The following is a 461373-nucleotide window of genomic DNA, read 5'->3' on the forward strand; positions in this document are numbered from 1 at the left end:
ATGGCGTAACCATTGGGCTTTATAACCATGCAGCCACGCACCGCAGAATGCTCTGCAAGGTCGGCTTTCAATACGATATCATTATACCACTGGGAATAATCTGTTTCTCTACTTGTAATTTCTTTGCTCATCTTATGTATTTGGAACGTAATTTGTACGTTAAAATGTGTAAAATTAATGGCAAATTTATAAATTTATGCCTACAAACGATTAACAACAACCTCAAATATTTTACAGCTGTTTTTCGGCCAAAAAAATAGGCAATAATTCTTTACTTTTGATTTGTTTATTACATAAGTAAACGCACACAACTAAATATAAACACAATGAAACCAATTAAATTTTTACCCATTGTCATGATTGCCACCGCTGGGATGGTGGCCTCATGCTCAACATCCAAATTGGCTCAAACAAAGCCGGTTGATGATGTTTATAATTCTGTAGCGAAAGCCAGAGAGGTGGAAGTTGTTCTTCCTGCTCAAAATCAACAGGCGCAGAATCAAAACAACGGTCAGGAAGAATATGATGAGTATTATGGAACAAGCAATCCATATTACGACATGGATTATGCTTCCAGGATCAACCGTTTTCATAACGGATACAGCTTTCAGGGCTATTATGACCCCTATTTCGATAACTACTATTATGGCAACAGTTATGGCCCTTCCAACTATTTAGGTTTTGGTTTGGGCTGGAACAGCGGTTATGGTTTAGGCGGCTGGGGCTTTGGTGGCGGCTGGGGCTGGGGCAGTATCTGGAACAACCCTTTCTATTATGGCAACTATGGTTACGGCTGGAATAACCCTTGGGCATGGAACGCCTGGGGACCTTACTCCTATTATGACCGTTTTGGCTGGGGCGGTGGATACTACGGCGGAGGCTGGGGTATCGGCGGCGGATATTATGGCGGCGGTGTATATACCAACAACAATTTCAGACCAAGGCCAGGAAGTAATGACAGAGGTACCCCTAGATATGGCAACGGAAATGGTGGTAACTTAGGCAGGCCAAGCAGAAGTGGTATCGTGAATCAGAACGGAGGCGTATCTTACGCACCAAACAACAATGCCGGTAGGCCTACCAGGAACCAGGGTAGCTATAGCCAAAATGACGGCATGCAAAGCGGCAGACCAACCAGAAACAGTAATTATTCACCTCAACAAGGTTCACAAAGTGGCAGACCTACCAGAAATGAAGGTTATACCCCTCCTGCAAGAACCGAAAGCAGACCAACTTATTCTCCTCCACCATCATCATATGGCGGCGGCGGCGGTGGCGGCTCTACTGGTGGTGGAGGCGGTGGTGGCTCAAGACCATCAAGAGCTGGAAGAGGTTAATTATAAAATCTAAACACACAAATGAAAAAAATAATCCTGGCTTCTCTAGTAGCTACAGTAGCTGCTATGGGAACAACATATGCCCAAAGTTATGCACCTGATGCATTCCGTTTCTCTCAAACCAATTATGGTAGCTCTGCCCGTTTTAAGGGAATGGGCGGCGCGCAAATCGGCGTTGGTGGCGACATCGGTTCTATTAATGCCAACCCTGCCGGATTAGGCTTATTTACCAAATCGGAATTTAGCATCACACCCGAATTTAATTCAGTTTCTAATAACAGTGCTTATCTTGGAAACAACACGAAAGCCAACAAGAACCAGATAAATCTGAATAATATTGGCGTGGTTTTTTACAGCCCCGCAGCTAAAATGAAAGGAGCTGCTGTAGATAAAGGTTTAGTAAGTACGGTATTTGGCTTAAGCTATACCCGCAACAATGATTTTTTGAATAACATCAATTACAATGGTTTAAATACCAATAGCTCCATCAGGGATTCTTACGTAGATCAGGCCAATAATTCCGGTGTATCAAACAGCATTGCTGGTGATGCCTACAACAGTTTCCTGATTAATAAAAACACCCCTACTTATCCAAACCGATATTCTGCCGAGCCTTATAATAATGCCAGTTTCCAACAGAACTGGAACGAATCGAGGTTAGGTTCGACTTCAGAATTTAACGTGGCCGGTGCACTTAATTTTGGCAATAAGGTATACATTGGCGCTACAGCAAGTTTTGTTAATGTAAGGTACACCAGCGACGCGGCATTTACTGAGTCAGGTATTGTTAACTCCTATAACGACGGAGACACCCCTCCTACCTATAACGGGAACGAAAATTACACCCTTAACCATTTCAGGAACCAGGAAACAAAAGGCGGTGGGTTCAATCTTAAATTAGGTGCTATTTTCAGACCGGTTAGCGAATTAAGGATCGGTTTAAATTTCCAGACCCCAACCTGGATGAACATTGAAGATAATACCAGTGAGACTTTGCAAGCTACTACTGCAGGAAATGCGAATACCGGACCAACCAAATCTAACAATCCAACTCAATATTATGCATTCACGTATAACTTACGTACACCACTTAAAGCTTCAGCTGGTATCAGTTATGTTATTGCAGGTACTGCCTTAATATCAGCTGATGTGGATTATGTAGATTATTCTACTATGCGTTTCTCTGATGCGAACGGATCTGACCGTGCAACCATTAACGATAATAATGCATTTATTAAAGCATCGTATAAAGAAGCTGTGAATTATAGAGTGGGTGCTGAAGTAAAAGTTACCAACGAATTCAGTTTACGTGCAGGTTACGGTGTAAATGGAAATGGCATTAAAGGTGGCGATAATAAATTTTATCAAGCCCAATACTACACGGGTGGATTAGGTTACCGTATAGATAATTATTATTTCGATCTTGCATACCAGAACTATAAAACAAACTTCAACTCAAGCCCTTACTTGTTAGATGATTATAGCGAACCGGTTGCTGATGTTAAAAGCAATAGAAATAATGTATTCCTGACTTTTGGAGTAAGGTTTTAAGTTTAACAACACGATATAAAAACGGCTTCAGCTTAAAAACTGAAGCCGTTTTTATTTACTCTTCACCAAAATCTCTTGTTCCCCATATACCACGCCCCCATCGGTCACGCCCTGTACAACAATTTTAAATGCCCCGGTTAAATCGCCTGTGTTAAAGCTGACAGGTGTTTCACCGTTAATCATTACCTGATAATTCCAATACACGGTTGAAAAATTGATTGGTTCGTTTTTGTTATTGATATCAGATGTATAAAATTCTTTTGGCAGGCTAATTCCTTTTAATATCAGCAGATTCGATTTGGATTCATCATCCGTACACCCCTTGTAAACAAAAGAGATACCCGTTACCACATCTAAATATTTTTTTCCTTTAACGGGCTCAGTAACATTATAATAACCTAAATGATTAGGACAGTTTAAAATATTGTACATACACACATAGTCGCCACATCTGTTAGCCCCTCTCTTGCCAAAGCTGGTACTGTTATCTTTAACTTTAGTTATGACTACATCTTTTAGTTTAAGCCCAGCAGTTGGGGTAATGCTATAGCTACTTTCATCAGCGACTTCAGTTTTACTTACGGGTTGAACAAAGGACTGTTGCCGTAGATAAGTTTTAATATCTTTTTGTGGCTCGCTAATTTTAAGTTCGTAATTTTCAGGTTCAGCGGTAATCATACTTAACCACACAGTTGGCTTGTCTTCGCTGGTAAGCAGGTTGGAAAAAGGAATGCTAAAGTGACCGCCACTATCGGTGTCTAAAAAGTTCATGTTGGTACCTGCTATCGTACTTAAACTCATTGGCTTTACTAAGGGCTTTTTTTTTCTTGTAATACTTCCATTGTAATCCAAGCTTGATAGCGACATGGCACTTCCTGTATCACGAAACTCAACTTCCGGCCATTTATACTTCCGCCAGCTTTTGACCAACAAAACATTATTCAGATAGTCTTTGTCAGCATATTTTAATCCAAAGCTATTGTTTGGGAAATCGGTAAGCTTATTGTTTAAATAATAAGCATCGACAATGGTTGTATTGTTAGCCGATAATAACCGGTTTGCCTGTACACAAGCAATCGAAACCAGCCCATTTAAAGTTTTGTTATTCTTATCGGTTATTTTTAATTTTAGATTTACCTGCTCACGTGTTTTATATTCATTTTTTTCGGGTATAACCCTAACCTGATTAATCTGATCATAATGTGCGAAGAAAATCCGCTCTGCCAAAGGCTTGTAATTACGGTCTAAAACAGTTATGGTATGTAAGCCCACTGACACTGAATCTAAATTGAACCTGATCGGTTGTATTTTACCCGGATTTAACGCGCAGGTAGTTTGCAAAAAAACAGCTGAAAAATTATGCACCAGGACGTGTACCTTGGTATTGAAATTAGCTTCGAGTTGTATTTTAACTTCATCATTACTAATGGCAAACGGCATGCTTAAAGCCACACCTTTATTTAAGATAACTGGTAAAGGGTAGGAAATAGCCTGCTGTCCATCTGCAAGCAATTTGACCCTATAACGGCGAGTTGGTTTAGGCATCAGATCAAAAGCACCAATTCCCATTGAGCTACTGGAAATGGTATCAATAGCGGTATCATCCTCGTACAACACTCCTCTTGCCTTTACTCCTGCTCCTGCCATATCTTTTATCTCAAAGCCAACTTTTGTATTCAACTTATTAAACAAATAGCCACCTTCCGGATAGAAACTAACCCGATACTTTGGGCTGTTCATAACCGGGAGCTCAAATTTTACATAACGTGTAACATTTCCTTTTTTAATAAAGATACTCAGCAGGTTGTTTTCTGCTGTAATTTTATCAGCAGGATAATCGATCATTAATTCTCCAATAACACTGCTTTTGCCTACCGCAGACTTTAAAAGCTGTTTATCGCGTCCGATCTGATATTTAATCAGAGCATCTTCTACAAAGCGGTTTTCGCTAGTTAAAACTTTCAATAAAACAGTACCATTACCAGTACGTTCATCAAAAGGTTTGAAAACAGACACCTTTTCTATTAAGGGGTTAACTGTAGTAGATTTGATGGTGACCAGTTGAATAAATTCGGCATCGGGATTTCCATTTAACATGACGTTTGTATGAGCTACGAATCGATAATCTCCACCCTGTAATGAATCGGGAAGGTTAAATGCACCATAGCAAATACCTTTATCTATTAAAAATTTTTTTTGAGATACTACACTACTGTCCCTGTTGTTAATAAGAGACAAGTAAAGCGTATGGTACGCATCCATATCGGCTACTGCTTTAAGCAGGTAAGCCGTAAACCATACCTGATCATTATTGGTATATACATTCTTATCAAAATGTACAAACAGGTTAGATTGCAGATTATTTAAACCATAGTGATCGAGGTTTATAGCTACACTATCGAGTTGATGATTTTGTGCCTTTGCTGACACATGAAACAACACTGATAAAAAAAGAATTAGCCAAGGTTTTAAAAGCATAATATTAGTATGCTTAAAAATCAGCTTTTTATTTTAATTATTCAAATAAATCCAAATTGGTAAACTTGATTGCTATAATTGGTGAAGATAATTAGCACACAAATATTTAAATTGTTTTGCTTTACTATGCAACATATCACTCTTTCTAAATTTTAACTATTCCATGCTTTACCGCATACAAAGCCAATCCTGTACGGCTTTTGAGCTGCAGTTTTTCACAAAGTGAATTCCTATACCCATCAATGGTACGCGGACTCACAAACATCTCGGCTGCAATTTCATTATAAGTCTTTTCAGTACAGGTGTATTTTAAAAATTCCATCTCCCGTTCAGTTAATTTTACAAAACCGGATAGCTTTGAACCAGGTGACAAAGCACTCAACGATTGCATGACCTTTCGGGTAACCAGATCATTGTAAAAATAGCCTTTGCTTAATACCTCATCAAAAGCCATTTTAAGTTCTTCAGGTTCAGCATCTTTCAGCACATAACCTTTAGCACCATTGGTAATCATCTTAATGATGGCCGTTTCGGCATCCATTGTACTTAACGCAAGTATATTTACCTCGGGATGATTTCTTTGCAACCATGAAGCCGTGCTGTAGCCATCCATTTCAGGCATATTGATATCTAACAACGCAATGTCTGGTAAACCATATATTTCTAACTGTCTGATAAAATCCTGGCCGTTGGCGGCCTCAAATAAGATATTATAGTCTTGAAAATAGCTGATCAATGCGGCCAATCCTTTTCTAAATAATACATGATCATCAACCAAGGCTATCTGTTTAATCTGGTCAGACATAAGGTATAGTTAAGGTAATTTTTGTTCCATTATTAATCACACTGTCGATTGTCGCTTCTCCCATAATCAATTTAGCACGCTTGACAATATTCAAAAGACCCAATCCGGTATCAATTTTGGCTTTTTCAACGGTGCTAAAACCAATACCGTTATCTGCAATAGTGATGTTTAGCTGTTCTGCAAAATCAAACCCGACCTCTATTTTGGTGGCATGGGCATGCTTTAAAATATTTTGCAAACTCTCCTGTATAATCCTGAAAGTGATTATTTTCTTCTGTTCGGTAATGTGCTGCTCCTTACCGGTTACCTCAACTTTGCTTACAATTGCCCCTGCTCTGCTTATGCGTTGCAGCTCCTGCTCAATGGCCTGCACCAGGCTTAACTCCTGGATGCGGCTCGTACTCAAACTTTTCGCAATATCACGTAAATCGTTTAGCGCATTGCCCACATTCCCTTTAATCTCGGTGACCAAAACTTTATCGCTTACTTCTTTTTTTTCCAGCAAACTTAACTGCAGTTTAGCCAAGCTAAGTAACTGTCCAACATTATCATGTATTTCCTGGCTTATGGTATCAAATGTCTGCTCCTGCATTTCCAAACGCGATTGCAACAACTGTTCGCTGTACTGTTTTTCCATTTCTCCTTTTTCTTTTGCATACTGAAATTTCTTTTTCTGAAAATAGAGCATAAAGAAAACAATCGCACTACTTAGTGCGAAAAAAATAATGATGCTGGGAATAATTACGAAGAGTACTTCTCTGTCTTGATCATTTTGCATAAAAAAGCGTAAGCAAACAGTAAATACATGATGATATTGGTGATTAGATTTAATTTTTTCAGTTTAACCGCTAGCTGCTCATAATTTGCGGTTAAATAATGGAACATTCCCATATAGGGTACAACGCAGGTGTAATACACAATCAGGCCGATAGCCACCCAGAATTCACCTTCGTTTAAAAGTGAAGTTGTTTCGTTTGATGTTAATTTCTCGTAGCAGTAGATAAGCGCAAAAAAAATAATAATTGTTCCGCCAAACACAAAAGAATAGCTACTCCACTGCAATATATTAAAGCAATAAAAACTAAATATATACCAGAGCAACGGGAATATAAACAAGAATAGTTTTATTGCTTTTAGCACGTAGGTATTTTTGACAATCTGCTTGAAGAAATAAGCATAGAACATAAATTCGACCAGAATAAAAAAATTATACTGGGGTAATATATTTCCGTGATAACCAAAATTTTGCCTGAATAAAAACACACTCAATTCCAGCAGAAAAGTATAAGTGCATAACAAAGCAACCGTTTTGAGTTGCCTTGTTATTTTGTTCATTTGGTAAATACCTGTGATGGCGGATACCCCCAGCGAGATAAGATATAGATATTTGAGATACATAAAATTTAAATATATATCTAAAATAAGTATTTACTAATTTATCTTAAACATCAAGTGCAGCTTTATCATCGGTTGATGGCGGTGGAGAGGGATCTCCGGTGTCGAAGGTATCACCCATAAATTTATCTTTAGTTAACTCATACCTATAATTAAACTCTTCACTATCAATATCTTCAATACCAATATCCCTGTTCTTGTTCATAAAGGTAAAACCGATTGTTAGACGCTGTCTTCTATCTTCTGCGCCTGATACCCGTTTAGGAAAAGAATAGGCCAGGTTCGTGTATGATACAAAACGGATACCGAAGCCAGTTACCATACTTCCCGCCTTACCTTTTTGGTATATCATTTCATCACGAGTTTGTATCATCTGCTCCGAACTAAACCACACGTGCTTTGTTTCATGGATAAAATTAGTTCGGTCATTGTCTGATAGGGTTTCAAAAAGAATGTTACGTTTTATATTTTGATAATTATGAACCCAAAGTCTGGCTTGATCCTCCTCAATCTTATCGAAGGTTTTTCCATTGAAAGCGTAATAAGTTTTATCATCAAGATGATTTACGCCATTAGTTTTGACAAAAATGAGTGTAAGTAAGCCACATTTATCTTTATATACATTTCCATCTCTTGATGGAGAGGCAAAATATACTCTCACGCCATCATTCTCCTCAATCCCTTTGGTTAACTTGTTAAAAAAATCAATTGCTGCATCTATATTCACAAAATCAATCTTTCTGGTTTCCTGTTCACCTTCCTGCAAAGATGTAATGACATTCAGTATTGGATACTTGTAATAATTAAACCATAGTTCTCGATAATTACTTTCCTGTTTGGTAACAAATGTTTTTGGTAATGGTTCCATAGCTTTTAATTTAGTTTGAGGTTTATAAATAATTTACACTTAAATATACACGATGAAAATTTGAAATTGAAAATTCTCCAACCATACCTCACTCAGGCAAACAGCATTTCAAAGCCTTAAAAATCAAATTGTAACGCATTTAAACTAAGTATCACATTCTTTAAACCTCTTCTATTTATTTTAAAATACCGCGATTTTACGGTAGGACATTGCGCTTTTCACGCGTACAAATTCGAGCGGTTTCACGCTTGATTTGGATACAATTTCCATGGTAGTTTTGAATGAGCAATTGGTTTAATGGGGAAGCTGAAAACCAAAAAGAGTAGGCACTATAATTAAAAGAATTAAAAAATGAGTTCACTTGGAGAATTAAATCAAAAATTTGACTTAGATGCATTATCAGAACAGTTAAAGGCAACTGTTGACTCAAAAGATCCGGTAGGATATATGCGAAGCAACATTAACTGGGAAATTGATAAAGATTTAGACGACAAACCAAATTTGGATATGGTTGCAAATATGATGAGCGTATCATATTCATCAAATATTGGTTATGAAATGTGGAATCCATTTCGAAGGTTCCTTGAATGGCTGGGCAAAAATAAAACGGCAAGCCAGATAAAAAAAATTCTTTGTAAAATCTATGCTGAGATACAAAAACTGATTGACGAAGAAGCGGGATTGAAAAAAATATTAACTGTTGCATTATCAGCAATAGCGGCTACAATCGGGATAGGTGCAATCAATCCGATGATCCTCACTTTGGTTGTAGGTTTTCTTGCAACAATGATTTTAAAAGGTGCAGCCAATTTTTGTGGTATTTAATTTTTATTTTATTACATCAATTGTAATAAACAACTCTTAAAACCAGGCCTTATACTCGCATAATTAGTAGGATTTTCAGGTTATATCATTCCAAATAACCTTCCACCCTCTTTACCCATCTCATCTATTTTAGCCTCAACCACTGCATCTTTAATCAATTCTGGAGCGTGGTGGGGCTTTTTTCGTGCGTCAATGACCAATGGTCCTTTACAGCCCCAGTGTTTATTAATGGTAAAATCGTTAATGCCGTAAATATCTGCTGCAGGGTTGCTTCTTGTAAAAGTTACCCAAACAAAATTATTAACCGTTGCAGCGGTAAACGATGCGTCATCAGCCAGAATAATTAATGGTAGGCCCGATAAATCCTGATTCATTAGTGCCATGTTTAACATAGCCATTTCAGCAGCCGTTTTCTCCGCATTTTTATACTTATTGCCTTGCAGGACTAAAACCCCTGGCATCGCTATTTGAGATTGATTAAAATCATCACTCAGCCTTAGTCCTTCAGGAATTTTATCCCACAGTCCACGTTTTTTTTCCCCTGCTGCAGCAATAACAACCTTCGATCCACTATTTAATCCGTCGCCACTGTAATCAAGTGTATCAATGGTGGTATTGGTATAAAAATGGATGTCCCTGCTAAAATCTACCCGTTCCAGTACGTGTTTTATAAAATCATCGATATGGTGCGTACTTAAATGCTGATCATCTTCCTGAGCTGCAATAAAAAGATATTTAGCCAGGCTCAACTGGTTTTTACCTAAAATATGATTTGCTATGGTTAAAATCTCCTGCGGCCTTCTCTCTTTTAAGTAAGGTGTGTAACGCTCACTACCTATGGCAAAAAGCAAGGGATGTACACCTGCCGCATCTACTGCATGTACTTCTTTTAAACCGTGTATTTCCTGCGGAATGGCCGAACCTGTAATCTCATGAATTAGTGCGCCAAAGCTGGTATCCTCCTGCGGCGGACGACCAACCACCGTAAATGACCATATGGCATCTTTTTTATGGTACACGTTGTGTACTTTCATTAAAGGAAACGGATGCGTTAAACTATAATATCCCAAATGATCTCCAAAAGGCCCCTCCGGCTTATTTTCATTGGGATAAACGGTTCCTGTGATGATGAAATCAGCATCTGCAGAAATGCAAAAACCCTCATCATCATAAAAATAACGGAAGCGCCTGTTGCCAAGTGCGCCGGCAAAAGTCATTTCAGACAATCCCTCTGGCAAAGGCATTACAGCAGCCAGCGGATGTGATGGCGGGCCACCAACAAAAATACTCACCTTTAAGGGTTGCCCCAGCGCATTGGCTTTCGATTGATGCACGCCTATGCCCCTATGAATCTGATAGTGTAAACCAATTTCCTTATCATGAATATAATCGTTTCCAGCCAGCTGGATCCGGTACATACCTAAATTGGCATTCATTACGCCAGGCTTTTCTATGTCTTCAGTATATACCTGCGGCATGGTAACAAAAGGTCCGCCATCCATAGGCCAGTTCACAATCTGTGGTAACTGACTGATGCTGGTTTTCAGAAACTTACTTTTAGCAGATGGTGTTTTTAGCGGCAGTGCAGATAAAGCTGACATTGCAGAACCGACATATTTGAAAGGATTTTTTAATGCCTTCATGGGGTCGTTCCTCAAGGCAACCAACTGTTGCACTTTGGGTAAGGTATCTCTGAAAATGAACTTTGATCTCTCTAAAGTTCCAAATAAATTGGAAACGGCAGGAAAAGGGCTTCCTTTCACTTTTTCAAATAGAATAGCCGGACCTTTATTTTCGTAAACCCGTAAATGGATCGAGGCCATTTCCAAATAAGGATCTACTTCTTCTTTTATCCTGATCAAATGACCATGCTTTTCGAGATCTGAAACACATGCTGCTAAACTTTTGTATGCCATGTTCAAAGATAAATATTTAGACTTTCTATAAAACAAAAAAGCCTTATATAAGCATATTTTACAATAAATCTACTTATATAAGGCCAATAACCTACTATTTGTAATACTATCTCTTACCAGCGAAAGAACGTAACATCCAGGTATTTTTCTCTTTAAACTGCATAAACTTGTTTACCATGTCGTTGGTTCCGTCGTCACCCGCCTGTTCAGATGCTTCCATTACTTCACGTTCCAACTCGATCAGTGTGGCCATATCGTCTAAAATGGCTTCAACCATATCTAAATCTTTCATGCCAATGGTATCCACTTCCTTGATTTTGGATTCCTTAATGTAATCGGCAAAGCGACTGTGAGGTGGCTTACCTAATGTTAATACACGTTCCGCAATCTCATCAATAGTCAACTGCGCATTGGAATATAATTCTTCGAATTTTACATGAAGCGTAAAAAAATTCTGCCCTTTAATGTTCCAGTGGCAGCCTCTTAATTTTTGATAATGAATATGGTAATTAGCCAGATAATCGTTTAACAGATCTACAACTGGTTTAACTTCTTTTTCATTCAAGCTTATTTCTTTCGCGTCCATTTTATTATGATTTATATTGTTTTTGATGTGAACGTAACAAACGGAATTTATAAAAGTTTGCTCAATTTTGTCTTTTGAACAATACGTTATTTATTCAATCGTTTAATAGCTAATAAATAGCAAAACGAAGATATTACAAATATTTGTAAATGAATAACATAACATTATTGAAAGATTAAAATCATCCTGTTATTAATCGCAAGTCAACCGTTCAACTTAAGATGTTTAGCAATATTATTCGTATAATTGCGCTCCTTGATTTAGAAATTTATATAGAAATAAATGCATAAAATATATTTATCTGCTGTTGTATTATTTGCCTTAAATATTGCAAATGCAAAGGCCAATACAGCGAGAGACTCTATCGGTGTAGAAAACAATAATGGAAAAAAACTCATCGTTCACCAGACTGTAGCAAAAGACACCTATTATTCTATCGGGAGAAGATACAATGTATCTCCGAAGGATATTATGGCTTTTAACAACAATAAATATCTGCAGGTTGGGGCGATTATCAAAGTACCTACCAATATTCCTTTTACGGCTAGCGGATCATCGAATACGGAAACAACTTCTGCAACAACCGGCAACGTAATTGAACACACTATTAAGCCGAAAGAAAACCTGAACATGCTGGCCGAAAAATATGGCACCACCATCAATGAGATTAAGGCATTAAATCAGTTAAAAAGCAACAATTTAAGTATTGGGCAGGTTTTAAAAATACCGGCAAAAAACGGAACGCAGGTTACGGAAGCCGAGCCGCCAGTGAGCCAGCCTGCAACAACCAATACAGCATCAACGGTAAGTAATACGCCTCCGTCCGATCAAACCATGATTGAACACACCGTTGCGGCAAAAGAGTTTTTAGGAAAAATTGCGGAGAAATATGGCACTACCGTTGAAGAAATAAAAAGGGCCAACAATTTGTCAGGCAATAACCTCCGGATTGGGCAGAAGCTTAAAATTCCCGCCACTAAAAATATTGATGAAAATAAAGTAGTAGCGACTGCTGATGAGAAACCGGTACAGGAAAGCAAACCTACCGATGCAGCTGGCACCCATACCGTTTTAAGAAACGAAACGATTTTTACCATTGCCAAGCAGTATGGCGTTACGGCCTACCAACTCAGGAAAATGAACAATCTTACTGATAATGCCATTACCATCGGACAGGTTTTGAAGGTACCTGGAGGAATTATTACAGATGTTCAGGTACCAAAAGAAAAACAGGCTGAAACAACAGCAACAAAAGAAGTTCCTGCGGCCAGCAAGGAAGAAAGTTTTATCCACACCGTAGCTACTGGTGAAAACATTTTTTCCATTGCTAAAAAATATAACCTGACTGCCTATCAGATCAGAACGGCAAATAAATTGGAGGACAATAATATCAAAGTTGATCAGAAACTGATTATTCCTAAGCCGCCACAGCCAAGATCGGTAAATGATTTATCAAAAGAAGAACAGGAAAATGAGCCAGACAGCACCATGGTTAAAGATCCTAAACTCCGCCGCGACCCGAGCGTATACGGCTTAAGCCAGATTGAAGAAAAAGGAACTGCAGTATGGATTGCAGACCAGGATTTAGACGGAACGAAAATGTTGGTTTTACACCGCACAGCACCTGTAGGAAGGGTAATTAAGATTACCAACCCCATGACCAACCGTACTACCTTTGCAAAAGTTGTTGGTAAATTTACAGAAAACGAATCTACAAAAGATGTTATTATTGTGATGACTAAAGCAGTAGCCGATTCGTTGGGAGCTTTAGACAAACGTTTTTTCTGCAATTTAACCTATAGTGCTCAATGATTGTAAACAAAAAACCATTTATAATTGGTATTGCCGGTGGCAGCGGATCGGGCAAAACATTTTTCTTAAACTGCTTTCTCCATCATTTTAAACAGGATGAAGTAACCCTTGTATCGCAGGATGATTATTACATTCCGGCTGGCGATATGACACAGGAAGAAAACAAATTGTACAATTTTGATCTACCCTCAACCATTGATAGCGAACAGTTTTTAAAAGACATTAAACAGCTGATCAACGGCGAAGTGGTTTATAAAAAGGAATACAACTTCAACAATCCACTGGCTGTTGTTAAAATCCTGGAAATCAAATCAGCCCCTATCATTATTGTAGAGGGTCTTTTTATTCTTCACTTTAAAGAAATTGCAGCATTATTGGATCATACTATTTTTGTTGATGCAGATGAGCATATTGCTTTAGACCGCCGTATTAAACGTGATGGTTTGGAACGTGGTTACCCTGAAGATGATGTACTTTACAAATGGCATAACCACGTGGTGCCGGCTTATAAAGAATACCTATTACCTTACCGGGACGAGTGCAATAAGGTAGTGATGAACAATACCAACGAACCCGATGAAATCATTGCCATCACAGAAGATATTTCAAATAATTTAAGGAATAGCGTTCTGGTTGATATACAGTAAATCAAAAAGGAGTCAGGTTTAAGAGCCTGACTCCTTTTTGATTATTATAGTTTTTGTCAGCCTGAGCGGAGTCGAAAACTTGCTGTGATATAATTGAAAGCGTTTCGGCCGGTCCCACCTAAACAAAATGGAAATCATAATCGCCGTAGCTTGTGTCTACCCAACCACTAATTAATCCAGTCTCATTTCAGGGATTTCGCCCTCCACGATTAATCTTCCAGCTGTAGATTGTTGTATAAACTCGATACTTACCCCTGGTGCACGCTCTAAAAGTTTAAAACCACCTTCAGGTAAAATATCCAGCACAGCCAGTTCAGTTACAATTTTTTTGATACATTTTACCCCGGTTAAAGGCAAAGTACACTTTGGCAACAACTTGCTTTCTCCGGCCTTATTAATATGCTGCATGGCTACAATAATATTTTTGGCTGATGCCACTAAATCCATTGCTCCCCCCATTCCCTTCACCATTTTACCCGGAATTTTCCAATTGGCGATATCTCCATTTTCTGATACTTCCATGGCACCTAAAATGGTCAAATCTACTTTTTGTGCGCGGATCATCCCGAAACTCATGGCCGAATCAAAAATAGACGACCCCGGCAAGGTAGTAATGGTTTGTTTTCCCGCATTAATTAAATCGGCATCTTCTTCCCCTTCAAAAGGGAACGGTCCCATACCCAATAAGCCGTTTTCTGATTGCAATACGACGTTAATTCCCTTTGGAATATAATTGGCCACCAGCGTAGGTATGCCGATGCCCAGGTTAACATAGTAACCGTCTTTTATTTCTTTAGCGATGCGCTGTGCGATCTCTTCTTTTGAAAATGCCATTATTTATTTTTTCCGATTAAGCCTAAATGTGTGTGATTAAATGCATCGCTATATTTTAAACCATAGCCCAGCGCCCTATCCATACTGGAATGAGCAAACAATATGATGCCCGATAACTGCAATGCCGGCACCTTATAATAAAATCCGATCAGGAAAGTTAGAATTGCAATTGCTTTATGGTGAAATAAATTATAACACCACGCCCCTACTTTTGAACCTGCCAGATACCCCAACATGCTTAAATCTGGGACAAGTAATAGTGCCGGAAATACCCACCATTGAAAGGATAGCTTTGAAAAGGCAAATACTGCCAGCAGAAACATGCCGATTTCTTCAATTGCAATGATTTTTTTCACTACGATTTTGTTCTTACAGTTCGTTGTTCAATTCTTTTCTCATAATCTCTACCCTGAAAAATGCGATGTACATAAATGCCAGGGGTATGAATATAATCAGGATCCAACTCACCTGCTTCTACCAGTTCTTCCACCTCAGCGATGGTAATCTTACCTGCCATAGCCATTACCGGATTGAAATTTCTGCTGGTAGACCTAAAGATCAGATTCCCTGCGGTATCTCCTTTCCAGGCTTTTACAATAGCAAAATCCGCATCAAATGCATATTCCATTAAATAATCCTTGCCATCAAAATTACGGACTTCCTTACCTTCTGCCACTTCTGTGCCTACACCTGCAGGAGTAAAAATTGCGGGCATCCCGTATCCTGCAGCCAGGCAGCGGGTAGCCAAAGTGCCTTGTGGAATAAGCTCTACCTCTAGTTCGCCACTCAACAATTGACGTTCAAATTCCGCATTTTCGCCTACATAAGATGAAATCATTTTTTTAACCTGCCGTTGTTTCAGCATCAAACCAATACCAAAATCATCAACACCAGCATTGTTAGAAATACAAGTGAGGTTTTTTACCTGCTTGTTTACCAGCGCCTGAATACAATTTTCCGGAATCCCACAAAGCCCGAAACCACCGAGCATAAGGGTTGTACCATCTGATATATCTTTGATAGCCTCTTCAGCACCAGATACCACTTTATTTATCATTTTATGAATTTTTGGTTAGTTCGCTAAATTACAAATTGCCATCAAAAATGTAGCATTTAAAAATTTTAAATCAATCAGGAATGCAAATTGATTGGAATTAATCTAAATAACCCTTAACTTTGTGGTGAAATGATTGACGAGAGAGAAGAAAATACATTCATATTGCCCACCGACCCTGAATTTCAAAAGGGAATGGGCTTCATTTTCAGTTGTACTGCTGAGCATAAAAAATGTTGCGAAAAATTTAAAAAAGGTAAACGTTGTAAGAAGTGTCCCGGCAACAAAAAGAAATAGGTTTATTTCGCTATTTCTACAATCTTATCATCACTTCCATTACTGGTGCAGATATAGAGTTTTCCTTCCGGTGATTGACAAACAGCCCTTACCCTGCCATAGGTGTTAACGTAAAAATCTTTAGTTTCAATAATTTTAGCCTGCGCATCATCTAATTTCAATTGCATTAATTTTGTGCCCTTTAGTACCGCCAACAATAAAGAATTTTTAAACTGCGGGATATAGTTGTTATTATAATAGGTTAAACCACTTGGCGCAATAGTTGGTGTCCAATTGATTAACGGTTCTGCTACGTTATTAGAGCTGCAAAAAGACTGCTCTCCGCTTTCGTTACAGAATCCCTTTATATTGGGCCATCCGTAATTTCTTCCTTTTTCAATAACATTAATTTCGTCATCAGAATCAGGTCCATGTTCAGAAGAGAAAATTTTATTACCTACCTGGGTCAGTCCCTGCGGATTTCTGTGGCCTAAAGACCAAACCGGATTATTTGGATAAGGATTATCGGCGGGAATAGAGCCATCTAAATTTATTCTTAAAATTTTACCTGCTAAAGAATTAATGTTTTGGGGAAGATTAGTATCAGCAGCGTCACCCGTACTGATATACAGTTTACCTCCGCTGATCAACAAGCGGGAACCGTTATGGATAGAAGCAGCAGGAATCTGATCCAGTAAAACCTTTGGACTCGTTAAATTTCCACCGGCATAGGTATAGCGCACTACTTTAGCACTATAGGTACTTCCATAACCATAAATTACATAAACAAAAGGATTGCTTGCAAAATCGGGATGCAATGTCATTCCAAGCAAACCACCTTCTCCATTGGTGCGTACTTCGGTTATGGTTAGCAAAGCTGTTACCTGGCCTGTAACAGGATTTAACCGGCTGATTTTACCTGCCTTTTCCGTAAACCAGATAAAATTATCGGGACCATATACCATTTCCCAGGGCAGGTTCAGTCCTGATACAATTACCTTCGATTTTAATTCTGCATCCGGCAGGTTACCTTGATCTTCATTACCATTGTCCGTTTTCTTGCAAGTTGCGGTAAGCAATACCACAAAAAGGCAGAGTAATACTTTTTTCATAGCGTAACATTTTAAAAACAACACAGTTACGGCTATAAAGTTTTGTGTGCCGTCAGGTGTCTCCATCTGACAGGCTAAATTGAAGAGCGAATATGACAGTAATTTAGAAAGAGATTGGCAAACAGGATTTTTCTCAGTGTCGGATGTTACCATCCGACACCACTATTGCTGTCAGATGTTTCCATCTGACAGATTTCAAAAAAAATAGTGCCGGATGGTAACATCCAGCACCACAATTATCTAACAGGCTAAATTGACAAGAGAATACTACAGTAATTTTAGAAAGAGATTGGCAAACAGGTTTTTTCCCAGTATCGGATGGTAACATCCAGCACCACAATTATCTAACAGGCCAAATTGACAAGAGAATACTACAATAATTTTAGAAAGAGACTGGCAAACAGAATTTTTACCAGTGTCGGATAGAAACATCCAACACCACCATTACCACTATTAAAACAGTTACGGCTATAAAAGTTTTAGTTTTTCTGTAAGTGCTGTCAGATGTTGCCATCTGACAGATTTCAAAAAAAAATAGTGCCGGATGGTAACATCCAGCACCACAATTATTAACAAGAGAATACTACAGTAATTTTAGAAAGAGACTGGCAAACAGTTTTTTTCCCAGTGTCGGATGGTAACATCCGACACCGCTATAAACTAATTCAAATACACATAGGTAATGCCATCACCACCCCTGTCGGCATGCTCATCTTCCATCCGGTTTACCTGGCTATACTTACGTAAATATTCCCTGATCATTTTCCTTAAAATTCCGTCGCCCTTTCCATGTATTAGTTTAATAGAAGGAAAACCAAGCATAATTGCTTTGTCTAGATACTTTTCTACTTCGAATAACGCATCTTCGGTGCGTTTTCCACGAAGATCCAGTTCTGCCCTGAAGCCAGAAACCGCATCATTCATCCGCCCGGCGAAAGAATTGGCGCTACTTTGAATTACTTTTTTAGCTTCGCGGTTGCTTACTTTTTGTACACGGTTCTTTTTAACCGTCGACCGTAAATCGCCAATAGCCAACACCAGTTCATTGCGGTTTATTTCCAGCACCTGTCCAATGGTTTCACTATCGTTAAATTTCACCAAATCACCGATTTCAATTTCACCGCCAACTACTACAGGCACAGGTTTAGGGCGTTCTTTTGGCAGTGTATTTTTAACCAGTTCTTTTTGTAAATTCTGGCGGAGTTCTTTAGTTACTTCTTTATCAGCTTGCTTTTCCTTGATCTCGGCAATCGTATTTTCAACCAGTTTATTGGCATTTTTTATGATATTCTGGGCCTCTTGTTTGGCCTCCCTAATCAATACCTTTCTATTTTCCTCTAAAAAGCTTTTTAACTTTTCATTTTCAGCAACTAGATTTTTTGCTTTATTCTGCTGGTTGGCCAAACTTACTTTGGCATCATAAACATTTTTCTTTTCACGCTCCAGATCAACAAGCATCGTATCTATCCTATTCTGGTTTGAACCGGTCTTCTCTTTCGCAAGCTCAATAACCTCCTTAGGCAAACCGATGTTCTGTGCAATTTCAAATGCATAAGAACTGCCTGGCTTACCCATTTCGAGGACATACAATGGTTTCATTTTGGCATTATCAAAAAGCATGGAGGCATTTTCCAAGCCTGCTGTATTACCTGCAAACAGCTTTAAATTAGAATAATGCGTGGTGATTACTCCCCGAACCTTTTTATTATTTAACACTTCCAAAACAGCCTCAGCCATTGGTCCGCCAAATTGCGGATCGGTACCCGTACCAAATTCATCAATCAACACCATTGTTTTCGGCGAGGCATGTTCTACGAAATAGCGCATTTTCTTTAAATGTGCGCTATAAGTACTTAAATCGCTTTCAATGGACTGATCATCGCCGATATCTGCAAAAATATTCTCAAAAATCCCTACTTCGCTATTGGCGTCAACCGGAATTAACAGACCAGTTTGCAACATAATCTGTAAAAGGCCAACCGTTTTCATACAAACCGATTTACCACCGGCATTTGGCCCCGAAACCAGCACCACACGGGTTTCAGCATCAATATGAATATTCAAAGGGGTAACCGTTTTCTTTTCAGCAGCAAATGAGATGGATAGCAAAGGGTGCCTTGCGTTAATCAGCCTGGTTTTAGGCTCTTTTAAGAGACCCGGCATTTCGGCTTCAATATCCATCGCAAATAATGCTTTTGCCCGTACAAAATCCAGTTTGGTTAAGAAACCATGGTACGAAAGCAATAATGGCGAATAAGGCCGCAGATCATCCGTTAAGGCAATTAAAATCTTAATAATTTCACGGCGTTTATCAAATTCTAAATCGCGCAGTTTATTATTTAATGTAAAAACTTCTTCAGGTTCAATATAAACCGTTTGCCCGGTTGCCGATTCATCATGCACAAAGCCTTTCAGCTTGCGCTTATTTTCTGCTAAAACCGGAATACACATCCTTCCATCACGAATGGTCAAACTACCGTCGGCAACCCAATTATTGGCTATAGCCTGCTTATAAATAGCATCCATTCGCTTGCGCACATCCTGTTCGGCCTTCGAAATGGCCGAAGTAATTTCCTGCAAATCTTTTGATGCGTTGGGTTTAATCTTTCCTTTTGCATCGATTACGGTTTCTATTTTCCGGAGAATGTTTTTTTCAATCGGGAGGTGTTCAAATAAAGCTTCAAGTGTAGGGTATACTTCTGCACGTTCTTCAAAAAAACGGAGTACAGAAAAAACAGTCTGCAATGAAGTGTATACCTGAAACCACTCCTCTTCTAAAAGGTACGTGCCTTCAACCCTGATTTTTTCAACCAGCGATTTAATATCAAAAAAGGTATTGATCTGTAGAGGCTCCTGATTTTGCAGGATGCTCTTAAACTCCTTGGTTTGACGTAAGAATTTATCAATTTGATCAAAACGGTTCATCACCTGCATCTTTTCCACCATTGCCTGGCCCATCGGACTCAAACAATGTTTGCTGATCAGTTGCCTGATTTCTACAAAACCTAAACGTTCTAAACAATTATCGGGATATAACATATTATTGTACTGCAACTGGTGTGGGCAATGTACTTACCACTCCGGCTTTTTTTATATTAATGAGTGAATCGGCCTCTTTTTTCTTTTTGGCAATTGCTGCCACCGCTTTAACCTTTGATAAAGAATCTGGTTTCATTTTTTTTCTGATCGCAAGAGAATCGGCCTTAAATTTCTTTGCTATCACCAACGAATCAGTTTTAAACTGTTTTTTTCTGATCATTAAATCGGCTAACTCTGTTCCTTTTTTTTGTTTAGCCAACATTTTCTGTACGTTTTTATACACGGTTTCCAATTCAACAGGGTTGGTATTATACCAGAGTAAACTTTTATTATACTGGGCAGAATCTGTTCCGAATTTTTTGTAAATCCCCTTGTAATAAGCAGCGGCAACTTTCTTTGCCGAGTCTACTACATAAATGCTGGAAAGATATCCGTCTACAATGTGCATATCATATAAAATCTTTTCCATTTTATCAGGTTTGATAATGTCATCAGGTATGCCTGGCTTACAGCCAAACCATAATATAGCTGTCATTAAAACCCATATTAATCTCTTCATCCTTAATTTAAGTATTATTTTTTGCCCAAATTGCGGCAAGGTTATTAATTTTACCAAAAATAGTTATAAATGAGCATAGCTGATAATCTTAAACAATATAAAAGCGAAGTTGAATCAGAGGGGATTAAACTCATTGCAGTGTCGAAGACACAACCGATAGCATCAATTTTAGAAGCATACAACGCCGGACAACGCATTTTTGGAGAAAACCACGTACAGGAAATGGTTGAAAAAGAGGCGCAGCTTCCGAAAGATATTGAATGGCATTTGATTGGTCATTTACAGAGCAATAAGGTAAAATATATCGCTCCTTTTGTTAAACTTATCCATGGTGTTGACAGCCTTAAATTGCTGCAGGAAATCAACAAACAAGCGGCCAAAAACAAACGCATCATTGATTGCTTATTACAGGTTTATATTGCTGATGAAGATACCAAATTCGGACTTGGTTTTGACGAAGTAATCGAACTGTTACGCGCTGAAGAGTTAGCCGAATTGAAAAACATCCGTATTGTAGGTTTAATGGGAATTGCCACCAATACAAAGAACGAAAAACAGATTGCAACAGAGTTTAACGAATTGAAAGTGTTTTTTGATGGCATTAAAGTAAGTTTTTTCCGTAAAGATGAAGCTTTTAAAGAAATATCAACCGGAATGAGTGCCGATTATAAAATCGCCATTGAAGAAGGAAGTACGATGGTGCGCATCGGCAGCAGTATTTTCGGAAAAAGGATAATCAAACATTTTAAAACAGATATTTCGGCAAATTAATATGGAGTTTAACATCAGATTTGCAACAGCACAAGATTGTCCGAGAATATTAGAGCTCATTAATGAACTGGCTGTTTATGAGCGGGCTCCTGAGGAAGTTACCGTTACTTTAGATCATTTCATAGATGCCGGTTTCGGTAAGAATCCGGTATGGAAAGCTTATGTAGCTGAGGTTGATCATACCATCGTCGGATTCGCATTATATTACACACGCTATTCTACCTGGAAAGGATGCAGGTTATATCTTGAAGATTTTATCGTTACGGAAGAATTCAGAGGAAAGGGATTAGGCAAGATATTATTTGAAAAAGTAATAGAAGAGGCAAAAAACGGCAACTATAGCGGCATGGTTTGGCAAGTGTTAGATTGGAACGAACCTGCAATAAATTTCTATCATAAATATAAAGCACAGTTGGAAAGTGGATGGATCAACGCATCGCTATCTAAAGAACAGATCAAGGCATTTTAATATGGATATTTTTAAGTTTGGAGGTGCCTCGGTAAAAGATGCAGCAGGTGTAAAAAACCTGGCCAATATTGTACACGATTATAAAAAAGGAAATCTGCTGATCGTTATTTCGGCCATGGGCAAAATCACCAACAGATTGGAAGATCTTACCTATGCATACCTGTCGCAAAATGACGAAGCACATGCCATTTTTGAAGAAATAAAACATTTCCATTTCAGCATTATCGATGAACTTTTTCAGGGACAACACCACCCTGTTTATGATGATGTAGCCAACACCTTTGTTGAGATAGAATGGTTGATTGAGGATGAGCCAGATCATAATGCCGATTATATCTACGATCAGATTGTATCTATCGGCGAGATCGTTTCTACTAAAATTGTAGCGGCCTGGTTAAATGAAACGGGCAATAAAACCCTTTGGGCAGATGCGCGCAACTATATCCAGACGGATAATACGTATAAAGAAGGTAAAGTTGACTGGGTTAAGACCAACCAAATCATACATAAAGACCTAAAACCATTATTAACAGACAATATCATTGTAACACAAGGGTTTATTGGCGGAACGAGTGAAAATTATACCACAACACTGGGTCGCGAAGGCTCTGATTATTCGGCAGCAATATTTGCTTCCTGTTTAGATGCCGCGGCCTTAACCATCTGGAAGGATGTTCCGGGGGTATTAAATGCAGATCCGAAGTGGTTTGATGAAACGGAATTGATTGCACAACTTTCTTATCATGATGCGATAGAACTTACTTACTATGGCGCAACAGTAATTCACCCAAAAACCATAAAACCCCTTCAAAACAAGGGTATTCCACTTTTCGTGAGGTCCTTTATCCAGCCGGAAGGTTCAGGAACAGCCATTACCAAAGAAAATAATCCATTGCCTGTTCCATCTTTTATCTTTAAGGTAAACCAGGCGCTGATTTCTATTTTCCCAAAAGACTATTCTTTTATTATTGAAGAAAACCTGAGCAATATTTTCGAGCTATTCCATACACATAAGATCAAAATTAATACGATGCTTAACTCGGCCATTAGTTTTTCAGTGAGTATTGATGATCATCCGGTACAGATCGAAAAACTGATCAAAGATCTGTCGGAAGAGTTTACCGTAAAATATAACAAAGGACTTGAACTGGTAACCATCCGTTATTACAATCAGCAAACCATTGATCGTGTAAGCATTGACAAAGATATTTTGTTGGAAGTAAAGAGTCGGCACACCTGCCAGATGGTGATGAAGAATAAAAATAGTAGCAAGTAATTAGTATTAAGAATCAGATCGGATACTCCCCTTAATACTTGCTACGCGCTACCTATTACTTGATACTGTTATAAACAATGAACAATAAACTTTTAGCTCAAGCCGTACAAGATTACATCAATGCAAATTTAAACGCTGATGTAAACCAGATTGCTTTAGCAAAAAGTCCGTTTGAAGGCATAAGCCCTGCAGAGTTAGCTACACAAATTACCGCAAAAAAGAAATCAGAAAAGAAATTACCTTCCTGGTTTAAAACCGAAAAGATTTATTATCCGCCGGTACTATCCATCGAACAAACCTCTTCTGAAGTTACTGCAGCATACAAATCAAAACTGGCTAACGGTGATACGTTGATTGATATTACCGGAGGCTTCGGAATAGACAGTTATTACTTTTCACAAAAGGTAAAAACCGTAACGCACTGCGAAATCAATCCTGAACTATCTGCAATAGCACAGCATAATGCACAGGCTTTACATGCAATGAATATAGAATTTCAGGCAGAAGACGGCATTGCTTATATCAAAGATAACGATGCATGTTTTGATACCATCTATGTTGATCCTGCGCGAAGAGCTGAAAAAGGCAAAGTTTTTATGCTCAAAGATTGCACGCCCGATGTGGTAAGCAATCTTGACCTATTACTGGAAAAATCTTCACGAATAATCATAAAAACTGCCCCGTTACTCGATATTTCTGCCGGATTATCAGCGTTGAGACACGTAAGCGAAATCCATATCGTAAGCGTAAGAAACGAGTGCAAAGAACTTTTATGGGTAATAGATAAAGGTTACAATAACGATATAAAAATCAAGGCAGTAACCTTAAATAATGAGATTGAAAAGGATTTTTCCTTTTACAGATCATCATCAAATGCTTCAGTGCATTTTACAGACCGTTTGAACATTGGCGAATACCTGTACGAGCCTGATGCTGCCTTATTAAAATCGGGCGCTTTTAATTTAATTGGCGCAACCTACGGACTCTTAAAATTACATCCTCAAACGCAGCTGTTTAGTGCTTATAGTATAAAAACAGATTTTCCCGGCCGCATTTTTAAAATTGAAGCCATACTGAACACCGCCGAACTGAAAAAAGATACCAGGTTAAAAGGTAACGTCATTGTACGCAACTATCCTGCAAAACCCGAAGATTTGGTCAGGAAATATAAAATTAAAGCCGATCAGAATCAGTTTTTGGTTTTTACCAAAATTGCAAATGGAGAAAATGTGATTTTCAAAGGATCGATTATACAATATTATTGATCGTAGCGTCTGTATCAGATAACCAGATCAGAAACAGCTGACATTAAACCTAAATTAGATAAGCGAAATGGCGGAAGTTTACAACCCCCGCCATTTTTAATAGTATTTATCAATCTGTTAACAAGAATCACCAAACAAAGTAAAACCAGTTCAATTGCCATACTGTTCTCATCAACGCCTCATCCATCCTACATTCTACATCATCCATCAAAACTCTTCCATCTACCATTTTACATTCTTTCCGGAGAAGTAATTCCTAAAATGAGCATGCCTGCATAAATAATATCAGCCGTTTTTTTACAAAGATTTAAGCGGAATTGTTTTAAGTCACCTTCCTCTGTTTTCACAATTGGTGGTACCTCGTGATAAAATTTGTTGAACAGCTTGGCCAGTTCATATAAATAGTTGGCTAAACTCGCCGGACTAAAAGCTTTAGCCGCAATTTCGATCTCTGCAGGGTATTTGGCCAATTGTAGAATCATTTCCAATTCCACATCGCTAATCCCGCCAAATGCCAAACTCCCAACACCAAACTTGTAGTCAGATTTACTTAACAATGATTTGATCCTGGCGTGGGTATACTGAATAAACGGACCGGTATTGCCTTGAAAATCGATACTCTCTGCCGGATTGAACAATAAACGTTTTTTAGGCTCTACTTTTAACAAGAAATATTTTAAAGCACCCAAGCCAATGTTTTTATAAAGTTCATCTTTATCTTCCTGAGGGAAATCGTTGGTTTTACCCAATTCTTCTGTTTTCTCCCGCGCAGTGGTAATCATGCTGTCAATCAGTTCATCGGCATCCACAACAGTTCCTTCACGGCTTTTCATCTTTCCGTTAGGCAAATCTACCATCCCGTACGACAGGTGATATAAACCTTTCGCCCAGCTTTTGCCCAGTTTCTCTAAAATGAGGAATAACACTTTAAAATGGTAATCCTGCTCGTTACCCACCACATAAATCGACTCATCCATATTGAAATCGTCGTGTTTCATTTCGGCAGTACCTAAATCCTGGGTAATGTAAACGGAAGTGCCATCTGCACGCAATACCAGTTTCTGGTCTAAGCCATCTGCGGTCAAATCAATCCAAACTGAACCATCTTCTTTTTTAAAGAAAACACCTTTGGCCAGTCCTTCGTCAACCGTACCTTTTCCTAAAAGATAGGTATTGCTTTCGTAATAGAACTTATCAAAATCTACACCCAGGTTTTTATAGGTAATATTAAAACCTGCGTATACCCATTCGTTCATCGTTTTCCAAAGCGAAACCACTTCGTCATCACCCTGCTCCCATTTTAAAAGCATTTGTTGAGCTTCTTTTATTAATGGTGCATTTTTCTTGGCCTCTTCTTCCGTTTGCCCCGCTGCTTTTAAAGCATCAATCTCTTTTTTATATTCTTTATCAAATATGACGTAGTATCGGCCAACCAAATGGTCCCCCTTTTCGCCCGTACTTTCCGGGGTTTCGCCATTACCCCATTTTTGCCAGGCCAGCATCGATTTGCAAATGTGGATACCGCGGTCGTTAACCAGGTTTACTTTTACCACATCATAGCCATAAGCTTTAAGCAATTCGGAAACAGAATAACCTAATAAATTATTACGCACGTGGCCCAAATGAAGTGGTTTGTTGGTATTTGGCGATGAATATTCTACCATTACCTTTTTTCCGTTTGAGGGAAAAATACCGAAATCAGGCGCCAAAATTTCTTCGTTAAACTGCTTCAAGAAATAACTTTCAGCAATGCTGAGGTTTAAAAAGCCTTTAACTACATTAAATTTAGTGATCTCTTCTACGTGGGCAACTAAATATTCACCAATTTCGGTTGCAGTTTGCTCAGGCGATTTTTTAGAGATTTTCGTGATCGGAAAAACTACGATTGTAGCCTGACCTTCAAATTCTTTACGGGTTTCCTGTATATTGATTACACTTTCAGCTATTTCTTCTTTATAAAGCTCCAAAATGGCTTTCTGTGTCTCGGTAATAATAAAATTCATGGCGTAAAAATATGTAAAAAAGGTGGAAGGTGAAAGGTTTAAGCTGGAAGGTTTTTAAGCTCCTATATGCCTGGAAAGGTGCTGTAGTGCCTGTAGCGCCGATAGTCCTTCTTTCCGCTATAGTCCCGGTTGAAAAAACCGGGAGCTGCCGCTACAATAAGGTTGATTGATATTGGTTCTTTGCTGTAAAAAATAGGAATGTTTTTTTTTATGGCATCAAAACTTCTGATCTCTGACACCCAACTTACTGACTATAAAAGAATGTCATATCCTAACTCAAATCTATCATCTCCATTCTCATATCTGATTTTTTCTGATAGCTTTGTAACAACTAATTTATTTATGAGCGAGCAGAATCTAAACTTTAAAGTGAATGTAAACACCGAAATCGGCAGGTTACGCAAATTGTTAATTCATAGCCCGGATAGCGGTTTGGGCAAAGTGGTACCATCTAAAGCGCAAGACTGGCTTTTCGAAGATATTGTTCATTTAGACACCATCCGTAAGGGTGAATATGACTATTACATCAAACTGTTGATGTACTTTTTAGATCCGGATAAGATAAAGGGCAAACTGGCTGAAATTGATTCAGAAGAGGCCAACCGAAATTTCTATAAGCCCAATCATCCTGAATTTCACAACTCGACAGCAGTAATCGAAATACAGAATTTATTGAGCGAGATGCTGGAGGATGAATCCATCAGAAAGAAACTGGTAGCCGCAGTTTGTGCCATTGAGGGCTGTACTTATAAAGTTCAGATCGAACTTACTCAAACCCCGGCTAAAGAACTGGCAGAGATTTTTATTTCAGGCACCCTGGCCAACGATACGATGATCTTTGCGCCAATTCCAAACCTCATTTTTACCCGTGATGTGGGCACCACGATCAATAACCATATTCTCTTAAATAAGCCAGCAAAAAAAGCACGTGTACGCGAAACGCTTTTAATGCGCTATATCTTTTTTAACCACTCATTATTTGAAGGTTACCGCAACAACATCCTCGAAATTCCGGATGTTACCATGCACTTTTTACGCCCTGGTGATGAGCCTGCTTTCAGCACCACGCTTGAGGGCGGAGATGTGATGATGGTTAGTCCTAACCACGTGTTAATCGGGTGTAGCGAAAGAACATCAGAACATGGTGCCAATGAAGCCATTAAACTCTTATTTGATCAAAATGTGGTAGAAAAGGTAACGGTAGTCAAAATACCGAATAAACGCGACTATATGCACCTGGACACTGTTTTCACCCAAGTTAAACGCAATACCTGGGTGATCCTAAACTCGATTGCGCACTCGCCGAAATATAATCCTTACGAGCCGATCAATTTCTTAAAAGAGCCCGAAAAACTCGAAGCCACAACTGCCATTCAGTTTACCAAAGCCAACCAGCAGGAACCAAAGCATTTCGAGCATGTAGAAGCCTTGCTGAACGACATTAGCCAGAATGATTTAAAGAGTACGGAACCGACTAAAATTATTTATAGCGGAAACAATACCTTCCCTTACGATTCAAGAGAGCAATGGACCGATTCGTGCAACCTGTTGGCCATTAAAGAAGGTGTTGTTTTAGGTTACGACAGGAACGATAAAACTGTTGAAGCCTTCAAAGCGGCAGGTTTTGACGTGGTTGATGTAAAAGATTTAATCCAGGACCTGGAAAGTGGCAAGGTAAATACCGAAACCATAACCGATACGTTGATTTTAATGCCATCAGCAGAACTATCGCGTGCCCGAGGAGGTTTCCATTGTATGAGTTTACCTATTTTAAGAGACGATATTTGAGGCGTAAGAAGGTGTAAGGTAAAAGGCTTAAGGTTATCTATCTAAACCCTACACCTTAAACCCTGCACCCTAACCCCTATACCTTAAACCCTAAACCTTTTACCTCTCCCATATATGCAAACCACCAACCATATTCTCATGATCCGCCCGGTTGATTTTAAATTCAACGAGCAAACGGCAGGAAATAATAAGTTCCAGGTTGCCTCTACCGAAATCGATGTACAAACAGAAGCCTTAAAAGAGTTTGATGGTTTTGTTGAACTGTTAAGGAAAAATGATGTTGATGTTACTGTAGTTGATGATACCCTGCAACCAGAAACCCCCGACTCGATTTTCCCGAACAACTGGGTATCTTTTCACGAAGATGGCTCGGTTTATCTATATCCCATGTTTTCTGAAAACCGCCGTTTAGAGCGCAGGAAGGAAATACTTGAAAGTCTGAAAACCAGATTTGAGGTAAACCATGTAAGCGACCTGAGTTTTTATGAAATGCAGTATGCCTTTTTAGAAGGAACAGGCAGCATGGTGCTGGATCGCACCAATAAAATTGCCTATGCTTGTTTAAGCGTACGTACTGATGAAGAGGTTTTAAATAACTTTTGCATGCTTATCGGTTACGAGCCTGTGGTTTTTCAGGCGGTAGATGGCGATAATTTCCCAATTTACCACACCAACGTGATGATGTGTATTGGAGATCGTTTCGCAGTAATTTGTCTTGATTCGATCAGAAATGCTGAAGAACGTATGCAGGTGAGCATCAGTTTAAAAGGTAGCGGTAAAGAAATTATCGAAATCAGTCTGGAACAGCTGAACAAATTTGCAGGTAACATGCTACAAGTTTCCAATGCGGCCGGCGAAAGTTTGCTGGTAATGTCAGAGCAGGCGTATTTATCTTTAAACGACGAACAGATTAACGCATTGGAACAGTACAGCCGCATCATTTATGCACCACTTTATACCATTGAAAAAAATGGAGGTGGCAGCGCAAGATGTATGCTGGCAGAAATACATTTGCCGGTTAAGTAAATACCGTCCGTCATTTCAACTGTAGCACAGTACTGAACTTTTGGGAAGAAATTTTTAGCCGTGGTTCGTTTCTGCACGAACCACTTTATTTTTTTGTCACGGAAGCTCAGAACATACGGAAAGCCAACCGAAGAGAATACGCCTTGCTATCAAATTATTCCAATTAGTTTTATTACTTTCGCGAAAAATTTAAATATCCATGTCTTTACTACAAGAATTGCAAACCCGTTCAGGAAATAAATGTGAGTTATGCACCGCTGAAAACAACTTATCGGTTTATGAAGTACCTCCTACCAGCAATGCGAACAGCGATAATAGCATTTTAGTTTGTAAAAACTGTTTAGACCAGATTGAAAAAAATGAACAGCTTAATACTGATCACTGGAAAATTTTAACAGAAACCATGTGGTCTGAATTTCCGCCTGTTCAGGTAGTGGCCTGGCGCATGTTAAGTCGTTTAAGAAATGAAGGTTGGGCTGCAGACAGTCTGGACATTTTATACCTGGACGATGAAACTTTGGAATGGGCTAAAAAAACCGGCGACCACGAGCAGGAAGGAACAGTAGAGTTTCATCAGGACAGTAATGGAACCCGTTTATTTGAAGGCGATACCGTAGTTTTAGTTAAAACGCTTGATGTTAAAGGTTCTACACTGAGTGCTAAACTAGGTACTGTAGTCAAGAACATCCGATTAGTACACGATAATACCGAACAAATTGAAGGTAAAGTAGAAGGCCAAACCATTGTGATTTTGACCAAATATTTAAGAAAAGGATAATTATCTAGCTGGCGCGCGTTTCAAACGCGTGCCTAATAACCTAACGATTTTATCGTTTAAACCTCATTATCATTTACATAAACCATAGTTCGTGTCTGCAAAGACCATTTTTTGCCACGGAAGCTCAGAACACACGGAAAACTTTCACTTTAAAGCACCTTGCTATAAAACCATAAATAGCTGCACGGTATTTGCCATCTTAAACCTGATCGGAACGGGCAAGAGTGCAACGAGTAAAGTGGAGAGCAGGACCAACCCAAACCTATAAAAACAGGAAACTGCTTTTCAAATTATTGTTAAATATTAATCTCTTTTAATCTAAAGAGAGTCTTAGCGAGAGGCTAAGACCAGATCGTTCGCTTGCGCGCGTTTCAAACGCGTGCCTGAATAGCTTAACGATTGTATCGTTAGAAACCTCATTATCAATTTTATACGCCGGGATTCGTATTTTCACAAACCATTTATTTTTGCCACAGAAGCTTAGAACTCACGGAAAACTTTCCCATAAAGTACCTTGCTATAAAACCATAAATAGCTGCACGGTATTTGCCACCTTAAACCTGATCGGAACGGACACGAGTGCAACGAGTAAAGTGGAGTGCAGGGCCAACCCAAACCTATAAAACACAGGAACCTGCTTTTCAAATTATTGTTAAATATTAATCTCTTTTAATCTAAAGAGAGTCTTAGCGAGAGGCTAAGACCAGATAGTTGCTTGCGCGCGTTTCAAACGCGTGCATAACAGCAAAACCATTGCATCATTTTACCATATTCTAAATCGTGGTACTTGTTGTTTTTGCCACGGAAGTCGAAATACACGGAAAATTATTCGCATAAAAGCAACCTCACTATGAACCCCTAAATAGTATTACAGTCTTTGTTACCTAAACCTGATCGGAACGGGCACGAGTGCAACGAGTAAAGTGGAGAGCAGGGCCAACCCAAACCTATAAGAACAGGAACCTGCTTTCCTAAAAACAAGAAGCAACTAAAATGAAATAAATAATTGAATTACAATAACTTAATTAAAAAACCAATCACATATTATTTTAAAAACATTTTATATTAAAATTTTGTAATTAAACTAAGCGTTTCCTCACAGTAAAAATATTTTTAATAGCGTTTAATTCTCGATTTAAAATTACATTTTTGCAAAAATTATTTAAAAGTAAATGCAGAGTTACTCAGAATTTCTCGATCTAAGCGTTGGCTTTCCGCAGGAAGGCTTTGATGTGATAGATGATGAATTATATTTTCAGGATTTAAACCTGATGGAAATGATTGAAACTTACGGTACTCCCCTACGTTTCACATACTTACCCATGGTAAGTAAGAAAATTCAGCAGGCGAAGATTCTTTTCCAGACTGCCATTTTAAAAAACAACTACCGCGGCGATTACAAATACTGTTATTGTACTAAAAGCTCGCATTTCAGACATATTGTAGAAGAAGCTTTAAAGAACAATATTCACCTCGAAACTTCTTCTGCTTTTGATATGCCTATGGTTGATGCACTGGAAAAAAAAGGTGCCTTAACTAAAGATACCACGATTATCTGCAACGGGTTTAAAACCTACCAATACAAACAGTATATCATTGATATGCTGCATGATGGTTACACCAATATTATCCCGGTTTTAGACAACAAAGAGGAATTTAACCTTTTTGATGACGAGGTAGATATCGATACCCCTTGTAACCTGGGTATCCGTATTGCTGCTGAAGAACAACCCGATTCGCAGTTTTACACTTCGCGTTTAGGCGTACGCATGGAAGATGTAATTGATTTTTACAATAATAAAATCGTACATAATCCAAATTTCCGGGTAAAGCTTTTACACTTCTTCATCAATTCGGGTATTACTGATTCGCCATATTACTGGAACGAATTGGAAAAATATGTGACCCTTTACTGCAAATTTAAAAAAATCAATCCTGATTTAGATACGCTCGACATTGGTGGCGGTATGCCGTTCAAAGATTCGTTGGTTTTTGATTTCGATTACGAATATATGGTAAACGAAATTGTAAAAAGGATTAAAGAAATCTGTGCCATCCACGAAGTAATGGAACCAGATATTATTACCGAATTTGGTAAATATACGGTTGCTGAAGCTTCCGGAATTCTGTACAAGGTTTTGGGTCGTAAACAACAAAACGACCGCGAGCGCTGGTTAATGCTGGATGGTTCTTTTATCACCAACCTGCCTGATGTTTGGGCGTTGAACCAAAAATATATCCTGCTACCGATTAATAATTGGGATGCAGAATACGAACGTGTTAACCTAGGTGGTATTACCTGCGATGGACAGGATTATTACAACCAGGAAGCCCATATGAACAGTGTATTTATGCCTAAAACCCGCAAAGTACAATATTTAGGATTCTTCCATACCGGTGCGTATCAGGAAGTATTGAGCGGATATGGCGGTATACACCATTGCTTGTTACCAAGTCCGAAACATGTACTGATCCGTAGAAACCGCGACGAGAGTTTCAACTTTGAAGTTTTTGGCGAAGAACAGAACAGTAAGCAGGTACTGAAGATATTAGGTTACTAGTTCAGTTATCAGTTCGAAGTTTAGAGTTAAGAGTTTGGAAATTGCTCAACAGAAACTTTCCACAATAAACTAAAGCGAAGCACAAGTTTCGTATTTTTACAATAAATACCTTAGTTGAATAAGCTAAGGTATTTTTTTGCCTTAACCCTTTTACCCAACACCTAAAACCTTAAGAAATGCAATTCGGTAAAGTAGAAGATCCTTCAATAATAGATTATACCCTTCCGGCTGATGCGCCTGAAACAGCGGCAATTTTAGCCAAAAATAAACCTAATCAATCTTTTAAGGCTTATGTAGGTTGTGCAAAATGGAACAAGGCTGATTTAAAGGGCTTTTACCCAAAGGGAACAAAAGACGAGCTTACCTATTATGCTACTCAATTTAACTCAATTGAGCTTAATGCCACCTTTTATGGCATGCCAACCAGCGAACAGGTCATTACCTGGACACAAAAAACACCTGCAGATTTTAAGTTTTTTCCGAAACTGACCAATACCATCAGTCACTTTAAAAGACTAATCAACGTTAAAGAGCCGGTAGCGCAATATTGCGATGCCATCAGTAATTTCGAAGATAAACTGGGCCTGGCTTTTCTTCAATTGCACGATAACTTTAAACCCAAAGATTTTGAAAGGTTAAAAATTGTGATCAACGAATTTCCAAAGGTTATTCCTTTGGGTGTTGAGGTCAGAAATACGGAGTGGTTTACCAACCCGGCCATCGCGAATGAATTTGCTAAACTTTTTGAAGATAACGGAATAGCCAACATCATTGTTGATACTTCAGGACGAAGAGATATGCTGCACATGCGGTTAACCACGCCGACAGCTTTTATCCGTTTTGTAGGTGCCAACGACGATAAAATTGATAAAAAACGTTTAGATGACTGGATTGAAAGAATTGTGGACTGGAAAGCGCAAGGTTTAGAAAACCTATATTTTTTCGTCCATCAAAATGTTGAACTTTCCTCTCCACTATTTTCCGCTTATTTTACAGAGAAACTGAACAAAGCAGTAGGGACAGATTTAAAGATTCCGGTAATGGCGAACCAAGCTCCACCTAATTCACCCAGTTTGTTTTAACAGTTAAACGATGAATCAACGGTATATGCTTTCTACAAAAGAGCGAGCAGATTAGCGTATTTCTGAATTTGGAGCTAATGCGAAACAAAATATGGTCAGATCTCTGCACTATTGTTGATTTACGGTCTTCATTAAATGAATAAATCATGTCTTGAAAAAAATCTTGGGATGAAATCGAGCCGATTTGTGGATTGCTTGCATTTTATTTTTAATTTCGTGCCATTATGAAAGAAACAGTGGTGAGCGGTATTCGCTCAACAGGAAAATTACATTTGGGTAATTATTATGGTGCAGTTAAAAACTTTGTTCAAATGCAGAACGACTACAACTGCTACTTTTTTATCGCCGATTTACATTCCTTAACTACACACCCTACTCCGGCAGATCTGCACGGGAACATTAAACATGTTTTGGTTGAATACCTGGCCAGTGGGATAGATCCGGAAACTAGCACCATATATATACAGAGTGATGTACCTGAAGTTGCAGAGCTTTATTTATACCTGAATATGAATGCTTATATGGGTGAATTGGAACGCAGCACTTCATTTAAAGATAAGGTTCGTGCCAATCCCGATAATGTAAACGCAGGTTTATTAACCTATCCGGTATTAATGGCGGCCGATATTTTAATCCACAAGGCTACCAAAGTACCGGTTGGGAAAGATCAGGAACAACATTTGGAAATGGCCCGTACTTTCGGGAACCGTTTCAACAGGTTATACCACACGGAATACTTCCCTGAGCCTTATGCTTTTAGCTATACAGATAACCTGGTTAAGGTACCGGGCTTAGATGGAAAAGGAAAAATGGGCAAATCGGAGGGCGAAGCCAATGCTGTTTACCTTTCTGATGATCCTGAAACCATCCGTAAAAAAGTGATGCGTGCGGTTAGCGATGGTGGCCCGACAGAAGAAAACCAGCCAAAACCTGAGCCGATCCAGAATCTTTTTGATTTAATGAAAGTGGTATCGAGTGCTGATACACTTGCACATTTCGAAGATTTATATAGCAAAATGCAGATCCGTTACGGCGATTTCAAAAAACAACTGGCAGAAGATATGATATTGGCTACTGCACCGATGCGTGAGCGTATCCAGGATATCGCCAAAGATGATGCTTATTTAAGGCAGGTAGCCAAACATGGTGCTTTGAAGGCCCGTGAAAGCGCGCAGAAAACCATCAGAGAGGTTCGCAGTTTAATCGGGTTTAAAAGTTTTTAATTAATATTGCGGTAAGCGATATGCGGTTGGCGTTATAACCGACTATCGCTAAACGCTCACCGCAAAACGCAAAAGAAGATGCACATAGCAATTGTAGGAAATATAGGTGCCGGTAAAACGACCTTGACAGGCTTATTGGCCAAGAATTATGGATGGGAAGCTTTGTACGAAGCCGTGGACAATAACCCTTACCTGGAAGATTTTTACAGCGACATGAAACGCTGGAGTTTTAATCTTCAGATTTATTTCCTGAACAGCCGTTTTCAGCAGATCACTGATATTGAGGTTAACAAACGCAATGTAATACAGGACAGAACCATTTATGAGGATGCCTATATTTTTGCAGAAAACCTGCACGACATGGCTTTAATGACTACCCGCGACCATGAAAATTACAGGGCTATTTTCGATAATATTACTTCATTTATTAAACCGCCAGATTTACTGGTATATCTGCGTGCATCGGTACCTACGTTAGTCAACAATATACAACGCCGTGGACGTGAGTACGAAGCGAGTATCCGGATTGACTACCTGTCTAAACTGAACGAAAAATACGAAGCCTGGATTAAAGGATATAAATTGGGTAAATTACTGATTTTGGATAAAGATAAATTAGACTTTACCAACAATCCGGAAGATTTAGGTACGGTAATCCAGTCGATTGAAGCAGAGATCAACGGGTTATTTTAAGTTTTCCCATATAAGGAAACTTGTAAAATCCGCAAATTATCAATTTAGCATTTCACATTATATTTCGACAATAATCTTTAAGATTTTAGCTACCGTAATCAATTTACATAAGCTGAAGTTAAAGACTTATTTTAACTTTATTTTCCCATATTTGGGAATTAAGGGAATTAGTAAGTGCGAGAATTATGAAAAAAAATATTGAAGAAGAAAATGCGGAAAACTGGAAACGGCGAGTTTTCTATTTCAACAAAAACGACCATAGATTAATTGTTCCCAAACGTGTAAAAATATTGAGCTGGACGCTTAATGTTGTCCATCCCCTTTCTTACATCATTATCGGATTGATTTTTACTTTTGTTTTTTACCAGTTCTATCAGCATAGCATATGACAGACATAAACCTACAAGCGATAGGCATTATTCCTGCCCGTTATGCCTCTACCCGCTTTCCGGGAAAACCATTGGTTGATATAGCCGGAAAAACAATGATCCAGCGGGTATACGAACAGGCTTTGAAAGCAAAAAGTTTATCAAAAGTGATTGTCGCTACTGATGATGAGCGGATTGCGGATGAAGTAACGAGGTTTGGTGGAGAATTTGCATTTACTGCTTCTCACCACCAAAGCGGAACCGACAGGTGTGCTGAAGTAATTGAAAAAATGCCTGGTTTTGATATTGTTATTAATATTCAGGGCGATGAACCTTTTATAGAGCCGGCACAAATTGATTTACTGGCCAGCTGTTTTGTAGCAGACAAGGTAGATTTGGCCACTTTAATTAAACCGATTCAAAGCCAGGAAAGCATTTATAACCCGAACAGTCCGAAAGTGGTAATTGACGTAAACGGCCGGGCCATGTATTTTAGCCGTAGCCCGATTCCTTTTATCAGAAATGGCGAACCAGGTGTATGGGCTGAAAAGCACCAATTTTATAAACATATCGGTATTTATGGCTACCGTACCGAAGCCTTAAAAGCCATCACCCAATTACCGCCTTCTTCTTTAGAGATTGCCGAAAGCCTGGAGCAATTACGCTGGATTGAAAATGGATTTTATATCCAGACAAAAGCAACTGATTTAGAAACCGTTGCAATAGATACACCAGAGGATTTACTAAAATTGAATAAGTTATTGAAAGCTTTGAAGTTACCCTAACTATTACAGCATCTAAAAATTTCGTCACACTAAATTTATTCCAGGGTTTTATACAATTACGATACTGAAATGAATTCAGTATAGCATGAAACTAATTCAAATTAAGTTCCATCTGTATATTACATCTCGCGTATGGCGTAGGCTTACCTGGTACCTTTTGGAAACCCAGTTTATGGTAAAGATTGATGGCCGGTTTTAGAATGGTGTTGCTTTCCAGGTAGATTTTAGCTGCACCTAATGATTTTGCTTTTTCGATAATTGCCTTTGCCAATAGAAATCCTACATTTTTTCCCTGGGCTTTTGGCGATACGGCCATTTTAGCCAGTTCGAAATCATATTCTCCGTCATTCATCTTAATTAGCGCACAAGCGCCTAAGGCTTCACCTCCATAAAGCGCAACCAATATAAAACCTCCTTTTATCTAATATGTAGCCCTGAGGATCATCCAGAGCTTTATAATCAGATTCTTCCATGGTAAAATACTTCGAAATCCATTCTACATTTAATAACCTGAAAACCTCATGGTGTTCAGGTTTGTAATCTATAATTTCAACTTTACCACCATCGCGTTCTTTTTTCTTTTCCGTAACCCTTCTTAACAAGCTTTTTTGTTCCAATAAAAATTCCCACTCTCCTATTGCTTCCCAAAGTTTGTGTTGTGCTTGTGCAGATATTTCTTCAATTGCCGCATTCACATCTATAAGCTGATCCTCTAGTGCTGCTGAAATTTTCATTCCTTTTTTAGAAAGACTTATCACATTTCTACGTCTATCAGTTTCGTCCTTATTTTCTTTAACATAATCTTTTTTAAGCATTTCACTGATGATTTTACTAACCGAAGGGTGAGAATGGCCAATGGCTTTGGCCAGTTCGGTAATCGTTTTTTCCCGCTCTCTGGTCAACGCGTAAAATACCGGAAACCATTTGGGCTGCATATCAATATGATACAATTTATAAATCTGTGCAGCATCTTCAGTCACTTTATCGGTCAACATTCTTAATCTGCTTCCGATCGCTACTTTACCTATTTCATCAAAAAATCCCATAAAAATAATTAATTACGTAACCAGTTACGCAAATTTAAATAATTATTGGAAATACCGATACAATTATTCACTTCCGGATATTATTTTAAATAGCCTGAATTGTAATAAACTTAAAATTTGTATTTTAGGAACATGAGAAAACTACCGATCTTTATGGTTTGCTGCTTCATTGTATTTTCTGCCTGTCAATCTAAACAGGGCAAAGAATCAGGTGCCGTCGAATTCAAAAATATCAATCAAAGCGTAGCCAAATCGTTTTCCGATTTAAAAACACTCGATACCTTTAAAATAGAACTAACCGGCAGAAAACCAGAGGAAATGGTATTGAATTTTACGATCAAAAATGCTGACGGAAAAGAAATTTACAATACCAAAATCAAAGGCACTGAATTATTGGGTAGCACAGATCCAAATATTGATCTTTCAAAGGAGAAAGACCAGATTGTTTTCTTAAAAACCATCGCCGATGATTTTTTTAGTGATGAAAATTTTCTTGAGCCTGCCGTTATGCCGGATGATAAAGCCGATAAGTATACTCCAGATAAAGCCCTTTATGAAGAGTTAAAAAAATCAGGCCTAAATGGCTTTAAATATCGTTTAGGAAAAGAAAACAACATTTACATCGCCTGGAGCGAGAAAGAGCAGAAGGTAAAGGTTTACTATAATTGCTGCTAGCTGGTATCTAAGCTCAGAAATTTAGAAATGAAAAGGCCTGAATTTATTGCAAATCGATTAAGAGAAATTTTCATAAGCGGTTATTGGATAGCCAATACCAATTATAAAGATCAATTACAAAGCATTAATTGGGAACATGCCGTTCGGCAGGTAGGTGACTTAAATACGATTGCTGCCTTAACTTATCATATCAATTATTATTTATCAGGCATTCTAAATGTATTTAACGGCGGTCTTCTGGAAATTAAAGATCAATATAGTTTCGACCTGCCCCCTATCCATGCTGAAGCTGAATGGAAACAACTGGTTAAGAAATTGCTGGCCAATGCGGCCGCCTTTGCTGATGAAGTGGAAAAAATGCCTGACGAAAAATTGGATGAGGTATTTGTAGATGAAAAGTACAGTACCTATCTGCGAAATATAGAAGCTGTTATAGAACACAGTTATTACCATCTGGGGCAGATTGTATTGATCAGAAAATTGATTCGAAAATAAAAACCAATGTCGTAAACCGTCAAACTCAACCCTAAAAAAAATATTGCAAGTATTTTAGCTAAACTAATCAAATAGTTGTATTTTCACGCACCATAGCCAAACAACTATTTATCAACGTTTTCTCTGTACATGCTCAAAAATCTCCTCACCGTATTTATACTTTCGGCACTATTTCTTCCTGCCTTAGCTCAAAAAGCCAACATTAAAGGTGTTGTAGTCGACACTGTAGAAAAAAGAAATCTTTCAAACAGTTCAATACTGCTCATTAACAGCAAGGATTCTGTTCTGGTCAGGGATGCCAGAGCCAAAGGAAACGGCGAGTTTGAACTGGCCAACCTAAAAAAAGGCAATTACACCTTGGTCATCACCTACCCTAAAATGGCCGACTATATCAGAGATATCCAATTGTCAGATTCATCAAAATTTAACCTGGGTACAATTGCAATGGATAATAAAGCCACCCTTTTGAATGAAGTAACGATTAAGGCACAAAAACAAGCCATCAGGATGAAAGGCGATACGATAACGTACCAGGCTGATAGTTTTGCCGTAAAACCACATGCCAACTTACAGGATCTGTTGAGGCGGTTACCTGGAATTGAGGTAGATAAAAACGGTGCCATCAAAGCCGGTGGTAAGGATGTAAATACCTTGCTGGTAGATGGGGAAGAATTTTTTGGTGATGATCCGCTTCTCGCGCAGAAATACCTAAAAGCCAATGCAGTAAACGAAGTGGAAGTATATGATAAAAAGAGTAAAAACGAGGAGCTGACGGGCATTAAGGAAGAAGATTCAAAAGAAAAGGTGATCAACGTGAAACTGAAGGAGAATGCTAAAAATGGCTATATCAGTACAACGGAAGCGAGCAGCGACCTGAATAAATACCGCAACTTAGGTGCGATGGCGGGAGTTTATAAGGAGAAATTGAAAGTGGCCGCTTTTGGTTTCAACAACAACATCAGTACTGAATCTAAAACCAACAATGCCATGAGCCGCCTGAAGGGTGATGAATATGATGTGATCGAGGTTGGTGATGATGGCAGTTCTGTTATGATCAGCTATGGCAACAATGATGATGATGATTTCAGGCCTGGGGGCGGTATTCCGAATATTACAACTTATGGTGCGCATTTTTCCAATAAATGGAAGGACAATAAGCTGGGTATGAAACTGAACTTCAAAGGAGCGGATAACAGTTCATTTAACGAAAGCACCAGTCGTAATGAATCGCTGATTCCAAATGGCACCACCTTTTTAAGTCAGGGCGCAAGCCGGGAAGAAAACCGCACGACAGGGCAAAGCTTGCGTGGAAGTACAGAGTTCAAGCTCGATTCGCTATCGAACCTGAAGATTTCTTTCGGGGCACGCCAGCAACGCAGTTCGTCCGGCAGTTTCAGCAACAGCGAAACGAAAAACGGACGGGGCATTATGGTAAATAGCAACAGCGAAAATGGGGATTCTAACGGCAAAAGTGAAGCCTTTAACGGTAATATCGGCTATGTGAAGAAATTTAAAACCAAAGGGCGGATTTTAACGGTAGACCTACAGCCGGAAAACAACCGGAATAACAATGAACGGAATAGCCTGAACCAGACAAATCTTTTTGATTCTACGGGTGTGATGCTGACTCCGGATCGCCGAAACTACCTGAATGACGACCAATCGAGCAAAACTTCACTGGCCTCGCGGATTTCTTATACCGAGCCCCTGAGCAAAAGGCTCTCGTTACAGGCAGGATATAGTTTTAAAACCATCCGCTCCAGCAGCAAGAAGTACACCTACAACCGCGATCTGGGTAACCAGAAAATCGATTCATTAAGTAATTTTTTCGAATTCAATAACTTTTCCAATGTCGGGAATGCGGTATTGCAGTACAAGGGCAAAAAGTTTACGCTACGCGGCGGAACACAGGCCATTCAAACCACTTTCCACCTGGACGATGTAGACAGGAACCGCCAGGTGAACCGCTCCTATATCAACTGGGCACCCGAAACGAGCCTGAGTTATAAACTGGGCCGGAGCGGCAGCATCTCCGCCGGTTATAACGGGAGCACCAATCAGCCTGATATTGAGCAGCTGCAACCATTAAGGCAGGTGAATAGTCCTTTATACACATTAATCGGCAACCCTAACCTTAGGCCATCATTCAACAATAACTTCAACCTCAACATCAATACCTATCAGCAGAAATCTGAAATTTTTGCCTACAGTTATCTGGGTTATAATTTTGTGCAAAATGCGGTAGCTTCCAGCACCACAGTTGATCAATCTAACAAAACTGTGACCACTTTTGTCAACCTGAATGGAGGAAAGAGCCTCTATGCGGGCGGTAGTATCGGGAAAAGTTTCAGCAAGATCCACCTGAATACGAATCTGGGTTTCAATTATAACTATAACCAGGACGTTTCTATCCTGAATAAAGAATTAAATAAAACCAGCCGGAGCAGCATGTCCTTAAGACCACGGATCAGTATCTATCATGATAAGTTTAGCCTGGAATACAATGTTTCCCTAAATTTCTCCAAAAGCCGTTCTACCATCGGCACGGTTAATGATGGGAAGAACTTCCGTCATGATCATGAGATTTCAGGGAACATCAATCTACCCTATAGTACGGAATTCAATACTTCCGTATCCTTATCTTACCAACCGGCCAATGCATCATTTGCCCGCCCGGTAAACATTGCTATATGGAATGCCTATCTTTCTAAAAGGATGCTAAAGGCTGAAGAAATGGAGATCAGGGCTTCAATTTCCGATATCCTGGGCCAAAGGGTTGGCTATAACCGTTATGTAAACGGGAACAGTATAGGAGAAAGCACTAACAGCTTTATTCCAAGATATGTATTGATAGGTGTGGTTTATAATTTAAACGGCAATTTTGTTAAAAATGAAAAGAAATAATTTAGCTACGTTCTGGCTGATCTTCAATCTAATTTTAGGTCTGCAGATGGTTCATGCACAAACAGTATTCATCAGAAGTGCGAAAATTACTTTTGAGAAAAAGGTGAACATTAAAGAGCAACTAGCCAATAACCAGTGGCTGACTGATGAGGCCAGAGAGAAAATGGGTAAATACCGCACCACCAACTGGGAATACAGTTTCAATGACAGCACCTCGGTTTACCGGGCTAAACCAAAGGAGAGTTTAGGCGATAATGCCTTCTTCTTCAGTTCTGACAATACGGATGAACTGTTTACAGATTTGGCGAAAAGCAAACGTGTGAAGAAAAAAAGTATTATGGGCGATGATTTTATCCTGAAGGATACCATCCCGGGTCTGAAGTGGAAAATTATGCACGACCTGCGTAACATTGCCGGTTATGAATGCAGAAAAGCTATCGCGAAGATCAATGATACGATTACCGTAGTGGCCTTTTATACGGATGAAATTTTATTAAAAGGCGGCCCGGAAGGCTTTACCGGTTTACCCGGAATGATATTGGGTTTAGCCATACCACGTTACAATACCACCTGGTTTGCCACCAGGATAGAAGCGAAAAACGTCCCGATCTTAAACATCAGTCCGCCAACAAAAGGAAAGAAAACCGATTCGGAAAAAGATTTAAAAAAATTGATTGATCTTTATACCCGTTATGATGATAAAAAGAACCCGAGAAAGATAGAAGATATTAAAAAGGAACTTTATTCATTATTTCTTTAAATCAGCATTTTTTTTGTTAAAACTTTCAATATCAAACAGATAATAGCTACAAAAAATATTCTAATCACAGCCTAAAAGCCGTATTTTTTTTTCTTACCTTTGTATCCCGTACAAAAACAATTAAGCAGGCCTCAAAAGCCTGCTTGATATCACAAATTATCAATCATGACAAAGTATATTTTTGTTACGGGCGGTGTAACTTCCTCTTTAGGTAAGGGCATCATTTCCGCATCTTTAGCTAAACTTTTACAGGCACGTGGCTACCGTGTAACCATTCAGAAATTCGATCCGTACATTAATATCGATCCAGGAACATTGAATCCATACGAACATGGCGAATGCTTTGTGACAGAAGATGGTGCCGAAACCGATCTGGATCTTGGTCATTACGAACGTTTTCTTAACGTTCCGACTTCACAGGCCAATAACATCACTACCGGCCGCATCTACCAAAATGTAATCAGTAAAGAACGCAAAGGTGAATACCTGGGCAAAACGGTACAGGTTGTTCCACATATTACCGATGAAATAAAACGCAACATGCGTATTCTGGGCGAAAGTGGCGAATACGATATTGTGATTACTGAGTTAGGTGGTACAGTTGGTGATATCGAATCTTTGCCATTTATCGAAGCTGTTCGTCAGTTTAAATGGGAAGAAGGCAGTAGCAATGCCATTGTAATCCACTTAACTCTGGTTCCTTATCTGGCTGCTGCAGGTGAGTTAAAAACAAAGCCAACACAACACTCTGTTAAAGCATTACTGGAGTATGGTATACAACCAGATATTTTGGTTTGCCGTACCGAACACCATTTGAGTGCTGACCTGAGAAAAAAAATAGCCTTGTTCTGTAACGTTAACATCAATGCCGTAATCGAATCAATGGATGCATCTACCATTTACGATGTGCCTTTACTGATGTTAAAAGAACAACTGGATAAAACGGTTTTATCGAAATTAAAACTGCCGACAAAAAACGATCCGGATATGGAAAGCTGGAAAGATTTCCTTGGCCGTTTAAAAAATCCGACTGCTGAAGTAAAAATCGGCTTGATTGGTAAATATGTAGAGCTACCGGATGCATACAAATCAATTATCGAATCTTTTGTACACGCAGGTTCGAAAAATGAATGTAAAGTCAGGGTAGAATATATTCACTCTGAGGGTATTTTCCCTGATAACGTAAAAGAAAAACTGGGTCATTTACAAGGCGTTTTAGTGGCGCCTGGTTTTGGTAGCCGTGGTATAGAAGGTAAAATCGATGCCATAAAATACGTTCGTGAAAATAATGTGCCTTTCTTTGGAATCTGTTTAGGTATGCAATGTGCCGTTATCGAATTTGGACGTAATGTTTTAGGCTTGAAAGATGCGCATACTACCGAAATAGAAGAAAATTCAGCAAATCCGGTTATCAATATGATGGAAGAGCAGAAAAAAGTAACCAATAAAGGTGGTACCATGCGTTTAGGCTCATACCCTTGCGATATCAAAAAAGGTACAAAAGCTTATTCTATTTACGGCAAGTCACATATCAATGAGCGCCATCGTCACCGTTACGAATTTAATAATGCTTACTTAAAGCAGTATGAAGATGCGGGTATGACGGCATCCGGCATCAATCCACAAACCAATTTAGTTGAAATTGTAGAGCTTAAAAACCATCCGTTTTTCGTTGGCGGACAGTTTCACCCAGAATTAAAATCAACAGTTGCTAATCCTCACCCACTTTTTGTTAAATTTGTCGCCGCTGCAATGGAGTTTGCAAAAAAGAAAACGAATTAAAAGCAGTACATACATAAATAATGGATAGAAATACCTTTACAGGACTGTTCCTGATTATGATCATTTTGGCAGGATCATTCTACTTTTTGAAGCCGAACGAGGCCGAAATAAAAAAAGCCAAAGAAACAGAGCGTTTAGATTCTTTGAAAAAAGCCGGTATTGCACCTGCACAAAAAGACACCACTAAAACAGCTGCACTGACTAACCCTGCGGTAGATTCTGCAGCATTAAAAGGTCCTTTTGGTACGGCCTTAAACGGCACGGAAGCCAATACTGTGCTGGAAAACGAAAATTTATTAATTACTTTAAGTAATAAAGGTGGTAAAATTACCTCAGTTGAAGTTAAAGGACAAAAAACCTTTACCGGCAAACCGGTTATTTTATTTGATGGTAACCAGAATAAATTTGGTTTAAATCTTAACGCTGCCGCTAAGGTAATCAATACTAACGATTTATACTTTACACCAACTAAAACCGGCAGTACGGTTACCATGCGCGCCAATTATGGTGCAAATGCTTATGTAGAGTATGTTTATGATTTAAAAGCATTAAGTAACAAAGTTGCTTTTAACATTAATCTGGTTGGTTTGCAGCAGGTAATTGCTGGCAATAGCATCGGTTTAAACTGGCAGACTACTTTACTGCAACAAGAAAAATCCATCGAAAGCGAACACCGTTATTCTGCACCATATTATAAATATTTAGATGGCGATGTAAACCATTTAAGTGTTTCTAAAGATGAAAAAGAAGAATTATCAAAAGGTAAAATCCAGTGGTTCTCTTTCAAACAGCACTTTTTCTCGGCATCATTAATAGCCAAACAAGCTTTCGAAAAAGGAAGTTTGGAGGTTAAAATTCCAACCGCTCCGGGCCAGGTAAAATTCTACGATGCCAATATGCAACTGCCATATACGCATAGTGCAAACCAGGTTTATGAAATGGAGTTTTATTTTGGTACCAACAAATTCTCTGCGCTAAAAGCACAGGGATACGATCTGGAACAGCAGGTTGATATGGGTTACTGGCCTTTAAAATACATTAACCGCTTTATTGTATTACCGGTATTCAATTTCTTAAACAGCTTTGGCTGGAACTACGGTTTAATCATCCTGGTACTGACTATTTTGTTAAAAGTGGCCTTATCGCCGCTTACCTACAAGTCATACCTTTCAATGGCTAAAATGAGGGTATTGAAACCAGAAATGGACGAAATTAAAGCTAAAGTAGGTGAAGATAACCCAACATTGGTTCAGCAGGAGTATTTAAAACTGTACAAAAAAGCAGGTGTAAACCCACTTGGCGGTTGTTTGCCAATGGTACTACAGTTGCCTTTGGTAATGGCGTTTTTCTTCTTTTTCCCTAACCTGTTTGAGTTAAGAGGTGAGAGTTTCCTTTGGATGAAAGATTTATCAACCTATGATGAGTTTATCAAATTTGGCGTAAAAATCCCTTTCATTGGTGATCACTTAAGCTTAATGTGTGTATTGATGACGGTATCAACGCTGATCATGACGTATTTCAACAACCAGGTTTCTGGTGCTACGGGCCAGATGAAATATATCGGTTACATCATGCCAATCATTTTCTTAGGCGTATTAAACAGCTATCCAGCCGGATTAAACTATTATTATTTCTTAGCCAACTTAATGACTTTCGGACAGCAGTTCCTGATCCGCAAAATGGTTGACGATGAAAAAATCCATGCTTTAATCCAGCAGAACAAAGCCAGACCGGTTGATGAGAAAAAGAAAAAATCTAAATTCCAACAGCGTTTAGATGACTATATGCGTCAGCAGCAACAACAACAAACCAAGAAATAATCTTGTTTTATTCCAAACAGAAATCCCCGGTTACTTTTAAGTAACCGGGGATTTCTGTTTTGGGCTGAGCGATGGTGCATGGCATTAGGCGCTTGTGCCCACACCGCCTAATCTTCTCCCCTTTAACCTCTGCCTTTCCAAATAATGCTTTAAATTGTAATATTTGATATACAAGTTTCCGAATAAGCTAAAATTTTCCAATTTTAGAAGATTAAATCAACAAACTAATTAATTTAAAATGCAAAAGAGACTAACTGTTATTCTGTTTTTCGTTGTCAGCTTTGCCTACGCACAAAAGAAACCTTTGGATCATTCGGTGTATGATACCTGGGAATCAATAGGCACAAAGCAATTATCAAATAATGGCCAATGGGCGATGTACAGCATCTTACAGCAGGAAGGAGATGCGCAGTTATACCTTGCCAATATTAAAACAAATATCAAAATAAATGTTCCCAGAGGGATGAATGCGCAATTTAGCAATGATTCTAAATTTGCGGCTTTCAACATCCGTCCGCTAAATAAAGAGCTGCGTCAGGCCAAAATCAAAAAGAAAAAGTCAGACGAATTACCAAAAGATTCATTAGGGATTGCCAACCTTACCAATAATGCGGTAACAAAAGTACCCAGGGTAAAATCTTTCAAATTCCCGGAAGAAGGCACTGGTGTATTGGCCTATTTAACTGAAAAACCTGATACCGCGCAAAAAGCCATGAAACCTGTTGAAAAAAAAGATGGCGAAACTGATTTTGCTGATGATGAGCCTGCCGGAAAAGGTAAAACCGAAGAAGGAACAGATCTGGTGGTAAAAAACCTTATAACAGGAACTGACAAGACCTTTAAGTATGTTACTGATTACTACTTCAGCAAAGATGGCAAACAATTGGTTTTTGCCTGCAGTGGATCTAAAAAAGACAAAACGGCTCCACAGGGCGTATTCTTGCTCAACACTGAAAAAGGCACTTTAAAAACGCTGATTAAAGGTAAAGGAAGTTTTAAGAATTTCACTTTTGATGAAGAAAGCGAACACGTGGCATTTGTAGGTGAACAAAGTCCGGAAAAAAAGGAAATAAAAGACTACAATATTTATTATAGCTCGTTAACACTTGACACGGCGCAGATCCTGGTTGATTTTGATATGCCCGGACTACCAGCGAAATGGTCGGTTAATGGTGATGGCAAAATTGCTTTTAGCAAAGATGGGAAGAAGTTATATTTTGGTATATCGCCTGTTAAAAAACCAAAAGACACCACAATAGTAGATTTTGAAGTGGCTAAAGTTGATGTGTGGAATTATAAAGATGATTATTTGCAACCGATGCAGCTTAAAAATGCAGAAAGGGACAGCAAAAAAAGTTATTTATCGGTTATTGATGTTTACAGCAGTGATCCAAAAGTAATTCCGCTAACCGATATAAAACTACCTGATGCCAGTATCATCGCTGAAGGTGATGCAGCGCAGGTTTTGGCTTCTACCGATTATGGCAGGCGGATCGAATCGCAATGGAGCGGTTCAACTTCAAAAGATTACTACCTGGTTGACACCAAAAACGGCCAGAGAAAGAAAATCATCGAAAACCTTAACGGTTACGCTTTGGCATCACCCGGGGGGAATTATATCCTTTACTTCGATCGGAAACTAGGCATCTGGAACACTTATCAGGTAGCCAGCGGAAAGGTTACCGTTTTAACCGCAGGCCTAACTGAAAAGTTTGTTGATGAAGAAAACGATGTACCAGACCTTCCTTCTGCCTATGGTTTAGCCACCTGGACCGAGGGCGATAAAGCGGTCCTGATTAATGATAAATATGATATATGGTCGTTTTCGCCAGATGGAAAATCGGCACCGAAAAATATCACTGCAGGCTTTGGAAGAGCAAACAACATCACCTTCCGTTACGAGAACGTACGGACAGACAGAACAGAAAGAAATGCCAGTAAGTTTGTTAAAGCAAATGAATTGGTTTGGTTATCTGCCTTTAATAATCTGACCAAAGAAAACGGCTTTTACCGCACTAACGTAGGCACTGCTAAAGCACCCGAACCAGTTGTAATGGCAAAATTTAAGTATTCCGGCCTCACAAAAGCTAAAGATGCTGATGTTTACATCTACGATAAAGCCAATTATGTAGAATCGCCAAATGTTTACATCACTACTGATTTCAAAACTGAAACCAAATTGAGTAATACCAATCCGCAACAAAAAAACTACAATTGGGGTACTGCAGAATTGGTGAAGTGGACTACACCGAAAGGTTATAAAGCTGAAGGGATTTTGTACAAACCGGAAAATTTCGATCCAAATAAAAAATATCCGATGATTGCTTATTTCTACGAAAAATTAACGGATGGTTTATACACCTACCAAGCACCAGCACCTACCCCATCCCGCTTAAATATTTCCTACTTTGTAAGTAACGGCTACCTGGTGTTTGCACCAGATATCAGTTATGAAACCGGACACCCGGGAAAATCGGCAGTTGAGTTCATCAATTCAGGTGTAGAAAGCCTGAAGAAAAACAGTTGGGTAGATGGCAGCAAAATTGGTATTCAAGGTCAAAGCTGGGGCGGTTACCAGGTGGCTTACCTTATTACGCAAAACGATATGTATGCGGCTGCCTGGGCAGGTGCACCTGTAGTGAACATGACTTCTGCTTATGGTGGTATCCGTTGGGAAACCGGTATGAACCGTCAGTTCCAGTATGAAAAAACACAAAGTCGCATTGGTGCAACCCTTTGGGAAAAACCAGAGTTATATATCGAAAATTCTCCATTGTTTATGCTACCAAAGGTAAATACCCCGGTTGTAATTATGGCTAATGATGCAGATGGTGCAGTGCCATGGTACCAGGGCATCGAAATGTTCACCGCCCTGCGCCGTTTAGGTAAACCGGTTTGGATGCTAAACTATAATGGTGAAGCGCATAACCTGGTTCAACGCCAGAACCGGAAAGATATTCAGATCCGTGAACAACAGTTTTTCGATTATTATTTAAAAGGCACCAAAGCTCCGGCCTGGATGACAATTGGAATTCCGGCTACCGAAAAAGGAAAAACATGGGGTTTTGAGTTAACAGATGATAAACCGTAGTTAATCCTAGATTAGAAGACCGAAGTCCATGGTTGATAGTATATTTATTATTTGCCATGGATTTTCTGTTTAGAGGTATGATGGATTAGTCTGATGTATACTTGCGATCGTCACCCTGAAATAACTCCTATCGGATTTATTTCAGGGTCTATTCAGCGGGAAAGATGCTGGAAACAACTTCAGCATGAAGATCGTAAATAGAACAACGATTCTTATGAATTTCAGCTTAAAAAAACTATTTTCACGCATCAAATAAAACTAAACAATCCTAATGGCATTAAGCAGAATCTGGTCGGCATTTATTATTATAGCTATTGTTGTGGCAAGTATTAAGTGTTTCTTCTTCGGACACAGCGATATATTTAACTGGATGGTAATCGGCAAATCATCCGACCCTTTAAATCCTTTAAAATTAGATGGCATTATCGAAACCTGCTGGATTGCGGTAGACCTTTGCATTAAACTAGTAGGAACATTAGCTTTATTTATGGGCTTAATGAGCATTGCAGAAAAAGCAGGTGGTATCCGTTTGCTATCCAGAATTATAGGTCCTTTTTTTTCGAAACTTTTTCCTGAGATTCCGAAAGGACACCCTTCTATGGGTCATATGATCATGAATTTCTCTGCCAATTTGTTAGGCTTAGATAATGCAGCCACACCGTTCGGTATAAAGGCCATGGAAAGTTTGCAGGAGCTGAATCCCAATAAGGAAGTGGCCAGCAACTCACAGATTATGTTTTTATGCCTGCACGCCGCCGGTTTATGTTTAATTCCGGTCAGTGTAATTGCCATCAGGTCTACCCAAAATGCGCAAGACCCTACCGATATTTTTATCCCCTGTTTAATTGTAACCTTTGTAGGTACCATGGCTGCAATGCTTATTGTATCTTTTAGGCAGAAAATAAATTTACTTCAACCCGTTATCATTACCTGGGTACTTGGTATATCAGCTATAATAGGTTTGCTGGTTTGGTATGTAAGCAAGTTAAATGCAGAAAGTATAAAATCATTTTCCGGCTTATTGAGCGGAGGTATAATTTTACTGATTTTTTTATTGATTGTATTGGGTGCCCTGTATAAAAAAATAGATGTTTTTGATGCTTTTATTGATGGCGCTAAGGGTGGATTTGAAACGGCACTGAAAATTATCCCTTACCTGGTGGGTATTTTGGTAGCCGTAAGCATGCTGAGGACAAGCGGAACTTTTGATGTGGTGATGAGTGGGATTAAAAGTTTGTTCGTATTCTTTGGAGCCGACACCAAATTTGTCGACGCCCTGCCTACAGCCTTAATCAGGCCGCTAAGTGGTGGTGCGGCCCGCGGTATGATGGTGAGTACAATGATTTCAAGCGGACCTGATTCATTTGCCAGTAAGCTTTCGGGAGTTTTTCAGGGCGCTTCAGATACGACCTTTTATGTGGTAGCAGTTTACTTTGGCGCTGTTGGAATAAAAAATACGCGTTATGCCATAGGCTCGATGTTACTGGCTGATCTGGTTGGCGTTTGTACGGCAATTGCACTCAGTTACATGTTTTTTGCTTAGTTTGGGTGAATTGGTTATTAGCGATTCTTCATTGGTGAATTGTTCATTGGTCATTGGTCATTAGTGAATTGGTCATTAGTCATTGGTGAATTGGTGCCAAAGTCATAGTTTACGGGACCGAATTATTACCTGTCGACGACATCCAACATTGGCTTCGCTATCGGATTATAGCTTTCAGGTTTAGCTTTGATAAAGCTTCTTCATTGCATTCAGCATGACAACATAGGAAAATACTAAAAAAAATCCCTGCCAGAATTCATCTGACAGGGATGTTAATATCTTAAAATAAACAGAAGCGTTATGCCTCAAATGTTTATTATGCAATACTAGCAGGGAGTTTGGGAGATATTCTATTGATAATTTCATTAATCGCGTCTGGATCAATCACCGCATTTTTCGAAGCACACCATTTTTCCGACTTATTATCTAACCAGATACAGAAAGAATGGTAACCGTCTAAAATTACAGCATAAGTTTCATGAAAATCATCTTGAATACGCATGCAAAATCCCTTAAAAATTTTGCCTCTCACGTTAAATTGCAGAGTGGAATAATTTTCTAACATGGCTCATTATATTTTAGGTTAATTTACAACAAAATCTAGATGAGAATGTTTTGTTAATATAAAGGAATTAACAACTTATTCTTAAGCGTTGTAACTTAATTTAACCTATGTTTAACATGTTCGAATAACCTTTCGCAATCAACCGTTTTTTTGAAGGCAAAGATAGTTCACATTGCAGATTTAGAATCGTACGTCCTCTTTTCACGATTGACGTTTCTGCAACCACTTCGTCGCCCTCACTTGCTGTTGCAAAATAGTCGATGTAATTATTTACAGTGGTATACCGATCGTTTAATCCCATCGTAAAAACCGTTGCACCAATCAGATCATCAATAATACCTGCGGTTACACCGCCATGCAAAATCTGATATGGATTGGTCATTTCTTTTCGGATCGTATATTGGCACACCAAAATCCCATATTCTGCTTTAATTAAAACTGGCGCCAGCCAGTTCATAAAGTTAGAAGGCGAACCTGTAATAACTTTGCCAGTTGATTGTCTTAAAAAATTTAGTCGCTGCTCGCTCAATGAGGCTTCCATAATGTAGCTGTTTTTAATGTTTGATGCTTCAAGATAAAGATAGGTAAATAGGGTACAGTCGTCCAAATAAAACGGTTAATACCCCATATAATTATTGATATAAACTGATATTTAAAATACATTTACAAAACTGTAGCGCAACGCTTGTACAAAACAATAAGCATCCTCCCGTTTTCCGCTTATACGCTTTGCTGCCTCGTAACCTCGTTACTGCAGGGTATCGCTGCAACCGGGGCTAAGTGGCTAATGCAGTATTTCATTTGCAAGGCTGCAGGGGCGCAGAAACCTTTGTTCTTAAACCCGATTGCAATGTAAAGCCCGCATCCCGATTTTTTCAATCGGGAGAGGACTTGAAATGAAAAGCGGGACTGGCGGGCCTCCAAGGACCGCAAACGCTCATTTCATATAACATATCTTCAATTAAAAAGATTGCTTCGTCGTTCCTCCTCGCAATGACTGATAAAAGAAATGCGGTAAATCTATTGATCTGAGGCAAAAGCATTTTTTTTAACTCTTAAAGTGGAATTATCACTTTAAAACTTAAATTCCTGCCCATATTGTAAATCCCCGACCGGCCATTGGGTGATCGGTTATAATATTCAAAATACTTCAATCGGTTTAAATTAGACTGATAAGCCACATTAAAAATATTATCGGCCTGAAGAAATATATCGCAGATGGTTTTTCCTTTTTTTGTTATCAGCGTTGATCCGATCCCGCCGTTAATTAAGGTATAGCCTGCCGTAAAGCTTTCTGTATTGTCAAGCGCATAAAATTTGTCCTGATCGGCGAAGAGGGCAGCATCTATTTTGATATAAGGTTTATCAAAAATGCCTATAGGTTTTTGAGCGGTTGCCTTGATTTCCGTCCTCACCTGCAAAGGCGGAATAAAAGGTAGGTATCTGGCCTCATCATCATACTGATCCAATAGTTCCCGGTTTTGATTCAATCCTATGGTATAAGCTAAACTATTATTAAAACTCAGCCATTTTAAAGCGTTGGGATGCAGATTGATAGAAATTTCCGCACCGTATAACCTGGCTTTTGATTGCTGGTATTGATAAGTGAGGTTTCCCGGAACAATAACCACCGGATTCTCATTGGCATCGGTTAAGCGTGATTGATAAATGTAGTTTTGGATCTGGTTATTAAACAGTTCCAGGCTGATATCGGCATCTTTTAAATAGGCGATCATACCAAGATCTTGCTGAAGGTTAAATTCTGGTTTAAATGTCCTGTTCCCTAAATATACAATGTGCGCACCCGGATCCAGTCCGTTGGAACCGATTTCTGTAATGTTTGGAGCCCGGTAACCCCTGGCAATGTTGGCCTTAACCAAAAACCTTTCTGAAATGTTGTAAGTTAAGCCCAGACTTCCAGATAAACCATAATAATTTTTAGTAAAAGATGGAAATTGCAGTTTTCCAGTTAGGTCGCCAGCACTTACCCGTTTATCAAAACCCGTTAGCATGTTAGTACCCACATAGAAATCATCCCAATTGATGTTTCTCCTGTCGATCCTGATTCCTCCTGAAACATCTACCTTACCCATTGATTTTTTTGCAAAATAGAATGCACCAATATCAAAGAAGTTATAATCCGGGATTGGAAAATCGGTAGCGTCCTTACTCTTGTTAACCTGGTACATGCCATTTAGTCCAACAGTACTTTCTATACCTGCAAAACCGGGCAGGTTGTACTTAAGATCATAATTAAAAGTGTTTAGTACCACGTAAAGCCCGGGCTGATTTGGCCTTGTAGGATGATTATATTCTCTTCTTACACTCTGTTGGCCGCCAACCAATACATTTAAATCACTGGTTCCGAATTTGAACTGACTCGTGTTATAAAAACGGAAGTGTTGAATGTGTTGATGTAAAGGGTTAATGACATAGGTATTCAGATGGTGTTTTGCCACAACAGGCCTGTTTTTGATATCGTCTCCGTCATCCAACACCTGCCTGGTAAATCTTCTTGATAAAGAATCTCTACTGCCGTCGGGAATTTCCATTACATTATCGTAATAGGTAACGGCTGTTTTAGAGAAACCCCAGCTTTTATCTAACCTGGCACTGGCAGATAGATTGTACTCTCTAAAAGCGGTTCCATACACCAATCCATCAATCTTATTCCGGTAATTATGTGCCGTTTTTCCCGTAGCCCTAAAGGTATATTTCCAATCATTTCTGACGTAAGCCAGCCCTACTGATGAACCAATCATTCCGTTATTGCTTTGATAATTTGCGGTAAAATCGCCTTTTAACTTCCCGTTTTCAAAACCAGGCGTGTAGGGGATCATATTAATTACACCAGCTAAAGCATCGGACCCATAGGTTAAACTGGCCGGACCTTTTACCACCTCTACCCTGGTAATGGCGTATTCATCTACTTCAATTCCATGTTCGTCGCCCCACTGCTGTCCCTCCTGCCTCAAACCATCATACAAAGTTAGCACGCGATTATAGCCTAAGCCCCTGATAAATGGTTTAGAAACGTTTGGGCCGGTAGTAACTGCTGTAATACCCGGCACGCCTTTCACAATAGCATCTATTAAATTGGTATTTACGTTTTGGTCCATTGTTTTTCTGGAAAGTACAGCAATGGGTACCGGGCTTTTCCGTAGTTGTGTGGCCCGGTTTACCCCGGTAATGACTACATCGTTTAAGTTGGCAGCCAGGCTTAACAAATCGGCATTAACCGTAACAGTATCTGCTTTCAAGCTTACCCTGACTGTTTGAGTCTGATAACCAATGCCAGAAAACACCAGATCACAAATACCGTAAGGAACTTCTCTTAATACATAACTTCCTGTATGGTTTGATTTTGTTGAACTTTTACTACCTGAAACTTTAATGGTGATATTTTCCAGAACTTCGCCATTTGATGTAACTATGCCTTTAACTGTCGCATTTTGGGCAATAGCATTTAGCGATATCAATAAACAGCAAAAACAAATGGATAGCAATCTCATAAAAAACGATTTATCTAAATATAATTTTAGACAAATCTAAATTTTAATTTAAATATATCAAATAAAATATTTAGTCAACATATAATATCATTTTGAATTTTATCGCTATCTAGGGGAAGTGTTAGTGTGCTAAGCTTAAGTCAAAGCCTGACTTGTGCTTTTAAATTATTGATTGCTGAAGGGAAGTCTGTAAGAACATATCCTTTCCTGGCCTATTCCTATCCAAGAAACCCCTATTTAAATGTTCTTGTCCCGGTATCGTAGCAAACATCGTGTTATCACAGGTGATTGGTCATAGAAAAGTAATTGAAACTAAACAGCTAAAGGATTGTTGTGCCTAAGAATTTAAAACAATACAAACTTTTTAACTAAAATATATGTTGGTGATCAATAATTTCGAGGAGTACGAATCCTATCTGGGTAAAGAACTAGGCATTTCACAGTGGCACACTATAGACCAGGAGCAGATCAATAAATTTGCGGATGCGACTTTAGATCATCAATGGATTCACACTGATACCGAACGGGCTAAAAATGAAGGGCCATTTAAGGCAACGATTGCACATGGCTACTTAACCCTGTCCTTAATCCCCTATTTATGGAAACAGATTGCCGATGTGCGCAATATTAAAATGGAAATCAATTATGGTATTGAACGCTTCAAATTTGGCCAGGCTGTTTTAGTGGATAATGAAGTACAGTTAAAAGCTAAACTTATGTGCATCAGCAATTTAAGAGGAATTACTAAAGTAACCATCCAGGCTACGCTTGTGATTAAAGACCAGCCTAAACCGGCTTACGTAGGCGACGTGGTATTCTTATACCATTTTATATAAATGCTGGTTCGATATGAAAACCCGAAGAATTTCATTTTTTATTCTTCTGTTGATTTAACTCGATAGGCACCCATACGTTTTCATGATTGTTACATTAAGGTGGAAACAATCGGGCTGGCCAGTCGTTAATTTATAGAGAAGATCAATAAAATTAAGATATGGAAAACATCATCACCCCTGTTCAGTTAATCAACAACCATGCAAATAACGGTAATAAAGCGACTTTAAAAATCGGAAGTAAGTTTCAATGGGATCCTAAATATGCCTCCAAAGAAACACCTTCTTTTGATTCGTTTAAAAGTGAAATCGAAAATTTTTACGAATACAAACTGGTATTTGGTTATGAAGGCGCAGTTGGCCAAAGTATTTACATGGTAACCGGTGTGAAATAAATACTGCAATCAGTTCTAACTATCATCATAGCTGGCACCTGACTACTCACACTTGACCAAAATGATTAGGTCAATAAGACGTTTAGCGTAAAGTTTAATATATAAAAAGCCCTGATATCCATCCGGGCTTTTCTTATCAACTAACCTAAACTTATAAATACTAACCAAATATTTATACTGCAAAACTAGATATCGATTATTAATCCAGTGTTAAATATTTATCATCTGTTAAGTGCGTTTGATACTTAATCGTGATCGATACTCATGGTCAGTTCTGATTATAAAAAATTGAAGAATCTCAACACTTATTTCGCAGCCCGGGTTGCCTTATCAAAAGATAACAGCAGGTTCTTTTGATCAATCTGATTTAACGGCATTTCATGTACATTTTTACCCAGGCCTGTCGTAAAGTAAACATCGGCTTTAACGGTCTCTCCTTTGTCAATACCATCTTCAAATAGCGCGATCCCAAACAGGCTGCTGTCTACTTTTGATGAGGCCTTAATACTCACTGTACCCAGCGCATACTTGCCATTATTCTTCAGGGTAACAACGCCCTGTTTATAGGTGTAACTTACTCCTTTCAATGTTTCCAGGTAGGTTTTATTTTTACTGGTAATCGGTTGATAGGTTTGGCCGTAACCTGAAAATCCACAGGCTGCCAGCACTGAAACAAAAATGATTTTTTTCATGATCTTATAAGAACTAAACAATACTTAAATATCACAAAAAAGCTTATTATAAAATCAGCTAAAACAAACTTTCAACCGGATAAACGAGGGATTTTACAAATTAATGAAGAAAGGCGTAAAAACACTGATATTCAAGGTTTTTTAATACATTTTAGCCTGAAAACGACACATAAATGATAGCACATCACTTCATCGATTTTCACCATATGCATTTGGATAATAATATCTCTAACCGAAAATTATTTTCATCACCATAACCAGCAAGGCTGCTGTTAATGTATTTAAAAAATTAACCATATTATTGCCAATTATGCCTCTACGCTCCAGCACAGCACCCAAAATAGAATCAGTCAGGTTTCCCGCCGTGCCGGCAATAATGATCAAATAAAAATTCATATTCCATCCAGATCCAAGCGCCTCAATAGCTGCTATAATAATACTGCCTGCCACACCGATCAATGTTCCTTCTAAACTGATTACCCCATCGTTTCCACAGCGGTCAGGTCTGAAAGACATCACATTAAAGAAACGCCTTCCATAAAGCATCCCCAGTTCAGATGATAAGGTATCTGATGTGGCTGAGGCAAAAGCGGCCGCCATTGCCGTAAGCATTAAATAGTTCAGCGAAGGATAAAACAACATCACTACAGCCGCTATACCGGAAACCCCGGCATTAGCCAATACCTGGAGTGCCGTACGGCCATTCCTGGTTTCGGTTATCGTAGCAGAAATCTGTTTTTTATTTCGCTGCCATGAAGTGGCAGCAGAACCCAAAATAAAAAACGTGGTCATCATCGCCAGGCCGGTGTAACCAGCCGCAAAATAAATCAAGCAAGCCAGTATAGCTCCGGCAAACGCCGCTATAACGGTAAGTTTTTTAGCTAAGATACTGTAAGCCATACCCGCCAGAACAATAACAGGCAAAAAGATAACGCTGTTGAACATCCTTCAAATATATTCGAATTATTTGTGAAACTTAAGCTAACCAATTAGCAGATGAGCAACAACCTGCACTCTCCTTCTTTTTCCAGCGGTGCCCGGTGGATACAGGGTAAACATTGTTGATCAGGATGAGCTACGGCCAGTCTCCACAAATGACCTACTTCCAATTTTACAGGCCTTGCACCTGTTTTAGCCTGGTAATGCAGGTCAAAATAATGCTCTGTCAAAAAACTTTCAAATTCTTCCTCTGAACCCTCGTGCAATTCGCTAAGCTTTTGTCTGATTTCCGGCACCCGCACTTTTTGTTCAGCTTGATCATTAGGTAAGATTTCACTCACAGCCCCATAATAAGTACATAAAAAAGTATCAGTACCAACAGGCGAACGATCTACATGAAAAGAATATACATCTGTTGATATGAAATCGAATTCTTCGTCACGCTCGTAACTTTTAATTAAATTTAACGAAGGTGATGCACCAGCGTCTGTTAAGCGTTCAAAATCGTGCAAGATCTGCGTTCTCGCAGTATTTCCTGGCTCTGAAAGGTTGAGCGCCCGGAGATCATCCATCGAAATTTCCGTGAGATTTGTCTTTAGTTCGAGTTTAGATACAATTTCTTTAAAATCGCCTGATAGGTCTCGCTGCCAGCATACGGCATTCAGATCGCCCTTAAAAACCGTATCCATCAGTTGAGAAAAAGTGGAGACCACTGTAACCTGCGTACTTTCAGAAAATTTGCTTTCCATTTATATTTAAATCACACAACCATTTGCTGCAAAAGTAAGGATTACGTTAAAAGACCAGGTGAAAATGACCTTATTTTTAGAAAGAATAACTGGGCAACGCATTTTAAACGTTTTGACTATCGTCCAATCTTAACAATTAATACAATATCATTATAAGATTATGATAAACCCAAAGACAGGCTTTATTAAGTTTGATACTTTATTTTCCCATAACAAGCCGGTAGGTAAATGCAGTTTTTTTATCTGTCAAATCCCATTTCGAAACTTCATCCAAAACGGCTTGCTTATGCTTCTTGCTGATATCGCGAAGGGCATTGCCTACTGACTTCCTCAAATATTCGCTGTCATCAGATTTGTTTGTACCGATCAGCTCAATGGCAATTTGCGGATAATCTTTAAAGTAAGGACGGCCCGTCCAGATGCGGAGTCCTTCAGTCACTGCTCTTTTTATATTGGGGTTAAGCGCTGAAAGCCATTTTTTAATCACAGGAATACTTTTTCCGTAACCTATAACTTTGCAATATTGGTCGAAAGCTTTTGCCAGCATTTCCTGTACCCGCCAGTTTTGATCATCTGCCACGCGTGTTTCAAGGAGCAAAAGTGCTTCCGGGTGGGTTGGCGAGAGTATCCCTAAAATATAGGTGGCCAGCATCCTTACCTGATAACTATCATCGGCTAAAAACTGAAGCGCAAGGTCTAGATGCGATTCATCCTGATTTGCCAAAATCTGGTCGCCCGCATCGATAATGTGCTTGAAGCCATGTTCGATTTGCTTGATATGGTCAATGATTAATGGTATCATTCCTCAAGGCATAGGTTATTGTTGTACTGCTTATCCGTCCCTGGCCGGTGGATCCGATATTTTAACCCGAGATCAAGACCAGATCTATCACTCAAATATACGATCTTAAATACGTCCCTGGTAAATTTTCAGGTCAAAAATCAACCTGTTCCGTAATAGAGAAAAAATGAGCCTAAAAGTAAAACGGGCTGAACTTCACAGGTATCAGTTATATGCTGCCGATAATAAACTCCGGTTCGAAGCCTTATCAATAGCTTTATTATGATCCGATCAATAGCCAATTCATCTGTTCAAGCTATTATAAATGTTTAGTTTACGACAGCATTCACTCTGGCTACAAAATCATCGATACTGAAAGGTTTCGCAATAAAATCGTCTGGATGGCATTTTCTATTAACGTCTGCTACAGAGCAATGTGCAGACATCATCAGCACCGGAACACCAAGTGTACGCTGATCATTTTTTACCTCCCGGCACAAGTCGTGGCCATTTCCGTCAGGAAGGCGAACATCCAAAATCACCAGGCTCGGATCAGTAAAAAGCAAATCTTTTCTAAAGCTCCGTATATCAGGATATAATTTAACCTCATAATTCTCTTCATCCAATAACAATCCTATGATCTCCCTGATATCACGATCGTCCTCTAAAACCATTATTTTCTTTTTCATCATCGTTCCCATGTGTATCAATATAACCATTTGGATGCCATTTGGTTTTATGAATTTAGAAACAATTAAACCTCCGCATAAAAGACACTCATTTATTCAAGTCAGGCTGGTGATTACCAATCCTGCAAAATTATTGGATTGGTTTAGAGAGAAGCCTGATATCTCAATCAGGAAAAGGTTCAGCCCACCACTTGTTTAATTCGGACAGGTCCCTTAATCTTTTTAACATCTACTTCCTTACCTTTCTGGGTAATTGAAATTTTTCCATTATTGCAAAGGTCTATCGCCACCTCCATAACGGCCGCCATTTGTTCCCGCCAGCGACCGGGGAAGAGCATTCTGGCAATTTCTGATGGGCAGGTGCTTTTATCAGCCCCCCGCTGTTCAGCCACAGCCAATATGCGTTCTGCTATTTCTTTCTTTCCTTGCATCACCACTAAAACGCAAGCCATCTATAATTGGTTTTGAAGAATGCCAGCACCAGACCAGTAAACGGTAAAACAACATGTTGCAGATACATTATCGAGATTTAAAATATACAAATCCACAGAATAAGCATTCGGCTTTAGAATTACTCAAAACTTTCAGCGTTTTATCAAGTTCTTATTGTAGCAACTTTAAAAATCCAAATGAATATCGGAATAATAGCACATCTAAAACATCCCATCCGCAAGCCATATATGGGCGGACTGGAGGCTTTCACTTACGAAATTACCAAAAGACTCATTGCCAGGGGACATACGGTTACCTTATATGCAAGCGAACTGAGCGATCCTGACCTCAATGTTAATGTGATACTTACCGATGTGGATTACGACAGGGAAACGCTGAGCAGGTTCAGGGCTCATGAACTTAGTGAAGATTTTATATCTACACACCATGCTTATCTGGAACTGATGCAGGATATAGACGGCCGCAAACATGATGTGATCTTCAACAACAGCCTTAATTATGTTCCGCTTACCATGTCTACCATCACAACCACGCCAATGGTTACCGTACTACATACGCCTCCTATTTTTGAAATGAAGCGGGCCATGTTACAAGAACGTAAAACAGGACGAATACGTTACGTGAGTGTTTCTAAACCCAATGCACTTGCATGGCAGCCTTTTCTTAATCATTGTGAGGTGATTTGTAATGGCGTGGATATTTCACTATGGAAGTTTTATGCAGAACCCACTGGAAATTACGTGGTCTGGTTTGGAAGGATCCATCCTGATAAAGGCACACACATTGCTATACAAGCCGCAAAAATGGCAGGATATCCAATTAAACTGGCCGGCAGTATTGCTGATACACATTATTTTCAGACTTATGTTGAGCCGCTGCTTGGTGAGGGTGTGGAACTGCTCGGAAACTGCAGCCATGAAACACTTAATGAATTAATAGGGAATGCCAGATGCGCGCTCATTACTCCTTGCTGGGATGAACCATTTGGTCTTGTTGTGGCCGAAAGCCTTGCCTGCGGTACACCCGTAGCGGGGATCTCGCGTGGGGCGCTTCCCTATCTGGTAACTGCCGGAACGGGTTGTTTAACGAGCAGTAACGATCCTGAAGAACTGGCAAACTGCATAACCAAGGCTGTTGATATGGATCGGGCAACCTGCCGACGCCAGGCAGAAGAAAACCTGGATATCGAACGGATGATCGATGCTTACGAAATATTGTTAACAGAGACCGTAAAAAGCGTAGCCTGATATGGAAATCGCTTTTTACGTCCATCACCATGGATCAGGCCATTTGATGCGGTGCCTGGCGATTGCCTCTGCACTTAAAAATTGTCACATCACTTTTTTGGGAAGCAGGCTTGAACAGTATAGATCACTGATTCCTAATAACATAAAGCTCATTTCCCTGCCGATGGATACGCCTGGCGATCAGGATCTTGACGTTGTGGATCAAAGCCCGGTCGGGCTGCATTATGCACCGCTAAATGTTAACGGACAACTGCAACGGGTAAACACAATCACCAGCTTTTTGGCCAGTAACCCCAATTTGCTGTTTATTGTAGATGTTTCGGTTGAAGTGGCTATGCTGTCGAAGCTCTGCGGCATACCCACAATCGTGGTGAGGCAGCATGGCCTGCGAGATGATTTACCACATCAAATCTGCTACCGCAATGCGATTGGATTATTAGCCCCGTTTGATGAGCGGATGTCTGGCCAGGTGCCGGAATGGATCAGCAACAAAACCTTTTACACTGGCGGGCTTAGCCGGTTTGCACCAAGTGCAGATTTGTCTGATGCCAGCAAACGGAATGTAGCCGTACTGATCGGAAGTGGTGGCACAAGTATAAACAACCATTTTTTGGAACATCTGTCTGTTCAATGCCCGCAATGGATATTCCATATTGTAGGCAATATCCACAGTTCGAAAAACATCGATAATTTACATTTCTACGGAAAACTGGAAGATCCCCGCACTGTTTTGGCAAACTGCTGCCTAGTAATAGGCAATGCCGGCCATAACACGGTGATGGAATGTGCTTCGCTCAACAAACGTTTCATTGCCATATCCGAAGAACGTCCGTTTAAAGAACAGGAAGAAAAAGCACGTATTATCGAAGGCCTGGCACTCGCAGTACACATCCCCGCTTCTGAAATATTCCAGGTTGATTGGGAAGAAATACTTGAAAACTCGTTAGCCAGTTGCCCCAACTGGAATGGATTAATCAGCAGTGATGCAGCTGAACGTGCTGCAGCCTATTTAATGCATACTCACCGCGCTGTTTTTCAGCACAACTAAGTTAATTTAAGCGCAGTTTCAATTTCCGGGGCTGAAGGCATGCGCTTTAATTCAAGACTATCTTTAGACCATTTGATTAATCCCGCGCGTTCAAACTTGCTTAGCCAGCCTTCCATAGGCCAGAGACCCCATTTTTCCCGAAAAGCCTTTGCATTGCTGATGATGTCTAGAAGATGGTTCATTGGAGGGTCGTAACTTGGATGATATTGATGGAAGGCTGTTGCGCTTATAGTAATCATCGGTATTGCTTTTGCTTTAGCGGAAAAAGCGAAGTCGGTATCTTCTGCCCCATAACCGATAAAAAGCTCATCAAATCCGCCAATTTCCTTAAAAGTGGTTTTCCTACAGCCAAAATTAAGCGACCAAAAAAGTTCATAAGGATATTGATCAATATTTTCACGTATGGGATCTGCTATGCTATATTCCATCAGACGTTCGAAAAGGTCATTTTTTTCCATCGCCTTAGCGGTTAAATAACGAACACGACCGGAAATAAGTGAATCAGCGCTGGAAAAAGCTTCAATATAAAGAGAAAGAAAATCTGGTGCCGGGATACAGTCAGCATCGAGAAATATTACCTGATCACAAGATGCTAGTGAAACCGCAGCATTTCTTGCCGCTGCCAGCGGTAGTTGATGCACACTGTTCACCACTTGCTGTTTGACAGGAAAAGTTGAGGATGGCATTTGATAGGGTTCCTCATTCATATGTATAACCACGAGTTCAGCGGGTTTTGGTGTGCAGCGTTCCAATCCACGAACCATATTAACGAGTGCAGTACGTCGGTTTTTAACGATCGTAACCAGTGAGATATCCATATTATAGTTAACCGTTACGAAGGTCAAAAAGTTTAGCAGAATCTGGTCGTAAACATTATTTAAATAATAGACAGGAAGTATTTTAAAACACCGGACCGATTTTTATCATCATCATATGATTGTCAGCATTTTGCTTATTTTGGCAAATCGCTTACCAATGTCGTATATTTGTTACATATCAAATCCAAACAGCCTATAGCAAAAAAGCCCTACTTAAATCATTTCAACTAGTTATCTATGAGAAAATATATTCTGGGCATCTTCTGCATCATTTTATCATTAAGCTTTTTCTTATTGGCTACGAGTGGTAAAAAAACAGGGCATCTAAAAACTGTTGCCAGGGTTTCAACCCCAATTAAACCGAGTTATGCTGCGTATGTAAAATCACTTTATAACCAGGTTCATTTAAAGGATTCTGGTTTGACCTACCCTGTTTTTGAAAAAGCACTTACAGGATATTATAACCTTAAGGAAGCTGGTAGATTGTCTGAGCATGCACTTTTAAGTATTGCCGATTTTGATCAAAAAAGCACCAGAAAAAGGCTTTATGTGTTAGACTTAAGTAAAAAGCAAATTGTATTAAATACCTGGGTGGCACATGGGCAGCGCAGTGGTGAAGATGAAACGGTAACATTTTCCAACCAAAACGATTCGTATAGCAGCAGTATCGGCTTTTACGTTACCGGTGAAGAATACGTAGGCGCCCATGGAAGATCGCTTCGCTTAGATGGTATGGATGCGGGCTATAATGATAATGCGAGGATGCGTTCCATTGTTATTCACGGTGCACCATATGTAAGCCAGGGTACCATTGAGGCTTTAGGGCGTTTAGGACGCAGCCAGGGTTGTCCGGCGGTGAATCCTAAACTATCCGATCAATTGATCAGTGCAATGGGCGAAGGAAGCGTGCTTTTCATCAATAAAAGTGCAGAAAAATATGCTTCCCGTTACCTGGACGAGAAGCAGGCCGCACTGGCTGCGCTACCAGCCCTGAACAATAATACTGATGAGGGCCAGTTCCACATGGACTAAGCCTTATTCAAGTGCGTATAAAGTACAGCATCCTGACCATAAATATCGTTGGCAAACATCAGCTTACCGCTACTTGAATCTTTCCAGCAGGTAAAGTAGACCAGGTATACCGCAACCTGTTTGGTAAGAGAAATGTTTTCGGCTTTTGGATCTTTGCTTTGCATACCTTCTTTAATTTTATCGAATTTTCCGCCTGGGCCAAAAAGCACCCTGGCAAGTTCCAGAGGTTTTTCCAGCCTGACACAACCATGGCTTACCGCCCTCACAGCCAGGTTAAAGGCAGCTTGGGCTGGTGTATCATGCAGGTAGACACTGCTTTGGTTATTAAAAAGGAATTTGATTTTACCCAACGAATTGTCGGCGCCCGGCTGCTGCTTGAAGGTATAGGTTTTTCCTACATCAGGTGCAGACCAGTCGATAGTCTCCGTATCCTCAACCTTTTTTCCTTTATAAAAAACATCAATATTTTTGTTGCTTAAATAATAACGGTCTTGAGAGGCATACTTCACAATTTCATTACTGGCTATACTTTCAGGGATATTCCAAACCGGATTAACCTGCACACTATGGATCATACTTTTCAGTTGAGGAGTTTCCCGATTAAATGCCCGGTCTTTTTTCAGGTCATTTTCATCATATTCAGTTAAAGGGGTTGACTGTCCGGTATTGCGACCTTCCCCCACACATACTTTCATGCTTAAAACCGGTTTTTGTTTTTCCATTACCTGAAGTTCAAAAGCCGGGATATTTACCCATACATATTTATCTTCCTGTTTGGCAGTGTGCCATCTCAGGCGTTCCATATTTACTTTTATAATTCGCTTCGTTTCTTCAGCAGAATGACCAGGAGCGGTAATTTTTTGACTCAGCGCAGTCTGTAGCATTCTATAGGCTTCAGATTTGGGTTGGATACTATCTAAAAAAGCTGTGATGTTACTGGTTTGATATGGCTTTTTAAACGAAATGGAATCTGGTCTGAGTACCTTGGTGTAAAATTGTGCAAATATTTTTCTGGGGCTTACTATTCCGTATTGCATAGCCGCCGTATAATCGGTAATAGCGCCACTTGCAATCAATTCGAGATCAATAACCGCATCATAAGCTTTATCAATCGTATTTACCTCTGTTTTGGAGTAAATTTTCTCTAACGCGGCGTTTAATTTAGCGGCCTGGAAGTTTTCAGCCGAAAGACCGTGTTCTTCTGCCGCACTAATCTTTTTCGCTGCATTTTTTAATCCACTGTCGGGAAGAAATTTAGCTATTAAAACCGGTTGGTAATCTGCCTGCTCATAAATTTGCTCCGTAAATTTTGGGTTCGACATCGATTTCCCTCTTTTGCTTAACGCCGCTTTCAATTTATCGCTCAACACCTCAGCATCAAGGTCTTTGTATAATTTAATGCCAGTAATTTTGGTTAGTTCGGCACCAGTTTTTGATTTAGGCTTGTTACAGGCCTCCATTAGTATCAAACATGGTAAAAGCATCAATAGGCTTCTCAAAAGTTTAGGTACTTGTTTATTGTTCATGCTCATATAATTGGTTTTTCGCCAAATTGTTTTTACAAAGCATATAATCACCTGTTAATTAACGATTTATTTTTTTAAGAAATTAAGATTACGACGTTTACAAAAGTGCGGCATTCCACTTCTGATAAAATGTATTTGGGAGAAAATAAGGTTGTAACTTAAATTGTTCAGGCTGAGCGAGGCCAAGCTTAACAAAATATCAAAACCTCTTAAAACATTTTAAAAATTGCTCCAAGCGACCATTGACGGCCCCAACAAAAGAATCGTCATCTCCGTAGCAACGCGAAGTGGAAAGATCTTTGGATTAAGTGACCGAAATCAAATTAAAAGATCTCTCCACTGCGGTAGAGATGACGATCATATCGCTTACATTAATGTTTATGCAATAATTTATCCCTCAGGATGCGCGTTGATCTATTAAGGATGCCCGCTTCCACCAGCGGCACCGTAAATCTGTCCGGTTGCGTAACTTGCGCTATCATCTGCCAATTGCACATAAATTGATGCCAACTCTGCTGGCTGGCCTGGCCGCGCTAAAGGCGTTTGTTCGCCAAACTTTTCAATTGCATCCTGTGGTTGGCCGCCACTGGTTTGCAGCGGAGTCCATACGGGGCCCGGTGCCACGCCATTTACACGAATGCCTTTAGGGCCAAGTTGTTTTGATAAAGATTTTACGAAAGCCACATTGGCTGCTTTTGTCTGTGCATAGTCAAAGAGGTTTTCTGAAGGGTCGTATGCCTGTACTGAACTGGTTGATATAATCACCGATCCAGGTTTTAAATGTGGTAATGCAGCTTTGGTAATCCAGAACGGAGCATAAATATTGGTTTTCATCGTGGCATCAAATTGCTCTTCACTTAATTCAGAAAGTGAGTCAACCGCCTGTTGTTTACCAGCATTATTTACCAATATATCCAGACCGCCCAGTTTTTCTACCGCGTCATTGACCAATTGCTTGCAAAATTCGCTGTTGGTAATATCACCAGGGATAGCGTATGCTTTTTGCCCGGCATCGGTAATAAGCTGAACTACTTCATCGGCATCAGTCTGCTCTTCAGGCAGGTAATTGATTACCACATCAGCACCTTCACGTGCATAGGCTATGGCTGCTGCCCGGCCAATACCAGAATCTCCGCCTGTGATTAAAGCTTTTCTGCCCTTCAACCTGCCCGAACCACGGTAACTTTCCTCACCATGATCTGGTTGAGGGCTCATTTTACTGGCCAGCCCGGGAGGTTGCTGTGGCTGGCGCTGAAAGGGAGGTTTAGGATATTGCTCCAACGGATTCTTTAATGTTGTATTTTGTTCATTTTTCATGGTAAAATATTTTGATGTTTGCTTAAAGCAACAAGGCTAAAATGGCCTTTGTTCAAATTATTTTCATTTAAATTCGTTAATCCTGTGAAGAATGGACTTAATAGTTACCACTGTAAACGTTTTCCTGCCCGATAATAATCTGCACCATCGGATTTTTAGCGAACTGCCCGGCGTGATCCCTGTTGTTGTTCAGGTAGCGGAAAAAAAAGCCTGGTAAACCTGCGTAATTTGATAATGAAGATGTTGTTTTTGCCATATCAGAGTATTGGGTTTTAACACTCGTTTCCTATAGTTCTCCTCTATACCTAATTGTGCTTCTTTGTACATGAAAACAAAATACAAAAGCCAATAACTGCATTTTAATGATCAATCAATTGATATTACTTATCCTTTTTGAACGGAGGAGCTAAAAAGTTAAGAATAAGTCTGTTCAAGTAATCTGGTCGCTCAAATGGCACATAATGTGTGGCATTCGGCACGATTTCCAGCTGGGATTTAGCAATACTGGCTGCAATGAGCTTAGTATGCTCGGCTTTAATTACATCGTTACTGCCAGCAACAACTAATACAGGATTTTCGATTTGCTGCAATTGTTCAGGAGTCATATTAGGTTCCGCCAACATTAGCTGAATCAATCTGAGGTTTTGGCCTGGGACTTTCGCCAGTAACTGATGTTTAAAAGAGGCCATCAAACTGTCTGAAACACCAGACGGATAAAGGTTGGCACCTATGGTTACAATTTTGCTGACCATATCCGGATGTGCCAGATTAAAACTTACTGCGGTATTCCCTCCGTCGCTCCAGCCAATGATATTCACTTTTTTCAAATCCAACGCGGTAAGTACTTTGTATAAATCGTTAGCAAATTTGTCATAACTATATGGCTCTTCAGATAAATCAGTACTCCTTCCCTGGCTTCTGGTATCAATGGCGATAACCCTGAAGTGCTTTGCAAAAAAGGGTATTTGACGATAAAAATCTGCTATGCTTCCATTATTTCCATGTAAAAGTATCAACGGTTCTCCTTTACCATACTGTTCAGTGTAAATTCTTGCATCACCAAGATCAATATAACTACCTCTCTTATTCCTTCCGTAGCCGCTTTTAATGGATTCCTGCTTGTGCTGATAGTAATCTGCTAACATCGCAATATCCGGACTGTTATCAGCCAATGAATTTTCCTGCCGCTTTAGGTTTTCCCCTCCTTTCTGGTATCGGATATCCAGATTAGCAATAAACGTTCCCGCACTTGTTTCCCAGTTTCCCTGTTTTTGATATCGGAAAAGAAGATCCTTAGCCAGGGTCTTTTTTGCTGAAACCCCAAAAATAAAATTTCCACTACTGTCTGGCACATAATCAACAAGCTGCAGGGTTACGGCAATCTGATCCAAACCTTCAAAATTCAGATGATATGGTGCAAGATCTATTTTTTGCCAGCCTACAGAAGTAGTCCGATAGGTAATAAGTTTTCTTAAAAGATTGCTGTCTGGTAAATTATTTTTTACCGCATATAAATTAAACTTTAAGGTAATAGAAGCGTATTTTGAGCTGGGGATAATGTAAAAGTTATAAGCTTTAAGTACAGTCTGATTATAGATCTCAAAAATATTTCCCTGTTCAATACTTGGAACATTTTTGTCAAACATTCTGGAAAAAGTTATCATCGGTCTGGATCGCTGCCCTATAAGCTGCTCCTTCATTTTGTTCCCTTTTATAACCACTTCAGCCATATCAAAAACCTTTTCTTTAAGGGTAACCAACATCCCGGGTTTGAATTCTGAACGCCCAACTTGCCGGTCATTAAAACCAACGGCGCTGAAGATTACAGGACTTTGTGATAAGCTATCCGGGATAACCAGTTTAAACATACCGTCGACATTGGCTACAGTACCGACTTTACTATTTTTAATACCTATTGAGCAATGCGGAACGGGTTGCTGGTTGGAATCTTTTACAACACCGGTTAATATGTATTGTGCGTTTGCATTAATGAAGATAAACAGCGCTAGTAACGTGAAATATAGTTTTTTGAAAAGATGTATTGTTATTTCCATATTAACGAGATGATAAACCAATCAGATTGGTTGCATCAATACACCTAAAAAATAACTTCACCCGATGGATTCCACAACATTTACCTATACTGATCAACAATGCCAGCATAAAGCTTTTGATCTAAATTTCTAATATCTTTGTTTTATTCTGGCTATGGCAAAAAGAGCACAACACATCCCGGTTAACGTTTTACCAAATGGCACCAGCCGTGGCATCATGATGTTAAGAAAACACTTTGATGGGTTCCCTGACAATGAGCAGGTTAGCAGGCCCCATCGTGATGATGGCTATACCTTTATATTGCAGGAAAAAGGAATCACCAATATTGAGATAGATTTTCAAATCTACAGCATTCAGGCTCCTGCAATCATCTACCTCCATCCGAGTCAGGTTCACCGACTCATCGCATTTGAAAAAGCCGAACTCAGTACCTGGATTATCGCGGAGGAAAACCTCCATCCTGAGAACCTAAGGATGTTAAACGAGCTGATGCCGGCAAGTGTTTTATCACTGAGCAATGAAACACTTGCCATTTTTTTGCAGGTGGCTGGTCTATCTCATACCCTTTACACAAAACCTGACGAAAACTTATATCGTTCCACATTGATAGAGAGCATTAATAGCCTGGCCGCACTCACCAGTTCACTATATCAGGCCCAATCCAGCCTCACTGAAAACCGCACCAGGTTTAATATCGTAGCCAGAGCCTTCAGAAAGGAATTAGACCTTCGTTACAAAACCGTAAAGCGTCCGGCATTGTATGCAGATTTCCTGAACATCTCTGTTTCATATCTCAATGAATGTATAAAGACTGCTACAGGTCAATCGCTTTCAAACAATATCCAACAACGCGTAATGCTGGAAGCTAAAAGGCTTCTTTATCATTCAGACAAATCAGTAAAAGAGATCGCAAATGAACTTGGTTATGATGATTATTCCTATTTCATAAGGTTGTTTGTAAAAGTAACCGGATCAAAACCGTTATACTTCCGGAATAAAAACCGCGGATAGTCCTATACTTACGCCTTATAGACATTCTTTAAACGCATTCCATGACGTTCCTTTGTGCTGTTAAACAAGCCATATGGAAACTTTAAAAAAAATAAATTTGATAAACGGACTCGATATCGCAATTGTTGGTGGAGGACCTGGCGGACTCGCCCTTGCGCGATTATTACAGCTTAAAGGTGCTCGCGTGAAAGTGTATGAAAGAGATCTTAATCAAAAGGCACGCGTACAGGGTGCAATTGTGGACCTGCACTATCATTCAGGACTGAAAGTGCTTGAAGCAGCGGGACTGATGGATGCATTTAAGGCCCGATATATGCGCGGGGCAGACAGCTTCAGGTTAGTAGATGAAAATGCGAATGTATTAGTAGATGATTATTTTCAAAGTGGCCGATATACGTTCGGCGACGAACATTTTCGTCCCGAAATTGACAGGGGTGCCCTTAGGGATATCCTGATCGATTCGTTACTACCGGGTACGATGGTTTGGGACAGTCAGCTGATTCACCTGTCTCTCAGGGACGGGCGATGGGAAATGCAATTCAAAAATGCCACTCATGCCAGCTCGGATCTGGTTATCGGCTGTGACGGGCATCGCTCCGGCGTCAGGGAATACCTAACAGATATCCATTCAGTGTATTCGGGCGCCAGCATCATTCAGGGAGAGATTGATGCCCCCCGAACAGCTTGTTCTGAACTGTACTCCATGATCAACAATGGAAGCCTTATGGCAGCAGGACAGGGAAAGATGCTGATGGTACAGCCAAGGGGCGACGGCGGCCTGACCTTCTATGCAGCGTCTATGTACCCGGAAAACTGGGAAAAAATTAGTGGTATAGATTTCCGTATTCCGAGGGAAGTATGTGATTATCTCGATAATTTTTATGATGGCTGGCATCCGGCATTTCATACAATGTTTAGCGCCTGTACACACTTCACTTACCGTCCACTCCATTATCATCCGTTAACACTACGTTGGCAAACCAGACCAAACATTACGGTTTTGGGAGATGCCGCTCATCTGATGCCGCCAAACGGCGAGGGTGTGAATCTGGCGATGCTGGATGCGCTTGACCTCAGCGATTGCCTGACCAACGGCGCGTATCAAAATATTGAAGACGCATTAATGGCTTATGAAAAATCGATGTTTGCAAGAGCTTTGCCTATCTGCGGGGAGACCGTAGAAGGCATTAAGGATTTTGCTTCACCCGGCAAAGAATCTATCCGTAAACTCATACAGATTTTTGGAAATGATGAAAACATTTGAAATAAAAGGGAGTGAAAATGCAGGATGTCTCGGTGTTACCCCATTTAAAATGATGATGTTAACACCGCCATCATCAGATAGCGGTGTTATTAACCTAATCAGATTAAGCCGAAAGCGAACCTAACCTTATTAACGGTTCGGACTGCATGTTACGCAGAATATAAACTGATATAATTCAACTAATTATTCGCCTTTTCGGTCTGATTTAACATATCGATAAGTGCCTTCGCCACCGGACCAGCTGACAAGGGATTTTGACCGGTAATGAGTAAACCATCCTTTTCCACATGGGATAAAAATGGCACAAGCGCTGTTTTTACCGCTGCACCGAACTCTTCCAGCCTGGTTTGAAGCAGATAGGGTACATTACCACTTCGGCCCACCAAAGTTTCCTCGGCATTACTGAAAGCAGAGATGATTTTTCCCTTTAAAAAACCCGGACGTTGCACTTCAGCACTGATCAATGCCGCTGGTCCATGACATACTGCAGCGACCGGTTTACCAGCATCCAGGAAATCCAGGATTAAAATTCCGCTGTTATTGTCTTTTGCAAGATCCCATATTGGACCATGGCCACCGGGATAGAAAACCGCATCGTAATCATTAGACCTGATCTGATCTAAAACCTGGGTGTGTGAAAAGGCCGCTTTCGCTGCCTCATCGTCATTGTACCTACGGTTAGCGCCGGTTACATGTTCAGTTAATTCACTCATAGGATCTACAGGAGGCCTCCCTCCTTTCGGACTGGCTAAAGTTACCTGATAACCTGCATCTATAAACTCATAATAGGGACCTGTAAACTCACCCAACCAAACACCTGTTTTTCCATCAGTATTTTCCATCCCGCTATGTGATGTTAATACCATCAATATCTTCTTCATAAAAGTCTTATTTAATATCATCAGGTTCTAGTTCATTTCCTTCTTCATCAACACGCTGGTGTTCGTTCCAGTTTGAATCCTGGTCGGTTTTATCCTGCTGCTCCACATTTTCCTCCTGTGGTTGCAATTTCTTTTCTTTAGGGTCTGCCATAACAATGATTTTAGTTTAAATAACAACAGCGTCGGACAGAAATAGTTCAGTAAAATGAATAATATGCGTAAATTCCAGGTTGCTTAAACCCACAGCCTGTTATTTATAATTGATTAAAAATTAATAACCTATATTTATATTAAGAGACTTATCATGATCAAAAAAGAAATTTTAACAGACAGGCTGATATTGCGTGAACTGGAGACACATGACCATTCGTTTATCTTTCAGCTGGTTAATTCTGCAGGCTGGCTGGAATTTATTGGCGACAGGAAGATAAAGACAGATGAAGATGCGCTGGCCTATGTTGAAAAGATCATAGCTAATCCCTCAGTCAAATATTGGATAGTTAAACTGAAGGCAAATGATCTGCCGCTGGGAATTATCACACTTATTAAAAGAGACGATCTGGAATATTATGATATTGGTTTTGCTTTTTTACCGGGCCATACAGGAGTCGGATATGCCTATGAAGCTACAAGCGCCGTACTCGATATGCTTCCGGATTCGATTCTGACAAATAAAATACTGGCCATTACAACAGTTCGAAACAGCCGCTCAGTAAAGCTACTGGAAAAATTGAAATTTAACTATGAGCGCCAGGTGGACATTGCAGGAAAAACGATGTTGCAATATGCTTTAAGCACAGATGAGATACAGATCGGTAAAATTACCCGTTCGTTTTTTAAACTATTTGATAATACTTTGAATGAACCTGATTTTGAACCGGTTTATCAGCTATGCACTACTTCTGCAAGCATCATCAGAAAATCTGCTATCCATGCAGATGTTTACGGGCTGGAATCTTTTATTGAGCCAAGAAGAAAAATATTAACAGATGGTACATTACAACAATTCACAGAATTCGAAACAGATGAAGAAACCAGGATTATCGGAAATATCGCACAGCGGTATTCAAAATACCGTAAACAAGGAATGCTAAACGGCGTTTATTTTGAGGGCCGCGGGCATAAGTTCTTTCATTTTATGAAAGAGGCAGGCGAATGGAAAATTGCACACGTTATCTGGGAGGATGAAGTTTAAATCTAAATAAGAAAGCGATAATGTATCCAATTTCCAAAACCAGTTTCAGCTACTTTTGAGCCTAACCGGGAAGTCTCGGATATTGCTGATTTTAAATCATTGCGTTTTCCTGATCAGTAAACGGTAAATGGCCAGGCAACCCGGAATCATCGGAAGAATTGCGGTCCACATGCCCGGAAAGTAATACTGCCCCGTGGTTTTAACATAAAAATTGGACATCATCGGGATTGTGGTACCTTTAATTGATGCTGTCAATGAATGCGGATCATTTGGAAGCAATTCAGGGGCAATCAGCGGAAAAATAAAATGGGTAAATTCTGCTACACCCGGACCGATAAATATAAACCAGGCTACAAATCCGGCAATCGGTACTTTATAATACAGCCCAAGTGAAGTAAGCGTATAAATAACCGGACCGATTAGCGCAAACACCATCAAAAAACTCCTTTCGCTCCACGGAATACCAAATAGCCTGCTCATGGCCGGCGCAAAGCCCATGAGGTATTCCTCAACAATGTGAATCTGTAAAGCAGCAACGGTAAGGATAAAAAGCGGTAGAATAATGTTGGGTTCTACCGGCTTTTTCAGGTAGGTAAAATACCAGCAGCACAGGCCAATAAGTGCTGAGCCTCCTACAATGATAACAGGCGGAAGCCCGATAGCAAGGTATCCTATAATGGGTGCTACAACCGTAAAAGTACAGGCTGCCATAAAGCTTAACTTTCGGGAAGATGATAACGGATTTTTCATAATAGATGAATTTTAACCCGAAAGTACAACCCTGTCACGCCCCTGCATTTATCATATGATAAAAACTATTTCATAGCCCTGATTCTGCTTAACGATACCTGTGTAATACCGAGATAAGAAGCCAGATCGGCCAGACTGATGCGTTGCAAAAGTGATCCGTGTGCTTGAAGAAATTTATGGTAAGCGATCTGAGCTTTTTCTTCAAGGGTACCGCCAATTCTTTCCATCATATTTACCGCAGCAATTGCGAGAAGTTTCCGGTAAAAGGTTTCCATGGAATGATACCGCTTGCAAAGCATTTCCAGGTCATCGTAATTGAGACAGGTAATCTCGGTATCTTCAAGCGCTTGTACAGCATAGGCAGAAGGCCGTTGAGCTAAAAAACTGTCAAGAACCGTAAACATACTTCCTTCTGCGAAAAAGCGCATAATAAATTCCCGGGTATCGGTATAAAAGAAAGTTTTAACCAAGCCGCTGTCTATAAAACAGATCCGCTTACATACCGTTCCGGTTTCGAGGATCAGCTCTCCTTTACGATATTTCTTTTGATAAAGTTTTGATCGCATACTTTCGTTTGCTTCGCTTTCGAGAGGGGAAAGTGACGAGACAAAAGCTAAAAAATTAGTTGCATCTGCAAAGTGATCGGTGATCATGACTACAAATTACAAAAATAGCGGTAAAATCTGGTTCAACATTATATTTAAATCTGCAAGAAACGAAATAATCGGTTTGATCTGATGGAAGTAATAATGATAACCTTTTTAATAAAAAAAGCTGCGGGAAACCTCCGTTATCCCACAGCCGTCATTGACTAACTAAATAAACAAGTTTGAATACCTGATTGATTGGCTGATACAGGAATGTAAAAATTCATGCTGAGATGCAACGCGCCTATAAATCTGGTGTCTTATTCTTAAATACCTTAACATCTATGAATAAAACCGGAATTATTGCTCTGCTATTGCTTACCTACACCAACATTTTTGCCCAGAAGACTTTTCGTGACAAGCTCGATAGCGTGTTTACCTTCATGTACAATCAAAATCAGTTTAACGGCTCTGTATTAATAGCCGAGAAAGGTAAGATATTGCTGGCAAAAGGTTATGGTTTTCGCGATACTTTATCCAGGTATCAAACAAATGAAAATACCATTTACGAACTGGGATCTTGCTCAAAACAGTTTACGGCTACAGCCATTGTACTGCTGCACCGGCAAGGCCTGCTGGAATATGATGATCCGGTGACCAAATACATTCCCGAACTGGGCAGATGGCAAAATGTTACAATATATGATCTGCTTAGGCATACCAGTGGCCTTCCTGAATATATTGGAGACATGGCCAAAGGATGGGACCACAGCAAAATTGCCTCCAATAAAGATCTGATCGGATTCTATGCAGCCCGGAAAGATACTTTGAGTTTTAAACCAGGCAGCATGCACCGGTACAATAATACCAACTATGCGCTTATGGCCAGCATCATTGAACGCATTTCTGGCAAAACTTACGCCGATTACCTGAGGGACAACATTTTCAGGCCACTAAAGATGAAATCTACATTCGTATATAACAGAAGACAAAATCCTAAAAAGATAAAGAATTATGCTACCGGCTATGTTTGGAAGCGCAAGTCATTTGATAAAATTACGTCCGAAAACCCGGATTACGGAGATAGTGTAGTGTATTACCTGGATGGCATTGTAGGTAGCGCCAAAGTCAATTCTACTATCCTCGACCTGTATAAATGGTTGAATGCATTAAAATCAAATACCTTTCTTACTCCCAGCGAATTTGAACTGATGACTGAGGTGACAAAAACCTCAAAAGGAAAAAACATCCCTTATGGTTTCGGACTTGAACTTTCCGGAGGGAAAAACAACCTTTCATTTGGCCATACAGGTAGCTGGGATGGTTATGCTTCTTTTATTTATCATAAGGCAGGTAAAGACAGAACCATTATTACCCTCCAGAATTTTAAAATGGGTGCTTACCCCTTTGAGACCATTAACCAGATTTTGGATAATCGCAAAATCGAGATAGAATATCCTAAAAAAATCACCTTATCAGCCCCGCAGATCGCACAATATGAGGGGACTTACATCAGCAAGGATGATGGGGAAGAACAGCTGATTACTTACTTAGATGGCCACCTGGTCCATAACACCAACCGGATTAAATGGGATATGCGTTTTTTCCCCATTGCTGAGAACGAATTTCAGGGCATCAGGCAAGGTGGCGCAGATGGCATGCTTAGGTTTACGCAATTACCTGACCAGGAGATAAAACTCGAAATGCTGGAGTATGGCAAAGTGATAGGAACCGCCTTCAGGAAAAAACAATAATTAAAACATAAATGATTTTAATAAGAAATCACTTAATAACCTGAGTTTGATTATTAATATTGTCTCTCGTTAGCTTATATCGGTTATTTGATTAAGAGGCCGTCAAACTGAATTCATTTCAGGGTCTTTCCTGCTAAAAAGATGCTGACCACGGAGTAGCTACAAGGCCATTGAAAATATTATTTCTACTTGTAAAACAAGTTCAGCATGACGAATCGGCCAGGGATGGGTCGTTTATAAGGCAGTATTTTAATTAAATAATTATCGAGTTCAGGTTAATATTAAAATCATTTATCTTAAAAGTGTAACCGCGACACGTTTAGTTACATCTAACAGGAAAATATTTATCGAATGAAAAGTAAAGGCCTACGTTTATCCTATTTAATTTTGCTATTCTGCTTTGTTTTTTTGAGTCGTTCAACTGCACAGGATGTACCAGCGAAGAACAAATCGAAACCGTTTTCATTTCCGCTTCAATTGGAAATGCGTGTACCATTTGGCCCTACTGCTTTTCCAAACGGATCAAATTTTTATCTGATCTATGAGCTTTATCTCACAAACTTCGGTGCTTCACCCATTCATTTAAAAAGGATGGAACTGCTTAACGGAGACCGGAGCGGCAACACCCCACTCCTATCTTTTGATTCGCTTGAACTCAAAACTATGGTGAAAATTTTGGGCAACAACAATCTAAAAGACGCCTTAAATATTGAAGCCGGGCACAGTGCGGTCGTATACATAGAGGCAAAAACGACTAACAAGACAGGATTTCCCAATAATATCGTACACCGGATCATTACCTCAGCTGACTCTTTAGATGGAGCGGCAATAAACACACATACTACTAAAATCCAAACGCTTAAACCTCCTGTATCGGGTTCGGATTGGATTGCAGCCGATGGCCCTGGCAACAGTATTGATAATCATCACCGACGGGGGAACATCATTCTTAGCGGACACACCATAAATTCAAGGCGTTTCGCCATTGACTGGAAAAAGGTCAAAGACAGCGTATCTTTTTCTGGTGATGCGGCAAGTGTACGTTCGTATTTCTGTTACGGAGAAAAAATCTTTGCAGTGGCCGATGGCACAATCATCTCTGCTACAGATGGATTACCTGATAACATTCCGGGTCATGGAAAAGCCTTCCACCCGGCAGTGCCACTCACCTTTGAAAAACTGCCCGGTAACAATATCGTAATTGATCTTGGCGACGGACACTATGCCCACTATATGCACATGCAGCCAGGCAGCTTGCATGTTAAAAAGGGCGATCGTGTACGCAAAGGTCAATTATTGGGCAACATCGGTAATTCCGGAGATGCGCGCGAGCCACATCTGCACTTTGAGGTGACTACTTCTGCAAAGCTCCTTGATGGTGAAGGTATTCCTTACATCATTGACCATTACCAGCTGGGCTACCAAAATGGTTTCGATGAGGTGCACCATAATGAATTACCTAAAGAAAAACAAATTGTAGATTTTGGAAACGCAAGGGAAAGGTAACCAGCAAAGACTTTTATCATTAACTATTCATCTTTATTAAATGTTATAAATGATCTGCCATAGTTTTTAACTTAATACCGGTTGCTACCGTTTACTTATAGTTGCTTATGTTTATTTCAAACTTTTATTGTATTATTAAAATGTTAGATCATTTGAGACCATCTATATTATTATTACTGCTATCATTGTTGTTTTTAAAAGCAAATAGCCAGGACATACATCAACGAATCATCACCTCTGACATTAAAAATTTTTGGACAGCTTATGATAAGATTAAGGAGACCAGCGATAGCACTTTACAGGTAGGCTACATTAATGATCTGTTTATTAAACGCGGTACTGATGGCCTGAAGTCTATTATGAAAGCAAGAGGATATACTGCTAAATCTTATGTTGATGCGATCCACAATTATCCACTATTCTGGCATTCAGTAAGGGCTAATACCCAACGCGCAGATGAATTTGCAGACAGTATCGCCAAAGAAATTGATAAATTGGCCGGGATTTACAAAAAGCTTAAACCTGCCCGTATTTATTTTACTATTGGGGCCCTACGTACCAACGGGACAACATTGGATGGGAACGTTTTAATAGGAAGCGAACTTGCGCTCGCTGATGCACATACTGTATCTTCTGAATTCCCGAAAGCGCTATCACACCTAAAAACTTTTTTTAGCAGCAACCCGATCCGCTCAACCGTATTCTTAAATGTGCATGAATATGTACATACCCAGCAGAAGAGCACTATTGGCTATAATCTCCTTTCTCAATGCGTTATTGAAGGCGTAGCAGAATTTTTGGCAGTTACGGTTACCGGTAAACCATCAACAACGCCAGCTATTCAGTTTGGATCACAGAATTTTGAAAAAATAAGAAGCGTATTTGCCAAACAAATGTTTTTTGAAGATAGTGGATTCTGGTTATACAGCAATTCCGATAATGAATTCAAAATGCGCGATCTGGGCTATTATGTAGGATATGAAATCTGCAAAAAATATTATCAAAATGCTAAAGATAAAAATCTGGCCATAAGTGAAATGATTAGGCTCGATTACAATAATCCATCGGCTTTACATCATTTTGTTGATCGCTCTGGTTATTTTGAAAAACCGGTATCAAAATTTTACCGGCAATACGATAAAAGCAGGCCGACTGTTGCGGGCATTAAAGAGTTTAAAAACGGAAGCAAAAAAGTTGATTCTGGTTTATCCCAGATTACGATCAAATTTGCTGATAAAATGGATAAACGGCACCGGAATTTTGAACTTGGACCGCTGGGAGAAACACATATATTAAAGATAAAAGAATTTAAAGGCTTTTCTGCTGACGGATATTCTGCTTCATTTGATGTCGTTTTAAAACCCAATCACAAATACCAGCTAATTGTAGGGAGCGGTTTCCGCAATGAGAATGGAATACCACTTAAACCATATCTGATCGAATTTACCACCGCAAAATAGTTTGCCTGTGTGATTCAGTATTATTCGGTATCAATGAGGCATTCCTGACTCTCCTCCGATTTACAGCAGCTGTCAACCTGAACCGGGATGACTTAATGGATTAAATTCAGGATCATCAACTTGTCCACTTATAGTTAACCCAGCAGGGGCTCCCAACTAAATAAAGCCGCACGACTCACGTTAAATTATCTATTCACCAGGCCCACCTGCGTGTAATCATTACAACTTATGGTTTCTCTATTTTGTGCTATTTTTGAGTGAGCTCGACGTGACAACAGGTTATAAACACAAAAAGCCTTTCTCCTGAAAAGCTTTTTGTAGTCTGGATAAATCTGTTATCTTGTTTAAACTTTTTTCACATTTACAGCCTGTAAACCTTTTCTGCCTTCGGCTACTTCAAATTCTACTTTGTCGTTTTCTTTCAAACTTTCAATTCCGCCTAAAACATCTTTAAAATGCACAAATAAGTCTTTATTGTCTTCTTGCACAATAAATCCAAAGCCTTTTTCCGTATTAAACCATTTAACTCTTCCGGTTGCCATAAAAAAAATAAAAATTGTATAAATAAATAAACCTTTTACGCCTTGATCAGCATTTAATTTAAACAATTGCGTATTAATTCAAATAAAACAACCAGTTTAAAGCATTAATATTGAAACAAAACTATCAAATATAATAACTTACTCATATAACACAAGTCATTTTGGCCTGTTCAACAAGAATGTTGCGTTTAGAAAATAAATTATTTATTTGGCTGAGGTGTTGTACGTAAATAAGGTTTAATAACCTGGTGTCCTTTCGGAAATTTAGCCGGAATATCTTCTGTTTTAATGCTGTTTACCACAATTACGTCTTCCCCATCTTTCCAATCAGCCGGAGTAGCCACGCTGTAATTTGCGGTAAGCTGCAAAGAATCAATTACACGCAATACTTCATTAAAATTACGTCCGGTTGATGCCGGATAAGTAATGATTAATTTTACTTTCTTATCGGGACTGATGACGAACAATGACCTTACCGTTAATGTTTCAGAAGCATTCGGGTGGATCATGTCATATAGATTGGCAACAGTTTTATCCGGATCGGCGATAATTGGAAACTCTACAGAGGTATTTTGAGTTTCGTTGATATCATTTATCCATCCTTTATGCGAATCGGCAGAATCTACACTCAGGGCTAAAACTTTAACATTTCTTTTTTCAAACTCATCTTTCAATGCAGCCGTTCTACCTAATTCAGTAGTGCAAACCGGTGTATAATCAGCAGGATGTGAAAACAGTACGCCCCAGCTATCGCCTAAATACTCGTAAAAATCTATTTCGCCAATAGAGGTATCGGCTTTAAAATTTGGTGCGGTATCGCCTAATCTTATACTCATGATCTTATTAATTTAATTTTTGACTAACACAAATCTAAACAATACCATAGTAAATACATAGATTTTATATTAATTTTAGACTTCCAAATTACAAATCCAACAAAAAGCCCTGAAGAAATAATCTACAGGGCCTAAAAGTATTAATTTGTTTGGGGTATTGTCTTAATATGCTTTGATCATAAATACATAATCTTGTATTTTTTCAATCTGCTTGGTACGTTTTAAACCAGAAAGCAAGCTTTTTTTATTGGCTGAAAGTTTATTTGTGCCCAGCGAATCCTGAGGGATAGCCCTCATGGCCTCCAGGATATATTTTGATTTTATGGCAAAGGCTGCACCTTCTGTCTGATCTGGCTTGCCGCTTATGATACCGACCAAATTTCCGTTATTATCCAAAACCGGCCCCCCACTATTACCCGGATTAACCGAAATGGCTACCTGATATTGGGTGGTATCCCCTACAAAACCATTTTTAGAACTTACGTAACCTTCGCCAAGTACGGCATCATCTTTCGGATAACCTAAGGTGTAAACAATTTCACCAATGTTACTGGTATTTCTTTTGATGGTATATGGAATAGAAGATAAGTTACTGAAATGTTTGTCGCTTATTTTAAGAATGGCAATATCATTTTGAGGATCTGTGTAAACAGATTTTACTTTAAATGACTCTCCTTTACTGTTTTGTACATATAAAGAATCGGCACCATTAATAATATGCAGGTTGGTTAAAATGTAACCATTTGTAGAAATGGCAAAGCCAGTACCGCCAAAACTATTTTGACTATTTGGTTTATCCGCAGTTGCGCTGCTGTGCTTGATATTTCTGATTAAGCTATTTTGTGTTTTAATGGCATTATTTACCCGGTTACTTAACTGCCTGTAGCGCTCGGCCTGTTGAGTACTATGCTGAATGGAGTAAATGGAAACCAGAGAAAGTACAACAAAAGATGCGGCAACTGCAATGGCAGATTTATGTTTCCGCCATAGTTGAACCACGCGTGAGGGATGCGGCCTCAGTGTAGCGGCCAAACCTTCCACATCAATTTCTGAATGGATATGATTTAACTGTTCTTTTAAACGCAACTGTTCTGCAAATGTATCCATAGAAGCTAAAAAGAACTTATGCGAAACCACTTTATGATCTACTGTAGCATCGCTAAGACGTAACTTTTCAAAAGCTTCCATTTCCTGTGCATTAAGTTTACCTAACAGATAATCTTCAATAATTGCATCTAACTCCAAATCGTTTCTCATTTCAAATTATGGTTGAAAAAATATTTTCTTTAACCGCTGCAGGCATTTGTATTTCTGCGTTTTTGCATTATCGGCATTGGTGTAACCGAATTTTTCGCAGATATCCTGCATGGATAAATTGTGGATATAAAAATCCTGAATAATGGTTTTACAAGGTTCGCCCAGATGATTAAGTGCTGATTGCATTTTCATAAATGAAGCATCTTTCTCTTCATGGTTTTCTACATCTTCCTCTACAGCAAAAACATCCTCATAATCAGTAATACTTCCGGTTTTTTTACTATTCAGACTAAGTTTTTTTAACCAGATACGCCTGCAAACTGAATAAATATATGTTTTCAATTTGCTGCTCAGCTCAAAATTACCAGTCTTAATTTTGTTATATAAGATTATTATACCTTCCTGGTATACATCTTTTGCATCATCTTCATCACCGTTGTTATTCAGAATAAACTGCAAAACCATTGCATAATACGCTTTATATAACTTGTTAAGTATATCTTCTGAGTTATTTAGGATACCTAAAATAACCTCTCTATCTGTTGGAACTGAACCCTTTAAACTGTTATTCACTAGTTAATACATTTTTCTGTAAATAGTAACCCAATATTAGACAAAAAAATATTTATAGCCACTATAATTGCTTAATACAAACATCAGGCAAACGGTAACCCAAATTCTGGCTAAAAAAATATTTTAACTTTTCTGTAAATTTTCGGGTTACCTTTTTACCTTTGCGGCATTAACAAGAAATTAATTACTAAAAAAATTCAAAAATGAAAAATGCATTCAAATTAGGCTTTTTAGCTTTAGCTTTATCTTTATCAGTTGTTGCTTGTAACTCAGAGAAAAAAGCTGAAGGTGCTGATACTACTTTAACTGATTCTTCTACTATCGTAACTGATACTACTGCAAAAGATACTTCAGTAAAAGATTCTACAGTAAAAGATACAACTGTAAAAACTACTACAGAAAAAACTGAAGTTAAACACTAGTCTAACTTTATCATATAAAAAAGCGCCTTGAAGTCAACTTTAAGGCGCTTTTTTATTTTTTTTACTTTTTTTTTATTTTTTTGGGTTACCTTTTTAAATCTTCGGTATTAACAGGTAAATTAATTACTTAAAAAATATTCAAAATGAAAAATGCATTCAAATTAGGCTTCTTAGCTTTAGCTTTATCTTTATCAGTTGTTGCTTGTAACTCAGAGAAAAAAGCAGAAGGTGCTGATACTACAGCTACTGATTCTTCAACTGTAATCACTGATACTACAGCTAAAGATACTACAGTTAAAGATTCTACAGTAAAAGATACAACTGTAAAAACTACTACAGAAAAAACTGAAGTTAAACACTAGTCTAACTTACTCATAAAAAAAGCCTTTGAAATTCATTTTTCAAGGGCTTTTTTATTTTTCCACGTCAAATATCGGTTACCTTTTTAAATTTTTAGTATTAATGGTATATATTAACCCTAAAACATATACCAAGATGAAAAATGCATTCAAATTAGGCTTTTTAGCCATGGCTTTATCACTAACTGTAGCTGCTTGTGGCGAGTCGGGTAAAAAAGCGGATGGCGCTGATACAACAGTTACAGATTCGTCGACAATTGTTACAGACACAACTAAAGTTGACACAGTAGTAAAAGATTCTACCGTAAAAGATACTTCTGTTAAGGCCACAACCGAAAAAACCGAAGTAAAACACTAATTTCCATCAATTAACTGAAATAAAAGGTCTCAATTATTAAAATTGAGACCTTTTTTTATTAATAAACCGGGTTACTTTTTGAATATTCCGGCATTAACTTGTAATTAATTAATTTTTAAAACCAAACCAGACAAAAAAATGAAAAATGTATTCAAAATGAGCTTTTTAGCATTAGCTTTATCCTTATCTGTTGCAGCTTGTAAATCAGAAAAAAAAGATGGCGGAACAGATTCGTCTAAAGTTGACTCGACAGTTGTAGATACTAAAGTTAAAGATACAACTGTAAAAGATACAACCGTTAAAGACACTGTAAAAGCTGACACGACTAAAAAGTAGTTGCTGGCATTAAATTTTCACCCTGAGCTTGTCGAAGCCTTTCAGCATGTTTTGAAGTTTTGATGCTTCGTCAAGCTCAGTATGAACAAAGCTAAACATGATATATGTTAGGGTTGGAGCTACAGCTTACAACACAACCTCTTTTTATTTTAGCGATCAAGGCCTTAAAATCCATCAATTGTAGTAAATTTGCGGCAAAAATATAATCCGCATAATGAATTTAACATCACTACAAGCTATTTCACCTGTTGATGGCCGTTACAGAAAAACTACAGAAGGTTTAGCCGCTTACTTTTCTGAAGAGGCCTTAATTAAATACCGGGTTTTTGTAGAAATCGAATATTTTATCGCGCTTTGCGAAATCAACTTGCCTGGCTTGGAGAATTTTGATAGAAATCTTTATGTTGAATTACGCAAAATCCATGAAAATTTTTCAGAAGCTGACGCTTTAGAAATTAAGGAAACTGAAAAAGTAACCAATCATGACGTTAAAGCAGTAGAATATTTTATCAAAAATAAATTTGATGCTTTATCTCTTCAAAACTATAAAGAGTTTATCCATTTTGGTTTAACCTCTCAGGATATCAATAATACTGCTATTCCCTATTCCATCAAACTGGCCTTAAATGAGTGTTATTATCCGGCTATTGATGCTTTAATCGAAAAAATAACTGCACTGGCAACAGAATGGAAAGATATTCCGATGTTGGCGCATACACACGGTCAGCCAGCCTCACCTACTAAATTAGGAAAAGAGTTTTTGGTTTTTGCTGAGCGTTTGACCATCCAGGTAGATAGTTTAAAAAGTATCCCTAATAGTGCCAAATTCGGTGGGGCAACCGGCAATTTCAATGCACACCACATTGCCTACCCTCAAGTAAACTGGGTTGATTTTTCAAACCAATTCGTGAATGAGACATTAGGTTTATCACGTGCACAACACACTACGCAGATTGAGCACTATGATCAGTTTGCCGCACAATGTGATGCCTTGAAACGAATCAATAACATTATTATCGATTTGGACAGAGATGTCTGGACTTATATTTCAAAAAACTATTTCAAACAGAAGATCAAAGCCGGAGAGATCGGTTCATCAGCAATGCCACATAAGGTTAACCCGATTGATTTTGAAAACGCAGAAGGAAACGCTGGGATTGCAAACGCACTTTTCGAATTCTTTGCTGCCAAACTACCGATTTCACGCTTGCAAAGAGATTTAACAGACTCTACTGTTTTGAGGAATATTGGCGTTCCTTTCGGACATACATTAATTGCCATTCAAGCTACTTTGCGTGGATTAAATAAGATTTTGTTAAACGAAATGGCTTTACATGCAGATTTAGATGAAAACTGGGCAGTTGTGGCAGAGGCTATTCAAACTGTTTTAAGAAGAGAAAACTATCCTAACCCTTACGAAGCCCTGAAAGAATTAACCAGAACAAATGCTAAAATCAATGCGGCAAGTATTGCCGAATTTATTGAAGGTTTAAATGTTGCAGAAGATATAAAAGCACAATTAAGAACCATATCTCCTTTTAATTATACCGGCGTTTTTTAGTTAAATTAAATTGACGTTAAGCAGACAGCCGATAAAGGTTTTATTTAGGAGTAATTGTTAATTTTGTTTATTCAAATAGATAAGACATGACGATTAACGTATATACAGAACAGACTCCGAATCCGGCTACCATGAAATTTATGGTAAACAAACTGTTAATAAACGGCAGTGAGGATTTTGCGACTAAAGAGAGTGCTGAACATTCGCCTTTTGCTAAAGAGTTGTTTAAGTTCAACTTTGTTTCTGGCGTCTTTTTCGCCAGTAATTTTGTTACCATCACCAAAACAGATGATGCAGAATGGGCAGATATTGAGGCGATCTTAAAAGAATTTGTTAAAGGTGCTGTAGAATCTGAATTAAAAATTAAAGAAGCAGCTGCAGAAGAAACGCCGACATTTGAAGGTACAGAAACTGAAATTAAAATTCAACAGATTTTACACGATTATGTACGCCCTGCTGTTGAACAGGATGGTGGTGCCATTACATACAAATCTTTTGATGAAGGTGTAGTAACTGTAGAATTACGTGGATCTTGCAGTGGTTGTCCATCTTCTACCATTACACTTAAATCAGGCATTCAGAACTTATTGCAAAGAATGGTGCCGGAAGTTACCGAGGTGGTTTCTGAAGCGCTTTAAAATGGTGCATTTTTCATAGTATATATAGTGAAAGGTCGCGATGAGAATCGAGACCTTTTTTTATGCTTTTATCGTTAATCCATTCTGATAGATTATAAATTCGTCTATTCACAATTTCCTGAAGAAGTTAATCAATGATTTTTTTACGGCGTTGTCCATAATTTTGCTCAAAAAAGACACAAAAGCTGTAGGACATATTAAATTCCATCATTGCGATGATTTTCAACGAAAACCTTTGCATAATTCTCAGATCACTTCTGTTTGATCACTTTGAACCGCCAACCTTCAATATTGCAATTGAGCATTAATTGATAGCATTGACCTGATTTCGATCATCCAGCCTCGGGCTAAACATCCTTATCAGTAAGTACAAATATGCTTCCCTCTCCTACGCGCCTTTGTTAAAGCCATCAAAATTAAATAAAGCCCAAAACCTACATGGATAAACGACTGGTCCGTACCAGCGCAAATTATATTCCGCTAATCTGCTACGCTAGCTGCAAATTTTCATTGTATTTTTTTGCCGGTTGATTTCATAAGTACACTGTTCGCTGCCGCACATTTACTGTCCGGAAATGAACAGGCCTAAACTAAGAATAAGCAAAAAACCACCTCAGATGGCTGTTAAAGCGTTATTTCTATTCTGGCATCAGCTTAGTTAAGTATGCCGCAGAATAATACTGGTGGAGATTGATTCCATGAATTGACCACCTTAACCGAAAAGTTTAACATATAATTTAATAAACAGACAATGAAAACTTCAATTAAATCGCTCATCGCTATGGTATGTACAACAATGACTTTAACAGCTACCTACCCAAATAATTTATGTGCGGCAGAAAAAAGCAAAACTACTTTTCTTAAGATCCAAAACTTCAGAAGGATTGTGATAAATGGAAATATAGAAGTGATGTTGGTTCAGCAACCAAGAGTTGGTGTATCTTATGCAGATGATAATAAAGGAACTGTAAAAGTTATTCAACAAGGTGAGGTATTGCGCCTTACCAACTCCGATACAGAAAAGTGTAAACTTATTATTTATGTAAATGATATCTACCGCATTGAGGCCAGCCAAAATGCAGTACTGAAAACCGAAGTGAAGCTCAGCACGAAATTTCTCCAGGTTATCCTTAAGGACAATGCCATTGCAGATATTAATACCAGTAGTGAGGGATTATATACTGAAATTCTGGATAACAGTACGTTAAAACTAAAAGGCAATACTAACCACCACGCTTTGGTTATGGGTAAAACGCCTAATTTAACCATAAATGGTTTTGTGTCAGTTAAAACAGATGTTAGGCGCGTAGAAACAGCTGACGAACAAATTGCTGCGCTTGCGCTTTAAGTTAAACGCATGTTAAAAAACAGCTAACATACTGATATTAAATACATTGCAATCATTTTTTGACAGATAAAATTAAGAAGATATTATCTTTGGATAAATCGTCATTCCAACTTGATTGGGAATCTTAAGCTAAGCGCTTTAAAATTCTCGCACACGCGGGAATGACGTTTTTTTTTGAAGAATATGCCACAATGCCGGTTTCCTGAAGTATCGGACCAAATAGTAAAAAGAATTTATCTGAATGCATTAGTAACATTTAGCTACCCCGATAAGCCAAACAAAGGCTAAGCTCAATGTGACGAATTCAAAGTGATTAGGATTATTTAACTCTGTTCAATTTCCTTCAGGCTATTCATTTTTTTATAGGCTAAAAATCCTTTGATATCTTCAAAATGTTCACGAACACGTTTATTGCCAAATTCAAATACTTTTTGCACCAATCCGTCAAGGAAATCGCGATCGTGCGATACCAAAATTAAAGTACCATCAAAATCCTTCAGTGCGTCTTTAATAATATCTTTGGTTTTCATATCCAAATGGTTGGTAGGCTCATCCAGTATCAATACATTAACAGGCTCTAACAACAGTTTAATCATTGCTAAACGCGTTTTCTCACCACCAGAAAGTACTTTAACTTTTTTGGTGGTATCATCGCCACTGAACATAAAGGCACCTAACAGGTCCTTGATTTTAATGGATCCGTCGCTCAATGGAATTTGATCAATGGTTTCAAACACGGTGAGGTTCTCATCAAGTAAAGCGGCCTGGTTTTGCGCAAAATAACCAATTTTAGCATTGTGACCCACTTTTAAGCTACCTTCAAAATCAATTTCCCCCATAATGGCTTTGATCATGGTTGATTTACCTTCACCGTTTTTACCTACAAATGCCACTTTTTCTCCGCGCTCAATTACCATAGATGCTTTTTCGAAAACCACATGATCTCCATAAGTTTTGGTAAGCTCCTCTACCATTACCGGATACTGACCCGAACGTGGAGACGGTGGAAACTTTAGCCTTAACGCCGATGTATCTACTTCATCAATTTCGATTATTTCCAGTTTCTCAAGCATTTTCACGCGAGATTGCACTTGTAATGTTTTAGAATAAGTTCCCCTAAAACGGTCAATAAATTCCTGGTTATCAGCAATAAAACGCTGTTGTTCTTCGTAAGCCTTCAATTGATGGATACGACGATCAGCACGCAGCTGTAGATAATGGCTGTATTTTGCTTTATAATCGTAAATCCTTCCCATCGTGACTTCAATAGTACGGTTGGTGATGTTATCTACAAAAGTACGATCATGTGAAATCACCATAACGGCTTTTGCCGAATTGATCAGGAAATCTTCCAGCCATTGAATACTTTCGATATCCATGTGGTTGGTAGGCTCATCCAATAGAATCAAATCAGGTTTTTTCAATAAAATCTTGGCTAACTCAATGCGCATACGCCATCCACCCGAAAACTCAGCGGTTTGGCGGCCAAAGTCTTTACGTTCAAAACCCAAACCTTTTAATACTTTTTCTACTTCAGCGTCGTAATTAGTTTCTTCAATTGAATAAAATTTCTCACTTAATTCTGATACGCGCTCGATCAGCTTCATGTAATCATCACTTTCGTAATCAGTACGGATCGTCAGCTGTTCATTCAGTTCATCAAGCTCTTTCTGCATCTGGTTTACCTCCGCAAAGGCTTTCATGGTTTCCTCAAAAACAGTAACATGATCCTGGGTGAGTAAATGCTGTGGCAAATAGGCAATTACAGCTTCTTTCGGACCGGTTACGCTACCTGAAGTAGGCTTGGCTACATCAGCAATTATTTTTAGTATGGTCGACTTGCCTGCGCCATTTTTACCCATAAGGGCGATTTTGTCGTTCTCGTTTATGGAAAAGGTTACATCGCTAAAAAGGGTGGTTCCGCCAAATGATACGGAGATATTATTTACATTGATCACAAATCGGGAATATTAAATTAGCGGCAAAGATAAAGGAAAGCAGTTAAATTGTTGTCAGAATAAACCACATAAAAAGAATCTCTTTAGATGCCACTATTTGCTCAAAGCAGAATAGCAATTACATCTGCACCTGTTTAGATTTTATATCAAAAACAGAAAATTACCCCGCATGATGGCATATTTCCAGTTCAAAGCCTGAAAGATTGGTTTGAAAGTTAATAATCGAATTTTATTGCCTCTATAAGGCTGAACCAGAAAAGCACACCGCAAAATCAATAACATTAAAAAAAAGTGTCAGAAAAAAAACACATTACATCCATTTGCTGTTGTATACCCTAAATTCAACCACATAACGAGCGCTATCAGGCAATGATTGAGGAAAAATCAAAAACAACGGACCTTGCGGCGCATATCCATACCAAGCTGAATCACAGCAGACTGGCACTGGCTACTCCTCCCTTAACTGTTCTCGAAGAACTTTTCGAGTGCCTTTTTTACACCTCGATGAGAACAGAAGAAGGTGAGCTGACCAAAGTAGCCGTAACGCTCATTGATCCTGCCAACCCAGATCCGGCTCCCCCAAGAAAAATTGTTTCCGAACGATGGAGTTGCGTAGAATTTGCTCAACGCATTCCACTTGATATCAGGTCGCTGGCCAAGCTCTCAAAGGCAGCCGACCCATCTGGCACCTCTCTTGCCGTTTATTATGATCAGGATGGAAAACTATTTATCTGGGGAATGATCGATCAGGCCATGCACTACCAGAGTTTTCTGAACTATGAATCTGAATCAGGGTCTGAACAGCCTGGGCTATTTCAGGTATTTATAGACGATATTGCCACGCTTAAGGTCATGTTCGACTATGAACTGCTGGCCACCTTAAAACAAAATGTACTGGTTACCCGCTACCTGGACGTATTTACCATCGGACCAGTATCTAAAATTATCAGGAAAAATGCCGGTGCCATCAGGGCTGAAATCAAAAATTTCCTCGCCGAATCGCACCCCGGGGAAGATTTTGCAGACTGGGAGGAATTTGTAGACAGTATATGGACCCAGACCCTATCGAGGTTATTGCTAAAAATCCAAAACTACCATCATGGCGGGGCAGTACTGATCTCAGAAGATAGCAGCGATGTTGACATCAAATACGCAGTAAATTATAAAAGATTGCTGCTGGCCATCAGCGGCTACCTAAAGCAGGCCATCAATAGCTATATTACAGAAAACAGAATCGACCAGCGCTTGGCTTCAGGCAAGCAAACGGTCACTAAATTACTTTACGAACAGGAAACTATTGCCCTGCATGCCAAAACAGAGGTGGCCAACGAAATTAAGGGTTCGGTAAGTTTCATCGCCTCTCAAAGCTGTGTTGACGGCGTCGTGTTATTTGGCCAGGATATGGTGGCAAGGGGATTTGGAGGTGTGATCCGTTCTAAAAAAATGCCAAGAAAAATCTACATTTCTACTACGGCCACTGCAACTGCTAAATCACTGCTACTCACAGACCCGAAACACTTTGGTACAAGACACCGCTCCATGATCGCCTATTGCTGGGAGCACCCTGGCAGCTTAGGTATTGTGGTTTCACAAGATGGAGATATCCGTGTGTTTTCAAGAATCGAAGATAAGCTGATCATGTGGGAGAACATCAAAACACAGCAATATCAAAAGAGCGGAAAGCTCAAAGCAACAAGAAGCTAAACCTAGATAAAATTAACGCTACAATTAATATAATTTGAATAATATAGCAATACTTCCCCAGAACGAAAAGCAGCGGCTACAGGCACTTGATTCTTATCAGATTATGGATAGCCTGCCTGAAGAAGATTTCGATGAGCTGACAAAAATGGCTTCACAAATCTGTGGAACGCCCATTGCGCTGATTACCCTGTTAGATAGCTCTCGACAGTGGTTTAAGAGTAAATTAGGCATTGATGTTCAACAGACCCCAAGAGCGCATGCTTTTTGTGCACACACCATTATTGATCCAACTGGGGTGATGGTAGTTAGCAATGCCAGGGAAGACCAGCGGTTTGCAGAAAACCCTTTGGTTACCGGCGATCCGAACATCGCATTCTATGCCGGAATTTCACTACTGACACCGGAAGGAATGGCGCTAGGTTCGCTTTGTGTAATAGATACTGTTCCAAGAAAGCTCGATGAGCAGCAGATCTGGTCGCTCAAGGTACTGGGAAAACAGGTGATTGCCCAGATGGAACTGAGAAAAAAACTGCTGCTGCTTTGTGAAACGAACAGACGCCTTGCTGAGACCAATCAGTTTATGCAGCAGTTTGCCACAACTGCCGCCCACGATATCAAAAATCCATTGACTACCATTTCAATGAGTGCCGAATTATTAACCAGACACCTTGAAAATAGCGGCGATAAAAAAGGCCATAACTTAGCATTGGTATGCCTGAATGGTATAAAAGCCCTTAGGAAACTTATTAACGACATGCTAGACTACTCCATTAGGCCAGAAATTCTGACAGCACAGCATGAAACCATTGAACTTGGTAGCTTCTTCCGCAAAACGGTATCGATGCTCAGCATTCCTGAAAATGTACAGATCAGTTACCCGGAAACCAAAATTGAGATCAGCACTTCAGCCATCGCACTGCAGCAGATTATGATTAACCTATTAACCAACTCTGTGCGTTACAATGATAAACAGACCTGCCAGATTCAGATAGATTGCGTTGTTATTGACGACCTGGCCAACATTACCGTTCGCGATAATGGGATAGGCATTAGAAAAGAAGAGCTGGAGCGTATCTTCCAAAGAAATGTTACCCTGAACACTTCAGACCGTTTTGCACAGAGTGGAACGGGGATTGGCCTTGCTACAGTAAAACTTTTAGTAGAGAAATTAGGCGGTGAGATCAGCGTCCAATCAACCCCATACATCGGCAGCGCCTTTACCTTTACAATCAGATCAAAAAAAACAGCGTAAGTACAAGTTTAAAAGCATTATATATATTGAAAATTATGGTTAAGCAGCAAAAAACCAACGCTTAGTAAGTATTCAGGTTATCTGTTTGATGAGATTATTTGCTGAATAACTATCCTTTTTCTGCTTAACTGGTGATACGCATACATCTGTCGGTTTATTTCTTAGCGGTTAAACCTTTGAGGCCTTTAAGTAAATAATGTTCACCGTCGGACCAAAGTGTCTGACCTTTTGTTAGCCAGGACAGCCCGAACGCTTCTACGGCAATGGATTCAAATACGTAGATTACCGGAAAGCCTTTCAGGTCGGGTTTGCATATAAAGTACAGGCCTAAAATAGCCAGACAAGCAATAATGATCCAGCCGCAAATCTTGAAAACAATATTCCGTTTACCTTTCTGGCTTAGTGTTCCATCGGTATTAAAACAATTTTCTTTTCTGCCTTTGGTAAAAAATACCAGTGAAAGAATAGCCAGTACAAACAGAAAAGTTGCCGCAAATATAAAGTGAACGGCAGTGCCGGCAAGTTTGGGAAAAATACCTCCGCTATTGGTATGAACACTGTTAAGACAGTCTTTGCACCGCTGCATGGTAGGTACAAAGGCAACACCTATGCTGCCAATCCCTGCAATAAAAGTAAGCAGACGTTCTTTCCAGTTGTAACCGGAATAAGTGATTAAAAATGCGCCCAGTACACAAAGGATAACCACCAGAATGTCGCCTCTATCAGTGTAAAAATAATCACTGATAGAGGGTTCAAAGCCATAATATTCTGAATCACGGCTGGGGAAAATGGCCAGGGCAATTGGTAGTGACACGCCACCGAAGCCAATTAAATTACGCAATGTAAGGTAGGAGAAAACCAATTCATTATTGTCTTCTTTAAGCTTATCGACCGAAGTAACATCATTTTTTAGTGTTTTCATTTCAATTATTATGAATTTATAATTCTTTAATACTGTTGATTGAATTATTGAATCTGAGCTCCAACCTCCACCCAAGGTTTTATAAGCGAATCTGGGTTTTTCGGGATAGACCGATCACCCAACTGATGAAGCCACTGCAATCACATAAGCCATCCCTGGAAGGAAGGTATCTTTTGGAGCATACCACCGCTCCCTAATTTATACGCAATTTATGAATTGATAACAGATTTTGCTCGATTAATCAGCATTGAAGCCGGGGTTGGAAGGCTAAAGCTGGCATCTTCCGGAATTTCCTGCACATTTGGAATCTGAATAATCTGATTGATAAATAGCTGATCGGGACGCTGAATCTGGTTCAGATTAAGTATGGTGCTTAATGGAACATTAAACTTTAAAGCAATTTTACTGAGTGTGTAACCAGCTGAAACGGTATAGACCATAATGTATTTTATGTTTAATTGGCGGTTAATTATTAAAAAAATGCTGCTATTGTTAATTAAATCAACTTTTTGTTTTTTTACTTTGATAGCCAGACCTCAAAATGACCAGGTCTGGTTCCTCTGCCATTCCCCGGAATTTTCACTGGTGCGGGGCTCATAGTCAGGTTCGGAAATTGACTGCGAACAATATTGAACAGACGCAATGCTTCAGAGAATTCTTCTGCCCGATAATACCTAATTTCGGTTTTCGCGGGTATGTATCGGTCACCCCTTTTTCCAATATTTTCGATACCTGGAACCTGAAAATTCTCATTTTGCAATACTGTCTGAAGTACATTTGCCTGTCCACGCTGATCTTCACTGCTAATGTGCAGATATGCCCTTGGTAGTATAAGCGATGTAGAAACAGACACCAAAGGTGACTCCTTTTGTTCTATAAGCTCATTGACTTTTGCTTTCTCTATCTTCTGTGCAGGCGTCGGATTTATAATGGTATCCAACGCTTTGCTCTTTTCTTTTAAAATAAGATAGTTGGCATGCTCAATTTTTAGCGTATCATAATACTCTTTCCATGATTTTTTGAGTTCACCATTTGGTGCAACAATCATTAAATATCTGGATAACTGAAATCTTTCCTCCAACCCATCAACTTTTTTCACATCTTGGGCATATTTGTCAAAATACTCGAGTTCTTTTACATCCTGCTCCCTTTCCTTAAAAAGATCGGTGATAATTAGCGTAACGGTGGCTATGGCAATCGAAACAATAGTATATTTAAAAAGATCGATCATCCTATCAAGCCGTTCCAATTCGATTGTTTTATCTTTAAGGTTTTTAACGGCGATGATCAGGCCGATTATGGCAATACCAATTAAGGCGGCATATAATATTAGTGAAACAGTTCCTGTGTTTGAGAGCATCATATTTGTGTTTTTTTTATGATTATGGGTTTTTGACCAGATATTAACAGATACTTAAATTTAAACAGATAAACGCTCCAATAAAATACTCAATACTAGGTATTTAGCGACTGATCATTTCAGCAGCCTTTTATTAATAGCATTAAGGTATAGTTAATGAAAGCGCTTGCACGAAGTGAGTCTGGATAATATTTTTTTAAGTACAGATCATAGACTAGCTCTATGGTTGATCACCAGAATTCACTATCAGGGTTAACATTTACCTCTTAGCTAAACGCCAAGCCAGAAAGCATTTAAACCGCAGCAAATTCGCTTATTGCAATCATTTTAAATTTTCACCATCCTTAAAATGTAAGCGCCTAAATACAAGGCCTGATAGTATAGTCAGGGCACCTACTACAAGAAAGGTATACCTGAATGCATTATGGATATCATCATGGATGAGTTTTACATCTCCCTGAAATATTTTTAAAATAATCAGCCCGAAGGCAACACCAAAGCCGATTGCCAGCTGCTGATTAACGGAGATTAAAGAATTGCCACTACTGGTATGATACTCACGCAGATCAGCAATTGAAATGGTGTTCATGGCTGTAAATTGAATGGAGTTAAAAAAGCCCATCATCACGATGATGGGCACATAGTAGTAAATAGATGAACTGATGGCGGGTATCGCCATTGTACAGATCAGACAGCCAATGATAAAAGTATTGGCCATTAATGTGGTTCGGTAACCAAACCTGTTCAGGATTTTAATGACCTGCGATTTTGCAAGAATAGCGGTTAGTGCCATAGGGGCGATGATCCAGCCAGAAACTACTGCAGATTGGCCGTAAGCAATCTGAATCATCATGGGCAATAATAAAGGTATAGCACTGATACCCAAACGTGTGGCAAGGTTACCGAGTATACCCACCCTAAATGTTCTCACCTGAAACAGGTTCAGTGGAAAAATAGGATTATTGTCTGTTACGGCATGCCGGTAATAAAAATAAAGCATCAATACACCAAGTGATAAAATAGCCAGGGCGGGCGTAGTGTAAACCTCGTCTCCCAGGAGTTCCAGCGCAATAGAGAGCAATAATGATGCTGCAGCAAATATCAGAAAACCACGCAAGTCAAAATCAATCACATCAGATCGATAATCGGGCATGTACCGCAGGCTAAGCACAATACCCAAAACCCCCATTGGTATATTAATCAAAAATATCCAGTGCCATGACAGGTAGTCTACCATATACCCTCCAACAAGCGGGCCTAAAACGGGGCCAATGAGCGCTGGTATAATTGCAAAATTCATCGCTTTCAATAAATCTTTTTTTTGAAAACTCTTAACCAAGGCTAATTTACCAACCGGTGTCATCAGACTTCCCCCACCCCCTGTATGATTCTTGACATGACCAGTTGAGTGAGGTTTCCGGAGAGCGAACAAAACAGAGATCCTGCGCTGAAAAGCACCAATGATAGAATAAAAACCCTCTTGGTTCCAAACTTATCAGATAAAAAACCACTTACCGGCATAAACACTGCGAGTGTTAATACATAACCGATAATGGCATTTTGCATATTCAAGGGAGATTGATGAAGATCTTTCGCAATAGCCGGAAGCGATGTATTGAGTATCGTCGAATCGAGCATTTGCATAAAAATAGCGGTAGCCAATATCATTGGCAGCACACGTTTTGTAGCCTCTATATTTTTTGATGGTAAATGTTGCGGCATGGCTAAATTGGTCTGTTTTGATGATATAACGTTCGGTATTTTTAAATTATCTTACCCAGGCACAATATTAAGTGCCTGTAAATATATAGGCAATAACATCTCACCTACAAATTTGGTTGTTTAATTTTAAACTTAACTACCGATATCATGTATCACACAGATGGATTAATGATTCGCCTAAAAGTCAGGTTTACCCTAGGCCCAATAGGTTGAGCGGTCTTGGCAATCCGGTGTTCCCATCTTGCCTGCAAATCACCTTTCATAATTAAAAGAGACCCGTGTTCCAACCTGACGGCATATTTTTCCCGGTGATTTTCTTTTTTCCGGATATCAAAACTGCGTACAGCGCCAAAGGAAACAGAGGCGATAACCGGATGCGATCCCATTACTGTTTCCTTATCACTATGCCAGGCCACCGAATCATTGCCGTTACGATAATAATTGAGCAATACACTATTAAAGGTAATTCCGGCAATGGGTTCCACCCATCTTTTAAGTTCCAAAAGTGGGGTTGTCCATTCCATTGGTGCAGACTTGCCTAGAACTCCATAGTCAATGTCCTCAATATCTCCATACCAGGCGGTAAGCCTGGGTGTAAGTACTTCCCGGTCGTACATTTTTACAAGCCTTTGCTGCCAGGGCGTGTTCTGAATAAAGGTTTTAAGCAACAGATCGCTTTGATCCTGATCGATAAAACCTGCGTGGTATTCGAGCACATCTCTCGGTAGTCCGGCAGATTGCCCGCCAGGAGCAAAAAAACTCAATTGTTCCATTACCTGTTCACCTCTTCCCATCCAAATGATTCTTTTTTATAAACCAGTGGCTTTGCAAGCAATGAAAAATCATCCGAAAAATCATGGTTGAATACCTGAAAGTTCACCGACCATTCATCTTTGAGCAAACCTGGCACAAACTTTGAAAATATGCCTTGAAAGCTTTTAAAGTTAATACCTTCTTTGCAGATGATCATATAGGCAGCATCAGACCTTAACACCACTTTTTCGACCAGATTCGGCCAACGCGAACAGATTTCATGAGGAAGATAGTTAAAATACTGTGCATCAATATGACCGGTAAGACCAATCAGAAGATCCTTGCTAAGTTCATCACAATTTTGAAGCTTCCAGGTACCTTGCCATTTTTGCATACTGCCAATCAGTTTACCATCCAGCACGATCTTCCAGGGTTCTCTAACCCCAAAACGGATCAATTGATAAACTAATGATATTCCACTTTCATCCTCAAAAAAATATTCCAACTCCGTCATAAAAAAGATCCTTTTTCTATTTTTTAAAGATCAAATATAAATATTTTTACTAAATAAATTAGTATTTATCAACATTTTTAAATTATAAAAAGTTCAATGAAATTACTTAAAACCATAATTTAATATTTTTGTTCACAATTTAATAATACTAATATTTTTAGTATTATTTTTGCAAGGGTGATATCGAAATTATTTTCTTTGCTCTCGCAAAAGGATATGGCGGCTGTTAAAAAGGATATTATAGGCAAACTTCAGGAACAGATCCTGAATCTTCAGGGCTTTAAACCTGAAAGAAATGCTCATGGGATAGACTTTGGACTGGGCATAATTTCCAATGCTTTCCCGGGTAATGCATTTCCATTGGCTGCCCTGCATGAATTTTTAGCGACAAACCTGGAAGATGCAGCGGCAAGTGGTGGCTTTATTTCTGTTCTGCTTTCTACCCTGATGAAAAAAGGTGGTCTTTGCCTGTGGATCAGTGCGCAACGCAAAATCTTCCCTCCTTCACTCATCACTTTTGGCCTATCGCCAGAACGCATCATTTTTATTGACCTGCAAAACGAAAGGGATGTATTATGGGCAAGTGAGGAAGCATTAAAGTGCGAAAGCCTCACTGCAGTAGTAACTGAACTGGATGAGATCAGTTTTGCGCAGAGCAGAAGACTCCAACTGGTAACCGAAAAAAGCAGGGTTACCGCTTTTGTAATCCGAAAAAATGCAGAAAAACTCAGTTCTACCCTGGCGGCCGCCAGGTGGCGCATATCTGCCATGCCAAGCGGGGCCATTGATGGATTACCCGGACTAGGCTTCGCCAGGTGGCAAGTTGAACTGCTGAAGGTTAAAAACGGAATACCGGGCAACTGGATGATCGAATATGCAGCCGGAGTTTTTAAACCAGTAAAACAGGTACCTTTTAACGATCTGAAAATCAGGAAAGCGGTATGATGCAGAAAAGGTATATGTCTATATGGTTTTCTACCCTGCTTACCGACTGGATCCGCATCAAGCGGCCAGCTTTGAAGGACTTGCCGCTTGTTTTTTCAGATAAGGCCGGTAACCGAATGGTGATTACCGCTGCCAGTAAAGAAGCGGCTTCGCTCGGTATCCACCTGGGAATGCCGCTGGCGGATGCCAGGGCGATCGTACCCGATTTGGAAGTCATCGAAAACCAATGCCATAAATCCAAAAAATTACTAACCGCACTTGGCAGGTGGTGCATCCGTTACACACCTTTGGTGGCTTTAGAGGAAGATCAGGGCCTGATTTTAGATATCAGCGGCTGTGCTCATCTGTGGGGAGGTGAAAAGGCATATCTCAGCGAAATCGTTAACCGCTTAAGTGGGATAGGCTATCAGGTCAGGGCTTCGATTTCAGATACTATGGGTACTGCATGGGCCGTATCGCGTTATGGAAGGGTTTCCCCCATCATTAAAAGTGGTGAAGAGCTGAATGCGCTTCTGCCTCTGCCGCCAATGGCGCTCCGCATTTCGCCCATAGCCAGCCAAAAATTGATCAAGCTTGGGTTAAAGACCATCGGCAGTTTTATTTCTATGCCCCGATCAGTATTGCGCAGAAGGATCGGCGAAGACAGTATGGAAAGAATTGAGCAGGTATTGGGACAAAAAGAAGATTTTTTTTTACCGATTACTGTTCCTGAAGTTTATAGCGAAAGATTGGCCAGTATGGAGCCGATCAGAACACGGAAAGGGATTGAAATCGCCATCGAAAAACTGCTTTTTCAGCTTTGCACCAAACTGCAAAGTGATGGAATGGGTCTCCGTTCGGCCCTGTTGCAAAGCTACCGGATAGATGGCCAGGTAATTAAAACCCAAATTGGTACCAATAGCCCAAGTATCAATACGAGCCATCTTTTCAAGCTGTTTTCACTCCAGATCGATAAGATTGAGCCCAAAATGGGTATTGAACTTTTCACTATGGATGCGGTTAGGTTTGACCGGCTGGATCCAGGTCAGGAATCTTTATGGATGACAGAAAAAAGTATGAGCAACCAAAAGGTCATTGAACTTTTGGATAGGCTGGCCGGAAAACTGGGTGCCCAGGTCATTCAACGCTATCTGCCACAGCCTCATCACTGGCCGGAGCGATCCATCAAAAAGGTGGATTCCATTACCGAGCCACTTTCTTTACCCTGGCGCACTGACCGCTTGCGCCCGGTACAGCTACTTAAAGTACCAGAGCCTGTACAGGTTACTGCCCCTATCCCCGATTATCCACCCATGCTGTTTCGCTATCAGGGCGTTACCCATCAGGTAAAAAAAGCAGACGGGCCGGAACGCATTGAACGTGAATGGTGGCTGGAAAAGGGTGAGCATCGGGATTACTATCAATTGGAAGATGCAGAGGGAAAACGCTACTGGCTTTTCAGATCAGGTCATTATAGTCCGGAGAAACCCTCTCAATGGTTTATACACGGTTTTTTTGCTTAGTGAAATGGAATATATAGAACTTCAGGTAACGAGTAATTTTAGTTTCCTCAGGGGCGCTTCACACCCGGAAGAATTGATCGATCAGGCGGCAGTTATGGGTTATCGCAAGCTGGCCATTACCGATCGCAATACCCTGGCAGGGATTGTGCGTGCACATGTAGCGGCGAGAAACCACGCGATCGAACTGATACCTGCCTGCAGGCTCGACCTCCTGGATGGGCCATCAATATTGGCTTATCCAACAGACAAGGCCGCGTATTGCCGCCTTTCTGCTTTGCTTAGCCTGGGCAATAGCAGGGCAGAAAAAGGCAGTTGCCACCTTTATCAGGCTGATGTGTTTGAATATAGCGAGGGTATAAAGTTTATTGTAATTCCCCCAGATGAAATGAACTCCATTTTTGATTACCAGGAGAACTTTAAAGCTCAACTGTCAGATTTCAGAAAAAAATTCGGCAATAATCTGTTTTTAGCTGCAACAATGGGTTATACCGGAGCTGACCACAAAAAACTGTTCAGGCTAAACCAGTTATCGCAGGTGCTGGATATTCCGCTTATTGCCACAAACGATGTACATTACCATCATCCGGACCGGCGTGAACTGCAGGATATACTCACCTGTACGCGCGAAAAATGCACGGTTCAGAACGCCGGATTTTTACTCCACCAGAATGCAGAACGGCATTTAAAGGATCAGGCAGAAATGATCAGGCTCTTTAGGCAGTATCCGCAAGCCATAAAAAACAGCATCTTATTGGCTGAGTCCTGCCGGTTTTCACTGGACAGTTTAGAATATGTGTATCCGGAAGAAATTACTACCGATGGGAGATCGCCACAGGAGGAACTCAGCTATCTTTCCTGGAAAGGTGCCAGAGAGATGTTTGGAGAAGAAATCCCGGAAAAAATTACGGCCAACATTCGGTATGAACTTAAATTTATGGAAGAAATGAACTATGCTTCCTATTTTCTTACTGTATATGATATTGTCAGGTTTGCGCGTTCAAAAGGAATTTTATGCCAGGGGCGCGGCTCTGCAGCCAATTCTACGGTATGCTACTGCCTGGGCATTACTTCGGTCAACCCCACTAAATTTGACCTTCTTTTTGAGCGTTTTATCTCTTCAGCCAGAAATGAGCCGCCGGATATTGATGTGGATTTTGAACATGAACGCAGGGAAGAGGTGATCCAGTATATTTATCAGAAATATGGCCGCGACCGGGCGGCCATTGTTGCTACTGTAACCCAGCAGCATCAAAAAGGTGCAATACGCGATGTGGGTAAGGCCATGGGACTTTCGGTAGACACCGTGGCTAAGTTATCAGGGGCAATCTGGGAATTTACCGACGAATGGTTTGAAGAGGCGCGGATACTGGAAGCCGGACTCAACCCAAAGGATCCGCTATTAAAAAAGGTATTGCAACTTACCGGGCAAATGATGGGTTTTCCCCGCCAGCTGGGCCAGCATACGGGTGGATTTGTGATTACCCAGGGAAAACTGACCGACCTCTGCCCCATTATAAATGCCCGTATGGCAGACCGCACCAATATAGAATGGAACAAAGATGATATCGATGCATTGGGTTTTCTAAAAATTGATGTGCTGGGTTTGGGTATGCTCACCTGTATCCGGAAAGGATTTGAACTGGCTAAAAAACATTACGACCTTGATTTAACATTGGCCAATATCAATGAAGAGGAAGATCCAAAGGTATATGAGATGATCAGCAATGCAGATACCATTGGCGTTTTTCAGATCGAAAGCCGGGCACAGCAGTCGATGCTGCCACGTTTACGCCCAAAATGTTTTTACGACCTGGTAATCGAAGTGGCCATTGTACGTCCGGGGCCCATTCAGGGAGATATGGTGCACCCCTATCTAAGGAGAAGGAATAATGAAGAAGCTGTTGAATACCCTTCGCACGAACTGGAAGAAATATTATGCAGGACGAAAGGTGTGCCATTGTTCCAGGAGCAGGCGATGAAAATTGCCATAGTAGCGGCGGGTTTCTCTCCGGCTGAGGCAGATGCTTTAAGGCGCAGCATGGCCACTTTCAAATTTAAGGGGCTGGTCAACCAGTTTGAAAAAAAACTCATTGATGGGATGTTGGAACGCGGCTATAGTGAAGATTTTGCCAAACGTATCTTCAAACAGCTGGAGGGTTTTGGAAGTTACGGTTTCCCCGAAAGCCATGCCGCGAGCTTTGCGCTCCTGGTATATGTATCGTGCTGGCTGAAATGTTACTATCCCGATGTTTTTGCGGCAGCATTGCTCAACAGTATGCCAATGGGCTTTTATCAACCGGCACAGATTGTAATTGATGCCAGGAACCATGGCGTGCAGGTGCTTGCGATAGATGTTAACCATTCGGCCTGGGACAATATACTGGAGGAAAAAACCGGAAAATATCATGCCATTCGCTTGGGCTTTCGCCAGATCAAGGGGATTGCCCTGGAAGAAATGGAATTACTTGTTAAAGGAAGGGCGGCTTCCTATAAAATGATACATGAGCTTATGGATGCCGGCGTATCACAACACGCGCTGGAAATTTTGGCTGATGCTGATGCTTTCCGCTCACTGGGAATGGTCAGGCGGCAGGCACTTTGGGAAGTTTCAGCACTGGCAGACCGCCCGGTTGGCATATTCGAAAAACAAGCCTCTGAAAGTGAAAAAGAACCACAGTTATCACTGCCGCTGATGCGTGATTCTGAACATGTTGTACACGATTATGCCACTACGGCGCTGTCGCTCAAAGCACATCCCGTAAGTTTTGTGCGCGAAAAGCTCAGTTTGCTTAAAATCCTTTCTACCAAAGAGGCAGCAGCATCCTGGGATGGCAGATTGGTAAAAGTTGCAGGGCTGGTGCTGGTACGCCAGCGTCCTGGAACTGCCGGCGGAGTCTGTTTTATTACTGTTGAAGATGAAACAGGGGTAGCGAACCTGGTTGTTTTTCAACATCTTTTTGAAAAGTACCGAAAGGAGATACTGGGCGCAAGGCTTCTGATGGTAGAAGGAAAACTGCAGCGTGAGGATGAAGTGGTGCATGTTATTGTTAAACGCTGTTTTGATCTGACCAGGCTGTTGAAAGGACTTACTGATACGGGGCATGAAGAACTGCCTTTATTAACGCTTTCGAGGTCAGACGAACGCGTACCTTACCCCACAGAAAACAAACGTACACAAAAAAGAGAGCAGGCAGATGGAACAGTATTCCCTCCAGCCAGGAACTTTAAATAGTTTCGGGTTGATGGTCAAAACCAATAGCCAAAATCAATGTTGTTTTAGCATGGAAATACATGAAAAGTTTATGGCAAAAGCCATTGCATTATCAGAGCAGAATCTGCGGACGTTAAATGGCGGACCGTTTGGGGCTTTAATTGTCCGCGACGGTAAGATCCTAAGTGCTGAAGCAAATTCAGTAACGCAGGACTGTGACCCGACGGCCCATGCGGAAATAAATGCAATCAGGCAGGCAGCAAAAAAAATCGGCAAAGCCGACCTGTCAGGCTGTACGATTTATACCAGTGCAGAACCTTGCCCCATGTGCTTAAGTGCCATATACTGGTCTAATATTAAGCAGGTATACTATGGAAATACCAGAACAGATGCGGAATGGGCAGGCTTTGGTGATCAATTTATTTTAGACGCCTTAAAGGAACCGATAGAAAAACAGCCAATAGCATTTGAAAGGATTATGCCCGGAGAAGCCATAAAAGCATTTGAGCAATGGCGTGCGGGGGGCCAAATGCTGGAAGACAAAGTTAAAGACGGATCGCTATAATTGCTTCGTAATGTTGCAGTTAACAATCAATAGATTACAGTTTACCAGATGATCAGCTGCGCTAAAGCAGAATATAACCACCCGCCCTACGGGCACCCCTCCTTAATAAGGAGGGGAGTAAACCATTATATGCTATAATCTATTATTACGTCTTAAATCAATAAGAGATATGACCTATGTTCAGATGATTTCTGTTTCGAATCCGATGGCTGAATATTTATCAATCCGCTTTCAAGGTATAAACCGAAACCGAGCCTGCTTCACAGAAAAATTCTGCCCATCCATCCTCGCCTATGGTAACTTCTCTATCGCAATGCCCCAGATAATCGCTGAAAATCTTGCCTGCAAACTCAGCACCCATTTCCATACGTTTATTTCCCGCCTCACCGTTTGATAAAACTACCGCAAGGCCCGAACCCTGGTGTTCCTCATCCCCTGAGCGTGTCCAGCCAATGCAACTTGGATGATCAAAATAATCACGTTGAAAACCATAGGCAAATGCTTTTCTCAATTGTAGCAATGCTTCCAGCTGAGGGAGCGCTGCCATGGTTACCTCATGGTCTTTTCCATCGTTCCCTTTGTCTGTATAGGCCGATCCGTATACATCTGCATAAAAAACGCAAGGATAACCTGCTTCCCGGAGTAAAATGATTGCATAAGCATGTGCCCTGAACCATGGCTCTACCGTTTGTTCGAGCGATTGGAGTGGTTGAGTATCATGGTTTTCAACCAGTGTTACCGCTAACTCTGGTCTTACTGAAACCAGTGATCCATCTAATATGGTGCTCAGGTCGTATTGTTCGCCTTCCTTACTGGCGCGGGAGAAATTAGCCTGAAGGCTGGCATCGAAAAGCGACATACGGCCTTCGGTAGCATCAATATAATCCAGCATGGCCTGCGGATCATATGGTGACCAATATTCGCCCACCGTAAAGAGTTCTTTGCCTGTTTCAGCCCTAAGATAGTCTAACCATTCATTGTAGAAATCAGCAGGCATATGTTTAATCGCATCCAGACGTAGCCCATCAAAACCTGCAGTTTGATAAAACCACATCCCCCATCGTTTAAGTTCTTCCCTTACAGCAGGATTCCTAAAATCGATATCGGTAAGCATCAGGTAATCATAATTTCCGTTTTCAGTATCAAGCACATCTTCCCATCCTGCTCCATATTGGTTTTGAATACTATACACCGCTGACTCCTGGGTACGGGCATCGTAATCTACACCGGTAAAACATTGAAAATCCCATTTAAATTCAGAATATTTCCCTCCGCGTCCCGGATAAGTAAATTTGGTATAAGCATCAATCTCAAAAGGTTCTGAGATAAATTCATTTCTGTTTTCAGGGTTTACCTTACGCACGGTCACCGGCTCGTGGTCATCTGCACCGCCAAGATGGTTCAGCACGATATCTACATAAACATTTATACCAGCCTCCTGCGCAGCCTTGATCGCCTGAATATATTCGTCTTTTGTTCCATATTTAGTGGCAATGCTTCCTTTTTGGTCAAATTCGCCAAGGTCATATAAATCGTAAGAATCATAACCAGTTGAATCTTTGCCATCCATACCTTTATGTGCGGGAGGCAACCAAATGGAATCTATGCCCATTTCCTTTAATTTAGCAGCATCTTGTTGTACCTTTTTCCAAAGGCTGCCATCATTGGGATAGTACCATTCAAAGTACTGCAACATCGTATGATTTTCCATTTTAAATAAATTTAGTAGTGCATATACCTCTTAAATGGTACGATTGTTTTGAATTTGATCAATACATACTGAATTTATTTTATAACAGACAGTTTTCAAACCTAAATAACTAAACGCTATGCACTTGCTACGAAGAAAATCATCGGAAATTTCAGACATAATTACGACAATTAATGAGCGATCAGTATCTCCGAAAAATTTTTACCGGTGCTTGTTCAAAAAGCCATATCACCAACTGTAATTTCACACCTGATTCCCGTGTTGAGCCGTGTAAGCCCAACATAATATTGGAGAGGTTATCTGACTACCTGTCCAAAAATTCAACAAGATCAGGATGAATTTGATGTTGATGATACAGCCTCATCCAGGATTAGAACAACAAATACGCTGCTCAGATTGCTTTTTATAACCAAAGACTGAAAACAGCCTGCTTAATCATCAAAGCAATAAAGCTTAGCTGTGGGTATACACCTTTACCCCGCCAAGCCAGGTTTCAAGCACTTTGATATTTCGCATGTTCATGCTACAATCTTTACGCGACATTGTAACCGGATCCTTTTCCAGGATTACAAAATCTGCAAATTTTCCTTCCTCCAGGCTTCCCGCCCAGCTATCGGCATAACATTGCCATGCGGCATCATAGGTTACCGCTTTAAGCGCCTGTTCATTGGACAGTTGTTCTTCGGTATTTAGCACATTTAACGGCCATTTATTTTCGTTCGCCTCCATTACCCGGGTAATGGATTGTTCCATCATCCTTAAAGGTCCAAGTGGGGTAACGGTATGGTCGCTATGGAGGGAGATGCGCAGCTTTTTGGCCGCAGATGCACAACGGTCAAGAGAAAATACCTTAGGTGCATTATTTTCCGGCAAATGTTGTCCTTCGAATATTACTTTCTCAAATACATAACCCCAGTAACCCACGTGTCCAATCAAAAAGCTGGGCGAAATCTTCCATTTTTCCATTTCATCTATACTATTTTGCTCGAGCAGGGAACAATGCTCAATCCGGTTTCGCAGTTCAGGTCCCTTATATTTCGCCAATGCCTTTCGGAAGGCTGCAATGGTATCCGTTATGGCTTGATTTCCATTAGCATGAATCATAATGGGCCAGCCTTTTTCCAATATCACCTTGTCAACCAGCGTCTGATAGGTTTCTGTATCTGAAAAGTTGAATATACCACATGGGTGATCTTTTTCAAGTATCACAGCATATGGTTCAGACTGGTATCCGGTCAATCCCTGATTAGAACCATCAGATACAATTTTAACATGGCCATAATACATATCCAGATAATGACTCGGCTGCCTGTATGGTATCAAAGCCTTTGCTGCATCCAATGTTTCGCAGTACAGGGCACCACCCAAACGCACCGATAACTGTCGTGCCCCGAGATATTTTTCAAGATAGGGCATATACATCTGGTTGATTAGTGCATCGTACATCGAGGTTACCCCTCTCGAGTTAGCCTGCCGGAAGAATGCATCCATATTGGCGATGATGTTAAGCGATTTTGACGCAATTGCTTCCTCAAAGGTATTTACCGCTGGCATCATCATGGCCTCCTCTTCCAGTAATCCATGCGTTTTGGCAATGTAATCATCAGCGCTGTTATAATCATGCATTGCAGGCTCCCCTTGCTGCTTATTGTAAATTTGACGTAGGGCTGCTGAATTGGCATAGATGGTATGCCCTGATGCACTCATGATAATGATCGGTTTATCTTTGCTCACGTTGTCAAGAAACACATTATCAATCTGCGAAAAGTTTTTTCCGCTTTGCGGCTGAATAAGTGCAGGATCGAGTCCGGTAGCCAGTAACACGGTGTCTGATGAAGTCTCAAGAGCGGAAGACAATGTCGCTGATATCCACTCCTTAGTGTAAACTTTCTTCAGATCCTGGCCTTCAAAAGGACCTACATCCACCCATGAAGCCATCATACCTGAAAAGACGGTATGAACATGGGGTTCAAACATTCCGGGGATCAGGGTATGGGCCTTATCCAGTACAATATGCTGATAATTATCTTTGTATTTGGCATCCATGGCCTCCTTTACTTTCGTATAGGTACCACATGCAACAACATTGCCTTGAGCAATACCGATCGATTCGACAATGTCTGCCTGCCCATTTATCATAGGCCTGATCGTTCCTCCCGAATAGAGAATCGCTTTAGGTGAGGCTGCAACAGGCTTACTTTTGGGAAGATGAGCAGTTAGCTTTTCAATATGTTCCTTGCTGAAAAGCTTATGTTTTAAAATTTCAACTATTGGGTTTTTGCAACCGCAGGTGCAAGCATTTGTATGGTGATGATCTGTGTTCATTAGTAAGGAGCTATTTAATCCGTTTTCTGATTTTTATTTTTTATTACCATTTTTTTGTTCCTCTTTAACCCGTGCCCCATCCACTGAAGCAGCATAAGATGCTATCCAGGCCAGAATCTGCTCCATAATCCTAATAATCATTTCTAACTCTGTGACAGCTTTGACACCAGGAACCAGCTTTTTATCGTGTTTATACACCGGCTGTGGCAAAGGCTGTGGCAGAATGAGGCCTTTTACAGCTGGACTGTCCTGGTATGCCGGTATACCCGAATAAAGATTAACGTGCTGGAGGATGAGCTGACTAATATAATCTTTCATAGTCTTGGGCGGGGTACTGATCTTTGCTGTGGATCGATCTGAATGTTGAAGCGTTCCGGGCAGAGATTGGTTCTGTATTCTGGTATAGGTTGCTCCTGATGTTGCGGCCCTTTTAATCAGCAGTCGTTGAAGTGTGTTAAGCGTTTCTTTTGTCAGAAAATTGGTTGACTGACCATAGATTTCGGCAATCTGCTGCAAGTCTGCTTCCTGCCAGGCGTGTGGCACAACATCTAATGTATTCCAGTGCATTGTATTCCAGCTCTGGTAATCACCCGTCTGTGCAACCCATCCCTGAGGAAGCGGAGGAAATGTACTATTGAACAAACTGGCAAATGCGCTCTCTCCGGGTGTAGGTCCGGCTGTAGGGTAAACCAATGAAATATCAAATGCATTTAGCTTGTTCTGCTCCTTCAAATAAAGGGCAAGCGTTGGTGAAAGTGCACCTGCCAGACTATGTCCACAAAATACGATTGCGCTTTTCCGGTCGGGATTCAAACTCGCAATAAAGGCCTCAAGTGTGGTATCAGGAGATGCTGCATTGGAGGGACTAATGAGTCCGAGCACTATTTTAATACCTGTTGCAGTTCCATTGGAGATATAGGGATCAGTTCCATTATAAGCCGATGGCGAAAACTGTGCCGGATTGTAATTTTTCCAGTTTACCACTTGATCTACCGAAAAATCCTCGGTTTCCCAGTCGTAAAGCGAAGCCGGATTAGTTGCTGCTATGGCTACTACGTAAGTTGGCAAAGTCGGGCCACCTGGGTAAGCAACCGCATCGCAATGCGCAACAAATAAGGCATTATCAGCAACACCAGTAGGTTTTCCATTTTGATCCGTCTCCTCAATGAGTGCGGGTCCCCATACCAATTTCCAGTCGCCAAGTGTCGAAGTCACCGATTTATCGGCTACAGAAGGTTTGGTTTGCCCCATTACCTCAACAGGCGGAACACCATTTAAGTAAAAAGATAATTCATACTGCAATTGCAGCTGTAAATCGGTACCGGTACCGTGGTAGCCCCCGGCCCGGTTAGCGATGCACGCAAGTCCAAAGACCTGTTGATAAGCATCAAGAGATGGATTTTCCATGAATTTGAGAATTTATAAATTGAAAATGTAAATATTACCACTCACTACACAAACTAAAGCTTTTGCAACTGGCATAAAGGACATCTATCTGCGATCTGGATCAGCACTAAATATGATGAAAAGCTTTTGCGAATAAGTAAATCTATAATTTTAAGGAGTATTTAAAAATGATTAATCATACATAAATTAAAAATACTTAAATGTAAGTATGTAATTTTAAAACTACAATCAATATACTATTCATCTTAACCATTTAAAATCTTGTCAAACCGGAATTATTTACTTAGCCAGGTATCAGCAAGTTATAAGCTATGGAATATATATGCAGAAAAACGAAAGAAGTACATTCAAACCAACCATTTCCAACTAACTTAAGTATTACCCGCGAGAAGGATAATATCAAAAAACTTCGCAACAAAATGAGGTCTACGCAAACATTCACCTTTTAAAGGCGGTTTTGGTAGATATGGAACAGGATCAAAACATAAAAGCAAACATCAGAACCGTAGTTGTTACCGGCGCATCCAGCGGTGCAGGGCGGGCCATCGCCCTGGCTTTTGCGGCAAATGGCGATCGGGTGGTGATTGCTGCGAGGAATATCGATGCGTTAAAAGACCTCGCTGTTGAATGTGAAAATGCTGGTAGTGCGACAGAATGCGTCGCCTGCGATACCGCTGATTATCACCAGGTGCTCAACCTGGCGGCAACAGCAGTAAAGATCGGTACAGGTATTGATGTATGGATTAATAATGCAGGTGTACTTGCTATTGGCAGTTTCGACCAGACACCCATGGAGGTCAGTGAGCAGGTAATCAAAACCAATCTTTTAGGTTATATGCATGGTGCCCACGCTGTTATGCCCTATTTTAAAAAACAGGGATTCGGAATCCTGATCAACAATATCTCCATCGGCGGGTTCCTGCCTGTACCTTTTGGTGCGGGTTATTCTGCAGCTAAGTTCGGGCTTCGCGGCTTTTCCGCATCATTAAAATCTGAACTGAGGGAATATCCAAATATCCATGTCTGTGATGCCTTTCCCGGCTTTCTTGATACGCCCGGCATACAGCATGCGGCCAATTATACCGGCAAAGTGCTCAAACCCGGCCCGGTAGTTTATGAACCTAACCGCCTGGCCAATGAGGTATTCAAACTTTCGCTCAATCCCAGATCTGAAAAAATGGTGGGCAGTTTCTCCATTTTGATGCGCTTATCCCGTAACCTGTTCCCAAGCCTGACCACTGCCATAGCCGGAAGCGTAATCCGTACCTACCTTAAACATGCCAAAACCATTGCCCCAACAAATGGTAATATTTTCAGTCCGGTAGCCTATGGTAATTCGGTACATGGGGGATGGGGAATCCCCGGAAAACCAAAAGCGCACCGTAAGTATGTGGCTCTGGGGGCTGGGCTATTACTCGGTGCATTACTCATCAAAAGGAAATGGTAAATGGAGAACAAAATTGTTTTTTTTGGCGATAGCCTGGTGGCAGGATACGGTCTTAAAGACCCTTTCTCTGAATCCATCCCAGCCCTCATCAATGCAAAACTAAAAGAGCTCGGACTAAAATACACTGTAATTAACGCAGGCCTAAGCGGTGATACTACGGCTTCTGCCCTATCCAGACTTGGCCAGGTCCTGAATGAAAACCCAGCGATTTTTGTACTTGAACTTGGCGCCAATGACTTTCTGCGCGGCATTAGTTCTGTGCTGATCCGATCCAACCTGCAGCTCATCATCAACAAAGTTAAAACTAGCTGTCCGTCGGCATCCATACTCTTGTTGGGCATCGAATTACCAGGCTGGGCAACCAGCTGGCATCAAAGTGATTATGCTAGTTTATTTCCGGCACTGGCTGAAAAAAACGGCCTTTCGCTGGTACCGTCATTTTTAAAAAATGTAGCAGGCATACGGGCATTGAATATGTACGATGGTGTTCACCCGCTTAAAGAAGGATACGAGATCGCGGCGGAAAATATCTGGCCGGAATTGTACAGAATTATTCAGGAGCGTGGCAGCCTCACTGACTTATTGTAAACCGTAGTCACCTCATGATCGCTTCCAACATACAAGACTTCGGACAGATGGATGTTATATTTCCGTCTTAGCGAGACGCCAGGACCAGTTAAGGTTTATATAGGCCTGCTCAAAGCACGCGATTTGTTAATGGCTGCAATAACTTTATTTATCTTTCTACATACTTATGTAGCCTGGCTATTTTTCATTTAGGAATCAGCAAAACCTATTCGGGGGGAATTTAATTATTTTTGGATATAATTATCCAACCAGTTGAATGGTAAATACGGTAATCGGCCTGACCGTTTTCAAAGAAAAATCGAAACCGTGGTTGAGCAGTATTTCTCTAACCAGGGTTAGCCCAATCCCTTGTCCATCTTTTTTCGTACTGAAAAATGGACTAAAAAGTTGCTGCATTTTCCTCAGAAATACCTATCCCATTGTCGTAAATATTGAGCTGGTGTTTAGCAGAATTTAGTTCTATTTGGATAACGCCGTTATTTTCTATCGCTTGAATTGAATTTTTAAGAATGTTTATCAGGGCCTGTTCCATTTGTTCAACATCGGCGACAATAAAATATGATGAGGTTGGTAAGTCCAGTTCAAACCTGATTTCTTTTTCGTTTGCAGCGAAATACATTAATGCTGATACCGATTTGAGGAGTTCTACCAGATCTGTTTTCTTTCTGTTCGCTGCCGGAAGTTTAACCAGATCGGCAAAATTCCGCATAAATACATTTAAATTCTGATTACGCTCAACAGCAATTTTCATGGCATTTTTTAATAGCTGCTCTTCCTCTTCCAACCATAAATTATCTTGCGCCAATGCCGTATTAATAATTGAATTTACGGGACCAACTGTATTGTTCACCTCATGCGCCATCATCCTGATCACCTTACTGTAAACACTTTTTTCGGCTGCAAAAATTTCTGCCGTTACTTCCTCCATCATGATAAAAATCCGCTCAAAACCCCTGTCCATAAATCTCGACTTTTGAATTTTGTAGGTATGCAATCCATCTGTACGGAGCATTTTTGATGTTCCGGTTTTCATACCTTGGATCTGATTTTCGAGCATATCAGGATTCGCTTTTGTAATTTCCAACGCTTTTGGATTAATCTGCTTTAACTGCCCATCATAGTCAAGAATAATAATTCCCGTTGGGGAAGTCTGAATGAGCTTTTCGAGAAAAAAATGCTGTTCTTCCTGCTTTGTTCGCTCAGTTCTCAATTCGTCAATCATGCGGTTATAGACATCCACAAGCTCATCTACCTCTTTTTTTCCGGTCAATAAAAATTTAACATTAAAATCCCGGTCCTTTATGGCTGCAATGCCTTGTTTTAAATAGGTAAGCGGACTGACTAGCTGCTTATAAAGGCTGATTGATATAACAACAGAAACCAGTACAAATGCCTCTGCCAGCATAAATACGAGTTTGTTTTTCTCAAAAATGAAATAGCTCATCACCAGGCAGATGAGGTGAAGAATAACGATAAACAGAATATACTTAGTCTTCAGTTTCATGAAATGGAATTTGATATTTTTCCAAACGGCGATAAAGGGCATTCCTGGTAATCCCCAATGATGCCGCGGCTTTTGTAATTCTGTTTTTATGGAAATTCATGGCCTGCTTAACCATTTCTGCCTCCATCTGATCTAAAGTCATGGTACCTACTCCGGGCAATCTGACTTTATCGCTTTTTAATGGTGACAAATTTAACTGTGATTGAAAATCATCAATCGTTAATTCATTTGTACTGCTAATCAGTACCGTTCGCTCAACCAGGTTTTTAAGCTGGCGGATGTTACCGGGCAAAGGCAGTTGCTGTAACCAGCGTAAGACACCGGGTGCTATTGATAACGCTTCCCTACCGTAAATTTCTTTCAGATTATTGATAAAGAAGTTAACCAGTAAAGGAATATCAGATGGTCTTTCCCTTAACGCAGGTAGATGAATAGTGATCAGGTTAATACGGTACAACAAATCCTCCCTGAACAAGCCTGACGCTACCCTTTCGTTTAAATTTTTGTTTGTTGCACAAACTACCCTGGCATCAACTGTTTTAGTTCGGCTGCTGCCTAAAACTTCATACGTACGGTCTTGTAAAACCCTTAATAACTTCACCTGACCTGCTGCTTCCAGATCGCCTATCTCATCCAGGAAAATGGTTCCTTTATTCGCCATTTCAAACCTGCCCGTCCTATCGAAACGGGCATCAGTAAAAGCTCCGCGAACATGGCCAAACATTTCGCTCTCAAATAACGAAGATGAAATTCCGCCCAGGTTAACTTTTACAAAAGGCTTGCCCGAGCGGTTGCTGTTTTCGTGAATGGCCTCTGCTATCAGCTCCTTACCCGTTCCGCTTTCGCCTGTAATCAATATTGATGCATTGGTTGAAGCTACGCGACCAATGGTTTCCAGAATATTCAGCAAGATTGGGTCTTCACCTATGATCTGTTTAAAATTATATTTCTTATCCAGTTCCTTTCTGCTTCGGGAGCGCGGTTTTTTACCATTAATTTCTAATAAGGTAGCTACCGACTGCAGCAGGTGTTCGTTATTCCATGGTTTATTAATAAAATCGTTTGCGCCGAATTTCATCCCCTGCACAGCAAGTTCTATACTTGCCCAGCCGGTAATTAAGATAATCGGAACACCAGCATCAACAGTTCTGATTTTTTTCAGCAAACTCATGCCTTCTTCTCCCGAGGTATCAATAGAAAAATTTAAATCCAGTACCACAAGTGCAGGCTTTTGGGTTTTTACCACCTCAAAAGCCTGCACAGCGTTATCAACAGGAATAACCTCGTAGCCCGCCCCTTTTAAGAGAAGTGAAATGGAAGTTCTAACGGCAATATCATCATCAACTACTAAAATCATATACGAAGTTAACCATTTAGTCTTCATGCAGTGCAACGGCCGGATGAATTGCAGCAGCTTGCCTGCCCGGATATAAGGAGCATGCGATAACCAATGTATAAATAAATAAAACAGAGAGTAAAATGGCAATAATGTAAACGCCAGATGCAATATCAAACACGTTTAACAGCGGAAACTGAACAGCAAAGAAACAGCCGATCAGAACAGATATTGTAGCTAAGATTAACGATTCGAGTACCATTTGAGTTGACACGGAAACGCCGCTTGCACCAATTGCCCGCCTCAGGCCAATTTCGCCTTTGCGTTTATTAATGTTATACCATAACACGCCGAAAAGACCAAGGGCAACATTAATAATCAGGAAACCCGCAACGATGATGAACAATAACATCGGGATAATGGTTTCCTTGTTTTTGGCATTGCGCATTTCATCAACATGCTGAATTTCGACTGCACTGCGCATCGTTGTGGCCATAAACTTATATAGCTTGCTTTCAAAACTGGCACCGGCAGTTTCCCGTACCTTTATTAAAAGGGTACTCGCCCACTTCAAATTTGTTGTATCCAACTGACTAAACATAACATTGTTTGCAGGCAAGAAATCACCATTTGCCTTAAAATCGTTAACAACACCTATGATTTTGAATTTATTTTTATCATCAAAATCGCCAATCAGCTTTCCAGCAGCCTTTGCGGTTCCGAACAGCTCTCTGCTAAAGGTTTCGTTAATAACAATTCCTTTATTTTTGCTGATCAGGTCTTCCGGAGTAAACCATCTCCCGTCAACGAGTTTAACACTCCAAACTTTTTGATAATCATTTCCCACATTAAAATCGCTAATGTTATTGAATTTCTTTCCTCCTTGCGTTAATCCGGTACTTATAAAACTGGATGAATAGGGATAATTTGAGCTAGAAAAACTTACCGCTTCAATTTCAGGCATTGCTTGCAGTGCTTTGTTCAGATTGGTATAAAAAATACCAAGCGAATCAGCATTTTTCGATAACCGGTCACCATTATAGCTAACTGACCAAACCCTATTATAATCAAAGCCAAGTGGCTTGATGTAATTCTTATAGTAATAAGTTAAATAAGAAAAAACAGCAAACACAACTAGAAAGGAAATCAGAATTTCAGACAGAAAAAGGAAGTTTTGTCTCCTTTTGTTCCATATTAATTTAAACAGATGTTTATACATATATTTTATTTTGAGGCATTAAGCCTTTAATGCTTTAACAATATTTAATTTCGACATTCTCCATGCCGGGTATACGCCTGAGATCAATCCAAAGCAAAAACAGGTAATCATACTAAAAAATAATACCGTTAAATTCATGGTGAGATTAAAGCTTGATATGTAATCTGATTCGTTGATGAGGTAAATGACCAGCAGGGATAAAAAGACCCCTATAATGCCTCCAATAAAAGTGAGAATCAGGTTCTCTACAATAAACTGGTAAACCAGTGTTTTTGATGAAGCTCCAAAAGCCTTGCGTACGCCAATTTCTGATGAGCGCTCCATGATCCGGGTAATATTGATATTCACTAAATTCATGGTTGGCAGCAATAAAAACAGGAGTACAAAAATTCCGCCTACGGTGATTACTTTTGTGATCCCGTTACTGGTCGAATCTCCTGCTATTCTACGGGCAACACTGGTTTTAAATCCATCTGCATTGCAATAAATCTTATTAAAATCTGGCGGGATTGGCAGTTTATCAACCATTTGGGTAAACTCCTTTTTCATCCTGGGCACATCAGTTTCTGTACGGCCTAAAAGCACGGCATTATATGACCCCATTAATCTTGTATCTTTAATATCTTTTGCAAGCGTATAAGGCAGATACATATCGCCGGCAAAATTGCGTACAGCACCTGAAACATTATCAACCACTCCAATTACCCGGTAGTTAATGTTATCTGCAGAAATGTATTGGCCAATTACCGATTTTTGATCACCGAAATAAGCTTCTTTTGTTTTTTTAGAAATCACGGCAACACGTTCTGCACTTTTAATTTCCCTTTCACCATAAGGTTTACCTTCCAAAAACCGGTACGATAAAACATTCCAGTAATCTGCATTGGTGTATTTGTAACCTATTACCAGCTTTTTATTGTTCAAATAAGCATTAGACGATCTCTGATCCGATGAAATAGCCATTTTATAAACCGTTTTCAACCTCGAAACATAATGTTCAAAGAAATAAAACGACAGGTTGCTCATATTCACCCAACCTTCCTTGGTATTTTTTATTTCTATACGTTCAACATAAAGCGAACGATGTTGATTGTAATCAGGATATCCCGGATTAAACATTTTATCTGCAAGTGCAGTGGCTACCATTAAGATGGTTAGTGTAAGGCTGATGCCAAATAAGCTGATGAAAGTGAAAAATTTCCTTCTTTTTAAAACAGCTATAGCAATTTTGAAATAATTTTTTAACATAGCTGAAATTATTGAACCTGTGAACCATCAAAAAGACGAACCAATCTGTGTGTTTTTTGCGCCATGCTTTCGTCATGTGTAACCATCACGATTGTTGTACCTTCATTTTTGTTCAGATTGATGAGGATATTCATGATCTCATTTCCCATCGCGCTATCAAGGTTTCCTGTTGGCTCATCCGCAAGGATAATCTGAGGGCGGCCAACAATAGCCCTGGCAATGGCAACACGCTGACGTTGCCCGCCCGAAAGCTGCGTAGGGAAATGTTTTAAACGGTTGCTGAGGCCAACTTTTTCCAGTGCTTCAGTAGCCAGGGCCTTTCTTTCCTTAGCAGATGAATCGCGGTACAATAAAGGTAGTTCTACATTATCCAACACCTGCAGATCATTGATCAGGTGGTAACTCTGAAAAATAAATCCAAGCTTCTCATTTCTGAAATGGGCCAGTTTTTTATCAGAAAAACTGCGAATGTCCTGGTCATCTATTTTGATATCTCCCTTCGATGGCTCATCTAGCAAGCCCATAATGTTCAGCAAAGTACTTTTTCCGCAGCCCGATGGCCCCATAATAGAAAGAAATTCTCCCTTTGCAATGTCGAGGTTAATACCGTTTATTGCTAGGGTTTCCACAGTAGCCGTCCGGTAAACTTTTTCAATATTTTTTAAGCGTATCATCATGTATAATTAGTAATTAAGATTTATTAATAAGTTATTTTAATGTTTTTTTCAAAATCGTAAAGAGAAAGATAGCGAAGCTGATAATAAGCACCCCAAAAATCGCGGAGCGAAGAAACGTAATCGCGTTTCGCCGCATCATTTTCCTGGAAAGCAATACTTAAATCGGTAATGCTCAGGTTGCCTAAAACATAGCGTTCGCTGGCTATCTTATATTTTTCTGCGGCAATTTTTGCAGCCGTATCTGTAAGCTTGGTCTGTTCTTTCATCATATTAAAAAGCGTTACCTGCGTTACGATCTGCTGTTTAAAAGTTTGCTTATCCTGCTCAACAGCATAAGTTACCAGTTGCTCATTTGCTTGTGCTGTTTTTGTTCTTGATTTAGACCTGCCCCAATCCATAACCGGAATAGACAACTGTAGTTCAACGGTTTGCTGATTTTTCGGATTCCGGTAAACATCAAAAGCACTCAAGCCGGCATTGGAGAAACCCAGATTTGCCCTTAATGTAGCCTTAAGGCCATTTTCCCCCTTTGCTTTGGCCACGTCTCTTCTGGCTTCTGCCAACCGGCGGGCAAAACCAATCGCATCCGAACGGTTTGCAAAGGCTTCGGCCAAAACTTTTTCAGTAGCCACAGTCATTTGAGCAACGGCCTGCGGCATATCCAATTTTATCCTGTCGTCGCCCTCAATGCCCGTGTAACTGCGAAGGTTCAGTGTGGCCACCTCTACATCTCTCTTAGCCGTTCCAACGGCTTTTTGGGCATTAAGTACCTCCAGCTGAAGTTGGAGAATCTCATTTTTTGAAATCTTGCCCAATTCAAATTTAGTATTGGCAATACTCAGGATCCTTTTGGTGTTCGCATAATTTAATTCAGCAATATCGAGGTTAACCTGCGCCAGCAGTAAATCGAAAAAATATTCGGTAACGGTAATTGATATTTTCTCCTGTGTTTCTATAAAAACCTGTTTACTCTCACTGTATTTTAAAGGTTCAATTTTCTTGTCCCATTTTAAACTGTTAAACTGTAATAGCGGTTGTGTGTAACCAACTCCGTAAGGAATACCATTATAAAGCACACTTTTTCTGTCAAAATCATCAAACCGCTGCAGTTGGGTAGTTCCATAAATGGTGCCGCCAGTTGCGGCAATACTTTGACTAAAATTTAGTGTCAGTGAGGAATTATCATAATGTACGGGCTGGAAAAGAATGCTTCCGTTGGGTTGCTGTACCTGGGTATAAGTTTTGGTATAGCCGGGTAAAATACCCTCTAAAGCCAACTGTGGCTGGTAATTTGATTTGAAAGTACGCCACTCCCAGTATTTCGTCTCTTTAACCGTTGCTGCCTGTTTGGCCGCAATAGAATTGGCCCTGGCCATTTCAACTACCTGCAGCAGGTTAAGCTTAAGCGTATCGGTAACCGCGAATACTGCATGTATTGAGCTAAATAAAATAGCTAATCCAATAAGTACAATTTTCTTCATCATCTTAACGGCTTATTGTTACTTTTTCCGAGTTTTTGAAATCAGCCATATCCGAAGTAATGATTTCGTCTCCTGCTTTTAACCCACTTAAAATTTCAACATAATCAAAGTTGCTTAAACCTGTTTTCACCGTGCGCTTCTCGGCTATACCGTTTTTCAATACAAAGATCTCCTGTAAATTTGAACCGTTAAAAGCTGGCCCGTTCGCCACCCTTAAAACACCATTTCGGGTATCAGTAACCAAAAAAACATCAACTTTTTGATTGGGCCTTAATACTTTACTGTCTTTTTGATTCAACTGGATATCAAACGATACGGTGGCATTGGTTACTGCCGGTGAGATATTTACAACTGAACCTCTTAGTTGCGTATCACCAATTCTGATGATAGCAGCCATGTTATTGTGGATTTTATCCAGTAGATTATCAGACATGCTACCTGCAACTTTAAAGCCGCTTAAATCGGCTATACGTACCAAGGCATCGCCTTCGTGTACACTGGAGCCGATATTTTTATTTATCCAGGTAATTACCCCGGGCCTGGTTGCCGTTACATCGGCCAGATCAAGTTTCCGTTTCAATGCATCCAAATCATTTTTTTGAATGGCCAGTGCAATTTCAGCCTCCCTGATTTCGATTTTCATGGTTTGCTGCTTACTTTTAATTTCATTTTCGAGCTGTAGCTTCTCCAGTTCGGCCACCTTCAGATCGAGCTCGGCCCGCTCCACATCCTCTTTGGTTCCCCCACCGGCTTTAAGTAATCGTTTCGCCGATGAAACAGCATCTTTAAGGTTACTGATCCGCAACTGTTTTATGGCGTTGCTTGATTTAACATCAAAAAAACTTTTTTCTAAATCAAGCTTTAGCTTACTAATTTCATTTTGTTTGGACTCCATCTGAAATTGCAGCTTTCCATAATCGGTTTGGCTTACTGATTTATCCAGCAATAGAATAGATTGCCCTTTATTCACTTTTTTTCCGGCATCCATCAAAACATTTTTTATCGATGCACTTATAGGGCTGGTTAACACTTCTTCGAATTCAGGTAGCACCTCACCGGTGGCATTAATCGTATTTTCGATTATTCCGGTCTCCACTTTTGCCGTCGTGATATTGGCTTCCGTAAGTGCAGCTTTAAAATAAAACCGTACAAACCAGATACTGGCTACCAGCAAAATAAGGATGATAGAAACCAGCAAGTAATTTTTTTTCTTGTTTTTAGCTAAAACTTCTTCTTCAATGAGTTTGTCCATTTAAACATTTTTTGGAAAAGCTTTTACAAGCGGAATGCCAATATTAAAACATTAATAATCAAATATTTATAATTTTATATAAATATAAAAATGCCCGATATCGAACGTTTTGCCTGTTATCGAACGGATAAGGGCTGTGTACTGATGATGATAGAAATACAATTTTTTCTGAAGGTTATGATCTGCCTGACCAAACAGCTAACCGATAATAATAAGCTTACAGTTGGGTAACTGTTATTGTTGGGTGATATTGATGGAAACGATTATAAAACCCTAAAACCGGAATGCGAAGAGAAATCTCTTAAGAGCAGAGGCAAAATTAGCGGAAATCACGAAAAAGAAATATATGATAGCACAGTATAGCCAGTTCTAAATGATGCGATTTTCACATTAACCCGATTATTTCCAATTTTCAACAAATCGGCCATTAATGATAAGCTGGGACTGATTGGTTCGGCATTCCCAAAAATTCAATTTTCAAAGCCGACAACATCGAATCGCGTTAACGAGGGAAACATCCCAACGTTTATATTTGACAATCAATAAACTATAAAGTAAAAAACTACAAAACCTCCTAACCAATTACGGATTAATGGCAGTGGTAATTCTAACTATTTTGTGAACGAATTTATTTAAACAGGCCATTTTTCAAACTCCCAAAAAAATTAGGGCTGCCCCATCAAGAGCAACCCATTATCTTAAAACTTTAATATGCTTAAAAATTTTCCATCAGCAATTATTCCAGTGAAAACATTTCCCAGCCAGAAATAGTAGCCCTGTTGCATTTCATTGCCGATTGGCCGTTTTCTGAAGAAATGTATTTACCATTATTCCCTTTAAGGGAGATTTTTCCATTTGCGTTTACCACCCAGTCAAATTTTTCCCAATCGCTAATGCTTGTGCGGGTGCAGGTGATCCCGGTTGTAGCGCCATTTTCTGAAGATACATATTTGTTCATGCTTTTCAGGGCGATTTTTCCTCCACCAGCATCAACAATGGTAAAGCTTTCCCAGTCAGAGGCACTCGCCCGGTTGCACCTCATGGCTACTTCACCGTTTTCGCCGGAAACAAACATGTTATTAGAACCTTTTAGTTTAACCGTCTGACCAATGGGAGGTTCGGACTGTATTTGCAAATTGCCCAATTCCAGCCAACCGTTTGTAAAAGTTCCGGTTACGGCAAGCGCAATACCAGGCTTGTTGGCATTCGTTTTATCGATGATGGCCACCCCCCATTTATAATTGCCAGCCGGCAAATTAATTGCGGTTGTGGTAAAATTGTAACTCATAGGGTTATCTTTCAGCCACTTAGAAGGTTCACCATTTTCATCTATAAAAAGTTTTTTAACCACACCAGCGGTATCCAGAATGGCAAAAGCCACTTTATATTTATAATTCCACTGTGGAATGTTGTTGGGGCAGTAACCCCAACCCATATTTCTCCAGCGATGGCCTATTGTAGCGGTGGCCCCGTTGGCAATTTCATTTGGTAAAGATACCTGATCAGGATACAGCCGGTAGCCTCCTTCAGCATTAAAGCGCTGTACCAACGGAAAACTGGTTTGAAACCAGGAAGCCACTTCGCCAACCCTAAAATCCATCATATTTACAGCCGCTTCTGCCGATCTTTCAAATTCAGCCTTTCTTACATCTTCAGGATGCCCTTCGCGATATTGGCCGCTTGAATCGATCCAATAGCGGTGTGTGCCGGTCACAATCCATCCCCCCTCCATAATAATCGGTCGTTTATGTTTCCAGGTGGCTGCAAAGTTTTTCTCCCAGCTTTGGTAATAATCAGTCATGGCAAAAGCATCATGCCGCAGGCTATACCCTTGATTTATCGCTTTCACCAGTAACTGGTTGCTATTCGGGTTGGCTGCACCCCAGCTCGTAGGATGGCCTATTAACCGGTGGTAATTGATCACCAGCGGTACTTTGGTGAAGGTTCTGTTGTAGAGTGCCATGATCCAGTCCAGTACCTCTTCCTTTACGGTTTCTGTTTGTGCGGCTGTTAATACTCCTGGAGCGGCATACACGGTATTATGGGCTTCGCCCCATTTACCTAAACCATAGGCATCAATAAAAGAGGTGCGAACCGGATCGTTAAAGTCTTTGGCAAGCTCCTCAATAAATGTGGCGTAATATTGCCTGAAAATCGGATCTTGGGGAAAGGGCGTTTTCTGTGCTGGTACTGCAGGATTTGATAACCAATATTGAGCACCCGCCGTGAATACAAAGGCAGGGGTATTTTCTCCCTGGTCGCGCCCGTCTACCACAATCCGGAATGCAATGGGCAAACCTCTGGTTTTAACACCGTTAATGAGTTTACCGATCTGCGAGTTGGGGTCTCTCCAGGCATAAACGCCCGGACTTGGATTAAGTGATCGCCAGCTGGTCCGGATGTAACAGGCTGAGGCATAATCTATCGCCTTTACATTGGCACCCAGTTCTGGCACGAAAAACTGACTGTCCCAGTACGTTTCGGTGGCATCTCGTTTGCCATACATTACCCATCCATTTAATGGATTCCGTAACACCGAAGTACTATTATAAACCGGGTTAATCAGCACATTATTGGCAATAACAGCCAATTTTTGTGGTCCCTTATCAAAAGTTTGTGAAAGGTTTTCTTCCACCATTTTGGAACAGGAAAGCGAATGCAGCCCCAGAAGAGCAAGCAGCGTTACCTTTCCTGTCCACCCAAAAATGAGTTTTTTCATAGTAATAAATATTAAATTTTAGATTAGAGGTTTTGCTATTAATTCGGTACCTATTTTGAACCTGAGACTAAATTTTCTTTACACTAAACTTTTTTTCTCTGTAGGAATTGAGGACAAATGCCAATCCTTTATAAAAAGGAAGTTAAGCGTAAACCTTATCGATTAAAATGGTAATTGGCAAAGCGGATAAAATTTGTCCAATCATAAACATTGAGGTCGTGTTTTCCTTCCCTGAAATGGTAACCTATAGCCGAATGGATAATGGGTCTGTTCACATCGGGCATATTGTTAGAAAGCGTCACTTTCCTGCCATATAAATCGTAAACAGGTTTGGCATGTACCAATGATAAATAAGAACCATAAGGGTCTGCCCAGCGATCCTCCGTAGCGTTCGTAGTATACACTGGCCTCGGTGCAATCAAACCGATGAGCATGTGCTGATCTACAGGTAAGCTGTTTACATCATTGCTATATTTTTTGTAATTGTTGTTGAACCAGTAACCAAACTGTTTATTGATCAGGCTGATGGTTTCTCCATATTTACGCCTGGCCAGCGCTGCACCGGTACTTCCTGAGCAACTGCTAAACACCATGGCGAAGCGTTGATCCTGGGCTGCAGACCATAAGGCGGTTTTACCACCCCTTGAATGCCCTACCAGCGCAACCTTGTTAAAGTCGATATCTTTATCCGTTTTAAAGTAATCCATTACCCTGCTTGCTGCCCAGGCCCACACGCCAATGGCTTTCATGCCATTATCTTTTTCCAGCTCTGCAGGAAACAACTGTTTTAATACACCGTTCTGATAACTATCCTTCCGATCAGGCGCTACATCTGAATGATGGAAAGCCGCTATGGCGTAACCGCTGTCTATGACCATTTCGGCTGGCCAGAAAGTACTCTTTTCAATCCTCGCCGGATCTGTATTCCTGCTACTGCGGTTGTTAATCAGTAAAAACACCGGAGCAGGTTTTATCCGCTTATTGGGAATAAAGAGTATAACAGGAAACGATACTGAACGACCATCATTCCACGCTGTAATTGTTATTTCTTTCAAATGGGCTTTTCCATCCATAGCATCAGCTTTTTCATTGGCCACCACAAATTTCAAACTATCAAAACCGTCTGGTGTTTTTCCGTAAATGTGTTCTTCAAACAGGGCTAAAAGTTCTGGTCTGCGCTGCTTTTCCCACATGGCGACGTTTTTAATCTTTTTGCCCTTTGCGGTAACCAGTATATCAGGTAAAGTATAGGCTGGAACTGTACTTTCGTCATAGTTAACGATTTCTCCCATAAACCGATCTGTTTTCTGCGCATACACTCCAGCCGATAAAAACACCGGAGCAATAAAGCAGCCCAATGCTTTTTTCATCCAATTATTGATGCGCCAATTGCCTTGATTAGCCGGAAATTTGATTCTGTTCAACATCATCAATACCCTGGGTTTTGAATAAGTTTACTGGCCTTATTAATTTCAGATTGCTGAAAAGGATACCAATAATTTTTACTGGTAAAGGTTCTGTTTTCAATTACAAATGGGTTATAGGTTAACGCAGTGCCTACCTTGGTAATTTTCATTCCCCTAACCGGTCCGTTAAAATTACTTTCCCCATCCTTCCACCGGCGCACATCAAAAAACCGTTGTTCTTCAAAACATAATTCCACTCTCCGTTCATTTTTAATCCTGTCGCGCATTTGCGATTGTGTTAACCCGGCAAGTGCAGGCATTCCGGCACGGTTACGTACCGCATTTATCGCATTGTAAACCTCCGCATTCGGACCTCCAAATTCGTTCAGCGCTTCTGCATAGATCAGTAAAATTTCTGCATAACGAAACAATACCCAGGGCCTTCTTACGCTCGTTGTACCCGTAATGTTGTAAGTAGCGTTACCACTTAAAAATTTGCGCAGGTAATAACCAGATTTTGTACTGTTTACATTAGAAGGAACGTTATCACGTCCACCTTCATAAGTCTCTACGGCTCGTGTTAAGCTTCCTGTTTTAAAATTTGCGCCATTAACTACAATAAACTGGTTTAAACGCGGATCTCTGTTTGCATAAGGATTTTGTGGATCATAGCCTGATGTAGGGTCGGTTATGGTTTTGCCATTGGTCATTTCAAAAGCATCAACTAAATTCTGGGTAGGGTTTGTTCTGCCCAACCCACCGGTAAAGCTAATGGGTGCATTATTGGCTTCAATGGCATTCGTATTGCTTGCTGGCGTAGCGAAGATCACCTCGTTATTATAAGAGGTTGCTGTATTGGTGTAATCCCATAAGTTTGGAAATGAAGCCGTACTTAACAGGCTGTGTTTATTTAAGTCGATTAAATCCTTTGCTGCATTGGCCGCATTCTGCCAGCGTTGCAGATCATTGCCGGTGTTGTATAAAGGGCTTGCATAAACCAGCAGGGTTTTGGCTTTCAGCGCCATTCCCGCAGCTTTTGTGGCACGTCCGTAATTGGCCGCATCCCAATCTTTTGTGGAGGCTGCCGGAATCTGGCTGATAGCTGAGTCGCAATCCTTAACAATCTGTCTGACTACATCATCAACTGAATTGCGTGGAATATTCAGGTCTTCTACCGGTGAAAAGGACCGGGTGGCAAGAACAATGCCCCCATATCTTTTAAACAACTCATAATGTAATAAGCCCCTCAGAAAAAAAGCTTCTCCCCTTAGTCCGCGAAGATCGCTTGCGGGAAAAATCACTGCTGTGGGCGATCGCTCCAGGAAAGTATTGACTACCCATAAACCGTTATAAAGATTGGTATATTGCTCATCAAAAGTCCTTAAACTGCTCCAGTTACCATTATTAAAAATGTTTACATTGCTGTTTAAGTTTGAGTTAACTGCTTCATCACTTCCGCTGGCCATTAAGGCTCCTGAGCCATCAACATTGTATCGGGCAAGCATGTAATTATAACCGTTGTTTAAATACTCCCGCACACGTCTGTCGGTATTCCAGATCGCGTCTTCATTAACAGGCCCCTCACTGTACGAGGGTTCAAAAAATTCATCCTTGCAGGCAGTAAAGCTCATTAGCAAAACCGCCAGTACCATTTGCATTACATATATTTTCTTTTTCATACTCATTTTGAGTTAAAATTTAACAGTTAAGCCTACCGCAAAGGTTTTTACGTAAGGGTAAGACGAAAAACGACCTGCATTGGGGGTTTCGGGATCAATACCCAGTTCTCCGAGTTTGGAAATTGAGAAAATATTATTACCACTTACAAAGATCCTCGCGCCTTTAAAACGTAAGCGCTGGTTAAGGCTTTGTGGCGTACTGTATCCAATTTCAGCAGACCTGAGTTTTAAAAAATTCCCTGAATACAACCAAAAGGTGGAGTTGGCCGTGTTGTTCCCATTGTCTGATATTGCGATACGGGGATATTTTGCCGTGGCCGCTGTGGCCGGAGTCCAGCTATCTAAACTGAGCTGATTCAAGCCATTCGGACCTGCATATACAATGTCAGAGACATCCACAGTTCTGCCAGCAACGCCCTGGAACTGTGCGCCTAAATCAAACTGTTTATATCGGATATTAAAACCGAAGCCATAATATATTTTCGGAATATCGGTATAGTCGCTGGAAATGGCATCGTTGGCATCGATGACGTTATCATTGTTCACATCCCTGTATTTCAAATCGCCGGGCACCACAAGGCTCGAAAGGGTTTGCTTCGGACTGGTATTAATCTCTGCCTGGCTCTGAAAAATACCTTCAGCGATGTAATAATTTCCGCCATTCACATACCGGCCTATAGTAGACTGGTTAGGGAGTACGTTTTCCGTTCTTTCCAAAATGATATTTTTAGCATAGGTAAAGTTGGCGTTGGTACTGATTTGCACTTCACCAATTTTTTTATGGAAAGTTCCGCTGGCATCGAATCCTTTACTGCTTACCTTGCCTGAATTTACCTGCGCAATAGCTATCCCAAGGATCCCAGGTAAGTTTGCAGGACCAAGGATATCCGTTCGTTTTTCATCAAAATAATCAACAGAGAAGGAAAGTGCGCCTTTAAAAAAATCTACGTCTGTACCCAGGTTCAAGCGGTCAATTTTTTCCCAGGTGGTTAAGGGGTTACCTGCAGGGCTTACCAGCCTGGCCGTGGTTGACGTAGAAAAAGTAGACCCCAGAAATGGCCCTGCATCTCTGGTAAAGAGCGTACGGTATGGCAGTCTGACCACATTGCCATTGGCATCATAAGTTGGGCCGATATTACCCGAGCGACCATAAGATCCGCGCAGTTTCAGGTAACTGATTACGGAAGCATCTTTCATGAAATCTTCTTTGGATATTAACCAGCCGGCTGATACTGCCGGAAAAAAGCCAAAACGTCTTCCAGGCGCATAGTTTTCAGATCCGGAGTAACTTCCTGTAAATCCCAACTGGTAACGTTGCTTAAAACTGTAATCTGCCCGCCCTACAATCATCCGTGAACGGTAATCCAAACGGTCTACCGCAGCGCTTACATATTGTTGCGCCCTTACATTTGCCTTTACCTGATGATCTGTAGCAAAGGTTCTGTTGTAATCTAAGCCAAACCAGAGTTCATTGTTTTTGGTATTGGTTTGGAAAGCTGCAGTACGGTAAGCAATAACTGCCGGCGTACGATAAGTTTGTACAGGCGTGACGGTTTGATTGAAAACTGCATAATTCTGAGATAACCCGTCGCCATAATTACCATAACCATCATAAGAAAAGAAAAGGTTAGCCGAAAGGCCTTTGGTGATAAAATCCATTTTCTGATCGGCCATGATGCTGGCGAGCAAAATATTGGTGGTGGTTCTTGAAAATCCTGTAGACTGTAACTGGCCCAGGGGATTACTTTGAAAGAGGGAGGTTCCGCCGTAAGATCCATCTGCATTTAAAATTGGAAAGGCGTTTGGGGGCAAATTATACAGGTTACTTAAAACCGTGCTGGTGCCATCGCCAACATCATTACGCACTTCACTCCTTACGCCTGCCAACAACGTAAGTGTAAGTGTTTTGGTTACATCGTAATCTAAATTGATGCGGAAATTATAACGTTTATAGCCATAATTAGAATCGTAATTGGGCGTTTCCGTTTCCTTCAAAAGGCCTTGCTGGTTAAAGTAACTCACAGAACTGAAATAACGTACCCTGTTGCTCCCTCCGCTAAAGGTAAGCGCGTACCTTTGTGTAGCTGCTCTTTTGCCCAGAAAGCGTTCTAAGTAGTTATTGTCCGGATAGAGGTAGGGGTTGGTATGGTTTTTATAACCGTCAAGCGCTGCATCATTATAGGCCGGTACCTGCCCCACATTGGTTAAGCCCCGATTGTATAAAGTAGCAAAATCATACGAATTTAAGGGTTTGATGAGGTTACCGGCAGATTGAAAACCGCCCTGAGCATCAAAAGAAATCAGGTTCTCTCCTATTTTACCTCTTTTTGTGGTGACCAAAATTGCGCCATTACCTCCATTTAGGCCATACCAGTTTAAACCAGCAGCATCTTTTAATACGGTTACACTTTCTATTTCGCTGATATCCATATCTTCGAAATCACGTTCAATTCCATCAACCAGAAAAGCTGGCGTAGCGCCTTGCGCATACGATGATTTTCCACGGATTTGATAGGACACGTTTCCACCGCCCGGCTGATTACCTGTCCACCTGAATAAAAAGCCACTTAACCTCCCCGCTAGTAAACCAGAAAGGTTACTGATCGGTACTTGGGTAAGCTGATTATAGCGCAGCGAGCTCTGGGCATAATTCAATTCTTCCCGGCTGCGTGTAGCAAACGGAATTTCTATTAATTTATCTGTCGAGTCTGTGTAGTTAGCTTTCCTAACCCTGATGGTATCCTGCTTACCGTTAGTCTGTGCAAAGGCTGTGCAGGTAAGCAGATAGCTGATGATGCACAGCATAACGCCCGAACATTTAATATATCTTGTCATTTCTTAACTTTTAAAATTGATGTACAACCCAATCACTACCATCCCGGATTCTGTTTCAATGCACCACTGGTCTTATTCATTTCTGCCCGGGGAATAGGATATAAATACATATTGTTATTAAATACCTTTTTAAATGCAGGCAATTCGATCACACTATAGCTGAAAGAGCCATTAGCATTTTTAACCACTTTCATGGCCTTCATTGGCTGGGCCACAATTTCAGTCCCTTTTTTCCAGCGAAGGATATCCCACCAGCGCATATCTTCGAAAGCGAACTCGATGGCCCTTTCGTTTCTGATGCGTTCGCGCATTTCAGCCTGGCTGAGACCAGCTGGTAAAACCGGCATTTTAGCGCGCAGGCGAATGGCATTTACCGCATTGTATACTTCTGCGCTTGGCCCTGATTCTTCATTTAAAGCTTCTGCATAATTGATCAGGACTTCTGCATATCTGTAAAAAACATAATTCAGTAATGCTGATGCGGTTGAGCCCGAACGTGAAGCCTCCGGCCATAGCCTTTTCAGGTAGTAACTGGTTTTGGTTATTGAAGTTGCCGTGCTGATATCGGTTCCATAGGTAATAATACCCTGGGCATTGGGTTCAGATTGCCAGGTTTGCACCGCCCGTCCCTGCCAGGTTGCATTGTTATAAAGGATGTTTACATAAAACCGCGGATCTCTGTTGAGGTAAGGATTTTGAGGATTGTATCCTGAGGTGGCGTCGGTAATGGGTTTGCCATTGGCCATTTCGTACAGATCAACATGATTCTGAACAGGTGAAAGGTTAGATTGTGCACCTCCATAACTTGTAGGAATCAAAAAATCGCTCAGATAAGTCCCAATAAATCCACGGCCGCCACGGGGCCAGATCCGGATGTATTCGTTAGAGTTTGCTACCGTAAGCACATTGGCGTAATTGGGCTCCAGTGAAAATTTGTTCAGGTCCATAATTGCCTTTGATGCCTCTGTGGCTTTTTTCCATTTCGCCAAATCATTTTCCGGATTATTTAACGGACTGGCATCGAAGAGCAGGGCTCTTGCTTTAAGTGCCATAACCGCAGCCCCCGTAGCCCGGTTAGATTGTGCTGCCGGATTGGGCCAGTCGGCATTGGTTAGTGGCAACAGCGTAAGGGCCTGTTCCAGATCACTTAAAATCAATGCAAAGGTTTCTGCATAACTGCTGCGCGGAAGATCTGTAGAAGCTTCTGTAAAATCTTGTGGCTGGGTTAATATCACGACCCCTCCAAAACGCCTTAACAACTCGAAATAGAAGTAAGCGCGGAGATATAGTTGCTCACCCTTGATATAATTAGGATTATAAAGATCGGTCCAGGGAACTTTATCCATATTGGCCAGCATCAGGTTTGCATTTCTGATTCCACGGTACATTTGAGCGTAAATGCCTGTCACATCAGAAGCTCCCGGATCCAGAAATTGGCCACTGTTCATTGCCGCCACCTCTATCTGACCATTATTGGCAATAGACTCATCTGTAAATTGTGAGGTCATTCCTTTATATCCGCTCAGGCGGCCATAATCCGAAATAGAAAAAGTATAGGTAAAATCGCCAAAGCGGGAAGCCGTTAAGGGGTCTTTAAAAACCTCTTCAAGGTCGCTCTGGATGCCCACATCACGCTGTAAAAAATCCTTTTTGCAGGAATAAGCAATGCAGAGCATAAATGAAAACAAAAGATATATGATTTTTTTCATGATGGTAACCTTTGATTAGAGTGATAAATTGAGGCCAAAATTGAAAACCTTGGTGGTGGGAATAGTGGCAATAGAAGAGGCATAGGCATTTCCCGATAAGCTGTTTTCAGGATCGATACCATAAAAATTTGTCCAGGTGATTAAGTTCTGGCCGCTAACGAATACGGTAAGGCCATTCAGGCGAATTCTATTGACCCATTTTTTAGGCAAACTGTAACTGAACTGCACATTTCGTAATTTGATGTAAGAAGCGTCTTGCAGTATAAAGTCGTTTAAGCTTTCATTGGGATTTGCATTCAGGCCCGGACGGATTACCGGCCAGCTGGCATTGGTATTGCCAGGCGTCCATCTGTTTAACATTGGTGCGTAATACTGGTTAAGGCCGCCACTTTGAAACACCACGTTTGAACTCACATTCGTTACCCCATTAAAAAGTGCCGATAATTGAAATCCCTTATACCCAAATTGCATATTCAGACTGGCATTGTATTCCGGAATATTAGGATGCCCGATGGCGATTACATCCTGGTTATTAATGATTCCGTCGCCGTTAACATCCTGATATTTAAAATCGCCGGGTATAGAAGGATAGGCTGTAATTTTGTTCAAGGGACTGCTATCAATATCCTGTTGATCTGCATAAAAACCGAGTACATGGTATCCAAAATAGGTACCGATCGGCTTGCCCGACACCCGCAGATTTTCGGCAAGACCAGGTGCTTCATCCAATACCCTGCGCTCATTTCTGGCATAACTCAGGTTGGCCGTAAAGGAATAGGTAAAGTCCTTGATCTTATCCCGGTAAGTTGCTGATAATTCATATCCGTGGTTGTAATTGACACCATAATTGGTACTTGGCACGGTGGCACCATAAGTTGCAAAACTGGTTGCCGAACGGGTGGTTAAAATATCCGAACGCTCATCATCAAAAAGGTCAGCAGTGATGTTCAGTTTATCCTTGAATAAAGAAAGATCAAGTCCGATATTTCGTTTTAAAGACACCTCAAAGGTGATAAACGGATTGCCATATTGTAACTGGGTATAGGTAGGCGCGCTAAAGTTACTGTTCGGATTTCCAAATACCACGTTTGATCCGGCGCCAAACCTGTTCTGATAATAGAAACGGCTTGTACCGGGACTTGGAATCCCTACCCTTCCAATCGAACCTCTGATTTTAAACATGCTGATCCAGGTAAATTTTTTCATCCATTCCTCATTGGCCAGATTATAACCTAAGGTTGCTGCCGGAAAAAATCCGTAGCGATAACCCTTGGCATAATTCTCTGAACCATTGTAGGTTGCACTGGCTGTTAGAAAGTATTTATTTCCATAGTTATAAGTAGCCTCCGAAATGATTCCCTGGTTGGCATAAGGCGCGGCAGCCGCAGCTGAGCCCTGTAGTTCGCGCTGACCGATTAGATTGGCACTGATGTTATGCTTGCCAAACGATCTGCCATAGGTTAAAAACAACTGCAGATTCGTTTTGGTAAAACCACTTCTTGAATAGGCAGGCGCCCCAAAAAAATCATTATAGGTACCACCCACGGGTGTTAATGCCAAAGTGGCCCTGTTGAGTTCCAGATAGCCGATACTTCCACGCTGCAACTTTCCTGATAATTGGGTGGCATCGTAGCCAAACTGGGCCTTAAAACTCAGGCCCTGTGTTAAGAAATCAAGTTTTTGCTTTACGGTGAAAATCGATTCGGCAATATTGTTATCGGTAAAGGCATATCCACCATAAGTGAGTAAGGCGTAAGGATTGAAAGCATTTACCCCGCCCAATCCATAATTTACGATATGGTTATAGTTTCCATCCAGGGCAATAATCCGGGGATCATCGGAGTTGATGTATTCCTTAAAGAACGGAGCTGCCCATGAAGGCATTTTCAAAGCCCGGCCCACAAGTCCTTCAATACCGTTACTCACTACCCCTGCAGGATCATTGTATTCGCTCATACCCGCCGGACTATAACGGTGTTCGTTCCTGCCGGCAAGGTTCACCTCAAAATTGGTGGTTTTGGTGAGGTCTATGCCTACCCTGGCCCTGAAATTGTAACGGCTGTAGCTCGGGGAAGTTGAATAATCCAATGGTGTTTTAAATTCCTTAAAATTTCCTTCTTCGCGCATATGGCTAAATGAGGTAAAGTATTTTACCTTTTCACTGCCACCTGATATCGTGAGGTTTTGCTGGTTCTGCATCCAATGGTCTTTAACCAGTTCATCGTACCATTGCACATCCGGATAAAGTAATGGATTACCGTTTCCGGCCTTAAAAATCGCTAAATCCTCATCGGTAAAGGTTCTGGATTCACCCACGTTGCGTTGCCCCTCACTTAACAGCATAGCACTTTCATAAGCGCCAAGAATTTCAGGACGAGAGGTTGCACTGATGATGCCCAGATTACCCGAAAATGTGACCCTTGCCGGCCCCTCCACTCCCTTTTTGGTAGTCACTACAAACACGCCGTTAGCACCTTTCAAACCATATAGCGCGGTAGATGAGGCATCTTTCAGTATGTTTATGCTTTCAATTTCATTGGGATCAATATCACCGAAAGAGGTCCTTTCCACACCATCCACAATGATAAGCGCTGTAGCTGAGGGCGAAACCTGTCCGCGGATATACAAAGCAGCACCGTTAATTCCCGGACGTCCGGAAGTTTGCTGCACCACAAGACCCGGCACGCGACCTGCCAAAGCATTGTTCACATTCGTTACCGGCGCCTTCAATAAATCCTGGCCCGAAACGGTACTGATGGCAGCAGTAACGGCTGATCTTCTTTGTGTAGAATAACCATTCACCACTACTTCACTTAGCGAACTGCTTGCGGAAACCAGCGTGATGTTGATTACACCAGCAGCCCCTATGGTAACTTCTTTGCTTTCGAACCCAATGGTTGAAAACACAAGTACCTGCCCAGGATTAACATTGATTTTATATTTTCCATCCAGATCGGTCTGGACACCCGTAGTGGTACCCTTTATTCTGATGGTTGCACCTGGAATAGGCTGGTTTTTCTCATCTTTAACGGTTCCGGTTATTTCCTGAAACCGCATTGCAGGGCGTTTAGCAACGAAGCTGACGGCAATTTTTATGGGCCTGGCCGGCAATGCCTGGGCCTTACACCAAAATGCAGCAACCAAAAGAAGCCAGCCTTTGGACCTTAGGTTTATGTTTTTTATCATCTATCTTGGATATGGTTAGAATTATCTTTTTTTAATATTTCTGCTTTTTTGCGCAATACAAATCTCCAGGACACGCAGATGCGTCCTCATCAATTCCCCAAAAGGGTGCAGGTTTATCGCCGAATTAAAAATGGAGATGGAAAAGCATTAAAAGGGTTGATTCCAGCTTTTATGCTAAACCTCGGGTCAGGAAATGCCAATCAGGTTGAAAAGCATCTTTAATAGTATCGCCCGTAATTCAGATTTTGTGTTTTCCTCAATTTCAACAAGGGGAATAGTTAAGAAATAGGTTGTCATAATATTTAGGTTTATTATTTGGTTAACACAAATCTATATGCTTATCTGCTTTGGAGGGTTCACTTTTGTACGGAAATGGTTTGTTTTTGTACGCAGGAGTAATATTTGCAGTTTATTTTTAGAAAGTTTGTGTTTTACAAATCAAAATAACCCAAGCGGACTAAAGTTTAGTATCTGCAATTATTTTATCGATTCGTTTTTGCGATGATTTCAGCTGCCACTTTACGAAGATACTGCGCAAATTCTTCAGAAACATTTTCAGGCTTAAATTTGATATATTTAACCGAATCATTAAACAACATCCCATACCAGATTAATCCGCCAAGGTATTTCCCCGCATCATTGGCATGGTTCGGATCGAATACGAGCTCTTTTTTATTCCAATAGTACCCCACATTGATCGAATGGGTTTGATCAGGCAGACTTGGGGCTGTCGGATGCTCATAATTAAATGAAAGATCAGGCTTAAAACCATATTTCCTGTCATTGGCTACAATTTGGAAAGCATCACCTACCGGTAAAATCGGAGCATTGATCCGCTTAGCCAGGAGATGATAAGCCGCCCGTGATTTCTGCCACATTTCCCGCTGGTTCATCGCAGTTTTACCTTCGGCTATACGCCCAAATTTTTTTGCATCGGTACGGTAAGCCCAGGTTTGATGGATAACAATACGCACATGGGGTTGCAATGCTTTCACATAAGCAATAAGTTTACTGGCATAGGGATAGTAGGTTGAGGAGTCTGCCGAAAGATAAGAATACTGCTGAATCGTAACCATGTCCCATTTTCCTTGCCCCAACAACATTTTTAATGATTTCCCGCCGTAAGGTTTTCCCTTGGGGTCATCAGCATTGGCTTCTGCTTTTTCTACATAACTCCAATGCTGCTCAAGTGAATGTCCACCAAGTTCTGCGCGCCCTATAATGAGCGTTTTTCCGCCTTCTTTTGCCAGTTGCGGCAAAAAGGCAGATGCATTTTGAGAAAAACTGTTCCCTATAATAAATAAACGTAAGGTATCTTGCCGGCTTTGCGCAAAAACATTTGCGGCCAGGCAAACCAGCAAAAGGGAAGACATGCTCAACTTAGTTAAAGTCGAGAACTGTAGTTTCATATTAATAATCATAATCGTCTATTTTACCTTCTTCATATATTCATACAATTGTGTTCCCGCCAGCAAAAATGCACCAACGCCATACACCTCAGTACTACCGGCATTTACGGCATCCGGACTTGCGCCAATGGGTTGTACATAACCCAGCATCCCATCTTCATGTACGGCAGAAACCATGGCTTTCCATGACTTTTCGACCACAGGAAGATATTGTTGTTTTTTCAAAACACCGTGATTTAAACCCCAGGCAATGGCATAGCAAAAAAAGCCGGTCCCGCTCATCTCTTTAACCGGAAAACTTGCAGGATCCAATAACGAAGCATGCCAGCTGCCGTCCGGCTGCTGTAATCCTGCTACTCTGGATACCATATCCTTATAAAGCTGAATCATTTTATTTCTATCCGGATGATTTTTTGGCATATTCTCCAACACCCTTACCAGGCCGGCCAATACCCATCCATTGCCTCTTGACCAGAATATTTTTTGCCCGTTTTTCTCTCTTTTATTAAAGAAACTCTCATCTCTGAAAAATAGCTTCTCCGAAGGGTCATATAAAAATCCGGTTGTCTTCCACCACAATTTAACAGCTGTATTAAGATACTTTTCATCTCGGGTAGCCGTACTTAAATAAGCAAGCGAAGGCGGCCCCATAAAGAGGGCATCGCACCAGGCCCACTCCCTTTTCTGGATATTATTTTTCCAGTTCAAAGGTTCGTCGTGTGGCTGGCTGATGATACTATCGGCCTGTAAAATAAAAGGAGCAATCATCTTTTTCTGCTTAAATTTGCTGTAAAGCTGCGCATAAGTTTGTCCTATACAATAATCATCTGCATAAAAGCGCAAATGTCCGGTATTCCAGCCCAAATCATTTCCAATATCAACCAGCGTCTGCAAGTAGCGTTCGTTGCCCCGCAGGTTGCCGAAAGCAAAAATACCGGTATAGCAGGCACCATTGGTCCAATCTGCTTTTCTATGATTAAACCCTTTGTTCTTCCAGGTATTTAATTGCCAGTCTGCCACCCGCTGCATCGTTTTAAAAATGTTTGCGGTTTCCAGAATAGAATCAGTTTTTAAAGGTGTTTCACCTGAAAAAGCACTAAATCCGCCGTAACAGCTAAATACCAGGATCAGAAGCAGTCGTTTTAAATTCATATTTTTCATTTCTTAATTGATTATTTTTGATAAACCCTTATATAATCCACTTCAAACCTGGCCGGGAAGGTGGTTTGAGAAGGATCTCCACCTTGTTTACCCCCTATCGCCAAATCGAGCAGCATATAATGCGGTTGTTTAAAAGGATTGATATTGGTACCATCCTGGTTGACCAACCGGTCTAATGACACTTTATTTAAAAGCTGGTTATCTACATAAAGTGCGATGCTGTTTTCATCCCAATCCATTCGCCAGATATGAAAGCGATCTGCCCATGCCTGACCGCCAAGGGAATCGATATTTTTCTCTGTACTAAACCAGGCATCTTTTCGGTTTGCATCCATAAAGGCAATATTGGCGAGCAGTTTTTTCCGGTAATATTCCATCATATCGATTTCACCGGTTGCAGGCCAGAATCCTTTTGTTCCCAGCGTCCACCAGGCTGGCCAGATGCCGTCCCGGATATCTATTTTACCGCGCATAACAAACCGGCCATAAAGCCAGCTATGTAACCCCTGGGTTTTGATGCTGGCTGAAGTGTAATCCGCTTCCCGCCTATGCTTTCTCCAGTCGCTGTTTCCTTCCTTAAAATCGGGGTTTGCCTTTTTTTCTCTTTTGGCCTCCAGAATTAGTTTGCCGTTTTCACACCTTGCATTTTCCTTTTGGTACCATTGGTATTCTTCATTGCGTTCAAATCCGAGTTCGTAAGTCCAGTTAGCCGGATCAGGTGCGCCGTTATTATTAAATTCTTCGGCCCATACCAGTTTGTAACCCCCTGAATGGAGCGCTGGGGGCTTAGGATTTTTTGATTGTTGGGCTACTCCCGATAAGCTGATGCATAAGGCACAGGCCGGCAATAATAATTTAATTAGATATTTTTTCATGGGGAATAATTTATTGGTATCCGTTTAATCGTAAGGGCATAAGGGTTGGAAATGTCCAGGCATAATCGTGTGTGGTATACATAATGGGGCGATATGGTGCAAGATAATCATCAAATTGCGGCGAAGGATAAATGCCATTCATCGCTTCCAGTAAGTTGGCCGGCCAGAAACCTGTTATAGTATGCACACTACCCGTATCCGGATTTTTAAAAAATTTCCATTCTTCGGGGTGTTGATTGTAGTAAAAAAGATAATCAAGTGCTTTTTTGAATGATGCCCCATCGCGCGATGCTTCAAAGAGATTCTCACCTGTCTGATTATAAATGATCCAGCTGGATGCGGTAAGCGGTGCCAGAGAAAAATAGGTATACCAAATGCCTTTTCCCTGTCGTTTTACTTCCTCCACCAAATGTCCATCCGGAGCAATTTTATCGAAAAGGTCTTTTTTGATTAAGGTTATGTTTTGCTGCATATCTTCCCGGTCTTCCAGGTAGGTGTCTGCCAGGATAGAAGCCAAACGAGACCAATCGCCAGAATTGTTGTTCCGGTACCGGATGCTGTTTGCTGCAGCACGAAATACATTTTTAGTCCACCATTGAAATTGTGTTACCTCTTTAGGCTGCCATCTTTTATAATCTTTGAGCAAATCGGCACTGATCATCAAGGCAGTACCAGAATACGACATCACCAGTGAACCATCCAGCTGAGAATATTTTTTATTGACCGCTGCCCAGGCATTCAGAAAGTAAACGGCTTTGTCTGCATATTTTATTTTTCCACTCAGCTGATAAGCTAAGGCACAGCTATATGCCGAAAAACCATCTACCTGAAGTGCCCGTGAAGTTCGGCGGTGGGTTTCCTTGTCAACATAAAAACCCGGAATACTGAAATCTTCTACCGCATGTTGCGTGACCAGCAAAGCCGAATCTGCTTTAATCAGCAATGCCTTATAGGCTGATAAATAAGGTTCTTTTCTGGCTTTGAGCTGTTTTTTAACAAAATCGATCTGCTGTTGCGGATGCATCCCCTTTAGCCGATGTTGCGCAAAAGCTTCCTGACCCTGCAGTGTGCATAATAGCGTGGTTGTAGATAAAATAATAAGAAAAAATTTCAAGTGCTTCATAGGTTTTATTTGGTTAATGAGAGTGCTTTAACAGTGTAATTGTCTGCATGCTCGGCAATAATTTCTTAAACGGCATTATTCTCTGTACTAAAGCGTTTTTTATATTCAGACGGACTGGTTTCAAATTGTTTTTTAAAGCATACACTAAAATACTTGGCGTTGTTGAATCCGGTTTGATAAGCCACTTCTGCCACGGTCAAATCTGCATGTTCCAATAAGTAGGCACTTCTTTTAAGCCGGATGTTTAGAATAAATTCTTTGATCGACATGCCAACAATGTCATTGATCTTTTGATACAGGATTGTTCTTCCGGTATTCATATCCGAAACAAAATCATCTACAGAGTAATTGGGATTGGCCATATGCTGCTCAATAAACTTCATGGCCTTAACCAGCAATTCCTCATCCATTGAAGTAATAGTTACTTTAGCCGGATCTACGACCAGCCGCTTGCTGTACATTTCCCTCATTTCCTGCTGGTTTTTCAAAATGGTATCCATCTGCTGAACCAGGTATTCCACTTCAAAAGGTTTATCAATAAAAACGGTTGCGCCATGTTCAAGCGCTTTGGTTTTATTCTGGTTTACATCACCCATACCCGAAATCATGATGATGGGTATGTGGCTGGTTTTAAAGTTCTGCCGCAAGTGGTTACATACCTCAAATCCATTGGTGTTTGGCATCATCAGGTCGGTAATAATGAGTTGAGGGTATATTTTTTCAGCTTTAACAATACCCTCATGACCATCGCTGGCCAGATAGACATTGTATTTTTCAGACAAGCGGCGTTCCAGGTAGTTCCGCAAATTAGGATCATCGTCGATCAACAAAATACTGGTCGATTTCCTGGCATGCTTTGGAGATAGATCAGGTTCTTCGGCTCCTAAAAGGATTTCATCAATTTCGGAGATGGTATAATCGTACACGTTCGACTGCATATCGCCAGATCCTGCTTCTTTTTTAAGCGGGAGCATCATCGTAAATGAAACTTTATTGGTTTTATTTACCATCCAGATTTTTCCCCCAATGGCATCAACCAGTTCTTTTACAATGGCCAGGCCAAGACCCGAACTTTCTTCAAAAGTAGGGCGATAAGATGACAAGCGGTTAAAGGAGGTAAATAGTGTAGCAATCTGCTCTTCCGAAAAGCCTATACTGGTATTTAACACTTCAACAGATATGTATTCTCTTTCAAGGAGATCCGGCTCAATAGCTAACCTCGACTGTTCCTCGGCTGTAGATTGATAAATCCTTACGCCTACATAGCCTTTACCAGAGGTGTACTTTAAGGCATTAGAGAAAAGATTGGTCAGGATTTTTTCAATAATATCATAATCGAAAGCCACAAACAAATGGTCTGCATGAGCAGTAAAATTGGTTTCTATTTCTTTTTTGTTTGCATAGAGTTCAAAAAGACCAAAAACATCGTGTACAAAACTGACGAAATCGCCAAGCTGTGGATTTAGGGTTATTTTCTGGCTTTCTATTTCCCGAAAACGAAGTAACTGACTAATTGAACGCTGTATGCGCGCCACATTTTTCTCAATTAATTGCATATAGCCCGCTGCATGGTCATTTTTCTGAACGGTTTCTTTTAACTGCTTCAATGGTTCGAGCACCAGGGTAAGCGGAGTTTTAAGATCGTGCGAAATATTGGTAAAAAAATCGGTTCTCGCCTGGTTCAAATCCCGCATGTTCTGTTCTTTAATTGCTTCTAAAGCCAATCGTTCCTTAAAGACCTTTTTATTGGTATAATACCGCATGATGAAGAATAAGAGGCCCAGCACAATTAAAGTGTAAATGGAGTAAGCCCACCAGGAGAGGAAAAACGGCGGGTTGACATGGAAATAAAGCCTTGAAATTTCGTCGCCCCAAAGCCCGTCATTGTTGGAGGCCTTGATCTCAAAAACATAATCTCCGCCTGGTAAATTAAAGAACTGAACAGCTTGTTGATTAGGATTCAGCTTCATCCATTTATCGTTTAAGCCAAGCATGCGATAAGAAAACTGATTTTTATCTGCCGATAAATAGCTGTTTGACGAAAAACGGATTTCTATATTAGACTGGTGACTGGAAAGTTTGATTTTTTCATCATCGTGATTGCTTAATGTGGAAATATCTTTGCTTAAAGGTGAATCTTGCGTTACATTGTTTACCAGTTGATTATTAACTAATAAGCTGGTAAAAAATACCCTCGGTTTCTGAATGTTTTTATTGAGGTATTGCGGATCAAAAAGTACAAATCCGTTGGTCCCCCCAAATAACAGTTCTCCTTTTTTGGTCTTATAGGCCGACCTTAGATAGAAAGAACCGCAACTATTTGCTTTATAAAATCTGGCTTTTTCAAACTTCTGCGCTTTCTGCTCAAAAAAGTACAGCCCATCGTTTGTGCTAAACCAGATATTTCCGGAAATATCGTCTTCCAGAATACCAAAAACAATTTTAGGAGAAAAGCCATTGGTACTGTTAAAGTTAAGATAGCGTCCGTCTTTCTTTAAAAGATTTACACCTCTTCCCGAAGTACCCAACCAGAGGTCTCCATTTGATGCTTCATAGTAGCAACCCAGGTGATTCACCGCGTAAGGACCATCTTTGATGACATAGTGACGCAGCACTTTAAGCGTATTAGGATCTGCAATATAAAGCCCTTGATGAGTAACCAGACGAAGCTGTTGCTGCTGATCGATCGAAATGGCCTCAATCTCTACATCCAGTGCATTTCCGTTTGCAGCGATTAATTTAACCATCTCCGTTTCTGTTGCCTCGTTTTTTTTGCGGTGGAAAAAGTTTTTATCCGGATCGGTCATCCACCAGGTTCCCCCGGCATCCCGTACAAAATCATACACGGTTAAAGGCTGCCGGCTTCCGGGTAAAAGGATGTTGAGGTTACTAAAACGCTTTGTCGCTATTTCATAGGCAGAAATACCTCCATTGAAAGAGGAAATAAACAGTTTTTTTCGATCGGAATCAAATTTTAAGCGCTTAACCATGTTGGAGTTGATGGAATTGGCTTCGGCCTTGGTAAAATGGCGGAAGCTGTCATCCTTCCGGTTCCAATAGTTGAGTCCACCGCCCTCTGTAGCAATCCATACATTGCCCATATCGTCTTCCTGAAAACCACTTACGATGGGATGGTTGAGCCCGCCCGGGCTGGTGGTGAAATAACGGACATAAGCATCATAAAGTGAACAATAAGCAATTTTGCCACCATAAGTGCCAATCCATGCCCCCTGGTCAGGGTCTCCGTAAATGGTCCATATCGAGTTATTGGGCAATGAAAAAGCATCGTTCGGATTCATTTTGAGCAGCTTGCTGGTCTGTGTTTGCGGATCATAAAGCAGCAGTCCGGCTTGTGTGGCTACCCACATAATGCCCACCTGATCGATAAAGATTTTTTTGGCAATCGTGGTCTGGAAACCCGGTCCTGTAACCGGAATGTTTTTTTTGATTACCCCATTGGCGTCGGTCACGAAAATACCACCCCGCTGGGTAAGAAAATAATAGTCGCCCCCATAGGCTACAGCATCATTCACCACAAAGGAGGTTTGACCCAAATTGGTAAAAACTGAAAAGTGCGCCGTTCTGGTATCAAATCTGTAAAGTAAATTCTCCTGAGAGAGATAAATATTTCCTTTCAGGCTGATCACACTGTCAAAATACCTGTTGGTAGGAAGTTTGATTTTCTTAAAAACCTTTTTCTCCAGGCCAGATATATATAAACTGTCGCCAGAGAGCATGTATAAATTGCCATCATTATGGAGACATATAGAGCGGATTTTTCCAGGCAGAACCAGTTCAAAATTAAATTGCCCATAGTTAAACTTCAATAAACCATGATTAGTGCCCAAAAATAATCCGCCCTTTTTATCGGTCACCAAAGAACCGTAAGCCCATTTCACCTTTGGATTGCTCTTCGAGGCCAGGTCATTTAACTGATAAAAACTGTTCCCGTCATACATAAAAACAGCATCCGGACCAGTATACCACATGCGTCCCAAGCTATCTTTGGTGATGCTCTGAATACCACTGTAATATGATGTTTCGGGCATGACATGGAACCGATACCTGGAAATATCAATTGCAGCGGCACTTTTCAGCAAAAAGGCTGAAAAAAAAGCAGCAAACAGAAGATTTTCCGTATATCCTTAAGGTCGAAATGCATACGCAGGTATTCTTTTTGGTTTTCTAATGATCGTTTAAATTTCCCATCTATCAATTTCTTTCCATTTTCAGCTGACAGATATCAATAGCGAAGGGATGCAGCTAAAATAAGTGTTATCATCGCCACGGTTAACTGTGTATATCATAAATTGTAATTCCTTTCGGATTTGTTACGTTGAAGATTAGCTTGTATTAAACTTGACGAAGTATCCAAACGTCTTGTAAGCCGTTTGAAACAAGTACCTTGACTACTTGGCCACAAACTCCGGGAAACTATCATTGCCAGCATCCTTAAAAATCGTCATTGCGAGGAGGAACGACGAAGCAATCTATCAGGCTAATGATTTTTACTATAAAGATTGCTTCGTCGGCTGAAAAGCCTTCTTGCAATGACGACTATCCCATCCTACAATCTCTTCTTCAAACGACTCAGCGCCTCCACATAATAATAATCTGCGTAGGTTAAGGGCACATCTACTTCTGATTTAAAGGGAAATGCTCCGGTGCTGTGCATCAGGATAAAATTTCCGTTTTCGCCCAACTTTGCCGTGTATTCATCAGAAGCGAGTGTCCGGATTTGCTTTTCTACCACTTCCATATATTTCTTTTTAGTATCGGCATCTACAAAATCGCTTAATTCGGTTAATGCAGAAGCCATAATACAGGCAGCTGAAGCATCTCTTGGCGTATTAGTCTGTACAGGAACATCGTAATCCCAGTAAGGAATAAAGTCTTTGGGCATTTTAGGATGATTGATCAGAAAATCAGCGATATGCATCGCCTGATCCAGGTAGCGTTTTTCTCTAGTTTCGCGATAGAGATAAGTATAACCGTAAAGGCCCCAGGCTTGTCCACGGCTCCATGCAGAATCATCAGCATATCCCTGGTGGGTTTGCTTTTTATGTGGCAGACCAGTCTGCCGGTTATATGAAACCACATGATAAGAGCTGAAATCGGGCCTGAAATGATGCTCCATCGTTTTATCGGCATGCGAAAGCACTATTTTTTTCAGTTGCTCATTTACTGATTGCTTGCTGGCCCATAACAACAATTCCAGATTCATGATATTATCAATAATAACCGGATATTGCCAGATGGCTTTATTATGGTCCCATGACCTGATGAGACCAACTTTAGGATCATAGCGGGTAGCCAGCGATTGTGCGCCCTTCAGCAAAACTGCCTTGTAAGATGTATCGTTGGTTAAACGTAAGCCGTTGCCAAAACTACAATACAGCATAAAACCTACATCGTGGTTATCGGTGGTGAATTTTTCACGTTCTACCCTGGCCGTATACAATTTAGCAAACGCTAACAGCGCTGGATTTTTACTATGCTCATAAACATACCATAGCGAACCGGGAAAAAATCCGCTACACCACCAGCGCGAATCAGATATGGTGCTTTTCCCTGCTTCGAACGAACGCGGTAATACGCCTGGTTGATGCTCATATTTCCTGGCCATTAACAGGCTTTGCCGTTCAGCAAAATCCAGGGCTTGATCAACAACGGTTTTAAAATTTTGCGCATGTGCAAGGTTGTTCCATAATAACCCCGTTAACAACAGCGCTAAAAAATATCTCCTCATAAACTCTATTTGATGTTTTTATAATAATCTGCAATAACATACCAGGCTTTTTTACGAAACCCCTGATCAGAAACCAGTCCTTTTCTGTTCCAGCCATCCTGATAAGTGGGGTGAAAGCGAAATGGCGACCGAAAATCAAACAATACCCAGGGCGAAATGCCATTGAGATTCGGAATATTTTTAAACATTTCCAGGTTATCCTTGTAAAGCTGGGCCTGGTAGTCTTCGCTCCATGAACTTGCTACATCAGCGTCACCGGTTTTACCGTACAAAGCCTCAGCACCAAATTCTGAAATGATCAGCGGTTTGTTGCTGGCCACATCCCAAATGGCCTTTTTTGGCGCAACCGGCCAGGGATGATACCAGCCCATATATTTATTAATGGCTACCACATCTATTTCATTTATAAAAGGGTCGTCCATTACGAAACGTTGTTTATCCGGATTAAACCGAACCAGATCAAATGCAGCCGTAATTAAACGGGTACTATCGATATCTTTCGTGCATTTGATCAGGTATTTAAGAAATTCATTCCGCGCAGCAGATGGCTGGGTTTCATTGGCCATACCCCAGAAAGAGATGGCGCATCGGTTTTTATCCCTCATCACCATTTCGCTAATCATCTTTCCGGCTTTCTTTTTGGTTTCCTGGTTTTCAAAATCAATCCCTTGCCAGATTGGTGTCTCCTCCCACAACAAAAAACCCATTTTTTCAGCTGCACGTACCGTATATTCATTTTGAGGATAATGTGCCAAACGGATCATATTGCAGCCCAAAGCTTTCGCTTCAGACAAAAGCATCATGGCATCTGCCTCAGAGAAAGCTCTACCTTTGCGTTGTGGAATTTCCTCGTGAAAACTGATCGATTTTAGAAAGACCGGCTCCTCATTCAGGTATATCTGTGTTCCTTTTACCGCCAGGTTTCTAAAGCCAATCCATTCTGCTGCCCGATCTTCTTTTGTAGATACCAACACCTGGTACAGTTTGGGTGATGCCGGCGACCAGCGCTGTATTTTTTTTAAATTGGCCATTGAAATGCTCGCAATCCCCTGATCATCGGTAACGAGGTTTTGCCTGATATTCAGTTCGGGAATCTCGACTTTTACCGCTACATTTTTTTGTTTATCAACAACTTTAACCTTCACATTAATCTGATCCGGATGATTTTTATCCAATTGAATAAAATAATCCTGAATAAAAATTTTCGGAGTCGATACCAGCATCACATCGCGGGTGATGCCACCATAATTCCACCAATCGAATGATTTGGCGGGAATGGCATCAGCAGTTCGGGTATTGTTTACCTCCAGGGCTAAAAAGTTGTCTGATGGTTTCACCAGACCTGTTATCTCCACCTGAAAAGGTGTAAAACCACCTTCATGTTCGGCAATTTCCTTTCCATTCAAGTAAACCTTACAACGATAACTTACTGCAGCAAAGTAAATAAATAACCTTTCCCGATGTGTTTTGGGTGCATCAAAATGCCTGGCGTACCAAACCGTACCTTCATAATATTTGAGTTCGGGTAATTGACTGTTCCAGTCTGAAGGCACATTCAGTTTTAAACCACCATCAAAGGCATATTCGTAAAAATCTGTCTTTCCGGCTGGTTTTTTATTGAGGTATATTTTGTTTTTCCTTCCCTGATCGTATTGGTCTATAATTGCTTCCCATTTACCGTTAAGGGATTGCGTTGTTCTGCCGTATACATTAACCAGGGTCTCCTGCGCCGAAAGCTTAAAGAAAAAGCAACACAACAGTAATAGCAAATTAAAAATGGTTCTGCTTGCTTTCATAAAAATCACGGTGTTTGTTTTTTAAAAATCTTAATCGCGAAACCACCGCCCTGCGCCATGTTAATGGATAATTTTCGATCGGACGGAATCTCCATCCGCTGCTTTTTGTAGTCAGAGGCGATTTTATTGGCGTTAACTCCATCCTGGTAAATTTCTGCAGCATAGTCTCCGCTACCGAGAAAGCTGAGGTCAAGATCAAGTTTGCGTGCCTCCCAATTGGTTAAAGCGCCCAGGTACCAGGTGTTGCCTTTTTGGCGGGCAGTGGTAATGTATTGCCCAATCTCACCATTAAGTACAATGGTACGGTCCCAAACCGTAGGAATAGCGCTGATGAAATCGGTACATTCCTGCTCCTTCGCATAATTGTCCGGACTATCGCAAAGCATATTTAAAGGCGATTCAAAAACCACATATTCTGCCAGTTGCCTGCAGCGGGTTCCCTGACTCATGGGTTCATCATTTATTCCCCTATGGCTACTTTTAGTAGCATTACGCATGGCACCCTGCGTGTAATCTACCGGGCCGGCAATCATCCTGATAAAAGGCATCGTTACATCATAGGTAACCATATCCATCTCTGGCCCGGTCCATTTCATCTGTTCCAGACCGTTCACAGCTTCATAATTAATTACATTCGGAAAAGTACGGTTTAGCCCGGTAGGTTTATAGGTACCGTGAAAATCAACCATCAACTTATATTTTGCTGCCGTTTCTGCCGCCCGGTAATGAAAATCAACCATTTCCTGATCATCGCGGTCCATGAAATCGATCTTAAAACCTTTTATGCCGAGCTGGGAATAATGCTTACAAGCCTCCTCGAGATCCCGCGCAAAGGCATAATATCCTGCCCAGAGAATAATATCTACATTTTTGGTTTTCCCATAGGCAACCAGTTCTTTCAGATTGATTTCCGGTACAACGTCAAATAAACTCGCCTTCAGATTTACTGCCCAGCCTTCGTCCAGGATCACATATTCAATTTTATTTTTGGCAGCAAAGTCGATATAGGCCTTATAGGTTTCTGTATTCACACCTGAAACAAAGTCTACCTTGCTCAGTCCCCAATTATTCCACCATTCCCAGGCTACTTTGCCTGGTTTTATCCATGAAATATCCTTTAACCGGCTGGGCTCGGCCAGTTTGTAAACCATATCATTGTCAGCTAAATTTTTATCGCTGGTGGAGACAATGGCTATACGCCAGGGAAATTTTGTTTTTGCCTTACTTTTAGCAAGATAAGGCTGGCGCGCGGTGACGATTTGCTGCAGCTGGTTATGTCCGCCCTGCACGATAGATTTTGGATAAGGTGCAAAGTTGGCTTCGAGAGCAGTTCTTCCGGTAGGATTAAAAAGAAACATACCCGGGTAGCTTTGCAGATCAGCTTCGGCCAGACACACTTTTTTACCGTGATCCAGTTCTACCACCAAAGGAGAAAAAGCAAGCTTCAGCTTATCCATTTTACTCAAAGAGCTGTAGGTGTAAGTATTTTCAAACGAATTGAAATATTGGCCCTCAATGGTCTTCTCTTTAGTTTTTACATATGGAATGTAGGCCTTGTAATCTTTTTGGAATTGGAAAGCAGCCAGTTCTTCATTCACAATAAAATCCTGCTTAGCCGTAGATACAAAACGGTAAGCCATGCCTTCATTGTAAAGTCGAAAAATCAGTTTGTAATCTTCCTTAAATTCCAGCGTCAATTCTGCATATTCATCATTGATACGGTTTCTTTTATAAAAATAGGCAGGGATTTCCTGTTTAACGGTAATGGTTTTGCTTTGTTTCAAATGAGATTTGATGCCGAAGGTTTTTCCATTGCCAAGTTTCATGGCTATGGCACCAGAATTCAGAACAATTTCTTCATCATGCGCCAGCTGAAAACGAATACTATCGGTAATGCTTACATCCACCTGCAACCGCCCGTTGGGAGAATTGAGACCAAGCCTCTTTTGGGCGATTGCCGGAATGCTTAGGAACGTTAAAAGGAAAAGATTTAATATGTTTTTCATTGGTTTATTTTAAAATGGTATAGCTGTACATCACGAAATCATTTACAGCAGGCAATGTTACTTTCAAAGCACCTTTTCTACCAGTGGTTTGAATCACCGGCTTCCCGTTACCCAGCAGCGGCTTTAATTGTATTTTAACTTTTTCGGGTAACCAGGTTTCCAGTATGCCTGTTCCTTCAGGTGTATTTTCCCTGAACACGATAAAATATCCCCTGTCTTGATGAATCGACTGAAAACCCGTCCATGATTTGCCCGAAGGTTCCTCACCAATCGGTAAAATGGTTCCCTGATGAAAATCGTGCTGCACCTTTTTATACTTCGCAATTGATGCGCCCAGTTGCAAGGCTTCTTTGGGCAAACCCGTGCCTTCAAACCAGGCCAGTGGCTGAGCGGCCATGGTAATGGCAAATAGATATTCGAAATTATAGCTGGATGGCGCGAATGGATCGCTGCCATACTTATCTGCATTTCTCCATTTGTTTAGAAATTCGATCTGCAACTTCTCTGGCGGTACATATTTAGAAAGTTGCCATAAGTTGCGAAGTGTCCAGTAAGGATAGTAGTTTTGCCAGTCGGTATAGCGGTTCTCCAAAAAAATATTGCCATAATCAGTAAAAAGATGATAACCGCCCCTGCGACCCGCAGTAGCATCGAGATTAAAAACAGCCTGGTTCTCTGTTTCGCTCAACACCTTATTAAACATTTTGGTTAGATTAATTTCTGATTGTTTGTTGGGAATGGAGAGTCCATCAATTTTAAATGTCCTGATTCCGTACAGCCGGTACAGTTCGGCCATTGCTGAAGCATCTTTCTCCCAGTCTGCATAGTCATGCTGAATACTGGGATTAAACCATAAGCAAACTTCTATACCCAGTGCTTTACCTCTTTTTACAATCGGACCTAGTCCATTCGGATATTTTGCCGCATCAGGTTTCCAATAATTGGGGTTGTCCCAAATGTTTTTAAAAGATCCTTTGGCCAATGCAGAATTTGGACTTTTCCCTTGCTGCCATCCGTCATCGATCTGAAAATGGGTGATACCCAATTTGGCTGCAGCGTCCAGTTCCAGCAGGCTAAACTTTTCATTCACTTTAGCATCCTGGCTCCGATCACCCCAGGTATTCATCATCACCATTTCGTCTCGCTGTGGCTCATTTTTACGGATGGTTTTCTGATAGCCACGTAAGGCCTGTAGTTGGTTAAACTCCTGGCCGCTGTAAACGCCTAACACCACCGTATAAGCTTTTCGCCACTCATCCTGACGAACATCGCTTGCATTGAGTCCCAATCCGTTTATGGTAAAATGTCCAAATTCAGTGGTAAAATCCTGACCGCCGTAAGCAAGCTGCGTAGCAGCCCCCGGGGCTTCCTTTAAGAAGAAAAAACCGGCATCTTTTTCCTGGTTGTGTGCAAAAAGCAGGTTGCCCCGGTAACTTTTTTTTCTGTAGGGAATAAACTTATTCTCCTGTACAAGATTGTTATTCCAGTCGGTTACATCAAAAAATTCGACCGCCTTAATCTGCCAATGGAAACCGTCTAGCTTTAACTGATCTAAAATGGCGGTATAACCATTCACCTTCATGTCCTCTGTAAATTCAATATTTTTTTGATCAGCAGCATTGATGACTTGTCCTCCTGCTATACCGGCTAGCTGCCCTCTTAGATAGGTTTCGCAGGCGATTGAAGCGCTTTGAGCATTAATCCGGTAAACCCGCCTGATATCAAGCTTACCTATAGAAAAAGAAATAATGGTTTGCTGTTCGGCGATGTGAATGGCATCTTCTTTCCTTGTCAACACTTCATAATGCCCGTTTCGAGGTGCATTGCCAGCTTGAATGTAAAAATCGGGACTCTTAAGCTTGTTAAGCCAAACTTTTAGGCCTTTTTTGTCGCTTAAGCTATGCGTAATCACATTTCCCTTGTTCCAAAGAAACTTACGCTCAATAAATTGATTGCCGATCGTCAGGGTATCTTGGTCCAGGCGACTGTAGCAACCATCCTGGGCAGCGCAAGGCAAACAGGCCACCAAAAGCAAAAGCAGCAGTGAAAAAATATAAAGTCTCACTGTTAAATTGCTTTTAATCTTTGCAAAAAATGGCATCAATATCACCTGCGGTCGGAGATTACCGAAACGCTGCAGAAAACCCCGCCTGCCGATCTCATAATTTATAGCTGTCATATTTGGAGATTCCAAAACTAGCTACTTGTGCATAAAGAGGGGTTCAGTTTTGTACGGAAATGGTTCAGTTTTGTACAAAGTAATCAATATGCGCCTTTTTTAACGCTGGCGCTTATGGGTACACCTATGTCTTTTAAAAATATGATTAATTATTAAAATTAAGTTTTAGGATAATCCATTAAAGAGACCAGACGAAACTGAAGGTTTTTACTCACGGGTTGCTACCATCAATCCATACCGATATTGTCAGGCATGGGAAAACTATAAAGCGGACTTAAACGATTTAGTCCTAAACGTCAAATCTATTTGGATTTATTCTAAATAAATATACCTTTGCAAAAAAAATGCCACAGCGGACCTGAACTCCGTGTGGCATTACCGGATTTTAACCCGGATACCTTTAACATCTAATTAAAAGTAAATGCAATTTAAGAAAATTTTATTCTTAGGGATGTGCTGCACCGGAATATTTGCAGCTCATGCCAGTTCTGGTAATCCACTGACAGGATATTGCGTAAATCCTACAGATAGCCTTGCTGAAAACCGCAATGATGAACAAACCGGTGTGGTAAGAGGAAGGATCACTACTGCCGATGGTAGTGTGGCTGCCAATGTCAGCGTGGTGTTGAAAGGCACCCGTTATGGCTCGGTAACTGACGAGGATGGCTTTTACCAGATCAGGCGTGTGCCGGTTGGTAATTATACCCTGGTCGTTTCGGCGGTTGGCCTGTATCCAAAGGAAAAAGAGATACAGGTTTCCGCACGTGGTACCGTGATTGCGGATTTCTCTTTGAAAGAAAACCGTTCCGAATTAGACGAGGTACAAATCAGTACGAACAAAAAAAGATATAAAGTAGATAAAGTATCCCCTTCACTGCGCTTACAATCTCCGCTGATTGAGGTACCGCAGAATATCCAGGTTGTGACCAGCAAAATAATGGCAGACCAACAGGTATTTGATATTGTTGATGGGGTAACCAGAAATGTGAGCGGTACCTTACGGGTAGGTCATTGGGATGCCCAATATGCCAATATTTTCATGCGTGGCACCAGTATTCCGGCCTTCCGGAACGGTATGAACCAAAAAATGCCCTGGGGACCATTAGCTGACGATGAAGCAACTATCGATCGCATCGAATTTGTAAAAGGTCCTTCTGGTTTTATGATGGCTAACGGCGAACCTGGAGGTATTTATAATGTGGTAACCAAGAAGCCTACCGGTCAAAACCGCAGTTCGGTAAGCGTGGCCGGCGGAGGTTACAACCTCGGCCGCGTAGCTGCCGATTTGGACGGTAAGTTAAGCCGAGACGGCCGTTTACTGTTCCGCCTGAATGTGGCCGCACAAACCAAAGATAGTTACAACAAATACAACTACACGGATAAATACATTATTGCTCCCGTAATTAGCTACCAGGTTGATAGCAATACCTTGATCACTGCTGAATATACGACGCAGCATGTGGAAGCACAGGCGTTAGGTTCTTACGGTTTTTCGCCAAAAGGATTTGGTGATACAGACCCGAGTTTCTTTCTTGGCGATCCGGCGCTTGATCCTGCAAAACTTTATGACCACAATGCCACTGTTTATGTGAGCCACCGTTTAAATAATGACTGGAAGATTAATGCCCAGGCGGCCTATCTGCGTTATGGTTTAGATGGCGGTACCCCCTGGCCATCCAAAATAGCAGCCAATGGCGATATGCGCCGCTACCTGAACATCAGCGAAGAACTGGCCATTAATAAAAATATCCAGGTAAGCCTGATGGGCGACCTGACTACCGGCCCCATTGTACACCGTATTTTGGCAGGGCTTGATATGGGCAACCTGAAAACCTGGGGCGATTTTTCCAGCAAACAGGAGCCTGATCTGCAGTTGGCAAACAATGCTACCTTTAATATTTATAACCCGGTTTATGGTATTCCTTTTGACAAGATTCCTGTCTTCGATCGTTCGCGCAGTATTCAGAACCGTTCGGGATCAAATGTATATGCCACTAATCTGACCTATACCGGTGCCTACCTGCAAGATGAGCTCCGCATGCTGGATGGACGGGTTCGTTTAACCTTAGCCGGCCGTTTTACACATGCCGTAACCGTGGGTAAAACTAATCTCACACAGCTATCTGATAATGTTTTTAGCCCAAGGGCCGGTTTGAGCGTAACCCTTGCAAAAGATTTTAGTGCCTATACTTTATACGACCAAAGTTTTCTGCCTGTTGCTGGTCAGGATTATGCCGGAATCCCTTTCAAACCGATCCGTGGCAATAATATCGAACTTGGCCTTAAAAAAGATTTCTTTGATGGTAAATGGAACGTAACCGCAGCTGCCTTCCGCATCAAGAAGAAAAATGTGTTAACTGCCGATCTTGATCCGGCACACCTGGCGATGAATCCAAATGCCCAGATTCAATTAGGTGGTATCATATCGAAAGGTATTGAACTGGATATCAATGGAGAAATTACCCCTGGATTAAACGTGGTATTAAATTATGCGCTAACAGATGCCACCGTAAGTGAAGATGCTAAACCAGAACTGGTAGGCAGGCATACCCCTAACTCTGCCAAACACATTACCAATGGCTGGTTGTCTTACCGCTACCAGAAGCAAGGCGCTTTGTTGAACGGTTTTGGATTGAGTGCGGGATACCAGATCCAATTGGATCGTTATGCCGGATCTACTTCGGTTCCATTAATGTTACCTGCCTATTATCGTTTTGATGCAGGCGTTTCATACGAAAAGGGTAAAATAACGATTGCCGCGTTAGTGAATAATCTGTTGGACCGCAGGCTGCTGACGCAGGGATCATATACCAAACTGGCTACCGAAACGGCAACATCCGTATCGTACTATACCTATATCTATGAGGTTCCACGCAATGCAAGATTAAGTATTACCTACCGGTTTAAATAACCTATATCCGACCAATAAACAGGCACTATGAGCAAGACACGAAATCAAGGAAAGAAAAAGCAAAAAGACACGCTTTTAAAGCGCATCAACAATTGGCTGCACTTGTGGTTAGGTTTAATATCTGGCATCATTGTACTCATCGTGTGCCTCACCGGTTGTATCTGGGTGTTTAATGAAGAAATTAACGGGCTGCTGGAACCGGAAACAAAAGTAGCCTGGCAGGATAAGCCCGTGGTTAAACCATCTGAACTGATGCAGATTGCCGCGAAGCTTTACCCGGAGAAAGTGCCTTCATACGCCAATTACCAGCAAGGCAGGGCCATTAACTTAAATTTGAGGGCCGCCAATGCTGGTCAGAAAGATCGCCGTACGGGCAATACCATCCTGAAAGTGAACCCTTATACGGGCGAAGTGATCAGTACCGAAGTGCATAAACCCGGCGAATCGGATTTCTTCAGGTTTATTTTAAACGGACACCGTTTTCTGTGGATGCCTGCTAAAATAGGTCGGCCAATTGTGAACTATGGTACCCTGATTTTCGTTGTCTTGCTGATTACCGGGCTGATCTGGTGGTATCCTAAAAAATGGAATCAGTCCACGCGTGATAAAAGTTTTAAAATCAAATGGGGTGCCTCTTTTAAAAGGGTAAACCTCGACCTGCACAACGTACTCGGCTTTTATGCTTTGTTGTTTCTGCTGGCCATAGCCCTTACCGGAATGGTATACGGCATTAAATGGTATAGTGAGGGCATCTATTGGGTCACTTCCGGCGGCGATAAGCTGGCAGAATATAAACGCCTGGATTCAGACTCTACGCTAAAAGGAAAAGGCTATACACCGGAAAAAGCGATGGACATGGCCTGGAAGCAGGTGATCACACGACACCCTAAATCTATGGGATTCTATTATAATTTTGCAGATACAACAGATGCAAAGGCTGCCATCAACATTACCGTGTACCCAAATACAGGACAGTTTTACAATAGCCAAGGTTACACGTTTGACCAGCATAGCCTGAACGAATTGAAGCGGGAAGATGCCTATTCTATAACTTATGCGCAAGCCTCTTTTGGACAGAAACTGAGAAAGATGAATTACGATATCCATGTAGGCAGTATTTTAGGCTTCCCTGGCAAAGTGCTGGCCTTTCTGGCCTCACTCATCGGCGCCAGTTTACCGATTACCGGATTCCTGGTATGGTATGGCCGGAAGTTTAAGAAAAAGAAACCTGGGAAAATTGTGGTGAAACAGCCTAACGACATCCATCAGGGACCAGCGGAACAACTACTTGCGAAAATATAAATAGGAAGCCCCGGATTTGAAAAGCCGGGGCTTCGTTTTTTAGACAAATCCATACTTAAAACTTAACGCTTTAAAGCGACAGCAATAATTTTGACCTCATTTAGGCTAAATCAAGCCTGTTACGAACAGCAACAAGCCAAATTGAGCTTATTTCAACAACAGTCGTCCGAGTAAAAGGGCAGGCATGTACAAACAGCCTTTCTGTGTGCAACATCATCATGAACACAGCGCATGTTTACCATTAATAAACACTTCATTTAATCCTTCCAAATAGAAGGTGACTTTTATTTTGTGATTGATGGTGCCCTTGTAGCATTTGCCTGTTTGGCCAAATGTTAGGCCGGGTAGACTTAAAAACAAACAAGCAATGATAATTTTCATCGTTTAAAACATTTAATCATGTACAGACTAAACCGCTGTGCGCATTGCCGCCCGCCTCGACATTATTTTCTCGATCAGGCCATGCAAACGGCTCCGGTAGTCGCTGCCCAACCATTTGATATAGTTTTTGGTTACCGAACCCAGGCATTTGGCGTATTGTTTTATCCTCCAGTCGATTTCTTTCTTGAGTTCGGTTACCAATTCAAATGCCTTGCTCACCGTGTCAGCATTGTCTGTGCACATCAACGCATGTTGCCTGATGGAATTGCGGAGCACGGTTTTTGATTTTTCCCCTTTATCCATGGCGGCTTGATAGGCGGCAAGCACGTCGAATGCAATCTCCGTACTATTGGGAAACCTGTTTCTCATTTCGGCAGGCATCTGATGGATATCGTCGCTGGCTTTTGCCAGGATCTGGTGATAGATTTCGGGGTTTTCGAATACATGCTGCCAATCCACCGGAGCATCCCATTCTCCAAACCTTTCTGCATTATTGCCCAAGTCGATAATATTAAAAGTCTTTTTACCGGACAAACGTCTTGCTCCCCTGCCGATCATCTGGTGATAAAGCGTAAGTGAGGTGGTAGCACGGTTCAGGATAACCGACTGCACAGACGGTTCGTCAAAACCAGTAGTTAATATAGATACCGATGTTAATATCGCACCTTTTGTCTTTTTAAACCATTTTAATATTTCAATCCTTTCTGCATTTTCGGTATGGTTATCCAAATGTCGGATGGGATAACCTGCCTGCTCAAAAACTTCCAATACCTTCCGGGAGGTAAATATGCCGTTGTTGAAAATTAACGTCTTTTTCCCAAGGGCATGTTCCCCGTAGGCATGAACCAGAAGATCGAGCATTACTTTCGATGAATATAGCTCATCAGAGCTGCTCACCGTGAAATCGCCATGTATACCCCTGTTCAGCGTGTTGAGTTCTACTTCATAAGCAAAACTCTTTGGTTTTGCCAGAAATCCCTTTTCGATCAGCGAATTGATCTGCTCTCCAAGCACCAGCTCAGTGTAAAAGCTCTTCATCGGCAGCGCTGCATCTGCCGAAAAAGGTGTGGCTGTAACCCCTATTATCCTGGCGAACGGAAATTTTTTAAGCAGTTTATGGAAGGAATTGTGATGGGCCTCATCAACAATTACGAGACCTACCCCTTTAGTATCAATCAGACCATCATCGATCCGGTGTTTAAGGGTTTCGACCATGGCTACATAACAGTGATAATAATCTTTTTTGGCTATCCGTTTAACTTTGCTATCGACTACTTTATTAAAAACACCAGCATTTTTCATGGCAAGCGAAGTCTGTTTGCATAACTCTTGCCGGTGTGTAAGCACAATCACCTTTTTTCCGTATTGGTTTATAAAACGATTGGCAATTTCAGAAAAGATAACCGTTTTACCGCCGCCTGTAGGCAACTGGAAGAGCAAACGTAGCTGCTCAGTGCCTGACTGCATTTTTTCAAACAGGGTTTCTATCGCATACTGCTGATAGGGATATAATTTTGTTGCTGACCCATGCGCAGCGGTTGAGGATAAAATCTGCATGGTGTTACAACCATTGAAACCGGCTGAAAGTTTTAAGACAAGCCTGCCTTTTCGAAAACCTTTATCGCGGAAGCATTTTCAGCATAACCTCACATCTTATTTCGGCAATGACCTGGAATCTTATCCAAACCAGCGGTAAAGTTTCCGGTAGCTGGCTTATTGGGGGCCATGCCGGATAGAGCGGATAACCTTTGCATAACAGATAGCAGCAAAATTTGCGCTCAATCCGATATCTTCATCTGGAACTCATTCGGATAAGAATCTTTATAATAATTTCTCTATCTTAAATACGCATTTTTTGGCTTGCCTGTCATTGTCAATATAGTTTACTTCAAGCTCTTTATTTTCATCCAACAGCATTTTCCGATATTCCTTTAAATTTTTGGATTCCAATTTATTGATTGCAGTAATTACCTGGCCCTTCCGAAGGCCGCAACGGTAGGCTGCAGATTGCTCTATGATTTCGTCTATCATCACCTTCCCTCCCTGCAGAATAATTTTAAACGGCGCAACAGCGGTAGTAAAATCCTGTTGATATAAAAAATTTGGTTTCAGGTAGAGTTTTCTGGCACTATAGTCCAAAATAAAATCAAAACGGTGTATAATCTGGCTGCCCAATATACCCAGGTACTTTTTAGAAGCACTCACCCCCTCCCCGTCTGACGATATACTTACAGGCAGTTTCCCTTTGAAAATATATGGACCAATAGAAAGAGAAGCAATGGCTGCAAGTGTAGTGGTACTTTTGGTGGTTAAACTGTTCTGCGTACTTGAAACAGTTTTGCCTATTTTTGTTAATAAATCATGTTGTTGCTGGAAAGGGGTATTAAAAAGCAGTGCCAGGCCCGCGCCACTATCAAACAATATATCTCCGGAAAGCTTTTCCCCATTCAATAAATGTACATCAATGCCAAAACGTGGGATAGGTATTCCATCATCCAGAACAAATTCTATGGCCTTATAATCAGCCGTGTTCAATTGTGTTTTAAAAGGATACAGCAATATTTGTCTTTTTGTAATATTTACGACAGTTAAATAATTGCTCAGGATATCATTCCCAATAATACCATCAAACTTTCTACCAACCGTTGCATTAAGTCTGGAAAGATCATCAAGAACAAAATTTAAATGATCAATACTTACTGATTCATTTAGAAAAATTTTTTGTCCCATAGTATAGCGGTACATCTTAATGCCCCCTGCCCCGCGGATCTCCTGGTGAAGATCTGCCTTAATATTAAATTTTTCGGCTACATGGCTATCGAGTAAAATGGTCGAGGCACCTGTATCAAAAAAGAAAGTTAACGAATCCTTGCCGTTCAATGCGGGCAGTTTGATCATAATACTTTTATTATCATATAATTCAAAAGGAAGTATAATCTGTGAAAAAGTTACTGAATGCACTAAATTGAACAGGAGAGAAAAAATAAGGGCTGCATTAAATTTCGACGGCATTTTCAGGGAGTTTAAGTGAATTGTAGAAGATCAGTTTTGCGTAATTTATATAAATAAATCATTTTATTTATAATATTGAAAAAGTAATTTATAGCTGAACTCAGCAGAGTAAATTATTTAATTAATGTTAAAATAAATAAATTTTAAATTGAACGATGAAGCATATTACCGAAGTAATTTCTACGGGTAATTTTTAAAATATTGCAACGATATACATTTTAAAGTGTCTATTAAAATAAAAATATGTTTAAATTATTTACCGTTCTATTTATTTTACTGCACGCTGTTTCCTATGCTCAGAATTTTATTGATTTTAAGCAGAATGATAAAAAGACTGCATTTAGTGGCAAAAATGAATTAAACTATAATGTACAGCTTAAGAAGGGTGAAGTTTATCTGATTAAGGTTTATCAGGAAAATATTGATATTGAAATTAATCTCTATGATGAAGCTGGTGAAAAAATCTTATCAACAGATCTTGCCGACGGAAATAAAGGAACCGACAAATTGGAGTATGAACCCGAAAAAGGCGGACTTTATAAAATCAACATCAAATCAGTCTCTCCAAAACCTTCACCAGATGGGGTGATCAGTATGAATTTGGCCCGGCTAAGTAAAAGTGTGCTGGAGCGGAGAAGAAAAATTGCTAAAGCCCTTGAACCCGAAAATGCAAAAGATGTTTCAACTATTGACATCAAGCACTTCTGGGAAGCATTCGATGCCTTAAAAGCTGCTAAAACCTATAGCGACAGCGTTAATATTATTCAAAGTAAATATCTTGATCGGGCTACAAACGGTTTGAAGGAATTTGCAAAAGTCAGGTATTTTTCGCCCGAATTTTATACTGACAGGATTAAAAAATATAAAAAGTTTTATGAAAGCGTACGTCAAAACACCCTGTTATTTTCAGATTCGGAACGCTTATCGGATATCATCAGGCAGACCCGTTCGCTATATCCCAATGGAAAGGAGGCCAGGATAGCCATCACTATCGGACCAATGTCTTCTGGAGGGACCATTTCCAACAATTATGTTTTAATAGGGCTGGAGATGATCGCAGGGGATAAGAATTGTGATGTTTCAGAAATCACCAATGAAAATTTAAGATCAGATATATTAGCACGATCAGATCAGGCAGACGTTTTAAATTTTGTAAGGGAGACCATTGCCCACGAATATATCCATACCCAACAGCGAAAAATGAATCCGACAGCCTGTGAGTGTGTTTTACTTGAGAATGTGATTAAAGAGGGTGTTGCCAGTTTTATTTCTGAGGTGTTGATTATGAAGAGAAACCAGGAAACCGGTAGCCGCGCTTCGCTGTATGCAACTGCACACGAAAAGGAACTGTGGCAGGAAATGAAGAGCGAACTCTGCACCAAAAATCTCCAGAATTGGTTATTCAATGCGGCAAGTAGCAAGAACAGGCCTGGCGATCTGGGCTATAGGATCGGATATAAAATAGCGGAATCTTTTTATCACAAGTCTGCCGATAAAAAGATGGCCATTAAAGAAATGATTGAGACCGATAATCCGCTTGTCTTTTTGGACAAAAGTGAATATGATTTAAAATTTCGATAAGCTGTAAAGCTTGCTCTGTCATCAATAACGCGTCAATCCTCATTTTTAAAACCGGAGATAAAGGTTTACAAGAGAAAGATATTGTTCAGTAATATTACCTGAGACCAGGGCAGGATTGTAAAGACCAATAACGAATTAAACGGACCATGAAACATTTGATTATTTTACTTTTGGTACTCACTGCCTGCAACAACCGTAAACAACAAGATTTTAAACTCAAGCCCTTAAGTCCAGATGTTCAACAATTTAAATCAGGAACGAATAACAATCGCATTGACTATTTTTATATCAGGGGAAACTTTTTCTATAAAAAATCAACCTATGCACTGCTTGGGGATAAAGTCAGCAGGAAAATCGATTCTGCGATTTTACCAGACTATGATTTCTATTCCGTTTATGTTTACCGCGATTTAGATCTGCCAAATAAAAAAGATGGAGGGGGTACTAATTCTTTCGATGGACAAAACAAAAACCTTGTTGCGTATATCCGGTATAAACGAGGGCAGATGGATATTTTTTATATTATTAAAAATGGGAATGTAGTGTATAACCTTATATCCGGAAAAGAAATGGATTTTGAGTTTGATCAGTAATAAGTCGAGAACTGATCTGCTTATCCTTTAATCATTAGAGATCAATCATGTTCGAAAACAATCATGAAGAGAAAGCAAAGTAAATGTCAAATATTAACTCATGCTAAGTTCAGTACGAGTTCCGCTCGTGATGTTCAGTTGTATTAGTGTTTACGTTAACTTACCTATCTCCTGAAATGTGAAATTTAGTTGGCTATCTTTCAAGGATATTATAATAAGGTAGACAGCCCTAAAAGTGCTGTTAAATATTGCCTGTTGGTATAGAGAATATAACCGTTGTGCCCGTCTGCTCGATATCTGCAACCTGAATGCTGCCCCCATGGCGAAGAATCACCTCTGCACACAGATACAATCCTATTCCCAGGCCATCCACCTGCAACTTCGTATTGGCCCTGTAAAATTTTTGAAATATTTTCTTACGATCTCCCGGCGCTATCCCGATTCCATAATCCCTGACGCTGAAGTTGACCTGATCATGATCTGATGTAATGGTAATTTCGAGATTTGGATCATTTTCAGAATACTTGATTCCATTGTTGATCAGATTGGTGATGACCTGGGCAATCCGATGACGATCGCCATGTACCAAAATTTCACCCGCATCTGCCCGCACTTCGATCTTCGCATGGGCATGAATAACCCTGGCATTGTCTGCAATCTCATCGGCAAGTCTGCGAATATCAAACGTCGTTTTTGCCAGGCTGATTTCTTTTAACTTTGCATTTACCGGTAAGGCCATCTCGCCTAAAAGACGATTAATCCTTTCGGTTGATCCCAGCGCCCTGGTTACAATATTCAGGGCTTTTTCCTCACTCCGCGGCTGCAACATCCGCTCAAGCAATTGTAAGGATGCTATTACAGCCGACAGTGGCGTTTTCAGTTCATGCATGGCCACATTCAAAAGTTCATCACGCAGTACTTCTAAATCTTTCTTTTCGGTAATGTCCAGCGTTATTCCCAATAGTTCATAGGGGATGCCGTTTTTGTACAACACTTTACCATTTGCGTCTATCCAGTGAATACTGCCATCCGGATGTTTTACCCGGTACTGAGCCTTGTAAAGCTGTTGATGTTCTATCGCAGCTGAAACCTTGGCCTGCATTTCCGGCAGATCTTCAGGAAGTATACAACTTAGCATGTCAGCATAACTAAATGCTTTGGACGGATCCCAGCCAAAATTCTTTTTGCACTGCGGGGTGCAGGCCATAAAGTTGCTGTTAACCAGGTTGACTCTCCAAAAACCCATGGAAACCTGTTCAAGTGCAATATCAAGATGCTCGTCAGAGATATTAAATGTTTGATCAGCGTTAGGAAGTTTCGAACTCATACGATCTCTTTGCGAATATTTTTAGCAAAATTAACATAAATAATGTGAATTTCCACAGCGGTGTATGTGAAATGATATATCTTGATTAATTTTATTGTATTGATCTGTATAAAGAAATGATGCTGCGATGTTTCTTAACGTTGACCTTCAGGTAACTGATTGGCTCAATAAAAGACCGGTTTTACAGGGCGATCATAACTCGTTGTAAAACCATAAACGCTAAGCCATCATTTCAAAAGCACGTGTCAGCAGATTATCAACATCAAAAGGTTTACCCATAAAGCCGTCTGCTCCGCATTCCTGCGCTAAAATATCTCCGTTAGACTCAGCCGACATCAATAAAACAGGTGTTTTATTGTTAGGATAGCTCGATTTGAACAATCTGCATAATTCATTACCATTATATCGTGATCCGATGAGCCTGATATCCATTACAATCAAATGAAAGCCTCCCTTATCGATAAATTCGGGATTAGGTGCAATGTTTAGTACAGTAGTATGATAACCTACCGTTTCAAAGATCATTTGAAATAATTCACTGATTTCTTGATCATCTTCAATGATGAGTATGTGTTTTTCCATCGGTATCGATTTTAAGTGATTCCAATACGGTCACAGCGATCGATTTTCGATGGCGATAGTAGTATCTGCGTTTGTTAACGTATAACAGCGTTGAAAGTTTTGATTTTCTACCAATCTGTTGAGAATCCTTTCAGTGTATGTTTTTAACAGAGCTGCCGCCTTCCCGGTCCACTGTTGCTCCTTATTGACATTACTTCAAATCTGCCGGGTATCTGATGAATTGTGCGACCAGTCTGTTAAGATTTCCCGCAAGCTTATCCAACTGTCAACAACAAACCGGTAGCTCATTTCTTCCAGTGCTTCCAGCGTATCAATTCCTTGTTGAGCAGGTTGAGCGAACGGTAGATCTTAAAAAAATGATCAGTTAGTACCAAACCAACTTAATATATTTTTGTATAATGCTTGCAGGGGCATCATCTGCATCTGCTGGGATGGCAAGTCCCGTAAAGCCGAACGTCGGGTATGATACAATAGGCAGTTAAAAGATCAATAAATATATGTTAATTTGTATTTCATGTCATAAATGTGCTTTACATGTTTATGGATATTATAAGATCAACATTCTGGCAAATTGAAAACCGCAAAATATTACCTTGCTGCTATATTCGCGTATGCGACCTGGGGCTTTTTTAGCTTAGTTTTAAAACCGCTGAGCGGATATGCTTCGGTAGATATTTTATTTTACCGCATTTTTAGCTGCGCCATATTAATGGTTTTCATTACCGCCTTATTTAAGCGTGCCGATTTGCTTAAAGCTTTCTCAGATATTAAAGCCTTACCTGCTAAACAAAAACGAAATATGCTTTTACTGAATGTAGGTGGAAGTATTCTTTTAAATATCAACTGGTTCTCATTTATTTACGTGCTCAACCACGTAAGCATTAAGGCCACCTCACTTGCCTATCTTGTGTGCCCGATTATTACGACATTGCTTGCTTACTGGCTTTTGCACGAGAAGCTCAATAAAATACAATGGGCGGCTGTTGCATTGAGTATAATTGGATGTTTACTCCTATCCTATGCCAATATTATGGATATGGTTTATGGTATCATTATTGGGGGCAGTTATGCCGCGTACCTGGTAAGCCAGCGTAAAAATGTTGGGTTTGATAAGTTCATCACCCTCACTTTTCATATTGTACTTTCTGCCTTGCTGCTGCTTCCCTTTTACCCTGCCTACAGCGGGCGTATACCTGGCACGACGACATTTTGGGTACTGATAGAAGTGATAGCACTTGGCTTTACGGTAATTCCATTATTTCTGAATTTGTATGCCTTAAAGGGGTTGAATTCATCAACAGTGGGCATGTTGCTTAACATCAATCCCATTATTGCATTTGCTATAGCAGCTCTGGTATATCTTGAGCCTATCAGTCCCTTACAAATGGCGGCCTACAGTATTATATTCCTATCGGTTATTGTTTTTAATGCGCATTACCTTTTAAAAAATAAGCAAAAGCAGATGCATGGCAGAAATCAGCCTGATTTCCCCAAAGATTCCGGTTACTCAGAGGCATAAAGATATTACTGCTTTTCGATGTAACCGCATAAGGCAGGCCGGCCATATATACAACTTCCATAGGGAAGCCTGTCATCGTTTAATTTAAATTAATTGCTCCACCTTTGATGGCATCATTATCTCCAAAAATTTGACTCCTTAAATCTTTTGTATATCATACAGAAACAAGAAAGCGGAAAAAACCAAAGGCTCTTCCCGCTTATCTAAATTAACGCTCTCTGTATATAAACACGATTATCGCGAATATGTTTGCTGTGATTTAAAAAAAATCGATTTCGGCTATCTCCAACCAAGTCCTGGCGCAACATGCTCCAAAATGGCAGATAAAATATGAATATTGTAATCTACACCCAGCGTGTTTGGAATGGTCAATAATACCGTATCTGCTTCCTGTATTGCCTCGTCTGCAGCCAGTTCCTTTATCAGCTGATCGGGCTCAGCGGCATATCCCCTGCCAAAAACTGCCCGTTGAGTGGGCTCGATATAACCAAAACTATCTGCCGCCTTCCCCTGCTGTCCGAAATAATACCTGTCCTGATCGTTCATCAGCGCAAATATAGAACGGCTGACAGACACCCTTGGCTCGCGATCATGTCCAGCCTTTTTCCAGGCTTCCTTATACAACCTGATCTGCTCAGCCTGCTGAACGCTGAAGGGCTTGCCATTTTCATCAAACTTCAATGTAGAACTCTGCAGGTACATGCCCTGCTCTGCCGCCCACACCGCAGTGGCATTAGAAGCAGCCCCCCACCAGATGCGTTCGCGCAGCCCCTCGGAATAGGGTTCTAACCTTAACAGTCCCGGAGGATTGGGAAACATTGGATTTGGATTCGGCCTTGCAAAACCTTCGCCATTCAGTCTTTCCAGAAACTCCAAAGCCTTTTGCCTGCCCATATCCGCATCGCTCTCGCCGTCCTTTGGCGAAAAACCGAAATGCCGCCAGCCTTCAACCACCTGCTCGGGCGAACCCCGGCTGATGCCCAGTTGTAACCTCCCACCAGAGATCAGGTCGGCCGCACCCGCATCCTCAACCATATATAAAGGGTTTTCATAGCGCATATCGATAACCCCCGTTCCGATTTCGATCTTTGAAGTTTTTGCACCAATTGCCGAAAGCAGCGGAAAGGGCGATGCCAATTGCCTCGCAAAATGGTGTACCCTGAAATACGCACCGTCGAGCCCGATCTCTTCGGCCGCAACGGCCAAATCGATAGACTGCAGCAGAGTATCACTGGCGGTACGCGCCTGGTATGAGGGATGTTCGGACCAATGCCCGAAAGATAAAAATCCGATTTTCTTCATTCCATTAATTGATAAATTCAAAGTTAGCATTACGCTCATTTCCCGAGGGTCATCGTGTAGTCATAACCGCTACTGACTTTATCAAACAATAGCCCTGGCTAATTGTTCCCAAATCAGTTATGTCTAGACGAAAACAAATACAGTCAAAGGAGCAGTTTGATGCTGGGCTCGAACTGGAAAGAGCGGGCGATAGCGCTGCCGCATTAAAACGCTACCAGCAAGCTTCGCGGACAGATCCCACCAATTCGCATGCATGGAACAGGCAGATGGTATTGTTGCGCAAAGGTAAATCAAAAGAGGATGAGGTCAAACTCATTCGAAAGGCCATAGCCGAATACCGGAAAGCCTACGAAACCAAACAACAAGACTGGATGAAAGAAAACAAGGCCAAAGCAGAGAGCACACGTGAGCTGGCGCATGTACTTGGTCTGTTAGAATCAACAGGCTTTCCAAAAAACATAGATACCACCATCGAAAAATGGCAGACCAGGCTCTACTTACTTGAATACCGGGTCAAAAATGCCCGAAAGAAGAAAACTTCGTCAAAAAAGCCTGTAAGCAAATCATCAAAAAGCACAATTGCTGCGACGAAAAAGCCTAAGCAAAACGCCGCTACCAAACCCAGGCTTAACAAAAAGCAATAAGATCAGTCCGATATGAATAGGACTTAATAGCCCTAAACCAACAATTATTTAAAGCTGATTTTTTAATAGCTTAAATGTCCGGATTTGTTCAAAATGCTTCTTTCGTACCCTAAATTATTTTTTTCTGCCATCGCTGGTGGATAATAGCCCCTTAAGTTTGAATGATCTCCTAATTCTTCTTGTTATCATTGATTATCCAGTAGCTGTCTTTATCGTAATTTCACAGGAATAAAAACATAACTATAAGCGGATATGTTGCTTAGCTATGCCAGTAACAGGAAAGCCAACTTACCTTGATTTTGACAACCAAAAATATCCTTGGAAAAAAGATATCAATTATAGAAATAATCCCGAAAAATACAGGATTGGCAAAGGCGAACAGGGTGTTCTGATCTGCGAGCCTTATAAATCTGAGATTGGCCAGTTCTGGAGGTTTCGGACGCCAGAACTCGCAAAAGATAGCAGTGAAAAGATATTTAAAATGTTCCTTAACTATATACAAGAAAATAATTTTGTTGGGGCAGACATGGCAAGAAAATACCTGCAGATGGGTTATACCCGCGCCAGGCGATACGCCAATTATAAAGGCGGAAAGAAATACGATAAAAACAAGGATTATACGCCACTTGAGCGGGGCACTGGTTCGGCAGAGAAAGCTAAATCCGCAGCAATATTTTACGCCACCTATAAATTAGCAGAGGCCCATCCGATTTATAAGTCAATGAAGGCAGTCTGGAAAAAACGGCTGGGATAACAAATTCAAATGCCACCATAATTGAAAGCAAGATTTGTCCGGTAATACTCACGATTGCTTTTTAGGAATATAATTGCTGTTCATCGGTATAATAACTGGTCCTTCCGCCGATCTTTTCTGACTTCACGACTGCTCCGGAAGGAGATTTTTTCAGCTTTGCCCCATGTACTTTCATCAAGTCGCGCAGCTCACCACGAAGCTCATCTCCGTTCTCTTTTGCGATAGCTGTAATGGCTTCTTTCAAAACAGACTTCAAACTATGGAACAATTTTTTGACTATTTTTTCCGGTATGGCCGAGCTGATCGAAAACGGAGATACTCTGGCATCCCACAGGATCTCATCTGCATATGAATTACCAATGCCCCGTATCTTCTTCTGGTCCATCAGCAACTCCTTAACCATTTTCTTGCTCTTGAACAGCACCCCGGTAAAATAATCTTCATCCATTTCAAGCGCATCTGGTGCCTTAGTAGCGTCGGGATTTAAGGTAGGTGTTGCCGCACGCAAGCTATCTACTAAGGCAAAGCCCTCACCACATGAAAATTGAAAAGCAAGTATGGCGTATTTTGGCAGCTCCGAACCGCTATGCATCGCCTCCAGTTCGCCCCTAAGCATCAGATGAACCTGTAGAATTTCCTTACCGAAATGAAAGTGCAAAGTTTTTCCATAGCGTAAAACATTCGAAAGCTTTTTACCTTCGAGCCTGGCCTTGAGCTGTGCAGCAGTAACGTTTAGCTTTTTTGTCACTTTTACTTCCAATTCCTTTAGGGTTTTACCCTTGAACCGACGTGAAAGGATCTGCGCAAACACTTCTAAATCTGGTAGTTCAGCCATAACATTTTTTTTAATTAAACACACCCATTTTTATATTGCTAACCGAACTTACTGATCGATGTGCAGGATTGAAACATTGTTCATGCCCAAAAAGTTTAGACCTACCTTTCAGCAGATACTAATAGGTATCCCTAACGATCTGGCGCAGCATATTCAGGTTGGCATGTGCCTCTCCCATCGTATTATTGAAATAAACGAATACCTTTTTGCCTTCTGAAAGCCACTCGGTCACATAACTTGCATACTCGTACAGTACGTCGTCTGCATAACTTCCCCTGTAGTTTCCTCCCGGACCATGAAACCTGAGGTAGATAAAACCGGGATGGCTTTCCCTTACCGGAGAACTGGCAGGCGACTTATCATGTATCACCATACCAAGCCCAAACTCTTCCAAAAGTTCATACACCTCATCTATATATAAAGAAGGATGCCGAAATTCCAAAGCGATCTTCCATTCAAAAAAAGGATCATGAGTTCTAAGCACCGACATGAGAAAGCGCAACTGCGCAAAATGAGCAATCCTGATGCTCGGGGGGAACTGCACCAAAAGACAGGCCTTTTTATCCTCCACATGCGAAATAACTGAAAAGAATCTGGATACAATCTCGGGATCAAAGGCCAGGTCCTTATTGTGGGTCACCTCCTTAAAAAGCTTAAAAGTGAACCGAAATTTCTCAGGCACATCAGCCGCCCATTTTTTCATCGTGGAAGCCTGCGGTATTTTATAAAAGGAAGAATTGATCTCGATAGAATCCATCAGCGATGCGTAATAGCACAGCCTGCTCTTCTCCTGAAATTCTTTGGGGTAGTGCAATTTATTGGGAACGGGCAACAACAGCCCGCTGGTACCCGAGTAATAGTTTTCAAAAGCGATGTCCATATGAACTAAACAAGTCGAATAGAAAAATTGTTGAACGGCCAGATCAGAAGAAAGGCCGCGCTAGGCATTGATCTAAAAATACCTAAAAACAAAAAAAACAGCTTTTTTCAGAACTGCTTTGAAACTCTGGCTCAGTAGCGGTGAGTAATTCGAAACATTTTGTGGAGGAATTAATTGAAATCGTGATTTTCGAAAATTTTAGAAGAGTACTGATTTAATTAGCGCATTCAAATATGGTTAAACTACATAAAAAATTCCTTAAACATTAGAAAAAAGAACAGCAAGTCTCAACAAAATGAGGCAATTGTGTTTTGAACTAAGTCAATTGAAAGAACGTCTGAAATCCAGGGGCGAGACACTGGTTTTAAGCTTAAAAAGTTTACTAAAGGATTGCGGGTGCTCAAAACCTAATTCATAGGCAATCTCGTTTATTGAAGCCGGAGTTGTCGATAACTGTTCTTTCGCTTTTTCGATCAGATGGTTGTGGATGTGCTGTTGTGCATTTTGTCCCGTATGTAACCGCAGCATATCACTTAAATAACTGGAGCTGACGTTTAATTGCGAGGAGAGAAATTGTACAGTAGGAAGCCCCTGCTTTTGGGGATTTGCCGACCGGAAGTAAACCTGTAAAATGTCTTCTACCTTTTGAAGGAGATCGCTGCTTACTGCTCTACGGGTGATGAATTGCCTGCTGTAGAATCGATTTGAATAATTTAGCAGTAGTTCTATCTGGGAGATAACAACGTCCTGACTGAAGTTATCGATCTTGCTTTTCAATTCTTCTTCGATACTTTGAAAAACAGAAATAATTGTGATTTTTTCTTTTTCAGATAAGTGCAGCGCTTCATGGATAGCATAGGAAAAAAATCCATATTCTTTGATCTTCCTGGCGAGCTCGTAGCCAAGTAAAAGATCTGGATGGAAAAGTAACGTATAACCAGACTGATCGCTTAAAGGTGCATGTTGTCCTGTGATCTGGTTAGGTGAAACAAAAAACATTCCCCCCTCATCAAAATCATAGTAATGCTGCCCATATTTGAACTTTCCCTGAAAGTTCATCTTATAGGAGATTTTGTAAAAACTTAAAATATGCGGACTGGGAAGCCTTTCCAGTGGAATAGTTCCCTCAGCATTATTTATTAAACTTACCAACGGATGCATAGGTGCCGGCATATCCAGCGCCATATGCAATCTTGATAAAGAATCAAATCTGTGGTTAGATAGCTCATTCTTCATACTGCCTGATTTATAACTTACTTTCAATGCTGCCCAGCGCACCTGCCCCGTTAAGAGCTTTCTTTGCATCTTCCCAACTTGTATTGTTCGGATCGAATGCACTACGAATATAGGCAAGAATGCTTTCACATACAAAAGCAACGCGCTCTGGATTTTCATCGCTTGTTTCACGGGCATCATATCCTGATATGCCACCAAAGATGTGTTCTGCGCCAAATACCGTCAACAGATCTTTTGGACCAGAGCTTTGATAGTATGCATCTGCACGCCAGTTGTCCACATCAGAGAACATGGGGTTTACGTCCTTGTCCCCGTTCACAATAAGTGCCGGCAAGGTCATAGTGCTGAAATTGCCGGCAGCCAATACCGGATAAAGCTGCCTGGCGGCTCCGTTAAATCCTTCTGGCCCGCCAGACGCACCAATGAGCACGCGAGCTTTTAATCTTGGCTCTGCCGCATTAACAATCTTACCTGTTGCAGGATCAGTTACTTCCATGCCAGAAAGCATCGCTACTGTTTGCCCGCCCATCGAATGGCCAACTACGGCAACTCTTGCCTTATCAACCCTTTCTGTTAACCCTGGTACTGTAGAAAGTATTTCCTCCAAGTGATCAAGAATAAACTTCATGTCCGCTGGCCTCGAACTCCAAAACAAGGGTGCTTCGGGAAGGGACGGGGAAAGCCCGAGTGCTTTGGAATTTTGATGGGTAGGTTGGATAACTACAAATCCTTTATCCGCAAAAAAATCTGCCATAGGTCCATACCCTTTGTACGATGAAAGAAAGTTAGAAGGTCCATGCCCATGGGAAATAAGAATCACGGGCAGGTTGTTTCCGCTGGCGGGAGCAGAAACTTTCATTTCAAGGTCTACGTAACGGCCCGCAACTGGTAATACAACCGGACTAAAACTGATAATTGGTGTTTTTGACTGTTTCATTTTTTAATGATTTAAAATTTGATATAGTACAAAGGTCAACAACCATGGATTCCCTGACGTAGTCAAATCGAAGCATTTCGTAGCCAATTCAGGGAAAAGGGTTATTAATCGCCTGGTTAGGAATTATAGACGCTTAGGCTGTATCAAAAAGGCAGCCTCTTTCGGGTCAATGTCGCTACGTATTTCAAAACATTTCATTAACAAACTGATGGAAATAGGCTGCTTTTTTTGAAAATTTTAGAAAAAAACAAGCCAGTTTATGTTCATAAATTTTGCTAACCTAACACCGATAACAAAAGATATGACTTTCTAAACAAAGCAAATTGACACGCCAAACAAAATTCACCTTTAATCAACCTCCTACATTTGTCTTATCACATTTAATCAAAACAAAATGGAAAAGAACAACTATCAAGGCGCGTTACAACACCCATTGGGTTCAGGTTTTAGCGCTAGCTCAACTGCAACAGAAGTCATCAAAGGAATAGATCTTACAGGTATGATCGCCATCGTCACCGGTGGTAATGCTGGCATCGGTCTTGAGACCACAAAAGTACTGGCCGCAGCAGGTGCAACCGTAATTGTACCGGCAAGAGACATCGAAAAGGCAAGGAAAAACCTCCAAGATATTACAAACGTGGAAATTGAGACAATGGATCTTGGCAAGCCCGAAACCATAGATGCGTTCGCCGATAAATTTCTGGCATCAGGCAGACCACTGCATATACTCATCAACAATGCTGGGATCATGTGGGTGCCGTTACAAAGGGACAGCCGTGGTTTCGAATCCCAGCTATCCACCAATTACTTTGGACAGTTTCACCTGGTGGCAAGATTATGGCCAGCGCTAAAAAATGCCAATGGCGCACGTGTTGTAAATGTTTCCTCTCTTGGACACCACATGGCGCCCTTTAATTTCGAAGATCCAAACTTCCAGCATAGGGAATACCAAACACTTATTGGATACGGACAATCAAAAACAGCGAGCAATCTATTTGCATTAGAACTTGATAATCGCGCAAAAGCGCATCAGGTAAGAGCATACTCCCTGCACCCCGGATCAATCGCCGGAACAGAACTGGCCAGGGATGCTGATATGGAACTGTTCAAACAGATGGGCTTTTTTGATGAAACTGGGAACATACGTCCGGACATCCTGGCCAGCCTGAAAAACATTCCACAGGGTGCGGCAACATCCGTTTGGGCTGCTACCAGTCCGCTGCTCAATAACATCGGCGGCGTGTACTGCGAAGATACGGATATCGCCGAACTGATACCGGAAGATCCCGCCATACAGACAGTTGCTAAACCGCATCAAAGTGGCGTAATGGAATATTCGCTGGACGAAAACAGTGCTAAAAAACTGTGGAATCTGACCGAGGAAATGACCGGTATAAAATTTAACCTGAACTAAGCCGTGAAAAACTTAAAAGGAAAAAACCGCCAAGATTACTGGCGTTAACAGCGGTATAGGCTATGCCACTGCCAAACAGCTAAAAGCAAACGGCGCACAGTTGATCATCACCAGCAAGTAGAGCGGCCTTGAATGTGGTCATGAAAATCACGGCACAGAAACTTTACGGACGTAAGATCAGGGTCAATGCCGTTGGCCCTGGTCATGTGGAAGATCATGAATAAGATCGGGTTGAACCAATCCCTTGAAGAGTAAATGATCAGTACCATTCCATTGTCTGGGTTTGGTAAAGCGGAAGAAGTGGCCAAACTGATTGCCTTCCTAGCCAGTAGTTAGACCACTTTCATCACAGGTTCTGAGTACCTGATCGACGGCGGCCAGTGTATCTAATGGAATCTAATCAAAAACCAATAACTTTATCACAATGGAACATATCTCTAAATATCTGACAAATGACATCAAGCTCTCCAGCTACGAAGACAAACTGTTCAAATCCGACCTGATGTTTGATGATCACATGCTGGTATGGTTTATTTCCGGGGAAACAAAAATCATACAGGCAGAATCTACCTTCAGTTTCAAAACAGGCGATATTTTTCTGATCCCAAGGAACGAACTTGCCACGATCATCAACTATCCGAAAAACGGATTGCCACATAAGACCGTGGTCATGCATCTGTCCACAGAAAGATTGAAGAAATTCTATGAAAAAACCGAGCCTAAAAAGAAAACACCTCCCCTGCAGAAAATATATCGGTTCAGTAACCACCCGCTTTTGGAAAGTTGCCTGGCATCACTAATACCCTATTTTGATATAAAAAGTGAATTCCCAGAAAGTCTGGCCAACCTTAAAATCGAAGAGGCCATCAATATTCTAAGGCTGATTGAACCTAGCGTAGATAGCGTCCTGGCCAATTTTGATGTACCCGGCAAGATCGATCTGATTGATTTTATGCAGCGCAACTTTATGTTCAACATGTCTCTGGAAAAATTGGGCTATCTAACAGGCCGTAGCCTATCAACCTTTAACAGGGACTTCAAGAAGCTGTTCCACACTACTCCCCAAAAATGGTTAACCGACAAAAGATTGGAGCTGGCTTATTACCATCTGGTTGAAAAAAAGAAAAAGCCGACGGAAATTTATCTGGAGGTCGGTTTTGAAGACCTTTCTCATTTTTCATTTATTTTCAAAAAGAAATATGGTGTTTCACCTAATCAGCTTCTCATAAAAAGTTATTGATTGAGTTCATCAAAAATTCCAAATCAATGACTGGACTCAAACTTAAAAATAACTTGAGCAAAGAGGTTAGGTAGAAGGCATGTGAAATGAAAATAGTAAAAAACAAAGCTATCTGTTTTTTTATCCTACTCCACAAAAAATCCCCTTAAACAAAAAAAGCAGCTCTTTTCAGAACTGCTTTTAAAACTCGGGGTCAGTAACGGTGCGTAATTCGAACCATTTTGTAGACGAATTGATGGAAATAGGCGGTTTTTCAAAAATTTTAGAGGAAAGCAATCAATAATATATTGTTACCTTTTCAAAAGTTCAAATAGTTCAATATTCATGTATAGTATTCCTTTCAGATTTTTTGATTTTAGAATTCCAATTTTCTAACCCACTTAAATATTTTGAAGCGTTACTCTTAATATCTTGAGTCTATCTACTAGAACTTCTCTTTTACAGTAGGGTTTTTCGAAAAGTAGTTCTAGTAGTAACAACGCGCTCCGGAAGGCAATTGTACCAGCCAATCCCAAAATCTTATCTCACAACCTAATCTTCGACTTTATGCCAGGGAACTATTTCTTCATTTCCACCTACAAACATATTTGATGAGATCCGGCTGACGTATTTACCACAGTATTAAAGAGTTTTAAAAGTAATAGTTCAAGATAACATATACCAACATCTTTGATATGATGTATAGCCAAAGAAGGTGCTTTGCAAATTTAATTCGCTTAGTATGGTTCGCGTTTGTAATCGAGTTACGGATAAAAGTAAACAGTTCAGGAAAATCCCGAAATTTGATCTCCTCAGTGCGCAATTGTTTTCAACTGTTTTATTTATCAGGAATATCTAGCGGAATATTTCCGTCCTGTATCAGAATTCTGATTTCCTCTGCAGTATTGGTTGCCTTTCCTTGAGCCGCTGTGTACAGGTTGCGCTGCTCGATCATCTGCCAGTTGAACAGTAACTCAAAAGCATTTTGCGGCAATACAATAGCTCCTTGCTAAATCCTATTGTTGTTCGCTTCAACATACCAGTGCAACAGGCAATCAACGCATTCCTGACTGTCCGAATCCTTCATTAGGCTTATAAACGCGTGCCACATCGCATTAATCCCATTATGCCCAGCTTGTGGTAACCACTAGCCTACAGACTTATACCGGTCAACATGTCTTGAAGAGAAATCGGTCCAGGAAGCAGTGGACCAGCCCAGCCTTGTATTAAACGGGGAAAAGTTCATCTTCCATTTAAGAAGGTGAAAACAAACCGATAGCTTATATCATTTTTTGCATATCCTCAACTCCAATTTTAGAGTTTTTGAGTTGTAATACACCAGTAATGGACAAAGCATATCCACCAGTTTGCTCAAGATCCTGCTTGATTTCACCATAATTTTAAACCTTGTCTATCTTGACCAACTAGGCTGTATTTTCGAAGATTAACCTATTTTCCCTTACCCAGCCACTTGCATGGACCGGAATACACAGAAAGTCTCTCAAATTTGGCAGTTCGAAATGAATTCGATTAGTATGCTCCTGATTGTGAGTGATTAGAAATGGAGAGTTTATCGTGCCGGAGACACCATCACCATTCATTTTGGGTAAAAAGCGTAACCAGCTTTATATTAAGACCTGGTATGTTGATTTCATTAATTATTCTTCGATCCACTAGACCCTTAATTAATTCCCTATTCCGGCCTCCAACTAAAAAAGATCTCGCCATCAATATTAATGGGTATTTAATCAGAAACAATTTCAAATATCCCTTTGAAGATCGTTATCAGCTCATTTATTCCAGTAACAAATGAGGGCTTAAGTATTGTTGGAAGTTCACCCAGCCTCTTTTGAAATTCGGTCGAGATCTAAGTAATAAGTTTTTGTGCCCTCTACAGCAATTAAAATACGAGCAACGATATTAAATAAGTCCTCTTAAAATGGCTTTGTTTTTTTGTACTAAAACTCTCCTTTGGCATGATGTATATTACATCTTTAGCAATTGATCAAGTACATTATTATCATCCATTAGACTGCCAAGATCAGGCGCAACATTGTCAATAAGTTTTACATTTTTGTCAATCAATACATGATGAGGAATACTAGACACGTTATAAGCCTGACAAACAGGATTTTTTGTCCACCCTTTCGCTAAAAGATTTATGCCATTTAATTTTAAACTTTTGAGTTTTTTTTGCCAAGACTGTTCATCTGCATCCACGCAGATATTTATAAAAACAACGTCATTATATTTTTGATGTATCTTTTCTGCATATTGATTGATTTCGTTGATGCAGGGATTACAGTAGATACCCCAAAAACCAATATAAACAACCTTACCTTTAAAATCACTTAACGATACGTTTTTTCCATCAGTATTCTTAAGTGTAAAAACCGGAGCCTGCGTTCCCGAACGTAAACGCTGTATTTTATCATGGAAACGTTCAAGGGTATCGCGATATGATCTGGAAAGAATATCATCTTTAAATTTTTGATATGCTTTCTCAGAATTTTCGTAACCATAATCAGAATAGCCTGTAATGATCGAATTGGTGAGGTACCAATCCATGATAATGTTTGAAAGATACAAACCCGAGAGCCCGGCATAGCCATTGCCCAGGGTAAAGTTATACTCTTTATTTGCCGGCCCTTGGTTAGCAAGACTAACCTCACTGAAGGGGTTATTGGACCGAACTTGATTTTCGATATAGCTCCTGTAGTTTGGCGAAAAAGCAAAAACATTTTCATTGAGCAGATCTTCCCTACAGCCATATTTTAATGCGGCATCGTTCAGGCTATCAAGATTTAGCCTATACTGCTTAAACTGGTTTGCATTTTTATTCCTTTCCTGTGCATTGATCTTTTCAACAAACCTCAGCAAAAAGAAATAGTATTGATCTGCAAGCACCTTGGCTACGTATTTACTTTTGGGGTTCTGGTTAATCACTGAACAGTATTTATTGAATAAGGCCTGCACCTGCTGCATTTTTTCATCACCTGCTATTTCCCTGTTCTGTACAATTTTAAACATATCCAGAGTTTTGGACCAATATGATTGGTACAGTTTTAAAACAAGATCTATTTCATCCTGACGAGAGGGTACTGATGAAACTGCAGTTATCCGAAAGGTTTCATTAAACTTCGCCGCATCCCAGTTGATGATTAATGTATCGCCGGGAACAGCGAAAACCGGTATCCCCTGATGGTTTAGCGAAAGATATAGATCCTGCGGAGCAGAAATGGCTATTTCCTTAATAAAATTGCCATTCTTATCAATGGGCACACCTACCAGATGTTTTGCTTTTATAAAATCAGTAATTAAAAATTCCCAAAAATCTCCGTCGGCATTTTTAACATTTCCTTTTATCACAAAACCTTTTGGCTCATCAGCCTGTGCAGCGGATTTTCCCTGATTTATTAAAGTTGCGGTAAGTATAAAGCTTAAAAAAAACCTGATCAGATGGAGTCTCATAAATTGATGTATAAATAGCTAAATATATAAAAGAAAAATGATTTACCAGAGAAAAATCATTGATTTTTTCATATTTTAGAACAAAAAAATAACGCTCCAATGAATAGATCAGACATAACAGAAACAATTAATTCCCTTTTCAACGAAAAATACCAAACCGGCAAAAACCTGCTTATTTATGGGCTGTGCATGTGTGGTTTGTTGATATTACTGGTATTCTGCTGGACTTATAAGCTGTCTGATTTTCCGGGTTTACATGGTGATGAAGCGTGGAGTGGCCTCAAGGCGTATTATTATCTTTATGTTGGTATAGATAAAGTTCACGGCATGAATAATTACACGGGAATACTTCAGCCATTGAGCACTCTTATCAGTTTCAAACTCTTCGGGATTAATGTTGTTTCGCTGAGGATATGTGGAATTTTCTTCAATCTGGCCGGCCTGGTTATTTTATTAGCCACATTTTGGAAAATTTCGGGGAGTAGTGCAATCAGTTTTCTGCTCATCATGTTACAATCTGCCTTATTGATCAGTGCACCACGTATTGCCTGGGAAGTAAATACATTTACCCTATTTTTTATTTCGATTATGGCGGCATCTGTTTTCAGTATTGCCAGGCATCCAGAGAAAAAGAACAGGCTTGCGATCTGGCTATTTCTAATCTTTAGTTTATTGGGATCATATAACCATATCCTTTTTTCATGTATTTCTCTTGCGGGTACAATAGCCCTAATTTTTGTATCGGTAGTGAATAAAAAAATAACCTACAAAAAAGAACTTTTTCTTTTTCTAAGCAGTATTTTTAACCAGTCGTTTCTTTTTATCGGCATGTACTACTTTTCAGAAAACCGTATATCCGGTATAATCGGGGCTTTTTTTTTCCCAATTATCATTTACCTGCAAACAGCGTTTATACTGAAATTCAGCATTAAAGAAATAAATTTCCCTTTCCCTGATTTCCGCTACTTAAAACATTTCTTTCTTATTACCGCCGGAGCCAGCTTTGTTATATTCCACGGACATTCTTTTTTTGATGTTTTAACCGGTTACAGGGTTATCGCTTACCTTTATGCCATAGATACCAGTTATTTCTTAAGGATCGGACTATCCTTCTGCGGTTGCTTTATGGCAGCGGGCATCATTTATTTTTTATATCTAGATATCTTTAAATCAGGCCGTTACCCTGCGTTGGCCTATACAATAGTTGTTTATGCAGCCCTGCTGCCCCTATATACCCAAAGCACCTCTTACCGTTATTACCTAGCCATTTATATTTTAATCGCTATATATATGGCCTGCCACCTTTCTAAGCACCCTGGCAGGCAGATTTTATTTTGGCCGGTACTGTTTGTTTCCGGAATGCTGTTAAATATAGCAATATTTAAAAGCTTTGATTTAAACAGGCCCCATCTAGCCACCGTAGAAATCCCTGTTGGACAGGGACAGAAAGAACAATCTGCACATTTTTATTCTAAAGCACCAATTATAGATTTTCTGATAAAAAACAGGATTGGCAGGATTAACTATCCCAAAGACCGTTACTTTATCGAACAGCCAATTTTATTCTACCACCTGATCGCACCCTGGCAAGCATTCCCTTCCAGGCAGATGAAGATCGAATTGGATCCCTCGGGAAACAACAAGGGGTTTAAATTGATTTATGAACATTAGGTTTAGCCAATTTTAGATGTGCAAGTTTTTTTCTTTCTTTAAAGGTTAAAAAGAAATTTGCCGCGAAATTCCAAAAAAAGACTACGAAAACCGCCAAAGCTTTGCTATAGTAAAACTGGATATCCAGGTGCGTAAACAACATAATGCAAAAACTATTCAAAACCAATCCTAAAACTGCAATCGAGAAAAAACTGATAAATTGTGGAATGATATTTTTGTTTGCACTTTCAAAAGTCCATATCCGGTTAAGAAAATAATTGCTGGTTGCAGCTACAATAAAGCCAATTGCGCTGGATAGATAGGGATTGACAAAAAATGTATCCTTAAGAACATAGGTAACCGAAAAATCGAGTAGAAGACCTGAAAAGCCTACTGTGCCAAAGCGGATCATTTTGATGATAAAAAAGTGGTTCTTAGATTTTGATTTCATTTCTAATTAGATTAGGGATAAAACTTATTTTCGTAAAGCACTAAAGTGCAGTCTGCATCTGGACCAGGATAATAGATTTTCCATTTTTCAATCCATGGAGGAACACCAGAGGCTACCTGTTTAAATTTTTTCAGTTTTAACAGATCCTTGCAGATACTTAAGTCTAGGTTGTAGGTATTTGTGCAGAACAGAACGGTTCTTCCCCTGTTCTCAAAATTTAAATCCTCCATCTGGCATATATCTGTGAGCACCTGAAATTTTACATTGCCACGTCCGTAAAACTTTTCGGGAACGTCCAGGGGATCGTATGGGTTATTGCGATAATTAAAATAAATGGTTAATGGCTTATTCTGATAATATTTTTCTATAAAGGCGGTTAATTCCTGCCTGCCGGGGCCTGCAGGTTTAAATGTGCACAGGAGCAGCATTAATATGTTTATTCCAACCAAAAGGAAACCAAAAAGATAGAAAACCATTCGGGCCAGCTTTAAACGTGGAAGACTTTCTGTTACAGATTGTATCAGGGCCGTAACCATAAAAGGCACCAAACTTATTATGGGAAAGAGAAATCTTCCCTCCTTATGCTCTATTATACAATGTACAAGCAAAAAGGGAATTAAAACAAACGAAAAAATATGGTATTTAGCAGAACAGATAGTATAAATAAGTGCAGCTAAAATAACGAAACCTAAGGGATAGGACGCACTCCTGAATACATAAGTAAAATAATAATACCATGGAGCAATTCCGAAAGCCGCAGCAACTTTTTTTACAATGTTGTAATAATAGTATTGATAAGGCGTGAAAACCACTTCGCCATAAAACCAGCAATCGATCATAAACCCGATCAATAAAACAGCGAGGCCAGTTCCAATAAGCATTATCAAACATTTTCTGTGTGTTTTTTCTATAAAAATAAGATAACCTATAAGGCCTACCGAAAGCAGGGCGGTTTGGAAACGGCACAGAAACGATATTGCCAAAAAAAAACCGATAAGCAGATAATCGGTATTGGTTTTAAGTTTTGGGTTAATAGAAACCGATAATGCTGCCAAAAAGAAAATCCCTGCAAAAATCTCTGAAGAAAAATGCACATTAATAAAAGGTATAAACCAGAACATGTAGGATATACCGATATAAAACAGGTGCATATTTGCTTTAAAATAATGACTACTTGCACCAATAAAGAAATAAACCGACGTAAAATAGCAGGCGCCGGTAATCAGCCTAAGGATAAGGGCCAATGTATAGGGCGAACTAACACCTGCATATTTTAACCCTCCAAATAATAAGTAAACCAAAGTAGGTTGAAACGTGGATCTGATTTTGGCAGCGTACTCCCACGCAAGATCTTCGGGCCTGGTTTTTCCCAACTTTAAAAGTGCAAACTCTATAATCTGATAGTGTTCATCAAAATGATAGTAGCCGGTGCTTTTAAATGCGGCGATTATAAAACAAACCGCCGATACAAAGTAAACAAACCATTTAAGTCTTTGGTTAATCATATTTTCCATTATGTTCAGTTTAATTTTTCCTTAATAGATTTGAGGTAAGCCCTTGTTTTGGTTTCTGCATATCGCTCCGGGAAAAACACCTGGTTTAATTTTGATTGGCCATCTGCAATAAACATGAACGGAAAACCGAGTTTCTTAAGCTCATTTCCGGCTAACAAATCACTATCAAGCCGGTATATTTTCCCTTCAAACCCAAATTTTTCCCTGAAAATCCGGATGTTTTTGACATTTGATGGTATATCGCACAAAAGCATAACTTTTTTTTTATTTATACCCGAGCTACGGATCATCCTGAGTACCGTATCGGTACAGATAGAGCATTCCATTTCTGAAAACCGCAGAACAAGAATGGGGCTATCTTTAGCTATTTCGTCGAGTTTTGCCGGCTCTTTTTTCTCTACATCGAAAATCTTCACCCCCTTCTTTATTTCCTGGCCCTCATATTTGTTTCTCAGCCCTTCTTTGTACCTGATCACAGTTTCAATTGCTGCGCGATCTTTCTCGCTGGCATCTTTTAATGGATCAGCTACCCTTTTCTCCTGTTTTTGGGCACAGGCAGAAATAAGCAATATTAACCCAAGTAATAACTTATTCATAAAAGCTTTCTTTAATATTTGCAGATATTAAAATGGGGTTCGAATCTACTTTTGTATTTTTGATGATATCCATCATTACCTGATTTTTTGGCCTTTTTGATAAATCGGCAAGTTTAGCCGGATCATTTCTCCTCAGAACATCATAAAGATCATGCAACATGGCCGGATCAATACTGTACACCATCTGATCGCCGTTAACACCAACCGGAACCGGATTTAAAGCATTAAAGAATAAATCATCAACGATGGTAAAATAAGACCTTACCTTTTTCTTACGCTTATCGTAGTAAGAAGACACAAAACCGTTCAAGCCGGAGCCGAAATTGAAGAAAGTTGTGGCATTTTGCCAGCTTACTACCCTGCCATAAATGTAATGCTCATCACGCTCCATCTGCCCGGTTGCAATCTGTTGTTTTAATCCGTTTGGCACCTTATATTTACCATAATCCATCACAAACTGTGGTGATATTTTTTTATTGCTGATTTTAAAGGTTGTATCGTTAAAATAATCGGTGTAATAAACCTCTTCGTTGCGCTGTTGCATGTAAAACCATGGAGACCAGCTATTCTTAAGGTCTTTTTCTTCGAGTTTAAAGTTTTTACTTGTAATTTTTAGGGTGGTATCAACCGTGATGAGATTATACATTAAATCGTTGTTCCATGCGGTATTTCCGGTCGAAAAAATAAGGTCTCCGTTATGCAGGCAGGCAATATTTTTCCCAAATACATCATAACGTTTCTCTTTGATAAAAGCGCCGTCTTTATTGTAATACAATATCTTTCTGCCATCATATACCAGAAGATTTCCGTTCTGATTATCTACCGTAATATCGTATAAGCCCTGAAATTCGCGTGGGGCTTTTCCCTTATCCGATAATTTGAATACAAGTTTTCCCTTAAGATCGTAGCAAAAAACACTTTCGGATAACTTTTTATCCAGCACGTATAAGCGATCGGTACTGTATATTACCTTATCGGCCTTACCCAAAAGCTGTGAATTATCGAGGTAGGTTACCGCCGAGATATCCAGAAGTTCGGAGGCCCTTGCACTTTTCTTTTCCAAATCGACATGGATAATCTCCGGCGAAGCGGCCTTATCATCAACAAGCTGGTTTTTTACAAGTGCATTATTGAGGTTACTTCTCTTGTTTATTTTCGACATATCGGAGCACGATGTACCCAATAAGGCTGCAAAGCCTAAAATCGTCAGTAAAAATCTGTTGTTCATATTATATTTTTATTGGTAAAACAGCGGAGAGCAAAAGCTCTCCGTTGTTAATGTTACTTGTTTGGAATACATTCTACAGAGGTACAAACAGCCCAGGCCCATTCGCATGCTGTTTTTTTACCTTTAATGTAACCGTTAGGGTTAGTTGTAGAAGTACTGTTAGAAACTGAACCAACAGGGATACCATCAACTATTGTTACACTACCTCCAGTGCTCGAAGAAGAACCCCCGCCAACAGGAAGTACACAATCAACAACTTTCTCGTCGGTTAATACACCGGCACTGCTGTTTGAACTGTTGCTGTTGCTATCATCGCTGCCGCCGCTACCGGTATTGGTAAAATCTCTCGCTGCTGCTGCAAAGCCAAAGTTATTTGCTCCCAAACCATATCCGTTAAATGCGTATTGAACGTTTGCAGCTAGTGCCAAAGTAAGAATTCCGATTCCTGCGAGTTTTAAAAATTTCTTTTTCATTTTCTGTTTTTTTTAGTTTTTTAAATTTATTGATTAAATAATTTTTAGTTTGCCGGTACTAAGTCACCAGTGCTGCATTTTAAGTAGGTTATAAATCATATTAATTGTTTGTTTTTTTCTGGTAATCCATCGGTCTGTTCCTGATCAGCTGTTTGAGTTCCTTTTTTAACGAATCGCTATTGTACCAAACTTTGATCCTTTGGGTAGAATAGGCACTTAACAGCACTACATAGCCGATCAGCAACATCATCTGAAACTTTTTCCCAATGGTATTTATTGAAAATAAGAGTCCAACAATAATCATAAACGCCCCTATCGAGGAGATGTAAACGTAGCGGTCGGATATAATTGAAAACCTTGAAATGGGGATAATATGGATGGTTAATAAGATATTTACAATAAAGAAGAGCAGGCAGAAAATATAAAAGCGGTCTTTTATCAATTTTGCACCGATAGCGGTTAACAGCAGTAAAACCGTGGGATAGAAATAAAAGAAATTGGGTAGTGGTTTTCCAATTTCGTTCGGAAAAGGATACACATACAATAACCTAATAGGAATCAAGCATTTAACAAAATACTCAAATAAGCAATAGCAGGCAAAAATGAGCGTTTGATAAAATGGATATTTTTTCTGCATCGAAATCAATCCTTCCCCGTTATCGGCCTGAGACATGATGGTTACCAGTCCAAGTACGAGCGAAAGCAGAAGAAATGGAATTTTTTCAATCCACAGCTGCTTATCCTTAAAATTCCGTCCGGCCAGATAATCAAAAGTGAATAAAGTTAGGGAAAATGCAACTGCCTGTTCTTTTGCACCGAAAGAAAGTAGGAAAAATAGCGCACTCCCAAAAAGATGGCTGATTTTTTTTGACCGGATATAATTTAAATAGCATAGGCACGCCCCTATATAGAAAGAAGCATAAATAAGAATCTTTGAAGCCGATATCCAGGCAACAGGTTCGATAAGAAAAGGGTGGATACCAAATATAAGCGACACAAAAAATGCCTGTTGGCTAATTTGCGCGGTAGTTAAATGCTTTACAAAACCGAGCAGGCTTTTAACCAGCCTGTAAACCAACTGAACATTAACCAGATGGATAAGTAGGGCAGAAAAGTGAAAATAAAAAGGCTTATAACCAAAAAGGGAATAAATAATGGTATAATAAAGCTGGTTTAAAGGAGAGTACTGTCCATTGTAAAACTGCGAAAATATAGCCTTTAAGTTTGCTATGGTTAATCCATCTGATGTATACGTATTAAAAAGTACCCAATGATCGTCCCAGTATACCTGAAAACTATTGTGCAAGCTTTGCTGCAGTACGATAAAGGGTACAATAAACAGTACCAGCGATTGGATCTGATCTTTCCAGGGATTAAGAAAATCGGTTGACAGGTTGTGAAAGATTTTCTTTGATGTTGTAGTAAGTTCTGTCATATCAACTGTTTTTAAATGTTAATGTTTTTACTTTGGGATAATGCTTTAAAAGGCTCATTCTTATAATAAAACCAGTAAACCAATGGTATAAAATAAAGGCTAACCGGGGTTCCGATAATCATCCCTCCTATTAATGCAAGTGAAAGTGGCCGTTGTAACATCGAACCGATATCACTTCCGAACATAAATGGCACTACAGATAATATTGTTGTTAAGGAGGTCATAACAATAGATTTAAGCCTTTTTGTACCCGCCAGGTGGATACATTCCATTAAATCGTATTTACCCGTTTTCCTTAACTGGTTAATGGTATCAAGTTTTATGATAGAATCGTTTATAATAATTCCGCACATTACAACCAGGCCAATCAGAGAGATCAGGTTAACCGACGAGCGGAAGCAGAACAGCATAATTAATGCACCGCTCATACTTATAGGAAGTTCTAACAGCACAATAACAGGCTGAATAAGCGATTGAAACTGGGAAGCCAGAATAAAGTATAAAAGCAATACCGACACGGCTATAACCCAGCTCATTTCGGCAATGAGCTCCCGGTTTTCGAAATAACTGCCCTCTATACTGTAATCTGTTCCATTGAGATGGTTTTTAAGATAACCGAGTATGCCAGCTTCTTCGCTGCTCTCTATCCCAATGGGTATAAAGGTGCCGCCCATATCTGATGATATGCTTTTGTATGCTTCGATTGTGGTAAGCCGCAGCAGTTTACCGATTGGCACTGCAACCCCATTTCTGTTGGTGAGTACCATATGCGAGACCACATTATTAAAAAATTCGGGCTTATGTTTTAAACTGATTGTTGTTTGGGCATTCCCCTCTGATAGGTAGCCAATATCCTGCCCTTTGAAGTATTCGAGCAGGTAGTTCTGGATATCCTCCAGGCTCAAAGCGTACCTTAGCAATACAGACGGGTCGGCATAAAGCACATAATTTTTATTTTTTTTCGGTGTAGTTATCTGAGCTTTTTTAAATATCACCGATAGTTTTTGGCCCAGATCCTTCAATTTATCGTTAAGCTGGATACTTTCTTCGCGAGACCTTATTTTAAGCACCAACGACTTTTGATCCCTACCAAAAACTTGCTCAACAATATTTTTAGGATAGCTGATGGTTAACGTAGATGACGGAAATTTTTTATTCAGGTAACTATAAATCATCGCTTTAGCAGTATCAGCCATACGCTGGCTAGCGAATTTCATGTATAATTCGGCCTCTGTACTGCCAGGTTTAGCAAAATGATTCATAACATACTGCTCTTCACCTATACTGGCACTGTACTGATCAATCAGCTGTGCGATATGACCAATTAGATCTTTTACCCTCGAAGAATTTTCTGCGATGCCGGTGTTGTCATTCCAATCGATATGGGCCGAGAGCTCTAAGCGGTTAAAGGATGGGAGATGTTCCTTTTTTAACAAACTGAAGAAAAGCGCATTGGCTGCAATCAACAGACATACAATGACTACAGAAAAAACTTTATTGGCAAATACCCAATGAAATCCTTTGTTGTAAAGGCGTTCGAAAAAATCGAAGCTTAAAACAGAAAGAAGTTTGGTTATTGTATCAGATCTAACTGCCCATGGGGTAGATTTCTTTTTGTTAACCAGCAGGTATAATGTAGGCAAAAGTGTTACCGAAACCAGCAAAGAGGTAAAAAGCCCCAGGGTAATGGCCATTGCCTGATCAAAAAACAATGCCCCTGCAATCCCACTTAAAAAAACGAGTGGAACAAAAACCGAGCAAGTGGTTAACACCGAGGAAATCAGTGGCCGGAAAATTCCGGCTGTTCCCTGTGCGCATGCTTCTTCAAAATCCGGGGTCTCCAGGTATTGCTGACTAATGTTCTCGATCACGATTATTGAATTATCGATCATTAGCCCTACACCCAAAACCAGGCCGGATAGCGAAACAATATTAATGGTAAGGCCAAAAACACTGAACAGTAAAATGGTAATCAGGAGTGATGTAGGTATTGTAATGATTACCAAAACTGCCGAACGCCAATTTCTGAGAAAGCAGAATATCATGGTTAGGGCAAGTATACTACCGATCATCAGATCTTGCTTAAGGGTAGAAAGAGCGTATTTAAGCAGTGCGGTCTGATCCTGGCTCTGGCGAAAAGTAATATCCGGATAATCTGAGCGCACCGACCTTAACAATTGGTCGATATTTTCCTTCAGGTCGTCGAGATTGGCTGTTGGCTGTTTGATTATGGCAAGATCAATTGCACGTCTGCCATCCGAAAGGAATAAGCCTTTGCTTTCTTTACTCCTCAAGCCTATTTTTGCCAGATCGGAGAGTTTAAACTGCCTGCCGTTCTTTACCACAACAATAGAAGAAACATCATCTAGGGTAAGTGGCCGCTGCCCTTCTACCTGGATATGGAGGGTTTGCATATCCTGCAGCACATCAATTCCACCAAAATCCATATTCTGCTGCTGTATGGCAGAGATCAGGTCTCCGTTGTTCAGCCCTGTAATTTTCATCAACGGGTAATCCGGTTCTACAAACAACTCTCTGCCCGATAAACCGGTTACATCTACAAATGCCACCTCGGGCAACTGCTCAAACCTTCTTTTAATTACCTGATCTGCGAAAGTAGAGAGGCTTTCAAAATCCCGTCCTTCTACCTTGTTACTTTTATCCTTTAATGCAATTTCCAAATGAAAAACGGGGATGTTTGCCGCATCAGTTTTAATAGCTTTAGGCCTTTGTACACCTTTTGGCAGCTGATCCATTACCTGGTCTATCTTTTCATTAACTTCAATAAAAGTTAGATCCAGATCTGTTTTAAAATCAAACTGCAATTTCAGAACAGCATAGCCATCGCGGCTTTCGCTATTTAGATTTTTGAGTCCATAAAGCTGAGAGAAGCGGTTAGATAATAAACCGATCACATTGTTCTGCAGTGATTTTGCTGAAACCGTTTGGCTGTTTATCTGAACAGTTATTTCCGGTATCTGTATGTTGGGAAGAGGGGTTTTGGCAATTTTATTCACCGCAATAAGCCCCAAAATAACCAGCGCGGTAAAAATCATTATCACGCTTACAGGCTTCTTAATAATGAAATTAATCATGGCTGCCGGATTTGGTTATAAACTGGACAGTTGACCTTTTAGCAGGTTTTAACAGGGTTAGTGGCAATAAAACCAGAATAGCTGGTACGGAAATAACCAGACCGCTTATTATGCTCCAGTTGACCCCGTTCCTAATGTCTTTGGCCTGCATAAAAACGGTTGGTAACAAGGAGAATATCAATGATACAATGCTCAGCGAGATAAGCAGTAAATTTCGGTATACCACTTTTACATAATGATTAACCGGTCTAAAAACACTGCTTTTACGGATACTGAAATGATTGACCAAAAGTACAGCTGCCCTCACTACCATGCTGCTTAACAGAATAAGTGGTAAAATTCCCCCATCGTGCAAGGGGCAGTTAAATACATAGGCAGATGTAAAAAAACCTATTAATGAGAGCGGGATAAAAACAATAACCGATAACGCATTCCGTAAACTGTTAAAAATAATTGCGCAGGCAAAAAATATAATGATAACGATGTAAATAAAGGATAATAGCCTGTTTCTGGTTATCTGCTTTAAACCATCTGTCTGTCCATCGTTAATGCTATAGCCCAATGGAAGCTGCCTGCTTATTTTTTCGATAATCTGATCAGAAACCTTTTTTCCGAGATAGGCATCGCCAATGAAATTATAATTAACAACCACCCTGTACTGTTGGTTGAGCCTATTGATTTCAGACAATGATTTTGACCGCTGAAGTACCATAACCTGCCCTATTCTTAAACCGAAGCTGCCACTTTTTAAGTTCTGATGCTGGAGATCCCATAAATGTGGTTTTTCTTCCACATCTCTCAACTGTATAAGTTGCGACTGATATGGTATGGTAGTTTCAGCATCACCATAGTTATCATATAACATTCTGGATAACCTGGCAGCGCTCAAACCTATAATTTCGTTTTTTGGTTTAATGGGGCTCATTACATAATCCAGCCTCGAATCGTTGCGTTCGGATAGCATATCCTGATCAAAGAAAATCCGGTTTACCCTTTCATTTTCCTTAAGCTCATCCTCTACCCGTGCTGCAAACAGCATCATTTTTTCATAATTATACCCGCTTAAATTAATGGCATAGTTCGTTTTTTCTGTTTTCACTTCAGTGCTAAAGCCTTCTCCTACGCCATAGATGGCAAATTCGGCCAGGCCATTTTCATCCGCCTTAAGCTCCAGCTTCTTTTTAAACATCATCGGAAAGCCTGTACTGTCTGAAGATTTATCAAAATAGATTACCATTTGTGCATGCTCAGCGTCAACAATCCTTGATTGAAAAGTCCGTATCTCCTTAAAAGCCGACAGATAATCTTCCCAATCAGTTACCACTTCTTTTATCTCCGAAAAAGCATATCCTTTAGCTATCTCGATATTAATCCCGATTCTGGTTTCGCTTGTTTCTTCATCACTTTGTATATCCTTATTGCTCTGTAGCCAAAAAAGTCTCAGGGTGCCCCCCAGCGCAATATCAATAAAGGGCTTTATGTGTTCTCTATATTGCGGTACTGCCGTTAGCCTGTTGTAAAATTTCGCAAAACCTTCGTCGCTGTTTATCTTTTCCGGCAGTAAGAAAAACGGCAGTCCAAATAATAATACAGTAGCAAAAAGGATTAATATTCTAAAGCGGAGCAGATGTAAAACAAAGTGCCGGTACAGATTTATAAAGCCTAAATGACTTATGGCTTTTTTACGTTTCAATGAGTAGGAATGTTCAACTTTGATATAAGCGATTAGTGCAGGCATTAATATTACTGCCAATATTGTAGATATCACACAGCTTGTCATAATCACAATTGCAAAGCCATGGTAGGTGTTACCGAAACCACTGTTGGGCAAAATAATTATCGACAGGGCTGCAATTGTGGCAAAATTAATTGCCAATGTGCCTGATGATGTATTTTTTATTTTGCCACGTAGGTTCGAGATAAGCACTGCCATACAGTTGGTCATCATCATCCCAACAGAGATAACAATACCCGTATATGCATATTCATCAAGTTTGAGCCCCAATAACCGGTATACCAAAAAAGAAATAGAAAGTGCCCCTGTAATAAATAAAAAAGTTAGCAGTATGGGATTAAAGCGTTTAAATACCACAAAAACAGTTAACAGTACAATTGCAATAGCCATTAATACCTGGATAATTGCGCGCCACAATCCGGTATTTTTTTTGGCAACCTCATCATATTGCAGTAAAAGAGATATACCTTTTGGCATCTTATTTTGAAGAACCGAAACGAGCTGTTTTATCCTCATCCAGGTAAAAAGAACGTGGTATTTTTGGTCTGCAACAATTTCTACGATCCTAACCTGTTTACCGTCTATCCTCAAAATATTTTCATCATCCGATTGATTTATGCGCACACTGGCCACCTGATGTAGCGGAATGATTTGGCCATTGCTAATCCCAATCGGAAAATCAGACAGATTCTGGACATTATTTTCTTCTTTTTTAACAATCAGGTTTCTATAAAACACCTGACCACCCGCCGTTCTGTCTGGCACTTTCCCTAACCCTTCCTCTGCATTGGCAAGATTATTTGCCAGCACCCCTGTGGTGAGCGATAGTTTTTCGAGATCATTCCTTCTATATCCTACCTCTATGTTTTTTTTTGATGCCCCTATTATATTTACCTGACTGATTCCCTTTAAAGCAAGCAGAGGTTGCTGTATATTGCATTTGATAAATTCTTCTATATTATCGAACCCGTTAACTGGTATTACATAACTTAATAAAGGGAGTTTGCTTTTATCGCTTCGATCTACACTGGTTACCGGATATGATACTTTTTTTGGAAAGCCTGGATAAAGCTGGCCCATCAGTGTGGAGATTTCGAAACGTTTTTGCATTAGTTTTTCCGGGTCGGTTACCTTTGCCTTCAGATAACCAAATCCCCTGCCCGAAACGGATCTGATTTCCTGAAGTCCGCTTACTGTAGCCAACAAACCTTCTATTTTGCGGGTAACCTGATCTTCTACAACTTCAGGAAGGGCACCGCTATAACGAAAAGTGATATTAATTTGTCCGTCATTGTACGCATTATCCCGGCCATACAATACATAAAATCCTGATACCGCACCAAAAATGGAGAGCGTTGCGAAAAGTATTAAAATAGAAAAGGCACGGTCTCTACTCATACTATAAGGTTGCTTGATTATCGGTTAATAACTTCTGTACCTTTACAGCTGTATTATCGGCAAGCTTTAGGTTATTGCCAACAATTACCTGATCTCCGGGCTTAAGTCCGGATTCAATAGATACATACCTGGTATTTTCTTTACCGCGCTTAACGTAATTCCACACGGCGCGGCCATTTACGCAGGTAAATACCACGCTCCTGTTCTGCCTTTGAACAATAGCCTCTTTTGGGATGAACAATGTATTGGATGATGTTTTTTTCACAATGATTTTTGTGGCCATGCCATCAATCAGCGAACCATCTGTATTTTGCAGTATAGCCTTAACCCTGATAAACCCACTATTATCGATAACAGGATTAATTTCCGAAACATTACCCCTGTATAACAGCTCATTACCGTATGCAACAACATCTATCTTATTGCCCACATGTACAATTCCAAGTTCGGTTTCGAGCACCGAGAACTCAACGCTCATCATCGAATCGTTAAACAGATCGCAAAGTTTCTGGTAGGCATCTATGGTACCATTCGGATTAATGGCCAGATTTGCGATTCTTCCGGTAAAAGGAGCAATGAGTACCGAACGTTGCAATGAATATTTTATATTCGCCAGTTCGTACCTGGCATTTAAAAAGCCGCTTCTGATCTTGGCCATTTTCATAATTCCATTCGGAATACCCGATGAATCGCGCAAACGGTAACCATAATCGATCAGGCGGTCGTCCAGTTCAATCATTGCCTTATCCATATTTTCATTTGCCCTTACCAGCTGCATTTTTAACTCTGTAGGATCGAGCCTGCCAATTACCTGTCCTTTTACCACGCGATCGCCATTTTTTACTGATAACTGAACGAGTTTACCCGATGATTGAAAAGAAAGTGCTACTTTTTCATTTGCAATAATTTTCCCGTCACTCAACAGTTCCTCACTGAAATCTCCAAACCCAACTTTCGAAACTTCCACCAGAACACGCCTGTCTTTTTCATCCCTTGTATGATTGTTTACAGTTTGCTCCTGGGTTCCATTGTTACAGTTCTGGAAGAATATTGCTGTAATTGCCAGGATAAATAAGTTACGTCCGATTTTCATATTATGATCTTTATATATTCCCACCACCCTGTTCATCTAAAGCGAGGTTATTGTTCCCTTCAAAATCAAAGAGTGTTAACATTCTGATGGAGTAATAAAGCAACCAATACCCCTGAAGGGTATCAACATATTCGTTGGTAGCCCTATCCTTATCAAGCAAAGCATTATTGAAATCGGTAAAATTTAAACTCCCTATGGTATATTTTTGAAAGGCCACATTATAGCGCCTTGTTGCTAAATCCCTTGTTTCTTTAGCTATCTGGATCAGTTCTTTCTGAAGCTGCCACCGCATTACCTGATAGGAAACATCCTGTTCCATAGTCATTTCCTGCTGGCTGATCCTATTTTCTTCAAGATAAAGGTTTGCTTCGGCCCTTTTCCTGTTTGATTTATTCACGCCCCAATCCATTAAAGGAAAATAAAAACTGATCCCCACAGCCTGGTTACGTAAAAGATCGTTATAGGCAGCTCCAAGATGCTGATCACTTTGGGTAAGGCCGATATTCGCATTAATACTAAAAGAAGGGCCGGTTAACGATTTTGTACGCTGTATTTCCTGCTGGGCCTCTAGTTTTCTCCTTTTAAATTCATAGTAATATTTCCGGTTATCCTTAGTCATCGTAATGGCCCTGTCAAGTTCTACCGCAAAAAAATGCATATCCTCTGGCAGTTCCAGCTCCGTTCCTTTTTCCAATTGTGCATTTAGGTACCTTGAAAATGTTTGTAGCGCAACCTCCCGGTGTAACACCGATGCCGACAATCCTTTTCGGGCATTTAAATGACTAACCTGTGCCTGTAAAAGTTCGTTGAGGTTAATGGTCCCAATCTCAAAGCGCGACTTTGATATTTTTAGCAGCGTATCTATATTTTTAAGATTCTGCTGATCGAGTTTGAGTTGGATATCGGCCTTGAGCAAGGCAAAAAACTTCTCTGTTGTTGAATAGGAAATATTTTCTATACTTTCAAAAAATGCCCTTTTTGATTCCTCCAATTTTAAAGGTTCAATTTTCCTCCGCCACTTCAGTTCATTATAAAACACATTAGATTGGGTATAACTTACAGAAAGCGGTACCGAGGTATAAGATTTATAGTGGTTATTCCCAAAGTTATCTAAACGCTGGAGCGAACTGGAAACCGCGAGATTTCCACCGGTAAACCCTACATTTTGAGATAGGTTTAAACTTAAACTTGAATTTGCTACATTTTGGCTGATAAAATCGTTCTTTCCGTTAGGAAGCGTTAAAATATTAATACTCCTGAAATAATTGGGCAATACCCCTCTTAACGAAAACTTTGGCAGAAACCCAGCTTTATAAGCCGCGAAATCCCAATACGATGATTGTTTTGCATAGGTAGAAATCTTCGTATCAAGTGAGTTTTTTCTTGCCATATCAATGCTTTCGAAAAGAGTGAATTTGTTTTTCACCTGGGCCTTGATGGGCAGAAAGAAAAAAAAAGGCTGCAAAAGAAGTATTAAAACAATACAGCGTTTATTAAATTTCATGAGCGTTAAGAAAAATTTTATCGTGAAACTGCCTTTAAGCATCCACAGGCCTAAAACACAACAGCAATTATTTATATCTTTTGCACAAACGGTTCGCCAATAGGCGCATTAAGACATTAAAGAATTGGGGTATCTAACTAATGGCGTATAAAACTGTCAATTAACGGTACAGTTTGTTGGTATACAAATTGCCCATCCCACTACACACCTGATATAAGTACCTTTATGAGATGGATTTCCGGGAATAAAACAATCAACAAGTTGTTCCTGAGAGAAAAGCTGACTGGAGCTATTGGGATTGGAATTGTCATCATTGCTGTTTCCTCCGTTACTGCTTCCGTTAGAACCTGTTGAATCCTGGGCCATTACATTGCCCGGGTTATTTTTATCGCCAAGGCCGTAACCCAAAATTGCATAATGGATGTTTGTAGTAAGTGTGGCCATTATAAGTGCCGCCATCATAAATTTCAATGCAGTGTTTTTCATAGATTTGGTTATTTGATCTGTTCAGTGCCGATATCGACAATGCTAATCTTGACATTATTTTAGAAAAAAAAATTTCTATTATGTAACCTGCACGAATTATTATGCGAAATGCATCAGCTGGCTGATACTGTTATAATATCGAAAGAATATATTTGTAATGTTAGCTTAAACTAAAATCCTTTAAACTTTTTGATGGTACTTTCCTGTGTTATAATAGACGATGACTTATCTGTACTCCAGCAAATGGAGCAGTACATAGATAAAATTCCTTTTTTGACTTTAAAAAAATCGTACAGCGATCCCAATGAGGCTGTAAATGATATTATTAAAAAAAATGAGCTGATCGATATTCTTTTTACAGATGTTGAAATGCCGGGTCTTTCCGGAATTGCACTGTCTGATATTATAAAGAAAAATGTAAGTTCGCTTGTTGTTGTAAGCGCACATACCAAGTATGCCGTTGATGGTTATAATGTAAATGCCAAACAATTTTTAACCAAGCCATTCAATTTCAACAAGTTCGAAACAATAGTAAATAACCTGGTCAATAAAATTGGCGAAAGCCATCCTTACATCATGATCAGGCTGAGCGCAAAAGGTGAAATGCTAAAGGTTTATCTTGACGAAATAATTGCGATAGAAGGGGCTTCAAACTATATTAAAATCCATACCCTAACCAAAGTGGTAATGCCATATTATACTATGGCAAAAATCGAAGAGAAGCTCAATCTTTTCAAAAATTTTAAACGCATAAACAAATCTTTCATCATATCGGCAAAACAGATCGAAAAAATTAACGGCGATAACATTGAATTAAAAAAAGGGCTGGTGGTTACGGTAAGCCGATCCTACAAAAATAACCTCAAATCATTTCTTTCCGGATTATCTAATATTAACTGATAATGGCAACTATTGATGATCAGTGGGATAGACCGTATAATTATCTGCCCAATGGGATAACGATATCTACCCTAAATAGATCTTCACCCTCCAAACCGTAGGTAAATTTCAAATTTTCACCAAATGCAGTCCTTAACCTGCTTTCGATATTTTTCATGCCGCTATTGGTTCCAATTTTTTCGATGGTGTAACTTACTAAATTTGATGTTTGGATAAATAACAGGTTATCCTCAGCAAATACAGCCATAAGCGCGGGCTTCTCTTCCACGCATAAATTGCCATGCTTAAACATGTTTTCCATCAGCGTGAGCAAAACCAGCGGGATCATCCGCAGATGCATAGTTTCGGCAGAAAAATACAGATCGATAAAAATAGATTGGTTCTTACGGAGCTGATACAGATAAACCAGTTTTTCTACCTGTGCCATTTCATCTTTAATAATGACCATATCATCAACGCCCGAATCTATTGCAAACCTCATGATATCAGAAAGTACAATAACAGCTTCTCCGGCATCTTCCGGATTTATTTTAATGTTATTGTATACGTAACTGAGTGTATTGAATAAAAAATGTGGATTAATCTGAGCACGCAGAAAATCATTGTGCGATTTTGAAAGCATATCTGCCATGCGCTCTTCGTTAATGATGGCAAGAAGTCGTTGTTCTTCGAGTTCGTTGCTCCGTTTTTTTTCAAAAAAATAAGTTCTGATAAAGTAATAGGCCGAAGCAAAGCCACTGAAATAAATGTAACGGTATAGGGTACTAAGAACATAATCGCGGTTTAGTGCAACAGAAACTTTGTGGGTAATAATATGATAGCGAATCAATAACATATCGGCACCAAGGTTAAAAAAAAGATAGATGCAGAAAAGAACAGTAAAAATTAACGGTATACGGTAGAAAGTTTGGTTTTTAAACCTTGTGGCCCAGGGCAAACCGATGAAACAAACGGTATAGAAATAAGAAATAACAATTGCATAGTGGAGGCAATAAGTTAACAGATTGCCAAAAACGCCATAAATTAACCCAATAAGTACGGTTTCATAAGCTATAAAAACACCCCATGCCAACAGGTGTATCCAATATTTTTTAATGCATTTTTTAATAATCTTAATCATGAATAAAGAGCGGTATAAATAGAATTTAAGCCTGTTTACATAATTTTTTTTTCAGGTAAAAAAGCAATACATAAGTTTCTAAAAAAAACGATTTATGAAACAGCAAACCAACAAAATCAAAGTAAAAACAATTTTCACATTTGGTCAGAAAAAAGGGAAAGACGGCTTAAGTACAGATGTTACCACGCTTACTACCAGCTTAACAGTTACTGGTTGGAGATGAATTTAATACCCGGGCCAAACTAAAATCCCTAAACCTTTCGTTTGGCCTTTATTAAATGATCGTCTACAAATTTGTGGAAGTGTTTCCTGTAATAATCGCCAATGGTTACTTTTTGTCCGCCATCCATAGTTACTACATTTCCATCAATAGAATCAATCAGGTTTCTGTTCAATATAAAGCTGCGTTGAAACTGGATAAAACCACGCTCACTGCCGAGATTCTTCGACATTTCGCTTAAAGACATATATGTTAATATCCTTTTGCCCGAAATGGTATGAAGCTGCACATAATTTGATTTGCTTTCGGCAGATACAACATCCTTAAATCTGACCTTAACCAGACGCAGGTTATCGTCGCTGCTCTTCACAAAGAAAAAATCCTGCTGCACATCCTTTTGGTTACCCTGCTCAAAGGAGAAAATTTCATTCTTAAACGAAAACAACCGCTGGATTACATCCATAAATTTCGCGAGCGAAAAAGGCTTAAGCAGGTAATCATTTGCCCGCACTTCAAAAGCCTCAAAGCCATATTTTGTATGGGCAGTGGTAAAAATCAATCTTTCGGTATTATTCCTGATTATTTTTGCCAGTTCGATCCCCGAAATTTCGGGCATATCTATATCCAATAAAATCAGATCCAACCGTTCTTCATCGGTAATTTCTTTTAATGCTTTTACAGGATCGGTATAGGTAGCTACCAATTCCAGTGCAGGCATTTTTAAAAAATAACTCTTTAATCCTTCAATGGCGTGCGGTTCATCATCAATAATCACACATCTGTACATAAGCGTCAACTAAAACGTTTAAATATAACATATATATATATTTTTGACAAAGCTTTTCAAAATCTTTGTTTGGTATTAATTAAATTTCAGGGACAAACTTCAAGATTCATTTTTCGGTTAGCTTGAAGCCATTCTTGACCAAAGGATAATGGATATCTCTTGGAAAGATCTGATAGATGGCTACGAATGGAGAGCGGTAATAAATTTAGACGTTACGGATGAAACTTCTATAAACGGATATTGGTATGGGCAAATCTTGGGCAGAATTTTGCTCTTGTTAATAACTTCAGAAATTTCCCCCTTATATTTCCTAGAATTTTCGTATTTCATATTCTTTAATTGAAATGTGAAGTACAAAACTCCATGACTAATAGTGTCTGTATTTGTTCAAAGCGCTTTTTTTGTGTTCAAAATGAGTTACATATCTCTATCATTTAGTCTAAGGCCACGATCAAATTAGTAGTAAAACAACTAGTTTCATTAATGTGCGATATCAGTTTGCTTTCAGATGAATTAAACTTGGATGCCAGAAGAAGTTCTTGGCTACCCATGAACTGCTCAACGCCATCCAAAGTGAATCCTGAATGGAAGGCCTGCACGATCATTCGCGAGGTCAATGTTGATGACTTGGTCTTCTCCTCAACCTACTGCTCTCCGGTGTTATTCTGTTCTTTCCAGAACTGCTCTTCTAAATGTGAATGCAGGTATAAAGCAGAAGATGTTAATAAACAGTTTGTTAAATTTTTGGATGACTATAGCCTAAATGCAAAAACTGCCGAGCTATTCAAAATGGTGATTTTGGATGAATACGCCAGCGATACCTTGAAGAACAAGGAATATAAAACCTATCAGGCCAAACAGCTTACAGAAAACAACAATAAGCTTACACAGGCAAGAGAGCTATTGTCGCTAGGTGATATTGATGAAAACGATTATAAAACCATAAAACTGGAATGCTAGAATGCGGTATTGATTCCTTTAGGACTGTTGCCAGATCAATTCAATCGCATTATCTGTATATCCTAAATTTTTTTATTAACAGATCCACGAATGCCTCTGCAGAATCTTTCAATGCAAAGATCAAAGCTTTTAGAGCAACATCCGGAGGGGTAGAGATATTAAATTCTTCTTATTCAGATTATCGAAAATATATGCTTGAAATGATACCCCCCAAGAATTCCGCTTGATCCTTGATCCCTCTGTTGCCTGTAATAAATGATTTCAAAATCACCTAAAAACAAAAAAGCCCTTTAAGATATCTTAAAGGGCTTTCGGGTGGCTGATGGGGCTCGAACCCACGACCCTCGGCACCACAAACCAATACTCTAACCAACTGAGCTACAGCCACCGTGTTTTTTTGATGTCACAAAAGTACGACTTTTCACATTCCCTGCAAATATTTTTTTAAATGTTTTTACAAGAAATTTTTAATTCCTTAACATTCAATTATTTGAATTTGAAAAAAAATTTCAGCAACAGATAAAATAGGCGATTTTAAACCTAAAAACATAACTTTACCACGTTTATGATCGAAATTTATACAGACGGAGCAGCTAGCGGAAACCCCGGACCAGGCGGTTGGGGTACCATTTTAAGAGCAGGGCAACACTATAAGGAATTAAGTGGCGGCTTCAGGATGACCACCAATAACCGAATGGAATTATTAGCTGTAATCAAAGGATTAGAAGCATTAAAAAGCTTAAACCAGGAGGCAACCGTTTATTCCGATTCTAAATATGTGGTTGATGCCGTGGAGAAAAAATGGGTTTTCGGCTGGGTGAGCAAAGGTTTTAAAGACAAAAAAAACAAAGACCTCTGGTTAAGGTTCCTTGAGCTGTATAAGCTCCATAAAGTTAAATTCGTTTGGATTAAAGGTCACAACGCCCACCCTGAAAATGAACGTTGCGACCGGCTGGCCGTATTTGCTTCTCAAGATAAAGCAAACCTGGCTATAGACAGTATTTTCGAAGCAGAAAGAAATAAAGCTACCTTACTTTAATCCAACCCGCCAATTACATTCAGATCTTCCAGTTTAGCATCTACATCATTCTCGCTAGCGGTTGATTTTGCCGTATACAACAGCATCATTTCTTCCGCTTTTTCTACCATATTTTTGGAGCCGATAAAAATCGGCACGCGTTGATGTAATTCAGTCGGATTAATATCCAGTATCCGTTCGAAACCGGTACTGGCCTTGCCCCCAGCCTGCTCAATAATAAAGGCCATTGGGTTACACTCATATAATAACCTTAACTTACCATTTGGCGAGCGTGAAGTGGTGGGGTAAATATAAATGCCGCCTTTAATCAAATTGCGGTGAATATCACCAACCATAGATCCGATATAACGCGAAGTGTAAGGCCGTTTTGTGGCTTCATCCTCTACCTGGCAATATTTAATGTATTTCTTTACCCCATCCGGAAAATGCACATAATTACCCTCGTTTACAGAATACATATAGCCGTTTTCAGGTATTTTCATCTGCGGATGCGAAAGACAAAACTCACCTATTGATGGATCGAGCGTAAAACCATTCACTCCTTTACCTGTAGTATAAACAAGCATGGTAGAAGAGCCATAAATGACATAACCAGCAGCCACCTGCTCTGTACCTTTCTGCAGCACATCGGCTAAACTGGCCCTGCCTTCAAAAGATTTCCTCCTGTAAATAGAAAAAATCGTACCTACCGCAACATTTACATCGGTATTTGAAGAACCATCCAAAGGATCGATACATACAATGTATTTTGCATTTTGAGAAACCGGTGAGTCGATATGGATAATTTCATCTTCCTCTTCAGTAGCAACAATGCAACATTCCCCGCCACTGGTTAAAGCGGCGATAAATTGTTCATCAGCATACACATCCAGTTTTTTCTGTTCTTCGCCCTGAATATTAGTGGTTCCCACATCACCCAGGATGTCGACCAAACCTGCCTTGTTAATTTCGCGGTTAACAATTTTGGCTGCGATACCAATGTCTCTCAGCAGCCTTGACAGCTCGCCTTTGGCATAGGGAAAATCTGCCTGTTTTTCTATAATAAATTGTCCTAGTGTTTTAACGCCACAAACCATGCTTAGTGTATATTTTACATTATCTACCCGATAATTCTATAACCTCTAAGGTATGAATATTTTCGTCAGTAATGCAAAATCTGATCAGGGTTCGCACTTTATGCCAGCCATGTTTCCCCGCTGCACCGGGGTTTATATGCAAACATTTCAGCTTTTCATCGAACATCACTTTCAAAATATGCGAGTGCCCGGTAATAAATAATTTTGGAGGGTTAGTGTATATTTCAGGCTTTACACAGGAAGAGTATTTACCCGGATATCCTCCAATATGCGTCATCCATACATCCACCCCTTCACAGCTAAATCGATTTTTCTCTGGGAAGTCATTTCTGATTACCACATCATCAATATTTCCAAATACTCCACGCAAAGGCTTAAAGGCGGCTAGAGGTGCAGCTACATCCTGACCAAAATCGCCGGCATGCCAGATTTCGTCCACACTTTCAAAATGCTTAAAAACTGCATCGTCTAAAAAACCATGGGTATCCGAAATTAATCCTATTTTTTTCAAACTATTTTTATTTTTCAACCTTTTCAAGGAGGTTATAACGTGATTATTCTTCCTTCATAGCCTTAAATATGCCGTTCGGCTGTATAAAAGACACTGCATTTACCTGCTTATCTGCAGCAACATCAAACTTAACACTAAACCCTTTAAGTGCCTTTAGGTTAAATGTATCCGCTTCAGTAGCTATCGTTTCATATTCTTGCTGCCCAGGCACATGTACCATCAACGTATTCCCTTTTAAATAGACTTTCACCGTGATTTGACCTAAAGCATATTCACCGGTATATTTTTGAAGTTCTTTAAGCGATAGTATTTTTGCTTCCGGCTTAAAATCAAACATCACAGGCTTATCGCTGCCATCTAAAAAAATGCCTATACCTTGTATTTTACCGTCTACCCCACCCGAAAAGTTAAACATCAGATTACTCTGTACGGTATCCACTACTCCGTTTTTATCAATAGATTTTGGATCAAAAACATCGTAATGCATATGTTTAAGCAACACTTTTTCATCACTTAATAGGGTATATAGCTCATTTTTCTCTTGCCAAACCTTAATTGTGCCATAAGCCGGGTTATCAAATGAACCAACGTAGTCTTTTAGTGGATGCGAAGGAATCGTGTTTAATATAGGTGTACTCTTAGTGCCCTTATTAACCTGCATGTTGGCCTTTATCTTTTTCATGGCTTCTCCATTCCAATCGATTGTTTTAAGGTTAAGCAATCTATCCACAATAGAATTGCGTACAACTGCCGGAACCTGCGAACCGTTTTGATTACTTAACACCACTATCCCCAACTGATCAGATGGAAGAAAAGCAACATTTGCCGAAAAACCATTAATATTTCCACCATGCTCTACCATATAATGCCCCCTATACGACCCAATCATCCAACCTAAACCATAATTGGCTAGAAAAATGTCGTTATGCTCGGCAGGCAAATCGGCTGACATTACCATCTGAGAACTTGCAGCCTCTCGGACATAATCAGTAGGCAGTATCTCCTTTTTCTTAAAAACACCTCCACTAACCCACACCTTTAACCAATTGGCCATATCGTTTGCACTGCTGTTAATGCTACCCGCCGGCCCCATCCCATTAATATTATAGTAATCTACCTTTTTAATCTCACTCCCCTTCGCAACTGTGTAAGGTAAGGAAGCATCGCTATCTTCCTTAAAAGCTTTGATATCTGTATTAGAGCGGTTCATTTCTAATGGAATAAAGAACTTTTCTTTTATATTCTGTTCCCAGGTTTTACCTGTCAATCGCTCTACAATCATTCCCTGAGCGAGGTACATAAAATTATTATAAAACCATTTTTCGCGTACAGCAGCACTGGGCTTCATGTATTTTACCCGCGCAATAATGCTATCTCTATTGGCTGTATTAAACAAAAGCCACGAAAAATCGTATCTCGACAATCCGGTTCTATGTGCCATGAGGTCGCGCAGAATAATCTGGCTATCCATTTCTTCACTATAAAAATGTAGTTGTGGCAGCAAACTTACGGCCTTATCTTCAAACGTCAGTTTTCCTTCTTTTCTGAGTAAACCCAACAAAGAACCCGTAAAAGCTTTACTGCTCGAACCAATTGCAAAAAGTGTATTCGGCGTAACCGGTTTTTTATTTTCCACATCGCGGTAGCCAAAACCTTTACTGTAAATAATGTCATCTCCTTTAACAACCGCTACCGAGAAACCTGCAGCAACCTGATCTTTTAATATTCGGTTAAATAACGTGTCGATCCCCGCTAAAGGATCATCATTTTTTTGATTTTTTGATTGAGCCAGTGACGACAATACCAAGAAGCATAATAGCAAAACATTTAAGATACGTTTCATTTTAAGTTGGATGAGATTACACCACCTAAATTACAAATGATAATGAGATTATATCAGAAAACATGTAAATTCTATTTTCTTAGTAAGCCAAAAAGAAATCTTTAAGCAGTATTTTATATTCAGCCGTATGCACCTTTAAGTCTTCATAAAGATAGAAATCACTTTCCTGTAGTACCGTTCTATTTTTCCCCAGGCATATCATTTGCCTGAAAGCGGCCTTTGATCGGTCGGAATGGATATATATGCTTTTCATCAGCTCCATTCCGTAATATCCGGCCTGCATAACCACATCTTCAGCCTGTTTTATGGGAAGAATCAGCCAGACCTGTCCCTCATCCGTCAACAATTCACTGATCTTTGCCACCAGCATGCTAAAAAAACCTTCCGCAGCATGCCTGGCAATCCCTTTCCGCACCTCTTCATTCTTAAGGTCATTTACAAAAAAAGGTGGATTAGACACAATAAGATCAAATCTATCAGGCGAATTATAGTATTCAATTGCTGTATTACTGACCGTTAAACGATGACTGAATGGCGATTGTTTAAAATTCCGTTCAGCAGTTTTCGCCGCTTGCTCATCGATTTCAACCGCATGTATGTGTGCATCAGGAAAACGTTGTGCCAGCATCAAGGCAATTACCCCCGTACCTGTTCCAATATCCAGTATCCTTTTAGGATTCTGGTGATTGGCCATGGCCCCGATTAAAACGCCATCCGTATTGATCTTCATGGCGCAGCCGGTCTGATCGACCTCAAATTGCTTAAACCTAAAAATACTCATCCTAAACCTCGTACAATTCCAGTGGCAAACCATCCGGATCGGCAAAAAAAGTAAAGCGCTTATCCGTAAATTCATCAATCCGGATCGGCTCAGTGATAATTCCATGTTTATTTAACCTGTCAATCTCCTGCTGAATATCTTTTACTTCGAAAGCCAGGTGCCGCAAACCCTGAGCCTCGGGCCGCGACGGCCTTGCCGGTGGATTTTCGAAAGAGAAAAGCTCGATCTGATAAACACCATTTACCGCCAGATCCAGCTTGTATGATTTCCGGTCTGCCCGGTACACTTCGGCCAACACCGTAAAACCGAGTTTATTCACATAAAAATCTTTCGATCTTTCGTAATCAGAACAGATAATAGCAATGTGGTGGATTCGTAGCATAAGTAATGATTGAATTTAAGAATGAGTGTATGATTAAATGATTTGCAAAGTTCTGCATTCTCGAATTCAAAACTCAATCATTCGTCCATTATTTTAAAATCGTTCAAAATTCTATCATTCAATCCCTCATTCCTTCACTCATTAAATTTAAAAACGCTAAATTTGCGACTTCAAAAAAAAAGCATGATTCATTTCTTCTCTAGTCATCCTGAGCCTGTCGAAGGGCAATCGCAGACGGTTTTTGTTTTGCAAACAGACAAAGCGCTTTCTACTACTGATATTACTAAACTCGAATGGTTATTTGGCGGCGCCAAGATCTCACAGGAAACAGCCCTAAAAGGCTTTTTTGTTGGGCCACGGGCAGCTATGATTACGCCATGGAGTACCAACGCGGTAGAAATTACCCAGAATATGGACATGCAGGGCGTAATCAGGATCGAAGAATTTAAAAAGGTTGACGAAACCTTTGCCGATTACGATCCGATGCTTTCTCAAAAATACGATAACATTGACCAGGATATTTATACCATCAACATCAAGCCTGAACCCATTTTAGAAATTACCGATATTGCTGCCTATAATAAACAGGAAGGTCTTTCTTTAAGCGACGAAGAAGTTGATTATTTAAATACATTAGCACAAAAATTAGAAAGGCCCTTAACCGATTCGGAAGTATTTGGCTTTTCACAGGTGAACTCAGAACACTGCCGCCACAAAATTTTTAACGGAAAATTTGTAATTGATGGAGTAGAGCAGCCTACCTCTTTGTTTAAACTGATCCGCAAAACTTCTGAAGAAAACCCGAACGATATCGTTTCGGCCTATAAAGACAATGTTGCTTTTATTAAAGGGCCAAAAGTACAACAGTTTGCACCTAAACGTGCCGATCAGCCTGATTTTTACACTTTAAGCGATTTTGATTCCGTAATCTCTTTAAAAGCAGAAACACATAATTTTCCAACCACTGTAGAGCCTTTTAACGGTGCCGCAACGGGTTCAGGAGGCGAAATCAGAGACCGCTTAGCAGGTGGACAGGGTTCTTTACCTTTGGCCGGAACGGCAGTTTACATGACCGCGCTTTCCCGTTTAGAAGAAAACCGCCCATGGGAACAAGGTGTAGAAGAAAGGCAATGGTTGTACCAAACGCCAATGGATATCCTGATCAAAGCCTCAAACGGTGCTACCGATTTTGGAAATAAATTTGGCCAGCCGCTCATTACCGGATCGGTTTTAACTTTCGAACACGAAGAAGATAACCGTACCCTTGGTTTTGATAAAGTAATTATGCTTGCGGGCGGTATTGGTTATGGCAAAGCCAGTCAGGCGCAAAAACTTAAACCACAGGAGGGCGATAATATCGTAATCTTAGGTGGCGAAAATTATAGAATTGGAATGGGTGGCGCAGCAGTTTCATCTGCTGATACTGGTCAGCACGGCAGCGGCATCGAATTAAATGCCATTCAGAGGTCAAACCCGGAAATGCAAAAACGTGCGGCCAATGCCGTTCGTGGTTTGGTAGAGAGCGATCATAACCCGATCATTTCCATCCACGATCATGGTGCAGGTGGCCACCTGAACTGTTTATCAGAACTGGTTGAAGAAACCGGTGGTTTGATTAACCTGGATAAACTTCCGGTGGGCGATCCTACCCTTTCGGCCAAAGAAATTATCGGTAACGAATCGCAGGAAAGAATGGGATTGGTAATCGGTAACGAACATATCGAAACCCTTCAAAAAATTGCCGATCGCGAGCGTTCACCGATGTATACCGTTGGTAAAGTTACAGGCGACCACCGTTTCACTTTTAAATCGGCCACTACAGGTTTAAAGCCGATGGATTTAGAACTGGCTGCCATGTTTGGCAGCTCGCCTAAAATTGTAATGGAAGACAGTACAGTTGACCGTAAATACGAAGCCATCACCTATAACAACAGCGAATTAAATACTTATTTAGAACAGGTGCTTCAGTTAGAAGCCGTTGCTGCTAAAGATTGGTTAACCAATAAAGTTGACCGCTGTGTGGGTGGACGCGTAGCCAAGCAGCAGTGCGCCGGTCCGTTGCAATTGCCGTTAAACAACTGCGGTGTAATGGCTTTAGACTTTCAGGGGAAAGAAGGTATTGCCACTTCAGTTGGCCACTCACCTATCTCAGCACTGATCGATCCGGCTGCAGGTAGCCGCAACGCCATCGCCGAATCACTTTCAAATATTGTTTGGGCACCTTTAAAAGAGGGTTTGAAAAGCGTTTCGCTTTCTGCCAACTGGATGTGGGCCTGTAAAAACGAAGGTGAAGATGCCAGATTATATTCAGCTGTAAAAGCCTGTTCTGATTTTGCAATCGATTTGGGCATCAACATTCCAACCGGAAAAGATTCCTTATCGATGAAACAGAAATATGCCAATGGTGATGTAATTGCACCAGGAACGGTGATTATTTCTGCAGGTGCCAACTGTGATGATATTACTAAAGTGGTTGAACCAGTATTACAAAAAGATGGTGGCGCCATTTACTACATCAACCTGTCTACCGACAGCTATAAGCTGGGCGGTTCATCTTTCGCACAGATTTTAAACAAAGTAGGTACCGAAACACCTGACGTAAAAGATGCAGCGAAATTTAAAAACGCATTCAATACCTTACAACAATTAATTAAGGCAGGTCAAATCCAGGCCGGACACGATGTTGGCAGCGGTGGTTTAATTACAACGCTGTTGGAAATGTGTTTTGCCGACCGTGACTTAGGCGCCCAACTCGATTTATCAGCTTTAGCCGAGCAGGATAGCACTAAATTGCTTTTTGCCGAGAATATTGCCGTTGTTTTCCAGGCTGATGTTGCTGCAGAGGCTACCTTAACCGAAAATGGCGTTGCTTTCCACAAAATTGGTACAGTAAACACTACGGCCAAACTGGAAGTTAAAAATGCTGGTGATAGCTTTAGTTTTGATATCGACCATTTACGCGATGTCTGGTTTAAAACTTCATACTTGTTAGACAGCAGACAAACCGGCAACTGCTTAGCCAAAGCGCGCTACGATAATTATAAAAACCATGTTTTAAATTACAGTTTCCCGCTTACTTTTGATGGTAAAAAACCGGTAATCGACGAAACGAAGCCAAGACCAAAAGCCGCTATTATCCGCGAAAAAGGAAGTAATTCTGAGCGCGAACTGGCAAACGCCATGTATTTAGCCGGTTTTGATGTAAAAGATGTTCACATGACCGATTTAATTACCGGCCGGGAAACTTTAGAAGATATCCAGTTTATCGGTGCGGTGGGCGGTTTCTCTAACTCTGATGTTTTAGGATCGGCGAAAGGCTGGGCAGGTGCATTTTTATATAATGAGAAAGCGAGAATTGCTTTAGAGAAATTCTTTGCCCGTCCTGACACCTTATCTGTGGGAATCTGTAACGGCTGTCAATTGTTTATTGAGCTGGGCTTGATTAATAAAGACCATACCGATAAACCTAAAATGTTGCACAACAAAAGCGGCAAACACGAAAGTATTTTCACTTCGTTAACCCTGCAGGAAAACAATTCGGTAATGCTATCGAGCCTTGCCGGCAGCACTTTAGGGGTTTGGGTATCGCATGGTGAAGGAAGATTCTCTTTACCATACACAGAAGATCAGTACAAAATTGTAGCCAAATATGCTTACGAAACTTATCCGGCCAATCCGAACGGTTCCGATTACAACACCGCCATGTTATGCGATGAAACCGGCCGTCACCTGGTGATGATGCCACACATTGAACGTTCATTGTTCCAATGGCACTGGGCAAATTATCCTGCAGGCCGTAAAGACGATGTTTCACCATGGATGGAGGCCTTTGTGAATGCCAGGAAGTGGATTGAAAACAAAGGATAGTATTAAATGGAAGAGGTAAAATGGATGATGGAATTAAAACCATCATCCATTTTTTTTATCGTAACCCATAGAGTTGTCAACTTAATAGCATAGCCGCAAGAAAGTTGACAACTCTCCATAACTAAATTAAAATTTATTAACAGCCCCTGAAACAAGTTACCATTGACAGACTTTCTAAAAAATTCGTTATTGCGAGTCATCATCATGGCTTCACCTTGAAAAAAATGGGGATGACGTTTTGTTTTATTTCTAATCGGATTAAGTTTTAATTTTGTGAGAAATAGCAGGGTAAGCTACATACCCCGTACCTAACCTGGAGCCTTTGAAGAGAGAGCCTGATTGCGAGTTTGGGACTGTAGTTCTTTGAAATAAATATTGTTGGGAACTCTCCCTGATGGAAGTTTACCACGCTTTTAAGCTTAAACATTTATAGAACTTCAGAGCTTGCCCTGCTTACTTATTAGAAATAAGATGAGCAAAGTTAGTAAAATCAAAAAGAAAAAGGAATTCTCCAGCAGAGAAGGTCTGAAAATGGAACGGTTTGGCTTACTGTACCCAAGATCTGCTGGTATTGACGTTGGCAGTATGCTTATGGTTGTATCTTATACCGACCGTAATGATATGATTCATGTTCGGGAGTTCAACAGTTTTACCCAGAGCCTTGTGGAACTCTCAGAACTACTTCAAGGGGAAGGGGTTGAGCAGGTAGTAATGGAAGCAACCGGCGAATATTGGAAAACACTTTACTGTATATTGGAATCCCATGGCATTCAGGTTCTGATGGCCAATCCAAGCCACTACAGGAATGTAAGCGCTCAGAAAACTGATATCAACGATGCGCAATGGCTGCATCAGTTGCTCGCTCACGGCTTAATCCGCAGTTCACATATTGCCAATGAGCTATATCGACAGCTACGGCGCTATGTGCATGAAAGAAAAACCTGTCAGGATCTGAAAAGCGATACACTAAACCGCATCCAAAAAACCCTTACCCTGATGAACATAAAGTTCCAGCACCTGATCAGTGATATCGAGGGCGTTGCTGGAATGAAAATATTGCGGGCTATCATTTCTGGGGTGAGCAAGCCTGAAACTCTGTTAAGTCTTGTCGGCCTGAACCGTTTAAAAGCAAGCCCTGAAGACCTGATGAGTTCACTGGAAGGTGATTATCAGGAACACCATATCCATATTCTTGCAAGTATGATGAAAGCCTATGATTTCCACAAAAGCCAGATGCTGGAGTATGAATATTATATTGAGGCTACACTGCAAAAACTGGTTCCTGTTTCTGATCCGGATAAAGCACTAGCGGTTATAGGTGATAAAAGAGTTAAAGCCCGCAAGAACGAATACCATTTCAACCTCAGCGATTACCTGGAAAGCATATTTGGTGTAGACCTTACCGCTGTGGACGGCCTGGATGAAATTGGTTTGCTGGCCATTCTATCAGTAACGGGGAACGATATGAGAAAATGGCCCACGGCATCACACTTTGCAAGCTGGCTGAATCTATCCCCCCGGCCTAAAATATCAGGAGGCAGGAAAATAGGCAACGAGAAACGGAGCACCAATAATCCCGCCACCCAGGCCTTTCGCCTTGCCGCAAATAGTTTGTGGCAAAACAAAGGGCCAATTGGGCAGCAATATCGAAAACTGGCCGCAACAAAAGGGGCAGCTAAAGCGATAAAAGCTATAGCTAGGAAATTAGCTATAATCTTTTATAACATGGTGCTCAAAAAGGAAGCTTTTGATCCCAAAAAGATACAACAGAATTTGGAGATTCGCGAGGCTAAAAGGATAGCTAGACTATTAAAGGACGAAGCAAATATGGGATACATCATTCAAAAAGTAGCCTGATAATTAACAACTTAAATGAACGTCATTATAAGGAGGAACGACGAAGCAATCTTTCATCCCAATGATCCTTGTTATAAAGATTGCTTCGTCGGCTGAAAAAGCCTTCTCGCAATGACGATCCTCGGAGGTTTATTTCAATTAGATGCTACTGTCAATCATATTGATTTTTTATACAATAAATTATCCCTCAGGGTATCACATCTAACAAAAAAAACGGTCTGAGCAATGCCCGAACCGTTCAACTAAACCTACATCTACCTCAAAACAATAACGTTGTTAAGGAATAATGTAAGATGGCACAGGTAAGGTCGAAAGATAACCTTCATCCATTTTCCATCCCACATCATCCATCTTCTTACATCGTCCATCTACCATCCTACATCATCCATCCCCATCATATCCCCTGCACATCCTTCCTCACTTCTTTTCTCCAGGCTTTCCCATATTTTTTATCCATAAAAGAAGCGACTACTTTATTATAATCTTCAATCCTGATGGCCGAAGGTCCTACACAACCCAAATCCTGATAGACTACACCATATTTTTGCTCAAACAACTCCTGGCCTTTACGTGTGGATACAATCCCACCCTGAATCAGGAATTTGATCTTGCCATTTTTAATATCGGCATTGGCCTGTTTAATGCTCTCTGTTTTAATATGATCAGCGGACAATAAAGGTTTGGCACTTAAGTGTACCGAAATCAAACATAAGATCATCCAGATTAACGTGTACTTTTTCATGGTTTAGCTAGCAATTTTAATTAGAAATCTGAAAATTAATGGCCATATTGTACCTCACCCGCACCGGAACACCTTTGTTTTTGCCAGGTTTCCAGAGTGGAGATTTTTTGATCACTTTAATAGCTTCTTCATCACAACCGTAACCGAGTCTCCTTAGCACCTTAACATCTGTAACGGAACCATCTCTCTCTACCACAAAGCTTACAAATACCTTACCTTGAATACCATCTTCCTGTGCCTGATACGGATATCTTAAGTTACGCTCCATATATTTAGACCAGGCTTTGGCACCGCCGTTAAACTCCGGATATTCATCAACTCCTATAGCATCTATAATCGCATTTGGATCGCCGGTACCTTCTCCATCCTTGGCTGTACCTGTACCATCGCCACTGCCTTTATTATCGCTGATGACCAAATTAGGTGCAACAATACCATCTTGCGTTTTATCGCTGATCACGGCCTGCTCAATCTCTTTAATGGTGGGCGGATCAGGAAGATCCACTTTATTCACCACAACTACCTGTGATGGAAGTGCAATGGTTTTGACTTTAACCAGATCGGCTTTTGCAGGTTCAACCTTTTTCTCCGGTTCAGGCGTTTTCGGTTTCATTTGGTGAATCACCTGAGTTAAATCAATAACCTTTGCCTTTTCTACCACTACATCTTCTTTAGGGAAAAACCTGTTATAAATCAAAGGCGAAAAACAGGCCAGTACAAATAAACTGCCTGATACGAAAAGTACCCTCGTCATAATCGACGATGATTTGGATCTTAAATCGTAAGCACCATAGTTTTTGTTGCGGTCTGCAAATACAAGATCAAGCCACTCGGTCTTGTATACGTTAATTGAAGAGTTGAACATAGCTTTTATTTTTATAGCATGATGCAACAAAATCTTCGATTCCATAAAACATCCGAAAAATCTATTTTCGTTACAAAAAATGAAATTTCTCACCTGAAAAACATTTTTTTATTTCATTTTCAATAAAACTGATATAATTTTTGTGATTATTTTACTTGAATTGATAAAATATGCTATTTTTGACAAAAAACATAACGAATTAATGAAAAGCTTAAGAACCATCGCATTAAAAGAGGCTCAAAACAGAATTTCGCCTGAAGTTAAATCTCCTTCTGCTAAAATTTCTGACTTTTTTGGCGCTAATGTATTTGATAAGAAAAAAATGAGAGATTTCTTATCTAAAGACGTGTATGAGAAATTAATTTCATCTATCAATCAAGGTGAGTTAATTAATGCAGACGACGCAAACCAGATTGCTACTGCCATGAAATCATGGGCAATGGCTGCCGGAGCAACCCACTATACACACTGGTTCCAGCCTTTAACCGGTACTACAGCCGAGAAACATGATTCGTTTTTTGAGCCTAGCGGTGAAGGTGCAATTGAAAAATTTTCAGGCAGCGCTTTAGTTCAGCAAGAACCGGATGCATCTAGTTTCCCTAACGGTGGTATCCGTAACACTTTCGAAGCCCGTGGTTATACCGCTTGGGATCCTTCATCTCCAGCCTTCATTATGGAAAGCAAAGCCGGTAAAACCCTTTGTATTCCTACCGTTTTCGTATCTTATACAGGCGAAGCCTTAGATTATAAAGCACCTTTATTAAAAGCCTTAGCTGCTTTAGATAAAGCTGCTGTTGATGTTTGCCAATACTTCGATAAAAGCATCACCAAAGTAAATGCTTCTTTGGGTATTGAGCAGGAATATTTCCTTGTTGATGAGTCGTTGTTTAACGCCCGCCCTGATTTATTGTTAACCGGCCGTGCATTATTCGGACACATGTCTGCCAAAGGTCAGCAATTAGAAGATCATTACTTCGGTTCAATCCCTGAGCGTGTATTCACTTTCATGGTAGATTTCGAAAACGAAGCCCTGAAATTAGGTATTCCTTTAAAAACCCGTCACAATGAGGTTGCTCCTTCTCAATTCGAGTGTGCACCGATTTATGAAGAAATCAACTTAGCAATCGACCACAACCAATTGTTGATGGATTTGATGGAAAAAGTTGCCCGTCGTCACCACTTCCGTGTTTTATTACACGAAAAACCATATGCAGGCATCAACGGATCAGGTAAACACAACAATTGGTCGTTAATTACCGATACCGGTAAAAACCTATTGGCACCAGGTAAAACGCCGAAAAACAACTTAATGTTCCTTGCTTTCTTTGTGAATACCATTAAAGCAGTGAGCGAGCATGCAGATTTATTACGTGCAAGTATTGCATCGGTAAGCAACGACCACCGTTTAGGTGCAAACGAAGCGCCACCGGCAATCATCTCGATCTTCTTAGGTTCACAATTGAACGATGTATTAGATGAGATCGAGCACTCACGTATCAGCAAAAAAATTAAAGAAGATAATGCACTTTGGTTAGGTATCCCTAAAATCCCTCAGATTTTATTGGACAATACTGATCGTAACCGTACCTCTCCTTTCGCCTTTACAGGTAACAAATTCGAGTTAAGAGCGGTAGGTTCTTCTGCAAACTCTTCTGCTCCGATGACGATCTTAAACGCGATTATGGCTGAGCAGTTGATTAAATTCAAAGCTGAAGTAGATAAATTGATCAAAAAAGGTGATAAAAAAGACATCGCCTTGTTAACGGTGATCAAAAAATACATCAAAGAATCTAAATCAATCCGTTTCGAAGGTAATGGTTATAGCCAGGAGTGGGAAGATGAAGCTGCTGCACGCGGTTTATCAAACATCAAAACCACACCAAAAGCGTTAGATGCTTATTTAACTGAAAAATCGGCTGAGTTATTTGCAACAACCGGTATTTACAGCTCGCGTGAGATTCATGCCCGTCATGAAATCATGTTGGAAAACTTCTACAAAAAATTACAGATCGAAGCACGAGTAATGGGCGAAGTAGCCAATACGTCTATCATCCCTGCTGTAATTGCTTACCAAAATTCATTAATTGAAAACGTTAAAGGATTAAAAGAATTGGGTATAGACAGTAAGTCTTCTTTAGAAATTGTTAAAAAACTATCTGAGCACCTGGATATCGTTAAAACCAATATCGATGCGATGTTAGAAGAACGTAAAGTAACCAACAAACTGGAAGATACCCGTGAAAAAGCGATTGCTTACGATGAGAAAGTTAAATCTTACTTCGATACCATCCGCTACCACGCTGATAAGCTAGAGCAAATTGTTGATGATAGCGTTTGGCCTTTACCAAAATTCAGAGAATTATTATTCATGAAATAGATTTTAAGCCTTAAGGTTTAAATCAGAGGGCGTAAGGTTTAACTTTACGCCCTTTTTCGTTTCATAAATTCGTCATTGCGAAGAGGAACGATGAAGCAATCTTACAACGATCGCTATACATATATCCATTAACTTATATGTCATTAAATCCTTAAGGTGGTTAAAGATTTAGGAAATGATAAAATAGCATCCTCCCTCGTCTTGTCATCCTGAACTTGTTTCAGGATCTAAAACGTATAATTATAAAAGGCAAAAGTTTTTTTTGGAAAGCAATACCCCTGCTCATCGGTTCAGATAGTCCTGCTTTCCTTCCTGCTGTAGAATCTTTCAACTTCTCAAATTCATCCTTAACAGCATCCATTCATCCGATGGCCATCGGATCAGGTTTATTTAACAACAGGCGGTGCAAAGAAAAATCCTGCCACAACGAACCAAACTTAGTATCATAAGCCCGATTGTACGGATGCCGTTTTTATCAAAACATTTTTATACCCTCCAAAATTTTAAAACGGCAGGAGGAAAAGCGGGGCTGCAGGCCGCCATGAAAAACGACCGCTCACTTCCAAAACATCTTCAAATTATATATTTAAACCAACCCTAAAAAAATTAAACCTCTACTCCATACCGATATTCGATCTATCAACTCCGGACTTCTGACTCCGGACTTCAGACTTTCTATCTTCTCCCCTTTTACCTTCCACCTTAAACAACTATCTTTGCGGCAACATGAGTGATAACAGGTACAATCAACGTGGCGTTTCTGCCTCAAAAGAAGATGTGCACAATGCCATCAAAAACATCGATAAAGGAATTTCCCCAAAAGCATTCTGCAAAATCATTCCCGATATTTTAGGTGGTGATGAGGCATACTGCAACATCATGCATGCTGATGGCGCAGGTACCAAGTCATCGTTAGCTTATGTGTACTGGAAAGAAACCGGCGATATTTCGGTTTGGAAAGGAATTGCACAGGATGCCATCATTATGAACATTGATGACCTGATCTGCGTAGGTGCTACCGATAACATCCTCTTGTCGTCAACCATCGGGCGTAATAAAAACCTCATTCCCGGTGAGGTAATTGCCGCCGTAATTAACGGTACGGAAGAGATTCTGTCCGATTTACGTGAACAGGGCATTACCATTTACTCAACAGGTGGTGAAACAGCCGATGTGGGCGATTTGGTTCGTACCATTATTGTCGATTCTACCGTGACCTGTCGTTTAAAACGTGAAGAAATTATCAGCAACGACAATATTAAACCTGGTGATGTCATTGTAGCCTTAGCCTCTTCGGGGCAAGCGACTTACGAAACCGAGTATAATGGCGGTATGGGTTCAAATGGCTTAACTTCTGCCCGTCATGATGTTTTCGAAAAATCAATCGCCAATACCTACCCTGAAAGTTTCGATCCGGCAGTGCCATTTGACCTGGTTTTTTCAGGAGGTAAAAAACTAACCGATGAAATTGAAATTGAAGGTCATGGTAAAATAACCGTTGGCAAACTGGTACTTTCGCCTACCCGTACCTATGCGCCAGTGATTAAGCAGATTTTAGAGAAACACCGCAATCAGATTAATGGTATTGTACATTGCAGTGGTGGTGCCCAAACCAAGGTACTCCATTTCGTTAATAACGATATCCATGTTATAAAAGACAATTTATTCCCTGTTCCTCCGCTGTTTAAGCTGATCCAGGAACAATCAGGTACCGATTGGAAAGAAATGTACAAAGTGTTTAATATGGGGCACAGAATGGAGCTTTATGTTCCACAGGAAATTGCAGATAGCCTGATCGAAATTTCAAAAAGTTTTAATATCGATGCCAGAATTATTGGCCGTGTAGAAAAAGGTAACCAAAAGCAGGTAACCATTGATAGCGAAAAAGGAACATTTGTTTACAATTAAACTTTAAATTATTCCATCAATCATAGCCCTGAACACATCGTTTAGGGCTTTTTTTGGTTCTCATCCCTGGGCTGAGGACTTCATTTCCATCGATTATCCGTTGTCCCCAACTTGATTCAATTGTTATATGATCGGGATATATTGAAGCGTTGAAAAGTCAATTGGAAATCATTGCCTCTGAGTCCATCACATCATGATGATTAGCTTCGCTGAGCAATCGTGCTTCCCACCTGAGCGGCTCCGATAATAATCGGATGACGATCACTGAAACATCAATAATGCAATAAATCCATTACAATCTGCAAAAGTCATATCTGTATCATAAAAAGATTTATATTAGTTCTACCAATCAACAGAACATGAATTATAAAAAGACCATCGTAATGGGCCTAATGGCTTGCCTTATATTAAGCCTGAGCGCTTTTATGCCTAAACCCGAACCGGAACCAAAAGCAAAGAATTTAAAGGTATTGCCCAAAAATATCAGCAAGGAAGAACTGGATAAAGTAATGGACGATTTTAAGCTTGCCTTAGGCGTGCGATGCAGCCATTGCCACGCGCCGATGAAAGACAATCCCAGAAAGCTTGATTTTGCCAGTGATGAAAAACCTGAAAAGGAAACTGCCCGGGAGATGATGCGTATGACCGCTAAAATCAATAAAAAATATTTTCATGAGGCTATGAAAGAAGGCAACACTATTGCAAAAATCGCCTGTATCACCTGCCATAATGGTAAAACTGAACCAGCGAAATAAAAAATATACGCCCTAATTGGAACGTTTTATTATTAAAAACAAAAGAGGCTGTCTCAAAATACACGAGACAGCTTTTTTTTGTGTTTAAATAATTCTGTGTGTTATTTGTTCATTGCTGGCTAGAAATGTTTATTGAGCTATCAATTTGTTAAAAAACATCAAAAGCGAGCCTTTTATGCTGCTTTTTTTCTGATATTCTGTGCGATTGCCAGTAATCCCCATTCTATTGCCACTTTTTCCTTGCCCCGGAGCATGAAGCGGCGGAACCCGTGGTTCTGCTTAATATTCCCGAAGACTGGTTCTACATCATGACACCTCTGCTTTCGTTTCCCGATTCCCTTGTCACTGTTGAGTAGCCGGTATGCTTTTGCTTTATGCCGCTTTAGGTTCTCGTTGACCTCTATGATCCTATCTCCCTGGGATTTGTGGCAGGCACCGTTGAGTGGGCAGGCAACGCAGTTCTTTGCCTGGTACCTTTTGCTGGTCTGCTCAAAACCGGTACTTGTTTTTCTCGTGCTGTCTCCGATATAATGCATTTTTTGGCCCATCGGACATATATAACAGTCCTGCTCCTGATTGTAGAATAACCTGTCCCGGGCAAATGGTTTTTTTTTGTTGTGGGCTTCACTCTGCTCTTTATCGAACATGCCATATTTTACATAGGCTTCAATCCCGTTCGCTTCCAACAGCTCATAATTCTCCTCGCTTCCGTAGCCTGCATCTGCGGTAAGGGTTTTCAGGGTTCTGCCAAAACTGGCCTCATGCTGTTCAAGATGTTCCTTTAAAGTGGTGGTATCAGTGGGATTGGGGTGAATGGTATAGTTTACGATGAACTGGTTGGAGGTTGATATCTGTACGTTGTAACCTGGTTTGAGCTGTCCGTTGCGCATGTGGTCTTCCTTCATGCGCATGAAGGTCGCATCCTCATCGGTTTTGCTAAAGCTGTTCCGGTTCCCCAGTATTTCTTCTTTACGTTCATATTCTGCCATCTTTTCCGGATATTCCCTGGTTACATATTTCAGCTTCGCTTTGACCTTTTTGTCCAGACCGGGTTTTTCTGACAATACCGCATTGAGCGTATCCACCGTCTGCTGTACCTTTTGGGTATCAATATCGGTAAAATCCGGTGGTTCGGGCAAGCCGTCTTCCATCTTGGCAACGCTCTGGGCATATTGCCAGATTTCACCCAGGGCTTTCTTCATCTTTTCCTTATTGGTCTGGATGGCCTTTTTCCATACAAAAGTGTATTTATTGGCATTGGCCTCTATCTTGGTGCCGTCGGTATAAACTTCTTCAATGCTCAACAGGCCTTCGGCAGCCAACAGTTTTACCACCTCCTCGAATACGCTGCGAAGGCTTTCCTTAAGGCGGGCGCCACGGAAACGGTTGATGGTATTGTGGTCGGGATAGCTCATCCCGCTCAGCCACATAAAGTTGATGTTCTCCCTGCAGGCCACCTCCAGCTTTCTGCTGCTGTATACATTGCTTAGATAGCCATATACCAGAACCTTCAACAGCATTTGTGGATGATAGCTTGAAGCACCCTTAATCTTGTAAGCATTTAAAAGCCCCTGGATATTGATCCGGTTGATGACGTCGTCTACAATCCGGACAGGATGGCCTTTCGCCACGAGCTCATCAAGCGTGGGCGGAATAGCCATGATCTGGCCCTGGTAATAAGGCTTGAAAACAGGTTTTTGGACAGCCATAAATCTCAATTATTTATATATAAATATCTGAAATTCAATTCAATAAAGCAAGATTAACCGACAAAAAGTGTACTTTTTATCCAAACAAAAGAGGCTGCCTTTTTGAGACAGCCTCTTTTGTTTTTTAATCTTTGCTACAAATTTATGAAAGGTACTTTCTTCACCGTTAGCTTTTTTTTCCTGATAAAGAAAATCGAGCTTATGTTCATAAAAAGTTTTGAAGAAAGTATCCCAATCTGTTTCTTTTAAATCGGATTTGCTATCGATATGTTTAGGAAAATGTATCCTTAAAACATTTCCTTCACTTTTTTTGGCTGTATCTGCAATTACAGCAGGTACATCGTCATGTTTCTCTGCCCATGCTTTTAATGGTGGCATGGTTATGGGTTTGTCTTGAACCACTCATCGTTTATAAATTAGTTTTGAATAACTAGGCTAACTATAAAATCGCATTCAGGAGGAAATGGTTTTAGGTTTATCAAAAAAGCCCCAACCTTTCAGCTGGGACAATTTGGATGTCGTTAATCTCAGTATCAGTTACAAATATTTAATGGTAAGATACGGAGCTAAAGGCATTCATAATGCCAATAGAGGTTAAACCCATAGTGTAACTTCCGGCCTGTATTCCCATATTTCCATTATAGTGTATACGGTTTTCCATACCAGCACTATAGCTATTATATCCTTGAGGAATTTCAACATCATAATACATATAATTGGTAACTGCTTGTTCGGAGATCGGATAACTTACTTTAACATAAGAAACTCGGATAATAACATTTCTCGGTAAAGGTAAGGGGGTGCTTAATGATGGGTCACTAAAAAATTCAATATTTACATTATCATCATAAGATTCATTCCAATCGTCCATTTGATAAATCTCACCTCGGGAGGTGCTTACCTTACAATATATAAGCTTATATAAAGCATTAACCCCTTCTATATCTCCTTGTGAAAGAAAACTATTGTAACCCCACGTGGAGCCATCTTTTCTGGTCATTTGTGGCGCTGTATTTGAGCCGACTCTAGCTTCAGACACACTTGAAGGATATAACATTACGGAATTATAATCAAATGTTCCTATCTGAGATCCAGACTTTCCAAGTACATCATAGGTTTTGTATTGATCTATCCAATCATTATTAATGTTATTGAAATCAATGTTAATATATTGATCGCGGTCAGTTCTGGTTTGTTCATGCATTAATCCCACGGCATGACCAATTTCATGAATAACCGTAGATTTATCTGCACCAGTGGATAATCTAATGAGTTGCTGTCCACCCACCATACCTAATTGTGAATCTCCTCCTCCATTGGATGGAGCTCCTTGAAAATTCACATAATTAGCTTGGTTTGTGCGCTGTACAAAATGTATTGGCGTGCTAGCCTCCCAATCGCTCATCGCATTTAAAATATCTGAACTATGTGTGGCATCATTGATGACATAGTAAACAATACCACCTGGCCACAGTTTTTGAAAATCAGCTGTAAATGTGCTTTCTGTTGTTGCAACCTTATTATTACCAACCTTATTAAATTCTAAATAAGCAATTTGGTCTTTGGATAAAATTACATCTCCTCCAACAACATATTCTCCTCTACTGTTAATTTGAACGGTAACCTGTCCACCATTCTTCAAATGATAGGTAATAACTTTTCCTCGAGTGTTTTGAGATTTTTCCTGCTGCACGGAAGTTTCTTTTTTACAAGCGCTGATCAAAATAACGAGCGCTGCAAGGGCGTGATAGATCTTTTTCATGTTTAACTGTTTAAAAAATTAATTCATATTAATTGATGTTAAATGGTAAAACAATAAAGTTCTTATGGAAAAGCACGAAAGTTAGTTTTATAGAGTTTAATTAGATCTGGTGAGAGAAACTGCTTAAAGCAGACGATAATCTAATCGGCGAAAAGAATATTTCAAAGAGAGTGTGCATTCATCATGTTTTTTGTTTTCCATTCTAAAAATACAGATTTACTATTAAGAAATTGTTATATTAAATTAGATAATTATTATTACAGGCAATACTACTTAAAACTATCATTCAAGAGATAAAACTTTGTGATCTTCTTTCACGTCTCATATTATAATGATATCATAAGTTTTTATAGGCATACCGAATAAAAGTCTTTTCCGTAGGTATTATTGGAATATATATGGCGAACTTTGCACTAACGTAAACAATATACTGTAGATTTATAACCCTCTATCCAGACCAATTATTAGCAATAAAAAAAGCCCCGATCGTTTGATCGGGGCTTATCTTTTATAATCTTTTATGCATTAGTTAAACAAATACCTAACACCAACTTGTCCTTGCCATCTTGAAGAAAATGATTCTGACAAAATATTTGAAGGAGTTTCAGGTGAGAAAGTAAAACTTCCATTATTTGAGCTGCTATAGCTAATTAGCTGATAAGCTTGGTTAGTAATAAAGTATTGCCTTCCCCAATTTTTATTTAATAAATTACCTACGTTAATGATATCGAAAGACAGTTGCAGACGGTTTTTACTTGAACCGATCATTGTACCGATATCTTGCATAATTCTGAAATCAAACTGATGTTGCCAAGGTAATCTCGCTCCATTTCTTTGTGTGTATTGACCTCTTAATTTACTTAAGTAAGGATCATTATTAATAAATGCATCTAAAGCAGCCCATTGCTGAGCAGGTGTATAAACTCTTGCTGCTGTTCCTGTACCTACAGTTAAATTATTTATTATTCTTATTTCAGACTGGTTACGAGGCACATACAATAAATCATTTGAAAATGCTCCGTCACCATTTAAATCTCCATTATAAAGATAGGTAAAAGGTGAACCTGAATTACCTACATAAAACAAAGATACCGTTGTTCCACTTGCTTTATTTTTACCATAATTTAAAGTATATCCTAAAGTACCAATTATTCTGTGACGGATATCAAAATTCGAATAAACTAATTCTGGATCATTTGCATTTCGAACAACTTGAACAAATTCCCAGTTTGAAAGTGCAACACTGCTTGCACCTGAGTTAACATCTTTAGATTTACCATATGTGTATGCAGTACTTGCGAATAATCCATTATCAAAAGATTTTTGCAATTGAGCTGTCAAGCTATAAGAATCTCCTTTACTAGTGTTATCAAGCAAGTACGCTCCCGTATAAGTACTACTAACTTTTGAACCATAGAAAGGACGTGTGTCAGCACCACCTGATATGATTGGATTTAAAGAAGTTGTAGACGGTTTAACATTTATATCTTTATATAATATATTATTTACAGTTTTACTATAAATTCCTTCTAAAGTTGCTACAACACCCGCAGGCAATTTCATATCTAAAGCTAAATTACTCCGAAATACTTGCGGTAATCTAAAATTAGGACTCATCAAGTTAACAGCATAGGTATTTCCTGCTGTTCCAACGGTTGATTGCTTTGTAACGTCAGGCTGGAATCCAGTATTATTCGCAGTAGCACTAGACAATGAAATTGTTTTATAATCCAAGCCCGTATTTCCATATTGGTTAGACATCCATACAAATGGTACTCTTCCTGTGAATAGTCCAGAACCACCTCTTAGTTGAATTGAACGATTTCCTGTTAGATCCCAATTAAATCCAATACGTGGCGAAACCAATACCTGGCCACTTGGAATATTACTAGTGCCAAAGCCAGGGAAAGATGCAGCAACAGCTGCATTATTTGCTGGCTTATCGTTAAAAATAGGAACATCAACACGTAAGCCCGCAGTCATTCTAAAACTTTGATCAACCTGAATCTCATCTTGAAAATAGAAACCTAATTGAGCTGCCTTAAATTGAGCTGCAGGTAAAGTACCAGCTACAGCAGGATAAGTAATATCAATATTATTAGGTTTATTATCATAGAAATTCTGTAAAGAGGTAAAACGATATCTTCCGTTATAATTACTTACAAATAAGTTTCTGAATTTAAAAAACTCATTGTGTGTTCCCAATGTGAAAGTGTGATTTCCAACCAGCAACTTCAAATTATCAGTAAATTCAACGATATCTTGGTCTAACTCATTTTTAGTTGAACTTCTTTCAGATCCAAATGTAACGGTTCTACCAGAAATTCCTCCCCAGTTCTGAATCTCAACCTGAGGAAATAGTGATCCTGCGGTTTGACGGCTATCTCTAACTCTAGAATAACCTATAATTAAATTATTAGAAAGGTTTGAATTAAACTGAGACCTTAGCTCCAACACACTTACGTTTTGGTTATTGTTAAATTTATAAGCATTATTTTCAAAACGAAATGCTGTAGAACTTCTACTAATATTATCATCAAATGCTTTGATGTAATTATGGCGTAATGTTAATTGATGTTTACTACTAATATTCCAATCTAAACGTGCAAAGATTTTATCACTTTGAGTCTTGGCTGGAATTTCTGCAGCCGAACCTATATCATAACCATATTTTGAACTAACGTAGTTAGCCAAAGTTTGCGCATCCGCAGTGCTGATTACCGATACAGCATCGCCGGCATTATTCAATGTTGGAGTTTTAATTCTTGTCTGCTCACCCGTTACAAATAAAAACAACTTATCTTTAATAATAGGAGCACCTACTCTCAAACCATAATTCGTGTTATAAAAACTTGTCGCCTTTTCACCTAAGAAACTTTTACCTACTAACTTTTCATTTCTACCATAAAACCATGCTGAACCTTCTACAGTATTAGAACCTGATCTTGTAACGGCATTAATACCACCTCCAGTAAAATTACCGTAAGTAATATCGTACGGCGCTAATACAACTTGAATCTCTTGAATTGCATCTAATGAGATTGGCTGTGTATTAGCCTGTCCACCAGGTAGACCAGAACTTGTTAATCCAAAAACGTCATTATTAACTGCACCGTCAATAGTCAAGCTATTATATTTACTATTAGAACCTGCAAAAGAGTTTCCATTTGCTTGCGGCGTAAGTCTTGTGAAATCATTAATGCTTCTACTTAAACTTGGTAAATTTTGAATTTGCTCTTTTGATACTGTTGTAGCGGCACCAGTTCTTTTACTATTTAAAAGAGGATCTTTTTTACCAGATACATTAACTTCCTGCAAAACGTTACTATTATCGCTTAACACTAAGTTTAACGCAAATGGCTCACCCAACTTCAATTGAATTCCAGTAATTTTCTCTGGGTTGTAACCAACAAAACTAATTTCCACTGTGTAAGGCCCACCAACTCTCATGTTTGCCATGCTGAATCTGCCATCATTATTAGTTGACACAGTATAAACAGTCCCGGTTGGGGTATGTGTTGCTTTAACACTTGCACCAGGCAGGGCGCCTTTGGCATCTTTAATTGTTCCGGTCATTGATGATGTAGTCACCTGTGCGTTTGCACCAAAAGCAATACCTACAAATGCAACAATAACCAGTACTAATCTTAAAAGTAAAGATTTCTTCATACTTTGATTTTTAAATGTTTTTTGTTATTAATGATAATTCAAAGGGATTTTATAGCTGCAAATGTCCTAATAAAATTTAACAGATTTTAACATTCAATGTTAAATAATTATTAAGTCGGTCATAATTTTTCAACATTTAACATATATGATAGCCATTACAACTTTCAGTTTATCAATATATTGATTGGAAAACTAAATTTTTAACAACAAAACCAATAGTTGCTTAATATTTCGACATAAAAATTAAATTAACATTGGTATTTTTCTAATAATACATACCAACAATTATTTTTTAAGCAATAACATGGCTATTATTCAACTTTTTATTCAACTACCCAAATATAATTTTGTAAATCAGGGCGATTATGTCTTTCGTTTTTAAAGAGAATGAGGCTAACAATATTCAACCATTGTAAATTTTAACTACTATCTGAATATTGGCTTAGTCAATTGACATTTTTTTTTTAGTTTTGGACGATGGTTAACGGAGTACCCTCATTCAATTTTTGGCAATGTTAAAGTTTAAAGCCCGATTATCAAGTTGAAACAGACCTCTTAACTATACACATTATAAAAACTGAACATTAAGAAACAAATATCTTTAAACGGATCGGAAGCACAGGCCAAATTAATATCCATTATATCCCGGCAAACTCCCGTCTGAAGGATAAATAACAAAATAGAAAAAACAGATGAATTACGACGTTATTGTTTTAGGCAGCGGCCCTGGTGGTTATGTAGCTGCAATCAGAGCTTCTCAATTGGGACTAAAAGTAGCCATTGTTGAGCGTGAATCATTAGGTGGTATTTGTTTAAACTGGGGCTGTATCCCTACTAAAGCGCTTTTGAAAAGTGCTCAGGTTTTCGAATATATTAATCATGCTGCTGATTACGGAATTACTACTGCAGGTGCTACTGCAGATTTTGCTGCTGTGGTAAAACGCAGCCGTGGTGTGGCCGATGGCATGAGTAAAGGCGTTCAATTTTTAATGAAAAAAAATAAAATTGACGTGATTATGGGAACTGGTAAAGTAAAACCAGGAAACAAATTAGAAGTTAGAGGAGCTGATGGTTCTCAAAAAGAACTGAATGCAAAAAATATCATCATTGCTACAGGTGCCCGTTCAAGAGAATTACCTAACCTGAAACAGGATGGCAAAAAAATTATCGGTTACCGCCAAGCCATGGTACTCCCTGAATTACCAAAAAGCATGGTAGTGGTAGGTTCTGGCGCCATCGGTGTAGAGTTTGCTTATTTCTATGCTACCATGGGCACTAAAGTAACCATTGTGGAGTTTATGGAAAACGTGGTTCCTGTGGAAGACGAAGACGTTTCAAAACAATTGCTACGTAGCTTAAAGAAAACCGGTATCGATGTAATGACCTCGGCAAGTGTGGAATCTGTTGATACCAGCGGGGCAGGATGCAAAGTTTCGGTTAAAACAGCTTCAGGCATGCAAACCATCGAAGCTGATATCGTGCTTTCGGCAGCTGGGATTGTAGCCAATATCGAAAATATCGGCCTGGAAGAAGTAGGTATCAAAACCGAAAAAGGCAAAATCGTTACCGATGAGTTTTACAATACTTCGGTAAAAGGTTATTATGCGATTGGTGACGTAGTTGGCGGACAAGCTTTAGCACACGTAGCTTCTGCAGAAGGCATTATCTGCGTAGAGAAAATTGCTGGTCAGCATGTGGAACCGTTAGATTACAACAATATCCCTGGATGTACTTATTGCACCCCTGAAATTGCTTCAGTAGGATATACCGAAAAAGCAGCTAAGGCAGCAGGTTATGAACTGAAAATCGGTAAATTTCCGTTTTCGGCATCAGGCAAGGCCAGTGCTGCAGGTGCCAAAGATGGTTTTATCAAATTAATTTTCGACGCCAAATACGGAGAGTTATTAGGCGCGCACATGATTGGTGCCAACGTTACCGAAATGATTGCCGAAATTGTGGTAGCACGCAAACTGGAAACTACCGGACACGAAATGATCAAATCTGTTCACCCTCACCCAACCATGAGCGAAGCCATTATGGAAGCTGCTGCTGATGCCTACGGAGAAGTGATCCACTTATAGTCTAAAGTCTGAAGTCCGGAGTCTATAGTCCGAAGTCTTCAGTCGAAATATATAAAAACCCTTTAGTTAATCCTAAAGGGTTTTCTTATTTTTAGCCAATCCGATCTTGATATTTACCAATAGCATCTTGATACCCGGTACTAAATACTTGATACTAAAAAAATGAAACTTCACACCATAAATACTGGTTTATTTAAGTTAGATGGTGGCGCCATGTTCGGTGTCGTACCTAAAGCCATCTGGCAAAAAACCAATCCTGCTGATGCAAACAATCTTTGCACCTGGGCCATGCGCTGCTTACTGATAGAAGAAGGCAATCAACTGATTTTAGTTGATACCGGGATCGGAAATAAACAGGACGAGAAATTTTTTAGCCATTATTACCTGCATGGAAACGATTCCCTGGAAAAATCACTGACACAGTTGGGTTTCGGAACAACAGATATTACCGATGTTTTCCTTACCCACCTTCACTTTGACCATGTTGGCGGGGCAATTATAAGAGCAGGTGAAAAATTGATACCAGCTTTTAAAAATGCCAGATATTGGAGCAACGAAAAGCACTGGAAATGGGCAGTTGAACCCAACGCAAGGGAAAAAGCCTCATTTTTAAAAGAAAACATCTTACCCATACAGGAAGGCGGACAGCTTAACTTCGTTGTTGAACGGGAAAATATAGAATGGCAAAAGGACATCAACATTAGTTTTGCTTACGGCCATACCGACGCCATGATGCTGCCAAAAATAAGCTACAAGGGCAAAACTATTGTATATATGGCTGATTTATTACCTTCGGTAGGTCATCTGCCCCTGCCCTATGTAATGGCATACGATATGTTTCCTTTAAAAACATTAACTGAAAAACAAGCCTTTTTGGAAGAAGCGGTAGAAAACAATTATATCCTATTCCTGGAGCACGATCCCATTAACGAGTGCTGCACCTTACAACGTACCGAAAAAGGAATACGCGTAGCAGAAACCTTTAACTTAAGTGACATTTAATGATCAGGCGCGCCAAACCAGAAGATGCAACGCAAGTGGTACCGCTTTTACTTCAAGCCATGGCTGAGCTTGCGCCAAAGCTAACCCAAACTCAGGATCAGAGCACCATTAACCGCATCTTTGAACATTTTTTTCAACAATCAGGCAATCAGTACAGCTACGAAAACACCTTGGTTTTTGAAGAAGCCGATAAAGTACTCGGCTCATTAACTGCTTATGATGGAGCAAAGCTACTTGAACTCAGAAAGCCATTTTTAATTTATCTGGGTCAGCCTGATATAACGGATAATCACCTGGATGCAGAGACTCAAAGTGGAGAGTTTTATCTCGACAGCATCAGTGTAAATGCCAGTGCCCAGGGCAAAGGCATAGGCAAACAATTAATTAAAGCAGGCCTGGCCTGGGGAAAACAATCGGGGCATCAAACGATTGGCCTATTAGTTGAGCAAAATAATGCGCGGGCCTTGAAGCTCTACCAGCAAATGGGCTTTAAAATCCAAAATGAAAAGGAGTTTATGGGCGGCAGCTACCACCATATGGTATTTAAGGTTAAATAGCAAAAAGTAAATTACATCAGAAATCGCCGTTTTCGTGCAACGAAGCAATTTTTAAGTGTACGCGCCTAGCGATCGTAGTAGAATTGTTTCGCAGGCTGAAAACCCGCTTATCATGACGACTTTTCTCAAGTATTAAAACCGCCTTCCTTCCTTCCTTCCTTCCTTCCTTCCCACCATACCTAAACGCCATCCGCCAAACGCTAAACTTTTTTTCACAATTTATTTGTATTTAATCTAAATAATGTCAATTTTTGTAACCGATGGAAAAAGCTTGTGTAGATATTAATCAGCTCGTTAACGTATTCTCAAATACCCATGGATCAATTTATCAGTCAGATAAGTTAAATTGCTTCTATGTAGATTTTGGGGGAAAGTTTGCACGCTACAATTGCCTTACGCTTCAAAAATTAAAAGCTGTTGTAGAACAGATTGATGTTGAAGCACTCCTTTTAAATACTCAAAAAGCAGATTTTGAATTGGTTACCTTTAACGGCTGCGAACATATCTATTTATTAAGTGCCCTCGAAATCATTGCGTTAAAAGATTTACTGCAAGGCACCTTTACCATGTTTAAGCTTAACCATATCATTAGCGACTGCCTTTACAGATTGGTTTACTAGTTTATTGTTGGTTCATTGACCATTGGCAACTCAATACGTCATAGTAAACTTGTTTCAGTATCTATCTAACAAGATCCTAAGATAAACTCAGGATGACTATTACATGAAAACTGCCAACTGAAAACTGCTAACATAGAAGTTACAAATCAACTCAATCCGCCATACTGAACTTATTTAAGTATCTGTCTGAAAAGATCCTGAGACCAACTACCATTGACGTTATTTTGTAATTACCTATTAATGAGCAGAATGCGGCATCATGCATTTCCGTATAGCTAGGCCATAGCACCGTATCACCGTTCTACTTAAAACCAGCCTAATAAATTTTTCGGACTGCACTGCTCTAGCCATAACACTGGCTTTGAAAGAAAAATTTTCAGCCGGCACTTTTTGTTACTTTTTGATGCCAAAAAGTAAGAGCCCTTCGGCGGCGGTGAGCCGAGGCAAGAATTGTGCGAAGGAAAAAACGTCAATCATATTGATTTTTATATCATAAATTATCCCTCAGGATGACGATTGCACAGGAAACTGAAAACTGGTAACCGAAAACTGACAACTGGAAACTGTCAACTGAAAATTGCAAACTGCCAACTGGAAACTGGAAACTGCCAACTGAAAACCAATCATTATCCCACTGATCCTCAACCCCTATCCGTTTGGCGTTATCCATCCATTTTCCATCCTCCATTTTACATCTTACATCACCCACCCTCCTTATTTAAACTGATTACAAATAATTAATTATCAGCAATTTAGACTAATTTCATATTGTAAATAAATTCGTATCCAGAACAAATTCGGTTTACATTTGTATTGTTATTAAAGTACAGAAACATGAAAGATCTAATGCGTATCAAATGTTTAATATCTCAGGATATCGAAACATTATTAAATCAGCAAATCAAAAAAGAAGCTCACTCTTCATCACTATATTTATCCATGTCATCCTGGTGCGATCAAAATGGCTTCGATTATTCAGCAGATTATTTTCTAAAGCAATCTGAAGAAGAAAGGGTCCACCAGCTTAAATTATTCAAATATGTATTGGATATGGGTGGAAACGCCATCTCGCCGGAAGTTATCGGAATCAAAACAGAATTCGCAAGTTTCAGGGAAGTTTTTGAAGATGCTTTGGAGGCAGAAATCGCAATTACCCAAAGTTTCAAAAACATTGCAGCCAGATGCCACAAAGAACAGGATTTCGTAACTATGGAATTTTTGAACTGGTTCCTGAAAGAGCAACGTGAAGAAGAATACAAAGCACGCAGGGCCTTAGAATTGTTCGAGGTAATTGGCGAAGAAGGTACCGGAAGATGGGAAATTGATAAACACGTGAACAAAATTTCTTACTCAGAAGAATAACAACAACAAAACATATATTGAAGAGCTATCCTGAAAAGGGTAGCTTTTTTTTTGCACTTAGAATCCCTGTGAAGGATCGTCATTGCGAGGAGGAACGACGAAGCAATCTTACAACGATCGCTAAAATCCATAGTTATAAGGTTGCTTCATCGGCTGAAAAAGCCTTCTCGCAATGACGACTTTTCCTTGAGCCCCCATTTCACCTATTTTCCGCCGGGATGATAATCCAATAAAAAAGAAAAGCCCCGGTTTTCCGGAGCTTTCTTGGTTTTAGGTTGTTTGGTTTATGTTGATTATGAATAAGTCTTGAAGTTTTTATAAAAAAAGCGCCGTTGCCAGCGCTTTTTTTAAACCAAATATATAATAATAATTAACGAGCATTACAAAAGTACAAAATTCAATCACAAAAACAAGTGTTTTTATTAAAAAATTAAAAAATAATCCAACAAAAACTTAATAAAAAGATATTTACGCCTATAAAAATGAAATATAATCTAAAAATTAACACATAAGAACAATATTTCAACAATAAAAAACAGAAATTAATCGGATAATTAAATTTAAACACTCCATAATAATGAATTATCCAGGAAATAAAGTCAAAAAGAATAATAACTTACAAAGTTTATGAGGCCATCTCATCAAAAACCGATGAAGTCACCAGATAACATCACAATATTAACAAGCTGTCAGAAAAAAAACATTTAAGGAAGATATCAAATCACTTTAAAAAAACTGCAAACCGAAAACCGCAAACCGCTAACCGATACCAGTTTTTTTTCTAAATTTGCGCCTTTCACAAATAACAATATGATTAAGAGACAGCAAATTAAAGATTTATTAAAGTCGACAGCATTTGACACAGAAGTAACGGTTATGGGATGGGTAAGAACTTTCCGTAATAATCAGTTTATTGCCTTAAATGATGGATCTTGCATGGGCAATATCCAGGTAGTGATCGATTTTAATAATCTACCTGATGAGCTCTTGAAAAGAATCACAACCGGCGCAGCCATTTCTGCAACAGGCAAATTGATCGAATCGCTTGGTAAAGGTCAAACGGTTGAGATTAAAGCCACCAATGTAGAAATCCTTGGCGATAGCGATCCTGAAAAATTTCCTTTACAGCCTAAAAAACACAGTTTAGAGTTTTTACGTGAAATTGCACACCTGCGTTTCCGCACCAACACCTTCAATGCCGTTTTTAAGGTGCGCCATGCTTTGGCTTTTGCCATCCACCAGTTTTACAACGAACGTGGCTTTGTGTACATGCACACGCCGGTAATTACAGCCAGTGATGCCGAAGGCGCAGGCGAAATGTTTAAAGTAACCACTCTTGATTTCGATAGCCCGCCCGTACTGAAGATGGCAAAGTAGATTTCTCGCAGGATTTCTTTGCCCGCGCCACCAACTTAACCGTATCAGGTCAGTTAGAGGGCGAATTGGCTGCCATGGCTTTTGGTAAAATTTATACGTTTGGTCCGACTTTCAGGGCCGAAAACTCAAATACCACACGCCATTTGGCCGAATTCTGGATGATTGAGCCCGAATTTGCTTTTGCCGACCTAGAAGACAATATGCAGCTTGCAGAAGACATGATGAAGTATGTCATAAAATATGCTTTGGATCACTGCAAAGAGGAATTAGAATTTTTAAATAACCGTTTAGCTGAAGAAGATAAACAAAAACCGCAAAACGAGCGCAGTGAATTGGGTTTACTAGAAAAACTTGATTTCTGCCTGGCAAATGATTTTGAACGTTTAACCTATACAGAAGCCATCAGGATTTTAAAATCCTCTAAACCAAACCAGAAGAAACAGTTTAAATACCTGATTGATGAGTGGGGAGCTGATTTACAAAGCGAGCACGAACGTTACCTGGTAGAAAAACACTTTAAAAAACCGGTAATCTTAACCGATTATCCTGCCGATATTAAATCTTTCTACATGCGCCAGAATGAACCGGATGCCGAAGGCAGACAAACGGTTGCCGCAATGGATATCTTATTCCCTGGCATTGGCGAAATGATCGGCGGATCGCAACGTGAAGAGCGTTTAGACCGCTTAACGCAACGCATGGAAGCTTTAAATATTCCGCAGGATGAATTGTGGTGGTACTTAGATACCCGTCGTTTCGGGTCCGCACCACACGCGGGTTTCGGTTTAGGCTTTGAACGTTTGGTATTGTTCGTAACCGGAATGACCAACATCCGCGACGTAATTGCTTTCCCAAGATTCCCGAAAAACGCAGAGTTTTAGGGTTTAGGGTTTAGGGTTTAGGGTTTAGGGTTTAGGGAAGAACAAATAGGCTATTATCAAAGAAGTTAAGTTTTAAAAACTTGACTTCTTTTTTATTAATGCATTATTTTGATTGCAATAAGAGGTAGTGAATTCAATCATATTGCACTTGTTTCAGTATTTACCTTACCATAAAGATCTTGAACTGAACTACCATTGACAGACTTCAAAAAGGTCGTTATTGCGAAGTAGAATCCGGAAGTTTCAAGAAAGTAATCTATGCTGTTAGTGGTCCTTGCTACAAAGATTGCTTCGTCGGCTGAAAAAGCCTTCTCGCAATGACGATCTCTCGGGGAGATTTGTTTCCGAAACCTCACTGTCATTTAAATTGATTTTTATTCAATAAAAATACCTTCTCAAAGTAAAGAACATTTATGCATACCTCAATAATATACCTTTGGAAAAATTTATTTCAAAGCCGTCCCAGCGGGACGATTCATCGGTAGAGGCTGTCTCAAAATACACGAGACAGCTTTTTTTTGTGTTTAAATAATTCTGTGTGTTATTTGTTCATTGCTGGCTAGAAATGTTTATTGAGCTATCAATTTGTTAAAAAACATCAAAAGCGAGCCTTTTATGCTGCTTTTTTTCTGATATTCTGTGCGATTGCCAGTAATCCCCATTCTATTGCCACTTTTTCCTTGCCCCGGAGCATGAAGCGGCGGAACCCGTGGTTCTGCTTAATATTCCCGAAGACTGGTTCTACATCATGACACCTCTGCTTTCGTTTCCCGATTCCCTTGTCACTGTTGAGTAGCCGGTATGCTTTTGCTTTATGCCGCTTTAGGTTCTCGTTGACCTCTATGATCCTATCTCCCTGGGATTTGTGGCAGGCACCGTTGAGTGGGCAGGCAACGCAGTTCTTTGCCTGGTACCTTTTGCTGGTCTGCTCAAAACCGGTACTTGTTTTTCTCGTGCTGTCTCCGATATAATGCATTTTTTGGCCCATCGGACATATATAACAGTCCTGCTCCTGATTGTAGAATAACCTGTCCCGGGCAAATGGTTTTTTTTTGTTGTGGGCTTCACTCTGCTCTTTATCGAACATGCCATATTTTACATAGGCTTCAATCCCGTTCGCTTCCAACAGCTCATAATTCTCCTCGCTTCCGTAGCCTGCATCTGCGGTAAGGGTTTTCAGGGTTCTGCCAAAACTGGCCTCATGCTGTTCAAGATGTTCCTTTAAAGTGGTGGTATCAGTGGGATTGGGGTGAATGGTATAGTTTACGATGAACTGGTTGGAGGTTGATATCTGTACGTTGTAACCTGGTTTGAGCTGTCCGTTGCGCATGTGGTCTTCCTTCATGCGCATGAAGGTCGCATCCTCATCGGTTTTGCTAAAGCTGTTCCGGTTCCCCAGTATTTCTTCTTTACGTTCATATTCTGCCATCTTTTCCGGATATTCCCTGGTTACATATTTCAGCTTCGCTTTGACCTTTTTGTCCAGACCGGGTTTTTCTGACAATACCGCATTGAGCGTATCCACCGTCTGCTGTACCTTTTGGGTATCAATATCGGTAAAATCCGGTGGTTCGGGCAAGCCGTCTTCCATCTTGGCAACGCTCTGGGCATATTGCCAGATTTCACCCAGGGCTTTCTTCATCTTTTCCTTATTGGTCTGGATGGCCTTTTTCCATACAAAAGTGTATTTATTGGCATTGGCCTCTATCTTGGTGCCGTCGGTATAAACTTCTTCAATGCTCAACAGGCCTTCGGCAGCCAACAGTTTTACCACCTCCTCGAATACGCTGCGAAGGCTTTCCTTAAGGCGGGCGCCACGGAAACGGTTGATGGTATTGTGGTCGGGATAGCTCATCCCGCTCAGCCACATAAAGTTGATGTTCTCCCTGCAGGCCACCTCCAGCTTTCTGCTGCTGTATACATTGCTTAGATAGCCATATACCAGAACCTTCAACAGCATTTGTGGATGATAGCTTGAAGCACCCTTAATCTTGTAAGCATTTAAAAGCCCCTGGATATTGATCCGGTTGATGACGTCGTCTACAATCCGGACAGGATGGCCTTTCGCCACGAGCTCATCAAGCGTGGGCGGAATAGCCATGATCTGGCCCTGGTAATAAGGCTTGAAAACAGGTTTTTGGACAGCCATAAATCTCAATTATTTATATATAAATATCTGAAATTCAATTCAATAAAGCAAGATTAACCGACAAAAAGTGTACTTTTTATCCAAACAAAAGAGGCTGCCTTTTTGAGACAGCCTCGTTTTCGTTCCGTAGGAACGTTTGGTGATTTTAACATTGATTCTTTCCCTGTTTTGGCCACCTAAACCTGATCCGATAACCATCGGATGGCGCGAAAGCCCGCAAGCGAGGTACGAGTGCGGACTTGGAGCAAAAAGCAGGGCTGAGCTAACCTAGATGTTACTGCACCTGCTTTTCTAAAAAATAGCCAAAAAGAACAAAGAGGTCATGTTTTTGAAAACCGTGACCTCTTTTTTAATCTAAAAAGACTTCGAAAATACTATCTTCCATCCTCATGTACGGTATCTCCGTACGGATTGGCATGCGAATAATCTACTGCAGATACTTTATAATCGGTTGGGGCAAAACTTTTTGAAGTACTTAGCGCCATGCCTAATTCGTAACGGGTTGGATACGGGGTTTGCAATAAACTACCCGCCGGGATATACGGAAAGGTTTCTAAATAACTCTGCATCACACTCGGACTCACCCTTCTGTTGATATAGGCCCGCGTTAACTGATGCGTTTCCCGTAAACCCGCAGCCCCAAGCAATTCTACCGCGCTGGCCACCGTCAGGTTATGGAAGTTTTTAACACGAACGGTTTTATCTTCTACCACCAAACCTTTCATTAAACTCGGATCCTGCGTAGCCACCCCTGTTGGGCAGGTATTGCTGTTACACTCCAAAGCCTGGATACAGCCCAAAGCAAACATCATTCCGCGTGCGGCATTACACATATCAGCACCCAGGGCAATATTCTTAACCAGATCGAAACCGGTGGCCACTTTACCCGAAGCAATAATTTTAATGTGTTTTTTCAGGTCAAAACCATTTAAAACATCATACACAAAGGCAACCCCTTCACGCAATGGCATACCTACCGAGTTCGAGAACTCCTGTGGTGCAGCACCTGTTCCACCCTCGCCCCCATCAACGGTAATAAAATCTGGATAAATCCCGGTTTCTACCATGGCTTTACAAATGGCATAAAATTCGCTTTTACGGCCAATACACAATTTAAACCCCACGGGTTTGCCGCCCGATAAATCACGCAATTTTTTCACAAACTCCAATAAACCGATAGGTGTATTAAATGCCGAATGCGCCGGTGGCGACAATACATCTTTACCTTCGGGCACTAAACGGATCCTGGCCACTTCTGGTGTTACCTTTTTAGCCGGCAGCATCCCCCCATGACCAGGCTTTGCCCCTTGTGAAAGTTTAATCTCAATCATTTTCACCTGATCAGCCTGTGCACGTTCGGCATAAGCGTCGTAATTAAAAGTACCATCCGCATTACGGCAACCGAAATAACCTGTACCAATCTGCCAGATTAAATCGCCACCCGGCTGGCGGTGGTAATCACTGATCCCGCCTTCGCCCGTGTTGTGCGCAAAGTTACCCAGTTTGGCACCACCATTTAATGCCAGAATAGCATTCTGACTTAATGAACCAAAGCTCATGGCCGAAATATTATAAATACTGGCAGAATAAGGTTTCTTACAATCCGGGCCACCCACGGTAACGCGCGGATCTAAATTCAGCTCATGGTGCGAAATAGCGGCAATGCTATGGCTTAACCACTCATAACCGTTTTCGTACACATTTAACTGTGTACCGAATGGAATTGTATCGTTATCAGTTTTGGCACGCTGGTAAATCAACGAACGGTTTAACCGGTTATAAGGTGTACCATTGGTATCACTTTCTACAAAATACTGGTACACTTTAGGCCTCAACTCTTCCATAAAATACCTTAAACGCCCAAATACGGGGTAATTCCTAACGATACTGTGTTTAGGCTGGTATAAATCATAAATACCAAGCAGTACAAAAGGACCTGTAAAAATGAATGTCCACCATAAAAAAGGATGGTAAAGCCCCAGCATAATGGTCAGGGCGATTAAAAATGCGGCAATCGCTACGAAAGCTTTTCTCATAAAATCAGATTAGCGTATGTTTTGTAAATATAAAGATTAAGATTATTAAACAACTGACACAACTAAATTGTTATTTTTACGCTATGCTTATTAAGATTTATCCGGAAAACCCCAACCAAAGGGCTATAGAACAGGTTGTTGAGGTACTAAAAAAAGGAGGCCTGATTATCTATCCAACCGATACGATATATGGTTTGGGCTGCGATATCACCAATCCGAAAGCGATCGAGAAAATCTGCAGGATACGTGGAATAAAACCAGAAAAGGCAAATTTTTCGTTTATCTGTCACGATTTAAAACACATTTCTGATTATATTAAACCAATTGACAATACTACTTTCAGGGTATTAAAGAAAGCACTTCCAGGTCCTTTTACCTTTATTTTCAATGCCAATAACAATGTACCCAAACTGTTGAGTTCCAATAAAAAAACGGTGGGTATACGGGTGCCTGATAATAACATTGCCCGTTGCATTGCAAAAGAACTGGGGAATCCTATCCTCTCGACTTCAATAAAGGATGATGATGATGTGATCGAGTATTCTACCGATCCTGAATTGATACATGAAAAATATGAAGATCTGGTTGATCTGGTTATCGACGGTGGTTATGGCGATAATGAAGCTTCTACCGTAATCGATTGCACCACAGGTGAATTTGAAATCATTCGTGAGGGTAAGGGAAATATTGAAGAGTATTTGTAAAAGCTTTCCGGTACAATAAAAAAGATAAATTGGTTTGCTTTTCTTGAAAGTGAACGATTCGGTTCCATATGGCGGCCTCCTGCCCTGCTTTACACTTCAAGTCCTCACTCGTGCCTCGCTCCGGGCTTTCCGTTTCAATCAGGCTTAATAACAAAGTTGGCAACCTATAAGTCACATATTAGTGTATCCTGCAATATGCTCCATGTGATCTGTACCCTGCTATCCTGCCTTAATGAAAGGAGCTTCCCTCATAGTTTCAATGCAATTCCAAAGATCTCTCCACTGCGGTCGAGATGACGATACATGGTGTCCACTCATAGTTACATAGGGACTAGTCTAAGGATGCCTTTCTTTGCACCATCCTAACCGGCCTCGCAGATTTTCGCAGGAAAAAGCACGGAAAGCTTTGCACCTCCTTTCATACTCCCACAACCCAAGGCAGGATCAAAGCGAGCGCGATGGAAAAAAGCAAGGGCTAAGAGCCTCGATGCTGCCGCTATCAAGATTTCCGTAGCTTTTTACAAGAATTGCGTAGCAATCTTTTATACCGATAAAAACAACATGATCTTATAAAAAACAGATGCAAGCCTTTCAGTTATGCCTTTGTGTTTGTTGTTTTTAACGGCAGGCATGCTTTCGCTGCGCTCAGGTTGGTTACCTTTCTATCAAGAAAAAGGTAAGAGCCCATCGGCGGCGGTGGACCTGTATCGATTTTTCATCGGTAGCCGAGGCAAGCCCGAGCCATGGGCAAAAATGTACACTATTAACCTAATTTAAAAGATTTCTCCGCTACGGTCGAAATGACGTATTTTTCGCGATAACCTGCAATTAAAAGATCCTTCGTACCTCAGATGACAGCTAGAGAAGAATTCCCTCTACTCCACGCTACCTGCACCCTGCTACCCGGCCTCGCAGAGTTTCGCCGGAAAAAGCACGGAAAGCTTTGCACCTCCTCTCATATCCCCACAGCCCAAGGCAGGATCAAAGCGAGCGCGAAGGAATAAAGCAGGGGCTAAGAGCCTCGATGCTGCCGCTATCAAGATTTCCGTAGCCTTTTACAAGAAAGGATGCTAGCCTTTCAGTTATGCCTTTGTGTTTGTTGTTTTTAACGGCAGGCATGCTTTCGCTGCGCTCAGGTTTGTTTCTTTTCTATTAAGAGAAAAGAAAGAGCCCCTCGGCGGCGGTGAGCCGAGGCAAGCCTGAGCTATGGGCTAGAAAATAGCAACCGCTTTAAGATTGGCTTCGCCGAGCACTGCGTGGTAATGACAACCGTATTGTAGCGAACGCCTTAAATCCCTATCCGCCTATCGGCACCTTTCCATTTAAAGGGAAAGGACTGAAATAGAATTCTCCTCATAACCACCCCCACCCCTCCTAAATCAGGAGGGGAGTTCCCCTCATAGTTCACAAGGATCAATACATGAATATTTTTATGCACCATGCGATCTGCACCCTGCTAACCGGCCTCGCAGATTTTCGCCGGAAAAAGCACGGAAATCTTTGCACTTCCTTTCATATCCCCACAGTCCAAGGCAGGATCAAAGCGAGCGCGAAGGAATAAAGCAAGGGCTAAGAGCCTGGATGCTGCCGCTATCAAGATTTCCGTAGCTTTTTACAAGAAAGGATGCTAGCCTTGGGTTTTTGTTTCTTTTGGGCCAAGCCAAAAGAAAGAGCCCCTCGGCGGCGGTGAGCCGAGCAGGCCCGAGCCAGGGGCAAAACCTCCCCAGCCCCTCCTGCAGGAGGGGAGTTCCCCTTTAATTTTAAAGAATGATCCGTCATCCTCGCGCAGGCGGGGATCTTAATGCAACGTCTAACAGATTTTAAAGCAAATTTAGATTGATGTTAAAACGAAAAGCCGTGGATCGGAAGAACTGCGTTTTTTTGCTGTCATCCTAAGCGCAGCGAAGGATCTTTTAAATCAGTTCTATTGACCACCCCCGCCCCTCCTAAATCAGGAGGGGAGTTCCCCTCATAGTTTCATAAGAATCAATACATGAATATTTTTATGCACCTCGCTATCTGCACCCTGCTATCCGGCCTAGGATATGATGGAAGGAGAAAACGTTAAAGCTTTTGTACCTCCTTTCGAACTACCACTGCCCAGAGGCAGCACGCCCTCCCCGATTCTTCATCGGGGCTTGTGCTGGCGACCTCAAAGCTTTGACGAATTTATCCGACATCAGATCCAAGCCTTGATTTTTGGTTACCTTTTTATCAAGAAAAAGGTAAGAGCCCCTCGGCGGCGGTGAGCCGAGGCAAGCCCGAGCAAAGGGCTAATGCATTAAGATTCCCGCCTGCGCGGGAATGACGAACAGTGTTTATGAAAAGGCCAAGGATCTCTCCACTAAACATTACTATATTATTTAAAAATCACAATAACGTTTACACAACCATAAAATTACCCCACATTACATTTATTTTTCCACATTTTTTCGAATTAACATTAAATTAATCTGATAATAAGGCAATTGCATATACATTTGTTGTAAACAATAATTTATTCTATGAAAAAACCTTTACTGTTTATTTTATTTCTTCTGGTTTTTGTTAACTATTTATCTGCCCAGGTTTCATTAACGGCAATAAACACAGCTAAATCAGAAAATTTTGACGGTATGACATCTACCGGGACTTCAACCGTTGCCGGATGGAGCGCCGTTAAAGCCAGCGGTACAAATACCGCAACCGTTGGTTCGGCCTTACCACTAGTGGTTTACAGCACTTCATCAAACAGCGGTGCGGCATACAATGTGGGTACTGCCGGAGCGGCCGATCGCTCTTTAGGGAGTTTGGCCTCTGGCGCGTTGGTACCCAGATTTGGTGCCGGCTTCCAGAATAACACAGGCGCTACCGTAACTTCAATCGATTTATCGGGTGTAATGGAACAGTGGAGAACCGGTTCAAACGCTACCGTAAACGAAAAATTAAACTTCGAATACAGCTTTAACGCCACCAGCATTGCCGATGCTTCGGCCACATGGTTGCCGCTTACAGGCATGGATCTTAACGAAAAGTTAACCACTACGACTGCTGCAGCTGGTGTTGACGGAAACCTTCCTGCCAACCAAACAGCTATTTCGGGAAGCATCACCAGCATTACATGGGTAAATGGCGCCACACTTTATATCCGCTGGACAGACACCGACGATTTAGGAAGCGACGGTATTTACGCGATCGACGATTTTAGCATTACACCAAATGGCAGCACTACCGCTACACCGGTTTTATCGGCATCTAATACCGCATTGGTTTTCGGCGATCAGAATATCAACTCAAAGTCTACCGCACAAAGTTATACTTTAGGTGGCGCCAATCTTACTGCAAACGTTTCAGTAAATGCTACGGCACCCTTCTCTGTCTCAAAAGACAATGTTACGTTCAGCAACGCCATCAGTTATACTACCGCCGAGGTTGCGGCCTCGCCATTGGTTTATGTACGTTTTAGTCCAACAGCTGCAGGCAATGCCAGCGGTACCATTACCAATACCAGCACCGGCGCAAGCCCTGTTAACGTTGCCGTAAGCGGAAACGGACTATCAAGCATTTTAACGGTAAACCAAACGGCTTTCGATTTTGGCTCTCAAAATACAGGTTCCAATTCTACCGCACAAACTTTTAATTTGAGTGCATCGGGATTAACTGATGTGGTTAATGTAACCACCACGGCATCTTTTTATCTTTCAAAAGATAATGTAACCTATAGCACTTCTTTAGTGTATACCGTGGCTGAACTAGCCACAAGCAAAACAGTTTCCGTACGCTTCAGCCCTACAACTACAGGCCCTGAATCAGGCAATATCAGTATCTCAAGTAATGGCGCAAGTACACAAAACATCACTACGGCAGGCGTAGGCACAACACCGCCTGCAGCAGCCACACATATCGTAATCTCAGAAGTGTATGGAGGTGGCGGCAACACCGGTGCAACCTACAAAAACGACTTTATCGAATTGTACAACCCGGGCAATATCGCAGTTGATTTAACCGGATGGAGTGTACAGTATTTAAACGCTACCGGTACAGGTACCTGGGCCAGAACAGATTTAACCGGCAGTATCCCGGCAAAAAGTTTCTATTTAGTTCAGGAGGCTATTGGTGCGGGCGGAACGGTTAATTTGCCTACACCAGATGCCATCGGAACGTTAACCTTATCTGGTACAACCGGAAAAGTAATATTAAGCAATTCGAACGTGCTTTTAACAGGTGCCAATCCATCAACCGCAGCTGTGGTAGATAAAGTAGGTTTTGGCCCGGCTACAGGTTTCGAAACCGCACCTACACCTGTAATTTCTAATACCACTTCTATTGAACGTAAGGCAAGCGCCACATCTACAGCGGCTACTTTAGCGGTTGGAGGTGCAGAAGAATTTAACGGTAACGGCTACGATACCGATAACAACAGTACTGATTTTGTTGTTACTTCCCCTAATCCTCAAAACTCATCAGTAAAAGAGCCAACAGGTGCTAACCATGTGGTTATTTCTGAAGTTTATGGTGGCGGTGGCAACTCGGGTGCAGTTTATAAAAACGACTTTATCGAGTTATACAATCCAACACTTAGTGCTGTTGATTTAACAGGCTGGAGCGTGCAGTATGCCAGCGCAACAGGTACAGGCAACTGGACGGTAACAACATTATCTGGTTCCATTGCACCAAAAGGATTTTACCTCATTCAGCAATCGGCAGGTACAGGCGGCACCACCAATCTGCCAACACCTGATAAAATCGGCACCATTACCATGAGTGGTACCGCAGGTAAAGTACTATTAAGCAATAGCATTACCGCACAAACCGGTAGTTTACCAACAGGCGCAACAGTTATCGATCTGGTAGGTTTTGGTGTTACAGCCAACGGCTTTGAAGGCACCGCCCCTGCACCGGCACCAAGCAATACCTCTTCTATAGAAAGAAAAGCAAGCGCCACATCAGATGCCACCACCATGGGTACGGGTGGTACAGAAGAATTTGCCGGTAACGGCTATGATAGTGATCAAAATGCTGCTGATTTTATTGTCAGAACACCGAATCCACAAAACAGCTCGGTAACAGAACCGGTGTCGACGTCAGGTCCATATTTGGTAGTTACGCCAAAAACATTGGCTTTCAGTAACCAGGCCATTAATACCACTTCTGCAGCCAAAACTTATGTTTTATCAGCAGGTAATTTAACCAACAATACTACGCTTACGGTAACTGGTCCTTTTTCCATTTCGAAAGATAATACTACGTTTGCCAACACCCTTAGCTATACCGTTGCAGATTTAGCCACCAACCAAACGGTTTATGTAAAATTCAGTCCAACAGCAGTGGGTAACGCAAACGGGGCTATTTTACATGCCAGCGCAGGTGCCACCTCAGTTTCACTGGCTTTAAGTGGTCCGGCTATTGATCCTAACCAAACGGCTTTCAATTTCGAAAACTGTACTACGGTGGGCAGTGCAGCCTTATCAGATGGTTTTTACCAGTACAGCGTAACCGGTCCGCAAACCTGGGGCTGTACCACAACTTTTGGTCACGATGCTTCCGACCCAACTGGTGCGGGCAGTGCAGGCAATGCCGTGCAGATTAATGGTTACTCGGGCGGGAACATCCTTAACGAAGACTGGTTAATCTCTCCGGCATTAAATATTTCATCATTCAATTACGCCATTTTATCCTTCTGGACAAGATCTGCTTTCGCAGGAGATAAACTGCAGTTAAAAATATCGACCAATTATACGGGTTCAGGTAATCCCGCACTGGCCACGTGGACCAATCTGGATGGTAAATTCCCTGAAACCGGTTCCGATAAATGGACCAAATCAGATAACATCGATTTATCAGCCTATAAGGCTACACCAGTTTATATAGCTATTGTATATAATTCTACCACTTCATCAGCCAGCCGCTGGACAGTTGATGATTTTGCGGTAACCGATTCGAACACGCCACCTGCGGTCGACATTACTACGTCGCCATCGAGCATCAGTTTCGGCTTCCAGGCGGCCAATACCACTTCAGCAGCAAATAGCTTTGGTTTTTCTGCAGGGAACTTAACGGGCGATGTTACCTTAACTGCTCCGGCCAACTTCACACTGTCTAAAACCAGTACCGGAACCTATAGCAATACCATCTCCTATCCAAAAGCCGATATCAACAATACTTCGCCAACTGTTTATGTTAAATTTTCGCCAACCGCGGCAAATACCAGTTATACCGGTAATGTAACTATTGCCACTTCCGGTTCGGCAAATAAAACCGTAGCCTTAAGCGGAAACACCTTCGATGTTTCCAATACCCTTGAAGTGGTCAACTGGAACATCGAATGGTTTGGCAGCCCGGCACAAGATCCATCAAACGATGCCTTACAGGCGGCCAATGTAAAAACGGTTGTAAATAACCTCAATGCAGATATTTACGGCTTTGCAGAGGTGGTAGATACCACTTTGTTTAAAAATACCGTTTTACCTGCCGGCTACAATGTGGTATTCAGCGAGTTTGGGTCATATGCCGATAATAAAGCCGATGCCGATTATCCATTGGCACAGAAACTGGCCTTTATGTACCGTACCGATCTGATTAAACCCATTTCTACCCTCGGTATTTTAAGAGACACCTACAACCCGGCCGTACCTTCAACCAGTGCCGATGGTACACCTTACAAAAACTGGTCTTCAGGCCGTTTCCCTTATATGATGCAGGCCCAGGTGAAGATCAACAATAAACTGGATACGGTTTATTTCGTCGAGATTCATGCCAAGGCCAATACCGGAACCACTGCCGATCAGATTGATTCTTACAATCGCAGGAAAGCAGGGAACAAACAATTAAAAGATTGGCTGGATGCCAACCTTGCGGGCAAAAAAATCATCATCCTGGGCGATTTTAACGATGTACTCGATGCCGATAAAACCATTGCCCCAATGCCTGCAGGTACCGGCACTTCGTATGTCGATTTTACACAGGATGCAGCCAATTATTTCCCGGTTACCCTGCCTTTAAGCTTAGCCGGAAAACAATCTACAGCCGGCTTTAATACCGTAATCGATAACGTAATCATTAGCAAAAGCCTCAATCTCAACTATATTCCGGCTTCGGCCGAGGTTTTGGATGGCGTTAAAAACCTGGTAACCAACTACAGTTCTACCACAACCGATCATTACCCGATCAGAACCAGGTATTTATTTGGTAATGGTACGCCAACGATTAATGCCGTGGCCGATCAGGCTGTTTGTTACACAGCAGCCAACCAGACGATTGCTTTAACCGGAATTTCTGCCGGCCCAGAAAATACGCAGAACACTACCCTTTCCGTAACTTCAGATAATGCCAACCTGTTTGATGTATTAAGCGTAGCCGCAAACGGTGCCGATAAAGGAACCATTACTTACCACTTAAAAAACAATGTAAGTGGAGTGGCCAATATTACGGTTACCGTAATGGATAATGGCGGAACAGATTTTGGAGGAGTGGATAAAACCACTAAAACTTTTAAATTAACCGTAACCTCAACCGCTACCGCCAGCATTACCGGCACAGCTGCCGTTTGTTTAAATGGTGCGCCTCAAACCATCACCTTTACCGGCGCAAACGGAACGGCACCTTATACCTTTACCTACAACATTAACGGCGGGGCGAGCCAAACAATAAGCACTACCGCAGCAAGTGCATCGGTAACCGTATCGGCACCTACCAATATAGCCGGGGCATTTACCTATAATTTGGTCAATGTAAAAGATGCCAACTGCGGCCAAACCCAAACCGGGTCGGCTACCATCACCGTAAATGCTTTACCGGTAGTTTCCATCAGCAGCAATAAAGGTTTATCCATTTCTAAAGGTGAAGCGCTTGTTTTAACCGCTACAGGCGGTGGGCAGTACAGCTGGACAGGCGCAGATATCGTGAGTGGACAGAACACCGCAGCCCTAACCATCCGCCCGAAACAGAGCGGTACTTACCGCGTTACCGTAACCAATGCGAGCGGTTGTGCAAACGATCAAAACATTGCCATTACCGTAGTAGAAGATTATAAACTCGAAGCCAGTACCGTAATTACCCCTAATGGCGATGGTTACAACGATAAATTTATCGTGAAGAACATCGATTACTATCCAAACAACACCTTAAAGATTTTCGATAAGGCCGGAAGGATATTATACACCAAACATACCTATGCCAACGATTGGGACGGAACCATAAACGGTAGCCCCTTAAACGAAGGAACCTATTATTACATCATCGATTTAGGCAACGGCATCGGTACATTTAAAGGTTACATCAACATCATTAGAGACTAATTACAGACATGAGAGCAATTACCAAAAACATAAAGCAAATGCGTCGCGTAACGTTTCTATTTGCTGCAGGCACATTATTTTTAGGATCTGTACAAGCACAGATCCTTCCACTCAATGCACAGTATTTTCAGAACCGTTACCTCGTAAACCCATCAATGGCGGGCATTAACGAAGGTTTTAACATCAACGGCAGTTTCCGCAAGCAATGGTCTAACATTCCGGGCGCACCCATTACCCAAAGCGTAACCCTCGATCAGCAGGTAAATAAATTGGGTTGGGGCGTAAACATCTACAACGAGAAATCGGGCGGCATCCAGCGCACCAAGGCTGTGGGTACCTTTGCCTATCACCTGCCGCTAAACAGCGACGATCAGAAATTAAATTTCGGGATCTCTTTTGGTGCCAGTCAGGATAAACTCGATTTGAACAGTATAAGAAACAGCGATATTAACGATCCATCCATCGCCCGTTTTAACGATAGGGGTTATTATCTGGATGGCGATTTCGGGATCTCTTATACCTCAAAAGGATTAACTGTTGAGGGTGCCGTGCCCAATATGCGTTCTGTTTTCAGGAAAGATGATTTAAACTATGCCAACAAACCCACCTTTTATTCGGCAGTAGGCTATAAGTTTATGCTCGGGTCGGGCATTAACGGCATCAGCCTTGAGCCTAAAGGCGTGTTCAGGGGCATCAAAAATTACGAAAACTTATGGGATGCCGGTTTAAACGCAAACTTCGCCAACGATAAGTTATACGTAATGGCCATGTACCACAATACGCAGAATGCTACCTTTGGTTTCGGGATGAATTACAAATCGACCCTGTATTTTATGGCCTACTACAATACGGCTACTTCAGCCATTAGCGGTTATACCGATGGCGATTTTGAAGTCAATATCCGTTTAAATATTAGCAAGAAACCATAATGATGTAAAACAGCATTCGTCATCCGATTACTATCGGATCTCGCGCATGCGGGGATCTTAATGCAACAAGACAAAAGCCGCAGATTTTTTTCAGTCTGTGGCTTTTTTTAACCACAGAGGGCATGGAGTAAGTCACAGAGAACACAGAGGCTCGTAACCCTATCCGCCTATCGGCACCTTTCCCCTGAAAGGGAAAGGACTAAAAAACAAATTATCGCATCCTGCAATACGCACCTTGCGATATGCGCAATGCGATCTGCACCATGCTATCCGGCCTAGGATATGATGGAAGGAGATCCTTCGACTACGCTCAGGATGACAGAAAACAGGAAGTCCATCTGCTCCGTGCTATCGGCACCATGCTACCCGGCCTCGCAGATTTTTCTGAGTAACAATCGGTCGTCCTTTCGACTGTAGCGCAGCGAAATGGAGAAATCTTTGAACCACGTTATAGCGAGCGCCTTTAAACCCCTATCCGCCTATCGGCACCTTTCCCCTCAAAGGGAAAGGACTAAAAAACAAATTATCACATCCTGCAATACGCAACCTTGCTATCTGCTCCCTGCTACCCGGCCTCGCAGATTTTCGCCGGAAAAAGCACGGAAAGCTTTGCACTTCCCCTCATAACCCCACAGCCCAAGGCAGGATCAAAGCGAGAGCGGTGGGACAAAGCCAAGCCTAAGAGCCTCGATGCTGCCGCAAATAAGATTTTCGTAGCTTTTTACAAGAATTGCACAGCAATCCTTTATACCGATAAAACAATATGATCACATAAAAAACGATGCAAGCCTTTCAGTTATGCCTTTTTGTTTGTTGTTTTTAACGGCAGGCATGCTTTCGCTGCGCTCAGGTTTGTTTCTTTTGGGCCAAGAGAAAAGAAAGAGCCCCTCGGCGGCGGTGAGCCGAGGCAAGCCCCGAGCCAGGGAAAAGAAAATAGCGATTGCATTAAGATTAGCTTCGCTGAGCACTACGTGGTTCCCGCCTGCGCGGGAATGACGGATTTATTGATGGAACAACGACTATTTACCACCCCCGCCCCTCCTAAATCAGGAGGGGAGTTCTCCTCAGAGTTCACGAGAATCGGTACATGAATGTCATTTCTGCACCATGCTATCTGGCCTCGCAGATTTTCGCCGGAAAAAGCACGGAAATCTTTGCACTTCCTTTCATATCCATATATCCCAAGGCAGGATCAAAGCGAGAGCGGTGGAATAACAGCTGCAGCAGTACAAATCCAAAGACCTTAAACATCATTTAGGCGCTTTGCAAACTGCCTTTCAAAATCCCAAAACCTTAACCGAAGTACGACCGTCAATCCCAAGGGCCAGATAAATCAAAAAAACAGGTGCAGATCAGTACAACCAGCACTACCAAACCTCAAACGCAGTGAGTTTTGTGTCGCGGGGAATCTACTAACTTTCACTAACCACAACCCGACACAAACCCCGAAGGGCTCAATCAGACCAAAAAAACTAACCAACATACCTGATTAAACAAAGTGCCGCTGTTTTTTTGATGTGCTAGGGCTATGCGTAAAAGGCCCATTGCCGGATTGACGAAGCGCTTTGGGTACTTTGGCGCGACAAAGTACCATGCCCCGCGGCATAGAGCGATAAAAAATTTAGCTTATATAACTCTTTTTAATCCTCACGCGTTCCTCGTAATCCTTTAAGCACTTTGCCAACCACCTTTCACCAACCCCACAACCCTTACCGAAGTACGCCCGTCAATCCCAAGGGCCAGATAAATCAAAAAAACAGGTGCAGATCAGCACAACCAGCACTACCAAACCTCAAACGCAGTGAGTTTTGTGTTTCATGTTTGCAAATACCTTTCAATCACCCCTAACGAGCAAAACAAAGTGCCGCTGTTTTTTTGATGTGCTAGGACTATGCGCAAAAGGCCCATTGCTGGATTGACGAAGCGCTTTGGGTACTTTGGCGCGACAAAGTACCATGCCCCGCGGCATAGAGCGATAAGAAATTTAGCTTAAATAACTCTTTTTAATCCTCACGCATTCGTAGTAATCCTTTAAGGCGCTTTGCCAACCACCTTTCACCATCCCCACAACCCTTACCGAAGCACGCCCGTCAATCCCAAGGGCCAGATAAATCAAAAAAACAGGTGCAGATCAGCACAACCAGCACTACCAAACCTCAAACGCAGTGAGTTTTGTGCTTCATGTTTGCAAATACCTTTCAATCACCCCTAACAAGCAAAACATAGTGCCGCTGTTTTTTTGATGTGTGGTGGCTATGCGCAAAAGGCCCATTGCCGGATTGACGAAGCGCTTTGGGTACTTTGGCGCGACAAAGTACCATGCCCCGCGGCATAGAGCGATAAGAAATTTAGCTTAAATAACTCTTTTTAATCCTCACGCATTCGTAGTAATCCTTTAAGGCGCTTTGCCAACCACCTTTAACCATCCCCACAACCCTTACCGAAGTACGCCCGTCAATCCCAAGGGCCAGCTGAATCAAAAAAACAGGTGCAGATCAGTACAACCAGCACTACCAAACCTCAAACGCAGTGAGTTTTGTGCTTCATGTTTGCAAATACCTTTCAATCACCCCTAACAAGCAAAACATAGTGCCGCTGTTTTTTTGATGTGTGGTGGCTATGCGCAAAAGGCCCATTGCCGGATTGACGAAGCGCTTTGGATACTTTGGCGCGACAAAGTACCATGCCCCGCGGCATAGAGCGATAAGAAATTTAGCTTAAATAACTCTTTTTAATCCTCACGCATTCGTAGTAATCCTTTAAGGCGCTTTGCCAACCACCTTTAACCATCCCCACAACCCTTACCGAAGTACGCCCGTCAATCCCAAGGGCCAGCTGAATCAAAAAAACAGGTGCAGATCAGCACAACCAGCACTACCAAACCTCAAACGCAGTGAGTTTTGTGTTTCATGTTTGCAAATACCTTTCAATCACCCCTAACGAGCAAAACAAAGTGCCGCTGTTTTTTTGATGTGCTAGGACTATGCGCAAAAGGCCCATTGCTGGATTGACGAAGCGCTTTGGGTACTTTGGCGCGACAAAGTACCATGCCCCGCGGCATAGAGCGGAAAAACTTTACCCCCTCTTCACCTCATACCACTTCTCCACCCCCTCTACAAACCCCTCAAAAAACTCCCTATAATACCCTTTAATCACCTGCACCTTAAAATTTACCCTGCTAAAAAACCAAACCAGTTTATAATCCATTTCCGCCTCAAGCAAATACCATAAATACGGTTTAACCCGATCACAAACCAAAAACAGCCCGGGCTGATCCGTATTCAGATGCAGCAACTTCCCTTTTACCTTAATCTTCAGTTCCAGTTCATAATAATCCCCCTCATCCTTTAACACGAAACTTAAAACAGGCACCTCCATAGCAAATTCAACCAGTTTCATATCCCGCATTACCGGTTTGCCCGTAACATTGCGCAGGCCATAAGTATAAAAGTAGTGTGTAAAACGTTGTTGCATCAATAGCGGTAAAGCCTTGTTCCACAATTTTAAAAGCGCCAGCTGGTTAGCATCGTTAAGTTTATGGGTTTCGGCTATCTTTTCTGGCAGGTGGGCATTGGCGTTAAAGCGTATGGCAGCGATCTCTTTCATGGCGAAGCAAATGCTGTTCAGCTCCTCCTGTTGTGGCGAGAGGCTAATGCCATCCACATCATGCGGATTCAGCACGAACCGTTTAAAAGATTTAACCGTTTTAAGGTAGGCCGTGGCCGCAAAAACATAAGGAATTAAAAAAGGGTAATGGTTGCTGTGGAAATTCAGCAGATCGGTATTGGCGAAACAATAGCCAATGTTAACCGGGGCCAAACGCGCCGTAACCGGTTTATTCAACAACCTTTCACGTGGTACTACCGCGCGTTCTGTAACATCCGGCAAGTCATCACCAGGCCTGAACAAACCGCTAAACTTTTTCTTCAACGTAATGGCTAAACCACCAGGTTTCTTCACCACATCTACATAGCTCGACCGCTTGTTGCCCAAAGCAAAACATGCCGGCCAGTAATATTGCTGGAAATCGCAGTAACCGTTCCGCATCATGGCCCGCAAAGTAAGGTAAGCATAACGCCCAAGGTAGCTTTCATCCGTATCAACACTACAGCTCACCAGCAGGCAATCGTATTCTACCGCGATATAAACCCTTGCCTCCTCTCCTTCCAATTTAACATGAACGGTTAACAAACCCTGATCAAAAGAAAGCGATGTGATGGCCAAGGGCTCAGGCTTTTTACCTACGCTAAATGCGCTATGCCATCCGATAACTATCGGATCGCTAGCGATCTGCTCCAGCACCGCTAACCTTAACACCCTGCTCCCCTTTTCTAAAGGCAGTTGATAAAACCGCGAAAGCGGTTTCCCTGCAATGGTAATGGATTTAGCTTTCATACTCGTATGATTTTACGAGTCTTGTGGTATGAAGAAACACTATAGCTGGGCTCTAAATACCATCTACCGGGCTTCTCACGGCCTTGCCAACGGAATTACAATAGAGCCCATGATGCTATAGTGCGCACTAAATTACGCAAAATATCACCATAGGCATTAATCTATTGTCTCGTTGGCTGTTTATTGTGAGAATTTGGTAGCCGAGACTCTTTATTAATACCTAATTTATTCACGAATATAATAATAAAAGTTTAGATATTCTAAAGTATTCTTTAAATAATCAAATGAAAAGTACGAAAATTATTAAGTAAAACTTTCACTTGGTAAGTTTATCAAAAAACAATTAACGTGAAAAAGAAGTCGGAGCTTACAGAACTTGGCAAATACTTAATTTTGAAATCTGCTAACAAGGCAGAAATTTACAGAAAGACGGGTATTACTGAATCTCGCTTAAGCCTGCTAAGTAATGACGCAAGCACTAAGCTTTCTGGAGAAGAACTATACTTGATAGCGCTTGCATTAGATGTTGAGCCTGGCGATATGGCCAAGACGATTTATAAAGGAGTTAAACTAAACACCATTGCAGAGCAAGAAGCATTAGCAGCTAAAAGTAGAAAACAAAAAAAATAGTTCTTTCTAAAGAAGAACGATCCCGGCTTTGGGTAAATAAGCGAACGAGAGAAAGTGAAGATATTGCAAAATAAATAGACAAATAGCGATAAAAATTAAAAGCCAGAGATGATTGGGCTTTGTCTGAACAAGGAAAAGTTCATAATAAAAATGATGCTTTTCGGCAATAACGATTAGATCTATTAGGAAGATTTTACACTCATAATCATTAAATACTTATTGGTCTTAATAATTATTTGTACTGAGTATTCCAATGTTTGATTTCCCTACTCTTTTTATGTTTCAAATGTTACGCTACAATGGTAATTAAGAACATTATTTTAGGGCCATAAGATTAACTTCTAATGAAATTTAGATTGCCGTTCTAGTGTTAGGCAGAACACAAAATTCTAAATTTCAGTTGATCTCCCTGTTCAATATAGCTTTCAGTTGCTGATAATAATTCATTTATCTTAGAATCAATATCAACCTTGGATAGACCAGGCTGAACTGCAAAGATTTTGAATTGAAACATTTTGTTTTTTGAATATAAATTATTTAAAGTCGTCATGTCCCCTATAATAAATTTAGATGTTGTAACGCTATTTAGCCTCCATTTAAGCTTCTTCTTTAAGGCATTTACATTAGTGTACATACTAGATTTAACTGACTGTCCACACACCTCATAGAAATCTCCAACACGACTTCCAGGTTTTGCTCCCCCTGCACCCTTGCAGTGGTATAATTCTACTTCAATAATATCTGTCTTTTCGCAAAACAACACATAATCCGCAGTTTCACCAGACCCGTGATCATAAATAAGTATTTGTGGTGCTCTCAAGTTCAATACTTCTTCTAACTTTTCATGAATATGTTTCTTGCCCGCTTTGTTTCCATCAAATTCTGCTGTAATATCAGTATCAGACCAATCGATAGTTTCAATTTTATCAGGGTTAATTAATGCATACTCTCTGGCCACTCTTGAACTAACTTCATTAAGTCTTAGTGAAGTAAAATCTTGGAAATAAAATAATAATGGAAACTCATTTAAGTAGTCAGCAAGCGTAACCATTTCCCCTGATTCTTGATCAATTAGCCATAAAATGTCCGCCCCACTATTCTTAAAGAAATGATCTAGATCAAAAGTCATCTTTTGCGAAAGAAATTGGCTTGTGACTTCAAATTCTATTTTATTATTAGTGCCACTATTGATCTTGATGTCAAGATCAATAATGCTACCTTCAATTTTAGTCGTCCCTGATTCAAAATAATATTGTAGATTATTTTTGAAGAACTCTGAAGGCCATACTGCAAAAATCGGATTTAAAGGGATTTTATCTACCACTTTTCTAAAGTTAATCCTATCAATCTCAGTATAAGTCCTTATCTCATCAGTGCTATTTATTTTGACCGAAAGCACATCGCACCAAGCTAAAAACTCTGTAATTTTTGCTGAGTAATTACTCCATACTTTGCTAGAACTACTATATCCAATAGTTTTAAATTCACTGTTTTCTTGGCCCCTCAAAAACATATGCCCCCCTCGTACAAATTTAATTCATTTGATTTTAAGGCATTTTGAACATGTGAACCAGTTTTCATTAAGTATGACTCTGCATTATTAACCGCATTTTTATTTCTTAATCCTAGATTAAAAACTTCTGGGCTACTCAAACCTGATATAACGCGATGTACAAATTCTGTAGATAGTTGCCTTGGATTCTCACCTAAATATTGAGATGCGATCTGTTTGTAGGTGTCTACCGTCTTCCTGGTTGAGTTGATGTACATTAAATTATTATCTCTATCGTAGTAAACAATAAAAAGATTAAAATTAACATTAACTAATTCATCAGTAGTTAACCATCTGGGCTTTTTAACTTCCTTAGTAAGGAACACTGCAACGTTGAGTTCTGTACTTACAAAGTATTTGTCGACATTGTTATCGGGTATTGTTAGAAGTTGTTTTATATTTATTGATTTATTTACATCATATATTTTCACATGAAATCCAGGCTTCAGCGAATAAAGTGATACATCTCGATCATCCTCAAAATCAACTGGCATATCTTCAAACACTTCAAAAGTTTCGCGAACTTCTATTTCACTTTCAATAGTTCTTTCACTTATTTCGTGAATAATATCTTTCCAAATAGCACCTTCCGCATAAAGTTCTAATTTGAGAAAATTAACTTCATTAGGTATAGCGATAAATTTTGCTGCACCAATATTTTTAGCATTTGTTCTCGCGAATCGTCCAATAAATTGAAGTGTAATAGCTAATGACTGATGCGGTTCATGAATAACTCCAATTTTCAAATTGGGAAAGTCAAATCCTTCCCCTAACATGTCTACACAAATTATGCCGTCCAACGTACCATCAGCTAATCTAGAAATCGCTTCAGTTACTTGCTTTTCAGTCTGCGTACTGTCAACCTGTTTTAATTTAAGTTTAGTGTTCTTTTCATAAACCCCCAATAATTGCTTAGCATGCACCTTAGTATTTGTTCTAACCATTATGTTATGCTTGAATCCATTAGCCTTATCGCTATTAAATGTTTTTTCAGCCAACTTAGCCAAAGTTAAATCGTGTGATTCTTCTAAATAAGGGATGGCGGGAATGAAATCAATAGTGCCAAATATTCCGTCACTAAATGCTTTCGAAATTGGATAATTATAGATAAACTTTCCTTTTATTTCCTTTTTATCTCTTCTAAAGGGCGTCGCGGTAAACATAACCTTCTTGGCAGGCTTAAAATACTGAATGAGATTGTTCCAAGTTTGTGCTGGGCTATGATGTGCTTCATCAATTAGCAATAAATCAAACAATTCCATTGATGGATTTACACTCCATAAGTGTACGGGTAATCCAAATGTAGTAGCTACAACAACATCGTATTGTTCTAGTTCCTCCCACTTCTCTTGTGTGTCAATTTTATTCTTAAGTTCTTTTACCTTTGGCTTTGCAATAACTTCGGGTAATATACCATTACCTGTAAGTAAGTTTAACGAGGCAAATCCGTTTGCTATTTGCTCTCGAACTAATTTACTTGGGGTAATAATAAGAACTCTTTTTGCCCTTAGGGCAAAAGCAGAGGCCATTAGTACACCTGTTTTACCTGTTCCTGTAGGCATAACTACTATTGCTGGCTCTTTATCATGCAATGTGAAATGACCAGAAATTGAATGCAGTGCGCCGATTTGTGCATTGCGGAAACCTTTACTACCATTTTCTGAAATAGGGTATGATAATTTTTCGTATTGTTTTGAGAAGTATGACATCAAGCCTTTATTTAAATTTAATATGAAATAGATAAAAATCTAAGTTTATTGAAAAATACTGCAAAATAAAATGAGTCAAATATTTTATTTACCTTACATAATAACTGGTTTCGCATCCTAACAATTGCATTAAAATCTTTTTACCTGCATCTAAGAAATAGTGATAATCCTAATCCTTTATGCATTGTTTATAATCTACCAAAGTCGTTCAGTCTTCATAGTTTGCATATTGGAAAATAAATTGATGAAATTTTCGACAATCATCCAATTGATTGGTTGCCTTAAGCATAGTGCAACGAAAAAGCTATTCCATGCAGATTTTTCATCCTCCGAAAGCTTTTGATAGATGAACAATGCTTCTTCGAATTGTTTTGCTTTTCTAAGCTGATCAGCTTTTTGTTTAGAATCCTGTATTGACATTGAGAGTGTTATTCCCTAAATCTACAATTAAATTTCACTTTATGATAAAGATATTTCTAATCATTAAATCCAATACATTGTCATTAAAGATCTTAAATGAATCTAAGCCCTATTATAAATGAATTTATGCCTGATATAAAATCTAAAAAATATAGCGAGGCACTAACACTTACACTCGCTTCTCTCAACATATGTTTTATTATCATTACTATTGTAATAAAAACAACCACCCTTAGAGCCCTGATATAATTTTTGGCCCGATTTATAGGTACCGCATGGCGTATAAGTTTCAGTATCTGCCCCAACTTCATTTTGTTTGCTACAGGCCAGGATACTAATACTTAAAAATAGGATATAGTAAAATCTTTTCATGCAACCAAGATACATGGCCATGAGACATAAAAATTACGGGTTCCCGTATTGGAAGAAAATTCGTATTGAAAATTATTTTTTAAGCTAACACCCGTTCAAATACCCCTACAACTTTAAAATCAGTCAATTCATCTTCGGCTAATTCGATTGCTTCGTAAGATAAATCATCAGATAAAGGCTTTAAACTGATTGCATTGTGCTGCCAACCCTCATCTGTTACTACCTTTTTGCTGTGGTATTCTTTCACAGTATAACCAGAACCAAAATCAGCATCCTGAATAGCGGTGCTTTGAACCAAAACAATTTTACCGTTTCTACTGCCACCACCATCTTGCCTAAACAGGCAATAAGCACCATTTGGGATCCACTTATTCATCGACTCACCTACCACCCTACAAACGAAATAATCCTTTTTGGGTATAATATTGAACGGTAATTCTACCCATTCAAAATCTGAATGGATTTGTAAATCGCTAAAATTACCTGCAGCAGCCCTAATATCTAATAAGGGTACAGCATTTTCATAGGGTTTTACTTTTTCAAATGGTATTATTTTTAAAGCCGGTTCCTTTTCAAATAATGGAATATGCTTTTTAAGGTAAGCTGCCAGATTAGGGTTGCATGCATAAATAAAACTCCCTCTTATGCCGCGATAAAATACCGTTTTGTAAATATTGACAAGAAATTCTTTTAAATCTTCGTCATCATCAACTCCAATTTTACCGTAACCATCAAAGTACTCATCACGGTTTACTTCAATTTTGCCTGTTCCAATATTATAATCAATCTCTTTCCCGAAAATTAACCCCGTATAATTTAAATCGTAACCCTGTGTTGTATGTATACAACCAATTTCTTTAAAAGCATTTGGAGAATTAACCCAATCTGTGGTTACCTGGTTCCATTGAAAAGATAAACCATCAAGCTCTATATCAATTGCTGTTTTATCATCTTCTGATTTATATGGCCAACTATAACCTGCAACCATTCTACACAGGCCATGTTCCTGCTCTTTTTTACCCAGTTCGCGGTAAAGTTCTGCTAACGAATCGAAGTAGAGCAATTGATAATCTGATGACTGATAAACTGCTTTCTTATCAAGTTTTACATTCATTAAATCATCAACAAATTGGATGTAATCATTGCCACCCATTACACGCATTTGCGAATGCAGCTCTAGCTTTATCGTTTTTTGATCATCTAATAGCCTCGAAAAAAAAGTTTCAGGAATATCAGATGGTTTTACGGATTGGGCCTTATCATAAAAGAAAATCTGGTTTTTGCTATTGGCCATTATCCAATCCAGTTCATTTCCCGAATTGTCTAAACCAAGCTTTTGATTATTTTTCTTGAATGTACCTCTCCAGCCTATGTTTTTATATTGGCGCAAACGATGCGCCTCATCTACTATAAGCAGGTCGTACTTCTCGTTACTTTTAAAGGTATCGGATGGGCCGATTACCATTGATGATTTTAAGCCTGGTACTTGACTAAATACACGTTGTAAAGTTTTTCTTAGGGACGACATGGCTATAACCAATCCTATTTTTGCATTCGGATATTTAAGCTGAAAACTTTTTATATAGTTTACTTCTCTGATTTCGTCCTCATTAAATTCATCAACACTGGCATTAGTGATATCGGTAGCCAAAAGCTTAATTAAATAGGTTGCTAAAACTGTCTTTCCTGTACCTGCACTCCCTTTGATGAAAATGCGGGTACTATCATATTTATCAAGATTGGTGAGGATATCAAGTACCGAAGCATACTGATCTTTATTTAGCGAGGTATAGGGCGAATATTTAAATAAATCCGAATTCTCTACTTCCTTTAAAGATTTGCTTATGATTTTTTTATCGATCAGTTTTTTCCAAACTTCCTTAAATAAATCTTTATAAAGTTCCCGTTGGTAATAATTACGAACAATTAAGCCATCATTTCCATTTTTTAATTTGTAGGTACCCTCCGAAGAAATATATCTGATCAGGTTCGATTCAATATCAAGCGTTACCGATTTATTAAACTTATCACATCCGATTATCGAAATCTGATTAAATATGGAGGCTTTTACCGGATTAGCCAAATGGTTAGCAATGCGGCTGGCAGCATTGGTTGACTCACCTACGTAAGCTTCTGCTTTAGCATCATTCCTGATAAAATAAACAACTGGCCACTGGTTTCTTACCCAGGGGTTTTGCTGAATCTTAATTAAGCCTTGTTTATTAAAATCGTGAAATTCGGAAACATCTATAGAAAGTTCGAATGCCATATTTATAGCTCGTCATATTTTTTAGCAGTCCCTTTTGCCTTATCTACAGGATATTTGCTATCGTTAATTTTAATTTTATCCAGGATGATTTGTTTCACATCCAGGTTATATTTTTCAGCCAATAATAGCGCATAAGAGAAAACATCAGCAAGTTCTTCTTTTATCTTCTCAACATTGGCATCCTCGGCATTTTTCCATAAAAATAACTCGAGTAACTCTGCTGCTTCAATATTTAAGGCAAGTGCCAAATCTTTAGGATTATGAAACTGCGCCCAATCGCGCTCATCTCTAAATTTAATTAATGCTGCTGTTATTTCTTCGGTCATAAGGCTAATGATGCCCAATTTAAGAATATAGTGTTGATTTGGGAAATATCCCTATTAAAATTACATTGCTCGAAACATTAAAGCGATATTCCTTCAGCTAAATTCAGCAAGAATTCTGTTTTTTCTACAATCATTTTCTTCATTCTTCCATCAATCACTTTTTCCCAGGTTTTGAAATCATGCCAGTTTTTAAAAGATGGATCCATTTCATTAAACCAAGGCCACCAGTCGTTATTTCTTTTACTATTAAGTGGTAATGCCTTAAGTTGCTTTTTTAAGGCATCTGGTATTGGGTGTTCATTTGGATGCTCCTTACAACAAAAACCGTAAATCATATCTTTATCGTACGACTGAAATTGAAAGCCAATATTCATGAATTTCCACTCTGGTTTAGAAATCCAGAACCCTGTATAGCGTTGCTTAAAATCAACACGGTAAAAACAATTAAGATTTCTGTTGCTAAACTCCAGTTCCAGATCTTTTCCAAATTCCAAAGAAACTTTATCGAGTGCCTTGTCAATATTAGCAGCTATAGAAATAGATGCTTCTAAGTTATTTTTAATAATTTCTGAAAGTTCCTCTTGCATGGTATGGTTAAGCGTTTGGTTGGTTAAATATTTAATTAAATTAATGTATTGCGATATCGATTCGCGGATAATGGGGAGTATAGCACATTCTTTTCTACAATCTTCTAACCAATTAAGGATATTACTTTTATATGAAATGCATTTAAAATGTTCTCCATCTACTAATGTACCATAACTATTTTCATTTGGTTGGTTACCATTTAAAGTGAGGTATAAAATATCAGCATGCTCAGAATGTTTGTGGTATCGGGTTAGCTGGTTCTGCTGATCGCCGGCATAAATTTTATTTTCAACGATAATATGGTTATTACGCCCGTCGCTAATAAAGATATCAATCCTACCTCCTTCAGTCCTGTCGTCGTTAATAAAGCCAGCATGCTTTTCTATTTCTACATTACAATTCGCGGTATCAATATCCGCCCCTTTAAAGCAGAATGCTTTTATAAAAAGCTTCAAAAAAACATCTTTTTGTCCATGGCTCCCTTTCGGGTTAAGGAGTTCCGCTATGAATGCGGAGTGCATACGAACTTCAGATGATTCCAACTTAAGTATCCTAAACACATTAAAATGTTCTCCTGTTAATTCATTAACCTTTTTATATTTCGAGATGAGCGAATTTACCTGTCCAAACAGATTTTGGAATTCGCGGTAGTCTATATTCATTTAAATTATTTTATTTCTACCTATTATTAAATACAGCTAATTCCCACTCAGCTAAATGTAAATTGTCGTAACTCGCTTGTTCCCTTAAATCAGTAATACAGAGCATATAGTCATCCTTACAATTCAATTGTGTCCATCTTCTAGATTTATATTGTTTAGATTTTTTTAGTATAACACTATCAACTGGGCAATGCGGTGGCATATGCGCTAACCGATCCGTACACCATATATATTTTAGGTATAGATTTAATAATTTTTGTGCTGTACCAAAAGTTAGTTTGCCGTTTGTAAGTATCTCATCTTTATTGAATGCAATAATTTCTAAAATATTATCTACATGATCTTCATCTGAAACAAATACTTCATACCTTTTTATTATTTCGATAACATTTGCTCTAAGCTTCACTTTAAAAGCTTCCTTTTTCTTTCCGCTTTTATCATCAATATTTTTAGCATAAACAGAATTACGTTGGAAAGCGCCGGAGATACTTAGGTACCAAAGCTCATTTTCTATAAATTTATTTTTCATCTAACACAGCGTATTAATCAACACAAATAATTAAAGTTCGAGTTCCTTTTTGTAAAGAAATTTTCTTTCAAAAAATTGAGTTTGTTTGCTTGTATATGACCGTTGAGAAACAAGATAAATCCATTCCTTTGATAAGGAAGTGGCAAATTGGGGATGATACATTGGTATTACGTTAATTTAATTTTGAGATTGATCAAAAATTATAATTATAATTTAGATTTCAGCTAACTTTTTTCAAACTACTCATTTATCGTATAAAATATCTTATGGTCTTTATAATAGTTTACCAGATACTTCTTTGATCAAACTTCTTCTATTTACGCCACTTCTCCTTACGGTTTCCCCCATTCTTTTAAAAAAAATCTCTCCACTCCTTTTAGTTGTAAAGAAAATAATATTAACTTAATGCCAATTAATCTAATTTATTTACTTTTTAAAACTACAAGTTATGTCTAAAACGAATGAAACCGGCCACGCCAAAAACGTAGCCAATTTCGAAACCTTGTTGAGTTATGTAACCGGTTATGGCGCGGTGTACAACCCCAGCAATGCCAACATCCAGTTAAGCAGTTTAACCGAAAAAGCCACCGCAGCCAAAACCATTAACGAGCAGGTGCACGATGCGGCCGCTAAAAACAGCAATGCCATAGCCCTGCGCGATCTGGCTTTTGCCCCCTTAAAAAAATTGAGTACCCGCGTGCTGAGCGCCGTTAAGGCCAACAGTGTAGCCCAACAGGTATTGGATAATGCCGTAAGCCACCACCGCAAAATACAGGGGCAAAGGGCAACGGCCAAACTCACCCCCGAAGAAAAAAATAACCTGGCCGCCAGCGGAACGGTGGTTAACCAGGTTTCGGCCTCGCAACAGAGTTACGACAACCTGCTCGATACGTTAGATAAGCAGATTAAACTCTTAGCCACCATACCGCAGTATGCCCCTAACGAGATAGATTTGCAGCTAGCCAGCCTCACCACTTTATATAACGATTTATTGCAGAAAAACCGCGATGTGGTAGCCAAAACCACGCAGTTGAGCACCCTCCGCATTAACCGCAATAACGCACTGTACGATGCAGAAACTGGTATTGTTGCCCTGGCGCAGGATGTGAAAAACTATGTGAGATCTGTTTTTGGCTCAACCAGCCCCCAATACAAACAGATTTCGGGTATTCTGTTCCGAACGCTAAACTAACAACCCGATAATACCCTAAAAAATCATCCCTAATTTATTTCCCTATTTCCATTTAACAAGCGCAAAACGGGTTGCTGTTTCTCTTTCAGGCAATGCTTAGCGGTAAAATGGCGCATTGCATCGCCTCAACTATCTCCTGATACCGCTAAACTACCTGCTGCAAAGTCTGAACTACCGACTGCAACGTCTGAACTATCGACTGCAACCTCTGAACTACCGACTGCAACGTCTGAACTACCGACCGCAACCTCTGAACTATCGACCGCAACGTCTGAACTATCGACCGCAACGTCTGAACTGCCGACCGCAACGTCTGAACTGTCGACCGCAACGTTTGAACTGTCGACCGCAACGTCTGAACTATCAACCGCAACGTCTGAACTATCGACCGCAACCTCTGAACTAACGACCGCAACGTTTGAACTACCGACCGTAACGTCTAAACTATCGACCGCAACCTCTGAACTATCAACCGCAACCTCTGAACTACCGACCGCAACGTCTGAACTGTCGATCGCAACGTCTGAACTATCGACTGCAACCTCTGAACTATCGACTGCAAAGTCTGAACTATTGACTGCAACGTTTGAACTATCGACCGTAAAGTCTGAACTATCGACTGCAACGTTTGAACTATCGACTGCAAAGTCTGAACTAGCGACTGCAACGTCTGAACTACCGGCTGTAAAGTCTGAACTATCGACTGCAACGTTTGAACTATCGACTGCAAAGTCTGAACTGCCGACTGCAAAGTCTGAACTATCTACTGTAAAGTCTGAACTAACGACTGCAAAACCTGAACTATCGACTGCAAAGTCTTAACTGTCGACTGTAAAGTTTGAACTACCGACTGTAAAGTCTGAACTATCGACTGCAAAGTCTGAACTATCGACTGCAACGTTGAAACTGTCGACTGTAAAGTTTGAAATTGATGAAAGATTTTAACAAAAAAGGGTCGTCATTGCGAGGAGGAACGACGAAGCAATCTTTCCTGCTAGTGATCCCGGCTGTAAAGATTGCTTCGTCGGCTGAAAAAGCCTCCTCGCAATGACGAGTTTATTTTATTATAAATAATGTATTTCTTTCTAGTACACATGCGATCTGCACCCTGCTAACCGGCTTAGGATATGATGGAGTCCTTCGACTACGCTCAGGATGACAGAGTAAGAAGATTCCCTCTGCTCCATGCGATCTGCACCCCGCTAACTGGCCTCGCAGATTTCCGCCGGAAAAAAGCACGGAAAGCTTTGCAGTTACCCCTTCATAACCCACAGCCCAAGGCAGGATCAAAGCGGGAGCGGTGGGACAAAGCCAGGGCTAAGAGCCTCGATGCTGCCACAATAAAGATTTCCGTAGCTTTTTACAAGTAATTGCGCAGCAATCTTTCATACCGATAAAAACAACATTATCTCATAAAAAACGATGCAAGCCTTTCAGTTATGCCTTTTCTGTTGTTGTTTTTTAGGGCAGGCATGCTTTCGCTGCGCTCAGGTTGGTTACCTTTTTATCAAGAAACCTGCGAAGCAAGCTTGAAGACAGATAAAAACATATACAAACACTGAAAAAAGTAAGAGCCCCTCGGTGGCGGTGAGCCGAGGCAAGCCCGAGCCAAGGGCAAAAATGTACACTATTAACCTAACTTAAATGATTTCTCCACTACGGTCGAAATGACGGATTTCGCGATAACCTGCAATTAAAAGATCCTTCGTACCTACCATTGACGTATTTGTATAATGGTTTAATTTTCAACAACTTGCAAATTAAGTTCACCTGCTTTTTTTTGGAGGAAAATTATCTGTTGTTCTTTTAACTTTTCTTGATATCTCTTTACTCCCTGTTCAACATAATTCATCCCTTTATCAAATATTCTATAATAAAGTTCTGCTAATTTTCTTGCCGTAGCTTTTATAGCTATGCCAGAACCTTTTTTTGCTTTAAGTCTTCTGGCAAATGCTCCCAGCCCTGGCTGTTTGCTTAACAATATAGATTGGGCTGCCTGTTTAAATATTTGTCCCGCTCTGGTTGCAGGTTTTTTCTTACTTCTTTTATTCATCTTTCCTGACTGATGCTTACCTGGAGCCAGTCCCAACCAGGAAACAAAGTTTTTTATTGAAGGCCACTGTTTAATATTGTTACCAAGTTCAGCCGTAAGCCTCATTAAACTGTAATCTGTTAAACCTGGTAAGGTGGTCGGGTTTGCTCCATGAATTCCTAATAATAATTGGTGTAGCTGATCAATATTTGGCTTGTTATGGCGGATTGGTTTGACTGGATGCCTGTCTTTGTAATCTTTATTGGAAGAATTATTATAATCCTGAAGAACTTTTCCTGTTTCTATATCACATTTGGAAACCTGATCAATATAAAACATATATCCATCGAAGGCCTGCTGAAGTTCGAAAAGGTATTCTTCTTTGTAGTTGCCTTCAAGAGCGAGCAAAATATCTGTTCCCTTGTTCTTGATTAAGGATGGGGTACAGCATGCCAAAAGTTTTTCAGGTTTCCGTTCTCCTGCAAGGATAGCCTGTATCATTGCCATTCCACTGGCACCATGGGTTTGTGAAAGCACTTCTGGCAACCTTATATTCATCAGGGTTAGGGCTTTCTGCATATGCTGAACGTGGGAAGAGGCCATCTGTAGCTTATCTTCCCGCATCCGGGTATAAACCCTCAGTTTTCTTACAATGTCTTCAGGAACAAAGCTTTTGCGCAGTAGCCCGTAGCTAAAGAGCTGTTGAATCCACTGACAGTCTTGAACATCGGTCTTTCTGCCCGGAAGGTTCTTGCTGTCAGCAGGGTTTACCAGCGTAACCTCAAAACCATCAGACTCTAAAACATCATAAAGGGTAATCCAATAAACTCCCGTAGCTTCCATAGCAACATGGGTTATTGAACATTCTTTTAGATAGGCACTCAATTCCCTATAACAAGAAGTAAAAGTGCGGAAATTCCTTACTGTCTGGTTTTCTACAGAAACATAAACCTTTTCACTCCCAATATCAATGCCTGCACTATTGGGATAAATTTTGTTTAAAACACTCATTTCAAATAACAGAGCTTTTTAAATAAGAAGATAAGCTTAACGTATTTCAGATAAGGATATTACTACCATGCGGGATATCAAATGACTCACCAATATTGATTACTATTATACGCTAAAACAAAGCTCAGGAACAGGCTAATGCACTATTAAGGCGACTGTTATGCTGCTTATCTCCCTTAAACTCTACATAAAGTTAACGTCATTTATATTGATTTTTATATCATAAATTATCCCTCAGGATGACAGCAAAATGGGAAGTCCATCTGCACCCTGCTATCTGCACCCTGCTGCCCGGCCTCGCAGATTTCCGCCGGAAAAAGCACGGAAAGCTTCGCAGTTCCCCTCATACCCCCCAGCCCAAGGCAGGATCAAAGCGAGAGCGGTGGGACAAAGCCAGGGCTAAGAGCCTCGATGCTGCCGCTATCAAGATTTCCGTAGCTTTTTACAAGGAAGGATGCAAGCCTTGGGTTTTTGTTACTTTTGGGCCAAGCCAAAAGTAAGAGCCCTTCGGTGGCTAACCGAGGCAAGCCCGAGCCATGGCAAAGAATGTACTATTAACCTAACTGAAAAGATTTCTCCGCTACCACCCCCACCCCTCCTAAATGAGGCAGGAGTTCCCCTCATCATTTAAAATATTCTCTTAACCTTTAAACAACCCTGCAAAAATTTCATTCGAACGCAACTTTGCCTGATGATCGTAAATATGCGAGGTACTCATGATCTCATTTACACCATACTTTGCCACAAAAGCTGTTAAATTTTCCTGAATGGTTTTGGCGCTGCCAATAAAAGAGTAGTACAACATCTGCTCAACCGCTTCCTTTTCCATACGGTCCCAATACATATTGATATCATCAACCGCTGGTTTGAGCATTTCTCTTTTGCCGGTGATTACGCCAAGAAACATCCTTTTTACCGAACTCGATAAACGTTCTGCCTCCTCATCGGTATCTGCAGCAACCACATTTACACAAGCCATTACATAAGGCTCGCTCAAAAACGGTGACGGTTTAAAATTATTCTTGTAAATGGAAACGGCCTGTTCAAAATAAGTTGGGGCAAAATGACTGGCAAAAGCATACGGAAGTCCTTTTTCTGCTGCCAAACGGGCGCTATCGGTACTTGAACCCAAAATCCAGATCGGAATATCCAATCCTTCGCCAGGTATGGCTCTTACCCCCGCCCGGTTATTACCGGCAGAAAAGAATTGCTGTAATTTTTCAATATCTCTCGGGAAACTATGAACGGCATTAAAATTTTCGCCACGGATGGCCATTGCCGTAACCTGATCGGTGCCGGGCGCCCTGCCCAAACCAAGGTCAATGCGGTGAGGATATAACGACGCCAATGTTCCAAATTGTTCGGCAACTACTAGGGGCGCGTGGTTAGGCAGCATAATGCCTCCGGAGCCTACCCGTATGCGGGTGGTATTACCCGCAATATAACCAATCAATACCACCGGGGCCGAACTGGCCACGCCGGCCATGTTATGGTGTTCGGCAAACCAGTAACGCGTATAACCCAAAGCTTCAGACTGTTTTGCTAAATCTAAACTGGTTTTAAAAGTATCTGTAGCCGTAAAGCCGTCTAAAACGGTTGCAAGATCGAGAACGGAATAAGGTATATTTTTCAATAAGTGATCAGCCATAAACTAAAAAGATAAATCTGTATTGCAAAAATATCCTTAATAAAACCAAGTCTGCCTTAAATGAATACTTATGACGCTTAGCCAACACAACCAGCAATAGCACAAGAGGATCTGATGCAAAAAACAAAAAACTGAATCAGACATTACCCGTTACAGCACTGTAGGAGTTTGTATATTCTGGTAACAAAACAGATGCGCAGGCGCTCTTAAGTTGATTAAACTTATTATATTGATAGCAAATCAATTAGTTACTATAAACACCATTATTGTAGAGTATTTTATGGATTATGGCTATTGCCCGCATCAATTGAACTTAATTGACAAATATTTTAGTTAAATTAATAAACAAGGGAGAAACTTTAAATTATTGCGTACAGATAGTACGTTTTTCGTTACAAAAAGGCGTAATTTCGTTATAAGAGAACCAGATATTTTGAAGATGATTAAGTGCATAGCCATAGATGACCAGTACAGTTCCTTAGCAGGGCTACAAAAATATATAGAAGATACACCAAACATGCGGCTAGTGCAGCAATTTACAGATCCCATTACTGCTTTAAGAGAGTTAGCCAGCTCAGAAACAGTTGATGTAATTTTTATGGATGTGGAAATGCCCCAGATTTCAGGGCTCGAACTGGCCAAAGCTATCCGCTTCAGAACCAGAAAACTCATCTTTACCACTTCTCATCAGCAATATGCTTTTGATGCCTTTGAGGCTGCCGGAGATGCGTATTTGCTTAAACCATATAGCTATGCTAAATTTGCAACAACCATTACCAGGCTTTTTGGGCATGAAATGACGGGCGGAGCCAATGAAGACTATTTTCTGGTTAAAAATAAGGAAGAAGAACACCGTGCGGTAATGGTGAAATATGAGGATATTATCGCTTTTGAAAGCTTTCACAATTATATTAAATTACATACCGTAAGCAAAGTAATTATTGCTTACTTAAGCTTAAAAGATGTTCGTGAACAGCTTAGCATTAAAAAAGGTTTTATACAGTTACACCGTGGTTATATTGTGGCCATTGATAAAATTTTGCATATAGATGGCAACAGGATTACCATGAATAACCACATTAGCTTTACCGTTGGAGACATTTATCACCATGAATTTAAAAGTTTTATTTCCGAAAGGTTAATTATCAGTAGCCGCAAGAAATGACGGCTACTGAAATTGTTTTTGCTAATAGATGACGCCGGAGCTAATGGTACTGGTGGCTGATGTTGTTGTTGGTTCGGAATGGGTGGTTACTGCCTGCGTATTGTTAATATAATTTTTTTTGAATACAAACAGGGTCCGTTTGTTAAGCTTTTTAGTTTTCATAATTGTTTTTTTTCGAAAACTAGCGGCGGCGGCACCCTATAACTTTAGTTGTTACATGAATGGTAAAAATCTCGTGATGGATAGATTAAAACAGACTCCGAATATGATCTACAACTGGGCTTATCGATATCGGGTACATTTGATTGCCTGGGCCTCTTTTATCTTTTGGGAATCCATTATTGTTGGGTTGATATCAGGAGTTTTTGGAACATTAGGTAATTATGTAATCCATTATATCGTAAACATCTGTCTGTTTTATTTTCATGTTTGGTTACTCGAAAAAGCAACCAGTTCAACAAGGCATGCGATATTTAAAATCCCTTTGGCTGTGATTTTTGAACTCGCTTTGTATGTTGGTTTTGTTTTTTATCTCGATATCTTTTTAAGAAAATACACCAATTTCATCTCCATTGCAGCACCACCGGCAGAAACACGTTTACTGACGCTATTATGGAGATCTTCTTTTTTTCTGCTTTTTTCTACAGGTTACTATTTTTTAAAGCAGTTTATCAGTGAGCGGACGGAAAGATACCGTATTGAAAAACAGCGTTTTCAGATGCTTCTTGAGAAAGAGAAAATGGAAAAGGAATTGGCCATGTCTAAAAACGCTTTTATGAAAGCGCAGATTAACCCGCATTTGCTTTTTAATACCTTTGAGTTTGTACACCAAAAGCTGAGCACCTACTCTCCGGAGGATGCGAAAGTAATGCTCTACCTTTCTGATATGATGCGTTTTGCCGCCAATACTCAACATAATGAAGGTTTTGTATATTTAAGTGAGGAAATTTCACAGTGCGAAAACCTGATTGGTTTGCATCACATTACACAGGGCGCAATTTATATTGAAATGGCCAGCGGACCTGATCTTGATGAAATTAAGCTGATTCCACTGGTTTTGCTCACCATTCTGGAAAATATGTTTAAACATGGAAACCTAAGCGATGTAGAAAATAAGGCCAGTATAGCCGTGTATACTATTGATGGTAAACTACACATCGAAAGCCGTAATTTACCCAGATTGGTAAAAAGTAAAGTAGGCTTCGGCTCCGGTATGGATAATATCCGTAACCGTTTAAACTATGCCTACCATCAGGATGCCGAAATGACCGCCGGAATTGATGAAGAAGGTTTTTATCAGGTAAACATCAGTATTTCTTTATCAGCACTAAACATGGCCCCAAAACTTATGAAAGCTGAACAGGCTATTACTGTTTAATTATTCAAGAGTTTATTAAATACAATTAACGGCCATACCAGCATGTTAACGAAAACCAACTATCGTTGCTAAATAGCCTTGTAACTGGAGCTTTCATTCTTCCGGTGAAGCTGCTTTACAAAAATCTGGTTCAACATTATGGTTGTAAACTTTAAAACAGTCCAGGCGCTGGCTTCTTCCGGTTGTTTAATCTGCATTGCATCGTATGGCCATCAGTCAGCTTAAAGAATAAATCTGGGTCAATCATCAAGGTTTAGGCTCTGCATATACGGCTGCAATCTGTGCTGAAAGATATGTAAAAGCAAGTGGTATTTCAGCAGCTGCATTTTTGATGTTGCCTTCGATAAAAATAAATCCTTTATATTTTATCTGGTGCAAAGCCTTTAAATAAGGTTTAAAATCATCGCCCATTACACCAGGCAGCGACCTTTTTTCTTTTTCAGCAACTTCTGCAAATCCAATCCATTTACCGGCCTTGATAATTTCATCTGGAGCCTCGCCCTCACGCATCATATGAAATATATCAGCATTTAACCTGAAATTTGGGTGGTTAACTTTTTTTACCACCTCAGCTGCCGATTTTAACGAGGTAATGAAGTTTGTTTCGGTAGTTTCCAGGTTTTCTAACAAAATTGTAACCTCATATCTGCCTGCAATTTGGGCCAGCTTTTTACATAAACCAATAAAATCTGTTTTTGCCTTCACCATATTGTAACCTGCAGGAATACTCCTGGCACCCGAGCTTCCTAAAACAATAAACTTAACCCCTGCCCGCCCGGCTCTTGAAAGCACCGTTTCGGTATATTTTAAAACTTTTGCTTCATCTACATCAGGTCCGGCAATTTTAATATTTGATGGAAAGAAAAGATTACAACTTAACACTTTACATTTTGCTGCCTTGATTTTTTCGAGATTAGCGTTGAACTGCTCATCTGTTAACTGAGGCGAAAGCAATTTCGGAACTGATTCGCCGATCATTTTAAAACCTGAAGCATAAGCTAAACTATCCTGTGCTAAACCAGATACGATACCTAAACGGGGATAATCTTGCTTATCCGGCATGAAACTACAGCATATGGTAAAAATCAGGCCGATTAAAAAAATTGGGTAACTGGATTTCATACTTCTCATATTATTCAGAACATGGGTTAGAAAAAATCTGGCTTTTTTTGAGTTTTTGAAACACATTTTAAAGCCTGGCGATTAGACTGCAATAAGCAAATACGATACAGATATTATTGATATGTGGCCCTGAGGGTGAAAAAGCCATAACCTACATAATCATCACCATTAATTTATGAAAGTGCCGTTTTAATATTTTAACGGCACTTCGGTTACTTACCTTGAGCGGTAAACCTGTCAGATTAGTTTTGTATCTAACCTATAGTACAGCTCGACGGGGTTTATGCTGCGTCGTAAATCACAACCTTTTCAAAGTAAATCCTGAACTCATCCAGGAAAGCTTTATGTAATGGGTGAACCTGGTAAATATCATGTGCTGCCAGGTCTTCAAATAATATCAGCAGGCTGAAGGTGTAAGTGGTATCTACAACAGCACGCTCAATGGGTGCCGGTACACCGACATGAAAAGTTTTTACTACTTCAATATTTTCTAATGTTTGTAAGCTGTTGCGAAAAGCAGCTTTCTGCTCATCGGTGGTATCGGCTTTTAGCCAGAATAAAACGTGGTGTGCGATCATCTTTAAATTTTTTACCAAATATAAAGGAAAGCATTAAAGAAGCTACGCTTATCCAAAAACACTTTTAGCTTTCTCTACCGCCTTGATCAAATCTATTCCTTTGCCTAAAACGCCTTTAAAAAGATCTCCTTCAACCTTTAGTCGATCAATGGCGTTAAAAATATTAAAATCTTTCATTTTCAAACCTGGCTTAACTTCATCCCAATGTAATGGCATTGATACCGTTGCACCAATTTTCGGACGTAAAGAATAAGGCCCGGCAATGGTTGCCCCTGGCCTGTTCTGTAAAAAATCGAGATACATTTTGCCTTTTCTGGCACTGATCATCCGCTCCAGGGAAGTATATTCGGGTATTTGCTGGTGTACCAGGTTCACCACTATTTTGGCAAACATCTGGCTTTGATCGTAACTGTATTTTGCATTTAACGGAATATAAATATGTATCCCGGTTGAGCCTGATGTTTTGCAATAACTGGGTACATCAATCGCGTCCAGTACCTTTTTGGTTTCCAATGCGGTTTCCACTACCTGATCGAAAGATTGTTTATCGGGGTCTAAATCAATTACGCAATAATCGGGATGATCGGGGCTTTGTACCCTGCTAAACCAGGGATTCATCTCAATACAGCCTAAACTGGCCATCCAAAGCAAAGAAGCTTCATCTGTTCCAACCAGGTATTCCTTTTTTTCACCGTCACCATTTTCATAAGGGAAGGTTTTGGCCCAGTCAGGTGCTTTCCCCTTTACATCTTTCTGGTAAAAACTTTTGCCATGTATGCCCCCAGGGAAACGGTTGAGCGACTGCGGACGGTCTTTCAGATAAGGCAAAATATATTCAGCAACCTGGTAATAATAATTAAACATATCTCTTTTCGTCACCTTATCTTCGGGCCAGTATATTTTACTCAGGTTGGTAAATTTAAGTTCATGCCCTTTAATTTTCCTTACCTGGGTTTCATCCTTTGGGTTTAACAAGGTTTTCGGTACTTTGCCTTCGGGTGCTTTAATTGCTTTTGCATGTGGGTTTTGGGTCTCTGCATCTTCCACTACTTTTTCGGTTGGCATTTCTACCTCCCTGACCACTTCTTTGGCTTTTTTATCTTCGCGCATGCCCTGAAAGGAAGGATGACGGAAAACCCCATCATCTGTTACTTCAGCAAAAGCAACTTCGCATACCAGTTCGGGTTTTAACCAGGTGGCTTTTGCCTTTGGCGGATTGGGCCTGAAACGCGAGGGTTTATTTACATCAGGAATACTTTCGAAAGGACTCTGATCTACAATAATCGGCTTAAACTGCTCCATCATGGATTTTTGGAGCTTGTCTGAAAATCCAGTCCCCACTTTGCCTACATACTGCAGTTTTCCCTGTTCGTAAACGCCCAGTAGCAAAGAACTGAAAGATTTGCTGGTATCGGCATTTTTGGTAAAACCTGCAATAACCACTTCCTGCCTTTTATGTACCTTAATTTTAAGCCACTCTTTAGATCTGTAATTTGTGCTATAGGTGCTGTCTGTTTTTTTTGCGATGATTCCCTCTAAGCCCATCCTTTCGGCCGCATCAAAAAAATCAACGCCGCTTGCTTTAAAAACTTTTCCTAAACGTATCCGGTCATCGTTTGTGGGTAAAACCTCGTTTAATATGGCCTGGCGCTGATAAAGTGGCAGCTCCATCAGGTTCTTCCCTTCATACCACAGGATATCAAACACATAAAAAACAAGTTCGCCATCTGCCTCGCTTCTCCAGTTCTGCAATGAACCAAAATTAGATATGCCCTTATCATTTAACACCAAAATTTCGCCGTCAAGAACTGCATTCAGTTTCCAGTCTGAAAGCAGATCGTAAATGGAATAAAATTTTTCATTAAAGGATTTATTATTTCTGGATAACAGGTCTACCTTACCTTTGTTAAGAAAGGCCATGGCACGGTAACCATCCCATTTTACCTCGTACTGCCAGTCAGGGTCATCAAACGGTTCGTTAACCAGCGTGGCCAGCATGGGCTTTATTCCTGTGGGGATAGCAGTTTTCGGCGCTTTTTTCAGAATGCTTTTAACATCTACGGTAACTTCATCACCAACGGATTTAGTTTCTTTCTTTACCTTTGGTTTCGGGCTTTTTTTTTCCGTTTTCAAATCCTGCTCTTTTCCCGCTTTCCAAACTTTATCTGATGTTTTTTCCATCTTTTCGATCGTTTTACCAGACAGCACAGATTTATCTTCTTTGGTAATATCTTTCGTTGAAGCGTAGTCGTCTTTATGTTTGATCAATAACCAGCCATTTTCGCCCATGCCATTTGTTTTAACAAGTGCAAATTCGCCTTGAAGTTTTTCTCCATTCAGCCTGATTTTTAAAGAACCATCATTTAACTGACCCAGCAAATGTTTCTCCTGTGCTTTTTTGCCTTTAATGGCTTCTATCGGCTCATACGTACCTTCATCCCATACAATAACGGTTCCCCCGCCATATTCGCCCTCTGGTATAATGCCCTCAAAATCTTTATAATCATAAGGGTGATCTTCTACCATCATAGCCAGGCGTTTAATTTTAGGATCGGTTGAAGGACCCTTTGGTACCGCCCAGCTTTTTAAAACGCCTTCCATTTCGAGTCTGAAATCGTAATGCAACCTCGAAGCATCGTGTTTTTGAATGACGAAATGTAATTTATTCCGATCGCTGCTTTTACCCGATTTCGGTTCGGTAGTTTTGGAGAAATCGCGTTTGGAAACATACTTTTTCAGACTCATAGAATTAATGTTTTACTTTTTCAAATAATCTTCAACTGCACTGGCAGCGGTACCCACTGTTTCTACGGCGGCCTTGAGTTTATCTTTGCTCACACCAAATTTGTTAGACCAATAATCCAGCTCATAACCTTCATTAACATTGATCCTTTCGCGATCAGGGTTACCTGTTTTTTGTTTATCATCCATAACTGTTCTTGATTAGATGATTATAAAACAGCCCCATAACAAAAAAGGTTTTAACCTCCGTTTGTACAAACAGCTGTTAAAACCTAAAAAAAACAAACATTTAAAATTTAATCTGCTAACGCAGTAACCATTTCAGGTTCTGTTTCTTCTGCATACCAGAAACTATTATAGGTTGCACTGTAAATAATCCTCAACCAAACCAGAAAATAAGGAAAGCTGATGATTGCCAGTGATAACGGATGCGATTTTGCGAACACCGGGAATAACAACAGCGGGAAATTACAGGTAATTAACAATAAAATGGGTAGTAGTATCCTTTTCATCACCTCATGCTTTTCTTTCACATACCATACACCTACCCCGATAATGGGAATGATAAAAGTGCAGTCTTCTGCACCTGTGCTAAACAATACCGGAAAAATCAAAACCGATGACAGGATCATTAACTGGAAGCGGCTTTTTTTGAAACGCGACAGGTTTATAAAAGGCAAACTGAATAATAAAGCACCAAGGCTCAGCAATAGAAAGTTCGGTATATTCTTTTCATTTAAAAGTGCTCTGAAGAAACCCATAATGGAAATATCAATCCCCCCTCCCAGTACGTTTACCATATTTTTACTCATTAAAGAGTTTTTCCAATCTACATAACTGTGCAGCACATAACCTGGTGAAGCGATAAGCATCGGTAATAAAAATATAACCACCGACCATAAAAGCAACCACAACACAAAAGAGAGCTTATTTTTAGAAAAAAAGAAAAAAACCAGCCCCACAATGCCGTACAATTTAATAAAGGTACCCAGTACAATGCAAAGTGCAGACCATATTCCTTTATCTTTATTGAGCAGGGTATAACTTAATATCATTAATGCCCCCGCACCGGCATTAAACTGCTGATTGAGCATCGATTCTATTAAACAGGGAATAGCGATATAACCTACAGCTATTTTTTGATCTTCAGTTAAGGGCAAGGTTTGCACGGCCTTAAAAAGGAAGAAGCAATTAAACAGGTTCCATAACAATAATCCTATCCAGTTATGAAAAATGGCAAATGGGGCAATCAACACACTAAAAACAGGGCCATAATGATTGGAATCATCATGGTAAGCCGGATAATTTGCATAGAGTGATCGCTCATGCAGTAGGTTTCTGAATGTATTTTCGAAAATCAGATAATTGTTGTAACGGTTTGTTATCCAGGAATCTATTACAAAAATAAGGGTAATCAGCACCCAGATAAACAATACAAAACGATTGTCTTGATAGAACTTACGACCTGAAGGCAAACTTTGATTGCTGGCTAGAAAATAATTTAGCATTTGTAAAAAATATATTACAATACAATTATAAAAACGAAAATCGACAAAACCTAATGTTTTATGAATGAAAGTGATGTGGGTTAAATGCGAAAAAAAATTACTATACGGGTAATGATGCAATAAAATCTGACTTTTCGGTGTAAACACGTGCTTTAACCTATAATTTAAACAGAACCTGTTATTTATACGATATTTCTGAGAATTTACTGACAAAACTTTAAAACCAAATGGAATTCTGCCTGTTTAAATAGATGATTACTAACCAAAATTTATAGACATGGAATATCAAGTTAATTCGATGAATGCCAGGAAAGAATTTATCGAAATCGCAGATGAGCAGGATCGCAATTACTGGGCTGCAAGATTAGGCATCAGTACTGAAAAGCTTAAATCAGCCGTAAAAGCATTACACAGCATGGAGTTTTCAAAACTGAAGGAACATTTCATGATGGAAAAAATTAAATCAGGAAGTACCTATCAACGTTTTGTAAATCAATAACCGATATATGAATAACAAGAATGAAAGCAAAAATACGGTAGCGGTTGAGCAAACCATTACCGAATATACGCACCTGATTGATCTTCCAGCAGTTAAAGGTGTTTTAAACCGGAAAATTAAAGGTAATAACTTAAGCCATCCAAATGCCGGCATCAGAACGTTATCGGTATTTTTTCATAAAAATGGATTGTCTAACTTACTTTAGGTGATTAAAGAACGATTGGTACAGGCTGTTTATAGCGGCACGGCTAAAGTCGGGTAATCCGTCTGTATAAGTCGCATTTATTCCATTGGTAATGATCACAAATCCAAATTTATGTTTAGGATTAAAAAACATCGTACTGTGTAAACCATAGGCTGAGCCGGTATGCCCTTTTAGCTTAACTCCCGGTATCAAATCATCTGCAGTCATGATGGCTAAACCATAGCCCTCATCAGCACTTAGCGCCGTTTGCATTATTTTCGCACTTTTTCTGTATATTATTTTCACGCCATCTGATGTTCCGTAGTTCATGTGCATGATCATATATCTGGCCAAATCATGAGCAGAAATTTTCATTCCGCCGGTTGGCGAAAAAATAGGTGTGGTGTAGCCCATTACATAATTGGCAATCTCGGTTCGCCTCGGCGCATAAGCATTTGATGACAGTGTATAACTTTTACTATCAGGATGGTATTCATACAGTTTTACAAAACGTGTACTATCTAAAGAATCAACACAATACCCTGCATAAAGATCCAACGGCTTTATGATATGTTGTTTTATATAGTTATCAAAACGTTCACCAGATATTTTTTCGATAACAGCACCAATCATATTAAAGTTAAGGTTACAATAATCAAATTTGCTTCCAGGGGCATAATCGTTATAACATTTGGCCCAGTCTGGATTTTTATCAGGATTGATCAAATCGAAATTTAAATATCCTTGCGAATCGTTTAAACCGGAAGTATGTGATAATGCCATTTTTAAGGTAATTTTCTGATCGGGAAATTTTGGGTTCCTGACTTTAAAACCCACCAGCTCTCCGAAATCATCATCGAGCGAAATTTTACCTGCCTCTACCAGCTGCATGATGGCAGTTGCTGAAAAAGACTTGGAAATGGAAGCAATTCTGAAAATATCCTGGTTGTTTAATGGGGCCTCATGCTCCAAATCCTTTAAACCGAAAGAGTGGTTATAAATTATCCGGCCATCTTTTACCACAGCCACTGAAGCCCCAACTGCACTATATTTATCCATTACCGATTTAAAGTCTGCTTCAGCTTTTTCTTGCTGTGCCTGAACTGCTGAGCTTAACCCAACGATTAGTAGTAGTGCATAAAAGTATTTAAATTTCATAAGCTAGCAGGATAAGATGAACATAGATCGTATAGTAAAAAGTTCTGAAGTATTTCAGGAAATTATTTGTCGTCGTTTACTTCCAGCCAATGGCCATCCGGATCTTTAAAATAAATCTGTTTTACACCATCAACGCGAAGCGTAATGCCTTTTTCTTTTCCGGCCCAATCTTCAAAGCTGATGTTTTTGGCGTTTAGTTTTTTTACAAAATCATCAATTGATGGAACGCTGAAACATAAGTGTCCATTTTTGTCGAAAGTTTCATTGCCTTTTGCACCCTGTATCAGGTGAAGCTGTCCGGCAGGCCCTAAGGTAAACCAGGTATGCCGATTATCTTTAAAAGGTTCAGGAATTATTTTAAGGTTGAATACACTTTGGTAAAAAGTAGTGGCTTTGCCCAGATCTGACACATAAACAGCGATGTGATTTAAAATAGCGGGTGTGTTTTCGGTTTTATTTTGTGCCATGGTTTTTTGAAAAATAATAGACAATAGCATGCCAGCGGTCAGGATGATTTGTTTCATGCCTAAATATCACACTTAAATGCGAATATTGGTAATTTAAGTGCTTGCGTCATGGCTTATTTACAAATGAAAAGGCTTTATCAGTGTCAGCTGGTAACAGCAGACACCACGGAAAAAATATGATGCAAAAAACCTGTCGCTTAGGTTGATCTCTATATCATAAATTGTTCCTCAGAAAGCAACATTTTAATAAAAAAGGTCTTAGCGAGACGCTAAGACCAGAAAAGAATATTAATAATTTAAGTGCTTGCGTCATGGCTTTTTTACAAATGAAAGGGTTTTATCAGTGTCAGCTGGTAACAGCAGACACCACGGAAAAGATCAAGACGCCAAGACCAAATCATTCTAACAAGGTAAAAAAGATTCGTCGCTGCGCTCAGAATGACAATGTTAATTTGCCAAACTTTCAAATTCTTCCTGAGTCAATTCAATTTCTGCAGCTTTTAAGTTTTCTTTTAAATGTTCTACAGATTTTGTTCCGGGAATTAAAAGGATATTTGATGATCTTTTTAACAACCAGGCCAGAGCAATCTGAGCAGTAGTGGCTTTATGTTTTTCGGCAATCGCTTTGATTTTATCTGCTAATTTATGCGGACCAGAAGCTAAAGGGAACCATGGGATAAAGGCCAGACCTTGTTCTGCCGTAAAATCTAAAACCCGCTCCCATTGCCTGTTGCCAAGGTTGTATAAATTTTGAACAGAAACTACGGGAAGAATATCCTGAACCTGCTTAATCTGATCAATGGTTACTTCTGATAAACCCACATGTTTTATTTTACCTTCCTTAACCGCTTCGGCCACCGGAGCCAGGATTTTGGCAACCTCAATATTCGGATCAATGCGATGCAGTTGCCATAAGTCGATTGAATCTACTTTTAAGCGTTGCAAACTGCCTTCAATATCCTGTCTGATTTTTTCAGGTGTTCCATTAGGTACCCATTTATTAGGGCCTGGGCGGTCGAAGCCACCTTTGGTAGCAATAAAAAGGTCTTTTTGAAAAGGTGATAAGGCATCTGCAATAAGCGATTCATTAAACTTCGGCCCGTAAGCTTCTGCTGTATCGATAAAATTAACGCCATTTGCTACTGCTTCGCGCAAAACGGTTATTGCATTTTCGCGGTCTGCCACTTCGCCAAAAACACCGTTACCCGTTAACTGCATGGCGCCATAACCTAAACGGTTAACCTCTAACCCGCCAAATTTAAATGTTGTTTTTCCCATTTTATTTCAGATATAATGATAAATTCTACGATAAAGATAACCACAGGTAAATCGCATTGTTTTCCAAACGAATTTTATGATAAATAAATGAGGAACTGATGTACTCACTAAACTAATATGTGTCAGATGGTAACATCTGACACCACTGGTAATGATAAAAAAATGAGGAACTGACGTATTAACTAAACTAATACGTGTCAGATGGTAACATCTGACACCACTGATGTCGAGGCTGTTTCAGAAATGGTTTTGGAGATTTTTGGCAGAATAATATTTTGAAAGGGCGTTATTCTCGTGAAAACGGGAACCACGAAGTGCTCAGCGAAGCTAATCTTAATGAGATAGAACGGCAACTAAATAAGTCCATACCAGAGCATTAAGATGCCCATCCGATAGCGATCGGATCAAGCTGAGCAAGACGACATCGCCGAATTTAATTCTATTGCTATTATTTAATCTGTTATTTTGAGATAGGCTCCCTTCCTTCAGCATAACGAATCGGTCATGGATGGATCGTCTACAAGACAGTATTTAATTAAATAATAATTATCGAGTTCAGGTTAATACGTGTCAGATGGTAACATCTGACACCACTGACGGTAAAAAGGGTCTTAGCGGGACGCTAAGACCGGAAAAAGAGAACTTTATGATAAAAAAATGAGGAACTGACGTATTAACTAAACTAATACGTGTCAGATGGTAACATCTGACACCACTGATAGTAAAAAAGGTGTTAGCGGGACGCTAAGACCAGAAAGAGAAGCTAAGGCCAGAAAAGAAAAAGGCTGCTCCGGATTGAGGAACAGCCTTACAGAATATAAGGATTACTTTACTATGCTTTATGGCTTTCCATGCTGTTGCTTCCTATTTCCAGCCGCCGCCAAGTGCCTGGTAAATATCTACTACAGCATTTAATTGTTGTTTTTTGGTTTCAATCAGCTCCAATTTTGATTGCAAAGCATCACGCTGGGTCATCAATACTTCAAAATAATCAGCTCGTGCCGCTTTAAACAAATCGTTCGAAATATCGATGGATTGTGTAAGGGCGGTAACCTGTTTGGATTTGAGATCGTAGCTTTTTTGCAGGTTGCTGATTTTCGACATCTGGTTGGCTACTTCAATGTAACCGTTTAAAATGGCTTTTTCATAATCAAAAACAGCTTGCAATTGTTTTGCATTTGCAGAAGCGTATTCTGCCTTGATGGCGTTTCTATTGATCAGCGGTCCGGCCAGATCTCCTGCCAGCGAATAAATCAGGGATTCTGGTGTTCTCAGTAAGTAAGAAGGATTAAAAGCCTGATAACCGATAGCCGCAGAAATTCCCAATGATGGATAAAACTGGGCCTTAGCCACTTTTACATCCAATTTAGCCGCTGCAAGCTCATACTCTGCCTGTTTAATATCAGGGCGATTGGCCAGCAATTGCGCTGGTAAGCCCGTATGTACGGTTGCCGGCACCAGATCGGTAAAGCTTGACTTATCCCTGATAATGGGCTGAGGGAAACGGCCTAACAGAAAATTAATTTTGTTCTCGTTTTCAATAATATCCTGTTGAATATCAAATTCCAAACTTTTAGAACTCAATACTTCTGCTTCAAATTTGCGTACAGCCAGTTCGTTTACCCTTGTGGCTTGCTTTTGAATTTTCATCAACTCCAGTGCATTGCTTTGAAGTTCGATATTTTTTCTCACGGTTTCCAACTGATTATCAGATGCCAGCAATTCATAGTATGAATTTGCGACTTCAGCAATTAAATTGGTGATTACAAAGTTCTTACCTTCTATCGTAGACAGGTAATGATTAATGGCTGCTTTTTTAGAATTACGCAGTTTATGCCAGATATCGGCTTCCCAATTAGCTTGTAAACCGAAACGATAATCAGGCAATACTTCCGGAACACGTTTACCGGGTGTAATTTCTGTAGAAGCATCGCCCGCACCTGAACTGGTATAACGGCCAACTTTATCCAACCCTGCTCCTACACCATAGGTTACATTCGGCAAAAGTTCGCCCTTTCTGGCCTTTATTTCATTTTTGGCTATTTCAATGTCCTGAAGGGTAATATTCAGCTCCTGGTTATTCTTCAGTGCCGTATCAATCAGGTTGATCAGATTGGGATCGGTAAAAAAGTTACGCCATTGTATACTGGCAGAACTCAGAGTATCCTGCGAGCCGTTAAAGCTCACAGGGGTATTTTTATTTTCGGCACGCTGGGCTACTTCTGGCAGCTTACAGGCGGTATATGCAGCGCATATCAACACCAGTCCAAGGCATTTATATAATTTATTCTTAAACATTATTCTCAATTTCTTCAGTTAACGGATGTTCTTCCTCAATTTTGATCAGCTTGTGTTTTGCTGCAATTGATCCGAATATATAATATAAGCCAGGGATCACGATTACCCCGAAAATGGTACCGAAAAGCATACCGCCGGCAGCGGCAGAACCAATGGTGCGGTTACCTATTTTACCCGGACCGGTGGCAATCATCAACGGAATCAGACCGGCAATAAAGGCGAACGAAGTCATTAAAATCGGACGGAAACGCACGCTTGCCCCTTCCATTGCCGCCTTAAGCACGCTTGCCCCCTGGCTTTGGCGCTGTGTGGCAAATTCCACAATCAATACCGCATTTTTACCAAGTAAACCAATTAACATGACCATGGCTACCTGGGCGTAGATATTGTTTTCCAAACCCAATAACTTAAGGAACAGGAATGCACCAAAAATACCAGCAGGTAAAGAAAGGATTACGGAAAGCGGCAGGATGAAACTTTCATATTGTGCAGCCAATACCAGGTAAACGAAACCTAAACAAATCAGGAAGATGTAAATGGCTTCGTTACCTCTTGATACCTCATCTTTAGAGATACCTGCCCAATCGATACCAAATCCCCTTGGTAAGGTTTTCTGTGCTACTTCGGTAATGGCTTTGATGGCTTCACCTGAACTGTAACCCGGTGCGGCCTGTCCGCTGATCTCAGAGGCGTTGTACATATTGTGACGCGTAATTTCAGACAGACCATAAACCCGGCGCATTTTAATAAAGGCCGAGAAAGGTACCATTTCATCGCGGCTGTTTTTAACCGAAAGTTTTAAAATATCTTCTGGTAAAGCCCTGTATTGAGGTAAAGCCTGTACAATTACCTTATATTGGCGATCATATTTAATAAAGCTGGTTTCGTAGTTACTGCCGACAAAGGTGGATAGCGTATTCATCGCGTTATCAATACTTACGCCTTTTTGCTGTGCAATATCGTTATCCACATCCAGCATATATTGAGGGAAACTGGCACTATAGAAAGTAAATACAGATGATAGCTCTTTGCGTTTGTTCAGCTCGCGCACAAAATCATTGCCCACGGTTTCCATTTTCTTATAATCGCCGCTACCTGCTTTATCCAGCAAGCGAAGTTCGAAACCGCCTGCAGCACCATAACCCGGTACTGCCGGTGGCTGGAAAAATTCGATAGTTGCGCCTGGTATAGATTTTGACTTCTCATCCAATTCTTCAATAATCTCCTGTGCAGAATGTTTACGCTCACTCCAATCTTTAAGGTTAATTAAACAGGTACCTGAGTTAGATCCTGTACCTTCGGTCAGGATTTCGTATCCGGCCAGAGAGGAAACCGATTTAACACCGTCAATATCTTCGCACATTTTCTGCAGTTTCTCTGCAATCTGATCGGTACGTTCCAAAGTCGATCCCGGAGGGGTTTGGATAATGGCGTAAACCATTCCCTGGTCTTCGTTAGGAATAAAGCCTGAAGGCACGCTTCCGCTTAATGCCCAAACACCGAAACAAAAGGCTACCAATACCCCGAAGGTTAACAACCTACGGCTTACCACCCTGCTCAATACAAATTCGTATTTGCCTGATAATTTACCAAAACCCCGGTTAAAGCCATCCAGAAAACGATCAATTAAGGTTTTCTTTTTTGCCGTACCATGATTATTTTTAAGCATAATGGCACACAACGCAGGTGTAAGTGTTAACGCTACAATACCTGAAAGGATAATGGCCGTTGCCATGGTAATGGAAAACTGGCGATAGAAAATACCCACCGGTCCAGACATAAACGCTACCGGGATAAATACCGAGGCCATTAAGAAGGTAATGGCAATAATGGCACCCCCGATCTCTTTCATGGCCTGTTGTGTAGCTTTTAACACCGAAAGGTGCCTGTCATGCTCCATCTTGGCATGCACCGCCTCAATTACCACAATGGCATCATCTACTACCACCCCAATGGCGAGTACCAATGCAAACAAGGTAATCAGGTTAAGTGTAATACCAAAGAACTGCATAAATACAAATGTTCCGATCAACGATACCGGTACAGCAATAGCCGGAATAAGGGTTGACCGCCAGTCGCCAAGAAATAAGAATACCACTAAACCTACCAGGATAAAGGCCTCTACCAGTGTATGGATAACCTTTTCGATAGATGCATCGAGGAATTTGGAAACGTCGTAACTGATCTCGTAATCTAAACCTTTTGGAAAGGATGCCGATTTGATTTCGGCCATTTTGGCCTTCACATCTTTAATCACCTGACTGGCATTACTGCCGTATGATTGTTTTAAAACAATTGCAGCGGATGCTTTTCCATTTAAGGTTGAATACAAGTTATAAGCAGAAGCACTAAAATCTACATCGGCAATATCTTTTAAGCGGAGCAACTCGCCATCAGGAGTAGCCCTTACCACGATATTTTCGTAGCCTTCTTTGGTATTAAAACGACCTGAATATTTGAGTACATATTCGAAAGCCTGCGAACGTTTACCTGAACTCTCTCCTGTTTTACCAGGCGAAGCTTCTAAACTTTGCTCATCAAGCGCTTTCATCACTTCGTCAACCGAGATTTTATAAGCCTGCATACGGTCGGGTTTTAACCAGATCCGCATCGCATAATCCCTATCACCCAAAATATCGGCAAAACCTACACCATCTACCCGTTTAAGTTCTGAAAGCAGGTTGATATCGGCATAGTTATACAGAAAGTTCTGATTCATTTTAGGATCTTTACTGTATAAGTTGATATACATCAGCATGTTTGGCTCTTCGCGGGTAATTTTTACGCCCTCGCGGATAACCAGGGGAGGGAGCTTGTTGGTTACAGCAGCCACACGGTTCTGTACGTTAAGCGAAGCCTGATTGGGATCGGTACCTAAATTAAATACCACCTGTATCGAAGCTTCACCGTCATTACCGGCATCAGATGCAATGTATTTCATGCCCGGTACACCGTTAAGCGCACGCTCAAGCGGAATAACGACAGATTTAATTAAAAGTTCATTATTCGCTCCCGGGTATTCTGCAGTGATGTTCACTTTGGGAGGAGATATGGTTGGAAACTGTGTAACAGGCAGGTAGCTAATGGCCAGCACCCCTAAAAACACAATAACCAGTGATATTACGATAGAAAGGACTGGCCTTTGTATGAATTTACTAAACATAAATTAAGTATAGAGGGTTTAGATTATTCTGTTTTCAATCTCAATTGTTTCAATACTTCCTGAGGTTGCTGAAATTTAAAGGCAATTTTATCATCGTCCTTAACCTTTTGTACGCCTTCAAGCAGAATTTTATCTTCAACGGTAATGCCATCGCCCACGATGTATAAATCAGGAAGATCGCCCGCAATGGTAATTACCCTAGAGTGTACCTTATTATTTTTATCCACTACAAAAACATAGGTTTTGTCCTGGATATTGTAAGTGGCTTTTTGCGGGATAATGATGGCATTTTTTAGCGGTACAACCATGTGTACTTTACCTGTCTCACCATTTCTAAGCAGGTTATCGCTGTTGTTGAACCTGGCCCTGAAAGCAATATTTCCGGTTTCGTTATCAAACTCGCTTTCAATAACTTCTACTTTACCTTTTGCCTTTAGAAATTCGCCGTTTGCCAATAACAAACTCACTTCTTGCTGACCTTTTGCTTTCGCAGCACTCTGGTAGTTTAAATATTCAGGTTCTGACACATTGAAATATGCAAAAACCTGGCTATTGTCTGACAGGCTGGTTAATAAAGCCCCCTCATCAACCAAACTTCCCAATTTTAAAGGGATACGATCGATCGTACCATCGAAAGGTGCCCTGATTTCGGTATTAGACAGGTGGAATTTCGCCAGAGAAGTTTCGGCGTTTGCCGATTGCAGCTTTGCTTTGGCCATGGCCAGCTCATTTTTGGAAACGATATTTTTATCTGAAAGTAATTTGGTGTTTTCCAGTTCGATTTGAGCCGATTTGGTTTCTGCCTGTGCCTTTAACAATTCAGATTGCGCTGCTTTAGGCATAATTTTAAACAACAACTGGCCTGCTTTTACATGCTGGCCTTCATCTACATAAATATTTTGGAGATAACCCTTTTCCTGGGCCCTAACTTCGATATTCCGAACAGATTTGATCTGCGAAACATATTCTTTGGTAAAGGAGGTGTCCATTCGTACGGGGGAAGTCACCGCGTAAGTGGCTACTTCTTCTTTTTCTTCTTTCTTCGAGGTGCAACTTGTTGCGTAAAGCAAAGTAAACAAGCCTAAGCACATGAGAACTCTTTTCATTTTTTTGGAGTGGTTTTAATCTGATTTATTTTTTCTCTAATTAGTTTCCGCGGGCAACCATTTATTTATGAAAAGCATTCCACAACCGGTTTATAGATGCTTTTTTGATTTCAATAAATGATGGTTACGCAATGATTTAATTCGATAGCGAAATAAATACAGTTTTATGAAGTTATAATGAAGTTGAACTTCAGGTTTAGGCAGGAAAAATTGTATTTAGAAACAGAAATACAGGATTTTAAACTATATTTTAAATCGGTTTACTTACTGTAAACACCTTGATTTCAACCAAAAAGCACTAGATGAATGATGTTTTTTATTTTTTAAAGCATGAAATAACGTCTTTTTTTTCGTTGTATTTGCGTTTAAGGACAGGTGAAGGGTTTTCTCCATCACCTTGATTATATAAGTAATGGCCGCTAAAAAAGACAATATATCCTTAACCTTTACAGAACAGTATATTTACATTAAAGCTTTATTTTAGTGCAAAGAAAACCAGCCATTTTTTGTTTGATAATCAGATTAAAGCGGTATAATATGGAAAACGAAATACAATCTGACAGGGACATCCAATGCGAATTCCTTAATATTTTTAAATTTATATGGGCAGCTTGTGGCATAGCGCCGTTAGGTGAAATTTCTGCCGGTTCTGAACCAGAAATGCAAATTCTTAATTTACACAAATAGTTTTTTGGCTAGCCGTTCATAAAAAATAAGTATAAAAACATTTTTTCAGTCCTGCATTCATCTCCTTATTTCTTTTTTCTAGGTTTGGGTTCAGGCAGTTCAGCAACCGTGATAGCTACGAGTTTTTGCAACCAATCGCGGTCTTCCAGCTGCTCTTCAATTAGAAATTGATTTTTTGCGCCCGGATAAGGCGGCGCTTCTACTACATCACTGATATAGGCCTTTCCCGATTGCGTTGGTTTAACAAATAATTTGTTATCACATACGAGTGCAAACAATTTATCATCAAAATACAAGCCATATTCACCAAACATTTTTTTACAGGTAATCTGCCCTGCATAACCGACCTGATCGATTATAAAATCCACAAATTTCTGATCTGATGCCATTTTTAAATTGATTTGACTTGAACTTTCTGTAAAGTTAGACTATTCTTTTCATTCTGATTTGCTTTAACTGGCTTAATCGCTAAATTTGTCGCCCAAACAACCAGCTGCTGCTAAAGTAAGCTGACGTTTTAAGTAAAGAATAAAATGGAAGAAAATGATTTTGTTTCGATCTGGCTGCAAGAAACCGGAAATCCTGCGATTGAAAAATTAACGCAGTTAAACCTTGCTGTTGCCAAAAAAACCATAACAATGCTTGCTGCAAAGGGTTCAACAGAAAACGACCTGGCTTCCATATTGGATATTAATCCCGATGAAATCAAGCGGTGGTTAACCGGGAGGCATGTTTTCAGTGTTAAAACCATCGGCGAAATCAATAACGCATTGATTGAAATTGCCATGGATAACGAGCAGCCAATAACAGATCAATCTACACTTTAAACAGCAGTACCTGGTTCGTTAAAGCGCAACCAAAGTATTAAAATCTCTTACTTCTCAACGGTGGTTTCGCTAAAATTAACTGTTTTAAGCTTAGTTACATTCTTTTTTTCCAGGGCCTTACCTGCATAGGCTGGTTTATTTTTACCCCAAACTACATTACTGTTCTGCAAACTGATGTATCCTGTATTTTCGAAATAAAATCCTGCAACCGCACTTTTAACCAGTCCTTCAACATTGCTGGGTCTGCGATCATATACTCCCCTGCTTCATTAGTTGTTTTATCGAGATAAACACTCACCTGGTCAAAATAGATTTCGGAAATTTTATCCGGGCTTTCGCCGCTGATGTAAACACCGCTTTCTCCTGTACACCTGATGTTACTAAAATAAATATTCTTAACCGCACCCACCTTACCTTTGGTCTGGCCCTTTGGTAAACGCCAGCCAGCGTCTTTATTATTGCTCGTTGCTCTTGGATAAGCAGTGATATAAATCGGTTCTGCCTTGCCCCACCATACATCTGAAAACAATTTCGACTCGATAAACAGGTTTGAAAAAACCACATTGTCCACGGTTCCCTCGTCACGATTCTGAATTCCAATACCTCGGTTGCTCTTTCTGATATTACAATTATTGATGAGTACATTACTGATCCGGTCCATATTTTCAGAACCTATTTTGATGGCACACGAGCTGGAGGTCATGGTACAGTTGCTAATCACAATGTTTTCGCACGCACCATATTCTTCAAACTCGCGCCTGTTTTTTAAACAGATGCAGTCATCACCTGATTCTATGAAACAATTGGTAATCCGTACATTTTTACTGTGATCCAGGTCAATACCATCACTATTACGGATTTTTATGCTGTTCAGCAATGTGATATTTGATATGGAAACATCATTACAGCCCACCAAATGAACCGTCCAGTAAGCAGAATTTTGAAAAGTTACCCCATCTATATTCAGTTTATTACAACCCGTTAGTGTAAGCAAATGCGGCCTCGGATCTACAATATTAAAAGGTTTTAAAACATACGAGTCACTTAATTCCTCCCCCATAAACGAAATTCCATTCCCATCAATTACCCCTGTTCCGGTAATGCTTACCTGTTCCAGCTTTTCTCCACCTATCCAAATGGTGCCTTCGCCCTTATTCTCCCTAAAAGCACTTTGAGTATATAATTTTTCATCAGGGCTGGCTAAGATTTTTGCCCCGCCTTCTACCCTTAATTCAACAAAAGATTTCAGATTAAAAGGACCTGCTAAAAACACATTTCCGGCAGGTACAATAACCTGGCCGCCTCCTGCCGCCGAACAGGCATTAATGGCTTTTTGGATAGCAGCGGCATCATTGGTTTTGCCATCGCCCACTGCACCATAATTCTTAATATTATATAATTTATTCTGGGCCATCCCACTGAAAGAAATCAGCAGTGCAAAAAACAGTAAAGGTCTAATCTTCATTTTCAAATCGTTATAAAAAATATTTTGGGTATTTAATTGTTCCAATTACCAAAAAACAGTATAAAGTGCTGCAAGTATACCACAGATAATTACTGAGGCAATGGTAAATGCCGGTGTAACCTTAAACATACTGCTATCAATTTCAAGCCCTTTCGGGTTATTTTTACTTTTCGGATCGGCTAAAGTTATGATTACCATTACCGCAATTATAATCAGAAATACCCACGACATTCTGTTTAAGAAAGGGATCGGTTCGATAGTACCACGGGTTAAAGTAGGTAGAAATTTAAAAAAAGTAGATAATGGGATCGTTAATAAAGAAGCGGTAAGCGCTGCGCGGGAAGTGGTTCTTTTCCAGAAAAAGCCGAGTAAAAAAATGGCAAAAACCCCTGGTGAAATGAAACCAACATATTCCTGAATAAACTGATAAACCTGATCGAAACTCCGCAAGGCAGGGGCAATAACAATGGCAATTAACGAAGCAACAACCACCGACCAGCGGCCAACTGAAACCATCCGTGTTTCTGAGGCTTCCGGTTGAATAAACTTCTTGTAGATATCAAGCGTAAAAATAGTGGCAATACTATTACATTTACCTGCTAACGAGGCTACAATAGCAGCGGTGAGCGCGGCAAAGGCGAGGCCTTTTATTCCTGCCGGCAATAAATTCATCAGTACCGGATAGGCATGATCGGGCTTAACCGTCCCGGCTGCATCAAGCATTTCTGCCTGGAAATATCCCCGCTGATACAATACATAGGCTGCAATGCCCGGAATTACCACAATTACCGGGATAAGTAATTTTAGAAACGCCGCAAATATTAGTCCGCTACGCCCGGTTTTTAAATCCGCACCCAAAGCCCTTTGAACAATATACTGGTTACAGCCCCAATAATTTAAGTTATTGATCCACAAACCACCCACCAGTACCGCTATCCCGGGCAATTCGTTGTAAAATTTATCTCCCCTGGCAAATATCATATGAAAATGATCAGACGCTTCGCTGCGCAACAGCGGAAGCGAAGCCAGAACACTCGGTGCATCCAGTTTTTCAGCCACCAGTTTAAGCGCCATATAACAGGTAATCAGTCCGCCTGCCACTAAAACAAAAACCTGTATTACATCGGTATAACCAATTACCTTCATGCCGCCCAGCGTAATAATGGCAGAAAAAATCGCCAGAAAAACGATACACACATTAAACGGAATCCCTGTAATGGTTTCAATGGCAATGGCCCCAAGAAAGAATATCGAAGTTAAGTTTACAAATACATAAACCAATAACCAGAAAACCGCCATCAGCGTACTTACCGTTTTATTATAACGGTTAGATAGAAACTGTGGCATGGTATAAATCTTGTTCTTGATGTAAATGGGTAAAAAGAATATGGCCACGATGATAAGCGTGGCGGCAGCCATCCATTCGTAACTTGCAATGGCCAGCCCCATGGCAAAACCCGAACCCGACATACCGATAAAATGCTCAGCAGAAATATTAGAGGCGATAATAGATGCCCCGATAGCCCACCAGGTGAGCGAACCTTCTGCAAGGAAATAATCTTTGGTATCGGTACGCTTTTTTTTCTTGCTCCGGTACACCCAAAAACCATATGCAGACACTAATATAAAATACATTAAAAAAATAACATAGTCGAATGCAGACAGGTGGTTCATAAGGATATTTTACATTTGGTTTTTTTTAAAAATCAGAAAAAATCCCAATGTTGGATGTTTTATTGAATTATTTAATTACGTAAACGTTTTCGCGTTACAGGCTTTAACGATTTAAAACCACACGGCTAACAGCCCGTAGATTCGCGCTTGATGAGTACCGATTTCAGGATAATATTCTGTTCATCATCCAATTGTTTTTTGTGGAGGATTTTGAAGAGGCATTTCGCTGCTTCACGCCCAATTTCAAAAGCAGGCTGTGAAATGGTGGTAAGCGAAGGACTTAAAAGCTTTGCTGTACTCAGATTAGAAAAACTGAGTATTTTAATATCATCCGGCATCTGCAAACCTACTTCTCTACAGGCGCAATAAGCAGGAATAATAAATTCTTCAATTGATGAAAAGAGTGCATCGGGTTGGAACTTTTCAAGCAATTTCTTTATTTGTTCGAGGTTAAGTGCTTCTCCATCCAGATAGTTGACAACAAGTTCGGCTGAAGGCGCTATGCCGTGTGCTTTCAGGGCATCAAGATACCCTGCAAACCTTGCCTTGCCTGCCGGAAGGTTTTCGAGGCCAAATAAATAGGCAATTTTGGTACAGCCACAATCGATCAGATGTTCAGTGGCCTGATAAGCGATTTCGTAATCATCAGTAGTTACTTTAACTGCATCCAGGTCTTCGTAAACCCGATCGAAAAATACCAAAGGAATTTTCTTGACCAGATTGGCATAATATTCACGATTATCTTCACTGCTCGATACAGATGTCAGAATGCCATCTACCCTTCCGTTCAGCAAGCTATTGGTAAATGCTTTTTCAGCCTCTATATTTTCATGGGTTTGATAAATAAGCACATGATAACCATACTGCCTTGCAATTTCTTCGATTCCCATGATCGATAGGGAGAAGAAATTATTGGCTACAAAGGGTATTACTACTGCGATAGTTTTGGTTTTATTACTGCGGAGGTTACTCGCCGCCGGATTTGGGGTATAATTCAGTTCTCTGGCTAAATCCCATACCCTGTTTTTGGTTTTTAAACTAATTTCATAGCTGTCGTTGAGGGCCTTAGAAACGGTTGCGATAGAAATGTTCAACTCCTGAGCCAACCGCTTAATATTAACTGCTTCCGCCATGTTTTTAATTTGTTTTGTTAGTTTTTAAGGCTTGCATAACCATTATCGATAAAATCGCGACGGCAGCGCTCACCTTTCTTTACCAGCAGCACCTTAAAAACAATAACCTCATTGATTATACGATACAACCATTGAAGTAGATTTTTAAAAGTTTGCTGGTTAAGCAACCTGATATTTTTTTTATGAATAAATACGCCGGCTACAAACGCAAATATAAAATAATCACACGATCAAGTCCATTTTTTCTTTTTTGCTTTTCGCTAAATGCTTCAAAAAAGCATGCTTGCGCTATAGGCAAACAAAAATATAATAAACATTTGATTTTTAGATACTTGCAAAAATATCAAACGTTTGAAATAAGATTTTACGTAATCGTTTAAGTAAATAAAGTTGGCCAAACATAAAATTTTCAGCTTGCAAAAACTCAACTTTAACCCAACAACCAACAAAATTTTCGTAAAAATAAATTTCTAACCTTATGAGAAACCAGAGCGCATCTTCAAAGGATAATCAAAGTCCGTTGCAAAATCTTGATCAATGGGAAGAGGATATCCTGACCCGCTATCCAGATCCGAAAAATATCAATGCTGACAAAAAAGAAGAGCAGTTTAGAAATTACGAAGAAACGGAAAAGGATAGTGTAAAAGAATTTTACAGGCTTAACCATACCTATCAAACCTACGATTTTGTAAAACAGAAAAAAGCCGATTACTTAAAGTTTGATAAAAAAGAGATGCCGATCTGGAGTGCCTTCGATTTTTTAAACAAGCTGGTGGATGACTCTGACCCTGATACGGATTTAGACCAGATGCAGCACTTGTTGCAAACATCTGAAGCCATCAGGAACGATGGCCACCCGGACTGGATGGTTTTGGTTGGTTTAATCCACGATATGGGTAAAGTACTTTGTTTATTCGGAGAACCGCAATGGGCTGTTGTGGGCGATACTTTCCCGGTAGGTTGTGCTTATTCTGATAAAATTGTTTATCCGGAATTTTTTAGTGAGAATCCTGATTACAAAAATGAAATTTACCAGACCAAATTAGGGGTTTATACCCAAAATTGTGGACTGGATAATGTAGACATGTCATGGGGCCATGATGAATATGTATACCACATGATGAAACCCTACCTGCCTGAACCAGGATTATACATGCTCCGTTACCACTCTTTTTATTCGCAACACCGGGAGCATGCCTACGAACACCTGATGAATGAAAAAGACCATGAAATGTTCAAGTGGGTTAACCTGTTTAACCCGTACGATTTATATTCTAAAAACCCCAATCAAAAAAGCTGGGCAGAACTGGAACCTTATTACAAAGCATTGGTGGCGAAGTATTTGCCAGCCACTATTAAATTTTAAATTCTATCTCCAAACATTGATAACCAAATAAACAATTTATGAATCTAATTTTACAAAAATTATGAGATTTAACTGTACACGCTTAAAGTATAGCGGCCTGTTTATGCTGCTTTTACTCCTCAGCCAGGCGTTCAACACTGCTTATGCGCAAACTGACCGAAAAATTTCTGGAAATTTAATTGACGATGCCAAACTGCCTATTGTAGGGGCCTCTGTAACGGTAAAGGGCACAACAAAAGTTACCTCAACAGGCGCTGGTGGTTCATTTAGCATCACCGCAAAAACAGGCGATAAAATCCTCTTTAGCTTTTTAGGCTATCAAACAAAAGAACTTACCGTAACCAATGCCTCTACCTACCAGGTGGTTATTAGTGAAGCAGCTTCATCACTTACGGATGTAGTGGTTGTAGGTTACGGAAAAAGCTCGAGAAAAGCATTAACCAGTTCCATTTCTACGGTTAAAGGTGAAGATCTGAATAAAGGAGCCATTAGTGATGTAGGCCAGATGCTGCAAGGAAAGGTACCTGGATTAAATATTACCAGAAGTGGTGATCCAAACCGTAACGCAGCCATCATCATGCGTGGTGCCTCTACCTTACGTGATGGTGCGCAATCGCCGCTCTTTGTAATTGATGGTGTTGTTGGTGCCGATATTTCGATTTTAGCACCAGATGACATTGCTTCCATTGATGTGTTAAAAGATGCTGCTGCTGCATCAATTTATGGTAACAGGGCGGCGAATGGCGTAATTATGGTTACTACTAAACGAGGAGTAGCAGGCGCAACACAAATTAGCTATAATGGCTACTTTGGTGTAGAAAATGTATCGAATCGATACGACATGATGGATGCTGATCAATTAAAGGCATTTTTAGCGAAAACCAATACTGCCCTTACGCCAGCCAATGATAAAGGTGCCAACACCAACTGGCAGAATGAGGTACAACGTACCGATGCCTTGTCATACAACCATAATGTATCGCTTAGCGGAGGAACTGAAAAAACGACCTATAATGCAAGCTTAAACTATTTCAAGCAAGATGGTATTATAAAAACAAGCGACTTAAACAGATTTATCGGTCGTATTGGCATTGAACAAAAAGCTTTAAACGATAAGTTGAAGATTGGATTGAACATCAGCAACTCGGTAAGTAATGCTAACCTGGTTCCTTATCGCAATACGGTATTGTCGCAAATGCTCACTTATCTGCCAACATCGCCGGTAAAAAACCCGGACGGGTCTTATTTTGATAACCTTATTCAAACCAGCTACTACAATCCGGTTTCGATGCTTGAAAACGGTACAGAAAATCTGAAGAATAAAAATATCTTAGGTAATTTAACCGTTAACCTGAAATTACCATTCGGTTTCTCTTATGATGTTTCTGCTTCCTATCAGAATAGCCAAAATGTTTACGGTGCATTTTACAACAGCATTTATACTTCCAGATACAACAATGTGCGCAATACGCCTGAGCCACCAGCAACACCAAGCTTCGTAACCTTAGTGGGTAAAGATGGTCTGGCCGTAAGAAATGCTTATCAAAACACCAATAAAATTGTTGAAACCTATTTAACCTGGAACAAAAAATTTGGCGATCATGATATCAATGCCGTGGTGGGTTATTCTTATCAGCAATCATTAAATAATGATGGCTTTCAGGCTACCTCTACCAATTTTCCGATTAACCAGGTTAGCTACAACAACTTAAGTTTGGGAAACCCTTATGCGGTAACCGACTTCAGGGTTGATTTTAATCCAGGCGTAACGTATCAGGAAATTCTGATGATCTCTGATTTTGCGAGGGTAAATTATAACTACAAAAATAAATACCTTTTACAGGGATCAATCAGAAGAGACGGATCAAATGTATTTGGTACCAATGAAAAATGGGGCTATTTCCCATCTGTAGGTGCAGCCTGGAACATTGATCAGGAAAACTTCTTTAAAAACGTTGGCGTAATCAAAACCCTTAAATTAAGAGGTAGTTATGGTATAGCGGGTAACTCACTTGGCTTTGCCCCGTTAACTACTAAACTTATTTATGGTCAGGTTGGGCAGTTTTATTATAACGGTTCGCCAAGAGAAGGTGCTTATGGCGCCATCCAAAATGAAAACCCTGATTTAAGATGGGAAAAAACTGCTACAACCAATATCGGTTTAGATTTCGGACTTTTCAACGGCAGATTATCGGGTTCTGTTGACCTGTACGATAAAAAAACAACCGATTTGATTCTGACATTTGGCGTAGATAACAATCTATATCCAGCGGGTGCCTATACGGCGAACGTTGGTAGTTTGAGCAATAAAGGTATCGAATTGGTTTTAAACGGTACGCCAGTAAGCACCGACAATTTTACATGGACAACCGGGTTCAACCTGGCACATAACCGCAATAAAGTGATCAGCTTGTCAGATGACAGCAGATTTAATATCGAAGACCGCCTTACGGTTTCTCCTGATGGAGCCGGACAGAGTGGTGCAACATTGCAAATACTTAAACCAGGAGAGCCGATTGGTACTTTTTTCACCTTTAAATATGCTGGTAAAGATGCCAATGGCGTATCGCAATATTATGATGCTGCTGGTAATATTAAAACACAGGGATTGCTTAATAAAACCGATTATTATATTCTTGGTAATGCACAACCGAAAGCTTTGTTAGGTTGGACAAACAATGTGAGATACAAGAATTTTGATTTGAGCGTATTTATGAGAGCAGTAGTGGGTGTTAAAATCATGAACGTTACCCGTGCAGATTTATTCCGCCCGAGTACTGCACAGTTTACCAATATACCGGTAGAAGTTGAAAATGAATCAGTAGCTGATTTCAACTCCTATAAATATTCGAGCAGATTCTTGGAGAATGCGAGTTACCTGCGTTTAGATAATGCTACACTTGGCTACACGTTCAAAAAGGGGCTTATCCCTGGTATAAGTTCTCTTCGGTTATATACCACAGCAAATAACCTGTTTGTGATTACTGGTTACAAAGGAATAGATCCTGAGATTAACCAGGGTGGTACTGCTCCGGGTGTAGATACCAATAACTTTTATCCTAAAACCAGAACTTTCTTATTTGGTTTAAACGTATCATTTAATTAAAAATTAAGAAGATGAAAAATCTTATCAAATATATTGCAGGAACAGCTTTATCGCTATGCGTATTAACTTCCTGCCATAAACTGGATTTAAAAGTGGAAACACAGCTAACTCCTGAAACATTTCCTCAAACAGACCAACACTTCATACAGCTAACTGGTCAGGTATATGTACAACTGCGCCAAAACTGGAGTACCGATTACTTCTTTATGCAGTCGTTGAGTACTGATGAAGCCATTATGCCGGCACGTGGTGGAAACTGGTATGATGGAGGGGTATTTGAAAACCACCATAAACACACCTGGAATAAAGACAACGGACATGTGGGTAGCGGTTGGGGATGGCTTTCTGCAACCATCAGTAAAGCCAACCAGAGCTTGTTTTTACTGAAAGATGCACCAGAATCACCGGGAAAAACAGTAGCCGTAGCCGAAGTACGGGCAACCAGGGCCCTGGCATTTTTTATGATGATGGACTTATGGGGAAATATACCTATTGTAACCACTTTCGGACAAACAACGCCGCCAGAAACCAAATCGCGCCTGGAAGTTTTTAACTTTATTGAAGCCGAACTTAAAGAGGTATTGCCGAACTTAAGCAGTGCTACAGGAGCAGCAACCTATGGCCGCCCAAATAAATATACGGCCTATGCAATTTTGGCTAAAATGTACTTAAATGCCGAAGTATATACCGGGACTCAACGTTATAACGATGCGGTAGCGGCATGCGATGCGATTATTGGTGCCTCAGGATCTCCTTATAGTTTGGAAAGCGATTACAGAAAGATGTTCTTCATTGATAACGGACCACAAATCAAGGAATTTATTTTTGCCATTCCTTTCGATCCGGGTTTCAGTAATGGTACCATGATTTATTCCCGTTACTCTCTACCGCGTTCTTTACAGAAAAAATATAGCTTAAAATTTACGCCAAGTGCACCAATGAGTACTTTGCCGGAGTATTATGCAAATTTCAATGATCCTAATGATAAAAGGAATGCACAATGGATCAAAGGGTTGCAGACTTATTATGATGGCTCGCCCGTAACAGTCGCAACTACCAAAAAAGGATACGATCAATTTTATTCAGGCTCTGATGGTTCTGCAGCACTCACCTATCAGGTAGATATTACGCCAAATGTTACCCTGAGAGATGCATCAAGACCTTTTGACGCCGGAAACGATGAAATTGCCTGGAACATGGGCTACAGAAACAATAAATTTTATTGCGATAGTACCTCATCAAGCAGAAATCAAAACAATGACGTGCCGGTTTTCAGATACTCAGATATTTTATTGATGAAAGCAGAAGCGATCCTTCGCGGAGCTACACCTACGCAAGGTCAAACGGCATTATCATTAGTGAATCAATTAAGAGCAGTGCGTACCACTTCACCAGCATGGACTTCAGTTACTTTAGAAGATTTATATAAAGAACGCTGCAGAGAAATGGCCTGGGAATGCTGGCACCGCAACGATATGATTCGCTTTGGAAAATATGAAGGAACATGGGGTTTTAAAACAGATGCGCAACTTTTCCATCGATTGATGCCTATTCCGGCCTCGGCGCTGATTCTCAATCCAAAATTGAAACAAAACCCGGGCTATAATTAAATCCAGCTTTAGGTAAAATTTCTCCAGACGATCCGTCTGGAGAAATTTTTATTTTAACACTTCATTGTCTTTCTTTGCAACTACATTCAAAATGATGATCAAACGACTACTTTTTTTTATTCCGCTTCTCTCTGTCAGTACGCTCTATGCCCAAATCATTACTAAAAACCCGGCTGAAGCCGTTGCTGCCAGTAAAACCTTAGTCAAAGACCCCGGCGCATTGCAGTTTCTGGCATTAGGCGATTGGGGACGAAATGGCGCTGACCATCAGAAACCGGTTGCAAAACAAATGGGCATTACCGCCGCTGATGTTAAAGCACAGTTTATCATTTCTACTGGCGATAACTTCTACCCTAGTGGTGTAATCAGTCCCCAAGATCCATCATTTAAATATTCTTATGAAGATATCTATACTGACTTTTCTTTACAATGGGATTGGTATGTAGTTTTAGGAAACCATGATTACAAATCCAATCCTAATGCGCAGGTAGAATATTCGAAAATAAGCAGAAGATGGAAAATGCCGGCCCGTTATTATTCAAAGAAGTTTCCCATCAACGGAGATGTAAATAATCAGGTGTTGATCGCATTTATTGATACAAATCCGCTCATACCTGAGTTTTATAAAAACGCAGAGTATGGTCCAAACGTTAAAGGGCAAGACACCACAGGCCAAAAAAAATGGTTGGTTAAAACCCTTGCTGATCAAGATCCGTCAATTAAGTGGAAAATTGTTGTAGGTCATCACCCCATGTTTACAGGCGGTAGCCGTACAGATGGTTATGATACCAAAGCGATCAGAAGCACATTGAAACCCATACTTGATCAATACGGTGTTGATGTTTATTTAACCGGCCACGAACACAGTTTACAATATCTTAAGCCAGCAGGTAAAACCCATCATTTCATTTCCGGAGGTGCATCAGAGAAGACACCTGTTAAACTCATACCGGAAGCACAAATGGTTGCATCAGAATATGGCTTTATGTTATTTTCAGTAAATAAAGACCAGTTACGCGTGCAGGTAATTAACGATGAAGGTGATGTTATTTATAACACTTTAATCAAGAAGTAACACTTTCATGACAGCTATTGAAACAAAAAACATTGACGAAAAGGTAGAAAAGCCCAAAAGATTAATTTCTCTGGATGCTTTACGGGGTTTCGACATGTTTTGGATTGTGAGTGGTGAAGGGATATTCCATGGCCTTGCCACTGGGATCATGAACGAGCATGCTTTAAAAAGAAATCCTACAGACTGGACCATTTCTACAAATGACAGCTTATCTTTCTTTGAAAAATTTTTTATTGGAATCAGCAATCAGCTGCACCATTCTCCATGGAACGGTTTTACGTTTTATGATCTGATCTTCCCTTTGTTCATATTTATTTCCGGAGTATCCATGCCTTACTCCTATCAAAAATATTTTGCTGAAAGAGAAAAAAACAGGCATTCATCACTAAAAATATATTTTCCGCTAATCAAGAGAACGCTGATACTCATCATTTTGGGTTTTGTTGTAAATGGACTATTAAAATTTAACGGATATGACAATACCCGCTTTGCAAGCGTATTGGGTCGGATAGCTTTAGCTACATTTTTTGCAGCGATCATTTATTTAAATTGTTCTATCAGAGGAATGATTGTTTGGTTTGTGGCAATCCTTACAGGATATTATCTGTTGATGGCATCTGTGCCTGTTCCGCATTTCGGGCATGGGGTTTTTACGCCGGAAGGAAACCTTTCTGCTTATTTTGACAGGCTATGTCTGCCTGGTAAACTTCATCGAATCATTTACGATCCTGAAGGCTTACTAAGCACAATACCCGCCATTTGTTCGGCAATGCTGGGCATTTTTACCGGAGCTTTCATCAAATCGACCAGATTTAACTTTACACCCAACCAGAAAGTTGCTGCTTTAGCTGGCAGCGGATTGCTGAGCATTGGACTTGGTTTGTTATGGAGCTTCGTCTTCCCCATCAATAAAACCATGTGGACCAGCTCGTTCGTTTTATTTGCAGGAGGCTGGAGTATAATACTCTTCGCCCTGTTTTATTACATTATTGATATCTGCTCCTATTCCAGATGGAGTATTCCGTTTATATGGTTTGGAACCAACAGTATTCTAATTTATGTTTGTGCACACGGACTTTTCAACTTTGAATCATCGTCTGCTTTCTTATTTGGTGGTTTAATAAAACTCATCCCGGCCCTATGGCACGAAGCCGCTTTATGGACGGGTGTGTTATTGATTCAACTGTTTTTATTGAAGTTCTTCTACGATAAAAAGTGGTTCTTAAAAATTTGATATGAAATTAAAATTATACTTTTCAGTTGTACTTGTTTCCTTGTTTATTAACCGGGCACTTGCGCAGGATTTTTTAAATACTTCAAACCAACTCATAGAACGGGTATTGCCAAGATATGCAAAATCTTTCTCCACAGAAAGTCTTCCTGCTGTTAAAGGGAAAGATGTTTTCGAGATAGAATCCAAAAACAATAAAATCATTCTTCGCGGAAACAATGGTGTTGCTCTGGCTTCGGCTTTTTATCAATATTTAACCGACTATGCACACTGCCAGATTACCTGGAACGGCACTAACCTCAATGTTCCACAAACCTTGCCTAAGCCTGAAAAAAAAGTCAGGAAAGAAACGCCATACGAATATCGGTATTATCTAAATTATTGTACGTTTAATTACAGCATGAGCTGGTGGGACTGGGCGCGTTGGGAAAAAGAGATTGACTGGATGGCATTACATGGTATTAACATGCCCCTTGCCATTACCGGCGAAGAATATACCTGGTACCTTTTATACAAAGAAATGGGCTTTTCAGACGATGAACTTAAAGGTTTTTTCACCGGACCGGCTTATTTCTCGTGGTTTTGGATGGGTAATATTGACGGCTGGGGTGGTCCGCTTCCAATAAGCTGGATGAAAAGCCATTTCGAATTGCAAAAGAAGATTTTGAACCGTGAACGAGCACTTGGCATGAAACCTGTACTTCCGGCCTTTACCGGACACGTACCCGCAGCATTTAAAAACAAATTTCCGAATGCTAAACTAAAAGCCACAAACTGGACCAATGGTTTTGCAGATACTTATATACTTGATTCGGAAGATCCAATGTTTGCTGAGATCGGAAAGAAGTTTTTACAAAAGCAAACTGAAATGCTTGGCACAGACCATCTGTATTCTGCAGATACCTTTAATGAAAACGAACCACCCTCTTCGGAACCGGAGTTTTTGAGTAAGTTAAGCGCCAGGATTTATGATGGCATGTCGCAGGCTGATCCTAAAGCCATTTGGGTGATGCAAGGCTGGTTGTTTTACAGCGACAGAAAATTCTGGAAAGAGGCACAAACCGAAGCGCTGTTAAAGGCTGTTCCGAATGACAGGATGATTTTATTAGATTTAGCTACAGAAATTGAACCTGTTTGGAAACGTACAGAAGGTTTTTATGGGAAGCCATGGATTTGGAATATGCTGAACAACTTTGGCGGGAACACCAATTTATTTGGAAGAATGGATGTGGTAGCCACAGCACCCGCACAGGCGCTAAAAGATCCGAAAAGCGGCAAAATGAATGGTATAGGGCTGACTATGGAAGGCATAGAACAAAATCCGGTAATGTACGAGTTGATGATGGAAAACGTTTGGCGTTCTACACCAATCGATCTTGAAACATGGTTACCTCAATACGTTTTTAACCGTTACGGAAAAAGAAATGCAAACGCTTTAAAAGCCTGGAAAATACTTAGAAAAACGGTTTATAGTGTACCAACTGATCAGTATGTGAGAGATGGTGCGGAGTCTATTATACAAGGCCGGCCAACACTGGATTCTATGACTCGCTGGGCCAGAACGACATTAAACTATCACGAACGCGATTTACTGCCTGCCTGGGATGAACTGATTAACGCAGCAGCAGATTGCAGACAAAGTGATGGTTATCAATATGACCTTGTTGATGTGACCAGACAGGTACTGGCCAATTATGCACTTCCGTTACAGAGAAAAGTGGTGGAAGCTTACCGAAGTAAAAACCTAAAAGCTTTTCAAACAGCGCGTAAAGAGTTTATCACTTTGATCGGAGACATGGACAAATTGCTGGCTACGCGGAAAGATTTCATGCTTGGTCCATGGGTAAATGATGCCCGTAAACAGGGTACCAGTGAAGAGGAAAGAGCCTTATATGAAATGAATGCAAAGGATTTAATTACTTTGTGGGGTGATGCCAAAAATCCCCTAAACGAGTATGCATGCAGACAGTGGAGCGGGCTAATGAATGATTTTTATAAACCAAGATGGGAAATGTTTTTCAGCAGACTGGAAGCGTCTATTACAAATAAAACCGAGCTCGACATGACTAAATTTAACGATGAGGTAAGCAAATGGGAATGGAAATGGGTAAATCAAAGAAAAGATTATGCCTTAAATCCAGTGGGAAATCCAGTTAATACTGCAACTGATTTGCATAAAAAATATCGTAAGTTATTGGCGAAGCCCATCAGCCTAAGAAACCATAAATAAAGCTATAATAACCATATTTAAGTTTAATAAATAAATCCCATATCCATATAAAAAACAAAATGCAAAAAAACGCAAATAACAAACTGTTTCTTAGGGTTTTATTATTAGTATTTTGTTTTTTATATGGATTAATCATTCAGGGGCATGCACAAAGCAACACATTTATCAAATATGTGCAGCCATTTTCAGGCACTTCCGCCAGTACCACACTTGCCAGTCAGCATATAGAAGATAAAACAGAAAGGCTGGCCAATACCATACCCGCAGTAGCACCACCTTTTAGCATGACGCAGTGGACCCCGCAAACCCAGCTTTCTGAAAAAAAATGCCTGGCTCCCTATTACTATAACAATAAAAAATTTTATGGCATCAGGGCCAGTCACTGGATCAGCGGCTCGTGTACACAAGATTATGGCAGCTTTACCATCATGCCCATCTCCGGAAAACTGAGAACCAGCGTTACAGATTATGCTGCAGATTATACCCATACCGGTGAGGTTGCTACACCCTCCTATTATAAAACCAGTTTACCAGGCTATAAACTGCTTGCTGAGGCTACCGCGACCTTGCGTTGTGGCCTAATCAAAGTTACCGCCTTAAAGACAGATAGTGTTTACTTGTTAATTACTCCAAACAGCGACCAGGCCAAAGGTTATATCAAAATTGACCGCCAGAAAGGTGAAATTTCGGGCTACAATCCTGTGCATCGCATTTACCAGGGATGGGGACAGCCTGCTGGCTTTAGCGGCTATTTTTTTATCCGCATCAGCAAAGTTTTTACAACAAGTGGTGTGTTTAGTGGTGCCAGTGTCTCCGCAGATCAATCCGTCGAAAACCAGAAAGACCTGGGTGCCTATCTGGGCTTTAAGCTACAAAAAGGAGAAAGCATTAGTATTTACGCCGGTACCTCCTTTACCAGTATAGCGGCAGCAAAACTTAACCTCGAAACCGAAATGAATAGTGCTGGTTTAGCAACGATTGTGTCTGAAACCAATCAGGTTTGGGAGCGATCGCTTGGCCAGATTAAGGTTAGTGATGCCAGTGAAAAAAATAAGCGTATTTTCTACACTGCACTTTACCATGCACAACAGCACCCCCGATTATTTAACGATGTGGATGGTGGATATCCACAATTTGCAGGCAATTACACCAAAAAAAGATTAAAACAGGGTAATTACTACGATGATTTTTCGATGTGGGATATTTACCGGGCCCAATTGCCACTTGTAGAACTTTTAAAACCCGATCTGGCTAATGATTTTGCAAATTCATTGGTGCTAAAAGGGCAACAAGGCGGTTGGCTGCCTATTTTTCCCTGCTGGAATAATTATACTGCAGCTATGATTGGCGACCACGCTACCGCTTTTCTGGCCTCAGCATATAACAAGGGGATCAGGGGTTACGATGTAAAAGAAGCCTACAGATTGATGCGCCAAAATGCATTTCAAATGCCCGACTCGGCTCAGTATCTTAACGGCAAAGGTCGCAGGGGCATTAACAGTTACCTTAAATATGGTTATATCCCGATGGAGGATAGTATTCCGGATGCCTTTCATAAAAGAGAACAAGTGAGCAGAACGCTTGAGTATGCCTATGATGATTATGCTTTGGCTACTGTAGCGAAAGATCTGGGTAAAGAATCAGATTATAAACAACTGAAGAAAAGGGCTCTAAATTACAAAAACGTATTCGATCAACAGGAAGGAATGGTGAAGGGCAGGTTTGCCGATGGCAACTGGTACACACCTTTTTATCCCGATCACCGCGAACCCTATATTACAGAGGGAACCCCAAGGCAATACACCTTTTACGTTCCGCACGACATACCCGGACTGATTAAGCTGATGGGCGGAGAAAAAAAACTGGAAAACAAACTCGATTCGCTGTTTGCTAAAAAGGAGTATTGGCATGGCAACGAACCTGGCCATCAGACTCCTTTTTTGTATAATTACACCCATTCTCCATGGAAAACCCAGCTGCAGGTATCGCGCATTTTAGCAGAAGAATACAGTGAAGGTTCCGGCGGTTTAAGTGGTAATGATGATGCCGGACAAATGTCTGCATGGTATGTATTTGCTGCGCTGGGTTTTTATCCGGTAGATCCTGTTTCCGGAAATTACCAACTTACCAGTCCTTTGTTTAAACAAGCGGTAATCTCTTTAACCAATGGTAAAAAATTAACCATAACCACTATTAGAAAAGGTAAAAAATCTATTTACAGTTCTAAAATCACTTTAAACGGGAAAAGTTTAACCAAAAACCAAATTACACATAAATCTTTGGTTCATGGCGGAGAATTGATCTTTTACCTTCAAGACGAACCCATTAAGCGCTAGATCATCTAAATTCATCTTAATAGAGACTCAGTTATCTATTCCAATCAACATTTATATTAAACTTTAAATAAGACCAGGGTCATTAGCAGGGCGCTAAGTACAAGGATAAAAATTATCATGGATACAGGAAAGTTATTTTTTTCCGGTTCTTCGCCGGTTTTATCTGATGCATCTGATTTTTTCTTTCCAAGATTCATTGTTAGTGCCATATTAACTACATTCGACTGTACAGATGCCAAAAAGATTAATGCGGCCGAAAATTTATCTTTTCTGATCATTACTCCTGCCAACATTTAACAAACAAAAAACAACCTGATAACCTTAAGGCAACATTGCTTACTTAATTTATCTATACGCTCGTTTACCATCAAAAACCGGTAAACATTAATGTTTTAGTAAAATACCAGGTTATGAAACAGCAGGTTCGAAATATCCCAGGTAAACTGGTCGATTTTGATTATAACAGATACAGGTTACCCACCTTTGTAACGCAGTTTAGGCCCTCCGTATATCAGGATGGTGATTGTTTTTATGCCGTATTATCTTTTGAAGGAGAACACGATGTTTCCGGTCTCGGCACCTCGCCGGAGGATGCGCTGATCGATTGGAACGATAAAGTATGTGAAATGCTTGCCTTACCAGGTCCTTTACGTACATCGTTAAGCATCGGGAAAAAATAATCCGTTTTAAGCGGCAAATTTATCTTAACCTAACTTTATCTGATGGACCAAAATATATCTACTGACCTGGTATTTCATCAATACCAGTATGATCAGCTGAATTTTCTCAGCAACTGCCATTTTGAAATCAAAAGGCCCTGCGATTGTACGATGCTTCAGCTCCATCACTTCTATTTACTGCTAAAAATGGGAAATAAGGTTTCGACCATTGATTTACCTGCAAAAATCTTTAACGCGGCGTTTCTCGCATTTTGCTATCATGGCAAAAAATTGGCTGGCATTTCAGCCATTAAACGGCCTGGCCTGTCTTATCTTCAGGAGGTACATAAAAAAGCAGGGATTACTCCAGCAACAGAAAAACCCTTTTTAGAAATGGGTTATTCATTCACCATCGAATCGGTCCGTAAGAAAGGAATCAGTAGTACATTAAAACGGATGTTACTCCAAAAAATCAGTAATCACCAGGGCATTATCTTTTCTACCACAGCAACACCCAGCAGTCAGCGATTTCTGATAGCCAATGGTTTCCAGGCTGAGGGAAATCCTTACCAAGGTATCTTTGATAACCATATCATCTATTTTGAACGTACCTTGTCATGTTGATTTAAGGCTCATATGGCCAGGCAAGGGCTTCGGACGTATTGAAACACCCTGGAACAACGTCGAAGCCCCTGCCTTGAAACGCTATACACTTCTGGTCAGGATACCTTAATTTCTGCAGGTCTCGAGCTGATCTGATAATTAAACAACCGGTTTAAATGGGTTTGCCTTTCTTTTCTGTAAAAGGCACCCTTTATCTTTATCTGGCTAGCACAAAGTCGATTATTAACTTCTGATCTCTCTACGCATGAAAAGATAATAGGAAAGGGCAAAAAAAGCAATGCTGCCTGCCAAAAGTCCGGTAAGTTGTGGCCACACAATGATCAGGCTCTCCCGTAAAGGAAGCGGCGAAGGAATAGCACCAGAAAGCTGTTCCATACTCATTGGGCCAAGGCTTCTGATGGATGGCATCAGCATGGTGGTTGCACCATCACTATACAACTGGCCGGGCGCAACACGCATAATATCCATAATCAATTCATTATAGGCCAATTTTTCGCCTTGCGTTAAATAAGCTGCATCAGGCAAAAAAGCCCTGATTGCCAGATTAACCAGAATCGGGTAAAATACGGTAAAAAACAACCAAATCCCCAGTGCGGTTAAGGCTGAAGTAGACGCATGGCGAAAAGCAACCGATAGCATGATAGACAGGCTTAAATAAAAGCCTACATAAACAATTGTTAGTACGGAAAAACCAATAATTCTCAGGAACTCCTGAGATTCAATCCTTACCCCGGTAAAGAAAAGTCCTCCACCAATCATCAGCAATGTAAGGGAAATAAATAATGTTGAGATGATCAGCATTGCGCTGTAAAATTTCGCAAGAAGGATATTGTCGCGGTATACAGGCTGTGCCAACAACCTGGTTAAGGAGCCGCTGTTCTGTTCCGAATTAATGGCATCAAAGCCCATCGTGATGCCAAGCAGTGGTGCTAAAAAACTCATCAGGATATGAAAAGGCGGCATCGATCCATCGGTTGCACTGAGCAGTTTAAGGTATAAAAATGCATGGTCAGGATCATTGACATTATTAAATGATGCCCGAATGTTGGACATGGAAATATACATAGAGGCAAAGAAGGTGAGCAACACCAAGGCAAGCAGCAGGATAAAACGCCAGCTGTGCACGTGATCTGAAACTTCTTTTCTTACCAGCACTTTAAAGGGACTGAGCTGGTCAGTTTCCTTTGATTTTTTTTTGTTTGTTGCCCAATAATGGCTTTCGCTAAGCGCTTTCATGCTTTGGGGTTAAATTTGTATTTTTTTCAAAATATTTCGCGTAGATCTCATCCAGTCCATATTGTTTGTGGCTTATGGCCTGGATATTTGCACCCAGTTCAACCAGCCTTCGAACAATTTTTGGGGTGATATCCTGAGTGGTATTAAATTGCAGAATCCTATCATTAACGATCAATCCATTAATCTCCGGAAAAGTGCTGAATTCAGCTTTCCATATTGCAGGATCCGCCAGTTCTTCGGTTAAATGAATGCTGGTTTCTACTCCTGTGTTTCCAAAGAGCTGGTGGGAAAGTGTGGGTAAATCGCCGGTAGCAAGCAACTTTCCATCCACGAATATACCTACCCTATCACAAACCTGCTGAACATGGTGAAGATGGTGCGACGAAAGCAACACCGTCAAACCTTGTTCCCGCTGAAGAGATTTGATCAGTTCAAGAAATTCTTTTACCCCACTGGGGTCCAGGCCTAAAGTAGGCTCGTCCAAAATGATCAGTTTCGGTTTTTTGATCAGTACTTCGGCCAGGCCCAACCGTTGTTTCATACCACGTGAATAACTGGAAGCAGGCTTATCTGAAGCAGCTTTCAGCCCCACCAATTCCAAAATTTTGCGGGCATTTTCCTTTATTCCCGTTTCGGCCAGTCCATTAAGCCTTGCCATAAACACCAGGTTTTCAAGCCCTGTTAGCTGAGGGTAAAATCCCAGATTATCAGGCATATAACCTACCACCCGTTTAACTTTAATCGGATCTCTTGTGGCGTTATGACCGCAAATAATGGCCGAACCGCTATCTGGCTCCGTCAGGCCAAGCATCATGAGTATACTGGTGGTCTTACCTGCACCGTTTGGGCCCAGTAAGCCAAATATTTCGCCATGCGGAATCTTCAGGTTAAGCTGATCAACGGCAACATAAGAACCATAACTTTTGCATAGGTTCTTTAAATCTATGATGGCTTCCATCTTTCTGGTTGAAGGTTTTAAGGTTCTCGAAAAAGTGGTTACCGACGACCGTATTTACGGATGAGCACATATACTGCTGCAACTGCCAGTACGATGATGAGTATTCCAATCCAGCCAGACAGTACAGAGGTTTTAACAAAGATCCTAAAGGCGGCCTGCGCATTGGCATTATTCCCTCCAAGCGTAAAAGTGGCACTATAGTCGCCGGCAATTGTTTTATCCGGTACTTTTAACGTCACTTTAATCGTTACCTTCTTACCACCATCCAGCTTTTCAATCTGGCTTGGAGAAAAAGTTGCTTCCCATCCGGTGGGCAGTTGAGAAGAGATACTTAATGAGGATAGCGGCAAGGTGCCAGTATTTTGTAATTCAAGTTCAATATCCTTATGAGAACCGGCAGTAAGCTCCTCACTTAGTCTTCCGCTCGGCGTACTTAAGCTGGCACCATAAGACCCCTTCACTACAGCTTCCAGTTGTAACGGCAAGGTTAGCGAAGATGATGCGGCCTTGATGGGAATGAGATATTTCCGGGCGGCGGCATTTGCTGGTGCAGTAATTTCGATGGCTATCTCGCGGGTTTGGCCTCCCGCTAAATTCACAGAAGTAACCTGGCTACCCTCTACACGATAGCTAATCTGCCATCCTGCAGGCAATTCCGACCTGAGTTCATAAACCTGTGGGCTAGCTGTTCCGTTGTGTAGCGAGGCTGAAAAACGAAACGGCTCATTAACAGCAGATTCGATATTGACCAGCTTGGCAGAAAATCCGGACGCTCCCTTCTGGGGATCCTGGGTTTGCGCATCAACGGTTTTCGTTGCAGCAAAAAATGTTAATAATAAGAGTGTGCGAAATAAGCCCTTTCGCAAGGGATCGAATAGTAGTTGTACTGACATAATCTAAACCAAAATATTAATAATTGCTTTAAAAAATGTTTTCTGATTTTGTTATCTGATTAGGGCTCCAAAACAAAAAAAAGTTGATTTTTTTTCAAAATATTTTAACATTTTTTAACAATTAACTATGCCTGTTCAGCACATGCGGCATCAAGATCATCGGCTTAGCGGACTGAACAGTATAGCGAACTCTATAAACTAATATTTTATTAAACCTTTATCGGTTCAGTTATCGCATTCAAGGCTGATTGGCCGACGCGGGGATTTGAGGCCTGTTAAAGGAAATCGTATACCGGAGGTTAAAACCATTGACTTACTCATCTTGTTTTACCTGATATTGACCCGGAGAAGTGGAAATACCTTGAATTTTTAAATTCTTTGGATATGCGTGAATGTTATACTAACGCCATTTATTTTTCGGATCAGGATGACGACAAACTAAGCTATCGCATTCGGGATTACAAACATTAACCTTAAATCTATGAAAGGCATATCTCCCTGGGCCATTAATGCCCTGGACAGTTTCAGGGACAAGCATACTGAACATGACCAAATTACCATTCAAAAATTTAGCTTTACCATAATTGATACAGGAGATTCGTTATGGGTAAAGCTTAAAAAGAAAAATTATGAGCCAATATTTTTTCGTACCTGCTTTTCTCCCGGCGGAAATCTGGAAAACCTGAAAATCAGAAAATCAACAAACAAAATTCATTTTACGGCATCATCGGCAATAGGAGATTTTAAAATCGATATTTCGTTTGAGGATGCTGAATTCCCGATATTGAAATACAGCAGTTCATTAACACTTAACCAGGCGATAACTGTCCCGTTCTGGCCAAGAGACATTCTCACCATTGGCGATCTTTTATGCCCTCAAAAGGATATGGGTGAGATCAGGCATAGTCAGGTGGGCAACCGGACAGGACTTCTTTACATGGACTTCCCTGAACGTTCTTTAAGAATGTTATATTTCCAGAACCTCAGCAGTTTATCTCCGTATGCAGAGCAAACGGGAACTTCTCTCAGGGAGGTAGTTGGCGGTGACGTACCAGAAATCGGGCTTGCACTTCCACCCTCACCTATCCGGGAGCTTGCAAAAGGAGCAGAAATACAGCTCAGCGATGCATTGGTGTGCTTTAAAGAATATAAAAAGAGTACAGATAATATCAGCAGGGATTACCTGGATATGCTTGCTTCCATTTATACCCGATTTGAAAAACCAGAAACAAGTTATCAAAACTGGCCGGAAATACTGGATAAAGGGATGAAAGATCTGATCGAAAGCCCGGGATGCTGGTCACAACTTGATGGCCACCGTTATTTCAATGCTTATGTAAGTGATTACGAAACCCCGCCCGAAATAATGGTCCAGCTTGCTGTTCTTTTACCACTGGTAGATTATGTAGCGTGGAGCGGCAAAAGCCTTGAAGTAATAAAAACGATAAAGGAAGGCCTGCCGTCGTTTTATGATCAGAAACTGAAGACCCTGCTGCGTTGGCACCCTGCGGCTGAATCAAAGCTGAAAGGAGATGAAGAACAAAAAATGCCTATGGTTATGGACTCATGGTACCTTCACCATCCTATGCTTAACCTCTCCAGATTGGCCCTCAAGGGTGATAAGGTTGCAGAAAGCCTATTCCTTGATTCGCTGGGTTTCGTGATTAAGGTTGCAAAAAAATTCCGTTATGATTGGCCTGTATTTTACAAAATGGATACGCTTGAAATTATTAAGGCCGAAACAAAAGCTGGTGAGGGTGGAGAAAAGGATGTTCCGGGGCTTTACGCACACGTGATGCTGCAAGCCCATGAGCTTACCGGAAACAAAAAATATCTTCTGGAAGCAGAGCGGGCTGCAAATAAGCTGACTAAAATCGGGTTTAAACTCATGTACCAGGCAAATAATACCGCATTCTCTGCAGGCGCATTATTAAGACTTTATAAGATAACAAAAAAACAAAAATATCTCGAACTCAGTTACACTTGTCTCGCTTCAATTTTCCAGAATGTGCAGTTATGGGAATGTAATTATGGATTTGGAAAACACTTTCCAACCTTTTTTGCCCTCTTTCCGCTTACAGATGCACCTTACACGGCAGTTTATGAAGAACAGGAAGTTTTTTGTGCCTTTCATGATTACCTCAACCATGCGCATGGTGTTGAAATACCTGAAAGTGTGAGGTTATTATGTGCTGAATACATCCGGTTTTTGATTAACAGAGCCGCTTACTATTACCCACCGATGCTTCCTGCTGAAATGCTCTCTGATGAAGTAAAAATGGGGGAAGTAGACCGGAATCTTTGGATTGCACTGGAAGATTTGCACGACGGAACGGAACAGAATGGCACTGTTGGGCAGGAAGTATATGGAGCGGGTAATGCTTTCGGTATATTGCCCCGTCAATACATCAGGATTGAAGATGAGTCTTTTTTGATATTCTGCGACGCGCCGATGCATGGCATCAGAAAAAGTAAAGGAAAAATTACCTTTTCATTGCAGGGCCACCACAGCACTATGGCAAGGTTCAAGATTACGGGCAAAGTAAATCCGAAGCTGAGATTTACCATCGTTCCGGGAAAATCTGCAACCGTAAAAAATAAAATGGAGGATTTAGAATACTTCGTAGCCGCTGATGAGCGGATTACTATTTCCTGGAAAAGGATCGGTTAGCAAAGTCTATCCATTTATAACAGCCAGGACGGTCTTAAATTCTTATACGCCGGCAGCTATAAAACCAGGTTTCAAAACTGAAAAATTTTCAGCTATGGCACTGAAAAATTTTCATTTTTTATGAAAATTTTTCAGAAAAAATGCGGTCATATCGGTCAGAATGGCCTTGGCACAGCACTTGATTAACATGAAGTGTAACCTTAAACGAAGGTTAAATTGATAAATTAATTGATTTATAGTCCATTTATTATTAAAACATTAAAAGGAGAAAAAACTATGACATTGGTTAAATTCAATCCAGAAAAAAAGAACAGTTCATTATTGCCAGGCTTTAATGACATCTTCGAATCCGTATTAGGTGATACTTTTTTTACAGATCGTCGCTTAAGCAGCGTACCAGCTGTTAACATTTCTGAAACGAATGAAGAGTACCACATTGAACTGGCTGCTCCAGGCTTAAAGAAAGAAGATTTCAAAGTATCTATTGAGAAGGATATGCTAACCATATCTACCGCAAAGCATACCGAAAACAATAATGACGGTAAAACCTATAATAGAAGGGAATATAGTTACGCTGCATTTACCAGAGCATTTACCCTTCCGGATAGCGCTGATGTTGAACGGATTCAGGCCGCTTATACAGATGGTATACTCCATCTCAACATTCCAAAAAAGGAAGAAGCAAAGGCAGTTTCGAGACAGATCGAAATACAATAATTTCCCAGTTGCCGCATTTAGCGGCACTTTTTATTTGATGATGTCTTCTTTTCGTCCATTTTAAAAAACACCAAAAATTTAGCGATGGAAACCCGTTTTACGATCAACATCAGCCTTCAGGGTCCGGCCGGAAAAATTACCTATGGCCAGTTTTCTCTTGGCAGAGACAAAAAAGAAGCCAGTGAGATTTTCTCCCAGCTAAAAGGTAGCGCAGAAGATGCGCCGGGATGTTCATTAAAAATAGAATTTATGGAAGAAATAATGGAACTGCCCATTCTTATTGGCACTAAAAATTGTAACCTGGATGAACTAAAAGAAAACATTGCCATTATTTCAAAGGAGATATTTCGCATTGCTCATCTGGAGAATGGGAATATTGATGGGAATACGGGCTGAGTCTGCAACGGGGAACTTAAATTTTACTTACGCTGAACCCGTATCAGGATCTTTCTCGCAGAATAAACTTCTCTTTTAAAATGCGTTTCAGTCGGGATGACGATTCTTACATGAAAATTCCAGATGGCACAACTTAGCATCTGGAAATCAATCTGCAATATCGTCACCCTGAACTTGTTCCAGGGTCTTTCTTGCAGGATAGATCTCTCCGTTACACTACGTTTCAGTCGAGATGACGATTCTTACATGAAAATTCCAAATGGCAGACCTTGGCCTGTGTAAATCAATCTGCAATATCGCCATCCTGAATTTGTTTCAGGGTCTTTCTTGCAGGACAGATCTCTCCGTTACACTACGTTTCAGTCGAGATGACGATTCTTACATGAAAATTCCAAATGGCAGACCTTGGCCTGTGTAAATCAATCTGCAATATCGCCATCCTGAATTTGTTTCAGGGTCTTTCTTGCAGGATAGATCTCTCCACTTCGCTTTGCTTCGGTCGGGATGACGATTTCTACATGAAAATTCCAGATGGCACAACTTAACAGCTTGAAATCAATCCGCAATATCGTCATCCTGAACTTGTTTCAGGGCCTTTCTTGCAGGACAGATCTCTCCGTTACACTAGGTTTCAGTCGGGATGACGATTTCGACATGAAAATTCCAAATGGCAGAACTCAGCTGGAAATTTTTCAGCAATATCGTCACCCTGAACCCGTTTCAGGGTCTTTCTTGCAGGATAGATCTCTCCACTTCGCTTTGCTTCGGTCGAGATGACGATTTTTACATGAAAATTCCAAATGGCAGAACTTAGCAGCTGGAAATTTTTCAGCAATATCGTGAACCTAAAGCTTAGCCTCAAATTTCCTGATGGCTTCCGTACTAACCGGGGTAAAAAAATTAACGAGATTTCCATCAGGGTCACGGAACAAAAGCGAACGGTTTCCCCAGGGCATAGTTGTGGGTTCCTGAACTAAATATGTAGCCAGAAACCCGGATTGTTCCTGATAAATCCGGTCTACATCATCTGTAATGAATTCGATAATGGCCGAGCGGTTTTTGGCTGCTTTGGCAACTTCGGTTCCCCCGAAAAACTGTAAAGTTCTGGTGCTTCCAATTGCGAGTGTTACATAGGCAGTTTGCAGCTCTGCAAAATCTTCCGTAAAGCGAATACCCTTTATCTGAGTGATCTGCTCATAAAACTTCAACATTTTACTAACATCTTCAGTGATGATCCTGATTGAAACGAGATTAATCATTTGTCTTTTAATTTATTTCAGACAAATTTCAGGAAGCTTTATGACAACTGCTTGTCAGCGGTTATTTTTTTTCAAGATTTTGAAATACTAACGCAGTATAGCCGAATGATGAACTACAAAATCCTTTTCAAGCTGTATATCATCTGATGAACTGCCTACCATTAAATGATAAGTTCCCGCTTCAACTTCCCATTGCATCTTCTGGTTATAAATTTCAAGATCTGATGGATTGATGCTAAAAGCAATCGTCTTTTGTTCCCCGCTCTTCAAAGCCACCCTTTTAAACTTGAGAAGCTGTTTAACAGGCATTACCACTGATGATTGATGATGTCGCAGATAAAGTTGTACCACTTCCTCACCATCGGCTGATCCTATATTTTTCAAATCTATTTTAACGTTTACTGTTTTTTGACCGGGATTAGTCGCTATCTTAAGATTCTGATAAGCAAAAGTGGTATAACTTAACCCATAGCCAAAAGGATATAAAGGCTTAGCATCCATTTCTATATAATCATGTTTCTCCGGATAACGCGCATTATAATAAACCGGTAGCTGTCCAACAGATTTTGGAACTGAAATGCTTAACCTTCCCGCTGGGTTATAATCGCCAAAAAGTACATCGGCAATTGCATTACCACCTTCCTGCCCCGGATACCAGGCATCTAGAATAGCCGGTACATTTTCGGCAGCCCAGTTTAAGTTTAAAGGTCTTCCTTTAATTAATACCAGTACAACAGGTTTTCCTGTTTTCATCACCGCTTTTAGTAACTTCAACTGGTCGCCCATTAAATCAAGTGTAGCCCGGTCATATCCTTCTCCACTTTCCATATCGCTAAGGGCCTCTACTTTTGCATTCACTTTAGCCGCACCGGTTTCAATGTATTCCGTTTTAAAATCACGTGCGCTGGAACCGCCCAATACCATTACCACCGCGTCAGATTTTTTCGCTGCCATAACCGCATTTTCAATCTCACTTGAAAGCGTATCGCGGATGGCACATCCTTTTACATAATTGATCTGGGTTGTTTCACCCAGTTTGTTTTTAATCCCCTGTAAAACAGTAATTACATTACCTGCTGCCTGCGGCGCTGTATAATCGCCCAACTGGTTGTAAACATTATCGGCATTTGGGCCTATAACGGCAATACTTTTTAATTTTTTACTGAGTGGAAGCAGCTGGTTCTGATTTTTTAATAAGATAATGGATTCCCGCGCCACCTCACGCGCCAGGCCAATTTTTTCTTCATTTCTCACTTTTTGTTTAGCCACCTGCGGATCAACATAAGGGTTTTCAAATAAACCCATCCGAAATTTTATCCGCAGTACCTTACTTACGGCGCTATCCAATACTTTGATGGAAACTTTACCCTGTTTTATGGCATCAAGTAAAGCTTTTCCATAACCTATTCCGCTTAAATCGGCATCTAAACCGGCGTTAATAGCCATTGCAGCAGCCTCAGCCGCTGTTCTAGCGACATGATGATTCGATTTTAATCCCGAAATGCTGTTCAGATCAGAAACCACAAAGCCCTTAAAACCCCAATCTTTAATCAGTATATCTTTAAGCAGCATTTCATTTGAGGAACAGGGAATGCCATCAATAGAATTGTACGAAGTCATCACCGATAAAACCCCTGCCTTAACTGCGGCTTTAAACTGTGGAAGGTAAAACTGATGTAAAGTGCGCAATCCCAGGTTGATGCTGCTTCCGTTGTGTCCGCCCTCCGGTGCACCATAGGCAGCCAGGTGTTTCAAGGTGGCCACTACATTTACTCCGCTATTAATCGATTTTCCCTGCATCCCTCTCACCATTGCTTCGCCCATTCTGCTAATCAGTACATGGTCTTCCCCATAAGTTTCTTCCACCCTCGACCACCTGGGTTCTCGTGCCAGGTCAAGCACTGGTCCATAGCCAACATGACCGCCCTGTACGCGTGTCTCCTCAGCAATTGCCCTGGCCATTTTTTCAATCAACTCCGGATTAAAGGTGCTGCTCTGTCCTATTGAAGTAGGGAAAACGGTTGTACCAATAGCCATGTGGCCGTGCGGTGCTTCTTCAGAAATTAATATGGGAATACCTAAACGCGTATTTTCAACCGCATATTTCTGAATGGCATTTGTAGCTTTTGCGGCCAGTTCAGGATTCAATCCATTTGCCAGCGTCTTTTTGGTCCAGGGATCTGCCCGCAGTGTAGCCCACAACATCCCGGTATACGACTCCTTTAATGATTTTTTAAAGGCCTCACTTACCTCAACTTCATTACCGTTTTTATTATACATCGGCCAGCCCAATGGCATGGAAATCTGTCCGACTTTTTCTTCAACCGTCATCCGCGAAAGCAGATCTTTAATCCGGCTTTCTACAGGTGCTTTTGCATTTTTGTATAAAGGAAGCGTGCTTTTATTTTGTGCGAAAACCGGGAGATGCGAAATTGAAAATGCCAGCCCCAAACCTATAGCAAATTGTATTCTTTTAATCATATCCATTCAAATTATGCCCAGGCCTTCCTCAAAAAACGTAACCAGTTTCCATTCATCAGGTTTTCGACATCCGTATCGGTATATCCTCTTTTTATAAATAAATCAGGTACTTTTTGTAAATCGGCAATGGTTTCGAGGTCGTAAGGACACTGTTCTTTGCCAAAGGCACCATCCAGATCTGAACCGATGCCCACATGCAATGCATTACCTGCAAGCTGGCAAATGTGGTCAATATGATCGATCATCACCTCGAGGTTACAGTTCATTTCCTTAGGCTGTGAAACACCACGTTGCCAGTTAGGCACCATCATCCAGGCATCGAGCGCAGCACCAATTACGGCACCGCGATCAATAAGTGCTTTAATCTGCTCATCGCTGTACTGGCGGTTATGGTTTACCAAACTGCGGCAATTATTATGCGAAGCCCAAACATGTCCGTTAAAACGGCTCAAAGCATCCCAAAAGCTATCATCACATAAATGCGTAGCGTCTAAGATGACGTTTAACCGTTCCATTTCTTTTAACAGCTCGTGCCCCAACGCAGTCATTTTACCTGTTGCATCCGTTCCCTGTGCATAGCGGCCGGGGCCATAATGTGCGGGGCCAACCGCACGTAAACCGTTCTGCCATGCCCGTTCGAGATGCCGGGGCGTAACAAATGAATCTGCACCTTCCAGACTGAGGATATAGCCTACAGGCTTTTCAGCTGCAGGCTGATCATTTTGCCATAAAGCGATGTGTTTTTCCAGTGTTTCGAGGTCATTCACCTGAAACATTTCACCGGCATCTTCAATGGCCTTGTACCAGGCCAGCTGTCCCTGGGTTTGCGCCCAGGCTTGCTCCGGAGAATGCCAGCCAGGCAACCGGTTATCAGGCGCCACATATCTTGCAATCTGCGTGGCCACTACCAGACCAATATTTCCTCTACGCAGCTCGGACAGCGATACGGTTGCCAGGGCCCGGTCCGGCTTGTCGGTCAAACCCGCTTCACGCTGATTAATGGCTGAAACCTCCTGTGTTAAATCACGGTTCCATTCCAAAGCGTTCATGCTTAAATCCAAATGGGCGTCTATCGTAAACATACTAATTCTTTAAATGGTAATTTTTCTTTTTCGGGAAATGATTTCCCAGTACTCCAAAGATCGATCTGCCTTCAGGCAAATGGCCTTTTCATGGAGGGCAACAGTTGGGCAAACATGATAAGGTAATCCGTACAGCATATCGCCGGGCAAATAGGTTTTGGGCGTAGGGTTGCGCAATACCAGATGTTCTTCACTCTGGCTTTGAACTTCAAGAAGTGGGGCATTGATGAAAAATACACGATTTTTCAGCTCCTTTTCTGCCGCCACCGCTTTGTGCCCGAGATCAGTACAGAGCCATCCATCATTTGGAAGGGAAACTACCCTGCTGGCCACCAATGCGGCAGTATAAAAAGCCTGTTCCGGGTAAGCATCCTGATAACCCTTATCCCAAAGGATAAAAGTACCAGGACTACATTCAAAACCGGTTTGCGAGGCGTAGACCGGAAAGGTAGGTGTACCGCCGGCTACAACGGTAATCTCATATCCTAAGTGCGCCTCAAGCTGTTCGCGCAGATCAAACAACTGTTTAATAACAGGCGCCGATTTCTCCATCCTAACGTCCATAGCCGCATCATGAATGTGACCATCATAAGCGTGCAAACCCTTAACCGCTAAACCGGTAAAATGCTGCAGGCTCTGCACTAAGCCGAAGGCCTGATGGGGTAATAGGCCGGTTCTGTTCATGCCTACATTCAAATCGATGTAAACATCAACTTTTACATTCTCTTTAATTGCCATTACTGAAAGCTGTTCGGCTATAGCCGGGTGATCTACCAGGCAGCTGAAAACCGTATCAGGATATTGTTTTTTAAGTTTAAAAAAGCGGCTGATATTCTCGGCCACCGGCTGATAAGCCAGCAAAACATCAGGTGCCTGATCCATCGCCAGCATCTCTGCCTCTGCAATGTTAGCGCATTTAAATTTTTTGATGCCGGCCGATAACAGCAGCCTGGTAATTTCCCTGCACTTATAGGTTTTTACATGAGGCCTTAACCGGTCTATGCGGTCAATCATACTTTTCAGTAAACTGATATTCGCTTGCAAACGTTCCTCATAAAAAATAAGCGAAGGCGTTTCAATACGCGCTTCATCAGGCAGCAGATACCAGGCTTGCTTTTGTTCCATCTTAAAACAGTTCGAATAAGGCCTCAATCTCAACCGGGATATTATCAGGCAATGAGCCGAAACCTACCGCACTGCGTACACCAATCCCGTTTTCTTCGCCCCATACTTTTGCGAAAAGCTCGCTGCATCCGTTAATGATGAAAGGATGTTTCTCAAATTCGGGCGTACAGTTCACCATGCCCAATACTTTAATTACCCGTTTAACTTTGTTCAAACTGCCTAAATTGGCTTTGATTGTCGATAACATGGTTAAGCCTACCTGTAAAGCAGCAAGTTTGCCTTCTTCCTGATTTAAATCTGATCCGATCCGGCCAATAATAAGTGATTTATCATCCTGTACCGGTCCGTGGCCACTCAGATAAAGATATTTTCCATCAACCAGGCAAGGTTTATACACGCCTAATGGCGCGGGCGCAGGTGGAAGGTTTAGTTTTAATTGTTCGAAGCGTTCGTCGGGAGTTAAATTTTCCATTTTATATATGTGTTATAATTAAGCGATAATCAGGTGAAGCAAAAGTATGCCAAGCAGACCAACAATGCCAACTATTGACTCCATTAATGCCCACGATTTAAAGGTATCTTTTAAACTTAAACCAAAATATTCTTTAAACATCCAGAATCCTGCATCATTAACGTGCGAGAACATGAGGCTCCCGGCGCCTACTGCAAGCACCATCAGGTTTGGATTGGTATGTGTCTGCTCCATTAAGGGTACAATGATACCGGCAGTGGTTAAACCTGCAACCGTTGCAGAGCCTACACAAAAGCGGATCAAAGCCGCGATCAGCCAGGCCAGGAATAATGGCTCCAGCTCAACGTGCTGGAGGTAAGCCGCAATTTGGTTACTCACACCGCTCTCGGTTAAAATTTGCTTCAAAGCACCAGATCCGGCAATAATCAGTAAAATCAAAGCAATGTCTTTTACTGCCTCACCATAAATACCCATAATTTCGGTCATCTTTTTACCCTGCGACAAACCTAATAACCAGGTGGCTGCGATCAGTACAATCAGCATTACCACAGCAGGCTGGCCGGCAAACAAAATGTAAGGCAAAATGGATGAATCCTGGCCCAGTAAGAGTGGAAGGAAAGATGCAGCAGCCAGTAATATTACCGGGAGTAAAGCGGTGAAAAAACTTTTAAAGCCACTGGGCAGGTCGTGCTCAGCGCGTTCAGCGGCGCTGAATGAAGCGATGGGTACTGCGATAATATTTTTTAATGTCTGCGAAAATATGGGGCCGCCGATAACGATTGCCGGGATAGAAACAGCCAGGCCATATAACAATGTTAAGCCCATATCTGCCTTAAATTGCACCACCAAAGCTGCCGGCGATGGATGCGGAGGTAAAAAACCATGGGTAACCGATAATGCGGCAAGCATGGGCAGGCCAATATATAAAGCTGGTAATTTGTAGCGGTAAACCACTGAGAAAATCAGGGGTACCATCAATACGAAACCAATACCATAGTAAAGCGGAATACCAATCAGAAATCCGGTGAGTACCATGGCCCATTGAATATACTTTTGTCCGAACACCTGCATACTTACCTGGGCAATCTTTTGCGCAGCACCGCTTTCGGCCACCAGTTTACCTAACATCGCACCTGCGGTAATGATGACGGCCAGCGAACCCAGTACGTCGCCCATCCCCTTTTCTATACTGGCGGGGATTTTTGCGGGAGGTAAACCCAGCGCTAAACCGGCCATAAATGATACCAATAAAAAAGAGATGAAAGCATTGATCTTGAAAACCGAGATCAGTACAATGAGTAGTGCGATGCAAAGCAGAACGATTAGTATAGTCATTTAATTTACGATAATCTCATCTAACATTAGCCAGGCTTTTGTTCCTGCGCCGTAAAAACCGTCGGGTATAATTCCAATATTACTGGCTTTAATCCGTACGTACCGGGCTTTCGCGGGGTTAATTTTGTGCAGGGCCATATTGATGCCCTCTACACTGAAAATGGTTTGCCTTGATACTTCAGTGTAAACCTGCTGATCAGTTGAAACTTCTATTAAAAGTAATTTAGGCGGATGCATTTTCTGCCACTGGTAATTTAAGGTATTGATGCCCACTTCACTTATTGTTTTTTCTTCGCCCAAATCAACTACGGCTTCAAAATCGCCGCTGCTAAGCCCCAGCCACTCTCCGTTGTTGTATAAATACGATCCCCGGATACCGTTGGTTAAACGCTGGGCATCGATATTATAGTTGCCCTGTCCGCTGTGGGTAAGTGTTACTTTTTTACCGGCTGCCATACTTTTAACGATAACCTGTTCAAACATGTTCCCTACCGGCTTGCCTGCCCTAAAAAGCTGGGCTTTTATCCTTACAGATTGTGTAATTGGAATAGGGCTTGAATATTTTGTGCTACCCAGATCAGGCTTTTTATCATTTAGCGTATAACGGATTTCGTCGTTTGACAAATCGGTATTTAATGCAAAAGCTTTTGCATCATTTACGCTTGCGCCGGTAATATCATAAAAAGCGGTGGAATAATTCAGCTTTTTTAAAAATCGTCTATTTGCCATTAACCGGGCAAGGAAATCAGCATAAAGCTTGTTTTCTTTACGCGACCATGCGGTTTCTGCAAGGGCTATTACACGGGGAAAGATCATGTACTCTGCTTTAGAAGCATCGCTCAGGTATTCACTCCAAACATTTGCCTGAACACCTTTGATATATTGTTGTTCTTCTGGATTCAGTTCAGCTGGCATGGGTTCATAATCATATACCTTTTTTAATGGCAGATAGCCGCCCGCAGCGGTTTGTTCCGTTTTATTGAGTGATTGATAGTAATCCAGATAAAGAAATTTTTCAGGTGTCATGATGACGTCGTGTTTTAACCTGGCCGCAGCAATGCCGCCTTCCAGGCCCCGCCAGCTCATCACCGTGGCATCGGGCGCCAACCCACCTTCTAAAATCTCATCCCAGCCGATAATCTTTTTACCTTTTGCATTCAGGTAGCGCTCAATCCTGGCAATAAAATAAGCCTGCAGTTCGTGCTCGTCTTTAAGCTGCTCCGCTTTAATTCTTTTCTGACATTTAGGGCAATTGTGCCAGCGGTTTTTCGGACATTCATCGCCACCGATGTGGATATACGCTGAAGGAAACAAGGGAATGACTTCATCCAGCACATCTTCAAGAAAGTGAAAAGTCTCTTCGTTCCCTGCACAGAAAACATCTTCAAATACGCCCCAATAGGTTGCCGTTTGGTAAGGTCCGCCGGTACAACCCAGCTGTGGATAGGCCGCCAGTACGGCCTGTGCATGTCCTGGCATTTCAATTTCGGGGATGGTGGTAATCCGGCGTGCGCTGGCATAGGCCACAATGTCTTTTACTTCTTCCTGTGTATAGTAACCACCATATCTTTTTCCATCAAAACGGTGCGGATCAGCCCTTTTATGCCCGATTAGCGTCTCATCCCGATAAGCGGAAACACTTTGCAACAAGGGATACTTTTTAATCTCTATCCGCCAACCCTGGTCGTCGGTTAAATGCCAATGGAAGGTGTTGATCTTGTAAAACGCCAGCAGATCTAGCCATTTTTTTATCGATTGAACGCTAAATAAATGTCGGGCCACGTCCAGATGTATACCGCGATAAGCGAAACGTGGCTCATCCTGAATGTGGTACGCCGGTACCGCAATTATCTTATTTTTTTTCCTGATGAGCTGCACCAGCGATTGCAAACCATAAAACAGTCCTTTTTCATCAATGGCTTTAATGGTTATGCCATTTTGAGAAACATCAAGCAAGTAACCTTCTGATTTTAACTTCAGATGGGTATCAACCATGAGATTGATTCCTTTGGGCACTGGCCTATTGCTTCGCAAAAGTGTAAAACCCGATAAATCTTTGAGGTATTGATCAAAAAATGCAGTGCTTAAATGATCAGAACCGGAAATATGCAACCTGGTTGTTTTTTGTATCGCAAAACTTCCCGAACGCTTCAGTTCAAGGGTAGGTTTAGGAATAATCCCCGATCCGCTATACCCCTGCGCCAATATGTTACCCGAGAAAAACTGAATGCCCAATGCAAAGAGCAAGGCGAGCCATTTTACCCGATCTGAAAGCGCTCGATTCAGGAAACACGTCGTCATAAAACCTTTTAGCATTCCCTAAGGTAAGTTTAAAACTTTATTTTCTCCTTCTATTATTACACTTTGCTGTTCTACAATGGCTTTATATTCGTAAGCACCTTTAGGTAATTTTACCGTTCCGCTAAAAGTTCCATCGGCCTTGATATTTACCCAAGGACTCATTTTCCATGCTTCTGCATACAGTGTTTCCACCTGCCCCAGATATGGGCGGTAGTAAAACCTTGCCCGTTCGGGTTTGATTTTAGCATGGTTAAGCACTTTGCCATTTAGTGTAGCAACACCTGCAGCAACTTTGTAATCACCACTCTGTACCATTGCCGCTTCGGTAAATACCGGTTCCACATTTTCCAGCTTAATTACAACAGGATTTGGCCAGCGGTGATCGTCGTAAATACGTTGTGCTTTTACTACAGAAAGCTCCAGTCCATTGGCCGTTTGCTTGAATCGCGATGATACATCCAAATCGGGTTTGTATTCAATAATCTTACCATTTTGCCCCAGCACACTGATTTTTGTATTCGCAGTAGCCCTGGCAGATTTTAACAGAAAAGTTTTGCGTTCGCCCTCTTTCCAGTTTTTGGCATCCATCACAATGGCAAACAAAGTTCCAGGCGCTTTTTGGGTGAAATAAATATTTTGCTCTTTGCTCACTACCCAGCTGCGCACGTGATCCATCGATTCGTGGTTGATAAAATACCACGCTCCCATTTCACGTAAACGATCCTCCTGCTCGTTGGGCAAGGCGCCATTTGCTTTTGGTCCCACATTGAGCAGCAATGAACCACCTTTGGCGCGGGCCTCGATCAACAGCTCAATTAATTGCGAACCTGATTTATATCGCTCATTAGTAGGCTGGTACTGCCAGGCTGTGCCTATGGTAATCGGCGATAACCATGGTTGGGTAATTTTAGCCCCCGGCAACGTCTGCTCAGGCGTTAAAATGGCACCTCGCGTAATCAAGATATCAGGCTGCATTTTCCACGCAGTTTCTTTGACAGCCTCTTTCGGGTCGCCATCAATAAACAATACATCTACCTTACCATAATTCTGCATCAGCTCTTCCGTTTGTTTACGGTTATATGCTGCATATTCCTTTTTGGTCGCTTCATCCAGGCTGGTGATATTTCTGCTGATGGGAATTTTGTGTTTATAAAGGAAATTAAAATCTTCCGGCGAAAAGTAAAAACCCACATCGAGTCCAGCCTCACGAGTAGCTTTTACAAATTCTTTCAGCAGGTCTTTTTTATATGGTGTATTGGTAATTTTAAAGTCTGTGGTTTTGGTATCCCAGAAACAAAAGCCGGCATGGTGCTTGGTGGTAAAAACAATGTATTTCATACCGGCCAGTTTGGCCAGTTCGGCAATTTCTTTAGGATTAAATGAGGAGGGATCAAATGTTTTTGGGAGCTCGCTAAAATAACGGTCCGTGTAATCATCAGAAGCGCCGACCAAAGAGTGACTGATCACCACACCCAGCTGTGCATCCACATTGAAATCGATAAATAAACCCGCTCCGGTGTTGCGTAACCATTCCTCACGTTCAGGTTTGTTTAAGTTGTAATTACTGGAAGTTTCATCTTCCACTACATCATTGCGTTGCGCAGAAACTGTACCGGTAAAAAGCAAACAGACTAATAGTATTCGGTATATCATTCTTCGGATCGTTTATTTCATCCGGCAAAGCTTAAAGTACCCTGCCGGATGTGATTAGCATATTATAATTTGTCCCACCAGATGCGGGTCATGAAATCATCGGCTCCCTGACGGGCAATAGCCGCATCAAGCGATGCACGGTTTAAGTTTTGCTCAGAGAGTGGATATAACATCCTTCTGAAAATCCGGCCACCTGTAGCATTTCCAACATAATTTACGGGTACCAAAGCCGGGTAACCTGTTCTCCGGTAACTGGCGAAAGCTTCCTGTGCATCAGGGAATGCCGCCAGCCAATATTCTGTATAAATCTGCTGCATTTGTGCATCAAAAGTTCCAGTGGTATTAAGCGGATGGTATTTGATATAGGTATTGATCTGCAAATCGCTGATGATCCCGTCTGACGGAGCAATAATTGCCCACTGTTTCATGGCGGCGCGGATCCCTGATTCGTACAGTGTAGTGGCTGTGCCACCAGTATACCATCCACGTAAAACGGCTTCTGCCAGCAGGAAATTGGTTTCGGCTGTGGTGTAAATTAGTTTCGCTCCACCCAGGGCCAGTACGGTTTTCTGATTGGGTTCTGAATAAGTTACAAAATCGGTAGGTTTTGCGCTTAGCGTAGCAGGCATGCCCTTTTGTATCGCCATAGAAGTATCGGCAACACCGTTTACGTATACCACAGAAAGAATCCCTAAACGCGGGTCTTTATTGTTTTTCATATACGTGATGAAGGTATTCTGGTATTTTCCGCCTTCGGGATTGCTGTTACCATCAGCTTTGATGTAATCGCTGTTGTATAAACTTAAGGCAATGGGATTTTTATTGATATCCTGACCAGCGCTCATGTAATTGATTTTAGCAATATCGGCATCATCGGTAATCACACCTCCGGCTATTGCTTTTTTCACCCAGGTTTCGGCCAATGCGGCATCAACCTTAGTTAAACGCATGCCCAGACGGAGCATTAAGGAGTAAGCAAATTTTTTCCACTTAACGGTATTACCCGCATAAATCAAATCAGCCTGACCAAAGGTAGCTTTAGCAGCATTTAAACCTGATGCCGATTCGTCCAGTTCCTTCAGCATGTCTAAATAGATACTTCTTTGCGGATCGTAGGCGGGCTTATAGTTCGAATTGGTATAACCCTGGGCGGCCCCGGTATATGGAATATCGCCGTACAAATCGGTAATGCGGCTGAAACAGTAAGCTCTCCAGATCCGTGCCGAGGCTAATAAATTTACCTGTTCAGGATCGTTTTTCACTGCATTGATCACCAGGGCCAGCTCATTAATTTCCTGGTAGTAAGCATTGCTGAACTGGGCCATAGATTGTTGGCTTTGACTGGAAACATATTTTGATCCGAAACCAGCCACATCATTAAAACTGGTGGTATACTGCATGGTACCCAGCAGCAGAATCAGGTTATTTTTGGCACCATCGTATTGTGCTTTAGTAAAAACATAAGCAGGCTGAATAGTGGTTGAAGATTCAGGATCGGTATTAATTTCCTGAAAATCTTTTGTACATGAAGCTAAAAGGGTGCTGGTTAACGCGATGCAAACAGCAGATTTATATTTGTTGATTAGTTTTTTCATCTTTCAAGTATTAAAATTTAACCATCAGGTTTAAACCGAAAGTACGTGTACGCGGCAATCCGATTGATTCGAAACCCTGGGCATTACCATTTGTAAAACTCGATTCAGGATCGAAATTATCGGTCTTTTTATAGAAGGTTAGGATATTACGGGCAACAAATGAGATACTGGCCGACTGTATTTTAAGAAAATCGAGTTTTTTAACCGGAATATTGTAAGATAAAATGGCCTGGCGAAGTTTGATAAAGCTGCCGTCATGTACAAATAATTCTGAATAATTACGCATATCGTTATAATAAGCCCGCAGATCGCTTACGGGAATTAATGCAGAATAAGGGTTTCCTGCCTGGTCTACCCCCGAGATGGTCAATCCGTTTTCTCGTCCAGGTAAGGTACTCTTTAATAATCCTAAACGGGTGGCATAAACTTCTTTGATGGATAACACCTTATTTCCGAATTTACCATCGATCAGAAAATTCAGGTTAAAATTACCAAATCTAAAATCCTGGGTTAAGCCCATTGTAAGCGGTGCTACCCCATTTCCAAGTTCTTGTAAACCTGTGGCAACCGGCCGTTTTGTTGTTGAATTATAAACAATCTGGCCTGCTTCGTTCCTGAGCATACGCGTTCCTACAATGGTTCCGTAAGCACTGCCAACGGTTTGGTTAATATAACCCCAGTTGCCTACGGTACGTGCCATTTCAAAAGTTGTGGTTCCTTCTACCAGTTTTAACACTTCACTTTTATTGTATGCTACATTATAGCTGATATTCCAGCCGAACTTATTGCCTTGCACCGGAGTACCTGTTAAGAGGAACTCTATACCTTTGTTGCTCAGTTCGCCCACGTTTAGTACGGCATTATTATAGCCTGAAGTAGACGAGATGGCTGCATTGAGGATATCATCGGTTGTTTTGCGACTGTAGGCCGTAAAATCCAATCCCAAACGGCCCTTAAACATTTTTAATTCTACACCGGCCTCGTAAGTGGTAGAGGTATAAGGTTTCAGATTCGGGTTGGTAATGTCGTTCGTGGTTACATTTTGAAGTGGTTGCCCTGAACTTGGTACATTACTATAACTTAAATTAATTCTGTATGGATCGGCAGCACCACCTCCTACTTCAGCCCATGATGCGCGGACTCTTAATATATCGATAGATGATGGCAACTGGACAGCATCAGATACGACAAAACTACCGCCAACACTTTGATATAAGATACTGTTATTATCCGGACTTAAGGTAGAAAACCAATCGTTACGTGCGGTATAGGTTAAAAACAAAATACTTTTGTAATCCACATCGGCAGATCCGAAAACCGAATTTGTCCTGATTCTTTGGTAGGTAGGAATCGTGCTCGAAGTGGCCAGGTTTTTATAACTGTAGAAAAAAGGGATAGTAAAGGTATTTCCATCCATATTTAACTGTTTATTTTCAAACCGGCGGCTGTTGGCTCCGCCCAATATCGAAATGCCTATTTTATCGGCGATCCGGTTTTTATAATTTCCGGTAATCAGCGAGTTGGTTTCAGAAACATCCGATTTAATGCCCGAATACTGGCCTTTCGGGATGTAAATATCTCCGGTAGGCAAAATATTAACATAATTATAGTTATAAAAATCGCGGCTGATTACCCCTTTTAACTGGAAATTCTTCACAATATCATAGGTAATAGAACCCTGGCCGATGAACCTGTTTTTTACATCATTTTGCTGGTATTTATTGATTACAAAATATCCGTTGGTGGCAATACCGGCGTCGTTCCATGGCGTTTGGTTTCCGGCGGCATCGTAACCCGGAGCAAGCCAACGCACATCTACCGTATTGGCCACTTCATAGGGTGTCCAGTTTGGATTACCCAATGCATCGCCTGCCAGTGTTCTGCCGAAACCCTTTTCCAGGTTATATTGTGCTAAACCTTCTACCTTTATTTTATCGGTAATCTTTGCATTAATGTTCAGGTTAGCGGTCTGTCTTTTAAATCTGGTACTGGAAATAATCCCTTTACTATCCAGATCTGACAAAGATAAGCGGTAAATAATACCATCTGTACCACCGGAAAATGCAATGGTATTGGTAAAATTTGTTCCTGTAGAATAGAAATTTTTGATATTATCTTTCACCGCGCTGTATGGATGGGTTAATCCATCTGCGGCCACATAATCAGAACCATCTATCTTCGCCCCAAACGATAAACGACCAGTGGCTATCGCATCGTTCTTCGTCATGGGTTTAACCCCACCAAGCCCCTGTCCGTATTCATACTGGTAATCATTATCATTAATGGCATTCTCAATGGTAAAGGTGGTGTTATACTCTACGCCGATACCTTTTTGTTTAACTCCCTTTTTCGTCGTGATTAAAATTACCCCATTACTGGCACGCGAACCATATAGGGCGGCAGCGGTACCACCCTTTAATACAGTAATACTCTCAATATCATCAGGATTGATACTTGAAATTCCATCACCCCTATCCACATTGGTAGCTAATCCATTCGTAGTTGCTGCGCCACCCGGTACGCTGTTATCAATAGGCATTCCGTTAACTACATAAAGCGGCTGGTTGTTGCCATTAAATGAACCGTTACCACGGATGATTACCCGGCTGGATCCACCAGGACCGGTGGATAAACCCGTAGCATTAACCCCTGCAATTTTACCTGTTAAAGCATTAGCTACGTTATTTTCGCGGGCCTGTGTAAATTCAGATCCTTTAACTTCTGTAACGGCATAGCCTAAAGCTTTGCTATCACGTTTTATACCCAGGGCAGTTACCACCACATCATTTAAGCTGCTGGCACTTTCCTTCAGTTTTATGCTTATCGGTGTTTTAAAATCATTTACCGGAAATTCAAGCGTTTCGTAGCCTACAGACGCAATGCTTAATACGATGGGTTTCCCAGCCAGTTCGTTCGGAATGGTGATGCTGAATTGCCCCTGCGCATCGGTCGAAGCACCGGTTTTAGTACCTTTGATATATACGGTAGCTCCTATCAACGGCAGGTTATCACTTGCTGAAAAAATGGTACCCTTAATTATATCAGCTGCGTTTCCGGCCTGCGTATTAATAATGATATACTGCGACTCGCTGATCTTGTTAAAATCCAGTGAAGATCCGTTTAAAGCAAAGGTTAAAGCTGTTTTGGCATCGCCAAAGGCCATCAGCTGTGTTTCAGTCAGGTTACTATCTTTATTTTCCAGAATACCTGCTTTATACGCTATTTTAATATCAAATCTGGTTTTGATCAGTTGTAAGGCGGTTTTAAGCGATAGTTTATTATCGCTAAGGCTTTGCGCTTTTATGCCATTTACATGTGCCACATTGCGGGCCAGGAGCTGGGCGGAACAAAATAATGTACACGCACAGAACATCAAAGTAAGACAGCTGTGTCCAGCTACCCTCCTAAGGTAGAGTATTCTCATAATCCTGTTTAGTTTAGTTGTTGTTGGTTAATTGTTGTGGTTAATTATAGCTTAGGTCAGATTCAAGCGCTTAAATCTTCTCCAAACTATTTGGTTATGGTTATTTTCTTATTGTTTGTTTTAATATTGAGGTGTAAGGTAGTCGATAAAATCTGAAGCAATTCTTTAACGCTGCCGACATTAATTTCGCCTTCAACCTTAAGTTCGTTTATTTTTTTATCGTCTAACACAACTTCATAGCCCAGATCATCCTGTAATACACCGATCATCTCTTCCAGACTGGCATTCTGAAATACGAGCTGACGATTGATCCAGGCGGTTAAATGTTGCGGATTAAGCATTTTCTGGTGAACAAGATTACTTTCATCAGCATGTTTTACCAAATCACCGGGCTTCATCACAAACTGCATCCGCTTTTTATTGATATCGTCATAATCTACCCTGATCTTTCCCGTTAATAAACCTATACTGGTTTTTTCATGCCTGCTTTTTACATTAAAGGTGGTTCCTAATACTTCGATGTTCAGGTCTCCGCAATGCACTATAAATTTTTCATCCGGCTGGATGTGGTTCGTATCGATGTTGATGTGCTTCACCTTAAATAAAGCCTCACCATCAATCCACACTTCCCTTGGACCATCATTAAAATTGGCAGCGTAACTGATTTTTGAATTCCCATTTAATGTCACTTCCGACCCATCCGGCAGGGTGATGGTTTTGATTATGCCATAATCAGTTTTAACTGCATCTTTATTCCACATCGTGAAGTAGAGTACTGCAGATAAAAGGACTACTGCAAAAACTGCGGCTACCTTAAAGAAAGGTGAAAAAGAAAGTTTTTTGATTTTTGGCTCTCCTGCTGTTATACTGACAGAAATTTTTTCAAAAAGCGATTGCTGTGCCTGCTCATTACTGAAAACTTTTTGCTGGCGGTAAGCCGAAATGGTATCAAAAGCAGCGAGGGCAATTCTGCTTTTATATGGATGTGCCGCTCTAAATTTTTCCCAGGCCAATACATCTGAAGCATTTTGCTCCACAACAAATGCCAAAAAAGCATCATCGTTCAGAAAATCTTCAAAAGTGTAGTTTATAAATTTAGAAAAATCCATATATCAGCAATTATATATCCCTATATACATGGACCATCCTAAATTATCCCTACATTTTTGAAAAAAAATTAATTTATTTCTAAAAGTGCTCTTTTTGACCCGATAATAGCTAACATCATCATTAAATCAACCAGCTTAACCCGCTCCTGAAGTTTACCAATGGCCTTATAAAGCAGTTTATAGGTGGAGGTAATATTCAGGTTCATAATATCTGCAGCCGCTTCGTAGCTCAGGCCTTCGTAAAATCTCAAATAGATAATTTCCTGTTGCCTGGACGAAAGGGTTTGGATCGCCTCCTTTAACTTGCGCTGAAGTTCCTTCTTCGACTCATCTTCCATAAAAACGGTATCAAATGATACTTCAAAGTTAAATGGATAATCTTCAGCTGAGTCTATTGCCACGAAACGCTGCTGAGCGTCCATCTTCCTGAGCAATAAGTTCCGCAGCGATTTGTAGAGGTAGTTTTTTACCGAAATGGGGTTGCCTAATTGTTCGCGCTTCGCCCATAAATTTACAAATAAATCGTGTACCGCATCCTCGATCAGACTCACATCCCTGGTAAATTTATATCCGTAATTATTAAGCGCCTTAAAATGAATATTGTACAACTGCCTGTAGGCATTCCAATCCCCTCCCTTAAAGGCATTCCATTCGGGCGCAGTGGTTTCATGAAGTTGAACCTTTTTTAACGGCATAGGGATTATTAGTTTTACTAACTTAGCAAAATTAAGCTACGAAAGGAATTTATTGAGAAATTATGGTTGAAATTTATGGTTTTTAGGGGAAAGTATGAATATAAGCAAAAAGCCTTTAAATCTTGCGATCTAAAGGCTTCTCGTTTTTGTGTCGGGATGGCAGGATTCGAACCTACGACCTCCACATCCCAAATGTGGCGCGATACCGGGCTACGCTACATCCCGAACTTTGGTATCGATCTTTTTTTAATCCTGTTGTAAAGTGGATTGAACTTTTAGTCGGGATGGCAGGATTCGAACCTACGACCTCCACATCCCAAATGTGGCGCGATACCGGGCTACGCTACATCCCGAACTTTGGTATCGATCTTTTTTAACCTTATTTCTAAGGGTTGGCAAAGATATGGATTTTATTGGGTTTTTCCATTTATTTACCAACTTTTTTTTTATTTCAGCGGTGAGGGCGGGATTCGAACCCGCGGTACCGTTACCAGTACGACAGTTTAGCAAACTGTTCCTTTCGGCCTCTCAGGCACCTCACCTTTCAACCTCCTTTTTCCGCCCTACCGGCGTTGTTTTGAGGTCTGCAAATATAGTAAAACAAGTTATCGAACAAAAAAAAATTACAAATTTTGTTGATAATCTATCCGCACATGATAGATGCTCATCAGCATTGTCTTGAATATCAATTTGATAGTCTCAATATCTTTTAACGTCAAATCGCAGTCATCCAGCTGATTTTGCTCCAATTTATAGTTGATGATGCGCTCAACGATATCGTTTATGTTCTGCGCATCGGGATTTTTCAGACTTCTTGAGGCTGCTTCCACCGAATCGGCAAGCATTAATACCCCCGTTTCCTTGCTAAAAGGTATAGGGCCGGGATAGCGGAAAATGTTTTCGTCGACAAATTTTTCGGGTGTATTTTTCAAAAATGACTGATAAAAATAATCCACCCGGGTATTTCCATGATGTGTTCTGATAAAATCAATAATGGCTTCAGGAATCTGGTTCCTTCTTAAAATTTCAATCCCCTTGTGCACATGCTGAATGATGATCTGCGCACTTTGCTCATAAGGTAATTTATCATGCGGACTCACAGCGGTATTCTGATTTTCGATAAAATATTGTGGATTGTCTACCTTACCAATATCGTGATATAAGGCCCCTGCCCTAACCAGCACAGAATTACCACCAATTTTAAATATTGCTGCCTCAGCAAGGTTAGCCACCTGCAACGAATGCTGAAAGGTTCCAGGTGCCTTAAAAGCCAGTTCCCTTAACAGTTTATTATTGGTATTGGTGAGTTCGATCAGCGCTACATCCGAAGTGATGCCGAAAATACGCTCAAACAGGTAAATTAAAGGATAAGCCAGGAGCGATAACAATACACTAAAAACAAAAGGCACAAAATTTACCCATTCGATTTCGCGGAAAGAACCTTCGCGGAGTAAGGCAATGCCTATAAAAGATACAAAATAGGCCAGCAGAATAAATAAGGCCGAAACCAGAAACCGCTCGCGCTTTACAAAGTTTTTGATGCTGAATATAGCCACCATACCCGCAGTAACCTGGTAGAAAACAAATTCGAAACTATTGGCGACAAAGAAGCCGGCAATTAAAATCACCAGCATGTGAAGGTAAAGTGCCAAACGGGTATCGAACAGGATCCTGATGATAATCGGCACCACACAAAAGGGAATATAGTACAAACTTGGGATCTCCATCTTAATGGCCCAGGTTAAAGCCAGCAGCATTCCTGTGGTGACAATAAGGATTAAGGAAAGCTGGCGGTTATCGGCAAAAATATCTTTCCGGAAAAGAAAAAGGAACGACATTAATATGGTTACAATAAAGCCAACCAACACTACCTGACCTAAGTAAACCAGTGCCCTGCTGCCAATGGTTTTGGTTTGTGCATCGTAAGTAGCTTTATAAGATTCCAGTTTCTGATAAATTTCTTCATCAATCACATCGTTCTTGGCAACAATAAGCTCCCCCTTTTGCACCATCCCTTTGGTAGTGGAAATGTTGTTCACCGTATTATCCTGGATGGTTTGCGTCAACCGTTCATCAAATATGATATTTGGGGTAATGTGATCAATGGCCAGGTTTGCCACCAGGTCGCCCATAACCTGATTGGGCGCCTTAAAATTATCTTTAAAAAAATTCAGGGCCGATTCAGCAGTAAAAACATCCTGTGTATTTTTTTCCTGCGCCACATTGTTTTCAACCAGTGAAAAATCATAGTTTTTACCGCCCGCCTGGTGTTTCACATTCAGACCAATAATACCTTTCTGGTAAATGCGCTGCAATAATTTGTAGGCCGCAGTTTTATAAGTATCCCGCTCTTTCTCGCTAAGCTGTTTCGACCTCCACTTCACATCAAATTCATTCGCAAACTCTTCCAATGCATTTTCCGTAACACTCCTGTCCAGCTGATAAACGGGCAGAATATCTTTTAAAGCGTTCTTTTTATCTGCACTAACCTGCGGATTGGTTTTTAAAATAGCAAAACTGAAAGGCGAAATCAGATCTTTGTTTTTCCATACTGCATTTTTTTCAAACTCATATCTAAACCGGGGCTGTTTGGGCAGGAATAGCGTAATAATGAAAACGGTAAATATCATCATCACATATTTCAGGTTTGATGAATATTTACGGTAAAGGATCTTATGCGAATTTCTTTTGATTTTGGCCAAAGCGATGTATTTATAGTATTGTCAAAAATAACATTTTTATCTAATATACATTTTGTGCGTTTTGTTTGCAATTACCAGATTTTATATTTTACTTTATGATATCAAATTAATATCAATTATGTATCAAGAAAAAATTATCAATCCGCCATCTGGCTATTTAACTTTCGCACTAAGCTTAGCATTATTGGGCGCTTCCATTTTCTGTTTTGTTTCCGGAATTTTTCTTTGGGGAGGTGTACTATTGGCCGTAGATGTATTTCTACTTTTTCCGGGCTTCTTAATCATCAACCCCAACCAATCCATGGTACTCACCCTGTTTGGAAAATACATGGGCACGGTAAAAGCTGACGGCTTTTTCTGGGTAAATCCTTTAACGGCAAAAAGGCGGGTATCGTTAAAAGCAAACAATTTAAACGGGCAGCAATTGAAGGTGAACGATAAACTTGGTAATCCGATAGAAATTGCGGCCGTTGTTGTCTGGAAAGTAAACGAAACGGCTAAAGCCGTTTTCTCTGTCGAAAATTACATGCAATATGTCAACATCCAGAGCGAAGCTGCCGTAAGGCACCTGGCCAATATCTTTCCTTATGATCATGCTGAAGGAGAAGAAACGAGCATCACCTTAAAAGATGGTGCCGAAAAAGTAAGTGAGCTTTTGGAGAGTGAACTGAATGAGCGTTTATCGCGCGCAGGCATTGAGGTTTTGGAGGCCAGGATATCGCATCTGGCTTATGCACCTGAAATTGCCAGCGCCATGTTACAGCGTCAGCAGGCTACAGCAGTTATTGCCGCGCGTAAATTAATTGTTGAAGGTGCAGTGGGCATGGTAGAAATGGCATTGGAAAAATTATCGCAAAAAGGAATTGTAGAACTGGATGAAGAGCGTAAGGCAGCTATGGTAAGCAATTTACTGGTTGTACTTTGCGGCGACCGCCATGTGCAACCTGTGGTAAACACCGGCACTTTATATAATTAGGTAAATGGAATTTGAGGAGCAACAGCATTTAAAATTGTGGTGGCTATACCTCCTCGTAGGTGTTGATGCCATCATTGTATTATGCATCGTACTTTTTGACAAAGGAGGCATGAGTTTTACAGATTTAAAAGCTGTTTATTTTGCACCCCTTTGGGCCGTAATTTTACCTTTTGCCATTATTTACCTCATCCAGCAAAATGTTTTAACACTGCGGATCAACGAAGAAGGGATTTATTACCGTTACTTTCCCTTCAAAGCCAGATTAAAACACCTTAAATGGGATGAAATAGCGAAAGCCCACATAACGAAATATGATGCATTTGGTGATTATGGCGGCTATGGCGTTAAAATCAGGCTTTGGTTTAAATTTGATGATAAAGCCTATATCTTAAACGACAAAGACAGGGGCTTGCAGCTGGAATTTAAAAACGGCAAAAAACTGCTGTTCAGCTCAAATAGAATTGATGAAATGGAATTATTCCTGATCAACTTAAAAACAAGGTATCATATACAAGCAATACAATAAGAATGGCGGAGAAAGATAAAAAAGCGTTTGTATTAAGAATTAGTCCTGCTTTATTAAAAGAAGTGGAAAACTGGGCCGCCGATGAGTTTAGAAGTACAAACGGGCAGATCGAGTTTCTGTTAACACAGGCATTAAAATCAAGAAAAAAGGGGAAAGCAAAGGAAGAATAAATTTTGGCTAGCTGAAATTGAATACGACAAACTATGAACTGTAAACTACAGATTGCCAACTGGTAAATAATATGGGCGTTCCCCCATCCCGATGAAAAAATCGGGATGGGGTCGGGCTTTTCAGGGCTGCGCTGCGCTCCGGTAAAGATAAAGGATCGGTACTAAACCCTTACAATCCCTAACGCAAAACCCACCGCTTTACATCAAACTGATCAACCACCCCGCCCTGCGGGCACCCCCCCTTGGTAAGGAGGGGAGTAAAATGGTTCCGGAATTCAGAAACCCGAAGCAGCACCGGCCCAGGTAATTAAACCTGATGGAAGCGGCAGCCCCGAAGCATGAGGGCTACAGCGTACAGCAGGACAGCACTAAGCGAAACGCATATAACCGTTCATTTCCAAAAAACCTAAATTGATTAAACCAACGTCACAAAATTTAAGTGTTAAGCCAACTTATTTATAACGAACTGATCAACCACCCCACCCTACGGGCACCCCACCTTCATAAGGAGGGGAGTAAAAACCTACAGGAAAGAAATAGTTTTTTAAACAGTATCACGACACTAAAGCATTAAATAACTTCTTTATAACAAACTAACCAACCACCCCGCCCTACGGGCACCCCTCCTTGATAAGGAGGGGAGTAAAAACCTAAAGGAAAGAAATAGCTTTTTAAACAGCATCACGACACTAAAGCATTAAACAAGTTCTTTATAACGAACTGATCAACCACCCCGCCCTGCGGGCACCCCTCCTTGGTAAGGAGGGGAGTAAAATGGTTCCGGAATTCAGAAACCCGAAGCAGCACCGGCCCAGGTAATTAAACCTGATGGAAGCGGCAGCCCCGAAGCATGAGGGCTACAGCGTACAGCAGGACAGCACTAAGCGAAACGCATATAACCGTTCATTTCCAAAAAACCTAAATTGATTAAACCAACGTCACAAAATTTAAGTGTTAAGCCAACTTATTTATAACGAACTGATCAACCACCCCGCCCTGCGGACACACCTCCTGGATAAGGAGGGGAGTAAACTGGTTCCGGAATTCAGAGACCCGAAGCAGTACCAGCCCAGGTAATTAAACCTGATGGCAGCGGCAGCCCCGAAGCATGAGGGCTACAGCGTACAGCAGGACTACACTAAGCGAAAAGCATATAACCGTTCATTTCCAAAAAACCTAAATTGATTAAAACAAACGTCATCAAATTTAAGTGTTAAGCTAGCTTATTTATAACGAGCTGATCAACCACCCCGCCCTACGGGCACCCCTCCTGGATAAGGAGGGGAGTGAAAACTTACAGGAAAGAAATAGCTTTTTAAACAGCATCACGACACTAAAGCATTAAATAACTTGTTTATAACAAACTAACCAACCACCCCGCCCTGCGGCCACCCCTCCTTGGTAAGGAGGGGAGTAAAAACTTACAGGAAAGAAAGACCTTTAGCTATCAGATGGGGTTTGGATACTAACGGCTTCAGCACAAACACCTGCAATCTTATCTCCCGACCTTCCATGACTGATCAAACGTTTGCGCATGATAAATAAAAAGATACGGAGAACTGTTCCAACGAAGAATAAATCACCCGTAAAACGCTATAAAGCAAACCCATACATCTCAACATACCACCTCAAATTGCACCGATCATTTTAATATTATTTTAGAACTATTTCCTTATTTTGATCAATTTCGCTTATTATTTCTCCAAATTCCTGCTGTCTGGCCACGTACTTGTTTAATAAATCGATCTGATTTAAGCCCCTTACCAAATTCTGCTCAGGATAATTTGTTTTATAGTAAATATCACCGTTCAAGAAATCGGTGATGAACCTTACAGCCTGCATATAAATCATAAATTTGCCTGAATAGATAAAGAACTGTTTTTCAGCCGAAGTTAAAACCTGGTTCATTTCTTCCACGTAGCCCTTATAAATTGCAGCAAAAACATCATTTCTAATGGCGATTTTATTAAAATCGTGTTCTTCTTCATTGGCTTCTGAAAGATAGGTACGCATCATATCCCCCACATCGCTGATAAAGTATCCCGGCATTACCGTATCCAGATCAATTACACCTAAACCTACCCCCGTTTCGGACTGTAGCAAAACATTGCTTATTTTGGTATCATGATGCACCACCCGCAAATGCAGTTCACTGCTTTTTACCATTTGGGTATACTGCGCTTCTATATCGTAATACCTGATGATTTCTTCTATCGCGAAGCCTGCCTTGATCATCCTTTCACTACTGGTTTGCGCTAGCGCGTTTTTAAACTGCGTTACACGTAAGGGAAGGTTATGAAAATCTTCGATAGTAGGTTTTAATTGTTGAGCTTTGAAGGCATGAAGCATCCTGCTGAACTGACCAAACTGTTTGGCGGCTTGATAGGCTTGTTCCGGACGTTGTACAGAATCAATCGTACAGGAATGTGCTATAAAGGGAAAAAGCCTGTAAAAACGATCATTTACCACTACAAAATCATCACCGTTTGAGGCATTGATTGGGGCAACAAATAAATAATCGGGAGCGGTTTGATCCAGATATTCTTTTATCGCCCTGATATTATGGGCAATATACTCAGGCTTAGGAAAAACCGTTGTATTTACCTCTTGTAAAATATAGGCAAAACCTTCTTGGCAAACTTTCCAGGTATGGTTGATTAACCCCGAGCCGAAAGGTTCAATTTTACAGCTTTCTGCGTGAAGTCCGTAAGCACTTAAAACTGCCTGAAGCATAAGACTATTTAAATGAAAAATTATTTACAAAAACCAATGCTAAATATGCAAACAGGTTGATTATTGAGGTATGGCTGGTATACCAAAGCCAATCTGGTATACCAAAGCCAATACTACAACCGATGCTAAAAACCGCTGTCGTCTAAAGCAAAGGTATTTTTTCGGTCTTTCCATTTTCCTTTGGTAAAATCAGGGAATTTCTGCGGCATATTACCCTCTTTTAACGATTTTGTAGAAAGTGGGCTAATCACACTCATAGTTACTGAATCGTATACATCAATAGGTGTTTGTTTTTTCTGTTTTACTGCCTGGATAAATGCATTGAATACAAACCAATCCATGCCGCCGTGACCTGCGCCAACGGCTTCTGCTTCGTATTTTTTCCACAGCGGATGATCGTACCTGGCAAACCATTCCTGGGCGGGGTCCCATACGTCGTCTTTTTTTGATTTATGATCAATATAAACCGATTTGTTAACATCCATCCAAATCCCTTTGGTCCCCTGCACCCTGAAACCGAGCGAATACGGACGGGGCAAGTGTGTATCATGACTCAACAAAACGGTTTCTCCATTTGCACAATTGATCATGGTAGTGGTTACATCGCCGTTTTTATAATTGATTTTGGCATTGGCATGGCCGGGCGACATTTCTTCTACGTAAGCGGCCAATCCCCTGGCTTTAGAACTGAACGATACTAAACTGGTAAAGCGATTTCCTCTGTTAATATTGGCATATTGCATGATAGGACCCGCTCCATGGGTTGGATATAAATCGCCATCCTGATCGATATTAAACTGCGTACGCCATTGTGCCTCGCTCAACGCTTTTGGCCCAAACTCTACCCCACCGCCATAATAATCCTTACCATTATTAAATAGTACGTTTCTTAAATTATGCTGATAACCACCCTCCAGGTGTAACAGTTCGCCAAAAAGCCCCTGCCTAACCATATTTAAAGCCGCCATTACATCTCGGCGATAGCAAACGTTTTCCAAAGTCATGTAAGGCATGCCTGTTTTTTCAGAGGTATTTACAATATCCCAATGATCTTCTACCGTTAAACCGGCAATTACTTCACAGCCTACATATTTACCTGCTTTCATGGCATCAACCGACTGATCGCGGTGGAACTGCCAGGGTGTTGCAATAATTACGGCATCAATATCTTTACGGTCTAAAAGTTTTTTATAAGCGTCTAAGCCTCCGGTATATTCTGTTGCCGCAGGCCTGCCCTTTTTAGCTATGAAATTTCGACAGATTTTAAGTGAACTTTCCTGCGTATCACAAATGGCAACAATTTCAACATCATCTCTCAGGGCGCCTTCAGAAATATGGCTCATCCCACGTGCCCCTACCCCGATATAACCTAATCTTACTTTTGCACTGTCTGATGATGCGAATAAACTTCCGGTTGGCAGGATGGTTAAGCCCGCAGCCGTAAATGCGCCATTTTTGATAAATTCTCTACGTTCCATTGGTGTTTTTATTTATGGTTTAGGTTTAAATTGAACTGATCGATTAAGCAAACTCCTCTAACAGGTGTGCAAGTGTTTTTCCCAATGCTGATCAGTATTTGTTAAAAGTAAGACAAGCTCCTGAGGATTACAAGGCCAATAACAACGCAAACGATTGACTAATTTTGATTTGGGCAGATTTATTACCTGATGGCATCAAAATCTGCCCGAAAGCATTAAACCCGTACTCCCCTGTTGATGAAAGGGCATGAAAGTAAAATTTCCTTCTTTTTTGGTGGTAAAAAGTCTTTTCATATAAGGATACACCAAATACGATATCTTGGTAGCAGCAATCCCGAATCCGGCGCCAGCAACCACATCGCTAAACCAATGTTTATTGTTATACATCCTTAATGTTCCGGTGGCCGTGGCTACAAAATAACCTGCATAACCAATCCATGGGTTAACATCTTTATATTCCTGGTGCAGAAATTCTGCCGCCATAAATGCAGAAGCCGTATGCCCTGAAGGAAAAGAGTTGAACCCCGATCCGTCAGGCCTTTCTCTACCAACGCCCTGTTTCACAAAATGGGTAGAAACGCCCATAATAGCAGCAGAGGTTACATATAACATGGAAGCATCAAATAAATTATGTTTACCTTTTATCCCTGATAAATTTAACGCATAAACCGCAGCAGCAGGCGCAAACTGCATATAATCATCAACATGTGCCGCAAATAACGGATGATCTTCCTGTAATTCGGCCCTGGTACTTACATCGAGTTGTTTTAATGGACCATGATCATAAACGGCCGCGAAACCATAGCCAGCAAATAAAACAGGTACAACAAACGCTGCCGGCATAAATTTTTTCTTAGGTACGGGATTACCGGCATACCATCGTCCTACCGAATCTGCAGGAACAATACTAAGCGAATCTATACTTTGAATAGGCTGAATATTGGATATCGCATAGGCCTGAGCTAAACCACTTATCATCAATAACGTTATTAAAAAACTTTTCATCATTTAACTTTTAACCAAAACTATAACCGAATTATGGAGAAATTCTGAAGTAACGATGAAAGGACTTTTTTGGGGTCAGATATTTTCAGTTGTAGCGCATCCGCCAATCATGGTAGTGAAGCCCAGATCAAAGATCATTAATGTAAATGTTCTTTTGGATTTAACCTGATCCTTTTCGATTGTGTGATATAAAAGTGAGCCTTCCACATCAAAAATTAACTGATTATGAAAACAAGCGCAACAAATTATTAAATAAATTACTTTAATAATATCTTTAACCTGACCAAACCTTCAGGATTTCTTCAGAATTGGAAAGTATCTTGGCCAGATTATTAAAATTTGCCGGGTAACTCCTGTTTTGGATCCACCGTTAATTATGAGCATTAAAGAAAAAACAAATAAGCTGTTACAGCACAGATTCGGACCAGTCTTTCTAGTTACTGCGTTATTATGCAGCATTTCGTTCCTCACCAGAATCGCCTTATTGATTTATAGTGCATCTGCTGTTGACTGGTCTATACTTAATCTCCTTAAAATTCTGTTCATTGGCTTATTTTACGACCTTGCAGCGGCATCATTCGCCATCATTCCGATCGTCATTTACCTTTGGATACTGCCTTCTAAATGGTATTCCGGCAAATTCAACCGGTCATTATTGTTTATTTACTTTTTCTTTGTGGTTTTCACACTTATTTTCAATGCCATTTCAGAATGGTTCTTTTGGGAAGAGTTTTCGGTCCGCTACAATTTTATAGCGGTAGATTACCTGGTTTACACTACAGAAGTAATTGGAAATATCCGCCAATCGTACCCGATAAACAGCATTATGGTAGGTTTGGTTGTGGTTGCCTTATTGGTTGTTTACGGGTTGAGGAAACCAATAACTGCCTCAACCTATCATAAAACAGGTTTTGCCAAACGCAGCGCAACAGCCCTGGTTTTGCTGTGTTTACCGGTACTCACCTATTTTGGTGTAAGCCATAAATTGAAATACCTGAGCAAGAACCAGTATGTAAATGAACTTTCGGGCAATGGGATGTATGATTTTGGATTTGCTTTTTGGAATAATCAGCTAGATTTTAATACGTTCTATAAAACGCTGCCGCTCAAAAAAGCAGAAAGCATTTTGCGCAATTTACTTCAGCAAGACTCAACTGTAGGAGGAGAATTTAAAAATACTTCCAGAGCCATTAGCGGCACCGGTACTGAAAATAAAATGAATGTGGTATTAATCAGTGTAGAGAGCTTGAGTGCTGAGTTCTTGGGTGCATTTGGCAATACACAGCATATTACGCCACAACTTGATTCACTTGCCAAAGAGGGTTTGCTTTTTAGCGATCTTTATGCATCAGGCACGCGCACGGTACGCGGCTTAGAGGCCCTTTCGCTTTGTATTCCACCTACACCGGGCCAATCCATAGTAAAGCGCCCTGATAATAAAAACCTGTTTACCTTAGGTAATATATTTCGTTCTAAAGGCTACAACAGCAGGTTTATTTATGGGGGTTACGGGTATTTTGATAACATGAACGAGTTTTTTTCCAATAATGGCTACCAGGTAACGGATAGAAGTGCTCTTCAGGATTCAGAAATCCATTACTCAAACATCTGGGGGGTAGCCGATGAAGATTTGTTTACGCTTTCGTTACGTGAACTGGATCACGACTATCAAAATAAAAAACCTTTTTTCGCGCATATTATGACGGTTTCTAACCACCGTCCCTACACTTACCCTGAAGGCAGGATCGATATTCCATCGCACACCGGCAGAGAAGGTGCAGTTAAATATACTGATTATGCTATAGGTAAGTTTATACGCGAAGCAAAACAGAAACCCTGGTTTTCTAATACCTTATTCGTTATTGTTGCCGACCATTGTGCATCAAGTGCGGGCAAAGTAGAGTTACCGGTTGATAAATACCATATTCCAATGATCTTTTACAGTCCAGGACATATCGCGCCAGGCAAATTCGAAAAACTTACCGCACAGATTGATATTGGCCCTACTATTCTGGGTTATCTGAATTTCAGTTACACCAGTAAGTTTTTTGGCCAGGATGTGTTTAAAATGAAGGATAGTGATGAACGGGCTTTTATCAGCACCTACCAGAGTTTGGGCTATATCAAAAACAAAACCCTGGTTATTTTAAATCCGCAAAAAAAGGTGGCTACCTACAGGCCCGACTTTACCAATGGCGGTGCTGTAGCCATACCGGCAAACCCGAGATTGATTGATGAAGCGATATCCAATTATCAAATGGCATCGTACCTATACCAAAATGGTTTGTACGGCTTTGAAGCTAAAAAGTAGCATTAATCACGTGTTCATCAGTATCGGCTGGCTGATCTTGAATGGGGTTAATGCGATATCATTGCCACTTGAGGGGCGCACTTTGGGAACGATTGATAGCAGATCAAAACCTGGAATACCAGGTTTTAGTTGATGAAGCTGGTTACCTGGAGAGCCGGTTTAGCTTTTGTGCAGCTGGTGAACAATTGCCCTTTTAATTCGTATGCGGAAGTAATCGTAAAACAACGCGACCAATAGAAATCCTACCGGAACAAAAAAAGCGTGAAAACCAATATGCAGGTAGGCAACTCCTCCTATCACCCCTCCTGTTAAGAAAGAAACGATAATCACCAGTTTAAGCAATATGCGGCTTTTCAATACATTGTTCAGATTTTTTCGCGACAATACAGCAACAGACAGGTCGATGCCTAAATCTGTAAACATACCAGTGAGATGCGTAGTACGAACAACAGCGCCCGACACCACGGAAACAAGCGCATTTTGCATACCCATGGCAAGCAGGAGGCTGCCAGCCAAATATTCCGTTTCAGACAGTGAATGGTTATAGCTGCCACCAGCCAGTGCCACGAATAGCATAACTGCAATGATAAATAATATGGGTACCGTATAAGCAAATGGACGGTTACGGCCGATCCGTCCGATATACCAACTGGAAGCAAATGCACCAAAAAGAAAAAGGGTGAGCCAGAGTGTTACCACCCCTGCAGCACGCAGATCCATTTTAGCCAGGTTTACAGCCAGTAATGCGGCATGACCAGTTACGTTAGTGGTTAACACGGCAAAAGCAATAAAACCGGCAGCATTAACAAAACCTGCATTAAGGCATAACAAAACGGCCAAACGTAAGTTATGGCTGAAACTTCTTTTTTCACCGAGGTGTCTTAACATCCTGTAAAAATTGAAAAAAATGTGGCAGATATTATGCTGAAATTCAATTTGCTATGCAAGATTGAAATTAGCAGCCGTAATAGAAAATCAATATGGTAAAAAATCTGTAATTATTATACAGGCTTTGATTTTAATGATCTGTTTTTTCGAATAAATGAGCAATAATTGTTAGTGCCTGCCGGAACAGGTGACTTTAAAAACCGGCTAAAGTTTTATTTTGACTTTTGAGCAAAACATACATTCCCGGAATTTAAAACGTTACCGGAAGGTATTGATGGTATTCCCCGAACGAATTTTCGGGGAAAGGCTGCACATGGCCTGATGTATTAAATGTACCTGAAGAGAATTGAGAAGGTTGATACTATTTTAAAGCATCTGCCATTTATCCATATCGCTCACATTCAGCAATTTATACATCTAAAGCAATAATATCAGATTGTCGCCTTATGCAGCTTAGCCACTAAAATCTTTATCGAAAGAATACAAAGGGTATGCATTACAGGTAGATTCCGATATACCAGGTATTATCTGGCATTTTTCATGACACTGAATTTCCGGAGACAGTGCAGGCAGATGAACCGGGCCTTGATAAACGGGAGGAACAGTTTTACGGCAGCGGGTCGATGTGTTCTTTCGCATTCGCCCGTTTTTTTACACCAGGGGCATTTTAAATTTTGATTTTTGATATGCATATGACTTAGAAGATATATTTAGCGATCAAATAGATTAAAAACCGGAACCAAATAAGGGCACTTAGCCAAACACCTCCCCATACGATTATTTTTTTTATATCCATGCTCTTTTTATTTTTTAACATCAGAGATTCTCAAGGATCGATTTTAACCTTGAATCGGAACTTAACCCCGCATCATTTAAAACATTTGCGTTGGTAAAAGCTGTTTGATTGTGGTGTAGATATGCCTGTTTGATGACGGAAATCCCAGAATATTTGTTCGGCATGTTTCTTAGCATACACCTTCCGGACCCCATTTTCGAGCATGCACACAATCTCTCCGGGATCTTCACTTGCGGTGCAACCGAACAGAATAATAGAAGGATAACGTTCCCTAAGTTGTCTGGCAGATTCAATGCCGTCCATCACAGGCATATGAAGATCGAGAATACATAGCTGAGGAAGACACTCTAATTGACCCAGTCCATCTAAAAGATCTGCACCGTTAAGTGCTGAAAACACCAGATCAAACCCGCCAACCCGCTTCGCAAAAGCATCAATAAAAAAATGCTGAATTTCAGAATCGTCCGCTATGGCGAACCTTATTTTTGCTAAATTGCTAACTGGTCTATGTTCCATTTTTGAAGCGTATAATCTTAGTCTTTTCCAGACTAGTATTAATATTTTTACAATTGGTTACCAGCTTGTTTAAATGGAAAAAAGCACCACCAGGATGCTTTTTTTGAAATGAAACATTTTTGTTGAAAAAACCTGTTTTATTTAAAACAGAGGGTTTTAGCTTTTGTTTAGTTTAACTTTTTTTTATATTTGCGTATCAAACAGTAGTCTGGAAAAGACCAATTTTCTTACTAATTTGCTTGAAAATTAGCAACATATCTTTCCATGATCACCATCTCGTTTAATTTATTGGATAAACCCAACTCAAGCGTTGTGCTTTTGGAGCTACATAATTCCATCGGACAATTGCATCAGTTACAAACTCCCTTCCGTATTGCTAAAGAATTGTGGGACCAGCAGCAGCAGCGACCTCATAATATTTACCTGAAGCGCTGTAAAAAGCTTAATCATGGCCTGAACAGGTTACGCATTAAAATAGCCGGCTACCTGGAGTCGATATCCTGGAATTTCGATAAAATCTCCCTCAGAGTGCTTTCAAAGAACATCCGCGAAGCTGCGAAAACGGAAAATGCCAGATGCCCCGAAGAAAGCCTGTTGTGGCATATGGAAAACTATATCGCTGCCAGATCACACCTGATCTGTAAATCTACGCACAGGCGATATTTAGTCTTTTACAACCTGCTAGAGCGTTTTGAAGGCCACCTGATGCGGCACCTGATGATCAGTGAGGTTAACGGATCTTTTGTTAAGGAGTTTCTTAACTACTGCAAACGCGAGGCTTTTGCCACCAGTACAACATACCGTACCGTAAATTTTATTAAAACTGTACTTAATCACCTTGAAAAACGTGGAATACGCACCTTTGCATATGAACTGGAACTGCCAAAGGAGCGAAAGCAAAGGCCTTTTGTAACCCTTACCGAAGATGAACTCGTCAAAATCAAACGAATGGAACTGCCAAAAAACTTACAAGCGGCAAGAGACTGGCTGATCATCAGCTGCTATACGGGCCAAAGGGTATCGGATTTTATGGAGTTTAGCACTTCCAAAATACAGGACGTGGAGGGCATGGAATGTATATCTTTTGTACAAAAGAAGACGTTGCGCAATGTGATACTTCCTCTTCATCCAGCGGTACAGGTTATCAAGCTGAACAACAATGGTAACTTCCCGCAAAAGATTTCCCCTGAAAAATATAACCAGCAGATCAAAGAGATCGTTCGTCAGGCGGGTTTCGATACACAGATCAGCATTGGTAAAAGAACAGGTTTCAGGGTTATTACGGGCATGATCCCTAAATGGAAAGCCGTTACCAGCCACATCGGCCGACGGAGCTTTGCAACTAATTTTTACGGCAAAATACCCACTTCTTTGTTAATGGAAGCAACCGGGCACAGTTCCGAACAGATGTTCCAACGCTATATCAACCGCATTGATACCGGGCGCATATCTTCACTACGACTATATTTCGAAGAAGCTTACAAAAATAAGTTTCAGGATTAGAGAAGGCTACCTTTTTCAATTGTTACTGATTGTCCTTAATCATGGAGATTGGATGAAATTCAATGTTTGAGGTAAAACAAAACCAGCAGGCGTAGGACTTTAAACTTCGTTCATTGCGGGCCTTGCGGCAAATTTATCGTTTAAAATTAATATGTTGTCGGCCCGGAAGCATCGGTCCATCTGTTTATTCGTTCCAAATTATCGCCCCGAAAAAGGTTCCGTTTTCTGCTCAAGCATCGCGATACAGATTTTGGTTTCTTATTCCACAAATCTTTTGAGCCAAATGTATTGATCAACCTCAGGTGATGCGTAGCTTCGGGCATTACAGGAAAATCCTTTCATGCTTAAATCAGATATTTTTAATCATACCTACCAGCTCCAGTTTTTCGCCATCCAATAGCGGCTCAACAATCTGCTCCATTTCTTTAAAGCCCATTGCTTTATAAAGCGGTACACCTGGTAGTGTGGCTCCGAGTGTCAGACTGGAAAATCCGTGTTTTTTAGCTTCGTTCTCGCAAAGTTCTATGATTTTACGGCCAATTCCTCTTCTTGCATAATCCGGGTGAACAAAAAAAGCCCTGATTCTGGCAGGCTCCTTTGTAGGATCGAGCAAAGTATCGTGCAGTTCTTTGTGCTGATCGCCCCCATACAAAGTTTTTCGCCTGCTCCAGCCACCGCAGCCGGCAATAGTTCCATCTAACTCAACAACATAATAGCTTCCATCGTCAATCAGTTGGGTATCTATCCCAAAGATATATTTAAGGGCGCTGTCAATCTGGCTTGTGGTGTAATAATCTTTGCTCAAACCCCGCACGGAATTGTCTAAAAGTTTTTTCAGTTCCGGAATGTCTTGAAATGTGGCTGGCCGTATGGTCATCTGTTCAAGTATTTTTAGTCTTTGATAATGTCCTGTTCACTTTTCTGGCCCACAGATTTTTGATCAAGAATTTCGATTATCGAATTCATATGCAGGGCAAGTTGTTTGCGCTCTGTGGCTGATAAATTTTTCAACAATGCATCAAGTTGTTGGTCTGCCAGTTCGTTTAAAGCATTTAAATCCCTCATTCCTTTATCAGTTAAACATATCCGACTTGCCCTGGAGTCTTTTTCTGATTTCGATTTAATGATCAGTTTATTTTTTTCAAACTTGTTTAATACCCGGCTTAAATAACTCTTATCAATTCGCATGGCATCAATAATTTCTGAGGCATTTTTTTTACCCAGCGATATTTCAAATAATATCCTTGCCTCCGTTAAGCTATATTGCGTTTCAAGATAGTCCTTATCCAACACTCCTATCAGATTGGTGTAGTAACGGTTAAAGGCACGCATACTGCTTATTATTGTTGATTTATCCACTCCTTTAATATATGATTGTAAAAGCTTGATGCTAACCTAATAAAATAGTTGACTAAGTCAACTATTTTCGGGAAAAATATTGAAGGTTTTAATAAAATTGAAAATACAATTCCATTGGTTGCTGTGCCAGTAAAGTTTGGGCAGTAAAAATCTCTATCCCTATTGCTAACCACATTTTTATTGGCAACCTGCTTTCCATATTTAATGAGGAAGTTTATCTCTGAAATGTCCGTAAACCCAGGTGCCTGCAATCGCACTTAAAAGTGTAACGCTAATAACAGTTGCACCAGCTCCGATTTGTGCAAACAACGGACCCGGACAGGCTCCTGTAATGGCCCAGCCGAAGCCAAAAATCAAACCCCCATAAATCTGACCTTTATTGAATGTTTTGGGCGCAATGGTAATTGGTTCGCCGGAAATGGTTCTGATATTGAACTTCTTGATCAGCCAGATGGAAACCATGCCTACTAGAATGGCGCTACCAATTATTCCGTACATGTGAAACGACTGTAGCCGAAACATTTCCTGTATTCGAAACCAGCTAACCACTTCTGATTTTACGAATATGATGCCGAAGAAAATCCCGATAATCAGGTATTTTAAATTGTGACGCCAGTTTTGCTGCAAAGGACTCTTATTTACACATATTTTATCAGACTCAAAAGGTTTTAATTCCCTTTCGGTATTGCTACGATTTTGCATTTTTTTTACGGTTTTAGAGTGATAGAATAAGAGGTAAAATAAAATTAGCCATAATGAAACCGCCAACCATAAAACAGATGGTAGCAATCAATGATGGCAATTGTAGGTTGGATAAGCCCATAATGGCATGTCCGCTTGTACAACCACCCGCGTACCTTGTTCCAAAACCAACCAAAAAACCGCCAATTATCATGAATATAAAACCTTTCAGGGTAAGCAGCGAGTGCCAGTTAAAGATATCTTCAGGTACCAGATTATTGTAGTGTGTTATGCCGTAACCTGTAAGTTCGGTAGCCAGTTTCGGATTGACTTCAACAGGATTAGGATTACCCAAAAGGTTAACAGCTATTGCTCCGCCCAGAAAAATACCGAAAACAAAAAATAAATTCCACATTTCTTTTTTCCAATCGTATTTGAAAAAGGGAATATTGGACGGTATACACATCGCACAAAGGTGCCGTAGTGATGAACTGATGCCGAATGATTTATTTCCGACAATCAACAATGCAGGAACGGTTAAACCAATTAACGGACCCGCTACATACCATGCCCAGGGATGTTTTATAAATTCTATCATTTTTTAAATTATTAATTATTAACCTGAATTCGGTAATTATTTGTTAAAAATAGTGCTTTAAAGCGATTGATTTCGATCTAGTCGTTATGCTGATCCGATTGCTATCGGATCAGCATAACGACTCTGAATTAAAAATATTTTACAGTGGCCATTTAAAGCTGAATTATTAATCGGATTCAGAGGCAATTGTTTTACCTTCAGAAGCCAGCCAGGCATTCATACCTCCCGAAAAATTCTTCACATTTTTGAAACCATTTCCTGCGAGTATAGAATAAGCTATTGCCGAACGGTCTCCCCCCTGACAGTGAATAATTACTTGTTTATCTTTACTGATTTGATCCAGATGATCGGGAAGGGTTCCCACAAAAACATGATTCGCCCCTTCAATATGGCCGGCCTCATATTCGCTCACACCCCGTACATCTATAATCTGAACATCTTCATTGTTGATGTATGTTTTAAACTCGTTAATGGAGATCACATCAGCAGCCTGCAGCGCAATCCCCAAATCGTCCACATCCGAAATGTAACCGTGAACGTTATCCAGACCAATACGCATTAATTTTCGGGTCAGGTCTTCTATTTGGTAATCATCACAAACCAATACAAACTGTTCCTGATAATTAAGCAGCCAACCCGCCCACGTTGAAAAAGAATTATTGCCCTGAATGTTCAGGCTGCCCGGAATAAAACCTTTGGCAAAATTTATCTTATCTCTTGCATCTATAACTTTCAATCCGTTGCGATAAGCTTTTAAGAACGCTGAACCGGATAGTTTCTGATGTTTGGGTACTTCTATCAATAATGGACGATTAACCTTATTCAAATGTTTCATCATCGCAAAATATTTAGGCGGTTCTGGCTGGCCTGCTAACAGAAGATCTGTAAATGCTTTTTCGTCATCATCATGTTGAAATGCCCAGTTGCGGATTTTCTCGTAACCTACGGTTGAACTGTGTACTGCGCCCAAAGCCTTTCCGCATGCCGAACCTGCTCCATGAGCGGACCAAACCTGTAGATATTCGGGCAATGCAGCAAACTTTTTCAACGACTGGAACATTTGTTTAGCGCCTGCTTCTTTTGTGCCGATCAGCCCTGCTGCTTTTTCCAGCAAATCAGGACGGCCAATATCGCCTACAAATACAAAATCACCTGTAAATACCATCACCGGTTTGTCGGTTGCCGGATGGTCAGTCAGCAAAAAACTAATGCTTTCGGGGGTATGGCCGGGCGTATGCAAAACCGCTAAAGTCAGATTCCCTACCCTGATCAGATCGCCATCTTTGAGCCCGATATGCGGAAACTGGTACTGCCAGTCCTCTCCTCCCTCATCAGAAAGATACATGCCTGCCCCTGTAACGGCACTCAGTTCTCTTGAGCCACAAAGAAAATCTGCGTGTATGTGGGTTTCGGCGATATGTGTAATACGAAGATTATTCTGGCTGGCAATTTCCAGGTACACATCTATATCTCTTTTAGCATCTATCACGATGGCTTCGCCCGTAGCCTGACAGCCTATTACATAACTGCCTTGCGCTAAACTTTTATCAAATACGTGTTGAAAAAACATAATACTTATTTTTAATGATTAATTATTTTGTTACCTAATGATCTGATTGACCTTTTATTGAGCTACCCATTATTTTAACCATGTTTCTTTGATGATGATATAAATGCCCATTACCAGCACAAACCAACCGAAAGCGGGTTTGAGCTTTTTACCTTCAATTTTTGCAGATAGAAAACTGCCGATCAGAATACCGGCAATGGCGATAAAAGTTATGGTTAACAAGAAATGCCAATGAACAGCGGTGTGGGCAAGTGAAAATACAAAACCTACCAAAGAATTTGTGGAAATGATCAGGAGTGACGTTCCAACAGCTGCTTTCATAGGAAGTTTCAGCAAATTAGCCAATACAGGAATAATTAAAAAGCCACCACCTGCACCGATAAAACCTGTAATTATACCTACAAGAATACCTATTGAAAAAACTAAAGGATAGTTAAACTTCTGTTTCTGCAGTGTATCCTCACCTGCTTGTCGGCCTTTTTTAATCATGCTGTATGAAGCGACAACCATCAGTACGGCAAAAATCAACATCAAAAAAATACTTTTGGTGAGGGTAAAACTTCCGGCACTAAAAATTTGGGCGGGAATAACCGGCATGATATAGGCTCGTGTAAGAAAAACAGAAATGATAGATGGAACACCAAACACGGCTGCCATTTTTATATTGACCAACCCCTTTTTAAAATAGGAAAAGGAGCCCATTACACTTGTTGTGCCTACAATGAAAAGTGAATAAGTGGTTGCCAGAGCAGCATCAACACCAAACAAATAAACTAAAACAGGAACGGTAAGAATACTTCCGCCGCCCCCGATTAAACCTAAGGAGATACCGATGAAAATTGAAGCGATGTAACCTGCTATATACATTGTTTTGGGGATTGATACAGCAAAGTTGCACCAACTCAAAAACAAATACAGCTACTTTAGTTACATAAGGGATATTTTATTCCTCCCCAGCTGAACAATCCCATCTTCTTCCAGTTGTTTCAATAGTCTGGAAACCACCACACGGGCCGTACCCAGTTCATTGGCTAATTGTTCATGGGTAATCTGAATGGTTTTAGATGATGTAAGCTCAGCTTTCTTTTTAAGCAAATTCAATAAACGTTCATCTACTTTTTTAAAGGAGATGGCATTCACAATTTCCAATAGTTCTTCAAAACGTTTGTGATATAAACGAAAGATGTAATCCAGCCATTGTGGATATTCTTTGATGAAGAGCGAAACTTTGTCGATCGGCAAAAAAAGAATTTCCGCGTATTCTTCTACCTCTGCCTTCACTTTGCTGGTTTCGTTGTGCAAGCCACCCAAAAAGGACATAATGCAGCTTTCGCCCGCTTTGATGTAATACAATAAAAGTTCCCGGCCATCTTCTTCTGTTCTGATTACTTTCATTGTCCCTTTGGTCACAATCGGAATAGAACGGATATGGGCATTATCATTTACAATAATGCTGCCGGCCTGATAGGTTTTGAGTATGCTATGCTGATATAGTTTTTCAACAAGTTCGGGCGAAGACTTAAATTCTGTTATTTGTTCCAGACCATCCATTTTGTAAAACTACGATTTTGGTTCGTAGCGGCATTGTCATATTGTAACTAGCAAATTAATTATTGCATAATCCCAATTTACACATATCCAATATCATTTTTTATGCTGCAGGCAGATTTTTATTCAACATTTATAGCTCAATTATAAACATCCGTTACATTTCCGGCTCCTTAATTCAGTTAAATTAGTTCTGGTGGTAAACACCACATAACCAAATATTTAAATTACACATCACCATGAAAAAAAATCTATTTAAAGTAGCTATTGCAATGCTATTGCTGGCTGGCTGTGCTAAAAACCAGACCGAGCCTGAATTCAGTTCTGAAATGATTGCCAAGAAAGCACAAACGGCCAATGCTGATCTTTTAGCAACTGCAACAATTGACGCGGGTACGATACAACAAACGATCAAGGGTTTTGGCGGAGCAAATATTGTGGCCTGGACCGGCGACCTGACGAGCGCCCAAAGAAATACCGCATTCTCGCCTGCAAGTGGCATCGGACTCAGCATAGTCCGGGTTCGGGTTCCTAATTCCAGTTCAGAATTTGCTGCTGAAAAAGCAACCATAGATGCCTGCAAGTCGTTCGGTGGCTCAGCAATTGCCTCCGCCTGGTCAGCGCCTGCATCGATGAAGACCAATGGGAGTATTGTAGGTGGCAAAATAAAAACCACATCTTACGCAAATTATGCTGCACATTTAAGTGCATTTAATACGGCTGTAGGCGGGCTTGCGGCCATTAGTCCTACAAATGAACCAGATTACAAAGTTAATTATGAATCTATGGAACTTACTGCTTCGGAAGTAGCAGACTTTGTTGCTGCTCAGGGAAGCAATTGTGGTGCTACGATTATGGCGCCTGAACCTTTCCAGATGAACCAAACCTACATCAACACTTACCTTAGCAATGCCACAGCGAAATCTAAAACAAGCTTCGTTTGCGGACATATATATGGTAAGACCCCTTATAACCTGGGCAACATTGGCAAACCGGTATGGATGACAGAACACTATACTAACTCCAGTATCAGTGGAGATGACTGGTCAAATGCCATGACCGCTGCCAAGGAAATACACGACTGTATGAATTCGGGATGGAGTGCCTATGTTTGGTGGTACATCAGAAGAAGTTACGGCCCAATCAGTGAAAGCGGGAATATTCAAAAAGTTGGTTACGTTATGGCTCAATACGCCAGATATGTACGCCCGGGTTTTAATAAAATAGCCTGTTCAGAAAATCCTTCAACAGGTGTATATGTTACTGCATATAAAAGCGGAACAAAATTAGTTGTTGTGATCATCAACCAAAATGCAGCGACCACTTATCAAAGCTTTAATTTCAGTGGCATAACCGTTTCTGGTTTCAACCGGTATTTTACAACCAGTTCAGCTAACCTTAGTACAAACAGTTTCGCTGTAACCGGTAGTAGTTTTGGAATTAATCTCGCTCCTTCCAGTGTAACGACATTAGTTTCTTACTAACACTTATACAAAAAAGCCTGTCTCAAAATAACAAATCATTTCTGAGGCAGGCTCTTGCTGTTTTGCATATCTTTTTAAACACAGCGAAATACGGTCCTTTTCATCGCAATTATTTGTTTTAAGTATCAATAACTGCCGAATTTCCCTGCTTTACAATGGCCAGTTTTTTGAAGGATGTCAATTAAATTTCCTCTTTTAAAATTGATCATATATACAGATTGTGTATATAGGAATCAGTTATCGCTTAAGTTAATGTAGTTTAAAGCCACAAGCATTCCCACAAAATCAGTTGTATCTTCATTATTTAACCGGGTACCACAACCCTCCAAAAACGAAAATCGATCCTGCAAACTGGTTACAGGATCGATTTTGCTATGTAGCTTATGAAAAAGCAACCCAGACAATTTCTATTTATCCCAAAATATGCGTGTGTCCATATTATCTGGTCCGCCATTGTCTGCAACGGCTGCCTGGTAATTGGTTAAGTTGGCAGAAAGCTCAAGCGTTGGGTAAACAAAACGGCGGACAAAACCTCCGGTTATGCTTTGCCCCGGGATGGTATTGGGTGATAAGGCCGGAAAACCACTTCTCCTGAAGTTGGCAAATGCTTCGGCCCCATTGCCCCATGAAGCTATCCAATATTGCGTATTGATGAGGTTGAGTGCATTTGCCTGATTATAAGCATTAATGGGATGATTAATAAATGCATTTTGCGTAGCCAGGGGGATAATTGCCGCCGGGTTGTAGGTTGTCCATTGGTCCATTGCACCCCGTATGCCATTGGCATAATACACATCGGCTGTACTGCCACCGGTTATCCAGCCTCTGAAAGCAGCCTCTGCCAAAAGGAATTGCGTTTGCGCGTAGGTAATAAAAAATTGCGGAGCAGTTAAACTACCAAAAATACTATAATTAACCTGCGAATAATTAAAGCCCGATCCGTTGGCACCTCTAAATCCAGGCGCGGTTGGTAAAGTTGCACTGCTATATCCTATCGGCAATCCGAACTGGTTTGCCGATGTGGTATCCGGCACGGTGGTAGGCGCAGCCAATGGATTTGCATATTTACCGGCTATAAACTTCAATCTTGGATCACCACTGTTTTTTAGCTGATCTACAAATGGAGCCGCCAAATAATAGGTATTCGCTATCGCAGTAATGCTCTGGCTTACCGGATTTACATAAGTGGTATTGTATTTCAGATAACAGTTGTCGGCATTTGAGGTCATTACACCACCCGCTACCGCGGCCTGTACAATCGTTTGCGCTTTTCCCGGATCTATTTTACTATACCGCATGCCCAGGCGAAGTAACAAAGAGTAACCCAATTTTTTCCATTGGGCGATGTTCCCACCATAAAATACATCAGCCTTAACAATATCCTTTGCAGGGTCGAGTGCTGCAGTTGCCTCCGTAACTTCCTTAATCAGATCAGTATAAATCGCTGCCTGATTATCGTATTTAGGGGTAAGCACATTTGATAAATAGGCTTGTCCGGCTTCGCTATAAGGTACATTTCCGTAGGTATCTACCAACATCATAAATTGATACGCTTTCCAGATCCTCGCTTCGTTATATAAATTTGTTCTTGCGGCATTTCCTTTAAGCTGGCTCAATATCTGAACAAGTAATTGAACAGGGCCTGAAGAACTTGTTGCGCCCGTATTTGTACCGGTGTATTCTGCATTCCATTTTTGCACCGTATAGGTTTGGTTTACCTGGTTAAAATTAAATGCTGAGGTGATTCCTGAAAACGGATTTACAAATTGCTGCACAATGGTTGGTTCAGTTTCCAGAGTGGCCCCATGTGTTCCGAATTGTGCGCTTGTAAATAAAAATGATGCGTCGAGTTCTGTTGGATTATTTGGATTGATATTCAGTTTATCAAAGCCTTTGTTGCAACCGGAAATTATCGAAACAACGGTGATGATGGCTATAATTCTAATTAAATTTTTCATGTTTTATATAGGATTAGAATTTTATATTGAGGTTAAATCCGTAAGTACGTGTTGTAGGTAGCGATGCCTGCTCATAGCCGGTGAGGTTATCACCGCTGGAGGCTATCGCTTCCGGATCTATGTTTGGGGTATATTTTTTAATGATCAGTACATTATGGCATACCGCAGAAAGCACCATACTTTTTACGTATTTTTTATTGATAAATCTGGATAAGTCATACCCTAAAGAAAGGTTTCTTAACTTCACAAAGCTCGAGCTGTAAATAAATGGATCTAAGATATTTGTTGAACGATAACTGGCATAAAAATCTTCTGCATTTACAGCGGTGGTATTAGGTAACCCATCAGTGGCATTTACACCTGGAAAAATTACCCCACCAACCCGGCCGGGTAAAGACTCTTTTGATAAACCTTCTCTTAGTAAATTTAAACTGGTACTGGAAAGCAGTTTACCTCCCGCTTTATAATCGATATGGGCAATAAAGGTAAAACCTTTGTAGTTCAACGTATTTAGCCATCCGCCGGTTGCTTTGGGCAGGCCGCTACCAAAATTAACCGGTGTAGCGCTTGCTATGGGTTTGCCTCCTGATAACAGGATATTTCCTGCGGCATCCCGTTTGTAAGTTGCGCCCCTGATCTGGTTGAGCGGCAAACCGACTACATCTACAATAGAGCCAAAAAATTCGGGGCTGCCCACCACCAGCTGAGACTGGTTATTCGCTAATGATAATACCTTTGAAGAATTGAAAGCAGAGTTAAAAGCCGTTTTCCAGGTAAATTTGTTGTTTTGTACCGGTATTAATTCCAGGTTAAATTCTAATCCCCTGTTTTCAAGCCCACCTAAGTTAACCAGCGTGGAGCTGTATCCGCTCGCTGCAGAAAGGCTGATCGGAACCGCCTGGTTCGTTGTTTTTTTATCATAGGCAGCTACATCCAGGTTCACCCTGTTATTGAATAGGTGTAACTCGAGGCCTATTTCTTTTTCATTTACGCCAAAGGGTTTAATCTGGGTGTTGGGCGAGGCGGTACCGTTTATGCTTCCTAACGGAAGCCCGTTAAACGAATTTTGAGCAAGGGCAAATGTTAAGGCATTGTAGGGACCAACACCCTGGGCACTTCCTGTTTCTGCTACTGCAACCCTCAACTTTCCAAAATTTAACCATTTCGCATTGGGAAGCAATTCCGAAAAAACGAAACTTCCGCTAATGGAAGGATAGAAATAATGATCGATATCTCTGGAGAGTACTGAATACCAGTCAGTACGGCCGGTAACATTTAAGTAGAATAAATCTTTGTATGAAAATTCTGCAGTACCATACAATGAATTAACGGTCTGCTTAGACAAATTATAGCTTGAATTTGCCGTAACACCGTTTCCAATGGTGTATAAACCCCTGATGTAAAAGTTGGTTACCGACTCGTTAAAGGTAGAAGTAATTAACGGAAAGTTATTACCACCCACTGTGGCATTAAATGAAAAGTCTTTCCACTTGTGTCCGCCACCCAGCAAGAAGTCGAAGTTATTCTGGCGTGTATTGGTTGTACTTATTCCATAGCTCCCGTTATACAATCCTGCAGGTGCAGCCGATACCGCCAGGGTACCCGTAGGTGTGTTTGATTCATAGGTGGTTTGCAAAAGGTCGGTATTTGCCCTGCCCTGCAAATACAGCCAATCGAAAAACTGGTAGCGCACCACAGCCGTACCCAACAAATGATCTTTCGTTTGTCTCTGAAATTGGTTAGCCAAAATCCAGTATGGGTTGGTAATGGTAGCAAACCTCGAAGTAGGTGTTTCGTTTCCGTTGGCATCTATTGCGCCTGCCTTGAGTACATCAAAAGATATGGAGTTGGCCAACCTGTAAATTGATGTAGGAATTGAATTGCCCTGCACGCCTACAAGTGGCGGATTGTTATTAAACTGGTGATCGTAGTTCACATAAAACTGTGCAGATAATTTATCGGTAAGTTTATAATTGATGCCTACGTTAAAAATCTTTTTGTGGAAATCGTTGTTTGGCACAATCCCCTGGGCATCCTGATTAGAAAGGGAAACCCGGAAACTTCCTTTATCATTACCACCGGAAATGGCAACGGTATTGCTCCATGATGGCGCAAGCCTAAAAAAGGCCTTTATCCGGTCTTTAACCGGTGCATACGGACGCTGAACGCCATCGAACTGATAGGTAGGAACATTATCAAATGGCACACCAAAGCTCCAGGCACCAGAACTTTGCGCAGTACCCTGTGATGATGGCCGAATATTGTTCTCTCCCTGCCCGTATTCATATTGGAAATCTGTAAAATCCAGTGCCTGGTTTACTGTAAAATTTGAATTGAACTCGATTCCGATCCCGGTATTTTTAGATCCTGCTTTTGTGGTAATAATGATCGCTCCGTTAACCGCACGCGAACCGTATAAAGCCGCAGCAGTAGATCCTTTCAGCACAGTCATCGATTCGATATCATCCTGATTGATGCCTTGCAGGTTATCTCCCTGATCTACATTTTGTGTGTAACCATTACTGCTGCTGGCACCCTGCGACATTGGCAAGCCATTGATTACGATGAGCGGCGAATTATCTGCAGTAAAGGAAGATTGTCCACGCAAACGGATCTTGGTGCTTCCGCCCGGCCCGGCGGCAGGTGGCGATACGTCCAATCCGGCCACCCGGCCTTCAAGCGCATTGGCCAGGTTAGTTGTACGGTTGGTTTGTAACGCCTGTACATCAGCTTTCTGGGCAGAATAACCTAAGCTTTTGGCTTCCCGTTTGATGCCGAGTGCGGTTACCACAACCTCATTCAAGGCATTTGTAATCGCTACCAGAGATACATTAATTACAGTTTTTGCATTTACCGATATTTCTACGGGCTTATAACCAACAGATGTGAACACCAATACCGCATTGTTATTGGCCACATTTATGGCATAGCCGCCGGATGAATTGGTTACAACAGCGTTCCTTGTTCCCTTTTCAGCCACGCTTACGCCGGGTAAAGCCACACCCTGTTCATCGGTAACTTTACCTGTAATTCCTATAAAGGCAATTTTTAACTTTTTACCTGTTACCGTTTTACTAAAAACTGCAGTGCCTGGCCCAACGGCAGATGCAAATGTGGGCTCGAACAGTAGGAATAACATAAATACCGTGCAGGTAAATACCAGTGGAAGTAATTTTTTTTTCATCGTTATAGTTTGGTTAGAATTGGTTTTTTAATAAACCGCTTAAATCTCTGCTGAAGACGCGCTGTAATCAGTTCAAAACATAAGCAGTTTGAGCAGCAAGGTGCCGCGGTTGGGATTTTAAGTAAGTTTATCTCATATCAGAATATTGGTTAGTTGGTTTAGTCGCTGTTCTAACCGTTTAAGGCTAACGTGCCTGGTCAAATGCCTGACTTAAAGTAAACAGGCAAGAATAGAGACATTGCTTTGCTTTATATTTGGTTTGAAACAGTTATGTTACTGAAGCAAATAAAGACAACTTAAATGAAAAGCAATTTCAGTATTACAGCAAAAAATTGTAACATATTAACATAGATCGGTTTTTCTGAATTTTTTGGCGCCTCATCAAAACCAAATAAAAACAATTGTAAATCAATAACTTGCACTAAAAAGACAATATAAAATCAATTCATCGAGGCAATAGTAAAACCCGGCGTTGTTAATATAACCAACTAACAATAGCAAATAGATATGCATTTATATCGTACATATTTTTTAATTTCATGTTATTACCTGAACCCGATGATTATTTAATGAAAACGGTTTTATAAACACCTTTGTACAGACCAATTCGTCATGCTGTCCGGAAGGTTCGGAATCAGCATCTTACTGGCAGGAAAGCCCCTGAAATAAATCCGACAGCTACCGGATCAGGTGACGACCGCTTTAGATCAGAAAGCTGATTTAAGTGGCCAAAAGGTCATATTAATCATCGAACTCAGGTTTATAATTAACCAAACATAAACATGAAGGCTACTTTAAAAAAGACTACTCCAAACCCGGAGCATTCTTTTAATATTCACAAGGATATCGGACATGCAATATTAAGCGCCTGGCATTATCATCCCGAGTGCGAATTACTAGTGGTTAAAAGAAGCTATGGCACCTGCCTGATTGGCGACTACGTGGGTCCTTTTAAAAGTGGCGACGTATTTTTATTTGGCTCAAACCTGCCACATACTTTCCGTTGCGAACAGGAATACATCGAAAACGATACCGAAAAAGTTGGAGAAACCATCGTGGTTCTTTTTCAGAACAATACCTGGGGAGATAAATTTTTGAATCTTCCTGAAATCAGTCCGATTGTTAAACTGTTAAATACCAGCAAGCTGGGTTTGCGTTTAAAAGGGGTAACTAAACGAAAAGTTGGTAAAATAGCGGAAGAGATGCTTAACGAATCGCCAGCCCGTAAATTGATCAGTTTGTTATCTGCTTTAGAAATCATAGCGGCTACGAAAGAATATGAAATTATATCATCAAACGGTTTTAACCTGGAAGTAAACAGCATCGACCAGAGCCGCATCAATACCATTTTCGAATACACTTTTAATAACTACCACCAAAAAGTGGCATTAGAAGAGGTAGCTGCCCTGATTAATATGGGAAAACACTCTTTTTGCAGGTACTTTAAATCCAAGACCAAAAAAACATATATCCAGTTTTTAATGGAAGTGAGAATTGGAAATGCCTGCAGACTGCTGGTAGAAGAGGAATTTAACATGACTGAGGTTGGCTATGCCTGTGGTTACAACAATATCTCCCACTTTTATCATCAGTTTAAAGCACTAACGAAAAAAAATCCGATGGATTACCGGTCCAATTATCTTAAAACGGAAGAGAAGAAATTTGCCGAGTAGCTTCAGTTAGATTTTAATCCTTCAAAAGCCTACTAAAGATATTTTTAACTAATAGCCTTCACCCTGGGGACAATTTATTTTATAAATAAATATTAGTGACGTTTTTTTCCTCCGCGCAGTCTTGCCTCAGCTCACCGCCGCCGAAGGGCTCTTACTTTTTGGCATCAAAAAGTAACAAAAAATGCCGGCTGAAAATTTTTCTTTCAAAGTCAGTGGTAAGGCTTGGTCAGTGGAACCCGAAAAATTTGTTAGGCCGGATTTAAGTAGAACGGAGATACATTGCCAGGGCCTTGCTAGATGGAAATGCATAATGCCCCAATACACTAATAAATAATTAATTATAAAATAACTTCAATGGTAGAGGTCAGTTTTTTAGTAAAAAACATTGGATCACTGATGACAGATATGGATGGATCGTCCTTTCGACCGCAGCGGAGAAATCTTTTTACATAGTTCAAAGATTGCTGCACGCCTACACATATCCTCTTTTCCAATACGCAATGTCGAAATTAAGGCCCAAAACTCACGTTAATTAATAACGATCAGATTCACCCAATCAGCTCACGCCAACCCGTAACTTTACTATCGCAGCATTTTATTGTATTATATTAACATTATGCTGCAAATGTGTTTTAAAAGCACTTATTTGCTTCAGTATTTACCGCCTGGATACGTAAATTAGTTTCAAATCTAATTTACTATCCAACAACTAAACCAAATAATTATTATGAGAATCTATAATACCTCGAGCGGGATTATCATCAACCAACATAACCAATATTTCTTAAGCAAAGAAAACAACTGGGACACATTTGTGAACAGGAGCGATCTCTTTACCGCAATAAGTAGCGAGTTGCAATACCTTGAGCCTGACGAAGATTTACAAGCACTCACCCATACTGCTATTTTAACCCCCATCGGTAACCAGGAAGTATGGGCATCTGGCGTAACTTATTTCCGGAGCCGGGAAGCCAGGATAGAAGAATCAAAAGATGCAAAGGGCGGCGATTTTTATGCCAGGGTATATGATGCAGACCGGCCCGAACTTTTTTTTAAATCACCAGCTTACCGTACGGTGGGTACCGGAGAGAATATACGCATCCGGGCAGATTCTAAATGGAATGTGCCTGAACCCGAACTGACCTTATTTATTTGCTCAGCAGGCACTATAGAAGGTTATACCATCGGTAATGATGTATCGTCAAGAGATATTGAGGGCGAAAATCCGCTTTATTTGCCACAGGCAAAATCATACAATGGCGCTGCCGCTTTAGGTCCCTGCCTTTTGGTGGCAGAGAAACCCATAGATCCGGATACCCGTATCAGCATCGAAATCACCAGAGCTGCTGCTGTTATTTTTAAGGAAGAAATCTCCATTAACCAGATGAAACGTAAGCATACCGAATTGGTAGATTACCTGTTTCGGGAACTGGATTTCCCTCATGGAACGTATTTGATGACCGGTACAGGCATTATCCCCGCCGATGATTTCACTTTACAAAGCGGAGATACGGTAAAAATAACCATTGCGGAGATTGGTTCGCTGATCAATGTGGTTGCCTGATTAAAACGGGCAAACAAACGGCAGGCTGCCAGCCATTGCCAGCGCACATAAAACGATTAGTTTAACACGTGTCTGACAGCCAAAACCTGAATAAGAAGATAAAATAACGCACATAGTATAATCTGGATATGAAACCATATAGAAGTTCAACCTGGTTTGGAAAAAAAGATAAAATGGGCCTCATCTACCGCAGCTGGATGAAAAACCAGGGCATGCCCGAAGACATGTTTGACGGCAGGCCGGTAATAGGGATCTGTAACACCTGGTCTGAACTGACGCCCTGCAATGCCCACCTTCGCGATATTGCAGACAGTGTTCGTCGCGGGGTATTAGAGTCTGGAGGCTTTCCGTTGGAATTCCCGATCATGTCATTAGGTGAAACGCTTTTAAAACCCACTGCCATGTTGTTCCGCAACCTCGCCAGTATGGATGCCGAAGAATCCATCAGAGGCAACCCTATTGACGGTGTGGTATTATTAACGGGCTGCGACAAAACCACCCCTTCTACCCTAATGGGTGCAGCGAGTGTAGATTTACCGACCATTGTAGTGCCAGGCGGGCCGATGTTGAACGGAAAATACCATGGCCAGGACATTGGCTCCGGAACCAGTGTATGGAAGCTGACAGAGGAACTAAAAAGAGGCGAAATTACTTATGATGAATATGCAGAAGTAGAAAGCTGCATGTCGCGCAGTCCGGGCCATTGTATGACGATGGGAACCGCTTCCACTATGGCCTGCATGGTAGAAGCCCTGGGTATGAGCCTCTCTGGCGGTGCCTCTATCCCTGCGGTTGATTCCCGGCGCAAACGGCTTGCTCAGCTATCAGGCAGGAGAATAGTTGAAATGGTTAAAGAAGACTTGAAAATTTCTAAAATACTCACACGCGACGCTTTTGAAAACGCCATTAAGGTAAATGCTGCCGTGGGCGGTTCCTCCAACTTTATTATCCACCTCACCGCTATTGCGGGGCGTATGGGTGTACCGCTCAACTTAGATGATTTTGATGATATTGGCAGCAAAATGCCCCTTCTTGTTAATCTGATGCCCTCAGGTAAATTTTTGATGGAAGATTTTTACTATGCCGGTGGTATACCTGCTGTTTTAAAACAAATGCAATCGGTGCTAAAAATGGATACCCTGACGGTAAGTGGGAAAACGCACGCAGAAAATATTGGTAACGGAGGCATCAATTACAATAAGGAAGTGATTTATGAATTTGAGCAGCCCATTATTCCCGAAGCCGGAATCACCGTATTAAAAGGTAATTTAGCTATTAATGGAGCCGTGATCAAGCCATCTGCAGCAACGCCTGCATTAATGCAGCACCGGGGCCGGGCCGTTGTATTTAAAGATATTGAAGATTACCATGCCAGAATAGATGACCCTGACCTGGATATCGACGAAACCTGTGTAATGGTTTTACAAACGGTTGGTCCGGTTGGTTATCCGGGTATGCCCGAAGTGGGTAACATGACCTTACCAAAAAAGTTACTTGATAGGGGCATAACCGATATGGTCAGGATCTCTGACGGCAGAATGAGTGGCACCGCTTATGGCACAGTTGTACTGCACGTATCGCCAGAGTCGGCCATTGGCGGCAATTTAGCCTTGGTAGAAAACGGAGACATGATAGAACTGGATGTAGCCAACAAACGGATCCACCTTGAAGTGAGTGACGAAGAATTGGCCATCAGGCGAAGTAATTGGGTACAGCCTCCTCCCCTAGCCGCACGTGGTTATGCAAACTTATACATTAAACATGTGCAACAGGCCGATAAAGGCGCCGATCTGGATTTTTTAGTAGGCGGGTCAGGATCAACCGTAACCAGAGATTCCCACTAACGCAACATGGATGTACTGATTCTTTTGGGCTGTATCGTAATGCTGGTACTCTTAATTGCCTGGGCAAAGGTGAATACTTTCCTCGCATTTTTAATCGTATCGGTAACGGCCGCTTTACTATTAGGTATGCCCGCCACACGTATCCCGCAAACGGTTAATAAAGGATTGGGCGATACCTTAGGGTCTTTGTCCGTCATCATTGTTTTGGGGGCCATGCTTGGCAAACTCGTTGCCTTTAGTGGTGCCGCGCAAAAAATAGCCACGGTATTAAAAAACACCTTCGGCTATAGATACATCACCTGGGCCATGTCTTTAACCGGTTTTATAGTAGGCATCCCCTTATTTTACAATGTTGGCTTTGTATTGCTCATACCCATTATTTTTTCAGTAGCCTATAACTATAGGTTACCACTGGTGTATGTGGGCTTACCCATGCTGGCCTCGCTATCTGTAATGCATGGTTTTTTACCACCGCATCCGTCGCCCATGGCTTTGGTAAGCCAGTTTCATGCAGATCTGGTGAAGACCTTTATTTATGGTTTAATCGTGGCTGTACCGGCTATCATAATTGCAGGCCCTGTTTTTGCAAAAGCATTAATCAAAATGCAATCTAAACCAACGGTTACGCTACAGGCCAATGATTTACCCAATCATGAATTGCCTGGGATTACCAATAGTGTAATCTCCGCATTGTTACCGGTACTGATCATTTTAGGCACCACCCTGATCGCCAGGCTATGTAGTGACCATATCGCTATGGTGAATGTTGCCAGGTTTATCGGCGATCCAACCATTGCCATGATATTAACCATTTGCATTGCCACTTACACCCTTGGGATGAGGTTAGGCAAAAAGCTAACCGACATTATGACCATCTATGTTGAGGCGGCAAAAGATATCGCCATGATCCTCTTCATCATCGGTAGCGCAGGTATTTTAAAACAGGTATTTGTAGAAACCGGCGTAAGCCACAGCCTTGCCGCCATTTTGCAAGGCTTAACGCTGCCGCCTTTGTTACTGGCCTGGTTAATTACCGCGGTGTTGAGGCTTTGCCTGGGTTCGGCTACCGTAGCTGGCCTCACCGCTGCCGGCATCGTTTTTCCGCTGATTGGGCCGCATGGTGCCGACCCCAATTTAATGGTACTCGCCGTCGGCTCAGGCAGCCTGTTTTGTTCTCACGTAAACGACTCCTCTTTTTGGCTGTTTAAAGAGTATTTAGGATTATCAATTAAACAAACATTTTTATCCTGGTCGCTGATGGAAACGCTGGTCTCTGTTATTGGAATTATTGGGATATTGATATTGGATCAGTTAAAGTGAGAATTGAAGAGTTTTATTCGTTTTGATGGTTTTTGGTGTGATTCCGCTGGAAGGTGAACTTCGTTCAGTTTTTTCCGGTAACTAAAGACTATCTAGAAGAGTTTTAAAATAAGATTCACCGAATCGCTCCCCTTTTATCTGTATGATTTAGTTGCAATTGATATGATACTAACATAAGGAAATAGGTAAGTTACGCCAAGAAATCGAATAGTATTTTCATCTCAAATCTACTACCTTTGTGTAGATGAATCGTAATAGAGTGTATATAATGCTGACTCAACGCTACCACATCAAAACTTTCTCAATTTTAATGCCTGTCGTTCTGTAGAATTTCTTTAAAACACAAGCGAACACGCTATACAAATTTTAAAATGCTACGGAATAACGGAAGTTAATAATTTATAATGGAAACCATATATACCGCATATAGCAGCTTAATAGCAATCATTTCTACTACTTATACCAATGGCAAGGTAATAGCATTAAGGGCTGTAAATAACCAATTATTAACTACATATTGGCAAATAGGGCAACACATAGTAGAGTTTGAGCAGGGTGGTAAAGCTAAGGCCACCTATGGCAAGGCCTTATTAGAGAATTTATCAAAAGATCTAAATAAGCTTCATGGAAAAGGTTTTAGTCGTAGTAACCTTAATTATATGCGGTTGGTTTATTTGTGTTTTCCAATTTGTGAGGAGCTTCCTCACAAATTGACTTGGACACATCCTTGCGAACTAGTAAAAATAAACGATCCATTAGAACGTAGTTTTTACCAGCAACAAGCCGTATTAGAGAACTGGAGTACAACCGAGTTGATTCGTCAAAAAAACAGCTCATTATACCTTCGTTTGGCGTCATCAAAAGATAAAGAAGGCATTTTAAAACTAGCACATCAAGGGCAAATAGTAGCACAGCCAACCGATATCTTAAAAGATATTTATGTATTTGAATTTCTTAAAATAGCCGAGCCTTACCACTTATCTGAAACTGATTTAGAGCAACGATTAATTACTCATCTGCAAAGTTTTTTATTAGAACTAGGCAAAGGCTTTGCATTTATTGGTAGACAATATCGGATTACACTAGGTAACCGAAACCACTATGTAGACTTGGTTTTTTATCATCGTATATTAAAATGCTTTGTGTTAATAGACTTAAAAAGAGAAGAAGCCAATTACCAGGATGTAGGGCAAATGAATATGTATTTGGGCTATTTTGAAAATGAAGAAAATACCGAAAGTGATAACCCGCCTATAGGAATTGTTTTAGCCAAAGAAAAAGACGAATTGGTAATACAGTATGCTATGCATAATGTATCTTCACAATTATTTGTACAAAAATACCAGTTATATTTACCCAACAAAGAAGAATTGAGAAAAGTAATCGAAGACCAGTTGAATAGAGAAACTGAATAAAAAAACACTTTTAAAAGATTGAGTCACTCGTCACAAGAAGCCAGAATATTATTATACCAATCTCTATTTCGGGGTCGTGAAGATATTTTTGCCATTCATTGGACAAAGGGAGCCAAAAGTGGCTATATGCCTGCAAAGTTATATGATCCTTATTTCAATAGAATTTATAAAAAACCTTCCGGTTCTCCAAGTTCAGAACCTGTAACATATCTTTCACTAACCAATGATCAAGTTCAGAGACACCTTGAAGGAAAGCAGCTGATTGGTTTATATCCACTATTACAGGATAATAGTTCTTGGCTAATTGCAGCAGATTTTGATAAGAATAGCTGGTTGGACGATTGCAGAAGTTTCATCAAATTATGTGACGACTACAAAATTCCAGCTTATTTGGAGCGCTCTCGTTCTGGAAATGGCGGTCATGTTTGGATTTTTTTTGACAGAGCTTATCCGGCTTTTAAGAGTCGAAGTATTGTCCTTGCGCTCCTCGAAAAATCAGGTGTGGTTTCTGCCTTTGATAAAAATTCAAGCTTCGACAGATTATTTCCAAATCAGGATAGGCTTTCGGGAAAGGGATTTGGAAATCTGATCGCCATGCCCTTTCATAAAACAGCAATGGAAGCAGGTAATAGCTGTTTTATAGATGTCAATACGACCTTACCATATGTTGACCAGTGGCAGTTTCTCGAAAATATTAAGCGGATCTCTACCATCCAACTGGATAAAATATTTTTTTCATTAACCAATTCAAAAGTAGAAGAAGCCACCGCATCAGGAACGCTTAATATCTCCCTTTCAAATGCAATCGAAATAAAGAGCAACGAGATAAGTCCCGCATTAACCCGTTTTCTAAAAGAGGAGCTCAACTTCTTCAATGCGGATTTCATCATTAAAAAGAACAGTGGACGAAGTACGTTTGGTATCAAGAGATATTTCAGGTTCATTGAGGAAATAAACGGACGTGCCATTATCCCTAAAGGTTTTATCAGGAAGTTGGTTACACATTGTATTCAGCATAATATCCCGTATCTGCTAAACGACAATCGTAAATTACTGCCCGCAATAGGATTTTCTTTTAATGCCTCCCTGAAAGACTATCAACTTCCAGCTGTAGAAGCTGCTGCTAAAAAGGGTATTGGCGTAATCGTTGCGTCGCCTGGTTCTGGTAAAACTGTGGTGGCGCTAAAAATTATTGCGGATAAACGGCAGCCAGCGTTGATAGTGGTTCATCGTAGACAATTGACCGATCAATGGGCTGAAAGGATAGAAGCATTTCTAAGGATCCCCAAACAGGAAATCGGTAAGATTGGGCAAGGAAAGGCAACAATTGGAAAACAGGTTACGATTGCCATGGTACAAAGTCTTGCGAAAGAACTGCAAAAACCTGATGCAGTAAAGTTGGTTCAAGCTTTTGGAACCATCATCGTTGACGAATGCCATCATATTGTTGCCGAAACTTTTAAGGATGCCATCTCGCATTTTCATTCTTATTATCTATACGGGCTAACTGCAACTCCTTTCAGAAAGAACAGTGATGACAGACTGATTTTTATCCATCTGGGCGAAATAATTTCCGAACTGAAATCTGCTGATTTAGGGATTTCAAAACAGCCAGAAATCATCATTAGGAACACAGCACTAGATGTTCCTTTTAATGCGAAAACAGATCGCTTTGAAACGTTATCAAATATATTGGTTCATGATGCAGATAGGAATAAACTCATTTTAAAAGACTTAGCATTTCAACTAAATACAGGAAAAAAAATCGTAATCCTTACAGAAAGAAAAGAACATATAGAAACATTGCAACAATATTTAAAGCAATCCTGTGAGACGGTTACTTTGAGTGGTGATGATTCTGAAGCTAGCCGTAATACCAAATGGAAAATGTTAAAGGATGGAAACTATCAAATGCTCATTACCACTGGGCAGTATTTTGGTGAGGGTTCCGATCTTCATAATGCCCAATGTCTGTTTCTGGTCTATCCATTTTCCTTTGAAGGCAAACTGATCCAGTATATCGGTCGGGTACAGCGTTCTGAGTTAACCCCCATCATTTATGATTACCGTGATATCAAGATAGACTATCTGAATGCCATGTTTTTGAAACGAAATGTTTATTACAAAAAGTTGATCAAACACCGAACATTATTTGACGACCCGATTGAAGAGGATGAGCCAATAGAACAAACAAATAACTTAAAAAGCATTTTAGCTGATCAGGTGATAGAACGGAATATTAAAATAACCATCGAATCGCTTGATTTTCTATACGGTAGTATCGGGTTTCGTATTCCTATCAGTGAAGTTGGACATGAAATATCATTCGATATAGAAAACATCCACATCCGCCCCGAATTTGAAGTATTGAAGCCATATTTTGAAAAGTTTCTAAAAAAGAAATCGATAGCCGCAGCTATCTGTATCATCATTGAAAATGGAGGTATTGTAGCCAAATCCGCAACCTCTCAAGACCTACAACAATTAAACAGTGAAGTTGTAGATAGTGTTCGTTTCCGCTTTGCCGAAAAGAATATTTTAATGAAATCAAACCTGTTAGGCAAGGGCGATAAAGTATCCCAATTAAATACCAGTGATCCCAATACATTATACGATTCTGGAGAAGAATTGCTTCAGGATGTTCTGTCCAAAGGTAATTATAGGCATAAGCTACATCTCCAATATCTCGCTGAACAGCATTGTGGCAATATCTTAAAACTGAGATTTGTCATTAGTCCATTCGCATTTGTTTTTCTTATCGGGGGAATAGAACAATATCATATCATTATGGAAACCTTGGATACAGACGAAGCGACTTACATCTGGCATATTCCAAAAGATATAGGGGCGCTTAAAGCCTCACTCCTTGAGATTCATAATGATCTTCTGAAAATACGTAACGAAGGGCGTGCAGTATTTTTGGAATCAGCTCCTGTTAATTTTAGCCGTGTATTGCATGATTATACTGAGGAACTGAAAGGTTTTATTGCATGGAAGGATGATTTAGAACAGTGCTTGGTGTAGGATATGAATTTTATTCAGTTTTTATCATTTAAGAGCTATCTAGAACGTGTGACTTACCAGGTCAATCACCTTTTGACTATATTTAGCCCCAAGACACATACATACTGATATTCTACAATACAATTTAAATTTTCAACCACCATCCTTTACCCGCTCCCTGATCAGCCACGTAGCCTCGAACAGTTTAACCAACTGCTCGTAAACGGTAATCACTTCAAATTTAGACAGTCTTTCTTCCATGAAGGAGGTATTGAGCGCATCATGAAGCCAGGTGTGCAGGATTTTTTTGTAGCCATCCAGTTGATAGATCCTGAACATTTTCTCGAGTACAGATGAAGGCTTCACGATCTCGCGAATGCTCAGATTTTCAGGATAGTTTCTTAGCTTCTTCTTTTCCGTTTTGATGTAATATTTTGCGGATTCCCTCTCCTGTTTGTCATTGAAATCAAGCCGGCCAAGCTTTCGGCCTTTTAAGAGCCAGGCGGCTTCGATCAACTTTATGGTTAGTTCGTAATGGTAAACAAGGAAGGCTGGGCTACATTTTTTTGGTTCTTCAGATTCAAACGCTACATCGTTTCGCCAGCGTTTCAGCATTTTCAAATGATCGGGCAACCATGCGTGGCTGAAAAACTCATGTATTACTTTTATCGGATCCACTGTTTCATCATGGTTAAGATAAACGATCCGGTTATCTGTTGTGTTTTTTGCCTGCTTCTTCATCGCCTTAATTATTGGTCTGTAAAATTTTTTCGATCTGTACATGATCGGTGTTTTTTAAGGCTGCATCATCTGATGCCGACTTAGCGAGCAAGTCTATTTTCTCCTCGCACATCGTATTGGCCAACAAGATAAAAGAAGCCACCCGTTGATAAAGAGACTCCGCATCTTGCCGGGAAACCGTAAAATCATCTTTATAACGCGAACCAGAATAACTTTTTGCCATAATATCAAACAGCCTTTCGTCTTTGGGAGTGGACAGGAAAAGTTGAAAAGGCTTTTCAGAAAAGCAGGTACACAAACGGAGCAGGCGGTAAAGGTTATGAAACTCCGAACGGTAAGCGATATGGACCCTCAACAGACAGATACAAGTTTGTTCTACCGCCTGATGGAGCATAAAGGCACAAATCCCAAACTGTTCCTTCTCTAAACATTGTGATGCGCACATCAAAAAGCCATCAGCCAACGGTATACGATGTTCATAATGTTTGAATGCCTTAATTACGCCCATTGTCGGTATAAATAGAGGTATCGGCTGGCTATCTAATAGTCCATCCTTACTATAAAGCAGTTTCCCATAGCTAAGCACGCTGATAAAAAACCGGCTGTTTTGCTGTACCGCCTCCATAACCGATTGCCTGCTATGACCAATCACAGTTATCGTTCCATACTGATAAAAGGCATTGGCAAAATCCTGCATTTCGTAATCTATTCGGGTTGCCGTTTCGGTAATGACCAATAAGCAATAATCACATTTAAAATGATTTTGATTATCGTTAAAACAGCCTTGTGAGTGATAGTTATAACTATTCTGCAAAAAGCTGAAGATCTGTAACGGTTTGAACTTTTGGGCGAGCTGATAGATAAACGCCCTGAAATGGCCAGCGTGTTCGGCTTCTGTTGATAATTTTGGTTCCATATTGATCTCATTTAAGTTTAACATTAAATAAGCCTCAATAAGTGGATGCCATGATTACAATAGGGTTGGCAACCCACTTAGTCTAATGTAACTTGGCTCTGACAAAGCCACCCTTTCTTTCGAAAGGGCTCCCACAAAAGACATAAGCGAGCACCAACCCTATAGCAAATATAGGGTTTTGGTTGCTCAACTTACTCTCGCGGGAATAAACTGTCAGATTTAGTTGCGAGGCTTGTTAGCAATTCCTTTACCGATGATAGAACTGCAATATTACTTTTTGTTCCTTTATTTTCTCATAAAGCTAATTTAAGTTAAATTATTTTTAATAGCAAATTTGCTATTAATTATTTTGTTTTAAAGGTGTCTATTTGGTTTGTGAAGTATCTAAAAGACGAAGATTTTATAAAAAAATTTGGCCAAAAGCTGAAGCAGGTACGTGAAAACCGTGGACTATCTCAAGAACAGCTCTCTTTGCTTACCGAAGTATCACAGAGCCAGATTGCCAGAACAGAACTTGGGCAGGTGAATACCAGTATTAGCCATGTTTCAGTTTATGCTAAGTTTTTGAAAGTAGATCCAAGGGAATTATTTGATTTTTCAACTATTTAAGAATAACCCTAAGTTACTTTACCATTTATACTAATTTAATGTCTTCCAAAGGCGTATAAAACTCTAATTAAAAAACTTAATGCTTTCAAAACCAAGTAAACTAACCATTGCGATACTGCTGGCATTTTCATTTGTACAGAATGCTTGTGCACAACCCAAGGTGACACAAACACTAAACCTAGATTTCGAACAGCACCGAAACGGCTTCCCTTCACAATGGACAACATTTGGAGATGCAGCATACAAATTTTACGTAGATTCAGTGCACAAGAAAAGCGGAAAATTTTCTGCTGTTATAGAGCATACTGGTAGCAAAAAGAATTTTGGAGCGCTGTCGATAACCCTTCCCGCCAACTATGAAGGCACATCTATTCGCTTATCTGGTTTCATAAAAACAGAGAACGTAAGTGAAGGATATGCTGGTTTATGGATTCGTATAGATCCACAGATCGGTTTTGATAATATGTCTAACAGAGGTGTTACAGGAACTGCCGACTGGGCTCCTTTTGAAATAAATCTGCCACTTAACCTAAAAGAAACCAAACAAATAGTTCTCGGTGGTTTATTGGTAGGCAAAGGAAAAATGTGGCTGGACGATCTAAAGATAACAATCGATGGAATGGACCTGGGCGATCCAAAAATAAAGACCTTCCAGAAAGAAATATTTGCTGCCCAAGCTGATAAAGCTTTTGATGATGGTTCGAAAGTTACTTTTCCTCCACTAAATCAAGATTTAATTCATAACCTTGAGCTTTTGGGAAAAGTTTGGGGATTTATAAAGTATCATCATCCAGAAATTGCAAAAGGCAAATATAACTGGGACTATGAACTTTTTAGGTTCCTGCCAGATTACATAAAAGTACAAAACAAACAACAACGAGATAACCTTCTTACCAACTGGATTAAAAATTATGGTGTACTGCCGGTGTGTAAAACCTGCAAAGCCGCCCCAGGCAATGCTGTATTAAAACCCGATTTATCCTGGATCAGTAACACAGGTATATCAGCCAACTTAAAAAATCAACTTAATGATCTTTACAATAATAGAAACCAAGGCAAGAACTACTATATCTCACTTGAACCTGGTGTAGGAAATCCGAACTTCTCCAATGAAAATCCTTATTCAGCATTGACCAATCCAGATGCCGGCTTTAGGTTGTTATCGCTCTATCGTTACTGGAACATGATCAATTATTTTTTTCCATACAGGCACATTACCGATAAAAAATGGGATACCGTACTGAAGGAGTATATCCCAAAGTTCCTGAATGCCGATGACAAACTCTCATATGAACTTGTATCCGTACAGCTGATTGGAGAAGTTAACGATACCCACGCAAACTTATGGGGAGGACGGGAAAAAAGTACTGCGCTAAGAGGAACGAAATTTGCAGCTTTTAAAGCAGAATTTGTGGAGAACCAACTGGTGGTTGCCGATTACTTTAATCCAGAATTTTCAGAATTGTCTAAAGTGAAAATCGGTGATGTAATCACACATGTTAATGGTAAGACAATTAATTCGTTGATCGATAGTTTAAAACCTTATTATCCGGCCTCTAATAGCGCGGCCAGGCTTAGAGATATGTCTATAGACCTTCTACGTAGCCCAAACAATACGATTTCCTTAAATTACCTCGCTGACGGCCAGAAACGACAAGTTAACGCGCCAACCTATGAGCGGAAGAATTTACGCATGTACCATTGGTATAAGGTAAATAGCAGCCAAAAATGTTATAAGTTATTGCCAGGAAATATTGGCTATATTACGCTTGCCAATATTAAACAAGAAGACATTCCGGAAATAAAAAAGACTCTTAAAGAAACAAAAGGTATTATCATCGACATCCGTAACTATCCCAATACATTTGTTCCATTTTCCCTTGGTTCTTATTTCCTAACTGAGCCGACTTCATTTGCAAAGTTCTCAACAGGAAATCCAGACAATCCTGGAGAATTTGTTTTTCTGGAAGGGGATAAAATTCCCGGCGACCATAACAAATATAAGGGGAAGCTGGTTATACTTGTCAATGAGAATTCGCAAAGCCAGGCAGAATATACGGCAATGGCGTTCCGTGCGGTAAAAAATACAACTATAGTTGGAAGTACAACAGCTGGCGCCGACGGCAATGTTTCGACTATCTTTTTACCTGGTGGACTTAGAACCATGATCTCCGGCATTGGCATTTACTATCCAAACGGAAAGGAAACACAACGTGTGGGTATCGTTCCTGACATTGTGGTAAGGCCAACTATAAAAGGTATAAAAGATGGAAAAGACGAGGTGCTGGAACGAGCAATTAAAGTGATCACCCAATAGATCGTCATTGTGGTTGCTTTTTAAACGCTAATAAAAGCGAGTCATAGACTCTTTTCTATTTGCTAATCCGTAGAGCCCTTCGGAACTCTACGGAAAGGCATAGGTTATTCACTGTGCTGATGATCCAGCCAAGGAGCACAAATCGTTTAGCTATATAGAAGATTGGAATACTGATATTCTGTATAGTCTGACAATAACGATATTAAATAATATAGATACAAAATAAGCTTATCTTATATAGAAAGGAAAAATGGATTGGAGATTCAATAGCATCTGGTGGGAACAGTTAGAACAGGATACAATATTTAAAAAGAATTTTAAAGAACCTCATACATGGATTGCGAATAATAATCTTTCTAATTCCGAATACGCAATTATCTGGCATTTAAAAGAAAAACTAAACTCATTTGGAAACCTTACTGAATCTGATAAGTTATTATACCTTGAATTGAACTTAGCTAATATCAAAAACTTTATTGGAATTGATAAATTTAGCAACTTAAAAAGACTTGAGCTACATTATTGTACCAAACTGGCAAGCGATACCGGCTTGAGAGCCTTAAAAGACTCCTTAGAATTTTTACATATTAACCGAAGTAAGAAGTTTGTACCTACCGAAGAATTTCTTTCCCTCAAAAAAATTAAAGTTTTGTGCTTAAATGAATGCGGAGACATCGATAATCTCAACTTTTTAAGCAACTTTCCAGAGCTTATTGATTTCCGTTTCGTTAATACCAATATTTTAGATGGAAATCTTCAGCCAATCCTTGACCATCCTACGATAAGATCTGCAGGCTTTTTAAACAAGCGACGCTACAACTATAAAAATGAAGAAATCGACTCATTATTAGAGGATAAATTTGCAGACGACAATAAAATCTACGTCTATAAGGGTGAATATTGGACATTTAGATATGATTATGGGTAGCGGAAGCAAAACCTCAATGATCTTTGAACACTTGCTCCTTGATAAATTAACACTATCAATTAATAATTTCTCCTTTATTATTGGCTAACTTCTCACGCCATTGCTGTATTTGTTCAGGCGTTTGTTTTAACCACTCTGTCACCTCCCCGGTAATTTTTAACGGTGCCTGGGTACGGTAAGAACGCGTTAAATTACCAGGAAACTTTTTGTTGGTCATCCCTTTGTCCGTTAGCGTTAAGCATAGCGTCTCCACGGATATTAAGGACCTTATAAACGCTAATAAAAGCGAGTCATAGACTCTTTTCTATTGCTAATCCGTAGAGCCCTATGGAACTTTAAGACAAGGTAGGGGCTTGCCATTATGACTAACTTGTTAAAGGCAATAAATCAATTCACATTCTTTGAACCATACCGCTTAAACGAATATTGATAGGAACCTACCATAAAAGGCAGTATTTTTGGATAAGCTTAAAGCTAGACAGAAAAATAAAAATACTGTTAAGATTTGCTGATATTAAAATTGCAGGTGATAGCTTTGTAGGAAATAAGGCTGTGAGATATGAAATCTAGAAAAACCATTTATTTTTTTGTTATTGCATATGTACTGTGTTTTCTGCAATGTTACCTTAGTATGCACACCTATGCAAAAGAGCTATCCGCAATATGCCTAAATTGTATTTTTTATACGGAAATATTGATGACTAGTTTATTGATTATATTTATATTTCCTGTAGCGTGGTTGCTCAACATGTTTAAGTTGAGCATCAAAATAAGATATGTCATCAGTTCGATATCTTTTTTTATGCTATCTTATTTGGTCAATATCAGTATCTTCGACTCCAGGGTAGCTTCATGGAGTTCATATTCACACAAAGATGTTTTAATCAGCGTTTTTTTCCTTGCTTATCCTTATTTATCGGTTTCTGTACTATTGTTTTGGTTAGCCACCAAAAAGTTAAACTTACTCCAGTTATATGCCAAATAGCCCTGCTTAATTATTTTTTAAAAAATGCCCGCTCTATCCGTTAGCGTTAAGCATAGCGTCTCCTACGGATATTAAGGAACTTATAAACTCAGATAAAAGCGAGTTATAGACTCTTTTTATTGCTAATCCGTAGAGCCCTGTGGAACTTTTAGGCCAGGCAGGAAAACATTAAATATTATCTTTTTCAAGAAAAAAGTCTTTTACTTTTTTCTCTTGAATTACAGAACGGATACAATCATTAATCTTTTCATATCCTGTCAGTGGTATGAATAATTGCATAGACCGAAGTGAACCGTCTTTCTTTGGAACTATTAAAATCAACCTTCCGAGATCCAGATCAAAGAGTCTCTGATTAACGAGAGCAAACTGCTTAATCCTGACCTAGAATCAGCGCATACATCTTATTTAGAAAACGGTGTAACAGTGTCAATGCGAAACTTCCTTACACATTTTCCCAAAAGAATCAACAAAACTAAATAATTAGTTTATATTCGCTTTTATATTAGTAGTAACATTATGAGAACTTTATTTTTTTTATGTATGCTCTTAAGCAGTACCGGGTTATTCGCTGAGCAGATCAAATTTGACATCCAGGGCAAAGTAAAAGAACCTAATGGGTCGAAGTACGCCTATCTTTACAGCAAAGGCGACAAAGATCTTTTTATGAAAGTGCCATTAATAAACGGTAGTTTTAAATTCTCATCTGCCGTTGATCTTGAGAAAAAACTACTGCGTTGGGGTTTAATATTTTTAGATACCCGTGGTGACATCAAGGTAGAGGATATTGAAAAAAATCTACGCAATAAGACTTGGATACCTGGCGGAACCCCAAAGTTAAAAGTTATTATACTTGAAGATGTGGATCTGAATATCCTCAAAGAACAAGAGATGAATTATCTTACAATATCGGGGAAGGGGCAATTGAATAAGCAGGTGAAAAAGCTGGATGGGAATGGAAAGGCGAAACAATTGAAGCTAGCGGAGTTCATTAAAAAATATCCAGATTCACCAGTGGGCGTGGATAATTTAAAGTCTGTACCTAAATTTCTGAAGGTAATCCCCATCGAAAAAATTAAACAAGTATTCGGAAACACTCCCCAAGCGATGCTAGCAATGCTATCTCCAAGGTTAAGAAATAGCGCTGAGGGAAAGTCGATCAGCGCAGATATTGAAAAGTTTCAAAAAAAATAATTGAATTAACCGGTTTGCCTTACTCACCGAATCACTCCCCTCTGTACGTTAGCGTTAAGCATAGCGTCTCCTACGGATATTAAGGAACTTATAAACTCAGATATAAGCGAGTCATAGACTCTTTTCTATTTGGTAATCCGTAGAGCCCTGCGGTACTCTACGGATTAGCATGTAGCCCTGATATTGGTATCCCTTTAGTTATCAATTAATAATTTCTCCTTTATTATTGGCTAACTTCTCGCGCCATTGCTGTATTTGTTCAGGCGTTTGTTTTAACCATTCTGTTACCTCACCAGTAATTTTCAAGGGTGCCCGGGTACGGTAAGAACGCGTTAAATTACCCGGAAACTTTTTGTTGGTCACATTCGGATCGTCCTCAAAATCGCCCGTGGGTTCAACGATGTAAACCCGTTCAGCACCTTCGCCACGAGCCAGCGCAGCAGCAAGTCCGGCGCCGTTAACCAATGCCGTAAAGTAAATGTGATTCATCACCAGTTCCGACTGATAGTTGGAAGTGCAGCCTGCGGTTAAAAAATCACCAACTTGTAAATCGGCCCTTGTTCCATGATAAAAAGGTCCTTCATCAATGGGTTGGCTTATGGATGCTAATGCTAAACCATCATACCTCTCTGCATTTTCTAAATCGCCAAGCATTTTATAATTTTCAGCAATAGCCGAATACAAGAGTGTTAAAAAGGAACCTTTAACCGAATCATTTTCAGACTTCAATGCATGTTCCAATGCAATTCCATACCACTCAATTCTACCATAAATAGCGGTTTTCAGCCTCGCGATGTACCAGGCAGAGATAGACTTTTCAAAATCGTCTGTTGCTTCATTCCAGGCCTGCAAAAATGTTTTATCAGCTTCTTCCACATGGCCTGTTTCACTAAGGTGCATGCCTTTCATTAAAAGTTTGATGACCGGATTATTGGGATTGAACTCCATATTTGAGGATTTTTAACAAAAATAACGTAAAAAAAACGATTACGATGCCCGCTCCTATTTTGTAAGGCATAATCACAGAGAAATCTCTTTTAACTTTTCTTGATCATATTTTTTCTTACTGCGCATGCCTGAGCATTGCCCGGAAACACGAAAAACACAGAACAACTCTACTTCTCCCCTCTTGATTGCTGTTTTTCCATAGCCAATTAATTTTGCACAGGTTTTAAAAGCAATTTTGCTAAGCATCATAATGACGGGAATCGATTTCGGTTTTTATTAATAAACCATATAGAGATCTTGCCGACAAATAAATTATCGTAAATTTGTTTTGACTGACTAAACAGTCACTAAAAATAAAGTATGATAACAAAGGAAATAGCAGCAAGATATTTCAATGCAATGGTTGCTGGAAACTTCGATGAAATGAATAATTTAAAAACGCCTCAATGTGTCTATTGGTTAAGTGGTGAGGGGTCGTGGCCGTTTGGAGGTGTACAATCTGTAGAAAATCAGGTCAAATTATGGAGCATCGTAGCAGAGCGATTCCCACAGGGAATGAAAATGACACTCCAATCTATTACGGCAGACGAAGAGCGGGCAGCGCTTCATGTTCATATCCGTGGAAAGCGAAAGGATGGCCGTATTTACGAAAATGATGTGATGTTGCTTTTAACCTTTGAGGATGGCTTAATCAGCAGGCTTTACGAATATTTGGATACCATTATGGTCAATGAATTATTCTGTGGCCCGATGGATGTAAATTAATTAGTCAGTAACACCAGGAATGTGATCGGGGTATATGATACGCTCCGATTGCTTTCCAAAAATTACCTTCGCATGGATAAAAGAGAAAAGTTACTTCAAACCGCATTGGAATTATTTGTATCACAGGGATTTAATGATACGCCAACAAGTAAAATTGCAAAAGAAGCCGGTATAGCAACCGGTACTTTGTTTTATTTTTTCCCGACCAAAGATGAGCTCATCATTTCACTTTATTTAAAATTAAAAGCGCAAGCAGCAGAAAGTATAAATGTTGCACTGGCTGATGTTAAATCAAAAAAGGATGCCATCAAAGCGTATTATGAAGAATCGCTTAAATGGTCGCTCCATAATCCCACTGAATTTTCATTTCTGGCGCAGTTCTCCAATTCGCCCTATCTGAAAAGAATTGGTGCTGATGAAATTTCGGCGCAGACAGCCCCCGTATTACAACTTTTTGCTGAGGCTATTGAGGAGCAACAAGTGGTTAATATTGATGTGAAATTATTATATGCTTTGATCAGTAACCAGGTATTTGGTGTTAACCAATACCTGGCTTCAAATAAATTCACCAAAAAAGGACAACAAAAGATCATTGCAGATACATTCCTGATGTTTTGGAAAATGATTGAACGCTGATAAGCAAGTAATAGAAATGAAAATAATAGTAACAGGCGCCACAGGAATGATTGGCGAAGGCGTTTTGATGTACGCTCTCGAGAATCCAAATATTACCGGGGTATTGATGGTAAATAGAAGGGCTTCTCCATTAAAGCACCCTAAACTTTCTGAACTGATTGTAAAAGATTTTACAAATCTAACCGCGTATAGCAATCTACTGACTGGCTACGATGGCTGTTTTTATTGTGCAGGAATAAGTTCGTTTGGTATGGGTGAACAGCAATACAAACACTTCACTTTTTATACCACAATGATGTTTGCAAAGGAACTTGCGCGTCTTAATCCAAATATGGTTTTTTTCTACTTATCTGGAGTTTATGCAGATAGTTCGGAAAATGGAAAAATAATGTGGGCAAGAATAAAAGGAAAAACAGAAAATGCATTAAATGAGTTGAGTTTTAAAGCCATTTACAGCTTCAGGCCAGGTTTTATTATGCCATTGAAAGCACAAAAAAACGTCAGGTTGATTTATAAGGGACTGAGGTTGATCTACCCTTTTGTTTTTCCAAATAAAACGTTAACCTATGAAGAAATCTTAACTGCATTAATTCGAATACTGATACTCGGATACAACAAAAATATTTTAGAAATAAAAGATTTAAAATTAGTTGCGAAGCAGGTTAAGACGGATGAATAAAATCTGCAATGAAATCAGCTTCAAAAGAACAAAGTTGATCATGCCAACTATTTGATGAGAATGTGCTTCTATCAAAATTTGTATATTTACTAGACTAAAAAACGTCAGATCCCGCCATTCGGCAGTAAATGCTTTATTAGCGGCAATTTTAAAGAAGATGCTATGAGAAGAACATTTTTACTGATAACCATTGGACTGTTGTTATGTAATCTCACATTTGGTCAATCCGTACCATATAAGCAGCTTGACAGCTTATTTAATGCTCTTTTTGAGCAGAAAATGTTCAATGGAAATGTGCTGATTGCAGATAAAGGGAAAATCCTATTTGAAAAAAGTTATGGCTTTGCTAACGAGAAAACCGGGCAAAAAATCAATAACCAAACCATATTTGAGCTGGCCTCTGTTTCCAAACAATTTACGGCCATGGGAATTGTTTTGTTGGAAAAACGCGGAAACTTAACTATGACGATAAAATTTTAAAATATATCCCCGAATTGGGTTTCTACGGAAATATCAGCATAAGAAATCTGCTTAATCACACTGGCGGCCTTCCAGATTATTTGGAGATTTTTGAAGAAAAATGGGATAAAACAAAAATTGCTACCAATCAGGATATTGTTAATGTCTTCGCTAAATACAGACCAAAAGTTATTTTTCAACCAGGCGAAAAATACGAGTACAGCGATACAGGTTACACTCTATTAGCTTTGATAATAGAAAGAATATCAAAGAAGACCTTTGGAAAATTTTTAAGTGAAAACATTTTTCAACCATTAAAAATGAAAAATACGTTTGTCTACAGGAGCAGATTTGAACCAAAAGAAATAAAGAATTATGCGCTTGGCTATGTTATAGATAGTTTAGATCGCCAAGTGCTACCCGATAGTTTTGGAAAAAAATTTTATACTTATTATCTGGATGGAATTGTGGGCGACGGGACAGTAAATTCTACAACGGCGGATCTATTAAAATGGGACAGCGCACTTTATGGCGATCAGTTAATATCTTCAAAAGATAAAGAACTGGTATTTAATTCTGTAAAAACCAGCGACGGAAAAGAAACTCATTATGGATTCGGGTGGTTTGTAGGGAATTCGAAAAAATATGGCAAAATCGTGTATCATTCTGTTCAGAGACACCTTCAACTTTTCGCTATTCAATATTATTTCAGAAATCCTGATGGATTACCAAATAATAAATTTGAATTATCGCCGCCTACGGGAGGTGCATCAGCACCCGCTTCAGGTGTTACATGGCCGGGTATCGAGTTAGTGGCGTTGCCGATGTCGGTTGGATCAGTTTCCGATGAGCCGACGGTGATGCCCGGGTCGCCTGTTCCTTTAAATATAATATCGTCGATATTAATCTGCGTCGTACCAGCCTCCTTAGTCTGAAAGCGCACTTTTCCTGTAGTCGTCACTTTAAATGAATCGGTTACTAGCGTGGTACTGGTTTCGCTCATATCCGGACCAAGCTGTGTATACGTCTTTACACCATCGGTAAAAGCAAAAAGTTGCCGTGTTGAATTTGCATCATTTCCGTATTGGCGTGCGGCACATATAACATTTTAGCAACGGCAAGATCGGAATTCATCGATAGAACCTGTTCTCAAATGAACCGATTTTGCCCCGTTTTTAGCATCTGCCGCGAGGTTACCCAGCAGGCATCATTAAAAGTCCACTTTCCGGTTAATAACTGTGCGCGCTATCTGTAGCATATGATGTTTTAGTCCCGGATTAGTATCATGAAAAATTTAAAAAGCTGCTTAGAAATAAAATTGCTCCACCATAGATTCTCTTTTTCAATCTACTACTTGATAATAAGTTCTTGACGCGATATTTAAAGGAAGCACCAAGTTTATTTAGATAAAATACTTCGCTTGATATTTAACCAAATCCTTTCCATTACGGAGTAATTATCAGTCAAAATTTCAGCATCGGCGATCATGCCATGTTTAAGTTTAATTATAGGATTTTTATGTTTTTTCGAAATCTCAACTCTAGATATAAAGACATTATTCTGGGGAAATTGGCTAATTCCAGTAATTTTACCATATATGAACCCATATTCTTCATAGGGATAGCTTTTTAATCGTATGTGAACCTCTTGTCCAATTTTAACTTTACCGATATTTTCCTGTGAAATGCTCATCGTACCAAAAAAAAATCCATTTTTTGGAGAGACAAAAAAGACGTTTGTATTGGGCTCGATATATTGGTTCAGCTCTGCCATGCCTGAATAATAAACTAATCCAGGAATGGGCGCAGTCAAAATATTTTTTTTCTTCCAGATGTCTATCTGTTCTGATAGACCAGCTGCTAATCGCAAAATAGCTTCTTGTTGTTGTTTACGTTTATCTTCAGATTGGTCAGAAACATTAATCTTGATATAACTCTTATAGGATGAATAAAACTGTCCGTAAGTTTTTTGGAGTGGCCCAAGATTCGAAAGTACTGGCAGGATTACTTTAGGTAAGTCTTCACTTGGCTGGAGTATCTCAACAAGTTTGCTTTCAACAGATAGAGCTTCGTAAGGATCTATATTACTTTCTATAAAAGCCAAAATTTCATTTTTCTTAACCTCTGTTCCATCCTTTTTAAAAATTTTAACGATAATACCCGCACTAACGTTTTTTATTGCAGTTGGGTGGTTAGCTGCGTTTATGGTCAGCGTAGTGTTTACTATATTAGGATAACTTATAACAATGGAAATAATCAAAAGGATTAAAAAAGTAAGAAATACAAATCCTATTCCTCTTTTCAGAAGCCAAGAGGGAGGCGTAGAAATAATATCTTGTAAGTCCTCACTATGCAGTTTTCCGTAATTTTCGTTTTCTTTATTCATTACATTTTTGACTGATAATCCTAATTGCCAAGTTCCAGTTGATTTTTTACCAAAGTAAAATAGTTGCCCTTCTTATCCGTCAGTTCTTGGTGAGTACCCTGTTCGACAATCTTGCCTTTTTCTAACACAATTATGTTATCTGCATTACAGACTGTACTTAACCGATGAGCAACAATTACAACTGTCCTATTTTTTAAAAATGAATTCAGATTATCAATTATTATCTTTTCATTATTAGCATCTAGAGAGTTAGTTGCCTCATCAAGTAAAATAAACTGTGGATTCTTATAAACAGCACGCGCAATCAATAGGCGCTGTTTTTGTCCTTGACTGATCCCTTTTCCAGCAGCACCGATTTTTGTGTTGATCCCGAAAGGCTGTTCCAATATAAAGTCTTCAAGATTAGCAATTCTTATGGCTTCATCAATCCTCTGCTTTTCTGGAAATTCGTCCCCAATGGCAATATTATTCTCAATGGTGTCAGAAAAAACAAAACCTTCCTGCATAACGATGCCGCAGGACTCACGCCAGATTTGGTACTCCATCTGATCAAGATTTTTACCACCGACCAATATTTCTCCCTTATCTAATTTATAATATCTCATCAATAATTTTAAAAGGGTCGTTTTGCCGCTCCCGCTCATTCCTACAATTGCCGTCGTTTTTCCTTCTGGAAAACTAAGATTTAAATTTTCAAAAACAGGTTCATTACCAGCACCAAAATAAGTAAAGTTCAAGTCTTTAATCTCAATCGTTTTATTTTTTGGGAGTTCGTTGAAGTATTCTTTTTCAGGTGATTCTTCGTCTTCTGTCTCGTAAATTTCATTAATCCTTTCCAGACCAATTTTAGCACTTTGGTAAGATTGCATAAAGCCCAACAACTGTTGAACTGGTCCCCCCACCATGCCTACTAAATATTGAATTGCCATCATACTCCCAAAGGTAATTTCATTAGCAATAACAGCTTTAGCGCTTAAATAAGAGATTAATATCGCCTGAACCTGACTTATAGCAATTGAACCAATTTGTTGATATTGTGAAACTGTAAGGTTTTTAATATTGAATTTAAACATTTTAGCCTGCAGTTTTTCCCAGACCCATCTTTTTTGCTTTTCAGAATTGCTCAACTTAATATCCCTAACACTGTGAATGAGTTCAACCATGTAGGTTTGATTCTCTGAAGAAATATTAAAAAGCCTGTAGTCTAATTCTCTCCTATATTTCATGAAAAACCAAATCCATAGCACATCTAAGATTGTAGAAACTAGAAATACAAAGAATATAGTTTTACTATAGATAATTAGTACACTACCGAATACCAAGAAATTTACCATGGAAAATAGTGTATTTATGGAAGAACCAGTTAGAAATGATTCTACTCTTTGTTGATCTGACATCCTTTGCATGATATCACCATCCGTCTTAAGATCGAAAAATGACATTGGCAATCTCATAATTTTTATAAGCATGTCAGTCAGAATTGATATATTTACCCTTGTGCTGATGTGTAGCATAATCCATGAACGGATAAAAGAAACACTTGTTTGGCCAATAAAAAGCATCAGCTGCGCGATTAAAATCGTATTGATGAAATTTATATTTTTTGTATTAATGCCAATATCTACTATAGATTGTGTTAAAAAAGGAGCTAATAACTGGACTATAGTGCCTAAAAGAAGACCAAGGAAAAGTTGTAAAAAAAGCTTTTTATAAACAAAAAAATATTGAAATATTTTGCTCCATTCCAGTGAATGCTTTGGTTTTTCATTTTCCAGCTCGTAAAAGTTAGGCGTTGGACTTAGTATAAGGGATAATCCCTTATGTAACTCCTTTTGTGCAAACCAACATTTTGCGAATTCTTTCTCATTCATTGTAACAAGGCCATAATTCGGATCAGCAATAAAGTAATTTTGGTCCTTTATTGCATATAACACCACGAAATGATTCTGATTCCAGTGCAGTATACAGGGCAGCTGTATCTCCCTTAACTGTTCGATTTGCAATCTGACCCCATTTGATCGGAACCCCATTTTCTCTGCAGCCTCACTTATCCCAAGCATATTCACTCCGGCTCTGGTCGATTGACTCAATCTCCGGATCTTATTTATTGAAATATTTTGCCCGTAATATTTAATAATCATTCGTAAACAGCTAGCGCCACAATCCATTTGATCCTGTTGCTTAAAAAAAGGAAATTTCTTCTTTAATGTATTACTCATATTATATTACTGTTTTCTGAATGGTTAAAAGTTTTTGCTAGGCCTTCTATATATAAACTCTAAATCAAGCTGAGAGAGAAAGGCCTATAATTGCTTAAATAGAAAGTAAGTAATTCTATATGCTCCTGATTGCCCGTAATTGAGTTGAATAAATTTTCATTTATTAATGGTTCATCATAAATTAATTCCATCATTGTTACTCTTGTATAGAAATCAAAATCAGTATTAATAATTGATGAAAAGTCTTCTCTTAATTTATTATAGAATGATTCCATCTCAATTACCCAGTACCGATTGTTGTATTGTCTGGCAGTCATGCACAGTAACATGTAAAGTTTAGTTATTTCTGAAGCGTCTGTCGAGTTTTTTTGATAAAGTGAATAGACCAGTTCAAAATGGGTGATGAAGAATTCGACCCCTCCATACAATTCTTCTTCAAAAAGCGTGTCGCTGATGCCATTATATGTTAAATGACTAAATTTTAAAAGAGTAAGAACAACCTCATTAAAATACTTTGTACCACTGTTCTTTAAAAAAGTGTCGACTTTTATTTTTTTTTTTGCAGTTTCAATTAACAAAATAAGACACTCGAGATGCGTAAATCGCCGGTAGTAATGAGCACTTGAATTTTTTTTTAACAATCTTAGTTCATAATACGTAATTAGATCTAATATTTCGGTGACGTTTGGGACGTTTTTTGATATTGATAACAGGGTAAACTGATAGATTTTATCATCAACATCTTCTAGTATTTTATCACTATCTATATTGATTAAATTATTTTGAGCACAAAATTCAATCATCCAGCCGATGCCCACAATCCCATTTGCAAATGAAAAATCACTGTAATTTTGAAGCTCGTGCCCGACGCTATCCAACGCTAACTCACCATGCATTTGCAAAATTTGGTTTCCGTTTTTTTTACCCTTAATCAAATTTAAAAAGGCTTCTCCTCCTAAACCACCATTTAAACTTATGTCAGAATTTTTGTCAGTGTTTGTGAGCATGTAATTAAGATTTTAGTGTAAATATTTCTAATTCTTGCTGTATGTCATTATTTTTCAATGCGTTGTTTATGGAATTATTTCTTAAAGGGTGACTGTGTGCCCCCTTGAAGCGGAAATTATCAATGACGGTTTTTTTAAAAATTATAATCTGATTTTCATCGATTTTTTTTCTTTGAAATTTCCCAGAGTTCATTGTTAAAACATCAATGTCTAGAGTTTTAGAAAAAGCCTCAGAAAATATTTGATCAATTTGATAAATATTGTTCGGAGTTAAAGAATAGGTTTGCTCGCTTGAGTATCTGAACATCTCAACTATAGATAAAATTTTTACTTTATCAATAACCGATATGGCTGGTAAACAGAAAAAAATTAAAGTATCTAAATTGTATAGTTTATTTATCCAGTTTTCACTTGTTAAAATTTCCTGGCCCACATAGGGGAAATCTTTATAAGGTTCCTCTATGTATATTTTTATTTGACAATAAAAATATTTTGATAAGTAATTCTGAATAGCTGATGCAAATCGCAATTTATCATCCCCAGTATCCTTTAGCTCTACTATAAAACAGACATCTGAAAGATCAATTCGGTAATTTTCTAATTCTTGTTTTCTTGATATTATCGCGTCGACAATTGGTTTGCAGCAGTTATCGAAGGATGATTCTAGAAGCTGATGATCATACCAAGGCGCATAATTTGTATAAGTTGTCTTTTTAAATAAAATATTCTCATTTGTTTGACTCCCTGAATAATGTAAAATCGAATTTTTTTCCCAAGAACTCAGTTGATCATCCGGCCAGGAAAATATCATTTCATCATGTATTTCAACAGGCATTTTAATGTACCATAGGTTCCATAATAAAGCCCACATATCCGCACACCAAGCCTGGATTCCTGGGTTCTTGCTTCTAAATCCCTTCCTTTCAGGATACCTCTTTTCCCATTTTTTTATGTTAAATGACTGCATCACCACATATAAATCCTCGCTGTCTTCCTCAACTTTTCTCCAAAAATCCTCATTTAAACCTTTTAGAATGTATTGTGCCCCACCGGTATTATCATCATTCTTTTCTATTTCACTCGGATCCAAACCTACAATGTTAGCCATGTCAATTAACAACTCTTCAGATCCATTATTCTTTATATATCCACTGTCCAAATAGTCATGGGTATCAGAAACATAGCAGACGTTGTTATTGTGAAGATTAGCTATATTGGGAATTCTACTCAACAATATATCTGAATCGTGGTAGAAAACAACGTTGTTTAAGAGTTCGGGAAACCTTTTATAATGCTGATTGATAATATTAGGTCTTACTGAGGATGGATATTTTTTGCGCAATCTGGTATCTGGGTAGCAGTATATTTTCGCTAAATGATCGTTATCTAATAAAAACTTATTCACCAGTGGATTCAATCCAATAACAGCGTTATATGCAAACAAAACATGTATTTGCTCTTTTTTAATTCCCAGCGAGTGAAAATTTCGAATTTGTATTTCTAGTTGCCATGTAAAATATAAATCGTCAGGCTGAGCAGATAAATAGATCATATTTCGTTTAAATTCTGTAAATAATAATTTTGATAAAGGAACTAATTGCGTTATGATTTAGTTCCACTCAATGTCTTATAGTTTAAAACTTGAACTTCGTGGAGATCATAAACCGTCTTGGTCTTAACTGAAAATAACTTTCAACTATGGAATACTCCGTATTATACTGTTGGATATAACTATTATTGTTTAACAGATTGATAAGGTTAAACTCGATATCTGTTTTCCATTTAGGTATAGTCCAACGGTAGTCCAGATCTATAAACATCTGGTTTTTTTGACTTTTAATATTTGTTATATAATAAGAATTAAGAAGTGATATGCTATGTCTTTCGAAAGGGTAGAAGTTTACATCTAAAAAATGATTATTGGTTACGATTTTGTTCTCATATTGTTTCTTAAGCGTACTTATTGATTTATTGAAATTTGTCGCATATCTAAACGTAAGCAACTGTGATGAATTGTTGTTTAGTTCTAATCCAGCACCATAAAATTGTCCATTCTGTTTGATGAAAAGATTATTTAGCAAATAGTCGTTTTGCGAAAGCTGAACATTCGCATTAATTTTTAATACTGTTTTTATAGCTGAGAAATAAGTGCTGGCACGAGCGTTAAACGTGTGAGAACGCTGCTCATTGTCTCTATTATCAAGTTCAACCGTACTTAATCCGTTTGAATCTATGTCAGTTCTAAATATATAGTCTTTTTTACCTTTGGAGTAGTTGTATGAAAGACTGGCAAACATTGATTTTACAGGGTTTCTATAACTGAGAGAGAGACCGGATCCCAGATTTTTGCTTTCTTGAAGCTTCCCGTTGGATTTTTGTATATCCCTGTAAGAACTCAATATGTAAGCACTATTAAAATTTGATAGTCCCCCAAACTGGTTTGAATATGTTCCGCTAGCACTTAGTTCTGTTTTAGAACTTAACATATATCTAACTGATAGACTCGGACCAAATGTATCTCTTATTTGATTATCTATTATTATATCATTAAATTGTTGAACGCTGAAAATGTTGAAATTGTAAGGCGTGGAAATTTTAAATTTCCATTTAGCAATATCATAATTTGTAGTTAGGTTCAGGTAAAATGTTGTTTGTGTAGTATTCAAATCATTAACGTAGCCGTCTTCCAATTGGTTTATATGTCCTTTTATGTCAGTCAATATTTGTGTGCGTAATTTATTGCCTTGGTAATTAATTCCTATTTCTGGACTAATTATTAGGTTTTTGAATGAATGAGTGAGACTAATGCTGTTCTGGCTTTTAAAATTGCTGGACTGAATCTGTTGGGTCAGTGCATTAAATGGCATACCACTATTAAAAATACCTTCAAATCTTCCTGGCGAGATGTACAATTTTTGTGGCGATGTTGCATAGTCTATCAAAGAATTGATAGATATAAGCTGTTTACCAAAAAATCTTGCAAAAGAGAATTTATTTAAAATACCAAAATCATCAAAGTTATTGTTTTGGGCGATCGCCTGATCTCTGTTTAACATAAGTTGGCCGAGCGCGTCGTCCCATTTACGGTTGACTTTTAGAGTGTTGTTTAGAAAGATATTATTCTCATTTTTATAAATATTTACGCCCGCGGCTAAATCGTTGGTTTTATATTTATTGCTTATGGTTTCTATATAGTTCACTCCAGCCTCCGGAGTGAAAATTGAGGTTACGCTATAACCATCTCTTTTATTCAGATTATTGTAGTAGGATAAATTACCCTTAACCTCTAAGCCATTTCCAAATTTTTTGAGCACATTTGAACTGTATAGAAAAATACGATTATCTAACCATTTCCTTTGATCAAAGTCCGGACTAGATACATCGGCTAAACCAAAATAAGATGGGCTAGGGTCTCTTGGTGGATCGGATAAATCCAAAATACCGGATCCATTGCCTAAAGATAAAGTACCCAACTGTATAGAAGCATCATTCCCACTATTATTGCTCTGAAAAGAATTAAGCATTTGAAAATTCTTATCAAATGTCATTGGAGTTAGATTTACCTCCCACATTGCTGGTTGATAACCTACGCCTACCTTGCCAGAGCCTGTTGTCAAAAATTTTTTAAGTTGGATGTTTAACGATGCCCTGTCCGATGGCATTAATGATTTTAAGACCTTTATAGGTTGATCATTTTCAACGATTTGTACACTTTTAACCGCGTCCGCAGGCAAATTGTTATTAATCATCCCGTACCTGCTACCCATTAAATCCAAATTGTCAACCATATATTTTTGTATAGGTTTACCTTGGTATAAAATTAGATTGCCTTGCATTTCTACCCCTGGGAGTTTTTTGATAATATCCGCTATCACTCGGTCTTGCTTAGAAGTAAATTCCAATACATTATAATTTATGGTATCTCCAGATTTAAAAATCGGTGGAGAAGAAATTTTGATCTCATCTAAGGTCTTTGTGTTGTCTTCTAGTTTGATAGAATATACTGCGCTTTTATTAGGGATTTTTATATTTTTTTTTATGTATGAAAGGTGAGAGAATGAAAGTTCCAAACTGTCATACGCAAAGTTTTTTACATTCAAAAGGAAAGACCCATCTTCCTTACTCATTACATATCCCAAGACTACCGAACCTCCAATGCTTCTGTATGTTACACTCACACTCGCAACTCCCTTAGAAAAATTATCCTCAATTTTTCCTGTAACAACAGATTGCCCTTTAGTATTTATAACTAAGAAAAACAACAAAACTATTATAAACCAAAATCGCATTTTAATTGGTTTTATATAGTTCAATCCAATTATTGTCTTTTAATGCCCTCTCTTTAAGGTTCTTCTGTATTATCTCTCTATCCCGGGAACTGCCAAAGCCCTTGATAATTCCTGATGCTTCATCCATCTGTAGACTATTATCTGTATAGTTTCTTTTGGACTTAAAGAATTCATTTTTTTTCATATATACAGGTGTCATTTTGGGATCAAAATTAATAACTACATCTTTTTTGATCTTATTTAAGCTGAGCATGTCAAAACTCCAATATTTTTGTTTATCAGCTACTTTAACTATTAGGCCTGGCAGACCAGCGAATTTATAAGGACCATCAGTAATTGGAACTTCTGGAGCAAACCAAGCGGTCCAGTTTCTATTTCCGAAATTTAAATCCGCTCTTTGACATTTTAGTCCATTTATTGTAACCGTATCATTTTCTATTACCCAATTTAATTCGTTTAAAGCTTCAACATAAAATGCTGAAGTCATTTCATTTCCTGGCTGATCGAAGGTCAAAATCTTATTGTCAGTTTTTTCCTTAAGTATTTTGTATGTTATTGTAGAATAATTTTCCATAATAAATGACGCAGGGGGACCAAGCATATTTCCTTTATTTAGTTCACTGTACATTGCCGAATCTACCCTTCCGGCTTTAATGGACCTGAATAAGGATACTTTGTCATTTGTAAGTAGTTCCAGATATTCTTTTTTTATGCTTTTGATATTGTTGCTGTCAGTTTGATAAGTCATCTGGTATATAATCTGATAATCAAAATTATATTGTCTTTTATCTTGTGCAAATGAGAAATGAACTATTAGTGATAATATTAGAATAGCTATATATTTCATTTAAATTTTATTTAAGTAAACAATCATTGGAAATAATCAATATAATAATTTACATTCCATATTTAAATTACTTCGAAATGTATCATTAGACATACGAGTGTAAACTAAAAATAACTTACACTCGTTTCATTCAGTTAGTCTGGAACACCACACATCCGCACACAAAGAGCAATAATTTGTGCGGTAGTCATTCCCTTACAATCAATATTTACAGAAGTTCCGTTCTGACAATTACAACGATAGGAACAATCATCTCCTCCCGTTGCTGTTGTTGCAGCAGGCCTTGCTGTGGTTGTGGTAACGGCACTGATCATGCCGCCCATAACATTTTTTAGCTGTTCACGGGAAAGTGGTTCAATTTCCGATCGAACTAAGTCTTTTAAGCTAATTTTTTTCATTGTTAATTTATTTATATTAAAATGATCGTTTACCGCTAGATCACATCAGCGAGCAATTATGGTATCGCTAAACCTTGTTCAAGATATTTTTAGTAATTGATTCTTAGACGAAATTTACTAATTCACTTATTGCATAATTATCTGGTAATAAAAAGCCATCAAAGTATATAGTAGGAGTCTGACGTACGTTCATCATATTGCACCAGTTGTACATCGTTTTTATTCTCTCTTCTAGCATTACATGATCTGTTCTTAGTGGATATGCTTTTTTAAAAGCATTAAGGTCTTCATAAACTACTGAGTACCAATCATCAATTGCCTTTTTTGTTATTTCCTTGTCGCCAAGGATATCAATAGCCAAGATGTGTCTAACTGGCGGGGAACGAAAATCCTTTTCATCAAGGGAGAGCGAAAAAATTATCCTTAATCTCATGTTGTCGTTCTTACTCAAAATATCGCAAATCTCTTTATGCGCTATAGAACAAGGAGCACAATATGGATTGCTTACCATTATTATCTCATGGAGTGCATTTTGATTCCCTATAACAACTCCTACACCATCCGTTGAAACTGTAACTTTTTGCTGTCTTTCTAACAGAGCTTTGAAGATTTCTGGATTGGATTTCAAGCGTTGCCACTTCGACCGATATTGCTCACTTTCTTTTGCCTTTTTAATAATAGATAAAAATGAAACAGTTGCTATAATCAACAATGTAAAAAAAGTTGCTTGGACGAAGACCGTGTAGTAATTGATGTTTTTAAACGGATCATTTACCATTTTTATGTAGCAAATGCCTGAAATTAAAAGAGTTAATAGTATACCTTGAACACCTAAACAAAACACACACCATTGTCTTACCACTCTCCATTGATATATCAATGAATATGCTATGAATGGGGAGATAATAATGGATGTTGACGCCCAAATAATTAAATAATGACCCTGTGATAATCCAAAGAAAATGTGAGATAAAGTATTGGTTAAAAAGTAACTAAATCCGATAGCAGACCAACTAATACCAAATACTTTCGCGCCTTTTGACTCCAACACCGAGCCACAATCATTTTTTTGACCATTTGAACAAAGGCGTTTTAAAAAAGGATTATGACTATCAATCTCATGCCAAAGCAGTAAAACAGACAATGCTAGACCGCACGTGTTCAAAATCAATGATGTGGTTCCATACCAAGAAAGGGAAGAATTAGAGTGCTCTAAACTGTAGAACAGTGTAAATAAAATTGGAGCAAGAAATAGTAACCATGATTTTTTTACAAGTTCTTTTTGGATTATTTCATATACTCCTTTTCTTCCCTTTATTTTATCATTGCTTGACTCGCTCTTTTCAGCTAGCAATACAATACCTGTGTGCCATTCTTTGAAAATGTTAAGTGCAACATCCTCCCAGTTTAATTTTACCGTATTGTAAAATGTGACGATTTCATTGTCAATACTCTTAATTAAGGTGAAACCTGTTGATTCCCATTCGTTTTTTTTTATGGCACATATAAAAGGAGTTTGAAAATCCGAAAGATTGAATCCCTCTATCTGGACAGCAGCAGATTTTACCCCATAACTTAACAACACATCTTTAAGGCTGAATAGACTTGGAAAGTCGGGATGGTTTTCTAGACTTTTTTTAAGTGTGTCGTCAGGAACTGATACCCCTAAAATTTTTAAGAATGTTCTGCCGGTGGCAAAAGGGCTATTGTCTTGGTTCTGAAGTTTTTTTGAGAGCATATTAATAAAACTTTACAATAAGTTATAATTAATTATTGCAATGTATTAACAATAGACCATTAAGATTTGCCATATTTTAACTTTAACATACATTTAATTAACCAGTTCTAAGATAAGTATGTATTATTAATCACTAATAAATATATTGGCAAAATAATATTTCAAAAAAACTATCTAAATAATTATGTACAACTCTCTAAAAATCACTGCTATTATGGCGACTTGTGGTCGTCATCGTTGTTCTGAAAGAAGTCTTTCCTTATTTCTGGACCAAGACTACGAAAACAAACATCTTGTAATTTATCAGAATTCACCTATTACACAGGAATTAGATATTAATGTAGATAGAACCCAAGTATCGTTAATAAATTGTCATATTGATTCTATAACTAACCTACCATATTCAAGCCTTGGTGCTATTTATAATGATGCTATCAAACATATTCCAAAAGATACAGATGTTATAACGTTTTGGGACGACGACGATCTGTTTTTGGAAGATCATTTAACGGAAGGAATAGGAGGCCTCTTGAAAGGAGGGAAAACAGCGTACAAGCCTGCCTTTTCTTACTTTAGGAGTTCTGATGGGCTTGAAAAGGCTCAAAATACTTTTGAGCCTTCCATATTTGTTAAGGCAGAATTCATCAAGCTTACTGGATTTTCAACAACTACTACTGACCAGCATCTAAAATGGCTTCGCCCGCTACTTGAAAGAGATGATATCTTTATTGACATTGATGGAAAATCAACACTGATTTACAATTGGGGAGATTCTTTTGAAACATACAAAACGAGTGCCAATTCTGGAAATCCTGATCATTTTGAAGAATATCGAGTAAAGTCCCTTGATCATGGTGATCAGATCATTTCCAGGATTAACATTCAGGAAAATTTGTAGACTATGAGAAGAACTGCACTTCTTCGTTGCTGGAATGAAGAATCAACAATCATTGCTTGCCTCATGTCAATTGAAAATGTTTTTACCGACATTGTGATTATCTATTCTGATATAACAGATTCATCTTTGCAGCTAATTGAAAAGTATTGTAAAGGAAGGAACAATATCATTGTTGAAAGATATCCCTATCATGTTTACCCGGCTTTACACAGTATTTACAAAATAGGAGATTTCGACATAAATAATTCTCTTGCAGCTTACTATAATTTTGGAATGGATATATGTAAAAAGATTGGTGGAACGATTTGCAAAATCGATTGTGACCAGGTTTACATTGAAGAATCTTTGTTTTTCCAATTTGCAGATATTGAGGCAAATATGTTGTCAACTCCAAATAGGGGATACCGATCTGGTTTATGGGGGATAAATAGCTTTGTCCATAATAATATATTAATGGTTGTTGGAGATGAGAAAATAAATGGTATAGGAGACCATTATATATTATCAGGCGATATACTAAAATATCATCAGTCTCCCTTTTACGAAATCCCACAGTATACACAAGAGATTTCCACTTTGAACTATCATAATATGCCATGTTGGTTCCATTTTAGAAGGAAGATACAAAAGGTGAATAACTTAATAGGAACGGAGTTTACCTTAGAAAGGTATGTAAATGATGCTATCGAGGTGTTACACTTAGATGATGATTTAATCGACATTTTTGAGAAAAATATACGACCCTTGTTAATAAAATCAGAAAGTAAGTATTGTAATGTTGTCTTTTCATAATTATAATGACATAGAAAGATCATTCCAAATGTTGTTCCATCGCTAAAGCTTGGTAGCGGCAGCGCTACACATTCATTTTAAAAAAGCTGGGCCTTGATCAACGTTTCCGTAACCATCCGAAAACAAAGGCAATGCACGCAAAGCGGATAAGAAAATGAAGACTGTTGGGCAGGCTCGTGCGGGAACTGAAGAAAGCTTCCGGCAGATTCAACATACCTCACAGAGATAGAGCTGTTTAAGAGGGTTTCTAGCCCAGAAAAAGAGTGACGGGCACAAAATTTATTCCCTTCATGAGCCTGATGTTCAATGTATTTTCAAGGAAAAGGAGCATAAAATATAAGTTCGGTAACAAGGCATCTATTGTCTACCCAGGCAAACAGGGGTGATTGTGGGGGCAATGAGTTTCCGGAATGAATTCGATTGACACACGTTTCAGGCATGAGAATCGGTGAGTATTCTAGTTTTTCCACTAAAACAAAAAAGCTTGCAATCATTTGATTTGCAAGCTTTTACGTAGTTTTGATACTATTCTCTGTGATCCCGCTGGGATTCGAACCCAGGACCACTACATTAAAAGTGTAATGCTCTACCAGCTGAGCTACGGAATCATTTTCTCCCTTTCGAGGCTGCGAAGTTAGGAATTAAATTCAATCTTGCAAAAGGTAAATGCAAAATATTTAACAGAAAGTTAACACTGACATCACAAAACAGGGTTAAATATTTAGAAATCATTTGGTTGAACAAGGACAAAGAAAAATCACTGTTCGAAAATATTTAACCCCAAATGAACAAGGTTTGATAAAAAATATCTTTCTTTCTACTTAAAAACCTTGTACAAACATCATAATTTAAGAATAAGTAACCTTCATATTTTTTAGCGCTGTGTGCATTTATGATTGAAATTCCTATTTGTTGTAAATAATGTTATTGATTTTTTTATTTCCTTACTTATTTTCACTCTTTAATACATACTTGATTTTTAATGAATATTGAAAATATTTATGGTGAAGATAAATGGGCTACACTTGGGGGTTTTTCACCAATTATTTCTGTCTTTAGTTCTTACCATCCGCTTACTCCAGAGATGGAAGACATTATTAACCGCGATACATTTCCTGTGCATTTTGCCAAAAACAAACATATTGCATCACCACTAAAACGCAACCGTTACATTTTTCTGATTTTACAAGGAGCAGTGCACGGCTACCTTAAAATGGGAAATAAAAAAATTACCACCTGGATTGCTGCTGAAAACGAACTGGCAGGAACCATCAGAAATTTATGGGAGAATGAAGCCTCTGATGAATATATTGAAACGATAGATCCGGTATTTGCGATTGCCATTCCGCATGAAATGTCGAAAATGCTTTATGAAAATTTCCCCATCGCAAATTATGTGGGCAGAAAGATGACGCAGATTTATTTTCAGGGCGCCTCTGAAAGGGCGTATATCTGCAGGCTTCCGACGGCGTTAAAACGCTACCAAAGGTTCCTGGTTTCTTATCCGCACCTCATTAACCGTATTCCATTAAAGTATATCGCTTCCTTTGTGGGTATGAGGCTGGAAACATTGAGCAGACTCAGGAACAAGCCTTAATGGTCAGCGCCAAAAAATATTAACCGCCATTCTAAACGCAGTGAGAATCTGAAATAAATTACCATCGGTGAGCTCGCTAAGGCTCGGTTCAGGGTGACGGATCCTGATAAAACGCCGATTTAAGCTATGAGAGGTGATATTAATTCAAATCCAGCTTAACATTCAAGATTAAACTAAAAAAGCCATTACGCTTTCATTTAAACGTAATGGCTTTTGTAATCTTTAAAAAATCTGACTATTATTTACTTTTCAACTCATTTAAAACAGGCTTATCCAGGCTGGTTAAAGTATTTTGCTTTGGTTTAAGCAATTCAAAAACCACAATCTCATTTTTCCCTTTTTTCAGCCACTCTGCTGGCAGGTAAATGGTTTGTTGCGGACCAATGCCCCAATATTTACCTAAGTTATGTCCGTTAACCCAAACCAGTCCTTTGCCCCACTGGCGCATATCCAGATACGTATCGGCAACTTTGGTTAAATTAAAGCTGGCTGATTTAAGGGCCGCTGCCGATGGGCTGCTTACTTTAGCTTGTATTTTTTGGGCGTCTATTTTATCAAAAGGTAAAGGATACATTTTCCACGATTTAATCTCCTTACCATTAAAAGTTACATTTTTGGTAATCCCCTTATTGTTTTTAAGCAGGTAAGGACCAAAGTTGATCCTTCCCAGGTTTTCAACCAAAATATCCAATTGTACATTACCGGCAGGAAGATTAACGGCCAAACTATCCTGATAAAGCCTCCTGTCTAAAACACCAACCAGTTTTTTATTGATGTATACCAGGCCATAATCGCGCAGTTCGTTAATTTTGATTACGCCTTTACGTCCACCTTTTATGGTACTGCTGTACAGCACAAAACCATAGGGTTGGTTAAGTGCTTCGAAAGTTAATGGTTGTTCACTTAACTTTTGTTTACCGATCAGGTTAAAGATATCGGTAGATTTGGTAAATTTAATGGCTGGCAATGCCGCAGCAGGTTTAGCCGCTGGCACTTCGGGAAGTACCCGGTTCGCCGGCAAATTCCTTTTGATTACTTCGCGGAAAAGCATAAATTTTGGTGTCGCATTGCCCGCTTCATCTAAAGGCGCGTCGTAATCATAACTGCTGATCTGCGGTTCGTAAGCAGTTGAATCGTTATAGTTTGCGCCATTCATAAAACCCCGGGTTGTACCACCATGAAACATATACATATTGATGGAAATGCCTCCTTTAAGCGCAGTATCTAATTTATTGGCATATGTTTCTGGATCTACCTCATGGTGTTTGGTGCCCCACCAATCGAACCAGGCCGGATACCATTCTGGCACAAAATAAGGGCCTTTGCCTTTGTTATACTTGTTGATCAGTGCCCTGATCTGATCAGGATTATCGATCCCGTTAACGCCCGGAAGTAAACCAGCCAGGTGTCCGCCTTCTAACGCAGGAACCGGATCGCAGGTGGAAAGTACACCATCAAAACCGGCATCTTTAAACAGCTGCTCATTAATTTTCAGGTATTCTTTATCGTTTCCATAAGAACCATATTCGTTTTCTACCTGCACCATTAAGATGTTGCCCCCATGGTTAACCTGCAAAGGCGCTAAACGTTTACCAATTTCGGTAATATATTCCTTGTACTCTTTTAAATATTGTGCTTCTTTGCTCCTTACCTGTAAACCTTTAATGTTCTGCAACCAATACGGATAACCGCCAAATTCCCATTCGGCACATACATACGGACTCGGGCGAAGCAATACCCATAAACCTTCTTCTTTTGCAATACGAACAAATTCGGTAATATCATTATTCCCAGAAAAATCAAAATGATCTTTCTGCGGCTCGTGTACGTTCCAGAATACATAAGTACCAATGGTATTTAAGCCCATGGCTTTGGCCATTTTCATTCTATCGCGCCAGGCTTCTCTCGGTATCCGGGGATAATGCATTTCTCCCGAAATAATCTGAAAGGGTTTGTTATCAAGCAGAAAAACCGAGTCTGCCAGTTTAAAAGTATGCTTACTTTGCGCAAATGCACCAAAGCTGGCAAAACAAGTAATTAAAATTACTTTAATCCATAGGTGTTTTAAGGTAGGTTTCATCAAAAAAGGTATTATTTAAAAAATCAAAAGCATAGTTTTCCCATATCATTTTATAAAATGCTTTACAGCACAAACCAAATGTTATGGATTTATGAAATGAGTAACGTTATAATTTCAAATTAATCAGGTTAATTACTGATTACAGTGGTAACAGACTTAGCAGGAATACGCACCTGTTTGGTATCCTGATATTGTTTATAGGGCGACAAATTGTATTGATCTGATGTAACATAGGTTTGTACAGCACTTTGCTTACTTCCCTTTACCTCCATGTTCAGTTCAAGATCGTTTTCTGTAGGGTTAACCACTACGGTTACGATCTTTTTATTTTGCTGATAGGATGATACATTAACCTGAGGCAAATCTGCCCCCAGGGTTTTAACCTGAAGCCGCTTACTTCCAGGGCTAATAAAACGGCTATAGTTACCCAGGGCCCACAGCAGTTTACTATCATAAACCTGTCCATCTGTTTTATTTTTATCGATATAAACCAAACCATCCTTATAATCGCCGGTGGATACGCCCAACCACCATTGCCATGAGGTTGCGTTAGATATCACAAGGTCATGGTGGATCAGCCTGGCGATAAAAAGTGCTGTAACCATACCCAGATCACGTTTTTCGCCTTTAAGCACCTCATCACCAAGTACGCAATATTCAGACATCCAATACCTTAACCCTTTTATTTGAGCTACGGCTTCGGCTGTTTTCCTACGGACACCAATAAACTTTTCTTCCGGACTGGTGGTAAAATAACTGTGAGCAGAAATGGATTGATCTATATTTGAAAAGTTGCCAACATAATTGGGAGATGCCGGATTAAAGAACTGCTGTACCTGGTTTCCCTTCGCACTATTTCCGTTATTATATAAATAATCAAGCTGACCGGCCTCTCCTATCTGTATTTTGGTTTTCATCTGATTCTTAACCAATGCATCATTAACACCCCGGTAAAGTTGAGCAAGTTCGGTATTGTTGTACGGACAGCCTTCCTGATTATGTTCATTCCATTTCCATTGCGGCTCGTTTGCAGGGCTAAGGTAGTTGAGTTCTATTCCGGTTGTTTTCTCTATTCCTTTAATGGTTCTAACCAGGTAATCGGCAAACTGCGGAAGTTTATCAAAATCCAGGTTGCAGTTTCCATCTGTAGAATAGGCTTTGCCATTTTTGGTAAATAGTACGTGCGGACTGTTTACGAAGCCGATAAACTGCTTTACGCCACGATTTTGGGCTGCTTTTAAAAACCAGGTTTGACCGGGCATTGCGTTCCAGTCATAAGTACCATCAGGCTGCAGAAAAGCGTATTGACGACGCCATTCGTCGCCAATATCGCTTGCCTTACCTTGGGCGGCACTACCGCCTCCAATACTGAAACGCCACATGTTAAGCCCAATACCAAGTGGTTGCCCCACTTTTGTAGTTTGGGTGCTAAAAAGCAAATCGGCCATCCTATCCTTTTTTTCTGCGGGCCATAAACCTGCGAACTGACAAGTCCATGCATCAGAAGCGCCAAAACCCTCTATGGTTTGGAATGTGATGGCAGGATCTATTTCTATTTTTAGAGGCGTTTCTTGTGCAAGCGTTACGCTACCATATAAAAATAAGGCCAGACAGATAAAAAAACGGTTTAGATTGGAGGATGACTTTAACATGTAAACAATTAATTTCTATTTATTAGTAACCTGGGTTTTGCTGCAATTTACCACCTGATGCTAAAATTTCGGCTCTTGGTATTGGTAACCAATAGTGTTTGGTTTCGAACTTGCGTCCGTCTAACGCAACTTTAGGCGTATAAGTAAAACCGTTATTTGTTTTGGTAATCGTCACGCCGCCGGCAGGTTTGTTTTCGGTTACATCAGCAATTTTCCACCTCCTTACATCATAAAAACGATGTTCTTCGAAAGCAAGTTCTACCCTACGCTCATAGCGTACCGCATCGCGCATTTGTGTCTGTGTAAGTCCGATTGCCAATGCAGGCATATTAACGCCTGGCCTGGCCCTCACCATGTTTACAGCATCTCTTGCAGACATGGTAGATCCCGAAGGAACAGCATCAGGTCCATAAGCTTCATTTGCAGCTTCAGCATAGTTAAGCAAAATTTCTGCATATCTAAAATAAATCCATGGTTGAAAACCTGCATTGCCCCATGGATTTTGTAATGGATAGGCATCATTCATGAATTTTTTAAGGTAATATCCGGTTTTACTGGTATTCCAGTTGTCATTTCCATCTTTACTGTCTCTTCCTCCCGGTACAAAGGTTTCTACGTTACGCTCACGGTAGGCTGCGCCATTATACAAAATGGTAGCTGCAAAACGTGGATCACGACCTTTATACGGTTCGTTGCTATCATAACCAGAGGTGGGATCGGTTATCGGTTTACCGTTGGCCATTTCGTAATCATCTACCAGGTTCTGCATTGGTAAATTTCCGCCCCAACCGCCATAACCATTAGGCCCGTTTGCAATTTCCAAATGGGTATGGTTGGCATTTTTGGTAAACAACCTTGCAAAAATAACTTCATTACTCTGGTCAGTTAAAAACAAGTTTGCGTATCCCCCGGTATATATTCCATATTTATTTAAAGAGATCACCGCCTGGGCTGCCGTAACAGCTGCCTGCCAGGTACCTGCATTATACAACGGACTTGCAGCATACAACAGTAAACGCGACTTAAGTGCCAATGCCGCACCTTTAGTAGCTCTACCAATTAACCAGCTGCCGCTATTATCTAAAGGTAAATCTGCAGCAGCCTGATCGAGTTGAGCGGCCACATAATCTATAGATTCTTTAATCGAAGCACGTTGAAACAATGCCGGATCTTGCAAATTATCAGTGAGATTGGTTACTTTATCGCCCATTAGAACAATGCCGCCATAATTACGGATCAAATCCTGATAACGAAACGCTCTGATGAATTTAATCTCAGCTATCAATTGTTTTTTATGTGTTGCACTCATTGAAATTTTGGACAGTACTGATAGCGCGTAATTACATTCTCTGATACCGCGATAACTTCTTCCCCAATATACGCCGGCGCTTCCTAAATTTTCAGGTGCCAGCTGCCCTCTCTGGATCAACCAGGTCGCATCATCATTATTGTAAACAGATTCATCGGTAAAAGAACTCCACATGCTATATTCAAAACCTCTGCCAAAACCCGGAGCCGATCCGTCAGCTTCTTTATCCTGTAATCTGGTGCCGATATAACGATTGGTTACATAGGCTTCTAGAACAGCCGTATCTGTTTCTATAGCAGTTGTAGAAATCCGATCTGTTGGTTCTACATTTAAAAAATCTTTTTTGCAGCCCACCATAGCCCCTGAAACAAGGGATAGGCCTAAAAGTGTTATATATAGTGATTTGTTTGTCATGATGATTAAAATTTAATGTTGGCGCCAAGGTTAATAATGCGTTGCTGTGGATAAAACTGGCCGCTACCGCTGGTTCCCTCCGGATCGTAATCTTTCACTTTAGAAATGGTGAATAAGTTAAAGGCACTGGCATAAACCCTTACTCCAGAAACGTTGATGCGATCTAAGAAACTGGCTTTGATGTTATAGGCAAGCTCTACGTTTTTAAGCCTTAAGAATGAGGCATCATTTAACCAAAAGGTATTATTAAACTGCCCACCGCTGATGGCATTAGATGCACGGTCGGTTACCCTTGGATAGGTTCCGTTCGGGTTTGCGGCACCAAACCTGTTATCGGCCCAACTGCTGTAAAAGTTACCTACACTACCCGCTTCTGGCAAAACGTACTGACTTACCTGGGTTTGTCCGGCTAATACCACTGATAAATCAAAGTTTTTATAAGAAGCACCAAGTGTAAATCCGTAAGTAATTTGAGGGATGTTGCTATATGGCGTTCTGGTTTGGTCATCGGCAGTAATTTTACCATCATTATTGTAATCCAGGTATTTAAGATCACCAACTTTGGCCCCGCTAACATGCGGATAAGCATCTAACTCCTGCTGTGTTCTGAATATACCGATGGCATTGTAAAGCAGGCCGGCATTTAACGGTCTTCCGGTCTGGCGCTGATAATCTAATGTTCCGCTGGCTTCATCAATAAAAATCACTTTACTTTTAGCATAAGTGAAGTTACCTGATGCATTCCATCTGAAACTTTCGCCGTTATGGTTATAACCTAAAGTTGCTTCAAAACCAGCATTATTCACTTTTCCGATATTTTCTGAAGGTACTAATGGCGTATAGTTCACGCTTTTATCATCAAATGGATTTACGATACCTGAAGAACCTGGTACTGATGCATTACGGGTAGTTAAGATATCAGATCTTTTTTGCTGGAAATAAATGGCCTCAATACTAAAGTTCTTAAACACCGTGGCATTAATACCAATATCAAGCTTTTTGGCTACCTCCCAGGTAATGTTTGGATTTGCCAGTTTAACCAGGTTTACACCAGGCTGTATGGTTAGTGTATTACTTGCATCTCTAGCCACAAAGCCGTTTCCAACCAATACATAATTATCAAAATACTGGAAACCATTTACGTTATCATTACCTAAGGCACCGTATGAGGCACGGATTTTTAAATTGTCTACAAACTTAACGTTATCGCTGAACCAATTTTCTTTTGACATTACCCATCCCACAGATGCAGAAGGGAAATAACCATATTGCTTGCCTTGAGGAAAAATGGATGATCCATCAACACGCAACTGGCCTTCAAAGAGGTATTTATCATCATAACTATAGGCTAAACGGCTAATTACACTCTTGCGGTTATAGTTGGTGCTATAACCAGAGTTTAGATAATCGGTAGCGGCAGCACCCCCTTGTGAAAGTTCGGGCAAATTGGTAGACAGAAAGTTAAAACGTTGTGCATCGAAATATTCTAAATGGTTTTCGCTTTGCTCATAACCTACAAATGCATTAATATCGTGAAGGTTAAAACGACGTGCATAATTCAGCTTGATGTTTGAAGTAAGCAACGACTCGTTTTTCTGGCTTTCAGTCAGGGTAGCTCTTTGGTTATTGCCACCCGTAATTACACTATTATAAGTTTGAGATGTAGCATCGTATTGGTATAACAGATAGGGTTTATTGAAACTTTTGGTAAATACATTCGATTTATCAGCCGAGAAAAAACCATCAACAGAAAGTCCTTCTACACCTGGAATAATAAAAGTAGCTCTTAAAATACCATTTAAAACCTGTGTAGGTGATTTACTGGTTCCACCGATATCAGTAACCTGTACCGCAGGATTGGAATTTTCTATACCAGTTGTTGGTAAACCGTTTGGATAATATGCGGCTACAATTGGTTTTGCCCTGTAAATAGACCTAAAAATATCGCCGGCTCCAACCTGAGGAAACACACGGTTTTCTTGTCTGCCCGATACCGATAAACCCAATTTTAGGTATTTGGATACGTTAGCATCTACATTTGTGCGGAAATTATATTGGTTGTACTTGGTTGCACCGTTTTTATAAATCCCATTCTGGTTAATTGTACCTAATGAAACATAGTATTTAACATCTTCGCTACCGCCATTAACAGAAAGGCTGTGCTGGCTCTGTAAAGCTGTTTTTTTCAATGTTTGGTCGATCCAATCGGTATTAGGGTACAACAAAGGATCGGAGCCGTTACGGAATTTTTCGATCTGATCTGCCGTGTAAGACTGATTAAGTCCGCCTGAAGGATTAGAATCAAAATTGATTTCGTTCATGATCTGCGCATAAGTAGCGGCATCTGCCATTTTGGGTAACCTTGTTGGTGAGCTAAAACCCTGGTTAAAACTATAATTAATAGTTGGTTTGCCGGTTTTACCTTTTTTGGTGGTTACTAAAATAACACCGTTGGCCGCTCTGTTACCATAAATAGCTGCAGAGGCATCTTTTAGTACCGAAACACTTTCAATATCATTAGGATCTAAACGTTCCAGTCCACCAATCTGTCCGGGGATTCCATCTACAACGATTAATACATTATTACTCCCTGTGGTAGCCAGGCCCCTGATGGTGATGTTTGAACCGTCATAACCAGGTTCGCCACTTCTGTTGTTGATCACTACGCCGGAAAAACGGCCAGCTAACGAATTGGATAAGTTGGGTTGCGGACTTTTCACCAGGTCGGCTCCTTTTACCTGCGATATTGATCCGGTAAGGGTTGCTTTCTTCTGGGTTCCGTAACCCACCACCACTAATTCGTTCAATGTTTTCGTATCGGTACTCAGCTGAACATTAATGGTTGTTCTATCGCCAACGGTTTGTTCCTGACTGGTGTAACCCACGTAAGAAAAAACCAATACATCAGTTGTGGATGCTACACTAATGCTATATTTACCTTTTGCATCGGTTTGAACTGTTTTTTCAGTTCCCTTAATCTTAACTGCTACTCCCGGAAATGGCACTCCGTCACTTGTAACAGTACCCGTTACCACAATCTCGCGTGCCAGTTTCATTTTTTCTGCCGATATAGCAAAGGAAGAGGCGGCTACAGGTAAACTAATTGATAAGATAAATAGAAAAGCCAGTGCTTTAATTTTAAAGCATTTTAAAGGCGAAAATTCCTTCAGATTTTTTTTTCTCATTTGGTTTGCACATTAATATTTGGTTAGCAGATCAGATCTATACTTAGATAAACAGGATGTTGTTATCAGATTTTATAGTGATAGAACTGCTTTATAAGGGGCTAAAGTAGTGCTAACAAACCACATAAAAAGGGTACAAACAATCCAAATTTAAGGGGTAAACAGACCGAAAATGAGCTTAAATGAGGTTTTAAGGCATGTTTTTAGAAACAGGGAGTAAATATAGTTATGGTTTGCTTTTTTTACCTGTTGTGTTTACCTGGATATGATTAGAAAATGGCTTCCTGAATTTTTTAATGTACTGTGATGGATTTATATTAAACAATTTATAAAACTGCTCTCTAAAATATTTGGGATCGGTAATGCCTACCAGGTATGAAGTTTCCTGAATGGTTTTATCAGTATTGATAAAAATTTCGGCCGCTTTCCTTAACCTGATGAAACGGATAAAGCCATTGGCAGACTGACCTGAAATGGATTTAATTTTACGGTATAAATTAGATCTCGACATCCCCAATAAGGCTGATAAGGTATCGATATTAAAATCAGGATCGGTAAGGTGCTCTTCTACAATGCGGATACAGTTATCTAAAAACTCCTTATATTCTGCAGAGATTTTAATATGGTTGGAGTTGAGTGTAATTTCATTATAAAAGTACTTTTGCAGTGCGTTTTTACTTTTTAATATACTGGCCACCCTTGCTTTTAAAAAATCCTTATCAAAAGGTTTACTGATGTAATCGTCGGCCCCACCTTCTATGCCTTTAAGTTTAACTTCCGGTGCAGAAATGGCCGTAAGTAAAATAATCGGGATATGAGAAATGGAAACATCTTCTTTTATTTTGCTGCAAAGTTCTATGCCCGTCATGCCGTCCATCATTACATCGCAAATCACAATATCAGGTAACAGCTCTTTCGTCATTTCATAACCTTTTTCTCCATTACTGGCTTCATAAAGATGGTAATCCATTTTAAAAACCTGTTTAAGGTACTCTCTGATCTCCAGATTATCATCAATAATAAGCATGCTTTTTGAATCAATGGTGAGCTGGTTTTCGATTACCTGCCCCTCGGCAGCCTCTACAACTTTGTTGGCACTGATCTCATCCTCTATCAATTCTTTGAACAACGAAGATTCGGTATCCACTAACGCCTCCTCCAATATAACAGCATTTTTAAAATGACTTAAACCACGTAATAAAGCAATATTAAAGGTAGTTCCCTTATTTTCAGCGCTGGTGTAGTTTATGGTGCCTCCATGCATTTCAACAAAAGTTTTAGCCAGGTATAAACCTATACCAAAACCGCCTTTGGCTGATTTATTACCGGGATCCTGATAAAACTTCTCGTACAGTTTTTCTCCGGCTACTTCTACAATACCACAGCCGGAATCTTCAACACTAATGATTACATTTTCCTTGCTGTTATCTACCATCATCTTCACCGTCCCGCCTTCTGGCGTAAATTTTATTGCATTTGAAAGCAGGTTAAAGAACACGATTTCCATTTTTTCGCGGTCAGCATAAAAAGCAATCATCTCATCGGTACAGCTAAACTCAAGCGTTATATTTTTTGACCGGGCCTGGTGTATAAAACAAAGAAATACCTCTTTACACAGATTTACCAGATTTATCGGTGCTACCTTTAACTTTTCGCCATAAGTATCTGCCTTCCTAAACAACAATAGCTGATCAACCAAACTTAACAGCCGCTTGGCATTCCGGTATACAATATTTAAATCGGTAGTATCAACGTTATTGTCATTTTTGTACAAAAGTTCTTTAACCGGATTGATAATTAAGGTAAGCGGTGTGCGGAACTCGTGCGATACATTGGTAAAGAAAGATAGTTTCTTCTCGCTCAGCTCCTTTTCTTTTTCGCTTTCTATGTGGGCCAGTTTAATCTGAAATTTTAAATCAGATTGGTGCTCGCGATATTTAAGATAAGCGTACACCATACCAAAGAAAGCCAAACCATATAAACAAAAAGCCCACCAGGTGCGGTACCAAGGTGGCGTAATGATGATCTGGAGCGAATTTCCGTTCATATTCCAAATGCCATCATTGTTTGATGCCCTGATCCTTAAGGTATATTTACCGGGATTTAAGTTGGTATAGGTTACTTTATGTTCACTACCGCTATAATTCCATTTTTTATCAAAACCTTCCAGAAAATAAGCATATTGATTTTTTTCTGACAGTGTATAGTTCAGGGCCACAAAACCGAAAGAAAGCACACTCTGATCGTAAGGCAGGGTAATACTTTTCGTCATGTAAACAGGCGATTTTAAAGGGGAATCATCGCCAGGGAGAATCAGTTTGTTAAAAATCGAAAAATCAGAAAAGTAAACCGCAGGCGCTTCTTTATTATATTTGAGTTGTTGTGGGTTAAAATAAACGATGCCTTTGTTACCTGCCACATAAATTTCTCCTTTAGCATTTTTGCAAATGGCCTCGTTGGCGTAAACGCCGTCCTTTTCATCATAATTTTTAACCGTTTTGGATACTGGATCGAAAAGCGAAATACCTTGCTCGGTAGTTACCCATAATTTGCCATTGTTATCTTCTACCAGGTCGGTAAAAACATTGCTGGCAAAACCATTTTGTTTTGAATATACCTCGAAAGTATTTGTTTTGGCTACATATTTATTCAATCCATCCCGGGTGCAGATCCAAATATTTTGATGCGAATCCTGATAAAGACGAATTACAATATTATTGCTAATGCCGCCTTTTTTTGAATTATCAATCCTGTAATTCGTAAACTTTTTGGTTTTAGGGTTAAAACGGCTTAAGCCACTGCCGTAGGTTCCTATCCAGATATTCCCCTGCGCATCTTTTAAAAGGCAGTTTAAATGGTTGTTACTCAATGAGCTTAAATTTTTGGGATCGTTATAGTAATGCGTATAAGCTTTGGTTTTATCGTTATAGATTTTTAAGCCGGCATCCGTAGCTAAATAATATTCGCCATCGTTTACTTCTATCAGATCCCTAAAAACATCTTCATTGAAAAAGATACCCAGTGCAGAACGATGGTGGTGATGTAGAAACTTGTTCTCTTTTTCGTTATAACGGTCAAACCCGTTCTCGCTCATTACCCATAAATCACCTTTCAAGTCAACAGACAGCTTAATAATATCGTTACTGGATAAACTGTTTAAGTTGTTATTGTGAGAAAGTCTGGTAATGGAGCGGTTATCCGGGTTATATTTATATAGGCCTTTGTTGCTACCCAGCCAAAAATTGCCCTCATTGCTAATGATTGATTTGATGTCTGCCTGTCCGAAAGGAAGTGAGGTGAAATTAAACTTGTACTGGTTAAAATCAATTTTACTAAGACCATTTTTACCACATAGCCAGATCATGCCGGTTTTATCGCGGTAAAAGCTTCCATTGGCAAAAAATTCGAGTTTATCTATTTTATCCCATTTATTGAGTTTCGTATTTACCCAAAATATTCCTGCACTTCCGCCTACCAGTACTTTTCCGGCACTTAAACTCAAAACGTTAAACACAGCAGCATTACCTGTATTACCGCTATTGTAAGTGGTAAACATCTCCTTTTCAGGATCAAAACGGAACAGATCGCCTTTCCAATAACACCCGATCCAGATCATGCCCTCATTGTCGATGCAAAGCGTCCAGATGTCATTTGGATTTTTTTGATCAGCGATTTCCTTTTGCATATAATTGGTAAACCGCTTTGTTTTTTGATCGAACTTATTCAGCCCATTGCTCCAGTTGCCGAGCCATAAATTGCCAGAGGCGTCTTCGGCAATGGCATTCACCGATTTTCCTTTAATGGCATAAGCGTTTTTGGGATCGGGCTGATAAACCTTAAATGTTTTTGATTTGCTGTTGTAAAGATTAAACCCATCATCGGTACCTACCCATAATTTGTTTGTTTTATCGATCAGCAGAGACCAGATCTTGTTATTACTGAGGGACGTTTTACTGTTTTCTTTATGGTAAAAACGTTCAAATTTCTCGGTAACGGGATCGAACCTGTTTAAGCCGTTCATGGTACCCACCCAAAACACGCCATGGCTATCCTCTACCATTGCATTGACGTAGTTATTGGTTAAAGAAGTGCTATCTCCAGCGATGTTTACATAAATTTTGAAAGAATAACCATCAAATTTACAGAGTCCGTTTTCTGTACCGATCCAGACAAAACCTCTTTTATCTTTTAGTGCAACAGTGGTATTTTTAGAGGGGAGACCGTCATTAATACCGTATGTTTTAAGTACATAATGTTCCGGAATAGCCGTTTGATCCTTTACCTGTGCTTCGATGCTGCTAAAAAACAGCACGCATTGCAGGGTAAAACCAAATGCTTTGATAAATTTCATCATTAAAAAGGCAAACCAGTAGCTAAAAATCGGTTTGCGGGTGTAAAGATACAATTTGCCGAGGTATGGTTCAATCCATACATTCCACCCCCCCGAAATCGTCATCCTGAAGGATGATTTATTGAAATCTCTTCACTCCGCGCTGCTCAGGCCGAATGACGATCGAATATTTATAGGAAGCTCGAAGTGACAACTTCTTTCAGAATCTTTCCAATTGCATCATTTTTTGCCACAGAAACACAGCATTGCACGGAGTGAATAAAACTGAGAGTTTACGGTTCTGTTTCTGCAATTGTCTTCATGCAATCGCCCTCCTGAACTTGTTTCAGGCTCTTTACAGTTAGCATGTTTTGCCACGGAAACACAGTATTGCACGGAGTGAAGAAAGCTAAGATTTCAAGCCAAAGCCCATGCAATCATCACAATGCAATCGTCCTCCTGAACTTGTTTCAGGATCTTTACAGGTAGCATTGTTTTGCCACGGAAACATGGAGTTAAAAATTTAAGATTTTCTTGTTCAATTTAAGCAATCGTAATACTCAATTCGTCCGTAATCATTTCAACATGAAAGACCCTGAAATAAATTCAGGGTGACGACCGTGCTAAAGAAATTGAGATAAAGATTCAATCCTATAATGTATCAACCATTTAGAATCGTTTCAGGATCTTTACAGGTAGCATTGTTTGCCGCGGAAACACAGATTTACATGGCATTTACTTTACCATTCAGCTTTAGTCTTTAAGCTTTTGCCTTTTTTATAAATCAGAATAGTCTGTTGGATAAACAAATTTGGTATCGTTTTTAGAAACATTATGCTGATACTCTGGCATAGCCGATAGTTTTTTCCAATAATCATCTGCTGAGAAGGCTTTCCAGTGTGCATCTCTATCGGCTTTGTTTTCAAAAGTGGTTAAATACATGAGGTTAGGCATGCGGCTTCCGGCAATTACTTCCCCATAAAATACCGCATTAAAATTTAACCTTTTAAATAAACCAATCTCGTCGCCTTTGTTAAACATTTGCACTTTGTTCTGAAAATATTTCTCCGTGGGTGCTTCGTAGCTTCTTAATTCATAAACCCGTTCTTTCATTGGCGATTTTAGATTGGGCAGCATAAAATGAGGTGCATCTTCAAAAGCTTTTAATACAATAGATTCCAGACGCTCAAAAGGAGCATCGGTGTAAATCGCATCGAGATAGGCTTTACCATCAACAGCATATTGTTTGTCTTTTGACAGTTTTTTATCCAGTTCCAAAATTCCATTAAGCGATTTTAGTGGAATAAATACATAAATGAGTTTTTCGGTAACTCCGGTCTGATCGCTTACTATTGGCTTAAACACACCCACCTTCGCTATTCCATTGCGATGTAATGCAGGCAAATATGCCTTTTGCAAATAATCGTCTACTGTCTTTTCCTGGGCATCGGTTTTGAGGTGGTAAATTTTGATCTGATAGAAATCTATTGAGGCATTAGCCGCAAATGCACTGGATAACAGTAAAAATAAAAACAGACAAGATATTTTCATTTTGGACAACATATTAGGATTGATTGTTAAGATGGAAAATTAATAAAGTTTTCGGGTAAAACTTTATTAATTTTCCATTTTTATCTTTTCCTTCCAATAAAATGCTTATTTCAGTTTGCAGTTATCAGTTTACAATTTGCAGTTGCTATTTAACCAATGACCAGTGAACCAATGACTAATGACTAATGACTAATGAACCAACAAACCAATGACCAACAAACCAACCCTACTTTGAAATATTCGGATTTGGCGCTTCGGCATTGAGTAAATGTTTTACAAAGAAATCACGCTTACGTCTACGTCCATAAACACCTCCATCGCTGTGTCCCATGCCTGGAATGCTCAAAATATCAAAATTTTTATTTGCTTTAATCAGTGCATCGGCCAGTCTATAGGTCGATTCTGGTGGTACATTTTCATCTGCTTCACCCACAATTAAAAATAGATCCCCCTGTAATTTAGCCGCGTTGGTAATATTAGATTGTTCGCCATAATGCGGCCCTACCGGATAGCCCATCCATTGTTCGTTCCACCATTGTTTATCAATACGGTTATCGTGACAGCCACAGGCTGAAACTGCAGCTTTATAAAACTCAGGATGTGACAACAGTGCACCAGTAGAGCTTTGTCCACCCGCCGAAGTACCATAAATCCCTACTTTAGAAATATCCGCATTTGGATACTTAAGCGCCATGGCCTTCATCCATAATATCCGGTCAGGAAATCCGGAGTCGGCTATGTTTTTCCAGCATACATCATGAAAAGCTTTAGAGCGGTTGGCCGTACCCATTCCGTCAATCTGCACCACGATAAAACCTAATTCGGCTATGCTCTGCATTTCACTGGCCGGCAAGAAACTTTTTGGCACAAAACTATCGTGAGGACCTGCATAAATATTTTCGATAACAGGGTATGTTTTGTTAGGATCCATTTTTGAAGGGAAGCAAACAATTCCCCATATATCGGTTTTGCCATCTCTTCCTTTGGCAACGAATACTTCTGGCAGTTTAACCCCTGTAGCTAAATAGGCATCTGTTTTTCCATGTTCTATTTCACTTACCTTTTTGGTGCTTTCAGTAAGCCTTAATTCGCTAACCGGTGGTACATTTACCTGAGAGTAAGTATCAATATAATATTTTCGATCAGGCGAGAAGCTGAGGCTATGGTTGCCTTTTTCTGGTGTGAGGTTTACCAGTCCTTTACCATCAAACCCGATTCTGTAGTAATGGATAAAGTAAGGATCTTCACCAGCATGCATGCCATTTGCCCTGAACCATACCTGACGTTTTACAATATCTACACTATCAATGTCCCTAACCACATAATTTCCTTTTGTAATTAACTGCTGCTTTCCGGTTAAGGCATTTACCAGATAAAGATGTTGCCAGCCATCCTGCTCGCTTGTCCACAATATTTCATTTGTTTTGGGCAGGTATCTGGTATAAATGCGACTTTCATAAATGAAGGTCTTGGTCTTTTCATCGATGATGTTTCTGGTTTTTCCTGTTAAAACATCTACTTCGATTACCCTGAAACGCTGGTGGCCACGATCTACTTTCTCATAAGTATAATATCTGCTGTTATTATTGCGCCAATGCAGTTCTGGAGCACCAAAGAAATCAATCGGGTCTGCATCAACCTTGATGGCCGTTTTCTTCGCTACGTTAAAAACATAGGGCTGATAAGCAGTAAAGTCATCACCAGGCTGTGCATATTCTCTCGTTTTTAACTCACCACGTGTGGTACCCGGAACAGAACTTAAAACATAATATACATTTTTAATTTCTTTCGGATCGATTTTATAGGCAACTATGTTTTTGCTATCAGGCGACCAGGCAAATTCACCATAAGGTTTATCGGCACTACCATCAGTACTTAATTGGGTTTCTGCCTTTGTAGCCAGATCAATTACAAACAGATTGCCACCACGGATCAGGATTTCGCTTTTGCCATCAGGCGATTTTTTGATTTCTCGGTTTCCCTGCCAGCGCGATCTGCGTTGTTGTAAAGGCCGCCTGGCATTGTACCGATAAATATTACTATCGGTGGTATTGGTTAAATTATTATTGCTCAGGTTTAACTCATACCATTTATCGGCTATTTTTAGTTTTGCAGTACCCTGGTCGGCAAAATATAGCTCTCCAAGCTGAATTTTTAGCGGGTTCTGTTTTTTACCGGTAAGCTTTTCTATATTTTGTACCAGTTTATTATGATCAAATGCAACCTGGCGCTTACCTGTTGCCGCATCTACATAATAATATTCCCATGTTCTATCAGGAAGATTCTTCTTATACCAGAATGCAGTACCATCTTTTTTCCAGAAGGGGGTAATTTCATTGTTGGTTGGAATATTACGTAATGTAGTATCCATTCTTAACGATAACTGGTAAGCAGCTGCTACTTCAGCAGCATTAGGCTGATAAGGTTGCAACTTGGTTTGCTGTGCAAGCAACTGAACGGAAACAAAACTTAATAAAGTAAAGGCTATTGATTTTTTAACGGTCGCGTAAATGCTCATTACAGATTTTTTGTGGTAAATATAGGATTGCTATTTTGCAGGTCTTTTTTGAATTTTGATGAATATCATTAATATTTTAACCCTTTACATCAACCGGATCTTTGGTTTTCAATTCCTGACGTACGATACCTCCTCTAATCAGATAATAAACCGGGATTCCCATTAAAGTGATGATTAATCCTGGCCAGGTAAATTTGGGTTTAAAAATGATCAGCAGTATGCAAAAGGCAAGTCCCATTAGGATATAAACGATTGGCAGCACCGGGTAACCAAAGGCTTTGTAAGGCCTGTTTGCCTCAGGGCGTTTTTTACGGAGGATAAAGATTCCGAAAATGGTAAGCATGTAAAACATGACCACCACAAAAGAAATCATATCGAGCAGGTCGCTGTATTTTCCGCTAATGCACCATAAACAGGCAAAAATGCATTGTATCCATAATCCAAATCCCGGGACTGCATTTTTATTGAGTGTACCCACTTTTTTAAAGAAAAGTCCATCTTTGGCCATGGAATAATATACCCTTGCACCAGCCATAATTAAACCATTATTACAACCAAAGGTTGAAACCATAATCATTAAAGCAATAATGATAGTACCGGCTGTACCGAAAATATGGTTGGCGGCTGAAACAGCTACCCGATCTTTATCTGCATGGGCAATATCTTGCAATGAAAGCACCCCGGTGTACATTACGTTGGTGAGGAGGTAGAGTACGGTTACGATAATGGTTCCTAAAGCTAAACTTAAACCGATATTGCGTGCAGGATTTTTAATTTCGCCGGCGATAAAGGTCACATTATGCCAGGAATCGCTGCTGAATATTGAACCCACCATCGCTGCAGCGATGGCACCGAAAGCCGCGAAAGTGGTGTAAGAACCAATACTTCCGTCAGCAGATAACGGTCCTAAAACCCACATATTTTCCCAATTGGTTTTCCAGATTCCCTTATCCAGAAAGAAAAGTCCAAAAGCGATCAGACCAAATAAACTTAACAATTTAGCCACCGTGAAAGTTGTTTGGATAACTTTACCCCCATTTACCCCCCTATTGTTGATATAGGTGAGCAAAATAATTACGCCAATGGCCAACAGTTGTGCGGGTGAAATGGTAAAAAAACCTAAATCGACAGCAACTAAATCTTCACTCAACGCAGGTATGAGATAAGCAGTAAATTTGGCAAATGCAACACCTACGGCGGCAATCGTTGCGGTTTGGATAACCGTGAAAAAACTCCAGCCATATAAAAAACTGATCAGCGGGTTGTACGCTTCCTTTAAATAAATATACTGTCCTCCCGCTTTTGGGAACATGGCACTTAATTCACCATAACTCAATGCAGCCGTTAGCGTCATAAAGCCTGTAATCAGCCAAACCACTAATAGCCAGCCAGAGCTGCCTACATTTCGGGTAATATCTGCACTTACAATAAAAATACCCGAGCCGATCATACTTCCGGCTACAAGCATCGTTGCATCCATCAGCTTAAGCGAGGGTTTAAATTGTGTGGTTTCTTTTTCAGTCATGTTGTGTTTGCTTGGTGGTTCGAAGGTTGGTTGTTGATTTTATTTACTTAAGCTGATCGTAAAAATACCATGAGGTTTTAAAGTCGCGGGTTAAAGGCTGATTGGTTAAAGTAGCCCTGATCATTTCGACAGGGATTAAGTTTTGTTTTATCACGGCATCATGAAAATCCTTAAAGCTCATTTTGCCACTATCTACAAGCTCTTTTTTCAGCGCAAAGAGCTGAAGACCGCCGGTAAGGTAGGCTACCTGGTATAAAGGGCTATAATCGCCTTTGAAAGATCGGCGAACCTCACCTTCTGCATTGGCACGTTCGTGCCCTACACGGTCTACCAGAAAATCCACACACTGCTGAGGGGTCCACCTGCCCAGGTGAAAGTTCAGCGAAAACAGAATCCTGGCACAACGGTGCATCCGCCAGAAAAGCATACCCATTTTTTCCTCAGGTGTTTTGGCAAAACCTTTATCGTAAAGCAAAAGTTCCCAGTATAAAGGCCAGCCCTCTATGCTAAAAGGGGTTTGAAAAGGATCGCGATAGCTTTTATATCTGCTATTCATAAAATACTGGTAATGGTGACCTGGTAAAAGTTCATGCTGCACCGTACCTCTCGAAAAATAAGGATTGTTACCACGCATACTCATTAACTTATCGTCTTCCTCCATCGTATTGGTTGGATAGGAAATGCTGATTTCGCGCCCACCTGTGAAAAATGGATTCACCAATTGTCTTTCGGCAGACATCATCACCATACCCCAGGTTTCTTCTGCAAGTGCCGGAATATTGATCAGATTATTGGCTTTGATAAAATTGAGGGCGTCATCCTGTAATTTTACAATCAATTCCGGCTGCCTGCCCAATGGCACATAGCTATTTTTGATTTTTTCCTGTGCCTTTTTCCAGTCATTGCCATAACCCATAGCGGCTGATGCTTTTAAAAGCTCTTCATCGCAAAACTTAAATTCCTTTTCGGCAAGCTTAATCAGTTCTTCAGGTGTATAGGGAATAAGCTCAGCATTTAACTGCCTGATGAGTTCTTCTCGTCCAATAGGATTTCCTTTAATTTCCGGTTTACTTGATTTTACAGCAGGAATGGCATCAACATCATCAAAAAGTTTGGCGTAATTGGCTAAGGCAAGGTCTAATTTCTCGTAAGGTTTAGGCACCCACCAGGTAAAACCCGGCTCATAATCCATATAAAATTGGTAAAAGCCCTTTAACCGATGTTTCAAACTCAAACTGATGGCTTTTGCCATTTTAAGCTGATCGGGTTTAAGTGCTCCTTTTTTGAAATTCAGATTTAGGGAATCAACTTGTTTCGCAATTTTTTCTATCCCGGCGGCCAGCAGTGCACCATCCTGATAAGTACCTCTTCTTCTTAGGTTTTCGAGTGCGTAAATGGCGTCGGCAAAGGTAAAATACTTTGATAAGGCATTATAATCTGTTTCTTCTCTACTTAAAAGCCAAACCGACGATTCGATCTGTTTTTTAAGCAGAATATAATCCACCTTGCCATAAATGCTGAAATTTTCAAATTGTGCAGCTTTTAGCTTGTTTAGGTAATCGTGATTAATATCCTGCAGGCGTTTCCTTTGGGCCGGACTTTTAAAAGTAGCCATTGGATAAGAATAAGTTACACCTGCTGAGTAAGGATAGTAGAAATCGTTAATGGCATCAACATCCTTTTGGTAACCTACAATCAGCGTACCCATTTCGCTGGTTTGTTCGTACAAACTTTCATTTAAAGTTTGAGCCCATGCAAAAGGGCCCGAGAACAGGCACACCAATAACAAAAGGGCAAAAAGGTTTAGTTTATTTTGCATGTGGTTTGGTTAAAACAGGCAATAGCATTGCCTCCATTTGTAAAAAATGGTTACATTATATTAAAAAAGCAGTTGTTTAAGCGCCGATGTAGTTCACCCTGCTTACATTGTTATAGGTATCAATATATGCTCTTGGTGATTGGCCGATAATACTTTTAAACACCCTGTTAAAATTGGTAATGCTATTAAAACCAGCTTTATAGGCTACGCCTGAAATGCAATCCGCTTTTTCTCCCGATATCAGACTTTTGCAGGCATCATTGATTCTTACTTCATTTAAAAATGACACAAAAGTATGACCGGTATGTTTTTTGAAATACCTGCAGAAAGCCTGAGGCGTCATAAACGCCGCATTGGCTACATCTTCTAATGAAATTTGACTGTTATAGTTTTCGGTGATGAAATTAATGATCTTACTTAAACGCATACCTTCATTTTCGGTTACGTTGGAAGAATACATATCGGAGCATAAAGGTTCTACATTCTCATTCAAATCCTGAAGGCTGTTAACCATTTTCAGGAAGTTAAACAATACATCAACCCCTGCTGCCTGGTGCACATTCAGCATTTTACCTACTATGTTTTTGGTAAATGCAGCCGGAACTTTGAAACCATGCTTGTTTTTAGCTAAAAAAGCACTGGCCAGCTTCATTTCAGGGAGATTAAACAAAGCAGCTAATATGCCATTCGGATTAAAGTAAATAGAACATGCTTTAATGGTTTTATTACTGTCGATGGCGAAATACTCGGGATTACTTTTAAACAGATGCGGAAGTTTGGCTCCAATTAAAAAAACATCTCCAGACCGGAAGGCATGCATATCATTTCCAGCAATTAATGTCCCCTCACCTTTTTCTATATACGTGATCTGCCATTCATCGTGGCGATGCAGGTATTGATAAAAATAGGGAGATTCGATTTGTTCCGATATCACACTTTTGTCATCAGGAACAAGCATGGTAAAAGGTAATACTTTCATAATCCAGTTAGTTTGGTTTGGTTGGTTATTATGAATTGAATATATAAATATTAACTCAAATAACCCAATAAAACTCAGACAAGGTTAAAATACTGCTATAATTTGATAAAATATGACGGATTTTATCAACAAACTGACCACTCATTAATTACTATTAACGTAGTTAAAGGACTATAAATCATCTTATAGCAGGAGCTCAAAAGAAAACCAATTGCTTAGCAATGCGTTGATCCGGATGGGAAACCGAAACGCAGTTGTTGAAAAGGTGTCGGGATTATAAATCCCGACTAACGGAAAATCCCGGCTAACAAAAGCTGGTCTGGATTTGTAATCCGGACCCAACGAACTATGGATTTAGAATCCATAAAAGAACGAACAGCGTCGGGATTACAAATCCCGACCAACAGAGTAATCTATTATTATAGGACTGAAAAGTTGAAGTCGGGATTACAAATCCCGACTAACTTAAACCGACTAACTTAAATCTAAAAATTATCGAACCAATGCGTAAGGTTCAATATTTATATCAGTTGCGATGCCTGAAACAATCTGACTAACCAACAAACCTGTTGCAGGTCCTAAGCTTAAGCCCATCATGCCGTGGCCGGTAGCAATGATCAGGTTTTCTCTTTTTTTGCATCTGCCGATGTATGGCAAACCATCAGGTGATGAGGGACGGAAACCATACCAGATATCTTTTTCTGCAGGAACTGCCGGTTTTAAATCTGGAAAATATGCCGGAACGGATTCAACAATCCCTTTAACCCGTTGCATATTAATGCGGGTATTGATCTTATCTAATTCCATTGTTCCGCCGTACCTGATCTGACCGTTCATTGGTGTGATAGCTACCCTGGCTTCACATAACAATGCCGGGATAGTTACACGTTGCCGAGGTTCGGGTTCCATAAATGAATACCCCTTACCTGGCATTAAAGATATTTTAACATCGGCCATTTTGGCCACTGCAGGCGACCACGAACCAGTCGCTAAAATATATTCATCTGCTTCCCAGGAGGTATTACCCGCAAAAACCTTCGTAATGCGATTTCCTGATGTTTCAATTTTATCAACTTCTTTGTTACGCTGTATATTAACGCCATTCTTTATTAGATATTTGAGCAGAGCGTCCATTAATTTTGTCGGGTAAAGATGGGCATCACAACGATAGTGTACTGCTCCCAAAACATCTAATTTTAAATCTGGCTGTAAAGCACGGCATTCATCGGCAGTAAGTACGGCCATATCCAGGCCAAGCTCTATTGCACGTGCAGCTAAATGCGCCTCCTCTTCAGCAGCTTTTTCTGTTTTGTAAAATGCCAGAATGCCGTTTTTGGTTAATTCGAAATCGAACTCCGGCTCTTTAGCCAGGCCCTCATATAGTTTTTTGCTCAGCAAAGATAAATCACGTAATGGTACAGCCGCCTGGCTTACATGTTTTGCTGTGGCATGTTTCATAAATTTCAAGCCCCAGCTAACGAGGTTTGCGTTTAATGAAGGGCGCACATAAAATGGGCTTTTGCTATCGAACATCCAGCGGATCCCCTGCTGTATCATCCCCGGCGCTGCCAGAGGAACAAAATGGCTCGGCACAATCATCCCTGCATTACCAAATGAGCAGTTGTCGGTAATATCTCCCTTATCCAAAATTGTTACTTCGTAGCCCCTTTTCTGCAAATAATATGCTGACGTCAGACCTACTATTCCACCACCTATAATTAATACTTTCGACATGCTTTTAACTTATTCTGCTGATATTTCTTTTTTACTTTTAGATCACCTGAAACCCATATGCATATGGATCATCTTCGGGATCTATTTTGATGGTATTGTAGCCGTAAACTTTTGCCCAGCCTTCTACACTTGGTATAATGGCCTGAATTCCGTTTAGATCAACAACTTCTTCTACTTTTCCGATAAACTTACTGCCAATAAAACTCTCATGGATAAAATCCTCTCCCTGCTTTAGCTTTCCTTTGGCAAACCACTGTGCCAAACGGGCGGAAGTACCGGTTCCGCATGGCGAACGATCAATGGCTTTATCACCATAAAAAACAGCATTTCTGGCTGTTGATGTAGGATCAATAGTTTTTCCCGTCCATAATATATGGCTACAGCCGTTTATTGTTGGATCTTGTGGATGAACAAAGCTGTAAAGTTCATTGATGCGTTTTCTGATGATCTGGCTCCAGCTAATCAACTGCGAAGCACTGTAATTTTCTAATCCCGGAAAATTCTCCTGCGGATCGACGATGGCATAGAAATTTCCTCCGTAAGCTACGTCAAAAGTAAGCGTACCCAAATCAGGACATTCAACCTGAAGATTTTCTGCAGCGAGATAAGAAGCTACATTTTTCAGCTTAACAGACTTTACTTTTTTTCCTTCCTGCTTGTACTCGATCAATACCAATCCTGCTGGCGCTTCCATTCTGATCTGCCCTGGTATTTTCGGTTGGATGAGCCCTTCTTCAATAGCAATGGTAATGGTACCGATGGTACCATGCCCACACATTGGCAGACAGCCACTAGTCTCGATAAAAAGTACCGCTACATCATTAGCCGGATCATGAGGTGGATAGAGAATACTACCCGACATCATATCATGCCCGCGTGGTTCGAACATCAGGCCTTTCCTGATCCAGTCAAATTCTTGTAGAAAATGCTGGCGCTTTTCGCTCATGTTCGAGCCGGTAAGCTGAGGCCCTCCACCTGCCACTAACCTAACCGGATTTCCACAGGTATGTGCATCTACACAAAAAAAAGTTTTACTCATGAGATTTCGTTAATTGTTGATTGACCGTTCTGAAAATACCCAGCGGGTTGCCATCTTTCAATTCATCCGGCAATAATTCCTGCTCCCAATCCTGATAAGCCAAAGGTCTGACAAAACGATTGATAGCGGTAGAGCCTACAGAAGTAAAACGACTATCGTTGGTTGCAGGGAATGGACCACCATGTTGCATGGCGGCACAAACTTCTACACCTGTAGGCACACCATTCAGTATAATTCTTCCGGTTTTATCAGTTAACTTGTTTACCAAAGCCTGGTAATCCTTAAGCTCCTGTTTTTCGGCCATTAAGGTAACGGTAAGCTGACCCTCTAATACTTCAACGGCCTGCTCCAGTTCAGCATGATCCCGGGCAACAACCAACAGAGAATATGGTCCGAAAATTTCTTCACGTAGTTTTGGATTTTTAATAAAATCGGCAGCACTTACCTGAGCTATTTTCGCTTCTGATTGATTTTGAAGTTCCGTATTTTTCACCATTGATGCCGATAAAAGCACAACACCATCTTCATTTACAACCTCAGCAGAAAGTTTGCCATAATTATGGGCAATACCTTCGGTAAGCATAGTTGCCGATGGAACGGTTGAAATGGCTTCTTTTAAAGCAGTCTTAAAGTTTTCGAGTGCAGGCGATTGTACGGCTAACAATAACCCGGGATTGGTACAAAACTGACCTGCTCCCAAGGTAATGGATGCAGCATATTTTTTAGCCAGTTCTTCTGCCTGGTTTTCTATGGCTAACGGAAGAAAAATTACCGGGTTAATACTGCCCATTTCTGCAAAAACCGGAATTGGTTGTTCGCGTTGTTGGGCAAGGTTAATTAAGGCCATACCGCCTTTAAACGAACCGGTAAACGTTACGGCTTTGGTTAAGGGATGTTGAACCAGCCCAGCACCAACAGCGTAACCATCATCATATAACAAAGAGAAAACACCTTTAGGCATTCCCGTTTTTTCTGCTGCTTTAATAATGGCACCACCTACCAAAGCACTGGTTCCATAATGTGCGGGATGCGCTTTAACCACCACCGGACAGCCAGAGGCCAGTGCCGATGCGGTATCGCCGCCTGCAACAGAAAAAGCAAGCGGAAAGTTGCTTGCACCAAAAACCACTACTGGTCCGATGGGAATGAGCATTCGCCTGATATCTGGTCTTGGTAAAGGCTGTCTGTCAGGTAATGCCGTATCAATAATGGCATCAACCCAAGAGCCTTCTGCAACCAAACTGGCAAATAACCTTAATTGACCCGTAGTTCTGCCCAATTCGCCCTGTAAACGGGCTAAAGGCAAACCACTTTCTGCTGAAGCCCTGTTTACCAGTTCTTCACCAAGATTGGCAATTTCATCTGCAATGGCATTTAAAAATGCGGCTTTAAGATCTTTGTTTAAGTTTCTGTAGCTTTGAAAAGCAGCTGTTGCTGCTGTTAAGGCATCATCAACCAGTTTCTCGTTAGCTTTGAAAAATTCGCCATCAAGCGTTAATCCCGTTGCGGGATTAACAGCTTTAAGGCTTTTTTCATTAACTTCAATATAAGTACCGGCTACAATATTTTTTCCGTTCATATTTGATTTTTAAACTATTTGCCCCAACTACCTGCAGGTAATTCCGGACGAACAGCTAATGCATCATTAATAATTTTCAATACTTTCTCTCTTTCTGCGCCACTTAATGGTAAACGCGGGGCACGAACCGCTTCAGTTCCCAATCCGGTTGCCACCTCCGCTAATTTAATGTATTGTACCAATTTTGCATGAATATCCAACTCAAGCACAGGTAAAAACCAACGGTAAATTTTTAATGCTTCGGCAATGCGATTTTCTTTAACCAACCTGAAAATAGCAACGGTTTCTCTAGGGAAAGCATCAACCAAACCTGCAACCCATCCATGTGCACCCATTACAATACTTTCCATTGCTAAAGGATCTACTCCGGTAAAGATTTTAAAACGGTCGCCAAAACGGTTGATCAATCTGGTTACGTTTGATACATCTCTTGTTGATTCTTTGATGGCCTGGATGTTGTCGTATTTGGTTAAAACCTCGAACATGTCCAAAGTTACTTCGATTTTATAATCAACAGGATTGTTATAAATCATGATCGGCAGACTGGTGCTTTCTGCAACAGCACCAAAAAAGGCTAACGTTTCATCCGGAGCAGCATTATAGCGCATTGGCGGCAACAACATTAAACCTTGCGCACCAAGTGATTCTGCTTTTTTAGCTACTTCGATTGCTTTTTTTGTAGTTGATTCTGCAATATTCAATAAAACCGGAACGCGACCATTTACCACTGTTAAGGTATGTGATAACAAACCAAACTTTTCTTCATCCGTTAGTACACTGGCTTCGCCTAGCGATCCACCTAATATAATTCCTTCAGCACCTGCTTCTAATTGCGCTTCGATATTTAAATCGAACGCAGGAAAATCTAACTCATCGTTTGCTGTAAATTTAGTGGTTACAGCCGGGAAAACCCCAGTCCATTTGATACTCATTTTAATGTTATGTTTTAATAAATATTTTCAAAATTCATCTCGCCAATTCCCAAAAAGCCAGGATCCATAGGCAAATATTAGCTCATCATTGATCCACAATCAATGCGTCTAACTGATGTTCAAAGTTAGGAAATCACCAGGCAGCAATATTGTTAGATTTTAACCGATAATGGTCGTAAATGCGCCACTTCAACCAGATAAATCTGGTATTGAAAAGCAAAATTCATTAATAAAAAGAACGAGAGATGAATAAAAAAGTTATCCTATTGCGCAACACCTCCTCTAAATCAGCTGAATAGAAAAACACCTGTTGCCTATTCTATCAGAAGATATTTATTTTGTATTTTTCACCTGAAGGTAATACATAAATTCGATACCCGATGTTGTAAAAAGTGCATCCTGCCCTTTGGCCAGCGTAACCTGCTGCCAGTTTTGCGAAGGTATAATTTTTAATGTTGTAATGCCTTCTTTTTTCAGACTTAAAGGCAGGTTAAAACCCTTAACACAATTGCTATACCGGTAAAACGCCTTGCCATCTTTAAGGTAATATTCGAATACCGGAATCTGCTTGGTACGAAGATACTGATCAAAAACTTTTGAAAAATTATAACCTGCTTTTTTAGAAATATAATTTTCAATCTGTGCAGTAGTTACCGTTTGATGATAAAAAGTTTGGTTTAGCCCCCGCAATATAGATCTAAAAAGCTGGTCGTTATTTAAACTGTGCCTGATGGAATGCAGCATATTGCCTCCTTTTGGATACATATCGCCGCTGCCTTGTGCATTTACGCCATAAGGAGGAATAATGGGGCTATCATTTCTGATACCTTTTCTAATACCGAAATTATACTCGTTTCCAGCGTTAGTGCCAAAGGTATAATCTACAAAAAGTGTTTCGCTGTAGTTGGTGAAACTTTCATGCACCCACATATCGGCCAGGTCATTAGTGGTAATGTTGTTGCCAAACCATTCGTGCCCACTTTCATGAATGATGATGAAATCCCACTTTAAACCCCAACCATTACCCGACATATCTTTACCTCTATAGCCAAATTTATAACCGTTGCCATAAGAAACGGCCGATTGATGTTCCATACCCGTATGTGAAGCATCGATCAACTGATAACCATCTTCATAAAAAGGATAAGGCCCGAACCAGTACTCCATGCTTTTCATCATTTTATGTACCTGATCGTGCATGTAGTTTTTCGCTTTGGGGTAATTATAATCCAGTACCCAATAGTTCACATCAAGTGCGCCCTTTTCTCCGGCATATTTCTCCTTAAAATTTACGTATTTGCCAATGTAAGGAATAATGCAATAATTGCTGATCGGATTTTTAACGTTGTACTGATAGGTAGCGGTACCATCGTGATTATCTTTCTTAAATACCAGGCGGCCATTACCCACCGCGATCAACGTATCCGGAACGGTCATGGTTAAAGAAGCACCTAAATTCGGTTCGTCACTTTGATGATCTTTATTCGGATACCAAACCGAAGCACCTAAGCCCTGGCAGGCCACTGTCATCCACGGCCGCGAAAGCGAGTCGGTAGTGAAAATAAAACCACCATCCCAGGGTGCTCTTTTGGCCTGATGTACCTTTCCATGGTAAAAAATATGGACATTATTCAAAGCAGATAACTTTTGTGCAGGTACATGTACATACCACACACTGCCCACATGTTCGAATTTTAACTTTGAACCACCATTATATAAAATGCTATCAATAATTAAGGGTTCCTGCAAATCGATCTGCATGCGGGTGTTGCCATTATTTTGATGCACTACTTTATAAACGATCTTATTTGAACCCATGATGCTTTTATCATTGTAATCTGGCTTAACAGCCAGTTCGTAACGCTGTACATCCCACCAGGTCCGTTCGGCATTCAGGCTGCCCCTCAGGGTGTCGGCTAAAGTATAAACTTTTGTTGGTGACTGCGCAAATAGCAGGGTACTCAACGTTAAGAAAACTAGGTTTAAGGAGATTATTTTTTTCATATTTTTTTGCTGGTTATCATGTTGCAATAGCGTATGCTTAATTTGAAAAGCACTTTCAGCTTTTCATCGGTTACGGCAGCCCTGCTATCCCTCCTGCTCCGATGAAGAATCAGGAGCATCCATTCTATCAGGTTTAGTTAACCTGGGTTTGTGCTAAACACCCCGTTTCTATTCCGTGCATCAGCCTAATGTTTTTGGTCCGGACAGGAGTGGCATTCCGATCCTTCATCGGAATAAAGCGGATGGCAGGAACCTCCTTTAAAAAAAAACGAATGACCCTGCTCTCCAAAACAAAACTGCTGTTATTTTAATACATTTTCTTATTATCAGCGCATAAATATCAGTTTGAAAAGCAATTGCGGTTTTTCATTGGTTCCACCAGTCCTGCTATCCCTCCTGCTCCGATGAAACCTGTGCAACAAGCAAGCACACCGTAAAGCAACCAAAGCAAGTTACTTAAATCGGGAGCATCCGTTTTATCAGGTTTTGTTAACCCGGGTTTGTGCTAAACACCCCGTTTCTATCCCTTGCATCAGCCTTGTTTTTAGCCCTGACAGGAGCGGGCATTCCGATCCTTCATCGGAATAAAGTGGATGGCAGGAACCTCCTTTAAGAAAAACGAATGACCCTGCGCTCCAAAACAAAAAAAATCTTTTATTCAACTAGCCGCCTATCCTAATAAGCTTCGCTTCTAACCGATTCTATTTCTTCAGTAGTTATGGCCAAATATTTCCCCAGCATACGGCTTCCATTTTCTGTAATCAGAAAATCATCTTCAACCCTGATGCCAGTAAAGTTTCTAAATTGCTCTAATTTATCGTAGTTAATAAATTCGGCAAACTGATTAGCGGCTTTCCAACGATCGATCAGTTCCGGAATAATATACACACCTGGTTCTACCGTTAACACATATCCTTTTTCCAGCGCTTTGCCTAATCTTAACGATTTTAAGCCAAACTGGGTAGTATTTTTGGTCAGCTCATCTGTATAACCCACATACTGCTCACCTAAATCTTCCATATCATGTACATCTAAGCCCATCATATGTCCGGTTCCACATTGGAAGAACATGGCATGCGCACCGGCCTGTACCGCATCTTCTATATTACCCTTCATCAGGCCAATATCCTTTAAACCCTGCGCCAGCATTTTGCAAGAAGCCAAATGTACATCTAAATACCTCACGCCCGGGGCCAGCATATTTTTGCCATGCGTATAAGCATTCAATACAATATCATAAACATCTTTTTGCTCAGCGGTAAATTTCTTACCTACAGGAAAAGTACGTGTAAGATCGCCAGCATAACCTAAAGCGGTTTCTACACCGGAATCGTTTAATACCAGTTGCCCTTCCCTGAGCTGATTGCCATGGTAATGGTTATGCAAAATCTCTCCGCGAACGGTTAAAATAACAGGATAGGCCAGATTTCCGCCCGAAGCTAATGCAGCACCTTGAATTTTAGCGGCAAGTTCGCGTTCATACATACCAGGTTTAGCCTGCTGCATCACCATTAAATGAATATCGGCAGATATTGCCGCAGCACGATCCAATTCTTCAACTTCTTCAACAGATTTAACTGACCGTTGTGCTACTACCGCCTTAATAAAACCAATTGAAGCTTTTTCTTTAAGTTGATCAATAGACAGGTTGAGCCAGCTGGCCAATTTAATTTTATTCGCAGATCGGTAAGGTGGTAAGAAATGAATCTCACGTTTTTTTTCTAAATATTGTTTCAGATAAGTGTTTAGCTGTGCATAGGGCAATACTTTGGTTAGGCCAGCATCCAGGCTTTTTTCTTCAAGTGTTTTCTGCCTGCCCATCCATACAATATCATCAATGCCCATCTCGTCACCGAAAAGAATCGTCTCCTCCTCATCCAGGTCAATAATGGCGCCTAAGGATGGATCGTTGATACCAAAATAATATAAAAAGGTACTATCCTGCCTAAAATGATAGGTATTGTCCTTATAATTCATCGGGCTATCTTCATTACCCAAAAAGAGTAATATTCCCGAATTTATTTTTGATTTTAATGCTGCTCTTCTTTCGAGGTAAACTTTCTTTTCAAACATATTTTTTCAGTTAAGCAAATATCCCAAAAGCTAATTTTATTCAATAACAATTAATTGCAATGGCTAAAATATGGGGTGTATCTGCAAATTATAAGCTATTAATCCGCCGTAAAAGTCACAATAAATTTCATTTTGACGAAATAGAAATGAAGAATCAGCTAAAAATCAAGCCGTATACTCTATCATGCTTGCCATTTAAAAAATTTATGTATAAATAATTGTAATTTAAAATATTGACATATTTCATTTAAAGTATTACTTATTATTTTAACAATTTTTCATCAGCATATCATTTTAAAAAAGGTATTATAATAATTTTATCAATTTGATTATCAATTTATATAATAAGATGTATTAAATCTATTTATCATATAGAAACTTCAAACTGCTCATTATCTTATTCAAATAAATCATAATTAGATTTTCTTATTATGTAATCTTTATCTCAATTCCGTAGTGTTAAGCGCAGCATCACTACGGATTAATGAATGGTGTTGATTTTTAAACTCAATGGCGAAACAACGAGTCGGAGACTCTATTCCATTCTTTAATCCGTAGAGCCTTTCAGAACTCTACGGATAGACATGATAAATCAATCCTGTCCGTAGTGTTAAGCGCAGCGTCACTACGGATTAATGAATGGTGTTGAGTTTTAAACTCAATGGCGAAACAACGAGTCAGAGACTCTATTCCATTCTTTAATCCGTAGAGCCTTTCAGAACTCTACGGATAGACATGATAAATCAATCCTGTCCGTAGTGTTAAGCGCAGCGTCACTACGGATTGATGAACAGTGTTGAGTTTTAAAATCAATGGCGAAAAAACGAGTCAGAGACTCTATTCCATTCTTTAATCCGTAGCGCCTTTCAGAACTCTACGGATAGACATGATAAATCAATCCTGTCCAGTCCTGTCCGTAATGTTAAGCGCAGCGTCACTACGGATTAATGAATGGTGTTGAGTTTTAAACTCAATGGCGAAACAACGAGTCAGAGACTCTATTCCATTCTTTAATCCGTAGCGCCTTTCAGAACTCTACGGATAGACATGATAAATCAATCCTGTCCGTAGTGTTAAGTGCAGCGTCACTACGGATTGATGAACAGTGTTGAGTTTTAAAATCAATGGCGAAAAAACGAGTCAGAGACTCTATTCCATTCTTTAATCCATAGAGCCTTTCAGAACGCTACGGATAGACCTGATAAATCAATCCTGTCCGTAGTGTTAAGCGCAGCGTCACTACGGATTGATGAACCCGTGTTGAGTTTTAAACTCAATAGCGAAAGAACGAGTCGGAGACTCTATTTTATTCCATCATCCGTAGCGCCTTTCAGGACTCTACAGATAGACCTGATAAATCAATCCTGTACGTAGTGTTAAGCGCAGCATCACTACGGATTGATGAACGGTTTTGATTTTAAATTCAATAGCGAAACAACGAGTCAGAGACTCTATTCCATTCTTTAATCCGTAGAGCCTTTCAGAATGCTACGGATAGACCTGATAAATCAATCCTGTCCGTAGTGTTAAGCGCAGCGTCACTACGGATTAATGAATGGCATTGAGTTTTAAACTCAATAGCGAAAGAACAAGTCGGAGACTCTATTTTATTCCGTCATCCGTAGCGCCTTTCAAAACGCTACGGATAGCACGGATAGATGGTTGAAGATGATGGTTGATTATTTTTGAAGAATGACTTCGGTCGTTTGATCTTTTGCAAGCGGGAATTCATACCCTCCCCTTTTCTCTGTGCTTTTAGTTTTTACTGAATAAACACCAGTTCCTTTAACTTTTGCAGGTTGCGATAACCGCAGTAAGGCGTTAGCCGTATATTCACCCGCTTTAGCAAGTTTTAGCCGGATTTCACCATTTATCGTATTATAATTTACTTCATCAATGGTTCCGGCATCAAGACTGATCCAAAGCCCTGCTGGCGCAATGTAAACTGATGATTTTGCTGCCGTAGTCAATTTAACATTGACCGTATTGCCAGTTTTATTCAGATTGCCACCAAAAGCTAACCATCCGAATTCTGGATGATTTAAAATGTAAGAGGAAGTATTAACCGCGTAACCAAAAAAACCTGAGCCATAATCGCCCGTAATCCCGTCATTTTTCAAAGTTGACGGATAAGCATGGAATGCTGCTGGCGCAAAACCTTCCTGGGTAATGTTAGAAATGCCGCCCAACAGGCCGCCATAACCTGCTCGTAAAAGATAGAAATCGCCAGGGTTTTTACGGTAATCCATTAAAACGGGAATGGCGTTAAGTGCTGAACCGTAATGATGGATCATCCTTTCGATACGCGAAAGTTTACCACCATAAAGAAAATCCCAGTACCTACGGGCATTACCATTGTACGCCCAGTGCGGCAATACAGGCATATAGGCCAGGATGGCATCAAGCGTTACATTTGCTTTATCCTGGTAGCCAAAATAACTCGACCATACGTAAACTTCTTCTTGACCTGTAGAATCCCAAGGCATTTCACTACCAAATGGATATTGCAACGAGCGCCAGTGGTTAGCCCGTTTTTTCATTTCATTTTCTAACCGGGTAGCTTCTGCGGTTAATCCCTCATTTTTGAGGTCGTTTAAGATGAGATAGAATACCGTACCTTCCATCTGGCCAAATTCTGAATAGTAAGGTGCAATATTAACCATAGCCATTCCTGTTTCGGCAGCATCAATAAGATGTTGTTTCCAGCTCTGCTCTGCTATAAGGCCTCTATAATTACGTGCCAAACGGTACATCACCCAGTGGGCTGCTGCAACATGCGGGTAATTGTAAGATCGGCCGAGGTTATCAGCCTCTTTTTTTGGCCATGCAGACCATACTTTAAAGTTAATGTTTGCATCATAAGTACCCTTAGGAAGTGAATCTGGTGCATAGTAAAACAAGCTCTTTTTTACACCATATTTTTGGGGGCCGCTTTTAAGCTGTAACCTGCCAAACATGACGCTATCTACAAATTGTTTTAGTTTATCTACTTCTTCCTTTTTGGGCTGTACCAATTGTTTCATGATGGCGCCTAACCACGAACCTGCACCTCCCTCATCGCTTAAACCAGAAATCCATGCCCGGTTATCCTGCACTACCTGCTGTTGCTTTTCATTGTCGTAGGTAATCACCGAAGGAGTTCTGTTAAAAACAGGATCCGGCTGGTTAAACCACTGCCTGGTAGTTAAAAAATTACCATAACTTGCAATCACACTGCTTTCAGGATCAATCACTTTGTAGTTTATGGTTTGTTCCAAGCCATCTTCATAAGTAATGGATAACCTTGCCCTTCCCCATGTATTCCCCTTTACCGAATAACTTTTCCAACCGTTTTTGGTTGAGCCTGATACCACAACTCTTAAGGCATTTTCGGGCTGAACCTGAATAGCTTTTATCTTTTTGGGGTAATTTATAAAGAGTTTCCCTTCAACATCTCTGGCTAGCACATAACCCGGAACAGATATGGCTACCGGTCTCTTGTTTTCAATCAGTTTATTCTCGATATCTTTCGCGGTACCCGAAAGAATAAACTGAAGGGCGTAACTCCTGTTTTCGCCTGGTTTTAAAATTGTTGAAGTTGGGGTGTTCCATTGCTCGGCATTTTTCCACTCGTTTTCAGCATAGGCTTTACTATACACCATCCATTCGTAAAAACCTTCAAAAGCAATTCCTCTTGGCGTACGGTCGTCGTTAAGTGGATTGTAAGCTTCAAATGGTGTATGCCCTAATGGGGCAACCAGTAAAGAAGGTGCATGTCCGCTCAAGCGGGTAACCTGTAAATAACCGGCATCTTTTCCAATGTACGGATCATAAAATACATTCTTGGCATGGGTCTGTTCCAGTGTACGCCCTTCTAAAATATTGTCAAAAATCATTGGTATTCCCAATGCACCAATTTCAACGTTTCGATCCGTTTTGTTTTTAAGTTCGAAACGCAATACAAGTTTCCCATTAACCATTTCCCAGGTCCGTTTCACCTGTAATGGAATATCAGCAGGAAGTGTCGCTGCAAGATCAGCAGCAGCAAGGGCATTTTTACCTACCTGAATGCTTTTTACAGGACTCCGTTTTGCCGCAGTGCTGTAGCTCTTCCAGCCTTCTTCGCCGGTATAGCGTAATTTTAAATTGATATCGCCCAAGTGGTACAAACCATCTGAACTCCGCACTTTTAAACTATCGCCGGGTACAAAATCGAAATCTTTAACCAATTTTGGCTGGAGACCTGCTACAGTTTGAGATGATTTAACGAGCTTTAAATTAAACGCCCCGGCATTATAAGATGAAAAACCATTTTCCAAACCTAAAGTGGAAGGCCTTTTCCCTAAGGCAAGCCAGGGCGACTGGGCCTGGACAACCTCAATATTCACTAAAAATAAAACGAAGCAAAATATTGCTTTTAAAGTGTTTAAGAATAAATATTTATTTTTTATTGGCTCAATAATCATGACGAAACGCAGATTTTGTGAATTTAGTTAACCAAAAGTAAAATTTAAAAGTAAAGCATGCACCGAAATCTTAAAATAGCGCAAAATCGGTAAAGAATTGGTGTATTTATAGCAAGTTCAGCCTGCTAAGATAAGTGAATGGCAGATCAGATGGTAAATAGCATGAATTGCTTTCCTAGGTCAAAATATTGACCACATAAGGGATATAAGAACATTAAAAAACTGATCACTAAGTGGAAGGATCCTCGATAAGCTCAGACTGACAAAGATTATATTAAACTCCATTTAATTTCCTGCAGATTACGCAGAAAACGCAGATAATACATGAGTGGATTGCATAGGCTGCTGAAAAGACCATCTCAGCAACGATGATAGCCTAAGAGATCAGCTAATTCGAAAACATTGGCGTGAAAAGCACATTTACTCACCGCATCACCATTCCCAACCTGATTGGGAATGATAATGCATTGGTACGGTTTGTAAATTGAGGTTCCGACCGTGCGAATTTACGACCGTTATTTATATTAGATTAAACAGGCTGACATTTACCTTTCAACCAGTTGGCTTCTACCTCTAACAGCATGGGTTCTAGCTTTTGGAACACCATCTGGTTGTATTGATTTAGCCACTCGATCTGATCTGCCGATAAAAGCGTTTTATTGATAATAGTGGTATCGATAAAACACAAGGTTAAGGTTTCGAAAGTGAGAAAGTGACCAAATTCACTACTGCTGCCAGGTACACATAAAATAAGGTTTTCAATACGTACGCCGTATTTTCCCGGGCGATAAATACCAGGTTCAATGGAGGTTACCATGCCTGGTTTAAAAACTACGTCTACATTAGCCGGACTAATATTCTGAGGACCTTCATGTACATTCAGAAAAAAGCCTATTCCATGTCCGGTTCCATGCCCAAAATTTATAGCATGTTCCCACAGCGGTTTTCTACAGATCGAATCGATCTGATAACCTTTGGTACCTTCCGGAAAAATTAGTTTAGAACCTTCTATTAGCCCTTTTAGCACTAAAGTATAATCATCGGCCTGGGTTGCAGAACATCTACCAATGGGCATTACCCTGGTAATATCGGTTGTGCCGTATAAATATTGACCTCCTGAATCGACAAGAAACAAACCATCACCTAAAATTTCCTGATCGCTTTCTGCTGTTACGCTATAGTGTGGCAATGCACCGTTTGCATTGTAACCCGCTATGGTATTAAAACTCAAACCTACGAAAGATTCTTGTTCTGCCCTGAATGAAGCCAGTTTTTCTGCCGCAGACCATTCTGTAATCTGTTCCTTACCTAAACGCTCTTCCATCCATTTAAAGAACCTCGTCAAAGCTACACCGTCATGCAACATTGCTTTCCGGATATGCTTAATTTCGGTATCGTTCTTTAAACTTTTTAAATTTGTGCTCGGATTAATACCTGAAATGATTTTACCACCTTTTGGCAAACATTCAGATAAGCCGAAACAGGTACGTTTTGGATCAATAAAAATCCGGATATCTTCTGGTAGTTCTTTCAGTGCTGTAGCCACTTCAGTATAGGGATGCAGTGCTACACCTTGCTGATTTAATGTCTGGATATCCGCTTGTGATAGCTTTTGTTTGTCTATAAATAGTTTAACCCCTTCCGGTGTTATTAAAGCAAAACTTAAAGTTACCGGATTATAATCTACGTCTTGCCCGCGTAAATTAAACAACCAGGCAATATCATCAAGTGATGAAATTAAATGATAATCTGCTTTATTTATGCTTAAAACTGTCCTCACCTCATTAATTTTAGCTGAAATGCTAAGTCCTGCAGCTTCCTCATTGATTAAAAAAGCATTTTCTACAGGCAGCCCTACCCTATCCTGCCAGATGTCGCTAATAAAATCAACATGGATTGTATCTATTTCATTCTGAGCTAAATTATGCTGTAACTCCTGGGCCAATGCCACTGTGATGAGTTCGTAATTAAAACCTACCTTTGCTCCTCTTGGCAGCATCTCGCATAACCAACTGATATACTCAGGAGTGTGCGGCACTTTTAGTCTTACCAGTTCGTAACCAGTACCAGTCAATTGTGCTTCGGCCTGTGTAAAATATCTCGAATCAGTCCACAAACCGGCAAAATCCTGAGTAATAACCAGCGTGCCGGCAGAGCCTGTAAATCCACAGGCGAAGGGAATGGCCTTGTAATGTGCAGGTAAGTACTCACTAATGTGCGGATCTGCAGCGGTAACAATATAGGCATCTACTTTTTTAGCGAACATTAATTGGCGCAGGGCCTGTAATTTTTCTGCAAAGGTCATCTGAGAATTGTTTTATTGGGCCAAATTTAAATATTACACCGACATCTTAAAATAAACCAGTATTAATACAACCGATGTTTCGCTTATTTTTGGTTGAAATCAGGTTCAATAAGAATATTATATTAGCTGAACGGATAAAGCGTTTGATTACTGCTTCTCTGCAGCTTGTAAAAGTTTTTCGATTAAGGAACCATTAAACGCTGACCTGCAGCGGAAAGGTATACAATAAACCGAGCCTAGGCAAGCTCAGCGATAGTAATTCATTTCAGCATCGTTCCTGTTAAAAAGACGCTAACTACGAAGTAATTACAAGTCATTATAAATATTATTTCTACCTGTAAAAACAAGTTTCAGCCTGAAGAATGGTCAGGTATGGAAGGTTTATGAAACCGTATTTTAATTCAATAATGATCGAATTCAGGTCTTCAGGTGAACATATCCTAAGAGGCTAAACATACCGGTCTATTGCCGGAGCTTTGATTATCTGGTAAGAATCTGATTTCTGAAAGCAGCGTATGTTAAAAACAAGGGCCGATTCCCGCTCGGCCAATGCATGGATGCCCAATGTAAAACGTTGTTTAAAACTTTTGGTACAAGCCTCTTTATGGCAGATTATTTCATAACGCTGCAAATTTTCTACAATCACATCAAGCACATACCTTGGCCATTGTTTTTTGATTAAATCGGGTAACCAGCTAAACTGCTGTGTATCTATTAAATCACCCATCTTTTCAATAACCACAGGGGGAATATCTTCACCTACAATCTGTGTCCAGTTTCCTCCAACTTCATCAATAATACCTAATACCTTACATCCGGATATAACCAACCAAGGATCTGTCATACCTGCGCGCATCAGTTGATAGGGTATAGCTGCTGAAAGTTCCTGTTCAAAGAGGTAGGTAAGTTGGATCATAGCGATATCAATTGCTTATCGGCAAATTATTAAGTCGTAACAGTTTATCAATTGTACCGGTAAAACGCTTCATTGAAATCGGCTTGCCGAGATAACATTCAAAATTAGAATCTATTCTCCTTACTTCATTTTCCAGGTGAGAGGAAGCGTAGATTACGAACCTCGCTTTGGAGCGGAGATGCTGAGATAGTTCAGTACCTTTCATCCCATCCATATCAATGTCCAAAAAAAGAAAGTCGATTTGGTCGCCCGCACTAATTGTTTTTAATGCGTCAACAGGATTATCAAAGGCATCAGCTAATTTTAAAAAATGTGTGTCTTCAATATAATCAAGAAGTACATCTATGGCGTGCTGTTCATCGTCAACAATTGCACAACTATAATACATAAGCAAATTTAGATAGGTTACACCAAACTTAACATATCTTAATCCGAATCCATATAGAAAGACATAAAAAGGGTAAAATTACGGTAACTGTTTAAGTATTAATCAGACGATTTTTTTGTTTTATGCATTTTCAAAAAGCGTTCAAAAAAAATACCAACTATTTAATAGCCGGTACATCGCGTTGCACAGCAGGTTAAATTCATTCATCAATACTCTATATATTGTTCCTCAAAGCTACCATCAGCATATAAATCGATTATTCCGTAGCCAGGTGCAGTTTCTCTTCTGTTCCCCTCCCACCAGGCACCAGATACCGCACCATTACAGATATAGGTTACATTGTTGTAGACCACTTTATCGCGCATGTGCAAATGACCGCTTAAACACAATCTTACATTGGGATGCGAGTAAAAAAGATGAATAATTTTGGCGGTATCGGTATGCATATCTCCGCCCAACATCGTCCATTTGTTCACAACATTATCTTCTATCATCAATAATGCAGTAAGGATTGGAATATGGGACATCACCATCACCGGCATGGTTTCACCGGTATTTTCCAATTCGTTTTTTAACCAGTTGAATTGCTCATCACCAAGTTTACCAATATACCAGGTATTGTCTATATCTAAATGGGTGCTATCCAGCACAATGATTTTCCATCCGTTCTGTATCAGGCGGTAATAAGGTTTGACCAACTGCAATTTATCCATAGCGTATTTCTTCCCGTAAAAAACTTCGCCTTTGCTATCTTCGTTCCACCAGATATCGTGGTTACCCAAACAATAACTTACAGGGATGCTACATTCGTTTTTCATGGTTTCCTGTACCAGTTTCCATTGGCCATTAATGGCACCAATATTTTCTTTGTTCATATCGAAAACAATATCTCCACCATTTAAAATCAGATCTACTTTTGGCAATTGTGCCTGTAAATGGTGCAAACATCTGGCAAATCTTGCCGGTGCATTAAACTGGTTCTTCAGGTGTACATCTGTAAGATGTGCAAGCCTTAAAACAGGCTTTTTCTCAGTGGTTAACGAAACTCTCGACAATGCTGGCAGCAAAAAAAGGCCACCGATACTTTTGAGTGCAGATCTTCTTTCCATCAGTTTTTTATTATTTAAAACGAGTATTGTAATATGACGCTAGATTAAGAAAAAGCGGCGCTGTAGTAGGTACAGACACCGCTATAGGGATATTTTTTTACTTATTTAGCTTTTACCAGATGAAAGGCTTGAATAATTTTATGAAAAATTTGATTATTGGGATAAACACTGCTGAAATTTTGTGCACCAGGGCCATAAGCGAAAACCGGAACCATGATCCCCGTATGATCGTTGGTACTAAATTCGCCCCTCACCATTCCTTTATAGGCATCGCCATCTAAAAGTGTTAGTCCACCTGTTTCATGGTCGGCAGTTACAATAACCAATGTTTCGCCGTCCTGATCAGCAAAGCGCAGTGCCTCGGCAACGGTACGGTCGAAGTCGTGAAATTCGGTAACCAGATAAGGCAGATCGTTGCTATGACCACCGTAATCAATCTGCGCACCTTCAGTCATGATAAAGAAACCAGGTTTGTTTTTCGATAAAATCTGCAGGGTGTGTGATAAGGAATTTTTAAGCATATCGCCACGGCCTTTTATAACCGGTCTGGTGGCAGAATCATCCAGCAAAACCAATTGTTTACCTTCATACTGCTTTTCAAAATCACTTAGATTATTGGTTAAGTGAAAACCTTTAGCTTTTAACTCAGCCAAAAGCCTGCTGTTTTTATTTTGCTCGAAAGCTTTGCGGTTAGAACCAACTAAAACTTCGGCCTTGCTGGTCAACAGATCATTCGCAATTGCTCCATTGTAGGATCGGTCGAGCTGATGCGCGTAAAATACCGCTGGCGTGGCATCAGTCAGGTCGCCTGCGGTGATGACACCACTTTTGATACCGAAAGCAGATAGGGTATCTACCAAATTGGTTTTATTCTGATTATCAGGTCCCATTCCAATGTAACGGTTATTGGTTTTATAACCTATGGCCATGGCACTCCCACCCGCGGCCGAATCGGTGTTTCCGGCATCGGCAGCAGCGGTTTCAGAAAAGCCGATGTAATGGAATTTTGCCATGTTCAAATCACCATGATTGGCAATCAAACCCGCGTGAATGGCAGCCAGTCCCATACCATCACCGATTAACAAAATGACTTTTTTTGGCGCCTTGTTCTGCCCGTCGGTTTTGTAGGTGGGTGTGTAGGTGGTATACGGCTTTGGATTGGTATAACTCAATTTATCCTGATTCAGATAAAAATCTTTCAGTTTGGTTGGTTTATCGGTATTAATCCAATCAGCGCCTAACCTTTCTAGTACAATCCAGGTATTTGGACTATCCTGTGAAGCCCAGAACCGGAAAGGTTTGCCTTTCTGATGTGCTTGTTCTATTGTAGACCTAATTTTCAATTCATCGGTTTTGGTCGGGTTGCCCTTTCCATTCCATATGGTATGATTTTTCAAATCATCGCTGATCATCGCAACCCGGCCTAATTGTGCATCGGTATAAATGGTTGTTGGTCTGCCATCAAAAGATAATTTTTCATCATAATTTTTAAAATCGGCCGGAGCAGGCATATCGCCACTAATTACCACTTTAATGGCATTAGCATTCTTTTTTGGATCAAATACTTCGGCATAACCTTCCAGCTCCTTCAGCAATACGGGGAGTACATCCTGGTAATCTTCTTTTACATCAACCACCAATTGCAATTTTAAGGCCGCATTGCTGTAAGGGTGATTTCCTTTTGCTTTAAAAAACCGGGCCAGCGGATCAAGATATATTTTTTTAAGTGTAAAACCCGGCTTAATTTCTGAAGCTTCATGTGCGACATATAATTCGCCATCTTTTAAAAAAACGTCGGCCTCAATGGATCCCATTTCGGCATAATATGCAGTGAGAAGCGGAATATCCTGCTTATAATCATTGTGGCTATGCCCATGGTTCGCGTTTAGCTTCACCTGGGCAGATGCACTTTGCAGCCCCAGCACAAAGACCATTGCCGCAAAGTTTATCGCTATTTTTTTTACCATCCTGGGTTTTGTTTAATTACACCCGCACTGTTATCAATTTCTCTTTGTGGTACGGCCCAAACATCGTGTACCTGTGGATTGAAAGTTCTTGCCGGCCAAATCACACTGCCATCATAATCATGCAAAGGTTTGGCATATGTAGCCTGGGCATCGCCCCATCTCACTAAATCGCGGTGACGATCTGCCCATTCTCCGGCAAGCTCATTTCTACGTTCGCGTTTAAGGTCATCCATAGTCATTCCTGTTTTAGCACCTAAACCTGCCCGCAGCCTGATTTTGTTCAGTTCGGTATCGCCCGCGCCCGCACCGCTCAGGTTAATGGCAGCTTCTGCTTTAATCAGCAATACTTCTGCATAACGCATTAAGGGTACATTTAAATCAGTTGTTCCATTATCTCCGTTGGGGTTAACATGGGTTGGGATCGGGTTGGCATAAGAAAATGGCTCCATGTACTTTTTAAACTGGTAATTTGAAGTTGCTCCTCCATCTTTAGTAAAGGTGCGTTCTGCGCCAAAAAACATAAATTTATCACCAGGTTTTAAAATAGTTGCTTCCCTGCGTTGATCGCCAGCTTCGTATGAATCGTAAAGTTCTTTGGTTGGCAGGTAATAGCCCCATCCGTTATAAATCCCCCAGGCTTTATTCGTTAACATTACTCCAGGGAGTTTGCTTCCCCAGCCTGTTCCGCCTCCGCTAGGTGTACATACTACCGACCAGATATACTCTTTAGACCAGTTATTTGAAGCTTTAAAAACATCTGCAAAACCTGTACTGATTAAATCATGCTGCCCGGAGTTAATCACCATATCTGCATATTTAGCGGCATTGGCATAATCTTTTTTGAATAGATATACCTTAGATAAATAAGCCCATGCTGCGGTTTTATGTGCTTTACCATAATCAGCGGGTTTCATTGCCGAAAAAAATGGAAGATTGTCAGCCGCTTTTAAAAGAAGCGAAATAATATAATCATAGTTTTCATTTACATTGCTGGCGCGGGGAATTGCCTGCGATGCGTCGGTTTCGGGTTTCACAATCGGCACACCTGCTTTATCGTTTCCGTAGTTTGCAGCCAGCTGAAAATAGACCAAACCTGCATTAAAATAAGCATCACCAATAATCTGCTTCTTCAAACTTTCATCCATATTGATATTGGGCACATTGGTGATGATATCGTTGGCACGTTTGATAATGGCATAACGCATACTCCACTGCGTTTCGGTATAACCACCGCCTACATATGTACGGTTAAAGTTTTTGATGTTATCGGCCTCTGGCTTGTTACGGCCGGTAACCATATCATCACTGGCATTGATAAACCAGAACATCCCGCGACCGTAAAAATCCTCTGCATTGTAGAGTTCATACATTCCGCCTTCGGCTTTCAGGGCGTCTTCTTTAGTTTTCCAGAAATTCTGCGCCGATGGAGAACCTTCCGGTGTAATATCAAGCTGTTTTGTGCATGAAGAGAAAACAGCAAGGGCGGCAAATGCCATATATTTTAAATTCTTTTTCATTGTTGTTGTGATTATAAATTTACGCTTAAACCCAGGATAAAACTTCTGGCTTGAGGATAACGGCCAACATCCACTCCGTTGTTGTCCATTCCGATTTCGGGATCGAAGCCTGAATATTTAGTAATGGTGAAAAGATTGTTTGCCGTAGCATAAATCCTGACACCGCCTGTTTTTAACTTGTTAGCGATTGATTTTGGCAGGCTATAACCTAAGGTTACGTTGCGGATACGCAGATAAGAGCCATCTTCTACATAAAAATCAGAAGCTGCAAAGTTTCCGTTGGCATCGCTGGTTGAAATAATCGGCACTTTGCCACCCGGATTCTCCGGCGACCAGGCATCCAAAATACCAACCAGTTTGTTATAGGAAGGTCCGGAAGCACTATAAGTAGTACGTTTTACCGCATTAAACAACTTATTACCCTGAACACCCTGAGCAAAAATATTGAAATCGAAATTTTTATAACTTGCATTGAAACTCAATCCGTAAGAGAAATCAGGATAGGCACTGCCTGCAAAATACCGGTCTTTGCTATCAATTGACCCATCGCCGTTGATATCCACAAATTTAAAATCACCTGCTTTCGCATTCGGCTGAATTTTTTGTCCTTTAGCATTTTTATAGTTATCGGCTTCTGCCTGACTTTGAAAAATACCATCGGTTTTTAACACATAATAACTGTAGAGTGCCTGTCCAACCCTATTGGTCAACGGTGCAACCTCGTTACGGAAATTGGTGGACACCACCTGGTTTTCTATACCCGGTATAAGTTCTTCTATTTTGTTATTTACTTTCGTTAAAGTTGCGTTTACCGAGTAAGTGAAGGCTGCATTTTTATCGCTGTTATAAGTTAATCCTAGTTCAATGCCTTTATCTCTTACCTTACCTGCGTTAATGATCTGCGTATTTAAACCTGCCGTTCCAGGTAATGTCCTGGTCAGGATCATTTTATCTATTTCTTTGATAAAATAATCTCCAGTAAGATTGAAACGTCCCAATACCGCTACATCAACACCAAAATTGGTTTGTTTAGATTCTGCCCATGCTATGTTAGGATTGGCCAAAACCGTTTGAACATAACCATTTTGTAAAGTTGGTGTTTGTCCGAAATAACTTTGTGTCGGCATTAATAATGGATTAACCGCATCAGAGGTAAGTGTTCCTAAATTACCAAGAAAACCATAGCTACCTCTTAATTTCAGTTCATTTAACCAATTTACATCTTTAAGAAAATCTTCTTTGCTCATTACCCATCCAACCGAAGCCGAACCATAATTTCTGGTTCTGTTATTTTTAGAGAGCAAAGATGATCCATCACGGCGACCGATTAACGAGAACAGGTATTTTTCGCGATAGTTGTAGTTTGCCCTTAAAAACAGTGACGAAAGCGCCTGTGCATTATAACCGCTCGAAGAAGGCTGTATAACCGTGGCATTCATTAGATATCTATATTGTACTGATTCATCGTCAAAACCAGACCCTGATGAATATAAACTGCGGAGCTGTGTTTTTTGAAATGAATACCCTCCTGTAAGATCAATTTGATGATTACCAAAAGTACCTTTATAGTTTAACACTTGCTCTGTTAGTAAATCGCTGTTACGGTTACTGCGTTCCACTAAACTATTGCTCAATACCGGCTTTCCTACTTCAGGTCTTTTAGGTGTAAAGCTTTTAAAGGCAGCGTCTGTTTTGGTAATGCTTAAATTAGACCTGAAAGTTAAACCTTTGGCCAATTTAATATTAGCATAAGGATTAATTACCAACACATTTACAGGATTGTTGATATCAATACGCATTAAATCGGCAACAGGATTAACAATATCACCATAATCGCCGGCATAAGGCCCCGGCAAACCCGCAAAACTACCGTCGGCATTGTAAGGTGTAGCATTTGTAGGATAATAAATGGCTGAAAGTAAAGCACCGGTATAATCGCTGCTGGTATTGGCACCATTGCCGTTGGTGCTGCTGTACGACAGGTTTTCGCCCACTTTTAGCCAATCGGTAACTTCGTGTTCGGTATTGATCCTGAAGTTGTAACGTTTGGTTTTGGTATTTAACACAATCCCTTCAGCATTACGGTAATTAAAACTGAGGTAATAGTTAGACTTTTCGCTACCGCCGTTTATCGCTGCATTGTAATCCTGTAATAATCCAGTTCTAAAAACCTCATCCATCCAGTTGGTGCGGGTAATCTGCCCGTCAGGATACTTTGCCGGATCAAAAGCGGGTAATAGATTGCTACCGCCATTTTTTGCGGCCGTAGCTGCCACCTGTGCGCGTTGTTGCGCATTTAAAGGTTCCAGCTTTTTCCATGCGCTTTGTTGGCCCAATTTAGCGTCAAAACTGATCTGCATTTTTCCGCTTTTGCCTTTTTTGGTGGTAATTAATACCACACCGCCCGAAGCCCTTGCGCCGTAAATGGCAGCAGATCCGTCTTTTAAGACTGAAATTGATTCGATATCATTAGGATTAAGCTGTGGCGTACCCGAAAATATAGAACCATCAATTACATACAGTACATTTTCTCCATTAATACCACCCGATCCGCGGATATTGATACGCGGTGCAGATGTTGGGTCGCCGCCCTCATTGGTCACAATCACACCGGGTGATTTTCCGGCCAATACCTCACCAACACTGTTTAATGAACGTGAAGAAAGTTTATCCAACCCAACAATACTAATTGCCCCGGTTAAGGTTTCTTTTTTCTGCGTACCGTAACCCACAACTACAACATCAGCAAGTGTTGAGCGTTCTTCTGTCAAAACCATATTAATTACCTGTTCTTCGCCTACCTTTGCTTCCCTGGTCTGGTAACCGATCATCGAAAATGAAAGCACTGCATCAGCACCAACCGCAATGCGATAAGCACCGTTTCCATCGGTGATGGTACCACTTTGTGTGCCTAATACTTTTACAGATACGCCCGGAAGTGCCAAACCTGTTGTATCTCTTACTATTCCTGTAATTATCCGGTCTGGTTTATTCATTACGGCGTTGTTTAAGATCACATATCCGCCTTTTTCCAGCACCTGCAAACCAAGTCTGTCTAAAAGCGACCTTACAGGCTCGCTGGTAAAATCGCCGCTTACCAACATGTTTTTTTGTTGCAGCTGATCTGGATTATACACAAAACTGAGTCCGGTACGTGATTCGATTTCTTTGATGATCTCGGTCATCTTGCGGCCTTTACCTATAGTAAGTCTAACTCTGGTTTTCTCTAGTTTCTGTGCCATACCTGCCGAAGCGAGGATTGAGCTACAAAAAATGCAGAGAATTGTAAATGTTAAACATGAGTATTTCATGATCTTATAAAGAGCTGGTGTCCGCTTGGCGGAGGTTGTTTTCATTGCTTAATTTGTTTGATTTTGTTTTTGTAAAGCTTTATTTATGCTGGCTTTGTTGCCAGAAAGAGAGATTGCGGCTCTTGGTCTTACCAGTAACCGTACATAATTCTATATCATATCCTTATCTCATCTGTATATTTTAAATGATTTATGATTTTTTGATGCATTGAACCTGAGGTGGTGCAGACTGCAGAGAATATCCAGAATCTCCTCCGGTGATTGCGTGCTGCTAAAAGATGCAGTTGTTTTAAGTTTGCCTAGAGCGCTATCGTTTAATAAAATTTTAATGCTGTATACATATTGGAGTTTAGTAACCACCTGATCAAGCGTTGCTCCATCAAAAGCAAATTTGATAACAGCAGATGTTTTACTTTTGCGGATGGCAGTACGACCGTTATTTTTATCATAAGTTAAAGATTCGTCCTTAACCAGCGTACCCAGGTTGCCTTTTGGATTGCTGACCGCAACTTTACCCGTAACCACGGCAACCTCAAGCTGCTTACTGGCCTGATAAGATTTTATTTTAAAAGAGGTACCCAAAACGCTAATGTTTACACCAGCACTTGTATGTACGGTGAATGGTCTTTTCTCCTGATGGGTAATATCGAAAAATGCCTCACCCTCTTCAAGTTCGATTTGGCGGCTGTTTGAAGCAAATGTTTTAGGATAGCAGAGTTTTGCCGAAGGGCCTAATAATACAACCGAACCATCAGGCAAGATAATTCGTTTCTGCTGCGTAGCGCTGTTAATTACGGTTATCTGATTTTCAGACGGTATTTCACTATTCAGTTTCCAAATAACAACCCCCACTGTAACCATCAAGAGTACGGCGGCGGCAACCCTGATAAAAGATCGGAGTTTAAGTACGCTGCCAATTGTTAACTTCCTGCGCATAGCAACCTGAAGTTGGGCAAACATTTGCGCACCTATTGCAGCTTTACGGTCGGCAGGTACAACCACATCTTTTACCTGGAATGTGGCATACCACTCTTCAACCTTTTTTTGCTCTTGCGGACTTGCCTGCTCATCGAGATATTTTTGCAGCAGTTCCTTTGCCTGTTCTTCTGTCATTTAAATACATGTCAGTTGAAAAGCAGAATGGTACTAACCAAAAATGTTATCAGTAAATTAACTTTATGTTAAGCCAATCAATACAGTAATTAATATGATGTAAGACAGGCTTTTCTTGAGCAATTTTAAAGCAGCGGAGAGCTGATTTTTTACAGTCTGAACCGAAATATCCAGTTCTGAAGCAATTTCTTTTATCGATTTATCTTGTTTTCTGCTCATTGAGAAAACCATTTGCATTTTTTCAGGCAGCAATGCAATGGCAGAATCCACTTCAAGATGAAGCTCCTTTAAAAGGAGCTTATCATCGGCAGCAATCGTCTCTTTTTCATCCATTAAAGCACTAAGCGCTGTTTGATGCTGCGCTTTGAGGTTACCTGATCTGAAATAGTTGATTACCTTATATTTTACAGCGCCATGCAGGTAAGCCCCCAAACTGGAGGAGAGGTTAATCGTTTTATGATTTTCCCAAAGTGAGATAAAAATTTCCTGGGTAATATCCTGCGCAAGCGCTTCATCACCCGTCTTTTTGAGCGCAGCATCAAAAATATCTGACCAATATGCCTGGTAGATTTCCTCCATAGCCTGATGGCTTCCGCGCTGTAAAGATGAAAGTAAAGTTTCGCTCAAGGGATGCTGCTTTTTTCGTAGCAAAGCTACCAGCTCCATATTCCCTTATTATTAACAAATCTTAAAGAGAAAATTTATCCTGAATGAGCTTTAACGTTTTTTTAAGGAACAACGTTATGTTACACCCTCTTCCTGATCTATTGGTTTTGAATATTTATACTGTAACTGAAGAATAATTAAATGAACATGTTGATGAATACACATACCATGTGGTTAAAATCCGGGCGCTATAAACCAGCAAGGTGGATTTATTTCTGCTTCCTCTCCATTAAATACGCATGCCACAACAGCATGGTGGCAATAGTGCGATAAGGTTTAAATTGCTCTGCCACCAATAACACTTCCTCTTTACCCACTCCTGCTGACAAGCTTTTTACTTTCTTTAACGAGTTTACGGCAGCCAGATCTCCTATCGGGAAAATATCCTGATGGTGCAGCATAAAAATCAGGTAAATATCTACGGTCCAATCGCCAATCCCATTAATCCTTTTAAGCCGGTTTCTTACGGTTAGGTCGTCCATTTTCTCCATTTCACTCAAAGACAATGTCCCGCTAACAATATTTTCGGCCAAATGGCGAACATATGCCGTTTTTTGCCTGCTAAAATAACACTCTCTTAATTCCTGATCAGTAAGCAATAACACCCCTGCAGGAGTAACCTCATCAATTTTTTCTTTTAGTTTATTCATTGCGGCCAATGCCGAAGCCAGAGAAACCTGTTGTTCAAGAATAATATGCACTAACGATTCGAAAGTATTTGGACGCGACCAAAAGGGGGGATAACCATATCGATCCAAAATCAGTTGCAAATCCGGATGATGGCCACCTAACAAATCACAAAGTTGATGATAATTGGTCTGGTCAAATTTTTCGAACATAAAAATATAGCTATTTTAATATAGTTTCGTTTCGGTTGGTGAGACAATGAACGATAGCATCCAATATAACCGCAATCCTATGCAACCTAATTATCCATTATGAGAGGATGAGATTAATTTCAATCCCTAAGGTAACGGAAAAACCCCTATTTTAATCCCTTTTTAAGATGAGATGGTTACTTTTGTTAAATGCTAAAGATCGGAATAGCTGAAGACGACCCTAAAATTGCTGAACTTTTGAAGTCGGCACTCGAAGAAAATAATTATCAGGTACTTACCGTAGCCAATGGAATTGACGCGCTGGACATTTTTTTAAGGGAAAGCTTTAATCTGTTGATTATCGATGTAATGATGCCTGGCTTAAATGGCATCCAGCTTTGTAAACACCTCAGAGAAAATGCTTTACACACACCAATCCTCATGCTTACGGCAATGGGCACTATTGATGATAAAGTTACCGGTTTAGAGGCCGGTGCCGATGATTATCTCGTCAAACCCTTTCACCTGAAAGAATTTTTGGCCAGGGTTGCAGCCCTATTACGCAGACAGCCACCTGTTGAAAATAAAACAGACCATAAATTATATTTTGAAGACCTCGTACTTGATCGCTACAGCAAAGAGGTAAGCCGTGCGGGTAAACCGATCGAATTAAGCGCCAAAGAATTTATCCTGCTCGAACTTTTTATGCGCAACCCCAACCGTTTGCTCTCAAGACAATTTATAGCCGAGCAAGCGTGGGACATCAGTTTCGAAACCGGTACCAATGTAATTGATGTATACATTAATTTTCTGCGAAAAAAAATCGAAAAGGGTTTTGAACGCAAACTCATCCATACCAAAATTAATATGGGATACATCCTAAAATAGATGAAAATAAAGGACCGGATAGCACTATATTTTACGCTGATCAGCACTTCAATGCTCTTCGCCGTGCTTTGCACAGTATATTTCACCTTTATGAAATTTTTAGAGGCCGATTTCTTCGAACGCCTTACCGACCGCACCATGGTAACAGCTAAACTGTACCTCGAAGCAGATGAAATCAGTAGAGATGCATTAAATACAGTACGCCACAAATACCTTCAAAAATTGAACAGCGAAGTAATTCGCATTTATGATCAAAAGAACAGGGCTACTTTTATCGGCGATACGGCCCAATATTGGACCCCTGCAACCATTGATCAGGTACGGCGGAAAGGCCGTTTAAAATATACCGACGGTCAGCGACAGGTAGTTGGTATTTATTATAAGGATAACCAGGGCGACTTCGTTATCCTCGCTTCGGCCGACGACCAGGGCTCACACAACAGGCTCGACAAGTTGTTGAAGATCATGATTTTTATCTTTATCCTTATCTCGCTTATCGTATTATTATTGAGCAGGTGGATTGCCCAGAAGATGCTGAAACCGCTGCAAAAATTTATGCTCGAAGTAAAACAGGCCAGCGCTCAAAACATGCAATTTAGAGTAGAAGAACATCACAATAAGGACGAGATTAATCTCATTGCACAGAGCTTTAATCATTTAATGGAAGAACTCGAACAGGCTTTTATACTGCAGAAAACCTTTGTAGCCAATGCTTCACATGAACTTCGAACGCCCGTTACGCGGATTATGATGAACGCTGAACTTGCCCTATCAAAAGAAAGAGATCAGGCCGCTTATCAAAAAGTGATTATTTCGATGCTTGAAGATGCAGAAAAAATGGAACACATCATTACAGGTTTGGTGGCCCTGGCAAAAATGGATCTTGATCTGATCAATTCTCAACTTGCTCCGATCAAACTTGATGATCTGCTTGCTAAAATCCAAACCGAATGGAAAATGCAGAAAGGTCTTGACCTTAACATTGCCTATCAAAAGCCCATTAATACCAAACCTGAAATACTGGCCAATGCCACTTTGTTACAAATTGCCCTGGACAATATCATTTCAAATGCTTTTAAATTTTCCGATAACCAAGAAGTAAATATCCAGGTCGAAACCCGTAAAAATCATGTTTTTATCCACATCATAGATCGTGGACAGGGAATTTCAGTTGATGATCAGGCAGATATCTTTAACCCTTTTTATACCCGTGCAAAAGAACATGGCCAGCATGGCGAAGGTATGGGGCTTTATATGTCTAAAAAAATTATCGATTTGCTTAAAGGCGAGATCACCATTAAAAATCCAGATCAGGGTAGCTGCACATTTACGGTTTCGCTCACGCTCATTTCGAATCCCGCTAACGATCGTTTCTAACGAGCGTTAAATAACATATCGTTTACAAACGATGAAACCGTATCACTATTCTTGCACTCGTTTGGAAACGAGCACAAACAGGTCCGCAACTTTAATCCCCTTTTAAGGCCGATTTAATCCGCTTTTAATCTGGCAAAGATAGCTTTGCAGATATGATAAGGGTATTTTCATGGCTCATTCTTTTTTGGGCATTAACAGCCGCTACGGCTTTCGCACAGCGCGATACATTAAGCTTAAACTTAAACCAGGCGGAAAGCCTTTTTTTGAGGAATAATTTCGAGTTATTGGCCAGCAATTATGAAATTGATCAGGCAAAAGCAGAAATCATCACGGCTAAACTTTTTGAAAATCCCACACTGGAATACGAAAATCTTTTTTACAATAAGGACACCAAAAAATTCCTGCAAACCTCGTATGCCCACGGTCAATATTCCGGATCTATTTTTCAGCTGTTTAAACTTGCTGGCAAACGCAATAAGAATATCAAGCTGGCCCAAACCGGGGTTAAAATGGCCGAATACGAGTATTTTGACCTGATCAGAACCTTAAAGTTTGAACTCGTTAACACCTTTTACAAATCTTATTTTGCTGCACAATCTGTTAAAGTATATCAGGAACAAATCAGTTCTACAGCGCAGCTCGCGAAAGCTTATGATCTTCAGTTAAAAACGGGGAACGTTGCGGCGAAGGATGTAATCAGGATAAAATCATTAGTGATCAACCTCAAAGCAGAACAGGCAGGGCTAATGAATGAACTTGAAGATTACTACAAAGATTTGAAGTTGCTCTGTGGCATTAATGCTGCAACCTCAATCACTTTGGTTTTAGATGAAGCAATGCTCAAATCGCCCACTGTAGATAAAATTCCCTATCAGGCCTTACTTGATTCGGCCAGGGCAAACCGCGCTGACCTTAAACTGGCCAAAACCAACCTGCTTTATAACGAACGTAATTTAAAGCTGCAAAAAGCAATGGCCATTCCCGATATAGAAATTGGGCTGAGCTACGATCTCAAAGGAAATTATCCTGAAAAATACACTGGTTTAGGCATTAAAATTCCCATTCCGCTTTTCTCCAGAAACCAGGGCGAAATTAAAAAAGCACAGATTGGCATTACTGCCGCAGATGTAAATATTAAAAAGCAAGAAGCTCTGTTGGAGAATGAAGTATTTAACAGCTATAAAACTGCTTTACGCAACGAAAAATTATATGCAGAGATTGATCCTGCCTTTGGTACCGATTTTAATACACTGATTTCAGGCCTGATCAAAAATTTTAAGGCACGTAACATCAGCCTGATCGAATTTTTGGATCTCTATGATGCCTATAAAGAAAATACGCTTCAGCTCAATAAACTCCAATCCGAAAGAATGAGTACACGAGCTGAACTCAATTATGTAACTGGTTCTAATATTTTTTAAATAAATTTCATGCAAAATCGCTATAAACACACCGTACTCATTGCTGCAACCAGTTTATTCTTTGCCTGTGGCGAACATAAAACGGCTGCACCAAATGATAAATTTTCCATTACAGATTCTTTGATCAACCGATTATTAATCGATACTGTACAACAGGCTAACGGTAAAACCGAACTCATGTTTTCGGCCAAAATCACCGCAAATGAGGAGCGCAGATCAGAACTTTTTCCCATGGTAAGTGGAACTGTAAACCGCGTGGGGGTAAGGTTAGGCGATCAGGTTTCGCGCGGACAAACACTGGCTACGCTCACCAGTTCTGAAATGGCAGGTTTTGATAAAGAAGTTATTGCGGCAAATGCCGAACTTAAAAATGCAGAAAGAGCAGTAAAACAAGCCGAACAACTTTTCCAAAGTGGTTTATCATCAGCAAAAGAACTTGAAGAAGCAAAAAATGACTATCAGATCAAAAAAGCAGAAGCAAAAAGAGCCAGTTCTGTATTAAAACTCAATGGAGGTAGCAGTACAGGATTGTATGCAATTAAATCGCCGATTAGCGGTTTTGTGATCGAAAAAAATGTTACGCAGAACATGCAGTTGCGTGGCGACAATGATAAAAGCCTGTTTACCATTGCCGATCTCTCCAACGTTTGGGCCATGATCAATATTTACGAGTCGGATATTTCGCGTGTTAAGGCAGGTGATGAGGTAAGTTTATCAACCCTATCCTACCCAAATAAAGTTTTTAAAGGAAAAATAGAGAAATTATACAACCAGGTTGACCAGGACAGCAAAGTAATGAATGCAAGGGTGGTGATCCCAAATCCAGGCTTTTTGCTCAAACCTGGTATGCTTGGAACGGTAAAGGTTTCGGCTAATTCATCTATTGATCTCCCGGTTTTAAACTCAAGGGCCGTAATTTTCGACGAAAACAAAAATTATGTGCTCGTTCTGGGGCAGGATCATAAAGTAAAAATCCAGGAGATCGAAATAGGGCGTAAAACCGCCGATAAAATCTATATCAGCAAAGGAGTACAGGCCGGCGACCGCATTATTGCATCCAAACAGGTTTTCTTATTCGAAAGCTTAAAAACACAATAATTTCTTTTTATCACCCTAGATTTCAAAAATGAATAAATTCATAAAAAGCATTATCGGCTTTGCACTGAAAAATAAATATTTCATCTTTTTTGCCACATTCATCTTAATCGTTGGAGGTTATTTAAGCTTCAAACATACCACAATAGACGCCTTTCCCGATGTAACCAATACGAATATTACCATTATTACCCAATGGCCGGGCCGTAGCGCCGAGGAAGTAGAAAAATTTGTGAGCAGACCGCTGGAAATTGCCATGAACCCTACCGAAAAGCGGACGAGTATCCGGTCTTCCTCATTATTTGGTTTATCCATCGTAAAGGTAAGTTTCGAAGACGATGTAGATTACGCTGAAGCCCGGGTCCAGGTAAACAACCATCTTGATGAAGCCGATCTGCCTGAAGGTATCCAACCTGAAGTACAGCCACCCTATGGGCCAACCGGCGAGATTTTCCGTTATACTTTAACAAGTGATACAAAGTCGGTCAGAGAATTAAAGACCTTACAAGATTGGGTTGTCCAACGCGAACTCTTATCTGTTTCAGGCATTGCCGATGTTGTTAGTTTTGGTGGAGAGGTTAAAACCTACCAGATCACGGTCGATCCGCAGAAGGCCATTCAATATGGTGTAAGTGCAACAGAACTGTTCGAAGCAGTATCTAAAAGTAATATTAATGTAGGTGGTGACGTGATTGTACAGAGCGGACAAGCCTATGTGGTAAGGGGAATCGGCGTGCTTAACAATATCGACGAAATCAGAAACGTAGTGGTTGACAACATTAACGGCACCCCAATCTATGTCAAAACCATTGCCGAAGTGGCTGAATCAGCTCTGCCCAGATTGGGTCAGGTTGGGCGCGACAGGGATCCCGATGTAGTAGAAGGCATCATCGTTATGAGAAAAGGCGGCAACCCCAGCGAGGTCATTGCAAGGTTAAAAGAAAAGATCAATACCATCAACAGCACTGTTTTGCCTGATGATGTAAAAATCAAACCGTTTTACGACCGCGAAGACCTGGTTAATTACTCCGTGCACACGGTAATGGGCAACATGATGGAAGGGATTTTATTTGTTACCCTGATTGTATTTCTTTTCATGGCCGATTGGCGCACCACCTTAATCGTTTCGATTATTATTCCATTGGCCTTGCTTTTTGCTTTTATCTGTCTCAAATTAAAAGGTATGCCGGCCAATCTGCTATCCATGGGTGCTATCGACTTCGGGATTATTATAGACGGTGCCGTGGTGATGGTTGAAGGAATCTTCGTCGTATTGGATGCAAAGGCAAAAAAACTGGGCATGGAAAAGTTCAACAAAATGAGCAAACTCGGTTTTATAAAAAAAGCCAGTCTCGAAAACGGAAAGGGTATTTTATTTGCTAAACTGATCATTATTACAGGTTTGCTACCCATTTTTACTTTCGAAAAAGTTGAAGGTAAAATGTTCTCGCCATTGGCATGGACCTTGAGTTTTGCCTTATTGGGTGCGCTAATTTTGACCTTTACCCTGGTACCTGCTATGGCCAGCGTACTTTTGAAAAAAAATGTAAAAGAGAAACACAATATCTTTTTAGAGTGGATTACCAAAGCAACCCTCAAATTTTACGATAGCTGCTTCAAAAAAAAGAAACTTGTTTTTAGCATCTCTATTATTGTACTGCTATCAGGTGCGTTCAGTTTTAAATTTTTGGGTACCGAATTTCTTCCCAGTTTAGATGAAGGTTCCATTTATGTCCGTGCAACCGGACCTTTGAGTATTTCGCTGGATGAAACCAAAAAACTTTCAAACGAAATGAGGAAGATCTTTTTAAGTTTTGAGGAAGTAAAACAGGTAATGTCGCAAACTGGCCGTCCGAACGACGGAACAGATGCAACGGGTTTTTACAATATGGAATTTCATGTTGACATCTATCCACGGAAAGAATGGAAACGCAAGCAAAGCAAAGAACAGCTGATTGAACGCATGCAGGAAAAATTAAAAAGCTTTCCGGGCATCAGCCTCAATTTTTCGCAACCCATTTCAGATAATGTAGAAGAAGCGGTTTCAGGCGTAAAGGGATCCATTGTGGTGAAATTATTTGGCGAGAACTTTGAATATATTGAACAGGAAGAGGAAAAAATAGAAAATATTTTAAAAACAGTTGAGGGTATTGAAGATTTGGGTATTTTAAGAAATCTTGGTCAGCCCGAACTGCAGATTAACCTTGATCAGAAAAAAATGGCCTTGTATGGCGTAAGCACAGCAGATGCCAATGCAGTAATCGAAATGGCCATTGGCGGTAAAGCTGCTACACAGATTTACGAAGGTGAACGCAAATTCGACCTCATTATCCGCTATCCTGAAGATTTTAGAAATGATGAAAGTTCGATCAGCAAATTACGCATTCCTACCCTATCAGGTTCTAATGTTCAATTAGGCGAAATATCAAGCATTAGTAAGATTACGGGTCCAAGTATGATTTACCGTGATAAACATAAACGGTACGGCGCCATCAAATTCTCGATCCGCGGCAGGGATATGGGAAGCGTAATTGCAGAAGCACAACAGAAAGTAAATGCCAAAATCAAATTGCCGCAAGGTTATAAGCTGGAGTGGGCCGGCGATTTTGAAAACCAGCAAAGGGCTATTGCCAGATTATCAGAGGCTGTACCAGTAAGTTTATTGCTTATATTTTTTATTCTCTTTGTACTTTTCGGCAATATTAAAGATGCCTTACTGGTATTGAATAACGTTCCGTTTGCCATGATTGGTGGCATATTAGCATTGTTGGCCGCTGGTGTAAACTTTAACATCTCGGCCGGAATTGGTTTTATTGCATTATTTGGGATCTGCGTGCAAAATGGTGTAATTCTTATTACCCGTTTCAAAACCAATATTGCAGAGCTGAAATACCATCCGCACTGGACTTTTACCGATGCCATGCGTGATGGAATTGCCAGCAGGTTCAGACCGGTGCTGATGACGGCTTTAATGGCCGCTATAGGGTTAATGCCTGCAGCACTTTCTACCGGGATCGGTTCAGAAGCTTCAAAGCCATTGGCCATTGTGGTAATTGGCGGATTGATTACCAATACATTATTTAATCTATTTGTTTATCCGATCGTATTTTATTGGTCGTATCGCAAAAAAGCAGATAAAATGATACCGGTACGGATCGATGATGGAAAAATGTAAAGGATGATGTCATCTACCAGCGATTTATCATAGTGAGCAATGATAAATCGCTAAAAGGTATTCACTTTTCGGTCGACGAGGAAAACTGCAAAGATTATTTGATGGGTTTACATTTAAAATTTAGGAAATAAACGTGTTATAGAATTTCAGATTGCTCCCTATAAGCTAATGGTTATCAATACTTCAAAATACTTACCTTTCACCCTGGCACAGAGCGATGCTTTTTCTGCATACGTATGAAATAACCTTTGCCTGATATTTTCAAGCCCGGTATGAAAGCCGGTATCATTCAAGCCTGTGTTAATCAGGTTACTGGTCTGGATGCTAAAGATACCATCCTTCAATTTTACAATAATTTTTCCGGTATCTTCAGGCTGGCTCAGGTTTCCATGTTTAACCATATTTTCCGTCAGGCTAAGCAAGAGTAATGGAATAACCTCCACAGCTATGATTTTATCATCATAAACAAAATCTATAAATAAGTCAGGCTGTTTTATTCTGCAAAGTCGCAGGAGGTTTTCAACTTGATGGATTTCCGCTTCAAGCGGCATAATTTCCGGACCGTGTTCGCATTCCAAGGCGTAGCGCATCAGCTTAGAAAGATACCGGACTGCTTCTGCAGCGCGGGGTTCGCTTTTATGTGTGCTATTGTGAATATAGGTTAAGGTATTAAACAAAAAATGTGGATTTATTTGTGCTTTCAGGTAAGCATTTTTAGCATTTGCAAGTTCAAGTGTCATTTGCTTTTGCTTCAACATCTCTTCAATTGCTTCTTTTTCCAGTTCTACTGTCCGCTGTTTTTGTTGGATATAACTTTTAATAAAATAATAAGCAGTAGAGAACAATAAGAAATAGATTCCCCGCCATGTTGTTACGGATAAATATTTCCAGTTTACAGCGGTTAGGTTATCAAAAGAAATTATTGTTGTTTTTGAAAGAAAACGATCTGCAAAGTAAGCAATAATGGTGTGCAACAAAATTTCAATTGACGTAAATATAATGATGCTTAAATAAGCAGGCCTTTTAAGTCTCAGATTTCTGGCTAATACCAATTCTGCATGAACATAGAAAAGTACAATATTAATAATGTAATGAATGCAATAATTTAATATCGGCGAACTTATTTTAAGAATTAACGAAACCAATATATATTCATAAAGAATGAAGGTGGCCCAAGATATAAGGTGCCAGCGATAATTTTTCAGCCAGTTTTTCATTTTTTTTGTTAAAAATCGGTTTCACAACAGTCAACAACTGCTTAGCGTAATGTAGTCTTTTCGCAGTTTTGGCGGAGCTAATTTTCGTCTATGAAAACAATAATAGACTTAAAATCGACCCGGAAAACTGCATTTGTTTTCCGTTCACAAAAAGCTGCAGGTATGCGCTTTTCAAAGAGTGATCCAACAACCAGTACGATTACGGCAATTACAACATTAACAAGCCAATCAGATTTACAAATGTTGGTCCCTTAAACGTTTTGAGACCAGGGTTTGGTCTTCAATAAACCCCATAAATGCCTCTTTGTATTGTGGGGTCATAAGCACTTCGTACTTTCCAAGGTCGATTTTGTGCCCATTGATCTCCTTTACATAGGCGGTATTGATAATATATGATTTGTGGACACGATAGAAGTGTCCATTCTCCTGAAGTTTTTCTTCCATCTCCTTAATGGTCATATACACCGAATAATCATTTGTCGGAGTATAAATATGTACATGATTATTAGATCCCTGCAGATAGATGATGTCTTTCTTAAGTACTTTGGTTAATCTGCCACGCTCGCCGTTTGTACGCAAGAAAAATGCACCTTCATTTTCTTTTGCAATATGCTGTGCATCATAACATTCCGAAAGCACTTCATTAACAACTACGGCAAAATCCCCCATATTAAAAGGTTTTAACAGGTAATGTTTTGCCCTAACTTTAAATGCATCCAGTGCAAATTCCGGATAGGATGTGGTAAAAATAATATTGTGCGATTTGTGCTTAAGGTTATCGGCAAGCTGTAGACCCGACAGTGCAGGCATATCAATATCCAAAAAAATTAACTGCCTATTGCTTTCAATACTGATTTCGCTAAGTGCCTCTACTGGTTTAGTAAAGATTCGGTTTATCTTCAATCTTGGCATTTCTACAATATAATCTTGCAAAATATTAATGGCAGTTGGATCATCGTCAACGATGATACATGAGACGGAGTTTTTCATCAAGATCGGTTTAAATTAGATAAAGGCAATTTAATAAATTATCCTTAAATGGGATAATAAAAAAAGTAGATATCGCAACAGTTATAAGCCAAAATACCTTAATGAAATTTATATTTAGATCAAGATCTATAGAACGGAACCATTCTTAAAAAGCGGCTACACAGGTTTATTGCAGCCATTAGAGAAAAAATTTGCTGGGGGTAATGCAGAGATGAAAATTGTGAGTCAACAACCAATCAGTATTTTCAACTTCTTTTAATCTGAACGCAGTGAAGAGCCGGAAAAATGTTACCGCTACACCAACTATTCTACTGAACTAAAGCCTAGAAGGTTGACAGTATTGCCTAAATTGATCCCTTTTAATGTATCTGGAAGATTGCACAAATGACATCCCAAAAGCAAATTTAGCGGAACTAAAATTAATTTTGGTTCAAAAGTTATTTACTTCAAATCCTCTATAACTAAGCATTTCGGCATTGTGTGAAACAGTTAGCCGAAGATTTAATCTTGCTATAATTTCTTTCGCCTGAGTGATGTTTCGGTGTATATCGTTTATCCCTCTAATCTCGATACCACTTGGCATGAGTTTAAATTTGCTAGGTTCAAACTTATCAATAAACCGTTGTAAATCGGGACTAATTTTTACCTGATTGTTTTGCATAATTAATTTAGTTCTATGGCCGCAAAGCAACGTAATGTGTTTTAAGTTATCACTATATCCATATTAACTTATTAAAAAATGTTAGTCTGGTATTACATTCAAATCGGCGCCTCTACATCGAAAACCGGAGTATTCCAGGCAAAGTCGATAATTAAACAAATTTCTGCTGATGTAAACATGATAATCGCTTAACCTTGAGATGACGTATGCCTGATATTTTTGTGTAAAGAACAACTGATGCGTACCACGAAAAGACTGACCAAACTCCGGTATTATTTCTTTACTGCGATATCAATACTGCTGTTGGCACTTATTTTTAATTTTAGCTTTTCCAAAACAGATGGATTCATTATTTTAAACCGGTTTCACCCAATATGGCTCGATACTTTTTTCAGGTATTTCACCAATCTTGGAGATGGCTTAATCAGTATCCTTGTAGCAGCCATTCTGCTTGCACTTCGAAAAAAGAAAAAAGCAATGACCGTTGCCCTTGCTTATATTTACTCGGGCTTGATTATTCAGATCGCCAAAAGAATATTTCACATGCCACGGCCTAAATATTTTTTTGAGCAGACATTATTTCATTATACTCATTTTGTAGAGGGCGTAAGCATGCATAATCAAAATTCTTTTCCTTCAGGGCATACCGCATCTGCTTTTGCATTAGCCACAGTGTTGGTTTTAATTTTCAAGAAAAAGAAAATCTCTTTTTATTGCCTGTTTTTTGCCTTTTCAATCGGTTATTCACGTATATACCTGGCGCAACATTTTCTTATTGATGTAATTTTTGGTGCAGTAACCGGTATCACATGCGCAATTGCGGGCTATTACCAGGTATACGACCTTAAGCTTTTCAGATCGGCTAAGCTAAACAAAAGATATAAACAGTTTAAAATCGCCAATCAGTCAATTCCTATCTAAGTGAAAGAAATACCCGTTAAATTATGGCTATTTATAGCGGCAATGGCTGTAATCAAACTGATTATAGCCTCAGCAACAACGCTTGGAAATGATGAAGTATATTATTGGACATACGCTTTAAATCTGGAGTGGAATTATTTTGATCATCCTCCATTTGTAGCCTGGTTGATCAGGACAACAACGGTAAACTTATCCATCCACAGCGAATTGGCGGTTCGGCTTGGCGCCATAATATCCTCTACTATAGGCACTGTAATCGTATTTAAAACGGGAAAACTCCTACGAAATAACCGTGTCGGCTGGTTTGCCGCTTTACTTTATTCTTCGTCTTTTTATTGCAGCATCATTGCTGGAACATTTATTTTGCCCGATAGTCCGCAAATGGTTTTCTGGCTGTGGAGTATCTTTTTATTGCTTAAAATAACCAGATCCACCAGGCAAGGTTTACCTACTTTAAGCCTCTGGTGCTGGTTTGGCTTAGCGGCAGGACTTTGCATGATGTGTAAGATCCATGGTGTTTACTTATGGGTGGGCATAATGCTGTTTGTGCTGTTTAGCGATAGAAAACTATTGGTACAAAAGGGCATCTATATATCTGCACTGATTAGTTTGATGATAGTATCTCCTCTAATCATCTGGAATATCCGGCATCATTTTATTACCTATACCTACCACAGCAACCGGGTTAGTTTATTCCATGCCGGCATCAACCCACTAGCTTTTGCCAGAGAAATTGGCGGACAACTATTCTACAACAATCCCATTATTTTTTTTCTGGCCTGGGTGGCTGTTTTGAGTTTCATCAAAACCAAAAATCTTTTCCTTAAGAGCGAAATCAAACTTTTATTATTTTGCTCACTACCACTTATTGTTACGCTTATTTTTCTTTCCATTTTCAGAGATACCCTGCCACATTGGTCTGGCCCGGCATATAGTTGTTTAATATTTCTTTCTGCATTGAAACTTGAATCTTTTAACGATAAAAAAATAAAAACGATTATTGGTGCAAGCATACTGTTTTTCCTGTTAGTGGTAAGTGCAGGTCTCTTCACTATTAATTTTTACAAGGGTACATTTTCAACACAAACAGGCGCCATCAGTTTGGGCGCCGGCGACCCCACATTAGATTTATACGGCTGGAAAGAAACAGGAAAGATAATTGATTCTATTTATCGCCTGGATAAACCATTAGAAAAGAATAAAAAAGTTCACACCATTGTGATCACAAAGTGGTTTCCTGCTGCCCATTTAGATTTTTATGTCTGCAGGAAAACTGGTTTGCATACTTATGGCCTAGGAGAAATATTCGATCTTCATCAGTATTACTGGTCTAACCCAAGCAAGCCAAAATTGGCTGCTGGCGACAATGCATATTATATTATACCCTCTAATCTTTACGACGAAAACAGCATCAACTTTATTAAATCCCAATTTCAGAGTTGTTCACTACCAATCATTCTCCCTATTTTCAGAAATGGAGCCGTATGCAAAAATATTTTATTGTTTAAGTTAAATGGCTATAAAAAATAATGCCTCCGTAATTATAGCTAACAAATAACGTTTAAATCTAATTGCACCTGAACTGAAAATGAAATAAATTAGCAAAATGAACTAAAGTCGATCAGATAGCTTACAACGAACCTTTTTCCCTAAAAACATGATGCCCAATAACAAAGTATATCTATTCAGCTCGCTCTTCATTGTAATCCTATTCAGCTCTTTATCTTCAACTGGACAGATTGTACTTCAGGATAAAAAAGATCATGTAGAAACTAAAACATTTTCTCAAACCGATTCCGGCACACTGAAGTTAGATATCTATTACCGTGGAAAAATAACAGACACTAAGCCAACAGTACTTTTTATTTTTGGCGGTGGTTTTGTAATGGGACGCAGAGATAGCAAATTATTTGACCAGTACTTCAACACGTTAATAGCCAATCAATATAAAGTGGTTTCAGTTGATTATCGATTAGGCCTTAAGGGAAAGAAATTTCCAAGTCCGTTTAATACTTCTAATTTAAAAGCCGCAATCGAAACGGCCACAACTGATGTTTTTGCCGCAACAGCCTATCTCATCAAAAATGCGAAAGAACTTGGTATTGATACTGCAATGATTATCCTGTCGGGCTCAAGCGCGGGCGCGATCACGGCACTGCACGCCGATTATAACAAACGGAATGCTACAGCATTATCAACCAAATTACCGGTAAATTTTCAATATAAAGGCGTAATCTCTTTTGCAGGAGCCATATTAAGTTATCAAGGCGCACCAAAATATGCTATACCGCCGGCACCAACGATGTTTTTCCACGGCACGGCCGATAAACTTGTGCCCTATAACAAAGTGAGATTACTTAACAGGGGCTTTTTTGGCTCTAAATATCTTGCTAAATCCTTTAAAAAGAATCACTATCCGTATTATTTCCAGTATGTGCAGGATATGGGACACGAAATAGCGGGTTCTCCGATGACTGAGAACTTACCTGATATCTTATGGTTTATAGACCATTACATTTTGAAACAAAAGCGTTACTTTATGGAAGTGGACTTTAAAGATGCAGACAAAAAACCAACATTTAACATTCCACCTGCTTTAATAAAGAGATAGCGTGAATCAGAAATAGTAACAGTTATTTTTCCAGTTGCAGTACTGCAACGACAGGCAGGTGATCTGAGGCATAACGTTCAGGAACAACCTCGTGGGAAACCACTTTAATTGGATTTCCGGTTTTAAACCCGATATGATCAATTGTTTTCCTTGGATTGATCGATGGAATGGTAAAACTACAATTACTACAGGTTCTGGTAAAATTGGCATCAAATATCCTGATGCTTTCGGAACCTGGATCGGCATTTAAATCACCTGCAAGGATTAGCGGTAAGGTTTCTTTTGCCGTTAACCGGTTAAGCTCCTTAGCCTGAAGAATCCGGTTCTCTTCAGAACGCTGTGCATCAAGATGGGTAGAAGCAAAACGGATAAATACCCCTTTGGCAATTTCTGCCGTTGCAATAGCCAAAATCCTTTGCTCTGCCTTGGCATCGTTATTTTTAGGCAGCATAAAAGTCTGTTGCGCAGATAAAGGAAAGCGTGATAAAATGGCCACACCATAGTCGCCCCCATCATGGTCAATTGCTTTACCAAAATAAAAATTCATCTTCAATTTTGTCGCCAATAAAACAGCCTGGTTAATATTTCCCGATCTTTTGGTATTCACATCTACCTCTTGCAAGGCTACGAAATCTGGTTTTTGCTGTGCAATCGCTTTGATAATGGCATCAACATCGATAACACCTTCTTTCGCTTTTGATGGCGGATTGCAATGGTGGATATTGTAAGACATGACACGCAATACCTTATTGCGCTCTGATTCAACCTGCTGATTGATCTTAGGTGAGCAAGCACCTAAAAAACAAACACTTAATATTAAAAAAGAGTATAATTTAATGTTGCTTGAGCCCATAAATAGAAGGTTTACTTCTTTAGTCTTTAAATTCTGGATGATCTACCTTACCTTAGTTTTCATTTGCTCCGGTTTCTCCGGTTAGGATTCGTTCCATCTCAATCATCATCTGCTCCGCCAACCGTTGTTTAGCTTGCAATTTCATTAAGTAAGCATCTGCAAATGTCACTTCAAGCTCCTCCATAATAAAGGCATACTTTGCCTTAAGTTCTATAAGATCGATTTGAAGCTTTTCTGACAGATTTTGCATAACACAAAGCTAAAAAAAGCGAGACGAATTCCAGATTAACCAACCGTATTTTTTCCCTTTTTGAAAAATAAAAAAAAAGACAATCTTTTAAAACAATCCCCTTGTTATCCCGTTTATAGATTGATTCCGGGGTGGTTTCCGGAATAGATTTGTTTGGTTAGTTGATTAGGGATCACGCTCGTTGTGAATCCCTTTTTTTTTTACAAAACTGTCTTTCAGTCGATTGGGCAGGAAAATATTTCTAAATTCAATCTTTTAAATCAAATATAATGGAAGAAATCAGATGGGGTATTATCGGCTGTGGAGATGTGACCGAGATTAAAAGCGGACCTGCTTTTAATCAGGTGAAAAATTCAAAATTAGTTGCAGTAATGCGTCGGGATGGTGCCAAAGCTGCTGACTATGCCAAACGGCATCAAGTGGCTAAATGGTATGATGATGCCATCCAGCTGATCAGGGATCCGGAGGTTAATGCGATTTATATTGCTACCCCACCCTTGCAACACGAGGCTTACACGATTGAAGCCTTAAACGCCGGAAAGCCTGTATACGTAGAAAAACCAATGACCTTAGATGCTGCATCTGCTCAACGCATGACGGATGCAGCGCATAAATTAAATGTGAAGCTTTGCGTTGCCCATTACCGGCGGGCTCAACCCATGTTCTTAAAAATCAAAGAACTATTGGCCGAACAGGTCATTGGCGATATCCGTTTAGTCCGATTAAAAATGCTCCAATCGCCGAACACCTCGCTTATTGCAAAAAGTGCTGACAACTGGCGGATTAACCCAGCCATTTCTGGCGGTGGTTTATTTCATGATCTGGCACCACATCAGCTAGACCTCATGACTTACTATTTCGGTCCTGTAAAAAATGCCAGCGGCATGGCGGCAAGGCAACAGGAAGATGCTGAAGTAGATGATCTGGTTCTGGGCAATATACTTTTTGAAAACGGGGTGGTTTTCAGTGGCAACTGGTGTTTCTCAGTAGCGGCACAAGATCAGGCCGATAGTTGCATCATATACGGCTCGCGCGGTCAGATCAGTTTTCCAGTGTTTGGCAACAAATTTACGGCTACAACCAACCAAAAAACCGAAGAATATGTATTTGAGCCTTTAAAACATGTGCAACAACCCATGATTGAGAAAGTAGTTGATTACTTTTTAGGCAAAGGTCAAAATCCATGTAGCGGTGAAGATGCATGGGTTACCATGAAATTAATGGATGATTTTACCAGGAAGTAAAGCGAATACATCTGATACCATACGATTTTAATCCGCTTTACTGTATTAACATTTATTGATTCAGATAATTCTTATCAACCGATATTAAATATTAAAACAGCTGTAAGAACTCAAATAATAACCACTTCGCTTATTAGCTGCAACCCTTTTGGAGGGAACTTACTATGAAATCGGCCTAAAGTTTGGAAAGCAAAAGTTTTACCGAAGCCCTTTTTTGATAGTTAGGATCGAAATGTACATACTTAATTTTACCTGTACGATCAATAATATAAGTTGCCGGTACTGGCAGCGTATGCCGGGTATTTCCGTTGTTTTCTTCTAAATTTATTCCATAGCCCTTGTATTTGGTAAAGGTTGCTTCATCCATCATAAAGTTAACCTGATAGGCTTTCATAATCTCATCATCCTTATCCTGAAGGATAGAAAAGCCTGCGCTTGTTTTTTTTATGGTTTTATCAATGTTTTCTTTTGTTTCGGGTGTAACACCGATAACATAAGCATCTTTCTCAGTTAACAAGTTTAAGGAGTCCTGAAGTTCTTTAATGTGTTTATTGCAGTAGGGACACCACTGACCACGGTAGAAAAACAATACCACATTGCGGTGCGCTTTAAGGGCATTTTTCAAAGTTACTGTGTTGCCGTTTTGATCCACTCCGGTGAACACAGGAGCTTTATCTCCCGCTTTTAAACCTTGCTGTGCCTTTGTTTGCAATGTTAAAACAACAGCTAAAGCTGTAAATAAGATAATTCTTTTCATTTTGTCTTTATGTTTTAGCTCTTAGTCGAACGAGCAGCATTAACCTTACAGCGAAAATTAATTTTTATTGATTTCTTTTTCAATCTTATCCTTTAATGTTTTTTTAAAGGTTTCATCAAGTTTAACATCACTGTTTTCAAAGTCTGAAAACACCTTGTTAATCAATATACTCTGCCGCTGGTAAATTTTGCATACCGAACAACCTTTCAAATGTACATGCAATTGTAGTGTTTCGGCAGCAGTAATTTTTTCAGCAATTCTTTTTTCGATCAGAAAAGTGGCCTGTTTACAGTTATAAATTATATTCCTTAGCGCGCTCTTCATATCAGTTCCAGTTTTTTTGAAGGCAGGCCCTCAGGTTAAGTTTGGTGCGGTGCATGATCACCCAAAAATTAG

343 protein-coding genes, 5 tRNA genes and 4 pseudogenes (2 of these 352 cut by a window edge) are annotated in these 461373 nt (G+C 40.1%); 134 read left to right on the forward strand and 218 right to left on the reverse strand.

Annotation, left to right across the window (positions count from 1 at the left end):
- Nucleotides 1-131 carry the 5' portion of a proline--tRNA ligase gene (gene proS, locus DV942_RS02780; RefSeq protein WP_145855132.1) on the reverse strand. Its footprint begins 1342 nt before the window's first position, so 131 of the gene's 1473 nt are visible here — the first part of the coding sequence; it begins with the start codon at nt 129-131; the stop codon falls past the left edge of the window.
- A gap of 195 nt (nt 132-326) precedes the next feature.
- Here proS and DV942_RS02785 point away from each other — a divergent pair, with 195 nt between their 5' ends.
- Together DV942_RS02785 and DV942_RS02790 are read left to right on the forward strand one after the other, a co-directional pair.
- Nucleotides 327-1337: a hypothetical protein gene (locus tag DV942_RS02785; RefSeq protein ID WP_145855134.1), complete on the forward strand. Its 1011-nt coding sequence runs from the start codon at nt 327-329 to the stop codon at nt 1335-1337.
- A gap of 21 nt (nt 1338-1358) precedes the next feature.
- The gene (locus DV942_RS02790) at nt 1359-2888 is read left to right on the forward strand and encodes an OmpP1/FadL family transporter (RefSeq protein WP_145855136.1); all 1530 of its coding nucleotides are present in this window, start codon (nt 1359-1361) and stop codon (nt 2886-2888) included.
- 51 nt (nt 2889-2939) lie between these two features.
- Here the strand turns inward: DV942_RS02790 and DV942_RS02795 are convergent, their stop codons facing one another.
- From DV942_RS02795 to DV942_RS02815, 5 genes are all read right to left on the reverse strand, one after another.
- Nucleotides 2940-5366, reverse strand: a complete 2427-nt coding sequence (locus DV942_RS02795) for a hypothetical protein (protein WP_145855138.1) — start codon at nt 5364-5366, stop codon at nt 2940-2942.
- 145 nt (nt 5367-5511) lie between these two features.
- Nucleotides 5512-6171, reverse strand: coding sequence for a response regulator transcription factor (locus tag DV942_RS02800; RefSeq protein WP_145855140.1), 660 nt, complete (start codon nt 6169-6171; stop codon nt 5512-5514).
- A complete protein-coding gene (locus DV942_RS02805) occupies nt 6164-6949 on the reverse strand; it encodes a sensor histidine kinase (RefSeq protein ID WP_145855142.1) in 786 nt (261 codons plus the stop codon). The genes DV942_RS02800 and DV942_RS02805 overlap by 8 nt, the downstream gene beginning before the upstream one ends.
- Entirely contained in the window at nt 6913-7506 is a 594-nt protein-coding gene (locus DV942_RS02810; protein WP_145855144.1) for a hypothetical protein, read from the reverse strand. Before DV942_RS02810 ends, DV942_RS02805 begins: the two co-directional genes overlap by 37 nt.
- A 106-nt stretch (nt 7507-7612) precedes the next feature.
- Nucleotides 7613-8434 carry a hypothetical protein gene (locus DV942_RS02815; protein WP_145855146.1) on the reverse strand — a complete coding sequence of 274 codons (822 nt, stop codon included), beginning with the start codon at nt 8432-8434 and terminating at the stop codon, nt 7613-7615.
- A 351-nt stretch (nt 8435-8785) separates the two neighbouring features.
- Between DV942_RS02815 and DV942_RS02820 the strand changes: the two genes are divergently transcribed.
- Nucleotides 8786-9259, forward strand: a complete 474-nt coding sequence (locus tag DV942_RS02820; RefSeq protein WP_145855148.1) for a hypothetical protein — start codon at nt 8786-8788, stop codon at nt 9257-9259.
- An 80-nt stretch (nt 9260-9339) separates the two neighbouring features.
- Here DV942_RS02820 and DV942_RS02825 read toward each other — a convergent pair whose 3' ends face one another.
- Together DV942_RS02825 and DV942_RS02830 are read right to left on the reverse strand one after the other, a co-directional pair.
- Complete coding sequence (locus DV942_RS02825; RefSeq protein ID WP_145855151.1) at nt 9340-11175, reverse strand: UbiD family decarboxylase; 1836 nt, start codon at nt 11173-11175, stop codon at nt 9340-9342.
- A gap of 106 nt (nt 11176-11281) precedes the next feature.
- Nucleotides 11282-11761, reverse strand: a complete 480-nt coding sequence (locus DV942_RS02830) for a Dps family protein (RefSeq protein ID WP_090987034.1) — start codon at nt 11759-11761, stop codon at nt 11282-11284.
- A 282-nt stretch (nt 11762-12043) separates the two neighbouring features.
- Here DV942_RS02830 and DV942_RS02835 point away from each other — a divergent pair, with 282 nt between their 5' ends.
- Together DV942_RS02835 and DV942_RS02840 are read left to right on the forward strand one after the other, a co-directional pair.
- Nucleotides 12044-13573, forward strand: a complete 1530-nt coding sequence (locus DV942_RS02835; RefSeq protein ID WP_145855154.1) for a muramidase family protein — start codon at nt 12044-12046, stop codon at nt 13571-13573.
- Nucleotides 13570-14220: a uridine kinase family protein gene (locus tag DV942_RS02840; RefSeq protein ID WP_145855156.1), complete on the forward strand. Its 651-nt coding sequence runs from the start codon at nt 13570-13572 to the stop codon at nt 14218-14220. The genes DV942_RS02835 and DV942_RS02840 overlap by 4 nt, the downstream gene beginning before the upstream one ends.
- Before the next feature lie 171 nt (nt 14221-14391).
- On the opposite strand, the gene DV942_RS02845 is transcribed toward DV942_RS02840, so the two are convergent.
- The 6 genes from DV942_RS02845 to DV942_RS02870 form a co-directional block, all read right to left on the reverse strand.
- Entirely contained in the window at nt 14392-15054 is a 663-nt protein-coding gene (locus tag DV942_RS02845; RefSeq protein ID WP_025142848.1) for a CoA transferase subunit B, read from the reverse strand.
- Nucleotides 15054-15410 carry a DUF4260 domain-containing protein gene (locus DV942_RS02850; RefSeq protein WP_145855157.1) on the reverse strand — a complete coding sequence of 119 codons (357 nt, stop codon included), beginning with the start codon at nt 15408-15410 and terminating at the stop codon, nt 15054-15056. Before DV942_RS02850 ends, DV942_RS02845 begins: the two co-directional genes overlap by 1 nt.
- A complete protein-coding gene (locus tag DV942_RS02855; protein WP_145855160.1) occupies nt 15410-16111 on the reverse strand; it encodes a CoA transferase subunit A in 702 nt (233 codons plus the stop codon). Before DV942_RS02855 ends, DV942_RS02850 begins: the two co-directional genes overlap by 1 nt.
- A gap of 296 nt (nt 16112-16407) precedes the next feature.
- Nucleotides 16408-17496 carry a PQQ-dependent sugar dehydrogenase gene (locus DV942_RS02860; protein WP_145855162.1) on the reverse strand — a complete coding sequence of 363 codons (1089 nt, stop codon included), beginning with the start codon at nt 17494-17496 and terminating at the stop codon, nt 16408-16410.
- Between the two features lie 660 nt (nt 17497-18156).
- On the reverse strand, nt 18157-20535 hold the full coding sequence (locus DV942_RS02865) for an endonuclease MutS2 (protein WP_145855164.1): 2379 nt from the start codon (nt 20533-20535) through the stop codon (nt 18157-18159).
- Between the two features lies 1 nt (nt 20536).
- The gene (locus tag DV942_RS02870) at nt 20537-21070 is read right to left on the reverse strand and encodes a DUF4296 domain-containing protein (RefSeq protein ID WP_159435293.1); all 534 of its coding nucleotides are present in this window, start codon (nt 21068-21070) and stop codon (nt 20537-20539) included.
- Between the two features lie 93 nt (nt 21071-21163).
- On the opposite strand from DV942_RS02870, the gene DV942_RS02875 reads away from it, so the two are divergent.
- The 4 genes from DV942_RS02875 (at nt 21164) to DV942_RS02890 (ending at nt 24875) form a co-directional block, all read left to right on the forward strand.
- Nucleotides 21164-21865, forward strand: a complete 702-nt coding sequence (locus tag DV942_RS02875) for a YggS family pyridoxal phosphate-dependent enzyme (RefSeq protein ID WP_134203759.1) — start codon at nt 21164-21166, stop codon at nt 21863-21865.
- A gap of 1 nt (nt 21866) precedes the next feature.
- Nucleotides 21867-22334 carry a GNAT family N-acetyltransferase gene (locus DV942_RS02880; RefSeq protein WP_090987025.1) on the forward strand — a complete coding sequence of 156 codons (468 nt, stop codon included), beginning with the start codon at nt 21867-21869 and terminating at the stop codon, nt 22332-22334.
- Nucleotide 22335: 1 nt separating this feature from the next.
- Nucleotides 22336-23610: an aspartate kinase gene (locus DV942_RS02885; RefSeq protein WP_090987024.1), complete on the forward strand. Its 1275-nt coding sequence runs from the start codon at nt 22336-22338 to the stop codon at nt 23608-23610.
- Between the two features lie 77 nt (nt 23611-23687).
- Entirely contained in the window at nt 23688-24875 is a 1188-nt protein-coding gene (locus DV942_RS02890) for a class I SAM-dependent methyltransferase (protein ID WP_145855166.1), read from the forward strand.
- Nucleotides 24876-25105: 230 nt separating this feature from the next.
- Here the strand turns inward: DV942_RS02890 and argS are convergent, their stop codons facing one another.
- Nucleotides 25106-26878, reverse strand: coding sequence for an arginine--tRNA ligase (argS, locus tag DV942_RS02895; protein ID WP_145855168.1), 1773 nt, complete (start codon nt 26876-26878; stop codon nt 25106-25108).
- Nucleotides 26879-27220: 342 nt separating this feature from the next.
- On the opposite strand from argS, the gene DV942_RS02900 reads away from it, so the two are divergent.
- The 9 genes from DV942_RS02900 (at nt 27221) to kdsB (ending at nt 37182) form a co-directional block, all read left to right on the forward strand.
- A complete protein-coding gene (locus DV942_RS02900; RefSeq protein ID WP_145855170.1) occupies nt 27221-28666 on the forward strand; it encodes an arginine deiminase family protein in 1446 nt (481 codons plus the stop codon).
- Nucleotides 28667-28780: 114 nt separating this feature from the next.
- On the forward strand, nt 28781-29692 hold the full coding sequence (gene ctlX, locus DV942_RS02905; protein ID WP_145855172.1) for a citrulline utilization hydrolase CtlX: 912 nt from the start codon (nt 28781-28783) through the stop codon (nt 29690-29692).
- 199 nt (nt 29693-29891) lie between these two features.
- On the forward strand, nt 29892-30470 hold the full coding sequence (locus DV942_RS02910; protein ID WP_145855175.1) for a PhnA domain-containing protein: 579 nt from the start codon (nt 29892-29894) through the stop codon (nt 30468-30470).
- Between the two features lie 1172 nt (nt 30471-31642).
- The gene (locus DV942_RS02915; protein WP_090496099.1) at nt 31643-33031 is read left to right on the forward strand and encodes an arginine decarboxylase; all 1389 of its coding nucleotides are present in this window, start codon (nt 31643-31645) and stop codon (nt 33029-33031) included.
- A 176-nt stretch (nt 33032-33207) separates the two neighbouring features.
- Nucleotides 33208-34113: a DUF72 domain-containing protein gene (locus DV942_RS02920; RefSeq protein ID WP_145855177.1), complete on the forward strand. Its 906-nt coding sequence runs from the start codon at nt 33208-33210 to the stop codon at nt 34111-34113.
- A 224-nt stretch (nt 34114-34337) separates the two neighbouring features.
- Nucleotides 34338-35336 (forward strand): tryptophan--tRNA ligase, encoded by a 999-nt coding sequence (gene trpS / locus DV942_RS02925; RefSeq protein WP_145855179.1) that lies wholly within the window; start codon nt 34338-34340, stop codon nt 35334-35336.
- A gap of 78 nt (nt 35337-35414) precedes the next feature.
- Nucleotides 35415-36029, forward strand: a complete 615-nt coding sequence (locus DV942_RS02930; RefSeq protein ID WP_145855181.1) for a deoxynucleoside kinase — start codon at nt 35415-35417, stop codon at nt 36027-36029.
- Between the two features lie 185 nt (nt 36030-36214).
- Nucleotides 36215-36418, forward strand: a complete 204-nt coding sequence (locus DV942_RS02935) for a hypothetical protein (protein ID WP_145855183.1) — start codon at nt 36215-36217, stop codon at nt 36416-36418.
- Nucleotides 36415-37182: a 3-deoxy-manno-octulosonate cytidylyltransferase gene (kdsB, locus tag DV942_RS02940; protein WP_145855185.1), complete on the forward strand. Its 768-nt coding sequence runs from the start codon at nt 36415-36417 to the stop codon at nt 37180-37182. The genes DV942_RS02935 and kdsB overlap by 4 nt, the downstream gene beginning before the upstream one ends.
- 91 nt (nt 37183-37273) lie before the next feature.
- On the opposite strand, the gene DV942_RS23745 is transcribed toward kdsB, so the two are convergent.
- Together DV942_RS23745 and DV942_RS02945 are read right to left on the reverse strand one after the other, a co-directional pair.
- Nucleotides 37274-37534: a GNAT family N-acetyltransferase gene (locus DV942_RS23745; protein ID WP_244950810.1), complete on the reverse strand. Its 261-nt coding sequence runs from the start codon at nt 37532-37534 to the stop codon at nt 37274-37276.
- Between the two features lie 28 nt (nt 37535-37562).
- Nucleotides 37563-38228, reverse strand: a complete 666-nt coding sequence (locus DV942_RS02945) for a MarR family winged helix-turn-helix transcriptional regulator (RefSeq protein WP_244950811.1) — start codon at nt 38226-38228, stop codon at nt 37563-37565.
- A gap of 132 nt (nt 38229-38360) precedes the next feature.
- Here DV942_RS02945 and DV942_RS02950 point away from each other — a divergent pair, with 132 nt between their 5' ends.
- The 8 genes from DV942_RS02950 to DV942_RS02985 all read left to right on the forward strand — a co-directional run bounded on the left by DV942_RS02950 (nt 38361) and on the right by DV942_RS02985 (nt 51298).
- Nucleotides 38361-38903: a hypothetical protein gene (locus tag DV942_RS02950; RefSeq protein WP_145855187.1), complete on the forward strand. Its 543-nt coding sequence runs from the start codon at nt 38361-38363 to the stop codon at nt 38901-38903.
- A gap of 27 nt (nt 38904-38930) precedes the next feature.
- The gene (locus tag DV942_RS02955; RefSeq protein WP_145855190.1) at nt 38931-39398 is read left to right on the forward strand and encodes a DinB family protein; all 468 of its coding nucleotides are present in this window, start codon (nt 38931-38933) and stop codon (nt 39396-39398) included.
- A 129-nt stretch (nt 39399-39527) separates the two neighbouring features.
- Nucleotides 39528-42302 (forward strand): outer membrane beta-barrel protein, encoded by a 2775-nt coding sequence (locus tag DV942_RS02960; protein WP_145855192.1) that lies wholly within the window; start codon nt 39528-39530, stop codon nt 42300-42302.
- Nucleotides 42289-43062 carry a GLPGLI family protein gene (locus tag DV942_RS02965; protein WP_145855194.1) on the forward strand — a complete coding sequence of 258 codons (774 nt, stop codon included), beginning with the start codon at nt 42289-42291 and terminating at the stop codon, nt 43060-43062. The genes DV942_RS02960 and DV942_RS02965 overlap by 14 nt, the downstream gene beginning before the upstream one ends.
- Before the next feature lie 165 nt (nt 43063-43227).
- Nucleotides 43228-44844 carry a CTP synthase gene (locus tag DV942_RS02970; RefSeq protein WP_090985618.1) on the forward strand — a complete coding sequence of 539 codons (1617 nt, stop codon included), beginning with the start codon at nt 43228-43230 and terminating at the stop codon, nt 44842-44844.
- Nucleotides 44845-44864: 20 nt separating this feature from the next.
- Nucleotides 44865-46664 carry a membrane protein insertase YidC gene (yidC, locus tag DV942_RS02975; protein ID WP_145855196.1) on the forward strand — a complete coding sequence of 600 codons (1800 nt, stop codon included), beginning with the start codon at nt 44865-44867 and terminating at the stop codon, nt 46662-46664.
- 238 nt (nt 46665-46902) lie between these two features.
- Nucleotides 46903-49755: a S9 family peptidase gene (locus tag DV942_RS02980; RefSeq protein ID WP_145855198.1), complete on the forward strand. Its 2853-nt coding sequence runs from the start codon at nt 46903-46905 to the stop codon at nt 49753-49755.
- Nucleotides 49756-50026: 271 nt separating this feature from the next.
- Complete coding sequence (locus tag DV942_RS02985; protein ID WP_090985612.1) at nt 50027-51298, forward strand: nucleoside recognition domain-containing protein; 1272 nt, start codon at nt 50027-50029, stop codon at nt 51296-51298.
- A gap of 316 nt (nt 51299-51614) precedes the next feature.
- Here DV942_RS02985 and DV942_RS02990 read toward each other — a convergent pair whose 3' ends face one another.
- The 3 genes from DV942_RS02990 to DV942_RS03000 form a co-directional block, all read right to left on the reverse strand.
- The gene (locus tag DV942_RS02990) at nt 51615-51863 is read right to left on the reverse strand and encodes a hypothetical protein (RefSeq protein ID WP_145855200.1); all 249 of its coding nucleotides are present in this window, start codon (nt 51861-51863) and stop codon (nt 51615-51617) included.
- 100 nt (nt 51864-51963) lie between these two features.
- Nucleotides 51964-52404, reverse strand: a complete 441-nt coding sequence (locus DV942_RS02995; protein ID WP_186462408.1) for a PaaI family thioesterase — start codon at nt 52402-52404, stop codon at nt 51964-51966.
- Nucleotides 52405-52918: 514 nt separating this feature from the next.
- Entirely contained in the window at nt 52919-55375 is a 2457-nt protein-coding gene (locus DV942_RS03000) for a TonB-dependent receptor (RefSeq protein WP_145855202.1), read from the reverse strand.
- Nucleotides 55376-55752: 377 nt separating this feature from the next.
- Between DV942_RS03000 and DV942_RS03005 the strand changes: the two genes are divergently transcribed.
- Together DV942_RS03005 and DV942_RS03010 are read left to right on the forward strand one after the other, a co-directional pair.
- Nucleotides 55753-56211, forward strand: coding sequence for a MaoC family dehydratase (locus tag DV942_RS03005; protein WP_090985606.1), 459 nt, complete (start codon nt 55753-55755; stop codon nt 56209-56211).
- A 158-nt stretch (nt 56212-56369) separates the two neighbouring features.
- Nucleotides 56370-56603 (forward strand): hypothetical protein, encoded by a 234-nt coding sequence (locus tag DV942_RS03010; protein WP_090985604.1) that lies wholly within the window; start codon nt 56370-56372, stop codon nt 56601-56603.
- A gap of 305 nt (nt 56604-56908) precedes the next feature.
- Here DV942_RS03010 and DV942_RS03015 read toward each other — a convergent pair whose 3' ends face one another.
- The 6 genes from DV942_RS03015 to DV942_RS03040 all read right to left on the reverse strand — a co-directional run bounded on the left by DV942_RS03015 (nt 56909) and on the right by DV942_RS03040 (nt 60905).
- A complete protein-coding gene (locus DV942_RS03015) occupies nt 56909-57295 on the reverse strand; it encodes a hypothetical protein (protein WP_090985601.1) in 387 nt (128 codons plus the stop codon).
- Between the two features lie 228 nt (nt 57296-57523).
- Nucleotides 57524-58240 carry a DUF92 domain-containing protein gene (locus DV942_RS03020; protein ID WP_090985599.1) on the reverse strand — a complete coding sequence of 239 codons (717 nt, stop codon included), beginning with the start codon at nt 58238-58240 and terminating at the stop codon, nt 57524-57526.
- A gap of 44 nt (nt 58241-58284) precedes the next feature.
- Nucleotides 58285-58983 carry a DUF1826 domain-containing protein gene (locus DV942_RS03025; RefSeq protein WP_090985597.1) on the reverse strand — a complete coding sequence of 233 codons (699 nt, stop codon included), beginning with the start codon at nt 58981-58983 and terminating at the stop codon, nt 58285-58287.
- Nucleotides 58984-59182: 199 nt separating this feature from the next.
- Nucleotides 59183-59785 (reverse strand): DNA alkylation repair protein, encoded by a 603-nt coding sequence (locus tag DV942_RS03030; protein WP_134203769.1) that lies wholly within the window; start codon nt 59783-59785, stop codon nt 59183-59185.
- 308 nt (nt 59786-60093) lie between these two features.
- Nucleotides 60094-60483 carry a response regulator transcription factor gene (locus DV942_RS03035; RefSeq protein WP_244278849.1) on the reverse strand — a complete coding sequence of 130 codons (390 nt, stop codon included), beginning with the start codon at nt 60481-60483 and terminating at the stop codon, nt 60094-60096.
- 149 nt (nt 60484-60632) lie between these two features.
- Nucleotides 60633-60905 (reverse strand): DUF3253 domain-containing protein, encoded by a 273-nt coding sequence (locus DV942_RS03040; RefSeq protein ID WP_244278848.1) that lies wholly within the window; start codon nt 60903-60905, stop codon nt 60633-60635.
- Nucleotides 60906-61082: 177 nt separating this feature from the next.
- Here DV942_RS03040 and DV942_RS03045 point away from each other — a divergent pair, with 177 nt between their 5' ends.
- Nucleotides 61083-62153: a glycosyltransferase family 4 protein gene (locus DV942_RS03045; RefSeq protein WP_090985589.1), complete on the forward strand. Its 1071-nt coding sequence runs from the start codon at nt 61083-61085 to the stop codon at nt 62151-62153.
- 1 nt (nt 62154) lies between these two features.
- Nucleotides 62155-63201: a glycosyltransferase gene (locus DV942_RS03050; RefSeq protein ID WP_090985585.1), complete on the forward strand. Its 1047-nt coding sequence runs from the start codon at nt 62155-62157 to the stop codon at nt 63199-63201.
- On the opposite strand, the gene DV942_RS03055 is transcribed toward DV942_RS03050, so the two are convergent.
- Nucleotides 63198-64019: a glycosyltransferase family 2 protein gene (locus tag DV942_RS03055; RefSeq protein ID WP_134203770.1), complete on the reverse strand. Its 822-nt coding sequence runs from the start codon at nt 64017-64019 to the stop codon at nt 63198-63200. The two genes, DV942_RS03050 and DV942_RS03055, sit on opposite strands and share 4 nt — an antisense overlap.
- Nucleotides 64020-64256: 237 nt before the next feature.
- Here DV942_RS03055 and DV942_RS03060 point away from each other — a divergent pair, with 237 nt between their 5' ends.
- The gene (locus tag DV942_RS03060; protein WP_134203771.1) at nt 64257-65051 is read left to right on the forward strand and encodes a murein L,D-transpeptidase catalytic domain family protein; all 795 of its coding nucleotides are present in this window, start codon (nt 64257-64259) and stop codon (nt 65049-65051) included.
- Here the strand turns inward: DV942_RS03060 and DV942_RS03065 are convergent.
- The 4 genes from DV942_RS03065 to DV942_RS03075 all read right to left on the reverse strand — a co-directional run bounded on the left by DV942_RS03065 (nt 65048) and on the right by DV942_RS03075 (nt 69948).
- Nucleotides 65048-66577, reverse strand: a complete 1530-nt coding sequence (locus tag DV942_RS03065) for a L,D-transpeptidase family protein (protein ID WP_244950812.1) — start codon at nt 66575-66577, stop codon at nt 65048-65050. The genes DV942_RS03060 and DV942_RS03065 overlap by 4 nt on opposite strands.
- 417 nt (nt 66578-66994) lie before the next feature.
- Entirely contained in the window at nt 66995-67894 is a 900-nt protein-coding gene (locus DV942_RS03070) for an SDR family oxidoreductase (RefSeq protein WP_090985578.1), read from the reverse strand.
- 97 nt (nt 67895-67991) lie between these two features.
- Nucleotides 67992-68150, reverse strand: a complete 159-nt coding sequence (locus tag DV942_RS23390) for a hypothetical protein (protein ID WP_159435265.1) — start codon at nt 68148-68150, stop codon at nt 67992-67994.
- A 124-nt stretch (nt 68151-68274) separates the two neighbouring features.
- Complete coding sequence (locus DV942_RS03075) at nt 68275-69948, reverse strand: alpha/beta fold hydrolase (protein WP_134203773.1); 1674 nt, start codon at nt 69946-69948, stop codon at nt 68275-68277.
- Between the two features lie 154 nt (nt 69949-70102).
- Here DV942_RS03075 and DV942_RS03080 point away from each other — a divergent pair, with 154 nt between their 5' ends.
- Together DV942_RS03080 and DV942_RS03085 are read left to right on the forward strand one after the other, a co-directional pair.
- Complete coding sequence (locus DV942_RS03080; protein WP_090985574.1) at nt 70103-70960, forward strand: helix-turn-helix domain-containing protein; 858 nt, start codon at nt 70103-70105, stop codon at nt 70958-70960.
- A gap of 73 nt (nt 70961-71033) precedes the next feature.
- Entirely contained in the window at nt 71034-72224 is a 1191-nt protein-coding gene (locus DV942_RS03085; RefSeq protein ID WP_145855206.1) for an FAD-dependent oxidoreductase, read from the forward strand.
- Between the two features lie 179 nt (nt 72225-72403).
- Here the strand turns inward: DV942_RS03085 and DV942_RS03090 are convergent, their stop codons facing one another.
- Together DV942_RS03090 and DV942_RS23395 are read right to left on the reverse strand one after the other, a co-directional pair.
- The gene (locus DV942_RS03090) at nt 72404-73105 is read right to left on the reverse strand and encodes a type 1 glutamine amidotransferase domain-containing protein (RefSeq protein ID WP_222431153.1); all 702 of its coding nucleotides are present in this window, start codon (nt 73103-73105) and stop codon (nt 72404-72406) included.
- Nucleotides 73106-73112: 7 nt separating this feature from the next.
- On the reverse strand, nt 73113-73256 hold the full coding sequence (locus tag DV942_RS23395) for a hypothetical protein (RefSeq protein WP_186462409.1): 144 nt from the start codon (nt 73254-73256) through the stop codon (nt 73113-73115).
- Nucleotides 73257-73409: 153 nt separating this feature from the next.
- On the opposite strand from DV942_RS23395, the gene DV942_RS03095 reads away from it, so the two are divergent.
- Entirely contained in the window at nt 73410-74300 is an 891-nt protein-coding gene (locus tag DV942_RS03095; RefSeq protein ID WP_145855208.1) for a GNAT family N-acetyltransferase, read from the forward strand.
- Nucleotides 74301-74396: 96 nt separating this feature from the next.
- Here DV942_RS03095 and DV942_RS03100 read toward each other — a convergent pair whose 3' ends face one another.
- Both DV942_RS03100 and DV942_RS03105 read right to left on the reverse strand, forming a co-directional pair.
- On the reverse strand, nt 74397-75050 hold the full coding sequence (locus tag DV942_RS03100) for a hypothetical protein (RefSeq protein ID WP_145855211.1): 654 nt from the start codon (nt 75048-75050) through the stop codon (nt 74397-74399).
- A 65-nt stretch (nt 75051-75115) separates the two neighbouring features.
- Nucleotides 75116-75703: a Crp/Fnr family transcriptional regulator gene (locus tag DV942_RS03105; RefSeq protein ID WP_145855213.1), complete on the reverse strand. Its 588-nt coding sequence runs from the start codon at nt 75701-75703 to the stop codon at nt 75116-75118.
- 278 nt (nt 75704-75981) lie between these two features.
- Between DV942_RS03105 and DV942_RS03110 the strand changes: the two genes are divergently transcribed.
- From DV942_RS03110 to DV942_RS03120, 3 genes are all read left to right on the forward strand, one after another.
- Nucleotides 75982-77391: a serine hydrolase domain-containing protein gene (locus DV942_RS03110; RefSeq protein WP_145855215.1), complete on the forward strand. Its 1410-nt coding sequence runs from the start codon at nt 75982-75984 to the stop codon at nt 77389-77391.
- 351 nt (nt 77392-77742) lie between these two features.
- On the forward strand, nt 77743-78897 hold the full coding sequence (locus DV942_RS03115; RefSeq protein ID WP_145855217.1) for a M23 family metallopeptidase: 1155 nt from the start codon (nt 77743-77745) through the stop codon (nt 78895-78897).
- Nucleotides 78898-79049: 152 nt separating this feature from the next.
- Nucleotides 79050-80357 carry a DUF2268 domain-containing putative Zn-dependent protease gene (locus DV942_RS03120; protein ID WP_186462410.1) on the forward strand — a complete coding sequence of 436 codons (1308 nt, stop codon included), beginning with the start codon at nt 79050-79052 and terminating at the stop codon, nt 80355-80357.
- A 344-nt stretch (nt 80358-80701) separates the two neighbouring features.
- Here the strand turns inward: DV942_RS03120 and DV942_RS03125 are convergent, their stop codons facing one another.
- The 4 genes from DV942_RS03125 to DV942_RS03140 form a co-directional block, all read right to left on the reverse strand.
- Entirely contained in the window at nt 80702-80899 is a 198-nt protein-coding gene (locus DV942_RS03125) for a cold-shock protein (RefSeq protein WP_090985541.1), read from the reverse strand.
- Nucleotides 80900-81099: 200 nt separating this feature from the next.
- Nucleotides 81100-81735 carry a peroxiredoxin gene (locus DV942_RS03130; RefSeq protein WP_090985540.1) on the reverse strand — a complete coding sequence of 212 codons (636 nt, stop codon included), beginning with the start codon at nt 81733-81735 and terminating at the stop codon, nt 81100-81102.
- A gap of 162 nt (nt 81736-81897) precedes the next feature.
- Nucleotides 81898-82992: a S1C family serine protease gene (locus DV942_RS03135; RefSeq protein ID WP_145855221.1), complete on the reverse strand. Its 1095-nt coding sequence runs from the start codon at nt 82990-82992 to the stop codon at nt 81898-81900.
- 6 nt (nt 82993-82998) lie between these two features.
- Nucleotides 82999-83565, reverse strand: a complete 567-nt coding sequence (locus tag DV942_RS03140; protein ID WP_090985536.1) for an RNA polymerase sigma factor — start codon at nt 83563-83565, stop codon at nt 82999-83001.
- Between the two features lie 203 nt (nt 83566-83768).
- Here DV942_RS03140 and DV942_RS03145 point away from each other — a divergent pair, with 203 nt between their 5' ends.
- The 7 genes from DV942_RS03145 (at nt 83769) to DV942_RS03175 (ending at nt 88587) form a co-directional block, all read left to right on the forward strand.
- Nucleotides 83769-83987: a hypothetical protein gene (locus tag DV942_RS03145; protein WP_090985534.1), complete on the forward strand. Its 219-nt coding sequence runs from the start codon at nt 83769-83771 to the stop codon at nt 83985-83987.
- Between the two features lie 143 nt (nt 83988-84130).
- Nucleotides 84131-84349, forward strand: coding sequence for a hypothetical protein (locus tag DV942_RS03150; RefSeq protein WP_121283151.1), 219 nt, complete (start codon nt 84131-84133; stop codon nt 84347-84349).
- A gap of 133 nt (nt 84350-84482) precedes the next feature.
- Nucleotides 84483-84704, forward strand: a complete 222-nt coding sequence (locus tag DV942_RS03155; protein ID WP_090985668.1) for a hypothetical protein — start codon at nt 84483-84485, stop codon at nt 84702-84704.
- A gap of 138 nt (nt 84705-84842) precedes the next feature.
- Nucleotides 84843-85040 (forward strand): hypothetical protein, encoded by a 198-nt coding sequence (locus DV942_RS03160; protein ID WP_145855223.1) that lies wholly within the window; start codon nt 84843-84845, stop codon nt 85038-85040.
- Nucleotides 85041-85254: 214 nt separating this feature from the next.
- The gene (gene purB / locus DV942_RS03165; protein ID WP_145855226.1) at nt 85255-86601 is read left to right on the forward strand and encodes an adenylosuccinate lyase; all 1347 of its coding nucleotides are present in this window, start codon (nt 85255-85257) and stop codon (nt 86599-86601) included.
- A gap of 86 nt (nt 86602-86687) precedes the next feature.
- On the forward strand, nt 86688-87239 hold the full coding sequence (locus DV942_RS03170) for a NifU family protein (protein WP_090985525.1): 552 nt from the start codon (nt 86688-86690) through the stop codon (nt 87237-87239).
- A gap of 751 nt (nt 87240-87990) precedes the next feature.
- Nucleotides 87991-88587 (forward strand): GIN domain-containing protein, encoded by a 597-nt coding sequence (locus DV942_RS03175; protein ID WP_145855228.1) that lies wholly within the window; start codon nt 87991-87993, stop codon nt 88585-88587.
- A gap of 323 nt (nt 88588-88910) precedes the next feature.
- Here the strand turns inward: DV942_RS03175 and DV942_RS03180 are convergent, their stop codons facing one another.
- Complete coding sequence (locus DV942_RS03180) at nt 88911-90545, reverse strand: ABC-F family ATP-binding cassette domain-containing protein (RefSeq protein ID WP_145855230.1); 1635 nt, start codon at nt 90543-90545, stop codon at nt 88911-88913.
- Nucleotides 90546-90914: 369 nt separating this feature from the next.
- On the opposite strand from DV942_RS03180, the gene DV942_RS03185 reads away from it, so the two are divergent.
- Both DV942_RS03185 and DV942_RS03190 read left to right on the forward strand, forming a co-directional pair.
- A complete protein-coding gene (locus DV942_RS03185) occupies nt 90915-92249 on the forward strand; it encodes a putative sensor domain DACNV-containing protein (RefSeq protein ID WP_145855232.1) in 1335 nt (444 codons plus the stop codon).
- A gap of 34 nt (nt 92250-92283) precedes the next feature.
- Nucleotides 92284-93501 (forward strand): sensor histidine kinase, encoded by a 1218-nt coding sequence (locus DV942_RS03190; RefSeq protein WP_145855234.1) that lies wholly within the window; start codon nt 92284-92286, stop codon nt 93499-93501.
- Nucleotides 93502-93655: 154 nt separating this feature from the next.
- On the opposite strand, the gene DV942_RS03195 is transcribed toward DV942_RS03190, so the two are convergent.
- From DV942_RS03195 to DV942_RS03220, 6 genes and pseudogenes are all read right to left on the reverse strand, one after another.
- Entirely contained in the window at nt 93656-94423 is a 768-nt protein-coding gene (locus tag DV942_RS03195; protein ID WP_145855236.1) for a hypothetical protein, read from the reverse strand.
- Between the two features lie 209 nt (nt 94424-94632).
- Complete coding sequence (locus DV942_RS03200) at nt 94633-94863, reverse strand: LysM peptidoglycan-binding domain-containing protein (protein WP_145855238.1); 231 nt, start codon at nt 94861-94863, stop codon at nt 94633-94635.
- 77 nt (nt 94864-94940) lie between these two features.
- The gene (locus DV942_RS03205) at nt 94941-95786 is read right to left on the reverse strand and encodes a hypothetical protein (protein WP_145855240.1); all 846 of its coding nucleotides are present in this window, start codon (nt 95784-95786) and stop codon (nt 94941-94943) included.
- Nucleotides 95787-96105: 319 nt separating this feature from the next.
- Nucleotides 96106-97505, reverse strand: a pseudogene (locus DV942_RS03210) (MFS transporter).
- A 152-nt stretch (nt 97506-97657) separates the two neighbouring features.
- Nucleotides 97658-98299 (reverse strand): alpha-ketoglutarate-dependent dioxygenase AlkB family protein, encoded by a 642-nt coding sequence (locus DV942_RS03215; RefSeq protein WP_244950815.1) that lies wholly within the window; start codon nt 98297-98299, stop codon nt 97658-97660.
- Nucleotides 98278-98772 carry a hypothetical protein gene (locus DV942_RS03220; RefSeq protein WP_145855243.1) on the reverse strand — a complete coding sequence of 165 codons (495 nt, stop codon included), beginning with the start codon at nt 98770-98772 and terminating at the stop codon, nt 98278-98280. The genes DV942_RS03215 and DV942_RS03220 overlap by 22 nt, the downstream gene beginning before the upstream one ends.
- 216 nt (nt 98773-98988) lie before the next feature.
- Between DV942_RS03220 and DV942_RS03225 the strand changes: the two genes are divergently transcribed.
- Genes DV942_RS03225 through DV942_RS03240 form a run of 4 tightly spaced genes read left to right on the forward strand, consistent with a single transcriptional unit; the run spans nt 98989 to nt 104995 of the window.
- Nucleotides 98989-99717, forward strand: a complete 729-nt coding sequence (locus tag DV942_RS03225) for an ImuA family protein (RefSeq protein ID WP_145855245.1) — start codon at nt 98989-98991, stop codon at nt 99715-99717.
- Nucleotides 99714-101219, forward strand: coding sequence for a Y-family DNA polymerase (locus DV942_RS03230; protein WP_244950816.1), 1506 nt, complete (start codon nt 99714-99716; stop codon nt 101217-101219). Before DV942_RS03225 ends, DV942_RS03230 begins: the two co-directional genes overlap by 4 nt.
- A 4-nt stretch (nt 101220-101223) precedes the next feature.
- Nucleotides 101224-104451 carry an error-prone DNA polymerase gene (locus DV942_RS03235; RefSeq protein WP_145855247.1) on the forward strand — a complete coding sequence of 1076 codons (3228 nt, stop codon included), beginning with the start codon at nt 101224-101226 and terminating at the stop codon, nt 104449-104451.
- Between the two features lie 49 nt (nt 104452-104500).
- Nucleotides 104501-104995, forward strand: coding sequence for a nucleoside deaminase (locus tag DV942_RS03240; protein ID WP_090985662.1), 495 nt, complete (start codon nt 104501-104503; stop codon nt 104993-104995).
- Between the two features lie 220 nt (nt 104996-105215).
- Here the strand turns inward: DV942_RS03240 and DV942_RS03245 are convergent, their stop codons facing one another.
- The 3 genes from DV942_RS03245 to DV942_RS03255 form a co-directional block, all read right to left on the reverse strand.
- Nucleotides 105216-106706, reverse strand: a complete 1491-nt coding sequence (locus DV942_RS03245; protein ID WP_145855249.1) for an alpha-amylase — start codon at nt 106704-106706, stop codon at nt 105216-105218.
- Nucleotides 106707-107159: 453 nt separating this feature from the next.
- On the reverse strand, nt 107160-109031 hold the full coding sequence (locus tag DV942_RS03250; RefSeq protein ID WP_145855251.1) for an amidohydrolase: 1872 nt from the start codon (nt 109029-109031) through the stop codon (nt 107160-107162).
- Nucleotides 109032-109064: 33 nt separating this feature from the next.
- Entirely contained in the window at nt 109065-110438 is a 1374-nt protein-coding gene (locus DV942_RS03255) for a lipase family protein (protein WP_145855254.1), read from the reverse strand.
- A 466-nt stretch (nt 110439-110904) separates the two neighbouring features.
- On the opposite strand from DV942_RS03255, the gene DV942_RS03260 reads away from it, so the two are divergent.
- A complete protein-coding gene (locus DV942_RS03260; RefSeq protein WP_145855256.1) occupies nt 110905-111885 on the forward strand; it encodes an SDR family oxidoreductase in 981 nt (326 codons plus the stop codon).
- Nucleotides 111886-112473, forward strand: a complete 588-nt coding sequence (locus DV942_RS03265) for an arylesterase (protein WP_145855258.1) — start codon at nt 111886-111888, stop codon at nt 112471-112473. It begins immediately after the preceding gene.
- A 240-nt stretch (nt 112474-112713) separates the two neighbouring features.
- Here DV942_RS03265 and DV942_RS23630 read toward each other — a convergent pair whose 3' ends face one another.
- The 23 genes from DV942_RS23630 to DV942_RS03375 form a co-directional block, all read right to left on the reverse strand.
- On the reverse strand, nt 112714-112869 hold the full coding sequence (locus DV942_RS23630) for a hypothetical protein (RefSeq protein WP_222431154.1): 156 nt from the start codon (nt 112867-112869) through the stop codon (nt 112714-112716).
- Nucleotides 112853-113977, reverse strand: a complete 1125-nt coding sequence (locus tag DV942_RS03270) for a sensor histidine kinase (protein WP_222431155.1) — start codon at nt 113975-113977, stop codon at nt 112853-112855. Before DV942_RS03270 ends, DV942_RS23630 begins: the two co-directional genes overlap by 17 nt.
- Nucleotides 113961-115334 carry a sigma-54-dependent transcriptional regulator gene (locus DV942_RS03275; RefSeq protein ID WP_145855260.1) on the reverse strand — a complete coding sequence of 458 codons (1374 nt, stop codon included), beginning with the start codon at nt 115332-115334 and terminating at the stop codon, nt 113961-113963. The genes DV942_RS03270 and DV942_RS03275 overlap by 17 nt, the downstream gene beginning before the upstream one ends.
- A 16-nt stretch (nt 115335-115350) precedes the next feature.
- Nucleotides 115351-116532, reverse strand: a complete 1182-nt coding sequence (locus DV942_RS03280) for an ABC transporter permease (RefSeq protein ID WP_145855262.1) — start codon at nt 116530-116532, stop codon at nt 115351-115353.
- An 18-nt stretch (nt 116533-116550) separates the two neighbouring features.
- Nucleotides 116551-117780 carry an ABC transporter permease gene (locus DV942_RS03285; protein ID WP_145855265.1) on the reverse strand — a complete coding sequence of 410 codons (1230 nt, stop codon included), beginning with the start codon at nt 117778-117780 and terminating at the stop codon, nt 116551-116553.
- Between the two features lie 8 nt (nt 117781-117788).
- Complete coding sequence (locus DV942_RS03290) at nt 117789-118457, reverse strand: ABC transporter ATP-binding protein (protein WP_450091366.1); 669 nt, start codon at nt 118455-118457, stop codon at nt 117789-117791.
- Between the two features lie 23 nt (nt 118458-118480).
- Nucleotides 118481-119941, reverse strand: a complete 1461-nt coding sequence (locus DV942_RS03295) for a TolC family protein (protein WP_222431156.1) — start codon at nt 119939-119941, stop codon at nt 118481-118483.
- A gap of 1 nt (nt 119942) precedes the next feature.
- Nucleotides 119943-121190, reverse strand: coding sequence for an efflux RND transporter periplasmic adaptor subunit (locus tag DV942_RS03300; protein ID WP_145855267.1), 1248 nt, complete (start codon nt 121188-121190; stop codon nt 119943-119945).
- A gap of 736 nt (nt 121191-121926) precedes the next feature.
- On the reverse strand, nt 121927-123909 hold the full coding sequence (locus tag DV942_RS03305) for a fascin domain-containing protein (protein WP_186462411.1): 1983 nt from the start codon (nt 123907-123909) through the stop codon (nt 121927-121929).
- Between the two features lie 155 nt (nt 123910-124064).
- Nucleotides 124065-125339: an alpha/beta hydrolase gene (locus tag DV942_RS03310; RefSeq protein WP_222431157.1), complete on the reverse strand. Its 1275-nt coding sequence runs from the start codon at nt 125337-125339 to the stop codon at nt 124065-124067.
- On the reverse strand, nt 125339-126994 hold the full coding sequence (locus tag DV942_RS03315; RefSeq protein ID WP_222431158.1) for a RagB/SusD family nutrient uptake outer membrane protein: 1656 nt from the start codon (nt 126992-126994) through the stop codon (nt 125339-125341). The genes DV942_RS03310 and DV942_RS03315 overlap by 1 nt, the downstream gene beginning before the upstream one ends.
- Nucleotides 126995-127006: 12 nt before the next feature.
- Nucleotides 127007-129829 (reverse strand): SusC/RagA family TonB-linked outer membrane protein, encoded by a 2823-nt coding sequence (locus DV942_RS03320; RefSeq protein WP_145855269.1) that lies wholly within the window; start codon nt 129827-129829, stop codon nt 127007-127009.
- 35 nt (nt 129830-129864) lie between these two features.
- The gene (locus DV942_RS03325) at nt 129865-131538 is read right to left on the reverse strand and encodes a RagB/SusD family nutrient uptake outer membrane protein (RefSeq protein ID WP_222431159.1); all 1674 of its coding nucleotides are present in this window, start codon (nt 131536-131538) and stop codon (nt 129865-129867) included.
- A gap of 15 nt (nt 131539-131553) precedes the next feature.
- On the reverse strand, nt 131554-134724 hold the full coding sequence (locus DV942_RS03330) for a SusC/RagA family TonB-linked outer membrane protein (protein WP_090985473.1): 3171 nt from the start codon (nt 134722-134724) through the stop codon (nt 131554-131556).
- Nucleotides 134725-135206: 482 nt separating this feature from the next.
- Entirely contained in the window at nt 135207-136145 is a 939-nt protein-coding gene (locus DV942_RS03335) for a DUF4886 domain-containing protein (RefSeq protein WP_244278842.1), read from the reverse strand.
- Nucleotides 136146-136151: 6 nt separating this feature from the next.
- A complete protein-coding gene (locus DV942_RS03340) occupies nt 136152-137285 on the reverse strand; it encodes a glycoside hydrolase family 88/105 protein (protein ID WP_244950817.1) in 1134 nt (377 codons plus the stop codon).
- Between the two features lie 20 nt (nt 137286-137305).
- Complete coding sequence (locus tag DV942_RS03345; RefSeq protein ID WP_090985469.1) at nt 137306-138169, reverse strand: glycoside hydrolase family 16 protein; 864 nt, start codon at nt 138167-138169, stop codon at nt 137306-137308.
- Between the two features lie 10 nt (nt 138170-138179).
- On the reverse strand, nt 138180-139292 hold the full coding sequence (locus DV942_RS03350) for an alginate lyase family protein (protein ID WP_208864402.1): 1113 nt from the start codon (nt 139290-139292) through the stop codon (nt 138180-138182).
- 65 nt (nt 139293-139357) lie between these two features.
- Complete coding sequence (locus DV942_RS03355; RefSeq protein ID WP_090985650.1) at nt 139358-143341, reverse strand: hybrid sensor histidine kinase/response regulator transcription factor; 3984 nt, start codon at nt 143339-143341, stop codon at nt 139358-139360.
- A gap of 518 nt (nt 143342-143859) precedes the next feature.
- A complete protein-coding gene (locus tag DV942_RS03360; protein WP_090985465.1) occupies nt 143860-145041 on the reverse strand; it encodes a glycoside hydrolase family 88 protein in 1182 nt (393 codons plus the stop codon).
- 5 nt (nt 145042-145046) lie between these two features.
- Nucleotides 145047-146837: a glycoside hydrolase family 2 protein gene (locus DV942_RS03365; protein WP_090985462.1), complete on the reverse strand. Its 1791-nt coding sequence runs from the start codon at nt 146835-146837 to the stop codon at nt 145047-145049.
- A 5-nt stretch (nt 146838-146842) separates the two neighbouring features.
- Nucleotides 146843-148843 (reverse strand): glycoside hydrolase family 97 protein, encoded by a 2001-nt coding sequence (locus DV942_RS03370; RefSeq protein ID WP_090985460.1) that lies wholly within the window; start codon nt 148841-148843, stop codon nt 146843-146845.
- A 4-nt stretch (nt 148844-148847) separates the two neighbouring features.
- Entirely contained in the window at nt 148848-151022 is a 2175-nt protein-coding gene (locus tag DV942_RS03375) for an alpha-galactosidase (RefSeq protein WP_244950818.1), read from the reverse strand.
- A 421-nt stretch (nt 151023-151443) separates the two neighbouring features.
- Between DV942_RS03375 and DV942_RS03380 the strand changes: the two genes are divergently transcribed.
- Nucleotides 151444-153933, forward strand: a complete 2490-nt coding sequence (locus DV942_RS03380; protein WP_145855271.1) for a TonB-dependent receptor — start codon at nt 151444-151446, stop codon at nt 153931-153933.
- A 27-nt stretch (nt 153934-153960) separates the two neighbouring features.
- A complete protein-coding gene (locus tag DV942_RS03385) occupies nt 153961-155235 on the forward strand; it encodes a PepSY-associated TM helix domain-containing protein (protein WP_145855273.1) in 1275 nt (424 codons plus the stop codon).
- 408 nt (nt 155236-155643) lie between these two features.
- Here the strand turns inward: DV942_RS03385 and DV942_RS03390 are convergent, their stop codons facing one another.
- The gene (locus DV942_RS03390) at nt 155644-157173 is read right to left on the reverse strand and encodes a DEAD/DEAH box helicase (RefSeq protein ID WP_145855275.1); all 1530 of its coding nucleotides are present in this window, start codon (nt 157171-157173) and stop codon (nt 155644-155646) included.
- A gap of 264 nt (nt 157174-157437) precedes the next feature.
- Entirely contained in the window at nt 157438-158628 is a 1191-nt protein-coding gene (locus tag DV942_RS03395; RefSeq protein ID WP_145855278.1) for an aspartyl protease family protein, read from the reverse strand.
- A gap of 243 nt (nt 158629-158871) precedes the next feature.
- Between DV942_RS03395 and DV942_RS03400 the strand changes: the two genes are divergently transcribed.
- Both DV942_RS03400 and DV942_RS03405 read left to right on the forward strand, forming a co-directional pair.
- Nucleotides 158872-160209 carry a gliding motility protein GldB-related protein gene (locus DV942_RS03400; RefSeq protein ID WP_145855280.1) on the forward strand — a complete coding sequence of 446 codons (1338 nt, stop codon included), beginning with the start codon at nt 158872-158874 and terminating at the stop codon, nt 160207-160209.
- Between the two features lie 146 nt (nt 160210-160355).
- Nucleotides 160356-160802 (forward strand): hypothetical protein, encoded by a 447-nt coding sequence (locus tag DV942_RS03405; RefSeq protein ID WP_145855283.1) that lies wholly within the window; start codon nt 160356-160358, stop codon nt 160800-160802.
- 241 nt (nt 160803-161043) lie between these two features.
- On the opposite strand, the gene DV942_RS03410 is transcribed toward DV942_RS03405, so the two are convergent.
- On the reverse strand, nt 161044-162129 hold the full coding sequence (locus tag DV942_RS03410) for a PAS domain-containing sensor histidine kinase (RefSeq protein ID WP_145855285.1): 1086 nt from the start codon (nt 162127-162129) through the stop codon (nt 161044-161046).
- 219 nt (nt 162130-162348) lie between these two features.
- Entirely contained in the window at nt 162349-162711 is a 363-nt protein-coding gene (locus DV942_RS03415) for a response regulator transcription factor (protein WP_145855288.1), read from the reverse strand.
- 571 nt (nt 162712-163282) lie between these two features.
- Between DV942_RS03415 and DV942_RS03420 the strand changes: the two genes are divergently transcribed.
- Nucleotides 163283-164230 (forward strand): EamA family transporter, encoded by a 948-nt coding sequence (locus DV942_RS03420; protein ID WP_145855290.1) that lies wholly within the window; start codon nt 163283-163285, stop codon nt 164228-164230.
- A 279-nt stretch (nt 164231-164509) separates the two neighbouring features.
- Here DV942_RS03420 and DV942_RS03425 read toward each other — a convergent pair whose 3' ends face one another.
- The gene (locus DV942_RS03425; RefSeq protein WP_145855292.1) at nt 164510-165532 is read right to left on the reverse strand and encodes an LLM class flavin-dependent oxidoreductase; all 1023 of its coding nucleotides are present in this window, start codon (nt 165530-165532) and stop codon (nt 164510-164512) included.
- 119 nt (nt 165533-165651) lie between these two features.
- On the opposite strand from DV942_RS03425, the gene DV942_RS03430 reads away from it, so the two are divergent.
- Both DV942_RS03430 and DV942_RS03435 read left to right on the forward strand, forming a co-directional pair.
- Nucleotides 165652-166176: a tetratricopeptide repeat protein gene (locus DV942_RS03430; protein WP_145855295.1), complete on the forward strand. Its 525-nt coding sequence runs from the start codon at nt 165652-165654 to the stop codon at nt 166174-166176.
- A gap of 265 nt (nt 166177-166441) precedes the next feature.
- The gene (locus DV942_RS03435) at nt 166442-166930 is read left to right on the forward strand and encodes a DUF4385 domain-containing protein (RefSeq protein ID WP_145855297.1); all 489 of its coding nucleotides are present in this window, start codon (nt 166442-166444) and stop codon (nt 166928-166930) included.
- A 61-nt stretch (nt 166931-166991) separates the two neighbouring features.
- Here DV942_RS03435 and DV942_RS03440 read toward each other — a convergent pair whose 3' ends face one another.
- The 4 genes from DV942_RS03440 to DV942_RS03455 form a co-directional block, all read right to left on the reverse strand.
- Nucleotides 166992-167765 carry a DNA-formamidopyrimidine glycosylase family protein gene (locus DV942_RS03440; RefSeq protein ID WP_145855300.1) on the reverse strand — a complete coding sequence of 258 codons (774 nt, stop codon included), beginning with the start codon at nt 167763-167765 and terminating at the stop codon, nt 166992-166994.
- Nucleotides 167766-167883: 118 nt separating this feature from the next.
- Nucleotides 167884-168645 (reverse strand): DUF72 domain-containing protein, encoded by a 762-nt coding sequence (locus DV942_RS03445; RefSeq protein ID WP_145855302.1) that lies wholly within the window; start codon nt 168643-168645, stop codon nt 167884-167886.
- Nucleotides 168646-168966: 321 nt separating this feature from the next.
- A complete protein-coding gene (locus DV942_RS03450) occupies nt 168967-169950 on the reverse strand; it encodes a helix-turn-helix domain-containing protein (protein ID WP_342354901.1) in 984 nt (327 codons plus the stop codon).
- The gene (locus DV942_RS03455; protein ID WP_145855305.1) at nt 169892-170818 is read right to left on the reverse strand and encodes an alpha/beta hydrolase family protein; all 927 of its coding nucleotides are present in this window, start codon (nt 170816-170818) and stop codon (nt 169892-169894) included. The genes DV942_RS03450 and DV942_RS03455 overlap by 59 nt, the downstream gene beginning before the upstream one ends.
- Before the next feature lie 394 nt (nt 170819-171212).
- On the opposite strand from DV942_RS03455, the gene DV942_RS03460 reads away from it, so the two are divergent.
- The gene (locus DV942_RS03460) at nt 171213-172232 is read left to right on the forward strand and encodes an SDR family NAD(P)-dependent oxidoreductase (protein ID WP_145855308.1); all 1020 of its coding nucleotides are present in this window, start codon (nt 171213-171215) and stop codon (nt 172230-172232) included.
- 424 nt (nt 172233-172656) lie between these two features.
- Nucleotides 172657-173472, forward strand: coding sequence for a helix-turn-helix domain-containing protein (locus DV942_RS03465; RefSeq protein ID WP_145855310.1), 816 nt, complete (start codon nt 172657-172659; stop codon nt 173470-173472).
- A gap of 817 nt (nt 173473-174289) precedes the next feature.
- On the opposite strand, the gene DV942_RS23400 is transcribed toward DV942_RS03465, so the two are convergent.
- Both DV942_RS23400 and DV942_RS03470 read right to left on the reverse strand, forming a co-directional pair.
- Complete coding sequence (locus tag DV942_RS23400; protein WP_186462412.1) at nt 174290-174445, reverse strand: hypothetical protein; 156 nt, start codon at nt 174443-174445, stop codon at nt 174290-174292.
- Nucleotides 174446-175437: 992 nt separating this feature from the next.
- Nucleotides 175438-176922 carry a TlpA family protein disulfide reductase gene (locus DV942_RS03470; protein WP_145855312.1) on the reverse strand — a complete coding sequence of 495 codons (1485 nt, stop codon included), beginning with the start codon at nt 176920-176922 and terminating at the stop codon, nt 175438-175440.
- A gap of 99 nt (nt 176923-177021) precedes the next feature.
- Between DV942_RS03470 and DV942_RS03475 the strand changes: the two genes are divergently transcribed.
- Nucleotides 177022-178593, forward strand: a complete 1572-nt coding sequence (locus DV942_RS03475; protein ID WP_145855313.1) for a hypothetical protein — start codon at nt 177022-177024, stop codon at nt 178591-178593.
- Here DV942_RS03475 and DV942_RS03480 read toward each other — a convergent pair.
- The 11 genes from DV942_RS03480 to DV942_RS03530 form a co-directional block, all read right to left on the reverse strand.
- The gene (locus DV942_RS03480) at nt 178571-179023 is read right to left on the reverse strand and encodes a GtrA family protein (protein ID WP_090985419.1); all 453 of its coding nucleotides are present in this window, start codon (nt 179021-179023) and stop codon (nt 178571-178573) included. The two genes, DV942_RS03475 and DV942_RS03480, sit on opposite strands and share 23 nt — an antisense overlap.
- Before the next feature lie 11 nt (nt 179024-179034).
- The gene (locus DV942_RS03485; RefSeq protein ID WP_145855315.1) at nt 179035-180537 is read right to left on the reverse strand and encodes a glycosyltransferase family protein; all 1503 of its coding nucleotides are present in this window, start codon (nt 180535-180537) and stop codon (nt 179035-179037) included.
- 5 nt (nt 180538-180542) lie between these two features.
- The gene (locus DV942_RS03490; RefSeq protein WP_090985415.1) at nt 180543-181133 is read right to left on the reverse strand and encodes a hypothetical protein; all 591 of its coding nucleotides are present in this window, start codon (nt 181131-181133) and stop codon (nt 180543-180545) included.
- Nucleotides 181126-182361 carry a 6-bladed beta-propeller gene (locus DV942_RS03495; RefSeq protein WP_090985413.1) on the reverse strand — a complete coding sequence of 412 codons (1236 nt, stop codon included), beginning with the start codon at nt 182359-182361 and terminating at the stop codon, nt 181126-181128. Before DV942_RS03495 ends, DV942_RS03490 begins: the two co-directional genes overlap by 8 nt.
- Before the next feature lie 53 nt (nt 182362-182414).
- Nucleotides 182415-182834 (reverse strand): hypothetical protein, encoded by a 420-nt coding sequence (locus tag DV942_RS03500; protein WP_090985411.1) that lies wholly within the window; start codon nt 182832-182834, stop codon nt 182415-182417.
- 100 nt (nt 182835-182934) lie between these two features.
- Nucleotides 182935-184269 carry a hypothetical protein gene (locus tag DV942_RS03505; protein WP_145855317.1) on the reverse strand — a complete coding sequence of 445 codons (1335 nt, stop codon included), beginning with the start codon at nt 184267-184269 and terminating at the stop codon, nt 182935-182937.
- Between the two features lie 11 nt (nt 184270-184280).
- Nucleotides 184281-187364, reverse strand: coding sequence for an efflux RND transporter permease subunit (locus DV942_RS03510; RefSeq protein WP_145855319.1), 3084 nt, complete (start codon nt 187362-187364; stop codon nt 184281-184283).
- Nucleotides 187357-190497: an efflux RND transporter permease subunit gene (locus tag DV942_RS03515; RefSeq protein ID WP_145855321.1), complete on the reverse strand. Its 3141-nt coding sequence runs from the start codon at nt 190495-190497 to the stop codon at nt 187357-187359. The genes DV942_RS03510 and DV942_RS03515 overlap by 8 nt, the downstream gene beginning before the upstream one ends.
- Nucleotide 190498: 1 nt before the next feature.
- Nucleotides 190499-191590, reverse strand: a complete 1092-nt coding sequence (locus tag DV942_RS03520; RefSeq protein ID WP_186462413.1) for an efflux RND transporter periplasmic adaptor subunit — start codon at nt 191588-191590, stop codon at nt 190499-190501.
- A gap of 10 nt (nt 191591-191600) precedes the next feature.
- Nucleotides 191601-193094, reverse strand: coding sequence for a TolC family protein (locus tag DV942_RS03525; protein WP_186462414.1), 1494 nt, complete (start codon nt 193092-193094; stop codon nt 191601-191603).
- Nucleotides 193095-193250: 156 nt separating this feature from the next.
- On the reverse strand, nt 193251-193580 hold the full coding sequence (locus tag DV942_RS03530) for a hypothetical protein (RefSeq protein ID WP_145855327.1): 330 nt from the start codon (nt 193578-193580) through the stop codon (nt 193251-193253).
- 243 nt (nt 193581-193823) lie between these two features.
- Between DV942_RS03530 and DV942_RS03535 the strand changes: the two genes are divergently transcribed.
- The gene (locus DV942_RS03535) at nt 193824-194480 is read left to right on the forward strand and encodes a LytR/AlgR family response regulator transcription factor (RefSeq protein WP_186462415.1); all 657 of its coding nucleotides are present in this window, start codon (nt 193824-193826) and stop codon (nt 194478-194480) included.
- 40 nt (nt 194481-194520) lie between these two features.
- Here DV942_RS03535 and DV942_RS03540 read toward each other — a convergent pair whose 3' ends face one another.
- Nucleotides 194521-195600, reverse strand: coding sequence for a sensor histidine kinase (locus tag DV942_RS03540; protein ID WP_090985395.1), 1080 nt, complete (start codon nt 195598-195600; stop codon nt 194521-194523).
- A gap of 94 nt (nt 195601-195694) precedes the next feature.
- Between DV942_RS03540 and DV942_RS23965 the strand changes: the two genes are divergently transcribed.
- The gene (locus DV942_RS23965) at nt 195695-195823 is read left to right on the forward strand and encodes a hypothetical protein (RefSeq protein ID WP_262987386.1); all 129 of its coding nucleotides are present in this window, start codon (nt 195695-195697) and stop codon (nt 195821-195823) included.
- A gap of 28 nt (nt 195824-195851) precedes the next feature.
- Here DV942_RS23965 and DV942_RS03545 read toward each other — a convergent pair whose 3' ends face one another.
- Nucleotides 195852-196607, reverse strand: coding sequence for a LytR/AlgR family response regulator transcription factor (locus DV942_RS03545; RefSeq protein WP_090985393.1), 756 nt, complete (start codon nt 196605-196607; stop codon nt 195852-195854).
- Nucleotides 196608-197090: 483 nt separating this feature from the next.
- Here DV942_RS03545 and DV942_RS03550 point away from each other — a divergent pair, with 483 nt between their 5' ends.
- Complete coding sequence (locus tag DV942_RS03550) at nt 197091-197567, forward strand: hypothetical protein (RefSeq protein ID WP_145855331.1); 477 nt, start codon at nt 197091-197093, stop codon at nt 197565-197567.
- Nucleotides 197561-197794 carry a transposase gene (locus DV942_RS03555; protein ID WP_244950819.1) on the forward strand — a complete coding sequence of 78 codons (234 nt, stop codon included), beginning with the start codon at nt 197561-197563 and terminating at the stop codon, nt 197792-197794. Before DV942_RS03550 ends, DV942_RS03555 begins: the two co-directional genes overlap by 7 nt.
- 87 nt (nt 197795-197881) lie before the next feature.
- On the opposite strand, the gene DV942_RS03560 is transcribed toward DV942_RS03555, so the two are convergent.
- Nucleotides 197882-197955 (reverse strand) — tRNA-His (locus DV942_RS03560).
- 177 nt (nt 197956-198132) lie between these two features.
- On the opposite strand from DV942_RS03560, the gene rnhA reads away from it, so the two are divergent.
- Nucleotides 198133-198606, forward strand: a complete 474-nt coding sequence (gene rnhA, locus DV942_RS03565; RefSeq protein WP_145855333.1) for a ribonuclease HI — start codon at nt 198133-198135, stop codon at nt 198604-198606.
- Here the strand turns inward: rnhA and fbp are convergent.
- From fbp to gloA2, 5 genes are all read right to left on the reverse strand, one after another.
- Nucleotides 198603-199682, reverse strand: coding sequence for a class 1 fructose-bisphosphatase (gene fbp, locus DV942_RS03570; protein ID WP_145855335.1), 1080 nt, complete (start codon nt 199680-199682; stop codon nt 198603-198605). The genes rnhA and fbp overlap by 4 nt on opposite strands.
- Nucleotides 199683-199701: 19 nt before the next feature.
- Nucleotides 199702-200193 (reverse strand): metallophosphoesterase family protein, encoded by a 492-nt coding sequence (locus tag DV942_RS03575; protein WP_145855337.1) that lies wholly within the window; start codon nt 200191-200193, stop codon nt 199702-199704.
- A gap of 43 nt (nt 200194-200236) precedes the next feature.
- Nucleotides 200237-202036: a serine hydrolase gene (locus tag DV942_RS03580; RefSeq protein ID WP_145855340.1), complete on the reverse strand. Its 1800-nt coding sequence runs from the start codon at nt 202034-202036 to the stop codon at nt 200237-200239.
- 79 nt (nt 202037-202115) lie between these two features.
- Entirely contained in the window at nt 202116-202766 is a 651-nt protein-coding gene (locus DV942_RS03585) for a tRNA1(Val) (adenine(37)-N6)-methyltransferase (RefSeq protein WP_244950820.1), read from the reverse strand.
- A gap of 52 nt (nt 202767-202818) precedes the next feature.
- Nucleotides 202819-203199: an SMU1112c/YaeR family gloxylase I-like metalloprotein gene (gene gloA2, locus DV942_RS03590; RefSeq protein WP_090985378.1), complete on the reverse strand. Its 381-nt coding sequence runs from the start codon at nt 203197-203199 to the stop codon at nt 202819-202821.
- Nucleotides 203200-203382: 183 nt separating this feature from the next.
- Between gloA2 and purL the strand changes: the two genes are divergently transcribed.
- Complete coding sequence (gene purL / locus DV942_RS03595) at nt 203383-207066, forward strand: phosphoribosylformylglycinamidine synthase (RefSeq protein ID WP_145855344.1); 3684 nt, start codon at nt 203383-203385, stop codon at nt 207064-207066.
- 471 nt (nt 207067-207537) lie between these two features.
- Complete coding sequence (locus DV942_RS03600) at nt 207538-208923, forward strand: IS110 family RNA-guided transposase (RefSeq protein ID WP_244950821.1); 1386 nt, start codon at nt 207538-207540, stop codon at nt 208921-208923.
- A 394-nt stretch (nt 208924-209317) separates the two neighbouring features.
- Here DV942_RS03600 and DV942_RS03605 read toward each other — a convergent pair whose 3' ends face one another.
- Complete coding sequence (locus DV942_RS03605) at nt 209318-209665, reverse strand: FEKKY domain-containing protein (protein ID WP_145855346.1); 348 nt, start codon at nt 209663-209665, stop codon at nt 209318-209320.
- A gap of 16 nt (nt 209666-209681) precedes the next feature.
- The gene (locus tag DV942_RS03610; protein ID WP_186462416.1) at nt 209682-210530 is read right to left on the reverse strand and encodes an energy transducer TonB; all 849 of its coding nucleotides are present in this window, start codon (nt 210528-210530) and stop codon (nt 209682-209684) included.
- 202 nt (nt 210531-210732) lie between these two features.
- Between DV942_RS03610 and DV942_RS03615 the strand changes: the two genes are divergently transcribed.
- The 3 genes from DV942_RS03615 (at nt 210733) to DV942_RS03625 (ending at nt 215570) form a co-directional block, all read left to right on the forward strand.
- Nucleotides 210733-212907 carry a glutamine synthetase III family protein gene (locus DV942_RS03615; RefSeq protein ID WP_090985644.1) on the forward strand — a complete coding sequence of 725 codons (2175 nt, stop codon included), beginning with the start codon at nt 210733-210735 and terminating at the stop codon, nt 212905-212907.
- Nucleotides 212908-213633: 726 nt separating this feature from the next.
- Nucleotides 213634-214815, forward strand: a complete 1182-nt coding sequence (locus tag DV942_RS03620; RefSeq protein WP_145855350.1) for an AIR synthase-related protein — start codon at nt 213634-213636, stop codon at nt 214813-214815.
- A 359-nt stretch (nt 214816-215174) separates the two neighbouring features.
- The gene (locus tag DV942_RS03625; RefSeq protein ID WP_134203795.1) at nt 215175-215570 is read left to right on the forward strand and encodes a c-type cytochrome; all 396 of its coding nucleotides are present in this window, start codon (nt 215175-215177) and stop codon (nt 215568-215570) included.
- A 173-nt stretch (nt 215571-215743) separates the two neighbouring features.
- On the opposite strand, the gene DV942_RS03630 is transcribed toward DV942_RS03625, so the two are convergent.
- The 4 genes from DV942_RS03630 to DV942_RS03645 all read right to left on the reverse strand — a co-directional run bounded on the left by DV942_RS03630 (nt 215744) and on the right by DV942_RS03645 (nt 222710).
- Nucleotides 215744-217279, reverse strand: coding sequence for an IS1182 family transposase (locus tag DV942_RS03630; RefSeq protein ID WP_145855352.1), 1536 nt, complete (start codon nt 217277-217279; stop codon nt 215744-215746).
- Between the two features lie 39 nt (nt 217280-217318).
- Entirely contained in the window at nt 217319-217657 is a 339-nt protein-coding gene (locus tag DV942_RS03635; protein WP_186462417.1) for a hypothetical protein, read from the reverse strand.
- Nucleotides 217658-217826: 169 nt separating this feature from the next.
- On the reverse strand, nt 217827-219041 hold the full coding sequence (locus DV942_RS03640; RefSeq protein WP_090985362.1) for a M12 family metallopeptidase: 1215 nt from the start codon (nt 219039-219041) through the stop codon (nt 217827-217829).
- A 525-nt stretch (nt 219042-219566) separates the two neighbouring features.
- Nucleotides 219567-222710, reverse strand: a complete 3144-nt coding sequence (locus tag DV942_RS03645; RefSeq protein WP_145855353.1) for a TonB-dependent receptor — start codon at nt 222708-222710, stop codon at nt 219567-219569.
- 692 nt (nt 222711-223402) lie between these two features.
- Between DV942_RS03645 and lpdA the strand changes: the two genes are divergently transcribed.
- The 6 genes and pseudogenes from lpdA to asnS all read left to right on the forward strand — a co-directional run bounded on the left by lpdA (nt 223403) and on the right by asnS (nt 230590).
- The gene (gene lpdA, locus DV942_RS03650; protein ID WP_145855356.1) at nt 223403-224791 is read left to right on the forward strand and encodes a dihydrolipoyl dehydrogenase; all 1389 of its coding nucleotides are present in this window, start codon (nt 223403-223405) and stop codon (nt 224789-224791) included.
- Nucleotides 224792-224953: 162 nt separating this feature from the next.
- Nucleotides 224954-225793, forward strand: a complete 840-nt coding sequence (locus DV942_RS03655; protein WP_145855358.1) for an MBL fold metallo-hydrolase — start codon at nt 224954-224956, stop codon at nt 225791-225793.
- Nucleotides 225793-226350, forward strand: a complete 558-nt coding sequence (locus tag DV942_RS03660) for a GNAT family N-acetyltransferase (protein WP_145855360.1) — start codon at nt 225793-225795, stop codon at nt 226348-226350. The genes DV942_RS03655 and DV942_RS03660 overlap by 1 nt, the downstream gene beginning before the upstream one ends.
- Nucleotides 226351-226610: 260 nt before the next feature.
- Entirely contained in the window at nt 226611-226970 is a 360-nt protein-coding gene (locus DV942_RS03665; protein WP_145855362.1) for a hypothetical protein, read from the forward strand.
- A gap of 834 nt (nt 226971-227804) precedes the next feature.
- Nucleotides 227805-228332, forward strand: coding sequence for a ferritin (locus tag DV942_RS03670; RefSeq protein WP_145855364.1), 528 nt, complete (start codon nt 227805-227807; stop codon nt 228330-228332).
- 810 nt (nt 228333-229142) lie between these two features.
- Nucleotides 229143-230590: pseudogene (gene asnS / locus DV942_RS03675) on the forward strand (asparagine--tRNA ligase).
- A 613-nt stretch (nt 230591-231203) separates the two neighbouring features.
- On the opposite strand, the gene DV942_RS03680 reads toward asnS, so the two are convergent.
- Nucleotides 231204-232739, reverse strand: a complete 1536-nt coding sequence (locus DV942_RS03680; RefSeq protein WP_145855352.1) for an IS1182 family transposase — start codon at nt 232737-232739, stop codon at nt 231204-231206.
- A gap of 374 nt (nt 232740-233113) precedes the next feature.
- On the reverse strand, nt 233114-234775 hold the full coding sequence (locus tag DV942_RS03685; RefSeq protein WP_134203802.1) for an FMN-binding glutamate synthase family protein: 1662 nt from the start codon (nt 234773-234775) through the stop codon (nt 233114-233116).
- An 83-nt stretch (nt 234776-234858) separates the two neighbouring features.
- Here DV942_RS03685 and DV942_RS03690 point away from each other — a divergent pair, with 83 nt between their 5' ends.
- The 3 genes from DV942_RS03690 (at nt 234859) to DV942_RS03700 (ending at nt 244684) form a co-directional block, all read left to right on the forward strand.
- Nucleotides 234859-235479, forward strand: a complete 621-nt coding sequence (locus DV942_RS03690) for an L-threonylcarbamoyladenylate synthase (RefSeq protein ID WP_145855366.1) — start codon at nt 234859-234861, stop codon at nt 235477-235479.
- 2504 nt (nt 235480-237983) lie between these two features.
- A complete protein-coding gene (locus DV942_RS03695; protein ID WP_145855368.1) occupies nt 237984-243755 on the forward strand; it encodes a lamin tail domain-containing protein in 5772 nt (1923 codons plus the stop codon).
- Between the two features lie 8 nt (nt 243756-243763).
- Complete coding sequence (locus DV942_RS03700; RefSeq protein ID WP_145855370.1) at nt 243764-244684, forward strand: PorP/SprF family type IX secretion system membrane protein; 921 nt, start codon at nt 243764-243766, stop codon at nt 244682-244684.
- 3075 nt (nt 244685-247759) lie between these two features.
- Here the strand turns inward: DV942_RS03700 and DV942_RS03705 are convergent.
- Nucleotides 247760-249079: a hypothetical protein gene (locus tag DV942_RS03705; protein WP_145855372.1), complete on the reverse strand. Its 1320-nt coding sequence runs from the start codon at nt 249077-249079 to the stop codon at nt 247760-247762.
- Between the two features lie 348 nt (nt 249080-249427).
- Here DV942_RS03705 and DV942_RS03710 point away from each other — a divergent pair, with 348 nt between their 5' ends.
- Nucleotides 249428-249709 (forward strand): helix-turn-helix domain-containing protein, encoded by a 282-nt coding sequence (locus DV942_RS03710; protein ID WP_145855374.1) that lies wholly within the window; start codon nt 249428-249430, stop codon nt 249707-249709.
- Nucleotides 249710-250079: 370 nt separating this feature from the next.
- Here DV942_RS03710 and DV942_RS03715 read toward each other — a convergent pair whose 3' ends face one another.
- The 6 genes from DV942_RS03715 to DV942_RS03740 form a co-directional block, all read right to left on the reverse strand.
- Nucleotides 250080-251216, reverse strand: a complete 1137-nt coding sequence (locus tag DV942_RS03715) for a hypothetical protein (protein ID WP_145855376.1) — start codon at nt 251214-251216, stop codon at nt 250080-250082.
- On the reverse strand, nt 251213-252970 hold the full coding sequence (locus tag DV942_RS03720; protein WP_145855378.1) for a DEAD/DEAH box helicase: 1758 nt from the start codon (nt 252968-252970) through the stop codon (nt 251213-251215). Before DV942_RS03720 ends, DV942_RS03715 begins: the two co-directional genes overlap by 4 nt.
- A gap of 871 nt (nt 252971-253841) precedes the next feature.
- Complete coding sequence (locus DV942_RS03725; RefSeq protein WP_222431160.1) at nt 253842-256031, reverse strand: DNA/RNA helicase domain-containing protein; 2190 nt, start codon at nt 256029-256031, stop codon at nt 253842-253844.
- 2 nt (nt 256032-256033) lie between these two features.
- Complete coding sequence (locus DV942_RS03730) at nt 256034-256357, reverse strand: nucleotide pyrophosphohydrolase (protein WP_145855382.1); 324 nt, start codon at nt 256355-256357, stop codon at nt 256034-256036.
- Nucleotides 256358-256434: 77 nt separating this feature from the next.
- Nucleotides 256435-257607 (reverse strand): PDDEXK-like family protein, encoded by a 1173-nt coding sequence (locus DV942_RS03735; RefSeq protein ID WP_145855384.1) that lies wholly within the window; start codon nt 257605-257607, stop codon nt 256435-256437.
- A gap of 16 nt (nt 257608-257623) precedes the next feature.
- Nucleotides 257624-258136, reverse strand: a complete 513-nt coding sequence (locus tag DV942_RS03740) for a hypothetical protein (protein ID WP_145855386.1) — start codon at nt 258134-258136, stop codon at nt 257624-257626.
- 448 nt (nt 258137-258584) lie between these two features.
- Here DV942_RS03740 and DV942_RS03745 point away from each other — a divergent pair, with 448 nt between their 5' ends.
- Complete coding sequence (locus tag DV942_RS03745; RefSeq protein WP_145855388.1) at nt 258585-259328, forward strand: hypothetical protein; 744 nt, start codon at nt 258585-258587, stop codon at nt 259326-259328.
- Nucleotides 259329-261066: 1738 nt separating this feature from the next.
- On the opposite strand, the gene DV942_RS03750 is transcribed toward DV942_RS03745, so the two are convergent.
- Together DV942_RS03750 and DV942_RS03755 are read right to left on the reverse strand one after the other, a co-directional pair.
- The gene (locus DV942_RS03750) at nt 261067-262371 is read right to left on the reverse strand and encodes an IS110 family RNA-guided transposase (RefSeq protein WP_145854574.1); all 1305 of its coding nucleotides are present in this window, start codon (nt 262369-262371) and stop codon (nt 261067-261069) included.
- Between the two features lie 640 nt (nt 262372-263011).
- Entirely contained in the window at nt 263012-264019 is a 1008-nt protein-coding gene (locus DV942_RS03755; protein ID WP_145855391.1) for an LLM class flavin-dependent oxidoreductase, read from the reverse strand.
- Between the two features lie 439 nt (nt 264020-264458).
- Between DV942_RS03755 and DV942_RS03760 the strand changes: the two genes are divergently transcribed.
- Nucleotides 264459-265184 (forward strand): LytR/AlgR family response regulator transcription factor, encoded by a 726-nt coding sequence (locus tag DV942_RS03760; RefSeq protein WP_090986840.1) that lies wholly within the window; start codon nt 264459-264461, stop codon nt 265182-265184.
- A 21-nt stretch (nt 265185-265205) separates the two neighbouring features.
- On the opposite strand, the gene DV942_RS23405 is transcribed toward DV942_RS03760, so the two are convergent.
- The gene (locus tag DV942_RS23405; RefSeq protein WP_186462418.1) at nt 265206-265346 is read right to left on the reverse strand and encodes a hypothetical protein; all 141 of its coding nucleotides are present in this window, start codon (nt 265344-265346) and stop codon (nt 265206-265208) included.
- A gap of 76 nt (nt 265347-265422) precedes the next feature.
- On the opposite strand from DV942_RS23405, the gene DV942_RS03765 reads away from it, so the two are divergent.
- Entirely contained in the window at nt 265423-266562 is a 1140-nt protein-coding gene (locus DV942_RS03765) for a sensor histidine kinase (RefSeq protein ID WP_186462419.1), read from the forward strand.
- A gap of 246 nt (nt 266563-266808) precedes the next feature.
- Here DV942_RS03765 and DV942_RS03770 read toward each other — a convergent pair whose 3' ends face one another.
- The 5 genes from DV942_RS03770 to DV942_RS03790 all read right to left on the reverse strand — a co-directional run bounded on the left by DV942_RS03770 (nt 266809) and on the right by DV942_RS03790 (nt 272512).
- The gene (locus tag DV942_RS03770; protein WP_186462420.1) at nt 266809-267624 is read right to left on the reverse strand and encodes a sugar phosphate isomerase/epimerase family protein; all 816 of its coding nucleotides are present in this window, start codon (nt 267622-267624) and stop codon (nt 266809-266811) included.
- A 341-nt stretch (nt 267625-267965) separates the two neighbouring features.
- Nucleotides 267966-268262, reverse strand: coding sequence for a Dabb family protein (locus tag DV942_RS03775; RefSeq protein ID WP_145855397.1), 297 nt, complete (start codon nt 268260-268262; stop codon nt 267966-267968).
- A gap of 48 nt (nt 268263-268310) precedes the next feature.
- A complete protein-coding gene (ligD, locus tag DV942_RS03780) occupies nt 268311-271007 on the reverse strand; it encodes a DNA ligase D (protein WP_145855398.1) in 2697 nt (898 codons plus the stop codon).
- 12 nt (nt 271008-271019) lie between these two features.
- Nucleotides 271020-271193 carry a DUF3606 domain-containing protein gene (locus DV942_RS03785; protein ID WP_145855400.1) on the reverse strand — a complete coding sequence of 58 codons (174 nt, stop codon included), beginning with the start codon at nt 271191-271193 and terminating at the stop codon, nt 271020-271022.
- 107 nt (nt 271194-271300) lie between these two features.
- Nucleotides 271301-272512, reverse strand: coding sequence for a glycosyltransferase family 87 protein (locus tag DV942_RS03790; protein WP_145855402.1), 1212 nt, complete (start codon nt 272510-272512; stop codon nt 271301-271303).
- A 277-nt stretch (nt 272513-272789) separates the two neighbouring features.
- Here DV942_RS03790 and DV942_RS03795 point away from each other — a divergent pair, with 277 nt between their 5' ends.
- Together DV942_RS03795 and DV942_RS03800 are read left to right on the forward strand one after the other, a co-directional pair.
- Nucleotides 272790-273011 carry a DUF1877 family protein gene (locus tag DV942_RS03795; protein WP_090986855.1) on the forward strand — a complete coding sequence of 74 codons (222 nt, stop codon included), beginning with the start codon at nt 272790-272792 and terminating at the stop codon, nt 273009-273011.
- Between the two features lie 7 nt (nt 273012-273018).
- Complete coding sequence (locus DV942_RS03800) at nt 273019-273216, forward strand: hypothetical protein (protein WP_145855404.1); 198 nt, start codon at nt 273019-273021, stop codon at nt 273214-273216.
- On the opposite strand, the gene DV942_RS03805 is transcribed toward DV942_RS03800, so the two are convergent.
- The 7 genes from DV942_RS03805 to DV942_RS03835 all read right to left on the reverse strand — a co-directional run bounded on the left by DV942_RS03805 (nt 273208) and on the right by DV942_RS03835 (nt 283741).
- Nucleotides 273208-274353 carry a serine hydrolase domain-containing protein gene (locus DV942_RS03805; protein WP_145855406.1) on the reverse strand — a complete coding sequence of 382 codons (1146 nt, stop codon included), beginning with the start codon at nt 274351-274353 and terminating at the stop codon, nt 273208-273210. The genes DV942_RS03800 and DV942_RS03805 overlap by 9 nt on opposite strands.
- Before the next feature lie 62 nt (nt 274354-274415).
- Nucleotides 274416-274877, reverse strand: coding sequence for a VOC family protein (locus tag DV942_RS03810; RefSeq protein ID WP_244950822.1), 462 nt, complete (start codon nt 274875-274877; stop codon nt 274416-274418).
- Nucleotides 274878-275267: 390 nt separating this feature from the next.
- Nucleotides 275268-276098 (reverse strand): aldo/keto reductase, encoded by an 831-nt coding sequence (locus tag DV942_RS03815; protein WP_145855408.1) that lies wholly within the window; start codon nt 276096-276098, stop codon nt 275268-275270.
- An 864-nt stretch (nt 276099-276962) separates the two neighbouring features.
- Nucleotides 276963-278396: a TolC family protein gene (locus DV942_RS03820; RefSeq protein WP_145855410.1), complete on the reverse strand. Its 1434-nt coding sequence runs from the start codon at nt 278394-278396 to the stop codon at nt 276963-276965.
- Complete coding sequence (locus tag DV942_RS03825) at nt 278389-281559, reverse strand: efflux RND transporter permease subunit (RefSeq protein ID WP_090986864.1); 3171 nt, start codon at nt 281557-281559, stop codon at nt 278389-278391. Before DV942_RS03825 ends, DV942_RS03820 begins: the two co-directional genes overlap by 8 nt.
- A 23-nt stretch (nt 281560-281582) precedes the next feature.
- Nucleotides 281583-282665 carry an efflux RND transporter periplasmic adaptor subunit gene (locus DV942_RS03830; protein ID WP_145855412.1) on the reverse strand — a complete coding sequence of 361 codons (1083 nt, stop codon included), beginning with the start codon at nt 282663-282665 and terminating at the stop codon, nt 281583-281585.
- 752 nt (nt 282666-283417) lie between these two features.
- Nucleotides 283418-283741 (reverse strand): TfoX/Sxy family protein, encoded by a 324-nt coding sequence (locus DV942_RS03835; protein WP_090986868.1) that lies wholly within the window; start codon nt 283739-283741, stop codon nt 283418-283420.
- Between the two features lie 144 nt (nt 283742-283885).
- On the opposite strand from DV942_RS03835, the gene DV942_RS03840 reads away from it, so the two are divergent.
- Nucleotides 283886-284179, forward strand: a complete 294-nt coding sequence (locus tag DV942_RS03840) for a hypothetical protein (protein WP_145855414.1) — start codon at nt 283886-283888, stop codon at nt 284177-284179.
- A gap of 151 nt (nt 284180-284330) precedes the next feature.
- On the opposite strand, the gene DV942_RS03845 is transcribed toward DV942_RS03840, so the two are convergent.
- The 3 genes from DV942_RS03845 to DV942_RS03855 form a co-directional block, all read right to left on the reverse strand.
- A complete protein-coding gene (locus DV942_RS03845; protein ID WP_222431161.1) occupies nt 284331-285644 on the reverse strand; it encodes a glycoside hydrolase family 28 protein in 1314 nt (437 codons plus the stop codon).
- A 45-nt stretch (nt 285645-285689) separates the two neighbouring features.
- On the reverse strand, nt 285690-287318 hold the full coding sequence (locus tag DV942_RS03850; RefSeq protein ID WP_145855417.1) for a sodium/sugar symporter: 1629 nt from the start codon (nt 287316-287318) through the stop codon (nt 285690-285692).
- Between the two features lie 125 nt (nt 287319-287443).
- A complete protein-coding gene (locus DV942_RS03855; protein ID WP_134203832.1) occupies nt 287444-288451 on the reverse strand; it encodes a LacI family DNA-binding transcriptional regulator in 1008 nt (335 codons plus the stop codon).
- A gap of 478 nt (nt 288452-288929) precedes the next feature.
- Between DV942_RS03855 and DV942_RS03860 the strand changes: the two genes are divergently transcribed.
- The 10 genes from DV942_RS03860 (at nt 288930) to DV942_RS03905 (ending at nt 302688) form a co-directional block, all read left to right on the forward strand.
- Entirely contained in the window at nt 288930-289817 is an 888-nt protein-coding gene (locus DV942_RS03860; RefSeq protein WP_145855419.1) for an inositol oxygenase family protein, read from the forward strand.
- A 61-nt stretch (nt 289818-289878) separates the two neighbouring features.
- Nucleotides 289879-292923: a SusC/RagA family TonB-linked outer membrane protein gene (locus DV942_RS03865; RefSeq protein ID WP_145855421.1), complete on the forward strand. Its 3045-nt coding sequence runs from the start codon at nt 289879-289881 to the stop codon at nt 292921-292923.
- An 11-nt stretch (nt 292924-292934) separates the two neighbouring features.
- Nucleotides 292935-294533 (forward strand): RagB/SusD family nutrient uptake outer membrane protein, encoded by a 1599-nt coding sequence (locus tag DV942_RS03870; RefSeq protein WP_145855423.1) that lies wholly within the window; start codon nt 292935-292937, stop codon nt 294531-294533.
- A 91-nt stretch (nt 294534-294624) separates the two neighbouring features.
- A complete protein-coding gene (locus DV942_RS03875) occupies nt 294625-295608 on the forward strand; it encodes a purple acid phosphatase family protein (RefSeq protein WP_145855425.1) in 984 nt (327 codons plus the stop codon).
- Nucleotides 295609-295615: 7 nt separating this feature from the next.
- On the forward strand, nt 295616-296842 hold the full coding sequence (locus DV942_RS03880; RefSeq protein WP_145855427.1) for an acyltransferase family protein: 1227 nt from the start codon (nt 295616-295618) through the stop codon (nt 296840-296842).
- Between the two features lies 1 nt (nt 296843).
- Nucleotides 296844-299069, forward strand: a complete 2226-nt coding sequence (locus DV942_RS03885) for an alpha-N-acetylglucosaminidase (RefSeq protein ID WP_145855429.1) — start codon at nt 296844-296846, stop codon at nt 299067-299069.
- Nucleotides 299070-299128: 59 nt separating this feature from the next.
- Nucleotides 299129-301405, forward strand: a complete 2277-nt coding sequence (locus DV942_RS03890) for a GH92 family glycosyl hydrolase (protein ID WP_145855431.1) — start codon at nt 299129-299131, stop codon at nt 301403-301405.
- A 117-nt stretch (nt 301406-301522) separates the two neighbouring features.
- Nucleotides 301523-301702, forward strand: a complete 180-nt coding sequence (locus tag DV942_RS03895; RefSeq protein ID WP_145855433.1) for a hypothetical protein — start codon at nt 301523-301525, stop codon at nt 301700-301702.
- A gap of 113 nt (nt 301703-301815) precedes the next feature.
- Nucleotides 301816-302085 carry a hypothetical protein gene (locus DV942_RS03900; protein WP_145855435.1) on the forward strand — a complete coding sequence of 90 codons (270 nt, stop codon included), beginning with the start codon at nt 301816-301818 and terminating at the stop codon, nt 302083-302085.
- Nucleotides 302086-302127: 42 nt separating this feature from the next.
- Nucleotides 302128-302688, forward strand: coding sequence for a hypothetical protein (locus tag DV942_RS03905; RefSeq protein WP_145855438.1), 561 nt, complete (start codon nt 302128-302130; stop codon nt 302686-302688).
- Between the two features lie 222 nt (nt 302689-302910).
- On the opposite strand, the gene DV942_RS03910 is transcribed toward DV942_RS03905, so the two are convergent.
- Genes DV942_RS03910 through DV942_RS03920 form a run of 3 tightly spaced genes read right to left on the reverse strand, consistent with a single transcriptional unit; the run spans nt 302911 to nt 305775 of the window.
- Nucleotides 302911-303924 (reverse strand): ABC transporter permease, encoded by a 1014-nt coding sequence (locus tag DV942_RS03910; RefSeq protein WP_145855440.1) that lies wholly within the window; start codon nt 303922-303924, stop codon nt 302911-302913.
- Complete coding sequence (locus tag DV942_RS03915; protein ID WP_145855442.1) at nt 303911-304882, reverse strand: ABC transporter ATP-binding protein; 972 nt, start codon at nt 304880-304882, stop codon at nt 303911-303913. Before DV942_RS03915 ends, DV942_RS03910 begins: the two co-directional genes overlap by 14 nt.
- A 38-nt stretch (nt 304883-304920) precedes the next feature.
- Entirely contained in the window at nt 304921-305775 is an 855-nt protein-coding gene (locus DV942_RS03920; RefSeq protein ID WP_145855445.1) for a COG1470 family protein, read from the reverse strand.
- A gap of 481 nt (nt 305776-306256) precedes the next feature.
- Between DV942_RS03920 and DV942_RS03925 the strand changes: the two genes are divergently transcribed.
- From DV942_RS03925 to DV942_RS03935, 3 genes are all read left to right on the forward strand, one after another.
- Nucleotides 306257-308446 carry a hypothetical protein gene (locus DV942_RS03925; protein ID WP_145855447.1) on the forward strand — a complete coding sequence of 730 codons (2190 nt, stop codon included), beginning with the start codon at nt 306257-306259 and terminating at the stop codon, nt 308444-308446.
- 276 nt (nt 308447-308722) lie between these two features.
- Nucleotides 308723-309163: an Hsp20/alpha crystallin family protein gene (locus DV942_RS03930; RefSeq protein WP_145855449.1), complete on the forward strand. Its 441-nt coding sequence runs from the start codon at nt 308723-308725 to the stop codon at nt 309161-309163.
- Nucleotides 309164-309247: 84 nt separating this feature from the next.
- Nucleotides 309248-309559 carry a hypothetical protein gene (locus DV942_RS03935; protein WP_145855451.1) on the forward strand — a complete coding sequence of 104 codons (312 nt, stop codon included), beginning with the start codon at nt 309248-309250 and terminating at the stop codon, nt 309557-309559.
- Nucleotides 309560-309978: 419 nt separating this feature from the next.
- Here the strand turns inward: DV942_RS03935 and DV942_RS23410 are convergent, their stop codons facing one another.
- The 17 genes from DV942_RS23410 to DV942_RS04015 form a co-directional block, all read right to left on the reverse strand.
- Nucleotides 309979-310134 carry a hypothetical protein gene (locus DV942_RS23410; protein ID WP_186462421.1) on the reverse strand — a complete coding sequence of 52 codons (156 nt, stop codon included), beginning with the start codon at nt 310132-310134 and terminating at the stop codon, nt 309979-309981.
- 270 nt (nt 310135-310404) lie between these two features.
- Complete coding sequence (locus DV942_RS03940) at nt 310405-310818, reverse strand: VOC family protein (RefSeq protein ID WP_244950824.1); 414 nt, start codon at nt 310816-310818, stop codon at nt 310405-310407.
- A gap of 87 nt (nt 310819-310905) precedes the next feature.
- The gene (locus tag DV942_RS03945; protein ID WP_145855453.1) at nt 310906-313299 is read right to left on the reverse strand and encodes a glycoside hydrolase family 3 N-terminal domain-containing protein; all 2394 of its coding nucleotides are present in this window, start codon (nt 313297-313299) and stop codon (nt 310906-310908) included.
- Between the two features lie 11 nt (nt 313300-313310).
- Nucleotides 313311-314381 carry a dipeptidase gene (locus DV942_RS03950; RefSeq protein WP_145855455.1) on the reverse strand — a complete coding sequence of 357 codons (1071 nt, stop codon included), beginning with the start codon at nt 314379-314381 and terminating at the stop codon, nt 313311-313313.
- A 9-nt stretch (nt 314382-314390) separates the two neighbouring features.
- Nucleotides 314391-315506 (reverse strand): D-TA family PLP-dependent enzyme, encoded by a 1116-nt coding sequence (locus tag DV942_RS03955; RefSeq protein WP_145855457.1) that lies wholly within the window; start codon nt 315504-315506, stop codon nt 314391-314393.
- Nucleotide 315507: 1 nt separating this feature from the next.
- A complete protein-coding gene (locus DV942_RS03960; protein WP_134203852.1) occupies nt 315508-315978 on the reverse strand; it encodes a RidA family protein in 471 nt (156 codons plus the stop codon).
- An 18-nt stretch (nt 315979-315996) separates the two neighbouring features.
- Nucleotides 315997-317313 (reverse strand): gluconate:H+ symporter, encoded by a 1317-nt coding sequence (locus DV942_RS03965; protein ID WP_145855459.1) that lies wholly within the window; start codon nt 317311-317313, stop codon nt 315997-315999.
- Nucleotides 317314-319614, reverse strand: a complete 2301-nt coding sequence (locus tag DV942_RS03970) for a glycoside hydrolase family 20 protein (RefSeq protein WP_186462422.1) — start codon at nt 319612-319614, stop codon at nt 317314-317316.
- An 18-nt stretch (nt 319615-319632) separates the two neighbouring features.
- The gene (locus DV942_RS03975; RefSeq protein ID WP_145855464.1) at nt 319633-321267 is read right to left on the reverse strand and encodes an alpha-L-fucosidase; all 1635 of its coding nucleotides are present in this window, start codon (nt 321265-321267) and stop codon (nt 319633-319635) included.
- A gap of 62 nt (nt 321268-321329) precedes the next feature.
- Nucleotides 321330-322862: a SusD/RagB family nutrient-binding outer membrane lipoprotein gene (locus tag DV942_RS03980; RefSeq protein WP_145855466.1), complete on the reverse strand. Its 1533-nt coding sequence runs from the start codon at nt 322860-322862 to the stop codon at nt 321330-321332.
- Nucleotides 322863-322872: 10 nt separating this feature from the next.
- A complete protein-coding gene (locus tag DV942_RS03985; RefSeq protein ID WP_145855468.1) occupies nt 322873-326286 on the reverse strand; it encodes a SusC/RagA family TonB-linked outer membrane protein in 3414 nt (1137 codons plus the stop codon).
- A gap of 86 nt (nt 326287-326372) precedes the next feature.
- Nucleotides 326373-327395, reverse strand: a complete 1023-nt coding sequence (locus DV942_RS03990; protein WP_145855470.1) for a FecR family protein — start codon at nt 327393-327395, stop codon at nt 326373-326375.
- A gap of 68 nt (nt 327396-327463) precedes the next feature.
- Nucleotides 327464-328090 carry an RNA polymerase sigma factor gene (locus DV942_RS03995; RefSeq protein WP_145855472.1) on the reverse strand — a complete coding sequence of 209 codons (627 nt, stop codon included), beginning with the start codon at nt 328088-328090 and terminating at the stop codon, nt 327464-327466.
- A 151-nt stretch (nt 328091-328241) separates the two neighbouring features.
- A tRNA-Pro gene (locus DV942_RS04000) sits at nt 328242-328315 on the reverse strand.
- A 54-nt stretch (nt 328316-328369) separates the two neighbouring features.
- Nucleotides 328370-328443 (reverse strand) — tRNA-Pro (locus DV942_RS04005).
- Nucleotides 328444-328545: 102 nt separating this feature from the next.
- Nucleotides 328546-328632, reverse strand: a tRNA-Ser gene (locus DV942_RS04010).
- 81 nt (nt 328633-328713) lie between these two features.
- Complete coding sequence (locus tag DV942_RS04015; RefSeq protein ID WP_397240071.1) at nt 328714-330792, reverse strand: HD family phosphohydrolase; 2079 nt, start codon at nt 330790-330792, stop codon at nt 328714-328716.
- 118 nt (nt 330793-330910) lie between these two features.
- Between DV942_RS04015 and DV942_RS04020 the strand changes: the two genes are divergently transcribed.
- Genes DV942_RS04020 through DV942_RS04030 form a run of 3 tightly spaced genes read left to right on the forward strand, consistent with a single transcriptional unit; the run spans nt 330911 to nt 332464 of the window.
- Nucleotides 330911-331768 (forward strand): SPFH domain-containing protein, encoded by an 858-nt coding sequence (locus DV942_RS04020; RefSeq protein WP_145855474.1) that lies wholly within the window; start codon nt 330911-330913, stop codon nt 331766-331768.
- Between the two features lie 4 nt (nt 331769-331772).
- On the forward strand, nt 331773-332294 hold the full coding sequence (locus DV942_RS04025; protein ID WP_145855476.1) for a hypothetical protein: 522 nt from the start codon (nt 331773-331775) through the stop codon (nt 332292-332294).
- A gap of 2 nt (nt 332295-332296) precedes the next feature.
- The gene (locus tag DV942_RS04030; RefSeq protein ID WP_090986935.1) at nt 332297-332464 is read left to right on the forward strand and encodes an Arc family DNA binding domain-containing protein; all 168 of its coding nucleotides are present in this window, start codon (nt 332297-332299) and stop codon (nt 332462-332464) included.
- A gap of 1653 nt (nt 332465-334117) precedes the next feature.
- On the opposite strand, the gene DV942_RS04035 is transcribed toward DV942_RS04030, so the two are convergent.
- From DV942_RS04035 to DV942_RS04045, 3 genes are all read right to left on the reverse strand, one after another.
- Nucleotides 334118-335197: a phosphotransferase enzyme family protein gene (locus DV942_RS04035; protein WP_145855478.1), complete on the reverse strand. Its 1080-nt coding sequence runs from the start codon at nt 335195-335197 to the stop codon at nt 334118-334120.
- Between the two features lie 125 nt (nt 335198-335322).
- Entirely contained in the window at nt 335323-336675 is a 1353-nt protein-coding gene (locus tag DV942_RS04040) for a Gfo/Idh/MocA family protein (protein WP_145855480.1), read from the reverse strand.
- A gap of 195 nt (nt 336676-336870) precedes the next feature.
- Complete coding sequence (locus DV942_RS04045; RefSeq protein ID WP_145855482.1) at nt 336871-337683, reverse strand: phosphatase PAP2 family protein; 813 nt, start codon at nt 337681-337683, stop codon at nt 336871-336873.
- 373 nt (nt 337684-338056) lie between these two features.
- Here DV942_RS04045 and DV942_RS04050 point away from each other — a divergent pair, with 373 nt between their 5' ends.
- Complete coding sequence (locus DV942_RS04050; protein ID WP_145855484.1) at nt 338057-339991, forward strand: LTA synthase family protein; 1935 nt, start codon at nt 338057-338059, stop codon at nt 339989-339991.
- Nucleotides 339992-340150: 159 nt separating this feature from the next.
- On the opposite strand, the gene DV942_RS04055 is transcribed toward DV942_RS04050, so the two are convergent.
- Both DV942_RS04055 and DV942_RS04060 read right to left on the reverse strand, forming a co-directional pair.
- A complete protein-coding gene (locus DV942_RS04055; protein WP_145855486.1) occupies nt 340151-340879 on the reverse strand; it encodes a YoaK family protein in 729 nt (242 codons plus the stop codon).
- A gap of 868 nt (nt 340880-341747) precedes the next feature.
- Nucleotides 341748-342191: a response regulator gene (locus tag DV942_RS04060; RefSeq protein ID WP_145855488.1), complete on the reverse strand. Its 444-nt coding sequence runs from the start codon at nt 342189-342191 to the stop codon at nt 341748-341750.
- Nucleotides 342192-342455: 264 nt separating this feature from the next.
- Between DV942_RS04060 and DV942_RS04065 the strand changes: the two genes are divergently transcribed.
- A complete protein-coding gene (locus DV942_RS04065; RefSeq protein ID WP_145855490.1) occupies nt 342456-343694 on the forward strand; it encodes a site-specific integrase in 1239 nt (412 codons plus the stop codon).
- Between the two features lie 349 nt (nt 343695-344043).
- On the opposite strand, the gene DV942_RS04070 is transcribed toward DV942_RS04065, so the two are convergent.
- From DV942_RS04070 to DV942_RS04100, 7 genes are all read right to left on the reverse strand, one after another.
- Nucleotides 344044-344571 carry a GNAT family N-acetyltransferase gene (locus DV942_RS04070; RefSeq protein ID WP_145855492.1) on the reverse strand — a complete coding sequence of 176 codons (528 nt, stop codon included), beginning with the start codon at nt 344569-344571 and terminating at the stop codon, nt 344044-344046.
- A gap of 14 nt (nt 344572-344585) precedes the next feature.
- A complete protein-coding gene (locus tag DV942_RS04075) occupies nt 344586-345026 on the reverse strand; it encodes a MarR family winged helix-turn-helix transcriptional regulator (RefSeq protein WP_145855494.1) in 441 nt (146 codons plus the stop codon).
- A 228-nt stretch (nt 345027-345254) separates the two neighbouring features.
- Nucleotides 345255-345755, reverse strand: a complete 501-nt coding sequence (locus DV942_RS04080; RefSeq protein WP_145855497.1) for a DUF6691 family protein — start codon at nt 345753-345755, stop codon at nt 345255-345257.
- A gap of 13 nt (nt 345756-345768) precedes the next feature.
- The gene (locus tag DV942_RS04085) at nt 345769-346332 is read right to left on the reverse strand and encodes a YeeE/YedE family protein (RefSeq protein WP_145855500.1); all 564 of its coding nucleotides are present in this window, start codon (nt 346330-346332) and stop codon (nt 345769-345771) included.
- A gap of 166 nt (nt 346333-346498) precedes the next feature.
- Nucleotides 346499-347902 carry an MBL fold metallo-hydrolase gene (locus tag DV942_RS04090; protein WP_145855504.1) on the reverse strand — a complete coding sequence of 468 codons (1404 nt, stop codon included), beginning with the start codon at nt 347900-347902 and terminating at the stop codon, nt 346499-346501.
- A 69-nt stretch (nt 347903-347971) separates the two neighbouring features.
- On the reverse strand, nt 347972-348769 hold the full coding sequence (locus tag DV942_RS04095; protein WP_145855506.1) for a sulfite exporter TauE/SafE family protein: 798 nt from the start codon (nt 348767-348769) through the stop codon (nt 347972-347974).
- Between the two features lie 60 nt (nt 348770-348829).
- Nucleotides 348830-349453, reverse strand: coding sequence for a Crp/Fnr family transcriptional regulator (locus DV942_RS04100; RefSeq protein ID WP_145855508.1), 624 nt, complete (start codon nt 349451-349453; stop codon nt 348830-348832).
- 236 nt (nt 349454-349689) lie between these two features.
- On the opposite strand from DV942_RS04100, the gene DV942_RS04105 reads away from it, so the two are divergent.
- Nucleotides 349690-350934, forward strand: a complete 1245-nt coding sequence (locus DV942_RS04105; RefSeq protein ID WP_145855510.1) for a glycoside hydrolase — start codon at nt 349690-349692, stop codon at nt 350932-350934.
- A 407-nt stretch (nt 350935-351341) separates the two neighbouring features.
- On the opposite strand, the gene DV942_RS04110 is transcribed toward DV942_RS04105, so the two are convergent.
- On the reverse strand, nt 351342-352892 hold the full coding sequence (locus DV942_RS04110; protein WP_145855512.1) for a SusD/RagB family nutrient-binding outer membrane lipoprotein: 1551 nt from the start codon (nt 352890-352892) through the stop codon (nt 351342-351344).
- A 13-nt stretch (nt 352893-352905) separates the two neighbouring features.
- Nucleotides 352906-356076 carry a SusC/RagA family TonB-linked outer membrane protein gene (locus DV942_RS04115; protein WP_145855515.1) on the reverse strand — a complete coding sequence of 1057 codons (3171 nt, stop codon included), beginning with the start codon at nt 356074-356076 and terminating at the stop codon, nt 352906-352908.
- A gap of 782 nt (nt 356077-356858) precedes the next feature.
- On the opposite strand from DV942_RS04115, the gene DV942_RS04120 reads away from it, so the two are divergent.
- The 6 genes from DV942_RS04120 to DV942_RS04145 all read left to right on the forward strand — a co-directional run bounded on the left by DV942_RS04120 (nt 356859) and on the right by DV942_RS04145 (nt 366916).
- Nucleotides 356859-357749, forward strand: coding sequence for an AraC family transcriptional regulator (locus DV942_RS04120; protein ID WP_090986967.1), 891 nt, complete (start codon nt 356859-356861; stop codon nt 357747-357749).
- A 727-nt stretch (nt 357750-358476) separates the two neighbouring features.
- The gene (locus tag DV942_RS04125; RefSeq protein ID WP_145855516.1) at nt 358477-359313 is read left to right on the forward strand and encodes a fumarylacetoacetate hydrolase family protein; all 837 of its coding nucleotides are present in this window, start codon (nt 358477-358479) and stop codon (nt 359311-359313) included.
- A gap of 128 nt (nt 359314-359441) precedes the next feature.
- Nucleotides 359442-361157 (forward strand): IlvD/Edd family dehydratase, encoded by a 1716-nt coding sequence (locus DV942_RS04130; protein ID WP_145855518.1) that lies wholly within the window; start codon nt 359442-359444, stop codon nt 361155-361157.
- A gap of 6 nt (nt 361158-361163) precedes the next feature.
- A complete protein-coding gene (locus tag DV942_RS04135; protein ID WP_145855520.1) occupies nt 361164-362477 on the forward strand; it encodes a gluconate:H+ symporter in 1314 nt (437 codons plus the stop codon).
- 404 nt (nt 362478-362881) lie between these two features.
- Nucleotides 362882-363892 (forward strand): PDDEXK nuclease domain-containing protein, encoded by a 1011-nt coding sequence (locus tag DV942_RS04140; protein ID WP_145855521.1) that lies wholly within the window; start codon nt 362882-362884, stop codon nt 363890-363892.
- A gap of 18 nt (nt 363893-363910) precedes the next feature.
- Entirely contained in the window at nt 363911-366916 is a 3006-nt protein-coding gene (locus DV942_RS04145; protein ID WP_403001400.1) for a TOTE conflict system archaeo-eukaryotic primase domain-containing protein, read from the forward strand.
- A gap of 132 nt (nt 366917-367048) precedes the next feature.
- On the opposite strand, the gene DV942_RS04150 is transcribed toward DV942_RS04145, so the two are convergent.
- Nucleotides 367049-367636, reverse strand: a complete 588-nt coding sequence (locus tag DV942_RS04150) for a hypothetical protein (RefSeq protein ID WP_145855524.1) — start codon at nt 367634-367636, stop codon at nt 367049-367051.
- Nucleotides 367637-367640: 4 nt separating this feature from the next.
- Nucleotides 367641-368552 (reverse strand): HEPN domain-containing protein, encoded by a 912-nt coding sequence (locus tag DV942_RS04155; RefSeq protein WP_186462423.1) that lies wholly within the window; start codon nt 368550-368552, stop codon nt 367641-367643.
- 375 nt (nt 368553-368927) lie between these two features.
- Here DV942_RS04155 and DV942_RS04160 point away from each other — a divergent pair, with 375 nt between their 5' ends.
- The 3 genes from DV942_RS04160 (at nt 368928) to DV942_RS04170 (ending at nt 372406) form a co-directional block, all read left to right on the forward strand.
- Nucleotides 368928-369161 (forward strand): helix-turn-helix domain-containing protein, encoded by a 234-nt coding sequence (locus tag DV942_RS04160; RefSeq protein WP_450091367.1) that lies wholly within the window; start codon nt 368928-368930, stop codon nt 369159-369161.
- Between the two features lie 79 nt (nt 369162-369240).
- Nucleotides 369241-371478, forward strand: a complete 2238-nt coding sequence (locus DV942_RS04165; RefSeq protein WP_145855527.1) for a S41 family peptidase — start codon at nt 369241-369243, stop codon at nt 371476-371478.
- A gap of 250 nt (nt 371479-371728) precedes the next feature.
- Nucleotides 371729-372406, forward strand: coding sequence for a hypothetical protein (locus tag DV942_RS04170; protein WP_145855528.1), 678 nt, complete (start codon nt 371729-371731; stop codon nt 372404-372406).
- 55 nt (nt 372407-372461) lie between these two features.
- On the opposite strand, the gene DV942_RS04175 is transcribed toward DV942_RS04170, so the two are convergent.
- On the reverse strand, nt 372462-372623 hold the full coding sequence (locus tag DV942_RS04175) for an NAD(+)--rifampin ADP-ribosyltransferase (protein ID WP_145855529.1): 162 nt from the start codon (nt 372621-372623) through the stop codon (nt 372462-372464).
- Nucleotides 372624-373907: 1284 nt separating this feature from the next.
- Between DV942_RS04175 and DV942_RS04180 the strand changes: the two genes are divergently transcribed.
- Complete coding sequence (locus tag DV942_RS04180) at nt 373908-374582, forward strand: hypothetical protein (protein ID WP_145855530.1); 675 nt, start codon at nt 373908-373910, stop codon at nt 374580-374582.
- A gap of 201 nt (nt 374583-374783) precedes the next feature.
- On the opposite strand, the gene arr is transcribed toward DV942_RS04180, so the two are convergent.
- On the reverse strand, nt 374784-375182 hold the full coding sequence (gene arr, locus DV942_RS24125; RefSeq protein ID WP_403001959.1) for an NAD(+)--rifampin ADP-ribosyltransferase: 399 nt from the start codon (nt 375180-375182) through the stop codon (nt 374784-374786).
- A gap of 420 nt (nt 375183-375602) precedes the next feature.
- Nucleotides 375603-375779: a hypothetical protein gene (locus DV942_RS24205; protein WP_450091368.1), complete on the reverse strand. Its 177-nt coding sequence runs from the start codon at nt 375777-375779 to the stop codon at nt 375603-375605.
- A gap of 111 nt (nt 375780-375890) precedes the next feature.
- On the opposite strand from DV942_RS24205, the gene DV942_RS04190 reads away from it, so the two are divergent.
- The 4 genes and pseudogenes from DV942_RS04190 to DV942_RS04205 all read left to right on the forward strand — a co-directional run bounded on the left by DV942_RS04190 (nt 375891) and on the right by DV942_RS04205 (nt 379004).
- Nucleotides 375891-376295, forward strand: coding sequence for a nuclear transport factor 2 family protein (locus DV942_RS04190; RefSeq protein WP_145855532.1), 405 nt, complete (start codon nt 375891-375893; stop codon nt 376293-376295).
- A gap of 72 nt (nt 376296-376367) precedes the next feature.
- Complete coding sequence (locus DV942_RS04195) at nt 376368-376931, forward strand: TetR/AcrR family transcriptional regulator (protein ID WP_145855534.1); 564 nt, start codon at nt 376368-376370, stop codon at nt 376929-376931.
- A 16-nt stretch (nt 376932-376947) separates the two neighbouring features.
- Nucleotides 376948-377610: an NAD-dependent epimerase/dehydratase family protein gene (locus DV942_RS04200; RefSeq protein WP_145855536.1), complete on the forward strand. Its 663-nt coding sequence runs from the start codon at nt 376948-376950 to the stop codon at nt 377608-377610.
- A 279-nt stretch (nt 377611-377889) separates the two neighbouring features.
- Nucleotides 377890-379004 (forward strand): annotated as a pseudogene (locus tag DV942_RS04205) (serine hydrolase domain-containing protein).
- A 463-nt stretch (nt 379005-379467) separates the two neighbouring features.
- Here DV942_RS04205 and DV942_RS04210 read toward each other — a convergent pair.
- The 8 genes from DV942_RS04210 to DV942_RS04245 form a co-directional block, all read right to left on the reverse strand.
- A complete protein-coding gene (locus DV942_RS04210) occupies nt 379468-380454 on the reverse strand; it encodes an HlyD family secretion protein (protein ID WP_145855538.1) in 987 nt (328 codons plus the stop codon).
- 20 nt (nt 380455-380474) lie between these two features.
- Nucleotides 380475-382673 carry a peptidase domain-containing ABC transporter gene (locus DV942_RS04215; RefSeq protein WP_145855540.1) on the reverse strand — a complete coding sequence of 733 codons (2199 nt, stop codon included), beginning with the start codon at nt 382671-382673 and terminating at the stop codon, nt 380475-380477.
- A gap of 59 nt (nt 382674-382732) precedes the next feature.
- Nucleotides 382733-383680 (reverse strand): hypothetical protein, encoded by a 948-nt coding sequence (locus DV942_RS04220; protein WP_145855542.1) that lies wholly within the window; start codon nt 383678-383680, stop codon nt 382733-382735.
- Between the two features lie 4 nt (nt 383681-383684).
- Complete coding sequence (locus tag DV942_RS04225; RefSeq protein ID WP_145855544.1) at nt 383685-385232, reverse strand: hypothetical protein; 1548 nt, start codon at nt 385230-385232, stop codon at nt 383685-383687.
- An 82-nt stretch (nt 385233-385314) separates the two neighbouring features.
- Nucleotides 385315-387993, reverse strand: a complete 2679-nt coding sequence (locus tag DV942_RS04230; RefSeq protein ID WP_145855546.1) for a TonB-dependent receptor — start codon at nt 387991-387993, stop codon at nt 385315-385317.
- Nucleotides 387971-388816: a GLPGLI family protein gene (locus DV942_RS04235; RefSeq protein ID WP_145855547.1), complete on the reverse strand. Its 846-nt coding sequence runs from the start codon at nt 388814-388816 to the stop codon at nt 387971-387973. The genes DV942_RS04230 and DV942_RS04235 overlap by 23 nt, the downstream gene beginning before the upstream one ends.
- 134 nt (nt 388817-388950) lie before the next feature.
- Nucleotides 388951-389214: a hypothetical protein gene (locus tag DV942_RS04240; protein ID WP_145855549.1), complete on the reverse strand. Its 264-nt coding sequence runs from the start codon at nt 389212-389214 to the stop codon at nt 388951-388953.
- A 103-nt stretch (nt 389215-389317) separates the two neighbouring features.
- The gene (locus tag DV942_RS04245) at nt 389318-390952 is read right to left on the reverse strand and encodes a vitamin K epoxide reductase family protein (RefSeq protein WP_145855551.1); all 1635 of its coding nucleotides are present in this window, start codon (nt 390950-390952) and stop codon (nt 389318-389320) included.
- Between the two features lie 184 nt (nt 390953-391136).
- On the opposite strand from DV942_RS04245, the gene DV942_RS04250 reads away from it, so the two are divergent.
- The 3 genes and pseudogenes from DV942_RS04250 to DV942_RS24130 form a co-directional block, all read left to right on the forward strand.
- Nucleotides 391137-391850, forward strand: a complete 714-nt coding sequence (locus DV942_RS04250) for a hypothetical protein (protein ID WP_145855554.1) — start codon at nt 391137-391139, stop codon at nt 391848-391850.
- Nucleotides 391851-391853: 3 nt separating this feature from the next.
- The gene (locus tag DV942_RS04255; RefSeq protein WP_145855557.1) at nt 391854-392642 is read left to right on the forward strand and encodes a hypothetical protein; all 789 of its coding nucleotides are present in this window, start codon (nt 391854-391856) and stop codon (nt 392640-392642) included.
- A 56-nt stretch (nt 392643-392698) separates the two neighbouring features.
- Nucleotides 392699-393063 (forward strand): annotated as a pseudogene (locus DV942_RS24130) (IS5/IS1182 family transposase); the annotation flags it as partial.
- 114 nt (nt 393064-393177) lie between these two features.
- On the opposite strand, the gene DV942_RS04260 reads toward DV942_RS24130, so the two are convergent.
- Nucleotides 393178-393250, reverse strand: a tRNA-Lys gene (locus DV942_RS04260).
- Nucleotides 393251-393624: 374 nt separating this feature from the next.
- Here DV942_RS04260 and DV942_RS04265 point away from each other — a divergent pair.
- Nucleotides 393625-394239 carry a Crp/Fnr family transcriptional regulator gene (locus tag DV942_RS04265; RefSeq protein ID WP_090986982.1) on the forward strand — a complete coding sequence of 205 codons (615 nt, stop codon included), beginning with the start codon at nt 393625-393627 and terminating at the stop codon, nt 394237-394239.
- Nucleotides 394240-394477: 238 nt separating this feature from the next.
- Here DV942_RS04265 and DV942_RS04270 read toward each other — a convergent pair whose 3' ends face one another.
- From DV942_RS04270 to DV942_RS04400, 27 genes are all read right to left on the reverse strand, one after another.
- The gene (locus DV942_RS04270; protein ID WP_145855559.1) at nt 394478-396319 is read right to left on the reverse strand and encodes a glycoside hydrolase family 35 protein; all 1842 of its coding nucleotides are present in this window, start codon (nt 396317-396319) and stop codon (nt 394478-394480) included.
- A gap of 128 nt (nt 396320-396447) precedes the next feature.
- Nucleotides 396448-397971, reverse strand: a complete 1524-nt coding sequence (locus DV942_RS04275; RefSeq protein ID WP_145855560.1) for a glycoside hydrolase — start codon at nt 397969-397971, stop codon at nt 396448-396450.
- A 22-nt stretch (nt 397972-397993) separates the two neighbouring features.
- Nucleotides 397994-399694 carry a RagB/SusD family nutrient uptake outer membrane protein gene (locus DV942_RS04280; protein ID WP_145855562.1) on the reverse strand — a complete coding sequence of 567 codons (1701 nt, stop codon included), beginning with the start codon at nt 399692-399694 and terminating at the stop codon, nt 397994-397996.
- Between the two features lie 5 nt (nt 399695-399699).
- The gene (locus tag DV942_RS04285) at nt 399700-402879 is read right to left on the reverse strand and encodes a SusC/RagA family TonB-linked outer membrane protein (protein ID WP_145855564.1); all 3180 of its coding nucleotides are present in this window, start codon (nt 402877-402879) and stop codon (nt 399700-399702) included.
- Nucleotides 402880-403105: 226 nt separating this feature from the next.
- Nucleotides 403106-407335, reverse strand: a complete 4230-nt coding sequence (locus tag DV942_RS04290) for a hybrid sensor histidine kinase/response regulator transcription factor (RefSeq protein WP_145855566.1) — start codon at nt 407333-407335, stop codon at nt 403106-403108.
- A 651-nt stretch (nt 407336-407986) separates the two neighbouring features.
- Nucleotides 407987-408760: an NIPSNAP family protein gene (locus DV942_RS04295; protein WP_222431163.1), complete on the reverse strand. Its 774-nt coding sequence runs from the start codon at nt 408758-408760 to the stop codon at nt 407987-407989.
- A 226-nt stretch (nt 408761-408986) separates the two neighbouring features.
- A complete protein-coding gene (locus DV942_RS04300) occupies nt 408987-411278 on the reverse strand; it encodes a S9 family peptidase (protein ID WP_145855570.1) in 2292 nt (763 codons plus the stop codon).
- Between the two features lie 76 nt (nt 411279-411354).
- Nucleotides 411355-412803, reverse strand: coding sequence for an APC family permease (locus DV942_RS04305; protein ID WP_090986996.1), 1449 nt, complete (start codon nt 412801-412803; stop codon nt 411355-411357).
- Nucleotides 412804-412846: 43 nt separating this feature from the next.
- Nucleotides 412847-414622: a DUF885 family protein gene (locus DV942_RS04310; RefSeq protein WP_145855572.1), complete on the reverse strand. Its 1776-nt coding sequence runs from the start codon at nt 414620-414622 to the stop codon at nt 412847-412849.
- A gap of 76 nt (nt 414623-414698) precedes the next feature.
- On the reverse strand, nt 414699-415601 hold the full coding sequence (locus DV942_RS04315) for an AraC family transcriptional regulator (protein ID WP_090986998.1): 903 nt from the start codon (nt 415599-415601) through the stop codon (nt 414699-414701).
- A 492-nt stretch (nt 415602-416093) separates the two neighbouring features.
- A complete protein-coding gene (locus tag DV942_RS04320) occupies nt 416094-417335 on the reverse strand; it encodes an NAD(P)/FAD-dependent oxidoreductase (protein WP_145855574.1) in 1242 nt (413 codons plus the stop codon).
- Between the two features lie 37 nt (nt 417336-417372).
- Nucleotides 417373-418374 carry a 4-hydroxyproline epimerase gene (locus DV942_RS04325; RefSeq protein ID WP_145855576.1) on the reverse strand — a complete coding sequence of 334 codons (1002 nt, stop codon included), beginning with the start codon at nt 418372-418374 and terminating at the stop codon, nt 417373-417375.
- A complete protein-coding gene (locus DV942_RS04330) occupies nt 418367-419953 on the reverse strand; it encodes an aldehyde dehydrogenase (NADP(+)) (RefSeq protein WP_145855578.1) in 1587 nt (528 codons plus the stop codon). The genes DV942_RS04325 and DV942_RS04330 overlap by 8 nt, the downstream gene beginning before the upstream one ends.
- Before the next feature lie 14 nt (nt 419954-419967).
- Nucleotides 419968-420885, reverse strand: coding sequence for a dihydrodipicolinate synthase family protein (locus DV942_RS04335; RefSeq protein ID WP_145855580.1), 918 nt, complete (start codon nt 420883-420885; stop codon nt 419968-419970).
- A gap of 333 nt (nt 420886-421218) precedes the next feature.
- Complete coding sequence (locus DV942_RS04340) at nt 421219-422889, reverse strand: M1 family metallopeptidase (protein WP_145855582.1); 1671 nt, start codon at nt 422887-422889, stop codon at nt 421219-421221.
- Between the two features lie 675 nt (nt 422890-423564).
- Nucleotides 423565-424962 carry an aminopeptidase P family protein gene (locus tag DV942_RS04345; RefSeq protein WP_145855584.1) on the reverse strand — a complete coding sequence of 466 codons (1398 nt, stop codon included), beginning with the start codon at nt 424960-424962 and terminating at the stop codon, nt 423565-423567.
- A 1679-nt stretch (nt 424963-426641) separates the two neighbouring features.
- The gene (locus tag DV942_RS04350; RefSeq protein ID WP_145855586.1) at nt 426642-429407 is read right to left on the reverse strand and encodes a DUF5695 domain-containing protein; all 2766 of its coding nucleotides are present in this window, start codon (nt 429405-429407) and stop codon (nt 426642-426644) included.
- A 529-nt stretch (nt 429408-429936) separates the two neighbouring features.
- Nucleotides 429937-431712, reverse strand: a complete 1776-nt coding sequence (locus DV942_RS04355; RefSeq protein ID WP_145855588.1) for an aminopeptidase P family protein — start codon at nt 431710-431712, stop codon at nt 429937-429939.
- Nucleotides 431713-432160: 448 nt separating this feature from the next.
- The gene (locus tag DV942_RS04360; RefSeq protein WP_145855590.1) at nt 432161-432628 is read right to left on the reverse strand and encodes a hypothetical protein; all 468 of its coding nucleotides are present in this window, start codon (nt 432626-432628) and stop codon (nt 432161-432163) included.
- A 7-nt stretch (nt 432629-432635) separates the two neighbouring features.
- Nucleotides 432636-433016: a LytR/AlgR family response regulator transcription factor gene (locus DV942_RS04365; RefSeq protein ID WP_145855592.1), complete on the reverse strand. Its 381-nt coding sequence runs from the start codon at nt 433014-433016 to the stop codon at nt 432636-432638.
- Between the two features lie 206 nt (nt 433017-433222).
- Nucleotides 433223-434125, reverse strand: a complete 903-nt coding sequence (locus DV942_RS04370; protein ID WP_145855594.1) for a metallophosphoesterase family protein — start codon at nt 434123-434125, stop codon at nt 433223-433225.
- A 101-nt stretch (nt 434126-434226) separates the two neighbouring features.
- Nucleotides 434227-436092, reverse strand: coding sequence for an alkaline phosphatase (locus tag DV942_RS04375; RefSeq protein ID WP_244950825.1), 1866 nt, complete (start codon nt 436090-436092; stop codon nt 434227-434229).
- Nucleotides 436086-437609 (reverse strand): RagB/SusD family nutrient uptake outer membrane protein, encoded by a 1524-nt coding sequence (locus DV942_RS04380; RefSeq protein WP_145855596.1) that lies wholly within the window; start codon nt 437607-437609, stop codon nt 436086-436088. Before DV942_RS04380 ends, DV942_RS04375 begins: the two co-directional genes overlap by 7 nt.
- 11 nt (nt 437610-437620) lie before the next feature.
- Nucleotides 437621-440851, reverse strand: coding sequence for a SusC/RagA family TonB-linked outer membrane protein (locus tag DV942_RS04385; protein ID WP_244950826.1), 3231 nt, complete (start codon nt 440849-440851; stop codon nt 437621-437623).
- A gap of 237 nt (nt 440852-441088) precedes the next feature.
- The gene (locus DV942_RS04390) at nt 441089-442033 is read right to left on the reverse strand and encodes a FecR family protein (RefSeq protein ID WP_145855598.1); all 945 of its coding nucleotides are present in this window, start codon (nt 442031-442033) and stop codon (nt 441089-441091) included.
- Between the two features lie 63 nt (nt 442034-442096).
- Entirely contained in the window at nt 442097-442660 is a 564-nt protein-coding gene (locus DV942_RS04395; protein ID WP_186462426.1) for an RNA polymerase sigma factor, read from the reverse strand.
- 248 nt (nt 442661-442908) lie between these two features.
- Nucleotides 442909-443538 carry a DNA-3-methyladenine glycosylase family protein gene (locus DV942_RS04400; RefSeq protein WP_145855602.1) on the reverse strand — a complete coding sequence of 210 codons (630 nt, stop codon included), beginning with the start codon at nt 443536-443538 and terminating at the stop codon, nt 442909-442911.
- Nucleotides 443539-443727: 189 nt separating this feature from the next.
- Between DV942_RS04400 and DV942_RS04405 the strand changes: the two genes are divergently transcribed.
- The 5 genes from DV942_RS04405 (at nt 443728) to DV942_RS04425 (ending at nt 451473) form a co-directional block, all read left to right on the forward strand.
- Nucleotides 443728-444405, forward strand: a complete 678-nt coding sequence (locus DV942_RS04405; RefSeq protein WP_090982326.1) for a response regulator transcription factor — start codon at nt 443728-443730, stop codon at nt 444403-444405.
- On the forward strand, nt 444406-445782 hold the full coding sequence (locus DV942_RS04410) for a sensor histidine kinase (RefSeq protein WP_145855604.1): 1377 nt from the start codon (nt 444406-444408) through the stop codon (nt 445780-445782).
- A gap of 152 nt (nt 445783-445934) precedes the next feature.
- Nucleotides 445935-447203 (forward strand): TolC family protein, encoded by a 1269-nt coding sequence (locus DV942_RS04415; RefSeq protein ID WP_145855605.1) that lies wholly within the window; start codon nt 445935-445937, stop codon nt 447201-447203.
- A 9-nt stretch (nt 447204-447212) separates the two neighbouring features.
- The gene (locus tag DV942_RS04420) at nt 447213-448301 is read left to right on the forward strand and encodes an efflux RND transporter periplasmic adaptor subunit (RefSeq protein ID WP_145855607.1); all 1089 of its coding nucleotides are present in this window, start codon (nt 447213-447215) and stop codon (nt 448299-448301) included.
- Between the two features lie 28 nt (nt 448302-448329).
- A complete protein-coding gene (locus DV942_RS04425; protein ID WP_145855609.1) occupies nt 448330-451473 on the forward strand; it encodes an efflux RND transporter permease subunit in 3144 nt (1047 codons plus the stop codon).
- A 158-nt stretch (nt 451474-451631) separates the two neighbouring features.
- Here DV942_RS04425 and DV942_RS04430 read toward each other — a convergent pair whose 3' ends face one another.
- From DV942_RS04430 to DV942_RS04440, 3 genes are all read right to left on the reverse strand, one after another.
- Nucleotides 451632-452690 carry a sensor histidine kinase gene (locus DV942_RS04430; protein ID WP_145855611.1) on the reverse strand — a complete coding sequence of 353 codons (1059 nt, stop codon included), beginning with the start codon at nt 452688-452690 and terminating at the stop codon, nt 451632-451634.
- Nucleotides 452691-452924: 234 nt separating this feature from the next.
- Entirely contained in the window at nt 452925-453680 is a 756-nt protein-coding gene (locus tag DV942_RS04435; RefSeq protein WP_145855613.1) for a LytR/AlgR family response regulator transcription factor, read from the reverse strand.
- Between the two features lie 430 nt (nt 453681-454110).
- The gene (locus DV942_RS04440; protein WP_145855615.1) at nt 454111-454341 is read right to left on the reverse strand and encodes a hypothetical protein; all 231 of its coding nucleotides are present in this window, start codon (nt 454339-454341) and stop codon (nt 454111-454113) included.
- 237 nt (nt 454342-454578) lie between these two features.
- On the opposite strand from DV942_RS04440, the gene DV942_RS04445 reads away from it, so the two are divergent.
- The 3 genes from DV942_RS04445 to DV942_RS04455 all read left to right on the forward strand — a co-directional run bounded on the left by DV942_RS04445 (nt 454579) and on the right by DV942_RS04455 (nt 457873).
- Nucleotides 454579-455262, forward strand: coding sequence for a phosphatase PAP2 family protein (locus tag DV942_RS04445; RefSeq protein ID WP_145855617.1), 684 nt, complete (start codon nt 454579-454581; stop codon nt 455260-455262).
- Nucleotides 455263-456792, forward strand: coding sequence for an ArnT family glycosyltransferase (locus DV942_RS04450; RefSeq protein WP_145855619.1), 1530 nt, complete (start codon nt 455263-455265; stop codon nt 456790-456792).
- Nucleotides 456793-456919: 127 nt separating this feature from the next.
- On the forward strand, nt 456920-457873 hold the full coding sequence (locus tag DV942_RS04455) for an alpha/beta hydrolase (RefSeq protein ID WP_145855621.1): 954 nt from the start codon (nt 456920-456922) through the stop codon (nt 457871-457873).
- A 22-nt stretch (nt 457874-457895) separates the two neighbouring features.
- Here DV942_RS04455 and DV942_RS04460 read toward each other — a convergent pair whose 3' ends face one another.
- Together DV942_RS04460 and DV942_RS04465 are read right to left on the reverse strand one after the other, a co-directional pair.
- Nucleotides 457896-458606, reverse strand: coding sequence for an endonuclease/exonuclease/phosphatase family protein (locus tag DV942_RS04460; protein ID WP_145855623.1), 711 nt, complete (start codon nt 458604-458606; stop codon nt 457896-457898).
- Between the two features lie 172 nt (nt 458607-458778).
- Nucleotides 458779-458976, reverse strand: coding sequence for a hypothetical protein (locus tag DV942_RS04465; RefSeq protein WP_090982300.1), 198 nt, complete (start codon nt 458974-458976; stop codon nt 458779-458781).
- Between the two features lie 269 nt (nt 458977-459245).
- Here DV942_RS04465 and DV942_RS04470 point away from each other — a divergent pair, with 269 nt between their 5' ends.
- Nucleotides 459246-460220 (forward strand): Gfo/Idh/MocA family protein, encoded by a 975-nt coding sequence (locus DV942_RS04470; protein WP_145855625.1) that lies wholly within the window; start codon nt 459246-459248, stop codon nt 460218-460220.
- Between the two features lie 175 nt (nt 460221-460395).
- Here the strand turns inward: DV942_RS04470 and DV942_RS04475 are convergent, their stop codons facing one another.
- The 3 genes in view from DV942_RS04475 to DV942_RS04485 are tightly spaced (at most 57 nt apart) and all read right to left on the reverse strand, a layout consistent with a single transcriptional unit that may run on beyond the window.
- Nucleotides 460396-460977, reverse strand: coding sequence for a peroxiredoxin family protein (locus tag DV942_RS04475; RefSeq protein ID WP_145855627.1), 582 nt, complete (start codon nt 460975-460977; stop codon nt 460396-460398).
- A 57-nt stretch (nt 460978-461034) separates the two neighbouring features.
- Nucleotides 461035-461301 carry a hypothetical protein gene (locus DV942_RS04480; protein ID WP_145855628.1) on the reverse strand — a complete coding sequence of 89 codons (267 nt, stop codon included), beginning with the start codon at nt 461299-461301 and terminating at the stop codon, nt 461035-461037.
- Nucleotide 461302: 1 nt separating this feature from the next.
- Nucleotides 461303-461373, reverse strand: partial view of a sigma-70 family RNA polymerase sigma factor gene (locus DV942_RS04485; RefSeq protein ID WP_145855631.1) — the end only. It continues 529 nt past the right edge of the window; 71 of the gene's 600 nt are visible here — the last part of the coding sequence; the start codon falls outside the window, past its right edge; its stop codon occupies nt 461303-461305.

This window comes from Pedobacter suwonensis (assembly GCF_007833675.1).
In the GTDB taxonomy this organism is placed as follows: domain Bacteria; phylum Bacteroidota; class Bacteroidia; order Sphingobacteriales; family Sphingobacteriaceae; genus Pedobacter; species Pedobacter suwonensis.

Coding starts and splice junctions, on each gene's coding strand:
- DV942_RS03795 (WP_090986855.1), top strand. CDS start 272,790: ATGGAATATCAAGTTAATTCGATGAATGCCAGGAAAGAATTTATCGAA.
- DV942_RS02825 (WP_145855151.1), bottom strand. CDS start 11,175: ATGGCATACAAAAGTTTAGCAGCATGTGTTTCAGATCTCGAAAAGCAT.
- DV942_RS03935 (WP_145855451.1), top strand. CDS start 309,248: ATGGAAACCCGTTTTACGATCAACATCAGCCTTCAGGGTCCGGCCGGA.
- DV942_RS03025 (WP_090985597.1), bottom strand. CDS start 58,983: ATGGAAAGCAAATTTTCTGAAAGTACGCAGGTTACAGTGGTCTCCACT.
- DV942_RS03655 (WP_145855358.1), top strand. CDS start 224,954: ATGAAACTTCACACCATAAATACTGGTTTATTTAAGTTAGATGGTGGC.
- DV942_RS04245 (WP_145855551.1), bottom strand. CDS start 390,952: ATGCTCTCAAAAAAACTTCAGAACCAAGACAATAGCCCTTTTGCCACC.
- DV942_RS03680 (WP_145855352.1), bottom strand. CDS start 232,739: ATGGCTGTCCAAAAACCTGTTTTCAAGCCTTATTACCAGGGCCAGATC.
- DV942_RS03105 (WP_145855213.1), bottom strand. CDS start 75,703: ATGATCACCGATCACTTTGCAGATGCAACTAATTTTTTAGCTTTTGTC.
- DV942_RS03755 (WP_145855391.1), bottom strand. CDS start 264,019: ATGGCTGATCACTTATTGAAAAATATACCTTATTCCGTTCTCGATCTT.
- DV942_RS03645 (WP_145855353.1), bottom strand. CDS start 222,710: ATGAAGAAATCTTTACTTTTAAGATTAGTACTGGTTATTGTTGCATTT.
- DV942_RS03600 (WP_244950821.1), top strand. CDS start 207,538: ATGAGCAAAGTTAGTAAAATCAAAAAGAAAAAGGAATTCTCCAGCAGA.
- DV942_RS03090 (WP_222431153.1), bottom strand. CDS start 73,105: ATGAAGAAGATATTGATGGTATTAACATCACATAGCGGGATGGAAAAT.
- DV942_RS03340 (WP_244950817.1), bottom strand. CDS start 137,285: ATGAATTTAAAACGACTGCTTCTGATCCTGGTATTTAGCTGTTACGGC.
- DV942_RS03065 (WP_244950812.1), bottom strand. CDS start 66,577: ATGAACAATAAACAAGTACCTAAACTTTTGAGAAGCCTATTGATGCTT.
- DV942_RS02995 (WP_186462408.1), bottom strand. CDS start 52,404: ATGGAAGCCTCATTGAGCGAGCAGCGACTAAATTTTTTAAGACAATCA.
- DV942_RS03220 (WP_145855243.1), bottom strand. CDS start 98,772: ATGACGGAGTTGGAATATTTTTTTGAGGATGAAAGTGGAATATCATTA.
- DV942_RS04190 (WP_145855532.1), top strand. CDS start 375,891: ATGATAACAAAGGAAATAGCAGCAAGATATTTCAATGCAATGGTTGCT.
- DV942_RS04050 (WP_145855484.1), top strand. CDS start 338,057: ATGAGCATTAAAGAAAAAACAAATAAGCTGTTACAGCACAGATTCGGA.
- DV942_RS03615 (WP_090985644.1), top strand. CDS start 210,733: ATGAAAAGCTTAAGAACCATCGCATTAAAAGAGGCTCAAAACAGAATT.
- DV942_RS04290 (WP_145855566.1), bottom strand. CDS start 407,335: ATGACGATTTCGGGGGGGTGGAATGTATGGATTGAACCATACCTCGGC.
- DV942_RS02915 (WP_090496099.1), top strand. CDS start 31,643: ATGCAGAGTTACTCAGAATTTCTCGATCTAAGCGTTGGCTTTCCGCAG.
- DV942_RS03435 (WP_145855297.1), top strand. CDS start 166,442: ATGCCAGTAACAGGAAAGCCAACTTACCTTGATTTTGACAACCAAAAA.
- DV942_RS03285 (WP_145855265.1), bottom strand. CDS start 117,780: ATGTTAAAAAATTATTTCAAAATTGCTATAGCTGTTTTAAAAAGAAGG.
- DV942_RS04355 (WP_145855588.1), bottom strand. CDS start 431,712: ATGACCTTTGCAGAAAAATTACAGGCCCTGCGCCAATTAATGTTCGCT.
- DV942_RS03920 (WP_145855445.1), bottom strand. CDS start 305,775: ATGTCAGTACAACTACTATTCGATCCCTTGCGAAAGGGCTTATTTCGC.
- DV942_RS23395 (WP_186462409.1), bottom strand. CDS start 73,256: ATGGCAGACCCTAAAGAAAAGAAATTGCAACCACAGGAGGAAAATGTG.
- DV942_RS03725 (WP_222431160.1), bottom strand. CDS start 256,031: ATGGCATTCGAACTTTCTATAGATGTTTCCGAATTTCACGATTTTAAT.
- DV942_RS02960 (WP_145855192.1), top strand. CDS start 39,528: ATGCTCAAAAATCTCCTCACCGTATTTATACTTTCGGCACTATTTCTT.
- DV942_RS02885 (WP_090987024.1), top strand. CDS start 22,336: ATGGATATTTTTAAGTTTGGAGGTGCCTCGGTAAAAGATGCAGCAGGT.
- DV942_RS03185 (WP_145855232.1), top strand. CDS start 90,915: ATGATTGAGGAAAAATCAAAAACAACGGACCTTGCGGCGCATATCCAT.
- DV942_RS04370 (WP_145855594.1), bottom strand. CDS start 434,125: ATGGAAAGAAGATCTGCACTCAAAAGTATCGGTGGCCTTTTTTTGCTG.
- DV942_RS03765 (WP_186462419.1), top strand. CDS start 265,423: ATGGATAGATTAAAACAGACTCCGAATATGATCTACAACTGGGCTTAT.
- DV942_RS02890 (WP_145855166.1), top strand. CDS start 23,688: ATGAACAATAAACTTTTAGCTCAAGCCGTACAAGATTACATCAATGCA.
- DV942_RS03900 (WP_145855435.1), top strand. CDS start 301,816: ATGAAACAGCAGGTTCGAAATATCCCAGGTAAACTGGTCGATTTTGAT.
- DV942_RS04150 (WP_145855524.1), bottom strand. CDS start 367,636: ATGAAGAAGCAGGCAAAAAACACAACAGATAACCGGATCGTTTATCTT.
- DV942_RS04155 (WP_186462423.1), bottom strand. CDS start 368,552: ATGGAACCAAAATTATCAACAGAAGCCGAACACGCTGGCCATTTCAGG.
- DV942_RS02865 (WP_145855164.1), bottom strand. CDS start 20,535: ATGTTATATCCCGATAATTGTTTAGAACGTTTAGGTTTTGTAGAAATC.
- DV942_RS03905 (WP_145855438.1), top strand. CDS start 302,128: ATGGACCAAAATATATCTACTGACCTGGTATTTCATCAATACCAGTAT.
- DV942_RS03135 (WP_145855221.1), bottom strand. CDS start 82,992: ATGAGAAACGATTTGGAGTTAGATGCAATTATTGAAGATTATCTGTTA.
- DV942_RS02795 (WP_145855138.1), bottom strand. CDS start 5,366: ATGCTTTTAAAACCTTGGCTAATTCTTTTTTTATCAGTGTTGTTTCAT.
- DV942_RS02955 (WP_145855190.1), top strand. CDS start 38,931: ATGAAAAGGCCTGAATTTATTGCAAATCGATTAAGAGAAATTTTCATA.
- DV942_RS04255 (WP_145855557.1), top strand. CDS start 391,854: ATGAGAAGAACTGCACTTCTTCGTTGCTGGAATGAAGAATCAACAATC.
- DV942_RS03205 (WP_145855240.1), bottom strand. CDS start 95,786: ATGATGCTCTCAAACACAGGAACTGTTTCACTAATATTATATGCCGCC.
- DV942_RS03335 (WP_244278842.1), bottom strand. CDS start 136,145: ATGATTATTAATATGAAACTACAGTTCTCGACTTTAACTAAGTTGAGC.
- DV942_RS04345 (WP_145855584.1), bottom strand. CDS start 424,962: ATGTTTGAAAAGAAAGTTTACCTCGAAAGAAGAGCAGCATTAAAATCA.
- DV942_RS04420 (WP_145855607.1), top strand. CDS start 447,213: ATGCAAAATCGCTATAAACACACCGTACTCATTGCTGCAACCAGTTTA.
- yidC (WP_145855196.1), top strand. CDS start 44,865: ATGGATAGAAATACCTTTACAGGACTGTTCCTGATTATGATCATTTTG.
- DV942_RS03125 (WP_090985541.1), bottom strand. CDS start 80,899: ATGGCAACCGGAAGAGTTAAATGGTTTAATACGGAAAAAGGCTTTGGA.
- DV942_RS03620 (WP_145855350.1), top strand. CDS start 213,634: ATGAGTGATAACAGGTACAATCAACGTGGCGTTTCTGCCTCAAAAGAA.
- DV942_RS03825 (WP_090986864.1), bottom strand. CDS start 281,559: ATGTTTAGTAAATTCATACAAAGGCCAGTCCTTTCTATCGTAATATCA.
- DV942_RS03010 (WP_090985604.1), top strand. CDS start 56,370: ATGGAAAACATCATCACCCCTGTTCAGTTAATCAACAACCATGCAAAT.
- DV942_RS03630 (WP_145855352.1), bottom strand. CDS start 217,279: ATGGCTGTCCAAAAACCTGTTTTCAAGCCTTATTACCAGGGCCAGATC.
- DV942_RS03750 (WP_145854574.1), bottom strand. CDS start 262,371: ATGAGTGTTTTAAACAAAATTTATCCCAATAGTGCAGGCATTGATATT.
- DV942_RS03535 (WP_186462415.1), top strand. CDS start 193,824: ATGGAGCAGTACATAGATAAAATTCCTTTTTTGACTTTAAAAAAATCG.
- DV942_RS02855 (WP_145855160.1), bottom strand. CDS start 16,111: ATGATAAATAAAGTGGTATCTGGTGCTGAAGAGGCTATCAAAGATATA.
- purB (WP_145855226.1), top strand. CDS start 85,255: ATGAATTTAACATCACTACAAGCTATTTCACCTGTTGATGGCCGTTAC.
- DV942_RS04095 (WP_145855506.1), bottom strand. CDS start 348,769: ATGTATATAGCAGGTTACATCGCTTCAATTTTCATCGGTATCTCCTTA.
- DV942_RS04470 (WP_145855625.1), top strand. CDS start 459,246: ATGGAAGAAATCAGATGGGGTATTATCGGCTGTGGAGATGTGACCGAG.
- DV942_RS23630 (WP_222431154.1), bottom strand. CDS start 112,869: ATGCAGCAACTTTTTAGTCCATTTTTCAGTACGAAAAAAGATGGACAA.
- DV942_RS02985 (WP_090985612.1), top strand. CDS start 50,027: ATGGCATTAAGCAGAATCTGGTCGGCATTTATTATTATAGCTATTGTT.
- DV942_RS04440 (WP_145855615.1), bottom strand. CDS start 454,341: ATGCAAAACAATCAGGTAAAAATTAGTCCCGATTTACAACGGTTTATT.
- DV942_RS03530 (WP_145855327.1), bottom strand. CDS start 193,580: ATGAAAAACACTGCATTGAAATTTATGATGGCGGCACTTATAATGGCC.
- DV942_RS03685 (WP_134203802.1), bottom strand. CDS start 234,775: ATGAGAAAAGCTTTCGTAGCGATTGCCGCATTTTTAATCGCCCTGACC.
- DV942_RS04305 (WP_090986996.1), bottom strand. CDS start 412,803: ATGACTGAAAAAGAAACCACACAATTTAAACCCTCGCTTAAGCTGATG.
- DV942_RS04380 (WP_145855596.1), bottom strand. CDS start 437,609: ATGAAAAAGAATTTAAAATATATGGCATTTGCCGCCCTTGCTGTTTTC.
- DV942_RS03760 (WP_090986840.1), top strand. CDS start 264,459: ATGATTAAGTGCATAGCCATAGATGACCAGTACAGTTCCTTAGCAGGG.
- DV942_RS04275 (WP_145855560.1), bottom strand. CDS start 397,971: ATGTTAAAGTCATCCTCCAATCTAAACCGTTTTTTTATCTGTCTGGCC.
- kdsB (WP_145855185.1), top strand. CDS start 36,415: ATGACAGACATAAACCTACAAGCGATAGGCATTATTCCTGCCCGTTAT.
- DV942_RS03035 (WP_244278849.1), bottom strand. CDS start 60,483: ATGGTTATATTGATACACATGGGAACGATGATGAAAAAGAAAATAATG.
- DV942_RS03155 (WP_090985668.1), top strand. CDS start 84,483: ATGAAAAATGCATTCAAATTAGGCTTTTTAGCCATGGCTTTATCACTA.
- DV942_RS03845 (WP_222431161.1), bottom strand. CDS start 285,644: ATGAAGATTAGACCTTTACTGTTTTTTGCACTGCTGATTTCTTTCAGT.
- DV942_RS03610 (WP_186462416.1), bottom strand. CDS start 210,530: ATGTTCAACTCTTCAATTAACGTATACAAGACCGAGTGGCTTGATCTT.
- DV942_RS03375 (WP_244950818.1), bottom strand. CDS start 151,022: ATGACAGCTATAAATTATGAGATCGGCAGGCGGGGTTTTCTGCAGCGT.
- DV942_RS02950 (WP_145855187.1), top strand. CDS start 38,361: ATGAGAAAACTACCGATCTTTATGGTTTGCTGCTTCATTGTATTTTCT.
- DV942_RS04175 (WP_145855529.1), bottom strand. CDS start 372,623: ATGACCAACAAAAAGTTTCCTGGTAATTTAACGCGTTCTTACCGTACC.
- DV942_RS04475 (WP_145855627.1), bottom strand. CDS start 460,977: ATGAAAAGAATTATCTTATTTACAGCTTTAGCTGTTGTTTTAACATTG.
- DV942_RS03605 (WP_145855346.1), bottom strand. CDS start 209,665: ATGAAAAAGTACACGTTAATCTGGATGATCTTATGTTTGATTTCGGTA.
- DV942_RS04320 (WP_145855574.1), bottom strand. CDS start 417,335: ATGTCGAAAGTATTAATTATAGGTGGTGGAATAGTAGGTCTGACGTCA.
- DV942_RS03505 (WP_145855317.1), bottom strand. CDS start 184,269: ATGACAGAACTTACTACAACATCAAAGAAAATCTTTCACAACCTGTCA.
- DV942_RS03670 (WP_145855364.1), top strand. CDS start 227,805: ATGAAAGATCTAATGCGTATCAAATGTTTAATATCTCAGGATATCGAA.
- DV942_RS03585 (WP_244950820.1), bottom strand. CDS start 202,766: ATGAAGATCAATACGGATGGCGTTTTAATCGGGGCCATGGCCAATCAC.
- DV942_RS04270 (WP_145855559.1), bottom strand. CDS start 396,319: ATGAAACCTACCTTAAAACACCTATGGATTAAAGTAATTTTAATTACT.
- DV942_RS03405 (WP_145855283.1), top strand. CDS start 160,356: ATGAAACATTTGATTATTTTACTTTTGGTACTCACTGCCTGCAACAAC.
- DV942_RS03910 (WP_145855440.1), bottom strand. CDS start 303,924: ATGAAAGCGCTTAGCGAAAGCCATTATTGGGCAACAAACAAAAAAAAA.
- trpS (WP_145855179.1), top strand. CDS start 34,338: ATGAAAGAAACAGTGGTGAGCGGTATTCGCTCAACAGGAAAATTACAT.
- DV942_RS24205 (WP_450091368.1), bottom strand. CDS start 375,779: ATGATGCTTAGCAAAATTGCTTTTAAAACCTGTGCAAAATTAATTGGC.
- DV942_RS04465 (WP_090982300.1), bottom strand. CDS start 458,976: ATGCAAAATCTGTCAGAAAAGCTTCAAATCGATCTTATAGAACTTAAG.
- DV942_RS04280 (WP_145855562.1), bottom strand. CDS start 399,694: ATGACAAACAAATCACTATATATAACACTTTTAGGCCTATCCCTTGTT.
- DV942_RS04225 (WP_145855544.1), bottom strand. CDS start 385,232: ATGATCTATTTATCTGCTCAGCCTGACGATTTATATTTTACATGGCAA.
- DV942_RS03485 (WP_145855315.1), bottom strand. CDS start 180,537: ATGGAAAATATGATTAACCAAAGACTTAAATGGTTTGTTTACTTTGTA.
- DV942_RS03625 (WP_134203795.1), top strand. CDS start 215,175: ATGAATTATAAAAAGACCATCGTAATGGGCCTAATGGCTTGCCTTATA.
- DV942_RS03815 (WP_145855408.1), bottom strand. CDS start 276,098: ATGGGAAAAACAACATTTAAATTTGGCGGGTTAGAGGTTAACCGTTTA.
- DV942_RS02900 (WP_145855170.1), top strand. CDS start 27,221: ATGAGCGAGCAGAATCTAAACTTTAAAGTGAATGTAAACACCGAAATC.
- DV942_RS03410 (WP_145855285.1), bottom strand. CDS start 162,129: ATGAGTTCGAAACTTCCTAACGCTGATCAAACATTTAATATCTCTGAC.
- DV942_RS04445 (WP_145855617.1), top strand. CDS start 454,579: ATGCGTACCACGAAAAGACTGACCAAACTCCGGTATTATTTCTTTACT.
- DV942_RS03480 (WP_090985419.1), bottom strand. CDS start 179,023: ATGAAATCAAAATCTAAGAACCACTTTTTTATCATCAAAATGATCCGC.
- DV942_RS03415 (WP_145855288.1), bottom strand. CDS start 162,711: ATGGAAAAACACATACTCATCATTGAAGATGATCAAGAAATCAGTGAA.
- DV942_RS03745 (WP_145855388.1), top strand. CDS start 258,585: ATGTCTAAAACGAATGAAACCGGCCACGCCAAAAACGTAGCCAATTTC.
- DV942_RS04125 (WP_145855516.1), top strand. CDS start 358,477: ATGAGAATCTATAATACCTCGAGCGGGATTATCATCAACCAACATAAC.
- DV942_RS04240 (WP_145855549.1), bottom strand. CDS start 389,214: ATGAAAAAAATTAGCTTAAAAGACTTAGTTCGATCGGAAATTGAACCA.
- DV942_RS03445 (WP_145855302.1), bottom strand. CDS start 168,645: ATGGACATCGCTTTTGAAAACTATTACTCGGGTACCAGCGGGCTGTTG.
- DV942_RS03395 (WP_145855278.1), bottom strand. CDS start 158,628: ATGCCGTCGAAATTTAATGCAGCCCTTATTTTTTCTCTCCTGTTCAAT.
- DV942_RS04330 (WP_145855578.1), bottom strand. CDS start 419,953: ATGAACGGAAAAAATATTGTAGCCGGTACTTATATTGAAGTTAATGAA.
- DV942_RS04415 (WP_145855605.1), top strand. CDS start 445,935: ATGATAAGGGTATTTTCATGGCTCATTCTTTTTTGGGCATTAACAGCC.
- DV942_RS03735 (WP_145855384.1), bottom strand. CDS start 257,607: ATGAATATAGACTACCGCGAATTCCAAAATCTGTTTGGACAGGTAAAT.
- DV942_RS03045 (WP_090985589.1), top strand. CDS start 61,083: ATGAATATCGGAATAATAGCACATCTAAAACATCCCATCCGCAAGCCA.
- DV942_RS04365 (WP_145855592.1), bottom strand. CDS start 433,016: ATGTATTATAGTTGTGCAATTGTTGACGATGAACAGCACGCCATAGAT.
- DV942_RS03015 (WP_090985601.1), bottom strand. CDS start 57,295: ATGAAAAAAATCATTTTTGTTTCAGTGCTGGCAGCCTGTGGATTTTCA.
- DV942_RS03030 (WP_134203769.1), bottom strand. CDS start 59,785: ATGATACCATTAATCATTGACCATATCAAGCAAATCGAACATGGCTTC.
- gloA2 (WP_090985378.1), bottom strand. CDS start 203,199: ATGCTACGAATCCACCACATTGCTATTATCTGTTCTGATTACGAAAGA.
- DV942_RS04120 (WP_090986967.1), top strand. CDS start 356,859: ATGAAGGCTACTTTAAAAAAGACTACTCCAAACCCGGAGCATTCTTTT.
- DV942_RS04045 (WP_145855482.1), bottom strand. CDS start 337,683: ATGATGAAAAGTTTTTTAATAACGTTATTGATGATAAGTGGTTTAGCT.
- DV942_RS04340 (WP_145855582.1), bottom strand. CDS start 422,889: ATGAAAAAAATAATCTCCTTAAACCTAGTTTTCTTAACGTTGAGTACC.
- DV942_RS03980 (WP_145855466.1), bottom strand. CDS start 322,862: ATGAAAAAACTAATCAACAAATATAAATCTGCTGTTTGCATCGCGTTA.
- DV942_RS02910 (WP_145855175.1), top strand. CDS start 29,892: ATGTCTTTACTACAAGAATTGCAAACCCGTTCAGGAAATAAATGTGAG.
- DV942_RS03730 (WP_145855382.1), bottom strand. CDS start 256,357: ATGACCGAAGAAATAACAGCAGCATTAATTAAATTTAGAGATGAGCGC.
- DV942_RS03525 (WP_186462414.1), bottom strand. CDS start 193,094: ATGAAATTTAATAAACGCTGTATTGTTTTAATACTTCTTTTGCAGCCT.
- DV942_RS03865 (WP_145855421.1), top strand. CDS start 289,879: ATGAGATTTAACTGTACACGCTTAAAGTATAGCGGCCTGTTTATGCTG.
- DV942_RS02870 (WP_159435293.1), bottom strand. CDS start 21,070: ATGACAGCTATATTATGGTTTGGCTGTAAGCCAGGCATACCTGATGAC.
- DV942_RS04065 (WP_145855490.1), top strand. CDS start 342,456: ATGATCACCATCTCGTTTAATTTATTGGATAAACCCAACTCAAGCGTT.
- DV942_RS02835 (WP_145855154.1), top strand. CDS start 12,044: ATGCATAAAATATATTTATCTGCTGTTGTATTATTTGCCTTAAATATT.
- DV942_RS02785 (WP_145855134.1), top strand. CDS start 327: ATGAAACCAATTAAATTTTTACCCATTGTCATGATTGCCACCGCTGGG.
- DV942_RS04295 (WP_222431163.1), bottom strand. CDS start 408,760: ATGAAAATATCTTGTCTGTTTTTATTTTTACTGTTATCCAGTGCATTT.
- DV942_RS03075 (WP_134203773.1), bottom strand. CDS start 69,948: ATGGAAATAACAATACATCTTTTCAAAAAACTATATTTCACGTTACTA.
- DV942_RS04130 (WP_145855518.1), top strand. CDS start 359,442: ATGAAACCATATAGAAGTTCAACCTGGTTTGGAAAAAAAGATAAAATG.
- DV942_RS03965 (WP_145855459.1), bottom strand. CDS start 317,313: ATGACTATACTAATCGTTCTGCTTTGCATCGCACTACTCATTGTACTG.
- DV942_RS03930 (WP_145855449.1), top strand. CDS start 308,723: ATGACATTGGTTAAATTCAATCCAGAAAAAAAGAACAGTTCATTATTG.
- DV942_RS03460 (WP_145855308.1), top strand. CDS start 171,213: ATGGAAAAGAACAACTATCAAGGCGCGTTACAACACCCATTGGGTTCA.
- DV942_RS03425 (WP_145855292.1), bottom strand. CDS start 165,532: ATGAAGAAAATCGGATTTTTATCTTTCGGGCATTGGTCCGAACATCCC.
- DV942_RS04070 (WP_145855492.1), bottom strand. CDS start 344,571: ATGACCATACGGCCAGCCACATTTCAAGACATTCCGGAACTGAAAAAA.
- DV942_RS04080 (WP_145855497.1), bottom strand. CDS start 345,755: ATGCAAAATCGTAGCAATACCGAAAGGGAATTAAAACCTTTTGAGTCT.
- DV942_RS04375 (WP_244950825.1), bottom strand. CDS start 436,092: ATGGTAAAAAAAATAGCGATAAACTTTGCGGCAATGGTCTTTGTGCTG.
- DV942_RS03400 (WP_145855280.1), top strand. CDS start 158,872: ATGTTTAAATTATTTACCGTTCTATTTATTTTACTGCACGCTGTTTCC.
- DV942_RS03110 (WP_145855215.1), top strand. CDS start 75,982: ATGAATAAAACCGGAATTATTGCTCTGCTATTGCTTACCTACACCAAC.
- DV942_RS03925 (WP_145855447.1), top strand. CDS start 306,257: ATGAAAGGCATATCTCCCTGGGCCATTAATGCCCTGGACAGTTTCAGG.
- DV942_RS02790 (WP_145855136.1), top strand. CDS start 1,359: ATGAAAAAAATAATCCTGGCTTCTCTAGTAGCTACAGTAGCTGCTATG.
- DV942_RS04110 (WP_145855512.1), bottom strand. CDS start 352,892: ATGAAAAATTTAATTAGAATTATAGCCATCATCACCGTTGTTTCGATA.
- DV942_RS03890 (WP_145855431.1), top strand. CDS start 299,129: ATGCAAAAAAACGCAAATAACAAACTGTTTCTTAGGGTTTTATTATTA.
- DV942_RS02930 (WP_145855181.1), top strand. CDS start 35,415: ATGCACATAGCAATTGTAGGAAATATAGGTGCCGGTAAAACGACCTTG.
- DV942_RS03280 (WP_145855262.1), bottom strand. CDS start 116,532: ATGTATAAACATCTGTTTAAATTAATATGGAACAAAAGGAGACAAAAC.
- DV942_RS03200 (WP_145855238.1), bottom strand. CDS start 94,863: ATGGTCTATACCGTTTCAGCTGGTTACACACTCAGTAAAATTGCTTTA.
- DV942_RS03020 (WP_090985599.1), bottom strand. CDS start 58,240: ATGTTCAACAGCGTTATCTTTTTGCCTGTTATTGTTCTGGCGGGTATG.
- DV942_RS03315 (WP_222431158.1), bottom strand. CDS start 126,994: ATGAAAAAGAAAATATATGTAATGCAAATGGTACTGGCGGTTTTGCTA.
- DV942_RS03300 (WP_145855267.1), bottom strand. CDS start 121,190: ATGGACAAACTCATTGAAGAAGAAGTTTTAGCTAAAAACAAGAAAAAA.
- DV942_RS02840 (WP_145855156.1), top strand. CDS start 13,570: ATGATTGTAAACAAAAAACCATTTATAATTGGTATTGCCGGTGGCAGC.
- DV942_RS03490 (WP_090985415.1), bottom strand. CDS start 181,133: ATGAATAAGTTATTACTTGGGTTAATATTGCTTATTTCTGCCTGTGCC.
- DV942_RS03635 (WP_186462417.1), bottom strand. CDS start 217,657: ATGCCACCATTAAAAGCATGGGCAGAGAAACATGACGATGTACCTGCT.
- DV942_RS04390 (WP_145855598.1), bottom strand. CDS start 442,033: ATGACAGAAGAACAGGCAAAGGAACTGCTGCAAAAATATCTCGATGAG.
- DV942_RS04200 (WP_145855536.1), top strand. CDS start 376,948: ATGAAAATAATAGTAACAGGCGCCACAGGAATGATTGGCGAAGGCGTT.
- DV942_RS03060 (WP_134203771.1), top strand. CDS start 64,257: ATGAGAAAATATATTCTGGGCATCTTCTGCATCATTTTATCATTAAGC.
- DV942_RS03095 (WP_145855208.1), top strand. CDS start 73,410: ATGATCAAAAAAGAAATTTTAACAGACAGGCTGATATTGCGTGAACTG.
- DV942_RS03805 (WP_145855406.1), bottom strand. CDS start 274,353: ATGAAATTTAAATACTTTTATGCACTACTACTAATCGTTGGGTTAAGC.
- DV942_RS02945 (WP_244950811.1), bottom strand. CDS start 38,228: ATGGGATTTTTTGATGAAATAGGTAAAGTAGCGATCGGAAGCAGATTA.
- DV942_RS03660 (WP_145855360.1), top strand. CDS start 225,793: ATGATCAGGCGCGCCAAACCAGAAGATGCAACGCAAGTGGTACCGCTT.
- DV942_RS03985 (WP_145855468.1), bottom strand. CDS start 326,286: ATGAGAATACTCTACCTTAGGAGGGTAGCTGGACACAGCTGTCTTACT.
- DV942_RS02970 (WP_090985618.1), top strand. CDS start 43,228: ATGACAAAGTATATTTTTGTTACGGGCGGTGTAACTTCCTCTTTAGGT.
- DV942_RS03250 (WP_145855251.1), bottom strand. CDS start 109,031: ATGAACACAGATCATCACCATACAAATGCTTGCACCTGCGGTTGCAAA.
- DV942_RS04435 (WP_145855613.1), bottom strand. CDS start 453,680: ATGAAAAACTCCGTCTCATGTATCATCGTTGACGATGATCCAACTGCC.
- DV942_RS04325 (WP_145855576.1), bottom strand. CDS start 418,374: ATGAGTAAAACTTTTTTTTGTGTAGATGCACATACCTGTGGAAATCCG.
- DV942_RS03330 (WP_090985473.1), bottom strand. CDS start 134,724: ATGATAAAAAACATAAACCTAAGGTCCAAAGGCTGGCTTCTTTTGGTT.
- DV942_RS03380 (WP_145855271.1), top strand. CDS start 151,444: ATGCAATTTAAGAAAATTTTATTCTTAGGGATGTGCTGCACCGGAATA.
- DV942_RS03915 (WP_145855442.1), bottom strand. CDS start 304,882: ATGGAAGCCATCATAGATTTAAAGAACCTATGCAAAAGTTATGGTTCT.
- DV942_RS03550 (WP_145855331.1), top strand. CDS start 197,091: ATGTGCGATATCAGTTTGCTTTCAGATGAATTAAACTTGGATGCCAGA.
- DV942_RS04115 (WP_145855515.1), bottom strand. CDS start 356,076: ATGAAAAAAAAATTACTTCCACTGGTATTTACCTGCACGGTATTTATG.
- DV942_RS03260 (WP_145855256.1), top strand. CDS start 110,905: ATGGAACAGGATCAAAACATAAAAGCAAACATCAGAACCGTAGTTGTT.
- DV942_RS04425 (WP_145855609.1), top strand. CDS start 448,330: ATGAATAAATTCATAAAAAGCATTATCGGCTTTGCACTGAAAAATAAA.
- DV942_RS03070 (WP_090985578.1), bottom strand. CDS start 67,894: ATGAAAAATGAACAAAATACAACATTAAAGAATCCGTTGGAGCAATAT.
- DV942_RS03940 (WP_244950824.1), bottom strand. CDS start 310,818: ATGATTAATCTCGTTTCAATCAGGATCATCACTGAAGATGTTAGTAAA.
- DV942_RS04350 (WP_145855586.1), bottom strand. CDS start 429,407: ATGATTATTGAGCCAATAAAAAATAAATATTTATTCTTAAACACTTTA.
- DV942_RS03860 (WP_145855419.1), top strand. CDS start 288,930: ATGAGAAACCAGAGCGCATCTTCAAAGGATAATCAAAGTCCGTTGCAA.
- DV942_RS04210 (WP_145855538.1), bottom strand. CDS start 380,454: ATGAATAAAGAAAACGAAAATTACGGAAAACTGCATAGTGAGGACTTA.
- DV942_RS03145 (WP_090985534.1), top strand. CDS start 83,769: ATGAAAAATGCATTCAAATTAGGCTTTTTAGCTTTAGCTTTATCTTTA.
- DV942_RS23745 (WP_244950810.1), bottom strand. CDS start 37,534: ATGAATGACGGAGAATATGATTTCGAACTGGCTAAAATGGCCGTATCG.
- DV942_RS03290 (WP_450091366.1), bottom strand. CDS start 118,457: ATGATGATACGCTTAAAAAATATTGAAAAAGTTTACCGGACGGCTACT.
- DV942_RS03265 (WP_145855258.1), top strand. CDS start 111,886: ATGGAGAACAAAATTGTTTTTTTTGGCGATAGCCTGGTGGCAGGATAC.
- DV942_RS04455 (WP_145855621.1), top strand. CDS start 456,920: ATGATGCCCAATAACAAAGTATATCTATTCAGCTCGCTCTTCATTGTA.
- DV942_RS02980 (WP_145855198.1), top strand. CDS start 46,903: ATGCAAAAGAGACTAACTGTTATTCTGTTTTTCGTTGTCAGCTTTGCC.
- DV942_RS03885 (WP_145855429.1), top strand. CDS start 296,844: ATGAAATTAAAATTATACTTTTCAGTTGTACTTGTTTCCTTGTTTATT.
- DV942_RS04285 (WP_145855564.1), bottom strand. CDS start 402,879: ATGAGAAAAAAAAATCTGAAGGAATTTTCGCCTTTAAAATGCTTTAAA.
- DV942_RS03840 (WP_145855414.1), top strand. CDS start 283,886: ATGGAAGAAAATGATTTTGTTTCGATCTGGCTGCAAGAAACCGGAAAT.
- DV942_RS04430 (WP_145855611.1), bottom strand. CDS start 452,690: ATGAAAAACTGGCTGAAAAATTATCGCTGGCACCTTATATCTTGGGCC.
- DV942_RS03495 (WP_090985413.1), bottom strand. CDS start 182,361: ATGAACAACAGATTTTTACTGACGATTTTAGGCTTTGCAGCCTTATTG.
- DV942_RS02880 (WP_090987025.1), top strand. CDS start 21,867: ATGGAGTTTAACATCAGATTTGCAACAGCACAAGATTGTCCGAGAATA.
- DV942_RS04100 (WP_145855508.1), bottom strand. CDS start 349,453: ATGGATGGTCTGGAACAAATAACAGAATTTAAGTCTTCGCCCGAACTT.
- DV942_RS03320 (WP_145855269.1), bottom strand. CDS start 129,829: ATGACAAGATATATTAAATGTTCGGGCGTTATGCTGTGCATCATCAGC.
- DV942_RS04215 (WP_145855540.1), bottom strand. CDS start 382,673: ATGAGTAATACATTAAAGAAGAAATTTCCTTTTTTTAAGCAACAGGAT.
- DV942_RS23390 (WP_159435265.1), bottom strand. CDS start 68,150: ATGGCAAAAACAACATCTTCATTATCAAATTACGCAGGTTTACCAGGC.
- DV942_RS03455 (WP_145855305.1), bottom strand. CDS start 170,818: ATGAAACAGTCAAAAACACCAATTATCAGTTTTAGTCCGGTTGTATTA.
- DV942_RS04165 (WP_145855527.1), top strand. CDS start 369,241: ATGCTTTCAAAACCAAGTAAACTAACCATTGCGATACTGCTGGCATTT.
- DV942_RS03465 (WP_145855310.1), top strand. CDS start 172,657: ATGGAACATATCTCTAAATATCTGACAAATGACATCAAGCTCTCCAGC.
- DV942_RS04405 (WP_090982326.1), top strand. CDS start 443,728: ATGCTAAAGATCGGAATAGCTGAAGACGACCCTAAAATTGCTGAACTT.
- DV942_RS03430 (WP_145855295.1), top strand. CDS start 165,652: ATGTCTAGACGAAAACAAATACAGTCAAAGGAGCAGTTTGATGCTGGG.
- DV942_RS03270 (WP_222431155.1), bottom strand. CDS start 113,977: ATGAAACTGAAGACTAAGTATATTCTGTTTATCGTTATTCTTCACCTC.
- DV942_RS03245 (WP_145855249.1), bottom strand. CDS start 106,706: ATGGAAAATCATACGATGTTGCAGTACTTTGAATGGTACTATCCCAAT.
- DV942_RS03950 (WP_145855455.1), bottom strand. CDS start 314,381: ATGTTTACGATAGACGCCCATTTGGATTTAAGCATGAACGCTTTGGAA.
- DV942_RS03230 (WP_244950816.1), top strand. CDS start 99,714: ATGATGCAGAAAAGGTATATGTCTATATGGTTTTCTACCCTGCTTACC.
- DV942_RS03580 (WP_145855340.1), bottom strand. CDS start 202,036: ATGAAACGTATCTTAAATGTTTTGCTATTATGCTTCTTGGTATTGTCG.
- DV942_RS03555 (WP_244950819.1), top strand. CDS start 197,561: ATGCTAGAATGCGGTATTGATTCCTTTAGGACTGTTGCCAGATCAATT.
- DV942_RS04220 (WP_145855542.1), bottom strand. CDS start 383,680: ATGCTCACAAACACTGACAAAAATTCTGACATAAGTTTAAATGGTGGT.
- DV942_RS03115 (WP_145855217.1), top strand. CDS start 77,743: ATGAAAAGTAAAGGCCTACGTTTATCCTATTTAATTTTGCTATTCTGC.
- DV942_RS03475 (WP_145855313.1), top strand. CDS start 177,022: ATGAATAGATCAGACATAACAGAAACAATTAATTCCCTTTTCAACGAA.
- DV942_RS03875 (WP_145855425.1), top strand. CDS start 294,625: ATGATGATCAAACGACTACTTTTTTTTATTCCGCTTCTCTCTGTCAGT.
- DV942_RS03195 (WP_145855236.1), bottom strand. CDS start 94,423: ATGAAAACACTAAAAAATGATGTTACTTCGGTCGATAAGCTTAAAGAA.
- DV942_RS03820 (WP_145855410.1), bottom strand. CDS start 278,396: ATGTTTAAGAATAAATTATATAAATGCCTTGGACTGGTGTTGATATGC.
- DV942_RS04025 (WP_145855476.1), top strand. CDS start 331,773: ATGGAATTTGAGGAGCAACAGCATTTAAAATTGTGGTGGCTATACCTC.
- DV942_RS04135 (WP_145855520.1), top strand. CDS start 361,164: ATGGATGTACTGATTCTTTTGGGCTGTATCGTAATGCTGGTACTCTTA.
- DV942_RS04310 (WP_145855572.1), bottom strand. CDS start 414,622: ATGCAAAATAAACTAAACCTTTTTGCCCTTTTGTTATTGGTGTGCCTG.
- DV942_RS04020 (WP_145855474.1), top strand. CDS start 330,911: ATGTATCAAGAAAAAATTATCAATCCGCCATCTGGCTATTTAACTTTC.
- DV942_RS03955 (WP_145855457.1), bottom strand. CDS start 315,506: ATGGAACAAAAGCAAGCCTGGTATCTGCTGCCTGATGAAGCGCGTATT.
- DV942_RS04300 (WP_145855570.1), bottom strand. CDS start 411,278: ATGAGCATTTACGCGACCGTTAAAAAATCAATAGCCTTTACTTTATTA.
- DV942_RS03440 (WP_145855300.1), bottom strand. CDS start 167,765: ATGGCTGAACTACCAGATTTAGAAGTGTTTGCGCAGATCCTTTCACGT.
- DV942_RS03800 (WP_145855404.1), top strand. CDS start 273,019: ATGAATAACAAGAATGAAAGCAAAAATACGGTAGCGGTTGAGCAAACC.
- purL (WP_145855344.1), top strand. CDS start 203,383: ATGATTCATTTCTTCTCTAGTCATCCTGAGCCTGTCGAAGGGCAATCG.
- DV942_RS03130 (WP_090985540.1), bottom strand. CDS start 81,735: ATGAGTATAAGATTAGGCGATACCGCACCAAATTTTAAAGCCGATACC.
- DV942_RS04315 (WP_090986998.1), bottom strand. CDS start 415,601: ATGAAAGTATTACCTTTTACCATGCTTGTTCCTGATGACAAAAGTGTG.
- DV942_RS04360 (WP_145855590.1), bottom strand. CDS start 432,628: ATGATCCAACTTACCTACCTCTTTGAACAGGAACTTTCAGCAGCTATA.
- DV942_RS23410 (WP_186462421.1), bottom strand. CDS start 310,134: ATGACGATATTGCGGATTGATTTCAAGCTGTTAAGTTGTGCCATCTGG.
- DV942_RS02830 (WP_090987034.1), bottom strand. CDS start 11,761: ATGGACGCGAAAGAAATAAGCTTGAATGAAAAAGAAGTTAAACCAGTT.
- DV942_RS03295 (WP_222431156.1), bottom strand. CDS start 119,941: ATGATGAAGAAAATTGTACTTATTGGATTAGCTATTTTATTTAGCTCA.
- DV942_RS04460 (WP_145855623.1), bottom strand. CDS start 458,606: ATGTCTTACAATATCCACCATTGCAATCCGCCATCAAAAGCGAAAGAA.
- DV942_RS02860 (WP_145855162.1), bottom strand. CDS start 17,496: ATGAAAAAAGTATTACTCTGCCTTTTTGTGGTATTGCTTACCGCAACT.
- DV942_RS03370 (WP_090985460.1), bottom strand. CDS start 148,843: ATGAAAAACATATTAAATCTTTTCCTTTTAACGTTCCTAAGCATTCCG.
- DV942_RS03345 (WP_090985469.1), bottom strand. CDS start 138,169: ATGAAAAAATATCTAATTAAATTATTATTGCCGGCCTGTGCCTTATGC.
- DV942_RS04180 (WP_145855530.1), top strand. CDS start 373,908: ATGAGAACTTTATTTTTTTTATGTATGCTCTTAAGCAGTACCGGGTTA.
- DV942_RS23405 (WP_186462418.1), bottom strand. CDS start 265,346: ATGAAAACTAAAAAGCTTAACAAACGGACCCTGTTTGTATTCAAAAAA.
- DV942_RS03040 (WP_244278848.1), bottom strand. CDS start 60,905: ATGGCTTGCGTTTTAGTGGTGATGCAAGGAAAGAAAGAAATAGCAGAA.
- DV942_RS04385 (WP_244950826.1), bottom strand. CDS start 440,851: ATGGCACAGAAACTAGAGAAAACCAGAGTTAGACTTACTATAGGTAAA.
- DV942_RS04235 (WP_145855547.1), bottom strand. CDS start 388,816: ATGAAATATATAGCTATTCTAATATTATCACTAATAGTTCATTTCTCA.
- DV942_RS03520 (WP_186462413.1), bottom strand. CDS start 191,590: ATGAAAATCGGACGTAACTTATTTATCCTGGCAATTACAGCAATATTC.
- ligD (WP_145855398.1), bottom strand. CDS start 271,007: ATGAGTCTGAAAAAGTATGTTTCCAAACGCGATTTCTCCAAAACTACC.
- DV942_RS03830 (WP_145855412.1), bottom strand. CDS start 282,665: ATGAAAAGAGTTCTCATGTGCTTAGGCTTGTTTACTTTGCTTTACGCA.
- DV942_RS04335 (WP_145855580.1), bottom strand. CDS start 420,885: ATGAGTATCAAATGGACTGGGGTTTTCCCGGCTGTAACCACTAAATTT.
- DV942_RS03170 (WP_090985525.1), top strand. CDS start 86,688: ATGACGATTAACGTATATACAGAACAGACTCCGAATCCGGCTACCATG.
- lpdA (WP_145855356.1), top strand. CDS start 223,403: ATGAATTACGACGTTATTGTTTTAGGCAGCGGCCCTGGTGGTTATGTA.
- DV942_RS03450 (WP_342354901.1), bottom strand. CDS start 169,950: ATGCAAAGAAAGCTCTTAACGGGGCAGGTGCGCTGGGCAGCATTGAAA.
- DV942_RS02920 (WP_145855177.1), top strand. CDS start 33,208: ATGCAATTCGGTAAAGTAGAAGATCCTTCAATAATAGATTATACCCTT.
- DV942_RS03050 (WP_090985585.1), top strand. CDS start 62,155: ATGGAAATCGCTTTTTACGTCCATCACCATGGATCAGGCCATTTGATG.
- DV942_RS02810 (WP_145855144.1), bottom strand. CDS start 7,506: ATGAACAAAATAACAAGGCAACTCAAAACGGTTGCTTTGTTATGCACT.
- DV942_RS03100 (WP_145855211.1), bottom strand. CDS start 75,050: ATGAAAAATCCGTTATCATCTTCCCGAAAGTTAAGCTTTATGGCAGCC.
- DV942_RS03850 (WP_145855417.1), bottom strand. CDS start 287,318: ATGAACCACCTGTCTGCATTCGACTATGTTATTTTTTTAATGTATTTT.
- DV942_RS03740 (WP_145855386.1), bottom strand. CDS start 258,136: ATGAAAAATAAATTTATAGAAAATGAGCTTTGGTACCTAAGTATCTCC.
- DV942_RS03355 (WP_090985650.1), bottom strand. CDS start 143,341: ATGCCCGAAACATCATATTACAGTGGTATTCAGAGCATCACCAAAGAT.
- DV942_RS04170 (WP_145855528.1), top strand. CDS start 371,729: ATGGATTGGAGATTCAATAGCATCTGGTGGGAACAGTTAGAACAGGAT.
- DV942_RS03695 (WP_145855368.1), top strand. CDS start 237,984: ATGAAAAAACCTTTACTGTTTATTTTATTTCTTCTGGTTTTTGTTAAC.
- DV942_RS03510 (WP_145855319.1), bottom strand. CDS start 187,364: ATGATTAATTTCATTATTAAGAAGCCTGTAAGCGTGATAATGATTTTT.
- DV942_RS04075 (WP_145855494.1), bottom strand. CDS start 345,026: ATGCGTGCCTTTAACCGTTACTACACCAATCTGATAGGAGTGTTGGAT.
- DV942_RS04035 (WP_145855478.1), bottom strand. CDS start 335,197: ATGCTTCAGGCAGTTTTAAGTGCTTACGGACTTCACGCAGAAAGCTGT.
- DV942_RS03225 (WP_145855245.1), top strand. CDS start 98,989: ATGGCGGCTGTTAAAAAGGATATTATAGGCAAACTTCAGGAACAGATC.
- DV942_RS04055 (WP_145855486.1), bottom strand. CDS start 340,879: ATGTTAAGACACCTCGGTGAAAAAAGAAGTTTCAGCCATAACTTACGT.
- DV942_RS03895 (WP_145855433.1), top strand. CDS start 301,523: ATGGATACAGGAAAGTTATTTTTTTCCGGTTCTTCGCCGGTTTTATCT.
- DV942_RS03235 (WP_145855247.1), top strand. CDS start 101,224: ATGGAATATATAGAACTTCAGGTAACGAGTAATTTTAGTTTCCTCAGG.
- DV942_RS03500 (WP_090985411.1), bottom strand. CDS start 182,834: ATGAAAAAGAAATTTTTAAAACTCGCAGGAATCGGAATTCTTACTTTG.
- DV942_RS03240 (WP_090985662.1), top strand. CDS start 104,501: ATGGAAATACATGAAAAGTTTATGGCAAAAGCCATTGCATTATCAGAG.
- DV942_RS03000 (WP_145855202.1), bottom strand. CDS start 55,375: ATGAGATTGCTATCCATTTGTTTTTGCTGTTTATTGATATCGCTAAAT.
- DV942_RS03360 (WP_090985465.1), bottom strand. CDS start 145,041: ATGAGGAGATATTTTTTAGCGCTGTTGTTAACGGGGTTATTATGGAAC.
- DV942_RS02965 (WP_145855194.1), top strand. CDS start 42,289: ATGAAAAGAAATAATTTAGCTACGTTCTGGCTGATCTTCAATCTAATT.
- DV942_RS02990 (WP_145855200.1), bottom strand. CDS start 51,863: ATGTTAGAAAATTATTCCACTCTGCAATTTAACGTGAGAGGCAAAATT.
- DV942_RS03720 (WP_145855378.1), bottom strand. CDS start 252,970: ATGTCATACTTCTCAAAACAATACGAAAAATTATCATACCCTATTTCA.
- DV942_RS03150 (WP_121283151.1), top strand. CDS start 84,131: ATGAAAAATGCATTCAAATTAGGCTTCTTAGCTTTAGCTTTATCTTTA.
- DV942_RS03970 (WP_186462422.1), bottom strand. CDS start 319,614: ATGACGACGTGTTTCCTGAATCGAGCGCTTTCAGATCGGGTAAAATGG.
- DV942_RS03990 (WP_145855470.1), bottom strand. CDS start 327,395: ATGGATTTTTCTAAATTTATAAACTACACTTTTGAAGATTTTCTGAAC.
- DV942_RS02800 (WP_145855140.1), bottom strand. CDS start 6,171: ATGTCTGACCAGATTAAACAGATAGCCTTGGTTGATGATCATGTATTA.
- DV942_RS03665 (WP_145855362.1), top strand. CDS start 226,611: ATGGAAAAAGCTTGTGTAGATATTAATCAGCTCGTTAACGTATTCTCA.
- DV942_RS03690 (WP_145855366.1), top strand. CDS start 234,859: ATGCTTATTAAGATTTATCCGGAAAACCCCAACCAAAGGGCTATAGAA.
- DV942_RS02875 (WP_134203759.1), top strand. CDS start 21,164: ATGAGCATAGCTGATAATCTTAAACAATATAAAAGCGAAGTTGAATCA.
- DV942_RS03975 (WP_145855464.1), bottom strand. CDS start 321,267: ATGATATACCGAATACTATTAGTCTGTTTGCTTTTTACCGGTACAGTT.
- fbp (WP_145855335.1), bottom strand. CDS start 199,682: ATGGTTTGTGGCGTTAAAACACTAGGACAATTTATTATAGAAAAACAG.
- DV942_RS02815 (WP_145855146.1), bottom strand. CDS start 8,434: ATGGAACCATTACCAAAAACATTTGTTACCAAACAGGAAAGTAATTAT.
- DV942_RS03770 (WP_186462420.1), bottom strand. CDS start 267,624: ATGCCGGATAAGCAAGATTATCCCCGTTTAGGTATCGTATCTGGTTTA.
- DV942_RS03545 (WP_090985393.1), bottom strand. CDS start 196,607: ATGTACAGATGTGTGATTATTGATGATGAACCGCACGCCATTGAAGGA.
- DV942_RS04410 (WP_145855604.1), top strand. CDS start 444,406: ATGAAAATAAAGGACCGGATAGCACTATATTTTACGCTGATCAGCACT.
- ctlX (WP_145855172.1), top strand. CDS start 28,781: ATGCAAACCACCAACCATATTCTCATGATCCGCCCGGTTGATTTTAAA.
- DV942_RS03365 (WP_090985462.1), bottom strand. CDS start 146,837: ATGAAAGCAAGCAGAACCATTTTTAATTTGCTATTACTGTTGTGTTGC.
- DV942_RS03810 (WP_244950822.1), bottom strand. CDS start 274,877: ATGAAACAAATCATCCTGACCGCTGGCATGCTATTGTCTATTATTTTT.
- argS (WP_145855168.1), bottom strand. CDS start 26,878: ATGAATTTTATTATTACCGAGACACAGAAAGCCATTTTGGAGCTTTAT.
- DV942_RS03275 (WP_145855260.1), bottom strand. CDS start 115,334: ATGATTTTAGTAGTTGATGATGATATTGCCGTTAGAACTTCCATTTCA.
- DV942_RS23965 (WP_262987386.1), top strand. CDS start 195,695: ATGAAACAGCAAACCAACAAAATCAAAGTAAAAACAATTTTCACATTT.
- DV942_RS03085 (WP_145855206.1), top strand. CDS start 71,034: ATGGAAACTTTAAAAAAAATAAATTTGATAAACGGACTCGATATCGCA.
- DV942_RS02805 (WP_145855142.1), bottom strand. CDS start 6,949: ATGCAAAATGATCAAGACAGAGAAGTACTCTTCGTAATTATTCCCAGC.
- DV942_RS04040 (WP_145855480.1), bottom strand. CDS start 336,675: ATGGAACGTAGAGAATTTATCAAAAATGGCGCATTTACGGCTGCGGGC.
- DV942_RS03870 (WP_145855423.1), top strand. CDS start 292,935: ATGAAAAATCTTATCAAATATATTGCAGGAACAGCTTTATCGCTATGC.
- DV942_RS04195 (WP_145855534.1), top strand. CDS start 376,368: ATGGATAAAAGAGAAAAGTTACTTCAAACCGCATTGGAATTATTTGTA.
- DV942_RS03160 (WP_145855223.1), top strand. CDS start 84,843: ATGAAAAATGTATTCAAAATGAGCTTTTTAGCATTAGCTTTATCCTTA.
- DV942_RS04140 (WP_145855521.1), top strand. CDS start 362,882: ATGGAAACCATATATACCGCATATAGCAGCTTAATAGCAATCATTTCT.
- DV942_RS03880 (WP_145855427.1), top strand. CDS start 295,616: ATGACAGCTATTGAAACAAAAAACATTGACGAAAAGGTAGAAAAGCCC.
- DV942_RS03705 (WP_145855372.1), bottom strand. CDS start 249,079: ATGAAAGCTAAATCCATTACCATTGCAGGGAAACCGCTTTCGCGGTTT.
- DV942_RS04250 (WP_145855554.1), top strand. CDS start 391,137: ATGTACAACTCTCTAAAAATCACTGCTATTATGGCGACTTGTGGTCGT.
- DV942_RS03350 (WP_208864402.1), bottom strand. CDS start 139,292: ATGAAGCACTTGAAATTTTTTCTTATTATTTTATCTACAACCACGCTA.
- DV942_RS04265 (WP_090986982.1), top strand. CDS start 393,625: ATGAATATTGAAAATATTTATGGTGAAGATAAATGGGCTACACTTGGG.
- DV942_RS03470 (WP_145855312.1), bottom strand. CDS start 176,922: ATGAGACTCCATCTGATCAGGTTTTTTTTAAGCTTTATACTTACCGCA.
- DV942_RS03325 (WP_222431159.1), bottom strand. CDS start 131,538: ATGAAAAAAATCATATATCTTTTGTTTTCATTTATGCTCTGCATTGCT.
- DV942_RS03080 (WP_090985574.1), top strand. CDS start 70,103: ATGGCAAAAAGAGCACAACACATCCCGGTTAACGTTTTACCAAATGGC.
- DV942_RS03995 (WP_145855472.1), bottom strand. CDS start 328,090: ATGCCGTTAAAAAAGGTTCAACTTCATGAAACCACTGCGCCCGAATGG.
- DV942_RS04030 (WP_090986935.1), top strand. CDS start 332,297: ATGGCGGAGAAAGATAAAAAAGCGTTTGTATTAAGAATTAGTCCTGCT.
- DV942_RS03390 (WP_145855275.1), bottom strand. CDS start 157,173: ATGCAGATTTTATCCTCAACCGCTGCGCATGGGTCAGCAACAAAATTA.
- DV942_RS03515 (WP_145855321.1), bottom strand. CDS start 190,497: ATGAGTAGAGACCGTGCCTTTTCTATTTTAATACTTTTCGCAACGCTC.
- DV942_RS03540 (WP_090985395.1), bottom strand. CDS start 195,600: ATGATTAAGATTATTAAAAAATGCATTAAAAAATATTGGATACACCTG.
- DV942_RS03055 (WP_134203770.1), bottom strand. CDS start 64,019: ATGGATATCTCACTGGTTACGATCGTTAAAAACCGACGTACTGCACTC.
- DV942_RS03215 (WP_244950815.1), bottom strand. CDS start 98,299: ATGGGAAGAGGTGAACAGGTAATGGAACAATTGAGTTTTTTTGCTCCT.
- DV942_RS04105 (WP_145855510.1), top strand. CDS start 349,690: ATGAAAAAAAATCTATTTAAAGTAGCTATTGCAATGCTATTGCTGGCT.
- DV942_RS03310 (WP_222431157.1), bottom strand. CDS start 125,339: ATGATGTTGAACAGAATCAAATTTCCGGCTAATCAAGGCAATTGGCGC.
- DV942_RS03785 (WP_145855400.1), bottom strand. CDS start 271,193: ATGGATGATAAACAAAAAACAGGTAACCCTGATCGCGAAAGGATCAAT.
- DV942_RS03305 (WP_186462411.1), bottom strand. CDS start 123,909: ATGAAAAAACTCATTTTTGGGTGGACAGGAAAGGTAACGCTGCTTGCT.
- DV942_RS03640 (WP_090985362.1), bottom strand. CDS start 219,041: ATGAAAAAGATCTATCACGCCCTTGCAGCGCTCGTTATTTTGATCAGC.
- DV942_RS03945 (WP_145855453.1), bottom strand. CDS start 313,299: ATGATTAAAAGAATACAATTTGCTATAGGTTTGGGGCTGGCATTTTCA.
- DV942_RS03175 (WP_145855228.1), top strand. CDS start 87,991: ATGAAAACTTCAATTAAATCGCTCATCGCTATGGTATGTACAACAATG.
- DV942_RS02935 (WP_145855183.1), top strand. CDS start 36,215: ATGAAAAAAAATATTGAAGAAGAAAATGCGGAAAACTGGAAACGGCGA.
- DV942_RS03385 (WP_145855273.1), top strand. CDS start 153,961: ATGAGCAAGACACGAAATCAAGGAAAGAAAAAGCAAAAAGACACGCTT.
- DV942_RS03790 (WP_145855402.1), bottom strand. CDS start 272,512: ATGCTAAATTATTTTCTAGCCAGCAATCAAAGTTTGCCTTCAGGTCGT.
- rnhA (WP_145855333.1), top strand. CDS start 198,133: ATGATCGAAATTTATACAGACGGAGCAGCTAGCGGAAACCCCGGACCA.
- DV942_RS04400 (WP_145855602.1), bottom strand. CDS start 443,538: ATGTTCGAAAAATTTGACCAGACCAATTATCATCAACTTTGTGATTTG.
- DV942_RS03960 (WP_134203852.1), bottom strand. CDS start 315,978: ATGGAAAATTTAACTCCCGACGAACGCTTCGAACAATTAAAACTAAAC.
- DV942_RS03700 (WP_145855370.1), top strand. CDS start 243,764: ATGAGAGCAATTACCAAAAACATAAAGCAAATGCGTCGCGTAACGTTT.
- DV942_RS02820 (WP_145855148.1), top strand. CDS start 8,786: ATGAGTTCACTTGGAGAATTAAATCAAAAATTTGACTTAGATGCATTA.
- DV942_RS02845 (WP_025142848.1), bottom strand. CDS start 15,054: ATGGCATTTTCAAAAGAAGAGATCGCACAGCGCATCGCTAAAGAAATA.
- DV942_RS03835 (WP_090986868.1), bottom strand. CDS start 283,741: ATGGCATCAGATCAGAAATTTGTGGATTTTATAATCGATCAGGTCGGT.
- DV942_RS03855 (WP_134203832.1), bottom strand. CDS start 288,451: ATGGCGGAAGCAGTTAATATTAAGCGGTTGGCTCAGGAGTTGAACATT.
- DV942_RS03775 (WP_145855397.1), bottom strand. CDS start 268,262: ATGATCGCACACCACGTTTTATTCTGGCTAAAAGCCGATACCACCGAT.
- DV942_RS04480 (WP_145855628.1), bottom strand. CDS start 461,301: ATGAAGAGCGCGCTAAGGAATATAATTTATAACTGTAAACAGGCCACT.
- DV942_RS03005 (WP_090985606.1), top strand. CDS start 55,753: ATGTTGGTGATCAATAATTTCGAGGAGTACGAATCCTATCTGGGTAAA.
- DV942_RS04090 (WP_145855504.1), bottom strand. CDS start 347,902: ATGTTTTTTCAACACGTATTTGATAAAAGTTTAGCGCAAGGCAGTTAT.
- DV942_RS04060 (WP_145855488.1), bottom strand. CDS start 342,191: ATGGAACATAGACCAGTTAGCAATTTAGCAAAAATAAGGTTCGCCATA.
- DV942_RS03255 (WP_145855254.1), bottom strand. CDS start 110,438: ATGGAAAATCCATCTCTTGATGCTTATCAACAGGTCTTTGGACTTGCG.
- DV942_RS04085 (WP_145855500.1), bottom strand. CDS start 346,332: ATGATAGAATTTATAAAACATCCCTGGGCATGGTATGTAGCGGGTCCG.